Origin of the sequence: Aliiroseovarius sp. F20344, assembly GCF_023016155.1 — a bacterium.
Lineage (GTDB): Bacteria > Pseudomonadota > Alphaproteobacteria > Rhodobacterales > Rhodobacteraceae > Aliiroseovarius.
Genome location: NZ_JALKBG010000003.1, coordinates 167667 through 629039, shown reverse-complemented (window position 1 = coordinate 629039; position 461373 = coordinate 167667). Strand labels below are relative to the sequence as shown.

At 55.8% G+C, this 461373-nt stretch carries 435 protein-coding genes, 6 tRNA genes and 2 riboswitches (2 of these 443 running past the window's edge); of the genes, 231 read left to right on the top strand and 210 right to left on the bottom strand.

What is annotated here, in order from left to right:
• Positions 1 to 1547, bottom strand: partial view of a Na/Pi symporter gene (locus MWU55_RS03590; RefSeq protein WP_246934332.1) — the 5' portion only. The gene continues 112 nt to the left of window position 1, outside the view; the window shows 1547 of its 1659 coding nt (coding positions 1-1547); it begins with the start codon at positions 1545 to 1547; its stop codon lies beyond the left edge, outside the window.
• A gap of 48 nt (positions 1548 to 1595) precedes the next feature.
• Between MWU55_RS03590 and MWU55_RS03585 the strand changes: the two genes are divergently transcribed.
• Positions 1596 to 1672: transfer RNA gene (locus MWU55_RS03585), tRNA-Pro, on the top strand.
• A gap of 62 nt (positions 1673 to 1734) precedes the next feature.
• On the opposite strand, the gene MWU55_RS03580 is transcribed toward MWU55_RS03585, so the two are convergent.
• Positions 1735 to 2178, bottom strand: coding sequence for a cytochrome C (locus MWU55_RS03580; protein WP_246934331.1), 444 nt, complete (start codon positions 2176 to 2178; stop codon positions 1735 to 1737).
• Between the two features lie 683 nt (positions 2179 to 2861).
• Here MWU55_RS03580 and MWU55_RS03575 point away from each other — a divergent pair.
• The 12 genes from MWU55_RS03575 (at position 2862) to MWU55_RS03520 (ending at position 18252) form a co-directional block, all read left to right on the top strand.
• On the top strand, positions 2862 to 3215 hold the full coding sequence (locus MWU55_RS03575; protein WP_246934330.1) for a hypothetical protein: 354 nt from the start codon (positions 2862 to 2864) through the stop codon (positions 3213 to 3215).
• Positions 3216 to 3218: 3 nt separating this feature from the next.
• The gene (locus MWU55_RS03570) at positions 3219 to 5231 is read left to right on the top strand and encodes a dynamin family protein (protein ID WP_246934329.1); all 2013 of its coding nucleotides are present in this window, start codon (positions 3219 to 3221) and stop codon (positions 5229 to 5231) included.
• Positions 5232 to 5236: 5 nt separating this feature from the next.
• Positions 5237 to 6853 carry a dynamin family protein gene (locus MWU55_RS03565; RefSeq protein ID WP_246934328.1) on the top strand — a complete coding sequence of 539 codons (1617 nt, stop codon included), beginning with the start codon at positions 5237 to 5239 and terminating at the stop codon, positions 6851 to 6853.
• Positions 6853 to 7287, top strand: a complete 435-nt coding sequence (locus MWU55_RS03560; protein ID WP_246934327.1) for a hypothetical protein — start codon at positions 6853 to 6855, stop codon at positions 7285 to 7287. Before MWU55_RS03565 ends, MWU55_RS03560 begins: the two co-directional genes overlap by 1 nt.
• A gap of 18 nt (positions 7288 to 7305) precedes the next feature.
• Entirely contained in the window at positions 7306 to 8121 is an 816-nt protein-coding gene (locus MWU55_RS03555) for a hypothetical protein (protein WP_246934326.1), read from the top strand.
• A gap of 133 nt (positions 8122 to 8254) precedes the next feature.
• Positions 8255 to 10249, top strand: a complete 1995-nt coding sequence (locus MWU55_RS03550; RefSeq protein ID WP_246934325.1) for a dynamin family protein — start codon at positions 8255 to 8257, stop codon at positions 10247 to 10249.
• The gene (locus tag MWU55_RS03545) at positions 10246 to 11520 is read left to right on the top strand and encodes a dynamin family protein (RefSeq protein WP_246934324.1); all 1275 of its coding nucleotides are present in this window, start codon (positions 10246 to 10248) and stop codon (positions 11518 to 11520) included. Before MWU55_RS03550 ends, MWU55_RS03545 begins: the two co-directional genes overlap by 4 nt.
• Before the next feature lie 317 nt (positions 11521 to 11837).
• Positions 11838 to 13925 carry a serine/threonine-protein kinase gene (locus tag MWU55_RS03540; RefSeq protein ID WP_246934323.1) on the top strand — a complete coding sequence of 696 codons (2088 nt, stop codon included), beginning with the start codon at positions 11838 to 11840 and terminating at the stop codon, positions 13923 to 13925.
• 198 nt (positions 13926 to 14123) lie between these two features.
• Positions 14124 to 15014, top strand: a complete 891-nt coding sequence (locus MWU55_RS03535; RefSeq protein WP_246934322.1) for an FHA domain-containing protein — start codon at positions 14124 to 14126, stop codon at positions 15012 to 15014.
• Positions 15015 to 15017: 3 nt separating this feature from the next.
• Positions 15018 to 15803, top strand: a complete 786-nt coding sequence (locus MWU55_RS03530; protein WP_246934321.1) for a protein phosphatase 2C domain-containing protein — start codon at positions 15018 to 15020, stop codon at positions 15801 to 15803.
• Positions 15804 to 15836: 33 nt separating this feature from the next.
• Positions 15837 to 17099 (top strand): transporter substrate-binding domain-containing protein, encoded by a 1263-nt coding sequence (locus MWU55_RS03525; RefSeq protein WP_246934320.1) that lies wholly within the window; start codon positions 15837 to 15839, stop codon positions 17097 to 17099.
• A gap of 43 nt (positions 17100 to 17142) precedes the next feature.
• Complete coding sequence (locus tag MWU55_RS03520) at positions 17143 to 18252, top strand: transporter substrate-binding domain-containing protein (RefSeq protein ID WP_246934319.1); 1110 nt, start codon at positions 17143 to 17145, stop codon at positions 18250 to 18252.
• A 71-nt stretch (positions 18253 to 18323) separates the two neighbouring features.
• Here MWU55_RS03520 and MWU55_RS03515 read toward each other — a convergent pair whose 3' ends face one another.
• The 5 genes from MWU55_RS03515 to MWU55_RS03495 all read right to left on the bottom strand — a co-directional run bounded on the left by MWU55_RS03515 (position 18324) and on the right by MWU55_RS03495 (position 22199).
• Positions 18324 to 18728: a CBS domain-containing protein gene (locus tag MWU55_RS03515; protein WP_246934318.1), complete on the bottom strand. Its 405-nt coding sequence runs from the start codon at positions 18726 to 18728 to the stop codon at positions 18324 to 18326.
• Positions 18728 to 19081 (bottom strand): P-II family nitrogen regulator, encoded by a 354-nt coding sequence (locus MWU55_RS03510; RefSeq protein WP_246934317.1) that lies wholly within the window; start codon positions 19079 to 19081, stop codon positions 18728 to 18730. Before MWU55_RS03510 ends, MWU55_RS03515 begins: the two co-directional genes overlap by 1 nt.
• Entirely contained in the window at positions 19071 to 19868 is a 798-nt protein-coding gene (locus MWU55_RS03505) for a DUF1538 domain-containing protein (protein WP_246934316.1), read from the bottom strand. The genes MWU55_RS03510 and MWU55_RS03505 overlap by 11 nt, the downstream gene beginning before the upstream one ends.
• Positions 19865 to 20605: a DUF1538 domain-containing protein gene (locus MWU55_RS03500; protein ID WP_246934315.1), complete on the bottom strand. Its 741-nt coding sequence runs from the start codon at positions 20603 to 20605 to the stop codon at positions 19865 to 19867. The genes MWU55_RS03505 and MWU55_RS03500 overlap by 4 nt, the downstream gene beginning before the upstream one ends.
• A 154-nt stretch (positions 20606 to 20759) precedes the next feature.
• Positions 20760 to 22199, bottom strand: coding sequence for an aldehyde dehydrogenase family protein (locus MWU55_RS03495; RefSeq protein WP_246934314.1), 1440 nt, complete (start codon positions 22197 to 22199; stop codon positions 20760 to 20762).
• A gap of 193 nt (positions 22200 to 22392) precedes the next feature.
• Here MWU55_RS03495 and MWU55_RS03490 point away from each other — a divergent pair, with 193 nt between their 5' ends.
• A complete protein-coding gene (locus MWU55_RS03490) occupies positions 22393 to 23046 on the top strand; it encodes a peroxiredoxin (protein ID WP_246934313.1) in 654 nt (217 codons plus the stop codon).
• Between the two features lie 68 nt (positions 23047 to 23114).
• On the opposite strand, the gene MWU55_RS03485 is transcribed toward MWU55_RS03490, so the two are convergent.
• From MWU55_RS03485 to hmgA, 7 genes are all read right to left on the bottom strand, one after another.
• Positions 23115 to 23309 (bottom strand): DUF2783 domain-containing protein, encoded by a 195-nt coding sequence (locus MWU55_RS03485; RefSeq protein WP_246934312.1) that lies wholly within the window; start codon positions 23307 to 23309, stop codon positions 23115 to 23117.
• Between the two features lie 5 nt (positions 23310 to 23314).
• Positions 23315 to 24937, bottom strand: coding sequence for an FAD-dependent oxidoreductase (locus MWU55_RS03480; protein WP_246934311.1), 1623 nt, complete (start codon positions 24935 to 24937; stop codon positions 23315 to 23317).
• A 14-nt stretch (positions 24938 to 24951) separates the two neighbouring features.
• A complete protein-coding gene (locus MWU55_RS03475; protein WP_246934310.1) occupies positions 24952 to 25254 on the bottom strand; it encodes a hypothetical protein in 303 nt (100 codons plus the stop codon).
• Positions 25255 to 25256: 2 nt separating this feature from the next.
• Positions 25257 to 26207 carry an MBL fold metallo-hydrolase gene (locus tag MWU55_RS03470; RefSeq protein ID WP_246934309.1) on the bottom strand — a complete coding sequence of 317 codons (951 nt, stop codon included), beginning with the start codon at positions 26205 to 26207 and terminating at the stop codon, positions 25257 to 25259.
• Between the two features lie 64 nt (positions 26208 to 26271).
• Positions 26272 to 27531: a fumarylacetoacetase gene (gene fahA / locus MWU55_RS03465; RefSeq protein WP_246934308.1), complete on the bottom strand. Its 1260-nt coding sequence runs from the start codon at positions 27529 to 27531 to the stop codon at positions 26272 to 26274.
• 7 nt (positions 27532 to 27538) lie between these two features.
• Positions 27539 to 28177: a maleylacetoacetate isomerase gene (gene maiA, locus MWU55_RS03460; protein ID WP_348646209.1), complete on the bottom strand. Its 639-nt coding sequence runs from the start codon at positions 28175 to 28177 to the stop codon at positions 27539 to 27541.
• Positions 28178 to 28190: 13 nt separating this feature from the next.
• On the bottom strand, positions 28191 to 29543 hold the full coding sequence (gene hmgA / locus MWU55_RS03455) for a homogentisate 1,2-dioxygenase (protein WP_246934306.1): 1353 nt from the start codon (positions 29541 to 29543) through the stop codon (positions 28191 to 28193).
• Between the two features lie 191 nt (positions 29544 to 29734).
• On the opposite strand from hmgA, the gene MWU55_RS03450 reads away from it, so the two are divergent.
• From MWU55_RS03450 to MWU55_RS03430, 5 genes are all read left to right on the top strand, one after another.
• On the top strand, positions 29735 to 30568 hold the full coding sequence (locus MWU55_RS03450) for a flagellar motor protein MotB (protein ID WP_246934305.1): 834 nt from the start codon (positions 29735 to 29737) through the stop codon (positions 30566 to 30568).
• Between the two features lie 116 nt (positions 30569 to 30684).
• Positions 30685 to 31992 (top strand): flagellar hook-basal body complex protein, encoded by a 1308-nt coding sequence (locus MWU55_RS03445; RefSeq protein ID WP_246934304.1) that lies wholly within the window; start codon positions 30685 to 30687, stop codon positions 31990 to 31992.
• Between the two features lie 24 nt (positions 31993 to 32016).
• Positions 32017 to 33474: a flagellar hook-associated protein FlgK gene (flgK, locus tag MWU55_RS03440; RefSeq protein WP_246934303.1), complete on the top strand. Its 1458-nt coding sequence runs from the start codon at positions 32017 to 32019 to the stop codon at positions 33472 to 33474.
• A gap of 10 nt (positions 33475 to 33484) precedes the next feature.
• Positions 33485 to 34495: a flagellin gene (locus MWU55_RS03435; RefSeq protein ID WP_246934302.1), complete on the top strand. Its 1011-nt coding sequence runs from the start codon at positions 33485 to 33487 to the stop codon at positions 34493 to 34495.
• Positions 34492 to 35595 carry a flagellar basal body P-ring protein FlgI gene (locus MWU55_RS03430; RefSeq protein WP_246934301.1) on the top strand — a complete coding sequence of 368 codons (1104 nt, stop codon included), beginning with the start codon at positions 34492 to 34494 and terminating at the stop codon, positions 35593 to 35595. Before MWU55_RS03435 ends, MWU55_RS03430 begins: the two co-directional genes overlap by 4 nt.
• A 26-nt stretch (positions 35596 to 35621) precedes the next feature.
• Here the strand turns inward: MWU55_RS03430 and MWU55_RS03425 are convergent, their stop codons facing one another.
• The 11 genes from MWU55_RS03425 to MWU55_RS03375 form a co-directional block, all read right to left on the bottom strand.
• Positions 35622 to 36749: a beta-ketoacyl-ACP synthase III gene (locus tag MWU55_RS03425; protein WP_246934300.1), complete on the bottom strand. Its 1128-nt coding sequence runs from the start codon at positions 36747 to 36749 to the stop codon at positions 35622 to 35624.
• 79 nt (positions 36750 to 36828) lie between these two features.
• Positions 36829 to 37476: an RluA family pseudouridine synthase gene (locus MWU55_RS03420; protein ID WP_246934299.1), complete on the bottom strand. Its 648-nt coding sequence runs from the start codon at positions 37474 to 37476 to the stop codon at positions 36829 to 36831.
• 36 nt (positions 37477 to 37512) lie between these two features.
• Entirely contained in the window at positions 37513 to 38409 is an 897-nt protein-coding gene (gene rarD / locus MWU55_RS03415) for an EamA family transporter RarD (RefSeq protein ID WP_246934486.1), read from the bottom strand.
• Positions 38410 to 38506: 97 nt separating this feature from the next.
• The gene (locus MWU55_RS03410; protein ID WP_246934298.1) at positions 38507 to 39058 is read right to left on the bottom strand and encodes a GNAT family N-acetyltransferase; all 552 of its coding nucleotides are present in this window, start codon (positions 39056 to 39058) and stop codon (positions 38507 to 38509) included.
• The gene (locus tag MWU55_RS03405; RefSeq protein WP_246934297.1) at positions 39055 to 41502 is read right to left on the bottom strand and encodes an FAD-dependent oxidoreductase; all 2448 of its coding nucleotides are present in this window, start codon (positions 41500 to 41502) and stop codon (positions 39055 to 39057) included. Before MWU55_RS03405 ends, MWU55_RS03410 begins: the two co-directional genes overlap by 4 nt.
• Before the next feature lie 84 nt (positions 41503 to 41586).
• On the bottom strand, positions 41587 to 42555 hold the full coding sequence (locus tag MWU55_RS03400) for a helix-turn-helix domain-containing protein (protein ID WP_246934296.1): 969 nt from the start codon (positions 42553 to 42555) through the stop codon (positions 41587 to 41589).
• A 60-nt stretch (positions 42556 to 42615) separates the two neighbouring features.
• Positions 42616 to 45063, bottom strand: a complete 2448-nt coding sequence (locus tag MWU55_RS03395; protein WP_246934295.1) for an FAD-dependent oxidoreductase — start codon at positions 45061 to 45063, stop codon at positions 42616 to 42618.
• Positions 45064 to 45086: 23 nt separating this feature from the next.
• The gene (locus MWU55_RS03390) at positions 45087 to 45461 is read right to left on the bottom strand and encodes a GFA family protein (RefSeq protein ID WP_246934294.1); all 375 of its coding nucleotides are present in this window, start codon (positions 45459 to 45461) and stop codon (positions 45087 to 45089) included.
• Between the two features lie 10 nt (positions 45462 to 45471).
• Positions 45472 to 46050 (bottom strand): XRE family transcriptional regulator, encoded by a 579-nt coding sequence (locus MWU55_RS03385; protein WP_246934293.1) that lies wholly within the window; start codon positions 46048 to 46050, stop codon positions 45472 to 45474.
• Between the two features lie 153 nt (positions 46051 to 46203).
• On the bottom strand, positions 46204 to 46656 hold the full coding sequence (locus MWU55_RS03380; RefSeq protein ID WP_246934292.1) for a GAF domain-containing protein: 453 nt from the start codon (positions 46654 to 46656) through the stop codon (positions 46204 to 46206).
• Between the two features lie 64 nt (positions 46657 to 46720).
• Positions 46721 to 47899 (bottom strand): acetyl-CoA C-acyltransferase, encoded by a 1179-nt coding sequence (locus MWU55_RS03375; protein WP_246934291.1) that lies wholly within the window; start codon positions 47897 to 47899, stop codon positions 46721 to 46723.
• Positions 47900 to 47997: 98 nt separating this feature from the next.
• On the opposite strand from MWU55_RS03375, the gene MWU55_RS03370 reads away from it, so the two are divergent.
• Positions 47998 to 48345: an STAS domain-containing protein gene (locus MWU55_RS03370; protein ID WP_246934290.1), complete on the top strand. Its 348-nt coding sequence runs from the start codon at positions 47998 to 48000 to the stop codon at positions 48343 to 48345.
• 94 nt (positions 48346 to 48439) lie between these two features.
• On the top strand, positions 48440 to 48829 hold the full coding sequence (locus MWU55_RS03365; RefSeq protein ID WP_246934289.1) for an ATP-binding protein: 390 nt from the start codon (positions 48440 to 48442) through the stop codon (positions 48827 to 48829).
• A gap of 76 nt (positions 48830 to 48905) precedes the next feature.
• Here MWU55_RS03365 and hspQ read toward each other — a convergent pair whose 3' ends face one another.
• Positions 48906 to 49232 carry a heat shock protein HspQ gene (gene hspQ / locus MWU55_RS03360; RefSeq protein ID WP_246934485.1) on the bottom strand — a complete coding sequence of 109 codons (327 nt, stop codon included), beginning with the start codon at positions 49230 to 49232 and terminating at the stop codon, positions 48906 to 48908.
• A gap of 218 nt (positions 49233 to 49450) precedes the next feature.
• Here hspQ and MWU55_RS03355 point away from each other — a divergent pair, with 218 nt between their 5' ends.
• Positions 49451 to 50026, top strand: coding sequence for a transglycosylase SLT domain-containing protein (locus MWU55_RS03355; RefSeq protein WP_246934288.1), 576 nt, complete (start codon positions 49451 to 49453; stop codon positions 50024 to 50026).
• Positions 50027 to 50074: 48 nt separating this feature from the next.
• Here the strand turns inward: MWU55_RS03355 and MWU55_RS03350 are convergent, their stop codons facing one another.
• From MWU55_RS03350 to MWU55_RS03330, 5 genes are all read right to left on the bottom strand, one after another.
• On the bottom strand, positions 50075 to 50680 hold the full coding sequence (locus MWU55_RS03350; RefSeq protein WP_246934287.1) for an outer membrane lipoprotein carrier protein LolA: 606 nt from the start codon (positions 50678 to 50680) through the stop codon (positions 50075 to 50077).
• Positions 50681 to 50784: 104 nt separating this feature from the next.
• Positions 50785 to 51132, bottom strand: a complete 348-nt coding sequence (locus MWU55_RS03345) for a RidA family protein (RefSeq protein WP_246934286.1) — start codon at positions 51130 to 51132, stop codon at positions 50785 to 50787.
• 82 nt (positions 51133 to 51214) lie between these two features.
• Positions 51215 to 54196: a DNA translocase FtsK 4TM domain-containing protein gene (locus MWU55_RS03340; RefSeq protein WP_246934285.1), complete on the bottom strand. Its 2982-nt coding sequence runs from the start codon at positions 54194 to 54196 to the stop codon at positions 51215 to 51217.
• Positions 54197 to 54208: 12 nt separating this feature from the next.
• Positions 54209 to 55390 (bottom strand): aminotransferase class I/II-fold pyridoxal phosphate-dependent enzyme, encoded by a 1182-nt coding sequence (locus MWU55_RS03335; RefSeq protein WP_246934284.1) that lies wholly within the window; start codon positions 55388 to 55390, stop codon positions 54209 to 54211.
• A gap of 131 nt (positions 55391 to 55521) precedes the next feature.
• A complete protein-coding gene (locus tag MWU55_RS03330) occupies positions 55522 to 56850 on the bottom strand; it encodes an amidase family protein (protein ID WP_246934283.1) in 1329 nt (442 codons plus the stop codon).
• A gap of 50 nt (positions 56851 to 56900) precedes the next feature.
• On the opposite strand from MWU55_RS03330, the gene MWU55_RS03325 reads away from it, so the two are divergent.
• Both MWU55_RS03325 and MWU55_RS03320 read left to right on the top strand, forming a co-directional pair.
• On the top strand, positions 56901 to 58163 hold the full coding sequence (locus MWU55_RS03325) for an FAD-dependent monooxygenase (RefSeq protein ID WP_246934282.1): 1263 nt from the start codon (positions 56901 to 56903) through the stop codon (positions 58161 to 58163).
• 63 nt (positions 58164 to 58226) lie between these two features.
• Positions 58227 to 59891 (top strand): sulfatase-like hydrolase/transferase, encoded by a 1665-nt coding sequence (locus MWU55_RS03320; protein ID WP_246934281.1) that lies wholly within the window; start codon positions 58227 to 58229, stop codon positions 59889 to 59891.
• Between the two features lie 42 nt (positions 59892 to 59933).
• Here MWU55_RS03320 and MWU55_RS03315 read toward each other — a convergent pair.
• A tRNA-Leu gene (locus MWU55_RS03315) sits at positions 59934 to 60020 on the bottom strand.
• A gap of 141 nt (positions 60021 to 60161) precedes the next feature.
• Between MWU55_RS03315 and MWU55_RS03310 the strand changes: the two genes are divergently transcribed.
• On the top strand, positions 60162 to 61148 hold the full coding sequence (locus MWU55_RS03310; RefSeq protein WP_246934280.1) for a complex I NDUFA9 subunit family protein: 987 nt from the start codon (positions 60162 to 60164) through the stop codon (positions 61146 to 61148).
• Between the two features lie 52 nt (positions 61149 to 61200).
• Here MWU55_RS03310 and MWU55_RS03305 read toward each other — a convergent pair whose 3' ends face one another.
• A complete protein-coding gene (locus MWU55_RS03305; RefSeq protein WP_246934279.1) occupies positions 61201 to 62004 on the bottom strand; it encodes an undecaprenyl-diphosphate phosphatase in 804 nt (267 codons plus the stop codon).
• Positions 62005 to 62246: 242 nt separating this feature from the next.
• On the opposite strand from MWU55_RS03305, the gene MWU55_RS03300 reads away from it, so the two are divergent.
• The 5 genes from MWU55_RS03300 to queG all read left to right on the top strand — a co-directional run bounded on the left by MWU55_RS03300 (position 62247) and on the right by queG (position 70909).
• A complete protein-coding gene (locus tag MWU55_RS03300) occupies positions 62247 to 63680 on the top strand; it encodes an NAD(P)-dependent oxidoreductase (protein ID WP_246934278.1) in 1434 nt (477 codons plus the stop codon).
• Between the two features lie 58 nt (positions 63681 to 63738).
• The gene (gltB, locus tag MWU55_RS03295; RefSeq protein WP_246934277.1) at positions 63739 to 68277 is read left to right on the top strand and encodes a glutamate synthase large subunit; all 4539 of its coding nucleotides are present in this window, start codon (positions 63739 to 63741) and stop codon (positions 68275 to 68277) included.
• 98 nt (positions 68278 to 68375) lie between these two features.
• Positions 68376 to 69116 (top strand): monofunctional biosynthetic peptidoglycan transglycosylase, encoded by a 741-nt coding sequence (gene mtgA / locus MWU55_RS03290; protein ID WP_246934276.1) that lies wholly within the window; start codon positions 68376 to 68378, stop codon positions 69114 to 69116.
• Positions 69117 to 69170: 54 nt separating this feature from the next.
• Complete coding sequence (locus tag MWU55_RS03285) at positions 69171 to 69836, top strand: glutathione S-transferase family protein (protein ID WP_246934275.1); 666 nt, start codon at positions 69171 to 69173, stop codon at positions 69834 to 69836.
• Positions 69833 to 70909 carry a tRNA epoxyqueuosine(34) reductase QueG gene (gene queG, locus MWU55_RS03280; protein ID WP_246934274.1) on the top strand — a complete coding sequence of 359 codons (1077 nt, stop codon included), beginning with the start codon at positions 69833 to 69835 and terminating at the stop codon, positions 70907 to 70909. Before MWU55_RS03285 ends, queG begins: the two co-directional genes overlap by 4 nt.
• A gap of 5 nt (positions 70910 to 70914) precedes the next feature.
• On the opposite strand, the gene MWU55_RS03275 is transcribed toward queG, so the two are convergent.
• Together MWU55_RS03275 and MWU55_RS03270 are read right to left on the bottom strand one after the other, a co-directional pair.
• On the bottom strand, positions 70915 to 71349 hold the full coding sequence (locus MWU55_RS03275) for a hypothetical protein (RefSeq protein WP_246934273.1): 435 nt from the start codon (positions 71347 to 71349) through the stop codon (positions 70915 to 70917).
• A 65-nt stretch (positions 71350 to 71414) separates the two neighbouring features.
• Positions 71415 to 72281 (bottom strand): branched-chain amino acid aminotransferase, encoded by an 867-nt coding sequence (locus MWU55_RS03270; protein ID WP_246934272.1) that lies wholly within the window; start codon positions 72279 to 72281, stop codon positions 71415 to 71417.
• A 186-nt stretch (positions 72282 to 72467) separates the two neighbouring features.
• Here MWU55_RS03270 and MWU55_RS03265 point away from each other — a divergent pair, with 186 nt between their 5' ends.
• Both MWU55_RS03265 and MWU55_RS03260 read left to right on the top strand, forming a co-directional pair.
• The gene (locus MWU55_RS03265) at positions 72468 to 72974 is read left to right on the top strand and encodes a MarR family transcriptional regulator (protein ID WP_246934271.1); all 507 of its coding nucleotides are present in this window, start codon (positions 72468 to 72470) and stop codon (positions 72972 to 72974) included.
• Entirely contained in the window at positions 72967 to 73668 is a 702-nt protein-coding gene (locus MWU55_RS03260) for a response regulator (protein ID WP_246934270.1), read from the top strand. Before MWU55_RS03265 ends, MWU55_RS03260 begins: the two co-directional genes overlap by 8 nt.
• Positions 73669 to 73675: 7 nt before the next feature.
• Here the strand turns inward: MWU55_RS03260 and MWU55_RS03255 are convergent, their stop codons facing one another.
• On the bottom strand, positions 73676 to 74218 hold the full coding sequence (locus tag MWU55_RS03255) for a hypothetical protein (protein WP_246934269.1): 543 nt from the start codon (positions 74216 to 74218) through the stop codon (positions 73676 to 73678).
• A gap of 45 nt (positions 74219 to 74263) precedes the next feature.
• Here MWU55_RS03255 and MWU55_RS03250 point away from each other — a divergent pair, with 45 nt between their 5' ends.
• The 4 genes from MWU55_RS03250 to dxs are packed head-to-tail and all read left to right on the top strand — an operon-like array spanning position 74264 to position 78237.
• Positions 74264 to 75199 carry a histone deacetylase family protein gene (locus MWU55_RS03250; RefSeq protein ID WP_246934268.1) on the top strand — a complete coding sequence of 312 codons (936 nt, stop codon included), beginning with the start codon at positions 74264 to 74266 and terminating at the stop codon, positions 75197 to 75199.
• On the top strand, positions 75196 to 75438 hold the full coding sequence (locus MWU55_RS03245; protein ID WP_246934267.1) for an exodeoxyribonuclease VII small subunit: 243 nt from the start codon (positions 75196 to 75198) through the stop codon (positions 75436 to 75438). Before MWU55_RS03250 ends, MWU55_RS03245 begins: the two co-directional genes overlap by 4 nt.
• On the top strand, positions 75439 to 76293 hold the full coding sequence (locus MWU55_RS03240; RefSeq protein ID WP_246934266.1) for a polyprenyl synthetase family protein: 855 nt from the start codon (positions 75439 to 75441) through the stop codon (positions 76291 to 76293). It begins immediately after the preceding gene.
• A 15-nt stretch (positions 76294 to 76308) separates the two neighbouring features.
• Positions 76309 to 78237: a 1-deoxy-D-xylulose-5-phosphate synthase gene (gene dxs / locus MWU55_RS03235; RefSeq protein ID WP_246934265.1), complete on the top strand. Its 1929-nt coding sequence runs from the start codon at positions 76309 to 76311 to the stop codon at positions 78235 to 78237.
• On the opposite strand, the gene MWU55_RS03230 is transcribed toward dxs, so the two are convergent.
• Positions 78234 to 79067 carry an SDR family oxidoreductase gene (locus MWU55_RS03230; RefSeq protein ID WP_246934264.1) on the bottom strand — a complete coding sequence of 278 codons (834 nt, stop codon included), beginning with the start codon at positions 79065 to 79067 and terminating at the stop codon, positions 78234 to 78236. The genes dxs and MWU55_RS03230 overlap by 4 nt on opposite strands.
• A gap of 96 nt (positions 79068 to 79163) precedes the next feature.
• Here MWU55_RS03230 and ade point away from each other — a divergent pair, with 96 nt between their 5' ends.
• The 6 genes from ade to MWU55_RS03200 all read left to right on the top strand — a co-directional run bounded on the left by ade (position 79164) and on the right by MWU55_RS03200 (position 85075).
• A complete protein-coding gene (gene ade / locus MWU55_RS03225; protein ID WP_246934263.1) occupies positions 79164 to 80966 on the top strand; it encodes an adenine deaminase in 1803 nt (600 codons plus the stop codon).
• The gene (locus tag MWU55_RS03220; RefSeq protein WP_246934262.1) at positions 80966 to 82450 is read left to right on the top strand and encodes an AMP nucleosidase; all 1485 of its coding nucleotides are present in this window, start codon (positions 80966 to 80968) and stop codon (positions 82448 to 82450) included. The genes ade and MWU55_RS03220 overlap by 1 nt, the downstream gene beginning before the upstream one ends.
• Positions 82451 to 82635: 185 nt before the next feature.
• Positions 82636 to 82923 (top strand): HU family DNA-binding protein, encoded by a 288-nt coding sequence (locus MWU55_RS03215; RefSeq protein WP_246934261.1) that lies wholly within the window; start codon positions 82636 to 82638, stop codon positions 82921 to 82923.
• 82 nt (positions 82924 to 83005) lie between these two features.
• Positions 83006 to 83881, top strand: coding sequence for a DMT family transporter (locus MWU55_RS03210; protein WP_246934260.1), 876 nt, complete (start codon positions 83006 to 83008; stop codon positions 83879 to 83881).
• Positions 83882 to 83938: 57 nt separating this feature from the next.
• Positions 83939 to 84652, top strand: a complete 714-nt coding sequence (locus MWU55_RS03205) for a cytochrome c biogenesis CcdA family protein (RefSeq protein WP_246934259.1) — start codon at positions 83939 to 83941, stop codon at positions 84650 to 84652.
• A gap of 12 nt (positions 84653 to 84664) precedes the next feature.
• Entirely contained in the window at positions 84665 to 85075 is a 411-nt protein-coding gene (locus MWU55_RS03200; protein ID WP_246934258.1) for a thioredoxin family protein, read from the top strand.
• Positions 85076 to 85109: 34 nt separating this feature from the next.
• Here the strand turns inward: MWU55_RS03200 and aroC are convergent, their stop codons facing one another.
• Positions 85110 to 86219 (bottom strand): chorismate synthase, encoded by a 1110-nt coding sequence (gene aroC / locus MWU55_RS03195; protein WP_246934257.1) that lies wholly within the window; start codon positions 86217 to 86219, stop codon positions 85110 to 85112.
• Positions 86220 to 86285: 66 nt separating this feature from the next.
• Positions 86286 to 87251 carry a DMT family transporter gene (locus MWU55_RS03190; protein ID WP_246934256.1) on the bottom strand — a complete coding sequence of 322 codons (966 nt, stop codon included), beginning with the start codon at positions 87249 to 87251 and terminating at the stop codon, positions 86286 to 86288.
• Positions 87252 to 87466: 215 nt separating this feature from the next.
• A riboswitch (TPP riboswitch) is annotated at positions 87467 to 87573 on the top strand.
• A gap of 38 nt (positions 87574 to 87611) precedes the next feature.
• Between MWU55_RS03190 and MWU55_RS03185 the strand changes: the two genes are divergently transcribed.
• From MWU55_RS03185 to MWU55_RS03170, 4 genes are all read left to right on the top strand, one after another.
• Complete coding sequence (locus tag MWU55_RS03185; RefSeq protein ID WP_246934255.1) at positions 87612 to 88601, top strand: thiamine ABC transporter substrate binding subunit; 990 nt, start codon at positions 87612 to 87614, stop codon at positions 88599 to 88601.
• Positions 88577 to 90133 carry a thiamine/thiamine pyrophosphate ABC transporter permease ThiP gene (locus MWU55_RS03180; RefSeq protein ID WP_246934254.1) on the top strand — a complete coding sequence of 519 codons (1557 nt, stop codon included), beginning with the start codon at positions 88577 to 88579 and terminating at the stop codon, positions 90131 to 90133. The genes MWU55_RS03185 and MWU55_RS03180 overlap by 25 nt, the downstream gene beginning before the upstream one ends.
• Positions 90120 to 90830 carry an ATP-binding cassette domain-containing protein gene (locus tag MWU55_RS03175; protein ID WP_246934253.1) on the top strand — a complete coding sequence of 237 codons (711 nt, stop codon included), beginning with the start codon at positions 90120 to 90122 and terminating at the stop codon, positions 90828 to 90830. The genes MWU55_RS03180 and MWU55_RS03175 overlap by 14 nt, the downstream gene beginning before the upstream one ends.
• 86 nt (positions 90831 to 90916) lie before the next feature.
• On the top strand, positions 90917 to 91438 hold the full coding sequence (locus tag MWU55_RS03170) for an SRPBCC family protein (RefSeq protein WP_246934252.1): 522 nt from the start codon (positions 90917 to 90919) through the stop codon (positions 91436 to 91438).
• An 86-nt stretch (positions 91439 to 91524) separates the two neighbouring features.
• On the opposite strand, the gene MWU55_RS03165 is transcribed toward MWU55_RS03170, so the two are convergent.
• The 8 genes from MWU55_RS03165 to dapF form a co-directional block, all read right to left on the bottom strand.
• On the bottom strand, positions 91525 to 92322 hold the full coding sequence (locus MWU55_RS03165) for a cytochrome c1 (protein WP_246934251.1): 798 nt from the start codon (positions 92320 to 92322) through the stop codon (positions 91525 to 91527).
• A gap of 14 nt (positions 92323 to 92336) precedes the next feature.
• Positions 92337 to 93650: a cytochrome b gene (gene petB / locus MWU55_RS03160; RefSeq protein WP_246934250.1), complete on the bottom strand. Its 1314-nt coding sequence runs from the start codon at positions 93648 to 93650 to the stop codon at positions 92337 to 92339.
• An 11-nt stretch (positions 93651 to 93661) separates the two neighbouring features.
• Positions 93662 to 94228, bottom strand: coding sequence for a ubiquinol-cytochrome c reductase iron-sulfur subunit (petA, locus tag MWU55_RS03155; protein ID WP_246934249.1), 567 nt, complete (start codon positions 94226 to 94228; stop codon positions 93662 to 93664).
• 311 nt (positions 94229 to 94539) lie between these two features.
• On the bottom strand, positions 94540 to 95142 hold the full coding sequence (locus MWU55_RS03150) for a glutathione S-transferase (protein ID WP_246934248.1): 603 nt from the start codon (positions 95140 to 95142) through the stop codon (positions 94540 to 94542).
• Positions 95143 to 95144: 2 nt separating this feature from the next.
• Positions 95145 to 95435: a hypothetical protein gene (locus MWU55_RS03145; protein WP_246934247.1), complete on the bottom strand. Its 291-nt coding sequence runs from the start codon at positions 95433 to 95435 to the stop codon at positions 95145 to 95147.
• A gap of 49 nt (positions 95436 to 95484) precedes the next feature.
• Positions 95485 to 96096 (bottom strand): FMN-binding negative transcriptional regulator, encoded by a 612-nt coding sequence (locus MWU55_RS03140; protein ID WP_246934246.1) that lies wholly within the window; start codon positions 96094 to 96096, stop codon positions 95485 to 95487.
• A 34-nt stretch (positions 96097 to 96130) separates the two neighbouring features.
• Positions 96131 to 97393 carry a tRNA (N(6)-L-threonylcarbamoyladenosine(37)-C(2))-methylthiotransferase MtaB gene (mtaB, locus tag MWU55_RS03135; protein WP_246934245.1) on the bottom strand — a complete coding sequence of 421 codons (1263 nt, stop codon included), beginning with the start codon at positions 97391 to 97393 and terminating at the stop codon, positions 96131 to 96133.
• A gap of 1 nt (position 97394) precedes the next feature.
• Positions 97395 to 98231, bottom strand: coding sequence for a diaminopimelate epimerase (gene dapF, locus MWU55_RS03130; RefSeq protein WP_246934244.1), 837 nt, complete (start codon positions 98229 to 98231; stop codon positions 97395 to 97397).
• Positions 98232 to 98341: 110 nt separating this feature from the next.
• On the opposite strand from dapF, the gene MWU55_RS03125 reads away from it, so the two are divergent.
• A tRNA-Lys gene (locus MWU55_RS03125) sits at positions 98342 to 98417 on the top strand.
• Positions 98418 to 98589: 172 nt separating this feature from the next.
• Here the strand turns inward: MWU55_RS03125 and MWU55_RS03120 are convergent.
• From MWU55_RS03120 to MWU55_RS03110, 3 genes are read right to left on the bottom strand one after another with little or no spacing between them, the layout of a single operon-like run.
• Positions 98590 to 98784, bottom strand: coding sequence for a hypothetical protein (locus MWU55_RS03120; RefSeq protein WP_246934243.1), 195 nt, complete (start codon positions 98782 to 98784; stop codon positions 98590 to 98592).
• 1 nt (position 98785) lies between these two features.
• Positions 98786 to 98998 (bottom strand): hypothetical protein, encoded by a 213-nt coding sequence (locus MWU55_RS03115; protein ID WP_246934242.1) that lies wholly within the window; start codon positions 98996 to 98998, stop codon positions 98786 to 98788.
• Positions 98995 to 99705: a hypothetical protein gene (locus tag MWU55_RS03110; protein ID WP_246934241.1), complete on the bottom strand. Its 711-nt coding sequence runs from the start codon at positions 99703 to 99705 to the stop codon at positions 98995 to 98997. Before MWU55_RS03110 ends, MWU55_RS03115 begins: the two co-directional genes overlap by 4 nt.
• Before the next feature lie 311 nt (positions 99706 to 100016).
• Here MWU55_RS03110 and MWU55_RS03105 point away from each other — a divergent pair, with 311 nt between their 5' ends.
• Entirely contained in the window at positions 100017 to 101156 is a 1140-nt protein-coding gene (locus MWU55_RS03105) for a hypothetical protein (RefSeq protein ID WP_246934240.1), read from the top strand.
• A gap of 67 nt (positions 101157 to 101223) precedes the next feature.
• On the opposite strand, the gene MWU55_RS03100 is transcribed toward MWU55_RS03105, so the two are convergent.
• Positions 101224 to 101299, bottom strand: a tRNA-Thr gene (locus MWU55_RS03100).
• A 177-nt stretch (positions 101300 to 101476) separates the two neighbouring features.
• On the opposite strand from MWU55_RS03100, the gene MWU55_RS03095 reads away from it, so the two are divergent.
• Positions 101477 to 102709: a urate hydroxylase PuuD gene (locus tag MWU55_RS03095; RefSeq protein ID WP_246934239.1), complete on the top strand. Its 1233-nt coding sequence runs from the start codon at positions 101477 to 101479 to the stop codon at positions 102707 to 102709.
• A 15-nt stretch (positions 102710 to 102724) separates the two neighbouring features.
• Here MWU55_RS03095 and MWU55_RS03090 read toward each other — a convergent pair whose 3' ends face one another.
• From MWU55_RS03090 to MWU55_RS03080, 3 genes are all read right to left on the bottom strand, one after another.
• The gene (locus MWU55_RS03090) at positions 102725 to 104209 is read right to left on the bottom strand and encodes a heme biosynthesis HemY N-terminal domain-containing protein (protein WP_246934238.1); all 1485 of its coding nucleotides are present in this window, start codon (positions 104207 to 104209) and stop codon (positions 102725 to 102727) included.
• 10 nt (positions 104210 to 104219) lie between these two features.
• Positions 104220 to 105464, bottom strand: coding sequence for a hypothetical protein (locus MWU55_RS03085; protein ID WP_246934237.1), 1245 nt, complete (start codon positions 105462 to 105464; stop codon positions 104220 to 104222).
• 83 nt (positions 105465 to 105547) lie between these two features.
• Positions 105548 to 106240 carry a uroporphyrinogen-III synthase gene (locus MWU55_RS03080; protein WP_246934236.1) on the bottom strand — a complete coding sequence of 231 codons (693 nt, stop codon included), beginning with the start codon at positions 106238 to 106240 and terminating at the stop codon, positions 105548 to 105550.
• 78 nt (positions 106241 to 106318) lie between these two features.
• Between MWU55_RS03080 and tsaD the strand changes: the two genes are divergently transcribed.
• From tsaD to MWU55_RS03055, 5 genes are read left to right on the top strand one after another with little or no spacing between them, the layout of a single operon-like run.
• On the top strand, positions 106319 to 107425 hold the full coding sequence (gene tsaD, locus MWU55_RS03075; RefSeq protein ID WP_246934235.1) for a tRNA (adenosine(37)-N6)-threonylcarbamoyltransferase complex transferase subunit TsaD: 1107 nt from the start codon (positions 106319 to 106321) through the stop codon (positions 107423 to 107425).
• Positions 107422 to 108369: an NAD(P)H-dependent glycerol-3-phosphate dehydrogenase gene (locus MWU55_RS03070; protein WP_246934234.1), complete on the top strand. Its 948-nt coding sequence runs from the start codon at positions 107422 to 107424 to the stop codon at positions 108367 to 108369. Before tsaD ends, MWU55_RS03070 begins: the two co-directional genes overlap by 4 nt.
• Entirely contained in the window at positions 108370 to 108642 is a 273-nt protein-coding gene (locus tag MWU55_RS03065; RefSeq protein WP_246934233.1) for a YciI family protein, read from the top strand.
• Positions 108642 to 109058 carry an EVE domain-containing protein gene (locus MWU55_RS03060; protein ID WP_246934232.1) on the top strand — a complete coding sequence of 139 codons (417 nt, stop codon included), beginning with the start codon at positions 108642 to 108644 and terminating at the stop codon, positions 109056 to 109058. Before MWU55_RS03065 ends, MWU55_RS03060 begins: the two co-directional genes overlap by 1 nt.
• Positions 109059 to 109112: 54 nt before the next feature.
• The gene (locus tag MWU55_RS03055) at positions 109113 to 109502 is read left to right on the top strand and encodes a DUF1761 domain-containing protein (protein WP_246934231.1); all 390 of its coding nucleotides are present in this window, start codon (positions 109113 to 109115) and stop codon (positions 109500 to 109502) included.
• 257 nt (positions 109503 to 109759) lie between these two features.
• On the opposite strand, the gene MWU55_RS03050 is transcribed toward MWU55_RS03055, so the two are convergent.
• Entirely contained in the window at positions 109760 to 110101 is a 342-nt protein-coding gene (locus tag MWU55_RS03050; RefSeq protein WP_246934230.1) for a DUF2853 family protein, read from the bottom strand.
• A gap of 158 nt (positions 110102 to 110259) precedes the next feature.
• On the opposite strand from MWU55_RS03050, the gene lysM reads away from it, so the two are divergent.
• Together lysM and trpB are read left to right on the top strand one after the other, a co-directional pair.
• Entirely contained in the window at positions 110260 to 110679 is a 420-nt protein-coding gene (gene lysM, locus MWU55_RS03045) for a peptidoglycan-binding protein LysM (RefSeq protein WP_246934229.1), read from the top strand.
• A 152-nt stretch (positions 110680 to 110831) separates the two neighbouring features.
• Entirely contained in the window at positions 110832 to 112040 is a 1209-nt protein-coding gene (trpB, locus tag MWU55_RS03040) for a tryptophan synthase subunit beta (RefSeq protein ID WP_246934228.1), read from the top strand.
• A 71-nt stretch (positions 112041 to 112111) separates the two neighbouring features.
• On the opposite strand, the gene MWU55_RS03035 is transcribed toward trpB, so the two are convergent.
• The 3 genes from MWU55_RS03035 to ahcY all read right to left on the bottom strand — a co-directional run bounded on the left by MWU55_RS03035 (position 112112) and on the right by ahcY (position 115031).
• Positions 112112 to 112627 carry a porin family protein gene (locus MWU55_RS03035; protein WP_246934227.1) on the bottom strand — a complete coding sequence of 172 codons (516 nt, stop codon included), beginning with the start codon at positions 112625 to 112627 and terminating at the stop codon, positions 112112 to 112114.
• Between the two features lie 252 nt (positions 112628 to 112879).
• Positions 112880 to 113629 (bottom strand): extensin family protein, encoded by a 750-nt coding sequence (locus MWU55_RS03030; protein WP_246934226.1) that lies wholly within the window; start codon positions 113627 to 113629, stop codon positions 112880 to 112882.
• Between the two features lie 10 nt (positions 113630 to 113639).
• Positions 113640 to 115031 carry an adenosylhomocysteinase gene (gene ahcY, locus MWU55_RS03025; protein WP_246934225.1) on the bottom strand — a complete coding sequence of 464 codons (1392 nt, stop codon included), beginning with the start codon at positions 115029 to 115031 and terminating at the stop codon, positions 113640 to 113642.
• A gap of 135 nt (positions 115032 to 115166) precedes the next feature.
• Here ahcY and MWU55_RS03020 point away from each other — a divergent pair, with 135 nt between their 5' ends.
• Both MWU55_RS03020 and MWU55_RS03015 read left to right on the top strand, forming a co-directional pair.
• Positions 115167 to 115760, top strand: a complete 594-nt coding sequence (locus MWU55_RS03020) for an HD family hydrolase (protein ID WP_246934224.1) — start codon at positions 115167 to 115169, stop codon at positions 115758 to 115760.
• The gene (locus MWU55_RS03015) at positions 115760 to 116227 is read left to right on the top strand and encodes a GNAT family N-acetyltransferase (protein WP_246934223.1); all 468 of its coding nucleotides are present in this window, start codon (positions 115760 to 115762) and stop codon (positions 116225 to 116227) included. The genes MWU55_RS03020 and MWU55_RS03015 overlap by 1 nt, the downstream gene beginning before the upstream one ends.
• On the opposite strand, the gene MWU55_RS03010 is transcribed toward MWU55_RS03015, so the two are convergent.
• From MWU55_RS03010 to MWU55_RS03000, 3 genes are all read right to left on the bottom strand, one after another.
• Positions 116217 to 116573: a hypothetical protein gene (locus tag MWU55_RS03010; RefSeq protein ID WP_246934222.1), complete on the bottom strand. Its 357-nt coding sequence runs from the start codon at positions 116571 to 116573 to the stop codon at positions 116217 to 116219. The genes MWU55_RS03015 and MWU55_RS03010 overlap by 11 nt on opposite strands.
• Positions 116570 to 117124 (bottom strand): ActR/PrrA/RegA family redox response regulator transcription factor, encoded by a 555-nt coding sequence (locus MWU55_RS03005; protein ID WP_246934221.1) that lies wholly within the window; start codon positions 117122 to 117124, stop codon positions 116570 to 116572. Before MWU55_RS03005 ends, MWU55_RS03010 begins: the two co-directional genes overlap by 4 nt.
• 82 nt (positions 117125 to 117206) lie before the next feature.
• Positions 117207 to 117839 (bottom strand): SCO family protein, encoded by a 633-nt coding sequence (locus MWU55_RS03000; protein WP_246934220.1) that lies wholly within the window; start codon positions 117837 to 117839, stop codon positions 117207 to 117209.
• A gap of 103 nt (positions 117840 to 117942) precedes the next feature.
• Here MWU55_RS03000 and MWU55_RS02995 point away from each other — a divergent pair, with 103 nt between their 5' ends.
• The 8 genes from MWU55_RS02995 to trxA (MWU55_RS02960) all read left to right on the top strand — a co-directional run bounded on the left by MWU55_RS02995 (position 117943) and on the right by trxA (MWU55_RS02960) (position 129920).
• Entirely contained in the window at positions 117943 to 119385 is a 1443-nt protein-coding gene (locus MWU55_RS02995) for a sensor histidine kinase RegB (RefSeq protein ID WP_246934219.1), read from the top strand.
• An 85-nt stretch (positions 119386 to 119470) separates the two neighbouring features.
• Positions 119471 to 121054: a PAS-domain containing protein gene (locus MWU55_RS02990; protein WP_246934218.1), complete on the top strand. Its 1584-nt coding sequence runs from the start codon at positions 119471 to 119473 to the stop codon at positions 121052 to 121054.
• 56 nt (positions 121055 to 121110) lie between these two features.
• Positions 121111 to 121605 (top strand): tRNA (adenosine(37)-N6)-threonylcarbamoyltransferase complex ATPase subunit type 1 TsaE, encoded by a 495-nt coding sequence (tsaE, locus tag MWU55_RS02985; RefSeq protein ID WP_246934217.1) that lies wholly within the window; start codon positions 121111 to 121113, stop codon positions 121603 to 121605.
• Positions 121602 to 122594, top strand: a complete 993-nt coding sequence (locus tag MWU55_RS02980) for a phosphotransferase (protein WP_246934216.1) — start codon at positions 121602 to 121604, stop codon at positions 122592 to 122594. Before tsaE ends, MWU55_RS02980 begins: the two co-directional genes overlap by 4 nt.
• On the top strand, positions 122579 to 123262 hold the full coding sequence (locus MWU55_RS02975) for a nucleotidyltransferase family protein (RefSeq protein WP_246934215.1): 684 nt from the start codon (positions 122579 to 122581) through the stop codon (positions 123260 to 123262). Before MWU55_RS02980 ends, MWU55_RS02975 begins: the two co-directional genes overlap by 16 nt.
• Positions 123255 to 126200 carry a double-strand break repair protein AddB gene (gene addB, locus MWU55_RS02970; protein WP_246934214.1) on the top strand — a complete coding sequence of 982 codons (2946 nt, stop codon included), beginning with the start codon at positions 123255 to 123257 and terminating at the stop codon, positions 126198 to 126200. The genes MWU55_RS02975 and addB overlap by 8 nt, the downstream gene beginning before the upstream one ends.
• A complete protein-coding gene (gene addA, locus MWU55_RS02965; RefSeq protein WP_246934213.1) occupies positions 126197 to 129565 on the top strand; it encodes a double-strand break repair helicase AddA in 3369 nt (1122 codons plus the stop codon). The genes addB and addA overlap by 4 nt, the downstream gene beginning before the upstream one ends.
• 34 nt (positions 129566 to 129599) lie before the next feature.
• The gene (trxA, locus tag MWU55_RS02960) at positions 129600 to 129920 is read left to right on the top strand and encodes a thioredoxin (RefSeq protein ID WP_246934212.1); all 321 of its coding nucleotides are present in this window, start codon (positions 129600 to 129602) and stop codon (positions 129918 to 129920) included.
• A 70-nt stretch (positions 129921 to 129990) separates the two neighbouring features.
• On the opposite strand, the gene MWU55_RS02955 is transcribed toward trxA (MWU55_RS02960), so the two are convergent.
• Complete coding sequence (locus MWU55_RS02955) at positions 129991 to 130593, bottom strand: L,D-transpeptidase (protein WP_246934211.1); 603 nt, start codon at positions 130591 to 130593, stop codon at positions 129991 to 129993.
• A gap of 169 nt (positions 130594 to 130762) precedes the next feature.
• On the opposite strand from MWU55_RS02955, the gene MWU55_RS02950 reads away from it, so the two are divergent.
• Positions 130763 to 131257 carry a CAP domain-containing protein gene (locus tag MWU55_RS02950; RefSeq protein WP_246934210.1) on the top strand — a complete coding sequence of 165 codons (495 nt, stop codon included), beginning with the start codon at positions 130763 to 130765 and terminating at the stop codon, positions 131255 to 131257.
• Between the two features lie 51 nt (positions 131258 to 131308).
• Here the strand turns inward: MWU55_RS02950 and MWU55_RS02945 are convergent, their stop codons facing one another.
• From MWU55_RS02945 to MWU55_RS02925, 5 genes are all read right to left on the bottom strand, one after another.
• Entirely contained in the window at positions 131309 to 131803 is a 495-nt protein-coding gene (locus MWU55_RS02945) for a L,D-transpeptidase family protein (protein ID WP_246934209.1), read from the bottom strand.
• A 98-nt stretch (positions 131804 to 131901) separates the two neighbouring features.
• A complete protein-coding gene (locus MWU55_RS02940) occupies positions 131902 to 133125 on the bottom strand; it encodes a class I SAM-dependent RNA methyltransferase (RefSeq protein ID WP_246934208.1) in 1224 nt (407 codons plus the stop codon).
• Positions 133122 to 134267, bottom strand: a complete 1146-nt coding sequence (locus MWU55_RS02935) for a CCA tRNA nucleotidyltransferase (RefSeq protein ID WP_246934207.1) — start codon at positions 134265 to 134267, stop codon at positions 133122 to 133124. The genes MWU55_RS02940 and MWU55_RS02935 overlap by 4 nt, the downstream gene beginning before the upstream one ends.
• Positions 134264 to 134869: a CoA pyrophosphatase gene (locus MWU55_RS02930; protein WP_246934206.1), complete on the bottom strand. Its 606-nt coding sequence runs from the start codon at positions 134867 to 134869 to the stop codon at positions 134264 to 134266. The genes MWU55_RS02935 and MWU55_RS02930 overlap by 4 nt, the downstream gene beginning before the upstream one ends.
• Positions 134853 to 135845, bottom strand: coding sequence for an Hsp33 family molecular chaperone HslO (locus MWU55_RS02925; protein WP_246934205.1), 993 nt, complete (start codon positions 135843 to 135845; stop codon positions 134853 to 134855). Before MWU55_RS02925 ends, MWU55_RS02930 begins: the two co-directional genes overlap by 17 nt.
• Positions 135846 to 135915: 70 nt before the next feature.
• Between MWU55_RS02925 and MWU55_RS02920 the strand changes: the two genes are divergently transcribed.
• Positions 135916 to 136359, top strand: coding sequence for an NUDIX hydrolase (locus MWU55_RS02920; RefSeq protein WP_246934204.1), 444 nt, complete (start codon positions 135916 to 135918; stop codon positions 136357 to 136359).
• Here MWU55_RS02920 and MWU55_RS02915 read toward each other — a convergent pair.
• A complete protein-coding gene (locus MWU55_RS02915) occupies positions 136341 to 137588 on the bottom strand; it encodes a SpoIIE family protein phosphatase (RefSeq protein ID WP_246934203.1) in 1248 nt (415 codons plus the stop codon). The two genes, MWU55_RS02920 and MWU55_RS02915, sit on opposite strands and share 19 nt — an antisense overlap.
• Before the next feature lie 205 nt (positions 137589 to 137793).
• Between MWU55_RS02915 and MWU55_RS02910 the strand changes: the two genes are divergently transcribed.
• The gene (locus tag MWU55_RS02910; protein ID WP_246934202.1) at positions 137794 to 138108 is read left to right on the top strand and encodes an Hpt domain-containing protein; all 315 of its coding nucleotides are present in this window, start codon (positions 137794 to 137796) and stop codon (positions 138106 to 138108) included.
• 4 nt (positions 138109 to 138112) lie between these two features.
• On the opposite strand, the gene ilvA is transcribed toward MWU55_RS02910, so the two are convergent.
• Entirely contained in the window at positions 138113 to 139360 is a 1248-nt protein-coding gene (ilvA, locus tag MWU55_RS02905; protein WP_246934201.1) for a threonine ammonia-lyase IlvA, read from the bottom strand.
• A gap of 279 nt (positions 139361 to 139639) precedes the next feature.
• Here ilvA and MWU55_RS02900 point away from each other — a divergent pair, with 279 nt between their 5' ends.
• On the top strand, positions 139640 to 140887 hold the full coding sequence (locus MWU55_RS02900; protein WP_246934200.1) for an argininosuccinate synthase: 1248 nt from the start codon (positions 139640 to 139642) through the stop codon (positions 140885 to 140887).
• A 75-nt stretch (positions 140888 to 140962) separates the two neighbouring features.
• On the top strand, positions 140963 to 141250 hold the full coding sequence (locus MWU55_RS02895) for an SCP2 sterol-binding domain-containing protein (RefSeq protein ID WP_246934199.1): 288 nt from the start codon (positions 140963 to 140965) through the stop codon (positions 141248 to 141250).
• A 7-nt stretch (positions 141251 to 141257) separates the two neighbouring features.
• On the opposite strand, the gene MWU55_RS02890 is transcribed toward MWU55_RS02895, so the two are convergent.
• Positions 141258 to 142130: a ribokinase gene (locus MWU55_RS02890; protein WP_246934198.1), complete on the bottom strand. Its 873-nt coding sequence runs from the start codon at positions 142128 to 142130 to the stop codon at positions 141258 to 141260.
• Between the two features lie 174 nt (positions 142131 to 142304).
• Between MWU55_RS02890 and MWU55_RS02885 the strand changes: the two genes are divergently transcribed.
• From MWU55_RS02885 to MWU55_RS02875, 3 genes are all read left to right on the top strand, one after another.
• Positions 142305 to 143321: an isocitrate/isopropylmalate family dehydrogenase gene (locus MWU55_RS02885; protein ID WP_246934197.1), complete on the top strand. Its 1017-nt coding sequence runs from the start codon at positions 142305 to 142307 to the stop codon at positions 143319 to 143321.
• 63 nt (positions 143322 to 143384) lie between these two features.
• Positions 143385 to 144140 (top strand): GNAT family N-acetyltransferase, encoded by a 756-nt coding sequence (locus MWU55_RS02880; RefSeq protein WP_246934196.1) that lies wholly within the window; start codon positions 143385 to 143387, stop codon positions 144138 to 144140.
• A 139-nt stretch (positions 144141 to 144279) separates the two neighbouring features.
• Complete coding sequence (locus tag MWU55_RS02875; RefSeq protein WP_246934195.1) at positions 144280 to 146496, top strand: NADP-dependent isocitrate dehydrogenase; 2217 nt, start codon at positions 144280 to 144282, stop codon at positions 146494 to 146496.
• A gap of 53 nt (positions 146497 to 146549) precedes the next feature.
• On the opposite strand, the gene MWU55_RS02870 is transcribed toward MWU55_RS02875, so the two are convergent.
• Together MWU55_RS02870 and MWU55_RS02865 are read right to left on the bottom strand one after the other, a co-directional pair.
• On the bottom strand, positions 146550 to 147410 hold the full coding sequence (locus tag MWU55_RS02870) for a hypothetical protein (protein ID WP_246934194.1): 861 nt from the start codon (positions 147408 to 147410) through the stop codon (positions 146550 to 146552).
• Positions 147411 to 147452: 42 nt separating this feature from the next.
• Positions 147453 to 149714: an NADP-dependent malic enzyme gene (locus tag MWU55_RS02865; RefSeq protein ID WP_246934484.1), complete on the bottom strand. Its 2262-nt coding sequence runs from the start codon at positions 149712 to 149714 to the stop codon at positions 147453 to 147455.
• A gap of 232 nt (positions 149715 to 149946) precedes the next feature.
• On the opposite strand from MWU55_RS02865, the gene galE reads away from it, so the two are divergent.
• Both galE and mutS read left to right on the top strand, forming a co-directional pair.
• The gene (gene galE / locus MWU55_RS02860) at positions 149947 to 150957 is read left to right on the top strand and encodes a UDP-glucose 4-epimerase GalE (RefSeq protein ID WP_246934193.1); all 1011 of its coding nucleotides are present in this window, start codon (positions 149947 to 149949) and stop codon (positions 150955 to 150957) included.
• A 95-nt stretch (positions 150958 to 151052) separates the two neighbouring features.
• Positions 151053 to 153674 carry a DNA mismatch repair protein MutS gene (mutS, locus tag MWU55_RS02855; RefSeq protein ID WP_246934483.1) on the top strand — a complete coding sequence of 874 codons (2622 nt, stop codon included), beginning with the start codon at positions 151053 to 151055 and terminating at the stop codon, positions 153672 to 153674.
• Between the two features lie 48 nt (positions 153675 to 153722).
• Here the strand turns inward: mutS and MWU55_RS02850 are convergent, their stop codons facing one another.
• Both MWU55_RS02850 and hrcA read right to left on the bottom strand, forming a co-directional pair.
• Positions 153723 to 154283 (bottom strand): nucleotide exchange factor GrpE, encoded by a 561-nt coding sequence (locus tag MWU55_RS02850; RefSeq protein ID WP_246934192.1) that lies wholly within the window; start codon positions 154281 to 154283, stop codon positions 153723 to 153725.
• A gap of 23 nt (positions 154284 to 154306) precedes the next feature.
• On the bottom strand, positions 154307 to 155368 hold the full coding sequence (gene hrcA, locus MWU55_RS02845; RefSeq protein WP_246934191.1) for a heat-inducible transcriptional repressor HrcA: 1062 nt from the start codon (positions 155366 to 155368) through the stop codon (positions 154307 to 154309).
• A 71-nt stretch (positions 155369 to 155439) separates the two neighbouring features.
• Here hrcA and rph point away from each other — a divergent pair, with 71 nt between their 5' ends.
• Genes rph through hemW form a run of 3 tightly spaced genes read left to right on the top strand, consistent with a single transcriptional unit; the run spans position 155440 to position 157908 of the window.
• Positions 155440 to 156150: a ribonuclease PH gene (gene rph, locus MWU55_RS02840; protein WP_246934190.1), complete on the top strand. Its 711-nt coding sequence runs from the start codon at positions 155440 to 155442 to the stop codon at positions 156148 to 156150.
• Complete coding sequence (gene rdgB / locus MWU55_RS02835) at positions 156150 to 156758, top strand: RdgB/HAM1 family non-canonical purine NTP pyrophosphatase (RefSeq protein WP_246934189.1); 609 nt, start codon at positions 156150 to 156152, stop codon at positions 156756 to 156758. Before rph ends, rdgB begins: the two co-directional genes overlap by 1 nt.
• 31 nt (positions 156759 to 156789) lie before the next feature.
• Positions 156790 to 157908: a radical SAM family heme chaperone HemW gene (gene hemW, locus MWU55_RS02830; protein WP_246934188.1), complete on the top strand. Its 1119-nt coding sequence runs from the start codon at positions 156790 to 156792 to the stop codon at positions 157906 to 157908.
• A 3-nt stretch (positions 157909 to 157911) separates the two neighbouring features.
• On the opposite strand, the gene MWU55_RS02825 is transcribed toward hemW, so the two are convergent.
• The 7 genes from MWU55_RS02825 to MWU55_RS02795 all read right to left on the bottom strand — a co-directional run bounded on the left by MWU55_RS02825 (position 157912) and on the right by MWU55_RS02795 (position 165274).
• Positions 157912 to 158799 (bottom strand): ParB/RepB/Spo0J family partition protein, encoded by an 888-nt coding sequence (locus MWU55_RS02825; protein WP_246934187.1) that lies wholly within the window; start codon positions 158797 to 158799, stop codon positions 157912 to 157914.
• Between the two features lie 13 nt (positions 158800 to 158812).
• Positions 158813 to 159604: an AAA family ATPase gene (locus tag MWU55_RS02820; protein WP_246934186.1), complete on the bottom strand. Its 792-nt coding sequence runs from the start codon at positions 159602 to 159604 to the stop codon at positions 158813 to 158815.
• Entirely contained in the window at positions 159597 to 160217 is a 621-nt protein-coding gene (gene rsmG / locus MWU55_RS02815) for a 16S rRNA (guanine(527)-N(7))-methyltransferase RsmG (RefSeq protein ID WP_246934185.1), read from the bottom strand. The genes MWU55_RS02820 and rsmG overlap by 8 nt, the downstream gene beginning before the upstream one ends.
• Positions 160214 to 162091 carry a tRNA uridine-5-carboxymethylaminomethyl(34) synthesis enzyme MnmG gene (gene mnmG / locus MWU55_RS02810; protein ID WP_246934482.1) on the bottom strand — a complete coding sequence of 626 codons (1878 nt, stop codon included), beginning with the start codon at positions 162089 to 162091 and terminating at the stop codon, positions 160214 to 160216. Before mnmG ends, rsmG begins: the two co-directional genes overlap by 4 nt.
• An 18-nt stretch (positions 162092 to 162109) precedes the next feature.
• A complete protein-coding gene (mnmE, locus tag MWU55_RS02805) occupies positions 162110 to 163399 on the bottom strand; it encodes a tRNA uridine-5-carboxymethylaminomethyl(34) synthesis GTPase MnmE (RefSeq protein WP_246934184.1) in 1290 nt (429 codons plus the stop codon).
• A 28-nt stretch (positions 163400 to 163427) separates the two neighbouring features.
• Complete coding sequence (gene rho, locus MWU55_RS02800; protein ID WP_246934183.1) at positions 163428 to 164699, bottom strand: transcription termination factor Rho; 1272 nt, start codon at positions 164697 to 164699, stop codon at positions 163428 to 163430.
• Between the two features lie 125 nt (positions 164700 to 164824).
• Complete coding sequence (locus MWU55_RS02795) at positions 164825 to 165274, bottom strand: CopD family protein (protein ID WP_246934182.1); 450 nt, start codon at positions 165272 to 165274, stop codon at positions 164825 to 164827.
• Between the two features lie 394 nt (positions 165275 to 165668).
• Between MWU55_RS02795 and MWU55_RS02790 the strand changes: the two genes are divergently transcribed.
• From MWU55_RS02790 to dnaQ, 4 genes are read left to right on the top strand one after another with little or no spacing between them, the layout of a single operon-like run.
• Positions 165669 to 166268 (top strand): Maf family nucleotide pyrophosphatase, encoded by a 600-nt coding sequence (locus tag MWU55_RS02790; protein WP_246934181.1) that lies wholly within the window; start codon positions 165669 to 165671, stop codon positions 166266 to 166268.
• Complete coding sequence (locus MWU55_RS02785) at positions 166265 to 167101, top strand: shikimate dehydrogenase (RefSeq protein ID WP_246934180.1); 837 nt, start codon at positions 166265 to 166267, stop codon at positions 167099 to 167101. The genes MWU55_RS02790 and MWU55_RS02785 overlap by 4 nt, the downstream gene beginning before the upstream one ends.
• Positions 167098 to 167697 (top strand): dephospho-CoA kinase, encoded by a 600-nt coding sequence (gene coaE / locus MWU55_RS02780; RefSeq protein ID WP_246934179.1) that lies wholly within the window; start codon positions 167098 to 167100, stop codon positions 167695 to 167697. The genes MWU55_RS02785 and coaE overlap by 4 nt, the downstream gene beginning before the upstream one ends.
• Positions 167690 to 168421 (top strand): DNA polymerase III subunit epsilon, encoded by a 732-nt coding sequence (gene dnaQ / locus MWU55_RS02775; protein WP_246934178.1) that lies wholly within the window; start codon positions 167690 to 167692, stop codon positions 168419 to 168421. Before coaE ends, dnaQ begins: the two co-directional genes overlap by 8 nt.
• A 12-nt stretch (positions 168422 to 168433) precedes the next feature.
• On the opposite strand, the gene secB is transcribed toward dnaQ, so the two are convergent.
• A complete protein-coding gene (gene secB / locus MWU55_RS02770) occupies positions 168434 to 168925 on the bottom strand; it encodes a protein-export chaperone SecB (protein WP_246934177.1) in 492 nt (163 codons plus the stop codon).
• A gap of 103 nt (positions 168926 to 169028) precedes the next feature.
• Here secB and idi point away from each other — a divergent pair, with 103 nt between their 5' ends.
• Positions 169029 to 169550 carry an isopentenyl-diphosphate delta-isomerase gene (gene idi / locus MWU55_RS02765; RefSeq protein WP_246934176.1) on the top strand — a complete coding sequence of 174 codons (522 nt, stop codon included), beginning with the start codon at positions 169029 to 169031 and terminating at the stop codon, positions 169548 to 169550.
• On the opposite strand, the gene MWU55_RS02760 is transcribed toward idi, so the two are convergent.
• Positions 169530 to 170024 (bottom strand): FxsA family protein, encoded by a 495-nt coding sequence (locus tag MWU55_RS02760; RefSeq protein ID WP_246934175.1) that lies wholly within the window; start codon positions 170022 to 170024, stop codon positions 169530 to 169532. The genes idi and MWU55_RS02760 overlap by 21 nt on opposite strands.
• Before the next feature lie 104 nt (positions 170025 to 170128).
• On the opposite strand from MWU55_RS02760, the gene MWU55_RS02755 reads away from it, so the two are divergent.
• The 3 genes from MWU55_RS02755 to MWU55_RS02745 are packed head-to-tail and all read left to right on the top strand — an operon-like array spanning position 170129 to position 172426.
• Positions 170129 to 170788 (top strand): Tim44/TimA family putative adaptor protein, encoded by a 660-nt coding sequence (locus MWU55_RS02755; protein WP_246934174.1) that lies wholly within the window; start codon positions 170129 to 170131, stop codon positions 170786 to 170788.
• Positions 170788 to 171819, top strand: coding sequence for an MltA domain-containing protein (locus tag MWU55_RS02750; protein WP_246934173.1), 1032 nt, complete (start codon positions 170788 to 170790; stop codon positions 171817 to 171819). Before MWU55_RS02755 ends, MWU55_RS02750 begins: the two co-directional genes overlap by 1 nt.
• A gap of 1 nt (position 171820) precedes the next feature.
• Positions 171821 to 172426 carry a Smr/MutS family protein gene (locus MWU55_RS02745; RefSeq protein ID WP_246934172.1) on the top strand — a complete coding sequence of 202 codons (606 nt, stop codon included), beginning with the start codon at positions 171821 to 171823 and terminating at the stop codon, positions 172424 to 172426.
• On the opposite strand, the gene MWU55_RS02740 is transcribed toward MWU55_RS02745, so the two are convergent.
• The 5 genes from MWU55_RS02740 to MWU55_RS02720 all read right to left on the bottom strand — a co-directional run bounded on the left by MWU55_RS02740 (position 172423) and on the right by MWU55_RS02720 (position 177452).
• Positions 172423 to 173514 carry an alpha/beta fold hydrolase gene (locus tag MWU55_RS02740; protein ID WP_246934171.1) on the bottom strand — a complete coding sequence of 364 codons (1092 nt, stop codon included), beginning with the start codon at positions 173512 to 173514 and terminating at the stop codon, positions 172423 to 172425. The two genes, MWU55_RS02745 and MWU55_RS02740, sit on opposite strands and share 4 nt — an antisense overlap.
• A 59-nt stretch (positions 173515 to 173573) precedes the next feature.
• Positions 173574 to 174881, bottom strand: coding sequence for an ATP-dependent protease ATPase subunit HslU (gene hslU / locus MWU55_RS02735; RefSeq protein ID WP_246934170.1), 1308 nt, complete (start codon positions 174879 to 174881; stop codon positions 173574 to 173576).
• Positions 174878 to 175435, bottom strand: a complete 558-nt coding sequence (gene hslV / locus MWU55_RS02730; protein ID WP_246934169.1) for an ATP-dependent protease subunit HslV — start codon at positions 175433 to 175435, stop codon at positions 174878 to 174880. The genes hslU and hslV overlap by 4 nt, the downstream gene beginning before the upstream one ends.
• Positions 175436 to 175535: 100 nt before the next feature.
• Positions 175536 to 176570 (bottom strand): ferrochelatase, encoded by a 1035-nt coding sequence (gene hemH / locus MWU55_RS02725; protein WP_246934168.1) that lies wholly within the window; start codon positions 176568 to 176570, stop codon positions 175536 to 175538.
• A 51-nt stretch (positions 176571 to 176621) separates the two neighbouring features.
• The gene (locus MWU55_RS02720) at positions 176622 to 177452 is read right to left on the bottom strand and encodes an SAM-dependent methyltransferase (RefSeq protein WP_246934167.1); all 831 of its coding nucleotides are present in this window, start codon (positions 177450 to 177452) and stop codon (positions 176622 to 176624) included.
• A 30-nt stretch (positions 177453 to 177482) separates the two neighbouring features.
• Between MWU55_RS02720 and MWU55_RS02715 the strand changes: the two genes are divergently transcribed.
• From MWU55_RS02715 to MWU55_RS02695, 5 genes are read left to right on the top strand one after another with little or no spacing between them, the layout of a single operon-like run.
• Positions 177483 to 178199, top strand: coding sequence for a ComF family protein (locus MWU55_RS02715; protein WP_246934166.1), 717 nt, complete (start codon positions 177483 to 177485; stop codon positions 178197 to 178199).
• Between the two features lie 49 nt (positions 178200 to 178248).
• Positions 178249 to 178506 (top strand): glutaredoxin 3, encoded by a 258-nt coding sequence (gene grxC, locus MWU55_RS02710; protein ID WP_246934165.1) that lies wholly within the window; start codon positions 178249 to 178251, stop codon positions 178504 to 178506.
• Between the two features lie 3 nt (positions 178507 to 178509).
• Positions 178510 to 179328 carry a carbon-nitrogen hydrolase family protein gene (locus MWU55_RS02705; protein WP_246934164.1) on the top strand — a complete coding sequence of 273 codons (819 nt, stop codon included), beginning with the start codon at positions 178510 to 178512 and terminating at the stop codon, positions 179326 to 179328.
• Positions 179328 to 179774, top strand: coding sequence for a MarR family transcriptional regulator (locus tag MWU55_RS02700; protein WP_246934163.1), 447 nt, complete (start codon positions 179328 to 179330; stop codon positions 179772 to 179774). Before MWU55_RS02705 ends, MWU55_RS02700 begins: the two co-directional genes overlap by 1 nt.
• Complete coding sequence (locus MWU55_RS02695) at positions 179771 to 180556, top strand: GNAT family N-acetyltransferase (RefSeq protein WP_246934162.1); 786 nt, start codon at positions 179771 to 179773, stop codon at positions 180554 to 180556. Before MWU55_RS02700 ends, MWU55_RS02695 begins: the two co-directional genes overlap by 4 nt.
• Position 180557: 1 nt before the next feature.
• On the opposite strand, the gene ubiG is transcribed toward MWU55_RS02695, so the two are convergent.
• Positions 180558 to 181310 (bottom strand): bifunctional 2-polyprenyl-6-hydroxyphenol methylase/3-demethylubiquinol 3-O-methyltransferase UbiG, encoded by a 753-nt coding sequence (gene ubiG, locus MWU55_RS02690; protein ID WP_246934161.1) that lies wholly within the window; start codon positions 181308 to 181310, stop codon positions 180558 to 180560.
• A gap of 53 nt (positions 181311 to 181363) precedes the next feature.
• Here ubiG and pip point away from each other — a divergent pair, with 53 nt between their 5' ends.
• The 6 genes from pip (at position 181364) to infB (ending at position 188291) form a co-directional block, all read left to right on the top strand.
• Complete coding sequence (gene pip, locus MWU55_RS02685) at positions 181364 to 182353, top strand: prolyl aminopeptidase (protein WP_246934160.1); 990 nt, start codon at positions 181364 to 181366, stop codon at positions 182351 to 182353.
• Positions 182354 to 182597: 244 nt separating this feature from the next.
• A complete protein-coding gene (locus MWU55_RS02680) occupies positions 182598 to 182765 on the top strand; it encodes a DUF1508 domain-containing protein (protein WP_246934159.1) in 168 nt (55 codons plus the stop codon).
• Positions 182766 to 182924: 159 nt separating this feature from the next.
• Entirely contained in the window at positions 182925 to 183509 is a 585-nt protein-coding gene (gene rimP / locus MWU55_RS02675; protein ID WP_246934158.1) for a ribosome maturation factor RimP, read from the top strand.
• Between the two features lie 2 nt (positions 183510 to 183511).
• Positions 183512 to 185137: a transcription termination factor NusA gene (nusA, locus tag MWU55_RS02670; protein WP_246934157.1), complete on the top strand. Its 1626-nt coding sequence runs from the start codon at positions 183512 to 183514 to the stop codon at positions 185135 to 185137.
• A 23-nt stretch (positions 185138 to 185160) separates the two neighbouring features.
• Positions 185161 to 185802, top strand: a complete 642-nt coding sequence (locus MWU55_RS02665) for an RNA-binding protein (RefSeq protein ID WP_246934156.1) — start codon at positions 185161 to 185163, stop codon at positions 185800 to 185802.
• A complete protein-coding gene (infB, locus tag MWU55_RS02660) occupies positions 185799 to 188291 on the top strand; it encodes a translation initiation factor IF-2 (RefSeq protein ID WP_246934155.1) in 2493 nt (830 codons plus the stop codon). Before MWU55_RS02665 ends, infB begins: the two co-directional genes overlap by 4 nt.
• 300 nt (positions 188292 to 188591) lie before the next feature.
• Here the strand turns inward: infB and mutT are convergent, their stop codons facing one another.
• The 3 genes from mutT to MWU55_RS02645 are packed head-to-tail and all read right to left on the bottom strand — an operon-like array spanning position 188592 to position 191182.
• Positions 188592 to 188990 carry an 8-oxo-dGTP diphosphatase MutT gene (gene mutT / locus MWU55_RS02655; RefSeq protein WP_348646208.1) on the bottom strand — a complete coding sequence of 133 codons (399 nt, stop codon included), beginning with the start codon at positions 188988 to 188990 and terminating at the stop codon, positions 188592 to 188594.
• On the bottom strand, positions 188987 to 190288 hold the full coding sequence (gene argJ / locus MWU55_RS02650; RefSeq protein WP_246934154.1) for a bifunctional glutamate N-acetyltransferase/amino-acid acetyltransferase ArgJ: 1302 nt from the start codon (positions 190286 to 190288) through the stop codon (positions 188987 to 188989). Before argJ ends, mutT begins: the two co-directional genes overlap by 4 nt.
• Before the next feature lie 15 nt (positions 190289 to 190303).
• A complete protein-coding gene (locus MWU55_RS02645; RefSeq protein ID WP_246934153.1) occupies positions 190304 to 191182 on the bottom strand; it encodes a peptidylprolyl isomerase in 879 nt (292 codons plus the stop codon).
• A gap of 179 nt (positions 191183 to 191361) precedes the next feature.
• On the opposite strand from MWU55_RS02645, the gene secA reads away from it, so the two are divergent.
• Both secA and MWU55_RS02635 read left to right on the top strand, forming a co-directional pair.
• On the top strand, positions 191362 to 194031 hold the full coding sequence (gene secA, locus MWU55_RS02640) for a preprotein translocase subunit SecA (protein ID WP_246934152.1): 2670 nt from the start codon (positions 191362 to 191364) through the stop codon (positions 194029 to 194031).
• A 151-nt stretch (positions 194032 to 194182) separates the two neighbouring features.
• On the top strand, positions 194183 to 195760 hold the full coding sequence (locus MWU55_RS02635; protein WP_246934151.1) for a phosphate ABC transporter substrate-binding/OmpA family protein: 1578 nt from the start codon (positions 194183 to 194185) through the stop codon (positions 195758 to 195760).
• 16 nt (positions 195761 to 195776) lie between these two features.
• On the opposite strand, the gene radC is transcribed toward MWU55_RS02635, so the two are convergent.
• From radC to MWU55_RS02615, 4 genes are all read right to left on the bottom strand, one after another.
• Positions 195777 to 196550: a DNA repair protein RadC gene (gene radC / locus MWU55_RS02630; RefSeq protein ID WP_246934150.1), complete on the bottom strand. Its 774-nt coding sequence runs from the start codon at positions 196548 to 196550 to the stop codon at positions 195777 to 195779.
• 107 nt (positions 196551 to 196657) lie between these two features.
• Complete coding sequence (gene dnaJ, locus MWU55_RS02625) at positions 196658 to 197797, bottom strand: molecular chaperone DnaJ (RefSeq protein ID WP_246934148.1); 1140 nt, start codon at positions 197795 to 197797, stop codon at positions 196658 to 196660.
• A 67-nt stretch (positions 197798 to 197864) separates the two neighbouring features.
• Positions 197865 to 199781 (bottom strand): molecular chaperone DnaK, encoded by a 1917-nt coding sequence (gene dnaK, locus MWU55_RS02620; RefSeq protein WP_246934147.1) that lies wholly within the window; start codon positions 199779 to 199781, stop codon positions 197865 to 197867.
• A gap of 235 nt (positions 199782 to 200016) precedes the next feature.
• Positions 200017 to 200838: an ABC transporter permease gene (locus MWU55_RS02615; RefSeq protein WP_246934146.1), complete on the bottom strand. Its 822-nt coding sequence runs from the start codon at positions 200836 to 200838 to the stop codon at positions 200017 to 200019.
• A 130-nt stretch (positions 200839 to 200968) separates the two neighbouring features.
• On the opposite strand from MWU55_RS02615, the gene cysQ reads away from it, so the two are divergent.
• From cysQ to MWU55_RS02580, 7 genes are all read left to right on the top strand, one after another.
• A complete protein-coding gene (cysQ, locus tag MWU55_RS02610; RefSeq protein WP_246934145.1) occupies positions 200969 to 201766 on the top strand; it encodes a 3'(2'),5'-bisphosphate nucleotidase CysQ in 798 nt (265 codons plus the stop codon).
• Between the two features lie 6 nt (positions 201767 to 201772).
• The gene (locus tag MWU55_RS02605; protein ID WP_246934143.1) at positions 201773 to 202576 is read left to right on the top strand and encodes a manno-octulosonate cytidylyltransferase; all 804 of its coding nucleotides are present in this window, start codon (positions 201773 to 201775) and stop codon (positions 202574 to 202576) included.
• 215 nt (positions 202577 to 202791) lie between these two features.
• Positions 202792 to 203685, top strand: a complete 894-nt coding sequence (gene galU, locus MWU55_RS02600; RefSeq protein ID WP_246934141.1) for a UTP--glucose-1-phosphate uridylyltransferase GalU — start codon at positions 202792 to 202794, stop codon at positions 203683 to 203685.
• A gap of 146 nt (positions 203686 to 203831) precedes the next feature.
• Positions 203832 to 204728: a glycosyltransferase family 2 protein gene (locus MWU55_RS02595; protein WP_348646206.1), complete on the top strand. Its 897-nt coding sequence runs from the start codon at positions 203832 to 203834 to the stop codon at positions 204726 to 204728.
• A gap of 160 nt (positions 204729 to 204888) precedes the next feature.
• Positions 204889 to 205899 carry a glycosyltransferase family 2 protein gene (locus MWU55_RS02590; RefSeq protein ID WP_246934139.1) on the top strand — a complete coding sequence of 337 codons (1011 nt, stop codon included), beginning with the start codon at positions 204889 to 204891 and terminating at the stop codon, positions 205897 to 205899.
• Positions 205896 to 207596 (top strand): beta-1,6-N-acetylglucosaminyltransferase, encoded by a 1701-nt coding sequence (locus tag MWU55_RS02585; protein ID WP_246934137.1) that lies wholly within the window; start codon positions 205896 to 205898, stop codon positions 207594 to 207596. Before MWU55_RS02590 ends, MWU55_RS02585 begins: the two co-directional genes overlap by 4 nt.
• A gap of 1 nt (position 207597) precedes the next feature.
• A complete protein-coding gene (locus MWU55_RS02580; RefSeq protein WP_246934136.1) occupies positions 207598 to 209016 on the top strand; it encodes a nodulation protein NodH in 1419 nt (472 codons plus the stop codon).
• 11 nt (positions 209017 to 209027) lie between these two features.
• Here the strand turns inward: MWU55_RS02580 and MWU55_RS02575 are convergent, their stop codons facing one another.
• The 9 genes from MWU55_RS02575 to MWU55_RS02535 all read right to left on the bottom strand — a co-directional run bounded on the left by MWU55_RS02575 (position 209028) and on the right by MWU55_RS02535 (position 217407).
• Positions 209028 to 209492, bottom strand: coding sequence for a PTS sugar transporter subunit IIA (locus tag MWU55_RS02575; RefSeq protein ID WP_246934135.1), 465 nt, complete (start codon positions 209490 to 209492; stop codon positions 209028 to 209030).
• Positions 209493 to 209527: 35 nt separating this feature from the next.
• Positions 209528 to 210106: a ribosome-associated translation inhibitor RaiA gene (raiA, locus tag MWU55_RS02570; RefSeq protein ID WP_246934134.1), complete on the bottom strand. Its 579-nt coding sequence runs from the start codon at positions 210104 to 210106 to the stop codon at positions 209528 to 209530.
• 244 nt (positions 210107 to 210350) lie between these two features.
• Positions 210351 to 211109, bottom strand: a complete 759-nt coding sequence (gene lptB, locus MWU55_RS02565; RefSeq protein WP_246934133.1) for an LPS export ABC transporter ATP-binding protein — start codon at positions 211107 to 211109, stop codon at positions 210351 to 210353.
• Positions 211109 to 211606: an LptA/OstA family protein gene (locus tag MWU55_RS02560; RefSeq protein ID WP_246934132.1), complete on the bottom strand. Its 498-nt coding sequence runs from the start codon at positions 211604 to 211606 to the stop codon at positions 211109 to 211111. The genes lptB and MWU55_RS02560 overlap by 1 nt, the downstream gene beginning before the upstream one ends.
• Entirely contained in the window at positions 211603 to 212226 is a 624-nt protein-coding gene (lptC, locus tag MWU55_RS02555) for an LPS export ABC transporter periplasmic protein LptC (protein WP_246934131.1), read from the bottom strand. The genes MWU55_RS02560 and lptC overlap by 4 nt, the downstream gene beginning before the upstream one ends.
• A gap of 66 nt (positions 212227 to 212292) precedes the next feature.
• Complete coding sequence (locus MWU55_RS02550) at positions 212293 to 212904, bottom strand: ribonuclease D (RefSeq protein ID WP_246934130.1); 612 nt, start codon at positions 212902 to 212904, stop codon at positions 212293 to 212295.
• Between the two features lie 64 nt (positions 212905 to 212968).
• Positions 212969 to 213838 carry a DmsC/YnfH family molybdoenzyme membrane anchor subunit gene (locus tag MWU55_RS02545; RefSeq protein WP_246934129.1) on the bottom strand — a complete coding sequence of 290 codons (870 nt, stop codon included), beginning with the start codon at positions 213836 to 213838 and terminating at the stop codon, positions 212969 to 212971.
• 12 nt (positions 213839 to 213850) lie between these two features.
• A complete protein-coding gene (locus MWU55_RS02540; protein WP_246934128.1) occupies positions 213851 to 214582 on the bottom strand; it encodes a 4Fe-4S dicluster domain-containing protein in 732 nt (243 codons plus the stop codon).
• A complete protein-coding gene (locus MWU55_RS02535) occupies positions 214582 to 217407 on the bottom strand; it encodes a molybdopterin oxidoreductase family protein (RefSeq protein WP_246934127.1) in 2826 nt (941 codons plus the stop codon). Before MWU55_RS02535 ends, MWU55_RS02540 begins: the two co-directional genes overlap by 1 nt.
• 323 nt (positions 217408 to 217730) lie before the next feature.
• Here MWU55_RS02535 and MWU55_RS02530 point away from each other — a divergent pair, with 323 nt between their 5' ends.
• The 6 genes from MWU55_RS02530 to lpxK all read left to right on the top strand — a co-directional run bounded on the left by MWU55_RS02530 (position 217731) and on the right by lpxK (position 224431).
• Entirely contained in the window at positions 217731 to 218798 is a 1068-nt protein-coding gene (locus tag MWU55_RS02530) for an NAD(P)-dependent oxidoreductase (RefSeq protein ID WP_246934126.1), read from the top strand.
• 80 nt (positions 218799 to 218878) lie between these two features.
• The gene (locus tag MWU55_RS02525) at positions 218879 to 219883 is read left to right on the top strand and encodes an ArsJ-associated glyceraldehyde-3-phosphate dehydrogenase (RefSeq protein WP_246934125.1); all 1005 of its coding nucleotides are present in this window, start codon (positions 218879 to 218881) and stop codon (positions 219881 to 219883) included.
• Positions 219880 to 221133, top strand: coding sequence for an organoarsenical effux MFS transporter ArsJ (gene arsJ / locus MWU55_RS02520; RefSeq protein WP_348646205.1), 1254 nt, complete (start codon positions 219880 to 219882; stop codon positions 221131 to 221133). Before MWU55_RS02525 ends, arsJ begins: the two co-directional genes overlap by 4 nt.
• A gap of 9 nt (positions 221134 to 221142) precedes the next feature.
• Positions 221143 to 222060, top strand: coding sequence for an alpha/beta hydrolase (locus MWU55_RS02515; RefSeq protein ID WP_246934124.1), 918 nt, complete (start codon positions 221143 to 221145; stop codon positions 222058 to 222060).
• A gap of 86 nt (positions 222061 to 222146) precedes the next feature.
• Positions 222147 to 223433, top strand: a complete 1287-nt coding sequence (locus MWU55_RS02510; protein ID WP_246934123.1) for a glycosyltransferase N-terminal domain-containing protein — start codon at positions 222147 to 222149, stop codon at positions 223431 to 223433.
• Entirely contained in the window at positions 223433 to 224431 is a 999-nt protein-coding gene (lpxK, locus tag MWU55_RS02505) for a tetraacyldisaccharide 4'-kinase (protein ID WP_246934122.1), read from the top strand. The genes MWU55_RS02510 and lpxK overlap by 1 nt, the downstream gene beginning before the upstream one ends.
• A gap of 30 nt (positions 224432 to 224461) precedes the next feature.
• Here the strand turns inward: lpxK and MWU55_RS02500 are convergent, their stop codons facing one another.
• Both MWU55_RS02500 and MWU55_RS02495 read right to left on the bottom strand, forming a co-directional pair.
• On the bottom strand, positions 224462 to 225118 hold the full coding sequence (locus tag MWU55_RS02500) for a DsbA family protein (protein WP_246934121.1): 657 nt from the start codon (positions 225116 to 225118) through the stop codon (positions 224462 to 224464).
• 6 nt (positions 225119 to 225124) lie between these two features.
• On the bottom strand, positions 225125 to 225646 hold the full coding sequence (locus MWU55_RS02495; protein WP_246934120.1) for a DUF721 domain-containing protein: 522 nt from the start codon (positions 225644 to 225646) through the stop codon (positions 225125 to 225127).
• Between the two features lie 89 nt (positions 225647 to 225735).
• Between MWU55_RS02495 and mutY the strand changes: the two genes are divergently transcribed.
• The gene (gene mutY / locus MWU55_RS02490; RefSeq protein WP_246934119.1) at positions 225736 to 226776 is read left to right on the top strand and encodes an A/G-specific adenine glycosylase; all 1041 of its coding nucleotides are present in this window, start codon (positions 225736 to 225738) and stop codon (positions 226774 to 226776) included.
• Between the two features lie 49 nt (positions 226777 to 226825).
• Entirely contained in the window at positions 226826 to 227965 is a 1140-nt protein-coding gene (locus tag MWU55_RS02485) for an alkane 1-monooxygenase (protein ID WP_246934118.1), read from the top strand.
• On the opposite strand, the gene MWU55_RS02480 is transcribed toward MWU55_RS02485, so the two are convergent.
• The 4 genes from MWU55_RS02480 to MWU55_RS02465 all read right to left on the bottom strand — a co-directional run bounded on the left by MWU55_RS02480 (position 227962) and on the right by MWU55_RS02465 (position 231187).
• A complete protein-coding gene (locus MWU55_RS02480) occupies positions 227962 to 228585 on the bottom strand; it encodes a glutathione S-transferase (protein WP_246934117.1) in 624 nt (207 codons plus the stop codon). The genes MWU55_RS02485 and MWU55_RS02480 overlap by 4 nt on opposite strands.
• Positions 228586 to 228723: 138 nt before the next feature.
• Positions 228724 to 229824 carry a site-specific DNA-methyltransferase gene (locus MWU55_RS02475; RefSeq protein WP_246934116.1) on the bottom strand — a complete coding sequence of 367 codons (1101 nt, stop codon included), beginning with the start codon at positions 229822 to 229824 and terminating at the stop codon, positions 228724 to 228726.
• A gap of 113 nt (positions 229825 to 229937) precedes the next feature.
• Entirely contained in the window at positions 229938 to 230576 is a 639-nt protein-coding gene (locus tag MWU55_RS02470; protein ID WP_246934115.1) for a ribonuclease HII, read from the bottom strand.
• A gap of 119 nt (positions 230577 to 230695) precedes the next feature.
• Entirely contained in the window at positions 230696 to 231187 is a 492-nt protein-coding gene (locus MWU55_RS02465) for a hypothetical protein (protein ID WP_246934114.1), read from the bottom strand.
• Between the two features lie 166 nt (positions 231188 to 231353).
• Between MWU55_RS02465 and MWU55_RS02460 the strand changes: the two genes are divergently transcribed.
• Positions 231354 to 231641 carry a hypothetical protein gene (locus MWU55_RS02460; protein ID WP_348646204.1) on the top strand — a complete coding sequence of 96 codons (288 nt, stop codon included), beginning with the start codon at positions 231354 to 231356 and terminating at the stop codon, positions 231639 to 231641.
• Complete coding sequence (locus MWU55_RS02455) at positions 231613 to 232317, top strand: hypothetical protein (protein ID WP_246934113.1); 705 nt, start codon at positions 231613 to 231615, stop codon at positions 232315 to 232317. The genes MWU55_RS02460 and MWU55_RS02455 overlap by 29 nt, the downstream gene beginning before the upstream one ends.
• A gap of 8 nt (positions 232318 to 232325) precedes the next feature.
• On the opposite strand, the gene MWU55_RS02450 is transcribed toward MWU55_RS02455, so the two are convergent.
• The 4 genes from MWU55_RS02450 to MWU55_RS02435 all read right to left on the bottom strand — a co-directional run bounded on the left by MWU55_RS02450 (position 232326) and on the right by MWU55_RS02435 (position 235695).
• Positions 232326 to 232402 (bottom strand) — tRNA-Arg (locus MWU55_RS02450).
• 46 nt (positions 232403 to 232448) lie between these two features.
• Positions 232449 to 233489: a LacI family DNA-binding transcriptional regulator gene (locus tag MWU55_RS02445; protein WP_246934112.1), complete on the bottom strand. Its 1041-nt coding sequence runs from the start codon at positions 233487 to 233489 to the stop codon at positions 232449 to 232451.
• Between the two features lie 81 nt (positions 233490 to 233570).
• Entirely contained in the window at positions 233571 to 234362 is a 792-nt protein-coding gene (locus MWU55_RS02440) for a 3'(2'),5'-bisphosphate nucleotidase CysQ (RefSeq protein WP_246934111.1), read from the bottom strand.
• Complete coding sequence (locus MWU55_RS02435; RefSeq protein WP_246934110.1) at positions 234349 to 235695, bottom strand: TldD/PmbA family protein; 1347 nt, start codon at positions 235693 to 235695, stop codon at positions 234349 to 234351. Before MWU55_RS02435 ends, MWU55_RS02440 begins: the two co-directional genes overlap by 14 nt.
• Before the next feature lie 116 nt (positions 235696 to 235811).
• Here MWU55_RS02435 and MWU55_RS02430 point away from each other — a divergent pair, with 116 nt between their 5' ends.
• The 4 genes from MWU55_RS02430 (at position 235812) to MWU55_RS02415 (ending at position 239859) form a co-directional block, all read left to right on the top strand.
• Positions 235812 to 236567: an SDR family oxidoreductase gene (locus MWU55_RS02430; protein WP_246934109.1), complete on the top strand. Its 756-nt coding sequence runs from the start codon at positions 235812 to 235814 to the stop codon at positions 236565 to 236567.
• Positions 236564 to 237175: an enoyl-CoA hydratase/isomerase family protein gene (locus tag MWU55_RS02425; RefSeq protein WP_246934108.1), complete on the top strand. Its 612-nt coding sequence runs from the start codon at positions 236564 to 236566 to the stop codon at positions 237173 to 237175. The genes MWU55_RS02430 and MWU55_RS02425 overlap by 4 nt, the downstream gene beginning before the upstream one ends.
• Before the next feature lie 186 nt (positions 237176 to 237361).
• Positions 237362 to 238687, top strand: coding sequence for a mechanosensitive ion channel domain-containing protein (locus tag MWU55_RS02420; protein ID WP_246934107.1), 1326 nt, complete (start codon positions 237362 to 237364; stop codon positions 238685 to 238687).
• Complete coding sequence (locus MWU55_RS02415) at positions 238684 to 239859, top strand: TIGR03862 family flavoprotein (RefSeq protein WP_246934106.1); 1176 nt, start codon at positions 238684 to 238686, stop codon at positions 239857 to 239859. The genes MWU55_RS02420 and MWU55_RS02415 overlap by 4 nt, the downstream gene beginning before the upstream one ends.
• Here MWU55_RS02415 and holA read toward each other — a convergent pair.
• The 4 genes from holA to MWU55_RS02395 form a co-directional block, all read right to left on the bottom strand.
• On the bottom strand, positions 239856 to 240881 hold the full coding sequence (holA, locus tag MWU55_RS02410; protein WP_246934105.1) for a DNA polymerase III subunit delta: 1026 nt from the start codon (positions 240879 to 240881) through the stop codon (positions 239856 to 239858). The two genes, MWU55_RS02415 and holA, sit on opposite strands and share 4 nt — an antisense overlap.
• Positions 240878 to 241375, bottom strand: coding sequence for a hypothetical protein (locus tag MWU55_RS02405; protein WP_246934104.1), 498 nt, complete (start codon positions 241373 to 241375; stop codon positions 240878 to 240880). The genes holA and MWU55_RS02405 overlap by 4 nt, the downstream gene beginning before the upstream one ends.
• Positions 241362 to 243917: a leucine--tRNA ligase gene (gene leuS / locus MWU55_RS02400; RefSeq protein WP_246934103.1), complete on the bottom strand. Its 2556-nt coding sequence runs from the start codon at positions 243915 to 243917 to the stop codon at positions 241362 to 241364. The genes MWU55_RS02405 and leuS overlap by 14 nt, the downstream gene beginning before the upstream one ends.
• Before the next feature lie 73 nt (positions 243918 to 243990).
• Positions 243991 to 244506 carry a DUF3576 domain-containing protein gene (locus MWU55_RS02395; protein WP_246934102.1) on the bottom strand — a complete coding sequence of 172 codons (516 nt, stop codon included), beginning with the start codon at positions 244504 to 244506 and terminating at the stop codon, positions 243991 to 243993.
• Between the two features lie 295 nt (positions 244507 to 244801).
• Here MWU55_RS02395 and MWU55_RS02390 point away from each other — a divergent pair, with 295 nt between their 5' ends.
• On the top strand, positions 244802 to 245638 hold the full coding sequence (locus MWU55_RS02390; protein ID WP_246934101.1) for a porin: 837 nt from the start codon (positions 244802 to 244804) through the stop codon (positions 245636 to 245638).
• 90 nt (positions 245639 to 245728) lie between these two features.
• A complete protein-coding gene (locus tag MWU55_RS02385; RefSeq protein WP_246934100.1) occupies positions 245729 to 246382 on the top strand; it encodes a YggS family pyridoxal phosphate-dependent enzyme in 654 nt (217 codons plus the stop codon).
• 3 nt (positions 246383 to 246385) lie between these two features.
• On the opposite strand, the gene MWU55_RS02380 is transcribed toward MWU55_RS02385, so the two are convergent.
• Positions 246386 to 246874: a L,D-transpeptidase family protein gene (locus tag MWU55_RS02380; protein ID WP_246934477.1), complete on the bottom strand. Its 489-nt coding sequence runs from the start codon at positions 246872 to 246874 to the stop codon at positions 246386 to 246388.
• Between the two features lie 20 nt (positions 246875 to 246894).
• Positions 246895 to 247974 carry a GTP cyclohydrolase II gene (ribA, locus tag MWU55_RS02375; RefSeq protein WP_246934099.1) on the bottom strand — a complete coding sequence of 360 codons (1080 nt, stop codon included), beginning with the start codon at positions 247972 to 247974 and terminating at the stop codon, positions 246895 to 246897.
• 151 nt (positions 247975 to 248125) lie between these two features.
• Here ribA and MWU55_RS02370 point away from each other — a divergent pair, with 151 nt between their 5' ends.
• Entirely contained in the window at positions 248126 to 248812 is a 687-nt protein-coding gene (locus MWU55_RS02370) for a response regulator transcription factor (protein ID WP_246934098.1), read from the top strand.
• 128 nt (positions 248813 to 248940) lie between these two features.
• On the opposite strand, the gene MWU55_RS02365 is transcribed toward MWU55_RS02370, so the two are convergent.
• The gene (locus tag MWU55_RS02365) at positions 248941 to 249498 is read right to left on the bottom strand and encodes a TetR/AcrR family transcriptional regulator (protein ID WP_246934097.1); all 558 of its coding nucleotides are present in this window, start codon (positions 249496 to 249498) and stop codon (positions 248941 to 248943) included.
• Positions 249499 to 249576: 78 nt separating this feature from the next.
• On the opposite strand from MWU55_RS02365, the gene MWU55_RS02360 reads away from it, so the two are divergent.
• Positions 249577 to 250101, top strand: a complete 525-nt coding sequence (locus tag MWU55_RS02360) for a hypothetical protein (protein WP_246934096.1) — start codon at positions 249577 to 249579, stop codon at positions 250099 to 250101.
• Between the two features lie 103 nt (positions 250102 to 250204).
• Here the strand turns inward: MWU55_RS02360 and MWU55_RS02355 are convergent, their stop codons facing one another.
• Positions 250205 to 250915 carry a VIT1/CCC1 transporter family protein gene (locus MWU55_RS02355; RefSeq protein WP_246934095.1) on the bottom strand — a complete coding sequence of 237 codons (711 nt, stop codon included), beginning with the start codon at positions 250913 to 250915 and terminating at the stop codon, positions 250205 to 250207.
• A gap of 87 nt (positions 250916 to 251002) precedes the next feature.
• A complete protein-coding gene (gene soxR / locus MWU55_RS02350; protein WP_246934094.1) occupies positions 251003 to 251467 on the bottom strand; it encodes a redox-sensitive transcriptional activator SoxR in 465 nt (154 codons plus the stop codon).
• An 85-nt stretch (positions 251468 to 251552) separates the two neighbouring features.
• On the opposite strand from soxR, the gene MWU55_RS02345 reads away from it, so the two are divergent.
• From MWU55_RS02345 to MWU55_RS02325, 5 genes are all read left to right on the top strand, one after another.
• Positions 251553 to 251930 (top strand): VOC family protein, encoded by a 378-nt coding sequence (locus MWU55_RS02345; protein ID WP_246934093.1) that lies wholly within the window; start codon positions 251553 to 251555, stop codon positions 251928 to 251930.
• An 88-nt stretch (positions 251931 to 252018) separates the two neighbouring features.
• Entirely contained in the window at positions 252019 to 252807 is a 789-nt protein-coding gene (locus MWU55_RS02340) for an exodeoxyribonuclease III (RefSeq protein WP_246934092.1), read from the top strand.
• A 54-nt stretch (positions 252808 to 252861) separates the two neighbouring features.
• On the top strand, positions 252862 to 253764 hold the full coding sequence (gene trxA / locus MWU55_RS02335; protein WP_246934476.1) for a thioredoxin: 903 nt from the start codon (positions 252862 to 252864) through the stop codon (positions 253762 to 253764).
• A gap of 27 nt (positions 253765 to 253791) precedes the next feature.
• Positions 253792 to 254436, top strand: a complete 645-nt coding sequence (locus MWU55_RS02330) for an LON peptidase substrate-binding domain-containing protein (RefSeq protein ID WP_246934091.1) — start codon at positions 253792 to 253794, stop codon at positions 254434 to 254436.
• Positions 254433 to 254624, top strand: a complete 192-nt coding sequence (locus MWU55_RS02325; RefSeq protein WP_246934090.1) for a Trm112 family protein — start codon at positions 254433 to 254435, stop codon at positions 254622 to 254624. Before MWU55_RS02330 ends, MWU55_RS02325 begins: the two co-directional genes overlap by 4 nt.
• Before the next feature lie 30 nt (positions 254625 to 254654).
• Here MWU55_RS02325 and MWU55_RS02320 read toward each other — a convergent pair whose 3' ends face one another.
• The 12 genes from MWU55_RS02320 to MWU55_RS02265 form a co-directional block, all read right to left on the bottom strand.
• Complete coding sequence (locus MWU55_RS02320; protein ID WP_246934089.1) at positions 254655 to 255998, bottom strand: GSCFA domain-containing protein; 1344 nt, start codon at positions 255996 to 255998, stop codon at positions 254655 to 254657.
• A 101-nt stretch (positions 255999 to 256099) separates the two neighbouring features.
• Complete coding sequence (locus MWU55_RS02315; protein WP_246934088.1) at positions 256100 to 257908, bottom strand: tetratricopeptide repeat protein; 1809 nt, start codon at positions 257906 to 257908, stop codon at positions 256100 to 256102.
• A gap of 41 nt (positions 257909 to 257949) precedes the next feature.
• The gene (locus tag MWU55_RS02310) at positions 257950 to 259062 is read right to left on the bottom strand and encodes a glycosyltransferase family 61 protein (RefSeq protein ID WP_246934087.1); all 1113 of its coding nucleotides are present in this window, start codon (positions 259060 to 259062) and stop codon (positions 257950 to 257952) included.
• Complete coding sequence (locus MWU55_RS02305) at positions 259059 to 260999, bottom strand: glycosyltransferase family 2 protein (protein WP_246934086.1); 1941 nt, start codon at positions 260997 to 260999, stop codon at positions 259059 to 259061. Before MWU55_RS02305 ends, MWU55_RS02310 begins: the two co-directional genes overlap by 4 nt.
• Before the next feature lie 4 nt (positions 261000 to 261003).
• Positions 261004 to 261888, bottom strand: a complete 885-nt coding sequence (gene rfbA / locus MWU55_RS02300; RefSeq protein WP_246934085.1) for a glucose-1-phosphate thymidylyltransferase RfbA — start codon at positions 261886 to 261888, stop codon at positions 261004 to 261006.
• Positions 261885 to 262739 (bottom strand): dTDP-4-dehydrorhamnose reductase, encoded by an 855-nt coding sequence (gene rfbD, locus MWU55_RS02295; protein ID WP_246934084.1) that lies wholly within the window; start codon positions 262737 to 262739, stop codon positions 261885 to 261887. The genes rfbA and rfbD overlap by 4 nt, the downstream gene beginning before the upstream one ends.
• The gene (gene rfbB / locus MWU55_RS02290) at positions 262736 to 263776 is read right to left on the bottom strand and encodes a dTDP-glucose 4,6-dehydratase (protein ID WP_246934083.1); all 1041 of its coding nucleotides are present in this window, start codon (positions 263774 to 263776) and stop codon (positions 262736 to 262738) included. The genes rfbD and rfbB overlap by 4 nt, the downstream gene beginning before the upstream one ends.
• Positions 263773 to 264333 (bottom strand): dTDP-4-dehydrorhamnose 3,5-epimerase, encoded by a 561-nt coding sequence (gene rfbC, locus MWU55_RS02285; RefSeq protein WP_246934082.1) that lies wholly within the window; start codon positions 264331 to 264333, stop codon positions 263773 to 263775. The genes rfbB and rfbC overlap by 4 nt, the downstream gene beginning before the upstream one ends.
• 144 nt (positions 264334 to 264477) lie before the next feature.
• Positions 264478 to 265164 carry a D-lyxose/D-mannose family sugar isomerase gene (locus tag MWU55_RS02280; protein ID WP_246934081.1) on the bottom strand — a complete coding sequence of 229 codons (687 nt, stop codon included), beginning with the start codon at positions 265162 to 265164 and terminating at the stop codon, positions 264478 to 264480.
• A gap of 94 nt (positions 265165 to 265258) precedes the next feature.
• Positions 265259 to 265332 (bottom strand) — tRNA-Gly (locus MWU55_RS02275).
• A gap of 560 nt (positions 265333 to 265892) precedes the next feature.
• On the bottom strand, positions 265893 to 266954 hold the full coding sequence (gene ugpC / locus MWU55_RS02270) for a sn-glycerol-3-phosphate ABC transporter ATP-binding protein UgpC (protein WP_246934080.1): 1062 nt from the start codon (positions 266952 to 266954) through the stop codon (positions 265893 to 265895).
• A gap of 15 nt (positions 266955 to 266969) precedes the next feature.
• Positions 266970 to 267764 carry an IclR family transcriptional regulator gene (locus MWU55_RS02265; RefSeq protein WP_246934079.1) on the bottom strand — a complete coding sequence of 265 codons (795 nt, stop codon included), beginning with the start codon at positions 267762 to 267764 and terminating at the stop codon, positions 266970 to 266972.
• A 137-nt stretch (positions 267765 to 267901) separates the two neighbouring features.
• Here MWU55_RS02265 and MWU55_RS02260 point away from each other — a divergent pair, with 137 nt between their 5' ends.
• The 12 genes from MWU55_RS02260 (at position 267902) to MWU55_RS02205 (ending at position 280982) form a co-directional block, all read left to right on the top strand.
• On the top strand, positions 267902 to 269155 hold the full coding sequence (locus MWU55_RS02260; RefSeq protein WP_246934078.1) for an ABC transporter substrate-binding protein: 1254 nt from the start codon (positions 267902 to 267904) through the stop codon (positions 269153 to 269155).
• 124 nt (positions 269156 to 269279) lie between these two features.
• Positions 269280 to 270194 carry a sugar ABC transporter permease gene (locus MWU55_RS02255; protein ID WP_246934077.1) on the top strand — a complete coding sequence of 305 codons (915 nt, stop codon included), beginning with the start codon at positions 269280 to 269282 and terminating at the stop codon, positions 270192 to 270194.
• A gap of 4 nt (positions 270195 to 270198) precedes the next feature.
• On the top strand, positions 270199 to 271047 hold the full coding sequence (locus MWU55_RS02250) for a carbohydrate ABC transporter permease (protein WP_246934076.1): 849 nt from the start codon (positions 270199 to 270201) through the stop codon (positions 271045 to 271047).
• Positions 271044 to 272387 carry an alpha-glucosidase/alpha-galactosidase gene (locus tag MWU55_RS02245; protein WP_246934075.1) on the top strand — a complete coding sequence of 448 codons (1344 nt, stop codon included), beginning with the start codon at positions 271044 to 271046 and terminating at the stop codon, positions 272385 to 272387. Before MWU55_RS02250 ends, MWU55_RS02245 begins: the two co-directional genes overlap by 4 nt.
• A complete protein-coding gene (locus tag MWU55_RS02240; protein ID WP_246934074.1) occupies positions 272384 to 274099 on the top strand; it encodes an IlvD/Edd family dehydratase in 1716 nt (571 codons plus the stop codon). The genes MWU55_RS02245 and MWU55_RS02240 overlap by 4 nt, the downstream gene beginning before the upstream one ends.
• Positions 274099 to 274866, top strand: a complete 768-nt coding sequence (locus tag MWU55_RS02235; RefSeq protein WP_246934073.1) for an SDR family oxidoreductase — start codon at positions 274099 to 274101, stop codon at positions 274864 to 274866. Before MWU55_RS02240 ends, MWU55_RS02235 begins: the two co-directional genes overlap by 1 nt.
• Positions 274867 to 274871: 5 nt before the next feature.
• Positions 274872 to 275777, top strand: coding sequence for a 2-dehydro-3-deoxygalactonokinase (locus MWU55_RS02230; RefSeq protein WP_246934072.1), 906 nt, complete (start codon positions 274872 to 274874; stop codon positions 275775 to 275777).
• Positions 275774 to 276379 (top strand): 2-dehydro-3-deoxy-6-phosphogalactonate aldolase, encoded by a 606-nt coding sequence (locus MWU55_RS02225; protein WP_246934071.1) that lies wholly within the window; start codon positions 275774 to 275776, stop codon positions 276377 to 276379. Before MWU55_RS02230 ends, MWU55_RS02225 begins: the two co-directional genes overlap by 4 nt.
• Positions 276376 to 277221, top strand: a complete 846-nt coding sequence (locus MWU55_RS02220) for an SMP-30/gluconolactonase/LRE family protein (RefSeq protein WP_246934070.1) — start codon at positions 276376 to 276378, stop codon at positions 277219 to 277221. The genes MWU55_RS02225 and MWU55_RS02220 overlap by 4 nt, the downstream gene beginning before the upstream one ends.
• A 7-nt stretch (positions 277222 to 277228) precedes the next feature.
• Positions 277229 to 279130 carry a beta-galactosidase gene (locus MWU55_RS02215; RefSeq protein WP_246934069.1) on the top strand — a complete coding sequence of 634 codons (1902 nt, stop codon included), beginning with the start codon at positions 277229 to 277231 and terminating at the stop codon, positions 279128 to 279130.
• A complete protein-coding gene (locus tag MWU55_RS02210) occupies positions 279127 to 280107 on the top strand; it encodes an aldose epimerase family protein (RefSeq protein WP_246934068.1) in 981 nt (326 codons plus the stop codon). The genes MWU55_RS02215 and MWU55_RS02210 overlap by 4 nt, the downstream gene beginning before the upstream one ends.
• Before the next feature lie 581 nt (positions 280108 to 280688).
• Positions 280689 to 280982: a hypothetical protein gene (locus MWU55_RS02205; RefSeq protein ID WP_246934067.1), complete on the top strand. Its 294-nt coding sequence runs from the start codon at positions 280689 to 280691 to the stop codon at positions 280980 to 280982.
• On the opposite strand, the gene MWU55_RS02200 is transcribed toward MWU55_RS02205, so the two are convergent.
• Both MWU55_RS02200 and MWU55_RS02195 read right to left on the bottom strand, forming a co-directional pair.
• Positions 280970 to 281668: a class I SAM-dependent methyltransferase gene (locus tag MWU55_RS02200; RefSeq protein WP_246934066.1), complete on the bottom strand. Its 699-nt coding sequence runs from the start codon at positions 281666 to 281668 to the stop codon at positions 280970 to 280972. The two genes, MWU55_RS02205 and MWU55_RS02200, sit on opposite strands and share 13 nt — an antisense overlap.
• Before the next feature lie 22 nt (positions 281669 to 281690).
• The gene (locus MWU55_RS02195; protein WP_246934065.1) at positions 281691 to 282683 is read right to left on the bottom strand and encodes a glycosyltransferase family 2 protein; all 993 of its coding nucleotides are present in this window, start codon (positions 282681 to 282683) and stop codon (positions 281691 to 281693) included.
• A 94-nt stretch (positions 282684 to 282777) separates the two neighbouring features.
• On the opposite strand from MWU55_RS02195, the gene MWU55_RS02190 reads away from it, so the two are divergent.
• From MWU55_RS02190 to MWU55_RS02145, 10 genes are all read left to right on the top strand, one after another.
• Complete coding sequence (locus MWU55_RS02190) at positions 282778 to 284355, top strand: glycosyltransferase family 39 protein (protein ID WP_246934064.1); 1578 nt, start codon at positions 282778 to 282780, stop codon at positions 284353 to 284355.
• A 482-nt stretch (positions 284356 to 284837) separates the two neighbouring features.
• Positions 284838 to 285923, top strand: coding sequence for a TRAP transporter substrate-binding protein (locus MWU55_RS02185; protein ID WP_246934063.1), 1086 nt, complete (start codon positions 284838 to 284840; stop codon positions 285921 to 285923).
• A 112-nt stretch (positions 285924 to 286035) separates the two neighbouring features.
• Positions 286036 to 287028 (top strand): TRAP transporter small permease subunit, encoded by a 993-nt coding sequence (locus MWU55_RS02180; protein WP_246934062.1) that lies wholly within the window; start codon positions 286036 to 286038, stop codon positions 287026 to 287028.
• 11 nt (positions 287029 to 287039) lie between these two features.
• Positions 287040 to 289694 carry an SLC13 family permease gene (locus tag MWU55_RS02175; RefSeq protein WP_246934061.1) on the top strand — a complete coding sequence of 885 codons (2655 nt, stop codon included), beginning with the start codon at positions 287040 to 287042 and terminating at the stop codon, positions 289692 to 289694.
• Positions 289695 to 289937: 243 nt separating this feature from the next.
• On the top strand, positions 289938 to 291524 hold the full coding sequence (locus MWU55_RS02170) for an ABC transporter substrate-binding protein (RefSeq protein ID WP_246934060.1): 1587 nt from the start codon (positions 289938 to 289940) through the stop codon (positions 291522 to 291524).
• A gap of 9 nt (positions 291525 to 291533) precedes the next feature.
• Complete coding sequence (locus MWU55_RS02165; RefSeq protein ID WP_246934059.1) at positions 291534 to 292490, top strand: ABC transporter permease; 957 nt, start codon at positions 291534 to 291536, stop codon at positions 292488 to 292490.
• On the top strand, positions 292487 to 293302 hold the full coding sequence (locus MWU55_RS02160; RefSeq protein ID WP_246934058.1) for an ABC transporter permease: 816 nt from the start codon (positions 292487 to 292489) through the stop codon (positions 293300 to 293302). Before MWU55_RS02165 ends, MWU55_RS02160 begins: the two co-directional genes overlap by 4 nt.
• The gene (locus MWU55_RS02155) at positions 293299 to 294936 is read left to right on the top strand and encodes an ABC transporter ATP-binding protein (RefSeq protein WP_246934057.1); all 1638 of its coding nucleotides are present in this window, start codon (positions 293299 to 293301) and stop codon (positions 294934 to 294936) included. Before MWU55_RS02160 ends, MWU55_RS02155 begins: the two co-directional genes overlap by 4 nt.
• A 102-nt stretch (positions 294937 to 295038) precedes the next feature.
• The gene (locus MWU55_RS02150) at positions 295039 to 295875 is read left to right on the top strand and encodes an alkaline phosphatase family protein (protein WP_246934056.1); all 837 of its coding nucleotides are present in this window, start codon (positions 295039 to 295041) and stop codon (positions 295873 to 295875) included.
• Positions 295872 to 296564, top strand: coding sequence for a fumarylacetoacetate hydrolase family protein (locus MWU55_RS02145; RefSeq protein WP_246934055.1), 693 nt, complete (start codon positions 295872 to 295874; stop codon positions 296562 to 296564). Before MWU55_RS02150 ends, MWU55_RS02145 begins: the two co-directional genes overlap by 4 nt.
• A gap of 24 nt (positions 296565 to 296588) precedes the next feature.
• Here the strand turns inward: MWU55_RS02145 and MWU55_RS02140 are convergent, their stop codons facing one another.
• From MWU55_RS02140 to MWU55_RS02095, 10 genes are all read right to left on the bottom strand, one after another.
• Positions 296589 to 297242, bottom strand: coding sequence for a GntR family transcriptional regulator (locus tag MWU55_RS02140; RefSeq protein ID WP_246934054.1), 654 nt, complete (start codon positions 297240 to 297242; stop codon positions 296589 to 296591).
• A gap of 96 nt (positions 297243 to 297338) precedes the next feature.
• A complete protein-coding gene (locus MWU55_RS02135; protein WP_246934053.1) occupies positions 297339 to 297824 on the bottom strand; it encodes a flagellar basal body-associated FliL family protein in 486 nt (161 codons plus the stop codon).
• Positions 297825 to 297835: 11 nt separating this feature from the next.
• Positions 297836 to 298564 (bottom strand): flagellar basal body L-ring protein FlgH, encoded by a 729-nt coding sequence (gene flgH / locus MWU55_RS02130; protein WP_246934052.1) that lies wholly within the window; start codon positions 298562 to 298564, stop codon positions 297836 to 297838.
• A 9-nt stretch (positions 298565 to 298573) separates the two neighbouring features.
• Positions 298574 to 299011 carry a flagellar basal body P-ring formation chaperone FlgA gene (gene flgA, locus MWU55_RS02125; protein WP_246934051.1) on the bottom strand — a complete coding sequence of 146 codons (438 nt, stop codon included), beginning with the start codon at positions 299009 to 299011 and terminating at the stop codon, positions 298574 to 298576.
• Positions 299011 to 299796 carry a flagellar basal-body rod protein FlgG gene (flgG, locus tag MWU55_RS02120; RefSeq protein ID WP_246934050.1) on the bottom strand — a complete coding sequence of 262 codons (786 nt, stop codon included), beginning with the start codon at positions 299794 to 299796 and terminating at the stop codon, positions 299011 to 299013. Before flgG ends, flgA begins: the two co-directional genes overlap by 1 nt.
• Positions 299797 to 299808: 12 nt before the next feature.
• A complete protein-coding gene (locus tag MWU55_RS02115; RefSeq protein ID WP_246934049.1) occupies positions 299809 to 300528 on the bottom strand; it encodes a flagellar hook-basal body complex protein in 720 nt (239 codons plus the stop codon).
• A 1-nt stretch (position 300529) separates the two neighbouring features.
• Positions 300530 to 300799: a flagellar biosynthetic protein FliQ gene (locus tag MWU55_RS02110; RefSeq protein ID WP_246934048.1), complete on the bottom strand. Its 270-nt coding sequence runs from the start codon at positions 300797 to 300799 to the stop codon at positions 300530 to 300532.
• On the bottom strand, positions 300799 to 301089 hold the full coding sequence (fliE, locus tag MWU55_RS02105) for a flagellar hook-basal body complex protein FliE (RefSeq protein WP_246934047.1): 291 nt from the start codon (positions 301087 to 301089) through the stop codon (positions 300799 to 300801). The genes MWU55_RS02110 and fliE overlap by 1 nt, the downstream gene beginning before the upstream one ends.
• An 11-nt stretch (positions 301090 to 301100) precedes the next feature.
• Entirely contained in the window at positions 301101 to 301493 is a 393-nt protein-coding gene (flgC, locus tag MWU55_RS02100) for a flagellar basal body rod protein FlgC (protein WP_246934046.1), read from the bottom strand.
• Positions 301494 to 301499: 6 nt separating this feature from the next.
• Positions 301500 to 301892 carry a FlgB family protein gene (locus tag MWU55_RS02095; RefSeq protein ID WP_246934045.1) on the bottom strand — a complete coding sequence of 131 codons (393 nt, stop codon included), beginning with the start codon at positions 301890 to 301892 and terminating at the stop codon, positions 301500 to 301502.
• A gap of 81 nt (positions 301893 to 301973) precedes the next feature.
• On the opposite strand from MWU55_RS02095, the gene MWU55_RS02090 reads away from it, so the two are divergent.
• Positions 301974 to 303305, top strand: coding sequence for a FliI/YscN family ATPase (locus MWU55_RS02090; RefSeq protein WP_246934044.1), 1332 nt, complete (start codon positions 301974 to 301976; stop codon positions 303303 to 303305).
• An 8-nt stretch (positions 303306 to 303313) separates the two neighbouring features.
• On the opposite strand, the gene MWU55_RS02085 is transcribed toward MWU55_RS02090, so the two are convergent.
• The 6 genes from MWU55_RS02085 to MWU55_RS02055 all read right to left on the bottom strand — a co-directional run bounded on the left by MWU55_RS02085 (position 303314) and on the right by MWU55_RS02055 (position 307077).
• On the bottom strand, positions 303314 to 304108 hold the full coding sequence (locus tag MWU55_RS02085; RefSeq protein ID WP_246934043.1) for a DUF1217 domain-containing protein: 795 nt from the start codon (positions 304106 to 304108) through the stop codon (positions 303314 to 303316).
• Positions 304105 to 304509, bottom strand: a complete 405-nt coding sequence (flbT, locus tag MWU55_RS02080) for a flagellar biosynthesis repressor FlbT (RefSeq protein WP_246934042.1) — start codon at positions 304507 to 304509, stop codon at positions 304105 to 304107. The genes MWU55_RS02085 and flbT overlap by 4 nt, the downstream gene beginning before the upstream one ends.
• Positions 304506 to 304886 (bottom strand): flagellar biosynthesis regulator FlaF, encoded by a 381-nt coding sequence (gene flaF / locus MWU55_RS02075; RefSeq protein WP_246934041.1) that lies wholly within the window; start codon positions 304884 to 304886, stop codon positions 304506 to 304508. Before flaF ends, flbT begins: the two co-directional genes overlap by 4 nt.
• Positions 304887 to 304957: 71 nt before the next feature.
• Positions 304958 to 306250, bottom strand: coding sequence for a flagellin (locus MWU55_RS16495; RefSeq protein ID WP_281501773.1), 1293 nt, complete (start codon positions 306248 to 306250; stop codon positions 304958 to 304960).
• A 205-nt stretch (positions 306251 to 306455) separates the two neighbouring features.
• Positions 306456 to 306791 carry a flagellar biosynthesis protein FlgN gene (locus tag MWU55_RS02060; RefSeq protein WP_246934040.1) on the bottom strand — a complete coding sequence of 112 codons (336 nt, stop codon included), beginning with the start codon at positions 306789 to 306791 and terminating at the stop codon, positions 306456 to 306458.
• On the bottom strand, positions 306778 to 307077 hold the full coding sequence (locus MWU55_RS02055; protein WP_246934039.1) for a rod-binding protein: 300 nt from the start codon (positions 307075 to 307077) through the stop codon (positions 306778 to 306780). Before MWU55_RS02055 ends, MWU55_RS02060 begins: the two co-directional genes overlap by 14 nt.
• A gap of 20 nt (positions 307078 to 307097) precedes the next feature.
• On the opposite strand from MWU55_RS02055, the gene MWU55_RS16590 reads away from it, so the two are divergent.
• Genes MWU55_RS16590 through MWU55_RS02040 form a run of 3 tightly spaced genes read left to right on the top strand, consistent with a single transcriptional unit; the run spans position 307098 to position 310461 of the window.
• Positions 307098 to 308822, top strand: coding sequence for a flagellar hook-length control protein FliK (locus tag MWU55_RS16590; protein WP_246934038.1), 1725 nt, complete (start codon positions 307098 to 307100; stop codon positions 308820 to 308822).
• A gap of 10 nt (positions 308823 to 308832) precedes the next feature.
• A complete protein-coding gene (locus tag MWU55_RS02045; RefSeq protein ID WP_246934037.1) occupies positions 308833 to 309513 on the top strand; it encodes a flagellar hook capping FlgD N-terminal domain-containing protein in 681 nt (226 codons plus the stop codon).
• A 36-nt stretch (positions 309514 to 309549) separates the two neighbouring features.
• Complete coding sequence (locus tag MWU55_RS02040) at positions 309550 to 310461, top strand: aminoglycoside phosphotransferase family protein (RefSeq protein ID WP_246934036.1); 912 nt, start codon at positions 309550 to 309552, stop codon at positions 310459 to 310461.
• Here the strand turns inward: MWU55_RS02040 and ubiB are convergent.
• Positions 310447 to 311976, bottom strand: a complete 1530-nt coding sequence (gene ubiB, locus MWU55_RS02035) for a 2-polyprenylphenol 6-hydroxylase (RefSeq protein ID WP_246934035.1) — start codon at positions 311974 to 311976, stop codon at positions 310447 to 310449. The genes MWU55_RS02040 and ubiB overlap by 15 nt on opposite strands.
• Position 311977: 1 nt before the next feature.
• Positions 311978 to 312730, bottom strand: a complete 753-nt coding sequence (ubiE, locus tag MWU55_RS02030; protein ID WP_246934034.1) for a bifunctional demethylmenaquinone methyltransferase/2-methoxy-6-polyprenyl-1,4-benzoquinol methylase UbiE — start codon at positions 312728 to 312730, stop codon at positions 311978 to 311980.
• 74 nt (positions 312731 to 312804) lie between these two features.
• Here ubiE and mutM point away from each other — a divergent pair, with 74 nt between their 5' ends.
• The 18 genes from mutM (at position 312805) to MWU55_RS01940 (ending at position 331331) form a co-directional block, all read left to right on the top strand.
• The gene (gene mutM / locus MWU55_RS02025) at positions 312805 to 313656 is read left to right on the top strand and encodes a bifunctional DNA-formamidopyrimidine glycosylase/DNA-(apurinic or apyrimidinic site) lyase (RefSeq protein WP_246934033.1); all 852 of its coding nucleotides are present in this window, start codon (positions 312805 to 312807) and stop codon (positions 313654 to 313656) included.
• Positions 313657 to 313721: 65 nt separating this feature from the next.
• Complete coding sequence (locus MWU55_RS02020) at positions 313722 to 314498, top strand: enoyl-CoA hydratase (protein WP_246934032.1); 777 nt, start codon at positions 313722 to 313724, stop codon at positions 314496 to 314498.
• Between the two features lie 157 nt (positions 314499 to 314655).
• Entirely contained in the window at positions 314656 to 314919 is a 264-nt protein-coding gene (rpsT, locus tag MWU55_RS02015; RefSeq protein ID WP_246934031.1) for a 30S ribosomal protein S20, read from the top strand.
• Between the two features lie 609 nt (positions 314920 to 315528).
• Complete coding sequence (dnaA, locus tag MWU55_RS02010) at positions 315529 to 316893, top strand: chromosomal replication initiator protein DnaA (RefSeq protein WP_246934030.1); 1365 nt, start codon at positions 315529 to 315531, stop codon at positions 316891 to 316893.
• A gap of 135 nt (positions 316894 to 317028) precedes the next feature.
• Positions 317029 to 318147, top strand: a complete 1119-nt coding sequence (dnaN, locus tag MWU55_RS02005; protein ID WP_246934029.1) for a DNA polymerase III subunit beta — start codon at positions 317029 to 317031, stop codon at positions 318145 to 318147.
• 36 nt (positions 318148 to 318183) lie between these two features.
• On the top strand, positions 318184 to 319293 hold the full coding sequence (gene recF / locus MWU55_RS02000) for a DNA replication/repair protein RecF (protein WP_246934028.1): 1110 nt from the start codon (positions 318184 to 318186) through the stop codon (positions 319291 to 319293).
• Positions 319290 to 319706, top strand: coding sequence for a VOC family protein (locus MWU55_RS01995; RefSeq protein WP_246934027.1), 417 nt, complete (start codon positions 319290 to 319292; stop codon positions 319704 to 319706). The genes recF and MWU55_RS01995 overlap by 4 nt, the downstream gene beginning before the upstream one ends.
• A complete protein-coding gene (locus MWU55_RS01990) occupies positions 319703 to 320323 on the top strand; it encodes a LysE family translocator (RefSeq protein ID WP_246934026.1) in 621 nt (206 codons plus the stop codon). Before MWU55_RS01995 ends, MWU55_RS01990 begins: the two co-directional genes overlap by 4 nt.
• Positions 320324 to 320535: 212 nt before the next feature.
• Positions 320536 to 322953 carry a DNA topoisomerase (ATP-hydrolyzing) subunit B gene (gyrB, locus tag MWU55_RS01985; RefSeq protein ID WP_246934025.1) on the top strand — a complete coding sequence of 806 codons (2418 nt, stop codon included), beginning with the start codon at positions 320536 to 320538 and terminating at the stop codon, positions 322951 to 322953.
• A 152-nt stretch (positions 322954 to 323105) separates the two neighbouring features.
• A complete protein-coding gene (locus MWU55_RS01980) occupies positions 323106 to 324662 on the top strand; it encodes an ABC transporter substrate-binding protein (RefSeq protein ID WP_246934024.1) in 1557 nt (518 codons plus the stop codon).
• A 142-nt stretch (positions 324663 to 324804) separates the two neighbouring features.
• Complete coding sequence (locus tag MWU55_RS01975) at positions 324805 to 325785, top strand: ABC transporter permease (protein WP_246934023.1); 981 nt, start codon at positions 324805 to 324807, stop codon at positions 325783 to 325785.
• The gene (locus MWU55_RS01970; protein WP_246934022.1) at positions 325782 to 326732 is read left to right on the top strand and encodes an ABC transporter permease; all 951 of its coding nucleotides are present in this window, start codon (positions 325782 to 325784) and stop codon (positions 326730 to 326732) included. Before MWU55_RS01975 ends, MWU55_RS01970 begins: the two co-directional genes overlap by 4 nt.
• A 4-nt stretch (positions 326733 to 326736) precedes the next feature.
• The gene (locus MWU55_RS01965) at positions 326737 to 327732 is read left to right on the top strand and encodes an ABC transporter ATP-binding protein (protein ID WP_246934021.1); all 996 of its coding nucleotides are present in this window, start codon (positions 326737 to 326739) and stop codon (positions 327730 to 327732) included.
• On the top strand, positions 327729 to 328775 hold the full coding sequence (locus tag MWU55_RS01960) for an oligopeptide/dipeptide ABC transporter ATP-binding protein (protein WP_246934020.1): 1047 nt from the start codon (positions 327729 to 327731) through the stop codon (positions 328773 to 328775). The genes MWU55_RS01965 and MWU55_RS01960 overlap by 4 nt, the downstream gene beginning before the upstream one ends.
• A gap of 14 nt (positions 328776 to 328789) precedes the next feature.
• Positions 328790 to 329746, top strand: a complete 957-nt coding sequence (locus tag MWU55_RS01955) for a LysR family transcriptional regulator (RefSeq protein WP_246934019.1) — start codon at positions 328790 to 328792, stop codon at positions 329744 to 329746.
• Between the two features lie 117 nt (positions 329747 to 329863).
• A complete protein-coding gene (locus tag MWU55_RS01950; RefSeq protein WP_246934018.1) occupies positions 329864 to 330130 on the top strand; it encodes a hypothetical protein in 267 nt (88 codons plus the stop codon).
• Positions 330131 to 330132: 2 nt separating this feature from the next.
• Complete coding sequence (locus MWU55_RS01945) at positions 330133 to 330942, top strand: hypothetical protein (protein WP_246934017.1); 810 nt, start codon at positions 330133 to 330135, stop codon at positions 330940 to 330942.
• Complete coding sequence (locus MWU55_RS01940; protein ID WP_246934016.1) at positions 330939 to 331331, top strand: hypothetical protein; 393 nt, start codon at positions 330939 to 330941, stop codon at positions 331329 to 331331. The genes MWU55_RS01945 and MWU55_RS01940 overlap by 4 nt, the downstream gene beginning before the upstream one ends.
• A gap of 84 nt (positions 331332 to 331415) precedes the next feature.
• Here the strand turns inward: MWU55_RS01940 and MWU55_RS01935 are convergent, their stop codons facing one another.
• Entirely contained in the window at positions 331416 to 332435 is a 1020-nt protein-coding gene (locus MWU55_RS01935) for an NAD-dependent epimerase/dehydratase family protein (RefSeq protein WP_246934015.1), read from the bottom strand.
• Positions 332436 to 332643: 208 nt separating this feature from the next.
• Between MWU55_RS01935 and ilvD the strand changes: the two genes are divergently transcribed.
• Positions 332644 to 334479 (top strand): dihydroxy-acid dehydratase, encoded by a 1836-nt coding sequence (ilvD, locus tag MWU55_RS01930; RefSeq protein ID WP_246934014.1) that lies wholly within the window; start codon positions 332644 to 332646, stop codon positions 334477 to 334479.
• 106 nt (positions 334480 to 334585) lie between these two features.
• On the top strand, positions 334586 to 335269 hold the full coding sequence (locus tag MWU55_RS01925) for a haloacid dehalogenase type II (RefSeq protein WP_246934013.1): 684 nt from the start codon (positions 334586 to 334588) through the stop codon (positions 335267 to 335269).
• Here the strand turns inward: MWU55_RS01925 and MWU55_RS01920 are convergent.
• The 4 genes from MWU55_RS01920 to MWU55_RS01905 all read right to left on the bottom strand — a co-directional run bounded on the left by MWU55_RS01920 (position 335242) and on the right by MWU55_RS01905 (position 338815).
• Positions 335242 to 336777 (bottom strand): alkaline phosphatase family protein, encoded by a 1536-nt coding sequence (locus MWU55_RS01920; protein ID WP_246934012.1) that lies wholly within the window; start codon positions 336775 to 336777, stop codon positions 335242 to 335244. The two genes, MWU55_RS01925 and MWU55_RS01920, sit on opposite strands and share 28 nt — an antisense overlap.
• 180 nt (positions 336778 to 336957) lie before the next feature.
• Complete coding sequence (locus MWU55_RS01915) at positions 336958 to 337503, bottom strand: biotin transporter BioY (protein WP_246934011.1); 546 nt, start codon at positions 337501 to 337503, stop codon at positions 336958 to 336960.
• Entirely contained in the window at positions 337504 to 338121 is a 618-nt protein-coding gene (locus tag MWU55_RS01910; protein ID WP_246934010.1) for an energy-coupling factor transporter transmembrane component T, read from the bottom strand. It lies immediately after the preceding gene.
• Positions 338096 to 338815, bottom strand: coding sequence for an ABC transporter ATP-binding protein (locus tag MWU55_RS01905; RefSeq protein WP_246934009.1), 720 nt, complete (start codon positions 338813 to 338815; stop codon positions 338096 to 338098). Before MWU55_RS01905 ends, MWU55_RS01910 begins: the two co-directional genes overlap by 26 nt.
• Before the next feature lie 313 nt (positions 338816 to 339128).
• Here MWU55_RS01905 and MWU55_RS01900 point away from each other — a divergent pair, with 313 nt between their 5' ends.
• Positions 339129 to 341069: a M10 family metallopeptidase gene (locus MWU55_RS01900; RefSeq protein ID WP_246934008.1), complete on the top strand. Its 1941-nt coding sequence runs from the start codon at positions 339129 to 339131 to the stop codon at positions 341067 to 341069.
• Here the strand turns inward: MWU55_RS01900 and MWU55_RS01895 are convergent, their stop codons facing one another.
• On the bottom strand, positions 341070 to 341561 hold the full coding sequence (locus MWU55_RS01895; protein ID WP_246934007.1) for an ureidoglycolate lyase: 492 nt from the start codon (positions 341559 to 341561) through the stop codon (positions 341070 to 341072).
• Positions 341558 to 342976 carry an allantoinase PuuE gene (gene puuE / locus MWU55_RS01890; RefSeq protein ID WP_246934475.1) on the bottom strand — a complete coding sequence of 473 codons (1419 nt, stop codon included), beginning with the start codon at positions 342974 to 342976 and terminating at the stop codon, positions 341558 to 341560. The genes MWU55_RS01895 and puuE overlap by 4 nt, the downstream gene beginning before the upstream one ends.
• A gap of 113 nt (positions 342977 to 343089) precedes the next feature.
• Here puuE and uraH point away from each other — a divergent pair, with 113 nt between their 5' ends.
• The 6 genes from uraH to MWU55_RS01860 all read left to right on the top strand — a co-directional run bounded on the left by uraH (position 343090) and on the right by MWU55_RS01860 (position 347316).
• Entirely contained in the window at positions 343090 to 343443 is a 354-nt protein-coding gene (uraH, locus tag MWU55_RS01885; protein WP_246934006.1) for a hydroxyisourate hydrolase, read from the top strand.
• A 121-nt stretch (positions 343444 to 343564) separates the two neighbouring features.
• Positions 343565 to 343777, top strand: a riboswitch (cobalamin riboswitch).
• A gap of 119 nt (positions 343778 to 343896) precedes the next feature.
• Positions 343897 to 344682 (top strand): DUF4198 domain-containing protein, encoded by a 786-nt coding sequence (locus MWU55_RS01880; RefSeq protein WP_246934005.1) that lies wholly within the window; start codon positions 343897 to 343899, stop codon positions 344680 to 344682.
• A gap of 10 nt (positions 344683 to 344692) precedes the next feature.
• On the top strand, positions 344693 to 345310 hold the full coding sequence (cbiM, locus tag MWU55_RS01875) for a cobalt transporter CbiM (protein ID WP_246934004.1): 618 nt from the start codon (positions 344693 to 344695) through the stop codon (positions 345308 to 345310).
• Positions 345307 to 345894: a cobalt ABC transporter permease gene (locus MWU55_RS01870; protein ID WP_246934003.1), complete on the top strand. Its 588-nt coding sequence runs from the start codon at positions 345307 to 345309 to the stop codon at positions 345892 to 345894. Before cbiM ends, MWU55_RS01870 begins: the two co-directional genes overlap by 4 nt.
• On the top strand, positions 345891 to 346679 hold the full coding sequence (cbiQ, locus tag MWU55_RS01865; protein WP_246934002.1) for a cobalt ECF transporter T component CbiQ: 789 nt from the start codon (positions 345891 to 345893) through the stop codon (positions 346677 to 346679). The genes MWU55_RS01870 and cbiQ overlap by 4 nt, the downstream gene beginning before the upstream one ends.
• Positions 346666 to 347316 carry an ABC transporter ATP-binding protein gene (locus tag MWU55_RS01860; protein WP_246934001.1) on the top strand — a complete coding sequence of 217 codons (651 nt, stop codon included), beginning with the start codon at positions 346666 to 346668 and terminating at the stop codon, positions 347314 to 347316. The genes cbiQ and MWU55_RS01860 overlap by 14 nt, the downstream gene beginning before the upstream one ends.
• Positions 347317 to 347319: 3 nt before the next feature.
• Here MWU55_RS01860 and MWU55_RS01855 read toward each other — a convergent pair whose 3' ends face one another.
• From MWU55_RS01855 to MWU55_RS01840, 4 genes are read right to left on the bottom strand one after another with little or no spacing between them, the layout of a single operon-like run.
• A complete protein-coding gene (locus MWU55_RS01855) occupies positions 347320 to 347952 on the bottom strand; it encodes an ATP-binding cassette domain-containing protein (RefSeq protein ID WP_246934000.1) in 633 nt (210 codons plus the stop codon).
• Positions 347945 to 349639, bottom strand: coding sequence for an ABC transporter permease subunit (locus MWU55_RS01850; RefSeq protein ID WP_246933999.1), 1695 nt, complete (start codon positions 349637 to 349639; stop codon positions 347945 to 347947). The genes MWU55_RS01855 and MWU55_RS01850 overlap by 8 nt, the downstream gene beginning before the upstream one ends.
• Before the next feature lie 45 nt (positions 349640 to 349684).
• Positions 349685 to 350893 carry an ABC transporter substrate-binding protein gene (locus MWU55_RS01845; RefSeq protein WP_246933998.1) on the bottom strand — a complete coding sequence of 403 codons (1209 nt, stop codon included), beginning with the start codon at positions 350891 to 350893 and terminating at the stop codon, positions 349685 to 349687.
• On the bottom strand, positions 350890 to 351525 hold the full coding sequence (locus tag MWU55_RS01840; protein ID WP_246933997.1) for a CDP-alcohol phosphatidyltransferase family protein: 636 nt from the start codon (positions 351523 to 351525) through the stop codon (positions 350890 to 350892). The genes MWU55_RS01845 and MWU55_RS01840 overlap by 4 nt, the downstream gene beginning before the upstream one ends.
• 176 nt (positions 351526 to 351701) lie before the next feature.
• Between MWU55_RS01840 and MWU55_RS01835 the strand changes: the two genes are divergently transcribed.
• The 4 genes from MWU55_RS01835 (at position 351702) to MWU55_RS01820 (ending at position 355998) form a co-directional block, all read left to right on the top strand.
• Positions 351702 to 352529, top strand: coding sequence for a bifunctional allantoicase/(S)-ureidoglycine aminohydrolase (locus tag MWU55_RS01835; protein WP_246933996.1), 828 nt, complete (start codon positions 351702 to 351704; stop codon positions 352527 to 352529).
• A gap of 96 nt (positions 352530 to 352625) precedes the next feature.
• Entirely contained in the window at positions 352626 to 353615 is a 990-nt protein-coding gene (locus MWU55_RS01830) for a glyceraldehyde 3-phosphate dehydrogenase NAD-binding domain-containing protein (RefSeq protein ID WP_246933995.1), read from the top strand.
• Positions 353616 to 353796: 181 nt separating this feature from the next.
• A complete protein-coding gene (locus MWU55_RS01825) occupies positions 353797 to 355575 on the top strand; it encodes a LuxR C-terminal-related transcriptional regulator (protein WP_246933994.1) in 1779 nt (592 codons plus the stop codon).
• A gap of 138 nt (positions 355576 to 355713) precedes the next feature.
• Positions 355714 to 355998: a hypothetical protein gene (locus MWU55_RS01820; protein ID WP_246933993.1), complete on the top strand. Its 285-nt coding sequence runs from the start codon at positions 355714 to 355716 to the stop codon at positions 355996 to 355998.
• 153 nt (positions 355999 to 356151) lie between these two features.
• On the opposite strand, the gene MWU55_RS01815 is transcribed toward MWU55_RS01820, so the two are convergent.
• The 10 genes from MWU55_RS01815 to MWU55_RS01770 form a co-directional block, all read right to left on the bottom strand.
• The gene (locus MWU55_RS01815) at positions 356152 to 357624 is read right to left on the bottom strand and encodes a protein adenylyltransferase SelO (protein ID WP_246933992.1); all 1473 of its coding nucleotides are present in this window, start codon (positions 357622 to 357624) and stop codon (positions 356152 to 356154) included.
• A 12-nt stretch (positions 357625 to 357636) separates the two neighbouring features.
• On the bottom strand, positions 357637 to 358143 hold the full coding sequence (gene msrA, locus MWU55_RS01810; protein ID WP_246933991.1) for a peptide-methionine (S)-S-oxide reductase MsrA: 507 nt from the start codon (positions 358141 to 358143) through the stop codon (positions 357637 to 357639).
• Positions 358140 to 358586 (bottom strand): peptide-methionine (R)-S-oxide reductase MsrB, encoded by a 447-nt coding sequence (gene msrB, locus MWU55_RS01805; protein WP_246933990.1) that lies wholly within the window; start codon positions 358584 to 358586, stop codon positions 358140 to 358142. The genes msrA and msrB overlap by 4 nt, the downstream gene beginning before the upstream one ends.
• A gap of 107 nt (positions 358587 to 358693) precedes the next feature.
• Positions 358694 to 359932 (bottom strand): FAD-binding oxidoreductase, encoded by a 1239-nt coding sequence (locus MWU55_RS01800; protein ID WP_246933989.1) that lies wholly within the window; start codon positions 359930 to 359932, stop codon positions 358694 to 358696.
• Positions 359933 to 359959: 27 nt separating this feature from the next.
• Positions 359960 to 360892, bottom strand: coding sequence for a proline racemase family protein (locus tag MWU55_RS01795; protein ID WP_246933988.1), 933 nt, complete (start codon positions 360890 to 360892; stop codon positions 359960 to 359962).
• A 27-nt stretch (positions 360893 to 360919) separates the two neighbouring features.
• On the bottom strand, positions 360920 to 361066 hold the full coding sequence (locus MWU55_RS01790; RefSeq protein WP_246933987.1) for a hypothetical protein: 147 nt from the start codon (positions 361064 to 361066) through the stop codon (positions 360920 to 360922).
• A 382-nt stretch (positions 361067 to 361448) separates the two neighbouring features.
• Positions 361449 to 362504, bottom strand: a complete 1056-nt coding sequence (locus tag MWU55_RS01785) for a hypothetical protein (RefSeq protein WP_246933986.1) — start codon at positions 362502 to 362504, stop codon at positions 361449 to 361451.
• 12 nt (positions 362505 to 362516) lie between these two features.
• Entirely contained in the window at positions 362517 to 365963 is a 3447-nt protein-coding gene (locus tag MWU55_RS01780; RefSeq protein ID WP_246933985.1) for a D-Ala-D-Ala carboxypeptidase family metallohydrolase, read from the bottom strand.
• Positions 365964 to 365978: 15 nt separating this feature from the next.
• The gene (locus MWU55_RS01775) at positions 365979 to 368171 is read right to left on the bottom strand and encodes a hypothetical protein (RefSeq protein ID WP_246933984.1); all 2193 of its coding nucleotides are present in this window, start codon (positions 368169 to 368171) and stop codon (positions 365979 to 365981) included.
• Positions 368172 to 368358: 187 nt separating this feature from the next.
• Positions 368359 to 369237, bottom strand: coding sequence for a MurR/RpiR family transcriptional regulator (locus MWU55_RS01770; protein ID WP_246933983.1), 879 nt, complete (start codon positions 369235 to 369237; stop codon positions 368359 to 368361).
• 123 nt (positions 369238 to 369360) lie between these two features.
• On the opposite strand from MWU55_RS01770, the gene MWU55_RS01765 reads away from it, so the two are divergent.
• The 13 genes from MWU55_RS01765 to MWU55_RS01705 all read left to right on the top strand — a co-directional run bounded on the left by MWU55_RS01765 (position 369361) and on the right by MWU55_RS01705 (position 383396).
• Positions 369361 to 370137, top strand: a complete 777-nt coding sequence (locus MWU55_RS01765) for an N-formylglutamate amidohydrolase (protein WP_246933982.1) — start codon at positions 369361 to 369363, stop codon at positions 370135 to 370137.
• Positions 370138 to 370145: 8 nt separating this feature from the next.
• Entirely contained in the window at positions 370146 to 370718 is a 573-nt protein-coding gene (locus tag MWU55_RS01760; RefSeq protein WP_246934474.1) for a TRAP transporter small permease subunit, read from the top strand.
• Positions 370715 to 372034: a TRAP transporter large permease subunit gene (locus tag MWU55_RS01755; RefSeq protein WP_246933981.1), complete on the top strand. Its 1320-nt coding sequence runs from the start codon at positions 370715 to 370717 to the stop codon at positions 372032 to 372034. Before MWU55_RS01760 ends, MWU55_RS01755 begins: the two co-directional genes overlap by 4 nt.
• Before the next feature lie 33 nt (positions 372035 to 372067).
• A complete protein-coding gene (locus MWU55_RS01750) occupies positions 372068 to 373102 on the top strand; it encodes a TRAP transporter substrate-binding protein (RefSeq protein ID WP_246933980.1) in 1035 nt (344 codons plus the stop codon).
• Positions 373103 to 373205: 103 nt separating this feature from the next.
• Positions 373206 to 373688, top strand: a complete 483-nt coding sequence (locus MWU55_RS01745) for a hypothetical protein (protein WP_246933979.1) — start codon at positions 373206 to 373208, stop codon at positions 373686 to 373688.
• Positions 373689 to 373698: 10 nt separating this feature from the next.
• Entirely contained in the window at positions 373699 to 375051 is a 1353-nt protein-coding gene (locus tag MWU55_RS01740; RefSeq protein ID WP_246934472.1) for a glutamine synthetase family protein, read from the top strand.
• A 68-nt stretch (positions 375052 to 375119) separates the two neighbouring features.
• On the top strand, positions 375120 to 376502 hold the full coding sequence (locus MWU55_RS01735; protein WP_246933978.1) for an aldehyde dehydrogenase family protein: 1383 nt from the start codon (positions 375120 to 375122) through the stop codon (positions 376500 to 376502).
• A complete protein-coding gene (locus MWU55_RS01730; RefSeq protein WP_246933977.1) occupies positions 376499 to 377644 on the top strand; it encodes an iron-containing alcohol dehydrogenase in 1146 nt (381 codons plus the stop codon). The genes MWU55_RS01735 and MWU55_RS01730 overlap by 4 nt, the downstream gene beginning before the upstream one ends.
• Before the next feature lie 4 nt (positions 377645 to 377648).
• On the top strand, positions 377649 to 378488 hold the full coding sequence (locus MWU55_RS01725; RefSeq protein ID WP_246933976.1) for an EamA family transporter: 840 nt from the start codon (positions 377649 to 377651) through the stop codon (positions 378486 to 378488).
• A 334-nt stretch (positions 378489 to 378822) separates the two neighbouring features.
• Entirely contained in the window at positions 378823 to 379956 is a 1134-nt protein-coding gene (locus tag MWU55_RS01720; protein ID WP_246933975.1) for an extracellular solute-binding protein, read from the top strand.
• 127 nt (positions 379957 to 380083) lie between these two features.
• Positions 380084 to 381196, top strand: coding sequence for an ABC transporter ATP-binding protein (locus MWU55_RS01715; RefSeq protein ID WP_246933974.1), 1113 nt, complete (start codon positions 380084 to 380086; stop codon positions 381194 to 381196).
• Positions 381197 to 381207: 11 nt separating this feature from the next.
• A complete protein-coding gene (locus tag MWU55_RS01710; RefSeq protein ID WP_246933973.1) occupies positions 381208 to 382128 on the top strand; it encodes an ABC transporter permease in 921 nt (306 codons plus the stop codon).
• Complete coding sequence (locus tag MWU55_RS01705) at positions 382125 to 383396, top strand: ABC transporter permease (RefSeq protein WP_246933972.1); 1272 nt, start codon at positions 382125 to 382127, stop codon at positions 383394 to 383396. Before MWU55_RS01710 ends, MWU55_RS01705 begins: the two co-directional genes overlap by 4 nt.
• A gap of 60 nt (positions 383397 to 383456) precedes the next feature.
• Here the strand turns inward: MWU55_RS01705 and MWU55_RS01700 are convergent, their stop codons facing one another.
• Complete coding sequence (locus tag MWU55_RS01700) at positions 383457 to 384029, bottom strand: cytochrome b (protein ID WP_246933971.1); 573 nt, start codon at positions 384027 to 384029, stop codon at positions 383457 to 383459.
• Positions 384030 to 384032: 3 nt separating this feature from the next.
• Positions 384033 to 384632, bottom strand: a complete 600-nt coding sequence (locus MWU55_RS01695) for a YceI family protein (protein WP_246933970.1) — start codon at positions 384630 to 384632, stop codon at positions 384033 to 384035.
• Between the two features lie 120 nt (positions 384633 to 384752).
• On the opposite strand from MWU55_RS01695, the gene MWU55_RS01690 reads away from it, so the two are divergent.
• From MWU55_RS01690 to MWU55_RS01680, 3 genes are all read left to right on the top strand, one after another.
• On the top strand, positions 384753 to 385241 hold the full coding sequence (locus tag MWU55_RS01690) for a MarR family winged helix-turn-helix transcriptional regulator (RefSeq protein ID WP_246933969.1): 489 nt from the start codon (positions 384753 to 384755) through the stop codon (positions 385239 to 385241).
• 90 nt (positions 385242 to 385331) lie between these two features.
• Positions 385332 to 386957, top strand: coding sequence for an alpha/beta fold hydrolase (locus MWU55_RS01685; protein WP_246933968.1), 1626 nt, complete (start codon positions 385332 to 385334; stop codon positions 386955 to 386957).
• Complete coding sequence (locus tag MWU55_RS01680; protein WP_246933967.1) at positions 386957 to 387790, top strand: alpha/beta hydrolase; 834 nt, start codon at positions 386957 to 386959, stop codon at positions 387788 to 387790. The genes MWU55_RS01685 and MWU55_RS01680 overlap by 1 nt, the downstream gene beginning before the upstream one ends.
• Before the next feature lie 26 nt (positions 387791 to 387816).
• Here the strand turns inward: MWU55_RS01680 and MWU55_RS01675 are convergent, their stop codons facing one another.
• The 4 genes from MWU55_RS01675 to MWU55_RS01660 all read right to left on the bottom strand — a co-directional run bounded on the left by MWU55_RS01675 (position 387817) and on the right by MWU55_RS01660 (position 392211).
• On the bottom strand, positions 387817 to 389097 hold the full coding sequence (locus tag MWU55_RS01675) for a DUF4147 domain-containing protein (RefSeq protein WP_246933966.1): 1281 nt from the start codon (positions 389095 to 389097) through the stop codon (positions 387817 to 387819).
• 102 nt (positions 389098 to 389199) lie between these two features.
• The gene (locus MWU55_RS01670; protein ID WP_246933965.1) at positions 389200 to 390207 is read right to left on the bottom strand and encodes an ABC transporter substrate-binding protein; all 1008 of its coding nucleotides are present in this window, start codon (positions 390205 to 390207) and stop codon (positions 389200 to 389202) included.
• On the bottom strand, positions 390186 to 391553 hold the full coding sequence (locus MWU55_RS01665; protein ID WP_246933964.1) for a sensor histidine kinase: 1368 nt from the start codon (positions 391551 to 391553) through the stop codon (positions 390186 to 390188). The genes MWU55_RS01670 and MWU55_RS01665 overlap by 22 nt, the downstream gene beginning before the upstream one ends.
• Positions 391546 to 392211 (bottom strand): response regulator transcription factor, encoded by a 666-nt coding sequence (locus MWU55_RS01660; protein ID WP_246933963.1) that lies wholly within the window; start codon positions 392209 to 392211, stop codon positions 391546 to 391548. Before MWU55_RS01660 ends, MWU55_RS01665 begins: the two co-directional genes overlap by 8 nt.
• 107 nt (positions 392212 to 392318) lie before the next feature.
• On the opposite strand from MWU55_RS01660, the gene MWU55_RS01655 reads away from it, so the two are divergent.
• The 4 genes from MWU55_RS01655 to MWU55_RS01640 all read left to right on the top strand — a co-directional run bounded on the left by MWU55_RS01655 (position 392319) and on the right by MWU55_RS01640 (position 396411).
• Entirely contained in the window at positions 392319 to 393305 is a 987-nt protein-coding gene (locus MWU55_RS01655) for a tripartite tricarboxylate transporter substrate-binding protein (RefSeq protein WP_246933962.1), read from the top strand.
• A 66-nt stretch (positions 393306 to 393371) separates the two neighbouring features.
• Entirely contained in the window at positions 393372 to 393854 is a 483-nt protein-coding gene (locus MWU55_RS01650) for a tripartite tricarboxylate transporter TctB family protein (protein ID WP_246933961.1), read from the top strand.
• Positions 393855 to 393858: 4 nt separating this feature from the next.
• The gene (locus MWU55_RS01645; protein ID WP_246933960.1) at positions 393859 to 395373 is read left to right on the top strand and encodes a tripartite tricarboxylate transporter permease; all 1515 of its coding nucleotides are present in this window, start codon (positions 393859 to 393861) and stop codon (positions 395371 to 395373) included.
• Positions 395374 to 395391: 18 nt separating this feature from the next.
• On the top strand, positions 395392 to 396411 hold the full coding sequence (locus tag MWU55_RS01640) for an AbrB family transcriptional regulator (protein WP_246933959.1): 1020 nt from the start codon (positions 395392 to 395394) through the stop codon (positions 396409 to 396411).
• Between the two features lie 16 nt (positions 396412 to 396427).
• Here MWU55_RS01640 and ugpC (MWU55_RS01635) read toward each other — a convergent pair whose 3' ends face one another.
• From ugpC (MWU55_RS01635) to MWU55_RS01620, 4 genes are all read right to left on the bottom strand, one after another.
• Positions 396428 to 397525 (bottom strand): sn-glycerol-3-phosphate ABC transporter ATP-binding protein UgpC, encoded by a 1098-nt coding sequence (gene ugpC / locus MWU55_RS01635; RefSeq protein ID WP_246933958.1) that lies wholly within the window; start codon positions 397523 to 397525, stop codon positions 396428 to 396430.
• Between the two features lie 4 nt (positions 397526 to 397529).
• Positions 397530 to 398426, bottom strand: coding sequence for a carbohydrate ABC transporter permease (locus tag MWU55_RS01630; protein ID WP_246933957.1), 897 nt, complete (start codon positions 398424 to 398426; stop codon positions 397530 to 397532).
• Positions 398419 to 399291, bottom strand: coding sequence for a sugar ABC transporter permease (locus MWU55_RS01625; RefSeq protein WP_246933956.1), 873 nt, complete (start codon positions 399289 to 399291; stop codon positions 398419 to 398421). Before MWU55_RS01625 ends, MWU55_RS01630 begins: the two co-directional genes overlap by 8 nt.
• Positions 399292 to 399354: 63 nt before the next feature.
• Positions 399355 to 400599, bottom strand: coding sequence for an ABC transporter substrate-binding protein (locus MWU55_RS01620; protein ID WP_246933955.1), 1245 nt, complete (start codon positions 400597 to 400599; stop codon positions 399355 to 399357).
• A gap of 224 nt (positions 400600 to 400823) precedes the next feature.
• Here MWU55_RS01620 and MWU55_RS01615 point away from each other — a divergent pair, with 224 nt between their 5' ends.
• Positions 400824 to 401561 carry a response regulator transcription factor gene (locus MWU55_RS01615; RefSeq protein ID WP_246933954.1) on the top strand — a complete coding sequence of 246 codons (738 nt, stop codon included), beginning with the start codon at positions 400824 to 400826 and terminating at the stop codon, positions 401559 to 401561.
• Positions 401558 to 403006 carry an ATP-binding protein gene (locus tag MWU55_RS01610; protein ID WP_246933953.1) on the top strand — a complete coding sequence of 483 codons (1449 nt, stop codon included), beginning with the start codon at positions 401558 to 401560 and terminating at the stop codon, positions 403004 to 403006. Before MWU55_RS01615 ends, MWU55_RS01610 begins: the two co-directional genes overlap by 4 nt.
• Here MWU55_RS01610 and MWU55_RS01605 read toward each other — a convergent pair whose 3' ends face one another.
• Genes MWU55_RS01605 through MWU55_RS01595 form a run of 3 tightly spaced genes read right to left on the bottom strand, consistent with a single transcriptional unit; the run spans position 403007 to position 404396 of the window.
• Positions 403007 to 403411 (bottom strand): carboxymuconolactone decarboxylase family protein, encoded by a 405-nt coding sequence (locus tag MWU55_RS01605; RefSeq protein ID WP_246933952.1) that lies wholly within the window; start codon positions 403409 to 403411, stop codon positions 403007 to 403009.
• Between the two features lie 11 nt (positions 403412 to 403422).
• The gene (locus MWU55_RS01600; RefSeq protein WP_246933951.1) at positions 403423 to 403713 is read right to left on the bottom strand and encodes a DUF1330 domain-containing protein; all 291 of its coding nucleotides are present in this window, start codon (positions 403711 to 403713) and stop codon (positions 403423 to 403425) included.
• Between the two features lie 2 nt (positions 403714 to 403715).
• Positions 403716 to 404396, bottom strand: a complete 681-nt coding sequence (locus tag MWU55_RS01595) for a GntR family transcriptional regulator (RefSeq protein ID WP_246933950.1) — start codon at positions 404394 to 404396, stop codon at positions 403716 to 403718.
• Between the two features lie 101 nt (positions 404397 to 404497).
• Between MWU55_RS01595 and MWU55_RS01590 the strand changes: the two genes are divergently transcribed.
• The 6 genes from MWU55_RS01590 (at position 404498) to MWU55_RS01565 (ending at position 411366) form a co-directional block, all read left to right on the top strand.
• Positions 404498 to 405100 (top strand): amino acid synthesis family protein, encoded by a 603-nt coding sequence (locus MWU55_RS01590; protein ID WP_246933949.1) that lies wholly within the window; start codon positions 404498 to 404500, stop codon positions 405098 to 405100.
• A complete protein-coding gene (locus MWU55_RS01585) occupies positions 405072 to 405884 on the top strand; it encodes an alpha/beta hydrolase (RefSeq protein WP_246933948.1) in 813 nt (270 codons plus the stop codon). The genes MWU55_RS01590 and MWU55_RS01585 overlap by 29 nt, the downstream gene beginning before the upstream one ends.
• Entirely contained in the window at positions 405877 to 406794 is a 918-nt protein-coding gene (locus tag MWU55_RS01580; RefSeq protein WP_246933947.1) for a flavin reductase family protein, read from the top strand. The genes MWU55_RS01585 and MWU55_RS01580 overlap by 8 nt, the downstream gene beginning before the upstream one ends.
• 2 nt (positions 406795 to 406796) lie before the next feature.
• Positions 406797 to 407849, top strand: a complete 1053-nt coding sequence (locus tag MWU55_RS01575) for an LLM class flavin-dependent oxidoreductase (protein WP_246933946.1) — start codon at positions 406797 to 406799, stop codon at positions 407847 to 407849.
• A 1-nt stretch (position 407850) separates the two neighbouring features.
• The gene (locus tag MWU55_RS01570; protein ID WP_246933945.1) at positions 407851 to 409314 is read left to right on the top strand and encodes an aldehyde dehydrogenase; all 1464 of its coding nucleotides are present in this window, start codon (positions 407851 to 407853) and stop codon (positions 409312 to 409314) included.
• A 75-nt stretch (positions 409315 to 409389) separates the two neighbouring features.
• Positions 409390 to 411366 carry an FAD-dependent oxidoreductase gene (locus tag MWU55_RS01565; protein WP_246933944.1) on the top strand — a complete coding sequence of 659 codons (1977 nt, stop codon included), beginning with the start codon at positions 409390 to 409392 and terminating at the stop codon, positions 411364 to 411366.
• 55 nt (positions 411367 to 411421) lie between these two features.
• Here MWU55_RS01565 and MWU55_RS01560 read toward each other — a convergent pair whose 3' ends face one another.
• The 6 genes from MWU55_RS01560 to MWU55_RS01535 all read right to left on the bottom strand — a co-directional run bounded on the left by MWU55_RS01560 (position 411422) and on the right by MWU55_RS01535 (position 418958).
• A complete protein-coding gene (locus MWU55_RS01560; RefSeq protein WP_246933943.1) occupies positions 411422 to 412822 on the bottom strand; it encodes a TRAP transporter large permease in 1401 nt (466 codons plus the stop codon).
• Positions 412822 to 413445 carry a TRAP transporter small permease gene (locus tag MWU55_RS01555; RefSeq protein WP_246933942.1) on the bottom strand — a complete coding sequence of 208 codons (624 nt, stop codon included), beginning with the start codon at positions 413443 to 413445 and terminating at the stop codon, positions 412822 to 412824. Before MWU55_RS01555 ends, MWU55_RS01560 begins: the two co-directional genes overlap by 1 nt.
• Before the next feature lie 70 nt (positions 413446 to 413515).
• Positions 413516 to 414526 (bottom strand): C4-dicarboxylate ABC transporter substrate-binding protein, encoded by a 1011-nt coding sequence (locus MWU55_RS01550; RefSeq protein ID WP_246933941.1) that lies wholly within the window; start codon positions 414524 to 414526, stop codon positions 413516 to 413518.
• 112 nt (positions 414527 to 414638) lie between these two features.
• Entirely contained in the window at positions 414639 to 415931 is a 1293-nt protein-coding gene (locus tag MWU55_RS01545) for a sigma-54 dependent transcriptional regulator (protein WP_246933940.1), read from the bottom strand.
• Positions 415928 to 417643, bottom strand: coding sequence for an ATP-binding protein (locus tag MWU55_RS01540; protein ID WP_246933939.1), 1716 nt, complete (start codon positions 417641 to 417643; stop codon positions 415928 to 415930). The genes MWU55_RS01545 and MWU55_RS01540 overlap by 4 nt, the downstream gene beginning before the upstream one ends.
• Before the next feature lie 58 nt (positions 417644 to 417701).
• Complete coding sequence (locus tag MWU55_RS01535) at positions 417702 to 418958, bottom strand: FAD-dependent oxidoreductase (RefSeq protein WP_246933938.1); 1257 nt, start codon at positions 418956 to 418958, stop codon at positions 417702 to 417704.
• Positions 418959 to 419263: 305 nt separating this feature from the next.
• On the opposite strand from MWU55_RS01535, the gene MWU55_RS01530 reads away from it, so the two are divergent.
• From MWU55_RS01530 to MWU55_RS01520, 3 genes are all read left to right on the top strand, one after another.
• Entirely contained in the window at positions 419264 to 419848 is a 585-nt protein-coding gene (locus MWU55_RS01530) for a sigma-70 family RNA polymerase sigma factor (protein WP_246933937.1), read from the top strand.
• The gene (locus MWU55_RS01525; protein WP_246933936.1) at positions 419845 to 420480 is read left to right on the top strand and encodes a ChrR family anti-sigma-E factor; all 636 of its coding nucleotides are present in this window, start codon (positions 419845 to 419847) and stop codon (positions 420478 to 420480) included. Before MWU55_RS01530 ends, MWU55_RS01525 begins: the two co-directional genes overlap by 4 nt.
• Before the next feature lie 180 nt (positions 420481 to 420660).
• Positions 420661 to 421176, top strand: a complete 516-nt coding sequence (locus MWU55_RS01520; RefSeq protein WP_246933935.1) for a fasciclin domain-containing protein — start codon at positions 420661 to 420663, stop codon at positions 421174 to 421176.
• Between the two features lie 119 nt (positions 421177 to 421295).
• Here the strand turns inward: MWU55_RS01520 and MWU55_RS01515 are convergent, their stop codons facing one another.
• Positions 421296 to 422021, bottom strand: coding sequence for an SDR family NAD(P)-dependent oxidoreductase (locus MWU55_RS01515; protein ID WP_246933934.1), 726 nt, complete (start codon positions 422019 to 422021; stop codon positions 421296 to 421298).
• Positions 422018 to 422788, bottom strand: coding sequence for a DUF1365 domain-containing protein (locus tag MWU55_RS01510; protein WP_246933933.1), 771 nt, complete (start codon positions 422786 to 422788; stop codon positions 422018 to 422020). Before MWU55_RS01510 ends, MWU55_RS01515 begins: the two co-directional genes overlap by 4 nt.
• 125 nt (positions 422789 to 422913) lie before the next feature.
• On the opposite strand from MWU55_RS01510, the gene MWU55_RS01505 reads away from it, so the two are divergent.
• From MWU55_RS01505 to MWU55_RS01475, 7 genes are read left to right on the top strand one after another with little or no spacing between them, the layout of a single operon-like run.
• Positions 422914 to 424257 carry an FAD-dependent oxidoreductase gene (locus MWU55_RS01505; RefSeq protein ID WP_246933932.1) on the top strand — a complete coding sequence of 448 codons (1344 nt, stop codon included), beginning with the start codon at positions 422914 to 422916 and terminating at the stop codon, positions 424255 to 424257.
• The gene (locus MWU55_RS01500) at positions 424196 to 425353 is read left to right on the top strand and encodes a cyclopropane-fatty-acyl-phospholipid synthase family protein (protein WP_246933931.1); all 1158 of its coding nucleotides are present in this window, start codon (positions 424196 to 424198) and stop codon (positions 425351 to 425353) included. Before MWU55_RS01505 ends, MWU55_RS01500 begins: the two co-directional genes overlap by 62 nt.
• Positions 425346 to 425840 carry a chalcone isomerase family protein gene (locus MWU55_RS01495; protein WP_246933930.1) on the top strand — a complete coding sequence of 165 codons (495 nt, stop codon included), beginning with the start codon at positions 425346 to 425348 and terminating at the stop codon, positions 425838 to 425840. The genes MWU55_RS01500 and MWU55_RS01495 overlap by 8 nt, the downstream gene beginning before the upstream one ends.
• Positions 425840 to 427066 carry an MFS transporter gene (locus MWU55_RS01490; protein WP_246933929.1) on the top strand — a complete coding sequence of 409 codons (1227 nt, stop codon included), beginning with the start codon at positions 425840 to 425842 and terminating at the stop codon, positions 427064 to 427066. The genes MWU55_RS01495 and MWU55_RS01490 overlap by 1 nt, the downstream gene beginning before the upstream one ends.
• Complete coding sequence (locus tag MWU55_RS01485) at positions 427063 to 427623, top strand: DUF3833 domain-containing protein (protein ID WP_246933928.1); 561 nt, start codon at positions 427063 to 427065, stop codon at positions 427621 to 427623. The genes MWU55_RS01490 and MWU55_RS01485 overlap by 4 nt, the downstream gene beginning before the upstream one ends.
• Positions 427624 to 427656: 33 nt before the next feature.
• Positions 427657 to 428373, top strand: coding sequence for a hypothetical protein (locus tag MWU55_RS01480; RefSeq protein WP_246933927.1), 717 nt, complete (start codon positions 427657 to 427659; stop codon positions 428371 to 428373).
• 50 nt (positions 428374 to 428423) lie between these two features.
• Entirely contained in the window at positions 428424 to 428948 is a 525-nt protein-coding gene (locus tag MWU55_RS01475) for a DUF3833 family protein (RefSeq protein ID WP_246933926.1), read from the top strand.
• An 82-nt stretch (positions 428949 to 429030) separates the two neighbouring features.
• Here the strand turns inward: MWU55_RS01475 and MWU55_RS01470 are convergent, their stop codons facing one another.
• From MWU55_RS01470 to MWU55_RS01445, 6 genes are read right to left on the bottom strand one after another with little or no spacing between them, the layout of a single operon-like run.
• Entirely contained in the window at positions 429031 to 429780 is a 750-nt protein-coding gene (locus MWU55_RS01470) for an ABC transporter ATP-binding protein (RefSeq protein WP_246933925.1), read from the bottom strand.
• A complete protein-coding gene (locus MWU55_RS01465; RefSeq protein WP_246933924.1) occupies positions 429780 to 430631 on the bottom strand; it encodes an ABC transporter ATP-binding protein in 852 nt (283 codons plus the stop codon). Before MWU55_RS01465 ends, MWU55_RS01470 begins: the two co-directional genes overlap by 1 nt.
• Positions 430628 to 431554 carry a nickel transporter permease gene (gene nikC / locus MWU55_RS01460; protein WP_246933923.1) on the bottom strand — a complete coding sequence of 309 codons (927 nt, stop codon included), beginning with the start codon at positions 431552 to 431554 and terminating at the stop codon, positions 430628 to 430630. The genes MWU55_RS01465 and nikC overlap by 4 nt, the downstream gene beginning before the upstream one ends.
• On the bottom strand, positions 431551 to 432609 hold the full coding sequence (locus MWU55_RS01455; protein WP_246933922.1) for an ABC transporter permease: 1059 nt from the start codon (positions 432607 to 432609) through the stop codon (positions 431551 to 431553). The genes nikC and MWU55_RS01455 overlap by 4 nt, the downstream gene beginning before the upstream one ends.
• Positions 432610 to 434211 carry an ABC transporter substrate-binding protein gene (locus MWU55_RS01450; RefSeq protein WP_246933921.1) on the bottom strand — a complete coding sequence of 534 codons (1602 nt, stop codon included), beginning with the start codon at positions 434209 to 434211 and terminating at the stop codon, positions 432610 to 432612.
• 43 nt (positions 434212 to 434254) lie between these two features.
• Positions 434255 to 435319 carry a dipeptidase gene (locus MWU55_RS01445; RefSeq protein ID WP_246934471.1) on the bottom strand — a complete coding sequence of 355 codons (1065 nt, stop codon included), beginning with the start codon at positions 435317 to 435319 and terminating at the stop codon, positions 434255 to 434257.
• Positions 435320 to 435416: 97 nt separating this feature from the next.
• On the opposite strand from MWU55_RS01445, the gene MWU55_RS01440 reads away from it, so the two are divergent.
• Complete coding sequence (locus MWU55_RS01440; protein ID WP_246933920.1) at positions 435417 to 436328, top strand: LysR family transcriptional regulator; 912 nt, start codon at positions 435417 to 435419, stop codon at positions 436326 to 436328.
• An 8-nt stretch (positions 436329 to 436336) separates the two neighbouring features.
• Here MWU55_RS01440 and MWU55_RS01435 read toward each other — a convergent pair whose 3' ends face one another.
• Genes MWU55_RS01435 through MWU55_RS01425 form a run of 3 tightly spaced genes read right to left on the bottom strand, consistent with a single transcriptional unit; the run spans position 436337 to position 438815 of the window.
• Entirely contained in the window at positions 436337 to 437152 is an 816-nt protein-coding gene (locus MWU55_RS01435) for an alpha/beta hydrolase (RefSeq protein WP_246934469.1), read from the bottom strand.
• Positions 437152 to 438036, bottom strand: coding sequence for a tryptophan 2,3-dioxygenase family protein (locus MWU55_RS01430; RefSeq protein ID WP_246933919.1), 885 nt, complete (start codon positions 438034 to 438036; stop codon positions 437152 to 437154). The genes MWU55_RS01435 and MWU55_RS01430 overlap by 1 nt, the downstream gene beginning before the upstream one ends.
• Positions 438033 to 438815, bottom strand: coding sequence for a GntR family transcriptional regulator (locus MWU55_RS01425; protein ID WP_246933918.1), 783 nt, complete (start codon positions 438813 to 438815; stop codon positions 438033 to 438035). The genes MWU55_RS01430 and MWU55_RS01425 overlap by 4 nt, the downstream gene beginning before the upstream one ends.
• Positions 438816 to 438895: 80 nt before the next feature.
• Between MWU55_RS01425 and kynU the strand changes: the two genes are divergently transcribed.
• The 3 genes from kynU (at position 438896) to MWU55_RS01410 (ending at position 455837) form a co-directional block, all read left to right on the top strand.
• Positions 438896 to 440134, top strand: coding sequence for a kynureninase (kynU, locus tag MWU55_RS01420; protein WP_246933917.1), 1239 nt, complete (start codon positions 438896 to 438898; stop codon positions 440132 to 440134).
• Positions 440135 to 441174: 1040 nt separating this feature from the next.
• On the top strand, positions 441175 to 452403 hold the full coding sequence (locus MWU55_RS01415; protein WP_246933916.1) for a choice-of-anchor L domain-containing protein: 11229 nt from the start codon (positions 441175 to 441177) through the stop codon (positions 452401 to 452403).
• A 20-nt stretch (positions 452404 to 452423) separates the two neighbouring features.
• A complete protein-coding gene (locus MWU55_RS01410) occupies positions 452424 to 455837 on the top strand; it encodes a TonB-dependent receptor (RefSeq protein WP_246933915.1) in 3414 nt (1137 codons plus the stop codon).
• A 165-nt stretch (positions 455838 to 456002) separates the two neighbouring features.
• Here the strand turns inward: MWU55_RS01410 and MWU55_RS01405 are convergent, their stop codons facing one another.
• From MWU55_RS01405 to MWU55_RS01395, 3 genes are all read right to left on the bottom strand, one after another.
• Entirely contained in the window at positions 456003 to 457274 is a 1272-nt protein-coding gene (locus tag MWU55_RS01405) for a polysaccharide pyruvyl transferase family protein (protein WP_246933914.1), read from the bottom strand.
• Positions 457275 to 457389: 115 nt separating this feature from the next.
• Entirely contained in the window at positions 457390 to 458214 is an 825-nt protein-coding gene (locus MWU55_RS01400) for a sulfotransferase (RefSeq protein WP_246933913.1), read from the bottom strand.
• Positions 458215 to 459027: 813 nt separating this feature from the next.
• Positions 459028 to 459903 (bottom strand): LysR family transcriptional regulator, encoded by an 876-nt coding sequence (locus MWU55_RS01395; protein ID WP_246933912.1) that lies wholly within the window; start codon positions 459901 to 459903, stop codon positions 459028 to 459030.
• A 122-nt stretch (positions 459904 to 460025) separates the two neighbouring features.
• Here MWU55_RS01395 and MWU55_RS01390 point away from each other — a divergent pair, with 122 nt between their 5' ends.
• Together MWU55_RS01390 and MWU55_RS01385 are read left to right on the top strand one after the other, a co-directional pair.
• The gene (locus tag MWU55_RS01390) at positions 460026 to 460820 is read left to right on the top strand and encodes a VOC family protein (protein WP_246933911.1); all 795 of its coding nucleotides are present in this window, start codon (positions 460026 to 460028) and stop codon (positions 460818 to 460820) included.
• 36 nt (positions 460821 to 460856) lie between these two features.
• Positions 460857 to 461373, top strand: partial view of a nuclear transport factor 2 family protein gene (locus MWU55_RS01385; protein ID WP_246933910.1) — the 5' portion only. 254 nt of this gene lie beyond the right edge of the window; 517 of the gene's 771 nt are visible here — the first part of the coding sequence; it begins with the start codon at positions 460857 to 460859; its stop codon lies beyond the right edge, outside the window.

Here is a 461373-nt window from a genome sequence, read left to right as displayed (position 1 = left end):
ATCGCATCTGTATGCGCAAATACCTCGTGCAACTCATAGATCCCAGCATGTTCGCCCAGCAAAAGCCCACGGCGGTGCTTGTCTTTCCTGTGCCGAATAATTGCGTGTAGTCGTGCAAGACGCGCGGCATCGGTAGATCGCCTAAGAGCCGCACCAACAGCCAGCGTAGGACGACGCAGAACGCGATCCTCAAGCAGTTCGTCGATATGGGTGGTCTGGCTTGCGCGATTGATCAGCCGTGACATGTGGTCGGTCTGATGCAACAGCGCGGAATAGGTCTCTTCTTCAACCGGATTGTCCCGCTCGGGATGGATATGGGACAGGAACTCGGACAGTTCGGCCAATGCTTCTTGATACGGAACCAAAGCGGATATGCCGCGGTAGTCGGGGTCAACCTGCATCGCGCGCCCCAAGGCCGCGAATAGCCGTGAGGCGATCTTGTCGCTTGCCCCTTGCGCCGCCACCAACGCGGCGTCCGTATCCGCAAGCAAGTTACGATCCAATGCGATCAGCCTGCCTTCACCCTTATCAGGCACCAATTGCGACACCATGGCCGCAAAGCTCTTGGTCACCGGCAGGAACGCCGCTGCACCAATCAGATTGAATCCGGTGTGGAAAACTAAAAGCGCGGTCAGCGCATCAAAGCTTTCGGCCACCCAGCCCAGAAACGGAAGGATGAGCAGAAGCAGGGGAAAGGCAAATGCGGCGGTCACACAGTTGAAGATCAGGTTCGCGATAGCCGTTTGGCGCATTGGCAGTGAGCCCCCGACCGACGCCAGAATGGCCGTAAAGGTCGTGCCGATATTCATCCCGATCACAAGGGCTGCAGCCTGGACCAGCTCAATCGCGCCACCTTGAAGAAGGACCAAAGCCAAGGCCATGGCTGCGCTGGAGGATTGCATAACAATCGTCATGACCAACCCGACCCCAACCAGGAACAGCAAGCCGCTGATACCAGTGCCCGGAAGGATGTCCGGTGTGACCGTATCTTTGAAACCCCCAAGGCCGGTCTGCATCAGCTCAAGCCCGATGATCAAAAGACAAAGCCCTGCAAACCCACGCCCAATGCGCTTCCACATGCCATTGCCCAAAAGGTCCAGAAGGCTCGCCGGTAAAAGAAGCGCCATTGCCGCGATTTCCAGATCAAGCTTGAACCCAACAAGCGACACCAACCAGCCGGTCGCAGTTGTGCCGATATTGGCGCCGTAGATAATTCCCAGCGCCTGAACCATGGTCAGCAACCCCGCCCCAACAAACCCAACTGTCAACACGGTCGTCGCACTGGAGGATTGGATCACGGCTGTGCCCAGCGCCCCGGTGATGACGCCTCGCAACGGGGTGGTGGTAAATTGAGCAAGCAATCGACGCAGGTTGGATCCTGCCGCATCACGTAGGGCATTTGTCAGGATCTCCATCCCGACCAGAAACATTCCGATGCCACCGATGGCATAGTAGATCTGCACGCTTTTGCCCCAGCTCAGTTCCAGCCCAGTTTGTCGCAATACGATGTGCTTCTCAAGCGTAACGGCTTGCTTCTCATGCGGCAAAAGGCGCTTGCAAATTGACCCTGTGAGGTATAGGTCACCCGCCACGGTCGGGCTGTAGCGCAGCCTGGTAGCGCACCTGCTTCGGGAGCAGGGGGTCGGAGGTTCGAATCCTCTCAGCCCGACCAAATACAAAGGTCCCTCGCGGGGCCTTTTGTTGTTTTGGACGCATGGATGCTTCCATGCGCTTTTACTCCGAGTACGTCGCGATAAAGGCTACGATATCATCCGCGCCCTTTCGCAGTTTGACCGACATGTTCGGACGCGCTTTGGGATCATTCAGAAAAACGCGAATGAAACCTATTGGGTCTTTGGCGTATTCGATCAGGTTTTCGGATGTCCAAACCAGACCCTGTTCGCCCGCGCGGATCATGTCGTCTGTGAACATACCAATCGGCAAACGCTCGCTCCCATTCCGATAATCGCCTTCGGTCCCGGCCTGTCGTCCGATGACGCCATAAAGGTTTGGCCCGGTAATCCCGCCTTTCATCAACACCTCACCTTCCGGGCTTATGATGGCGTGGCAGGAAGAGCAGCGGTTGTAGAGTTTTTCGCCGCGCAAGGGATCACCGTCGGCATAGGAGTGTATGGGGGCCAGTAGGAAGGCAGCCAGTAGGTGGATAGTTTTGGTCATCAGGAAGGCCTCGAGTGGTGGTGTCTTGCGACACCTATCCGAGGTCTGGATAACCCAATTTGTCACAGATCAATTCGACTAAAAGATTACACTATTAAGTTGTAATTTCTTTCAGTGACCAACCCGCATCAATCACATTTCGTGACGCAATTTTGCTGTGAATTCGTTCGCAGTGCATCGTTATTGCTTTGATCCTGATCGAGTTACGAAAACTGCCAACTTTGACGACCTGCGTAATTGACACGAATTATATCTATATATTCCGGACACCTAATGCATCCGAATACGATTCGGATTCTGAAGAAAGAATCACATGACCCAATGTGGAATCGATCAGAATATGGGATCCAATACTGACAAATGCGGATTTAGGCTCAGATTCTTTGGACATATTGCAAATTCTTAATTTCTCTTAACAATGGAAATGTAAGCAAATTTTGGGGCGCCTCATTTCTGCCTCATTTGAGACACCAAGAACCCTCAATTGGGTCTAATTACCGCCCGGTTCTGGGTCAAGCTCGTTAAGTGTTGTGTTTATGAGTTCCTGTCCTCTCTTTTTTCAGAGGCCTGTCTGGTATCCCACTCTACCTAAACCAAAGGCCCCAACCGTGAACGCTGTATCCAACATTGTAGATATTCAGAAACATGCCGTTTTTGTCTTAAGACGGGAATTAAGCGACCGCTTGCAATATCTTAGCGCGGCCTATCCCGGAATCGGGTTTGGCATCTCGCTGATGACACAGGACGACGAGCATTACATGCTGGCGAACGCCAACATGCAGCTTCCAGAAAACAAAGCCGATGGCTTTCCGAATGGCGAACAGATCGCAAAACTTGAAAGCGGGGATCGCTTTCAATGCGTGAGTGTTTTCGCAGATGTGCCGGAAGCCCTTGTTGAGCGAACATTGCCCGAGACAAAGCTGATCCGTGACGTCATCGAACTGATCGAGCTTATCGATGCACCTTCGAGATTGCCCGCAGGTCGTGTCTTCGGTGAAACCATTCTAATTGACGCCCTGAACGGCACGGAGGGCTAAGTCGTGACCCGCAATGTCCATCTCCTTGCCACGGGCAATGAGGCGCTTGAGCCGTTGAATGATGCATTCAGCAGCTTGAACGCGACAATTGATCAACTGACTGCCATCGCGGATGCGCGCAGTTCGGCCCGATTGGCCAAACTGACCACGCGGATGGAGGAGTTCACCGCCAACGTAACTTTCGTTGGGCAGGTCAAAGCGGGGAAATCCTCGCTTGTGAACGTTTTAGCGGGGCGTCCGGGGCTGTTGCCTTCGGACGTGAACCCATGGACATCCGTCGCCACAACGTTGCACGTCAACACGCGCACGCCTGGCGATACCAAAGCAAAATTCACTTTCTTCGATCATGACGAGTGGCAGAACCTGACAGCCGGGGGCGGACGTCTAGGTGAACTGGCCAATCGTGCTGGGGCGGATGACGAAATGGACGACATCCGCCGTCAGGTCGAAACAATGAAGGCCCGGTCCGAAGAACGGCTAGGCAAGCATTTCGACCTGATCATGGGCCAGAGCCACTCGTATGACTATTTCGACGACGATCTGGTGCAGCGCTATGTCTGCATGGGCGACGAAGATGATCCGAATATCAGCGCGGAAAGCGGCCGCTTCGCAGATGTGACCAAAACCGCCGAGCTATATTTGGACATTCCCGAATACCCGATCTCGTTGAACCTAAGCGACACCCCTGGCGTGAACGATACCTTCATGGTGCGCGAGCAGATTACATTGCGCAGCCTACGCGGGTCCGAGGTCTGTGTGGTTGTCATGGCTGCAAGCCAAGCACTAACCACCATGGATCTTGCGCTGATGCGCATGATCTCGCAATTCGAGAACCGTCAGATCATTCTGTTCATCAACCGCATTGATGAGCTGCACGACCCAGTTACTGAAGTTCCCGAAATCCGCGATCGTGTGAATGAGATGCTGAAGCAAAGCAGCATCGGCACCGATGCCAGCGTGATCTTCGGAAGCGCCATGTGGGCCGAGGCGGCCCTGACTGGTAATTCTGATCTTCTGTCCGAGGACGCCGCAAAATCCCTGAACAAGCTTTACGTCGCTGCCGGCTTCGATACGGAAGACGTTTCGCTTGAGAAAATCTGGGCCCTGTCTGGCCTTCCGGATCTGCTGCTTGCAATGAACGAGCGGATCGCCGAAGGCGCAGGTGCCCGCCTGTGCAACCGTGTTCGCAACCGCGCGCGCAACATGGCCAGCCAGATCCGTGCAACCTCGGTCGCGAAGACGCTGACCGACACAGGCACCATGGTCTATGACCTTGACGGCAAGACACCAGAAGACGCGATCAAAACCGTCGCCGCAGATTATGAAACTCGCGTAGCCGAGCTGACTGCGTCGCTGCGGGACACTGTTATGCAGCGTCTGGCACGTACGGAAGAGAACTTCATCAAACGCGCAACGGCGTCGTTGATCGAGCATTTGGAAAAGAACGGCGAAGATGGCACGTGGCAGTATGACCCTGCCGGCTTCCGCGCGCTTCAAAAATCCGCGTATTTCAACTTTGCGCGGTCCATGCGCAAAGAAGTTGGCGCGCTTTATCAATCCGCAGCACACGACATTGAAACTGTTTATCGCAAGCTTCTGGGTCAGAATCTGGGCGAGTTCACTATCGAACCCCCAATCGTCCCGAACGTTCCGCCCCCTTTGGCCATTGGTCGGACGATTGCGTTGGATTTGCAAAGCACATGGTGGCGTCGTTGGTGGCAGCGCCGAAAAGGCATCGCAAGCTATGCGGCTGATTACACGCGGTTGGTTGCATCCGAAGCAAGCTCGATCACCAAAGACATCGAAGAAAACCAGATCGCAGCGGTCCTTGAAAATGTCCGCGCAGCTTTGGCTGAATTCATGGTGGAACAGCAGGAAACCCTATTGGGGATTTCAAAGTCTGCGCAAGCGAAGATGGACGACGAAGCCATCAAAGCGGCAGGCCTGCAACCTACCAAATCACCAGACGAACTTTTGGGTGACATCCTGAAAGATCTGGGAACCGAGGCAGCGTAGCTCGCATGACTGAAAACACTTCACCACGCACCGTCACAGCTGATCAGTGGACACGCCTGAAGCGCTGGTCACATCGCAAACCTGTTTTTGCCTTGATGGGTGAATTCAGCGCGGGCAAGTCGACACTTCTGAATTTCCTTTTGAAAAACAACACACTGCCCACGCAGGTCACGGCGACACAGTTGCCGCCCATTTGGTTTTCATGGGGCAACAAACCTGCCTATGTGCAAATGCTGGACGGAAGCCGCGAACCTATCGAGCTGGACCAGATCGGAGATATTGGGGTTCAGGGCGCACATTTCGTCCGCGTCTATCTTGAGGCTGACATTCTGGAAGCGGTTGACCTGATCGACACGCCGGGCATTTCGGATCCCAAGATCTCGACCGATGTGTGGCGACGCGCCGTAGGTCAGGCCAATGGTGTTTTGTGGTGTACCCACTCGACCCAAGCATGGCGCGAAACGGAACGTGCGACCTGGGTTTCTCTGCCCGAGCGGCTTCGTCAGAACTCAATATTGCTGGTGACGCGTTCGGACGCGCTGAACCAAAACGATCAGGCCAAAGTATTGCGCCGCATTGATCGCGAAGCAGGTGATCTGTTCCGCAAAGCCATCATGATCTCCGCCCGCGATGCGATCACGGCGCGAGATAAGCCTGAGCATGCGGATCTTTGGGCCAGCAGCGGCGGCGACAAGCTGGTGGACAATTTCCTGGCCATTACTGCGGACATTATGGAAGCGCGCGCGGGCATGCGGTCGCGCTATACGAAAGACGAAACAAGTCTGGAAACAAGTTCAGACGCTTTGCAGCTTGGCGGTGATGAGGCATCTTCCCGCGTTTGGAGCCCTCCGGTCCTATCCGTTGCGGATGATGAGAAGCCCGAAGACGATACCAACGTGATCCGCATCCGCCCTGCGCGTCCGCGCCGCGATGTCAGTCGCCGCGATGACAGAGAACCGCGTGAACGGATTGATGCCGAAGAGGCAAGCAAACTACGCGCGCAGGTGCACACCGATGGGCAGGACAACAGTGATGAACAGGATCTAAAGTCCGTCTTTGAGGTCTCGGACGAGCCCGAAGTGGATGAGGTCGAGGTTGCCGAAACCCCTGATCTGGAAGACATCACTGATGATCTTGAAGTCACCGCAGAGGACGCGCCGGAAGAGGAGCATCCGGACGCAGACGAGGCCCCCATGGCTGCGTCAGAACCCACGAGCGAAGATACGGCAGAAGAGCCGGAACAAGATTCTGATGCCCTGATCGCGTCCATCAGTGGGCTGGTCTCTGAAGAAGACGACACCGCAATCTCGGAAGAAGCCGAAATCGAGCAGAAAGAAACTGCAGATGAAAGCGCAGTGGTTGAACCCATCGGGAAGCCCGCTAGACAAGCTTTGTACAGTTTGCCTGAGACTGCGCCTCTGAGCGCTGCTGACGCATGGGCTGAACACCTCGCATCCCTTGGCAGCATCAGCGACACGTCAGATCTGATGGATGAATTTCAAGCCTTCCTGAAATCCTTTGACGATAAGGCTCGCGAGCATCACGCCCGCCAATCGCAAGATGGGCTTCAGGCCCTTGGTGAAGAAACCGCAGAGGCCGATACAGTCTGGCACGTTCTGTGATGCAGGCGCTTCACAAAGGCACTCCGACAGGTGGGGCGCTCTCGCTTGATGAAACTCTTCTGGCCGCAATGCAGTCCGTCCCGAATTGTTTGGCGGCGGGCTATATCGATATGCAGACCGGATTCCTTTTGGGGCTTCAGGGGCAGGATCAGGACAGCATGGATGCGCTTGAAACCCTGTCGACATCTGTCGCCAATCTGATTTTGGGACAAGGTGTGCGCACATTCGAAGAGTTGTTGTCCGACGACAAAGACGCTTCGAGTACTGGGTTTGGTGAAATCGCGATCTATTCGGGCGGGCGGCTTTACGTGCTTCTCAGACGAGAGGATCAGCCGGACCACCTGATCTGTTTCGTTTCTGACGGTGATACAAATGTTGGGTTGGCGCTGGCTAAATCTGCGGCAAATCTGAACGCTATTTCGGCTTCGGTTTAATTGCGGATGGGTATGGTGATGGAACAGAGCGATATTCTTTCTCGGCTCACTGACATCGTGGACAACACCGTTGCACGGGGTGATCAAAGCATTCACCTAAACCACACATCAACCGAGGCGCGATGCTTGGCTGCCATCGAGATTGTCCACGCCACCATCCTTCCCCGCATGATCCAAATCAGCAATGATGAAGAAGATGCCGTAACGCTTTCTGTAAACAATGGCCGTGTTGCGTCCATGTCGGACACGGCTATGGACGGCGTGCAATCCAACACGCCCGAAACTACGGCGGAACATGTCGCGCAAATACTGGCGATGATTTGTTCGGGGACAGGCTTGAAATTACACAGCACCCCGCCCGACAACACGGACGAAGTTGCCGCGACTGGCATTCCAACTTCTGAGATCGAAGGCGCCTTTGATGTGATGGAGCTGTTCCATGACGAGGCAGCGCCTGACGCTGACACAGCATTAGATAAACCTGCTGTCTTAAACGAGGCGTGTGGACTGGCGGCAAGCTTCCATTCTGAAGCCAAGAAAATTACCGATCAACGAATTCTGATTGGCCATGATGACACCGCAGTCGCGGGACCTGATGGTGTTCTGACGCAAAATTTGGATGCAGTTGGGCAGTTGATGGATGATCTCGCAACTTGGGATGCTGAAAATGGCGGCCAAGAAGCATCACCTCAGTTAGTGATCCTGCGGTCATGTCGAGAAGAGACGCCAAGTTTGACAATTTGCCGTGATATTGATGCAACGGCGATGGTTGTTCATCACACACGAAGGCTTGGTGCGGTTGTTCAAATGTGGAAATCATTGACTGCAAAGTAAAATTTTAGCTGAATACTTCAGCGTCTCGCATTTTTACGCGCGATGCACGGGGATGGAGTTTCTTTAAGTTAGGGGTGGAAGCCAATTAATGGATGAGGTCCGTCGACAGGATTTAATTCGGGTCGCCGAAAGAATGGCGGAAACGGCACGCGAAGAAACGCAGCCGTTCATTGCGCGAATCCTGTCCGACCTTCAATCGCTGAAACCCGGCATCGCCTTTGTTGGACAGATCAAAGCCGGGAAATCCCGGCTGATCAATGGCTTTACCGGCCAAGCAGATTTCCTGCCGTCTGATGTAAACCCCTGGACCACCGTCGTGACGGATATGCATTTCGGGCACCCATCTGGACGTGTGTCAGGTGGTCTTTTTCACTTCTTCGACAACGCGCAATGGCGGGCGCTTTTGACCGAAGGGGATGAGATCCGTGACATGCTGCCGGATGTCGAAGACGACTATAAGCGGCAGATCATCGAAGAACAGATCGAGGCGATGAAGACCCGCGCCCAAAAGCGCCTTGGTTCGCAATATGAAGAACTTCTGGGCACGGCGCATGATTTCGAGGATCTGACACAAGACGACCTCGCCCGTTATGTCAGCGCAGGCGCAGACCCGGAGGATGAAGCCGCGCAGTCGGATGAAAACGCGGCCCCCTACTACAGCGATCTGACGCGGAAAGCAGAAGTGTTCTTTGAACAGGGCCTGTTTCCCTTTCCACTGACGGTTACCGACACGCCCGGCATCAACGATCCGCTTTTGATCCGCGAAGAGATCTCGCACCAACATCTGCGTAATGCCGATTTCTTTGTGGTGGTTCTGTCAGCGCATCAGGCATTATCGCAAGCTGACCTGAAACTTCTGCGGCTGATGCAGGCGCTTGAGCTAGGACAGATGGTTGTCTTCGTGAACCGCGTGGACGAGCTGAACCGTGGGGTCAAAGACGCTGCAAACGTGCATGCCGAAGTTCGCGCGGGGCTTGAACGCACCTTGGACAGCGCCAAACTGACCGTGATTATGGGCAGCGCGCAGTGGGCGCATTATGCGTTGACCGGCGACAAGACCGGCATTGATCACGACCAAATTCTGGCTTGGCTCAAAGCGCACCCCCGGAAAATGAAACGCTTCCTTGAGGGGATCGAGCGGCTTAAGAAATCTCAGAAGGAAGGGGCATCCGAAAGCGCATTGCGCCTTGCTGCAATGATTGCATCGGGCCTTCCTGATCTGCGCAGCCATGTTGTGCGTGAAGTGTCCGAGGGTCCGCGCGTAGAACGCCTTTTGATTGCAGCAAAGCAACTTCGAAACTTTGCCACAAACGAGCTGGAACGCCGCCGTGTCCATCTGAAAATCGTTGATAACGATACGATTGATGAACACATCGCGAAACAGACCGACAGCGGTGCACTTGCCCAGTTGACAAGGATGGTTCTGGAAACTCAGGACAAATTGGCGGCAGAAGCTGACCAGTGTGTCGATAAGCTGCGTGAACAGCTAAGGGAAACGGTTCAGACATTGGTGCGTGAAGTGGTTCAGGGGCCAAATGGAAAATCACCGCTGCTGAGTGCGGGTGGTGCGACGGAACTTGAGTTTGGACCGTTGCGTCAAGCCATGCGTGAACAGCTTCTGGACGCAGCACATGACCAACGGCAAAGCATGTTGAACGAACTTTACGTGCTCGACTTGCAATCTAACACGGCGCTTCAGGACCTCAACGATGGGCATTGGGACAGCGAGCTGAATGTGGATGCCAGCGCCTTGCGTTGGTATCGGCCCGACACAAGCGCCCTGACGCGCGGGATCACGATTGAACTGCGGGTGTCGTGGCTGGCACGCCTTCTGAAACAAAAATCCGTTGTTGCCCGTGCCGAGAACCTAATCACGCGCGAATTTCAAAGCATCTCAGAAGACTTGGCGACAAGCTTCCAGTCCGATCTGAAACAGCGCTTGGAGTCGGTCATTGATCACCACCTTGCCCTTCTTGGCGTTCGGTTCGAGGAAATGGATTTCGCGTCCGAGATCTCTCGTCCTGATGCGCATGACGCACTGGAAAACGCCAAGAGGGTTGCAAATGAGCTGGAAGAGTTGTTCCAAGAGGGGAGCGAACCTGAACAGCGACTCGAGGCGGCAAAGTGATCAATTTCCCAGAAGCAGATACTGTCATTCAGCAGTTGGAAGCTTTTCTGAACCAAACTGAGGCTGCGCCGAAATCTGGCCCGCTGGATGCTATGCGGTCGCAGGCGCAAAGCCATCTAGACCAATTGACAAGTGCCGTAACCATTGGGTTTGCGGGTGAGTTTGGGGCCGGAAAATCCAGCTTGGCAAACATGCTGGCAGGCACCGATATCTTGCCAACTGGCCCACAGCATCTGAAACTTCCTTTGGTCATCGTGCAATACGCAGCTGATTTGGAAACCACAGTCGGCTGGTGGGCAAATTCGCCACAGACTTTTGCCGGGATCGATCTTGAAAAAGCCGCCGGGTTCGAGCCTGACTTCATCTCGATCGGGTTGCCTGCGGAAGCCCTGCAAGAAATGGTTCTTTTTGATCTGCCGGGATCGGGCGCGTTGGATGAGAGCTATAAGCAAACGCTGGAGCTGCTGAAATTCGTTGATTGCGCGATCTGGTGTACCAACGGCACCAATGCATGGCGCGAAACGGAACGGTTCCTATGGTCGCATGTTTCGAAGGAGCTGCAGGAAAACAGCCTGCTGGCTGTGACGCATTCGGATTTGCCAGTGGTTGCCGAAACGCTTCCCCGTCTGCTTCCCCAACTTGAACGTGACAGCAAAGACCTGTTTCAAGCGGTTGTCCCAATTGGCACCCCTGTCGCTGTGAAAGCGATGGAGCAAGAGCCCGAGCCGGATTACGAGCTGTGGGCATCCTGCGGGGGTGAAGATCTGGCGAAACGGATTCTGGACCTCGCCGCCACACGCAAAACGCGGGATATCGAGAAAGCCCGTAAGGATCTGGATGAAACGCTGACCCCCGCGCTTGCCGCTTTGGGCGGCTCGGATACAGTTGTGTCTGAGCCGGAAGAAGCAAAGCCTGCGCCAACGCCGAACACATCGACAGATGACGCTCCTTTGGAAAACCCCGTTCTTGAAGAATGGAAGGCCGAGCTGCGCGACCTTCAGGCTCAATTGCGCGAAGAGCCCGAACTTGAGGCAACTGAACTGTTGCGCGTGTGTCAGGAAATGGTCGACGAGTTCACCATGAAACTGGAACCCGGAAAGAACATCGATGCCTCGGCCGACTGGATTGTGGGTGAGTTCGAAAATGCATCTGACTTGCTGACACTGATGCAATTCGAAGACACGCCGAACGCTTCGGAAGCCGTTTTGAACGTGCTGGCACAGCTGAGTGACAACCTGTCATGGGCCGGAACGCAAAAGGCAGATGCATAGCACCCGCCAAAGGGGAAAGAGCCGATAGAATCACTGAAGTGATTCCGGGCGTTTCCGCTAACGCGCAATTTCGATCTCACCCTGATTCTCTGCCAAAAAACGCGCAAATCACCCTTCTGATCTTCTTCGTTTGAGCAACAAAGCCGCTATACTCGCGCCTTTGTCGCCCAGAGTCATACGTAAGTCATGGGGGTGCCACAGTTTGGTCCCAATTCCTAAGTCTAACTTCGGGTGCATCAGAGGTTGAGTTTACCGTGTTGAATTGGTTCGTTGGTTAGAAAATCCTCTGCCGAAAAGTGAGACGCAGGTAGAACCAAATGAGCCACAATCAGGCCTCGGGACGGGATTTTGAAAATCCCCAGATTTCAGCATTGCAGCCGGGTGAAAAACTGCTGCGTGGTCAGTATGAAATCCTTCGCTTCCTGAACAATGGCGGGTTCGGGATCACCTACCTTGCGCGCGACAGTCTGGACCGGAATGTCGTTATCAAAGAATGCTTTCCCGGCGCTTTGTGCCACCGTGTTGACGGGAAGGTCGAAGCCGCGGACCCCGCTTACGCAGAAGACCTGCGCTCGATTATCGACTTGTTCATCCAAGAAGCGCGCAACCATGCCCGGTTGGTGCATCCGAACATCGTAAACGTCCATCAGGTGTTTGAAGACAACCAAACCGCCTATATCGCGATGGATCTGATCAATGGCGGTGATCTGCTTGATTACGTTCAAGATAACCGAAACAACATCACGCCAGACTTCATTGTCAAAGTGACGGAAAAGATGTTGTCGGCGGTGTCTTTCATCCACGACAACGGAATGCTTCACCGCGATATTTCGCCGGACAATATCCTGATCGACGAAAACGGCGAGCCGATCCTGATCGACTTCGGCGCGGCGCGCGAACAGGCTGCAAATCGGTCCGCTGCGCTTTTAACACTGCGTGTGATCAAAGACGGATACTCGCCTCATGAGTTCTATGCGCGTGGGGCGGATCAGGACACAACCAGCGATTTGTATGTTCTGGCGGCAACGCTTTATCACGCGATCAGTGGCGAACGCCCAATCGACGGAAAAACCCGGCAAGATGCCTTCAATGCAGGTCAGGAAGACCCATATGTCCCGCTGGCTGGACGCTTTGAAGGCTATCCCGATGGCTTCCTTGAGGCGCTGGACAAGGCGATGGAAGTTCACATCGTCAACCGTGTTCAATCAGCGCTCGAATGGCTGAGGATGTACCGCGGTCCAGCAGTTGTATTTGAAGAATTCGGGTATCGCCCAAGTTCGGTCATCGTGGCGTTGGAACGCCCGGATGAAACCGAAAAAACCAATGAAAATGCAGAGGCAATCGTATCCGCCCTTCTGGCCAGCGAAGAGGACCTAACAACAGCCGCGCGCTCTGAAGGGCTCACTCAACCAGAGCCAGAACGCGACCCGTCCGTAACTGTTGTTAAAAGCAACTCAGGCGGGGGCAGCAAAGCGATCATCGGCGTGGTTGCACTGCTGGCACTCGGCGCTGGCGGCTACTTCGCATTGAAGGGATCAGGCGACGCTCAAGACGCACCTGCGACCGAGATCGCTGCGGCAGACACCGCCCCGGTTGCGCTTGTGCCTACGATCGAACCCAGTCCAACTGATAGCCCCGCCGCGACATCAACAGAGGCCCCTGCGCCAGAGCCTGTTGAAACGGAAACCGAAACGGAGACCTCTCAGGCGCCCGCCGTTGCCGCCGCACCCGAGGTGGAGGCAGAACCCGTCGTCACCGAAGCCCCGGCAGAACCCACATCAACTGAGCCGGTAAACCTGCAAGAACAACAAGTGTCCTTCGCGCACTGGGATGTTGAAATTCCTTTCGCAACAAGTGTTCGCCGCCTGTCCACCGGCAACGCGGTTGTCATCACCGGCGTTGATCCGAAGCGCGATATGTCGATCATCGGCGACTGGGTAAGCCGCGGCACCGTGATCTTTGCTGTCAATGGAACACCTGTTTCCAACAGCTCGGGCATTGCAGGGCGCGCGCTTGAGAAGCTTGAGGTCGATCCGGACGGCCACGTCCGCGCTGTAGCGCGCTATCGCGCCAATGGGGCAACACGTGCGCAAAACGGTCTTCTGGCCCTGCCTGCGGTGCGTATTTTTGGGCTTGAGAATGGCGTCGGGCTTTCAGCACGTAAGAACGCAAATGATGGGTGGGATGTCGAAGTCACCCGCGTTCCGGCTGAATTGACAGATGGGTTGCAGCAAGGTGATGTTTTGCTGGCAGAAGCCACAACCGAAAAATCCATCAACGAGGCTGAAAGCCTTGATCGTATTCTGGAAGCTCTTGTTGCTGATGGCGTGCCCCAAGCCCGCCTGACCGTGTTGCGCGACAGCCGAGAGGTTCAGGTCCCCATGCAGCTCGCTGGGGGATCCTGACACTGTTCAATAAATCCATCTGCCAGAAACTGTAATCTGTGAACCTTGTATCGGTTCGGGCGGTCGTTGGACCCGCTGCAGAAAGTAGCAAGTAACTGAGTATCAAAGTCAAACTCTGCCCGGGTGAATGTCCCGGATGGAATGATCGGTCATGTGCCAAGGCAGGTGTCTTGGCGTGTAGTGAAAGGTGAAGGTGCCATGTTTAAGTACAAAAGCCCGCTAAGTCGGCTTCTCGAAGGTAGCGCTAAAAAAGCGGACAAGGATGAGGCCCATGAAGAAGAAGAGCGTGATGAAGCCGCTGAAGAACCCATCGCGGATCTGACTGCGTTGCGTCAGGTTCTGGCCGGAGGCAACCAAGCGTCCGAGGTTGAGGCTGAGCTTGAAGTGCCCGCCGAAGAAGAGATTCAGATCGAAGAGATCAATGTTGATGACATTGCGCCGATCGAGGTGTCCGAGGAAGCTGAGCAACCCACCCCCGTCATGACAGAAGATGCTGACGAGGCAGTCATGAGCGAGGTCGTCAAAACCGTTCAGACTGACGATCTGCCCGATGCTGGTTCAGACATCGCTCTAACTGAAGCGCCAGAAGCTGACGAAGAACCCGAAGTTACCGCGGCCCCTGCCCCATCATCGGATCGGAGTGACCGCGTTAAGACCACCTTCCTTGGCTTCGAGCGCCCGGAAAACCCGGTTCAGGACAGCATGGAAGCCGATCCTGTTGCCAAACAGGTTGTCGCCACCAACACCTTCCCGGTCGGTTGGTTGGTAATCACCGATGGGCCGGGTCGCGGGACCAGCTTTTCCTTGGTCGAGGGTCTTGCCCAGATCGGCCGTAATGATGATCAGGCCGTTCAGCTTGATTTCGGGGACAACGGCATCTCGCGCGCGGGTCATGCTGTGGTTGCCTATAACTCGGAAGATCAGACCTGTTATCTGGGGCATGGTGGCAAGGCCAACCTTGTGCGCCTGAATGGCGGACCTGTTCTAAGCACTGTACCCCTGTCGACGGGTGATAAGATTCGCATCAGCGATACGACCCTGCGTTTCGTGTCGTTCTGTGACGAAAACTTCGACTGGCAGAACGGCTGATCGATGTTGGCTAATCCTGCATATGACATTGCCCTGGTGGCCGATCAGGGCAAACGCGACACGCAAGAGGACGCAATTGCTGCGCGTTTCTTTGATGCGATAGAAGCGGGATATGTCGTTGTCGCGGATGGCATGGGCGGTCATGATGCGGGCGATGTTGCCTCGGGTCTGGTGAAGGCCACGTGGCAATCCCAGCTGGATGATATCCTTGAGCGTGAAGAGTTTAACGACGGTACGGCCGCTGAGCATCTGACCCAAGTGGCCCTACACGCCAACGATGCCGTTGCCGAGTATCTTCAGAAAAATGGGACCGACCTTCAAATGGGGTCAACCTTGCTGGGTGTCCTTCTGCGCGGCAAACACCTGCATTGGGTGTCGGTTGGAGATTCCCCGCTTTACCTGTGCCGCAACGGCTTCATGATGCGGATCAACGAAGATCACTCCATGGCGCCGATGATTGATGCGCAGGTGTCTGATGGCTCTTTGTCCGAGGAAGAGGCCCGCGCCCATCCTGATCGCAATCAGCTAACTTCGGTCATCATGGGAGCGCCTGTTCCCAAACTGGATTGCCCCGAGGCACCCGTTGAACTTGCCAAGGGAGATGTGCTTCTCGCGGCCAGCGATGGTCTTCAATATCTGGACGATGATCACATCCAGTCGATTGCAAACAGCTGCAAAGATCAGCCTGCCCGCGACCTGGCTGTTGCGCTGGTTCAGGCGTTAAGGGCCAAGGCCCATCCCGATCAGGACAACATCACAATCGCGGTCATCAAGCCGCTAAACATCTGAAAATAAGCTTATAACTGAGGAATAACAGGGAATATGAGAAAGCTATTCATCGCTTCCGGTTTGGCTATCACCGCAATGACAGGCACCGCCTTTGCGCAAGAGGCATGCTCGGATTATGTGGTCAAACGTGGCGACAGTCTGCGTGAAATCGCGCTGCGTGTGTTCGGCAGTTCGGACTTCCGGTCGATCTATAACGCCAACAAGGATGCCATTGGCAAGGACCCAAACATCATCCGTCTTGGAATGACCCTTTCGATGCCTTGCCCCGAGAAGCCCGCAGGTCAGACCGTATCAACCAACGCTGAAGCCGAGAAAATGGCGCGTGCCATGTCTGCCGAACTGATCGCAGAGGCAGAAGCCCGCGCCGCAGCTGCAATCGCGGAAGCCGAGGCACGCGTTGCCAATGCTGAAGCGGAAGCAGTCAAAGCCAGCCAAGAAGCTGTCGCCGCTGCTAAGGCCGACGCTGAAAAAGCAATCGAAGCCGCCCGTGCAGAAGGTGCTGCCTTGATCCGCAACGCAGCGAACCCAAATGCGGCGTCGGTAAATGAACGCCAGATCCTGATGATCACCGGTGGCAACTATGCCCCGTTCACCGACGAAAACCTGCCCAATCGCGGGCTGTACACAAAATTGGTCGAGACAGCTTTCCTTCGGGCTGCCCCCGAACAATCCTACAAGATCCAATTCGTGAACGACTGGAACTCGCATCTGGATCTTCTGATGCCGACCCTTGCATTTGATGCGACTTTCCCTTGGTCACAACCTGATTGCTCAGTGGCTGACACCCTGTCGGAAAGCGACCGCGAACGGTGTGAGACCTACAACTTCTCAAAACCCTTCTACGAGGTGGTTGATACCTTCTTTGCAATGGAAGGATCAGGTTACGAAGAAACCCTAAGCTACGCAGACTTTGCAGGTGCAACCATCTGTCGCCCCGAAGGATGGTCTTTGACCCATATGGATGCCGTGGGTTTGTACGAACCTGCGGTCACACTGATGCGTCCTACATCACCTGACGATTGCTTCCACGCAGTGGCCGAAGGAACAGCTGACATCGTGGCAGTCGAAGCACATCTAGCGGTCGAGGCGATCAAGCGGTTGGGATACGAGCATCGGATCATCGAAAACCCCAATCTGGCCGCCATCAAAGGCCTGAACATCATGACACATAAAGCCAATGCCGACGGCGAAGCGATCCTTGAGATCCTGAATCAAGGCCTTGGAATTATGCAGCAATCTGGCGAATGGCGCGACATCGTTGCGACCGCCCTGCGTCATCAAATGGAAAACGGCTAAGGCCCCGGAAGGCCAGCACATCTTATTTCTGGAGGAAGTGGAAATGTTTAAATTCGATCTCAAAAAACTGGCGGCAGCCGCGGTAACCCTCACCGCGATTAGCGCCCACACTGCATCAGCGCAGGAAGCCTGTTCTAACTATACAATCGAGGATGGCGACACGCTGGCGACGATCTCGATCACTGCCTATGGCACGTCGAACTACCAGCCGATTTTTAACGCGAACCGGAACATCATCTCGGACCCATCCAACCTTGAGACCGGGCTTGTGCTGGCACTGCCTTGTGAAGACGGCAGCCTGCCCAACGGACAGTCCGCCCAAGAACTAATTGCGGCCGAGGAAGAGCGCAACGCGACCAACAAGGTTTCCAACGTCTACGAACCGCCCATGAAAATCGTAACGGGCAGCAACTATGCACCGTTTGCGGATGAAGATCTTAAAGGCGGTGGTTTCCTCGTTCGTCTTGTATCGACAGCGCTGAACCGCGCCGGGAACAACCGTGATTATTCGGTCAGCTTCGTGAACGATTGGAGCGCGCACCTTGATACACTGCTGCCATTGGGCGCGTTCGACATTTCGCTGGCTTGGTACATCCCGGACTGTAGCAACCGCACCTATGAATGGTCAGCCGAGACCGAGAAGCGTTGCACACAATTCGATGCTACGGTGAGTGTCTATGATACCGTTGTCGGCTTCTATACATTGCCTGACAGCGACTATGCCAAAGCACGCACATTCCAAGACTTCGATGGTGCTCGTGTTTGTCGTATGTCTGGTTGGTTCACACATGACCTTGAAGAGAACGGTGTATTTGAACCGAAGGTGACGATGGTCCAGCCCACCAGCGCTACTGACTGTATGGATGCCGTACTTACTGGCCAAGCCGATGTTGCCTCATTCGAAGTTCAACTCGCAGCAGATGCAATGAGCGATATGGGGCTGACCTCGAAAGATATCGTCGAGAACCCATTTGTGAACACCGTTGCGGGTTTGCGTTTTGTGACCCACCGCACCAACCCCTTTGGTCGCCAATACATCGCAATGTTGAACGCTGGCCTGAACGAGATGCGTGAGTCGGGCGAATGGTACGCCATCATTTCCGACACCCTACGAGAGCATAACGAAAAGCTGATGGCCGCTGCAGCCAACTGATCTATCGCTTGCAAAAAAAAGAAACGGCCGGCAAATCGCCGGCCGTTTTTTGTTGGATCTTGTCCTATGTTCTAGCTGTCGTTTTCGACCGCATAGCTCAGCACCATGTCGCGCAGCGTGGCCAGCCCACAGGCTGTTCCCTCGTTCACCACCAACGCGCGACGATGATCTAGCCGCGACAACAGACGAACTGCGTATTTCACGGCCATATGGTCACTTAAGGTCAGCGCAGGTTTGTCCATCACTTCATAGACATTCGTGCGGTCCAAAGACTTGTTCAACGCGATAGCTCGTTCGGCGATCATCTCGATCGACACGATGCCGTATTCGTCTTCGTCATGGCGGCGTTCGATTACCAATGCGGTCACACCTTTCGCGTCCATCTCATTTACGGCATCGCGCACTGTGGCCAAGCCGCTGATCATGTAGATCGTGCTTTGCATCACATCGCGGACCTTTAGATTGTTTTCGTCCATCACAAGTCCTCCTTGCTGATTTCCTGTTGAATAGAAGCGATTTGACCCGACAGGCCAATCGCATCTTCGATATCAAGCTGGAACGCCACGCCTGTCCCGGGGTCTTCATCGAACCGGCACGCTTCGCCAATGGTTTCCAGAATCAGGCGGCTGTGGTGTTCTTCAACCAAAAACAAAATCACATCCCGCTGCCCGGCAACGGTCAACCCAAAGAAGGTCTTGGTTGGGTTCAAACCCTCGCCCCGCGCCGACGTGATAACGGTGCACCCCGTCGCCCCTTTTTCACGGGCGGCTTCGATGGCGGTGTCCGTCAGTTCATCCTGTGTCATGACAATGATCAGTTTAAACTTCATGGTTTTCTCCTTCGTCGTCCGACGCTGTTTTGCGACGGGACAGCAAGCTGCTGATTTGGGCATAACCCATCACGGTTATCATGGGAAACAGGCTGGCCAGAGCGATCAGGCCAAACCCATCAAGAAGCGGGCTACGCCCGGGGACTGTGCTGGCAAGGCCAAGGCCAAGCGCTGCGACAAGCGGAACTGTCACAGTTGAGGTCGTCACGCCCCCGCTGTCATAGGCCAGCGGGATGATCATGCGCGGGGCCATAAGCGTCTGGATCACCACGATCACATAGCCCACGATCATATATTGATAGAGCGGCGTTCCCGTCACAATACGGAATGTCCCAACTGCAAGGCTAATCGCCACGCCAAAGGCCACGGCGATGCGCAACCCATTGGCCTTCACGGCCCCACCAGATGCCTCTTGCGCCTTCAGGGCTACGGCAATCAGGGACGGCTCGGCAATCGTGGTCGCAAATCCGATGGCGAAAGCAAAGATATAGACCCAATAGTAATCCAGCCATTCGACCGCCGCACCGGGTTCAATTCCTAAGAAAGCCGGGTCGGTCAACTGTGCCGCCATCTCGCGGCCCAGCGGGAACAGGGCAAGCTCCAGCCCTGACAAGAACAACGCAAGGCCAAGAAGCACATAGAACATTCCCATCGCCACTTTGCGGGGATGTGGGATCGGCTTGCGCAGGATGACAAGCTGGAACAGAAGCAGCACCGCCGCGATGGGCAGCACGTCACGTACAACGCTTAGGAATGTCCACAGAAGGTCCATCAGGATCGTGATCATGTCGCCACCACCAATCCGAACAGCAGCACAAAGATGATCGGCATCAGAGACGCAAAGGCGATTAACCCGAAGCCATCAATCATCGGGTTCCGTCCCTTGATGACCGAAGCCAGACCCACGCCCAAAGCCGTTACAAGCGGCACAGTGATGGTCGAGGTCGTGACGCCTCCGCTGTCATAAGCGATACCGATGATCTCGCGCGGGGCGATGGGGGTCAGGGCCACAACGCAGATATATCCCCCAATGATCAGCCACTGGATGGGCCAGCCCATCAGGATACGGAAAACACCCAAGACCAAAGACGCGCCAACGGATGCAGCCACGGTATAGCGCAGGGCGGTCGCCATGAAATTCAGCTCATCCTCGCCTTGACCGATCACGCCGGCCTCAGACATCACGGTTGCAGCCTCGGCCCCGACAGCGATCAGTGCGGGTTCGGCGACTGTGGTTCCAAAACCAAGGCTAAACGCAAAGACAACAAGAAGCGGGATTGAACCACGTAAGGCAAGGGCGTTCGCCAGTGCTTCGCCCAATGGAAACAAAGCCATGTCGAGGCCGCGGATAAAGATCGTCAGACCCAAAAGAACAAAAAGAAAGCCCAGCGCGAACTGGCCCAGATTGTCGATGGGTTGTTGCAGCACGACCAGCTGGAAGAAGCCCACAATCAGAAGGATCGGGGCAAGGTCGCGGGCGGTGCCGCCCAAATAGCCGAACAGCTTTCCAAGCGTATCGGTCATATGCCCCTTCCTGCGTCAGTTCATTGGTTATGCATTCATACCAATGATGTAACAGCCACGTGGCGACAGAGCGAGCTATGATTGAAATCAAACCAGTTGGACAAAAACACCCCCGGAATTGCCGGGGGTGAATGTGTTCAGTCTGCGGCGCGGATCAGTCGTTCGACCAGCCCGATACCGCTTTAACTTCCAGGAAGTCCTCGATCCCCAGGATGCCACCTTCGCGCCCGTTGCCGGACTGCTTGTAGCCGCCAAATGGCGACCCAGCAGCACGCGAGGTGCCATTCATCTCGACCATGCCCGAACGCATCTGACGGGCTACGCGATTGGCGCGGGCGCCGTCTTGGGTCTGGATGTAGTTGGTCAGGCCGTAAACCGTGTCATTGGCGATCTCGACGGCTTCTTCTTCCGTGTCGAACTTCATGATCGACAGGACCGGGCCGAAGATTTCCTCGCGTCCAATGGTCATGTCATTGGTCACGTCCGCAAAGACGGTCGGTTTGACAAAGTAGCCTTTGTTCAGGCCATCCGGGCGACCGGTGCCACCAGCGACAAGACGTGCGCCTTCGTCGATGCCCTTCTGGATCAGATCCTGGATTTTGTTCCACTGAAGCTCGTTCACGACAGGGCCGATATGGCGGCCTTCTTCCGACGCGGGGCCAACCTGCACCTTGTTCGCCATTTCAGCGGCCTCTTCCACCACGCGATCATAGATCGAGCTTTGGACCAGCATGCGCGAGGGTGCATTACAGCTTTGGCCTGTGTTCTGCATCATGTGCAGCACACCACGTTTAACGGCCTTCTCGTCCGCATCTTCAAATAGGATGTTGGCCCCTTTACCGCCCAGCTCAAGCGCCACGCGTTTGATCGTCTCAGCAGCGGCTTTCGAAATTGCGATACCCGCGCGGGTCGAGCCGGTGAAGCTGACCATGTCCACATCAGGATGCGAGGTCAGCTGGCTGCCGACGCCCATGCCGTCGCCATTCACCATGTTGTAAACGCCGGCGGGGGTGCCAGCCTCGTCCATGATCTCGGACCAGACGATCGACGATAGCGGCGCAACCTCGGACGGTTTCAGAACCATGGTGCAGCCTGCAGCGGCGGCGGCCACAACCTTCAGCGTGACTTGGTTCATCGGCCAGTTCCATGGCGTGATCAGGGCACAGACGCCGACGGGTTCATACAAAAGACGGTCATTTGGCGCGTGATCGCCCAGCTTCTTGTCGAATTCAAAATCCTTGAAGGCACGGATGAAGTTTTTGATATGCCAGCTACCCGCACCCACTTGCGAGCTGCGCGACAGATCAATCGGCGCGCCCATCTCAAGGCTCATTGCTTCGGCCAAATCCTCGGAACGGCGGTTGTAGATGTCGAAAATGCTTTCGATCAGATCCAGACGTTCGGCCTTGGACGAGAAGCCCCAGGTTTTGAAGGCTTCCTTGGCAGCGGCAACGGCGGCGTCGGTGTCAGCCTGATCGCCAAGCGAGATGACCGCACAGACCTCTTCGGTCGAAGGGTCAATCACATTGCAATCATTTGCAGCAGCCGGGGCGACCCATTTGCCGTTGATGTAAAAGTCGCGTTTCTCGATCATATTCCTGACTCCTTGGACGGGTTTGCGGGCACTGTGGCACCGTGGCGCTGGTAGCGCAACCCGTGGATTTACAATTTGATCAAATTATTTCGGAAGAATCAAGGCTGACGCAAACTGTCGCACGGGGTTTCAAATTTCTGCAAAGAACATACCCTATGTGTGAACGGAAAATTGCCTCATAGGAGAAAAGCAAATGGGACTTCGCATTAACGATATCGTGCCTAATTTCACCGCCGAAACAGATCAGGGAGAAATCAAATTCCATGACTGGATTGGCGACAGCTGGGCCATTCTGTTTTCGCACCCAAAAGACTATACCCCTGTTTGCACGACCGAGTTTGGCGCCGTAGCACAACTGGCAGATGAATGGGAAAAACGCGGCACAAAAGTCATCGGTCTGTCCGTCGACAGCGCGGAAGAACACGTGACCTGGAAAGCCGATATCGAAGGATACTCGGGCGCAAAGGCCGGCTTCCCGATCATCGCAGACGAAGATCTTGCTGTGTCCAAGCAATTCGACATGCTGCCTGCAGAAGCCTACCTGCCTGATGGGCGCACCGCAGCCGATTCAGCATCAGTCCGTTCGGTCTTCATCATTTCGCCCGACAAGAAGGTCCAGCTGATCATGACCTACCCCATGTCGGTCGGCCGCAACTTTGCAGAAGTTCTGCGCGCGTTGGATGGATTGCAGTCTACCTACAACACCCCCATCGCGACCCCTGCGAACTGGGTGAAGGGTCAGGACGTGATCGTCGCCCTGTCGCTGAGCGATGACGAAGCGAAAGAAAAGTTTGGCGAGGTCGACATCAAACTGCCGTATCTACGCACAACCGCCGACCCCAGCTGATCCGTTAAAAACCGAAACAAAAAAGCCCGCTCTGATCCGAGCGGGCTTTTCATTCATATGGCGCAGGTCTAGCCCTTACCGCTTGCAGCCTTAAGTGCATCGGACAAAACATCCCGATCGCCCACATGGTTGGCCAAGACCAAGACAAGGCGTGCATTGAACGCATCGCTTTCGTCTTTGCTCAGACCTTCATGGGCTGCCAGAAGCTCGGCATAGAAATCGTCAGCGCTTTCGATATTCGGTGTCAGAACGAGGTCAGTCATAGGTCTTACTCCTTACCGATAGCGCGGCGAATGGCGGCGCGGATGAGGTTGTCATCAAAGTTGGGGCGACGTGCTGCAACGTGTTGATCCGGGCGGATCAGGTAGACCGCACTTTCGGTGTCTCCCAGATACCGTTCTTTCAACGCGCCCGTTTTGTCATCCTTCGTCGACAACGCGAGGCGTGTGACTTTGACGCCAGACTCCTCGATCTCGTCCGGGGCATCGGCATCAATCGTCAAAAGCGTGAATGTGTCACCCAATTCAGACAGCAAATACCCGTCGCCCATCGGAACATCCGGGCAGACCGAACCGGGACGCGACCGCGCAGGTCCATCCAGAGCATCGGCCGAGTTCAGCGGCGATCCATCATAGGTGCACGGTACCGACAAACGACCCGAGTTCACCAGCGGACGCGCGAATTCGTGCTTTTCGGACAGGTCCAGAACGGCGTCGCGTAGTATGCGGCTCATCTCGGATTTAGGCGTGATGAAATCGGTCGAGCGGGTCGAGTTCAGGATGTTTTCATCTGCACCATGGATACGTTCCATGTTGTAGGTATCCAGAAGGCTCTCTGGGGCTTCGCCACGCATGACCATGCCCAGCTTCCAACCCAGATTGTCCACGTCCTGCATGCCCGAGTTCGCACCGCGCGCACCGAACGGCGACACTTGGTGGGCTGCATCGCCGGCAAAGAACACACGACCATGACGGAAGTTGTCCATGCGTTTGCACTGGAACGTATAGATCGAGGACCAAACCATGTCGTATTCCACGGCCTCGCCAAGGAAGGCGTCCAGACGACGGCGGATGTTTTCCTCTTTCATCTCTTCCTTGCGGTCCACATCCCAGCCGATCTGGAAGTCGACGCGCCAGACATCGTCAGGCTGCTTGTGCAACAAGGTCGATGCGCCTGATCCATGGGTTGGTTCAAACCAGAACCAACGCTCGGTCGGGAAATCGTCGTTCTTCATCTTGATGTCGGCGATCAGGAAGCTGTCTTGGAACACCTTTCCGGTGAAATCCAAATCCAGCATCGTGCGCAGCGGCGATGAGGCGCCGTCACAACCGATCAGCCAGTCCGCTTCCAGCGTATAGGGACCGTCGGGCGTCATGATCTGAAGCGTGACATGGTCGTCATGCACTTCAACCGAATCCACGCGGTTCTTGCCGCGGATCTCAATCGGCGCTCCGTCTTTTTGCAGCTCTTCAAAGCGGTCCAGTTGGAAGCTTTCGTAATAGGGCTGCTGCATGTTGATGAAAGCGGGGTACTCGTGACCTTCTTCGGGTAGAAGGTTGAACTCGAACACCTGATCATCCTTGTGAAAAACCTTCCCAAGATTCCACACCACGCCCTTATCCACCATCGGTTTGCCGCAGCCATAGCGGCCTGCGATCTCAAGACAACGCTTGGCAAAGCAGATCGCGCGCGACCCCATGCCGACGCCTTCGTGGTCATCCAACACAAGGGTCGGGATGCCCTGACGGCCAAGGTCCAAGGCGGTGGCCACACCAATGGGTCCTCCTCCCATCACGACGACCGGATGGCGCACGGGCGCGGCGGCATCCTGATCGGCCGATTTCTTGTAGGGGTAACGCTTGTAGGCAAGCGTGTATCTGTCGTCGAACATCGGGTTCTCCTCCGCTACGTTCCGAAGATGGCAATGATTCCGGCACAGATGGCGAGCATCACACCGAAGAAGGTCAGATATCGTGCGGCTTTATCAGCCACACGACCGGCTTTTGAGCTGCGTTCAGCCTTGTCGAACGCCGCAGAGCGTTTGTTGAGATTCTCGATCCTTTTGGCACCGTAAGGATTGATGAATTCCTCGATCTCCATTGGCGTTTCGTCCAGCGCTTTGTCGGCAACTAAACTTGACGCAATGAGCATCACGAGTAGCGACACCATAGCTCCTACCATAAAAAAGAATGTGAGAACCTCGACCATGATCAACCCTGCAGGGCGTCCCACATCTCTAGATCGCGCTGTGCGGTCCAGATGCGGGGGGTGTCGATACCGCGGGCTTCGTCATAGGCGCGGGCGACGTTGAAGGGCAGGCAGTGCTCGTAGATGGCATAGTCTGCGAATTTCGGGTCGCACTCGGCGCGCACGGCGTCCCAGGCTTCTTTCAGCGATCCGCCACGGGCAGCCACTTTCGCGGCGGGGGCGTAGGTGCTGTAGACGAAGTCACGGGTGCTTTCGATCGCACGCTCGACGGCTTCCTTGCCGATCAAAGCGCCGCCACGACCGGGCGCGATGGCGTCCACGTCGAAGGACGCGATGTTGTCCAGCGTGTCGCCCCAATCGGCGAAGTGACCATCGCCGCAGTAGCAGGCCGAGTGATCTTCCACGATGTCACCGGTGAACATGACGTTCTGATCCGGCACGTGAATCACGATGTCGCCCGACGTGTGGGCGCGGCCCAGATGCATCAGATCGATGCGACGGTTACCCAGATAGACAGTCATATCGTCCGAGAATGTGGTCGTAGGATAGGTCAGACCGGGGATCGACTCGTGGCCTTCAAACAGGCGCGGGAAGCGTTGGAATTCGCTGTCCCAGTCTTCCTGACCGCGTTCCACAACCATCGCACGGGCTTGGTCGCCCATAATGATCTGATCGGCGCCATAGGCCGACGCGCCCAGCACGCGCACCGCGTGATAGTGGGTCAGCACCACGTGAGAGATTGGCTTGTCGGTCACCGAGCGAACGCATTCGATCACTTTGTTGGCCAGACGCGGGGTGGCCTGAGCCTCGACGATCATGACGCTGTCGTCGCCAATGATCACACCGGAGTTGGGGTCTCCCTCGGCGGTGAAGGCATAGAGCCCGTCACCGATCTGGTCGAAGGTGATTTTCTTTTCCGTCATGTCGCCTTGCGATGCGAATGCTTTTGCCATGGGTTGTATCCTTGTAGCGCGTTTCTGTGTCGAAGGGCGCGTCAGGCGCCCCCCTGAATGTCTGTTACTTGGGCCAGTTAACGGCGGGCAGAATTTGCCCGACGCAATCGCCAAAACCGATCTGGAAGCCGTCACCCTTGGCGGCACCGCGCAGGGTCAGGGTGTCGCCGTCCTCGATGAAGGTACGGGTTTCGCCAGTGTCGAGCGTGAATGGCTCGCGTCCCGCCCAGCTCATCTCCATTAGCGAGCCGTATTCGGTCTTGGTCGGACCCGAGATGGTGCCGGACCCCAGAAGGTCGCCCACGTTCATCGCACAGCCGCCAATCGCGTGGTGGCACAGCTGCTCGGCGGCCGAGTAATACATGCGGGTGTAGTTGGTTTCACCAACGACGCTTGCCTTGTCGGCCCCTTCGGGCTGCATCAGCACCTGAAGGTCGATGTCGTAAAGACCGTCCTTAGAACCGTCGAGGTAAGGCAGCAATTCCTTCTCGCGTTCTGGCGTGGGCGCGCGGAACTCTTCCAGCGCGGCAGCGGTCACGATCCATGGGCTGATAGAGGTGCCGAAGGCTTTACCCTGGAACGGGCCGAGCGGCTGGTATTCCCAGCCCTGGATGTCGCGGGCGGACCAGTCGTTCAGCAGCACATAGCCAAAGATCATGTCGTCGGCTTCGTCGACGGTGATCGGCTGACCGAAGTCAGATTGCTTGCCTACGATGGCCCCCATTTCCAGTTCGATATCCAGACGCATCGAGGGGCCAAAGCTGGGCATCTCGGCGTCGGGCGCTTTGCGCTGACCGTTCGGGCGATGGATCGGCGTGCCCGAGATCACGACCGACGACGCACGGCCGTTATAGCCGATCGGGATGTGCAGCCAGTTGGCGGGCAGATCGGGCGAGCCACGCAGGATCGCGCCCATGTTCGCCGCGTGCTGACGACCGGCATAGAAATCGGTGTATTCAGAGACAAGGAACGGCATATGCAGGTCCGCGTCGGCTTGCGCGACCAGCAGCGGTGTAACCGCGCCCTGTTCGGTCGCGCCTTCGCCCAGCAGCTGTTCCAGACGGTCGCGCAAGGCGGCCCATGCGCCCGATCCCAGCTCCATCAGCTCGTTCCAGAACGGGACATCAAAGACAGGTTCCTCGCCGACCTCAATCAGACCAGCCTCTTCTGCGGCTTGCATATCAAGGATCATATCCCCGATGGCGACACCGCAGCGCGGTTCGCTGTCAGCGGTCGAGAACACGCCGTATGGCAGGTTGTTCAGCGGAAAGGGTGTCTCGGCGGAGTTCGCGCTGTCCACCCACGACTTTTTCAATTGGCTCATGTGATCCTCACTCGGCATCTGACTGTGCCTCGGGCCTTGCGGCGGCAAAGGCAGGCAGGGCCAGACAGGTTTCTTCGATTTCGGTCAGGCGTGGATAGGCGGACAGGTCCACCCCCCAGCGCCGTGCGTTGTAATACTGGGCCACAAGGCAGATATCCGCCAGTGACGGAGTGTCGCCAAAGGCGTATTTCGTGTCCTTGCCGACCATCTGTTCAAGGGCGGCAAAGCCGGTGTCCATCCAGTGGATCATCCATTGGCGTTTGGCCTCGGCATCCGCACCGAACGTGTCGCCCAGATGCTTGGCTACGCGCAAGTTGTTTACCGGATGGATGTCCATCGCGATGACATGGGCTGCAGCCAGAACCTTGGCACGCTGGATCGGGTCCGCAGGCAGCAAGGCAGGCTCTGGCTGCACCGCCTCAAGATAATCAATGATCGCCAGCGACTGGGTCAGGACAGTGCCATCTTCCAGCTCCAACGAGGGCACCAGATGGGCCGGGTTCTTGGCAGCATAGTCTTCTGCGTGCTGCTGTCCGCCATCCTTCACAAGATGGACGGACACGTGATCCGCGCTGAGCCCTTTCAGGTTCAGCGCAATGCGCACGCGATAGGCCGCCGTGGACCGCCAATATCCATACAGTTTCATCATTTCTTGCGCATCATTTCTTACCCGGCGTCCCGTCGAACTTCTTCTCAAGGCTTTCCCAGCAATCAATGTATTCGTCCTGAAGCGGCGCTTCATTGGCCGCGAAGGCGGTTAGGTGCTGCGGGAAGCGGGTTTCGAACATGAAGGACATGGTGTTGTCCAGCTTCTCGGGCCCAAGGTTCGAATTCGACGCACCTTCAAACGCATCACGGTCCGGTCCATGCGGCAGCATCATATTGTGCAGGCTGACACCGCCGGGGACAAAGCCCTGCGGCTTGGCGTCATACTGGCCGTAAATGTTGCCCATCAGCTCGGACATAATGTTCTTGTGATACCACGGCGGACGGAAGGTGTTTTCAGCCACCATCCAGCGTTCGCGGAACAGAACGAAGTCGATATTCGCAGTACCCGGCTGGCCCGAAGGTGCTGTCAGCACGGTAAAGATCGAGGGGTCCGGGTGGTCAAACAGGATCGCACCAACCGGGCAATAGGTGGTCAGATCGTATTTGTAAGGCGCGTAGTTGCCGTGCCATGCAACCACGTCCAGCGGCGACTGGCCGATCTCGGTCTTGTGGAACTGACCGCACCATTTGATGGTGATGGTCGACGGTACTTCGCGGTCTTCATATGCCGCAACAGGAGCTTTGAAGTCACGCGGGTTGGCCATGCAGTTCGCACCAATCGGGCCACGTCCCGGAAGCTCGAATTTCTGGCCGTAGTTTTCGCAGACAAAGCCACGCGCCGGGCCTTCCAGAAGCTCAACACGGTAAACCAAGCCGCGTGGGATTACGCCGATCTCCTGCGGGGCAAGGTCGATGATGCCCAGTTCTGTATAGAACCGCAGCTTGCCTTCCTGCGGCACGACCAGAAGTTCACTGTCGGCCGAGAAGAAATAGTCGTCGACCATTGATTCCGTGACCAGATAGATGTGCGATGCCATGCCGACCTGCGTGTTAACGTCGCCGGCCGTGGTCATCGTGCGCATGCCGGTGATCCAGTTCAGACCTTCGGTTGTCGGCACCGGATCCCAACGGTACTGACCCAGCGAGATCACGTCAGGATCTACGCAGGGCGCGGACTTCCAGTAAGGCATGTCGATCTTGGTATAGCGCGCTGAATGCTTCACCGACGGGCGGATGCGATAACACCAGGTGCGCTCGGGCGGGTTGGCGGTGAAGGCGGTGCCGGACAGCTGTTCGCCATACAGGCCATATTCGCACTTCTGCGGGCTGTTCATGCCTTGCGGCAGAGCGCCGGGCAGAGCCTCGGTTTCGAAGTCATTGGCCCAACCGGGCATATAGTGGGTTTCGGTGCCAACGGCTGACACCGCGCGCGTCATATCGCGCGACGGGCTGTGCTTGTTCATGCTTCCATCCGTTTCAATGCCAGTTACGGCCAATCCTGTTGCCTGAACATAATATCGTTGCAAGTGAAATGAAGTCAAGAAAAAGGGATGCTTCACATGCGAAGTAATGAAATGGCAACAATTTGAATAGTTAAGCCAATGGAAACTTGCCGCTGATATCCATGTCCTTGGGTGAAAAATGAGGTGGTGGGATGCGTTCGAATGAACAGGCTCCAGTAATTATTAAGAAAGTTAAGAAAGTCAGTGGCGGCGGTCATCATGGTGGCGCGTGGAAAGTTGCCTATGCAGACTTTGTGACCGCTATGATGGCGTTCTTTCTTCTGATGTGGCTTCTAAACGCCACGACAGAGAAACAGCGGAAAGGGATCGCGGACTACTTCAGCCCAACCATTCCCATCACGCGCGTTTCCGGCGGTGGAAGTGGGTCTTTCGGCGGCGATAGTGTCTTCAGCGAAGAAACCCTGTCACAGACCGGAACCGGCGGATTGCCCCGCGACCCGTCTAGTTCCAAGGATGGAAATCAGGCAGACGGCGCGGGCAATGAGGGCGAAAAGGAAACCGCCAAGCTGAAAGAGGTCGAAGAGCTTTTGCTGGCCCGTTCAGGCGAAAGCATGACAAGCGACAAGTTGCAGCGTCATATCGTCACCAGAGTCACCGATGAAGGGCTGTTGGTTGAGGTTTTCGATCTGGACCACGCACCAATCTTTCATGCCGGAACCAATACGCCGACGCCCCTTTTGGAAGCGATCATCGCCACGATCTCCGAGGTCTTTGCATTGGCCAAGAACGGTATTGCAATCGAAGGGCACGTGGCTTCCCAGCCTGTGGTCATTGCAGAAAACACTGCATGGCAACTGTCCTCTGGGCGCGCTGACCGAGTGCGGAAGCTATTCGAATCACTGGATCAAACACCTGAGAAAGTGCAACGCGTGACAGGCCACGCCGACCGTGAGCCCGTGATTCCAAACGCGATGGCGGCCCGAAACAATCGGATTGAGATGATCTTGTTACGCTCAAAAAGATAATGAAATCAGTTGATCAAAGGAAATCAGTCGCCAAATAGAAGGGAATTAGCCGCCTGTTAAGGACACGTCCGCCATGCTGATGCGAACCAGAGGTAGATGCAGCAGAAAGGCGCACCATGACGATTTCCTCTTCGCTAAGTGCCGGCGTGGCCGGTCTGAACGCGCATGCAACGAAATTAGCAACGATTTCGGACAATATCGCGAACTCTTCGACATTCGGCTACAAACGGGCCACCGCAGATTTCCAAAGTCTGGTCATCGGCGGCAACGCCGGGGCTGGCACCTATTCGGCGGGCGGCGTGCGAACAACAACACAACGCCTGATCGACGAACACGGTCCGCTAATTTCAACATCGAACCCCATGGACATTGCGATCGCGGGACGCGGCATGCTTCCTGTCACGCAAGAGGTTTACGCAGACGCCAACCCGGGTGAGCGGCCAATGATGATGACCACCACAGGGTCATTTCGGACAGATTCCGAAGGCGTTCTGAAAACCGAAACGGGGCTGGTGTTGTTGGGTTGGCCAGCAGATGCAGATGGCAATGTGGGAACCTACCCAAGGGACACCGGCGTTGGGCTGGAACCCGTTGTAATCAACGCGAACCAAACCGCAGGCGACCCGACAACCAACATGAAGCTGGGTGTCAACCTGCCAGCCGTCGAAACCGAAGCAGGCGCAGATGGTAACCCATTGCCCTTGTCAGTCGAGTATTTCGGCAACCTAGGTACCTCAGAAACATTAGATTTCAGCTTTACCCCGACTGTACCCGGAACGGGCTCATCGAACACTTGGACAATGCAGATCACCGACAGTGCATCGGGCGGGGCAGTAATTGGGGAATACACGCTGGCCTTCGACGACAGTCGGGCGGACGGTGGTACTCTTGCCTCAGTGTCCGTTGTTTCGGGCGGGGCATACAACGCAACTGATGGCACCCTGGATCTGACCGTTGCAGGCGGTCCCCTTTCATTGACAATTGGCGGCATTGGCGATCCGAACGGGTTAACTCAATTGTCCGACAGTTTTGCACCCGTTGCGATTACCAAAAACGGGTCGCCAGTGGGCAACCTGACCGCAGTTCAGATCGATGAACATGGATTTTTGAAAGCGACTTATGACACGGGTTTTATTCGCACGATCTATCAAGTGCCTCTGGTTGACGTCTCAAACCCTAATGGCCTCACTTCTCTCTCGAACCAAGCCTATCAGGTGTCCCCAGAAAGCGGATCGTTTTTCATGTGGAATGCAGGCGATGGCCCCACGGGTGAGGTTGTGGGTTTTGCGCGGGAAGGATCTACCACTGATGTGGCAGGCGAACTGACAAACCTGATACAAACGCAGCGGGCTTACAGTTCCAACGCCAAGGTCATCCAAACCGTCGACGAAATGCTTCAGGAAACCACGAATATCAAACGCTGATCTCGTGCTGGAAAGTAACATCTCATGACCATCTCTGGTGCCCTTCACAACGCTTTGACCGGCCTTAACGCCAATACGCGCGCGGCCCATCTTGTATCCAACAACGTCGCCAACGCGATGACCGAAGGATATGGTGCCCGCTCGCTTGAGCTGTCATCGCGCAATTTGGGGGGTGCGCCTTCTGGCGTGGCAGTTGAGGGTGTCCGCCGGAACGTCGACGAGATTTTAGTCGGTGAGCGCCGCCTATCGGATGCTGCCATCGGCCATAGCAGCACGCGCTCGGGATTCCTTGCGGGGCTGGAAAAAGCGCTCGGGACACCGGATCAACCTGGATCATTGTCAGGCAGATTGGCGCAATTCGAAGCCGCACTTACAGAAGCCGCCGTGCGCCCAGACAGTGAAGCCGCTCTGAACGCCAGCCTGAACGCAGCGAAAAACGTTGTGTCGCATATCAAAGCCACATCAGACCACATTCAGGCCGCGCGCCTGTCCGCTGACAGCGCCATCGCGCAGGAGGTTGGGCAGCTGAATCAGGGCCTAGAAGACGTGCAAAACCTGAATGTCAAAATTCAGGCTGCAATGGCCCGCGGCGCTGATCCGTCGGGCTTGATGGATCAACGGCAACAGGCAATCGATGCCTTGTCTTCGATCGTGCCAATCAAACAAGTTCCGCGTGATGGTGGGCGAGTTGCCCTGATCTCAGCCGGGGGGGCGATTCTTCTGGATGGGAAACCCGCAAAGCTGGAATTCTCGACGGTAAACTTGATCGTACCTGAGATGACCCAAGCCGGGGGCGCATTGTCGGGACTGACCATCAATGGTCAATCTGTCGATACTTCGTCAAATCGAAGCGCAATCTCAGGCGGCTCTCTTGCCGCGCATTTTGAAGTTCGTGATGAGCTTGCTGTGACCGCTCAAGAACAGCTCGATGGATTTGCACGCAACTTAGTTGAACGTTTTCAGGACCCGGCGTTGGACGCCACACGTGCTCCGGGAGCGCCCGGCTTGTTTACCGACGCTGGGCTGGCCTTTGACCCGGTGGATGAGGTCGCACTGTCCACACGCCTGACAGTTAACGCTGCCGTTGACCCATCACAGGGCGGCGTAATTTGGCGCTTGCGTGATGGTTTAGGGGCCGCTGTCCCCGGGAACGTGGGCAATTCTCAGTTGTTGAACGACAAGATCGAAGTCCTGAACACGCCGATAACAGCAGCATCAGGCGGTTTTTCTAGCACTGCACGCTCAACCGCAGGCTTGGCAGCCGATCTTCTGAACATCGTGGCAAGTGGCCGCGAACAGATGGACACCCGCTTAAGCTTTGATACCGCGCAGAACGACAGCCTGCGGCAAATGGAACTGTCTCATGGTGTGGATACCGATGCTGAAATGCAGAAGCTCATGATGATCGAGCAGGCATTTGCCGCCAACGCACAGGTCATCACAACCGCTGACGAAATGATGCAACTAATCTTGGGTTTGTAAGGGGTATAGCATGAGCATTTCGACTTACGGAGATTTGGCCAGTTCGTTCTTCACGCGGCGGCAGTCCAGTCAAATGCGTCAGGAGCTCACACGTCTGGGCACCGAAATGTCCACGGGGCGGAAAACGGATTTGGGTTCGAAAACCACGGGCGGTATCGGTGCACTTGCGGGCTTGGAACATAGCCTGAAACTCATGTCCGCTCACGAACAAGCCACGACCGAGGCGCGCTTGATGGCAGAAACAACTCAGGTTGCGTTAACAACAATCCACACACAGGCGCAGGACTTATCGAACGGGCTGATCGCTGCCAGAAGTTCAAATAACTCCACCCTGCTTCACACCACATCTTTGGACGCCGGGCAGAAGTTTGCTTCGATCATTTCAAAGCTGAATGCGGTTGCTGGCGGGCGGTCCTTGTTTGCAGGGGCTGCGACGGATCAACCTGCCCTTGCCGACGCAGAAACGATCATAACAGAGCTTATGACCGCCATCGCTGGCGAAGTGACAGCCGGCGGCGTGGCCTCGCAAATTGACGACTGGTTCAACACACCGGGTGGCGGGTTTGAATCACTCGGCTATCTCGGGGCAGATGAAAGCTATGGCCCAATTAGGTTGGGCAACGGCGAAACCGCAACGCTGCCCGTCCGCGCCAATGATACCGAGGTCCGAAACCTGCTTTCCGCGGTGGCAAAAACTGTTGTTCTAAGCGAAGGCGCATTGGCTGGCGATTTGAAGCAACAAAAAGCACTGACAGAGCTTGCGTCCAACGCGCTTCTGCAGGCCGTTGATCAAACCACAATGCTTCAGGCCCGCGTCGGTGCGGTCGAGGCACGGATTGAAAACGCAGTGGTCCACAACACCGCGGAAAAACACGCGCTGGAGCTTTCATACAACGATCTAACCGCCGCAGATCCCTATGACACGGCGTCACGATTGGAAGAGCTCTATGGCCAGATGGAGGCGCTCTATGTCACGACGGCGCGCCTGTCGAAACTCAGATTCACGGATTATATGCGATGAGATACCTGATTTCCTTCTTATTGGTGCTGTTCACGATGACCTTTGCAGCCCATTCCAGTTCCGTGCGCATCAAAGATCTGGTGGAATTCGACGGAGTACGCGGAAATGATCTGGTTGGATACGGTTTGGTTGTTGGCCTGAACGGCACCGGGGATGGCATTCGCAACGCCCCCTTTACCGAAGACATCATGTCCAACATCCTGGAGCGTTTGGGCGTAAATATCACAGGTGAGCAGTTCCGCCCAAAAAATGTGGCTGCCGTATTCGTCACCGCCGCCCTTCCCCCTTTCGCTCGATCGGGGTCACGAATTGACGTGACCGTTTCAGCAATTGGGGACGCCAAAAGCCTGTTGGGTGGCACGCTGATTATGACGCCCTTGAATGCGGCAGATGGAGAGATCTACGCCGTGGGACAAGGCACGGTGATCGCAGGCGGGGCCAGCGCCGAAGGCGATGGGGCCACCGTGACCAAGGGTGTTCCGACAAGTGGCGTGATCCCCAGCGGCGCAAGGGTCGAACGCGAGATCGAGTTTGATTTCACCAAGCTGAAGTCCATCCGGCTGGCCTTACGCACCCCAGACTTCACCACGGCAGAACGCATCGAACGCGCCATCAATGGCAAATATGGCCGCGTCGTGTCCCGCATGTTGGATAGTGGGACGGTTGTCGTTGATATCACAGCCACGCGGGCTATCTCTCCCGCGCATGCCTTGGGCACGATCGAGAATATCGGGGTTGAACCCGAACGCCGAGCCAAGGTGGTGGTCGATCAACGTTCCGGCACAATCGTCATGGGTGAAGATGTTCGCATCAGCCGGGTGGCGGTGTCGCAGGGCAACCTGACACTGCGCATTCAGGAGCAGCCCATCGTTGTGCAACCCAACCCATTCTCCGACGGCGAGGCGATTGTCGTCCCGCGAACCAATGCCGCGATTGAGGAAGAGCCCGGTATCGGCCTTGCCGAAGTCAGCGGCGGAGCATCCCTGTCCGAACTTGTTGCTGGGCTAAACGCGCTTGGCGTCGCACCACGCGATATGATCGACATTCTGAAAAGCATTAAGGCCGCGGGGGCGCTTCATGCGGAATTCATCGTGCGGTGACAGCGCTGACCAAGTGGGGCCACGATTCAAGCGCGGCGCACCACCACTGACCCGACAGAATAGCCCGCACCGAAGGAACAGATGACGCCTGTGTCACCCGGAGCCAGATCATCAGAAAATTTCGAGAAAGCGATGATCGATCCTGCGGATGAGGTGTTGGCATAATCCTGCAGAATGTTTGGCTGCTCACCATCTTCGGGAACACGGCCAAGTACCTTCTTCCCGATGAAGTCATTCATAGACTTGTTGGCCTGATGCAGCCAAAGCCGCTTCAGATCATCCTGCGATACGTTAATGTCTGCGATATGTTCCAGAATGTGTTTCGAGACGATCGGCAAAACCTCTTTAAACACCTTTCGGCCGTTCTGCATAAACTGCATATCGCGCCGATCCGGCAGGTCGTTTGTGGCTTCACGCGTACGTCGCAGGAAGCCGTTGTTGTTGCGAATGTTGTTTGAGAACTGGGTCAAACAACGGGTCGACAGGATTTCGAAATGATCGCCTTGGGCGTCTTCTTTACGTTCCAGAAGCGTCGCTGTGGCCACATCGCCGAAAATGAAATGACAATCACGGTCACGCCATTCCAGATGGGCCGAGCAGATCTCGGGATTCACGACTAGGGCGCGTCGCACAGAACCCGACCGGATCATATCCGCGGCGGCCTGTATTCCAAAAGTCGCCGAAGAACAGGCGACGTTCATGTCAAAACCGAACCCACCTGCGCCCAAGGCCTGCTGAATTTCGATGGCAATCGCCGGATAGGCCCGTTCGTGGTTCGAGGCAGCACAGATGATCAGGTCCACCTCGCTGGCATCGCGACCAGATTGCGCCAGAGCCTTCTTGCAAGCATCCACACTCATTTCGGTCATGATGCCCATTTCGTCATCCGCGCGTTCCGGCAAAGATGGGTGCATCACATCCGGATCCAGAACGCCGGATTTGTCCATCACATAGCGTTGATGAATGCCCGACGCCGAAACGATGAACTCTTCGCTCGAGTGTCCGATGGCATCAGTTTCGCCCGCCGCAATCGCATCGGCCTGCGCTGCATTTTGCTTGTCGGCATAGGCGTTGAATGCCTCGACAAGTTCGGCATTCGAGATGATTTCGGTTGGGGTAAACACCCCGGTTCCGGAAATGACGGGTTGATGCATGATGGGCTCCTTGCAGGTTCTCCCAAAAAAGCAGGAAGCAAGGCGCACGACAAGGGGAGATGCCCCTAGGTCATCCCTGCTAAAATGGGCATTTCGCCTTGATGGTCAGCCCTTTTCCGCCATCTGGGTGGCGCAGACGCAGGCTTTCGGCATGCAACATCAAGCGCGGCGCATCGCGCGCTTCGCCCGTTGCATAGAACGGATCGCCAAGAATGGGGTGGCCCAATTCCAGCATATGCACACGCAATTGGTGGCTTCGGCCGGTCTGGGGAAACAGCCTCATCCGCGTGGCGTTTTCTTCGTAGCGCAGGACCTTCCAATCGGTCACCGCCGGCTTGCCGTTCTCAAAATCCACATGCTGTTTGGGGCGATTGGGCCAGTCAACGATCAGGGGCAAATCCACGGTGCCTTCACGTTCTTCCACCCGCCCAAACACTCGCGCCAGATAGGTTTTCTTGACCTGTCGTTTTTCAAACTGAAGACCAAGATGGCGCTGCGCATGCGGCGTCAGGGCAAAGATCATGACGCCCGACGTGTCACGGTCGAGCCGATGCACCAAAAGTGCTTCGGGGAAGACAGCTTGAACCCGCGCGATCTGGCAATCCGCCAAATGCTCACCCTTACCCGGCACCGACAACAGGCCCGAGGGCTTGTCGACCAGCAACAGCTCGTGGTCGTGATGCAGGATCACCAGTGGATCATTGGGCGGGTTATAATCAGACGACATAGGCGCGGGATAGCGGCTGAGGCCCAGTGCCGCAAGTCACCGCTTGCGACGCATCTGCCGATACATGGACGTCGTATAGATGATCAATGCCAACCATATCAGAGGGAAGGCGATCAGCTTGGCCCCGCCGAACGGCTCTTTGAAGATCAAAACTGCAACAAGGAAAATCATCGTCGGCGCGATGTATTGCAGGATTCCGATGGTCGACAGGCGCAACAGCTTGGCGCCATTGGCGTAGAACATCAAAGGTACCGCGGTGACCACTCCACAGCCCATTAGTAGCGCCGTGTCCCATGCGCCCGTGAACAGGTGGCCCTCTCCGGTATATGCAAGCCAGATGACATAGCCCAAGGCAGGCGGCGTCAGGATCAACACCTCAAGAAGGAAGCCCTGATTGGGGCCGATTGGAAGGGATTTCTTGAAATATGCGTAGAAGCCCCAGGTCAACATTAAACCCAGCGCCACCATAGGCAAACGACCTGCATCGACCGTAAGGACGATCACTGCCAATGCGGCCAGCAGGACAGAAACCCACTGCGCGCGCGACAGGCGTTCACCCAAAAGCATCGCCCCCATCACGATCGAAAACAGCGGGTTGATGTAATAGCCCAGCGCCGCTTCGACAGTCTGCTCGGCCCCAATCGCCCAAATATAGATGCACCAGTTGACCGAGATCAGAGTTGCCGTCACCAGTGCCAACATCAAGCTGCGTGGGTGGGTCAGAACGGCTTTCAAATCCCGCGTCCGCCCCAAGGCAACCAACACAGCACCGGCCACAGGCACTGACCAGATAACGCGGTGGGCCAGAACCTCGGTCGCGGGCATATGGGTCAGCAGCTTCAGATACAGCGGCAAGAACCCCCACAACACATAGGCCGTGATCGCAAAGGCAAGGCCTTGTGGCGTATCGATGTTTTCGGGTTTGGCTGTCATTGTCATCGCGCGCTCCTCACCCCGCCTTTATGACAGGCAACCACATCGATTGGGTAGAGCGATTTCATTGAACGGATACATCAATCTGCGTGATGGATTAATCCCCCAAACGCTCGGCCTTGACCCGCGCCCAAACGGCGCGATCCAAGCGATAGCATTTCCACGGCAGGACACTGCCTGACAGGTCCAGATCCTCGTCACTTGTGAACTCTGCACCGATCTTCATCGTCGCTTTTTGCGAACGGATATTGTCGGGGGCGATGTGGAACCACACCCGGTCAAACTGCTTGAATGCGTGATTCAGCATCAGCTGCTTCATTCGAAAATTCACCTCTCCGCCCCAATAGCGGTGGTTCAGGAAGGTGAAGCCAATGGCGATGTCACCGGGCGCATCGGGGCCAACATAGTAGCGTGAGCACCCAATCGCCTGATCGGTCGTCTTGTCGAACACGATCAGCGTGCCTCCAGCGGCTAGAAGCATGTCAAAATAGGGATCGAACACGGCGCGCTGATAGCGATCTTTCGCGGGGTGACCAGCCCAAGTCTCGGGATCACAGGCCGCAAGGAAGAGCGCTTCGCGGTCCTCTTCCTGCAGCCCGCGCAAGCGCAGCGTTTCCCCGTCCAGTTCAGGCTGGTCGTTGAACGTCATACCTTAACCCGTTCCGATTTCGGGTCATACATAGGTTTCAGCGATGCTTCCGCTTTCACCCGCGTGCCCGCCACGTCGATCTCGTAGCTCGAAGCCAGAACATCCGCAGCGCTTTCGCCTTTGCACGGCACATAGCCCAAACCCATGGCAGCGCCCAAATGGTGGCCATAAGAACCAGAGCTGAGATAGCCCACGATTTCGCCATCACGAATGACGGGTTCGTTGTGATAGAGAAGCGGCTCGGGATCGTTCAGTTTGAATTGGACCAAGCGGTTTTCCAGCCCGCTTTCCTTCTTAGCCAGCACAGCCTCGCGACCGATGAAATCCGGCTTGTCAGTCTTCACCGCAAAGCCAAGCCCGGCTTCCAGCACGTGGTCTTCGCAGGTGATGTCGTGCCCGAAATGGCGAAAGCCCTTTTCGATCCGGCAGCTATCCATCATATGCATGCCGCAGAGTTTCAGATCCATGTCCTGCCCAGCCTCAAACAGCGTTTCGAACACGTGGCCAGCCATGTCGGCCGAGGCATAGATTTCCCATCCCAGCTCGCCCACATAGGTCACGCGATGGGCGCGGGCCAAGCCCATGCCGATCTCGATCTCCTGCGCCGTGCCAAAGGGGTTGGTGGCGTTGGTGAAGTCGTTCGGGCTGACTTTCTCAAGCAGCTTGCGCGCATTGGGCCCCATAATCGCCAGAACGCCTTCGCCTGCGGTTACATCGGTGATCACCACGCGGTAATCGCCAACATGGCGCTGCATCCACGTCTGGTCTGCCAGACGCGTGGCAGCAGGGGCGACGACAAGATAAGCGGTCTCGGCCAAGCGGGTGACGGTCACGTCTGCCTCGATCCCTCCGCGACGGTTCAGGAACTGGGTATAGACGATCTTGCCGTTGGGCACCGAATAATCGCCGCCACCCACATAGTTCATGAACGCTTCTGCGTCCGGTCCTTCGACCCTAATCTTGCCGAAAGAAGTCATGTCGTACATGCCGACATTCTCGCGTACGGCTTTGTGCTCGGCAGCCGAGTTTTCGAACCAGTTGGGGCGACCCCAGGTGTATTCGTACTCGGCCTTCTGGCCCTCGTTGGCGAACCAGTTGGCACGTTCCCAACCCGCAAGCTCTCCAAACACGGCACCCTTTTCCTTCAGGTGGTGATGAAAGGGTGTGCGGCGCACACCGCGTGCGGTGGCCTTTTGCCGAAATGGGAAGTGGTCGGCATAGAGCAGGCCCAGCGTCTCTTTCGAGCGTTCATAAAGGTAGTGCTTGTTGCCTTGGAAGGGCTGCATCCGGCTGATGTCCACGTCACCCAAATCGAAAGGCTTGTCGCCGTCCTCCATCCACTGGGCCAGCGCCATGCCTGCACCGCCTGCCGATTGAATGCCGATCGAGTTAAAGCCCGCAGCAACCCAGACATTGTCCATCTCTGGCGCAAGGCCAAGGTGATAGGCGTCATCCGGTGTGAAGCTTTCCGGCCCATTGAAGAAGGTGTGAATACCTGCTTCGGCGAGCATGGGCATACGGTTGCAAGCGTCCTCCAAGATCGGCTCGAAATGATCGAAATCTTCGGGCAATTGGTCGAACTCGAACGTGTCGGCGATGCCCTTCATGCCCCACGGCTTGGCATTGGGCTCAAACGCGCCCAGAAGCATCTTGCCCGCATCCTCCTTGTAGTAGGCGCATTCGTCCGGCACTCGCAGAACCGGCATCTGGGTCAGGTTCGGAATGGCTTCGGTCACGATATAGAAGTGCTCGCATGCGTGAAGCGGCACATTCACACCGGCCATGCGTCCAACTTCATGGCCCCACATACCCGCGCAGTTCACGATCATGTCGCAGGCGATGTGACCCTGTTCCTTGCCGTCGTCCGACGCCCAATCGACACCCGTCACCTTGCGACCGTCGCGCTTGATCCCTGTGACTTTGGTGCGTTCTTTGACCAGCGCCCCACGTTGACGCGCGCCTTTTGCCAGTGCCAAAGCGATGTTGGCCGGGTCGCCCTGCCCGTCCTTGGGCAGCCAGACGCCGCCGACCACGCCGTCGATATTCAAGTGTTCATAACGTGAAAGGGCTTCTGCTGCCGTGATCTCTTCTACATCCACGCCGAAAGAGCGCGCCATGCCGGCCTGACGAGCCAGTTCTTCCATACGTTCATCGGTCAACGCGACACTGATCGAGCCAACACGTTTAAAGCCCGTCGCAACACCAGTTTCAGTCTCTAACTCACCATAAAGCTCTTGCGAGTATTTCGCGAGCTTCGTCATATTCGCCGTCGCCCGCAGCTGCGCGATCAGCCCTGCAGCGTGCCATGTGGTGCCCGAGGTCAGCTGTTTACGCTCAAGAAGGACAACATCCTTCCAGCCAAGCTTGGTCAAGTGATAGGCGACAGAACAGCCGATAACGCCGCCACCGATGATGACAACGCGGGCTTGTGTGGGCAGAGACATGACATCACTCCTTGATGGATTCGGGTTGAAGGTGGCACGAGATGCCGCGACCAAACATCGTGTTTCCGACAAAAGTGCCGGAATCTAGTTATTGTAGGCAGGCAAGTTTCCGTTCTTGCGCAGCGACATCGGGGTCACGCCGAAATGGCGGCGGAAGAGCGACGAAAACCCATTGGGAAAGCCGCAAGCCAACCCAACATCCCGCACGCTCATCGCTGTTTTCAAAAGCAGCGTGTTGGCGTGGTTTAGACGTAACTCGCGATAATACGAATTGGGCGTGGTGTGGAAATGTGCGCGGAAGTGACGTTCGAGGGACCGTTCCGAAATACCGAGCAGCGAGACCAGTTCCGAGATGCGCAAGGGCTCCTCTAAATTGGCTTGCATCAACTCGACACACTGATCAAGTGCCCGGTTGCCTGTCAAAGAAAGCTCTTTCCCGCCAAAGGGTTGAAGAGTTGCGAATGTGCGGATGTTTTCGTGCAACATGATATCAGCGACTGTCGCGACTGACGCAGCAGACAGGTGGCTGCCGAGCAACGCCAGCACAAGGTCGTGTGTCGATCCCATCCCCGCAGACGTAATGATGCGTCCGTCATCAGCGACCAGAGCATAGGACCCGACGCCTGGCGTACCGCGCTCGTTCAAAACCGCGCGATTTTCCCAATGGGTCGTGTGGCTCATCGACTGTTCGCCGGTTTCGGCAATGTGACGGCTTGCTGCCTCGGACAGCAGGATCACGCGGGCACCGGCCCATTGATAAGCCTTGATCTCTTTTTGCAGAGACAGCTCTTTGGCGTCCGGATTGGAATTGCCCAACACAAAGACGTAGTGTGCTGATGGCTTGGGATCAAAGGGCTGGGTCGCCACGTCGATTCCAGCGCGACAGCTGACAGCGCCGCCGTGACGTGACAGGCTCTGCCAGCGAAACACCTCGCGCGCGGTAACCCGGTTGGCGATGCGCAGAAGTTCAAAAATGGCGGACAGTTCAGTCAGAACGAAACCATCCGACATCAGGATATCGACCTGAATTGGATGCTGGATCATGTCCTTCATCTTCTTCACCTCGCTGATTGACGGCCCCGCGCACAAATGCGCGCGGGGTGTGATTGGGTTTTAGGCACGCAGCCTTTCGTTTTCTGGATCCCACAGCGGTTGATCGGGTTGAACCACGGCCTTGTATTTTTGGCCGTAGATTTCGACCTCAAGCTCGGTGCCGGGTTCGGCCAGATCGGTGCGTACCATGCCCAACGCGATCGAGCCGTTCACGCGATAGCCCCAACCGCCCGAGGTGGTTTCACCGACGATCTGATCGCCCGACCAGATGCAGGACATATAGGGCGCATCGCAGTCACCGGCATCAACCGTGAGGGTGACGAAGGCCTTCTTTGACCCCTGCTGCTTTTCCGACTGAAGCGCGGCTTTGCCCGGGAAGTCCTGCGGTTTGTCCAGACGCACGAAGCGTTCCAGACCACCTTCGAACATTGAGTAATCGGTCGACAGGTCGCCTTTCCAAGTGCGATAGCCCTTTTCCAGACGCAAGCTGTCCAGCGCATACATGCCGAAGGGCTTGGCCCCTGCCGCTATGACCGCGTCATAGATGGCAGGCATGTCGGCGTTGGTCGCGTGGATTTCCCAACCCAGTTCACCAGCGAAGGACACGCGTACGACACGGGCAGATTTGCCCGCGACGGTGGCCTCTTGATGGGTCAACCAGCCCAACGACAGGTCGGCATCGGTGCCAATTTCGGTCATCAGGTCACGCGATTTGGGGCCGGTCACAATCAGGGTGTCTTTCTCGGTCGTGTGGTCGGTCAAGGACAGACCTTCCGGCAGTTTGCGCTTCAGCACCTCGAAATCATGCCACTGTGCGGAGGCTGCGGTGATCAGGGTGAAGTGATCCTCGGCGTGACGCTGGCACGACATCTCGGTCAGGATGCGACCGCGGTCATCCGAGAAATAGATCAGGTTCATCCGGCCCACCTTGGTCAGCGCGCCGGTGACCATGCCACGAAGCCATTCCGCTGCACCTTCACCCGACAGTTCAAACCGCGAGAAGCCCGGCAGATCCAGAACACCAACACCGTCACGCACGGCCTCGCATTCTTCTTTCACACGCTGGGTCCAAGGTCCTTGGCGGCCCCACGTGTGGGTCGCTTCCAGCGAGGTATCGTCGCCGTCTTGCGCAAACCAGTTGGCGCGTTCCCAGCCGTTATAGGCACCCATGACGCCACCAGCAGCGATCACACGGTCATGCACCGGCGACAGTTTCTTGTCGCGCGCAGCGGGCCATTCGTGATGGGGGAAGTGCATGGCGTATTCGTTGCCGTAGACCTCCATTCCTTTCTGATCGCAGTAATCCTGATCGGTGTAGTCGGTATAGCGGCGCGGATCGACTGCCCACATGTCCCATTCGGTACCGCCATCGACGATCCATTCGGCCATGACCTTCCCGGCGCCACCGCCTTGGGCGATGCCGAACGTAAACACACAGGCCTCAAACGCATTCGCGACGCCTGGCATGGGGCCAATAAGGGGCAAACCATCCGGCGCATAGGGAATCGGGCCGTTGATCACACTGGACACGCCTGAAGTTTCCATCAGCGGCACACGCGCCATTGCATCGACCACGATATCTTCGATCCGGTCCAGATCTTCCTGCCAAAGCTGGAAACTGAAATCTTCAGGCATCTTATCGTCGCCAAGCCAATGCGCCTTACAGTTCGGCTCATACGGACCAAGGTTATAGCCGTGCTTTTCCTGCCGCAGGTAGTACGACACATCCACGTCGCGGATCAGAGGCAGCTTACCGCCATGTTCCTTGGACCATGCTTCCACTTCGGGGATCTGTTCGGTCAGAAGGTACTGGTGCTCCATCACCATCATCGGCACGGTGCGTCCGCCATAGGGCTTGAACATCTCGCCCACGCGTTGGGCATAGTAACCAGCGGCGTTCACCACATAGTCACATTCGATGTCACCCTTTTCAGTGTGAACAACCCATGTCTTGTCTTCCTTCTGGGTCACACCCGTGGCCGGGGTAAAGCGCAGGATCTTTTGCCCCATGTCGCGCGCACCCTTCGCCAGCGCCTGCGTGACCTGAGCGGGATCAATATCGCCATCCGACGGATCCCAAAGCACGCCCATAAGGTCGTGGATCTCAAGGAACGGATAACGCTCTTTCGCCTGCTCAGGCGTCCACATCTCCATCTCGATGCCCTGATAGTGACCCATGGAACGGGCGCGCTCGAATTCCTGCATTCGCTCCTTGGTGTGCGCCAGTCGGATTGAACCCGACTGGTGATAGTTCATTGGATAATCGACCTCTTCACCCAAACGCGAATACAGCTCGGTCGAATAGCGCTGCATGTTCATGATCGCCCAGCTGTTCGAGAACGTCGGCACATTGCCCGCCGCGTGCCAGGTCGACCCTGCGGTCAGCTCGTTCTTTTCCAGCAGGACACAATCGGTCCAGCCCTTCAGGCCAAGGTGGTACAGTGTTGATGCGCCGACGACACCGCCACCGATGATGACAACGCGGGCTTTGGTGGGGAAATCAGACATGGTGGTCTCCGTCTATCTAAGAGTTACTGCGCGCTTTGCGGCAAGCCGTCAGCGATTTCGTAATAGTCGCCCTTGTCGGCGATAAAGATGTGTTTCTCGAGCTTCAGGCCGGTGGGTCCGTCAATTGCACCCAGCGCAAAACTGATCGTGTCTTCGTCATTGGCTTTCCAGAACAGGAAAGATCCGCAGGTCGGACAACTACCGCGTTTGGCGGCGTCACTTGCGGCGTACCATTTGACGTCGCCAGCAATTGTCAGGTCGGCCTCTGCTACGTAAGCGGAGGCCCAGATGCCACCGGATTGCTTCTGGCATTGGCTACAGTGGCACATAGAGACGCCTTTTGGATTGGCCGAGGTCTCAAATTCTATCGCGCCGCATAGGCAGCTTCCTTTTAGCATCCGACCCTCCTTAATAAACCGGCGGAGCGATCACCCAGATCACCACGGCCGGTTCGTCATATGGGTTCGCCCATACAAATGCTTCGTGCTTGATGCGGAAGCTGTCCCCGGATTGAACGGTGAAGGGACGCCCCCCAATTGTCAGGTCCAGCTTGCCCGAAATCACATAGCCAACTTCCTGAGTGGGACGGCTGGCCGGGGATTCGGTTTTCGAATGCGGCTCGAAGGTGGAATGCACCATTTCGAAATCATCGGTCAGATCAGGCGAGAGCAGCTCTTCGATCAAGCCCTCATGACCGGCACCCATCGGACGTCGATTGCCAGCCCTGACAATGCGTCCTTTCTCGCCTTCTAGTGCAGGTTTATGTGCGAAAAGAAGCGACATAGGGACGCCGAGCACCTCGGCAATCTCACGCAAGTCCGAAATCGACGGCTCGGATTTGTCACGTTCCACTTGGCTAAGCCATCCAACGGAACGACCCAAAGCCTCGGACACTTCTGTTAGGGTCATGCCACGCGACTTGCGCAATGCCCGCAAATCAGCCCCAAGACTGGTTCGGTGCAAGTGCTGTGGGTCGCTGTGAAGCATGTGGTCCTCCCATGAACGATATCGTGAAATTTTCACGTTTTTTTTCATGTTGAGGCAGAAAGGTGATTCGTTGCAAGCCTGATAGCGACGAAAAATTGTCGTGTTCAGGCTGCGAAAACGGGTCTGAAATGAATGATTGCTTTGGTTACGCAGTTAACGCGCGAACGTGTCTGACAGAATTTTCGCCAGAGCATTCACGTCTTCCTGTGCGAACGCAGCGGGCTGATCACTGTCGATATCCAGCACAGCGATCAGCGCACCTTCGGTGTTCCAGACTGGCAACACGACTTCTGACCGTGTTGAGGATGCGCAGGCGATATGGCCGGGAAATGCATCCACGTCGTCCACCAACTGGACCTCGCCCGTGCGGGCGGCAGCGCCGCAGACCCCGCGCGAAAACGGGATCTGTAAACAGCCGTGTCCGCCTTGATAGGGTCCAATCTTCAGCAACTCGGGCTCGGTCACGCGATAGAAGCCCGTCCAGTCGAACCGGTCATCGGCGTGGTGCAGCTCGCAGGTGACGGTGGCCATCAGGGCGACCTCATCTGACTCGCCTTCAGTAAGCGATGCAATGATTTGGGCAGTTTCGGCGTAGTTGATCTTCATGGTGTTTTCCAAATGAAAAGGGCGCGGAAACCCGCGCCCCTAATCTTGCGGGTCTTAGGTGATCTTACACGCGTTCAATCGCGATGGCAGTGCCTTCACCGCCCCCGATGCAAATCGCGGCTACACCACGTTTCAGACCACGTTTCTCAAGCGCGTTCAACAGCGTCACCATGATGCGCGTGCCCGAGGCCCCAATTGGGTGGCCCAGCGCACAAGCACCGCCGTTTACGTTCACGATGTCACGCGCCAGACCCATTTCGTGCATGAAGGCCATGGGGACGACGGCGAAGGCCTCGTTCACTTCCCACAGGTCCACGTCGTCTTTGGTCCAGCCCAGACGGTCCAGCAGCTTTTGCGCCGCAGGGACAGGGGCCGTTGTGAACAAGTTCGGCTCTTGAGCATGGCTCGCGTGACCCAGAATGCGCGCGCGAATCTTCAGGCCGGCCGCGTTGGCCGCGTCTTCCGATGCAACAACCAACGCCGCAGCCCCATCCGAAATCGACGAGCTGTTGGCCGCTGTAACGGTTCCATCCTTACGGAAGGCAGGTTTTAGGGTCGGGATCTTGTCCGGACGCGCATTGCCAGGCTGTTCATCTTCAGCCACCACAATATCGCCCTTGCGGGTCTTGATGGTGACGGCGGCAACCTCACCTTCAAATGCACCAGACTTCTGTGCTTCCAAAGAGTTCGACAGCGACTTCAGTGCGTATTCATCCTGAGCTTCGCGTGTGAACTGGAAGCTTTCTGCGCAATCTTCGGCAAACGTGCCCATCAAGCGACCCTTGTCATAGGCGTCTTCCAGACCGTCCAGGAACATGTGGTCCACGACCGCACCGTGTCCGATCCGTGCACCGCTGCGCATTTTCGGCAGGATGTAGGGAGCTTCGGTCATGCTCTCCATACCGCCAGCGACCATGATGTCGGTGCCACCCAGCGCGACCTGATCATAGGCGATCATCGCAGTCTTCATACCCGAGCCGCACATCTTGTTCAGCGTGGTCGCCGGAACCTCTTTGCCCAAACCGCCAGCAAAACCTGCCTGACGTGCGGGTGCCTGACCCTGACCGGCGGGCAGAACACAGCCCATCAGAAGCTCTTCAATCTGGCTGGCCTCGGCGCCTGCATCTTCCAATGCGGCCTTGATTGCTGCGCCGCCCAGCTCGGAAGCTGTCACACCCGAGAATGCGCCCTGAAATCCGCCCATGGGGGTGCGCGCCGCCCCTGCGATAACCACGTTTTTCATCTTTGCCTCCAGCCAATGCTTTTCCCGTACTCGCTTACCGAATGGTAAGGATCGCCGTCTAGACTGTAGTTCTACTAACCGTGTGAAGGAGCGAACCCGTGCAACTCAGTTTCCAAGATGGCCCACAAGCCCGTCTGATTACCGTCGACAACAACAGAATCGACGCCGCAATCGCAATCAGCTTCAAAGATACCATGCGCGAGATGACCGCGGATGGCCCAGACCGCATTGTGGTCGATATGTCTCGCGTCGATTTCATTGATTCCAGCGGTCTTGGCGCGATTGTCGCCGCTTTAAAGCAGGTGCCAGACGGGCGCAGTTTTGAGCTTGCTGGCTTGTCGAGTACGGTGAAAAAGGTGTTTAGCCTGACGCGAATGGACACCGTTTTTACAATCCATGCCGATGTTGCCAGCGCCCTTGATGGTGGGCTGGCCAACGCAAGCTGAAGCGACTGGTATCAACAGGAGTGCATAGAATTTGCATAGCGCGGCAAAGCCACACAAAACCGATACGCTTGAGCTGAAATTTCCAAGCGATGCAATGTCTGTACGGCAGGCTTTGCATCAGGTTCTGGCGCTTGATCTTCCTTCGGATGGGAAGTCGGTTGCCGAGATCGTGTTGGCCGAAGTTCTGAACAATATCGTCGAACACGCCTATCAGGAACGGCCTACTGGTTTGATCCAGCTTTCGGTCAAACGAACTGATCAGGCAATAGATGTTCAGGTCCTTGACGAAGGCGTTCCTCTGCCTGATGGGCTGCTGGACCGGAAGGTAGAGCACGACCTTGATTGCCTGATGGACGACTTGCCCGAAGGGGGATTCGGCTGGCTTTTGGTGCAAGAATTGACGGATAATCTCAGCTACAAGCGGGTCGATCAGAGCAATTGTCTGGCCTTCAGCATTGCCATCTCAAACTGCGACACAGCGTAGCCAACCGACGAAAACGTTGACCTTCGAATCGAACGCGCACTACGTCCAATGGCTGAGTAAATGCGACTGTTTGAGCTTAGTTCAACTGAACCTGAAGAGGATATTGTCCATCCTCAAAATCGCCAAAAAGATCTGCCAAATCAGGGTGCTCGACGGGTTCACCGGAGTAGTCGGCAACTAGGTTTTGTTCGGAAACGTAGGCGACGTAGTAGCTTTGATCATTCTCTGCAAGCAGATGATAAAACGGCTGATCTTTTGATGGGCGGCTGTCTTCGGGAATAGCGTCATACCATTCCTCGGTGTTCGAAAACATCGCATCCACATCAAAAACGACCCCCCGGAAGGGATGCTTCCGATGGCGGACAACTTGGCCCAAATGATATTTTGCGTGTGTCTTCAGCATTGGCCTTACCATGGCTTTATGACTACCGCCGATCACGGTGGAATGTCCATGCAACTTCACTGGAAAAGTTGGAAACAGTTTGGGTACTTTCGACACGTGTGATCAGAAATCGCCCGCGCCAGCAAAGATACGCCACGGTCACGAAAAAGGGATATCTGGTGATTCACACCGCGTCGAAAATCGGCTAGACTTGCAAAAAACATAAGAGCAGTAGGCAGATGAAGAAACTCATACTCGCAACCATGGTTGTTGCGTTCGTGGCGTCGTGTGGTGGCAAGTCCAGAGCGCCTCGAAACCTTGACAATGCGTGCAGTATCGTGCGGCAGCAACCCAAGATGTTGCGTGCCATGAAAAAGGCTGAGCGCAAGTGGAACGTTCCCGTACATGTTCAGATGGCAATCATCCATCAGGAATCGAAATTCGTGCGTGATGCCCGTACCCCGATGAAATACGTGTTGGGCGTGCTTCCAATGGGGCGTCAAAGCTCGGCGTATGGCTATGCACAGGCGCTGGACGGCACGTGGAAAGAATACCAAAAGGCCGAAGGTGGTCGCAGCGCACGCCGCACCAACATTCGAGACGCCACAGATTTCATGGGTTGGTATATGAACAAGACGCGTGATGTGACTGGCGTCCCGCTGTCCGATGCCCGCAATCAATACCTAGCCTATCATGAAGGGCGGACAGGTTATCTGCGTGGCAGCTACAATTCCAAGTCTTGGTTGGTCCGTGTCGCTGACGAAGTCGGGTCGCGCTCGGCCATGTATCAGCGACAGCTCGCAAGCTGCCGCTAAGTTTTTGTCTGACCTGGGCTCAACACCTGGGCCAGACTATTCAAAGTTCTATTTACGAGATTGCTGTTTGATTGCTGCAGTGATCGAGAAAAGTGACGACCCAAGGGGGGCGCCCTTTTCTAGCTCGCCCAACAGAACAGTGGTTTTTGTACCTGCATTGTCGGTGATGATCCACTGACGAAGTTCGGTCGGGTTCGACGTGAACTTCAGTTCAATCGTGCCAACTTCGGGGTTTTCGGGGTCCTGCGCAACCACGGTGGTCGCGGTGCCATCATACTTATGGCCAACCACCATCTTTGCACGATTCAGATTCACATTTCGCGCCAAAATCAGGTTTAGCGGCGTGCGTTTCAATGGGTATTGCTGAGGACCCGCATTTGATTTCCCGTCGAAGATCGCAACCTGAGACCCACCGGCAACCACCAATGCATCCATCGGAGGATTGTATTCAAAACGCGCACGGCCCGGACGTTTCAAGTAAATCGTCCCGGTCGAGATCGTCCCGTCGTCATTGATCTGCGTAAACTGAGATTTGGCGGTCGTCAGACCATTCAAATATTTGGAAATCGCACTCAGGCTCACCTTCTCGGCCTGAGCCGGAAGCGCTGTGGCCACCAAAACAACGGCGGCGAAAGTCATACGTAAGGGGGTCATCTATCCTACCTTTACTGCTCGGGCGTACTCTATCCCGTTTGATGTGGGAAGTTTAAGCCCGAACAGTAGGTGATAGGCGATAACGCGCCTTTCAAGGGGCGCTGTTATTCAGTGACAGCGGCGGTCACGATCACTTCGACCTTGTGATCCGGGGTGGCCAGTTCAGCGGAACCGGTCGCGCGGGCAGGGGCATGGCCCTTGGGAACCCAAGCATCCCAGACCTCGTTCATCTCGGCGAAGTCCTTCATGTCAGCCATCCAGATAATGGCTTGCAACATGTGTTTGGTGGACGAGCCTGCTTCGTCCAGAAGCTTTTCAACACGGGCCAGACATTCACGGGTTTGGTCCGCTACGCTGTCGCCGGGATTGCCGACCTGACCTGCCAGATACACGACACTTTTGTGCGTCACGCTTTGGCTCATACGGTCGGTTGTATGACGTCTTTGAATCATTGGTTTGCCTCAGTTTCTTATTATTGAAAGCGCGCCGACCCCGAAGGGTCGACGCAATCCGGATCGTTGTCCGGGCGGGGTTTTACTGCTGTTCTGGGATTAGGATTTCACGCTTGCCAACGTGGTTAGACGCCGACACAAGCCCTTGATCCTCCATCTGTTCAACAAGGCGCGCGGCCTTGTTGTAGCCGATGCCAAGCTTACGCTGGATATACGATGTCGAGCATTTACGATCCTTGATCACAATCCCAACCGCCTGATCGTAAAGCGCATCTTCGCCACCGGTGTTGCCACCAGTGTTCAAGCCAAGAACGGCGTCGATATTGTCGGCTTTGTCTTCGGCCGGTCCATCGGAAACTCCGCCCACATATTCTGGCGGACCGAAGCTTTTCAGGTAGGTGACGATCTCTTCGACCTCTTCGTCCGATACAAACGGACCGTGCACACGGGTGATTTTCGATCCGCCAGCCATGTAGAGCATGTCACCCATGCCCAAAAGCTGCTCGGCGCCTTGCTCACCCAGAATGGTACGGCTGTCGACTTTCGACGTCACCTGGAACGAAATCCGGGTGGGGAAGTTCGCTTTGATCGTGCCGGTGATCACGTCAACCGACGGACGCTGCGTGGCCATGATAATGTGAATGCCCGAGGCACGCGCCATCTGTGCCAGGCGCTGAATACAGGCTTCAATTTCTTTACCAGCGACCATCATCAGGTCGGCCATCTCGTCGACAACCACCACGATGAAGGGCAGTTTCTTAGGTGCGAATTCTTCAGTTTCGAAGATCGGTTCGCCAGTGTCGTCGTCAAAACCCGTCTGAACGGTACGCTCGAACATTTCGCCTTTGGCAAGGGTATCGGCAACGCGGCTGTTGTAGCCTTCGATGTTACGCACACCCATTTTGGACATCTTGCGATACCGTTCCTCCATCTCGCCTACGACCCATTTCAGGGCAACAACAGCCTTTTTCGGGTCAGTCACGACGGGGGAAAGCAGATGCGGAATGCCGTCATAAACAGACAGTTCCAGCATCTTCGGATCAATCATAATCATGCGACAGTCTTCGGGCGTCAGCTTGTAGAGCAGCGACATGATCATGGTGTTGATCGCCACGGATTTACCTGACCCTGTTGTCCCTGCGATCAGCAGGTGAGGCATCTTGGCAAGGTTCGCCACGACGGGCTCGCCGCCAATGTCTTTCCCCAAAGCAAGTGGTAGGCGGTGGTTGCCGTCACCAAAATCGCGGGTCGACAGGATTTCGCGGAAGGACACCATTTCGCGTTTTTCATTCGGCAGTTCGATACCAATCACCGATCGCCCCGGAACCGTCGAAACTCGGGCGGACAGGGCAGACATTGAACGCGCGATATCGTCAGCCAGACCAATCACACGGCTGGCTTTCAAGCCTGGCGCGGGTTCAAGCTCGTACATGGTGACAACAGGGCCGGGACGGACCGATACGATCTCGCCCTTCACGCCATAGTCATCCAGCACGGTTTCCAGCATACGCGCATTTTCTTCCAGCGCTTCATCCGACAAATGGTGACGCTCGATCGAAATTGGGTTCGCCAACAGGTTCAGCGGCGGAAGCTCATAGCCCGGGTGGCTTTCTTCGAACTTCAAAGCAGGCTGCGCTTCGGCCTTGGCACGGGTCGAAGGCTGGGTCGCCTTTTTCGGTGGGTGCTGAACAACCTTTTTGGACGGCTGCGTGAACCCGGAATGCTGTGGCGTGTATACGCGGGCTTCAGGCTCTGCCTCGGGTGCCATAAGATCCTCAACGATCAGATCGTCATCGTTGGCAAAATGCGCATCATCCGCATATGGCGCGGCCATGTCCTGAGCATGCGACGCCGGTTGCTCATCCATCGGCGCGGCCTGGGCGTAGTCAACATAGTCTTCAACCGGCACATCCATATCTGGCTCTGCAGGAGAGGTCGTATCCAAGATCATCGGATCCGGGCTGCGACGGTGACGCGAAACCGCACGTTCCAAAGGAGGTTCGGCGCGCATTGGATTGGCAATCGGCATTTCACGTGACCGGTTCTTAAGGGCCGACGCGATTTTGGCGCGGATGCGATCTTCGCCACCCAGCCCTTCGGGGATGTCACCTTCGAAGGTTGCGGGCTCAACCAATTCCGGTTCGGGCTCAACATTCCGACGCATTAGGGACGCCAACAAACCTTGTTTTTGCGGGGCAGGTGCAGGCACGGGTTCTTCCTGAGCAAACCCTTGCGAAGCTCCGTGAAGAGGCGGTTCGGGGCGCAACACACGGGCCTTATGCAACGGCGGCGGGGCCGAAAATTCTTCCTCATACAGCTCTTGATATTCTTCCTGCGCCATCTGCTCTTCTTTGCGAGCGGCATGGCGTTCCTGCATGTGGCGGGCGGTTGCGGCTGCACCAGTGGCGGCCCCTTTTGCGCCTTTGCCCAGCAGCGATACGATACCAGCATAGGTCATGACGACGCCAACGACCAAAAAGTGCCCAATCCGTTTCAACTCGTCCTTGTTCAATCCAAGTACAAAGATGGTTGCGACAAGCGCAGCCACCGCGGCAATCGCCGACATGACTTTCAGACCAGCGCCCGCACTAACAGGCAATGCGGCCAACATGGCACCAAGAACAGTGTCGCCAAACAGCCCACCAAGGCCAAACGAGTGGGTCCAACCCGAGCCCGGAACCAAGGTCGAGGCATAGACAGAACACAGTGCAACTGCGATCGGGGCAAAAATCAGACGTCCGATTGCGCGCTCTTCCCCGAAATGGAACGTCATGCGCAGTCCCCAGACAACCAAGATCAATGGCAAAGCCCATGATCCCAGCCCGGCGATGACCGAAAGTGGCGATGCAATGAACGCCCCAAAGCGACCCAACGCGTTTTGCGCGGGCGTATCTGTTGCCGACATCCAGCCCGGATCTTCTGGTGAATAGCTTCCAAGGATCAGCGCGATCATGACGCCCAGCGCAATCAGGCCAATGCCCAAAAGCTCTTTCCCACGTCGTTCCAGCACTGCTTGTGTCGTGCTGTCAAAAATCGGATCTCGTTGTTTCGCCTGGTACGCCATGCCACCTCGTCCTTACTTATACAGACAGTCGCGAAGCTGGATCAGCCCGCGCGTCATGTCTTCTTTTGGGGCCACCATTGCGACCCTAATGAACCCCTTTCCGGGGTTTTCTTCATTCACATCCCGCGACAGATACGCACCGGGCAAAACCCGCACGCCTGTTTTGGTCCACAGTTTCATTGCGGCCTCTTCGCCGTCTTCGACGGGAAGCCACAGGAAAAAGCCGGCTTCGGGGGGCCTGTACCCCTCGACACCAGCAAAAATCTCGTCCGCAATTGCGTATTTTTCTTGGTACAGCGCGCGGTTCTCAGCCACGTGCGCCTCGTCCGTCCAAGCCCGTTCCGCCACGCGTTGCAGCGGCAAAGGCAGCGGAGCCCCCGAAAAAGCACGCAACTGACGCACACGACGAATGCTTTCTGGGCCACCCGCGATAAAACCCGATCGAAGACCGGGCAGGTTCGAGCGTTTGGACAGCGAATGGAAAATCGCCACACGTTCGGGGTCGGCCCCACCTTCACGGGCGACCTCAAGCGCGCCAGGAGGCGGCGTGTCGCGGTAGATCTCGGAATAGCATTCATCCGCGAATATCTGGAAATCATACTTTTCGGCCAACGCAATCAGGTTCGCCCAATAATCACGATCCGCCACGGCCCCTTGCGGGTTGGAGGGCGAACAGATGTATGCGACTTCGGTTCTGTTCAAGATCTCGGGCGAGAGCTGCGAATAGTCAGGCAGGAAGTTGTTTTCAGCCGTTGCAGGCAAAAGCACAGGTTCCGCCCCGACCGTCATCGCAGCCACTGCGTAGACCTGATAAAACGGGTTGGGGATCAAAACGACCGGCTTTTCGCCGCGCGACGTTTGTTCTGGGCACAAGGCGATCAGCGCATTGAACAGCCCTTCACGTGTGCCATTCAGGGCCATGATCTGATCAGCCGGAACATCAACGCCGTAGCGGCGATCCAGCCAGCCGGAAATCGCATCCAGCAGCTCGGGCGCACCCTCATTGGGTGGGTATTTCGCAAATCCATCAACGGCTTGGGCCAACACCTCGGGCACCCAGTTCGGGAACGGGTGCTTGGGTTCGCCAATCGTCATATGCATGATTTCGCCCCCCGGCGCATGCGCGTCGAGAAGGGTCCGCAAACGCGGAAATGCATATTCGGGCAAGCTGGAATACCGCTCGGGAAACGTCATAGGAACGTCTTTGCTACTGCCTCAATTATCGGGATCATGTCGCCCCGTTTGGACTGAGGATAGCCTGCATTATCCGTGTGGTCCAGAAATACGCTGTGAAATTCAGCGCTTGAGAGGCCAAGCTGTGGCTTTTAGGACAACACGGCCTCGGCGGCCGCTCCAAGGCGCAGCAAGCGTTCTTCCCCAAATGGCGCACCCAGAAGCATGATGCCGGTCGACGGAAGGCCCGTTGGCAAGCTTAGTCCGCACAGGCCCAGAAGGTTGCCAATGCGTGTATTTCTAAGCGCCCAAAGGTTCTCTTCGACATAATAGTCTTGGTCCGACATCAAGCGTTCCACATTCGGGGGCATAATCGGAGACGTGGGCAAAACAACCGCGTCGAAACCCGCAATTTCAGACATAAACTCCGCGCGGATTGCATCCAATCTTTGCCACGCAGCCACAAAATCCGCGCCCGAAAACGCCGCCCCCGACATGAACCGTTCGCGGATGGCCGGGAACATCAGATCGGGCTGCGCTTCAATTTCTGTGCGCCATGTCGCGTAAGCTTCGGTGGTGAACAACACTCCAGACAAGGCCAGCGCTTCATCGACGATGGGCAAATGTATGCGTTTGACTTCAGCGCCGCCATCCATCAATCGGCCCAGCGCACTGTCGAACCCCGCCATAGGTTCGTCACGGCAGCCTTCAAACCCGTTTTCCAACACCAAAAGGCGCGTTTTATTCAAAGACGCGCCGCGTAGATCAGCAGCCTGCCCGCCTTCCAATGCAGCGAGCATCAATGCGGCGTCTTCCACGGTGCGACACAATGGGCCGACTGTGTCGAAACGCGCGGCAAGCGATACGACACCTTTGGCCGACACCCGGCCCGAGGTTGTTTTTAACCCAACCAAATCATTCCATGCCGACGGGATACGTACCGATCCGCCCGTGTCGGACCCAATTCCACAAGGTGCGAGATTGAAGGCCACGGACGTCGCCGCACCCGACGAGCTGCCACCAGACACCGCATCATGATCATTCACGCAGGGGCTGGTTGCTGTCACCGGGTTCAATCCAAGGCCCGAGAACGCCAGCTCGCTCATATGCGTTTTGCCAAGGCAGACAAGGCCCGCAGCTGTAGCGTTGCGCAGCACCTCGGCATCCTCTGTCGGAACGCGGTTTTTCAGCAAGGCAGACCCTGCTTCGGTCGCAACTCCTGCGGTGTCGAACAGGTCTTTCCAACTGATCGGAACGCCATCCAGCAGTCCCAAACGATGCCCCGTGCGCGCACGTTCAGCCGCGGCGCGGGCTTCTGATAGGGCGCGTTCTTCAGTGACGCGAGCATAGATACGGTCGGCAAACGGGTGGGATTTGATGGCATCCAAATAGGTGCGGGTCAGGGCTTCGGGGTCAATCTCGCCCTTGGCAATGCCCCGGCCTAAGTCAGCCATGCTCATGGTCAACCACGTATTGCTCATCCCTGCCTCCGTTTTTGTGTGCTCGAAAGACGGTAACGACAGGACGACGCATGGACAATCCTAAACGAGAGGGGCAGAAAGAGCATATGAACTATGATGCCGATATCCTGATCGTGGGCGGAGGTCTGAACGGACCCGCCTTGGCGCTGGCTCTTGGAGACACCGGGTTCAAGGTCACCATGATTGATGCGCTGCCCAAAGGCGCACGGGGTGGGGATAATTTTGACGGTCGTGGATACGCGCTTGCGCTTGCATCGCAACGTCTTCTGGCTGCCCTTGGAGTTTGGCCCAAGGTTGTCGATAATGCCCAGCCTTTGTTGGATATCCGCATCTCGGACGGACGTCCCGGTGAAGGCCCCGGCCCTTTCGTGTTAGAGTTTGATCACGCCGAGATCGACGAAGGCCCGATGGGCTATATGATCGAAGATCGCTTCCTGTCCCGCGCCTTTTTGGACGCCGTCGAGGCCCACCCGAATGTCACGCTGATTGATCAAGATACGGTCATTGCGCAAGACATTGGCGCTGCATCGGTCACGCTTGAACTTGCGTCAGGAAAGTCGCTGACGGGGCGTATGGTTGTTGGCTGCGACGGGCGCAAATCCGGCACAGGTGAACGTGCGGGGATCAAGCGTCACGGGCATGATTATGGGCAAACCTCACTGGTTTGCGCGATTGATCACGCGATGCCTCATAACGGTGTTGCACATCAGTTTTTCATGCCGTCGGGCCCGCTTGCGATCCTGCCGTTACCGGGCAATCAGTGCTCGATCGTGTGGACGGAAACCCATGACGAGGCCGCGCGCATCCACGCGCTGGATGATGCTGGCTACATCGAAGAACTGCGCCCGCGTTTCGGATCGTTTCTTGGCGATATCAGCCTTGCGGGTAAGCGGTTTACCTATCCGTTGAACCTGACAGTCGCGAACAGTTTCATTGCGGACCGGCTGGCCTTGGTCGGCGACGCGGCCCACGGGATGCACCCGATTGCCGGGCAGGGATTGAACGCCGGCCTAAAGGACGTAGCTGCTCTGGCCGAGGTTCTGACGCTCGCCCGCCGTCGTGGCGAAGACATTGGCCGTCTGGATGTGCTGGAACGCTATCAACAGTGGCGCCGCTGGGATGTCTCGCAGATGGTCATGATGACCGAAGCCACCAACCGGCTGTTTTCAAACGATAATCCCATTCTGCGCGCCGCGCGTGACATTGGATTGGGTGCTGTGAACGCCATGCCGGGTCTGCGTCGCAATTTCATCCGCGAGGCCGCTGGACTGACCGGAGACCTGCCCCGCCTCCTGCAAGGTCGTCAGATCTGATCCGTCATTGATGAACTGACCCACCTGCCCTACCGTGCGCTTAACGCCAACGGGAGGAACGGCATGAATATCCTTTTCATCATGTATGATCAGCTGCGGTTCGATTACCTCAGCTGTGCCGGTCACCCGACGCTGAAGACCCCAAATTTCGATCGTGTCGCCGCGCGCGGGGTGCGGTTCACCAACTGCTATGTGCAATCCCCAATCTGTGGCGCCAGCCGGATGAGCACCTATACCGGGCGCTATGCCTCGTCCCATGGGGCGCAGTGGAACGGCTTTCCCCTGCGAGTCGGCGAGCACACCATGGGCGATCACCTGCGCGAAGCGGGGATGGTCTGCTGGCTTCTGGGCAAGACACATATGAAGGTCGATGCCGAAGGGATGAAGCGCCTTGGCATCGCACCCGACAGCGTCATCGGTGCGCGGCAAGCAGAGTGCGGATTTGATGTCTGGGTCCGCGACGACGGCCTTTGGGCCGAAGGGCCAGACGGATTCTATGACGAAAAGCACTCGCCCTATAATGCGTATTTGAAGTCCAAAGGTTACGAGGCCGAAAACCCGTGGTCGGTGAACGCCAATGCAGGCGTCGAGGATGGCGAGATCGCCAGCGGCTGGATGTTCGACAACGCCGATAAACCCGCCAATATCCGCGAAGAAGACAGCGAAACCGCGTGGCTGACCAGTGAAACCCTGAGCTTCATGGATCAGGCCAAGGGGCCTTGGTGCGCGCATGTCAGCTATATCAAACCGCACTGGCCCTATATCGTGCCCGCGCCCTATCACGACATGTTCGGACCAGATGATGTGCCGCCCGCAGTTCGCTCGGACGATGAACGCCAGAACGCGCAGCCGGTGTTTGACGCCTTCATGCACAACAAGATCGCCGCTGCCTTCCAGCAGGACGAAGTGCGCCGCAAGGTCATCCCTGCCTATATGGGTCTAATCAAGCAATGCGATGATCATTTGGGGCGCATTTTGGATCATCTCGAAGCGACCGGGCAGGCAGATAACACCATGATCGTCCTGACCTCGGACCACGGGGATTATCTGGGAGATCACTGGCTGGGCGAAAAGGACCTGTTCCATGAGGCATCCGTCAAAGTGCCACTGATCATCGCGGACCCGCGCCCTTCGGCGGATGCCACGCGCGGCACCACGTGTGATGCTTTGGTCGAAGCAATCGACCTTGCCCCCACCTTTGTCGAAGTCGCGGACGGCAAAGTGGCCGATCACATCCTTGAAGGCCGCAGCCTGATGCCATGGCTGCGCGGCGAGACACCGGAATGGCGTGACTTCGCGATCAGCGAATATGACTACTCGTCGACCCCCGTCTGCGAGAAACTGGGCGTCAGCCCCCGCGATGCGCGGCTGTTTATGGTGTTTGACGGACGTTACAAACTGATGCATGCCGAGGGCGGCTTGCGCCCGATGCTGTTTGATCTGGAAACTGACCCGGACGAGCTGAACGATCTGGCGCGCGGCAACTCACACCAAGATCAGATCGCCCGTTTATACGAGATGCTGGGCCAATGGGGCCGTCGGATGAGCCAACGGGTCACCAAATCTGACGCTCAGATCGAAGCCGGGCGTGGCCATTCGATGCGCCGTGGGATTTTGCCGTTTATGAAAGATGGGACAGAAGTTTCGGACGAGCTGACAAAGGCGTACCGCGGTGTATCGGCTGGAGACTATGTGCGGATTAGCGACACGACAACAAACGACAGCTAGTCATTCGAACTATGCGTCAAGTATTCGGTTTTCGGGGATATTTGGTGCCCAGAAGAGGACTCGAACCTCCACGTCCATACGGACACTAGCACCTGAAGCTAGCGCGTCTACCAATTCCGCCATCTGGGCACGGGTTGGTGAGGCGGGGATGTAAAGCGACCCGCATGGAGTGTCAACCGCATTTCGCCGCTTTTAACGGATTCCGTTTGCGCCTTGCCCAAAGGCGCTTTGAAAGCTATTCAAAAGCTAAGAAATTCAAGGAGAGCTTCCATGTCCAATCTGGTGACGATCTATGGTGGTTCAGGATTTATCGGACGGTATATTGCTCGCCGCATGGCCAAGCAGGGCTGGCGCGTTCGCGTTGCAGTACGTCGTCCGAATGAAGCCCTGTTCGTGAAACCCTATGGTGCCGTAGGTCAGGTCGAACCGATCCTGTGCAACATTCGCGATGACAATTCCGTTCGTGCCGCCATGCAGGGTGCCGATGCGGTTGTGAATTGCGTGGGCGTTTTGAACTCAATCGGGAAGAACAGCTTTGATGCCGTTCACCACGACGGGGCAGGGCGTGTGGCACGCATCGCTGCCGAAGAAGGCGTTGGACAGCTTGTTCAGCTTTCCGCCATCGGCGCTGACGCGAACAGCGAAAGCGAGTATTCGCGCACCAAGGCTCAAGGCGAGGCTGATGTGAAAGCCGCCTTCCCGGGCGCAGTCATTTTGCGCCCTTCCGTGGTTTTCGGAACTGAAGATCAGTTCTTCAACCGCTTTGCCAGCATGACACGATTTGGACCTGTTCTGCCGATCACCGGTGGCGACACCAAGTTCCAACCGGTCCATGTGGATGACATCGCCAAAGCCGCCGAGAAAGCTGTTTTGGGTCAGGTCGACGCCGGCATCTATGAGCTGGGCGGCCCGGATGTCGAAACGCTGCGCGATTCGATCAACCGCATGCTGAAGATCACGCAGCGTCGTCGTCTTGTGCTGAACCTGCCTTTCGGCATCGCCCGACTTCAAGCCGGGATCTTTGATTTTGTTCAGTGGATTTCTGGCGGCCTGATCAAGGCGCCTCTGACTCGTGATCAGGTAACAAGCCTGCGTTATGACAACGTTGTCGCTGACGATGCGAAGGGGTTTGAGGACCTGGGTATTACGCCACGCGCCATGTCTGCGATCTTGCCGGACTATCTGTGGCGCTTCCGCGTGGGCGGGCAATATGCGGCGATCCAGAACTCGGCCAAGAACCTGCGCACAGGCGGCTGACACTGTCAGAGTGAATGATTGGAAGGGCGCGGTTCATCCCGCGCCTTTTTCTTTACAGATATGCGATGCCCAACAGCACGACCCCCAACGCGATACGGTAGATCACGTAAGGCGTGAAGCTGACCGATCGCAAAAGGCGCATCATCAGGCTCAGCGCCAAAAGCGCTGCCACGAAAGAAAACATTGCGGCAATTGCGCCGTCCTTGGCGACTTGAGCGTCAGCTGTGGCTGCAACTTCAGCCCCCAAGAGGACGCCCGAAGCAATTATGGTTGGGATCGACATCAGCATTGCCAATTTCGCACCATCCGAACGTTCATAGCCCAACGCACGCGCACCCGAGATCGTAGCACCGGAACGCGACGTTCCGGGGATCAAGGCCAAAGCCTGCCACAAACCCATGATCACCGCGTCCTTCAGGCTCCAATCATTTGCGGTTTTCTGAACCGCCCCTTTCTGGTCGACCCAGTACAACACCAAGCCAAAGATGATCATTGTCCAAGCAATCACCTTGATGGACCGCATCGCATCGCTAAACCCAGTCATTTTGAAAATCAGTCCAAGGATGACAGCAGGGATTGTTGCGATCACCAGCAAAAACGCCAGCTTTGCGCCCGGCGTATCAATCCGACCTGTCAGCATGCGCGGAATACCGGCAAGCCCGATTTGAACATCTCTCCAGAAATAGAGAACAACCGCGCCCAGCGTGCCCAGATGCACTGCCACATCAATTGCCAAGCCCTGATCCGGCAAGCCCGTCAGGCGAGGCACCAAAACCAGGTGACCTGAAGACGAAACAGGCAGAAATTCGGTGATTCCCTGAATGATGGCGACCAGAAGAATATGGGCAAGCGACATGCGCGGTTCCTTGAAATGCGGCTGTGCGGCAAGCTAAAGCAGCCGTTCGGAAAGGGAAGAGGATATTTAGGTAAGTATTATTGCCTTATTAATTTCCAAATTTGGCCGAATTTCCTCCTACTCAGGTCACTTTTCTTCATTTAGGTCAGTACTATTGACTTTTCATTCAATGCGAGTCCTCTTACAAGCACAACTCCAAGCCAACGACCTGCCCGCAAAGGGCCAGCCGAGGGAGAGCCAGGATGGCAAAGCAGCCTATGTTGAAATTCGTGACGGTCGACCGGGATATGCCCAAAAAGCGCACCGCCGAAACCCGCAAAGAAGACTTCAACGAGATCTATGCGGAGTTTGCAGAACAGAAGGCAGCCGAACAGGCCAGCCGCTGTAGCCAATGCGGCGTACCTTATTGCCAGTCGCACTGCCCGCTGCACAACAACATCCCCGATTGGCTGCGGATGACCGCGTCGGGTCGCCTGAAAGAAGCCTATGAGCTGAGCCAAGCCACCAACACCTTCCCCGAGATCTGCGGACGTATCTGCCCGCAGGACCGTCTGTGCGAAGGCAACTGCGTGATTGAACAGTCGGGCCACGGCACCGTCACCATCGGCGCGGTCGAGAAATACATCACAGACACCGCCTGGGATAACGGCTGGGTCGAAGCTATTACCCCGGTTGCGGATCGCTCGGAAAAAGTTGCCATTATCGGCGCTGGCCCCGGTGGTCTGGCTGCGGCTGACGTGCTGGTACGTGCTGGCGTAAAAGTCACCGTCTATGACCGCCACGATCGCGCGGGTGGGCTGCTGACCTATGGCATCCCCGGTTTCAAGCTGGAAAAAGACGTGGTCATGCGCCGCGTGAAACTGTTGGAAGATGCGGGCGTTGAGTTCGTTCTGAACTGCAATGTCGGCGAAGACATCACCTTCCAAGACATCCGCGCTCAGAACAACGCCGTTCTTCTGGCCACGGGCGTCTACAAAGGTCGCGACCTGACGGGCCCCGGCGCTGGTGCCAAAGGCATCGTTCCGGCTCTGGACTACCTGACCTGCTCCAACAAGCTAAGCTTTGGCGACACCGTTCCGGAATTTGAGAGCGGCGAGCTGAACGCTGAAGGCAAGAACGTCGTCGTCATCGGCGGTGGTGATACCGCGATGGACTGTGTTCGTACCGCGATCCGTCAGGGTGCCAAGTCTGTAAAGTGTCTGTATCGCCGTGACCGTGCCAACATGCCCGGCTCTCAACGCGAAACGCAGAACGCCGAGGAAGAAGGCGTGGAATTCGTTTGGTTGTCTGCCCCGAAAGGCTTCACCGGCGACCCCGTGAACGGCGTGATCGTGCAGAAGATGCGTCTTGGCGCACCCGATGCCTCGGGTCGTCGCAGCCCCGAAGTGATCGAAGGCTCGGATTACACCGAAGACGCCGATCTGGTCATCAAGGCGCTGGGTTTCGAGCCCGAAGACCTGCCGACCCTCTGGGGCGAAAAGGATCTGCCCGTGACCCGTTGGGGCACCGTGAAAGCCTCCTTTGGCACGCATAAGACCGATCTGGACGGCGTTTGGGCTGTTGGCGACATCGTGCGCGGTGCATCGCTGGTCGTTTGGGCCATCCGTGACGGCCGCGAAGCAGGTGCCAGCATACTGGACAGCCTGAACGCATCCGCCGCTGTCGCCGCCGAATAATCACACCTCTGGGCATGCCGGGCCAAGTCGCCCGCGCCCATCCGCAAGGAGAACCGATATGACGAAATATGATGAAAACTGGGTCCGCCGCGAAGAAGCCAAGCGCGCCTTTATGAACGAACACAGCCTCTATCGCGAAGAAGAAGAGCACAGCTCGTGCGGTGTGGGTCTTGTGGTTGCCGTCGATGGCAAGCCAACACGCAAAGTTGTTGAGGCGGGTATCGACGCGCTGAAAGCCATTTGGCACCGTGGGGCTGTGGACGCAGACGGCAAGACCGGTGACGGCGCGGGCATTCATGTACAAATCCCGGTTCCGTTCTTCTATGATCAGATCCGTCGCACGGGTCACGAGCCCCGCGAAGATCAACTGATTGCGGTTGGTCAGGTCTTCCTGCCCCGCACGGACTTCGGCGCACAGGAAACCTGCCGGACGATTGTGGAAACCGAAGTCCTGAAAATGGGCTACTACATTTATGGCTGGCGCCACGTTCCTGTCGACATCGACTGTCTAGGTGACAAAGCCAACGCCACGCGCCCCGAGATCGAGCAAATCTTGATCTCAAACTCGAAAGGCGTCGATGAAGAGCAATTTGAGCGCGAGTTGTACGTCATCCGCCGTCGTATCGAAAAAGCGGCTGCGGCGTCGCAGATCAACGACCTATACATCGCGTCGCTGTCCTGCCGCTCGATCATCTATAAAGGCATGATGCTGGCCGAGCAGGTTGCGGTGTTCTATCCCGACCTAATGGACGAACGCTTCAAATCGACCTTTGCGATTTATCACCAGCGTTATTCGACCAACACCTTCCCACAATGGTGGCTGGCTCAACCCTTCCGCATGCTGGCTCATAACGGCGAGATCAACACGCTGAAGGGCAACCTGAACTGGATGAAGTCGCACGAGATCCGCATGGCCTCGTCCTTCTTTGGTGACCTTGCCGAAGACATCAAACCGATTGTGCCAAACGGCTCGTCCGACTCGGCCGCGCTTGATGCGGTGTTCGAGGTTATGGTGCGCGCGGGCCGTTCTGCCCCGATGGCGAAAACCATGCTGGTACCTGAAAGCTGGTCCAAGCAAGCCATCGACCTGCCGCAAGCGTGGAAGGACATGTATTCCTATTGCAACTCGGTGATGGAACCGTGGGACGGCCCCGCCGCCCTTGCCATGACCGATGGTCGCTGGGTCTGTGCCGGTCTGGACCGTAACGGTCTGCGCCCGATGCGCTATGTCGTAACCGGTGACGGTCTGGTCATCGCGGGTTCGGAAGCGGGCATGGTGCCCACAGATGAAGCCACAGTTGTCGAAAAAGGCGCGCTTGGTCCAGGTCAGTTGCTGGCCGTGGATACCAAAGAAGGCAAGCTGTACCACGACGTTGAAATCAAGAACAAACTGGCCGCTGCTCAGCCATTCGGGGAGTGGGTTGGCAAGATCAACGACATGGAAGAAAGCCTGTCCCAGATCGAAGAAAAGCCGCTGTTCCAAGGCGACGAACTGCGCCGCCGTCAGGTGGCTGCCGGTTACACGCTGGAAGAGCTGGAGCAGATTCTGGCCCCGATGGCTGAAGACGGCAAAGAAACGCTGGCATCAATGGGCGATGATACCCCATCAGCTGTTCTGTCGAACAAATACCGCCCGCTGAGCCACTTCTTCCGTCAGAACTTTTCGCAGGTTACCAACCCTCCGATCGACAGTCTACGTGAATTCCGCGTGATGTCGTTGAAGACGCGCTTCGGCAACCTGAAGAACGTGCTGGACGAAAGCGGCGCTCAGACGGAAATCGTCGTGCTGGAAAGTCCGTTTGTTGGCAACGAGCAGTTCTTGAAACTGATCGAGTCCTTCGAAACCTCGGTGACCGAGATCGACTGTACCTTCCCCGCAGGCGGCGACGAAAGCGCGCTGCGCATCGCACTGGAAGACATCCGCGCACAAGCGGAAGAGGCCGTGCGCTCGGGCGCTGGCCACCTTGTCCTAACTGATCAGGCGCAGGGCGAAGACCGCGTGGCCATGCCAATGATCCTTGCGACTTCTGCGGTTCACAGCTGGCTGGTGCAAAAAGGTCTGCGCACGTTCACCTCGCTAAACGTGCGCTCGGCCGAATGTATCGACCCGCATTACTTCGCGGTTCTGGTGGGCTGTGGCGCAACCACGGTGAACGCTTATCTGGCTGAAGACTCGCTTGCTGATCGTATCGAACGTGGCCTGCTGGACTGCTCGCTCAGCGAAGCGGTCAGCCGTTATCGAGAAGCCATCAACCAGGGTCTTCTGAAGATCATGGCGAAGATGGGTATCTCGGTCATTTCATCCTATCGAGGTGGCCTGAACTTCGAGGCCGTCGGCCTGTCGCGTGCCATGGTGGCGGAATACTTCCCCGGCATGACCTCGCGCATCTCGGGCATTGGTGTCAGCGGCATCCAGCGCAAACTGGAAAAAATCCACGCCTCGGGTTTTGGTGGAGGCGACAAAGTGCTGCCGGTGGGTGGTTTCTACAAAGCACGCCGTACGGGTGAGACGCACGCCTGGGAAGCTCAAACCATGCACCTGATGCAATCGGCCTGTGACCGTGCCTCGTTCGAGATGTGGAAGCAGTATTCGGCCAAGATGCGGTCGAACCCGCCGATCCATCTGCGCGATCTGCTCGACATCAAACCAATGGGCAAGCCTGTTCCAATCGAGGAAGTGGAAAGCATCAACGCGATCCGCAAGCGTTTCGTGACGCCGGGCATGTCGCTTGGGGCGCTGTCGCCCGAGGCGCACAAGACCCTGAACGTTGCGATGAACCGTATCGGTGCCAAGTCGGATTCGGGTGAGGGCGGTGAAGATCCCGCGCATTTCCATCCGGAACCCAATGGTGACAACCCGTCGGCCAAGATCAAACAGGTGGCATCGGGCCGTTTCGGTGTGACCGCCGAATACCTGAACCAGTGTGAAGAGCTTGAGATCAAGGTCGCCCAAGGCGCCAAGCCCGGTGAAGGTGGTCAGCTGCCCGGCATGAAGGTCACAGACCTGATTGCCCGTCTGCGCCACTCGACCAAGGGTGTGACGCTGATTTCACCGCCGCCGCACCACGACATCTATTCGATCGAGGATCTGGCTCAGCTGATCTATGACCTGAAGCAGATCAACCCGCGCTGTAAGGTGACAGTGAAACTGGTGGCATCTTCCGGTGTTGGTACGATTGCGGCTGGTGTTGCGAAGGCGAAAGCCGACGTGATCCTGATCTCGGGCCACAATGGCGGCACGGGTGCATCGCCCGCGACCTCGATCAAGTTCGCAGGTCTGCCGTGGGAAATGGGCCTGACCGAAGCACACCAAGTGCTGGCCATGAACAACCTGCGCTCGCGCGTCACGCTGCGGACCGATGGTGGCCTGCGCACCGGTCGTGACATCGTCATGGCGGCGATGATGGGGGCCGAGGAATACGGCATCGGCACCGCCGCTCTGATCGCGATGGGCTGTATCATGGTCCGTCAGTGTCAGTCGAACACCTGTCCCGTTGGCGTTTGTACGCAAGACGAAGACTTGCGCGCCAAGTTCACCGGCAACGCCGACAAGGTTGTGAACCTAATCACCTTCTACGCTCAGGAAGTCCGTGAGATCCTGGCCGAGCTGGGCGCACGGTCGCTGGATGATGTCATCGGTCGTGCTGATCTGCTTTCGCAGGTTTCGCGTGGGTCGGCTCATTTGGATGACCTCGACCTCAACCCGCTTCTGCTGGTGGTCGATGGTGCTGACAAGATCGAGTACAACCGCGACCGTGACCGCAACGCCGTGCCCGATACTCTGGACGCCGAGATCGTACGCGATGCGCAGCGCTTCTTGGAAGATGGCGAGAAAATGCAGCTGTCCTATACGGTGCAGAACACGCACCGGACGGTTGGCACGCGGATTTCGTCGCACATCGTGAAACGCTTCGGCATGCGCAACTCGCTGCAGCCGGATCACCTGACGGTGAAGCTGCAAGGCTCGGCTGGGCAGTCGCTGGGTGCCTTCGCCGCCCCCGGTCTGAAGATCGAGGTATCGGGTGACGCCAACGACTATGTCGGCAAAGGTCTGTCGGGCGGTACCGTTGTTGTGCGTCCGCCACTGGTCAGCCCATTGACCGCATCGGACAACACGATCATCGGCAACACGGTGCTTTACGGTGCGACCGATGGTTACTTGTTCGCCGCAGGCCGCGCGGGCGAGCGTTTCGCAGTGCGTAACTCCGGCGCCAATGTGGTGATCGAAGGCTGTGGGTCGAATGGGTGTGAATATACGACAGGCGGTGTGGCTGTGATCCTTGGCTCAATCGGGTCGAACTTTGGCGCGGGCATGACCGGCGGCATGGCTTACCTCTATGACCCGGATGGCGAGGCACAGGACCACATGAATATGGAAAGCCTTGTGACCTGCCCGGTTACGGTCGATCACTGGGAAGCCCAGTTGAAAGGCCTGATCGAACGCCACGCCGAAGAAACCCGCAGCCAGAAGGCCACGGAAATTCTGCGTCACTGGGACAGCGAGAAGCGCAACTTCTTGCAAGTCTGCCCGAAAGAGATGTTGGACAAGCTTCCAGCACCGCTTTCGCTGGAAGCCGACGCTATCCCGGCAGAGTAAGCTGCCCTAAATTTTTGATGAACGCCCACCACCTGGTGGGCGTTTTCATTTTGGAACCGGTCTTGACCCACACCCCTTTCGCGTGGTGTGAAAGACCCGTGGCACGAGCAAAAAAGAAACCAACCAAGACCAAGCGCAAGAAGAGCACGAAGAAGCGCAAGCCGTTTCAACCCATTCAGTGGGTGAAGCGCTGGCTTTTCCGCGCCGTGGTCGCTTGTCTGGTGTTCTTTGCCCTTGGGATTGTGGGATACGCTTTCATCAATCCGCCAACCACGCCCTACATCATCGCTGAGAAAATGCGCTTGGGCGACGTGGACCGACAATGGGTCGATCTTGAAGAAGTCTCTCCCGTGATGGCGCGGTCGGTTGTCGCTGCCGAAGACGCAAATTTCTGCCGCCATTGGGGTTTCGACATGGGCGCGATCCGGACGGCCATCGAAGACGGCGGGGGACGTGGAGCTTCGACCCTGTCACAGCAGGTCGTGAAGAATACATTCCTTTGGCACGGTCGTTCTTGGCTACGAAAAGCCTTGGAAGCCATACTCACCCCGGCAATCGAACTTGTCTGGACCAAACGCCGCATCATTGAGGTCTACCTAAACGTCGCAGAATTCGACGAAGGCGTCTTCGGGGTGGAGGCCGCAGCGCGCCACTATTTCGGCGTTGGGCCGGACGAACTGACACCTGTGCAAGCTGGTCGATTGGCCGCCTTACTGCCAAACCCAAAAGAACGATCCGCCGCGCGACCTTCCCCATTCGTGCGAAAACGCGCCCAATCCATCGTCGAAGGGGCGGCTACGATCCGCGCGGATGGGCGCTCAGACTGCTTCGAGGATTGATCCCAAGCCCGGTTCGGGGCAATACGGTTGAAACACCAAATTCAGAAGTTTCCAATGAACCGCCTTTTCCACGTCCCGCTCTCTCCTTTCTGCCGCAAAGTGCGGTTGTCCCTTGCCGAAAAAAAGGTCGAGGTTGAATTGGTCGAGGAACGCTATTGGGAACGCAGCCCGGAATTCCTTCGCCGCAACCCTGCAGGCAAAGTGCCCATCCTGAAAATGGATGGTCAACTTCTGACAGAAAGCGCGCCAATCTGCGAATATCTGGAAGAGAAGTTTCCCGAACCCGCCCTGCTCCCGAAAGACCCCGAAGGTCGATACGAGGTACGCAGGCTGGTCAGCTGGTTTGACGACAAGTTCCACAACGAAGTCACCGCGAACCTGCTTTACGAGCGTGTGAACAAAAAGGTCATGGGCGCGGGCTATCCCGAAAGCCGTGCGATCAAGGCCGGGGCCAAGGCGATCAAATATCACCTCGACTATATGGGGTGGCTTCTGGATCAACGTCGCTGGCTCGCAGGAAACACGATGTCGCTGGCAGATTTTGCAGCAGCCGCGCATTTGTCGTCGCTGGACTATATCAGCGATGTGGATTGGAACCGGAACGCAAATGTTCGCGATTGGTATGCCAAGATCAAATCTCGCCCAGCCTTCCGTTCCATCCTTGCAGATCAGATCGCAGGGTTTCCGCAGCCAGCACATTACTCGGACCTGGACTTTTGACCGTAGGCGGCGGCACATCGCGCCGCTTACCACCGAAAGACGGCGCATCCCAGAAAACTGAAATCGTCTCGCAGGCGCTGACTGAAGGGTTCGCAGCCGCACGCATCTGTACGCCGAACTCAGTCCCTGAAATCGCCGAGCGCCTTGAACAGTTCGTGGCCGAAGGGCGTCACGGAGACATGGCGTGGATGGGTGATCGGATGAATTGGCGCGGCAATCCCGCTGCACTTTGGCCCGAAGCGAAATCGGTGATCATGCTGGCAGAGCCTTATACGCCCTCACATGATCCGATGACCGTCATCGGCCAAAAAGATCGCGCTGCAATCAGCGTTTACGCCCAGAATAGAGACTATCATGACATCGTAAAAAAGCGCCTGAAGCGTGTGGGGCGTTGGATGATCGACCACTTTGGGGGTGAGATCAAAGTCTTCGTCGACACAGCCCCGGTCATGGAAAAACCTTTGGGGGCAGCAGCTGGGTTGGGGTGGCAAGGCAAACACACCAACCTTCTGTCCCGCGAGCTGGGAAACTGGTTCTTTCTAGGCGCGATTTTCACAACGTTGGAGCTTCCAGTTGACGCGCCGGGTCAGGAAAACTGCGGCTCGTGCACATCGTGTTTGGACGCCTGCCCCACAGATGCGTTCCCCGCGCCGTTTCAACTGGATGGGCGGCGCTGCATTTCCTATCTGACGATTGAACACAAAGGGCCGGTGGATGAAGAGCTTCGTGCGAAGCTTGGAAATCGAATCTATGGTTGTGATGACTGCCTTGCTGCCTGCCCGTGGAACAAGTTCGCAGTAGAGGCATCCGAAATACGCTATGCCGCGCGCGACGATCTGGTGGCGCCGAAACTGTCCGAACTGTTGACCCTTGATGATACAGCTTTCCGCGAAAAATTCTCGGGCAGTCCTGTCAAAAGGATTGGGCGAAATCGCTTTCTTCGAAATGTCCTATACGCGGTGGGAAATTCAGGCGATGCGGCGTTTCTGCCCATGTTAGAGCCTCATTTGATCGATCCAGATCCTGTGGTGGCCGATGCCGCAGGTTGGGCGAAGCAGCGTTTGATTGGGTAGACCGATTAACCGCCGCCGTCGGTTTCGTTTCGCGACATATTCATGCGATAGGCCCCCGCGGCTGCATTAATTCCCCTGGTGGCTTGCGATGCGCGAAATGGGCCAATTGTCGAAGCGCCGACAATATAGGTCACTGACATCTCATGCCCCTGAACGCGACGAAGCTTAACCTCGCCTGCCACACCTTTCGCTTCGAATGCAAAAATGATCCTTTTGCCCAAGGCTTCGCTCGCTATCGCGTGTTCCACCGGATCGTATTGGATTAAGATGATCAGACCGGTTCCGCCCGTCGACCCCCGCTGTTCCAGCGCACGCTTTGTAATACCAAGCGGCCGGATCGTTGGATCCTTGGTGATGGCGTACCACGTCAGGGCCGCCGCACTTGGCAGGACCACGACTGTGATGATCGTGACTAGGATTTTAAGGTTTCTGGACAGCAAAACGCCCGACCCCCTTGCGGTAACTGCAAGGTAAGAGCCGGGCGTTCACAAGACGTTAATTTGTCTTAGCTTCTGACAAGCTTTTCATAGCTTTCTGCAATGTCACGGGTCAGCTCACCCACTTCGAATGTGTACTCACCGATTTGACCGACTGGTGTAACTTCAGCCGCTGAACCGGTCAGCCAACACTGTTCGAAATCAGCCAGCTCTTCGGGCATGATGTGACGCTCATGTACGGTGATGCCTTTTTCCTTCAGCATACCGATTACCGTCTGACGGGTCAGGCCGTTCAGGATCGCGTCGGGGATTGGGGTATGAACCTCACCGTCTTTCACAAAGAAGACGTTCGCGCCGGTCGCTTCAGCCACATAGCCGCGATAATCCATGAACAGAGCATCCGAGCAGCCTTTGGCCTCGGCCGCATGCTTGGACATGGTGCAGATCATGTAAAGACCAGCAGCTTTCGCCGCGGTCGGAATGGTTTCGGGCGACGGGCGTTTCCACTTCGCGATATCCAGCTTAGCGCCTTTCATCTTGGCGTCGCCGTAATAGTCGCCCCAAGCCCACGCGGCCACAGCCATCCGGACCGGGTTCTTGGCAGAGCTGACGCCCATGTCTTCCCCGGCGCCGCGCCAAGCCACAACACGAACGTAAGCATTGGTCAGGTCATTGGCCTCGACCACAGCCTGCTTGGCAGCTTCAATTTCATCCACCGAATAGGGGATCGGCATATCCATCATCTCGCCCGATTTCAGAAGGCGTTCCGAATGCTTACGCGACAGGAAGATCTTACCGTCATACAGGCGCTCGCCCTCAAAAACAGACGACGCATAATGCAGCGCGTGGGTCAGAATGTGGACGTTCGCATCGCGCCATTCGACCAGCTGGCCGTCCATCCAGATCTTGCCGTCACGATCATCATATCCGCTCATGTTTCCGTCCTTTCCAGTTTTTGCCACCAGATATCCCGGTGAGTTTTTCCAATTGTTGCGCAAAATCGGTCCGCATCGGACATAATATTTCGCGAAATCCGCAAATCGCTAACAATTGATTCTTGGAAAGTCAACAACACTGACATAAAACTGGTACCTGTAACATGATTTGTGATGAGGTTTGTCATGAGTGACCGGCATTCTCCGGGGGGACAAAGCCTGCTGTTCCTAACAGACGAGCAATTGCGCAAAGGCATCGAGGCGATGTTCTTTGCCTATCGTGGCTTTACCGCAGACCCAGATCGCATTCTGAACAAGTATGGATACGGCCGCGCCCATCACCGCGCGTTGCATTTCATCAGCCGTACACCTGGCACCACGGTGAACAACCTTCTGTCCATTCTCGGGGTCACCAAACAATCGCTGAATCGGGTCCTGAGAACCTTGATCGAAGACGAGCTTGTGGAAAGCCGGATCGGCAAGCAAGACAAGCGAGAGCGAAATCTGTTCCTGACTGACAAAGGCGCAGAGCTCGAAAAAGAGCTGTCAAACGCCCAGCGCGAAAGAATGCGACAAGCCTATCGCGAGGCGGGTCCAGACGCGGTACAAGGGTTTCGAACGGTCCTCGAGGCGATGATGGATCAAGATATGAGAAGACATTTCAACCGAATGAAAGATGTTGAACATGAGTGAAGCACCCGAGTCTCATCTTTTGATCATCGACGATGATGAACGCATTCGCGGCCTGCTTCAGAAGTTTCTGGTGCGCAATGGCTTTTGGGTCAGTGCGGCGCGTGATGCGGCACATGCGCGTCGGCTTTTGAGCGGCCTGGATTTTGATCTGATCGTGACAGATGTCATGATGCCGGGCGAAGACGGGATCAGCCTGACACGTTCTTTGCGTGAAACCCTGACCACCCCGATCCTGCTGCTGACCGCGAAAGGCGAGACCGAAGACCGTATTAAGGGGTTGGAGGCTGGCGCAGACGACTATCTGGCCAAGCCATTCGAGCCGAAAGAGCTGCTGTTGCGGATCAACGCGATCCTCAGGCGTGTTCCCACCACAACAGAAGACCAAAGCCCGAAATCCCTTGCGCTGGGCGACAAGACCTATGACGTCGAACGCGGTGAACTGTGGCAGGGGGAAACCTTGGTGCGGCTGACGGCGACGGAACAAAAACTCATGCAGATCTTTTCGTCGACCCCAGCCGAACCGGTTAGCCGCACGTCATTGGTGGAACAGTTAGGACGCGATCAAGGGCAAGCGCAAGAACGTGCGGTGGATGTGCAGATCACCCGCCTGCGTCGCAAACTGGAAGCCGACCCGAAACAGCCACGATACCTTCAGACAGTGCGTGGGGCGGGGTATATGCTGGCGCCTGACTAAACCTCGGTCATTTGATATGTGCTTCGCATTCCGGGGGAAGCACATAGGTCCAGTCCTGCGCAAGGAACGCCGGGGTCTTAACGGGGATCATCTTTACGGATCCATCTTGGCCCTTTGAGACTTCACCCTTTCCGGTCAGAAAGTTCAGATCACAGCTGCCACTATCCTCTAGGTTCAGCGTATCATACCAATGATAGGTATAGCCCACGACCCGCATCGCGCCATCACGCCAGGCAACGGTATGGGTCTGCTCCCATCGGTTGCGCCCAATAGAGCTGTTGTGATCGATCACTTGAAGCGACCCGTGCGGGGTGATCTTCAAGGACGGTTGCTGACCAATCCCGCCGACCCAGATAATGTTCTGCACCCATATGGTTTCCAAGCCATCGCCCATCTTCAAAAGAAGATCAGCTTGGCCCCAGCCTCCGAACTCAACGACAGCGACGTGATCGGCGATGCCATCCTCGTTGAAATCTCCAGTGACTTGGGTTGCAAATCCCTCTGCCCAAACGGGTGCTGCGACGAGTAGAAGCGGTAAGGTCAAACGCATGGAACACTCCTTGTTGTCCCCACACTATTGCCCTAGCGTCGGCGCATGACAACTTTGCTTTATACGCACCCCGTTTGCTTTGATCACATCACCCCGCCCGGACACCCGGAACAGGTGGCCCGGTTAGAGGCGATCGAAACCGCCCTTTCCGCATCGGTGTTTCAGTCTCTGATCCGGCATGAACCGCCGGTTGCATCCCTTGATCACGTTCGCCTTGGGCATTCCCGTGCCTATTTCGAACGGCTTGAAAACGCGCAGCCGGTCGAAGGCTGGGCGCAGTTGGATGGCGACACGTTCATGGCCCCCGGATCGTTCGAGGCGGCTTTGCGTGCCATCGGAGGCAACATTGATGCCGTTGATCGCGTGATGTCGGGTGATGCGCAAAACGCCTTTGTCGCCTGCCGCCCACCCGGACACCACGCCGAAAAAGCCACGCCTATGGGCTTCTGCCTGTTCTCGACCGTCGCAATTGCCGCGATTGAGGCAGCGAACACACATAGTTTGGATCGTATCGCCGTATTGGATTTCGACGTGCATCACGGAAATGGTACACAGGATGTGCTGTGGCATGAAAGCCGCGTGCGGTTCGTATCGTCGCACCAAATGCCTCTCTATCCCGGATCTGGCGGCATTCATCAAAAAGGAGCGTTTGGGCAGGTGATCAACATCCCGCTTGAGGAAGCCACCGGCGGTGAAGTGATGCAGGAAGCTTGGGAAAAGGTCATTTCCGAGGAAATAGAGCCTTATGAGCCGCAACTTGTGCTGGTGTCTGCCGGGTTCGACGCCCACCGACGCGATCCCTTGGCCGGCCTTCAATGGGAAACCGAGGACTTCGCCTGGCTAGCGCATCGCATCTGTGACCTTGCGGATAAATGCTGTGACGGACGGGTGGTATCGTCGCTTGAGGGCGGTTATGATTTGCAAGCTCTTGGCGATAGCGTCGGGGCCTATGTCAATGTGATGATGGAGCGGGGCGCATGAGCGACACACCAGTAAGCGAAATGTCCTTTGAAGAGGCGATGCGGGAACTTGAAACCGTCGTTGGCCAGCTGGAACGCGGTGACGTCGCGCTTGAGGATTCGATCAAGCTTTATGAACGCGGGGCCGAGCTGAAAGCGCGCTGCGAGACGAAGCTCAAGGAAGCCGAAGAAAAGGTTGCCACGATCACGCTGGATCAGAACGGCACCCCCACCGGCACCACTCCTGTCGAAGGGCAGTAAATGTTCAAGACACGTCTGGACGAAACCGCCCGCGCTGCGCGGGCGCATCTGCACGCCGTAATTGATCCCAAAGGCGCCTTGGCAGAGCCCATGCGCTATGCCACCGCTGGCGGGAAGGGCTTGCGGGCGTTTCTGGTCATTGAAGGGGCCCGCTTGCATGGCGTGTCAGAAACCCGCGCACTTTGGCCGGCTGCCGCGATCGAGGCCATTCACGCCTATTCGCTGGTTCATGATGATCTTCCCTGTATGGATGATGACAACCTGCGGCGCGGCCTGCCAACCGTTCACAAGAAATGGGATGACGCCACAGCCGTGCTCGTTGGCGATGCGTTGCAAACACTGGCGTTTGAATTGCTGACCCATGGCGACGTTGGTGACGCCCGCGTACCGCTTGTTGCTTCGATGGCCCGTGCCGCTGGGCAGCTGGGAATGGTGCACGGGCAGGCTTTGGACATTGCCGCTGAAACCGCTGACACTCCCCTGTCGCTCGAGGAAATCACCGCGCTTCAGGCAGGTAAAACCGGCGCTTTGATCCGATGGTCGGGTGAAGCTGGCGCTGTATTGGCAGGTGCAGATATCACGCCTTTGCGTGACTACTCCACTGCTCTTGGTTTGGCCTTCCAGATTGCCGACGACATTTTGGATGTCGAAGGCGACGCAACCGCCGTTGGGAAAGCCGTTGGTAAAGATCAGGACGCCGGAAAGGCGACATTCGTGTCACTTCTCGGACTAGATGCGGCAAAATCCCGCGCAAAAGAGCTTGTAAATCAAGCATGTGATGCACTTTCACCCTATGGTGAGGATGCCGATACCTTGCGAGAGGCGGCGCGCTTCGTTATCCAGCGCGATAGATAGGCAAACGGGGCAATTATGTCTGACCGACCCGAAACACCCATCCTTGACCGCGTAACGGTCCCCGCCGACATGAAATCCTTGTCGGATAGCGAGCTTGAAAGGCTGGCGCATGAGGTACGGGCCGAGACGATCTCGGCCGTATCGGAAACTGGCGGGCATTTGGGCGCAGGTCTTGGTGTTGTTGAACTGACCGTTGCGCTTCACGCCGTCTTTGATGCACCCAAGGATCGGATTGTCTGGGACGTAGGTCACCAGTGCTACCCACACAAAATTCTGACCGGTCGCCGTGACCGCATTCGCACATTGCGGATGGAGGATGGTCTCTCCGGTTTCACCAAACGCTCGGAAAGCCCGTTCGATCCGTTTGGGGCCGGGCACAGCTCGACCTCGATCTCGGCGGCGCTTGGCTTCTCGGTCGCCCGCGATCTTGGTGGCGCGCCGGAACATGGGATCGGCGACGCGGTTGCCGTGATCGGTGACGGATCGATGTCTGCTGGCATGGCATTCGAGGCGATGAACAACGCAGGTCACCTGAACCGCCGCTTGTTTGTGATCCTGAACGACAACGACATGTCGATCGCCCCACCTGTGGGCGCGCTGTCCAGCTATCTCAGCCGCCTTTACGCCGAAGAGCCGTTTCAAGAACTGAAAGCCGCTGCCAAAGGCGCGGTTAGCCTGCTGCCCGAACCATTCCAGGAAGGCGCGCGCCGCGCAAAGGAAATGGTGAAGTCGATGACTGTCGGCGGCACTCTGTTCGAAGAACTGGGCTTTTCCTATGTCGGCCCCATCGACGGGCACGATATGGACAGCCTTCTGTCGGTCCTACGCACCGTTCATGACCGCGCCACTGGCCCGATGCTGATCCATGTGATCACCAAGAAGGGCAAAGGATACGCACCCGCCGAGGCTGCGCGCGACCGTGGCCACGCCACTGCCAAGTTCGACGTGGCCAGCGGCAAACAGCAAAAGGCACCGTCAAACGCACCCAGCTACACGTCTGTCTTTGGGAACGAACTGGTACGGCTGGCTGCCGAAGACGACAAAGTCTGTGCCGTAACGGCCGCGATGCCGGACGGTACTGGATTGAATCCGATGGCAGAGCGCTATCCATCGCGTTGTTTCGACGTCGGCATTGCCGAACAGCACGGCGTGACCTTTGCCGCCGGGTTGGCCGCAGGAGGTATGAAACCCTTCTGTGCGATGTATTCGACCTTCCTTCAGCGTGGCTATGACCAAGTGGTGCATGATGTGGCGGTGCAACGTCTTCCCGTACGCTTTGCCATTGACCGTGCCGGTCTTGTTGGCGCGGATGGTGCCACCCATGCTGGTTCGTTCGATATCGCTTATTTGGCCAACCTGCCGGGCATCGTCGTAATGGCCGCCGCGGATGAGGCCGAGCTGATGCACATGATCGCCACGGCCCATTCGATCAACGATGGCCCGTCGGCCTTCCGCTATCCACGCGGCGAAGGTGTTGGCATTGATTTGCCCGAAAAAGGTGAGGTGCTTCCCATCGGCAAAGGCCGCATCGTGCGCGAAGGCGCGCGCGTCGCAATCCTGTCGTTCGGCACCCGCCTGTCAGAAGCGGAAACCGCTGCCGAGGCTCTGTCCGCACGCGGCATCAATCCAACCGTCGCAGATGCACGGTTTGCCAAGCCTTTGGATCGTGACCTGATCATGCTGCTTGCGAATAACCACGAGGCCCTGATTACCATTGAAGAAGGTGCAATCGGTGGTTTTGGCAGTCACGTGGCGCAGCTTTTGGCCGAAGAAGGTGTGTTCGATCGCGGGATCAAGTTCCGTTCGATGGTTCTGCCCGACACATTCATTGACCACGCATCCCCAGCCCGGATGTATGAAGAGGCCAAGCTTTCGGCCAAGGACATCGAAGCCAAGGTTCTGGATGTTTTGGGCGTCGCACAGATCAGCGAAAAGCGGGCCTAACCCTCGGCTTTAAGCAAAGAGGCCAAGCCATCCTGATAGGTTGGATAACGCAGCTTCACGCCCAGCTCGTCCTTGATGCGGTCATTTCGCACGCGTTTTGATTCCGCATAGAAGCTGCGGGCCATCGGCGTCATCTCGGCAGTCTCGAAATCCTCGGACGGTGGGGTTGGTAAGCCAAGCAGCTTTGCGGCATGCTCCAGTACATCTTCGGGCGGGGCGGCGTTGTCATCGCAGACATTATAGACCCGCCCCGGATTCGGCTGCGCAATTGACGCGGCCAGAACCTGTGCGATGTCGTCCACATGAATGCGCGAGAACACCTGATCCTTCTTGATGATCCGCCGCGCCGTGCCCTTGCGCACTTTTGCAAACGGGCCCCGACCGGGGCCATAGATGCCCGCCAGCCGGAAGATATGCAGCGGCAGACCAGCCTGATCAGCCAGTTCCTGCCAAGCGGCCTCGGCAATAACACGCTGTTGCCCGCGTTTGGTGGAAGGCGTCAGTGGCGTGTCCTCGTCCACCCAGCCGCCCTGATGGTCGCCATAAACGCCGGTGGTGGACAAATAGCCCACCCATTGCAGCTGCGGAGCGATGCGTGAAATATCGTCTCTAACCTTGCGTAAAACGGGATCTCCGTCACCATCCGGCCCTGCCGAGATTAACAGATGCGTGGCGCATGACAAAGGTTCAGAGATATCCGAGCCCGGCCACTTAACCACATCTGATCCAGCCTCTCGTGAGGTTCCGATGGTGGTGAAGTCATCTCCCAACTCGCGCACCAAAGCGCGCGCCGAATAGCCATAACCGAATACAAAAAGCGTCTTTTTCATGGGCGCAGTATCCAATGGATTTCAGGATTTAAAAGCCCAATCTGCACCGGCCCGTTTTGGGGTTGCGCTAACATCGGATTTCAGAACAATTGGTTCATGGAAAACCCAACTTTCAAAACTTGGCCGGAAAGTGCGGCGCGCTTAATCGCAGTCGCTGCTGGCCGCATGCCCGCGGACACCGTGATTCAGGGTGGCCGGGTCGTGAATGTCCACACGCGCGAGGTGCTGGACTGGCAAGTTGCCATGGCCGATGGGCGGTTTGCCTACGTCGGCCCCGATGCCAGCCATTGTATCGGCACAGACACACAGGTGATCGACGCGGGTGGCCAATACCTGATCCCCGGTCTGTGCGACGGGCATATGCATATCGAAAGCGGCATGCTGACCCCCGCTGAATTCGCCCGCGCCGTCATTCCGCATGGCACCACCACGATGTTCACGGATCCGCACGAGATTGCGAATGTGCTGGGGTTGGAGGGTGTGCGCTTGATGCATGATGAGGCTCTAATCCAGCCCATTAACATCTATATGCAGATGCCAAGCTGTGCGCCGTCTGCACCGGGATTAGAGACCACGGGCTATGAAATCACTCCTGACAACGTGGCCGAAGCCATGACCTGGCCCGGTATCATCGGGTTGGGCGAGATGATGAATTTCCCCGGTGTGATCAACGGCGACCCCAAGATGCTGGCCGAGATGGCCGCGACCCAGAACGCCGGCAAGACCATCGGTGGGCATTATGCCAGCCCCGATCTTGGCCCGAATTTCCATGCGTATGCGGCGGGTGGCCCGGCGGACGATCACGAAGGCACTTGTGAAGAAGACGCCATTGCCCGTGTCCGTCAGGGGATGCGGTCGATGATGCGGCTTGGATCCGCTTGGTTCGATGTCGAGAAGCAGATCACCGCGGTCACCGAAAAGGGCATGGACCCGCGCAATTTCATCATCTGTACGGATGATTGCCATTCTGGCACCTTGGTCGAGGAAGGCCACGTGAACCGCGCCCTGCGATATGCAATCAGCTATGGATGCAATCCATTGGTTGCGCTGCAAATGGCGACGATCAACACAGCCACGCATTTCGGGTTAGAGCGTGAATTAGGCTCTATTACACCCGGAAGGCGTGCGGATTTGATTTTCACCAATGACCTGACCACCCTGCCGATCAACCGCGTTTTCGCCCGTGGTATCAGCGTTGCTGAGGGCGGCAAGATCACCGTCGACTGCCCGCATCTGGACTGGCCCGACCATGCAAAAGCCACCATGCATCTGGGCAAAACCATTATGCCCGAAGATTTCATCGTGGAAGCACCCGAGGGTGCGAACTCGGTCGCAGCCAAAGTGATCGGCATTGTCGAGAACCAAGCCCCCACCAAGGCGCTAATAAGTGACCTCGGCGTCTCGGATGGCATCGTGCAAACGGATGAAGCGCAAGACGTTGCACAAGTTGCGCTTGTCGAACGGCACAAAGGCACAGGAGGCGTTGTGAACGGGTTTGTGAATGGGTTTGGATACAAGGGATCCATGGCCATGGCATCCACCGTCGCCCATGACAGCCACCACATGATTGTGGTCGGTACATCGCGTGATGACATGGCCTTGGCGGCCAACCGACTGGCCGAAGTTGGTGGCGGTATGTGTGTCTATCAAGGCGGAAAAGAGCTTGCTTTGGTCGAGCTGCCCGTAGCCGGCCTGATGTCTGACGCACCTGCAACCGAAGTGGCCGAGAAAGCCAAAGGCATCATTGATGCGATGGAGACCTGCGGCTGCACACTGAACAATGCGTCGATCCAGCACAGTTTCTTGGCGCTGGTTGTCATCCCCGAGTTACGGATCTCTGATCTGGGGTTGGTGGACGTAACGAAATTCGAACTGACCGATTTGTTGAAGGATAATTGATGACCCCAAGCGCACCCTCGATCCCCGTTGTAAGCCCCGGAAATGGCTCATACGAGGTATTCACCGATCCAAAATCTGCTGTTGAGCGTCTGAAAATGCTCTATGATGATGCATGCGCATTTTTGTGTGACGCTTTCGAGCAGAATGCGACCGGTGAACAACCGCCGACGCGGTTTCGCGCGTTCTATCCGGAAATTCGCCTGACCACGACCAGCCACGCGCAAAAGGACAGCCGTCTAAGCTTTGGCCACGTTTCAGCGCCCGGCGATTATGCCAGCACAATTACGCGACCAGATCTTTTCGAGGGTTATCTGATCCAACAAATCGACCTGTTAATGGAAAACCACGGTGTTCCTGTGCAGGTGGGCTACTCAACCACCCCCATTCCGGTGCATTTCGCGGTGTCGCGCAATCCCGGTATCTCGGTGCCACAAGAAGGCGCGATGACGTATCCCCTGCGTGATGTCTTTGATGTGCCCGATTTGTCGACCACAAATGACGACATTGTTAATGGTGTGGCCGAACCTGATGATAGCGGCGCAAACTCTCTGGCGCCGTTCACCGCACAGCGCGTTGACTACTCGCTGGCGCGTCTGTCACATTATACGGCCACCATGCCCGAGGATTTTCAGAACCACGTTCTGTTCACCAACTATCAGTTCTACGTGGAAGAGTTCGAGGCCTATGCCCGCCAGATGCTAGCCGATCCAGACAGTGGATATGACTCGTTCGTAGGGCCCGGCTATCATCGCATCACCAAAGCGGATGAAGATCTGCCGGTTCCACCGAAGCTTCCGCAAATGCCCAGCTATCACCTGACCCGACCCGATGGATCAGGGATCACATTGGTGAACATTGGTGTTGGTCCGTCCAATGCGAAAACAGCGACCGACCATATTGCCGTTCTGCGTCCCCATGCATGGCTGATGGTTGGGCACTGCGCCGGCCTTCGCAACAGCCAGCGGCTGGGCGATTTCGTTCTGGCCCACGCCTACCTTCGCGAAGACCGTGTGCTGGATGACGATCTGCCGATCTGGGTGCCGATCCCGCCGCTGGCTGAGATTCAAATCGCGCTGGAACAGGCCGTGGCACAGGTCACCGAATATGAAGGCTTCGAGCTGAAACGCATTATGCGGACAGGCACGGTTGCGACTTTGGACAACCGAAACTGGGAATTGCGTGACCAGCGCGGACCGGTGCAACGCCTCAGCCAATCGCGCGCCATCGCGTTGGATATGGAAAGCGCTACCATCGCGGCCAATGGTTTCCGGTTCCGTGTGCCCTATGGCACGTTGCTATGTGTCTCGGACAAACCACTGCACGGAGAACTGAAGCTGCCGGGCATGGCATCTGACTTCTACAAAACACAGGTGGCACGCCATTTGCAGATCGGAATTCGCGCAATGGAGACCTTGCGAGACATGCCGATCGAACGAATTCACAGTCGGAAGCTTAGAAGTTTCGAAGAAACCGCGTTCCTTTAAAAGGGGGCGAATTAGCCCTTTGGCGGCGAATTACGACTTAACCCTAGGTCAGCCGTGCCATTTTTTGGCGAAAAAGCGCTATTTCCTAGGGAAAATGGACCAACAAACGATTGTGTCGCCACGCTACATACAGTTAAATGCCCGCAATGAAGCCCAACAAATGGGCAAAGTGAGGAGTGTTATACATGTCGAAACCGATGACAAAGACCCAACTGGTTGCCGCTCTGGCAGAAGAAATGGGTTCGGACAAGAAGTCCGCAACAGGTGCCCTGGAAGGTATCATCAACATCATTACCAAAGAAGTTTCGGGTGGTGGTGCTGTGACCCTGCCTGGCGTTGGTAAAATCTACTGCCGCGAGCGTCCGGCACGCATGGTGCGCAACCCCGCCACCGGCGAGCAGATCCAGAAAGAAGCCGACAAGGTCGTGAAAATGACCATCGCTAAAGCTCTGAAAGACAGCGTGAACGGCTAATCTGGTCACAAGGGGCCTTGCCCCGCTGACAGAATTCGGAAAGGGTCGCCAGATTGGCGGCCCTTTTCATTTTGGAGATCACATGGACCTGCGCGCGATTTTCATGGGACTGGGCTTTGCCTTGATGTGGAGCTCGGCTTTCACATCGGCCCGGATCATCGTGTCGGAAGCTCCCCCGTTGTATTCGCTCTCTTTGCGCTTCCTGATCTCGGGCTTGTTGGGCGTGATCATTGCGCGCGCCCTCGGCCAAAGCTGGTCGCTTACCCGAAACCAATGGCGCGCGGTTATCATCTTCGGGATCTGCCAAAACGCGCTTTATCTTGGGCTGAACTTCGTTGCGATGCAGTGGGTCGAGGCTGGATTGGCATCAATCATTGCATCCACGATGCCCTTGATGGTGGCCTTTGCGGGATGGACGCTTCTTGGTGACCGACTGCGTCCTATGGCGGTTGCGGGTCTATTGGCTGGTGTGGTCGGGGTTACTCTGATCATGGGTTCGCGCCTGTCTGGCGGTGTTGATCTGACGGGTGTGATATTCTGCTTTGTCGCGGCGGCTGCGCTGACTGCAGCAACGCTGTCGGTCCGCACGGCATCTTCCGGCGGCAATCTGATGATGATCGTCGGCTTGCAGATGTTTGTAGGTTCTGCTGCCTTGTTTATCGCGGCTTTGTTTCTGGAAAGCCCAGCATTTACACCAAGCCTGCGCCTTGGAGCGGCCTTTACTTATACCGTGCTTGTTCCTGGGTTGCTGGCCACGTGGATCTGGTTTACTTTGGTCGGCCGGATTGGCGCGGTCAAAGCTGCAACGTTTCACTTCCTGAACCCATTTTTCGGCGTTGCCATAGCGTGGCTTCTGCTTGGCGAGGCCCTAAGCATGATGGATTTTATTGGCGTTGCGATCATCACCGTCGGCATCCTTGCCGTTCAGCTATCGAAACAAAACCCCACAGAGACGTGAAGCTGCTTGCCCGCTTCGTGAGATGACATTCACAGCAATTTCCCGGACATTCCACACATGGAACTTGTCTTTGGATACCTTGCGGGGCTTCTGACCCTGATCAACCCTTGCGTTTTGCCAGTGCTGCCCATTGTGCTGGCAACTGCATTGCAAGCCAGCCGGTTTGGACCTTTGGCCGTTGCAGGCGGGATGAGCGTCTCTTTCGTGACGCTTGGCCTTCTGGTCACCGTGCTGGGTTATACAATCGGTCTGACCGAAGACATGGTCGCCCGCGCGGGCGCCATTCTGATGATCGGATTCGGCCTGATTTTGATGACTCCTGTCCTGTCCGAACGCTTTGCCACTGCCACGGCGGGCGTTTCCGCACAAGCAGACATGACTTTGGATGACGTGAACCGAAACGGCCTGTCTGGGCAGTTCCTTGGTGGCATGCTTCTGGGCGCAGTCTGGAGCCCCTGCATCGGCCCGACCCTTGGCGGCGCGATCTCGCTCGCGTCACAAGGCAAGTCGATCCCGTGGGCCGCAGCCATCATGATTGCTTTTGCGCTTGGCGTGTCCACAATCATCATCGCACTTGGCTATGGCGCGCGGGCTGCAATCATGCGCAGACAGGCTCTAATGCGGCAGATTGCGCAGAAATCACGCCCGATTATGGGCGCAATATTCCTGACGGTCGGGATCATGATCCTGTTCCGTTTTCACCACATCCTTGAAGCTTGGGCGGTGCAAAACCTGCCTACTTGGCTCAACGACCTCTCAGTATCCCTTTGAAAGGAGACCAACATGAACAGACGCGACTTTCTTTCCCTAACCGCCGCAGTGTCCCTTGTCCCTGCACTGGCCCGTGCTGGTGCGATGGAATACGCTCCGGGATTAGTCACTAAAGCACTGGAAAACGGCGAAATCGTGTTTCTGGACTTCAAAGCCAGCTGGTGTTCCACCTGCGCCGCACAAGAACGTGTGATCAACGCGCTGAAGGCTGAAAATCCAGCCTATGACGAAGCGATTACGTTCATTGACGTAGATTGGGACAAACACGGCAAATCAGAGCTCGCCAAATCCCTAAAGATCCCACGTCGATCGACGCTTGTTGTTCTGAAAGGTGATGAAGAGCTTGGCCGCATTGTTGCTGGCACGTCGAAAGCTGACATCCAAGCATTAATGGACACAGCGCTCAACGCGGCTTCAGCTTAAGAACGATCTTAGTGAAATCGGCTGAGGGGATACCTTAGCCGACTTTCCCACGTGGACCTTCACCTATCTGGGCGCGATGCAGCATCAGGTGGTCAAGGATCACGCAGGCGGCCATTGCTTCTCCTACGGGGACGGCACGAATGCCAACGCAGGGGTCATGACGGCCCTTTGTGACCACCTCAATCGCTTCACCGGTTTTGGTGATCGACTGGCGAGGTGTCAGGATCGAGCTCGTTGGTTTTACCGCAAATCGCACGACAATATCCTGCCCTGACGAGATGCCGCCCAGAATGCCGCCAGCGTGGTTCGAACTGAACACGGGCTGCCCGTCATTCCCCATGAAAATCTCGTCCGCATTTTCAGTTCCGCGCAGACCGGCTGCGGCCATACCTTCGCCAATCTCGACGCCTTTTACGGCGTTAATCGACATCATCGCAGCGGCCAAATCAGTGTCTAACTTGGCATAAACCGGCGCGCCCAGTCCGGCTGGCGCGCCACGCACCACAACTTCAATCGCAGCCCCGACGGAGTCGTTCTCCTTAGTGCGCAAGTGTTGCAGATAGTCTTCCCACTCCTGCACAGCGCTCGCGTCCGGCAGCCAGAAGGCGTTGCCGTCAATTGCGTCCCAATCGAACTTCTCGCGGTCCAGATGCAGCTCGCCCATCTGGGTCATGTAGCCCTTGATCTGGAGCCCCGGCAAAAGCGCCTTCAGCACCTCACGCGCCACGCCACCAGCAGCCACACGCGCGGCCGTTTCGCGGGCAGACGAGCGTCCACCACCACGCGGATCGCGGATGCCGTATTTCTGCCAATAGGTGATGTCTGCATGACCCGGGCGGAAGGTCTTTTCGATCTCGCCGTAGTCCTTGGAGCGCTGATCCGTGTTCTCAATCATCAGCTGGATCGGCGTGCCAGTGGTCTGACCTTCGTAAACGCCAGACAGAATACGAACCTGATCGGGTTCATTGCGCTGTGTTGTGTGCTTATTCTGACCCGGACGGCGTTTGTCCAGCCACACCTGGATCATCTCAGGTTCCAGCGGCACTCCAGGAGGGCACCCGTCGACAGTCGCGCCCAATGCGGGCCCGTGGCTTTCACCCCAAGTGGTGACACGGAAAATATGACCAAAGCTGTTCATCGACATGGGTGCGCTCCTTCATTCCCCAGCGTGATAGCGAAGGGGAAAACGAAAGGGAAGCGCCCCAAGCGATCAGCTTTCGCTTTGTTGTGGCCTGCGATGTTTTGGCTTCGGCGAGGGGCCAGCATCATAACGCGGGTTCGGGTTGCGCAAGATCGGGCTGCGGACCGAGACCGACGGACGGCTTTCACGCCAAACAATAAACACACCTGACGCGATAATCACCGATGCACCTACGCCGACCCACATGTCTGGAAGCTCGTCGAAAAACAGGGTTCCGAAAGCCGTCGCCCACAGGATCTGACTGTATTGCGTCGGCGCAACCACAGCCGCAGGGGCGGCGCGATATGCAGCGATGATCATTATCTGTGCAAAGACCGACATGACACCAACACTAGCAACCAGACCCAGATCCGTGATCTGCATGGGGACATAGACGAAGGGCAAGATCAGACCCATGACCACAATGGAAGACAACATAGGGTAAAGGATCATCACGGCGGTCCGTTCTTCCCCGCCAATTTTCCGCATGATAACCGATCCAAGAGCGGAGCAGAACGCGGCAATCAACGCGCAAATGTGACCGAATGAAATGACCGTAACACCCGGCCTTAGAACGATCAGAACGCCGATCAACCCGACGATGACAGCGGCCCAGCGCTGACCACGAACGGGCTCTCCCAGCAGCCAAGCGGACATTGCGGTGATCAGAAGCGGCGTTGCAAAAAGCAGCGCATAGACCTCGGCCAACGTTAGAACTGTGAAGGCATAGAAAGCAGACGACATCGCGATGACGGATGTGGTGGCCCGGATCAGGATCAGCCACGGATGATGCGGGCGAAAGTTATCCACTTGCCGGTCCGCCAGCATCATCACAGCCATAGGCACAAAGGCAAACAGCATCGCAAAAAAGATGATCTGGAACACAGCAAAGTTTGCGCCCAGCACCTTGATCACGGCGTCGTGCGTAGCGAAAAGTCCAAAGGCTGCAAAAGCAAAACCAAGCCCGCGAAGGGGTGTTTGTGATGTGTCCGTCATGACCGACTCTGATGCTAATGGTGTTAGCGTTCACATTGCTGATTGTTACCCCATGGTCAAGGGCATGTCCGCTATGCGCTGTTGGCCTTACGGATTCACGAAACAGGTCTTAGGGTGAAATGGCATTCTTTTCATGGGCTTGCGTCGCCGTGACCCCTCTTGCGCTCTACCGCCCAGCAAATCTGCTTGCCAATTCCGCGCGCATTGTGCACGAACGGGGCACCTCGGGGTGCTGTGACACCACAGCTGAGATGCGCATCCGCGCGGACCCGTAGAACCTGAACCGGCTAACACCGGCGGAGGGAAGGTGATTTGGATGTCCCAAATGCCCCCATCCGTTCGGCGCATATGGAGGACCCAATGAAGACAGCCCTTTCATTTGTCGCAGGACTTGCTTTGACCACGACCGCCGCCTTGGCTGCGGATAAACCCGTGCTGCAAGTTTATGCTCCTGACTATTTCGCTTCCGAGTGGGGCCCCGGCCCGTCGATCGAGGCAGGCTTTGAAGCCCAGTGCGGCTGCGATCTGGAATTCGTCACCGGCGACGTCATGCCGCGCCTGATGCTGGAAGGCGAGCGCACTGAAGCTGACGTTGTGATCGGCCTGAACACAGATGTGACGGCTCGTGCCCGTGCCTCGGGCCTGTTCGCCCCGCATGGGCTTGATGTCAGCGGCCTGACGCTGCCGGTCGACTGGACTGACGACACGTTCGTACCGTTCGACTACAGCTATACCGCCTTCATCTATGACAACACCAAGATCACAGATGCGCCCACCAGCTTTGACGCGCTTCTGGCGATGCCTGACGACACCAAGATCGTCATTCAGGACCCGCGCAGCTCAATCTCGGGTCTAGCGCTTCTGTTGTGGGTCAAATCAATCTACGGCGACAAAGCAGACGAGGCTTGGGCCAAGCTATACCCGAAGATCCTGACCGTCACCAAAGGCTGGTCCGAGGCCTACGGCATGTTCACCGATGGCGAAGCCGATATGGTGCTGTCCTACGTGACCTCGCCCGCGTATCACATCATCGCCGAAGAAGACCTGACCAAATCAGCAGCGATCTTCGACGAAGGCCACTATCTGTATGTGGACCTCGTGGGCAAAATCGCAAACACCGACCAGCCTGAATTGGCCGACGCCTTCATGGCCTACGTGCTAAGCGAAGAGTTCCAGTCGGGTATCGCGACCTCGAACTGGTCCTTCCCGTCGAAACTGGCCGCAGAAAAACTGCCGGAAGGCTTCGCCAATCTGCCCGTGCCTGCGAAGGCACTGGTGTTCAGCGAAGAGGAAGCCGAGGCGATCCGCAAGCCGGCTCTGGACGAATGGCTCGCCGCCGCGTCCAAATAAACCGCACCATCCTTGGCGCCGTGGCGCTTGGGGTGGTGGTCTGCCTGACCCTTGGCACGCTGATCGCAGTTGCGATGCGGGCCGAGGGTGCGGGCAGGCTTGGCCCAGCCGATTGGGCCGCCATTCGCTTCACGCTATGGCAGGCCGCTGCGTCCGCCACGCTCAGCATCCTTCTGGCGATCCCCGTCGCGCGCGCACTGGCGCGGCGCAGCTTTCCGGGTCGTTCTGTGCTAATCACCCTTCTGGGTGCACCGTTTATCCTGCCAGTCATCGTCGCCATTCTGGGCCTGATCGCCGTCTTTGGCCGCACCGGGCTGATCTCGCAGGCGTTGGGCGTGTTCGGGATCGAACCGATCTCGGTCTACGGCTACCACGGCGTCATCCTCGCCCATGTGTTCTTTAACCTGCCGCTGGCCACCCGCCTGATCCTGCAAGGCTGGCTGGCCATCCCGTCCGAACGCTTCCGCCTAGCCGCGTCGCTCGGCATGGGCCCGTCCGACATCGCCCGCACGCTGGAACGCCCCATGCTGCGCGAGGTCGTGCCGGGCGCGTTCCTTGTCATCTTCCTGATCTGCCTGACGTCTTTCGCCGTCGCTCTTGCCCTTGGCGGCGGCCCCAAAGCCACCACCGTGGAACTCGCCATCTATGAAGCCTTCCGCTTCGACTTCGACCTTGGCCGCGCGGCCCTTTTGGCACTTGTGCAGTTCACCCTTGGCGCCACCGCAGCCCTTCTGGCCCTTCGTGTGGCGATCCCCGGCGACATGGGCACGGGGCTGGACCGCGCCGTGACCCGCTGGGACGACACCCGCCTTTTGCGCGTGCAAGACGTCACCGCAATCCTTCTGGCGAGCCTTTTCCTGATCCTGCCCCTGACCATGGTTGTGCTGGACGGGTTGCCTCGTCTACTGACCCTCCCGGCCGAGGTCTTCTCCGCCGCGGCCCGTTCCGTCATGGTCGCGCTGCTCTCGGCCGCTGTGACGTTGATGCTCTCCCTGCCGATTGCGGCTTTCGCGGTGCGCAGTACGTCGCGGTTGGTCGAGGGCATCGGGTATCTCACCATCGCCGCTTCGCCTCTGGTGATCGGCACCGGGCTGTTCATCATCGTGTTTCCTTTCGTAAAACCGTCGGACCTTGCGTTGCCGATCACCGCCGTGGTGAACGCGGCCATGAGCCTGCCGTTTACCCTGCGCGCGCTGGTGCCCGCCCTGACTGCGATCGAGAGGGACTATGGCAAGCTTGCGGATGGGTTAGGGATGACTGGCATGGCACGGCTGCGTCACCTGTGGCTGCCGCGCCTGCGCCGCCCGATGGGATTTGCACTGGGGCTGGCCGCAGCCCTTTCGATGGGCGACCTTGGTGTCATCGCCATGTTTGCAGATGGATCAAATGCGACTTTGCCCCTACAGCTTTACCGCCTGATGACGGCCTACCGAATGGAGGACGCCGCCGCCGCCGCCCTTCTGCTTCTGGCCCTGTCTCTGGCGCTGTTTTGGGTCTTCGATAAGGGAGGTCGCGTAGATGCTGACCGTTGACAACATGCGCATCGCGCTGGGTGATTTCAGCCTTGCGGGGGACTTTACGATCACACCCGGAGCGCGCGTTGCGGTGCTTGGCCCCTCTGGCGCGGGGAAGTCCACCCTGTTGGCGGCGATTGCCGGGTTCCAGCCGTTGGATGCGGGGCAGATCCACTGGGATGCAAAGCCAATGCCCAAAGACCCCGCCGCGCGTCCAATCAGCATGGTGTTTCAGGACAACAACCTGTTTCCCCATCTAACCGTCGCGCAAAACGTGGGGCTGGGTCTGCGCCCGAACCTGCGCCTGTCCACTGACGATCACACCCGCGTCGCCCAAGCCCTGACCCACGTAGGGCTGGAGGGTATGGGAGACCGCAAACCCGCACAGCTGTCCGGCGGCCAGATCGCCCGCGTTGCCCTTGCCCGCGTGCTGCTGCGTGACCGCCCAGTGCTGCTGCTAGACGAACCCTTTGGCGCACTCGGCCCCGCGCTGAAAGCGGAAATGCTGGAGCTGGTCCACACGCTGCTGGACGAGACAGGTGCGACCCTTCTGATGGTCAGCCACGACCCTGAGGACGCCCGCGTGCTGTGCGATCAGGTGGTTCTGGTGGCGGATGGGGCAGCGCATGCGCCCGTTGCGACGGATGAGATGTTTGCGAATCCGCCTGAGGTGATGCGGGAGTATTTGGGGGCTAGCGGGGAAGGGCAACTCTGATCCTTTAGCGATTGGGTTGCCAAGGCGCCGAGTCAAGCGCTTTACCGTGCAGGTAACATCCGGTCATTTTGACGAGCGGCGAATACATGTTAGAGTTGTCTTTGGTTGTTTGTACTTTTTCAAAAAAGGGGCGATCGATGTTACACTTAAAGGAATGTGCGCTCGCTGGAATCATTAGCGTTACAGCATCAGGTTCACTTGCTGCCGATTTTACTGTTGAACGTGCAATTCAGTTTGCGTCTTCACCAGAAGAAGCTTGGAATGTCGTTGGAGATTTTTGCGACGTAGACGACTGGCACCCTTTGGTGAACAGTTGCACCCTAAAAGTCATAGATGGCTCGTTACATCGCATCCTAGTACTCGCAGATGGTGCGGAATTCGTCGAAAAACGCATCGCTGTTGAACCGGGGCTCTCGTACACCTACAAAACCGTCAGCTCTCCGCTACCACTGGAGAAATACACCGCAACGGTGTCGATAACTATGGGAGCGAAATCGACCGTCACATGGTCTGGTCGATTCTCTTCGCAAGATCCCGAGATGGAGAAGGCAGTAGCCGAATTCTACGAGACAGGCCTTACTGAAATTGAGGCACGTTTGAAAAACTAGTTCAACAATACATTGGAAAAAACGGTACCGATCATTGAAAAAGGGCGCCTTGCGGCGCCCTTTTCTATTTCCTCGAAACCCAACGCTTATGCGTCAAATTTTTTGCCCTTGTGCGGGGCCCAGAGCTTCTTGTTCGTCAGGTACAGAAGCGAGGTCAGCAGGACCAGCATCAGGACCGAGATAAAGCCAGCTTGTTTGCGGGCCATCATCTTGGGCTCAGCTGTCCACATCAGAAACGCTGCAACGTCCTCGGCCAAGTGGTGGGCCGAGTTGTTGTGGCCGTCGTCAAATTCGACCGAGCCATCTTCCAACTGCGGAGGCATCGATGTCCAGCCACCCGGGAACACGTCGTTTCCGTTCAGGTACTGGCCAGCGACTTCCTGTTCCTTGCCGTTAAAGGCCGTCAGGAACGAGGCGATGTACTCGGCGCCACCCATGCCTTTGACCAGCTGGTTGATGCCGGTGCCAGCAGGACCGTGGAAGCCAGCGCGGGCTTTCGCCATCAAGGACAGGTCGGGACCCATGCCTTCACCCGATACGGTCGGGAAGAAGTCGGCCGGCACGCGGGCGCGGTCGTCATCCAGTTCCGGATCGTAGATGGTGAAGTTTTCGGCTGCATAGGCGCGCACTTCGTCCTCGGTGTACTCGGGGCCACCTTTGTCCGACAGGGTACGCAGCGGCACATAGCGCAGACCGTGACAGGCCGCACAGACCTCGGTGTACACTTTCAGACCACGACGCAGTTGTTCCTTGTCATACTTGCCGAACGGACCTTCGAACGAGAAGGCTGTGTCATGGACTTCGCCGCCTGCGCCAGCTGCCTGAGCCGCGCCAGTGGCAAGACCCAGAGCGACGATCGCGGATGCTGTGAGTTGTTTGATCATTGTTCTCAATCCTCTCACTCGGCTGCGCCGGGATAGTGGGCGTTGAAGTCTTCCTCGATCGTTGCCGGAGGCGTGCTCGGTTTCTCGAACAGACCCAGTAGCGGCAGGATAACCAGGAAGTAGGCGAACCAGTAGGTCGACCCGATCAACGAAATCCAGTCATGCGGGAAGTTCGTGTCACGAGCGCCAACCCACATCAGAACGACGAAGTCGATCAGCAGCAGGCGGTACCACCATTTGAAGGCAGGGCGATATTGACCCGAACGGACCGACGAGGTGTCCAGCCAAGGTGCCAGAGCCATCACGATGATGGCGCCGAACATGGCCAGCACGCCGAAGAACTTCGCGTCGATGATGCCACCGGTCAGGAAGCTAACCAGCTGCACAACCCAAACGTCCGCGGTGAAAGCACGCAGGATCGCGTAGAACGGCAGGAAGTACCATTCCGGAACGATGTGTGCGGGCGTCGCCAGAGCGTTTGCCTCGATATAGTTGTCGGGGTGACCCAGGTAGTTCGGCATGAAGCCGACGATTGCGAAGAAACCGATCAGGATCAGGCCCAGCGCGAACAGATCTTTGATCACGAAGTAAGGCCAGAACGGCAGGGTGTCTTTCTTAGCTTCTTCTTTCGAACCACGACGTACTTCAACACCGGTTGGGTTGTTGTTGCCCGTGGTGTGGAAGGCCCAAATGTGAACGGCGACAAGCGCGGCGATCACGAAGGGCAGCAGATAGTGCAGCGAGAAGAAGCGGTTCAGCGTGGCGTTGTCCACAGCAGGTCCGCCCAGAAGGAAGGTCTGCAGCGGTTCGCCGATGAACGGGATCGCACCAAAGAGGCCGGTGATAACCGTAGCACCCCAGAAGGACATCTGACCCCAAGGCAGAACGTAACCCATGAAGCCGGTTGCCATCATCAAAAGATAGATGATCATACCGACGATCCACGTGATTTCGCGGGGTGCCTTATACGAACCGTAGAACAGGCCACGGAAGATGTGGATATACACCGCCAGGAAGAACAGCGATGCGCCGTTCATGTGAATATAGCGGATCATGTGACCGCCGTTCACGTTGCGCATGATGTGTTCGACCGAGGCAAACGCAAGATCAACATGCGGAGTGTAGTGCATTACCAGAATAATGCCGGTGACAATCTGCATCACCAGGCAGAAGGCAAGTACGATGCCCCAGATCCACCACCAGTTCAGGTTTTTCGGGGTGGGGATCATCAGCGTGCCATAAGCAAGGCCGACGATAGGCAGACGCTCGTCCAGCCACTTTTCAAAGCCCGACTTGGGCTCGTAGTGATCGTGAGGAATTCCAGACATGTAAGCCTCCCTTATCCCAGTTTGATCGTCGTTTCGTCGACGAACTCGGCGACGGGAACGGGCAGGTTTTCAGGTGCCGGACCTTTGCGGATACGGCCCGAGGTGTCGTAGTGCGAACCGTGGCAGGGGCAATACCAGCCGCCGAACTCACCAGCGCCGTCGCCCAGGGGCACACAGCCAAGGTGCGTACACACACCCATCATCACCAGCCATTCGCCAGCTTCATCCATCGCACGGTTTTGGTCGTCCGCCGACAGATCCGCCGAGCGGTTGTCGTTTCGAGCATATGCGTCGATCAGGTTGTCGGCGGTGTTGTCAGCACGTGCAACATCGATTTCTTCCTGAGTACGGCGGCGGATAAACACCGGCTTGCCCAGCCATTTCACGGTGATCTGGCTGCCGACTGCGACGTCAGCAATATCAACGCGGATCGAGCTAAGCGCCCGAACATCGGCAGAGGGGTTCATTTGATTGACGAGCGGCCAAACAGCAGCACCAGCCGTTACGGCTGCGGCGCCACCGGTCGCATAATAAAGGAAATCCCGGCGGGTTCCTTCGTGGTCGTCGGCGTGTGACACGAGCGCATCTCCCTAGCTAGGTTGCAATATGGCAACCGACACGACTGAAGACCGCTGGCGAAAGCGGTCCGTTTCGCGGCTGTTTATCTAAGGAAACGCCCCCAGTCCAGAAGTCATTAGAGCGCAGGGGGTGGTTTTCAAGGGATTGATACCTCGAAAACATGCTGCAACTGCATTGTTGGCGCGAACATCCGGTACGCCAGAGATGTTTTCGCGCAAACTTAGCGCCAAAACCCATGACTTTAATCAAACGGTACATGACAATTGGCCGCATGAGTCGTTTGGGGTTGGATCGGGCGTTTATGATCTCGCTAAACCGGCTTTGTCGCTTTCATGCTGTCACGCTCGCAAAACACGGCAAACCAGTCGTCCAATGCATCACGCCCCTTTCGCCAGCTACGGTCGTCATGACGGAAATCCAGATAGCCCAGCGCACAGCCGACAGCGATCTGACCCATATCCAGAGGACCGGACAGGTGGCTCATCCAGCGGGTGTTCAGCGCGTCCAGCGCGCCTTCGATCTTGCCCCACTGACCTTCGATCCAGTCCTCGAACCGCATCCCTTCGGGGCGCAAGCGAAGTTCGTAGGTCATCAGAACGGCCGCATCCATCATCGCATCCGCCGTTGCCTCAAGCGTCAGGACATCCCAAATCTGGCTGTCGGGATAAAGCTTCCCGCCGCTGCGGGCGTCCAGAAAGCGTGTGATTACCCGGCTGTCATACAGCGACGGACCATCGGGCCGGATCAGCGCCGGGATTTTCGACAAGGGATTCGCCGCTGTCACCGTCGGATTGGGGGCTGTCGGCAGGGTGGCTGCCGGGATCTCCTCTACGTCGCCCTCCTGACCGGTCTCTTTCAACAGCACGCGCACCTTGCGCGCGAAGGGGGACGTCACGGATGAAATTAGCTGCATCGCTATACTTTCTTGAATCGAATGCGGGTCAGGCCGACGGCATCTATTTCGATTCCCGGTCCATTTTCCCCAAGGCGGATCACCCGGCGCATCCGCGCGGTGGCGTTCACTTGCTCGCTTTCTGTGGTTTTCTCACGACGCACAGTCAGCCCCTCGGGCGCTTCGTCCAAGGCATCCTCGTGACGCTGATCCCGCCGTCCACGCTCCACAGAACGCGCGATGGCATAGGTGGTTAGTGCGACAGCGCCATAGCGCAGTGCAACGACAGCAATTGGGGCAAGCGGTAAAGCCATAAGATCCTCCTTACATAGAAATGTAGGGAGGCAAGGGCACTATGTCCACTTATGCAGGTGGTTCGCCCATCAGTTTTGCGATTTCGGCAAGCTCTTGCCCAATGCCCGTGTGCATCTGCGCCGCCGCCGCCTCGCGTACCGGATCGTCCTTGTTCTGCCCCAGTTTCCAGGTGCCATCGATGGTTTCGACCTCTAGCCGCATGGGAACAATCATGCGCTCCATTTTAGTAACCGCTTCAGGTGACATCTTATCGAACGTCCATGGGGCTTTGCCTTCGATTCGCGCCTCGTAAGCCGCTGCCTGACGGACCAGAATGTCATGCAGCGCGTCCTGTTCCAGCGGCACCAACCGCCCTCGCAAATGCACGGCAACATAGTTCCAAGTGGGCACTTGATCGTCCGCCCCGTACCAATCGGGCGAGACATAGCCATCCGGACCGGTCACGGCGATGACGGCTTGGGACACCTGTTTCAGCCGCGCGATCGGGTTGGAGCGGACCAAATGGAACTCGGCCATCTTGCCATCATCGGACAGAAGAAACGGGATGTGAGTCAACAGAACCTCATCCGCTGTCACGCAAAGTGTGCCGAATGCGCGTGTTTGCGCGAAACTGATATTCGCGGCCTGCTCCGCGCCACGAAAGATCTTGTTGGGGTGCATGTGTCATCCTCTGGCAGTCCTGCCCGGAAGATGATCAGACAATCAGTTGTTTGTCCACGATGTGGCTTGGTGTGGTCGTGATCAGCGCGCCTTCTTCTTGCGGCTTCTCAAAGACAACTTCAGCGAAGAATTCGGTGCGTCCCATTGTTGGGTTTTCCATCAGAACCCGATGTTCACGCCCGACATGTACCGACAAATGACGTTGAACCTGCGCATCGCCGGCTGCACGCAACCGCGCCGCACGCTCTTTGATTACGTTGCCGTTCACTTTGTTGGGGATCTTCGCCGCCGGAGTGCCTTCGCGCTTTGAGTACGGGAAGACGTGCAACCATGTCAGGTCGCAGTCTTCAACCAGCTTCAGGCTGTTTTCGAAATGCGCATCGGTTTCGGTGGGGAAGCCTGCGATAATGTCTGCGCCGAAGGTAATGCCGGGGCGCAGCTTGCGCGCTTCTTCACAAAACGCGATTGCATCATCGCGCAGATGGCGGCGCGCCATGCGTTTCAGGATCAGGTCATCCCCGTGCTGAAGGCTCAGATGTAGATGAGGCATCAGGCGCGGCTCAGAGGCAATCGCCAGCATCAGATTCTCATCGGCTTCGATGGAATCGATCGAACTGATACGAAGGCGCGGTAGGTCAGGCACCAGACGAAGGATGCGCATGACCAAATCGCCCAGACGCGGTTCGCCTGGCAAATCAGCGCCCCAACTGGTCAGGTCAACACCGGTCAGCACGACCTCGTTGAAGCCGCGATCCACAAGACGCTTGATCTGATCGACCACGACACCTGCAGGTACGGACCGCGAGTTTCCACGGCCGTAAGGGATAATGCAGAACGTGCAGCGGTGATCGCAGCCATTTTGGACCTGCACATAAGCACGAGACCGCGTACCGAACCCATCGATCAGATGACTGGCCGTTTCAGTCACGGACATGATGTCATTGACCTGCACGCGCTCTGTCTCGCCAATCAGGTCGGGGGCAAGCCCTGCCCATGTCTCGCGTGACATCTTCTCGTGGTTGCCGATGACAGCATCGACTTCGTCCATCGCGGTGAAGGTCTCGGGCTCGGTCTGGGCAGCGCAGCCAGTGACGATCACCTTTGCATCGGGGTTTTCACGGCGCAGCTTTCGGATTTCCTGACGCGCTTTGCGCACGGCCTCGGCCGTCACGGCGCAGGTGTTCACCACCACAGCACCTTCAACGCCGGCTTCTTCAGCCAAACGTTTCATCGCCTCAGTCTCATAGGCGTTTAGGCGACAGCCCAGCGTCGCAAAGACCGGAGTTTTCGCAGACATCTTACAGCCCCTTCAGAAAGGCTTGCGTCAGCTGGCCACTATAGACAAATGCGGTGGGGCCGGTCATCCAGACGCCATCCTCGCGCCACTCCAGCGTCAGCCAGCCGCCATCCAGCTCCATCCGCACGCGCTTATCGGTGAGGCCGCGCTGATGGGCTGCTACAGCGGTCGCACAGGCGCCCGATCCACAGGCAAGCGTGATGCCGGTACCACGTTCCCAAACACGCATGCGAATCTCGTCTCGTGCGCGAATCTCAGCAAATTCAACATTCGTGGCTTCGGGGAACAAAGGATCGGTTTCAAACCGTGGACCAATGACTGCTACATCTACAGTTTCGGCATCTTCCACAAAGAACACGCAATGGGGATTGCCCATGCCAACTGCCACAGGATCACCGTCCAGCGGCAGGTGTTGCAGGTCCACATCCTGTGAAAGCGGCACCTCGTTCCACGTAAGCTGAGGTTGCCCCATATTCACGGCCACCAGATCGCCATCTGCACGCGCTTCCAAAACGCCGCGCATGGTGCGGATTGTCAATGAGTCCTTACCAGTCTGATCAATGATATAACGCGCAACACACCGCGTTGCGTTTCCACATGCCCCGGCCCGACTGCCATCACTGTTCCAGAAATCCAGATCGACATCCGCCACGTCCGAGCTGCGAATCTCGGCCAGTTGATCAAAGCCAACGCCGCGATTGCGATCCCCCAGCCCAGCTGCCAGTTCGCGAGTCACAACAGCATCCCGCCCCCGTGAATCGATCATCACGAAGTCATTGCCTGCCCCATGCCATTTCATGAAGTCGAGGGCATTCATATCTGCACCAGCATCAGCCATGAGCCGCGATATAAGCCCTTGTGAAAACTTTTGCCAGAGATCGTGCAGATTCATTCGAAAATGGGGTTGACCCCGCACGCCCCGCCCTTTAGTCACCGCGCTCACAGAGTGGGCCGTTAGCTCAGTTGGTAGAGCAACTGACTTTTAATCAGTGGGTCGAAGGTTCGAATCCTTCACGGCTCACCACTTTCATCTTAAATATCAAGATGTTGCGAGCCGCGTCGAAAGACGCGGCTTTCGTGTTTCTGATTGCCGGAGGCTTTACAAAGGACACGTGAGTGAGATTCGGGTACTGCGAAACAAAGCAGGCAGAGCTTTCACCCCGCCTGCCTATTCATTTCATCTGTTTATACTGGGATCAGGACGAACCGCTGATGAACGGGAAGGCCAAGAAGTAGTACCACTGGTACAACCAATGACGATCCGAAACATCTGCGCGGGTCACCTCGCACGGCCCTTCGGCACAATCGCCGCTGGTGTTATGGGGCATGTGCTGTGCACTGCAGGCAGAAAGGGCAGCGCAGAACCCGATCAGGATGATCTTGTTGCGCACCTTATTTCTCCAGTTCCTGAACGGCCTCGTCGCGAACTTCGGCCAAGCACGCCTCATAGGCGCTTGCGAAACTGTTCTCGAGAAGGTTTGCCAACGTTACCGGGCGATCTGCTGCGGCACAGGGATCTTCCAGCGTTTGGGTCGGTGTGCAGGCAGTAGCCGCCATCAAAACGGTCCCAGCCAAAACTGCATTCAAAAAACGTGGCGAGGTCATGTGAGCGCCTCCAGCTGAAGCAGGTTCTTGTTAAACTCGGAAATCATTGCAAGCTGGGTCTTCAGCTCTTGTTCCAATTGCTTTTGTGCAACTGGTTGTTCGTCGTAGATCGGCAGGATCTCTTTCAGCGCCAATGCGCGCGAAACGGCATGGTTCTTGAACTCACCCAGTTGCGCCACTGTCTTGGCATCAACGGATTGGGTGGGAACACCTTTGGTCGCGTCGATCATCTTGTTCGACAGGATCAAATCAAAGCGCGTGTTCGTGCTGTCGGTGCGTACCGAAGCCAGTACCTGCTCCAACGACCAGCGACGGATCAGATAGTTTTTATGTTCCAAGATCAGGTTCGAAGCGACTTTAGTGCCACTTTCGGCCCCGATCATGCCGCCGATAACTGCGCCGCCAACGATCAGTGCGGGATCTGCATCAATGATCAATCCAAGAAGCGCGCCACGCAAAGCCCCGCCAATCGCCCCTTTTTGCTGGGCATCGCGTGTCAGTTTTTCATAGTCGCCAGCACGCGCGCTGATCAATTCCTGTGCGTCTTCGACCGCATGAAACTGCGCCGAATTTGATGCCATTTTTGTTTCTGGTGCTACTTCGGCGACCACATCCGCCTGACTATTGGCGCCTTCGTTGCTTACGCAGCCGCTCAGCATCAACGTCACCGCAGCTCCCGCAAGACTTAATGTTGGTAGGTAGTTCATCCCCAAGAAACCCTGTGTAATATTTGTTCCATCCAGCGAAATGCTTTCACACTGAAATACGGAATCAGTGGAAAAACACAAGCATTCTATTCCTCGATTGAAAGATTCGAATGTCACACTTGTCATAATTCTTGCTTGCCATTAGGGCCAAATCGTTGAAATCCACCCAGACTCGCCTCATTCTGCGTCAAATTCTGACGTAATTGCGCTGTAGTAACGAACTGTAGTGGAATTACTGCCAGTATACCTTTTCGTACATTACGGTGCGGATCGGAGTTGCGTATGTTGTTGCTGGTTTGTGGGTATTGCTGATGGAAATTTCTGATACGAGATATGTTCCGATCTCGGTAGTTTCGGTTTTTGCGGGTGCGGGGTGCCTGTTTTTGACCGTGGCAATCGCCGCGTCAAACATGATTTTGCCCAATGGCGAGCTTTCGGCAACACATAACTATGCAGCATTTTCTCCTATAGACGAGGTCGAAGGCACGCCCAAAGCGCCAGTCGTCGTCGAGGTGCAGCCAGAACCTGTGGTGCCCGAAAAGCCTGTTGAGATCGAAGTTACGTATGTGAACTTGATCGAACCTGCGCGTTTGGTTGACGTTTCTAATGGGTTATCTGCACCTGTGATTTCGACCACCGCACCAAAACTAAAACCTGACTTCAATCCAATCGTGCGCAGTACAGGTTGGGAAAGCACACATCCGACAGGCGCCCCTGAGATTCTCGCATCCTTGGGAAGCCTTCAGGTCGCACCACCAGTAGTGCGTGAGGTCGTGCCTCAGTTATCAGACACGCGCTCAGCGGCCGTCGAGACAGTTTTGCCAGAACTTCTGTTTGCAGATACTGCAGACCGCACTGATCTGCTTGGTCTTCTTGGTTCGAAAGAACCCGAGATTGAATATCCACTTGCTGGTCCCAAGCTCGCGTCATTCGGTCCATCCCGATCTGACATCCTGTTCCCTAGCGTTTTGAGGGATCCCCTGCCGGCGCAGAAGGAACCTGCTTTGGCGGAACCTGAAACCGTCATCACGGAAGAAGTGGTTACAGCTGAGCCGACAGAGATCGCCATCCAACCTGTGCCGGAGCCGGCACAGGTCGCGACATATACCCTTCGTCCGCAGCCACGCCCAGCGCGTCCTGTCGTGATCGAAAAGCCTGTGGTCGCTGAGAAGCCACAGACGCCTAAGCCGGAAGTCGTAACCCCAAAACCACCTAAGATCAGCAACGTATCCGTCGCTGGCAGCAAACGCGTTTCTATTGTTGGTGTATTCCAAACCCGCACAGCCGTCTGGGCTTTGCTGGCACTTGAAAACGGTCAGATTGTGAAGGTTACAAAAGGCACACAGCTAAGCGGACTTCGCGTATCACGCATTCGCGGCGACAAGATCTGGATCCGCACTGGAAACTCAGAAAAAAGCATGCGCGCCGGTGACGTAATCATGGTGAACTAAAGAGTTTGCCGTTCTGAGACCAACATCAGGACACCAAAACCAATATTGCGCTGTGACGTTAAAAAGGTGGTGCCGCTGAGAGGACTCGAACCTCCGACCCCATCATTACGAATGACGTGCTCTACCAGCTGAGCTACAGCGGCCCACTTGCTTTCCAGCGACGTATCGCCCGGCAGCGTTGGGGGTTTTAGACTCGCCACCAGCATTGCGCAAGCGAAAATGGCCAGCCCTCAGACGCATAAAAAGATGGACGTTCCCCCCGGGTTTCGGGTTAGTCTCGGCGATGGCGCTTTGCGCCCAAGACATCAGGGGACAGCGACATGACCGAAGCAGCGATTATCTGGGAGTGGGTGGGGTTTGCCGTGCGTTGGCTGCACGTCATCACAGCAATTGCATGGATCGGATCGTCATTCTATTTCATCGCTCTGGACTTGGGTCTGCGCAAAGCCCCTGATCTTCCCAAAGGCGCGCACGGGGAAGAATGGCAGGTGCACGGAGGTGGTTTCTACCACATTCGCAAGTTTCTTGTGGCACCTGAAAACATGCCCGAGCATCTGACTTGGTTCAAATGGGAGAGCTATGCAACCTGGCTATCAGGCGCTGCGCTACTGATGATTGTCTACTGGGTCGGGGGCGAGCTTTACCTGATCGACGCGGCGAAATCGGATCTGGCCCTATGGCAGGGGATTCTGATTTCCGCGGCCTCCTTGACGGTCGGTTGGCTGGTTTACGACACGCTGTGCAAATCCGGTTTGGCGGAACGCCCAACAGTTCTGATGGTGCTTTTGTTTGTCCTCTTGGTCGCTATGGGTTGGGGATACAACCAGATCTTCACCGGCCGCGCGATGATGCTTCATCTTGGCGCGTTCACCGCGACAATTATGACCGCAAACGTCTTTCTAATCATCATGCCGAACCAACGGATCGTCGTGAAAGACCTGCAAGAGGGCCGCGCCCCGGACGCGAAATACGGAAAAATTGCCAAACTGCGGTCGACCCACAACAACTACCTGACGCTTCCGGTCGTTTTCCTGATGCTGTCCAACCACTATCCACTGGCTTTTGCGTCGCAATACAACTGGATCATCGCGGCACTTGTGTTCCTGATGGGGGTTACGATCCGGCACTACTTCAACTCAATGCATGCCCGACTTGGTAAACCTACATGGACGTGGGCCGTGACGACAATTCTTTTTATTGTGATCATGTGGCTGTCCACCGCTCCGTTGGAACAAAGCAGCTGGGACGACGAAGACGCGCGCGCCTTTACGAAAACCGAACAAGTCTTTGCCGACGCGCAAGGGTTCGAGGATGTGACGGACATTGTTTTGGGCCGTTGTTCGATGTGCCATGCACGCGAACCGGGATATGAAGGCATCCACCGCGCACCCAAGAACGTGCTTCTTGAAACAGCGCCAGAAGTCGCGAAATGGGCTAAGGCGATCTACTTGCACTCTGGCCGCACGACAGCCATGCCGCCCGCCAATGTCAGTTTCATGGAGCCGGAAGAGCGTCAAACCATCGTGGCGTGGTATCAAGCGGCAACAAACTGACGCCGCCTGATCAGATCAGTGGATGACCGGCTTTTCGTCGGCTTCTTTGACAACTTCACCTTCCAGAACAGTCGGCTCGGCATCGTCACCGTCGACCAGTTCATCCTCAAGCTCGGCCTCAGGAGCGTCTCCAACAACCAAGGGAAGCATTTCAGCCCCTGAAGGCACAGCGCCTTCGGCCTCGGGTGCTTGTTTCCACGCCAGAGTGTCAAACCCATCGCAGTTGTTACACACCGGAAGCCACGCCGCATGCACGTGGTTGCAGCTTTCGCATACCCATTGCGGCCCGCGCGGAGCAGTCACAGCACGCGCAAGAACTGCGCGGACTTCATGGTCCGATGCACCTTCGCCACGTTCAATCGCAGCCAAAAGTGTCAGCGCACGTTGCGATGGAAGAGTATCAGGCAAATCGCCCAGCGCCTTGCGGGCAGCCGGATAATCCTCGGCCGCAATATTCAATTCTGCCACCAGCATTCTGGTTTCAGGATTCCCGTCCTGATGCTTTGTCAGCGCACGGAATCGCTTGATCCGTTCTGCTGGGCTTTCATCCGGAGCAATCTCTGCAAATGTCGCCGCCAAATCTGGATGCGGCTGCGCAGACCATGCCTTCACCAATACGCGCGCAGCATATTTCGGCTTTCCATCCGCAATATATCCGCGCGCTGCCATCACGGCCGCAGGGACAAGGTCGGGCGACAAACGGTTGGCTTCAATAGCGGCTTCACGTGCTTCGACGGGATTGCCTTCTTTCATCACGCCTTTCGCTTCGGACAAGGCCAGAACCGCATCACGGCGTTTGTGGACATCACGCGGCAGAGCGCCGTATTTCAGCTTGGCGCTGAGAGTCTTACGAGCGCCAGCCCAATCATTGTTCTGTGCCTGAAGGCCCAGAAGAACGTCCTGTGTTTCCGTATGACGCGGTTTCAGCGCAAACGCCTTTTCCGCCAGCTTCATCGCCGTATCGGTGTCACCCTCTTCAAGCTTCTGCTTCATGATCCCGCGAACGCCAACAAACTGCGTGCGTTCATCTTTCAGCAAACGCTTATAGACCTGAGCCGCTTTGCGCTTGTCGCCCGACATCTCGGCCGCTTGCGCGGTCAGCAGGTTGGTCAACTCGGGGCGTCGCAGATATTTCTCGGCACGGGCAGCTTTCGACATCGCGGTCGAGCTTTCGCCCGACGCAATCGCCATCATGCCTTCGGCCAGTGCTTCGTATCCTTTGCGTTCGCGCGACCGATCAAAGTAACGCGAAATCGCTGTTTCATCGCCATTCACAAACCGAATGAAAGCAATGACCAAACCGATCACAATGATCGCCAACCAAATCGCGACAACCAAAAGCACAGCGGCAATCACAGCTTGCAGCGGCTCCATGTTAAATTCGGTTCCACCCACGGCTATGCGAACACCGCCATCGGTTTCCATGAGGATCCCAGCACCCAGCGTCAAAAGCGCGATCGCTGCGATGAAAAGGACAATCTTAATCAAAGACCAAAGCATCGGCGTATCCTCAATTCGTGTTCAGTTGCTGGGACAGGGACATTGCGTCGGCCAGCGCATCACGGCGCGCAGTGGCGCGAGCGATCCAAGGTTCAAGCGCTGGTTTGCCCGCGTCTGGCATGGTTGCAAGTTCAGCCAATGCTGTTTCCAGCTGACCTGACTTCAACGCAGCCTCGGCACGCGACAAGATCGCATCCGGGTCATCGCCCTCTTTCGGCTCAAGGGACCGTGTCCCCAGCTGAGTGCGGAAAAACGCGGAAACCCGATCCATCTGGCCTTCCTCGACAGCCGCGCGAATTGCGGCGTCCAGAGACGCCCGCGCAACTTCGGGGAAACTTGCCTGAAGTCCCTGCTGTGTTGCGACGCCATCCGCCGCGACCGAGGCAAGAGACGCAGGCGCAGTCAGCTCGGCATTTTCTGTCAGATCAAACAACGCGTCGCCAAAAGGCTGGCCCGTTTCAATGGCTGCATGAACGCGCGACATGGCGGCCCGTGCTGCGGCAGCTTTGGCGGTTTCGGCAGCCGAAACCTCAAGCGTTTTTGCGTCTTCTTTCTGGGACGTGATACGCGCAAGCTCTGTATCCAGCATCTGGCGCATCTGTTGCAATTCGCGTTCATACGCAGTGGCAGCCGCGGCTGCAGCTTCCATGCCCGAACCCTGAGGAAGCTTTTCAACCGTGTGTACACGGTTCTCAAGCTCGGACAGTTTCGCGGTCACGCTGTCAAACTGCGTTCTTAACTGATCCATTGCGCCCGAGGTCTCGCCTCGTAACTTGTCCACCGCGTCATCAGCTTCCAAAACCTTAAGGCTATCCGCTTGCTGCGAGCTGTTGCTTTCCAAACCGGCCAAGCGATCCTTTAAAGCCGCCAATTCAGCAACCATCGGATCTTCGACATTCGACGCAAACGGCCATTGGTCGGGATAACGTGCAGCAGCAAATCCTAAGGCTGCAGCAACCGCGCCACCCAGAAGCATCGGCATAAAGCCAGAGCCATCCCGTTTTTGCACCGGGGCGGGTTCTGGGGCGGTGATGGGTTGATCTGCATCACTGCCCGTAGGCGTTTCTTCGCCATCAGGGGTAATCGCATCTTCTAAAGTCAAAATGTCTTTTTGATCAGATCCGGTCGCGTCATCGCCTTCTGCGGGGGTTTCGGGTTCGGATCCCTGTTCCTCGTCCAGCTTGGTTTCTTCGACGACAACGGCATCTTCCACCGCTTTCGTCTTTGCCTTGGCTGTTTTCGGGGATTTGGCCAATGTAACGAACCTCTCGAATCTCACCTAAAATGCTGCAGCTGCGTATTGCAGCCTACCGCCTGCGTTCATGGCGCTCAAGCAGACTAGTCGCAAATGGCTGCGACAATCCCTCTCACCATGGCGTCTCCGGTTGGCTCTTTAACGACATCACAGGAGGTGCCTGTCGCCTTGTGCCATGCCGTCGCAATCGCCGCGCTCATTCCAATTACGTGGAGATGCGGCCCCGGTTTCGCAATGCTTTCCCCAACCAATCGTGCGGAACGCGGTGAGAAAAGGGGAAGCACAGCTGGCTCTTCCCCTTCCAAAACGCTCCGCGCTTGTTCGGAAAGTGGCTGCGCGGCTTGTTCATAAACCTGAATATCCCGGCAAGACCGCCCCAGCGCAGTCAAACGTGCAGTAATATCGACCGCTTTGTGAGACCCACAGAGATGCAAAAACGCGTGACTGTCTGGCAGCGCATCCACCGACCGAAGCAAATCTTCGGCATCCAAGGCCACGGTTTTTACAATCGAACCGTTTTCTTGGGCAGCTTGCGCGGTGCGTTCCCCGACGCAATGGGTTACAACGTCGGTCAGATCTCCGCGCACGGCCTGTTCCGAAGTCAAGATAACCTCTATGCCGGCCGATAATTGGGGCCATTCACCAAAGCTTCGAATTTGAATGGCAGGCGACAGCACATGCGCAACCGGATACCCGACCTCGTGTTCAACTTGCTCCAAAAAACGCAGCGCCGCCGCCTTGGGGCGCGTCAGAACAAGAATGGGAGCATGGGACATAATGGCGGCCGGGATTGTCTGTAAACTATCTTGGTGTTACCCCGACCCGACCCACCGCCGCAACAGATCGCTTGAGAGATGACCAAATCAGATCGACCTCTTACCGTACTCGGGCTGGAAAGCTCGTGTGATGATACCGCCGCTGCGGTAGTGCATCACGCGCCGGGGATGGCGCCTGTAGTGCTGTCATCCGTGGTCGCAGGTCAAACAGAGCTGCACGCAGATTTCGGTGGCGTCGTGCCGGAAATCGCTGCCCGTGCGCATACGGAAAAGCTGGATACGTGCGTAGAACAGGCTCTAACACAGGCCAATATGACCCTTTCCGATGTGGACGCGATTGCTGTAACCGCCGGTCCCGGCCTGATCGGCGGGGTTCTGGCAGGCGTTATGTGCGCAAAGGGTCTGTCGATTGGATCAGGCAAACCGCTGATTGGGGTGAACCATCTTGCGGGTCACGCTCTGACGCCGCGCTTGACCGATCAGGCCGCGTTTCCCTATCTTATGCTTTTGGTATCTGGAGGGCATTGCCAGTTTCTAATCGCCAAAGGACCAGAGGATTTCACCCGCCTTGGCGGAACAATTGACGATGCCCCCGGCGAGGCATTCGATAAAACCGCAAAACTTCTAGGTTTGCCCCAACCGGGCGGCCCATCAGTCGAAGCCGAAGCAAAGAACGGTGATCCAACCCGCTTCAAGTTCCCACGTCCCCTTTTGGACCGCCCAGGCTGCGACATGAGCTTTTCAGGTCTGAAGACCGCCCTTCTGCGTGAACGAGATCGCTTGGTTGCGGAGCATGGCGGGATACGTGTGCAAGATCGCGCTGATCTCTGCGCTGGTTTCCAAGCCTCTGTGCGCGATGTGCTAGCCGAGAAATCACGCCGCGCCCTGACTGACTACCTGACACTTGGCCCAGCCCAGCCCGTTCTGGCTGTCGCAGGGGGCGTCGCCGCAAACATGACCATTCGCGGTGAATTAGAGACTGTTTGTGCGGATCATGATACCACATTTCTTGCTCCGCCCTTGGCTCTTTGCACTGACAATGCGGCCATGATTGCTTGGGCTGGGATCGAGCGGTTCCGAGGTGGACACCAAGACGATATGTCGTTGAAAGCGCGCCCGCGCTGGCCGCTTGACCAACAAGCCCCGGCAATGTTGGGATCGGGCAAGAAAGGGGCAAAGGCATGAGCATTGCGGTTCTTGGCGCAGGTGCATTTGGCACCGCTTTGGCGATTTCGCTGGCGCAGGATGGACGTTCTGTGGGGCTTTGGGCACGTGATCCTGGCGATATGGCCACCGCGCGCGAGAATACACGGCGTCTTCCGGGGCATGCCTTCCCTGACAGCCTGACAGTTTTGAACAAGATCGAAGATGCTCAAGACTCCCAGATCATCCTCCTAGCAGTTCCCATGCAGAAGTTGGCTGACTTTTTGACGGAGAATGCGACCCTATTTCAGCATAAAATGCTTGTCGCTTGCTGCAAAGGGATTGATCTGAAATCCGGGCTTGGTCCCGCTGAAATCATCCGAAGAACCTGCCCAACGGCAACGCCTGCGATCTTGTCGGGGCCCAGTTTCGCCGTCGACATTGCGGCCGGATTGCCCACCGCGCTGACTTTGGCCTGCGAAGACGGCGAAGCGCTTCAAGCAGCTTTGTCCACAAGCAATTTACGCCTCTATCGCAGCACTGACCTTGTTGGGGTCGAGATCGGGGGAGCGCTGAAAAATGTTGTCGCCATCGCCTGCGGCATCGCTATAGGGGCGGGTCTGGGCGAGAGTGCGCGCGCAGCCCTAATGACCCGCGGCTATGCAGAGATGCAGCGCTATGCGACCCTTAAAGGTGCGCAGCCCGAGACATTGGCGGGGCTATCTGGATTTGGTGATCTGACCTTGACCTGCTCGTCCGAGAAATCCCGCAACTACTGTTTTGGACTGACCTTGGGTCGCGGCGAACCTTTGCCAGAAGGCACCACTGTTGAAGGGCGCGCAACGGCCAAAGCAGTCTCTAACATTGCACAACAAGCCGATATTGAGATGCCTATCGCCCAAATGGTGGTCGCCGTACTGGACAATCACCTTACCATCAATGAGGCTGTGGACATGCTTTTAGCCCGGCCGCTCAAGGAGGAATAGATGCTCGTAGCCGTGATCTGCACCGACAAACCCGGTGCTCTTGAAACCCGAAAAGCCAACCGCGACGCGCATCTGGCCTATCTCAAGGAGTCAGGCGTGGTTGCACAGGCCGGTCCATTTCTGGATGCCGATGGCATGATGTGTGGATCGCTCTTGATTCTGGATGTCGCTGATATGGACGCCGCACACGCGTGGGCAGATGGCGATCCCTATGCGAAAGCCGGGTTGTTTGCCGATGTGCGCATCGTACAATGGAACAGGGTTGTAGGCTGATGGCATATTGGCTGTTCAAATCCGAGGTCTCGACCTGGAGTTGGGACCAGCAAGTTGCCAAAGGTGACGTGGGCGAAGAATGGGATGGCGTGCGCAACTATCAGGCACGCAACCATATGCGTACGATGAAAGTCGGGGATCTTGGCTTCTTTTACCACTCGCAAAAGGAAAAAGAGATCGTCGGCATCGTCGAAGTGATCGCGGAAAGTCATCAGGATAGCACTACCGACGACGAACGCTGGGATTGCGTGGACATCAAGGCGGTGCGAAGCCTCCCCGAGCCAGTGACCCTAGCCATGTGCAAAGAAGATCCGCGACTTGCCGAAATGGTTTTGGTGAACAACACCCGTCTGTCGGTTCAGCCCGTTACCAAAGAAGAATGGGACATTGTCATGGAGCTTGCTGGCGACAGTTGACAAACGACCGGCCATTCTGATCGCATAGAGCCATGCGAACAGGAGGAATGTTTCATGTTGGAAGTCATAGTAGCAGCCATTGCAGGCTACGCATTCGGCGCAGTTTGGTACATGACGCTTTCAAAACCATGGGTCGAGGCGGCAGGCATTCAAGTCGATGAAAACGGCAAGCCAAACAACTCTTCAGACCCAAAACCCTATGTCGTTGCGTTTATAGGCGCGCTTGTGGTTGCGGGAATGATGCGCCACATCTTTGCGATGGCCGGCATTGACGGTGTTGGAAAAGCACTGGTCACGGGTCTGGGGCTTGGATTATTTGTCGTACTGCCGTGGATGATTAACAACATCATGTTCAGCGACCGCTCGAAATCACTGATCTGGCTGGACGGCGGTTATGCCGTCGGCGGCTGCACCGTGATCGGGCTGGTTCTGGGTGTGATGTGATAAAAGAAGAAGGGGTCCGACGTCTCGAACCCCTTCCTCACCCCACGTGCTCCCTCAGCACCACACGTGTCTCTGAATTAAGGTCCGACCGTCCTGGTCTTCGTAAATGAAGCTATTTGAACGCCGCCAGTATCTCAAGCGTTTAGCGTGTAAAATACCTTTCAATTGCAGCATGTTACGGTAGTAGATCTTTAACAAATGCAAAAGCGCGACCGAGTGGGCCGCGCTTTACTTTTTTGGAACTCTGTCAGGCGAATTTAGCCGTAGACAGATTCTTTCCCGAAATGCTTCACCAGCATGTAGTAAACCACAGCACGATACTTGTTACGCTCGCTACGGCCATAGGTTTCGATGACGGCATTGATCGCGTCCATCAGCTGCGGACCATCTGCAAGGCCAAGCTTCTTAACCAAGAAGTTGTCTTTTACGGTTTCAAGCTCACTTTGCTGACCCCCGGCAACGGTCGAGGCATCGGCGTTGTAAATCGCCGGGCCACACCCGATGGTTACCTTTGTCAGAAGGTCCATGTCCGGTGACATTCCGCACTTGTTCTTCAGATCATCTGCATATTTTGCGATCAGATCGTCACGCTTTCCCATTTTTGTCTCCCAATTTGCTGGTGGTCTAATAAATCCACCAAAACACTAGGCTCAAAACTGTCATCCTCAAAGGAAAAGTTTGCCGCAGCATTCCCCCTAGGTTTTTTCGCCTACTTGGCGCAGGATGTCTGCGACACACATAGCTCAAGGAGAGAAACATGGGTCTTTGGAGTTTCGTAAAAGGCGCCGGTAAGTCGATTTTCGGTGGCGGCGATGAAACTGCTTCGGCAGACACCCTGAACAAAGAGGTTGCTGATCTTGGCATCGACACCTCCGGTTTGGACATCCAAGTCGAAGGCGAGAAAGTTGTCGTTAAAGGCGGCGAGAACCTGAGCGCGGAAGAGCGCGAGAAGGTCATTCTTGCGGTTGGCAACGTTGAAGGTGTGGCCGAAGTTGAAGCCGACCTGGAAAACGAACCGACATTCCACACGGTTGAAAAAGGCGACACGCTTTGGGCGATCGCTGAAAAGACGCTGGGCAATGGCGCGCGCTACAAAGAGATCTTTGAAGCCAACAAGCCAATGCTGAAGGATCCTGACCTGATTTACCCGGGCCAGAACCTGCGCATTCCCAGCTGATCTCGCTGAAAAAACATCTGATTGCGGTCTCGTATGTGCGGGGCCGCAATTTTATTTTGGATAATCGTTGTAAATCGCAACTTTCTGCTTGAGGCCCTGCGCGTTTCCCTGTCTCATTCCGTGGACAATACATAAACGAGGGAACACAGGACATGGCTTCATATCTTAAATCAACTCCGACGCGTGATGGCTATTTCGGCGAATATGGTGGTGCAATGCTGCCGCCCCCGCTTGAGCCGCATTTCAAAGAAATTCGCGAAGCCTATGACCGGATCTCGAAGTCGGCGGATTTCATTTCCGAGCTGCGCCACATCCGCAAACACTTCCAAGGCCGCCCCACTCCTGTGTCCTACTTGAAGAACCTGTCCGAGATCTGCGGCGGTGCGCAGATTTATGCCAAGCGGGAAGATCTGAACCACACGGGCGCACACAAACTGAACCACTGCATGGGCGAAGGACTTCTTGCCAAATTCATGGGCAAGAAAAAGCTGATGGCCGAAACCGGGGCGGGCCAACATGGCGTGGCCTTGGCGACCGCCGCAGCCTATTTCGGCCTGGAATGTGAAATCCACATGGGCGAAATCGACATCGCCAAAGAAGCGCCCAACGTGACCCGCATGAAACTGCTGGGCGCCGAAGTTGTTCCGGTGGGCTTTGGCGGTCGTTCGTTGAAAGAGGCTGTGGACAGCTGTTTCGGCAGCTATATGGAACAAGCCGACCAAGCGCTGTTCGCCATCGGTTCGGTCGTCGGCCCACACCCGTTCCCGATGATGGTCCGTGACTTCCAGCACATCGTTGGCGTCGAAGCGCGCGAGCAGTTCATCGAGATGACCGGCGGCCTACCTGACATGGTTGCTGCCTGCGTGGGTGGTGGATCGAACGCGATGGGTCTGTTCTCAGGCTTCATTGACGACGAAGATGTGTCGTTGCACGGGGTCGAGCCGATGGGCACCTCGTCCAAGCTGGGCGAACACGCCGCGACGATCACTTTCGGCGAAGACGGAGACATTCACGGTTTCCGCACCATGGTTCTGAAAGACGAAAACGGCGATCCTGCTCCGGTTCACACGGTTGCTTCGGGTCTGGATTATCCGGGCGTTGGGCCAGAGCATGCGCACCTCTATCGCACCGGTAAGGCCAACTATACGGCGTGTGACGACAAAGAAGCGCTGAATGCGTTCTTCTCGGTCAGCCGCCACGAAGGAATCATTCCCGCACTTGAAAGCGCACATGCCGTTGCCTTTGCGATGCGCGAGGCGCCGAAACATCCGGGTAAGTCGATCCTGATCAACATGTCAGGGCGCGGCGACAAGGATATCGACTATGTGACGGAAACTTTCGGCTTTGGCGAAGACGCCTGATCGCCGTAGATCACTGTACGAAAAAGGGGGCCGCTGAGGCCCCCTTTGTTTTGCCGATATGCACGGCTTCTTCAGAACTGGAAACCAACGCGCAGCGACGCTTGGTTCGCGATCGCTTCGCCGCCACCGGGGATCGTTTCATATCGGTTATGGGTAAGTTCACCACCAACAAACATGTGGTCTGACAGTTTGTGGTCATATCCAACACCAACCAAATAGCCTTCGGCATCACCGCCTGTGGACACTTTGCTACGCAGGTAACCGGCGGTTCCGTAAAGAAGCCCCTGTTCACCAAGCGCAAACCCGTAACGGGCTTTTACCTTCAACTGGTTCTCCAACTGACCGCCAGAGCTTAGACCAATCTCGGGGTTTGAGTACCCAAGTTCGATACCGGCAACCGATCCACCAAAGTCATAATTGTAACCAGCAAACCCGCCATACATGGTTTCGTTGTCATCTGCGAAACCAGAAGATGGTTTCGAAATTCCTGCTTCCAGACCACCATAAAAGCCCGACCAATCTTGTGCCGAAGCGGCGATGGGAAGACAGCTTACTACAGCCAATGCTGCGACTGTTTTTCTTATCATTGTTCTCTCCTCAAACGCTGAAAAGCGAGACTATTCCTGCCTGAATAGCCTTTGCGCCATCAAGACGCAGCCATAGCCTAGCCCTTGGTCAGAGGCGCAACAATTGTCGGAAATCCGCCGATGGAGGCCAAATTGGCACATAGCCGCCATCGCATCTGCGGGAGTGAGCCGATGTAAGAAATATTTCAAAAAGTTGTATGGACCAGCCCTTGAAGGCCAATCGTTTTGGCCTAAGGGCGGACAGCCATCCGACTAACGACAGAATCCCCATCCGTTGCTTTGCAGATGGAAATGATCTGCATGCAGGCGGTTGTAGTCTGGTCCCAGGACAAGTCGGAACCACTTACACGATCCGCGCCAAATCTGGTGAAGGAATGCGGCTTCGTTTCCGGTGCCCTTCCAGTCTTTCAAAAGCGTCAGCTTGCGCCCATCCGACAAACGCACACCTGTAATGTCAAATGCCGAGGCCGTTGCATGGCTGCTCCACGCGCTTTCCGTTCCACGCGATGTACGCATCTTGCGGCAGTTGTAGCTGCCAACATGCAAAAGCTGCGACACGTCCGTACCCAACAGCTGACGCGCCGCTGGTTGAACGTCGTGGTATTCCCACATCGCAAGACGCAAGGCGGTTGCGCAGCGTGTTTCCACCCCTGAGACTTTGGCGGTCACAACAGACGACAGGCTGCCACGAACCGAAATGCCGCAATGCCCACCGGTCACAAGATCTTCCATCTTGCGGAACTGTACACCTGCCTTCGACAATGCACTCCGACACATCGCCCCATCACGAGAGGCCGCAAAAAGCTGCCAACGCGTCACGGGTGTCACGGGTGCTTTAATGTCCAAGGGTCGTGTCGGGTTCCAATGATCAGGCAGAACACTGTCCGGCCTGATAAACAGCCACATCGCGAACACGCAAAGCACTGCGATCGACAGTGCCGATGACAAAAGAAAAAGCGCCACCCGTTGCAGCAATGGGCGGCGCTTTTGTTCTTCTTCCATATCCCGGCGATCAGTAACGGTAATGTTCCGGTTTGAACGGCCCATCGACAGATACGCCAATATAGTCCGCTTGCTCTTTATCCAATGACGACAGTTTCACGCCGATCCGATCCAGATGCAGACGGGCGACTTTCTCGTCCAGATGCTTGGGAAGGATGTAGACGTCGTTCTTGTACTCATCACCTTTCAGCCACAGCTCCATCTGCGCCAGAACTTGGTTGGTGAAGGATGCCGACATCACGAAGGACGGGTGGCCGGTGGCGTTGCCAAGGTTCAACAAGCGGCCTTCCGACAGCAGGATGATGCGGTTGCCCGAGGGCATCTCGATCATATCTACCTGGTCCTTGATGTTGGTCCACTTGTGGTTCTTCAGGTTTGCCACCTGAATTTCGTTGTCGAAGTGACCAATGTTGCCAACAATCGCCATGTCCTTCATCGCGCGCATATGCTCGATGCGGATGACGTCTTTGTTGCCAGTTGTGGTGATGAAGATGTCCGCGTCGGCGACCGCATCTTCCAGTGTCACAACTTCGAACCCGTCCATCGCAGCTTGCAGCGCGCAGATCGGGTCGATTTCAGTCACTTTCACACGGGCGCCAGCACCGCTCAGCGATGCGGCCGAACCTTTACCCACGTCACCATAACCACAAACAACAGCAACTTTACCGGCCATCATCGTGTCGGTGGCGCGGCGGATGCCGTCGACCAGCGATTCCTTACAGCCGTATTTGTTGTCGAACTTCGACTTGGTGACCGAGTCGTTCACGTTAATCGCCGGGAAGGGCAGCTGGCCGTTCTTCACCAGATCATACAAGCGGTGGACGCCGGTGGTGGTTTCTTCCGAAACACCTTTGATTTGATCGCGCATCTTGGTGAACCAACCGGGGCTGGCTTCCATGCGTTTCTTGATCTGTGCGAAGACCGCAACTTCCTCTTCCGAAGTCGGCGTTTCGATCAGGTTGGTCTCGCCGTTTTCGACGCGCGCACCCAGAAGAATGTACAGCGTTGCATCACCACCATCGTCCAGGATCAGGTTGGGGCCTTCCGGGAATTGGAACGACAGGTCCAGATAGTCCCAGTGCTCTTCCAGCGATTGACCTTTGATGGCGAAGACCGGAACGCCAGCTTGCGCAATCGCGGCAGCGGCGTGATCTTGGGTCGAGAAGATGTTGCACGACGCCCAGCGCACATCGGCGCCCAGCGCAACCAGAGTTTCAATCAGGACCGCGGTCTGAATGGTCATGTGCAGCGACCCGACGATGCGCGAACCAGCCAGAGGTTTCGCTTCACCATATTCTTCGCGCAGGGCCATCAGGCCCGGCATTTCGGTTTCTGCAATGTCCAGCTCTTTGCGGCCAAACTCGGCCAGAGCGATGTCTTTTACGATATAGTCTTTGGTCACGGTATTTCTCCGGTCCTAATCTCATTTCTGTTCGACTTGCCCTATCACTCAAACTTTAAGCGCGCAATGAAGGCCAATTGACTCGCGCTGGAAAAAGGCGACATTGCGTGGCGGAAACCCAAAGAAGGACGTAAAATGCCCGCTCAACCACGTGCTTGGCAACGGATGCTTTCCGGACGGCGGCTGGATCTGCTTGATCCTACCCCCGTTGATATCGAGATCGAGGACATCGCCCATGGCCTTGCCTTTGTTGCGCGCTGGAATGGGCAAACCTTTGGAGACTACCCCTATTCCGTAGCCGAACACTCACTTTTAGTCGAGGCGCTATACACGCGCATGAACCCAAAAACGCCCGTGAAATGGCAGCTGGCCGCGCTTTTGCATGACGCACCGGAATACGTGATTGGCGACATGATCTCGCCCGTGAAAGCCGCCGTCGGACCGGGGTACGGAGAGCTGGACGACCGCCTGACCGCCGCCATCCATATCCGGTTTGGCCTGCCTGCAAAGATCCCCGCGGCCGTGAAGAAAGCGATCAAGCGTGCAGACAAGGTATCTGCCTTTCTGGAGGCCACGCAGATTGCTGGCTTCGGTGTCGAAGAAGCCGGTAAGATCTTTGGTGTGCCAGACCCTCATGTCACCAAAGGGTTAGAAATTTCGCTGAGACCGCCAGCAGACGTGCGCCGGGACTTCACCGTCCGACACGAAGCATTGTTGAAAGAAATCTGATGATTGTCACCCGCCCTGCCCAAGCCTCGGATGCAGAAGGCATGAGCGCACTGATCACCCCCATCTTGGTCAAATGGGGCAGCAAACGCCCGCGCGATCCAGAACATATGCGGGCAAATTATATCCAGAACCCAGACAATATCCGTTGCACCGTCGCCGAAGATGAAACCGGGCGCATTGTTGGATTTCAGTCTCTGATCCTGCCCACATCACGCAATCCATACGGCACCCCGGATGGCTGGGGGGAAATCGGAACCTATGTGGCGCTGGATGCTGGGCGAGGCGGAGTTGGTCGTTTGCTGTTTGCGAACAGCCTTGCCGCCGCGCGCGACGCGGGGATCAAAAAGATCGAAGCCTCAATCGGTCGGGACAATCCCTTGGGCCTTGCCTATTACCAGGCGATGGGGTTTCGAACTCACGATCTGACCGACACGCTTGATCGCAAATGCTATGTGGTCAGCTTATAGAGTTGCAGGTGGTGCCAGCCGTTGCAGCACCTTGCGTCCACCCCACAAACCGCTCTTGCGTGAATGTCAGTTCCAGATCATTCCACTGCATCCGGCGGGTGATGGTAGGCGGACAGCCTGTCAGGCCCAAAACCTTCGGCTTGCCAAGCTCGCGGGTCAGAGCGGGGATCACGCCCTTGGGGGAGCGTCCGAAATCTACACGCTGCGCGCTGGGCAAAACGGCCAGCCCGTTGGCGTCAGGTGCAAATTCGACCCCTTGGCGACTTTGGCCTGTCTTCGCGGCGGGTTGCACGCAAGCAGTCAGCATCATGGCGATGCAAACCACTGCCACAGAAGCAGCCCTCATTTCGGGCTGCGTTTTGCGAGAATACGCTGAAGCGTACGGCGGTGCATGTTCAGGCGACGTGCGGTCTCCGAGACATTGCGATCGCACAGCTCGTAAACGCGCTGAATGTGTTCCCAACGGACCCGATCTGCGGACATTGGATTTTCCGGGGGCGGGGGCAATTCATCAGGTTGCGCCAGCAATGCGGCGGTAATGTCATTGGCATCCGCAGGCTTGGACAGATAATCCGCCGCCCCAAGCTTGACCGCCGCAACAGCGGTGGCAATCGCGCCATATCCGGTAAGCACTACAATCCGGGCGTCTGGGCGTTTGTCACGAATGGTTTCGACAACGTCCAACCCGTTGCCATCATCAAGCCGCAGATCCACGACAGCATAGGCAGGGGGCCGCGCGGTTGCGATCGCTTTGCCCGCGGCAACTGATCCAGCGGTTTCCGGTTGAAACCCCCGCTTTTCCATCGCCCGTGCAAGGCGGCGCAGAAACGGTTCATCATCATCTACCAAAAGAAGGGATGCGTCTTCACCTATCGGCTTCAATTCCTCAGCGGTCATCGCAGCAACCTCCGGTTTGCTTTTGCTGTAAGATACCTAGGTATTTTGGACCGCAAGGTCAATTTTGACGCAGCGATGTTTGCTATGCTCCAGCGTCAATAAAGCATCCAACGCGTTGGGCCATCGATTCTGGTGTCTCATCACGCTTGAAGAAATCCGCAAATCCACTTTCTGGGAACATCAGGTATGTGAAGGTCGAATGGTCGATCAGATAGTATTCTTCCTGACCTTCTTCCGGCTCTTGTTTGCGGAAGTAGGTTTTGTAGGCTTGGCTGGCTGCCTTCACCTGTTCGGGCGTGCCGGTCAGGCCGATCATGTTTTCATGCATATAGCTGGTGAAATCCGCCAGATGCTCTGGCGTGTCACGCTCTGGATCGACCGAGACGAATGCCGCCTGCACATCATACCCCTTTTCATCCAGAATGCGCATCGCAGCAGCATTCCGAGCATTGTCCAACGGACAAACGTCAGGGCAGAAAGTGTACCCAAAATAAACCAGTGTCGGCTTGGTGATCACATCTTTCTCGGTCACCGTTTTTCCGGTTTCATCCACAAGCTCGAACGGGCCACCGATAGAGGCAGCGCCAGTTCCAATGGCACTGGACCGACAATCAGCAAACGCATCTTTTCCACCATCACCGCTGGTGACAAACCAAGTCACCCCAACAAGGGCTGCAATTGCCGTGGCGGCCGATATGGCATAGATGCGTTGCATAGAAACTCTCCGGTTTATTCGCGCGGGCATTGATCCCGCCTTTGCTCAGGACTAGCAAGAGAACACATTGACGCAACCCTTAATCGGTTTTGGCTGATCACAAATGGTCGAAATACACAAAGATCCCGCAACGGACGCTGCGCTTAGCAGCTCGCAACGCAGCTGGGTGCGCCTTCGGACGCTTATCCTGTTGCGCTGGGCCGCCATTGTAGGTCAGATCGCTGCCATAGCCGTTGCAGTTTACTTCTTTTCTGTTCAGATTCAGTTCGGATTTGTTGCTGCCGCGATTGGCGCAGCCGTCATCGCCAACCTCGTTTCCACGGCTCTATTCCCGCGCAACACGCGTTTGAACGAGATTCAGGCCACCGGCATTCTGGTCTTCGACACACTTCAGCTTGGCGTAATGGTGTTCCTGACCGGCGGCATCCACAACCCTTTCATGGTGCTGATCCTCGCACCCGTCACGGTTGCCGCCACAGCACTATCAACGCGATCCACGATCATTGTTGGTGCGGTCGCCATTGCTGCAACAAGCCTTGTCACATGGATCAACGTCCCGCTGCAGACGCTCGCTGGTCCATTGCGCATGCCGGAATTGTTTGTGTTCGGGATGTGGGTCGCTGTCACAATCTCGGTCGGGTTTATCGGCCTGTATACGCGTCGGATTTCATCCGAGATGCGATCGATGTCAGAAGCCCTTCTGGCAACGCAAATGGCGCTGTCGCGTGAACAAAGCCTGACGGATTTGGGCGGCGTGGTGGCTGCCGCAGCGCATGAGCTTGGCACACCACTTGCAACCATCAAGCTTGTCTCTTCAGAGCTGGTGGAAGAGCTTGAAGGCTCGGTCGAATTGCGTGACGACGCGCGCCTGATCGGTGAACAGGCGGATCGGTGCCGGGATATCCTGCAATCCATGGGCCGCGCCGGCAAAGACGATATGTTGGTCAAACATGCCCCGCTGATTGCCCTGATCGAAGAGGCCGCAGAGCCTCATCGCGAACGCGGCAAAGCCCTTGAAATTGAAATCGCCTGTATCGAATCCGCCCCACAGGCTCAGCCAATTCTGATGCGTCGCCCCGAGATTATTCACGGCCTGCGCAATCTGATCCAGAACGCCGTTGATTTCGCCTCAACCAAAGTCTGGATTGAGCTTTGCTGGAACGATGAACGTATTTCGATCCGCATTCTTGATGACGGCAAGGGATACTCGCCCCAAGTGCTGGGTTGGATCGGCGATCCGTTCATCCGCCGCCGCAAGTCATCTGCGGAACGCGGTCAACGTCAGGCGTATAATGGAATGGGCTTGGGATTGTTCATCGCAAAGACCTTGTTGGAGCGGACGGGGGCCACATTAACCTTCGCTAACGCTTCTTCACCCTATACCGGACGCCCCCACCCACGCGAAAAATCGGGCGCAATCGCGCAAGTCGAATGGCGTCGCGGTACGCAAGGGCTTGAAGCCATCGATACGGGCAGGGCATTGGGTGAAAACATCCATTTCACCCATGACGCCGGTCTTGAACCATTTGATAATAAAGGTTCATGAGCGATTAAAGCTTCATTAACCACACTGGCCTAACGTCGACCTGTGAAATGCGCGGGAATACCCCGCCGAAACGGCAGGTGTGAATATGGTCAATTCTATTTATGCAGTTGCGCTGGTGCTGACAGCCCTATTGATTGCCATTGCGGCGCTCTACATTCTGTCTTTGCTCGATCCGACGCGGGATAGAAAACTGCGAAAGCAATCAACGCTGGAAAAAGACAGTGTAGTGTTCCTGTTTGATGACCGGTCCTTAATCGATGCCTCTCCCGCAGCGAGACAGATTCTTGATGCCCTTCCGCGAAACGGCTCTTGGTCTGATTGGGAACACCTGGCCCACACCCTGGGAAGTCGTTTCCCTAACTTGTCGGTACAGATGGGTGATCTTGCTGATCTGGGGAAACTCACAATCTCCTCCTCGGATGGTGCGAATGAAGTGAAAGCCGAATGGCGTGACGGGTTGGCCCGTCTTCAACTGATCAGCGCGGAAACGGGGCAAGAAAACCCCTTGGTTGACAGAATGAGCTTCGATGCCATGCGCCATGAACTGGAAGGATTGCGCGCCACCGCACAGCACGTGCCGATTATGATGTGGCGCGAAGATGTTAACGGCAAAATCACTTGGGCAAACAGGACCTATCTGGATCAAGCAACCGACCCAAATGCGCCAGATTCGGTTGCCAGCTGGCCCCCCCAGAAGCTTTTTGAGCGTCCCAAATTGGAAGATGCCGCTGCACTAGAGACACCGCGTCGCGTTGCGATCCAGCTGCCAGCAGATGGGAAACGCCATTGGTATGAACTTCACGATGCCCCCTTGGGTGATGAAATGCTTTTGACCGCCATTCCCATAGATCGTGTTGTCCATGCCGAGAAATCGCGGGCAGATTTTGTAACAACGCTGACCAAGACTTTTGCGCACCTTCCTATCGGATTGGCAATTTTCGACCGCAAACGCCAACTCAGCCTGTTCAACCCTGCTTTGACCGACATTCTTGCGATGAGCGCGTCGTTCCTTGTTGGCCAGCCCACGCTTTTCACATTCCTTGATCGTTTGCGTGAGAAACGTCTGATGCCCGAACCAAAGGACTATGTCTCGTGGCGGCAACAAATGGCAGATCTTGAAACCGCCGCGGTAAACGGCACTTACGAAGAAACGTGGTCCCTTCCCACCGGGCAAACTTACCGCGTGACGGGGCGCCCACATCCCGACGGGGCCGTTGCCTTTCTATTTGAAGATATCACCTCGGAAATCTCACTGACGCGCCGTTTTCGCCGCGAGTTAGAGATGGGTCAGTCTGCCTTGGACTGTATCGAAGACGCCATCGCCATATTCTCGCCCGGCGGGGTCCTGTCCATGTCGAATGCCGCTTACATCAAGCTTTGGGGCAATGACCCATCTACCACACTGGAAGACATCAACTTGGGCGACGCGATCCGCACATGGCGTACAACTGCCGGAGACACGCCCGTTTGGCGCATGCTAAAGGAATTCGTCGCAGCCCATGGCGAACGGCAAGCCTGGGACGAACGCATCGCGCTGTTGGACGGGCGGCAAGTGGACTGCCAATTCGTTCCGATGGTGCGCGGGGCGACAATGGCGCGGTTTCGGGTAAAAACGGCCCAGCATGGTCTACAACCCGTACAGAAAACCGCGCTGTCACTGACCCCGTAAAGCTTTAAACCTGATCCAGTCTTGCGCCGACGGGCTGGGCGTCTAAAACTCGTGCCATGACGCACGGCTTTCACCTTGATCTTTCATTTCCCAGCCCGGATCAAACAACCGCATTTGCGGCCAAACTGGCAGGTCTTTTAGCCCCCGGCGATGTGATCTTGCTGTCGGGCGGTATTGGCGCGGGCAAAACCCATTTTGCTCGGGCATTGATCCAAGCAAGACTGGCCCAAAACGGTATGATCGAAGACGTGCCTTCGCCCACCTTTACACTGGTCCAGACCTATGACGATTCCATTTGTGAGATCTGGCATTCCGACCTATATCGCCTGACCCACCCGGACGAGATCGAAGAACTTGGCTTGATTGACGCCTTCGAAACTGCGATTTGCCTTGTTGAATGGCCCGACAGGCTGGGCGAACTAACCCCCGAAAACGCCTTGGTGATCGAGTTTTCAACTGGCAATGCCTCGGACGATCCAGATTTCAGGGCGCTTCATCTGTCCGGACCTACGGAAAAGTGGGAAAGCCGAATTCGAAAGGCAATTCCATGAGCGATAGGCGCAAAGACGACCAGCTGGCCTTTTTGCAGGGAACCGATTGGGCGGGTTCGACCTTTACGCCGCTGTCAGGTGACGCATCATCGCGTCGCTATTTCCGTGCAACGACACCGAAGCCAGCGATCTTGATGGACGCCCCTCCGCAAACTTGCGGCTCGATGAAACCCTTCGTGGACATGGCGAACTATCTATCGGCGCTTGGGCTGTCATCTCCCAAGATTTACGAGGCCGATCTTCAGGCAGGTTTCCTTCTGCTGGAGGACTTCCAAGACGACGATTTCGCATCGCTGATCGGCAGAGACAATTCGCTTGAAAACAGTCTCTATTCCACAGCAATTGAGGTTACTCACACCGTCCTGGATGCCGAGCCCGCCCATGTCACGGACTACGATATTCCCGAAATGGCTCGTGCATGCGACCTGGCTTTCCTGCACTATGCCCCTCAATCACAAATGACAGTGGATGAGGCGATCGCGGCGATCCATTCCGCCCTCACCCCCTTTCAAGCAACGCTTCGAACTTCTTTGCGTGATTACCACGCCGAGAACCTCCATTGGCTGCCCAACCGGAAAGGAATCGCGCGCATCGGGTTGTTGGACTTTCAAGATGCCGTAAACACGCTACCAAGCTACGATCTTGTGTCCCTGTTGCGCGATGTCCGTCGGAACGTATCACCGGATCTGGCGCATTCAGCGCGCATTGCCTTCGCGGATCGTCGTGGTCTTGATCAAAGCGCCTTTCAGAACGAATTCCACATGGTCGCCGTACAACGAAACCTTCGCATTCTGGGCATATTTGCCCGCCTTTCCCGCGAGCTTGGCAAGCCGCACTATGTCGATCTGATCCCCCGCGTATGGGGGCTGCTTCAAGAGGACCTCCGCCATCCGCCTCTTGCCGGGTTGCAAACGCACCTAAACGCTATCCTTCCCGAGCCTGACACCGCGTATTTGAACAAGTTGAGACAGCCATGCCCGACACCGTAATGATTTTCGCCGCCGGACGTGGAACGCGTATGGGGTCTTTGACCGAAGCAAAGCCAAAACCCTTGATCCCGGTTGCTGGCAAACCACTATTGGATCACGCATTGAAGATCGTCGACGACGCCACGGGTATTTCGCAGATCATGGTGAACACCCATTATCTGGCCAACCAGATCGAGGACCACCTTTCCGATCGCCGGATTCTGTTTTCACCAGAAAACGAGCTTCTAGAAACAGGGGGTGGTCTAAAACAGGCTCTAACACTGCACAATACAGGTTCCGTATATACGTTAAACGCCGATGCTGTGTGGTCCGGTCCGAACCCGATGCAGGCCCTTTTGGACGCATGGCAACCGAGCAAAATGGACGCGCTGATGTTGCTTGTTCCACCCGAAAACGCGATTGGTCACTTGGGTGCCGGGGATTTCCACCAATCATCAGATGGCCGACTAACGCGCGGCCCTGGATTGGTTTATACTGGCTGTCAGATCATTAAGACTGGCCCGGTCTCGGCGATACAAGAGAATGTATTTTCTCTGAACACCGTGTGGAACGCTATCGAGAAATCGGACCGCCTGTTTGGGCTTTCCTATACTGGGTCTTGGTGCGACGTTGGACACCCAGACGGGATTACGTTGGCTGAAAGATTGTTAGAAACCCAAAATGTTTGAACCCTCCGCCAAATCACGCGTCTTCCACGTTCCACTGGGGGTCGACTTTCCAAAGGCATTGGTTCGGGGCTTGCGCGAACGGATGACCAACAGCCCACCCGAAGATATGGCCAAGATCGAGCTCTATCTAAACTCGCGCAGAATGCTAAATCGCGTGCGCAGTTTGTTTGATGATGAGCCCGGCTTTGTACCTCGCTTGCGATTGATTACGGACCTGGCGCAGCTGCCATTGGACAGCTCGATTCCCACAGCCGTTGCGCCCCTGCGCAGACAATTAGAATTGCATCAGCTTATCCTTGCTTTGCTAGAGCAAGAACCTGATCTCGCCCCAAAAAGCGCTGCATTTGATCTGGCGGATAGCGTCGCCAAACTGATGGATGAAATGCACGGGGAAGGCGTAAAACCTGCAGCGTTAGAGACACTAGATGTCCAAGATATGTCCGAACACTGGGCGCGCAGCTTACAGTTTCTATCGCTCATCAATCCGTTCTTTGATCCAGATACCGGGCACGCCCCCGACGCGGAAACCCGGCAACGTTTGGTCGTCAAAAAGATCATCGAGGGGTGGGAGGCTAAACCGCCTGAACATCCAATTCTCATCGCTGGCTCAACTGGGTCGCGTGGCACTACATCACTGCTGATGCAGGCTGTCTCAAAACTGCCGAACGGGGCGTTGGCTCTACCCGGTTTCGACACTGATCTGCCTGAAACGACTTGGTCCAGTCTGGTTGACGCACATTCAGCCGAAGATCACCCACAATACCGCTTTGCCGCGCTTCTAAAACGGTTGGAGCTTTCGCGGAACGACGTTTGTGCGTGGACTGACACTACGCCAGTTGCTCCAGAGCGAAACATGCTGATCTCACTTGCTCTGCGCCCAGCGCCTGTAACAGATCAATGGCAGATCGAGGGGCGTCGCCTTCAGGACATCGACAAAGCCACGGAAGATTTAACGCTGGTCGAGGCCGCGAAACCACGTGATGAGGCGCAAGCCATCGCAACAATCCTGCGCCGTTCGATTGATGACGGGATTTCAGTGGCCTTGATTACGCCGGATCGGAACCTGACCCGGCAGGTCACGGCCGCATTGGATCGCTGGAATATCGAACCAGATGACAGCGCTGGCCGGCCACTGGCGCTTTCTGCCCCAGGACGTTTTCTGCGTCAGGTCTCGCTCATGATGTGCGAGGCGCCAGCCGCTGATCGTTTGCTGGCGCTTTTGAAACACCCGCTGACCAATACCGGCGGAGAAGCCCGCGGGGATCATCTGCGTTGGACCCGCGATCTGGAGCTTCAGGTGCTTCGGGGGTCTGCTGCCGTTCCGGACCGTGATGCTCTGATGGAGTGGGCAAAGCGGTTCGAGGAAGAGCCCGAACGTGCGGTTTGGGCTGACTGGGTTGTAAATACTTGCCTGCGCGAACCCATTGCGAGCGAACTTTCCCTAAGCGATCTGCTGAAACATCACCATGAGCTCGCCACCGCAATCGCGAAGGGTCCAACAGGCGACGGGACGGGTGAACTTTGGAACCGCGCTGCGGGGCAAATGTGCCAAGAAGTGGTCTCTAACCTTGCTGAAAACGCGATATATGGCGGCAAACTATCCCCACTGGCATACCGGGATCTGTTCCGATCAATCCTGTCAAAAGGCGAGGTGCGCGACCCAAACACACCCCATCCCGGCGTGATGTTTTGGGGCACCCTAGAGGCACGTGTTCAGGGCGCAGACAGGGTAATTCTGGCAGGCCTGAACGATGGTATCTGGCCCGAATTGCCCGGCCCCGATCCATGGCTAAACCGCCAGATGCGGATTCAAGTTGGCTTGTCCCTGCCAGAACGTCGCGTCGGCTTGTCCGCGCATGACTTCCAGCAAGCCATCGCCACAAAAGAGGTTATTCTGACCAGATCTACCCGCGACGAGGATAGCGAAACAATCCCGTCTCGATGGTTGAACCGCATCTGCAACCTGATGGCGGGCATCTCGGAAGAAGGCCAGCAAGCCCTGCAAAACATGCGCCAGCGGGGTAGGCAGTGGCTGGACTACGCACAGCGAATTGACCAACCATGTGTGACTATTCTACCAGAAAATCGCCCTTCTCCAGCACCACCGCTGTCTACGCGTCCGCGACAGCTTTCTGCTACAGGTGTCACAAAGCTCATCCGTGATCCGTTTGCCATATACGCCGACAAGGTTCTTCACCTTCGCGCGCTGGACCCCTTGATGCGCGGATCGGATGCCCTGATGCGCGGAACCGTTCTGCACGATGTGTTCGAGCGTTTCGTCGAGGACCTGCCCGAAACCCCGGCCCCCAGAGACGAGCTGGAACGCCTTCGTCGGGTTGCTGACAATGTCCTGGAAGAACAGGTACCCAATCTGGCCACGCGGATCCTTTGGAAAGCCCGCATTGATCGGATCGCACCGTGGTTCATTGAACAGGAGCTTTTGCGAAAGGGTTGGTCTCGAAATCTGGCGAACGAAACCTGGGGGCGTGTGCAGTTTGACGATCCCGATTTCACGCTGGTCGCCAAGGCCGACCGGATTGATCGCCATCACGAAGGGTCGTTGTTGATCTACGACTACAAAACAGGGACGCCGCCCAATGCGAAGCAACAAAAGCACTTTGACAAACAGCTGCTTCTTGAAGCTGTCATTGCCCAAATAAGCGGGTTTGAGAATGTTGAGCCATCACCCGTTTCCGCGGTCAGTTACATTGGTTTGACGCCTCAGAAAGAAGTAAAAACCGACCTAAGCAGTGCAGACATCACGCGGGTTAGGGAAGAGCTTTTGGGCCTTATTAGTGCCTATTATTCAGAAGATCAGGGTTACACATCACGTCGCGCAATGCACATGCATCGTTTCGCGGGTGACTACGATCATCTGGCCCGGTTTGGCGAATGGGATGACAGTGATACCCCCGTGGTGGCGGAGGTCGGACGATGAAGTTTAACGACGCAACCCGCGCCCAAATTCGGGCGGCTGATCCAACAGCCTCGACCTGGTTGTCGGCCAATGCCGGGTCGGGGAAAACGCGCGTTCTGACCGACCGCGTGGCGCGGTTGTTGCTGGACGGAGTGTCCCCGCAGAACATCCTGTGCCTGACATATACCAAAGCCGCGGCAAGCGAGATGCAGAACCGCCTGTTCCAGCGCCTTGGTGAATGGGCGATGAAGGACGATGAAAGCCTGACGCAGGCTTTGGCCGAGCTTGGAGTTGAAGGCGCACGCGACCTGTCATTGGCGCGCCAGCTGTTTGCCCGCGCCATTGAAACCCCCGGCGGGCTGAAAATTCAGACGATTCACGCTTACTGCGCCTCGCTTCTACGTCGTTTTCCGACCGAAGCGGGCGTGTCCCCACAGTTCACCGAGATGGATGACCGCGCGGCCAATGATCTGCGCGCTGTTATTCTGGAACAGATGAGCGACGGGCCACAAAAGGACCTTGTTCAAGGTTTGGCCGCCCTCTTTACGGGCGAGGATTTGTCGCGCCTGACAGCTGGCATAACTTCGGCCCGGATGTTGTTTGCCGAAATGAAAGAAGATGCCCTGATCAAGGATTGGTTCGATCTGGCAACTGGGGATGATCTGCAACGTGTTTTGGAAGATTGCTTTGAGCCGGAAGATCTTGAGGTTCTGGCCAAGTTCCGCGCAAACTCGGCCACCGGCAGCGCGCAGGATCAGAAGCGGGCAGAAGCACTTCAAGGCGCTGAATTAGATCAGCCGAATTTGGACCTGTTGAAGCGACTAGAGAGAATATTTCTGCTCCAAAAACCGCCATTTTCCGCAAAGATAGGCTCTGTTCCGACCAAATCCCTACAGACGGGCGCTTGTGCGCCAATCATGGATCAACTGAACGAGTTGATGGCGCGGGTCGAGTCAGCTCGGCACAAACGTCTGGCCCTACACAACGCCCAACGTACTCTGGCTCTGTACCGCTTTGCCCATGCATTTGTGCAGGAATACGAGGCCGCCAAGTTGGCGCGCGGCTGGCTAGACTTTGACGACCTGATTTTGAAGGCCGGGGCTCTTCTTACTGATCCTTCTGTTGCGGCTTGGGTTTTGTTCAAGCTCGACGGTGGCATCGACCACATTCTGGTGGATGAAGCTCAAGATACCAGCCCGGTCCAATGGCGCGTCATCGACAGCCTTGCACGCGAGTTCACCACCGGTTCAGGTGCGCGGGACGATATTGAACGCACGATTTTCGTGGTGGGGGACCCAAAGCAGTCCATCTATTCGTTCCAAGGCGCAGAACCGGCCGAGTTCCAACGCATGCAGCACAGTTTTACCGATCGATTACAACAGGTCGGGCGCGCTTTGGCGGTTCAGCCGCTGGATTACTCGTTCCGATCCTCGCCCGCAGTGCTGGGCTTTGTGGATATGGCGCTGGAGGGGCGTTCCGGCCTTGGTGGCAGCTTCAAACACCGCGCCTTCTTCAGGGACAAACCCGGCCGAGTAGACCTCTGGCCATCCATCGAGCCTGTGAAGCACGAAGAAGATCGCGACTGGAATGACCCCGTTGATCGGCCATCTCCGCGTGATCACCGAATCCAACTGGCCGATCACATGGCCAATGAAATCCAACGCATGATACGGGAAGAGAAGTTGCCGGATGACAAAGGTGGGTCGCGACCCGTTGATCCGGGCGACATTCTTGTTCTGGTACGTTCGCGCAGTGAATTGTTTCACGAGCTAATCCGCGCCTGCAAAGCGCGTGACATTCCCATCGCGGGGGCCGATCAGCTGCGCATCGGCGCTGAACTGGCGGTGAAAGATCTAACGGCTCTTTTGTCATTCCTGGCGACACCCGAAGATGATCTGTCGCTTGCCACGGTGCTTAGGTCCCCGTTGTTTGGCTGGAGCGAAGACGACCTGTTCCGGCTGGCCCATTACCGGGGAAAAAAGACGTTCCTTTGGCGGGCCTTGTCAGATCAACCTGAGCAATTCTCTGCAACGTTAGAGACGCTTCATGACCTGCGAAACCGCGCGGATTTTTTGCGCCCCTTTGAACTTTTAGAGCGTATTCTGACCCGCCATGATGGCCGCAAAAAGCTGCTCGCGCGACTGGGACAAGAGGCCGAGGACGGCATCGACGCACTTCTGCATCAGGCGATGAATTATGAACGGCTCGAGATCCCCAGCCTGACAGGTTTCATCTCGTGGCTGGAAACCGGCGACATCACGATCAAGCGACAGGTGGACAGCAAGGGTCATCTTGTGCGGGTCATGACGATCCATGGTTCGAAAGGGCTTGAGGCACCGATTGTTTTGCTGCCCGATCTGGCAAGGCGAAATGCCTCGGACATGCCGCAGATTGGGAAGTTCTCGCCGGATCAGCCGTTTTGGTTCCCGTCAAAGCCAGATCGGACAGACGCGATTGAGGATGTGTCTGAAGGCCTGAAAGAGGCCGAGATCGAAGAACGTACGCGGCTGCTTTACGTCGCGATGACCCGCGCCGAGCAGTGGCTGATCCTTGCTGCGGCAGGCGATCTTGGGACAGCGGACACCGGATGGTACCGCATCTGTGAAGCGGCGATGGAGCAGGCAGGCGGGGCGGATTGCGATTTTCCAACGGGTACCGGGAAGCGCTATCACACTGGTGAATGGCCAGAGCCGGGGGTGAACGACGCGCCTGACAGGGAAGCACAGCAACCCCAACTGCCAGAGTGGCTAAAGTCAGACGCGCCCTTACCTGTCAGCGCACCCAAGCCCTTATCCCCATCTGATCTTGGTGGTGCGAAGGCGCTGCCGGGGGAAATGGAACTTGCGGGAGGGCAGGACCCGCTGATCCGCGGGCGTCAAATCCACCTTCTACTGGAGCACTTTCCGGGCATAGCCCAAGACAGATGGGCCGCTGTGGGTGAGTACCTTTTGATGTCGGGTCCGGATTCAGCAACACCAGAAACCACGCGCGCGTTGACGGATGAGGTCGCCGCGCTGCTCACCGATCCAGCCTTAATGCATTTGTTTGATGCAAACAGCATTGCAGAAGCTCCCATTACGGGGCATTTGCCTGAAGCGCCTAATCAGCTTCTGCACGGCTATATTGACCGCCTGATTGTGACAGATGATCAGGTGCTCGCCATCGATTTCAAATCCAATCGTCTGGTTCCTGATGCTCCTAGTCAAACCCCGGAAGGGTTGCTGCGCCAGATGGGAGCCTATCGATGGATGCTGCGCGCGATCTACAAGGATCGACCCGTTCACACCGCGATCCTGTGGACACAAAGCCGTGAGCTGATGATGCTGGACGATCAACTTGTCGATGAGGCCTTTGGCCGCCTTGACGCTGAGGGCTTGGCTACCTAGGTTCTGACCAACCAAAAATTTCAGGAGAGTTACCATGGCAACCGTTGCTGTCACCGATGCCACCTTTGACGAAGAAGTCCGTAACGCGGATGTACCCGTTATTGTAGATTTCTGGGCCGAATGGTGTGGCCCTTGCAAACAGATCGGCCCGGCATTGGAAGAGCTGTCGACCGAATACGAAGGCAAGGTCAAAATCGTTAAGGTAAACGTTGACGAAAACCCGAACTCGCCTGCGCAAATGGGTGTTCGCGGAATTCCGGCGCTTTTCATGTTCAAAGACGGTCAGGTGATTTCGAACAAAGTTGGCGCAGCTCCGAAAGCAGCCCTGCAAAGCTGGATCGACGAAAGCGTCTGATCCCGCGTAGTAGCCAAAAAGAAAAGCCCCGCTTGATGCGGGGCTTTTTTTGTTTCTGATTTGATCGAACTCAGATCAACAGGACCTGCGCGCCATTGCCGACCAGTCCGTAAAGCTCTTTGATGTGCTCGTTATACAGACCGATACAGCCATTCGACGATTGGCGGCCGATTTTACGCGTGTCGTGAGTTCCGTGGATCCGATAGTACTTCCACCCCAGATACAGCGCGTGAGTGCCCAACGGGTTGTCAGGACCCGGACCCACAAAGGCAGGCCATTCCGGATTGCGCTTGCGCATCGCGGGGGTAGGGGCCCAAGAAGGACCTTCCACTTTGCGGATCACACTTGTCCGGCCACGACGCGTCAGGTCTTCGCTTAGCGGGACCGAGGTCGGATACAGGCGATAGATCGACTGATCTTCCGACCAGAAGTGCAAGCAACGCGAGCTTATATCGACCAAGATCACGCCGCCACGGGTGTTGCTGAAATAGGGCTGCCAGTTCAATGTCCGGAAGCTTGAGATATTGCGTTTGACCACTTCGGTCAGATCGCGTTCAACTTCGGTCGAGTTGTTGAACTGCGCGATGGCAGGTGTCGCAACTCCGCCCGCTACGGCAGCGGCACCGCTAAGAAATGCGCGGCGACCAATCTTTGATCCTGTCTTGTCACTCATTTTAGAACTCCAAACAAAATAACACTATTCAACGCTTCTATATTGCGCGTTCGCATCAGTCGCAATTCAAACCAGCGTGAATTCGCATAGATCACACACGCGTTGTTTGAATTCATGACATTCTCTCTATAGAGAAGCATGTAAACAAGTTTTTATTGGTGAGATACAAATGCGCGCGATTTTGTTGGCATTAGCCGCAGCAACCACACTAGCCGCTTGTGAATCCGGCACAACCACAACTGGAAACGGTGTAAGGGTCTATCGGATTTCCGCGGCGAAGACATCGACGATCCAATATCGGATGCTGGATTCGGTGAATGAACTGCGCGCGGCTGCCGGCGCTGGTCCGATGCAGTTGAACAGCAAGCTGAACGCAGCGGCAGCAACCCACGCCAAAGACATGTCGGTTCAAAACCGCCCATGGCATTTCGGATCAGATGGATCATCGCCCCTAGATCGCGCCCGCCGCGTCGGGTTTACCGGCACTTATTTGGGTGAGACAATTTCGGAAACTTTCGAAAGCGAACTTCAGACCCTGTCGGCTTGGATGGCAGATCCGAACACACGTCGGATCATCATGGACCCACGCGGCCGCAACATGGGCTTCTCGTGGCATCAGGAACGCAACGGTAAAATCTGGTGGGTGCTTGAAGTCGGCACCTAATCCGACAGACGAATTTAGACAAAAGCCCGCCTATTCCAGGCGGGCTTTTTCTTATGGGTTGATGTCAATCACAGTGCCCAAACGCACCATGGTAAAGACTTCAATCATTTCATCATTGTCGACCGAGATACAGCCAGCCGTCCAGTCAGGTCCTTTTGGGTCCTGCGGGCGGCGTTCGCCATGTATGAAGATTTCGCCCCCCGGCTTCTTGCCGTTGGCTTTGGCATACTCCACATCCGCCCGATTGGGATACGAGACCCCGATCGACAGATAGAACGAGCTTTTCGGATTGCGGCGATCGATGACATAGCGCCCTTCAGGCGTCTTACCATCCCCTTCAAACTGTTTATGCCCATTGGGGGCAAAACCCAGTTCAATATTGTAGCTTTTCAGAATTTCGGTCCCATGAAGAAGGTACATCTTCCGGGCACCCTTGTTCACAACGATACGCGTGACCTCGGGTCCATCATATTGATGACGCTTTGGCCCGCATGAGGCGGTGAATAAAAGGGCAAGCACTGCTGCGATTGCGACGACGGTTCTCATTTTTCATCCGTACTTTTTTGTTTGGCCACATGGTAACGCGTCTGAATGACAACTCAAACCTATTCGCATCTGGTCGCGCAATTGCTGCAGGTTCTGGCTTATCTGCGACGGAAATACGCCACTTGTTCCGTATGAGTTGACCAGCGGAACTGGTCCACAACTTGCACCCAGTCCATTTCAAATCCCGCATCAAGCAAAATCTTGGCATCGCGTGCGAAGCTGACAGCGCTGCAGGACACCATAGCCACAACAGGCAGGTTCGACGCCGCAATTTGTGCAATCTGTGCTTCAGCACCCGCACGCGGCGGATCGATCACGGCAGCATCGAAGCGGTTCAGGTCTTCGGCGTAAAGCGGGTTTCGAAACAGATCACGGGTCTCGGTCGTGATCTCGTGCAGGCCTGTTGCATGGCGCCAACCAGCATCCAGGGCTTTCAACATGTTGCCAACACCTTCAACCGCATGGACTGATGCCTTTTCGGCAAGCGGCAAAGAGAACGTTCCACACCCTGCAAACAGATCGACAATCTGGTCGGCATCCCCCACAGCTTCACGCACAGCAGACAACAATGTGGTCTCGCCTTCGCGCGTTGCTTGCAGGAAAGCGCCAGGGGGCGGGGTTACATTTGCGGGGCCAAATGATTGCGCAGGCGGGGTTTCCATCGCGATGACCTCGCCATCCCATGACAGCCGGGCAAACCCAAACCGGTGAACGGCCTGTCCCAGCGAAGCTTCAAGCGAACGGTCCAGCGGCTTGCCGCCCGTAACCGAAACATCCAGACCAGCATCTGAAACTGTTGCGTTGATCGACAGCTCACCCTTGCGCGACCCGCCCAAGCCGGTCAGCTCGCCCAAGGCAGGCAGTGCCTCAAGGATTTTCGGGTCGATCAGCTGACAGTTGGATATATCGGTAATCGTGCCAGAACGACGTCCATGAAACCCGACAATCGGCGTCTTCTTTCCGCGTCGCGCGGACAACACAGCCCGCCGCCTTGAGTTCGCTGGAGAGGTGTGAATTGGCCGAAAACTAGTCTCTATTCCATGGGAAATCAGCGCATTTTTGACAATATCCGCTTTCCAATTCGCGACAAATTCGTCCGAGGCATGCATCAAAGAGCACCCGCCACAGGCATTGTAATGCGGGCAGGCAGGTTTGACCCGGTCCACAGACGGCGTGACGATTTTGGGCGCTTCAATCCGGTCGCCTGTCACATCGCCACGCACAACCTCGCCCGGCAAAGTTCGGGCGGCATATACTGGCCCATCAGCAATACCGTCACCCAGATGCCCCAGACGTGTGATCTGATGGGTTACGTCGCTCATTTCAAAAGATCCTCGCGGGTTAGGGAAAAGCCCGATGCGATCCAACGTGCTTCCAGCTTGCGCAGCTGTGACCCCAATTCAGGCCCGGAAAACTCGGGCATCAAGTCAGCAGGTTTGATCGGGAATGACGCCACAGCTCCGGCCGCAATATCCTGTTCAAACCCGTCGGGCAGGGGAGTTTCAAACATCGCAGCACGTAACAGCGCGATATTCAGCGCGGCATCAGCCCCCAGCTTATACGCAAGCTCGCCTATTCCCGCCGTCGACCCAATTCCATCGCGCAAATCTTCAAGGTGCTTTGCGTGCTTCTTGGACAGACGCAACGCCTTGGCCACATCCTGTCCACCAAGCAAACTCAATCGTCGGATTGGATCTGCTGGGTAACCTTGCTCAAGATGCACAAGAACTGCGAGCTTTGACACGTCTGCACCGGGAAGAACCCTTGCCAACACTCCGGATTGCGCCATTGACGCCATAGACGGGGCGGGGTCTGGGGCTGACAGGATCTTAAGCATCTCAGAACCGACCCGTTCTTTAGAAAGAGACTCTAATCCATCCAAATTCGCTGAAATTGCGGCCAATCCATCAACGTCAATTCCCGCCGTTTCATCGCCATACCAAGCGTGAAACCTGAAGAAACGCAGCGTGCGCAAGTAATCTTCGCGGATCCGTTCGCCCGCATCGTCGATGAACCGAACGCGCCTTGTGTGAATATCGGGAAGCCCGCCCAAGGGATCGATAATCTGACCCGAAGCGTCCGCATAAAGTGCGTTCATTGTGAAGTCCCGACGCCGCGCGTCATCTTCGATCTTGTCCGAGAACGCGACGACCGCGCGACGACCGTCTGTCTGCACATCCTTTCGAAACGTCGTGATTTCGTACGGGATGTGATTGATGACAATCGTCACAGTGCCATGGTCAATTCCAGTGGGTAGGGCGCGAAAACCTGCCGCTTCAGCCAGTTCCATAACCCGCGCAGGAAGAGCATTTGTGCTCATATCCAGATCAGTAATCTCGACCCCTAAAAGATCATTCCGTACGCAGCCGCCTACAAAATAGACCTGATATCCCGCATCAGTCAGTAGGCCACAAACTTTTTGAGCCCCGGAATCCGTGATCCAGTCGCCTTGAATGCGCGTCATGATACCAGCCTTTCAGCCAAACCGCGCAGCATTCGCGCCGTTGCGCCCCAGATATAGTAGGGGCCATGTGGAACAGTCTCATACCACCGCATTTGTCCCTGCCAATATCGACCTTGCTGACTGAAATTCGCCAACTTAGTCACGTGATCGAAGGGAACCCGAAAGGCTTCATCTACTTCGCCCGGCTCGACGATAGGCGTAAAGCTTTCCGTCACCAATCCCAGAACGGGCGTAACGGTGAACCCCGTCACGGTCTCATGCGCGGGCAGCTGTCCAAGAACTTCGACATTGCTTGGGGGCAATCCAATTTCTTCATGCGCTTCGCGAAGGGCGGTTGCGGTAATATCAGTGTCTAACTCGTCGCGTTTTCCACCCGGAAAGGCAATCTGGCCCGGATGATGCTTTAACGCGGAAGAGCGTTTGGTCAGCACCAGTTCCAGTCCGGTTTGTGTCTCGATAAAGGGCATCAACACACCAGCCGGGCGCAGTTTTCGCCCGGCAAGGGGTTTCACGTCGGGCGACAAGTCAAAATCCGAACTTCCCATCCCGGGAAGGGACAGGGCAGCCCGAAGGCGCGCGATTTGATCAGGCGCTGTCGCCATTCGCATCCTTGCCCACTGTTGCGGGATCGAGATCGTAATGCGCCCCGCAGAACTGACAATCCGCGGTCACGCGGCCTTCGTCATTGGTCATATGGCCGATATCACGGTCCGAGTAGATCGACAGGCTTTCGCGAACACGGTCTTCCGAACAGGGACACCCGAAATTGACGGGCTGCGGATCAAAGACACGCGGCGCTTCTTCGTGGAACAGGCGCACCAAAAGCTCAGTTGGTTGCACCGACGGACCAACAAGTTCCAGCTCTTCCACCGAATCCAACAGGATGTTGGCACGGCTCCAGTTTTCGCTGTCTTCATCGGTCAGAAGATCGCCGGGCGCCAGCAATCCGCCTTCGCCCGATCCGCCTTCACCCGTCACATGCGGCGAGGATTTCGGCATATGTTGCAGCATCACGCCGCCCGCGCGCCAGCCTTCTTGCCCGCCGGCCCAGACCGATTTGCCAAAGGTCAGGTGAAAGCGCGTTGGAAGCTGTTCGGACTGAGCAAAATAGGCCTGTGCGCAATCGGACAAGGAATTGCCCGCAAGCGGCGTCATACCCTTATAGGGTTGCTGGCCTTCCTTCTGCTGGATCAGGATCGCGAAGATGCCTTTGCCGATTTGCGGAAAGCTGGGTCCGGTTGGGTCCAGACGTTCCTCGTCATAACTGGCATAGGCGCGGATTTCGGCGGGTTCTCCTGCCACCTTCGGCGCATAATAATCGGTGGCGATCAATCGTGCCGGGCCGTCACCGCGAATTTGCAGGGACAGCTTCCAACTTTGCTTGATCGTCTGCCCAATCATGGCGGTCAGCATAGCAGCTTCGGCCACCAGCGCTTCGATCGCAGGGGGGTAGTTATGTTGGGACAGGATCGTGTCCAGCGCTCCGTCAAGGCGCAGAAGGCGCCCGCGGATGTCGCTGTTGTCCAGTTGGAATGGCAGAATGGTGTCATCCCATGCGATTTGAGATCCAAGAGTCATTGGGGTTTCCTATCGGCGTTCAGCTTGGCATACCGCGTCTATATGGTGGCAGCAACCGAATGGAAAAGGGATGATCCGAAGATTTGGAGCCCCAAAGCAAAGAAATCGGCAATACACACCGCGTCCGGGCGCTTACGCGATACTTGCCTTGGGTCGTGACGTGCTGATCACCCATCAAGGTGGTCCGTTTGATGAATACCAACTGCCCGGTGGTGGAATTGATTCAGGTGAAAGCCCGATCGCGGCACTGCATCGCGAGGTGATGGAGGAAACCGGTTGGTCAATCCAAAGTCCAAGGCGACTGGGGGCGTATCGGAGATTCACCTATATGCCCGAGTACGATTTATGGGCCGAGAAAGTCTGCCATATCTTTTTGGCCACTCCTGTCAGACGGATCAGCGATCCGCTTGAGGCAGATCACACAGCGGTTTGGAGCAACGTCATTACCGCAACCAGAGTTCTTCACAGCGAGGGTGATCGCCACTTCCTTCGCAGCTATGTGCGTGATTTATAGGTCAGCATCACACAGGAAAGATCGTCACCGAACTCTTCGCCACCAGCAAACCGGTCCAGATCCCAGACCATGGCATCGAACATCATGTCATTCGTCAGACCACTGTTTTTCTCAAGAATTTCTCCAAACCCTTGTTCTTCAATCTGATTTCCACTTGTATCTTCGCATTCTGTGAAGCCGTCCGAATAGAAGATCAGCCGCTCTCCGGGTTGAAGCGTCATGATTTGACGCTCAAATTCAGCCGCCGAGATCAGCCCGATGGGCATACCACCTTGCCCAACAAACTGAGCCTGGCCAGACCTGTTAAGAACCACCGCATTGGGGTGGCCGCATTGTGTGAACTCCACCTTGCCTGCGGTCATATCCAGATACCCAAACAGCATCGTGAAATAATGTTCCGACAACATGTCCTTGGTCAAAAGCGTGTTTAACTGCGCCGCCACGATCTCGGGTGGTTGTCGTTTGTGGTTGCCGTCCTCGTTTTCAATCAATGCAATGTTGTGCGTGGGTGACCCTTCGGAAAGATACGATGCCAATCGAGCCGTCAGAAGCGCAGACGCGATACCATGCCCCGACACGTCAATTGAATAGAATGCGATATGGTCTTCCCCGGCATCGAAGAAACCAACCAGATCACCCCCAACATGCCCGCAGGGTTTCAATAGAAGCGATACCTCGGCCCGGCCCCAATCACGGAAAGACTCCCGCACCAAAGACTGCTGCATCTTCCGCGCTTCGACCAAATCACGGTCCACCGAATCATAGAGCGTCTTCAGCTCTGTCAGAGCCGATGAAACAAGACGGTTGGTTTCTTGCAGCTCACGCTCCATCGACAGGATGCGCCCGCCAGCAGCAATCCGCGCCCGAAGCTCATCGGGGTTGAAGGGCTTGGCCAGAAAATCGTCAGCGCCCACATCCAGACCGCGTGCAACTGCGCCTTTGTCAGTTTTCGATGTAAGCAGAATAAAATAGACGTATCGCGAAGACTTGTGTGCACGGATTGCTTTGCACAGCTCCAACCCATCCATGCCCGGCATCATCCAGTCACTCAGGACCAAATCGAATTCTTGTGATGCGAAAAGCTTCAACGCCTCGAGTCCCGAATCCGCTTCTTCAACCTCATAACCTTGTCGGGACAATGATTTCGACATGAGACTTCGCTGGGCGCGGCTGTCATCAACAACCAAAATGCGCTGCACAGAATCCGTCCGAACAGATTCGCCCAGCATGGAATCTCTGTCGAGAGACCCAGTATTGTATGATTCTGCTACACTCAAAATTGCTCCAAAACGCTATATGCAAATAACATCTTGGCCCAGCCTTAGAGCAATCGATTTAACAGCCCTTTAAAGCTAAATTTTTCATAGATGTGTATTTATAACAGTATGTTAACTGGCTTCAGTCATGATCCTGCGAACTGTGTAGGAGAGGGCAATGATCAATTGGAATCGTGTGAACGAATTAAAGGATGAAATCGGCGAAGAAGACTTTGGTGAAATTGCCGAAATCTTTCTTGAGGAGGTCGAAGAAGTTATTGAACGCCTTAAAGCCAGCCCCGACCCAAAGCTCTACGAACAGGACATGCATTTCCTGAAGGGATCGGCGTTAAACTTGGGGTTTCGTGACCTGTCCGACATATGCGGGCAAAACGAACAGGCCGCTGCGCAGGGTCAGGTCAGTTCCATTCAGCTCGGGCCGGTTTTCGATGCCTATTCCCAATCAAAATCCGAATTTCTGGCCAAGTGCTGAGGCCTCAAACCACGAATTCCGCAATGGTCTCATCATCGGTGATGTCCGAGAACGCGAACCCACGTTCTTCCAGGCGCCGTTCTAGAATTTCAAAGTTCTCAGGCTTGCTGGTCTCAATTCCCAAAAGTACTGAGCCAAAGTTCCTTGCGCTTTTCTTCATATATTCAAAGCGGGCAATGTTGTCGTCTGGTCCCAGGATCTGAAGAAAGTCTTTCAACGCACCGGGACGTTGAGGAAGCCGGAGAAGGAAGTACTTCTTCAAACCCGCAAAGCGCTGCGCGCGCTCTTTGACGTCAGGCAAGCGTTCGAAATCAAAATTTCCGCCCGAAGTAACGCAGATAACCGTTTTGCCTTTGATCTGATCCTGAACATCTTTCAACGCATCGATGGAAAGGGCACCCGCAGGTTCCAACACAACGCCTTCCACATTCAACATGTCGAGTATGGTCAGACAAATGCGATCTTCGGGAACGCCAAGCACATGTTCTGGATCAACGGACTTCAAGACATCAAAGGTCAGCGCACCAATCCGCGCAACGGCCGCACCGTCAACAAAGTTGTCGACCATATCAAGCGCAACAGGTTCACCTTTATCCAACGCGGCCTTAAGGCTCGCGCCGCCCGCTGGTTCGACATATCGAATCTCGGTCCCCGGCGCAGTCTCTCTGAGATATGTTGTGATCCCAGCAGACAGACCTCCGCCACCGACGGGCAGGATCACCATGTCAGGTGAGCGTCCAAGCTGCGACACGATCTCGGCGGCAACGCTTGCCTGACCTTCGATCACGTCCAGATCATCAAACGGGGAGAGGAAATGTCCGCCTTCGGCTGCGCAATACTCCTGCGCCGCTTTCAGCGTGTCGTCGAAATAGTCCCCAACCAAGCGGATTTCGATACTATCGCCGCCAAAAATGCGGGTTTTCTCGATCTTCTGTTGAGGCGTCGTGACGGGCATGAAGATCACACCGCGCACACCAAAATGTCGGCTGGTATAGGCAACCCCCTGCGCGTGATTGCCAGCTGAGGCACAAACAAACAAATCACGCGACGGATCCGCAGCAAGCGCCTTGCCCATCGCATTAAGCGCACCCCGGATCTTGTAACTGCGTACGGGGCTAAGATCCTCGCGCTTCAACCAAATATCAGCCCCGTACTGAGCCGAAAGATGATCGTTGCGTTGAAGCGGTGTCGCGGGAAACAGTGCCCGCATCTGCTGTTCGGCCACACGGGCCCGTTTCAGAAAATCGCTCATGGTGTGAACCTGCGCTTAGGTTGGCTTGGTTACGTGCATTTGGCAGACCATTCCCGACATTTGGCGAAATGACAATGACGTTGGGGCACAAATCTGTGTCTGCGCAGTCAAGCCGGGCTATGGCCGCGAAACGCACCTTTGATCAGGCATGCGACAACAATGCCGCTTGTGACATGTGGAATCCTGCCAAGCAAAGCTTGCCCCGCCTTTAAATAAAGGATAATCGCCCCGTAAGCTCGCCGTATCTTCATCGTGCGATACTCTGTGAAAGGGAATTTGATGATTTCGTCCAACACCGCGCCGCAGTCTGCGCCAAAGAAAGTTGTTCTGGCTTATTCGGGTGGTCTTGATACCTCGATCATCCTGAAATGGCTGCAGACCGAATATGGTTGTGAAGTGATCACCTTCACCGCTGACCTTGGTCAGGGGGAAGAGCTTGAGCCCGCGCGCAAGAAGGCCGAGATGTTGGGCATCAAACCAGAGAACATCCACATTGAAGACCTGCGCGAAGAATTTGTGCGTGATTATGTCTTCCCGATGTTCCGCGCCAATGCGCAATACGAAGGCCTTTATCTGCTGGGCACCTCGATCGCACGTCCGCTGATCTCAAAGCGCTTGGTTGAAATCGCAGCCGAACATGGTGCGGACGCGGTTAGCCATGGTGCAACCGGCAAAGGCAACGATCAGGTTCGTTTCGAACTGGCCGCCTATGCGCTGAACCCCGAGATCGTCGTGATCGCCCCATGGCGTGAATGGGATCTTGGCTCGCGCACCAAGCTGTTGGAGTTTGCCGAGCAGAACCAGATACCGATCGCCAAAGACAAGCGTGGCGAGGCTCCGTTCTCGGTCGACGCGAACCTTTTGCACACGTCGTCGGAAGGTAAGGTTCTGGAAGATCCGGCTGAGGATGCACCGGATTACGTCTATCAGCGCACCGTGCACCCCGAAGATGCACCGGACGCGCCTGAGTATATCGAGATCGAGTTTGAAAAGGGTGATCCCATTGGCATCAACGGCGAAAAGATGTCGCCCGCAACCATCCTGACCGAATTGAACGAATACGGTCGCAAGCACGGCATTGGCCGTCTTGATTTGGTCGAAGGTCGTTACGTCGGGATGAAATCGCGTGGGATCTATGAAACCCCCGGCGGCACCATCCTGCTGGACGCCCGTCGTGGCATCGAATCGATCACCATGGACCGTGGCGCAATGCATCTGAAAGACGAGCTGATGCCGAAATACGCCGAGCTGATCTATAACGGCTATTGGTTCTCGCCCGAGCGCGAGATGCTGCAAGCCGCCATTGACGCAAGCCAGGATCACGTGACCGGTACCGTCCGTATGAAACTGTACAAGGGTCTTGCTCGCGTGGTTGGCCGCTGGTCGGATCACTCGCTGTACTCGGAAGAGCACGTGACCTTTGAGGAAGACATGGGTGCTTATGACCAGACTGATGCGGCAGGCTTCATTCAGTTGAACGCCCTACGCCTGAAGCTGATCGCGATGCGCAACAAGCGCTTCAAGTAAATTCGCGCCACGTAACTGTGGACCGTTTTCAATCGCCCCCGTATCACGCGGGGGCGTTTTTACATGAGGACCGACATGCCCCTGACACCTATCGCTGAAAAGATCGAACGCGGCCTAACCAAAGTGCCGTTTGACGAAAGCCTAAAACTTGATTGCGGCGAAGATGGTGTGATTGTTCTGCAAGATGGTGTGCTGTCACGCGAAGATGCCGAAACGGACTGCACAATTTCAATGTCTCGTTCAAATCTTGAGAAGCTTATGAAGGGTGATTTGAACCCGATGGCGGCGTTCATGATGGGAAAGATCAAGGTTTCAGGCGAGGTTGCGATCGCCATGCGACTTGGACAGCTTCTTAAGGGCTGAACAGTCACTAACCTTGCAGAAAACGATCAACCTCATCCCGTTTGGGGATGGCATCTGCCGTCCCGAAACGGGTGACTTTTAAGGCCGAGGCCGCAGCACCAAAACGCATGGCATCTTCCGGCATCATTCCCTGATCCAGTCCGGCTGCAACATATCCAATGAAGCAATCGCCCGCACCCGTAGTATCCACTGGCGTGACGGGAAACGCAGGAACCTGAGCGGTTTCGACACCATTTTCGATCCAAACCGCGCCATCAGCACCTTTCGTGATCAGTACAACTGGCACCTCAAGATCAGCGAGCGCAACGCCCAGCGCTTCGGTAAGCTGCTGGGCTTCGATCTGGTTCAAAACCAACATATCTGTGACAGGGAGCATCTTCTTCGCAGCTTCAGCCGTGAACGGCGCGGCCGAGTAAATCACCCGCATTGCACGTGCACGCGCCAGTTTTGCGGCCTCGGTCGTCAGGTTCGTTTCGTTCTGCAATATCAGGGTATCACCCGCAGCCGCATCCTTCAGCGCATCTTCGATAAATGTCACTGTCATGGCAGTGTTCGCGCCGGAATAGAGAACAATCTGGTTCTCGCCTTCGGCATCCACCAAAATATTTGCGTGCCCTGTCGGGACATTCAGCGTGGCAACATGGTTAACGCCCACCCCGGCTTCTTTCAGCGTCTCAACACACCAAGAACCCTCCGGTCCAACTGCGCCAATGTGGCGAACATTTGAACCCGCGCGGGTCACAGCCACAGACTGGTTTGCACCTTTTCCACCAAGGCCGACTGAATGCTCCTGCGCTGAAAGCGTTTCGCCTGGCGCCGGCATGTGCGACACATGATAGAAGTTGTCGATGTTAATGGAACCGAAGTTGAAGATGGTCACGGGGCGTCTCCTTGTCAGCGCAGGTTAACGCGCTTGCGGCGTGGTGCAAGAGCGGCCTAGAGTAACGGGGAAGCGCCTTGTTTTATTCACCTTTTTGAATGAGACTTTGCTATTGTATTCCATTGTATACAGTTTATACGAGCCATCAATACGCTCATTAGCATGGAGACGACCATGACAAAGATCCAAGCCACTCTGATTCCCGGCGATGGGATTGGCCCCGAAATCACCGAAGCCGTTACAGCCATCCTTGATAAAATGGGTAGCCCGTTTGAATGGGACGTCCAGCAGGCGGGGATGACCGCTTTTGATGCCACTGGAACCCCGCTGCCCGAAGCCACGCTGGAAAGCATCCGCAAATCCAAGTTGGCACTGAAGGGTCCGCTGACCACGCCCGTTGGCGGCGGTTTCAAGTCGATCAACCTGCAACTGCGTCAGGCGTTTAACCTCTATGCCAACGTCCGCCCCACGAAGACGATCAAGTTAGATGGGCGCTATGACAACGTTGATATGGTGATCTTCCGCGAGAATTTGGAAGGTTATTACATCTCGGACGAAGGCTATATGGAGCACAATGGCGACCCCGAAGGGAAAGTCTTCTCGACCGGGTACAACACCAAAGAAGGCGCCCAACGCATCACCCGCGCCGCGTTTGAATATGCGGTGGCAAATGGGCGCAAGAAGGTTTCGATCGTGCACAAGGCCAACATCCTGAAATTGCTATCGGGGATGTTCCTTGAGGAAGCCCGCAAGATTGCGCAGGAATATGAAGGCCGCGTCGATTTCGACGAGCGCATCGTCGATGCTTGCGCCATGCAAATGGTCATGTATCCGGACGCCTTTGACGTGATCGTCACAACCAACCTGTTTGGCGACATCCTGTCCGACCTTGCTGCTGGACTAGTTGGCGGTCTGGGTCTGGCCCCCGGCGCCAACATTGGTGAAGACGCAGCGATCTTCGAAGCGGTCCACGGATCAGCCCCTGACATTGCCGGGCAACAGAAAGCCAACCCCTGCGCCTTCCTGATGGCGGCGGGCCTGATGCTGGAACATGTCGGCAAAACCGATGACGCCCAGCGCCTGAAGAAAGCCGTGATTGAAACGGTTCAGGCCAAGGACCGCGTGACCCCGGATCTGGGCGGCACGGGCAACACGATGTCGATTGCCGAAGCGATCATGGATCGCCTGTAAGATTTGATGCGTCGCAAAGACGCGTCACTTAAAACATGCGAGCCTTCTTGTATGGAGGCTCGCATGACAAATCTGATCACCATCACCAATGAGAACGTCGAGAAGCACGGCTTCTTTTGCAAAATGTCCGCGCGCAAAAGCTCGGCATGGAAGCGAAAGCGCGCGTGGCTTTCTGATCGCTTTGATGAAGGCCTGCAAATGCGGCTTCTGGATGAAGGCGAACGAGGCTTTATCGAGTTTACACCCGGAGATTTCGCGTGGCGCGGCGTCGAAAACGCAGCCGAGTTTATGATCATTCACTGCCTGTGGGTGGTCGGCAAAAGCAAAGGCAAAGGCCACGCCAAAGCCCTGCTGGACGAGGCCGAAAGCTACGCCCGCGAGAACGGATTTCGCGGGAATGCTGCGCTGACAAGTTCAGGAAACTGGATCGTCGACCGACCCATTCTAGAGGCGCGTGGTTACGCGGAAATTGACACAGCCGCACCCGGTTACTCGCTTATGGCATTGCCATTTGAGAACAACGCAACATTGCCTCGTCTTGCTGGCCGTTGGGACGAAAAAGCCAAGGCTTTGGGTAACGGCCTAACCGTTCTACACTCTGCTCAATGTCCTTATCTTGAGGACGCGGTCCAACACGCAAAAGACGCAGCCGCAGAGGCTGGCATTCCCTTCAACGCCTTTGAAATCACCAGCGCACAAGACCTGCGAGACCGTGCTCCAAATCCTTACGGAGTTTTTTCGATGGTCTTGGATGGGCGGCAAATCGCTTCGCATTATCTGTTGAAGAAGCAGATCATGCCATTGCTTGCGCAATCATAGCCAAATTTGGCCTGTATAACCCTCAAGTCCCTTTTTTTTCGTGCCGATCTTGTGTATGGGAAAGGGGAAATCCCACCTTTCGCCGTTCAGGGCATTGACCCTTTGGCGAAGTTCTCCGCGAAAAAAGAGGTGTTCTAAAATGACCGATAAATCGCAAGCAGACATACTGTATACAATTGTAGACGAAGCGCCCGAGCTGGCCTCGGCCTCGTTTCTTCCGATCATCCGCAAGTTCGTTTCCGCCGCGGGAATCACCGTTGGCACGCCGGACATTTCGTTGGCCGGCCGCATCATCGCAACCTTCCCCGATAACCTGACCGACGATCAGCGCCAGTCGGACGATCTGGCAGCGCTGGGCGAGCTGGTGAAAACCCCCGGTGCAAACGTGATCAAGCTGCCGAACATCTCGGCCTCGGTCCCGCAGCTGGTTGCCGCCATCGAAGAGCTTCAGGCTCAGGGCTATAACCTGCCCAGCTATCCGGAAGATCCCTCGACAGACGAAGAAAAAGCCATCCGCGCCCGCTACGACGCCATCAAAGGTTCAGCTGTGAACCCTGTTCTGCGTGAAGGCAACTCGGACCGTCGTTCGGCCCGCGCTGTTAAGAACTTTGCTCAGAACAACCCGCACTCGATGGGTGCTTGGGAATCGTCTTCGAAGACCAAAGTCTCGTCCATGCCGGGCAACGATTTTTACGCCAACGAAGTATCGGCCACCATCTCGGCTGCTCAGGCCGGTGACGCGAAGATCGAATTCGTCGGCAAAGACGGCTCGACCACCGTTCTGAAAGACGGCTGGCCGCTGGAAGAAGGCACCATCGCGGATGCAACCTTCATGTCGGCGAAAGCTCTTGGTTCCTTCCTGGCTGACGCCATCGAAGACACCAAAAAAGACGGCACCATGTTCTCGCTTCACATGAAAGCGACCATGATGAAAGTGTCTGACCCGATTATCTTCGGCCACGCTGTAAAAGCTTGGCTGGGTCCGGTTTGGGACAAGCATGGTGAAGCAATTGCCGCCGCTGGTGGTTCGCCCAACTCGGGCCTGGGTGACGTGCTGGCTGCTATCGACAGCATGGGCAACGCTGCCGAGATCAAAGCGGAAATCGCCGCGCTGGATCGTCCATCGATGTATATGGTCGACAGTGACAAAGGCATCACCAACCTGCACGTGCCGTCGGACGTGATCATCGACGCTTCGATGCCCGCCGTGATCCGCGCAGGCGGTAAAGGCTGGGACGAAGCTGGCGCCAAGGGCGACACCAACTGTGTGATCCCCGACCGCTGCTATGCCACCGTCTATGACGAAACCATCAACTTCTTCAAAGCCAACGGCGCGCTGGACGTGACCACCGCGGGTTCGGTCGCCAACGTCGGCCTGATGGCTCAGAAGGCTGAAGAGTACGGATCGCACCCGACCACGTTTGAAGCCCCGGCAGACGGAACCATCCGCGTCGTTACTGCCAATGGCGACACGCTGCACAGCCACGAGGTTGAAGCTGGTGATATCTGGCGTTCGTGCACTGTGAAGAAAGCTCCTATCGAAAACTGGATCGAGCTGGCCCTTGACCGTCAGCGTCTGACCGGTTCGGAAGCCATCTTCTGGCTGGACGCAAACCGTGCCCACGATGCCGAGCTGATCAAATACGTGACACCGGCCCTGGAAGCAGCTGGCAAAGCCGACCTGTTCCAGATCATGGCCCCGCGTGAAGCAACCGCGCAGTCGCTGAAAACCATCACGGCTGGCAACGATAGCATCGCCATCACCGGCAACGTTCTGCGTGACTATCTGACCGACCTGTTCCCGATCCTGGAGCTGGGCACCTCGGCCAAAATGCTTTCGATTGTGAAGCTGATGAAAGGCGGCGGTCTGTTTGAAACCGGCGCTGGTGGTTCGGCACCGAAGCACGTTCAGCAGCTGGTTGAAGAAAACCATCTGCGTTGGGACTCGATGGGCGAATTCTGTGCACTGGGTGAAAGCCTGAACTTCCTGGCTGACGTCAAAGGCAACGCCAAAGCCGGCGTGCTGGGAGCAGCTGCTGAAGCTGCGACCCAAGGCATTTTGGACAACAACAACTCGCCTTCGCGTAAAGTTGGTGAGCCGGATAACCGCGACAGCCACTATTGGTTTGCAAGGTACTGGGCCGACGCTCTGGCAGCTCAGTCGGACGATGCCGATCTGGCCGCCGAGTTCGCTCCGATTGCCAAGGCGCTGGCCGGCGGTGAAGAGGCCATTCTGGCCGAGCTGGCCGCAGCTCAGGGTCCGTCAGCAGATATCGGCGGCTACTTCCGACCCTCGGTCGAAATGAAAGCCAAAGTGATGCGCCCCTCGGCCACGCTGAACGCGATCATCGACTAAGCTTAGTCAACAAAACAATTGGATGCCCTGCGGTGAAAACTGCGGGGCATTTTCTATTTGGTCAGAACGCCTGCGCGGAAAAGCTCTTCCCGGCTTGGCATCCAAAGCGCGGGCGGTCGAGTGGCAAAGGCTTTTTCTATAAACCACGACGGAAGACCCCGATCTGACAGATAGGCCCGATCCCGTTTTTCCTCTGCTTCAACATCAAATAGCACCAGATTGACCGCGCTTTCCAAAGTGTAGCCGTGAAACCCGATGGTCGTATTCTGCGCCGCCGTTCGGGCCGCTCCAGCCATGAACACCAAGGTACAGGCTGAACTGCATTGATCGACCGCATTGGTGTTCAGCGCACGGGCTTCGACCAGTTTCACCAATCCGCGCGCTTCGAAGATGTTGCCCCCTTCACTGCTCAAATGAAATGTTTGAACGCCCGGGTGGGCTTCCATCATCGTTCGGAAGGCTTTGGTGACGCCGCCCGTTATTGTGCCTTCTAAATGAATGTCGGTTCCGGATGGGGAAACATACAAAGCGTATTGTTGCGCGTTTTCCCGGGCACGTCTTTCAGAATAGCTTTCCTGCTCGATTATCACATCGGTCGCAAGCCACAGGCCCCACCATAAAGAAATCATCATGAAAACCGCCACGACAAGCCCTAGTACTCCGCCCCATATGGGGAGTTGAGCGCCCAGCGCAGTGCCTTGCCGCTCTACCGATCTGAAATAACCAGTTGCTTGCCAAACCAATAAAAGAAGGTCGCTTGCAAATAGGGTGACCACCACCACGATCGGAAGCGGTGCGAAATTGGTTAGGGCTAAGAACGTCGCAATGATGAATAGCCGCAGTCCAACTGCGTTGACCCAGAAGCTTTGTATAGGTGGCTGGTCGCCACGCCAATGGGTCTGAAAATATCGCATGGCAAAGCCTAGACCTCGCCATGCGATCAGGTCAATTCACGCTTACTTTTTACCCAGTCGGGTGGCCGCTAGCATCGCCATGTTCAGAATGTCGTTCGATGTCGAGTTCGTTGAACAAATCTGGATCGGTTGATCAATACCGGACAGGATTGGGCCAATGACCGTAGCGCCTGCCAGTTCCTGCATCATCTTGACCGAGATCGAAGCCGAGTGGCGCGCCGGAACCACAAGAATGTTGGCGGGGCCAGACAGGCGGCAGAACGGATATTGCGCCATGACGTCCGCGTTTAGTGCCACGTCGGCGGTCATTTCACCTTCGAATTCAAAGTCCACACCGCGTGCTTCCAAAATGGCTGGCGCTTCGTGCAGTTTCGAAGCGCGTTCCGACACCGGATAGCCGAAGGTCGAGAAGCTGACGAAGGCAACGCGTGGCTCAAGTCCCAAGCCACGGGCTACGGCGGCTGCACGTTCGGCGATGTTGGCCAGATCTTCGGTCTCGGGCCATTCGTGCACCAGCGTATCCGCTATAAGAACAATGCGTCCTTTGTGCAGAACGGCCGTCACTCCCACCGCACCATCGGCTGCGGTTGCGTCAAACACATGGTTGATCCGATCAAGAACATAAGCCGACTTGCGCGTTGCGCCGGTGATCAGACCGTCGCCATGCCCATGCGCCAACATAAGCGAGGCGAACACGTGCCGATCCCGTGCAGCCAGTCGGTGAATGTCGTGATGATCAAAACCCTGACGCTGAAGGCGTTTGTACAGGAAATCTTTATAGGTCTCGAGATGCTCGGTGTTGGCAGCATTCACCACGCGCAGCTCGCGCACCGCATCGCCCAAGCCGTCGGCGGTTAGCTTCGCTTTCACATCATCCTCGCGCCCAACAACCAACGCCTGACCATAGCCGTTGCGTTGATACTGGACCGCGGCCCGCAGGGCTTGCGAGTTGTCTCCCTCGGCAAAAATCATAGTCGCTTGGTTCTTCCGGGCACGTGCAGTAATGCCGCGCAAGATCGAGGCCGTCGGGTCCATCCGCGCCTTCAGGCTTTGCTCGTATCCGTCCATATCAATGATCGGTCGGCGCGCAACGCCAGTGTCCATACCTGCTTTCGCAACCGCTGGCGGGATCACGTGGATCAGGCGCGGATCAAACGGCGTCGGGATGATATAGTCGCGGCCAAAACTCAACTTCTTGCCATAGGCCATGGCCACCTCGTCTGGCACATCTTCACGTGCCAGCTCGGCCAGCGCCTGTGCGCATGCAATTTTCATTTCGTCGTTGATTGCACGCGCATTGATGTCCAGCGCGCCACGGAACAGGTACGGGAAACCCAGAACGTTGTTTACTTGGTTCGGATAGTCCGAACGACCAGTCGCAACAATCGCATCGTTGCGCACCTCGTGAGCCTCTTCTGGAGTAATCTCGGGATCGGGGTTCGCCATCGCGAAGATCACAGGATTGTCCGCCATCGAGGCCACCATGTCCTGCGTCACAGCCCCTTTGACTGACACACCAAGGAACACATCCGCCCCGTCCATCGCCTCTTCCAACGTGCGCAGTTTGGTGTTGGCGGCGTGGGCAGATTTCCACTGGTTCATGCCGTCTTTACGGCCCTGATAGATCACGCCCTTAGTATCGCAGACGATGCAGTTGTCATGCTTCGCGCCCATTGCCTTGATCAGCTCGATACACGCGATGCCTGCGGCGCCGGCACCGTTCAAAACAATCCGGCAATCTTCGATCTTTTTGCCCGACAGATGCAGCGCGTTCAGAAGTCCTGCGGCGCAGATCACCGCTGTGCCGTGCTGGTCATCGTGAAAGACGGGGATATTCATCTCTTCCTTAAGGCGCTGTTCGATGATGAAACACTCGGGCGCCTTAATGTCCTCAAGGTTGATGCCGCCGAAGGTCGGGCCCATCAGCTTGACTGCGTTGATGAACGCCTCGGGATCTTCGGTGTCCAGCTCGATATCGATCGAGTTCACGTCCGCGAAGCGCTTGAACAGTACGGCCTTGCCTTCCATCACCGGCTTCGACGCCAGCGCGCCCAGGTTGCCCAGACCCAAAACCGCAGTACCGTTTGAGATCACCGCCACAAGGTTGCCCTTATTGGTGTAGTCATAGGCCGTTTGCGGGTTGTCGGCGATTGCCTCACACGGAACCGCAACGCCCGGCGAATAGGCCAAAGATAGATCGCGCTGCGTGGTCATCGGGACGGATGGCGTGACCTCAAACTTGCCCGGTGTCGGGTCGATGTGGAAGGCAAGTGCTTCTTCATTGGTGATCTTGGCTTTGGGCATAACTCGGGCCTTTGTCGTCTTCATTCGAAGTCAAACCCTTACAGGGGGAAAAACAGGTCCTCAACCGGTATTCGGCTATTAATGTGTCTTTTATCCGGGGTTTTTTGGTAATTCTTGAAAATATCTGGTGAAGTTTACGGCAATAATCGTAATTTCACCGGTGCACTGCATTCCCTCGTGCCTTTCAAGACGATCCATCATATATGTGAGCCACAAGATCAGGAGGCGTCACGTGGCACAAAAAATCCTTCTAACCGGCGGTGCGGGTTTCATTGGATCGCATACTTTCGTGGAATTGACCAAAGCCGGGTACGAGGTTGTCATTCTCGACAACTTCTCAAACGCGCAACGGGATGTGCTGGACCGGCTAGAGGTGATCAGCAACGAAAAGGTAGTGCATGTAGACGGCGACGTTCTGGACGAAGCGCTTCTGACTCGTGTCTTCGCCCAGCACAAGTTCGATGCCGTTGTCCACTTCGCCGCTTTGAAGGCAGTTGGTGAAAGCACCGAGAAGCCGTTGGATTATCTGACGACCAATATCTCGGGCCTGTACACGCTGCTGAATGTGATGAAGGCCGCTGGCGTTTTCCGCTTGGTCTTTTCGTCTTCCGCCACCGTTTACGGCCAGCCGGATCAACTGCCCGTCCCAGAAACCGCCCCGCGCAGCTTCAACAATCCCTATGGCTATACCAAGCTGGTTTGCGAACAATCGTTAGAGCAAGTCGCTGCCGCTGATGACCGCTGGGCCTTTGGCATCCTGCGTTATTTCAATCCCGCCGGCGCGCATGAAACAGGCCTGATCGGGGAAGACCCCAATGATATTCCGAACAACCTGATGCCTTATATTGCCAAGGTTGCGACGGGCGAGCTTGAGAAGCTATCCGTTTTTGGCGATGACTACGACACACCCGACGGAACCGGGGTTCGCGACTATATCCACGTGATGGATTTGGCCCGCGGACACGTCCAATCGGTTGGGGCCTTGCTGGAAACCAATGAAGGTCACACTGTAAATCTGGGCACCGGCACCGGCTATTCCGTGATGGATATGTTGCGTGCCTACGAACAGGCCGCAGGAAAAGAGCTTCCCTATCAAATGTCCCCGCGTCGCGCGGGGGATGTGGCCAGCGTCTATGGCGATCCGTCGAAAGCTCGGGAAATTCTGGGTTTCGAAGCTGAACGCGGCCTGGATGAGATGTGCGAAAGCAGTTGGAACTGGGTCTCGCGCCGCAAAAACACCTGACCCCTCTTTCACCCCGGCGCATGACGTCCTAGTCTGTCGCAAATCAATCCGCCGGGGGGCAGCAGGTGAACGAAAAACCAGCCAAGATCACGCCAATGATGGCGCAGTTTCTTGAGATTAAAGACGGCTACCAAGACGCCCTTTTGTTCTATCGCATGGGCGATTTTTACGAACTTTTCTTTGATGACGCCGTCGCAGCGGCCGAAGCGCTTGATATTGCGCTGACCAAACGCGGCAAGCATCTGGGCGAAGACATCCCAATGTGTGGCGTACCGTTCCATGCCGCCGAAGGGTATTTGCTGACGCTGATCCGCAAAGGCTTCCGTGTTGCGGTTTGTGAACAGATGGAAAACCCCGCCGAAGCCAAGAAGCGTGGGTCAAAATCCGTTGTGAAACGCGACGTGGTGCGGCTTGTCACGCCAGGCACTCTGACCGAAGAAAGCCTGCTGGACGCCCGCCGTCACAACTTTCTGGCAGCCTTTAATGAAGTTCGCGGCGAAGGCGCTTTAGCGTGGGTTGATATCTCAACCGGTGCCTTTCGCGTGATGCCCTGCCCTCCGGTTCGGCTTGGGCCAGAGCTTGCCCGGCTCGCCCCGCGTGAAGTTTTAGTATCCGAGGCCGGGTATCAAAATTACGCCGGAATAATGACTGAATCAGGGGCTTCGCCAACGGAGTTGGGACGTGCCGCCTTTGACAGCACCGGGGCCGAAAAACGGCTGCTGGATCTGTATAAGATCGGGTCGCTTGATGCGTTCGGTAGCTTCTCGCGTGCAGAACTTGGTGCGATGGGCGCGATTGTCGAATACTTAGACATCACACAGAAAGGCAAACTGCCCCTACTGCGCGCGCCTGTGAAAGAACTTGCGCATGGCACAATGCAAATCGACGCAGCCACGCGTCGAAATCTAGAGCTGACCCACAGCTTGTCGGGCGGGCGTGACGGTTCACTTCTGTCTGTCATCGATCGTTCGGTTACTTCGGGTGGTGGGCGTTTGCTGGAACGTCGGATTTCAAGCCCTTCACGCACCCTACCCGAAATCAACGCGCGTCTTGATGCTGTACGTTTTTTGGTGGAACAGAGACTGATCTGTGAGAATACACGCGAGTTTCTGCGAAATGTTCCAGACATTGACCGCGCCCTATCGCGCCTTGGGTTAGAGCGCGGCGGCCCGAGGGATCTTGGGGCAATCCGCAACGGGCTTGCCGCCGCAAACGACCTTGCAGATAGCCTTTCACAGTCAGATCTTCCATCAAAGCTGGCCGAAGCCTCGGCCAATCTGCGCGGCCATGATGATTTGATCGAGCTTCTTGATCAGGCGCTGGTGGCGGAACCTCCGCTTTTGGCGCGTGACGGGGGGTACATTGCGCCGGGTTATAATGAAGAATTGGATGAAGCCCGGCAGCTTCGTGATGAAGGGCGTGGTGTCATTGCGAAAATGCAGGCGCAATACGCCGAACACACCGGGATCAGCTCGCTTAAGGTCAAGCACAACAACGTGCTGGGCTACTTCATTGAAACCACGGCGACTCATGCCGAGAAGATGCTGAACGCCCCGCTGTCAGAAACCTATATTCACCGGCAAACGACAGCCAACGCGGTTCGCTTCACCACCGTTGCGCTCAGCGATATGGAAACGAAGATTCTGAACGCCGGAAATAGGGCACTTGAGATCGAAAAACGTCTCTATTCCGCCCTAACAGGCGCTATTCTGGACAGGGTCGCCCAAATCTCAGACACCGCCCGTGCTTTGTCTGAGATTGATGTCGCAACCGGCTTTGCAGATCTTGCGCGGTCTGAAAACTGGTCCGCACCCAAGGTTGATGACAGCCGAGTGTTTCACGTGGAAGCCGGGCGTCATCCGGTTGTCGAAGCTGCCCTGCGAAAGTCGGGCGAGGCGTTCGTGGCCAATGATTGCGACCTTGCGGATGGCGAAAGGGCTGCCGATGTGTGGCTTCTGACTGGTCCAAACATGGCCGGTAAGTCGACTTTCCTGCGCCAGAACGCTTTGATCGCGCTATTGGCCCAAGCAGGCAGCTTTGTTCCCGCAAAATCTGCTCACATAGGATTGGTGTCACAACTTTTCAGTCGCGTGGGAGCATCGGACGATTTGGCGCGTGGGCGGTCGACCTTTATGGTCGAAATGGTCGAAACCGCTGCCATTCTGAACCAAGCAGATGACCGCGCACTTGTTATTTTGGATGAGATCGGGCGCGGAACGGCAACCTATGACGGCTTGTCCATTGCATGGGCCACGTTGGAACACCTTCACGACGTCAACAAATCCCGCGCCTTGTTTGCCACCCATTACCACGAGATGACCCAGCTTTCTGACAAACTGGATGGGGTCGAAAACGCGACCATCGCCGTGAAGGAATGGGAAGGCGAAGTGATCTTCCTTCATGAGGTTCGCAAGGGCGCCGCGGATCGGTCCTACGGTGTGCAAGTCGCCAAGCTTGCTGGTCTTCCAGACAGCGTCGTCGCCCGTGCCAATGTTGTTCTTGAGGCGTTGGAGAAAGGTGAACGTGAAGGGTCAGGACAGAAGGCCGTTATTGATGACCTTCCACTGTTCTCTGCCATTGCAGAGCCGACTCCCATTAAAGCTTCAGGCGACGGTGACCTTAAACGCGCGCTTAAAGACATACACCCCGACGATCTTAAGCCAATCGAAGCGCTGAATTTGCTTTACGAGCTGAAAGACCTGGCAGCAGAAAAATAAACGCCCCCGGAGAACCGAGGGCGCTTTGATCTTTTGCTTGCAAACAGCTTACTTCGGTGTCGACGACACGCCTACTTGTGCGGGACGCAGAAGGCGATCGTGCAACATGAAACCTTCGGCCATAACCTGAATGATGTCGCCAGCCTTGGTGCCAGGCACCGGGGCTTCGAACATGGCTTCGTGAACTTCGGGGTCGAACTCATCACCCACTTCTGGGGCCAGAAGATGAATGCCGTGCTTGTCGAAGATGCCAAGAAGGGCCCGCATGGTCAGCTGAACGCCTTCCAACAACGCTTTGTCGGCTTCGCCAGCTTCGCTTGAAGCCTCAAGCGCGCGTTTCATATTGTCGTAAACCGGAAGCATATCGCGTGCCAGTTTTGACCCGCCGTAATTCTCAGCCTCACGGCGATCACGTTCTCCACGCTTGCGAGTGTTTTCCGCGTCTGCCAGCGCACGCATGAAACGATCTTTCATCTCGTCACGCTCGGCGCGCAGGGCGACCAGCTGATCCTCAAGACTTACTTCGTCGTCTTCGGTCACTTCTTCGGTCATCAGTTTGTCGATGCCCGGTTCCAGTTCCTCTGCGGAATCTGTTTTCGCGTCCGTCATATCTTTGCCTCTATCCTCGGCCTTTATCCTCGATCCGAGATCATCTTGCCAATCAGCTGGGCTGTATAGTCCACAATTGGAACGATCCGCCCATAGTTCAGCCGTGTCGGACCAATCACCCCGACAGCACCGATGATCTTTCGATCAGCGTTCATATAAGGTGAAACCACCAAAGAGGAACCCGAAAGTGAGAAAAGTTTGTTCTCAGACCCAATAAAAATGCGCACACCCTCTCCCTGATCGGCCAGATCAAGGAAATCTGCGATATCTCGCTTGCGTTCAAGGTCATCAAACAGCGTGCGGATTTTATCCAAATCGACTTCTTCGGCGTCTTCGGTCAAAAGATTCGAGCGTCCGCGCACGATCAAACGCTCATAGGGTTGGCCTTCGTTTTCCCAAATCGCAGCACCGCTTTCGATCAACACTTGCGCAAGCGCGTCCAGCTCTTGCCGGCGATGGGCGATTTCTTTGGAAACGATCCCCTGAAGCTCAGATATCGTGCGGCCCTCGGCCAACGCGTTTAGAAAATTCGCGGCTTCGCGCATAGAGCTTGGCGTTTGCCCCGCGGGGGGTTCAAACACGCGGTTTTCAACATGCCCGTCCGCAAAGACCAAAACGGCAAGCGCACGATCCGGGCCAAGGGATACGAATTCGATGTGTTTGATGGGGGCTTCGTGTTTGGGGGTAAGAACAAGGCTTGCCCCGGCCGTTATCCCTGAAAGCGCCGCGCCCACACGGTCCATCATCGAGTTGATATTGCTTTCATTTCCGACAGTTGCATCGATTTTCTGACGATCATCTTTCGTCAGATCGGACACCTCTAACAACCCATCAACAAACATGCGCAGGCCAAGTTCGGTGGGAATACGCCCAGCAGACACATGCGGGCTGTCCAAGAGCCCCATGAACTCTAAGTCCTGCATAACATTGCGAATGGTCGCCGCGCTGACGCTTTCGGTCAGGCTGCGGGTTAAGCTGCGCGAGCCCACAGGCGCACCCGTTTCAAGATAGCTTTCAACGATACAGCGGAACACCTCGCGCGAGCGATCGTTCATGTCTTCCATCAATTCGGGGCCATCTGCCATCAGCTTACGCCTTGCCTTTTTGCCAGACCCATGGCTATCACGCTTTAAAAGCGGAAACAAAGGAAGAAGCCATGCGTCCCTCTGGTCGGAATTTAGATCAAATGCGCCCGATTTCAATCGAGACCGGGGTAACAAAACACGCTGAAGGATCCTGCATGATCCGCGTGGGCGATACACATGTTCTGTGTACCGCGTCGCTGGAAGAGCGCGTGCCGCCTTTTCTGCGCAACTCTGGCAAGGGTTGGGTAACGGCTGAATATGGGATGCTGCCCCGCTCTACCGGGTCGCGCATGCGTCGCGAAGCAGCAGCTGGCAAACAAGGCGGCCGTACTGTTGAAATTCAGCGCCTTATCGGACGCAGCTTGCGCGCCGGTGTTGATCTTGTTGGACTGGGCGAGCGCCAAATCACAGTTGATTGTGATGTCATTCAGGCCGATGGCGGCACACGCTGTGCGGCAATCACAGGCGGCTGGGTCGCGCTTCGCCTTGCTGTAAACAAACTTCTGAAAGCGGGCGACGTTACCACGGATCCTCTGATGGATCCCGTTGCGGCTGTTTCATGCGGAGTTTACGCAGGTCAACCAGTGCTGGATCTGGACTACCCCGAAGACAGCGAAGCTGGCGTTGATGGCAACTTTGTTCTTTGCGGACCAAAACTGATTGAGGTGCAGATGTCGGCCGAAGGTTCGACTTTCACCCGTGATCAGATGAATCAACTTATGGACCTTGCAGATAAAGGCGTGAACGAGCTCGTCGCCGCACAGATCGAGGCCACGTCGTAATGCGTCGCTTCGACGGTAAAAAACTGGTGATCGCCACGCATAACGCGGGCAAGCTGCGCGAAATCTCTGCGTTGCTTGAACCCTTCGGGGTTCAGGTCACTTCGGCGGGCGAACTTGGCCTGCCGGAACCAGAAGAAACCGAAGATACATTTGCTGGAAACGCGCGCATCAAGGCACATTTTGCCGCAAAAGAAAGCGGCCTGCCCGCCCTGTCCGATGACAGCGGAATTATGGTCGACGCTTTGGACGGAGCGCCCGGTGTTTACACAGCGGATTGGGCAGAGACCCCCAACGGTCGTGATTTCCCAATGGCAATGGACAAAACCTGGTCGCTTCTGGAAGAAAAGAACGCGCCCCTTCCCCGCACCGCTCGTTTTTGCTGCACGCTTTGCCTTGCTTGGCCCGATGGTCATGACGAGCTTTTCGAAGGCATGGTAGACGGATCTTTAACCTGGCCCATGCGCGGGGATCTGGGCTTTGGCTATGACCCGATTTTTATGCCCGAAGGATTTGACATCACATTCGGCGAAATGGACCCAGACAAAAAGCACCAGATGAGCCACCGCGCCGATGCGTTCGCCAAACTGGTAAAGGGCGCTTTTGCTTGAGAATTGGCAAATCGGGGGCTTCGGCCTTTATGTGCACTGGCCCTTTTGCGCATCGAAATGCCCGTATTGCGATTTCAACAGCCATGTTTCTGCGACAATTGACCATAACGCGTGGAAAGACGCCTATTTGGCGGAGCTTCGACGCTATGGCGCGGAAACACAGGGCCGCGTGCTGGACAGCATCTATTTCGGGGGCGGCACGCCCAGCCTGATGAATCCTAAGATCGTGGCCGCCATAATCGAAGAGGCGCGCCAACATTGGACGTTTGCCAACGATATCGAGATCACGCTTGAGGCCAATCCAAGTTCGATCGAGATGCAAAACTTCCGTGGCTATAAAGATGGTGGGGTCAATCGTGTGTCCATGGGCATTCAAGCGCTGAACAACGATGATCTTCGCAAGCTTGGTCGTCTTCATAGCGTTGAAGAGGCAAAACAGGCTCTAACACTGGCGAAATCGCTGTTTGAGCGCGTCAGCTTTGATCTGATCTACGCAAGACAAGATCAAAGCCTAGACGCATGGGAAGCTGAATTGCGCGAAGCGATCAGCTACAATCCAGCGCATCTATCGCTCTACCAGCTTACAATCGAACCCGGCACGGCATTTGGGGCACGTCATGAAGCTGGAAAGCTGAAAGGCCTTCCGATTGATGAGATGGCGACGGACATGTATTTCCTGACCCAACGCATCACGCGCGAGGCTGGGATTCCGGCCTATGAAGTCTCTAATCATGCCCAAATCGACGATGAAAGCCGTCACAACCTGATCTACTGGCGGTCAGGTGACTGGTTGGGCATCGGACCGGGGGCGCATGGCCGCATCACCCTTAACGGTACGCGATACGCAACAGAAACCGCTCTTGCCCCCAATACCTGGCTGGATGCTGTATCTTGTGGAAGCGGGGAAAGCCTGCGGGACACAATTCCAGCCGATGAATGGGCGACCGAATTCCTTCTGATGGGATTGCGCACGGCTGAAGGGATCGACCTTGATCGACTTGGGTCAATTCATGATAACGCAGTTAATCACAATAAAATCAAAGACTTAATTGAACTGTCTTTGATTGACCTTGATGGGAAAACACTTCGGGCGACTGAAAATGGCCGCCCGGTGTTAAATGGCATCTTGCGTGAATTGCTGCCTGACTGACGCTTAGCTGGACAGCTTCCCGCAGATATCATCCAGCTGATCCAAGCTCTGGTAGCGAATGGTAACTGTCCCAGCTTCACCCCCAGCCTTATGATCGATCTGAACCTTCATTCCTGTGGCAGCGGACAGATCTGACTCAAGCGCCTTGGTATCAGCATCTTTTTCGGACTTTGGGTTTGTCTGACGGGGCTTTGACAGGCTTGGACCCTTTGCCAGTTTCTCGGCTGCACGCACTGACAGGCCCTTACTGATGATCTCGCGCGCCAAAGCAGACGGGTTTTCGGCTGTTACCAGCGTCCGTGCGTGCCCAGCGGAAAGCTTGCCATCGCGAACAAAGGCCTGAACGTCCCCGGGAAGGTTCAAAAGGCGAAGAAGGTTGGCGATATAGCTGCGGCTTTTGCCAAGGGCTTCGGATACTTTCTCTTGTGTATGCCCAAAGCGGTCCATCAGGTCGCGATAGCCTGCCGCCTCTTCGATCGCATTCAGATCAGCGCGCTGAATGTTCTCAATAATCGCAACTTCCAGCGCCTCTGTGTCGTTATATTCTCTAATAACTACAGGGACTTGGTGTAGTTTCGCCATTTGCGACGCTCGCCAACGACGCTCGCCAGCAACGATTTCATACTCGTCGTCAGATTGGGGTTTTGGGCGTACGATAAGTGGCTGAATGACGCCTTTTTCTTTGATCGACGCCGCTAAATCATCCAACTGTTCTTGTGTAAAGGTACGCCGCGGCTGTTCCGGATTGGGTGAGATCTTTTCGATCGGCACCATCATATCAGCACGACGCGGCTCTGACGATGCGTCCTTAGTCGGCTCTTCAACTGCGACATCAGCCATCAGCGCTGACAATCCGCGTCCCAAACCGCGATTTTTCTGTGACTTGCTCATACTGCGCCTCCGACTATCGTTTAATCAGCTCTTTTGCCAGATCACGATAGGCCTGGCTGCCCTTGGACATCGGATCATACATCAACACTGGAAGCGCGAAAGAGGGCGCCTCGCTGACCCGCACATTGCGCGGAATTACGGTTTTAAACACCAACTCTCCCAAATTCTCGCGGGCATCCGCTTCGACCTGGCGGGACAAGTTGTTGCGTTTGTCATACATGGTCAACACAACACCTTCGATTCGAAGGTCCGGATTAGCGGCTTGCCGAATCTCACGAACGGTCAACAGAAGCTGCGACAAACCTTCCAGCGCAAAAAACTCACTTTGCAGCGGGATCAGAACGCTGTCGGCCGCGACCAAAGCATTCACTGTCAAAAGGTTCAGGGATGGTGGGCAATCAATCAAGATGTAGTCGAGGTTTAACTTGGCCAACGCTACATCTCGCAGTGCATCGCGCAAAAGGTGGCTGCGCTTTTCGTTCGAGACCAACTCAATATCCGCCGATGAAAGGTCTGTCGTAGCGGGTGAGATCAGCAGATTCTTAAACTGCGTTTCCTGAACCACCTCAAGAATCGATGCCTCTTCCAATAGAAGGTCATATGTGCTCATGTCGCGATCATCCGCTGAGATCCCCAATCCGGTCGAGGCATTCCCCTGCGGATCAAGATCAATCAGCAAAACGCTTTTCCCGGCTTCAGCCAGCGCCGCCCCAAGGTTGATCGTCGATGTTGTCTTTCCAACACCGCCTTTTTGGTTGGTGATGGCAATAATCTTCGGCCCGCGTTCTTGGATTGGGTCAGACACGTGAGATTTCTCCGATCTTCAAAATAAAGGCGTTTGGATGAGTCTTGCTTGGATATGTATCAAGCTGAAACGTCCAGTTTTCAAGAGCTTCCTGTATTTCCTGGTGATAGTTTTCGCCTTTGGGAAAGATTGCCACTCCGCTCGCTTTCAAGTGCTGTTCAGCAAAGCCGCACAGACGGTCCAATGACGCCAATGCCCGCGCAGACAGTACGTCCGCATTCTGTGGCTCCGCATTTTCAATCCGCTTCGCGATCACGGTAAGTGGCAGTTCAAGCTCACGGGCGGCTGTGCGCAAGAAGGTCGCCTTTCGTGTGTCGCTCTCAATACAGGTAACTTTCAGCTCTGGCGCGCTTTCTTTCGCCATAATCGCGACAACAACGGCCGGAAGGCCACCGCCTGACCCCAAATCACACCAATTTGTGCTGCCCTTGGGGGCAATTTCAAATATCTGGGCAGAATCCAGAATGTGGCGCGACCAAATCTCGGAAAGCGTGCTTGGTGCGACCAGATTGATCGCAGGGTTCCACTTCTTAAGAAGGGCAACGTAAGCATCGAAACGTTCGAATGTTTCACGTGAAACATCGACGTGACGCAAAAACTCTGCGTGGTTCATGCACTACGCTTTCGTTCAAACTGGCGAATCTTCGACAATAGCAGCGTCAGCGCGGCCGGCGTCATCCCCTCAACCCGCCCTGCATGGGCCAAGGTTCGGGGTCGCGCAGCCTGAAGCTTCGACGCGAGCTCATTTGAAAGCCCGCTTAACCCCGTATAGTCAAAATCCTCGGGAATGATCTGTGCCTCATCGCGTTTCAGCGCTTCGACGTCCTTTTGTTGACGGTCAATGTAGTTTGCATATAGCGCGTCGCGGGCAACTTGAAGCTGAACATCGTGGTCAATCTCAGACAGGCTTGGATCCAGCTTTGTCAGCTTCTCGAAGCTCATATCAGGAAAAGCGAGAAGCTCATAAGCCGTGCGACGAACACCATCCATACGCACTTTTATATTAAGACCCACAATATCTTGTGGTGTGTATGTTGCTTGCGTAAGCCGTTGTTTCACTTGCGCCAGAGCTTCCTGTTTGGCCTCAAACACCGCTTCCCGCGCTTCTTTAACCAATCCCAGATCAATGCCGATCGGTGTCAGCCGCTGGTCTGCATTGTCGGCGCGCAAAGAAAGCCGATACTCCGCGCGGGATGTGAACATTCGGTAAGGTTCAGTCACGCCACGGGTGATCAAGTCGTCAATCATCACGCCGATATAGGAATTGGAGCGCGAGAAGATCACAGGATCCCTGCCCTGTGCCGCGAGTGCTGCATTGGTTCCGGCCACCAGGCCCTGAGCAGCGGCCTCTTCATAACCGGTTGTTCCGTTAATCTGCCCTGCCAAATAAAGGCCAGGCACATCCCGAAGTGCTAGCGTTTCGGTTAAAGCGCGTGGGTCGACATAGTCATACTCAATCGCATATCCGGGCTGAAGAATCTCTACGTTTTCAAGGCCTTCAATCGATCTTACATAGTCTTCCTGCACATCAACGGGCAAAGATGTACTGATTCCATTCGGATAAACCGTGTTATCACTCAGGCTTTCGGGCTCAAGAAACACCTGATGGCTTTCCTTGTCCGCAAATCGCACAACCTTGTCTTCAATCGAGGGGCAATAACGCGGGCCAACACCGTCAATTTGCCCACCATACATGGCCGAACGATCAAGATTTGCACGAATGATGTCATGGGTTTTCGCATTCGTATGCGTAATTCCGCACGAGATCTGACGCGCAAACGGTGTTTTGTTCATGAACGAAAACATCGTCGGATCATCGTCACCAGGCTGTGTACCAAGAATATCCCAATTGATAGTCTTCCCGTTTAGGCGCGGAGGAGTACCGGTTTTCAAACGCCCAAGCGGAAGCCCAAAGGAATCAATGCGTTCAGCCAAGCGTACTGAAGGCCTGTCACCCATGCGACCGCCCTGTTTTTGCTGATCCCCAATATGGATGATTCCGCGCAAGAAGGTGCCCGTGGTCAGCACGACCGCGTGTGCACGAATCTGCGATCCGTCTTCCAGAACCACGCCACCAACTCTACCGCCTTCCATCAGAAGGTCAGTGGTTTCGCCTTCAACCAAGGTCAATCCCTCAGTCGATAAGATCTCCAACGACATGACTTTGCGATAAATCGCACGGTCTGCTTGTGCGCGCGGCCCTTGTACAGCTGGGCCCTTACGCCGATTCAGCAAGCGAAATTGTATACCCGCTTGGTCAGCGACACGGCCCATCAAGCCATCCAGTGCATCAATTTCGCGCACCAGATGTCCTTTTCCAAGACCGCCGATGGCTGGATTACAGGACATCACACCCAGATCTTCTTTGCGTAATGTGATAAGTGCAGTCTTTGCACCCATACGAGCAGCGGCATGGGCGGCGTCGGCACCAGCGTGCCCGCCCCCAACAACAATCACATCGAAATCCAGATGTTTCACGTGAAACACTCCATCACTACGCACACGCTATTTACCCAAGCAAAAGCTCGAGAATATTTCGTCAAGCAGATGCTCTACATCGACATGACCGACAAGACTATCAAGGGCCCGGATGGCCGTTCTGATCTCTTCTGCGGCAAATTCAGCGCGCTCGGGGCCGTGTTGTACCTCGATTCGCGCATCCTCCAAAGAAAAGAGCGCCCGTTCCATCGCAATACGATGCCGTTCACGCGTGGCGATTCCAGCGCCTTGAACGCGAGTTTCCAACACGTTTGAGATTTTTTGCACCAACAGATCCATGCCCTGCCCGGTCTTGCCAGAGACGACCAGATCCCCGGTCACGCCCAGATCGGCCTTACCATACACAACAAGATCGTCTTTCAGGGGCTCCAATGCGGGATGATCATCCGCCCCATCAAGCAAGAAAACACGCAGATCCGCGGCCCGTGCCCGTTCCCGCGCGCGGGCGACACCGATCGCTTCTACCTGATCATCTGTATCGCGAACACCTGCCGTGTCCAGCACCGTCACAGGAAGCCCTGCAAGCTCCATATGCACCTCGATCACATCGCGGGTCGTTCCGGCAATATCCGAGGTGATCGCCGCCTCACGCCCTGCCAGCGCATTCAGAAGCGTTGATTTGCCTGCGTTGGGACGGCCAACGATGGCAACCTCAAATCCGTCGCGAATGCGTTCAGCGATACGCGTGCCTGCGGTCTCGCGCTCAAGACTGGTCAGCGTTGTATCGAGCAGCGCGTTCACCTCGGGCGAGACATCGACGGGCACGTCTTCATCTGCGAAATCAATCGTCGCTTCCAGAAGGGCAGCTGCACGGATCAAGTCAGTACGCCACGCCCCAGCCAGCTCCCCCAGAGCGCCAGAGAGCATGCCTACAGCCTGCTTGCGCTGTGCTTCGGTCTCGGCATCCAATAGGTCCGCTAACCCCTCCACCTGCGCCAGATCGAGGCATTCATTCTCAAGCGCGCGACGAGTGAATTCACCGGGGTCTGCGGGTCGCAATCCATCTTGCTTTGACAGCTCTGCCAGCACAGCACGGACGACAGCGGTGGACCCATGCAACTGAAGCTCTGCCACGTCTTCGCCGGTGAAGCTGGAACCAGCCTCGAACAGAAGAACCAAGGCTTCATCCAACAGCGCTCCATCCACGCTTGTCAGGCGGCGCAGACCGGCGCGGCGCGGCGCTGGCAGATCTCCTGCCAATACACGCGCAGCCGAAAACGCTTGTGGCCCGGAAATCCGGACCACCGCGACACCCGCTTTCCCGCGGGCGCTGGCAAGAGCATAGATCGTGTCCATTGGACTAACCTATTGTTTATGTTACATATTAAGCATTCATCGAGTCGAAGAACTCGGAATTCGACTTGGTCTGTTTCAGCTTGGAAATCAGGAACTCGATCGCATCTGTGGTGCCCATCGGGTTCAGAATTCGACGGAGAACATAGGTTTTCTGTAGGTCTTTTGGATTGACCAACAGGTCCTCTTTCCTTGTGCCGGATTTCAGAATGTCGATGGCCGGGAACACGCGCTTGTCGGCGATCTTGCGATCCAGAACGATCTCGCTGTTGCCCGTGCCTTTGAATTCTTCAAAGATCACTTCGTCCATACGCGATCCAGTATCGATCAGCGCGGTTGCGATGATGGTCAGAGAGCCACCCTCTTCGATGTTCCGCGCAGCACCAAAGAAGCGCTTAGGACGTTGCAAAGCGTTCGCGTCCACACCACCAGTCAGAACCTTGCCCGAGGACGGAACGGTCGTGTTGAACGCTCGGCCCAGACGGGTGATCGAGTCGAGCAAGATCACAACGTCGCGCTTGTGTTCAACCAGTCGCTTGGCCTTTTCAATTACCATCTCAGACACGGCCACGTGGCGGGTTGCGGGTTCGTCGAAGGTCGAAGATACAACCTCGCCTTTCACGGACCGCTGCATGTCTGTCACCTCTTCTGGGCGTTCGTCGATCAGAAGAACAATCAGATAGCACTCTGGGTGGTTCTTTTCGATCGAGTGGGCGATGTTTTGCAAGATCACCGTCTTACCCGTACGCGGCGGCGCCACGATCAGCGAACGCTGGCCTTTACCGATCGGTGCAACCAGATCAATCACGCGGGCCGAGCGGTCTTTGATGGTGGGATCTTCGATCTCCATCTTCAGACGTTCATCGGGATAGAGCGGCGTCAGGTTGTCAAAGGCCACCTTGTGTTTGGCATCTTCAGGATCGGCGAAGTTTATCCGTTCGACCTTGGTGATGGCAAAGTAATTCTCGTTCTCGCCCGGCGCTTGAATGACAGCCTCAACAGTGTCCCCGGTGCGCAGCGAATACTGACGGATCATGTCGGGTGAGACATAGATGTCATCAGGGCCCGGCAGATAGTTTGCTTCAGGCGAACGCAGGAAGCCAAAGCCATCTTGCAGCACTTCCAGAACGCCATCCCCACCGATGATCCATTCTTCATCCGCACGCTCACGCAGGATCGAGAACATCATCTCGCCCTTACGCATGGTCGATGCATTTTCGATCTCAAGCTCTTCAGCAATGCTTACAAGCTCTTTCGGGCTTTTGGCTTTCAGATCGGCTAGGTTCAGACGGTTTTCAGACATGGAAATGCTCGGAAATAGATCATGACAGCGCTTTCACGCGGTCTATGTCAGGTTGGGAAAAACACATGGCCGGACGGCCTGCTTGGCAGGAGACATAGGCGCTGGCGATCTTTGAGTCAACAAACTCAGTACTTGAACACGACCGAGAACACGATGACGATCATCAAAAGCGTCGGAACTTCGTTCATCATACGATAGCGTCGACCGGTCAGAGTGTTCGCCCCCGACATGAAATCTTTGCGCCGTCCCCCCAGCCACATGTGAAACCATGTCATCGCAAGAATTGACGCACCTTTGGTCCAAGGCCAGATCAAAGTCCAATCGACCACACCGGGTGTGAAAACTAGGCATAGCCCGAAAATCCAGCTGCTGATCATGGCCGGGTTCATGATCGCTTTCAAAAGCCGACGCTCCATCGTTTGAAACAGCTCATCCGTTTCATTGCCTGATCCTACGACCTCGACATGATAAACAAACAGGCGTGGCAGATAGAACAAGCCCGCCATCCATGCGATCACGGATACGATATGAAGGGATTTCGTCCAGAAATACGCGTCAGATAGAAACTCACTCATTCTTAGCCCTTTTTATCGTGATCCCTTTCGACCTTCATAAAATAAATAAAGAAGAAAGAAAGATGATGTTGTTGTTAGGACCTGTGGATAATGGGGATTAATGATCTATCCCGCAAATTGTTCACAGGTGGATAAGTGAAGTTCTGGATTCTGGATGGAATCTGAAAACGTATATTTCTTAGAGGATCTGCGGTTTTCAGTCTGGGGATAAATCACGGGATGAAATATCGTGAAAGGGATTCGTTCACGGGCACCTTACGTAAGAAACCAACAGTGGAAGAAATGTGAAAAGCATCTTAGTAAAGGTCTGACTTATCCATCTGTTCTGGTACGGGCCGAGTTATCTGCTGATTCCAGAACAGGATTACACAGAGTTTTTCCACAGGGTTATCATATGACCGCTTCCCTGATCTTGGCGTCTGCCTCGCAAATCCGTGCTGATCTTCTTCGAAATGCAGCGATTGAGTTTGAGGTGATCCCTGCCCGTATCGATGAAGAAATGATCCGCGCCTCGCTTGAAGCAGAAGGGGCAAGCCCACGCGACCTTGCAGATGCGTTGGCCGAGTTCAAAGCCCGCAAGATCAGCGAGAAACATCCTGGTGCTTTGGTATTGGGCTGTGACCAAGTGGCCGAGCTGGATCAAAAGGTTCTTTCAAAGCCAAATGATCCCGAAGACGCGCGCGTGCAGCTTGCTGCGATGTCCGGCAAGGCCCATCGGCTGTTATCCGCTGCTGTTCTGTATGAAGATGGAAAGCCGATCTGGCGACATGTGGGCTTGGTGCGCCTTAAAATGCGAGATTTATCAACAGATTACATTGAAGACTATGTAGATCGAAACTGGGAAAGCATCCGTCATTCTGTCGGGGCCTATAAGTTGGAAGAAGAGGGCGTGCGCCTGTTTGCTAAGGTGGATGGCGACTATTTCAACGTGTTGGGTTTGCCCCTGACCGAGCTTCTGTCATATCTGATCGTGCGAGGAGATCTGAAGATATGAGCGACACACGAATTCCCCTGGCGGGCGTCATTGGAAACCCGATTGAACACTCGTTGTCTCCAAGACTGCACGGTCATTGGCTGCGCGCGATGGGGTTACCCGGTCACTATATTCCGATGCGGGTAGAACTGGATGATTTGGAAACGATCATTCGGACGCTTCCAAAGGCCGGTTTCGTTGGGCTGAATGTCACCATTCCGCACAAAGAAGCCGTGTTGAAATTGGCAGACATCGTTACGGATCGCGCGGCATTGATCGGGGCGGCGAATACGCTGATTTTCCGTGAAGATGGCAAGATCCACGCAGACAACACAGATGGATATGGGTTTACACAAAACTTGCGTCAATCCGCTCCCGATTGGGCCCCGGAAACCGGGCCAGCCGCTGTTTTCGGCGCGGGCGGAGCAGCACGCGCTATTCTGGCGTCGCTGATCGAACTTGGTGTTCCCGAAATCCGCCTGTCCAACCGAACCCGCGCCCGCGCAGATGCTCTTCGCGCAGAATTTGGCGCGCGGATCGTGGTGTATGACTGGGTCAAGGCGGGAAACATGCTTGATGATGCGGTGACCGTGGTGAACACGTCATCTTTGGGCATGACCGGAAAGCCAGAGTTCCGCGTGCCTTTGGATGGGCTAAAACGTGGGGCGGTCGTGAACGATTTGGTCTACACGCCGCTGAAAACAGATTTCCTTAAACAAGCCGAGGCTGCGGGCTGTCACGTCGTCGATGGGCTTGGGATGTTGCTTCACCAAGCTGTTCCCGGCTTTGAGCGCTGGTTTGGCATGCGTCCACAAGTGGATGATGCCCTGCGCCATGCGGTCTTAGGGGTATGAGCCGCCCGTTTATCATCGGATTGACCGGCTCAATCGGTATGGGCAAATCCACGACGGCCAAAATGTTTGCCGACGCAGGTGTTCCCGTGTGGGACGCAGATGCGGCTGTTCATCGCATTTATGATGTCGGAGGGGCCGCTGTTGAGCCAATTCGTGCACTTTTCCCAAGCGCTATCATTGACGGAGCCGTTAGTCGCGACGCTTTGAAGGTTTGGATGTCAGAAGATCAGGATGCCTTAACAAAGCTGGAGCAAGTCGTGCATCCGTTGGTGGCCGCAGATCGCGCGGAATTCCTCGCTATTAGCTCGGCGCCAATTGTGCTTTTGGATATGCCGCTTTTGTTTGAAATCGGAGCACATGAGCATGTCGATCTGATCGCGGTTGTCTCAGCGCCGGCTGAAATACAGCGCGAACGTGTTCTTGCACGTGGAACCATGACCGAAGAGCAATTCGATACAATTTTGGCCAAACAGGTGCCAGATGCTGACAAACGCGCCCGCGCGGATGTTATTATTCCGACCGTCACAATGGACGGCGCACAGATTGCGGTGCAAGAAGTGATTGACCATGTAAAGGAACGTCTGGCCGATGCGTGAAATTGTACTTGATACGGAAACCACCGGATTTGATCCCGAAAGCGGGGATCGGATCGTGGAAATCGGGTGTCTTGAGCTGTTCAATCACATGCCGACCGGCGAGACATATCACCAGTATATCAATCCGGAACGGGGCATGCCGGACGAAGCCTTCGGCGTGCATGGAATTGGACCGGACCTTCTGGACAGCCCACGCGCTGCTGAAAAAGGCGAAGTTCTGTTAAGGGATAAGCCGGTTTTCAAGCAAGTGGGTCAGGCGTTTCTGGATTTCATTGGTGATGCCAAGCTGGTCATTCACAACGCCAGCTTTGATATGAAATTCCTAAATGCCGAGTTGAAATGGATGGGTCTGCCGCAGATTCCTTGGGAGCGTGCAGTGGATACTCTGGCGATGGCGCGCAGCAAGTTTCCCGGTGCGCCGGCATCGTTGGATGCACTTTGTCGAAGGTATGCGATTGATAACTCATCGCGGACCCTGCACGGCGCGCTTTTGGACAGTGAAATCCTGGCCGAAGTCTATCTTGAACTGATCGGGGGTCGTCAGCCTGACCTTGTGCTGGCAGGAAATCAAACCTCTTCCGGCAAAGGTGGCGCAAATGACGATTGGCGCCCGCGCCCACGTCCAGAACTCCTTCCATCACGCCTTTCAGAAAAAGAAACCGCCGCCCATGACGCTTTCGTAGAAAGGCTGGGCGACGGTGCAATGTGGAAGAAGTTTCAGTAACTTCTTGGTGGATTAGCTCACCGGAGCATCTGCCTTTTCGGCGGCCGCGCGGCGCTCGATTTCCTGACGATACAGGGCAAGGAAATCCACGGTGTCCAGGTTCAGCGGCGGGAAGCCACCGTCACGCGTGACGTCAGACACAATGCGGCGCACAAATGGGAACAACATGCGGGGGCATTCGATCATCAGGAACGGATGAATTTGTTCCTCTGGCACGTTTTCCACGTGGAAAATGCCCGAGTACTCCAGCTCCATCAGGAACAGCTGTTCGCCATTCGCTTTGTTTTTCGATCCGATCGTGTACTTCGTGATCACCTCGTATTGGTGGTCAACGGGACGTGTCTTGGCGTCCAATGCAACTTCAACGCTGATGTCGGGCTGAACTTCACCCTGAACGCCTTTTTGCGCCAGAATGTTTTCAAACGACATGTCGCGGATGAACTGGCCCAGCACCTGCATCTTGGGCGGGACGGGAATTTTTTGTTCTGTGGCTTCTTCGGCCATGGTCTTCTCCTTCGGGAAAATCTGTCGGAACGTCCTTATCAGGTTGGGCAGGGACCCTCAACAAAGGGTTTTACCAACGGAAAATAATCGCTATCAGCGCCCCATGAAGACGATGATCCCAACATGGGTGGACGGCACCCTTACACCTGTTGAGAAACTGGAGGCCCATGAAAAAGGGCTGCGGCACAAAGCTGTGTCGGTGTTTCTGATCTGTGATGGAAAAGTTCTGATCCAGCAGCGGGCGGCGGATAAATATCATACGCCAAACCTGTGGGCGAATACGTGCTGCACACATCCGCATTGGGACGAGGATCCGCGCGATTGTGCCATCCGTCGACTGGATGAAGAGCTAGGGATAAAGGGCGTTGAGCCGATCTGGGTCGAGAACCTGGAATATCGCGCCGATGTCGGCGGCGGACTCATCGAGCATGAAGTCGTCGATCTTTTTGTCATTCACTGTGAAACAAAGCCCAATCTGGACCTGAATCCCGAAGAGGTCCAGGCCGTAGATTGGCTGGATTGCGCTGCGTTAGAGACCAAAATCGCAGCACAACCCGAGCATTTCACGCCATGGCTTCAGATCTACATGGCGAAACACTCGAAATCAGTGTTTGGTCCAGCCTGACGGGCCTTCAACCCCGGTATGGGTTGGGCGTTTTTCAGGTGTCACTTCCGTGAAATCCCCGTCGATAACGTCGTCATCCTGTCGCGGTCGTCGCGGTGCTTCTTGGCCACCCATCGTAAAACTTTGCACCTGAACGCGCGATCGCGCCCATTTGAAAACGGCGCTTCGAACGGCAGGAATAAGCAATGCAAACCCCACGAAATCGGTGAAAAAGCCAGGCGTCAACAAAAGAGCCCCGGAAAACAGGATCATCGCCCCATGAGCTAAGGGTTCGGTTGGATCATTAAGTTGACCAAAGCTGTCACGCAGTTGCGACATGGCCAAAGCCCCCTGTGCGCGCATCAATTGGGTGCCCACAACAGCGGTTATGATCACAATAGCAAGGGTTGGCCACAACCCGATTGCACCGCCAATTTGGATGAACAGGGCGATCTCGATCAATGGAACTGCGATGAACAATGCAAAAAGCCACATGACAATGGTCTCCTTTTCGTGACACCGGTGGACTTGGCCCGGTACTGCACCTACATATGTCTCCGATGATCGCGTTTCCATATGGCGCTTGAAAAGAGGTAACTATGAGCTCTTCCCTGATCCAGCTTCTTGTACTGGCCGGTATTGCACTGTTTTTGATTTTACGGCTGCGCGACGTGCTTGGCACGCGTGAAGGCTTTGAAAAGCCCGTTGTTCCGCGTCAAGATGACCGGCGCCTAGGCGCCCGAGACCTTGAGGTGATCGAGGGCGGGCTGGACAGCGATATTCTGGATCACGCCGAAGAAAACAGCCCAACCGCACTTGCGCTTGCTGCAATGAAGGCGGCCGAACCAGAATTTAATGTAACTGAATTTCTGGGTGGCGCGCGTGGCGCATACGAAATGATCCTGATGGGATTCGAAGCGGGCGATATGGCCAGCATCAAACCCTTCTTGGCAGATGATGTTTACGAAACCTTCGCCGGAGTTGTAGAGAGCCGTGAAGCTCAGGGTTTGACGGTCGACGCCAAATTCGTTGGTGTGCGTGAGCTGAAGCTGGACAGCGCAGACTTCGACAATGCAACCCGCGAGGGCGAAATCTCGGTCAAATTTGTGGGTGAGCTGACGTCGGTTGTGCGCGACAAAGGTGGTGACATCATCGAAGGCAACCCCAACGAGGTTAAGCGCCAGAAAGATATCTGGACCTTCGCGCGCATCATGGGGTCGGACAACCCCAACTGGCAACTCGTCGCCACGGGTGGCTGATGCTTCGGGGGCTGGCAATTGCGCTGGCCCTTTTGGCCATGCCTGCCCATGCGGGCCTAAGCGACGCGCGTATCACTCTTGTGCCGTTTGACGAGCTGGATGGTTGGGAGGATGACAACCACCAAGACGCGTTGCAGGTGTTTCTGGATACATGCCGGGATCTGGATGAACCCCAATGGAAGCCGATTTGCGCATTGGCGCAGACGCAAAGCGATGGAAAGGCTTTCTTCGAGCTTTTCTTCCGTCCTTTGCTGATCGAAGACGGGGCTACTCCGCTTTTTACCGCTTATTACGAACCCGAGCTTAGGGGCTCGCGGTTTGAGACATCGACTTATCGGTATCCGGTTTATGCAAAGCCGTCCGAGGTGACGAGCGGTCAAAGATGGATGCCCCGACGCAGCATTGAAGAAGGCGGCGCCCTAAAGGGTCGAGGGCTTGAGATCGCGTGGGTAGCTGATCCGGTGGATCTTCAGTTCCTTCAAATTCAAGGCTCAGGCCGTATTCGTTTGCCTGATGGTGGCAGTATTCGTCTGGGATATGGCGGATCAAATGGCCACACATTCCGGTCTTTGGGCAAGGAGCTTGTTCGGCGTGGCGTATACAACGAACACCAAGTCTCGCAAGCTGTGATCCGAAACTGGGTGAAGCGCAATCCAGAAGCCGGGCATGACCTTCTGATGTCGAACCCGTCCTATGTGTTCTTCCGAAAAATTGGGGCGGTTTCCGCGAACAAAGGACCGCTTGGGGCGATGAACCGCTCGATAACAGCACATCGATCGGTGGCGGTTGATCCAAAATACACACCGCTTGGTTCTCCGGTCTGGCTGGAAAAGGATGGGGCCGAGCCCTTCCGGCGTTTGATGGTCGCACAAGACACCGGATCGCGCGTGAAAGGCGCGCAGCGGGCTGATATTTTCTGGGGCACGGGCGATTTGGCAGGAAAACTGGCTGGCAAAATCAAAGATCAGGGGCGCATGTATGTGCTTTTGCCGATCCAACGTGCTTACGCGCTTTTGCCCGAGGACCAGTAACATGGCGAAACGGCCCAAGACGCTCAGCGATGATGACAAAGCGCTGTGGAAAAAGGTTGCCGAAAGCACCACACGATTGCGCCCCGCAAAACCTGACTTACCCGTGGAACAACACACCGAGGTATCAAGCCCGCGGCAAAAACGTCCCAAACCGATAAAGGTAGAGCACGCGAAGTTCCGTCTGGGCGAGCGTGCAGCGACTCGTCCAAATCCACATGACCTTGCCCCAAGCATGAGCGACCGCATCGCAGCCAATCCTGTTGCGATGGATCGAAAGACATTCGGGAAGATGAAGAAAGGGCGCATTTCCCCGGAAGCGCGCATTGACCTTCACGGCATGACAATTGCGCAGGCATATCCGGTCTTAACCCGCTTTATTCTAAGTTCAGTTGAGGCAGATTGCAGGCTGGTTCTGGTGATCACCGGCAAGGGAAAACACAAAGATGAAGGCGGACCCATCCCCGTGCGTCATGGGGTTCTGCGTCATCAAGTGCCGCATTGGCTACACACCGCCCCGCTTCGCCAACACGTGCTGCAAATCTCTGAGGCGCATTTGAAGCATGGGGGGCAAGGTGCCTACTATGTTTATCTAAGGCGTCGTCGTTAGGGCGACGTGTTTGGGATCACTAGGCGCGTTGCATTCTGAACAACCAAAACTGTTCCCGGCAGCAAGCCCGGGCGAACCGTTGGGCTATCACTGATTGCCGTGGACAGGTTCGGAATGCTGTTGATCAACCGCAAAAACGCGGGCGATGCAAAGGCGACGCTGTGATCTGCCACCCCATCGCTGAAGGCGGAAAGATCAACTAGCGTAACATCCAGATTTGCTAATTCCGCAACATCCGTATTGTTCCCAAGCCGCGTGCTCTGACCCATTAGACGCGCAGAAAGCTTCAAAGCACGGTCACGAGATGAAGTGAAAATAAAGAAGGGCTGGGGAAGCTTACCGATCCGTTTGGCTTGTTGTCGGAATAGGTCCAGATCGATATCGGGGGAAATCAAAACAACCCCGCTAATCTTGTTCAGCCCTTTCTGTCCGTCAGCAATTGCCATCTGCCGCATTGCTTCCATCGCCAGCAGCGCGCCCATCGAATGGCCGACCAGAAACACCTCGTCTACGCCGGATTGCGAAACGGATCGCAGCGTCGTCTCAAGCCCATCGCGGGCAAAAAGCATGGAATCGCGGTCGTACCCATATCCCAACGGGTGTCCGGCGCTGGGCCATGAATAGTGAACTGGCAGGAAGGGAAGGTCCAAATCTTCATTTAATTGCGCAAAGCGATAAAGTCCTTCTGAGAAACGGTTGTTGAAACCGTGCACAAATACGGCTGCGGTACGCCCTTCGCCGCGTCGCGAACGCACTTCGCGCGACAGAGCGTTTTGGAAAGAGCGTTGATCCGCAAACTGTTCATAATTGTCGACAAGGAAGTGTTGTGCTGGATCGGGTGTTGCGCGACCGGGCCAGTTGATCTCGCCGGGTTCGCGGGTCTTTGGAATTGAGACACCAACTTGACCGAAAAGAAGCTCGCCACCACGATTTCTAGTTGGCGCACCCGTTTCATCTTGCTCGCGGGTAGAGGTGACAAAAATGTTTTGAAGCGCACCGACTTGACCAGCACCGGGATGGTAGACGATGGTTCCACGCGGCGCACAAGCAGCAATGAAGAAAACAAAGAAAAACGCTAGAAATCGCAAAGGCAGCCTCCCTGGACCTATCCACTGGATAGCCGAGGAAACTGCCTATGCAAAGCCCATCAAAGCACGTAACGGCTTACATCGGTCGACGTCATAAGCGCGCCAAGGTGGGTGTCCACAAACGCGCTGTCCACGACAACTTTTTCGCCACCGCGATCAGGGGCGGTAAAGCTTAGCTCTTCGAACACACGTTCAAGAACCGTGTAAAGCCTCCGCGCGCCAATGTTTTCAACGCTTTGGTTCACCTCGGCTGCGATCTTGGCAAGGGCCGCAATGCCGTTTTCGGTGAACTCGACTGTGACATCTTCGGTGCCCATAAGAGCCGTATATTGACGGGTAAGTGCGTTGTCGGTTTCGGTCAGGATGCGGACGAAGTCTTCTTCGGTTAGGGCGCGAAGCTCGACCCGTATGGGCAGGCGGCCTTGAAGTTCAGGCAGCAAATCCGAAGGCTTTGCCACGTGGAACGCACCCGAGGCAATGAACAGGATATGATCCGTTTTCACGGCACCATGCTTGGTGGAAACTGTAGTGCCTTCGATCAGCGGAAGCAGGTCGCGCTGAACGCCTTCGCGGCTGACATCACCACCCCGATTTTCGGTGCGCGCGCAGACTTTGTCGATCTCGTCCAAGAAGACGATACCGTTCTGTTCAACAGCTTCCAGAGCCGATTTAGTGACTGTTTCGTCGTCCAGCAGCTTGTCGGCTTCATCGGAAATCAGAACTTCATAGCTGTCCCGCACAGTCATCTTCTTTTTGACCGTCCGACCGCCAAAGGCTTTTCCGAACATGTCCCCAAGATTCAGCATTCCCATACCCTGCCCCGGTTGTCCCGGCACGTCGAGCATCTGCATCGGGTTCGAGGTGTCGGCGACCTCCAATTCAATCTCGTGGTCGTCCAACTCACCTGTGCGAAGTTTCTTACGGAACATCTCGCGCGTTGCGTCGCGAGCATCTTCCCCTGCGATAGCTTCGATGACGCGATCCTCGGCGGCTTCTTCGGCGCGGGCCTTCACATCCTCTCGCATATGTTCACGAGTTTGGATGATGGCGGCGTCGACCAGATCACGTACGATTTGTTCCACGTCACGACCGACATAACCGACCTCAGTGAATTTGGTTGCCTCAACTTTCAAAAACGGCGCGCGGGCCAGTTTGGCCAGGCGCCGGCTGATCTCGGTTTTGCCCACACCAGTGGGTCCGATCATCAGAATGTTCTTAGGATAGACTTCGTCACGCAGGTCATCCGCCAACTGCTTGCGGCGCCAGCGGTTTCGCAGCGCAACAGCCACAGCGCGTTTCGCATCGCTTTGCCCAATGATGAAGCGATCCAGCTCGCTGACAATTTCACGGGGGGTCAGGTCGGTCATTGGCTGATCTCCTCAACCGTCAGGTTTCCGTTGGTATAGACACAGATATCGGCGGCAATCGCCATTGCTTTGCGTGCCACGCCTTCCGCGTCCAGATCGCTTTCCATCAATCCACGCGCGGCGGCCAATGCGAAGTTTCCACCCGAACCGATCGCGGTCACGTCATGTTCGGGTTCCAACACGTCACCTGCACCGGTGATCACGAACAGATCCTTGCCGTCGGTGACGATCAGCATGGCTTCAAGCTTTTGCAGATACTTGTCGGTGCGCCAGTCCTTCGCCAGCTCGACCGAGGCGCGGGCCAATTGACCGGGCGTCGCTTCCAGCTTGGTTTCAAGCCGTTCCAGCAGAGTGAATGCATCCGCAGTTGATCCCGCGAAACCGGCAACAACATCAAATCCGCCGGGCGACAAACGCCGCACTTTCCGTGCGGTACCCTTGATCACGGTTTGGCCAAGACTGACTTGCCCGTCGCCCGCAATTACAACTTTGCCACCTTTGCGCACGCCAATAATTGTCGTGCCATGCCAGCCGGGAAATTCCGTATCCGCCATATCGCCTCCAAATCTGGTTTCATCCTATATGGACACGGGCGCCGCGGCGCACAAGCTTAGGCCTGTGCGAAGTGGAAGTTCTTGCGATTTTGCGGGATAATCAGCCCAGCCAGCCGCCCAAATTGCGCTTGGCGACACCCATCAGCGCCTCGATATGGGCATCATCGTCGTTCAGGCACGGGATATAGGTGAAGCTTTCGCCCCCGGCCTCGACAAAGGCTTCCTGAATTTCCTCTTGGATTTCCTCCAGAGTTTCGATGCAGTCGGCCGAGAATGCGGGCGCGATGACAGCGATGTTTTTCTTACCGCTTTCAGCCAGACGCGCGACTTCTTCTACTGTATAGGGCTTCAGCCATTCTTCTGGACCAAAGACCGATTGGAACGTCGTAGTGATTTCGCTTTCATCCCAGCCCAGACGCTCTTTCAACAGGCGCGTGCTTTTCTGGCATTGGCAGTGATAGGGGTCGCCCTGCATCAGATACCGTTTTGGCATCCCGTGATAGGACACAACCAGCAGGTCTGGCTTCTTTTCCATCGCGGCATAGCCCTTTTCCACGGTCTGTGCCAAGGCATCCACGTATGCGGGATCGTCGAAGTATGGTTCGATTGTGCGCGCGGCGGGTTGCCAGGTCTCGCTCATCAGGGCGCGGAAGAACTGGTCGTTTGCGGTGCCCATCGTGGCACCTGCGTATTGCGGATAGAGCGGGAAAAAGAGGATGCGATCACAGCCTGCGGCCACCATTTCCTCGACCTTCGATTTGGTTGACGGGTTACCGTAACGCATACAGAAATCCACCATGACCTCGGCGCCGTACTGGGCTTCGAACGAGGCTTTAAGCTTGGCAACTTGCGCCTTGGTGATTGTCATCAAAGGGCTTTCGTTCAGCTCTTCATTCCAAATCGACTTGTACGCTTCACCCGACGATTTCGGGCGCTTTGTCAGAATGATGGTCTGAAGGATTGGCTGCCACTTCCATGCAGGATAGTCGATGACACGCTTGTCCGAGAGGAATTCGTTCAAGTAGCGGCGCATCGGCCAATAGTCATATCCGTCGGGCGTACCAAGATTGGCGAACAGAACGCCGACTTTGCGGGCGGGGAGTTTCGGGTGGTCCGTGGGCATTTGCATAATCATGGCTACGTCCTTGTTCGCTTTTCAGATCACTTAAACGGAATTAATTCCAGGTCAATTGGACAATTTGGTCTCATCCGTGCCCAGCGCATCGGCCAGACGTGCAGAGGCAGAACCGGGACGAAGGGGTTTTTGCTGGCTTTCGTCAGGTGCCCAGCCGGTCAGGAAGATCATTTCAAAGCTCGCGGTGATGCGGCCATCTTCGGTCGGGAAGTGTTCGGCGTAGCGATCACATACATCACGGAAGAGGGCGCGGGATTGCGGTGTAATCTGTCTCTGATCCAGCGCGTTCCGCTCTCCCATCAGACGCAGATCGCGCATCAAAGCAAAGGCATCGGCATAGGTCACTTGGCGCACAGCGCTGTCGGCGACAGGCAGCGCAAGGCCCGCGCGTTGAAGCAGAGCGCCGAGGTCGCGGATCTCGCCCATAGGCAGGACGCGCGGGGACAGGCCGCCAGTTCGGGCGACTTCAACTTCGGACATCACAGCGCGAAGTTCAGACAGAGTTTGCCCGCCAAACATTACCCCCATGAACATTCCGTCATTGATCAGCGCGCGCCGGCTTTGGATGATCTGTCCAACTGGATCATTGGCCCAATGCAGTGAAAGTCCGTGAATCACCAGATCATGCACGCCGGGCTCAAGTGACAGAATCTCATCGTCCGGCACAATCAACGCATCTGGGAAGATTTCCGACCACACTTGCGGAAAACCTGTGACAATCGCGGGCTTGGTAAACGTTCTGTTAACCTCTGTCAGTCGATCCTTAACCTCATCTGCGGCCAGCTCTTGCAGGAACATACCTTCCGCGCGTGCGCGGCGGCGGTTTTGCACAAGCTGTCGGCGGTCGGTCAGTTTCTGGGGCGTGTCGTCAGGCAATCTCATGGGCGCGGACCATAGTTGGAAAGGGCGAAAATGCAATCAGCGCTGCATCTGATCTATCCACCACAATGCGTGAGTTGTGATGCACCGACGGATATGGACTTTGGTCTTTGTGCGACTTGCTGGGCCGATACGCCATTTCTTAGCGGTCTGACTTGCGATCTGTGTGGTGAGCCGCTGCCTGGTGAGGACGATGGCAGCATCGTGCATTGCGATGCATGCATGGCGCGGCAGCGGCCTTGGCTGCAAGGGCGCTCTGCCCTGCTTTATCGCGGGAATGCACGTCGGATGATCCTTGCCCTAAAGCATGGCGACCGGCCCGAACTAGCGCGTAGCTTTGCCCCTTGGTTGGCCAAGGCAGCAGAGGATATCTTGCGCAATGATATGGTGATTGCGCCAATCCCGATACATTGGACCCGCCGTTTGAAGCGGCGATACAACCAATCGGCCGAGCTTGGACGCGCCTTGGCGCGCGTGACGGGTCTGGAAAATGCACCGCAAGCTTTGATCCGCCCACGCCGCACCGCAATGCATGACGGGTTGAGCGCAGATGATCGGTTCCTGAACATGGATCAGGCGATCACACCGCACCCCAAACATGCTGAAGCCCTTGCGGGGCGGGATGTTTTGCTTCTGGATGATGTGATGACATCAGGCGCCACGTTTCACGCCGCCGCACACGCAGCTGTGATGGCCGGCGCAGCCTCGGTTCGGGTTCTATCCCTTGCGCGCGTTGCACGGGACGCCTAGTTGCCTATAGTTCTGCACACAGGCAGAGCGGCACGGAAGGAAGAGCTCTATGCAACCGGTCACGATTTATACATCACCGCTTTGCGGTTTTTGCCACGCGGCCAAACGTCTGCTGAAAAGCAAAGATGTCGCGTTTGACGAAATCGACGTGATGATGAAGCCTGCAAAGAAGCAGGAAATGATGTCGCGGGCGAATGGTCGGCACACAGTGCCGCAGATCTTTATCGGCGAGATTCATGTCGGCGGGTGCGATGACTTGTTTGATCTGGAACGCGGCGGAAAACTTGATCCGCTGTTGGCAGGTTAGGCCATGCGTGTCGCGCTGATCCAGTTTACGGCCGGGGACGATCCGGCCGCAAATCTTGGCCCTCTGCGCGATTTGGTAGGGCAGGCGGCGGCGGACGGGGCGGAGTTTGTTCTGACGCCCGAAGTGTCGAACATCATCTCGACCAGCCGCAGCCACCAAAACGAAGTTCTTCATCACGAAGCAGACGATCCGACACTTGCCGCCCTGCGGTACGAGGCACACGCGATGGGCGTCTGGCTGTTGATTGGGTCCTTGGCGCTGAAAACTGACGATCCGGATGGGAGGTTTGCGAACCGATCATTCATGATTTCTCCGCTTGGGGATATCGTCGCGCGCTATGACAAGATCCATATGTTTGATGTTCAGATCGACGCCACCGAAAGCTATCGCGAAAGCGCGGGCTATCGCCCCGGTGATCGTGCAGTTGTGGCACAGACTGAGTTTTGCAATATCGGCATGACCATCTGCTACGACATGCGCTTTCCGCATCTCTATCGCGCTTTGGCCAAGGCGGGTGCCAAGATCATCACAGTGCCCGCCGCGTTTTCGCCCGTGACAGGGGTGGCGCATTGGGAAAGCCTGCTGCGCGCCCGCGCCATTGAAAACGGTGTCTTTATCCTGGCCCCCGCGATGTGCGGGCAGCACAGCCCAAAGCGCGCGACATACGGACATTCCTTGGTTGTGTCGCCTTGGGGCGAGGTTTTGTCCGATGGCGGGACCGTTCCGGGCATCACAATGGTTGATCTTGACCTTGCAGACGTGGGAAGGTCGCGCCAACGCGTTCCATCGCTGTCGCATGACCGAGAATTCAAAGGCCCCTGATGTCCGAAAGCTCTGCCGAAACCCTGTCCGTCGCCCTGTTCAGCGAGATGTTCATGGCCGACCAGTTGGCGCGCAACCGTCTGTCGAAGGCGCTGCCAAAGGGAATGGAGCTAAGCCACTTTTCGGTGCTGAATCACCTGGCTCGCGTGGGAGAAGAAAAGAGCCCTGCGCAACTGGCGAAGTCTTTTCACGTTACACGCGGCGCGATGACCAACACGCTGAACAAACTGGAATGGGCCGGGCATGTGCATATTCGGCCCGACTGGGATGATGCGCGCCGCAAATTCGTAACAATCTCACCCTCTGGAAAGGCTGCTCGCGATGCAGCGCTGGCGGCGATCACGCCGATTATTTCGAACATGGTGAAGCAAATCGGTGCGGACAAAGTGCGCAACACGCTGCCTGTCCTGCGCGAGATGCGTCAAATCCTAAGCGAAGTCGAATGAAATCGCTGGAGTTTGCCACGGACCTTATGGTTCAGGATGGTCAGACCAAGATCCAGAGGTACCACGACCGATTTGTTCAACGCACGCCCAAAGAGCCTAATTATTGGTTCGGCAACCGTGTCGTTTTCTATGAGCCCCCGAAATCTGCGGATGACCTGATCGCACAATTCCACTCGGATATTCCCGAGGCCAAACACACCTGCATAAGTTGGGATATTCCAAACCTAAGCATTCAGTCCGTGAAGGACGTTTTTGGATCAACGGGACTGCGCATTGAAGAAGGCGATGTTCTTGCCTTGAAACAGGATCTGAAGCGCGCCGAAGCACCGGAAGGGATCGAAATCAGGCCCTTAGTATCTGCATCTGATTGGCATCAAAGCGAAGCCATCGGACGTGCGGATTTGCTGAAAGAGGATGTGCCTGAGGCCGGGTTAGACACTTATCTGGCAAACAGAACCACTGCACGGAAAGAGCAGATTGCGAAAGGGTTGGGTCAATGGTTTGGCGCGTTTGATGGCGACACGTTGGCTGGTGACATGGGCATTTTCAATGACGATCAGTTGATCCGCTATCAGTCCGTTCAAACGCACGAGGCATATCGTCGACGCGGCATATGCTCGGCGCTTTTATGCACAAGTCTTGTTTGGGCGCGCGGGCGTGCCCCGAATGCGCAGCCGGTGATTGTTGCGCAGGCGGATAGTGATGCGGGACGCTTATACCGTCGTGCCGGGTTCGAACTGGCCGAAACCACGATAAGCGCGTATCGCGCGCCCTTGGACTAAGTCAGGCCTTGGGCTTTACTGACGTGATTGCGTAATTCACCGATAGGTCCTGAGAGGACAAAGACCAGCTCCAGGCAATGGGATTAAAGACCATGCCCATGCGGTCGACCACGTTCAGACCAGCAGTTGCAATCAGATCGACAAGCTCATCGGGGGTGATGAATTTGCCCCACTCATGTGTGCCTTTTGGAAGCCAGCGCATCACGTGCTCGGCCCCGATGATGGCCACCATGTAGCTTTTCGGATTGCGGTTGATGGTGGATGCGACCATCAGCCCGCCCGGTTTTAGAAGTTGCTGGCACGCGGTCAGATAGGCCAGTGGGTCAGCAACGTGTTCGACCACTTCCATGTTCAGAACGACGTCGAACTGCTCGCCCGCGGCGGCAAGGCTTTCGGCAGTGCAATTGCGGTAATCAATCTCCAGACCCATTTGTTCTGCATGAAGCTGCGCGACCGGGATGTTGCGCGTCGCGGCGTCAGCGCCAATCACTGTGGCGCCAAGACGCGCCATTGGTTCTGACAAAAGCCCGCCCCCACAGCCGATGTCCAGCAAACGCAGCCCTTTAAAGGGCTCTACATCATTCAGGTCACGCCCAAATTCCGCTGCGATCTGGTTGGTGATATAATCCAGCCGCACCGGGTTCATCATATGAAGCGGTTTGAACTTGCCCGTGGGATCCCACCATTCGGCGGCCATGGCCTCGAATTTGGCAACTTCGGCAGGGTCAACGGTGGTCTGGGTCTCGGCGGTCATCGGGAACCTTCTTTCTGATGGCAGGCGCGTCACGGTCACTATATAGAGGGTTTATGGATAAGGCCGCAGGAAAAAACAGCGCAGCCGCACGGCTCTTTCCCCCGATCGACCCGTTTGATCGGCATATGCTGGATGTGGGCGACGGTCACAAGGTTTATGTTGAGCAAAGCGGCAACCCGGATGGCATTCCGGTTGTTGTGCTCCACGGTGGTCCGGGCGGCGGGTCGTCCCCCGCCATGCGCCGTTTCTTCGATCCCAAGCGATACCATATCATCTTGTTTGACCAACGCGGCTGTGGGCGGTCACGTCCGCACGCCAGTATTGATGCGAACACGACGTGGCATCTGGTGCGTGACATCGAACAAATTCGCGCGACCTTGGGCATCGACCGTTGGATTGTGTTTGGCGGCAGCTGGGGGGCAACCCTCGCGCTTGTCTATGCGCAGTCACATCCTGTGCGCGTGGCCCATCTGGTTCTGCGCGGTGTTTTCCTTGCCACTAAGTCCGAGTTGGATTGGTTCTATGGCGGCGGCGCTGGGCGGTTCTGGCCCGAGCTTTGGGATCGATTTGAAAAACTGGTCCCGGATGAAGAACGCCACGATATGATCAGCGCCTATCACCGGCGACTGTTTTCTGGAAACTATGGCGAGGAAACGCGATTCGCCCGCGCTTGGACCGAATGGGAAAACGCGCTGGCCTCGATCCAGAATGCGGGTGCGATCATAGACAGCCCGACCGAATACGCCCGCGCCTTTGCCCGGCTTGAAAACCACTATTTCCGCCACAGCGCGTTCTTAGACGAAGATGGCAAGATCCTCCGCGATATGGGCCGGATCTCGCATATCCCCGGAACGATTGTGCAGGGACGCCACGATATGATTTGCCCACCCAGAATGGCGTGGGAACTTCACCAACGCTGGCCGTCGTCCGAACTGCGGATGATCCATCTTGCGGGGCACGCCCTGTCCGAACGTGGTATCGCGGATGAGCTGGTGTTGACAATGGAACGCTTGGAGACTCAGCGCGAGGCGTTGGGGGTGTAGCACCATTTGTAGTGCGCTTTGTTCAAGAGACTACTAAATAAAGCGGCTTTGCATAGTCGAAGGGTGGACTCGTTTTGCTCTTGTTGTTTAAACTTAAGGCGCTCACCTGTTTAGCGATTCGGTGAGCGCCTTAACCGTCGTTGGTGCGACGGCAGTCTTGTATAGACAAAGTGAGAATCTCACGGATTGTTGGACTCCGTCAAGCACTAATCGGCACTTCTGAAACGCATACAGGAGATCTGATATGCACTACTTTGTCTATAAAGACTTCGCAGGTGACTGGCGCTGGCGCTTGAAATCATCAAATGGAAATATCGTTGCTGATTCTGCAGAGGGCTACCGCAACAAAAGCGACTGTCTGCACGGGATCAATCTCGTAAAGGGCTCATCTGCTGCCCCTGTCTACGAGTAGGTACCATGCAAGAGAGCACCTAAATTTTGTGCTCTCTTGCTATTCCTCGGAATTGTATCTATATCCCAATTCAACAGCGGCGCTTCGGTCTCCACCCCCGAAGCTCCACCGGAAAATCCGACGGGCCCGCTGGCCCGTTTTTTTGTTTTGGAGATGCGAGTGAGCAACCTTGTTGCCAATACCGCGATTGACCGTCGTCTGGCCGACATTGTCGGGCCTGTGATCGAAGACATGGGCTTTGAACTTGTGCGTCTGCGCCTGATGGGCGGCAAGACTGCGACCCTGCAGATCATGGCGGAACGCCCTGATGGCGGGATCGAGGTTGATGATTGCGCCGAGATTTCAACGGCGATCAGTGCGATCCTCGATGTGGAAGACCCGATCGAGGACAACTATACGCTTGAAGTCGGCTCGCCCGGCATCGACCGTCCGCTGACACGTCTGAAGGATTTCGATGCGTGGAGCGGCTATGTCGCCAAGATCGAAACGTCCGAATTGATTGATGGACGCAAGCGCTTCAAGGGCAACCTTGCGGGCGTTGATGGAAATGAGGTTCTGATCGAGATCGAGAACCAGGGCGAAGAGGTCACCATTGGCCTTGATTTTGACTGGTTGGCAGATGCCAAGCTGGTTTTGACCGACGAACTGATCCGTGAAGCACTGCGTCAGCGCAAAGATGCGGGTCAGATCGACGAAGCCCAATTTGACGAAATTCAAGAAATCACCGGTTCCGAGGAGGACTGACCATGGCAATTACTTCTGCAAACCAGCTTGAGCTTTTGCAAACCGCCGAGGCCGTGGCCCGCGAAAAAATGATCGACCCTGCGTTGGTCATCGAAGCGATGGAAGAAAGCTTGGCCCGTGCAGCCAAGTCGCGCTACGGCGCGGAAATGGACATTCGCGTGTCCATCGACCGCAAGACCGGTCGTGCCGCGTTCACCCGCGTGCGTACAGTGGTTGAGGACGATGAGCTTGAGAACTATCAGGCTGAGTTCACGGTCGAGCAAGCCAAGCAATACATGGAAAACCCGGCTGTCGGCGACACCTTCGTTGAAGAAGTCCCACCGGTTGAAATGGGCCGTATTGCAGCGCAGTCCGCCAAGCAGGTGATCCTGCAGAAGGTTCGCGAAGCTGAGCGTGATCGCCAGTATGAAGAATTCAAAGACCGCGCTGGTACCATCATCAATGGTCAGGTTAAACGCGAAGAATATGGCAACGTCATCGTGGACGTGGGTGCTGGCGAAGCCATCCTGCGCCGCAATGAAAAGATCGGCCGTGAAAGCTATCGCCCGAACGATCGCATCCGCTGCTACATCAAAGACGTTCGTCGTGAATCGCGTGGTCCGCAGATCTTCCTGTCGCGCACCGCGCCGGAATTCATGGCCGAACTGTTCAAGATGGAAGTGCCGGAAATCTATGATGGCATCATCGAGATCAAGGCCGTGGCCCGTGATCCCGGTTCGCGCGCAAAGATCGCCGTGATTTCCTATGACGGTTCGATTGACCCGGTTGGTGCCTGTGTTGGTATGCGTGGCTCGCGCGTACAAGCCGTTGTGAACGAACTTCAGGGCGAGAAGATTGACATTATTCCATGGAATGAAGATCAACCGACCTTCCTTGTGAACGCTCTTCAGCCTGCTGAAGTCTCGAAGGTTGTTCTGGACGAAGAAGCTGGCAAAATCGAAGTGGTTGTGCCCGACGAGCAGCTGTCGCTGGCCATTGGCCGCCGCGGTCAGAACGTGCGTCTTGCATCGCAACTGACCAACCTCGACATCGATATCATGACTGAGGCTGAAGAAAGCGAACGTCGCCAGAAAGAATTCGCTGTGCGTACCGCTTTGTTCATGGAGACCCTTGATCTGGACGAGTTCTTTGCCCAGCTATTGGTCTCAGAGGGCTTCACCAATTTGGAAGAAGTCGCTTATGTCGAGGTCGATGAACTGCTGGTGATTGACGGTGTTGACGAAGGCACCGCAAATGAATTGCAGACTCGTGCCCGTGAATATCTGGAAGCTCAGGCCGCCAAGGCACTGGAAAACGCCCGAGCGATGGGTGTTGAAGACAGCCTGATCGCTTTTGAAGGCCTGACGGCTCAGATGGTTGAAGCTTTGGCCGAAGATGGTGTGAAGTCGCTGGAAGATTTCGCAACCTGTGCTGACTGGGAACTGGCCGGTGGTTGGACCACAGTTGACGGCGAGCGCATCAAAGACGATGGGTCGCTTGAGAAGTTCGGCATGACGCTGGAAGAAGCACAGGACATGGTCATGACTGCCCGTATCCTTTTAGGCTGGGTCGATCCGGCTGAACTAGAAGCAGAAGCTGCCGAAGGCGAAGAAGAAGCCGAAGCCGCGGAAGAAGGAGCTGAGGCCTGATTTCAGGTCTCAGGTAGCGACGCATGACGCGTGGTGGACATAAAAAGCGGCCGGATGAGCCCGAACGGCGTTGCATCGCAACCGGAGAAACCGAGCCAAAGGCCGGACTGATCCGCTTTGTCGTGGGGCCGGATGACATGGTGGTGCCTGACCTGTTGGGCAAACTGCCGGGTCGTGGGATCTATGTCGCCGCCAATCGTGCGGCGATTGCCACGGCGATCAAGAAAGGCCTGTTTTCGCGCGCTGCGCGCAAGCCGGTCACCGTGCCAGATGGTCTGCTTGAGTTGCTTGAGCGTGGCTATGCAGATCGGGTGGTGCATTTGATTGCGATGGCGCGCAAAGCGGGTCAAGCGATCGCTGGGTATGAGAAAGTTAAAGACTGGCTGATGAAAGATCAGGCCCACGTTTTGATCCAAGCCTCGGACGGGTCCGAGCGCGGAAAATCGAAGCTCAGACCGCCCCGCGAAGAGGGACGGTTTATTGAATGTCTGACCGGCGATGAGCTGGGTTTGGCGTTTGGACGTGAAAATGTGATACATGGCGCGCTTGCGTCTGGCGGTTTGGCCTCTCGTGTTGTAGAGGAAGCCCAGAAACTGACAGCGATGCGTGTTGTGCAAGACAACGACGGCGGGAAGGCTCGCCGGAAAGGTACGAAGACCAGATGAGCGATAATGACGGCAAAAAGACCCTTGGCCTGCGCGGAAGCCGCCCAGGTCAGGTGAAGCAAAGCTTCAGCCACGGGCGCACCAAAAACGTCGTGGTCGAAACGAAACGCAAGCGTGTTGTCGTGCCCAAGCCGGGTGCGGGCGCTGGTGGCGCGGGCGCAGCCCCTGCCGGTGGTGATCCACGCAAACGTCCTGCTGGCATCTCGGATGCGGAGATGGAACGCCGTATGAAGGCGCTTCAGGCTGCAAAGTCGCGCGAAGTCGAAGAAGCGGCTAAGCGCGAAGCCGAAGAAAAGGCCCGCGAGGAAGACCGCAAGCGTCGTCGCGAAGAAGCCGAGGCCAAAGAACGTGCCGAACGCGAACGCGAAGAAGCGCTGAAAGCCAAAGCCGAAGAAGAAGAACGCAAGAAGCGTGAAGCTGAAGAGGCTAAGACACGTGCGAAGCCTGCCCCTGCCGCCGATCCGGCCGCTGCGCAGGCCGCTGAACAACGTGGCACGACCAAGCCTTCGTCGGCACCTCGTAAGAAAGACGACCGCGGTGGTGCAAATGACCGTCAGAACCGTGGCAACAAAGGTGGTCGCGACGATGGCCGCCGCTCGGGCAAGTTGACTCTGAACCAAGCTATGCGTGGCGGTGACGGGCGCCAACGTTCGGTTGCTTCCATGCGCCGTAAGCAAGAACGCGCGCGTCAAAAAGCCATGGGTGAATCGGTCGAGCGGGAAAAGGTTATCCGCGACGTTCAAGTCCCCGAAGCCATCATTGTGTCCGAATTGGCCAACCGCATGGCGGAACGCGTCGCTGATGTTGTTAAGTCGCTCATGAATATGGGCATGATGGTCACGCAGAACCAGGCGGTTGACGCTGACACTGCAGAACTGATCATCGAAGAATTCGGCCACAAGATTGTGCGTGTTTCGGATTCTGACGTGGAAGACGTGATTGATTCCGTGGAAGACAAGGAAGAAGACCTTGTGGACCGCGCTCCGATCATCACGATCATGGGCCACGTTGACCACGGTAAGACCTCGCTTCTGGATGCGATCCGAGATGCGAAAGTAACTGCTGGCGAAGCTGGCGGCATCACACAGCACATCGGTGCATATCAGGTCACAACCGATAGCGGCACAACGCTGAGCTTCTTGGATACACCCGGCCACGCCGCGTTTACCTCGATGCGGGCGCGTGGTGCGCAGGTGACGGATATCGTTGTTCTGGTTGTTGCTGCTGACGACAGTGTCATGCCGCAAACCATCGAAGCCATCAACCACGCCAAAGCGGCGGGTGTTCCGATGATTGTTGCGATCAACAAATGCGACAAACCAGAAGCCAACCCCGATACCGTTCGCGCAGAGCTTCTGCAGCACGAAGTCATCGTCGAGAAGATGTCTGGCGAAGTGCAGGATGTTGAAGTCTCGGCCATCACGGGTCAGGGTTTGGATGAACTTCTGGAAGCCATCGCACTGCAGTCCGAAATCCTCGAGCTTAAGGCCAACCCGACACGTGCCGCATCTGGTGCCGTGATCGAAGCTCAGCTTGATGTGGGCCGCGGTCCGGTTGCCACCGTTCTGGTTCAGAACGGTACTTTGAAGCAGGGCGACATCTTCGTTGTAGGCGAGCAGTGGGGTAAAGTCCGCGCGCTGGTCAACGACCATGGTGATCGTGTGAAAGAAGCTGGTCCTTCGGTTCCGGTCGAGGTTCTGGGCCTGAACGGCACACCCGAAGCTGGTGACGTTCTAAACGTGGTGGATACAGAAGCTCAGGCCCGTGAAATCGCCGAGTATCGTGAACAAGCTGCCAAGGACAAACGTGCTGCCGCTGGTGCTGCGACCACTTTGGAACAGATGATGGCCAAGGCGAAAGCCGACAAGGATGTGGCCGAGCTGCCCATTCTGGTCAAAGCCGACGTGCAGGGTTCTGCCGAAGCCATCGTTCAGGCGATGGAAAAAATCGGCAACGACGAAGTGCGTGTTCGTGTGCTGCACTATGGTGTGGGCGCGATCACCGAAACGGATGTCGGTCTGGCGGAAGCATCAGGTGCTCCGGTTATCGGCTTTAACGTTCGTGCGAATGCGTCGGCCCGTAACTCGGCCAACCAAAAGGGCGTCGAGATCCGCTATTACTCGGTCATTTATGACCTTGTGGATGACGTGAAAGCGGCGGCGTCTGGCCTACTCTCTGCCGAGGTTCGCGAGAACTTCATTGGATACGCGGAAATCCGCGAAGTCTTCAAGGTTACGGGTGTTGGTAAGGTTGCTGGCTGTCTGGTCACCGAAGGCGTTGCGCGCCGTTCGGCTGGTGTGCGCTTGCTGCGTGACAACGTTGTGATCCACGAAGGCACGCTGAAGACTCTGAAACGCTTCAAGGACGAAGTGAAGGAAGTTCTATCTGGTCAAGAATGCGGTATGGCATTCGAAAACTATGACGACATCCGTCCGGGCGATGTGATCGAGATCTTCGAACGTGAAGAAGTCGAACGCTCGCTGGACTAAACTGTCCTAATTGTTTGATAAGAAATAAAAAGGGGACGGTTTTCCGTCCCCTTTTTCATTGGTTGGTGAGTGGTGCGGTCCCTTAGGCAGCAATGTCACTGGATACTGGAAATCCGGTGTGCAGGCGGTGCCCAACCCGGATCACAATACGCCCATCCGAGAGCGTCCTTACGTACTGGCCCTGCACCATACTGTAGTTACCGATCATGATGGTTCTGAGCATGTGATACCCCCAAAAAGGAATCTGAACAGGTTCAGTATATCACACCTTAGGTAAACTCTGAGTAAACAAACTGCGCGTCAAAGTAGATCGCGTAGAATCGGGATCAATGGCAGGTCTGCAGGAGGCATCGGAAACTCGCGAAGTTGATCAACGCGCGCCCATTTAAGCACCTGACCCTCGCGCGGCATGGGGGTTCCATTCCACTTTCGGCACGCGAAAAGCGGCATCAGTAGGTGGAAGTCATCGTAGCTATGACTTGCGAAGGACAGAGGGGCCAAACAGGACGACCAAGTGTCGATGCCCAATTCCTCGTGCAGCTCACGCACCAAAGCCGCTTCTGGTGTTTCACCGTGTTCGATCTTGCCGCCCGGAAACTCCCATAGGCCAGCCATGGATTTTCCTTCTGGGCGCTGGGCCAGAAGGATACGCCCATCTGAGTCGATCAGGGCTACTGCGGAAACCAGGACTGTCTTCACGACCGATAATCCGCGTTGATCTGGATGTAAGCGTGGGTCAGGTCGCAAGTCCAGACGGTGGCTTTGCCGTTGCCGACCCCCAGATCCACATCAATCAGCAAATCATCTTGCTGCATATAAGCGGCCCCCGCATCCTCGTGGTAATTCGGTGAGACCCAGCCTTTTTCAGCGACTAAGATATCCCCGAAACGAATGGTCAGCAGATCGCGGTCTGCATAGGCCCCGGATTTACCAATTGCCATGACAACGCGACCCCAGTTGGGGTCCTCTCCAGCCACGGCGGTTTTCACCAAAGGCGAGTTGGCAATGGACAGCGCATGGACCTTAGCGTCGGCATCTGATTTTGCGCCGGTCACGCGGACCTCGACAAACTTCGTGGCACCCTCACCGTCGCGCACAACCTGATGGGCCAAATCCAGCATGACGTCGTCCAGCGCGGCGCGGAACGCGGCATTGTCTTGATCCACCCTAACCTCGGATGCCCCGGTTGCGGCTAGGAGAAGCGTATCTGATGTTGAAGTGTCGCTGTCCACCGTGATGGCATTGAAGCTGTCTTCGTTCAGATCCGAAAGCATGGCTTGCAGATCGCCCTGATCAATCAGAGCATCCGTGAAGATGAACACCAGCATGGTCGCCATATCCGGCGCAATCATGCCTGAGCCCTTGGCGATGCCCGCGATATGCACAATGCGATCCCCGATTTTCACTTCGGCCTTCGCGCCTTTGGCGAATGTGTCGGTGGTGCGGATCGCCTGCGCTGCATCCTCCATGGCGTCGGGAACCAAAAGGCCCTTAAGTTCGTCGATTTTGTCGGTGATCCGGTTGTGAGGAAGCGGTTCCCCGATAACGCCAGTGGATGCTGTGAACACGCGGTCTTGTGGAACCTGCAATGCCTTGGACACTGCCGACGTTATCGCCTCGACCGAACCATCGCCAGCCGCGCCAGTGAACGCATTGGAGTTGCCTGCATTCACAAGAATAGCAGCGCCTTTGTCAGACGCTTTGCCCAGTTTGGCCTGACAATCCAGAACCGGGGCAGAACGTGTGGCGGATGTTGTGAAAACACCTGCCATCGTTGTGCCGGGTTGAAGCTCGGCCAGCATGACATCTAGCCGATCTTTGTATTTCACGCCTGCCTTAACTGCGGAAAATCGTGCCCCCGCTATGACGGGCAGGTCAGGAAAGCTTGCTGGGGCAAGCGGCGAAACCTTATGCGTGTGGTCGTGAGCCTTTACCAATTTGGCCTTCAGCTTCGCGACCTTCTTTTTCAGCTTCTTGATTTTCGCCGTCTTGCCCATGTCTGCCCTCTGCGATCAGTTGTCCAGCAGTGTCATATCACGTGTGACAGCAGGGTCGATCCCTTCAAGATCCGTACGCTCGATTGTTGCGCCTTCCAGCAGGGTTTGCAGGGCTGCTTCCACAGCGTCGTTTTCAATTTGCGCGGCCAGTTCTGCACGCACCTCATCCAATTCGGGGGCGCCAACCATGCGGGTGTCGTTCAGTTTGACGACGTGCCAGCCAAACTGCGTCTGAACCGGGGCCGAAATTTCGCCTTTACCCAAAGCCATTGCGGCATCTTCAAATGGCTTCACCATCATGCCGGGGCCAAACCATCCCAGTTCGCCACCATTCGGGCCAGACGGTCCGGTAGAAAACTCTTTCGCCAGTTCCGCGAAATCCGCACCACCTCCAAGTTTGGTGATCAAATCCTTGGCTTCATCCTCGGTCGCGACAAGAATATGCGCGGCGCTGAATTCCTTGGTCGGTTCGGCATTTGCATATTTGGCATCATAAGCAGCCTTAAGGGCATCGTCCGTCACAGCATCTGCAACGATTCCGTCAACTTTTTCGGCAGCCGCGATTTCACGACGTTGATTTTCTAAAATGATTTCGCCGCGACGGCTGATTTCTTCAACAGCCTGACCAAGGACGGTTTGCTGGATTAACTGGTCGATCAAGCCAGGGAACAAAACGTCGTCTGGCAGGGTTTGGAACTGTTGAGCCAACCCTTGACGGGCAGCAATCACGTGCGAGACGGTGATTTCTTCGCCATTTACGGTTGCAAGAACGGTGTCAGCCTGAACCTCAACCTTGGGCATAGTGTCTTCTGATGCAGTTTCCTGCGCGAAGCCTGGTGCGCCGAATGTCAGCGAAAGGGCGATACCGAAAGCGGCCGCGTGGCGATTAAGCATGAAAATATCCTTTAAAACAGGCCGGAACACCCGGCGACATTGACAGTTTTCCACCCGACGCTTACATCGCTAAGGGCTTAAGAGCGTGGGTTCTTGGGCTCTTAGATAGGCGGCTGGATCACGACGGACAAGTTTCCTCTGGTCACACCAGCGTTAAACCGCATTGAGGCACAAAAAACATGCTTGGAAAAATCGCGCGCAAAGTCTTTGGCACACCCAATGATCGATTGGTCAAAGCCACGCGACCCATTGTCGAAAAGGTCAACGCGCTTGAGGACGAGTTTTCCGCCCTGTCGGATGACGGCATCGTCGCCAAGACCGAAGAATTAAAGAAACGCGTGGCGGATGGCGAAAAGCTGGATGACATCTTGCCAGAGGCTTTTGCCAACTGTCGCGAAGCTGCCAAGCGTGCGTTGGGTCTGCGGGCCTTTGACACCCAGTTGATGGGTGGGATCTTCCTGCATCAGGGCAATATCGCTGAAATGAAGACCGGCGAGGGCAAAACTCTTGTGGCGACCTTCCCCGCTTATCTGAATGCACTGACCGACAAGGGCGTGCACATCGTTACTGTAAACGACTATCTTGCCAAACGTGATGCTGAATGGATGGGCAATGTCTTTTCCGCATTGGGCATGACCACGGGTGTCGTGTATCCCCATCAGGCTGACGACGAGAAACGCGAGGCCTATGCCTGCGACGTCACTTATGCCACGAACAACGAACTTGGTTTTGATTATCTGCGCGACAACATGAAGTCCGAGCTGAAGGACATGTCACAGCGCGGCCACAACTTCGCGATTGTGGACGAAGTCGACTCGATCCTGATCGACGAAGCACGGACACCGCTGATCATCTCGGGCCCGTCCGAAGATCGTTCCGAGCTTTATGTGACCATCGACGCCCTGGTTCCTGAGCTTACGGAAGAGCACTATACGATCGACGAAAAGAACCGTGGCGTGACCTTCACTGAAGAAGGCAACGAGTTCTTGGAAGAACTTCTTTTATCCCGCGGTGTGCTGCCGGAAGGTCAAACGCTTTACGATCCAGAAAGCACCACGATTGTGCACCATCTGAACCAGGGGTTACGCGCTCATAAACTGTTCACGCGCGATAAGGACTATATTGTCCGCGATGGCGAAGTGATCCTAATTGACGAATTTACAGGCCGCATGATGGCAGGGCGCCGTCTGTCCGAAGGCCTGCACCAAGCGATCGAAGCTAAGGAAGGCTGCAAAACGCAACCGGAGAACGTCACTTTGGCGTCGGTAACGTTTCAAAACTACTTCCGTCTCTACAACACGCTTGGCGGCATGACGGGCACCGCTCTGACCGAAGCAGAGGAATTTGCCGAAATCTACGGCCTTGGTGTGGTTGAAGTTCCAACCAACCGCCCGATTGCCCGGATTGACGAACATGACGCTGTTTATCGTACAGAACGCGAGAAATACGCGGCCATCGTAAATGAAATCCGCGATGCAAATGAAAAAGGTCAGCCAATTCTTGTTGGTACGACATCGATCGAGAAATCCGAGCAATTGTCGCAGCTTCTGACTGACGCCAAGATCAAGCATGACGTCCTGAACGCTCGCCAACACGAGCGTGAGGCGCAGATTGTCGCTGACGCCGGCAAGCTGGGTTCGGTGACCATCGCAACTAACATGGCGGGTCGTGGTACGGATATTAAGCTGGGCGGCAATGTCGAATTCAAGGTGATGGAGGCCATCGCGGCCAACCCGGACGGCAACCCGGATGAAATCCGTGCCCGCATTGAAACGGAACACGAAGCGGAAGAACAAGCCGTGAAAGATGCCGGTGGTTTGTTCGTTCTGGCAACAGAACGCCACGAAAGCCGCCGGATTGACAATCAGCTGCGCGGTCGTTCGGGCCGTCAGGGTGACCCGGGCCGTTCGGCTTTCTTCCTGTCTCTGGATGACGATCTGATGCGTATTTTCGGGTCTGAACGGCTTGAGAAAGTTCTGTCGACCCTGGGCATGGATGAAGGCGAAGCCATTGTTCACCCTTGGGTCAACAAATCGCTCGAACGCGCGCAAGCCAAGGTCGAAGGTCGCAACTTCGACATCCGTAAACAGCTTCTGAAATTCGATGACGTGATGAACGATCAACGTAAGGCGATCTTTGGTCAGCGTCTGGAAATCATGGAAGCGGAAGACCTGTCCGAGATTGCTGGCGACATGCGTCATCAGGTGATTGATGATCTGGTTGATCAGTACATGCCCCCAAAATCCTACGCCGATCAGTGGGACACGCATGGGCTTCAGGCTGCCGTGATCGAACATCTGGGCTTTGAAGAGCCGGTTGTCGATTGGGCTGCCGAAGAAGGTGTGGATGACGACTTGATTCGCGAGCGTCTTTATGATGCCTCGGACGCGTTCATGGCCAAGAAAGCCGCTGATTTCGGGCCTGAAACTATGCGCTCGATCGAAAAGCAGCTGATCTTGCAAACGATCGACGCGAAATGGCGTGAGCATCTTCTAACACTGGATCACCTGCGCTCGGTCGTTGGATTCCGTGGATACGCTCAGCGTGATCCGTTGAATGAATACAAGACAGAAGCCTTCCAGCTGTTTGAAAGCCTGCTGGATGGTCTGCGGTCCGATGTGACGCAGAAGCTGTCTCAGATTCGTCCCATGTCAGAAGAAGAACAGCAGGCAATGATGCAGCAAATGGTTCAGCAGCAACAAGCGCTGGCGCAGGCTGCGGAAGCGCCTGAAAATGCGATCGAAGGCTTTGATGAGAATGATCCGAGCACTTGGGGCAACCCGTCGCGCAACGACCCCTGCCCTTGTGGATCAGGCAAAAAGTTCAAACACTGTCACGGTCGACTGTAACCACGTCACGTCGCTGCGCGGCGTGACAACACTCCATAACCGCACCTGAATTGTCCTATGACGTTGTCAGAATGGCCACGCTGAATTCGCTAAATGATGGATTAGGGTGGGAAGTTCTGGCGCTGTGCGTGGAAATACATATGGTCCCTCTGTGACTAGAATTTTCCCTGATATCCTTGCGCGACTTCTGCGTGTGGCCTTTGTGGTCGCCCTAATCGGCAGTTCGGCTGCGCAGGCACAAGACGTTACCCTGACTTCACGTGATGGAGCGATCGAACTGACCGGCCAGCTTCTGACCTTTGATGGCGAGTTTTATCGTGTTGATACAGAGTTCGGCATTCTGACCGTCGACAGCTCTGGCGTCAGTTGCGAGGGGCCAGGCTGCCCCAGCCTTGGGCCTTTTGTGGCAGAGCTGACAATATCGGGCGCACACAACATGGGCGCTGTCCTATTCCCTGCGTTGGTTGAAGGCTTTGCGCTACGAAACGGCTATGCGCTGAAGCGCGAGGAAGTGCAGGGCGTTGGCACAGTCTACACCCTTCTGGAAGGCGGCAGCGGACAAGAGGTCGCGCGCTTTACAATCAAGCTGAACACCAGCTCTGAAGGGTTCGCCGATCTGCTCAGTCAGCAAGCCGATATGGTTCTGTCGATGCGACAGGCCACCACGCGCGAACGTAGCCTTGCGCGGGATGCCGGTTTGGGTGATCTGCGTGTTGCGCGTCAAAGTCGCGTTGCTGCCCTAGATGCGCTTGTACCGATTGTTTCGCCGGGCAATCCGGTGACCAAAATGTCAATTTCTCAACTGGCTGCGATCTATGCTGGCAGGATTCAAAATTGGAGCGAACTTGGTGGCGAGGATGCCCCCATAACCCCCTATATGATGGATGTTGAGGAAGGTTTCGGCCCGGTGTTCATGACAGATGTGATCGCCGCGCAAGGTGTGTCCCTGTCCGAGAACGTCGTCACACATCCAACAATGCGCACCTTGGCAGACGCTGTGGCGCGTGACCCTTATGGCATTGCGATCACCACCTATACGCAGCGCGGCAGTGGCGAGGTGGTAGAGCTGTCGGGAAGTTGCGGGTTCTCGGTCCATGCCTCGCGTGCGTCGATCAAGTCAGAAGACTATCCATTGACCATGCCCATGTTCCTGTACTTGCCCGAACGCCGATTGCCGCAAATTGGGCGCGAGTTCTTGGCCTACCTCCGCACCGACAGTGCGCAGTTTGTAACCCGTCGTGCGGGCTTTGTAGATCAAGCGCTGACCCGGCAGCCCATCCGCGCACAAGGTGACCGGATGGCAAATGCCATCAAATCTGCTGGGGAAGAGGTTGCCCTGACAGAACTTCAGCGCATGATTGGCACATTGTCCGGATCGGAACGGCTTTCCATAAGCTTCCGGTTCCAGGGTGGATCAACGCTTCTGGATGCGCCGTCACGGTCAAATGTTGCACTGCTGGCCGAAGCACTGGAAAGCGGGCGATTTGATGGGAAGCGCTTGTCATTCGTTGGATTCTCAGACGGGCAAGGTGCTGCCGCGCAAAACAGATCATTGTCCGAAAGACGCGCCAGAGCCGTACGCGATCTGGTTCTGGCTCAGCTAGAGGCCTTTGATTCCGCCCGTGTAAATATGCAAATTGATGCGTTTGGCGAAGCGATGCCTATGGCCTGTGACGACAGCGCATGGGGACGAAGCGTTAATCGGCGGGTTGAGATCTGGGTGGATTAAGCTCTGCAATCCACGCTTAAAGATACCCTTCCGAACGGAAACTAAGCTCTGTCGATTTTCCGATTATCAGATGATCATGAAGCGCGATGCCCAGCGCTTTGGCCGCATCATTCACCTGCGCTGTCATTTGGATATCGCTTTCCGATGGCGTTGGATCCCCCGAAGGATGGTTGTGCACAAGGATTAAAGCCGAGGCATTCAGCTCCAAAGCACGCTTTACCACTTCGCGCGGATAAACTGGAACGTGGTCAACCGTGCCCTTGGATTGTTCCTCATCCGCGATCAGCACGTTTTTGCGGTCCAGGAACAGAACCCGGAACTGTTCAGTGTCACGATGCGCCATGGTGGTGTGGCAGTAATCCAGCACCGCATCCCAGCTTGAGATTACGTGCCGTTGGATCACTTTCGAACGCGCCATGCGATGTGCCGCAGCTTCGATGATCTTTAGGTCCGTGATGACGGATTCCCCGACGCCCGACACGGACTTCAGACGATCCGCTGGCGCTGTGACCACGCGGTTGAAATCCCCGAAAATGTCCAGAAGCTCGCGCGCAATGGGTTTCACATCGCGGCGCGGAATGGATCGGAACAGCAAAAGCTCAAGCAACTCATAATCCGGCATGGCCTGCGCCCCGCCTTCATTGAAACGGGCGCGCAGTCTTTGGCGGTGATCTTGGATGTAAGATGGAAGCTTGCCAGCATTCATATCGATCGGCAGCACAGGTGCCTCGTCCATATCAAACAGGGCTTGGGGCATTTCGCCGAACTGGAAATTACTGCTCTTGGTCATGGGATTAGCTTGCCCCAAAAGTGGTGAACGAAGTGTTAACGTCCGCCCAGAAGAAAATGCCCCGGCGTTTTGACAACACCGGGGCATTCCGTTTGCATTTAAGGCATTTAGCTTTTCATGCCATCCCAGAAATTCTTGACCTTCGAAAAGAAGTTCGTGCTTTCAGGGTTGTTTTCTTCCGACAGTTTTTCGAATTCGCGCAGCAGTTCTTTCTGCTTCGACGTCAGATTGACCGGAGTCTCCACCGCCAGTTCGATGTACATGTCGCCGTTTGGCCCGCCACGCAGGCCGGGCATACCCTTTGCGCGCAGACGCATCTGGCGACCGGACTGGCTGCCCGACGGGATTTTCACACGCGACCGACCACCGTCGATGGTTGGAACTTCGATGTCACCGCCAAGCGCAGCGGCGCTCATCGATACGGGGACGCGGCAATGCAGATGCGTGCCTTCGCGATCGAAAATGGCGTGTTCTGTCACTTCGATGAAGATATACAGATCACCCGGGGGTCCACCACGCAGGCCAGCTTCGCCCTCGCCAGCCAGACGAATGCGTGTGCCGGTTTCAACACCTGCAGGGATGTTTACGGCCAGCGAACGTTCTTTTTCGATGCGTCCAGCACCGTGGCAGGATTTGCACGGATTCTGGATCATCTGGCCCGTGCCCTGACAGGTTGGGCAGGCACGTTCGACAGTAAAGAAGCCTTGCTGTGCACGGACTTTGCCCATGCCCTGACACGTCGGACAGACCGAGGGTTCGGCCCCGGATTCTGACCCGCTGCCCTCGCATTCATCGCACGCAACGGATGTTGGTACGTTGATTGTCTTTTGCAGCCCCGAATACGCTTCTTCCAAGTTCACACGCAGATTATAGCGCAGATCCGATCCGCGCTGAGCGCGCGAACGCCCACCGCCACGGCCGCCCATAAAGTCGCCAAACAGATCGTCAAACACGTCCGAAAACGCGCTCGCGAAATCGCCTTGGCCGGGATGGCCACCACCGGGACGTCCGCCCATGCCACCTTCAAAGGCAGCGTGGCCAAAGCGGTCATAAGCCGCTTTCTTTTCGGCGTCTTTCAGAACGTCATAAGCTTCGTTCACTTCTTTGAACTGAGCCTCGGCGTTCGGATTGTCCGAATTCCGGTCTGGATGCAGTTCTTTGGCTTTCTTGCGATAGGCTTTCTTCAGCTCGTCCGCCGAAGCACCTTTCGCGGCACCAAGAACCTCGTAGTAATCACGTTTTGCCATGATGGGGTCTTCTCCCTTTGGGAGGGGGGCAGGGCAGCCGTGCCGCCCCGCCTTTCACCTAATCGACTTAACGTTTGTTGTCGTCGAGGTCTTCGAAGTCAGCGTCAACAATGTCATCGTCAACAGCCGAGGGGCCATCAGCTTCTTCCGAGGCTTCCCCCGCAGCTTCTTCTTGCTGCGACTTATAGATCGCTTCGCCCAGTTTCATGGCCGCTTCGGTCACGTTCTGAACGCCGCCTTTGATCTTGTCAGCCGACGCGTCTTCCTTGGCCAGATCGTCCTTCAGAGCGGCAATTGCCAGCTCGATTGCTTCGATCGTGGTCGGGTCGACTTTGTCCGCATGCTCTTCCATCGACTTCTCGGTCGAGTGGATCAGGCTTTCGGCCTGGTTGCGGGCTTCGACAAGCTCTTTACGGTCCTTATCGGCTTCGGCGTTGGCTTCGGCGTCTTTCACCATTGCTTCGATGTCGTCATCCGACAAACCGCCCGAAGCTTGGATGGTGATCTTCTGCTCTTTGCCGGTGCCTTTGTCCTTGGCGCCCACTTCAACGATGCCGTTGGCGTCGATGTCGAAGGTCACTTCGATCTGAGGCATGCCGCGCGGTGCCGGCGGGATGTCTTCCAAGTTGAATTGGCCAAGGATCTTGTTGTCCGCAGCCATTTCACGTTCACCTTGGAACACGCGCAGGGTCACGGCGTTCTGATTGTCTTCCGCGGTCGAGAAGATCTGCGACTTCTTGGTCGGGATCGTCGTGTTGCGGTCGATCAGGCGAGTGAACACGCCACCCAGCGTCTCGATGCCCAGCGACAGCGGTGTTACGTCCAGAAGAACAACGTCTTTCACGTCGCCCTGCAGAACACCGGCTTGAATGGCAGCACCCATGGCAACCACTTCGTCTGGGTTCACACCCTTGTGGGGCTCTTTACCGAAGAACTTGGTGACCTCTTCGATCACTTTCGGCATGCGGGTCATACCACCGACCAGAACCACCTCGTCGATGTCGCCGGTCGACAGGCCAGCGTCTTTCAGAGCAGCCTGACAGGGCTTGATCGAACGCTTGATCAGGTCCGACACAAGGCTTTCCAGCTTGGCGCGAGTCAGCTTCATGACCATGTGCAGCGGTGCACCATCAGCACCCATCGAGATGAAGGGCTGGTTGATTTCGGTCTGCGAGGCCGACGACAGTTCGATCTTGGCTTTCTCAGCGGCTTCTTTCAGGCGCTGCAGAGCCATTTTGTCTTTCGACAGATCAACCTGGTTTTCCTTTTTGAACTCATCGACCAGATACTGAACGATGCGCATGTCGAAGTCTTCACCACCAAGGAACGTGTCGCCGTTGGTCGATTTCACTTCAAACAAGCCGTCGTCGATTTCCAGGATGGTCACGTCGAAGGTACCACCACCAAGATCATACACCGCGATGGTTTGGGTCTCTTGCTTGTCCAGACCGTAGGCCAGTGCGGCTGCGGTTGGTTCGTTGATGATACGCAGTACTTCAAGACCAGCAATCTTGCCGGCGTCTTTGGTGGCCTGACGCTGTGCGTCGTTGAAGTAGGCAGGCACGGTGATCACGGCCTGAGTGACTTCTTCACCCAGATAGCTTTCTGCCGTTTCTTTCATCTTGCCCAGAATGAAGGCCGAGATTTGCGAAGGCGAATACTTTTCGCCAGCAGCTTCAACCCATGCGTCGCCATTGCCGCCATCTACGATGGCATAAGGCACCAGCTTTTTGTCTTTCTCGACAGCCGGATCGTTCATGTCGCGACCAATAAGGCGCTTCACGGCGAAGACGGTGTTGTCGGGGTTGGTGACAGCCTGACGTTTAGCCGGCTGGCCAACGAGGCGTTCGTCGTCCTTGAAGGCGACGATCGAAGGCGTGGTACGTGCACCTTCTGCGTTTTCAATGACTCGCGGCTGCGAGCCGTCCATGATGGCAACACACGAGTTCGTGGTGCCGAGGTCGATACCGATGACTTTGGCCATGCTCAATATCCTCTCTTAGGCGATGTTGAAGGAACCGACCTTGCAAAGCATCGGCCCCTGATCCCAAATTTTTACCGGTTTAGGAGTGATCCTTCTCCGGCGTCTCGGCGTATATAAGTAGGCAAATAGGGGCCTGCAAGCGGTCGAAGGCCCCGATTGCGCTAAAAAACACGAGTCAATTTGAGGTTTTAGCCCAGAATGGGCAAATGAAGGGGCTTTTGTCCCTTCAATATGCCTATTGACGGGCAGCCCAACTGGCGGAGACATGTTTGCGCGAATAGTTTTCGCCCATCAGTCCCAGCAAGGTGAACACAGCAGAGAAGACCAGAGGGTACATCCAGTTTGTGTAGTGGGGATTGTAGTTGATGAAGGTAAACCCGCGCGTTTGGTCTACGATATGAAACAGTGGATTCCAGCTGAACATTGCGACGATGTAAAACGGCATCGAATTCGCAACAAACATCTTGCCGGATGCAACCATGTTTGCCCGCGTATAGATGGTTTGCGAAATACTTGTGAACTGCGGAAGCCAGGGTTTCATCGCAAGAAAGATCAAGCCAATTGAGACACCGTTGAACCATGCCAAGATGATCATGAGGAAGGCCTCAAAAGGTTGATGAACCTCAACGGGTGTGAATCCGATATGATAGATGACCAGAATTACCGTGATGGTCAGGATCTGGATATACAAAGACCCCAACGCAGCCGAGACCATGGCAACAAAGGTGTTCATCGGTGCGTGTTGCATCATCGGGTGCGACGGACCGGAAGAACCGGCCACAGCACCCATGGCTTTCACATTCGTCACGAAGATAAAAATGCCCGACATGATGTAGAGCAGAAAATCGCCACGCAAAGACGAACCGCGCAGCCCAATCAACGAAAACATCGCAAAGAACACGGCAATCATCATCACGACCTGAAGCATGTTCAGGGCAATAGCAGCCAGCGCATTTGTATGCGTGCTGCGAATGCTGTGCGCGGTCATGTGATAAATGACCTCGAACATTGAAAGCGCCGCGGACAGCCGCGATTGTTTCTTCTTTGCCTCGAACATGTGGCTACCTTGAACCGTGGTGCTGACTTTTTAGCAGGGAATTCTTGATGATCCTTTACTGGTTGATCATAAGGGGGCGGCAAAATGTTATCAACAGGGCCACATTAGGCCTTATTTAAGGAGCTTCACTTTGGATTTTGATCGTCTGGAAACCGTTATGCGTACTTTGGCACTGGAAGCCGGGGACGTGATCATGGAGATCTACAACTCGGACGATTTCGACGTGCGTGCCAAATCCGATGACAGCCCTGTAACTGCTGCCGACGAAGCGGCGGACGCTCTGATCTCGGCTGGATTGCGTGCGGCATTCCCGGATGTGCTGTTGGTGACGGAAGAACAAGCAGACAGCCACAGCGAGCAGGCCAGCGAGTTTCTGATTGTTGACCCGTTGGATGGTACAAAAGAGTTCATTCACCGCCGTGGCGATTTCACCGTGAATATCGCTTACGTAGTTGATGGCACCCCTGTTCGCGGAGTCGTCTATGCACCTGCCAAGGGGCGGATGTTCTTCACCCGCGCTGGCGGCGAGAGCGTGGAAGAGCAAGGCCCGTTTGAAAAGGACACTATGGGCGCACTGAGCCCGATCAAGGTCTCGACCCCTGACAATGACGCGCTGTTCATCGTTGCTTCAAAATCGCACCGCGATCAGGCGACCGAGGATTACATCAATAAATATAGCGTGAAGGACAGCAAGTCGGCGGGTAGTTCGTTGAAGTTCTGCCTTGTAGCCACTGGCGAGGCGGATCTTTATCCCCGCGTAGGCCGCACAATGGAGTGGGACACCGCAGCCGGTCATGCCGTTCTGAAAGGTGCAGGCGGTGATGTCATTCGTTTCGACGATCACACCCCGCTGACTTACGGCAAGCCGATCTATGAAAACCCGTTTTTCATTGCCTATGCTCCGGGCGTTGACCTGAAACAGGCTTGATCCGCCATGGCCACGCTGATCGTAATCCCTGCGCGCTATGCCTCGATCCGGTATCCGGGTAAGGCGCTTGCGCCGCTACGTGGGGTGACAGGTGTTTCCAAATCTCTGATCCAACGCAGCTGGGACGCTGCGCAGGCCGTTCGCGGGGTGGATCGCGTCGTGGTTGCCACCGATGACGATCGCATACGGACCGAGGCTGAAAGCTTCGGTGCCGAGGTGGTTATGACATCGTCTTCTTGCGAAAACGGAACCGAACGCTGTGCCGAGGCGCTGACCGCACTGGGTGGCAACTATGATATCGTAGTTAACCTGCAAGGCGATGCGCCTTTGACCCCGCCATGGTTCGTGGAAGAGCTTGTCGAGGCGCTAACCATCCACCCAACCGCCGAAGTTGCGACCCCGGTGTTGCGGTGCGACGGGCGGGCGTTGAATGGATTCCTTGAAGATCGCAAAGCAGGCCGTGTCGGCGCAACAACTGCCGTTTTTGGGGCTGAGGGCAAGGCGCTCTATTTCTCGAAAGAGGTGATCCCCTACACGCAAGGAAACGACTGGTCTGCCAAAGATCAATCTCCGGTCTTCCACCATGTCGGCGTGTATGCCTATCGACCTTCCGCCCTTGCCGCGTACCCCCTGTGGAAATCGGGACCATTGGAGCAGCTTGAGGGTCTTGAACAGCTTCGCTTCCTTGAGCGTGACAAACCCATCCAGTGCGTCGAAGTGGACGCCCGCGCCCGCCAGTTTTGGGAACTGAACAACCCGGAAGACGTGCCTCGGATCGAAGCAATCTTGGACGAGCTTGGCATCGAGTAGGTGTGAGAAACCAAAAAGAATCCCATCAATCGCGCCGTGTGGATCCCGGAAAAGAGTCGAGAAAAGTCTTGCCTTGCTTTACAAAGGCGAAAAAAGACCATGATGTTTTCAAATTTATCAATTACAGAATAATTAAATAAGCACTTTCCTGATCCTTAGAATTTGCCATTTCGGCAATTGGACAATGAAAGTCGCATAGTAAAAAGGCTAGTATTATGAAGCGTAAGGTAACCAAAGCGATCTTTCCTGTGGCCGGACTTGGCACGCGATTTCTTCCCGCCACGAAGTCCATTCCGAAAGAGATCATGACGCTGGTTGACCGGCCTTTGATTCAATACGCCATCGATGAAGCCCGTGCCGCAGGTATCAAAGAATTCATCTTTGTGACCTCGCGCGGCAAAGGCGCGTTGGAAGACTACTTTGACAACTCTCCGGTGTTAGAGCAGGAACTGCGCAAAAAGGGCAAGGACGAGCTTCTTGAGGTTTTGAAAGACACCAACATGGAATCCGGAGCCATCGCCTATATGCGTCAGCACAAGGCGCTGGGCCTTGGTCACGCTGTCTGGTGTGCGCGCCGCTTGATCGCGAATGAACCCTTTGCGGTCATTTTGCCGGATGATGTTATCGCAGCTGAAAAACCATGCTTGCAGCAAATGGTGGAATCCTACGAAGAAACTGGCGGCTGCATGGTTGCTGCTATGGAAGTCCCAGCTGAAAAAGCCAGCGCTTATGGTGTTCTCGATGTGAAAGAGGATATGGGCGATTTGGTTTCGACCCGCGGGATGGTCGAAAAACCATCTCCTGACGAAGCCCCGTCGAATTTGGCTGTTATCGGTCGTTACATCCTGACACCTGATGTGCTGCGTAGCCTGAACCAGATGAAAGCCGGCGCAGGTGGAGAGATTCAGCTGACCGATGCGATTGCTGAAGAGATCGCTCAGGGGCGTGACGTTTTTGGGTACCGCTTCCGTGGCCAGCGCTTCGACTGTGGGTCAAAGGCCGGGTTCCTTCAGGCCACCGTTGCGTTCGGCATGGCTCGTGAAGAGCTTCGGGATGAGTTCACAGGCTATCTGCATGATCTGATGGCCCAGAATAAAGCAGCCGAGTAATTTCTGTGACGGGCGGTGTGTCCGGTTTATGGGCATCCTATCGGATGCGCCTAAAACGTCGCCGCCTGTTGCTACGCTCAATACGCTCTAGACGACAACTGACAGAAGTCACAGACCGCACTGAGGCTATCCGGCCCGGGCAGGTCTTGGCGTTCACGGTGTTGCGCAACGAAGTGCAGCGATTGCCTTTCTTTCTGGAACACTATCGACGGTTGGGCGTGGGCCACTTCCTGATGGTGGCCAATGACTGCACCGATGGAAGTATTGAATATCTTTCGGATCAACCGGATGTGTCTTTGTGGACCTCGGATGCGAGTTATAAATCCGCGCGGTTTGGGGTCGATTGGCTGACCTGGCTTCAGTTTCGCCACGGGCATGGCGCGTGGTGTTTGACAGTTGATGTGGACGAAATCCTGATCTATCCGCACCATGAAGATCGCGACCTTGTGGCCCTGACGCAGCATTTAGATCGTGTGGGGGCGCAGGCGCTGGGCGCTCTGATGTTGGATCTTTATCCGAAAGGACCTTTAGGGTCCGATACTGTGGATGTGGACGGCAATCCCATCGACGCGCTCCCATGGTTTGACGCCCAGCCCTATCGTGCGGTCAGACAGCAGCCCATGCAGAACCTATGGCTTCAGGGCGGTGCGCGCGAGCGTGTGTTCTTTCCCAAAAACCCGTCACGCGGCCCGACCCTTAACAAGCTGCCCTTGGTAAAATGGTCCCGCCGGTTTGCCTATGCGAACTCGACACATACCATTCTGCCGCCACGCTTGAATATGGAATGGGCGGGCCCCCCTGCTGTTTCCGGCAAGGATCAGCTTTCGGGCGTGCTGTTGCACACTAAATTCCTTCCCAGCGTGATCGCGCGGTCTGAAGAAGAAAAAGCCCGACGCGAGCATTTCGGCCAGCCAGATCAGTTTGACGCCTACTATGACGCAGTTGGCGAGGCACCTGATCTTTGGCATGCAGATTCATGTCGATATGAGAACTGGCAACAGCTTGAGAAGCTTGGTCTTATGTCTTCAGGCGATTGGACCTGAAATCACAAATATCCAACCATAAGTGGCGAGTTTACGCGACGTATGGCGGAACATTAAGATGTTGGATATAAACCAATAACAAGATGCGGGCTCCTGTTGGTTGAAATGGGATCAAACCGCGCTCAAATGCAGACACAGGTGAAAACAGACAGGACATGATTTGGGCGCTTGGACTTCATATCGCCTAAGGCTAAAGCGCAAGCGTCGCCAAATCCGCGCGTTTCGAAAACGTCGCGAGCTGACATGCGTGAAAAACCGCACCAAGCAGATCGCACCATCAGATATCATTGTCTTTTCAACGCTTCGCAATGAGCTGGTTCGGTTGCCCTTTTTCCTTCAGTACTACCGCGATCTGGGTGTGAACCACTTCGTTATTGTGGACAACGGATCGGATGACGGCTCGCGGGAATATCTGGCAGAGCAAGAAGACGTGTCCCTGTGGACCACGCCGGCCAGCTATAAACGTGCAAATTTTGGTGTGGATTGGCTGAACTGGCTGCAGCGCAAATATGGTCACAACCATTGGTGCCTTGTCGTCGATACAGACGAGCTTCTGGTCTATCCATTTTGTGACACGCGGCCGCTGCGAGCTTTGACAGATTGGCTCGACGCCAGTGCGATCAGAAGCTTCGGTGCGATGCTTCTGGATATGTATCCGGAAGGACCGATTGGGGAAGAGGTTTATCAATCAGGCCAAGATCCGCTTGAAATCACCGGATGGTTCGACAGTGGAAACTACACAATCAAGAAAAATTCCCGGTTCAGAAACTTATGGATTCAGGGCGGCGTTCGCGCGCGTGCTTTCTTTGACGACAATCCTGAACGCGCCCCTGCTCTAAACAAGATCCCATTGGTCAAATGGGATCGGTCCTATACCTACATCAGCTCGACCCACATGCTTTTGCCGCGTGGTCTGAATCTTGTGTATGACGAAAGCGGAGGCGAGAAAGCCTCGGGCTGTCTTCTGCACACAAAGTTCCTGAATACGTTTCACGAGAAGTCACACGAAGAGCTTCAGCGTCGTCAGCACTATGCCAACAGTCATGAATACCGCGCCTATAGCGCGCGCAGTGCGGACGATCCCGTTCTTTGGTGTAAGTGGAGCGAAGAGTACATCAACTGGCGACAGCTTGAGGTGCTGGGCCTGATGTCCAAGGGGAACTGGGCATGACGTTGGGTGTGGTCATGATCGTGCACGAAGCGTTGCACCGTGCGACGCAGCTGGCCCGCCATTGGGCCAATCATGGCTGCCCAGTTGTGATCCACGTCGACAAAAAGGTCGATCAGGATACCTATGACCAGTTTGCCGATGGACTGTCGGACTTAGACAACATCCTGTTTTGCGAGCGTCACCAATGTGAATGGGGCACGTGGTCGTTGGTCGCCGCCAGCCAGACCGCGTCCGAGCTGATGTTGGATCGGTTTCCGGACGTTCAGCACGTCTTGTTAGCTTCCGGCAGCTGTCTTCCCCTGCGCCCCATTTCTGAACTGAAGGCCTATTTGGCGGATCGCCCTACAACGGACTTTGTAGAAAGTGTGACAACCGAAGATGTCCCCTGGGCGGTTGGTGGGCTGAACGCCGAACGTTTCACCCTTCGGTTTCCGTTTTCCTGGAGACACCGGCGCAAACTTTTTGACGCCTATGTCAAATTACAACGCAAGCTTGGCTATCAACGGCGCATTCCGCTAAGCACTCCGCCGCATCTGGGCAGCCAATGGTGGTGCCTGACCCGCACCACCCTTTCCGCTATTCTCGAGGATCCACGTAGGCCGGTAAATGACGCGTATTTTCGCCGTGTTTGGATCCCGGATGAGAGCTATTATCAGACCCTCGCCCGGCAGTATTCCAAGAAAGTGGAAAGCCGATCTTTGACGCTGTCGAAATTCGATTTTCAGGGCAAGCCGCATATGTTCTACGACGACCACCTTCAGCTGCTGCGGCGTTCGGATTGCTTTATTGCGCGGAAAATTTGGCACAAGGCAGATCGGCTGTATGATAGTTTCCTGTCCGATGCACCTAGCCTGAACGCAAGTGCCGAACCTAATCCTGGCAAAATTGATCGCGTATTTGCCAAAGCCGTTGATCGTCGGACCAAGGGCCGCCCAGGGTTGCAGATGCAAAGCCGTTTCCCACACCGAAGGTGGGGCGCTACGATGACCGCCGAACCCTATGTGGTTCTTGAAGGCTTCACCGAGCTGTTCAAAGGGTTTGAGCCTTGGTTGTCCAGCTTCGGAAAGGTGCGCGTACATGGCCACCTATTTGCCCCGGACCGCGTCCATTTCGAAAATGCCGAGACCGAGTATTTCGGCGCGCTCTCCTCTTCGGCTCCTTTGCGGGATTATAACCCCGGTGCCTTCCTGACCAACCTGATCTGGAATACGCGCGGCGAACGGCAGTGCTTCCAATTCGGCCCTGCGGACAATCAGGACATCACTTGGGATGTGACTCGCGATGCAAATGCGCGCATTCATGTCATCACCGGCGCATGGGCTGTTCCTTTGTTCCTGTCGAATGGAAAGTTTTCGCAGGTTCGGCGCGAAGCCGCACGGCTTCAACGGATTGAGCGTGAGCATCTAAGCATTCTGCAATCCGACCATGCGCGTGCAAGGATCAGAATCCAAAGTCTGTCGGATTTCGTTCTGAACCCGATCGAGCCACTGCAAGACGTTGTCGATCAGCTTGCCATTCGCGAACGCCCAAAGCTGAAAGAAACACCCGAGATGGTACATCTAGGCGGGTTCGGGCAGTTTTTGCAGAACCTGAAAAATCAGGGCATGCATCCGCATCTTGTGGGCGATTTTCCCTCGGACTACGTGGCTGAACGGCCCCTACCCTCGCGCCAAGCGCCTTATCTGGTGACCAAGTGATATGACCCAAAAGTTTGACTGTTTCATCATCTTCGCTGAAATGCGCACCGGCTCGAATTTTCTGGAAAGCAATCTGGATCAGTTTGATGATCTGAAATGCTATGGGGAAACCTTCAATCCCTATTTCATGGTCTCGCCGGAACTAAAGGACCTTTTCGGTGTCAGCGTGAAGGCGCGGGATGAAGATCCTATGCTTCTGGTCGAGAAGATGAAGGAAAACACGAAAGGCATTCCGGGTTTCAGGTTCTTTCATGACCACGACCCTCGCGTGTTTAACGCACTGATCGACGATCCCCACTGCGCCAAGGTTATTCTGACCCGCAATATGCTCGAGGCTTATGTCTCGCGTAAGATCGCGTGGGCCACCGATCAGTGGCAACTGAACAATGTGGATGACGCGATTAAGAAAAAGGCGATGTTCGTCTCTGCCGAGTTTGAGAAGCTCTTTTATCGGATGAAAGACTTTCAGCTGAAAATCAAAAATCGGCTTCAAGTAACAGGACAGACCGCTTTCTATATTGATTACGAAGACGCGCAGAACCTTGATGTGATCAACGGGTTGGCGAAATTTCTGGGGGCCAAAGGCGAAATCACAGAATTCGCGGGTAAGTTTAAGAAACAAAATCCCGAACCGATGTCCGAGAAGGTCGAGAATTATGAGGTTCTAAAGCAAACCGTCGCTAAAGTTGATCCGTTTGATCTGGACCGTGTCCCGAATTTTGCTCAAAGCAGGCCTGCTGCTGTGTCCAGCTATATCGCCTCGGACAAGCCACCGATGCTGTTCATGCCTATTAAGGGCGGCCCAACCGACGAGGTTGTAAACTGGCTCCAGGCGGCTGGTCCCTTGACCGAGGATCTGAACCAGAAAACTCTTCGAGCGTGGAAAAACCAGAACAAACAACACCGGACCTTTACTGTCCTTCGTCATCCCGTTGTGCGTTTGCATTCTGTGTTCTGCCGATACTTCGTCACCCACGGTCCGGACACGTACTGGGACATCAAAGAAGCCGTTCGCGACCGTTATGATATCGACCTGCCAGAGAACGAACCGGATGCCTCATGGACACTCGACCGGCATCGCGCTGCGTTTTTGCAATTCATCGCGTTTGTCGACCGGAACCTGAAGGGGCAAACCAGTCTGCGTCTTGACCCGGCATGGGTGTCACAAAATGCGGTGGTAAGCGGTTTTGCGGGCTTTGCGCTGCCTGACCATCTGCTGCGCGAGGAAACTCTGGACACTGGGCTGGCAACGCTGTGGGGTGAGGTCAGCAATAAAAAGCCACCCAAATGGAAAGATAAGGCGCAAGACCAGCCCTATGGTCTGGGCGAGGTGTATTCACCAGAGATCGAAGCTGAGATACGAAAGATCTATCAGCGTGATTACATGATGTTTGGCTTCAAGCCGTGGGATAAATCCTGAAAAGAGTTAGATCAGGCCGCTTTGTTCGACAGGCTATCTGTCAAAAGTGCATGAAGCGTCATCGTGTCCGAATTTGCCCGCAGCTTCGCGCAGATCGACGCGTCCCGCATGGAGCGCGACACAAGCGCCAAGGCTTTCAGGTGATCTACACCCGACCCCTCTGGTGCAAACAAAGCGAAAATCAGGTCTACGGGCTGACGATCAACGGCATCGAAATCGAACGGCTTCTCCACACGGACAAAACAGCCAGTAACCTCGTTCACGCCGGACAGACGGGCATGCGGCAATGCTACGCCACGGCCAACGCCGGTCGGGCCAAGGTTTTCACGCTCGGACAGAGCCGAGAAAGCATCGTCAGAATTGATGCCATAGCAATCAGAGGCGATATCGCCCAAGTCCTGAAATAGGCGCTTCTTGGACGATACCGTCGATATGACCTTTACGGCGGACGGCGCCAAAATGTTCGCTAGTTCCATTTTTGACCAATTTCCCGCCCGCCATGGCGGGGGGCCTACGCTTCGTTGTTAACGGGATCAATCCAGCCGACATTACCATCCTCGCGGCGGTATACGACGTTCATGCCCTGAGTTTTCTCATTCTTGAAAACCAAAACAGGTGCGTGAGCCAGCTCCATCTGCATGACGGCTTCGCCAACGGAAAGCGATGGGATACGCGTTTCCATTTCGGCGATGATCATGGGTTGGAGCGTTGCGTCCGCTGCCTCTTCCTGGCCTTCTTCTTTGGCGAGGATATACGAGGATCCGCCGAAAACTTCAACCGGATCGACGCGGTCGCGGTGATGATCCTTCAACCTCCGCTTATAACGGCGTAGTTGCTTCTCCATTTTCTCGGCACATTGGTCGAATGCGGCATAGATTTCTGTCGCATGACCCTTGGCCTGAGCGGTCAGGCCGGTGGAGAGGTGAACAATGGTTTCGCAGACATATTCATGTGCATTTTTCGAGAAGATGACCTGCGCATCGGTGGGGCGTTCAGCATACTTTTGAACAATCCCGCCAAGCTCATCTTTCACATGAACCTGAAGCGCTTCACCAATGTCGATCTGCTTGCCACTGATTTGATATTGCATCCTATCTCCTTTGGTCGTTGTAGGAATTGACGCCATAAGTCACACGGACGCATGGCAATAAAACCGTTTTAAAACATGGGGATGATCTATTTTTGTAAGAAGCCGCCCGCCCGATCCAATCTGGGGCGATCCTATGTGCGTGCCCAAGTTGGGCGCGGCACGAACGAAGTTTTGCGTGTTCATGCATCACCTACATTTGGCGACGAGTCGGTGGGGAATGTCAAGCGAACGGGTGACGTTTTCGTCAATTGATCGAGAAATTCTGACCAAGATAGACGCGGCGCACGTTCTCGTCCTTCACCACTTCATCGGTCGTTCCGCTCATCAAAACATGGCCGTCATGAAGGATATAAGCGCGGTCGACGATCTCGAGCGTTTCGCGCACATTGTGGTCGGTGATTAAAACGCCGATGCCACGATTTTTTAGGTCGTGAACAAGGGTCCGAATCTCTCCGACAGCAATTGGATCGACGCCCGCGAAGGGTTCATCCAATAGCAAATACTTGGGATTCGATGCCAAGAGTCGCGCGATTTCACAGCGGCGACGCTCACCCCCCGACAGGGCCAGCGCCGGTGTCCGACGCAGGTGGCTGATCGAGAACTCGTTCAAAAGTTCTTCCAGTCGCTCACGGCGCTTGTGCCGGTCCTTGGTCGAAATTTCGAGAATCGATAGAATATTGTCTTCAACCGACATGCCGCGGAAGATCGACATTTCCTGTGGCAAATAGCCGATACCTCGGCGTGCACGGCGATACATCGGCAACAGCGTCACGTCCTGTCCGTCAATGATGACCTGACCAGCTTCGGGCGTAATCAGCCCTGCGATCGCATAAAATGTCGTGGATTTTCCGCAGCCGTTCGGGCCCAACAACGCAACAACTTCACCCCGGTGTAGTTCTAGGTTCACTTCGCGGATTACCGGCTTCTTGCGATAGCTCTTGCGCAATCCGATGACGCGCAGTCCGGCATCCCCCTGTTCCACTGTAAGGTTCGGGGTGGCCATCAGTTCGACCCGGTTTGAATGATTGATTTTACGCGTCCGTCCATCTGGCCCGTGCCGGATTTCAGGTTCACGGTCAGCTTTTCTGAAGACAAGGCGTTTTGGCCCTGTGTCAGGATCACTCCGCCCGTCATGACCACAACTCCAGAAGCAATGGTGTAAACCGCTTCACGTGCTTCGGCAGCTTCAGCGCCATTTACCAAAGTAACGCCGCCCGTGGCATGCAAACGCGAGATTTCGCCGGTTGTGTCCGTACCGGTGGCGTATTCAACGCGCACTTTGCCTGCACTCAAACGCATTTCGCCCTGCCCGATCATCACGTTGCCGGAAAAAGTAGCCGAGCCGCTTGCTTGGTCCACCGCCAACTGATCGGCCGAGATTTCAATCGGCAGGCTGCTGTCGTGCTTCAACCCGCCAAACGCCACCTGAGCTTGCGCATAGGCTGTGACAGGCAGGCAAATTGCCACCAGAAGCGGATAAAGAATACTGCGTTTGATCACCGGGTTTCCCCCTTGTCTTTTGGATCATATACCAGCTTCACCCCGTCCTTGAAAACAAGAACATATCCGCCGCCCTCTCCCTCTTGGCGGGAAATGACCGCATCACCGGCGGAAAGGTCACCCATCGGGCCGGTCGCTTCGACAGGGCCGTTGCTGGCAACGTAGGTGGAATCCATGGCTGTGGTCAGGGTTTCGGTCGAAATCCAATAGTCGGTCGACGTGTGCAAAGATACACCGCCAGACAGATTGATCTGGTTGGTTTCCCCATCAATATCCGCATGTGCAGCTTTGATGTTCACCTGCGCGCCGTCCGGTGTCTCAATATCGGCCTCAAGTGCCAAGGCCTTGAAGTGATTAGACCTTTCAGCATCAGGCGCAGCGCTTTCAGCTTTGAACTGAATTGCCGCACCATCTTCTGTCACGCTTGAAAACCGTGGATTGGTGATCTTTTGTTCGCCCGTCAGTTCATCCAGATTGATCCGTGCATAGGTCAGCGATGTTGTTGGGTCGACGGATTTTGACACCAGAAACATGAGCGACAGCAACACAAGCGCAGCGGCTGGCAGAATGATCTTCAGCCAGTTCACGATGCGCGAATATGTGATTCCGGTGCCGGACATGAATAGGGCTTTCTTAGGGTCTATTGGTTATCTAGCGTCCAGAACCCGAATTCCAAGTCTGACCGTTTAATGCGCAAAGATGTCCTGTTCGGGCCAGCCCGCCAAATCCAGCTGCGCCCGCATGGGCAGGAAGTCGAAACAGGCCTGCGCCATTTCAGTCCGACCTTCGCGGGCGAGGCGCTGGTCCAGCTCTTCCCGCAAACGATGCAGGTACAGGACGTCCGACGCGGCATAGTCCAGTTGCGCCGGGCTCAGTTCTTCTGCGCCCCAGTCACTCATCTGCTGCTGTTTGGAGACATCAACTTTCAAAAGCTGATCCAGAAGGTTCTTCAACCCGTGCCGATCCGTATAGGTGCGCACCAGTTTCGAGGCGATCTTGGTGCAATAAACGGGCGCTGTGACCACACCAAAGGCGTTCAGCATCGCAGCAATGTCAAAGCGACCGAAATGGAAGATCTTCAGAACATTCGGGTCGGTCAGCATCTTTTCCAGGTTGGGCGCACTGGTCTGCCCCTTTTCGACCTGCACCAAATGCGCATTCCCGTCGCCACCTGACATCTGCACCACACACAGGCGGTCACGATGTGGGTTTAGTCCCATGGTTTCACAGTCGATAGCTACGACCGGACCAAGGTCCAGCCCATCGGGAAGATCGCGCTTGTAAAGATGGTTGGCCATGTCGCCCTCATTCATAATTCATCCCCGTGATAGGCCCACGAGGATGAAGGTTCAATGAAAAGGGTTACTTGCCGTAATAAAGCCCAACAACATGCTCAGCTTCGGCGAAGAACAGCCAACGGCCGATGATGGCGCCCGCGATGTGCAGGGCCAAAGCGATGAAAGCCGTAACATGCCCCGCGGGGGTCAGCAGCAGGATTGCAGCAGGCAGCACGGCGGCAAGGCCCAGCGCGATCAGGCGCAGCTTCTGGGCGTGTTTGCGCCCCACGCGATAAACCATTTCGTCCAGCACATAGTTGCGCGCGGTGTGACCGCTTTCGAACATGCGCACTTCGCCCAGATGGCCAAGCCCGGTCGCGTCGCCCAAAGTGCCACGTTTGGCCGCGCGTGCATCGCCCTGTTGCCAGTGCAGCCACATGACGACGGCCAAGGCCGCCAACAACACGCCGGCGATCTTTGCCTCACCGGCCAAAAGCGCGCCGCCTCCGATCGCATGAAGCAGAAATAGAATGGGAGTTAGCGGCTGGTTCCAACGCGAGATCGTCTTGAGCTGCGTATAGATCATCGAGGTCGTGAAAACTGTGATCAGCGCAAAAACAGAGCCTATTGCACCTGAAAATGCCATTTCAGCCCCAAGGAAGATCCGTGCAAGCGCGACAAGTCCAAACAAAAGCAACGTGGCCACTGCGGCCACGCCTTCACGGCTTAGCCACGATGTACGCCATTGGCTGAACGCATAGATCGCATTCTTTTTGTTGCCCAAATGGAAGGTCGAGGCCAAAAGCCCCCCCGCCGCCAGCACATAGGCGATGACAAAAAACGCAAAAAGCGTCATGCCGCCGACATCGGGGATACCAAGGCCCATCCAGGCCAAAAGCCCGAAGCCAAGCCCGGAAAAGGTGGTGAAGATGATAACACTGGGTGCGGGATGCATCCGTTTCCTCCGTCAGAGCTTGTCCAGCGCTTTGTCCAACCAGCCAAGAAAGCCCTTTGGCTCGTCGGCAACGGTGTTCAAAGGCGTGGTGTCCAGCTGATCTTTTGGGCGTGGTGGCAGGTATTTGTTCACGGGCTTGGTGCCCAAGTCGGGCATAAGGTCAAACCCACCGCGATCTGCTACCAGTTTCGACACATCGCTTTCGGGATCGCCAAGATCTCCGAAATGGCGTGCGCCAGAAGGGCAAGTGCGCACACAAGCGGGCACGCGGTCCTCTTCGGGCAGGTTTTCATTGTAGATCCGATCCACGCAGAGCGTGCATTTCTTCATGATGCCAGCTTCGCGATCCAGTTCACGGGCACCATAGGGGCAGGACCAAGCGCATAACCCGCAACCGATGCAGCGGTCTTCGTCGACCAACACGATGCCGTCTTCCTCGCGCTTATAACTTGCGCCGGTTGGGCAAACGGTGACGCAGGGCGCGTCTTCACAGTGTAGGCAAGACCGCGGCATATGCACGGTTTGAGAGGCGCAGCCCTCTTGCTGCGCTTCGTAGCTGAACACGCGGTTCAAGAACGTGCCCGACGGATCCGCGCCATAGGCATCCTGATCCGAAAGTGGCGCGCCGTAGTTCTGTGTGTTCCAACCCTTACAGGCGGTCACACACCCATGGCAGCCCACGCAGGTATCAAGGTCGATGACCAGACCCAGTTTCATATCGGTTTTTGCAGGCAAAGCGGTCATCAGATCTTCCTCGCCACTGTTTTAGGGCCTTTGCCAACCGGAGACTTGATTGGCGGATAAGAAGGCTGGCTTTCAGCCGGTTTAGTCACTGCTTTTTCGATTTTTACCCGTAGATCAAACCACGCTGCTTGCCCTGTAATCGGGTCAGAGTTCGACCAGCGCAGCCCGTCCCCTTTGGGTGGCTGAAGCTCGTTGATCAGGTGGTTCAAAAGGAAACCTTCATTGGCTTCGGGTGCGCCTTCATCAAGGGCCCAAGCGCCTTTGCGTTTGCCGATCGCGTTCCAGGTCCAAACGGTGTCACCGTTCAGCCCGGCGTGATGTGCAACAGGTACGGTGATCGAGCCGTGGACAGAAGACACCGTGGCATAGTCGCCATCTTCAAACCCGTTCGCTTCCCAGATCTTCGTCGGCAGATACAGGTAGTTTTTGCCCGTGATCTGACGCAACCAAGCATTTTGCGTTCCCCACGAATGATACATGTGCATCGGACGCTGGGTCAGCGCGTGGATCGGGTATTCTTCAGTGTCTACATTCCCGTCCTCGAACGGTTCATACCAGATTGGCAAAGGATCCATTGTGCGACCGATGCGTTCACGCAGATTGTCGGGCGGTTGACGGTCCCCATGACCTTCAGCGGCCAGTTGAAATTTCCGCATCGGTTCAACATACAAGCTGAACACATATGGGCTTTCGACATCAAAGATGCCGCGCTTCACGGCCCATTCCTGGTAGTGCTTGTTCCACGGCTTATAGAAGGTCGCGTTCTCAGGGATATGATCAACCCAAAAGCCGCCATTCTCGATGTATTTGTCGAGTTGGGCTTGATTTGGCTCTCCTCGGCCTTTTCCGTTGCCGTCGGGACCACGCCATCCCGCCAAGGGACCAACACCCGGTCGCCGTTCATGATTCACGATGTAATCGGCGTAATCTTCGAATTTCGCGCTACCGTCTTCGTTCACAAAACCCGGCAAGCCCATCTTGGCCCCCAGCTGGATCAGGACAGTCTGGAACCCGCGCACATCGCGGTCAGGCTCAACAACTGGCCAACGGATCGCATCTGCCGCGCCATCCGCCTCGCAGATCGGGCGATCCAGCAGGCTGATACAGTCGTGACGCTCCAAATAGGTCGTATCGGGCAGGATTAGATCCGCATATGCCACCATTTCCGAGCTATATGCGTCGGAATAAATGATGTGCGGAATGACATAATCGCCGTTCTCATCCGTGTCTGTCAGCATGCGCATAACTTCGGACGAGTTCATCGAAGAGTTCCATGCCATGTTGGCCATATAAAGGAACAAGGTGTCGATTTTATACGGATCACCAGCGTGTGCGTTCGAGATGACCATATGCATCAGCCCGTGGCTGGACATCGGGTTTTCCCAAGTAAATGCCTTGTCGATCCGCGCAGCTGTACCATCTTTCTTAAGCGCCAGATGCTCTGGTCCACGCACGAACCCAAGATGAGGTCCATCAAGCGGACCGCCAACGGTCACACCAACATGTGGCACAGGATGTGCGTCATAGGGTTTAGGATAAGGCGGTTTAAAGCGGAAACCACCGGGAACCTCGACCGATCCCAGCAGAATCTGCAGCACATGAAGTGCGCGACAGGTCTGGAAGCCGTTCGAATGTGCAGAAATGCCGCGCATTGCGTGGAAACTGACCGGGCGCCCGATCATTTTGTCGTGCTTCTGGCCTTTCCAGTCCGTCCAAGGCTGATCCAGCACAATCTCTTCTTCAAAGGCGACATGTGCCAGCTCGGCTGCGATTGACTTGATCTTATCGGCGGGAATCCCTGTCCGATCAGAGACGGCCTCAGGCGCGTATTCGTCAGAGAGATAGCGTTCCGCCATCAGTTGGAACACTGGGCGGTGAGACTGACCGGCATGACGATAAGTCGCCGCCAAATCCGGCATAACACCCGGCACATCGTAGTCTTCTAGCTTGCCTGTCTCGCGGCAGAGCACCTGTGGCTTGCCAGTTTCGCCACGCAAGAAAAGTCCCTTTTCAGGCGAATTAGGCTCTTCATTTACGATGAAGCCCGCGTTGGTGTAGCGCGACAGATAGTTCAGATCGACTTTGCCGGCGCGGAACAGCTCGTGCACCAAGGCCAGGATGAACAGACCGTCCGTTCCGGGCGTGATGCCAATCCAGTCGTCCGCAATCGCGTTATAGCCTGACCGGATTGGGTTAACGCCGATTACACGCGCGCCACGCTCTTTCAGTTTGCCCAGGCCGATTTTGATTGGGTTGGAATCGTGGTCTTCGGCCACGCCGAACAGCATGAACAATTTGGTGCGGTCCCAGTCGGGCTGTCCGAACTCCCAAAATGCACCGCCCATCGTATAGATGCCCGCCGCCGCCATGTTGACCGAGCAAAACCCACCATGCGCTGCATAATTGGGTGTGCCATAGGACTGCGCGAACCAAGAAGTGAAGCTTTGGCTTTGATCGCGACCAGTAAAGAACGCCAGCTTCGACGGATCAGTTTCACGAAGCGGCCCCATCCATCCGGCGGCGATGTCCAGCGCTTCGTCCCACGAAATCTCTTCAAACTCACCAGAGCCACGCGGGCCAACCCGTTTCAAAGGCGCGCGCAAACGTGAAGGAGCATAGTGCTGCATGATCCCGGAAGACCCTTTGCCGCAAAGAACCCCTTTGTTTACGGGGTGGTCACGGTTGCCTTCGATATAGGCGACCTTGCCATCTTTCATGTGTACATTGATGCCGCATCGGCAAGCACACATGTAGCAGGTCGTTTGCCGGATCTCGTCCGAGACCTCGGGGGATGTGTCGATCTGTTTGTTTTCGGCTGTGCTCATATGGCTGTGCTGGTCCTACAACCTCGCTTTGCGAGTTGGCGGATTTCCCCTGTTTTGCTTGTTCCCAAAATGACGAACGTATCAGGGGTGTCGGTAGGTCCAGAAAAACCTGCGTTTATATCCAAAAAATCAATCTGGAATGATCGAAAGATTCGTCAAAAACCCGCAACCAATCTACCTTAATCCGGGGGAAATCCGGGAATTTGTGCTAGTGGACCGCCCTGAAAGGTGAGTTCGTCCTTTTGCGAGCTCCGAATCAACTGAAACTATGGAACTTTTTCCCATTTGGGCACATATGATCAGCAACTCATCGGAGGCGCGACATGGATCATCTGCCAATCTTTCTGGATATAAGAGGCCGAAAAGTGGTCATAGATGGCGGCGGGACAACTGCCGCCCGCCGTGTTGAGCGTGCTTTGGATGCAGGCGCGCAGGTTCATGTGTTTGATCCCGCGCCAGAGGGTGAAGTGTTGGATTTGCTGAACCGCCGGGGTGTAACGCATTACGCCCGACTGCCAGTGGAATCGGATTTCGCGGGCTGTGTCATTGCGTATGGCGCTTCGGATGTTCCTGAGCGTGATGAATTTCTTCATGCTGCGGCAAAGGCAGAGGGTGCGCTTGTTAACGTCGCTGATGTGAAGCCCTTATGCGACTTCATCACCCCTTCGATTGTTGATCGCAGCCCCGTCACCATTGCGATCTCAACCGGTGGCGCGGCACCTGTAATTGCCCGCATTCTGCGTGCAAGGATCGAGTCACTTTTGCCGTCTGGTTATGGTCGGCTGGCGAGCTTTCTGAGCAGCTTTCGCGGTGTGATAGAGACACATATTACCGGAGGGCGCGCGCGTCGCCGGTTCTGGGAGCAGATGATTGAAGGCCCCATTGGTGACGCCTTTCTGGCAGGGGATGAAACTCGTGCCGAGGATTTGATTGATCAAAGCCTGGCCGGTTCAGGACCGGATCAAACGGGTGGTGTTTGGTTGGTCGGTATTGGGTCAGGTGCGCAGGACCTTCTGACCTTCCGCGCCTTGTCGGTTATGCAGCGCGCCGACGTGATCTTGCATGATCCACAGCTGTCCAAAGACATTCTGGCTCTCACCCGTCGTGACGCGACGCGGATGATCGCCGAGGAAGCCGAGATTGATAGCTACGCAAAGCTTGCCAATAGCGGCCGCCGTGTGGTCTGGCTTGTTTCAGGTGATCCTGCACAACGCGCTGATGCGAAGTCTTGGAGTGTTCGTTTGACTGGGCAGGGAACCGAGGTTCAGGTTGTTCCAGGTGTCTCTAATTCAGGCTATTCTACGCATTCCGAAGGCAATGTTATCTCGCTCAGCCAAACCTCTGATCAAAACCCTCATGCGATGAGCTTGTCCCCACGCGCGTCACTTTAGACCGGCTGTTGTCAGCGTCATAAAACTGTTACCCCTTCGACATATCCCGCTTGGGCGGCATCTTACAGTAGGGGCACGAAATGGCACGCATCGCGATCAATGGGCTTGGACGCATGGGCAAACTGGTTCTGCGGGACCTTGTGGATAACGGCGCTCCTGGTGACATCGTTCTATTGAATGATCCAGTTGGCGACGCACAGCAACATGCGCATCTGTTTGAATGGGATACTGTGCATGGCCGCTGGCCTGCAGAGTTCTCGTTTGGCGAAAACAGCATCATGATCAACGGGCAAGAAATGGCGCTTACCGGGTCTTGGACGCTTGATGCCTTACCGTTGGAGGATCTGGGCGTGGATATGGTGATCGACTGCACCGGTGTGTTCAAAACGAACGAGAAACTTGCCCACTACTATGCGGCAGGCGTGAAGAAGGTAATCGTGTCTGCCCCGGTCAAGGAAGAGAACGCCCTGAACATCGTGTATGGCGTGAATCATGACCTGTATGACGGGCATGACCTTGTGACTGCGGCGTCTTGCACGACCAACTGCCTAGCGCCCGTCGTGAAGGTCCTTCTGGATCGGATTGGGATCAAACATGGCTCGATGACGACGATTCACGACGTAACGAATACCCAAACCATCGTGGACCGCCCCGCAAAGGATCTGCGCCGCGCGCGGTCCGCCCTGAATTCACTTATTCCGACGTCCACAGGCTCGGCCAAAGCTATCACGCAAATCTTCCCCGAGCTTACGGGCCGCCTGAACGGTCACGCCGTGCGCGTTCCGCTTCTGAATGCCTCGCTCACCGATTGTGTGTTTGAGGTCGAGCGTGAAACCACCGCCGAAGAAATCAACGGCTTCTTTAAAGAAGCGTCCGAGGGCAGCCTGAAGGGTATTCTTGGTTACGAAGAACGTCCGCTTGTATCTGCTGACTACACCAATGATCCACGCAGCTCGATCATTGATGCGCTGTCGACCATGGTGATCAATGGCACGCAGGTGAAGATCTATGCTTGGTACGATAACGAGTGGGGATACGCCTGCCGATTGGCCGATGTCGCCCGCATGGTCGGAGCTTCAATGTGACTCTAACCCACCGGCCTGAGGGGTTTGCGGCCTATGTCGCGGTAACCGCTGCCTATTGGGCGTTTATGCTGTCCGACGGGGCGCTGCGGATGTTGGTGCTCTTGCATTTTCATACGCTGGGGTTCTCGCCATTTACGCTGGCTTGGTTGTTCCTTCTCTATGAATTCATGGGCGTCGCAACCAACCTGTCCGCAGGATGGATTGCAGCGCGATTTGGGCTGACATCTACGCTCTACGCGGGTTTGTCTTTACAGATTGTAGCGTTGATCGCTTTGTCTCAGCTATCGGCAGACTGGGCGGTTGTGACCTCGGTCATCTATGTGATGATCGTGCAAGGCATGTCCGGTGTCGCCAAGGACCTGTCCAAAATGTCATCGAAAAGCGCGGTTAAGCTTCTCGCACCCGAGGGTGACGGGCTGTTCCGTTGGGTGGCGATCCTGACTGGGTCGAAGAACGCCGTAAAGGGGTTTGGCTTCCTGTTGGGCGCAGCTTTGCTGGCTCTGATCGGCTTTACGCCCTCCGTCATCGCGATGGCAATTGTTCTGGGCGCGATCCTGATTGGCGTGGTCGCGTTCATGCCGCAAGGGCTTCCCAAAGGCTCTAAATCAGCCAAATTCGCGCATGTCTGGTCAAAAGATACACGGATAAATCGTTTGTCACTGGCCCGCATGTTCCTGTTTGGCGCGCGGGATGTTTGGTTTGTCGTGGGCATTCCCGTCTATTTTCATGCTGTCGTATCAGATGGCTCGAACGCAGGGGATCGCGCTGCGTTCTTCATGATTGGCAGTTTTATGGCGCTTTGGATCATCGCCTACGGGGCGGTGCAGGCCTGGGCGCCCAAACTTCTGAATGCCGCAAATCGCGATCCGCAAGAGTTCCCTGTTTTGGCCACGTTCTGGGTAGGGCTTCTAACAATTGTCGTTGGCGCGCTGGCGGTCACAGCGCTTTTCCCGGGTCCGTGGTTGACCCCAGTTCTGGTCGCCGGGCTTATGATCTTCGGTTTTGTCTTCGCAGTGAACAGCTCGCTTCATTCGTATCTGATCCTTGCTTTTACAAAGGCCGAGCGTGTGACGATGGATGTGGGCTTCTATTATATGTCCAACGCTGCCGGACGTCTTATTGGAACGCTTTTGTCTGGGCTGTCCTATCAGATTGGCGGCTTACCACTTTGTCTTGCGACCGCAGCGGCGATGGCTTTGGCAAGCTGGTTAAGCGCACGCCAGCTTGTCAAAGTGGATACCGGCACATAGCTTGCCTGCATGGATTATTCAGAACTGATCGATGACGAGATTTGGCGTTTCATTCACGAAACGGACGCCCACTACCCTCCCGATGCGGTGAACCGATCCGTTGCCCAGCAACGCGAGGTTTATAACAACATGTGCCGCGCCTTCTTCGCAGGCTACCCAACGGGGCTGAATGTTTGGGATGAGCGTATCGATACGGTCCCAACCCGCATCTATGAACCCAATGATCCGAAAGGCACCGTGGTCTATTTCCACGGAGGAGGATTCGTGGTCGGTGGGCTTGAAAGCCACGATGATGTCTGCGCTGAAATTGCCCATGAAACCGGTTTGCGCGTGGTTAGTGTCGACTATCGTTTGTGTCCTGAGCATCGCCACCCGGCGGCCTTTAAAGACGCCGTTACGGTTGTTCAGCATGTGGCTCTAACACAGCCCAAACCAATTGTTCTTGTAGGGGATAGTGCTGGCGGAAATCTGGCAGCTTCGGCCAGTCATTCGCTTCGGGACTCGGTCGATCTTGCTGGGCAGGTTCTTATTTATCCGGGCCTTGGTGGCGACATGACCAAAGGGTCCTATGTCGATCATGCGAATGCCCCGATGTTGTCGATGGAGGACCTGAAATTTTACAATCAGATCCGTTTTACGACAGCGCCAGTTGGGCCAGATCCCACCGCTGCCCCGCTGGAGGATACCGACTTTAGCAATTTGCCACAAACAGTCTCTATTACAGCAGAATGTGATCCATTGGCGGATGATGGGGGAACCTATCGCGACGCTATTCAGAAGGCTGGCGGCAAAGCTGTTTGGTTCAATGAGAAAGGATTGGTTCATGGCTATCTGCGCGCACGGCATCAATCCAAGCGTGCGCGTGACAGTTTTGATCGAATAAACCGTGAGATAGCGATGCTGGCGCGCGGGGAATGGCATCATTGATCGCACCTTTCACCCGCTCAGGGATTCACTTAATGTGACGCGTGAAAAACACACTCAAATCCAGCGTTCGGAAGAGAAGACACATTATGTCGCCCATTGGATCAACTCTGCTTCGCGGCTTGCAGGCCTTGCAAGGCAAGAAAGACTCCAATCGCAGCTCACCAACGGAAACAGTCAACAGACATCAGCCAGGTGATCCCAAAAAAACGCAAGCCATCGTTCCGCTTCAGCCGAGGCCCAATGGTCTTGTCATTTGGGCAAGCCTGAATGAGCCAGAGGATAACGAGGCACTGATCTCTCTTCTATCCCCTCTACGCGCCGAGATGGGAGAGGTGACATTTCTGGTCACAGTGCAAGATGCACATTTTCTTGGGCCAGATGCTCCGGGTTTCGTTCAACAGAACCCTCCCAAGCTGGATGCGAGTTCGATTTCTGCGTTTCTGGATCATTGGAAGCCTGACATTGCGATTTGGGCTGGGTCGGATATCGAGCCGCTGTTTGTCTCGACGCTTGATGAAAAAAGCACGCCGATGCTTTGGGTGAATGCTGTTCCACCACAAGAGCGCGGATTGACACACCGGTTCAAGCTGGGGTCAATGCGTGACTTTTTGGCTAAGATAGACACTGTTTTGCCAATGAACGGTGCCGCGAAACAAGAGTTCATTCGATTGGGTGTAACAGCCGACAAGCTTCGCATGACAGGCCAGCTTCTGCCATTCAGCCAAGTGCCCGGGTGTGACGCCGAGGAACGGGATCTGATCGCGCAGAAGATGGATGCGCGGCCGGTTTGGTTGGCCGTTGGTGTCGATAAGGCAGAGCTAGATGCAATTCTTGCTGCACATCGCACTCTGATTCGAAAATCGCATCGGTTGTTGCTTGTTCTTATTCCAAATGAACCGAGCCTTGCCAGCGACCTAGCAGTAACGCTGGAGCAAGAGAATTGGATCATCTCAACGCGTGATCGCGACACTTATCCGCATAGGGATGATCAGATCTTTGTTGTGGATCGTGGGGATGAATGTGGGCTTTGGATGCATCTGGCTTCGATCAGCTTTATTGGCGGAACGCTAGCGGACGGCGCGCACCAGAATCCATTGGAATCAGCTGGATTAGGCTCTGTTGTGCTCTATGGACCAAATGGCGGACGCCATGCGGCATCGTTTGAGCGGCTGCGAAATGCCGGTGCCGCTCGCAAAGTCAATGATGCGGCAACTTTAGCCATAGAGATCGAGCATCTGCTTGCCCCCGACAAGGCTGCAGAGATGGCGATCGCAGCTTGGGATGTCACCACCAAAGGCGCTGACGTCAGCGAGTATTTGGTGAGCCATCTATTGGAGTTGCTGGATGAAGCTGAAGGGCGAAAGGTCGTTTGATGCGCACTCCCAGTTATTGGTTTACCTCACCCGACAGCCTTGATTGGCGCGCAAGATTGCTTGCGCCTTTAGGGTGGCTTTACGGATTAGGAACCGCGCGACGCGTGGCGCGTGCGGGATCTGGCTATCATGCGTCGGTCCCCGTGATCTGTATTGGCAACATCAACGCAGGTGGCACCGGCAAAACGCCAACAACAATTGCGCTGGCTCAGAGACTGATTTCAAAAGGAATAGAAGTCCACATTGTTTCTCGCGGTCATCGCGGCAGTGAAGAGGGGCCGTTGCGCGTAGAAGAAGGGCGACATAAGGCCGATCAAGTGGGCGATGAGCCACTTCTGATGGCTGCATTTGCGCCTACCTGGATTGCAAGGGATCGTGTCAAAGGCGTCAAAGCTGCGGAAGATGCCGGGGCCGAAATCATCTTGATGGATGATGGCTTTCAAAACCCCAGCGTTCACAAAACACTGTCCATCGTAGTGGTGGATGCTGTTAAGGGGTTTGGAAATGCACGCTGTATTCCGGCCGGACCTTTGCGTGAACCGGTGCGTGCCGGGATGAAACGCGCTGATATACTGCTGTCTATCGGACACTCACGGGCGCAGGCCAAGTTTGTGCAGGACTGGGGAGGTGAAATCGCCTGCCCCCATTCCTCGGCGCAATTGGTGCCGCTTCAAACTGGAATGGATTGGCAGGGAATGGATGTGCTGGCCTTCGCGGGAATTGGTTTGCCCGATAAGTTTTTTGCAACGGTCAGCGATCTGGGTGCAAATCTTCTACGTGCCGAGGCACTGGCGGACCATCAGCCGCTGACGGAAGCACTTATGAAACGGCTCGAGGTTGAGGCAGCGGCATTGGGCGCTCAACTGGTTACGACCGAGAAAGATGCAGTCAGGCTGCCGGACAGTTTCCGGCGGCGCGTTTTGACAGTCCCAGTGCGATTGGAGCTTCTGGATTGGGATGTGATTGACGGCGCAATCGCTGAGATTATGGCGGATTAGGGTCTAGTTGGCCCTAATCCGCTGGGTTACTTACGAGCCTAGTTTTTCATTTAGGATCGCTTCGAACTCGTCATAGTCCATGTTCGAATACTTGGTACCATCAATGATGAAGGATGGGGTTCCGGTGATCTCATCCGCACCGGCATTCTTCTGATAAGCAGCAACAAGGCTTTGCGCGGACGCTTCGTCCTGAAGGCAAGCATCCATTTGGTCATCATTCATGCCAGCGGTGCGGCCCAGTTTCTTCAGGTTGGCAACAATGGTGGCAGGGGAACCATCGGCGATCCAATCCTTCTGACCGCCATAGATCAAGTCAATCAAACCGTAGTAGCGCATATCGCCACCACAGCGTGCGATCATGCCGGCCCACAGCCCAAACTGGTCGAAATAAACTTCGCGGTGGATGAACTTCACCTTCCCGGTGTCGATGAAGTTCTGCTTCAGCTTCTTGAACGTATCCTCGTGGAAGTTTGCACAGTGGGGGCAGGTGAAGGAGGCATATTCGATCACGGTGATTGGGGCGTTTTCGTCCCCAATGATCATATCAGCCGCAGGTTCAACTGCGGTATCGGTGCTTTGCGCCTCGGCGACGGAAACGCCTGGAAGCGAGCCGCTGTTTTGTGACATGTAAACAGCGCCACCGATGGCGATCACTGCTGCGATCAGGATGGGAAGGAAACGATTCATAGGTTTTCAGCCTTGTTTGTGTCTGTTTTTTGTTATGACGTTGCGCGCCAGAAGTTCCAACGCGGATCTTAGCCCGTCATCTCCGACGTCTTTTGTTTCGTCTGTTGCACGCGCCAAGACCTCGGGATCCGGGCGTGATGGCTTCTTAGGTGCGGGCGTAAACTGAGCTTGCCCTTCGGCAAATCCAGTAGCCGCTGTTTGCGTGATGCGGATGCGTGAAATGGCGTTGTAACCATAAACGGCATTCACTTTCTCGCGCAGTTGGTCCTTTTGCATGTCTAGCATGGGCGCTTGCGCTCCGGTGGTCAGGACTGTCAACGTGGCCCCCATTCCGCCGCGCCCGTATGATATATCCACAGGACGTGAAATCTTAGCCGTAGTTTCACCCACAATCTCGGCCCAATGGGTCAAGACACGTGTCACCGCAAACCCCCGCGTTTCGCTTGCTTTGCGAATTCGGGTCGACAAAAGGGACGATGTACGCTCGAACCCTTTTTTGCGACGGGGATATTTGGGTGCAGTGCTCATTTTCGTGGGTTTAAGGACTCTTGCATTTTTGCTTATTCTAGGCCGTTCCGTTTGCTATGCCAGAACAAACGACTGATAGGGGATAACACTTGTGTGACGCGCCGAAAACTGCCGATCTACTGGCTTGGTATGACCGCCATGCTCGTGTGCTTCCGTGGCGTGTCAGCCCTGCGGATCGTGCGAATGGCGTGGTTCCGGACCCCTATGCCGTGTGGATGTCCGAGATCATGCTGCAACAAACCACCGTGGCTGCGGTAAGAGACTATTTCACCCGATTTCTGGCGCTTTGGCCAACGGTTCAAGATTTGGCCGGCGCTGAAGACGAGCGCGTCATGGGGGAATGGGCTGGGCTTGGATACTATGCACGGGCGCGCAATCTTCTGAAATGCGCGCGGGAAGTTACAGCCATGGGCGGTTTTCCATCTACCCGCGATGGCCTGCAGTCATTGCCCGGGATTGGCCCATATACATCAGCAGCAATCTCGGCCATCGCGTATGATTTGCCTGAAACCGTTGTGGATGGAAACGTTGAACGGGTCATGTCCCGAATATTCGAAGTGACAACCCCGCTGCCGGATTCGAAGGCAGAACTGACGGAGCTTGCGCAAACGCTGACTCCACAGGAACGCGCGGGAGATTACGCGCAGGCTGTGATGGATTTGGGGGCAACCATTTGCACGCCGAAATCCCCCGGTTGTGGTATTTGCCCCTGGAATAGAGACTGTTTGGCTCGTAAGGCGGACATTCAGGCTGAGCTTCCCAGAAAGAAACCCAAAGCAAAGAAACCCACGCGATATGGCGTGGCGTATCTGGCATGCAATGAAGCTGGGGAGTGGTTGGTTGAACGGCGACCTGAAAAGGGATTGCTGGGCGGAATGCTGGGATGGCCCGGTGCCGAGTGGGGCGAGGATGCGATCGAGCACCCCCCATTCAATGCAAACTGGCAGGATCCAGGTGTCGAGGTTCGTCACACCTTTACGCATTTTCACCTTCGGCTCTCGCTACGTGTTGTTCACGTAGAAGGAAAAGTTCAGGCGGAACAGGGTCTGTTTAGAGACGTCCAACGCACAGATTTGCCGACTGTTATGCGCAAAGCATATGACGTGGCGATAGCGCATCTGCCGCATTGAGCGGACCAGCAATCGCAGCTAGTCTTAGGGCAACAAAAGGACCTTTCTTATGCTCTCTGCGCCCACAGTATCGCGGTTTCGCAACGCTGCCCCGTTTGGGATTTCGATTGTCCTGCCCTTTCTGGTGATTGCTGCTGCAACACAGGGCGGTTGGTTTCTGTTACTGCCGCCACTGGGTACATGGTGGCTCTATACGATCCTAGATGCGGTGATGGGGCGGTATACGGAAAATGCGGACCCCTCGATCGAGGATGCTGATCTGTTTTGGTACCGCGCGATTACGATGGTCTGGTTCCCGGTCCAGTTCGTGATGATTTACGGAATGATTTGGTACGTCACCGGGGCCGAGCATCTGAGCACGGCCGAAAAGTTCGGCGCGTTTTTTGGCGTTGGTGTTTTGTCCGGCACGGTCGGGATTGTCTATAGCCACGAGCTGATGCACCAATCCAACCGGCTCGAACGGTGGTTGGGTGATCTACTTTTAGCCACCGTCCTATACAGTCACTTTCGCACCGAGCATCTGCTGGTTCACCATCCCCATGTGGGCACAACCCGCGATGCGGTGACGGCTAAGTACAATGAAGGCTTCCACCGTTTCTTCCTTCGCGTGCTGTTCGAGGCCCCGGTCTCGGCCTGGAAAGCCGAGAAAGCGATGCTGGCGCGTCGCGGCTTGGCCGTTTCTGATCGAGCGAACCCCTTTTGGCGTTATGGGTCGTTGCAACTGATCGCCATTATCCTGGCCGTCTGGGTGGGCGGCTGGATTGGTCTTGCGCTATTTGCCTTTCAAGCATTTGTTGCCATCTGGCAGCTGGAGCTGACGAATTATGTCGAGCACTATGGTCTGACTCGTAAGCACCTAGGCGATGGGAAGTACGAGCGCGTGATGCCGCATCACAGCTGGAACGCAGATCACAAGGCGTCAAATTGGTTGCTGATTAATCTTCAGCGCCATTCGGATCACCATTACAAACCCGCCCGTCGTTTTCCGCTGTTGCAGACCTATCCTGACGCCGAAGCGCCGCAGCTTCCTTATGGTTATCCGGTAATGACGATGGCCGCGCTGATCCCGCCCGTCTGGCGGCGCGTGATGAATCCGCGCGTGCGTGCTTGGCGGAAGCTGCACTACCCGGAAGTTGAGGATTGGAGCGCTTACAAGGCCGGAACTTTGCCGCCGCCCGCGATCCGTTAAGGGAAGTGCAGCGGCGCGTCTTTGTCTGTCCAGACGGGGTATTTCTTCATAACGAAGGAAAGCCGATCACTGGCCAAAAACGTCTCTAACCAAGCTGAAACGTTGGGTGTGACCTCGCTGTTGAAGCGGGGTTTGTCGATATTCGCAAACTGCCGCAGGAACGGAAGTGTTGCCAGATCCGCCAATGTGGGGCGGGCGCCAAAGAGCCATCCTTCTGAAAGTTGCTTTTCCAAACCTCTCAGCATTTCCATTGCATCAGCACGCGTGATTTCGGGATCACTGTCGGGGTGCCGCACCGCGTATTTCGTCAAATCTAACGCCTGCTTGAACGGTCCATCAAACATCTGGATCAGCTCCAACCCTTCATCCGGCATCTGCAGAAGCCCTTCAGGATCGGACTGCTCTAATGCCCAGCGCATGATGTCAAAGCTTTCATCCAGCACGCGGCCTTCCAGAACAAGACAGGGCACCGTCGCGCTTGGCGATGCCTCCAGAAACGCGGGTGGCTTGTCGCGCAAAAGGATCTCGCGCAGCTCAACCTGCACACCAGCGCTGGCAATCGCCAAACGGGCGCGGATGGCATAGGGGCAGCGGCGGAAGGAATAAAGGATCGGTGTCATGCCCCCAGAAAGCAAAAAAAGCCCTGCCTAACAAGTAGGCAGGGCCAGTCAGGTTGTGCTGTGGCGGCGGGCCACAGGCACAGGCGGTACCTGATGGTGCGGGCGCGTCTGATGCGCGCACCGCAAATTCTTTGTGGATTAGTTCATTTCCGCGCGGATTTGTTGGCGCAGCAGGTCGATCGGAACCTTCTTTCCGTCCTGCTTGAAGTGCCAGTAGGTCCAGCCATTGCAGCTGGGCGCACTTTCCAGCGCTGCGCCAACCTGGTGGATCGAGCCGCGGGCCTCGCCGGAAATCAGCGTACCGTCAGCACGGACCTTCGCGGTTTTACCACGCGGGCTGGACAGGATTTCACCCGGACGCAGCATGCCGCGTTCGACCAGCTGACCGAAGGGAACACGCGGTTCTGCGCGTTTCGATGGTGTGGTGGTCAGGGCTTCTTTGTCGAACTTGCGTACCTTGGCGATACGTTTCTCGGCGACCTTGCGGTAAGCGGCCTCGCGTTCGATGCCAATGAAGTCACGGCCCAGCATCTTCGCAACCGCACCCGTGGTGCCGGTCCCAAAGAACGGATCAAGGATCACATCGCCGGGGTTGGTCGAGCCAACCAAAACGCGATGCAGCAGGCTTTCCGGTTTCTGAGTCGGATGTGCTTTGTCGCCGTTTTCGTCTTTCAGGCGCTCGTGGCCTGTGCAGATTGGCAGAACCCAGTCGGAACGCATCTGAATACCTTCGTTCAGCGCCTTCAGGGCTTCATAGTTAAAGGTGTACTTGGCCCCTTCGGATTTCGAAGCCCAGATCATCGTTTCATGCGCATTGGTAAAGCGCTTGCCGCGGAAATTCGGCATCGGGTTCGACTTGCGCCAAACCACATCGTTCAGAATCCAATAGCCTTGGTTCTGTAGCTCGGCGCCCATACGGAAGACATTGTGATAAGAGCCGATGACCCAGATCGCGCCATTCGGTTTTAGAATGCGGCGCGCGGCTTTCAGCCAAGAACGTGTAAAATGGTCATACGCTTTGAAGCTGTCGAACTGGTCCCATTCGTCATCGACGGCGTCGACTTTCGAATTGTCGGGGCGATGAAGTTCGCCTTTCAACTGCAAGTTATAGGGGGGATCGGCGAAAATCATATCGACCGAGTTTTCCGGCAGACTGTTCATCACTTCGATGCAGTCACCGTCAAGAATCTGATTCAGGGGCAGCTCTACAGCCGCCTTTACTTTGGTTTTGGTTACCATTTCTGCCTCATGTACCGGCGCATTTTGCGCTCTTATCAGCGGCGTGTTTTCACGCTCGTTTTGATGAGGTTAGGATGATTCAAAGACGATTCGTCGTCAAATTCTTTTTTGAATCAGTCACTTACATTTTTCTGTTGATACAAGATATTGTGTACTGGCTTGAACGAACGTCTATGGTGTGGGGTTACCCCAAGATTTTGAAGCGCCAACCTGTGACTTTTTGATGGGTATCCCGCGTTCGTCTCCCAGCCATAGCCGGGGTACTGTTGCGCCAAATCCACCATGATCCGATCACGAGCAGTTTTTGCCACGATCGACGCGGCAGAAATCGACACGGACCGCGCGTCGCCCTTCACAATGGTTTCGGATGGCAGTGTCAGGTCGCGCGGCGTCTGGTTTCCGTCGATTAGCAGATAGTCCGCCGATTGAGAAAGCCCAGCGACTGCGCGCTCCATCGCCAGATGGCTGGCGCGCAGTATGTTTAGCTCATCAATCTCTTCGACCGATGCATGGGCAATGCACACACAGGCTTTGTCATGAATCGTTTCCCACAACGCTTCACGCCGTTTTGCAGACAGCGCTTTGGAATCGTTTAGCCCTTCAGGAATATCTTCAGGGTTTAGAATCACGGCAGCGGCAGTCACGGGGCCGGCCAGCGGACCGCGCCCAACTTCGTCCACACCAGCAATATAGCAATAACCGCGCTCTATCGCGGTGGTTTCAAAACTGAAATCAGGAACAGGTTTTGTCATGCCCATGGGGTGACTCAATCTACCCAGTCCCGCAAGTAAAAAGGGCAGAGACCGAAGCCTCTGCCAAGTTTAACGGCGCGTGAAGTGAAAGGGACCGGCGCGCCGCTGCTCGATGTTCCTTAGTATCTGCGGGTCGCGCGGTAGCCTCGTTTGCTGAGGCAGGCGGGGACATACCCGCGTCGTGCGACGTAGACACCTTTGCGATTCCGAACGACAACTGTGTTCTGACAAGCGCGGGGAAGTTCGTGGGCGTATTTGAATCTTTTTTGCAGGCATTTGTTGCCGAACATGATCTTGCGGCCCGTCTGCGTACGGTATTCACGTAGGCAATTGGACGGCAGCTTGCGAAATGTGGTGACGCCGTGTGGGCGGTGCGGGTGGGTCGGTTTGTAAGGGTTTGTGATGTGCCCACCTGGATAGCTTGGTTCATCGTCGTTCCCGGACAACAGGACGCCTAGCGTGACCAGTCCCAATAGAGCGGCAATGATTGCGGCACTGTCGTCACCGGAAGTCTTATCCCGCGCTTGCACAGGCATCGCTGTCAGTGTCGCGGCCAGTACGCCACTTAGAATAAGCTTCACGAAAGAGCTGAGCATTGAGTTGCGGATCATAGGATCCTCCTTTCTGTTGGGGCAGCGCGAACAAGGCGCGGAAGATGCAACCAACATGGGCCCGGCCCTGGAAGACAGGCAATAACGGGCGATTGCTATCGCCTATCAAGGCTTGGAAGAGGGGTTTGTTATTGAATAACGGCCAGTCCCACAGCATGTTCAACGCATGATGAAAAAAACCGCACTCTCACTTGTTCTGATCGCCATGGCATCAACGGCCCAAGCCGCCTGCTATGCTGATTACAAAGCCAAACGGGATGATCCGCTGAAGCTCCACTATGGTGTGATCGAGCTGTCAGACGATGTCTGTGATGATCGCAAGGCCGCGCGTCGGCAAATAAGTGATCGTCTCGGGGCAAATGGCTGGTCCCTTTTGAAAGTCCAATCCATATTTGACGACAGAGGTCTTGAGGAAAGGAAAGAGAGTGCCGGAAAATTCTTCCTACGCTTCTGATACGCTGAAGCGGTCGAACCGTGTGGTTATGATGGGCATTACGGCGATTGTCGTGATCCTGCTTGTGGCTGCCGTCTTCTTGTTCATGACCCTGCCGGATGCGAACGCATTCAATGCCCGGGTCGAGCAGATCTTTGTCGAAAATGACGGTCTGAACTCAGGGGCGGAAATCAAATTGCTTGAGATTCTGGCGCAATCCGGCACGGCCTTTGCTGATACTCTGACCAGCTATCGTATGGTGATCTTCGTGCTGTTGATCTTCGCAACAGCACTTTTGATTGCGGCGCTTGTTTTCCTTCTGACGATCTTCAGCCTGAACCGCCGGATGAGCGAGATCGAACGCGCGGGCATCCAAGTGAATTCGCTTCTGATCAGCCGCGAGGAACGCACGGTTTACCTGAACAATATGGAGTTCTCGCTGACCGAGGCCGCCATCGAAACCTTGTCTGCTCTCGCAGAAGCACGGATGGACGAAGATGTACTGTCTGGGTCCGAGCTTGAAGGGCTGATTTCCGGTCGCGATCCGTCGGAATGTGACGAAGCCGCAGGAGCAACCCGCATTAAACGCCTGCGCGACGCGCTGGGCAATCAGTTGATGAGCGAACTTCTGGTGAAAACCATCGCGCGGCGCGGTTACATGCTTTCGATCGATAAAGATGTGATCCGGATGATCTGATAGCGAAATGGCGACCCCGGCAGGATTCGAACCTGCAACCTGCCCCTTAGGAGGGGGCTGCTCTATCCAGTTGAGCCACGGGGCCTTTCATGCAGGAAATAGGCAAGCCGTTTGGGCTTGTCCAGAAGGGTTCAGCGGCGTTTTAGGGTTTGGCCTGCTTCGATCTTGGGGGAAAGCTCGATACGCTCGCCACCTCCGGTATCGCCGCTTTCAGTGCTGCGATCCGCGATGATCTTTGCGGCAGCGCGGCCGATCTCTTTGCGGCAGGCATCCATGGTGGCCAGCTGGCGCGGCAATCCGTCCAGAAGTTCAACTCCGTTAAAGCCCGCCAGGCCGATCTGGCCCGGAACAGAAATTCCCTTGTCGAGGCAATAGAGAAGCCCACCCGCGCCGATCATGTCATTGGAATAATAAAGGAAATCCAGTTCAGGCGTGCGTTCCAGCATGACTTCGGTCATCTCGCGCCCTTTGGCCAGAGCGGACCCGCCTTCGTAGAACTCGCGATCTGCAATCTCGATCCCTTCTTTGGCCAGCACCTCGGTGAACCCCTCGAACCGTTTGCGGGCGCGGTGATCCAGCGGCATTTTCGTGCCAAGGAAGCCGATGTTTTTGTACCCGGCCTTCAGGATCGACTTGGCCATTTTGCGCCCTGCGCGACGGTGCGAGATGCCTACGCAGGCGTCGATCGCGTCGCCATCCGTATCCATGATCTCGACCACAGGAATGCCAGCGGCTTTCAGCATCGCCTTCGCAGCGTCCGAATGCTCAAGCCCAGCGATGATCACGCCAGACGGACGCCAAGACAGCATTTCGTAAAGCACTTTTTCTTCGCGCACTGGATCGTAATTTGTAACCCCGACGACCGGCTGCAAAGGCGTTTCGTCCAGCACCTCATTGATGCCCATCATCACTTCGGGAAAGACCATATTCGAAAGCGACGGGATAATCACAGCAACAAGGTTCACCCGTTGCGAGGCCAGCGCACCCGCGATCTTGTTGGGCACATAACCAAGCTCTTTCGAGGCCTCCAATACGCGGTCGCGCGTGGCCTGACTGACATCCCCGCGGTTTCGCAACACCCGGCTGACCGTCATTTCGCTGACGCCCGAGGCTTCGGATACGTCACGGAGGGTCAGAGGGCGGCGGTTCGGGGGGGTACGGGTGTCTGTCACGAAGGCATCCTTAAACATATGAAGTTTCTCATATGTTAGCGATGAGCGAACGCTTGGCAATGCCCTTTTTTCACTGGATTGTTAGGCTAACGTTTCCGCTAACCGTTTCACCAGAGCATCCTGGACGGGCGGGGTGCCTGCCACCAATCCGTGCAACTGCGGATGAGGGTTGTTGAACCGCGCAAATCCTTTGATCTGATCCGTTACCTTGCCGCCTGCTTCTTCGACGATCAATGACCCTGCCGCGACGTCCCATTCCCATGTGGGGCGCAAGGTCATCATGGCGTCAAACCGACCCTCGCCCACCAGAGAAAGGCGATAAGCCAGCGAACTTCTGAACACGCGCTCGACCGGGGGAACGTCTCTGTTTCGCCAGAAAGTAGGGTCGAAGTTGGGTTTCGCGGCCAACACGGTGGCGCCTTCAATCTCTGCTTTGGGACTGACATTCAAGGCATTGCCATTCAGTGTCGCACCCTGACCTTTTGCGGCCGCATAAAGCTTGCCGCGTTCGGGCAGGTACACCACAGCGGCCTCAACGATGCCGTTTCGGGCGATGGCCAGTGAATGTGCCCATGTGGTCGAGCCTTCGATGAAAGACCGTGTTCCGTCGATTGGGTCGACGATGAACACCTGCTCGGCTTCAAGTCGCGCGGGAGTATCCTCGGTCTCTTCCGACAGCCAGCCATAACCGGGGCGCGAGCTAGTGAGCTCGGCGCGCAACATGCGATCTACGGCCAGATCAGCCTCGGTCACAGGGCCTTGCCCGCCGGGTTTGTCCCAGCGTTCGGCGGATCCGTGAAAGAAGCCCGAGGCGATCTTTCCCGCGTTCTGTGCCGCGTCGATTAGAAGGGACAGATCATCAGTCACCGGCAAGGGTCATCCCTTCGACCAGCAGGCTGGGGATCATACGGCTGAGATGCTGTTCGGCATCATTGGCAGGCGTGATCCGCATCAGCATGTCGCGCAGATTTCCTGCGATTGTGCATTCATTTACGGGATAGGCGATCTCTCCGTTTTCGATCCAGAAGCCTGACGCCCCGCGGGAATAATCACCCGTGTTCGGGTTGATTGTGGACCCGATCATCGATGTCACCAAAAGACCGGTGCCCATCTGAGCGATCAGATCCTCTTTGGTCGAATTACCCTGTGTTAGAGCCACATTTGAGATCGAAGGCGAGGGCGGAGAGGATGTTCCACGCGTTGCGCTGGCGGTGCTTGTCATGCCCAATTGCCGCGCCGTGGCGATGTCCAGCGTCCAGCCGGTCAGCTGCCCGTTGTCGATGATTTTGCGGGTCTTCGTCGCCAGCCCTTCGCCGTCGAATGGACGCGAGCCGGAAATACGTTTGCGATGCGGGTCTTCAATCAAATCAATCCCGTCCGGCAGCACCTGTTCGCCCAACGCATTCAACAGCCATGACGACCCACGCGCGATCATCATGCCGTTGGAAGCGGAAAGAAGGTGGCTGATCAGAGATGATGAAATACGCTCGTCGTAGAGCACAGGATAGGCACCCGTTAGGGGTTTCTTTGCGCCCAGACGTTCGACGGTGCGGGTTCCGGCCTTGGTTCCAATTTCTTCGGCGCTGGGCAGATCGCCCTGATAGATGCGCATCTCGCCGGCATAGTCACGTTCCATCGTCGCGCCCTCGCCGGTGATCGCCACGGTCGAGATCGCGCGGTTTGTGCGCCCATATCCGCCGGTAAACCCGTTTGAGCACGCCAGATGGAACTGGTGCCGTCCATATCCGGCCGACGAACTGCTGACCTGCGACACGCCTTCGACAGCCAACGCGGCGGCTTCAGCCTCTAACGCATCACGCTCCAGCGCGGCGGGGTCTGGTTCGGCACTCGGGTCGGCCATTTCCAAGGCGTCCAGATCCCAATCCGTTGCCAGATCAGCAGGATCAGCCTGTGCAATATGGGGATCTTCAGGCGCTTCCTTGGCCATGGCCACGGCACGCTCGGCCATGGCTTCAATCGTCGCCTCAGAGACATCCGAGGCAGATACGCAGGACTGACGTTGACCCAGCATGACGCGCAGCCCGATATCCACGCCCTCGGACCGTTCCGCATGTTCCAGCTTGCCGTTCAAGACATCAATCGAAACCGAGGTTCCATCCACGGCCAATGCGTCAGCCCGGTCGGCCCCCGCCTTACGGGCGGCGTCCAAAAGCTGTTGTGTCAGGCTGTCAAGCGATGCGCGCATGGGGCGTCCTTTCGATTACGTGCCTTTCAGGTAACCTCTGCACCTCTTGCTCGCAAGATGTGTCTCTGGCTTCTGTGGCGATGCTGCGCTAGCATAACAGGCAGGGAGGGCTCCATATGCATGATATGACAGGAAAAACCGTACTGATCACCGGCGCCAGTCGCGGGATCGGAGAAGCCGCGGCGCACATCTTTGCGCAGGCTGGGGCAAACGTGGTTCTGACGGCCCGCAGTGCCGCCCAGATTCAGGCGATTGCGGAGTCGATTGGCGAACGCGCACTTGCCGTGACATGCGATGTGTCAAATTGGAGCCAGGTGAAAGCCGCAGTCGATCTGGCGCATGGACGCTTTGGCGCTGTCGATGTGCTGATCAACAATGCGGGTGTCATTGAACCAATTGGGCCGCTGGAAACCTCGAACCCGGACGACTGGGGCCATGTGATCGATGTGAACCTAAAAGGTGTCTATTACGGCGCAAGAGCCGCCCTTCCTTACATGATTGAACAAGGTGGCGGGTCGATCCTGACCATCAGTTCGGGGGCCGCGCATCATCCCTTAGAGGGCTGGGCGCATTACTGCACGTCGAAAGCGGGCGTGCATATGTTCAACGAAGCGCTGCACCTTGAAACCGCAGGCAAAGGCATCCGCGCCATTGGCCTGTCTCCGGGCACCGTCGCGACCCAAATGCAGCGTGAGATCAAATCCTCTGGCATCAATGCCGTGGCGCAACTGAATTGGGATGATCACATTCCTGCTGAATGGCCTGCGCGGACGCTGTTGTGGATGTGCTCGACCGATGCGGATGAGTTTCTGGGTCAGGAAATCTCGCTTCGTGATGTAGAAATCAGAAAACGGGCGAACGTATTCGGATGATTGACCTTACGAAGGAGAACGGTGTCTGGACGGTGTCAATTAACCGACCGGACAAGGCAAACTCGCTGACCAAGGCGATGCTGGAAGAGCTGGCGCAAATCGCGCAGGACGCTGCGGGTGATGCGCGCGTGCTTATCCTGACTGGTGTGGGCAAGGTGTTTTCTGCCGGCGCTGATCTGGACGAAGCGAAAGCAGGTTTGGCCACCGATGATGTGTGGGAACGCCTCTCCGGGGCGATTGCTGCAGCACCTTGCCTGACCATTACCGCCCTGAACGGTACACTTGCCGGTGGCGCGTTTGGCATGGCTTTAGCCTGTGATTTGCGCATTTCCGTACCGAGTTCCAAGTTCTTCTATCCGGTGATGAAGTTGGGGTATCTGCCGCAACCGTCTGATCCTGCGCGCCTGTCAGCGCTCGTAGGTCCAGCGCGGGCTAAGATGATCCTGATGGCTGGGCAGAAGATCCTGACGGACGAGGCATTGAGCTGGGGTCTGATTGATCGGGTTGCTGAGCCAGAGGATCTAATGGGTGCAGCGCTCGAGCTGGCAGATCACGCACGTACTCAAAGCGCAGATCATGTGGCCGCGATGAAGCGGATGGTTCCATAGCAGGCTCTAATCCAGCCAAACATAGGCATTGCGCTGCTGTCGGTCGTAAGTTTTTTAAGTCATTACACGTGATATCGCCCGTCCAAACAACGCTCAAACCCCCAAGGAACCCTTGCCCTTTGGGGCCAAACCGCTATCCATCTTTAAAGGTTTCATCAGGGTTTGCGTGAAGGCGAGGATAAGCAGATGGAAAATCGACCTCAGATCGTGGATACGGCGCTCGATTATTTGAACCAAGGGTGGGCGATCGCCGAAGGTTGGCTTTTGTCCCCTGCGGCCTGGTCCCAGTTCGGGCTGCTGGTCGTTGCCTATCTGGCCGCGCGGTTTACCGACAAGAAGCTCGAGCCATTTCTGACGCGTATCCTGACGCCCAATGGGGATCGCAACCATCCAATCGCAAAGCTTCGCCTTTTCGCCCTGATCTTTCTGCCTCTGACCATGCCGCTTTTGGCTTGGGGCTATACGGCGCTGGGTGAACAGGTGACCCGATCGATCTTTGGGTCGGGTGCGGTTATTGCCTTTGGCAAACGGGTCTTCCTGTTGCTTGCCGTACGCGCTTTCGTGCACAAGATCATCAGCGACTCGTTCCTGAAACTTCTGGGCAAATACATCCTGATTCCTATGGCTGCGCTCTACGCTGTAGGGCTGCTCGATTTGGTCACTGCTAAATTGGATGAAACCGTCGTTCCGCTTGGCAACATGAGCTTCTCGCTTCTGTTTGCCATCCGGTTTGCTGTTGTTGGGGGTGTGATTTTCTGGCTGGGCCGTTGGTCCAACGACCAGACCGCACAGGCCATTAAAAAACAGGAAGAAATGCGTCCCGCCACGCGCGAGCTGGCGGTGAAAGCGGCTGAGATTGGTATCTTTGGCGCGGCCTTCCTTGTGCTGATGAATATCATGGGCATCAACTTGACGTCGCTGGCCGTGTTAGGCGGTGCGATTGGTGTCGGGCTGGGCTTTGGGTTGCAGCAGATTGCCTCGAACTTCATTTCGGGGATCATCCTTTTGTTGGAAGGCCAGGCGACGGTGGGCGACTATGTCGAACTGGATGGCGGCGAAGCTGGCACAATTGTTAAGATGACAGCCCGGGCCGCCATATTAGAGACGTTTGACGGCCGTTGGATCGTTGTCCCAAACGAACATTTCATCACCACCCGTGTTGTGAACTATTCGGATGCAGGCAGCGCTAATCGGTACGAGGCGCCGTTCTCGGTCAGCTACAAGGCCGACATCGAAGCTGTGCCCGCGCTGGTCGAAAAGGCCGTTGCCGAGCTGGACTTCGTTCTTACCGACACGAAAGAACATTTGCCCGATTGTGAGCTGCGCGCTTTCGGTGATAGCGGCGTCGATTTCGCTTTGGAGTTTTGGGTGAACGGTATTGATGACGGTCGCAACAAATTCACGCCTCGTGTGATGATGCAAATCTGGAAGACGCTTAAGGCCAACAAGATCGAAATCCCCTATCCCCACCGTGTGGTCGAGATGTTGGGCGACGGATCGAAACCCTCGTGAAAACAGCACTTGTTATTGGCGCAGGCCCTGCAGGATTGATGGCCGCCGAAGAACTGGCAACGGCCGGGCTGTCTGTCACCGTGGCCGATGCCAAGCCATCGCCTGCGCGCAAGTTTTTGATGGCAGGGAAATCGGGGCTGAACCTTACAAAATCAGAGCCTATTTCGGCGTTCTTGAGCCAAATTCACGGTGCGGACCGACTTCGAAACATCGTCTCTGAGTTTGGACCTGAAGCTGTGCAAGAGTGGGCACAGGGCTTGGGGCAAGAGGTTTTCACGGGTTCCTCTGGCCGCGTGTTTCCCAAGGCCATGAAGGCCTCGCCCCTATTGCGTGCGTGGCTTGAGCGGTTGGACGGTCTTGGCGTTAAGCTTCACCGAAACTGGCGTTGGGTTGGTGTAGAGGGCGACGCGATGCAATTCGATACGCCAGACGGGCCATCCCAGATTTCCCCCGATGTTACGGTCTTGGCGCTGGGCGGGGCCAGCTGGTCAAAGCTTGGATCTGATGGAAAATGGGTCTCTATCCTTGCGGAAAAGGGTGTACCCCTCGCGCCTTTCAAACCCGCAAACATGGGTTTTGCTATGGATTGGAGTGACCACATGTCCCGCCATTTCGGTCAGCCCGTGAAAGCTGTGCGCGTTATGGCTGGGAACCAATCGGTTTTGGGTGAATTCATCGTTTCCTCGCGCGGGCTAGAAGGATCAGCGATCTATGCGGTTAGCCGCGAGATGCGCGAGGGTGCTGCGCTGACCTTGGATTTGGTGCCGAACCGAAGCCTACAAGACGTATCAGGCCGCTTGTCCCGTCCGCGCGGCAAAGCGAGCTTGTCGAACCATCTGCGAAAGACGCTGAAACTTGATCCAGTAAAGATCGCGCTTTTGCAAGAATTTGCCCGGCCCTTGCCATCGGATCCTGCAAAACTGGCAGTACTGATCAAAGCGCTTCCCGTTTCACACCATGGACCGCGCCCGATCGACGAAGCGATTTCGACCGCAGGTGGTCTGTCCTTTAATGCGCTTGATGACGGATTGATGATTACGTCGATGCCCGGCGTCTTTGCATGTGGTGAGATGCTGGATTGGGAAGCTCCGACCGGCGGATATCTTTTGACCACTTGCTTCGCCACGGGGCGTCACGCTGGTCGCGCTGCTGCGGCGTTTGCCTTGGCCTAGCGCTGGCCGCCCATCATTGCCAAACGGATCAAGGTCCGCTCCATCAACGCCATTTGCGGGGCTTTCTGGGCGGATCGCAGCGTCAGGTCCGTGTCGATCAGTACTTCCAGCGCCTTTTCCAGACGCCTCAGCCCCCATTTGTTGGCCTGCCGGACCATGCGATCGCGTGATTTGAAATGTACGGGTGGTCGCAAACGATTGATGCCCTGTCCCGGTCCCGCGGGATCCGAGCTGGCCGCATGAAGCGCGCGGAAATGTCGGGTGGCCCCGATGCAAAGACCAACAGCTGCTACACCCTGCGCCTGCAGTTTCGCAAGAACAGGGCCTATTTCGCCCGCTTTTCCCTCGGCGACGATATGCAGAAGATCGTCCAACGCGGCCTCGGTTGATGCGGGCGCAACAGCCAACACGTCATCCGGGGTCACCGGAGTTGGATCAGACAGTTTGTACAAGCCCAGCTTTTCTACTGTTTGCCGGAAATCGCCGGGGTCCAGATCACGCGAGAGACCAACGAGGTCTGTCATGGCCTCGGGGCTGACTTGCTGAATGCCCGCGCGTTTCAGGTCAGCTTCGATATCTTCACGCGATGGGGGATCGTCATAGATCCCGGCAGCAAAAGCGTTGGGATGGCCCTCGAACAATTTGCGCAAAGCGGATCGCGCCGTAAGCGACCCTGCCGTCACCACAACTTGTGCGTCGCCGTCTTGCCAATCTGCGATTGCAGGCGTGATGATCTTGGCCAGCGCGTCCGTGGCATCTTCGACGAAGGCCACACGTGGACCGGGAAAGAACCCTTGCGCCTTGATCGCGTCAGACAAAAGGGCAGGGTCTTTGCGCAGATCGGCGGCGGGAATGCGTGTCAGACGCATTTCATCTTCGCCTTCGGGCCCAATCAGATTCGCAATCAGCTCTTGCCGTTTCAACGCCACACGCATGGCGTCTGCCCCAAAAATCAGAATGCCCATCCGTTTCGGATCGGGTTTGGCGAAATAGCCGCTGGCATCCCGAGGTGAAAGTTTCATTTACCCCAGCCTGCGAAGGTGGCTAAGAAACGTGTGGTGATCTGGTCAGCAAGAAGCACCATCAAGCGCCGATTTGCATCACGCTCGACCGAGGCGGTCGACACCGTGGACCCTTCTGTCGAATAGGACGTGAAATTTGTGACCGTCCCGCGATCCACAACCTCACCCGTCGCGATCGAAGTCACGGCAAACTCGATCACACCCAGAACTTGATTTCGGGTGATTTCTTGTCGGGGCGTGACACCAACACCTTCGGATTTGGTAGTAATCGTGTAGTCCAACCGATAGGGCGCAGACAGATTGCGGCCCATCCGCTCTTCCATCCGCTTCACGAACTCATAGCTGTTGGCATCGTTCGGCGCGGTAACAGTCACTGCACCGCGCAACCCTTCGGCCGATCCCCCCGGACCATGCACGGGCGTGAACCCGCAACCCGCCAGAGCCAGCCCGGCAATGGCGAAGGTCAGGAAGAGGCGGCGATTAGACGACGACATTCACAATACGTCCCGGAACAACGATGACTTTCTTCGGGGCCTTACCATCAAGCGCCCTGACGACAGCATCCTCGGCCAGCGCAAGTTTTTCAACCTCGGCTTTGTCCATGTCCTTGGGCACGCTGATTTCCGCACGGCGCTTGCCGTTGATCTGGATCGGCATGGTCACCGTGTCTTCAACCAGCATGGCTTCGTCCGCGACAGGCCACGCGGCCTGTGCCACCAGCCCTTCGCCACCCAGCATCGACCAGACTTCCTCGGACAGGTGCGGAGTCATGGGTGACATTAGCTGTGCCATGGTGCGCATGGCGAGCTTTTGGGCATTCCCACCGGCTTTCGACTTCGAAATCGCGTTCTGGAAGGCGTAAAGCTTTGCGATTGCCGCGTTAAAGCCGAAGCTTTCGATGCCCATGGTCACATCGTGGATGGCCTTGTGCATGGCGCGCAACAGCTCTTCGTCGTTTCCGTCCGCATCGTCCATATCTGCAGTTTTCACGGCAGTGGCAAACACTCGGCTCAAGTGCTTTGCTGCAGCCTCTGCGCCGGATGCAGTCCATTCCACGTCGCGTTCAGGGGGCGAATCGCTGAGGACAAACCAACGGGCGGTGTCGGCGCCGAAGGCTTCGATGATGTTCACCGGGTCAACCACGTTGTTTTTCGACTTCGACATCTTGGCCGAGGGGATCACGTCCACCTTTTCGCCGGTCGAGGCAACAACGGTTACACCGTCGCGGTCTTCCACCTCTTCCGGATAGTGATAGATCGCGCGGCCGTGTTCATCTTTGCGTTCAGCGTTCTTATAGATTGCGTGCGTCACCATGCCTTGGGTGAACAGCGCATTAAACGGCTCACGTGCTTTTTCTGGCAGGTGGCCGCAGATGTTCATCGCACGGGCGAAGAAGCGCGAATAGAGCAGGTGCAGGATCGCGTGCTCGATGCCGCCGATATACTGGTCGACGTTCATCCAATAGGACGCTTCTTCCAAATCAGTCGGCGTTGCCGCGTTCGGAGACGTAAAGCGTGCGTAATACCAAGATGAATCGACGAAAGTGTCCATCGTGTCGGTTTCACGTTTGGCGGGCTTGCCGCAGGACGGGCAGGCGCAATCACGCCATGTCGGATGGCGGTCCAGCGGGTTGCCGGGCACGTCGAAGCTGACATCCTCAGGCAGTTTGACCGGTAGGTTCTCTTTTTTCTCGGGCACAACTCCGCAATCGTCACAGTGAACGACCGGAATCGGGCAGCCCCAATAGCGCTGGCGGCTCAGACCCCAGTCGCGCAGGCGGAATTTCTCGACGCCTGTGCCCCAGCCGGCCTTTTCGGCGAACTTGACCGTTGCATCAATCGCCTCTTCTCCGGTGGCCTCGTCCAGACCGGCGAAGTGATCAACCCACTTCACCTTTTCGGTTTTCGGCGGCACGAAGGCTTCGTTTTCTACGGGTACCGGGTTTTCTAGAGACAGGAACGTGTCCACAACCGGCAGATCGTACTTGCGGCAGAAGTCCAAATCGCGCTGGTCATGCGCCGGACATGCGAAAATCGCGCCGGTGCCGTAATCCATCAGAATGAAGTTAGCGATCCAGACCGGCAGCTCCCAATCCGGGTTCAGCGGGTGTTTCACGCGGATGCCAGTGTCATAGCCCAGCTTCTCGGCGGTCTCGATGGCCTCGGCGGTGGTGCCGCCCTTGCGCATTTCGACAAGCTGCGCTGCGATTTCAGGGTTTTCGGTCTCAAGCGCCTTGGAAATCGGATGATCGGGCGAGATGCCGATGAAGCTGGCGCCGTTCAGGGTGTCGGGACGTGTGGTGTAAACCTCGATCCCTTCACCACCATCCACACGTTCAAAGCTGAATTGCAGACCTTGCGATTTGCCAATCCAGTTGGCCTGCATGGTGCGCACTTTCTCGGGCCAGTTGTCCAAACCGTCCAACGCGTCCAAGAGTTCGCTGGAATAATCCGAAATCCTGAAGAACCATTGCGTCAGGTCGCGACGTTCAACAGGCGCACCCGAGCGCCAGCCGCAACCGTCAATCACCTGCTCGTTGGCCAAAACGGTCATATCAACCGGATCCCAGTTCACCGTGGCGTTTTTACGGTAAACCAGCCCACGCTCCATAAAATCGATGAACATGGACTGCTGTTGGCCGTAATACTCTGGATCACAGGTCGCAAACTCGCGGCTCCAGTCAATCGACAGGCCAAGCGGCTTCATCTGACCTTTCATGGTCTTGATGTTGTCATAGGTCCAAGTGCCGGGGTGGCCGCCCTGCGCCATCGCCGCGTTTTCGGCGGGCATCCCGAAGGCGTCCCAGCCCATCGGATGCAGAACCGAGAAGCCGCAGGATGACTTATAGCGCGAGATCACGTCGCCCATCGTATAGTTGCGCACGTGACCCATATGAATCCGGCCTGACGGATAGGGGAACATCTCGAGCACATAATACTTGGGCTTCGATTCATCGCGCTTTGCGGTGAAGATTCCGGCCTCGTCCCAGGCTTTTTGCCATTTCGGTTCAATATCGGCGGCAGTGTATCGCGACATTCGTCAGGTCCTTGATGTGAAAACGCCGGGCAGTGGGCCCGGCGCATGTCTTATAAGTCTGGTCGATCCGGGTCTAGAGCTTGCCGTCACGAATACGTAGCTGGCGTGCCCGTGTGAGGATCGCATCTTCGATCTTACGCACAGCCTCGGCACTGGCAGGACCGCTGCGAGAATAAAGCGCAACAGACAGCGAACGCGCGTCTAAGGCGGGGTCACGAACATATACAGTAGCTTTATAGGCAGTACCGCCACCCGGTGGACGACCATATCCGAACACGATGATGCCCGAGAACGGATCAGCTGCTTGAACGGGCATAAAGCTGAGAACATCCAGCGACGCGTTCCAGATATACCGGTTTACTTCGACAGTGGTGTTAGGATCGTCCACGTTTTTGAACAAATCCCAGATCGTCTCACGCGGTTCTTCAGCTTGTGGGGTGTGTTGTATCCCACCACCTTGCTGTTGGGCGTTTGAGCCTCCGCCAAAAATATTGCCCGATCCAGCGGATCCACGGCTGCCGCCACAGGCGGACAAGCCAAGAATCGCAATCAACGACAGACCGAAGGCAGAAGTTTTAAGGATGCCCATGAAACAGCCCCATATGCTAAAAATTCCTCTTGTTAGTATATAAGCACCTGCGGGCGGGCAAGCGTTTTCCCAAATGTCATGAAACAGCTGATTTTTCGAAGAATCGCTTGATTTTGAGGGTTTTCGCCGGATGGGTGAAAGAAACTGTGGCATAGAAGCACCAATGCGACCCGCAAACGGTTTTCAACGTTTCAGCCCGCTTGCAATGACCGCCGGAAAGGTGGAATTACCCAAGCATACTCAATTCGGATTCCCCTGAATTGAGGCTAACTCTTGAAATATGAGGGAAAACGAAATGAAAAAGATTCTCTTCGCTTCGACCGCTCTGGTCGCAACCGCTGGTATCGCTGCTGCAGAAGTTAACTTCTCGGGCGAAGCTGGCATTGGTATGATCTACAACGACCTGACCGGTGACTGGGCTCTGGACCACTACACCACTCTGTCGGTTGCCATGACTGGCGAAACCGATGGTGGCCTGTCGTTCGGTGCTGACTTCGACATCACCACCGGCACCACCGGTGGCGCTGTTGGCGCTTCGTCGGCTTACATCGAAGGCGGCTTCGGCAAGTTCTCGGCTGGCGACGTTGGTTCGGCTGTTGACGCAAAATTGGGCATCGGTGACATCGGTTACTCGGGTCTGGGTGTAGACAACGTTGCAGAAGCTCTGGTTGACGCTGCTGACGTTGGTAACATGATGTACGAAGGTACCTTTGGTGACTTCGGTATCGCAATCTCGCACGACCTGAACGGCGCAGAAAACACCTCGATCGCAGCCACCTTCACCATGGGTGACTACAACTTCGGTCTGGGTTATGACGACTGGGGCAACATCGCAGTTGGCAGCGCAATCCACGCTAAAGTTGGCGCCGCGATCGGTGACGTTTCGGTTGACCTGCTGTACTCGCGTGCAGACGACGCTGACATCACCTCGTACGGCATCAACGCCGGTTACTCGATGGGTGCAGTTTCGGTTAACGCAGCATACGCTGAAGTTGACGTAGCTGGTGTATCTGCTGACGCATACGGCCTGGGCGTTTCGTACGACCTCGGCGGTGGCGCTTCGGTTAACGCCGGTGTTGGCGAAGTTGGCGGCGTGACCGTTGCTGACCTGGGCATCATCATGACCTTCTAATCCTAACGGATTATTTGGTATGGGAAGAGCGGGCCTTGCGCCCGCTCTTTTCTTTTGGGAAACCTGTCTGAGACAATCACAGGATATCCCATGGCACTTTCAGACATTCAGGACCGCATCGCCAAGGAAGAGGCGCGCATGGGGCGTACACCCGGATCGGCGCAATTGATCGCCGTTTCCAAGGTGCAACCATTGGAACGTGTGGTGGCGGTGTTGAAAGAAGGCCACCGCGTTTTTGGTGAAAACAAGGTTCAGGAAGCCGCGGGTAAATGGCCAGATCTGAAAGATCAGTTCGATGAGGTCGAGCTTCATCTAATAGGCCCGCTTCAAACCAACAAGACCCGGCAAGCCTTGGGGCTGTTTGACGTAATCCATTCAGTGGATCGCCCGAAGCTTGCGCGCGCCATCGCCCGCATTGCCGAGGAAGAAGGCCACTGCCCGCGCCTTTTCATTCAGGTGAACACGGGTGAAGAGGATCAAAAGGCAGGTGTGCTGCCTGATGATCTTGCAGAACTTGTTGCTCTCTGTCGTGAATTGAAGCTGCCCGTTGAAGGGCTGATGTGTATCCCCCCGGCAGAAGAGGAACCCAGCCTGCATTTCGCCCTACTGGCAAAGCTCGCCAAACAGCATGGTTTAGAAGGGCTTTCGATGGGGATGAGCGGCGACTTCGAACGCGCAATAGCGCAGGGCGCGACTTATGTTCGTGTGGGATCAGCTATCTTTGGCGAACGCGACTATGGCTGATGGCTAGCGGACGATAATCCGGCTCTGCACTGTCCAACGCTGCATAATCCAGTGAAGGTCTTTGGGCGCAAACGCCAGACATCCTGCTGTAGGATGCCGTGGTTTTCGCCACTGATGCACGAAAATCGCGGATCCCTTGCCGGGCGTGACGTTTGGGTAGTTCCAGTCGCTGAACAGAACCACGTCGTAGAGCCGTGCGGTCATACGCATCTTTTCATGACTGTGCGAATAGTCAGAAGCACGTAACCCGTGATTATAGGCCGGGTCATTGGGATCATCTGACCAGATATCTTTGGGCCCAATAGCACCTAGGGACAGCGGGCTGTCGGGGTGGGGCAGGCGATCAGCACGATAACCACCGCCAACCAACCGCCAGACTCCACGGGGGGTCGCGCCGTCGCCTTCGCGTTTGTCATCCGTCATACCGCCTCGGCCAATCGATACGGGAAATTGTCGGCCCATGAAACGAGCACCCCATCGGGTCACGACCATGTCATGGCGGCGCGGGGTGATCACAACAGATGTCCGGATTTCGCGGCTTTTGTCGCCAGATAGCCCGCGTTATGTGCGCCTTCACCGACTTTCAGCGGCACACGCTCTGCCACCTTTATCCCGTTCTCTTCCATCATCGCCACTTTGCGTGGGTTGTTGGTCATGAGCTTCACCTGACTGAACCCCATCGATTTCAAGATTTCGGACCCGATACGGAAATCACGTTCATCATCTTCAAAGCCAAGCCGGTGGTTGGCTTCGACCGTGTCAAATCCTTGATCTTGCAGTGAATAGGCGCGCATTTTGTTGGCCAGGCCAATGCCTCGGCCTTCCTGGTTCAGATAGAGCAGCACGCCCGCACCGTTCGCCCCCATCGCCGCTAAGGCGGCATTCAACTGCGGGCCGCAATCGCATTTCAGGCTGCCCAGCACGTCACCGGTGAAACAGGCCGAATGCAGACGCGCCAGCACTGGTTCATCACGAGCAGGGCGGCCGATTTCAACGGCATAATGCTCCTCGCTCCCATCTTCAGGGCGGAAGATATGTAGTCGCCCAGCCTCTGACACCTGCATAGGCAGACGGGCGTGGACTACAGGGGCCAGATGCAAATCGCGGAGCGTTTCTGGGTTCAGATGCACTGACGTCAGACCATGCATTTGGGTCAACTCGTTGGCATCCAGCGTTTCGACCACCAAGGCCGAGGGCAAAAGCTGCGCCGTTTTACATAGCGCGATCGCATGCGCCTCAAGCGCATCATCTCCGCCACGACAGGTGCGGAACGGGCCTTTCATCGGGTGCGACAGGTCGTCTGCCGGATCCGCGACCGAGGCAATCCAGCGGGTATCCGCATCCGAGGGCAGTTCAATCCGCGCCACCTTATCCGAATATGCCCGCGCCTTCAGCGTCTCGGCCCGGCGCGGCGTGATCGCCAGAACGGCATCCCCCAAGGCGCGCAGATCGGCCAATCGCCCCGGCGATAATGTCTCGGCCGCAGCGGCCAGTACGCCACGTCCATCCAAATGCAGCACAACCGGCACCCCCATGCGCAAATCGGCACGGGCACGGGCAAGAAGCTCGGTCTGATTGGGGGCAAGCGTCATGGGCGTCCTTTCACGCTTTAGATAGGCGGTTCTGACATGATATGAAACATTTCCCGGTGAATTGACACGAGGCCGTGAGAGTTTTGTTGCAAATCTTGTCATTTCCGTGCGCGCCCACAAATTTGATTGCAACACGACGGAGGAGGGCACCATGTCCACACTGAAAAAGATTTTGCTGGTAGATGACGACGAGGATCTGCGCGACGCGTTGGCCGAACAGCTTCTGATGACCGAAGATTTCGACGTCTTCGAAGCCGGAAACGGGGCCGAGGCGATCACCAAGTCCAAGGAAGCGCTCTATGATCTTGTGATCCTGGATGTGGGCCTGCCCGACACGGATGGGCGCGAGCTGTGCCGCGTGATGCGCAAGCAGGGGGTCAAATGCCCGATCCTGATGCTGACGGGGCACGACACCGATGCCGACACCATTCTGGGGCTGGATGCAGGCGCTAACGACTACGTGTCAAAGCCTTTCAAATTCCCAGTGCTTCTGGCCCGTATCCGCGCCCAGTTGCGTCAGCACGAACAGTCCGAAGACGCCGTGTTCCAGCTTGGGCCGTATACGTTCAAGCCTTCCGTGAAGATGCTGGTGACCGATGACGACCGCAAGGTCCGCCTGACCGAGAAAGAGACGAACATCCTGAAGTTCCTCTATCGCTCAAACGATGGGGTCGTGCCCCGCGACGTGCTGCTGCACGAGGTCTGGGGCTATAACGCCGGCGTCACCACCCACACGCTTGAAACCCACATCTATCGCTTGCGCCAGAAGATCGAGCCCGATCCCTCGAATGCTCGGCTGTTGGTAACGGAAAGCGGTGGGTATCGCCTGAACGCTTAGCATTCCTCCTGTGCCCGAGGTTAAGGGCACATTCCTCCCTGTAAGACTGGCCGGGCCCAATTGGGTCCGGTTTTTTCTATCGGCTATGCGGGACATAGCGGACCCTGAACGAAAGTCCGGGAGTGGAATCAGCCGCAAGCACGCATCATGAATTCGACGTGCCGATCAATTTCCTGCATTGGGATATTGCCCATGACCACCTGACGCGCTAAGGAAAGGAGCGTTTGGGCAAGGTACTTTTCCAAGGCCAATTGGTCTTCTTCGGTCCCTATTGCGAAAGCTGCAAGTTCAGCAGAGATTTCCTTGTGCAGCAAGTCGATGATTTCCGGTAGGGAGCTTGATAGCGAAATTACAAGAAGAATGGCCTCTGGCTCATCGGCTGCTGCCTTCAAAATCATACTCAGACAGGCCTTCAACCTATCTCGACCTCGCGGCATTTCTTCATGGAGACGGTCAAATCGCGTCTTTATGCCTGTCGCGGTCTCTCGCGCCACGATCGTCACCAAAGCATCGATATCTTCAAAGTAGTTGTAGAAGGATGTCCGCCCAACACCGGCCTTTTCGCAAACCGCCATCACGGTCATACCGGCTACGCCTTGACGACCAATCTCCGCCCTTGCCGCATCCAGCAGCGCCAATCTTGTCCGACGTGCCTTCGGCGTCAGATCTGCGGTGTTCATGTTCATCTTGAGCCTTGCATGAGTTCAATTTTTGACATACCTGTCATTATTAACTGACGCAACTGTCAATTAATGGGGGCAATCGTGATTTCACTTATTGCAAGGTTGGCAACATGGCGAGGGTTGGCCGCTCTCCTGGTTACCTATGTCGTGATTTTCGGTGCGATCCTGATAACGCTTGGACAGCTCTCGACGGTGAGTGGTGGCTACGGGATTCTTGATTTCGACCAAGGCTATACTGCTGAAAGGGTGGCAGAAGTTTGGGGAAGTTATGGTGAGCAAGGGTTCGCATTGTACAGGCGCATCCAGTTTCTCGACATCCTCAACCCCGCTCTCTACTCGCTCATAGCCGCCGCGCTCACCTACATCCTTTGGAAGGGGCGTGGAGTTGAATGGCTCTGCCTCGCTCCCCTGCTGGGCGGCATCGGGGATTACGCCGAGAATGTATCCCTATTTCTTCTCGCGCGGGGATATCCCAAAATCTCCGAAGATCTTGTTGCAGTCAGTTCGACGCTGAGCCTTATCAAGAATGGCTTGCTGATTTTGGGTCTGTTGCCGCTGGTCGTTGGGCTTGCTCTTTGGTGCGTCAAACGGCTGCGAAAAATCTAGGGGTCAACGAAAAAACTGCCGTTCGCTGCGCCCCGACCAACAAGCACGTTGGGCTCTAAGCGGACCTCCACCGCCCCGCTCTAGTAGTAACCCCACCATACCCTCACACATTGAATAGTGACCCAACACCATACGCCAACGCCGCTGCCGCTCCTCCGATCAGAAGTGTTTCAAACGCTGAGCGCCACCACGGGCTAAGTGACCAGCGGCTTTTCAGGGCGCCGATCGCAAAGAAGCTGGCCATTGTCATCCACGCCGAAACGGTGAAGGCGGAGTCGAGTTTGAAGATAAAGGGAAGCAGGGGGATCATTCCGGCGACGAGGAATGAAAAGAAGGTGGTTAGTGCCGCTGGCAATGGGTGCGGATCAATTCCGCCCATCCCGTATTCACCCTCCATCATCATGTTGATCCACCGCTCTTTATCTTGGGTCACAGCATCGGTTGCTTCGTCCAGAATGCGGTCGGTTAGTCCCTTTTTGGCGAGGATTTCGCGCACTTCCAGCCACTCTCCACGCGGGTAGGACTTGATGTGCTCCTCTTCAATCTTACGGATGCGGCGGTAGTTGTCTTGCTGTGCTTTGGTGCCTGAATAGGCTGCTGCCGCCATCGAAAATCCATCGGCCAGCACGTTGGCCAACCCCAAGATGACGATGATAAAGGGTGACAGTCCAGCTCCGGCAACGCCTGCCACAATGGCAAAGGTCGTGACCGCCCCGTCGATGGCGCCATAGACCGCATCGCGCAGCACGCCCCGTCCTACGGGGGCGCCAATACGCTCGGCAATTTCTTGTGGGCTGTGTCCGTGATCTGACATGTCTGGTCTCCTTCATCCCAGTGTGAAGGCGCGGCGAACTTGTTGCCTTAAGGCAGATCAAGCGACGTGTCATAGGCGAAACAGAGCCTAGTCTTCCGGGCGTGTGGCTTGATCCCCCATCAGATAGCGTGGCCCTGCACCCTTTTGCGCGGCAACGTCATCCGGGTTGTACAGCGCGCAGCGGTCCAGCGACAGGCAGCCACAGCCGATGCAGCCGTCCAGCTTGTCGCGCAGGCGGGTTAGGGCCTCGATCTGTTCATCAAGTTCCGCGCGGAAGTCTTGCGAGATTTCGGTCCAGTCCTTGGCATTTGGCGTGCGGTTTTGGGGTAGGCGGCCCAGAACCTCACGGATGCGGTCCAGAGTGAAGCCGAACTTTTGCGCGATCATGACAAAGCTTAAGCGGCGAATGTCGGATCGTATAAACCGCCTTTGCCCGCCTGCATTGCGTTCCGGCGCGACCAGTCCCTGCGTTTCGTAATACCGGATTGCTGACACGGCCAGCCCAGTGCGATTGGCTAAGGTGCCGATGGAGATCTCGTTTCTGCGTTCCATTTGAAAACTCCGAAAGAAAAAGCTTGAGGTAAAGTTAGCTTTAGGAATTATCAACTGAGTCGCAAATGAAATCAAGGAGGCCAAAATGGCAATTCTAGAACATGTGAATGTGACTGTAAGCGACCCCAAAGCGACAGCCGCATGGTTGGGCGCTGTCTTTGACTGGAAGATCCGCTGGGAAGGTGACGCGATGTCGGGTGGCTATACCGCCCATGTGGGGGATGAGGGCAGCTATGTGGCTTTATACACGCCCAAAATGACAATGAAGGACCCGCAACATTCCTATACGACCCGCGCCGGGTTGAACCATGTGGGTGTTGTTGTCGATGACATTGACGCGGTTGAAGCACGCGCGAAAGCTGCCGGGTTCAAGCCTCATAACCACGGGGACTATGAGCCGGGCAAACGCTTCTATTTCGACGACCATGATGGTGTGGAATGGGAAGTCGTGTCTTATGCCTGATGAAATGGGGGCGGGATGAAACTCGCCCCTGTTCACCCTATGTTTCTCGGTGTAGGGTCGCCACAAGCGCGCGAAACCGGAGGACATCATGAGCTTCACCCTAGCCACCTGGAACATCAACTCGGTCCGTCTGCGCGAGCCGATTGTCCTGAAGCTTCTGGAAGAGGAAGCGCCCGATGTGCTGTGCCTTCAGGAGTGTAAAAGCCCTGTTGAAAAGATCCCTCTCGATGGGTTCAAGGCGCTGGGCTACACTCACATGGTTGCGCGCGGACAGAAGGGTTACAACGGTGTCGCAATCCTGTCGCGCATCCCAATGGTCGAGGCTGAGAGCTTCGATTTCGCTGATCTGGGCCACGCCCGCCATATTGCGGGTCAGCTGGAAAACGGCGTGACGGTGCACAACTTCTATGTCCCTGCGGGTGGCGACGTCGCGGACCGCGAGGTGAACGAGAAATTTGGCCAGAAGCTCGATTACCTCACAGACATGCGCGATCATTTCTTCAAGGACAAACCGGGCAAGTCGATCTTGGTGGGTGATTTGAACATCGCTCCGCGCGAAGATGATGTTTGGTCCCATAAGCAGCTTTTGAAAGTGGTCAGCCACACGCCAGTTGAAGTCGAAGCGCTGGCCGAGGTGCAAGATGCCGCCGGTTGGGTCGATATCACCCGGCAGGACATCCCCGAGGGTCAGCTTTACAGCTGGTGGTCCTATCGTGCGCGCGATTGGGATGCTGCCGACAAGGGCCGTCGTCTGGATCACATCTGGGCCACGCCGGATATTTCCAATGCGGGCCACGGATCGCGCGTCATGCGTGATGCACGCGGGTGGGAGAAACCGTCCGACCACGCGCCAGTCTTTGCAAGTTTCGACCTTTAAATCTGGGCGCGCAGGGGTCATATAGTCCCCGTGGAATTTAACGGAGCCAAAGCCATGGAAATCGAACTGGGCGGCGCGTCTGAGGGCGTGGAACTGATCAAAGATGTGGGCGAAGCGACCTTCATGCAGGACGTGATCGAAGCGTCGCAAGAGGTTCCGATCATCGTAGATTTCTGGGCGCCGTGGTGCGGCCCTTGCAAGACGCTTGGCCCCGCGCTTGAGGCGGCCGTGACCGAAGCCGGTGGTAAGGTCCGGATGGTCAAAGTGAACGTGGATGAAAACCAGATGATCGCCGGTCAGATGCGCGTGCAATCGATCCCGACGGTCTATGCCTTCTGGCAAGGCCAACCAGCCGACGGGTTCCAAGGCGCATTGCCGCCGTCCGAGATCAAAGCCTTTGTTGATAAAGTGGCCGAACTTGCAGGTGATGGTGGTTTGGCCGATGCGATTGCTGCCGCGGAAGAGATGTTGGAGGCAGGCGACGTTCAGGATGCCGCACAGACATTTGCAGCAATCTTAGAAGAAGATCCGAAATCTGCCGCCGCTTTTGCAGGTCTGGCCCGTTGTCATCTGGCCGCAGGTCAAGTGGACGAGGCCGAAGCCACGCTGAACGGCGCCCCGGCCGAGATCGCGGATGCGCCCGAATTGGAAGCCGTGCGCGCGCAGATCGAACTTGCGCGGCAAGCCGAAAGCGCAGGTCCATTGACCGAGCTGCGCGCTGCTGTCGACGCCAACCCAGATGATCACCAGTCCCGTTTTGATCTTGCCGTGGCGCTGAATGCCGATGGCGATGTTCAAGGCGCAGTCGATGAATTGCTCGAGCTCTTCCGTCGGGATCGCGAATGGAATGACGCTGCCGCCAAGCAACAACTGTTCACTATTTTCGACGCGTTGGATGCCAAAGATCCCATCGCGCTGACCGGTCGTCGCAAGCTTTCGTCGATGATCTTTGTGTGATTGGGAAAGTCGCGCTAGACTGGGGTTATGATCTCATCTGCTGACCTGCCGGATACGCTTCCGATCTTTCCATTGCCCGGGGCATTGCTGTTGCCTCGTGGCAGGTTGCCCTTGCACGTGTTTGAACCTCGTTATCTGGCGATGGTTGATGACGCGCTAAAAACGCCCGAACGTTTGATCGGTATGATCCAGCCCATGGGCGAGGAATGCGGTGAAGATACGAGGCTTCACAGCATAGGTTGCGCGGGGCGGATCACGTCTTTCACAGAAACGGATGATGGGCGCTATATGGTCACGCTGACCGGGGTGTCTCGCTTTCGTTTAGGGCAAATCGAAACCGGTTTCACGCCGTACCTGAAGGCGCAGATGGGCTGGGACAGCTTCGATCGAGATCTTGGGAAGTCCGAGCATGACAGAGGGCTGAACCGCGAGGCATTTCTGGGTCTACTGACGCGCTATTTCAATCTGCAGGAGCTCCAGACAGATTGGGAAAGCCTTGAATCTGCCGAAGACGAGCTGCTGATCAACGCCCTGTCCATGCTGTGCCCTTTTGCCGCCGAGGACAAACAAGCTTTGCTTGAAGCCCCGTCTCTGCAAACGCGCCGTGAAACCCTTGTAACGCTTATGGAATTTGCGTTACGCAAAGGCGCAGGCGAGGAGAAAGTGCAATGAACGAGCCATCTGAAACCAAGTTCGACCGTCGTATGATCGAGGCATTGGTCTGCCCCCTGACACAAACGCCTTTAAGCTATGACGCCGAGAAGCAAGAGCTGTTGTCGAAAGCCGCCAATCTGGCCTTTCCGATCCGCGGTGGCATCCCCGTAATGCTGGTGGATGAAGCGCGCAAGATCGAAGACTGACGGGGCCACAATCGCTCTACATCTAGATGCTTAGACCCAATCAATCCGGTCGCGGAATTCTTTCCGATCCGGGAAGCGATTGGTGTGTTCCTGAAGCAAGTTCTTGGCGGCGTCAGGTGACCGCAAAGGACGACACAAGGTTATCAAGCGCTCAAGGTAATTTGGTGTCGCGGGTTCAAGTTTGCTAGCGGTTTCGAAACACTCAAACGCTTTTTCAAAGTCACGTGCCTGAACATAGCGTTTCCCAACCAAAGCCAAAGCATCCGAGCTTGTTGTGAACACCTTTTTGTTGGCCTCGAACAATTCAAACAGGCCGTCGCTATCATCCAACTTGTCCAGCATGCGAGCCGATGCAAGCAGCGCCTCAAGCGTGTCTTCCGCTTGCTGTGCAGCAGGACTGTCGATGTAGCTTTTTACCACGTCTGCCATGATCCGCGCGACCAGGTCTGCTGATACGTGTCGATAGTCACCACGTGACCACGCGACGGTCGGGTTTGATAAGGTGACGAACTCGTAAGATGGGAAATAGTCCACACCCTCTCGGTTCAAAACGAATTGTTCCAATGCTGCCCGTTGCACGGATTTGGAATAGGCGTTGGCGACCAGAACATCCATGTCACGGAAGGTCGAAAGAAGCGGCACAGGGGAAACCGTGAGCAGCATTTTCAGGGGCTTTGTGCGGTGCTTTGTAAGGAGGGCATAGATCTCCTCAAGCCCGTCCATGACGTCTTGAAAACTCAGCACGCGAAATTCGAACCGTTCAGGATCAGCGTTGACCATCGGTTGCGGTGGGGAAACGTTCAAATAGATCCCAAGCTTGTTGTCGTACCATGTTTCAACATAGCCAAGCGTGATGATAATGACGTCAGCATCCTTCACCCGCCCCATGACATTGGTGAAGCGCTGCCGGAAGTCCATGATCTCATCCAACGGGTATTTCAAACGCGCCATACCCAGTTGTAGATCTGCGTATTCCTCACCGTTATTTACGGGATAGATAAGGTCCTTGCCGGGAAAGGTTTCGGGTTCAAGCGCCCAGCGGATTTCGTTCAGGATCGAGTGGATTGAGTATTTGTTGTAGAAGTTTGCTGCAAATCCAAGGCTTTCCCCAATTGGCCCAAGATCCAGTTCGCGACTGGTAACGGTCAATCCATTGTCGATAAGCGAACTTTCCACATTCCGCGCGAAGCACGAGCCGATTGTAAAGATCGTGTCGTCTGGTTGGATGCTGAAGGTCGGGCTGGCGGCCGGTGAGGCCAAAGGATACAGCCGCTCCCCATCCCTTTCAGGCGAAGGATAGCGCCGCAGCCTATTGCGTCGGATACGCTTAAAGGCTTCTGCGCCAGAGATGGACTCTAGGGGGTTGTCGGTCATCCGGTCACTCGAAATTTGTATAACATTAAGAATGTTATACACCTCAAGAGCTTAAGGAAAAAGGTATATGGACGGGTGGTCTCCAAAAACCTCGGCAGTGATCAAGTTGAAAGGCGTCTTAGTAGGGATGCCACTTGTGGATTATTGGGCTGTGTTTTTTGAACCCGTTCGACAATGCTCCGCGCGGTTTCGGGATCGTTGGCTGCAAGTTCTTGTTCAGCAAGCTCAACCAGCGCATCGGCGTTGTCTGGTGCCATCTCAAGCGCTTGCTCCACTGCGGCACGGGCCTCATCAGGACGTTTGTCCAGGCGCAACAGTTGACCCAATAGCGCGAACTGGGATGGTCGCGCGGGGATCGGGAACAAATTGATCGAGTCACGCGTAAGCGCGATGGCTTCGCCGAAGTTACCCCGGATCATCAAAACTCTGGTCAGCTGCACGATTACGGCGCGGGTGCGTGGCGAGGTCTTGTAGGCCCCGCGCAGGATTGCCTCAGCTTCGTCGAACTGTCGTTTGCCAATTTTAGTGCCCGCCAACATGACGCTGAACTGCGGATCATCTTTGAACTTGGCCAAGGCAGTTGTGAAGAATTGTTCTGCGTCGTCCAGACGTCGCTCGCGTTGGGCCAGAGCGCCAGCCATCAGGTAAAACTCACGAGACGTAGCCCCAAGCTTTTCCAATCGCGATAGGATTTCTGATGCAGCTTCACGTGATCGATGCCGGGTTAGGATGTCTGCGTATTGAACAAGCCCGCCTTCCTCGGTTGCCTTTTCCAACACCGCTTCCATCTGGGCCAGTGCAGCAGATGCCTGCGGATTCTCGGCATCATAAGCGAAGTTCGACGGGTAGGTATTCGGCGATTTGTAGAAGACCAGCGCGTCACTGGTGCGTTCAATCGAGTAAATCATGGGCGCCAACGCATCGATTTCAGCCTTGGGAAAATGCACGATAATCTCGACATGATCGACCATAGTGAAGCGGTGTTTGGCGTAGGCCATAACGGCACCGTCTGGCGCAAATTCTTTGGCCGGTTCATCGCTGCGCAGGACCAGTACGCTATTGTTACACATATTGGTCAGGTGCGTTTCCAAAGTGCCAGTGTCAAAAGGATCTTCTTTTGACAGAGTCCAAATCGCAATGTCTGCAGTACTGTCCTTTTTAGAGGTTGCGACAGGGCCGGTTATTTCTTCCAAAGCCGTAAGGTCAATATCACTCCGCCCAAGCTTCAACAGCTTGGGTGTCGTCCCTTTGAACCTGTCGAACAGAGATGACGTAAACACATCGCGGTCCGACCCACCCTTGTCGCGTTTATGCAGAGCAATGATGTTGTGATACCGTTCGATGCCCGCCACGTCGCGGATCAAAGGATCATCACTTTTAGTGTTCAGTTTCCGCAGCAGGTTCCCGAAGAAACCGACGCTGTTGGGTTCGTCCAACGTCAAAGAGCCCCCAAAACGAGGGTGGAACGAGGTTTGAACATCTTCTGCGATGTAAATCCCACCGGGCGTTAGGGAGGGGAACAGAATGTGATAGCTTTCGACAATGTGTTCATTCCGATGCGACCCGTCATCCACAATTATGTCGAACGGGCCGCGATCTTTGACCAGCTCTTCCAAGAAATCTGGATCAACCTGACTGCCTTGCAGGATTTTGACCCTTGGCCCAAGGTCCATGGTCTTTTTCTGAATATCGATCCCGGTCACGTCTCCGTTCTCGAAGAAGTCGCGCCACATGCGCAAAGACTGACCGCCACGGTCATCATCTGCATATCCCCCAACCCCAATTTCCAGGATCTTCACAGGTTTGTCCCGCAAATGCGCCAGCAGCTTAAAATAGTTTGGTGTGTAGTCGTGATAGCCGAACTTGTCGGTGCCGTGCAGGATCGCAAACTTAGAAAGGGGGTCGGTCAATGTGTGCTGCTCCTGTTCGTTAAAGCACTGTTTTTTTGCGATCAGCGTTTCTCAAATGGTTTGAAGGCCTGCTTTTGCGAGACTTCCAACTCGGCAAGAGCTTCTTTTCGCTGATCATCCGTCAGGTGTACCCATGGGGTCGTTTCTTCAATGAAGCCACCTTCCTTTAGGCGTTCGTACATCACAGTGAAATCAACCTCGCCGAAAGATACGCGGCTAGGGCGATTGTCGGATTCCGGGATCCAGTTACGAAGAAGCCCGCTGACTGTGGTGGTGTCGATGCCTTGAAAGGCTTTCAACTGGCGGGCAAAGATTTCGTCCAGATTTCCGGCGCGGCGCGCAATACAGGCCACTTTTTGATCCGCGTCACCCACCAAAGCAGCAAGGTGCAAAGGTGAGCAATCTGTAGAAACAATGTAACGCGCAGCGCGATAGGCTTCGATCTGTTCTTCAAAGTTGTGCTTTTGCGGGTGGAAGGGAACATAGCCTTCTGCCTCAAGCTTCTCTTCCAGAATTTTCTCGCCCAGAATGCTGCCACGCTGAGGAGGCAGTTGCGAGCGCGAGATATAGATCTTCTCGGCTCCTTTGGGGGCGGGAGCGTGGTCGCTGATACGGCTTACGAACTCGCGAAACTCGGGGGCGCCTTCGATCATCTCGAACATCCCGAAACCTTGCTGAGGCACGTATAGTTTCTCGACCCGGGTGGGATCTTCAAGATTGAACAAAGGAACATCAACGCCCAGCATTTCGTTTAGCGGCTTGAAGACGCCCAAAACGTGTTGTGGGCGGTTTTGGAACTTCGGCACCCAAACCACGCCATCGATTTTGTCACGCAGTTGCTCGACGGCCCATAAGCGGCAGATGCTTTCCACCAGAAAGTGGCCAAAGTGACCAAACAAAGGACCCGCGAACATATAGCTGCCCTTCAGCTCGACAATATCTTCCTCTGCGGGCATCGGCGGTTCCAGATTGATCTGGTTGGTATTGCGCCATGTGATGCTGTTGGCCACGAAATTGCCGTCGGCATCCAGCACACCAGATTTCTGAACGGACCGGTTTGCGTCCCCTTTGGGCGGAGGCACCACAAGTGCGTTGTCCAGAATATCAATCTTGTCGGCGATGCTGTCAGCCAGTGAGGGGGCGCTAAGGGTCATTTGTTTGTTTTATCCGTTTTGCCTGAAGGGTGCCGCTGCTTTACCTTATGCGCAATGGCGGTGTGGTTGTGTTCAGATAGCCATCCTGCAAGCCGCAATGCAAGCCGATCCCGGCCCTGAGCGTGTAATCGGTCGGCCAGACCATTTAGGAACCAGGGCAGATCACGGCGGGTACGATAGAGGGCGTAGTAGCGTGCAGGCGTTAGTTTCCTAGCCACCGCATCGCGCATGATCTGTTTCAGTATTTTTGCGCGGCGCAAAAACAGTGCTGATTTATGCGATGAATACCAGCTTTTCAGAAAGCGGATATTCGCACCTTCATACCTTGCAGCATGTTTCGCGTCGGGTTCAAAATACGGGTCATAGACCACAAAGACCTGATCAGCTTTGCTGCAATGGCGGGTTGCGTCAGCATAGCGGCCAGACCAATCCTGCTTTCTGCCCGAGTTGAAGCGTTCTTCCCAAGGAACCAGTTTTTCATGCAGGGTGGATTGGGGGGAAAACGCCAGAACCGTACAGCCCGGTATCAGATCAGCAAAAGCTGTCGCAGCATAGGCACCCATTGACGTGCCAGTCAGCACGACATTCTTGTAGCCTTTAAAGAACCCATCTTTGGCGAGCTTCTCGATCGCATCAAACAGATCATCATCGCGATACCAATAGCGTTCGAACGCTAGCACACCCAAATGGGACCAACCTTCGTCGCGATAGAAGGGATAGCCCCAAGTCTCGCGCGAAAGTGCGGGGTCGTTTACGTTCGAGAGGTTATCAAACGAAACGATCAAAATGTCAGAGCTGCGGTCTGAGAACTGAAGCGCGCATTTGGGCAAGGATTGATAGAACCCTTTGCGGTGCTTGCTGCGGCGTAGATCTGCCAACCAGCGCGGAGCCGCATCATCATGTTTAACGGCGGGGATGTCGTCGGGGGCGAACTCCTCGGCCTGGTCAGGGGTGGGGGATAGAAGTGCCCACAGGACCGCATCTTTCGGGTTTTCTAGATCAAGGCCTGTGCGCATCTCGGAAATGGCGTCGGCGTGTATTGTGATGCACGCTTGATGGGCATCGCGCACACCGGGCAGAGCCATCAGTGTCTCGATCTGTGCTGCCAATCGGGTGGTGAAGGGCAGCATCACCGGCCTATGCTGTTCATTACAGTTAAACCGGGCATAGGCGCTGGCGTCATAGGTTTGGGTGTCACTGCCGGGCAGGGTGGTTCCTAGTGATTGTAGAACAAAACTTTCCGTGCTGCGGATTTTGTAGTGATGCACCTCGCAAAGATCGCGGCCATCCTGACCGGCAGGTGCCCGCCATCCTTTTTGCTGCAATGTGGTGTCGAAACGATCGCCCGATCCGTTTACCCAGATGAAGTTAGGGTCAGCTTGGAAAGCTTCGCGAAGGATCGGTCGATGAGGTTTTAGCTGATTAGCCACGGCGGGTCGGAACAAAGTTTTTATGCCCGGGTGTGGATTGTCTTTAAGCGCAGCATCCGGCGCGGCGTAGGTGAATTGCAATGTGACCGGTGCATCCGTGAATGTGGTCAAGCCACTGTCCCCAAAGTACCGCCAACAGGGGCTGATCGCTTGGGCTTCAGGTGTCGCATCAAGAAGCGCATCCAAGCTTCCATCACCGGTGTGGACCATCAGGAACTCATCCACGTCCAGCACCATGGCCCAGTCTGCGCCCTGTACTTCGGGAAGGTTCACGGCCTTGTTCAGCGCACGAGTTGTGTGATCCATCGCAGCATCAGGGTCGGCATTGTCGATGCGCGTGATCACACCTGCCTTGGCCAAGGCATCCAAAAGAGGTGTCGATTGATCCTGCGAGGGTTCGTCGAAGACAACGATCTGATCGAAGCCGATCATTCGGTGCCACGCAATCCATTCGACCAGATAAGGCCCTTCGTTGCGGGCAGCGGTGATAAGCGTGCGTTGGTGCATGGGGTTAGCTTAGAAGCCCCTTCAGGTAAGTGCCGTAATCATTTTTTTCGAACGTGCCTGCACGCTCTGACAGCTGATCTGCGGTGATCCAGCCAGACAAGTATGCGATCTCGTCCAAGCAACCGGTTTGCAGGCCTTGCCGCCGTTCAAGTGTACGCACAAAGTTTCCGGCATCCAGAAGGCTGGCATGGGTGCCTGTGTCCAACCAGGCATAGCCACGCCCCATGCGCTGAACGTCCAGCTTGCCAGCGTTCAGATACATTTCAAGCAAGGTGGTGATCTCAAGCTCGCCCCGTTCCGAGGGCTGAACCTCGCGCGCCAGTCGGGGGGCTTCGCCATCCAGAAAATACAGACCTGTCACCGCATAGCGTGATGGCGGTACGGCGGGTTTTTCGATGATCTGTTGTGCCACGCCATTTTCGTCAAAACTGACCACGCCATAACGTTCTGGGTCGGCAACATGGTAGCCAAACACGGTGCCGCCATCGGTGCGCTGGTCCGCTTCGCCCAGAAGATCGGGCAGGCCGTGGCCGAAAAAGATGTTGTCGCCCAAAACCATCGCCGAGGGTGCGCCGTCCAGAAACTCCTCGGCCAGCAGATAGGCTTGCGCCAGCCCGTCGGGCGAGGGCTGGACGATATAGGTAAGTGATACGCCCCATTGGCTGCCATCCCCAAGCGTGCGTTTGAACTGCTCTTGATCCTGAGGGGTGGTTATCATCGCAATCTCGCGGATACCGGCCAGCATTAGGACCGAAAGCGGATAGTAGATCATTGGTTTGTCATAGATTGGCAAAAGCTGTTTCGAGATACCAATGGTGATCGGATACAGCCGTGTGCCGGAGCCGCCTGCCAGTATGATCCCTTTCCGCCCTGTGGTCGAAGATGTCATGTGCGTTCTCCCAGTTGGGTAAGGATCGTGGTCAGACCTTCGCGCCAGTCCGGGCGTTCAATGTCAAAGGCTTGTTGGGTCGTGGTGCAGTCAAGGCGCGAGTTCAGGGGGCGCGTTGCCGGTGTGGGGTAGGATGAGGTTGGAATATCCTCGACCGCACAGTCAATCCCGGCTTCTTCAAAAATCGCACGCGCGAAATTGGCCCAGCTGGTGTCATTTGCGCCCGAGAAATGATAGGTGCCGGCAAGCTCCGGTCGGCTGCGCAACTGATCCGCGATGGACAGGCAGGCGTCAGCAATGGCACTGGCGGGTGTCGGTCCGCCGATCTGGTCGCCGACGATGGTCAGCTTGTCCCGCTCGGTCCCAAGGCGCAGCATGGTTTTCACGAAGTTGTTGCCATGGGCTGATACCACCCACGAGGTCCGCAGAATGGCGTAAGCTCCACCCGCGTTGCGCACGTTGTTTTCACCTACCAACTTGGTGCGGCCATAGGCGTTTGGTGGGTTCACGGGATCTGTCGGTGTCCACGGCGCATCACCATCCCCAACAAAGACATAGTCGGTTGAGATATGGACAAAGGGGACACCAAGTTCGGCACAAGCCTGCGCCATTGCGCCGGGGGCGGTGCCATTAACGGCAAGTGCGGTTGCCTCGTCTTCCTCGGCTCGGTCCACGGCGGTGTATGCGGCCGCGTTGATCACAGCGCTGGGCGCATGTTGGTGGATCAGTTGGGCGCAGGCTTCGGCATCTGTCAGGTCCGCCTGATCGCGCCCCAGAAAGATGGCATCATCAGTGCGCGCCTGAAGTTCAAGCGCAACTTGCCCGGTTTTGCCAAAGACCAAAAGCGTCATGCGCCAACCCCTACGCGGGTTCCAACACCATCAGTGTTCAGAAGTGGCTTCCACCAAGCTTGATTGTCCAGATACCACTGAACGGTTTTGCGCAGGCCCTCTTCGACAGTGACAGAAGGCCGCCAGCCCAGTGTTTCGCCAATGAAGCTCGGATCGATCGCGTAACGGGCGTCATGGCCGGGGCGGTCTTCAACGTAACGGATTAGATCTGCGTAAGGCGCGGTGCCCGGACGTAGTTCGTCCAGAAGGCTGCATATAGTGTTGACCAGATCAATATTGCGGCGCTCGTTCTCGCCGCCCACATTATAGCTTTCACCGGGCGTGCCTTTCGTGACAGCCAGCAGCAGCGCGTCGGCGTGGTCTTCAACATACAGCCAATCGCGCACGTTTAGGCCCAGCCCGTAGACGGGAATTTCCTTGCCCTGAAGGGCGTTCAAAATGACCTTTGGGATCAGCTTTTCCGGGAAGTGATAGGGGCCATAGTTGTTAGAGCAATTGGTCAGCACAACCGGCAGCCCGTAGGTGTGAAACCACGCACGCACCAGATGGTCCGAACTGGCCTTGGATGCCGAATAAGGTGATCTGGGGTCATAAGGCGTTTGTTCTGTGAACATACCTTCGTCGCCAAGTGATCCATACACCTCGTCTGTCGAGATATGGTGGAAGCGGAAAGTGTCTGAGCGATCTTCGCGCACCCAATAGGCACGGGCGGCTTCCAGCATATTGTAAGTGCCGGTGATGTTGGTTTCGATGAAATCACCGGGTCCGTCGATCGAGCGGTCTACGTGGCTTTCAGCAGCGAGATGCATCACGGCGTCGGGCTTATGTGCGGCAAAGATTCTGTCTAGCGCAGCGCGGTCACGAATGTCTGCATGTTCGAAACTATAGTTCGGGCTGTCTGACACGCTGGCCACGTTTTCCAAGCGTCCGGCATAGGTCAGCGCATCCAAGTTTACGACTTGGTGCCCACGCTCAACCGCAAGCCTTACGACTGCCGAACCAATAAAGCCGGCACCGCCAGTGACTAAGATTTTCATACCGGTGCCTCCCATGTGAAAGGGCTGTCAAATTCGGCCAAGGTCGGTGCGTCCTGATCCTTTGGTGACAAAAGCGGCTCACCATCGAAGCCCCAATCTATGCCACAGCTGTCCCAACGTACTGCCCCGTCACATTCGGGTGCGTAATAGTCCGAACATTTATAAACGATTTCCGTATCCGAGGTGCGGGTGATGAATCCGTGCAGGAAACCTTCGGGCACCAAAAGTTGAAGACCATTCTCAAAACTCAGCTCATAGCCCACCCATTGCCCATAAGTCGGGCTGCCCTTGCGGATGTCCACTGCCACATCGAACAGTGCCCCGCGCCCACAACGCACAAGTTTGGCCTGTGCATGAGGGGGAGATTGGAAATGCAATCCACGGACCGTGCCGACTTGTTTAGACATGGAATGGTTGTCTTGCACGAAATCTATGTCGACCCCATTCTCAGCCATACGTTGATGGTTCCAGCTTTCCGAGAAAAATCCGCGGTCATCTCCGAACCGAGCGGGTTCCAAAAGCAGCACTCCGGGCAAGGCGGTTTTAGTAATCTTCACGAATGGACTCCCGGACTAGAACTGTTCCGCAAATAGCAAGACAGCCGCAAATTGTCACGGTGCGATATTCGGGCCTTAGTGTGGCTCAAAGGTGGCGGAGGCAGTAAAGATTGGCCCTGTTATCAGCGCTTAAGCCGTTTTGGCTTACCCCAACCACTTTGAATAATCGCTGACCAACAGGTGGGTCGGGTCTTCGTCCTCTTCGATCTCGGCGAAGCGGCCAATGGGCTCGCGGAAGATGTTGTCGGTTTCGTCGTCATTTACGGTCGAGACTTCGCCGATCAGGACATCGCCTCCTTCACCCCAGAAAGCGTGCCAGTCACCGGGCATCAAGGTCACGCTTTCCCCGGGTGCAAATTTCAGCTTCTCGCCTGGTGCAAAGTCGCGTCGAATGCCGTCACAAAACACCGTGCCACCTTTGTCTTCAGCAAAACGGCCATCATCATCCGATCCGAAAAGCTCGACCACCAAGGTAGCGCCGCCGCGATTGATGATATCCTCAGCCTTGATCACATGGGTGTGCATGGGGCTGAGCTGATCCTGGCGTGAGATTAGAAGCTTTTCTGCATAACACATGCCGGTTCCGCGCTTCAGATCATCCAGTCGCCCGTTGCGGAGGGTAAATAGGAACAAGCCCATCTCGTCAAAGTGCCCATCTCCGTAATCGGTAATGTCCCACCCGCAACGCGCGTTGATCAGGTGCTGGGCGTCATCCTTGCGCGCCATGAATTTATCCGGCGACCAATACGCAAACGGGGGCAAGGCAAATCCATGTTGGCGGATCAACGCGTCTGCTTCCGCCATGATGGTATTTATGCGCGATCGTTTCACGAGCATCCCCCAGATATTGGTTGCGCTACCATAGTGGTATTAAACACAATATCCAGACCCTGACGAACGCAAATCCGAGAATGTTGGGAAGGTTTGGAGCGGGCGGCGGGAATCGAACCCGCGTCATTAGCTTGGAAGGCTAAGGTCTTACCACTACACAACGCCCGCGCAGTGAAAATAGGACATATTTCATGCGCTTCTGGGCGTCAAGGGTGCCCAACATAGGAAATCAAAAGAGTGGACAATCGAATGATAAAAAGGGGCGGAGAACGGACATTCGTTGCACATTGCATTAAGGTCTGCTGAGCGGGACTGAGCTACCATTCACCTCTTCGGTGCAAACGTCCGGTTTTGACCCTAGGCTCCCGGCTATGAGTATAGAAGCGAACAAAGGTTGGATTTGACGTGCCGCGTCAAATCGCTGAAAGTCCGGCATTGGTGTTCAGTAGGAATTGCGAGAAAATAGGGCTACTGGCTGCGCCAATAGCGCGGGCGTTGTGGCCGACATTTCCTGCCTGGATTTGAGGCTCGATTAACCCGTGTTTGTCCTGATTGACCATTGTCCGCATTGCGAAAACCGCGCGCGCCATCATCTTCGATCCAAAATATCCGTGTTGGGCTCATCCGTGATGAGGACAGATGTCACGCGCGGGTGCAAATCCACCTTGGGCGCAGGATTGCCGGACTCCACCGCCCATTAAGGCGGTAGAGGTGCTATGTGCCCGATGTCAGCGGAGGCGTTTCTCGGTCGCGGCGTCGAAGAACATCGCATCCGTGTCATCAAAGCCAACGACCACATTGCTGCCTTCGGGCAGGGTGTCTGCGGTTCGGTTTTCGACAATGATTTTTTCACCGGTGCCGGTGATCAGATAGTCATATGAAACACCGCCAAGTCGTTCGCGCAGGTCAAGGCGTGCGCCACCGTCTCCGGCTTCAATCTTCAAGTGTTGCGGGCGCACACCCACCAACACTTTCGACCCGTCACCGGGCAACGCAACCGAGGTGTTCACCACGCGCTCACCCAGGCTCTCCAACACAACGCTGCCACCCTTCACGACGCCTTCAAGGAAATTCATGGCGGGCGAACCAATGAAGCCCGCTACAAATTTGTTGTCTGGGTCATTATACAGGTCCATCGGGCTGCCAACCTGTTCAATCAGACCGGCGCGCAGAACAACGATCTTGTCGGCAAGCGTCATTGCTTCGACCTGATCGTGGGTCACGTAGATCATCGTGGCGCCGATTTCCTTGTGTAGGCGGGCAATTTCAACGCGCATGTCCACCCGCAGCTCTGCGTCGAGGTTCGACAGGGGTTCGTCAAACAGGAACACCTCGGGGCCACGTACAATTGCGCGTCCGATGGCGACGCGCTGACGCTGCCCTCCAGAAAGTGCCTTGGGCTTGCGCTTCAGATAGTCATCCAGCTTCAGGATTCGACTGGCCTCGCCAACCTTGGCTTTAATCTCGTCCTTGGGGTGACCGTTCATCCTCAGGCCGAACCCCATGTTTTCTTCGACCGACATATGCGGGTACAACGCATAGGTTTGAAAAACCATCGCCACGCCACGTTCAGAGGCATCCACATGGGTCACGTCGCGTTCGCCGATCCGGATTTCTCCACCGGTCGTTTCCTCGAGCCCGGCGATCATCCGCAGTAGTGTGGACTTGCCGCAGCCTGATGGGCCGACGAAGACGCAAAACTCGCCATTGTCGATTTGCAGGTCGATATCGTGGATGACCTGAATGTCGCCGTATTTCTTGATGGCATTCGTGAGCGTTACGCCTGACATGGTGAACTCTCCTATTTACGAGCTGGGAAACTGCCAGTTTTCGGCAGCTTGGGCGATCTCATTTGCGGCGTTCAGAAGCAGCGGACGCAGTTCGTTCAGTGCTTCCAGCGAGTATTTGTGAGTGGTGGTTGTGATCGAAAGTGCTCCGATCACGCGGGAGTTTGAAGACAGGATGGGCGCGGCAATACAAATGATGCCGGGCTCGTGTTCTTCTCGGTCGTAGGCAACGCCCTCTTCGCGAATCTCGGCAAACTCGGAGCGCAGTGCATCAGCGTTAGTTAGCGTGTGTTCCGTATGTCTGAAGAAAGACTGATTCTGGATGGCCTGTTCTTGGTCGGCGGGCTTTAGAAACGCCATCATGGCTTTGCCAACTCCGGTACAATATCCGGGGCCAACCTTGCCCGCTTGCGAGAACATCTCGACCGGCTGGGCGGCGTTTCGCTTGTCGACATATAGCACCTGCCCGTGGTCGATCTGAGCCAAGTGAATCGTTTCGCCGACCTCTTGTGACAGCGCGTCCAGAAACGGTCGTGCGACCGGAGCAAGCGAGCTTTGACGCCACGCCGAATGCGCCAAACGTACAAGGCGCATTCCGGGCGCATAGGTCTGGCGTTCTTCGTCATAGCTAAGCAGCCCCTGTGTGGTCAGGGTTTGCAGCAGGCGATACAGCGTCGCTTTGGGATAGGGCGAATTGGCCAGTACGTCATTGAACCTGACCGGCCGCATTTTTTCAGCAACCATATCCAATACGTGCAGTGCCTTCCCGACTGTGCCGCCGGTGGCCTCTGGGGGCGTCTCCATTGAACCCATATGACTCTCCTCCTGTTTCCCGTCCTCCTAAGGAAACTGTTGACATCTGTAACCTTGATTTCGCATAGTTTCAATAGTTGAACGTAAGTTTCAATATATGGAACTAAGAATTGGCTGAAAACCTTGGGAGGAAACTCATGCTGAATTCAATGAAAGCTTCTGTTGCTGCAGTGGCTGTCACCGCAGGTCTGGCGACCTCGGCTATGGCCGAGGATTTGTCGGGCACACTTCGTATCATCTCGGATATGTCTAACCCGGCTCCGCGCGCGATCATGGAAGGCCTGGCGGCTGACTTTGACGCCATGCATTCCGGCCTGACTGTCGAGCTGGAAGTCGTGGACCGCGAAGCCTGGAAAAGCCAGATTCGTAACGCACTTACGGCGAATCCGCCCGATGTGATCAACTGGTACGCGGCCAACCGTATGGCTCCCTATGTGAACGCTGGCCTGTTCGAGGATATTTCGGACATGTACGCAAACGGCGACCTGCCCGGACTGGACAGCGTCAAAGGCGCGATGACCATGGACGGCAAGCAGTACGGCGTGCCGTACACGTACTATCAGTGGGGTATCTACTACCGCGAAGATATCTTTAACGAGCTGGGCCTGACCGAGCCCGCCACATTCGATGAAGAGATTGCCAACTGTCAGAAGATCGTCGATTCGGGCCGCAAGTGCTACACCATCGGGTCGAAGTTCCTGTGGACTGCGGGTGGCTGGTTTGACTATCTGAACATGCGCACCAATGGGTTTGACTTCCATATGAAGCTTGCGACTGGTGAGGCAGAATGGACGTCGGACGAAGTTCGTGCAACTTTCGCCAACTGGCGCAAGCTGATCGATATGGGCGCCTTCATTGACGACCACCAGACCTACAGCTGGCAGGAAGCTCTGCCCTTCTTCGTGAACGGTGAAGCAACGGCTTACCTGATGGGTAACTTCGTGGTGCCTCACTTGCGTGAAGCTGGCCTGACAGATGATCAAATCGACTTCTACCAGTTCCCGAAGATCGCAGACGTGCCGATGGGTGAAGACGCCCCGACCGACACGTTCCACATCGCATCGAACGCGCAGAACAAAGCAGCAGCGCGTGCGTTCCTGCAGTTTGTGACGTCGCCGGATGTGCAGACAAAGATCAACGGCCCGGATGGCCTTGGTCAGCTGCCCGTGAACGCGAATGCATCCGTGGCAGATGACGAGTTCATCAAACAGGGCTTCGAGATGCTGTCGAACAACGCCACAGGCGGAATCGCGCAGTTCTTCGACCGTGACTTCCCCGCCGAAATGGCGTCGGTTGGCATGGAAGGCCTGCAGGAGTTCATGGTGTTCCCGGACAATCTGGAAGACATCCTGAACCGTTTGGAAGACGCACGTCAGCGTATCTACAAATAATTTCTCACAGGTGCCCCACGTGTCATGCGTGGGGCGCTTGCCCCTTGCGGCATCAACACAACCATCGCACGCTATCGGCAAGCTTTACGGGGCTTCCCCATGACGTGTCCAAGGGAGGAACGCGATGTCTACCGCGCAATCTGACATGAGCTGGGCCCGGCGCAACCGGATGATCTTGACGCCCTTGCTGTTCTTAGCTCCGGGCATTCTGTTCTTCGCCATCTACGTGATCATTCCGATTGGACAGAGCTTCAATATTTCGCTCTACGAGTGGGACGGGTTGGGAGAGGCAACGTATGTAGGCATTGGCAACTATCAAGAACTTGTCGGTGACCGCGCGTTCGAGATCTCGCTTTGGAACAACGTGAAATGGCTGGCGCTGTATCTGCTGGCCATTCCGGCAGGTCTGTTCATCGCGCTCTTCCTGAATCAGACCATTGTGGGGATCCGGCTTTACAAGTCGCTCTTCTTCTTCCCTTTCGTGCTCAGCCAAGTGGTCGTCGGCTTGGTGTTCAGCTGGTTCTACCTGCCCAATGTCGGCTTGTTCGACATCATCACCGGTTGGTTCGGCATTGATGTGCGTGGCGGCATTCTGGGCAATCCAAACACCGCCACCTATGGGATCATCGCCGCGGGCCTTTGGCCTCAGACGGCGTATTGCATGATCCTGTATCTCACCGGACTGAATGCCGTTGATCCCGAGCAGATCGAAGCTGGACGTTTGGATGGCGCGAAAGGCTGGAGGATGCTCTGGCATGTGATCCTGCCACAATTGAAACCCGCAACATTCATTGCGTTCGTGGTGACCATAATTGGCGCGCTGCGCTCGTTCGACCTGATTTCGATCATGACCAATGGTGGACCATTCGGATCGACCCGCGTGCTTAGCTTCTACATGTTTGAAAAAGCGCTGTCGGAATACGGGTTCCGCATGGGGTACGGCTCGGCCATCGCGGTGGTGCTGTTCCTGATCATGCTGGTCTTCATCGGCTACTTCCTGTGGCAGATGTACCAAGACGAAAAAGCGGCGCGGAGGTAAGACGATGTTTCCAACACCTATCGAAAAACGGTCGCGCGGCGCACAGGTTACCTATCAGGCGCTGGTACCCCTCGTTCTGATCATGTGGCTTCTGCCCCTGCTGGCAGTGGCGCTTTTCTCGGTCCGTCCGCTGGCAGATTTCACCAATGGCAACTATTGGGGGATGCCGACCTCGTTCGAGTTCTTCACCAACTACGGCAAGGTTTTCCTTGAGTCAGACATGCCGCGATACATGCTGAACTCGGTCCTGATCACAGTCCCGACGGTAATTGGCGCTGTGGCCCTATCCTGCATGACGGGGTTCGCGCTGGGCATCTACCGCTTTCGTGGCAACCTGCTGATCTTTTTCATGTTCATCGCGGGCAACTTCGTTCCGTTCCAGATCCTGATGGTTCCGGTGCGCGACTTGACCGTATCGGCTGGCCTATATGACACCAAGCTGGGGCTGGTCCTGTTTCACATTGCGTTTCAAACCGGGTTCTGCACACTCTTCATGCGCAACTTCATTCGTGCATTGCCGTTCGAACTGATCGAAGCCGCTCGCGTCGAAGGTATCGCAGAATGGCGCATCTTCTGGTACGTCGTACTGCCCCTGATGAAGCCTGCCATTGCCGCACTGTCTGTCCTGATCTTCACCTTCATCTGGAACGATTATTTCTGGGCGATTGTTCTGACACAGGGGCCGGACGCACAGCCCGTGACAGCCGGGATCACATCGTTCAACTCGCAGTTCGTGGCGCAGTATCATTTGATGAGCGCAGGTTCCATCGTCGCGGCCTTGCCGCCGGTGGCCATGTTCTTCCTGATGCAACGCCATTTCATCGCTGGTCTCACACTCGGAGCTGTTAAATGACCAAACTCACCTTCATTGGTGCCGGCTCAACGATTTTCATGAAGAACATCGTGGGCGACATGCTGCATTTCGAGGCGCTGAAAGACGCCACGATTGCGCTGATGGATATCGACCACATTCGGCTTGCCGAAAGCGAGCTTGTGGCGAGGAAAATGATCGCGACCATGGGGTCCGGTGCTGTTGTTGAAACCTATTCGGATCAACGCCGCGCCTTGGAAGGAGCGGATTTCGTCGTCACGGCATTCCAGATTGGGGGCTATGATCCGTGCACGATCACAGATTTTGAGCTGCCCAAGCAGTATGGTTTGCGCCAAACCATTGCCGATACACTGGGTATTGGCGGCATCATGCGCGGTCTGAGAACCGTGCCTCATCTGTGGTCCGTTGCGCGTGACATGGAGGCAGTCTGCCCGGATGCACTATTGATGCAGTACGTGAATCCGATGGCAATCAACACTTGGGCGCTTGCGGAACGCTTCCCGCATATCAAACAGGTCGGGCTTTGCCATTCGGTGCAAAACACGGTCCAGGAACTGGCGCATGATCTGGACATGGCCGAGGCTGACATCCGATACAAAGTCGCGGGCGTGAACCACGTCGCTTTCTTCCTTCGCTTGGAAGATGCGGCTGGCAACAGCCTCTATCCGAAACTCGGCGAAGGGTATCACGCAGGCCGTTTCCCCAAGCCTCCGCTTCTTATGCCTCGTTGTGGCAACAAAGTGCGCTATGAGGTGATGGAGCAATTGGGGTACTTCTGCACCGAAAGCTCTGAGCATTTCGCGGAATATGTCCCTTGGTTCATCAAGGACGGCCGTGACGACTTGATTGCCGAGTTTGGAATTCCGCTGGATGAGTATCCCAAGCGTTGCATTGAGCAACAGGACGAATGGAAAGAGCAAGCGGTTGCACTGAAATCTGCTGCCGGGATCGACGTACCGAAAAGCCACGAATTCGCCGCCGAGATGATGAACGCGATTGTCACGGGGCAGTCCTATACGGCCTACGGAAACTTGCCGAATACTGGTCAGATCCCGCAACTGCCTTTGGGGGCAGCGGTCGAAACGCCCTGTTTGGTGGATATGAATGGTGTCCAGCCCAGTGTCGTGACGGACATCCCGCCACAATTGATTGCGCTGATGCGCACACAAATCAACGTTCAGGAACTGACCGTTCGGGCTTTGCTGGATGAAAACCCAGAACATCTTTATCACGCCGCGATGATGGACCCTCACACTGCTGCGGAATTGGATCTGCGCCAGATCCGATCGCTTGTCAGTGACCTGTTGGTCGCCCATGGTGATTGGGTGCCCGAATGGGCGCGAATTAGGAAAGCAGCATGAACAAGAAACGCCGCAGCCAACATTGGTATGGGAAGCTCGACAAAGACGGGTTTATTCACCGTTCATGGATGAAAAACCAGGGGTTTCCCGACCACGCGTTTGATGGCCGCCCTGTTATTGGTATCTGTAACACATGGTCCGAACTCACGCCCTGCAACTCGGGCCTACGCGATCTGGCCGAGGGCGTGAAGCGCGGCGTGTGGGAGGCTGGCGGATTCCCGGTCGAATTCCCTGTCATGTCGCTGGGCGAAACCCAGATGAAACCCACAGCAATGCTGTTTCGCAACCTACTTGCGATGGATGTCGAGGAATCGATCCGTGCCTATGGCATCGACGGCGTTGTTCTTTTGGGTGGTTGCGACAAAACCACGCCAGGCCAATTGATGGGGGCCGCGAGCGTTGATCTTCCGTCGATTGTTGTCAGTTCTGGCCCAATGCTGAACGGCAAATGGAAGGGCAAAGACATTGGCTCTGGCACTGACGTCTGGAAGTTTTCTGAAGCCGTGCGCGCGGGTGATATGACCCTTCAAGACTTTATGGCAGCCGAAAGCGGGATGAGCCGCTCAAAAGGCGTGTGCATGACGATGGGTACCGCGTCCACAATGGCCTCACTTGTTGAAGCGATGGGATTAAGCCTGCCGACGAATGCGGCCCTGCCTGCCGTAGATGCACGGCGCGCGGCCCTTGCTCATCTGACCGGCAAGCGGATTGTCGAGATGGTCGATGAAGACCTCAAGCCTTCAGACATCATGACGAAAGAAGCGTTCGAAAATGCAATCCTGGCAAACGCAGCCGTCGGAGGATCCACCAACGCCGTCGTACACCTTCTCGCGATGGCAGGACGTGTTGGCGTTGACCTGTCGCTCCAAGATTTTGAGCTGGGAAGCGATATCCCATTGTTGGTTAACTGTATGCCATCGGGGAAATACCTGATGGAAGATTTCTGCTACGCTGGTGGAATGCCGGTTGTGCTGAAGGAACTCGCACAGGCGGGGTATCTTCGCAGCGCAAAAACTGTTCTGGCGGGTGACATCAGCGCGTATGCAAAGGGTGCTGAATGCTACAACGATGATGTCATCAAGTCGTTTGCAGATCCCGTGAAACCGGCGGCAGGTTTGCGCGTTCTACGCGGCAACCTCGCGCCGAACGGTGCCATTGTGAAGCCCTCAGCGGCCACCGACCGCCTGCTGGAGCACGAAGGCGAAGCATTTGTTTTTGAGAATATCGAGGACATGAAAGCCAACATCGACCGCGATGATCTTCCAGTCACGCCGGATACGATCCTTGTGCTGAAAGGGGTCGGACCGAAAGGCTATCCAGGCATGCCGGAAGTTGGCAACATGCCGATCCCAGCCAAGCTCGTTCGTGAAGGCGTGCGTGACATGATCCGTGTTTCGGATGGTCGGATGTCGGGCACAGCATTTGGCACAGTGATACTGCATGTCTCGCCCGAGGCTCAAGCTGGGGGTCCCTTGGCGCTGGTCAAAACCGGTGACCGCATCCGCGTGAGTGCCTCGGAAGGCGCGTTGGAGTTGATCGTGGATGAGGCGGAGCTGGACGCCCGTCGCGACGCGTGGCAACCCGATCCGCCCCATTACACGCGCGGCTATGCAAAACTTTACATTGATACCGTGATGCAAGCTGAGTACGGCGCAGATCTGGATTTCCTTGTCGGAAAAGACACCCGCCTTGTCACAAGGGAAAGCCACTGATGAGCCACGCCACGTTTCACGATCTGAAAGACGCTTCAGTCTTTATCACCGGAGGTGGGTCTGGCATTGGAGCCGCGCTGACCGAAGGCTTCCTTCGCCAAGGGGCTAAGGTGGGGTTCGTCGGCCGCTCGGACGCGACGGAGTTTGTGGATCAGATGGAAGCCAAAACCGGCAACCGCCCGCATTTCGTTCAATGCGACATCACAGATATTCCCGCTTTGAAGGCCGCGATGGCGGAATGCGCCGCATTGAATGGCCAGATCACCACTCTGGTGAACAATGCCGCGAATGATCAGCGCCACACGACAGAAGAAGTTACCGAAGAATTTTGGGATTGGGCGCAAGCGATCAATCTGAAAGCCTATTTCTTTGCCTGTCAGGCGGTAATGGCGGGGATGAAGGCCGCGGGCGGTGGTTCGATCATCAACTTCACCTCGATCAGCTACATGATGGGGAACATGGGCTATCCTGCCTATACGACCGCGAATAGTGGGATCAACGGAATGACACGCTCGCTTGCGCGCGAGTTTGGGCCAGACAAGATCCGGGTAAATGCACTGGCGCCGGGGTGGGTATTGACCCAGAAACAACTCGATATGTGGGCCGAACCGGCGGCACTTGCGGCGCATTTGGAGCGTCAGTGCTTGAAGGAGCATCTGGACCCCGAGGATATTGTATCTTCGACTCTTTTCCTTGCATCGAAAGCCAGCCGGATGATCACAGGTCAGGCGCTCGTCGTGGACGGCGGCGTGGTCGTAACAGGATGAAGCCTATGGGACAGACACCAGACTGGATCGCCGTAGATTGGGGAACGACGCATATGCGGGCGTGGCTCAGGCTGAATGACGGCACTGTGCTGGATCGTCGTGACAGCGACAAGGGCATGGGCGGTCTGTCTCGGGATCAGTTTGAACCGGTACTGAATGATCTTTTGTCTGATTTGGCATCTGACGCGCGGTTGCCCGTGATTGTCTGCGGTATGGCCGGATCGCGCCAAGGCTGGGCCGAAGCCCCCTATGTTGCCGTGCCTTGCGCTCCGCCCGGTAGCGAAGCTGCCACCCTTGTTGCTTCGAAGCGTTGGGACGTCCGCATTCTGCCCGGCGTGAAACAGTCCAGCCCTGCTGATGTGATGCGTGGAGAAGAAACGCAGATCGCGGGCTTTCTTGCCTCGGAACCAGATTTCGACGGCATCCTGTGTCTGCCCGGCACCCACAACAAATGGGTGCATATCAGCGCCGGTGAGATCGTCAGTTTCCGCACGTTCATGACGGGCGAGATTTTCGCATTGCTGTCGTCGCAATCTGTGCTGCGCCATTCTGTCGATACCGACGGCTGGGATGAAGCGGCGTTCATCGACGCGCTGGCGGATACCATGTCACGCCCGGCTGACCTTGCCGCGAAGCTCTTTTCGCTTCGGGCTGAAGGGTTGCTGAACGATCTGTCTGCGGCAAAGGCCAAAGCGCGCATGTCCGCTCTGCTAATTGGGGCGGAACTGGCCGCGGCCAAACCCTATTGGCTGGGGCAGCAAGTGATCATTCTGGGCGAAGGATCCGTGGCCCGTGCCTATGAAACTGCGTTGAACAGCCAAGGCGCGATGGTGCGCTGCGTGGATGCTGAAAATATGACGCTGGCTGGGCTGACCGCCGCCTATGAAAAAGCAAAAGAGGCACAGACATGAGCCGCGAAATAATCGCCATTTTGCGCGGTATCGAGCCGGATGAAGCTGTCGATATTCTAGATGCGCTTATCGATGCGGGCATCACTAAGATCGAAGTCCCGTTGAACTCGCCCGACCCGTTCAACAGCATCGAGCGCATGGTACAGGCAGCGGGCGACCGGGCGCTTTTGGGGGCGGGCACCGTGCTGGACGTGACCTCGGTCGAACGGCTGGCATCAATCGGCGCGCAGATGGTTGTTTCGCCCGATGCAAACCCCGACGTGATTGGGGCGACCAAGGCGCATGGCATGCTGTCCTATCCCGGTGTTCTGACCCCGACCGAGGCGTTTTCAGCCTTGCGCTCTGGTGCGGACGGCCTGAAGTTCTTCCCGGCCTTCAAGCTGGGACTGGACGGGTTCAAAGCGCTCTCGGCCGTTCTGCCCAAGGACACCAACACCTATGCGGTTGGAGGGGTAGGCCCTGCGGATTTTGCTGACTGGCTGAGCGCTGGCATCACTGGTTTCGGTCTGGGCTCTAACATCTACAAACCGGGGTTCTCTGCCGAAGAAGTTGGGACGCTGGCCGCTGAAATCGTGACATCCTATGACGCGGCAGTCTCATGACGGCGCGTGTGTTTTCCCACACGATCTGCACGCTTGGCGAAGGCGCGTTCTGGCATCCAGAGCGCGCCCAGTTCTTTTGGTTCGACATTCTTGGCAAGAAGCTTCTGACGCGTCGGGGTCAGGATGAACAGGTGTGGGCGTTCGACGATTGCGTGTCGGCCGCCGGTTGGGTCGATCACGACAAGCTGATAATGGCCAGCGCCAACGCGCTGTGGCGGTTTGAGATCAAGACCGGCAAGCGCGAAAAGCTGACTGAACTTGAAGCCGACAATCCCGTCACGCGCTCGAACGACGGGCGTGCAGATCCACAGGGTGGATTTTGGATCGGAACCATGGGCTACAATGCTGAACAGGGTGCAGGGGCGATCTATCGTTACTATCGCGGAGAGCTTCGTAGGCTTTTTGGTAAGATCACCATATCGAATGCGATCTGTTTCAGTCCGGATGGCGGGATGGCTTACTTCACCGACACTAAGGACGGGCGGGTGATGCAGCAGGCCTTGGATGCCGACGGCTGGCCGAAAGGTGATCCGCAGGTCTATCTGGACTTGCGTGATCAGGATTTTGGCGCGGACGGCGCAGTGATCGACGCCCGTGGAAATTTCTGGAACGCTCAATGGGGCGCGTCACGCGTTGCCTGTTATGCTCCCGATGGGTCGCTGATCGAAGCCCGCTCGGTGCCTACGCCCCAAGCCTCCTGCCCTTGCTTTGGTGGGGCTGATCTGAGCACCTTGTTCGTGACCACCGCCGCTGATGGGTTGTCAGGCGACGACATGGCGGGCAAGACATTTGCCATCGAAACCAATACGACTGGACAACCCGAACACCGGGTCATTCTCTGAGGCGCAAATGAAACGCACGCTTGGCACCTGCTACTACCCAGAACATTGGCCCGAAGACATGTGGGAGGATGATGCTGCCCGCATGGTCCGTGCGGGTCTGACATGGGTCCGGATCGGAGAGTTCTCGTGGTCGCGGCTCGAGCCCACCCCCGGCGATTTGCACTGGGATTGGCTAGATAGCGCCATTGAGGTGTTGGGCAAGGCTGGTTTGAAAGTCGTGTTGGGCACACCTACTGCAACACCTCCGCGCTGGATGATCGACAAGCACCCGGCCATGCTGGCCGTCGATGCAGACGGTAATCCGCGCAAATTCGGCTCGCGCCGGCACTATTGCTTCAGCCATTTGGGCTATCGTGAGGAAAGCCGCCGCATCACTCGCCTAATGGCTGAACGCTATGGGCGGAACCCCAATGTGGCTGCATGGCAGACCGACAATGAATACGGGTGCCATGATACGACGATTTCCTACTCCGAGTCCGCCCGCGACGGGTTTCGCGATTGGTTGGCACAGCGATACCAATCCGTCGACGCCTTGAACCGGGCATGGGGCAACATTTTCTGGTCGATGGAGTATCGCAGCTTTGATGAGGTCGACCTGCCAAACCTGACCGTGACCGAGCCCAATCCCGCCCATGTGCAGGACTTCCGGCGGTATAGCTCGGATATGGTGGTGGCGTTCAACAAAGTGCAGGTGTGCGAGATCAAGGAGCGTTCCGACGCTCCAATCTCGCACAACTACATGGGACGCATTACGGATTTCGACCATTACAAGGTGGGCGAGGACTTGGATATCGCCACATGGGACAGCTATCCCTTGGGCTTTCTGGAAGACCGTGTCGGGGCCGACGCTGCCCGCCAACGCGCCTATGCCCGTCAAGGTGATCCTGATTTTCAGGCCTTCCACCACGACCTCTACCGCGCTGTTGGGCGCGGACGTTGGTGGGTGATGGAGCAGCAGCCCGGCCCGGTGAACTGGGCACCCTATAACCCGTCGCCTCTGCCCGGCATGGTCCGTCTTTGGACGTGGGAGGCCTTCGCCCACGGGGCCGAGGCCGTGTGTTACTTCCGCTGGCGTCAGGCCTCGTTCGCGCAGGAGCAATTGCATGCGGGAATGCTGCGCCCTGACAGCAAAGACGCGCCTGCTATGGCCGAAGCGCAAGAAGTTGCCCGTGAGCTTGCCGATGCGCCCAACGTCCAGCCCGCACAAGCCCCGGTCGCGCTTGTCTTTGATTATGATTCTGACTGGGCATGGGCCACGCAACCACATGGTACGGGGTTGAGCTATTTCGGGCTGGTGTTTGACCACTACAAAGCGCTGCGCCGCGCAGGACTAACGGTCGATATCGTCGCGCCCAATTGTAAGGATTTCGAAGGCTACAAGCTGATCATGGCGCCGGGATTGATGCATCTGACCGGTGGATTGCGCGCTGCGCTCGCCATAGCCGAAGGCCATGTCTGCTATGGCCCCCGTACAGGGGCGCGGGACGCTGGGTTCAAGATCCCCATTCCGCTGCCCCCAGCAATCGAAGGGCTGGACGTGACTGTGGCCCGTCTGGAAAGCCTTCGTCCCGATATGCCAATCTCGCTTGATGGTGGTGGGGCTGTGTCAGGGTATGTGGAAGAGCTGGAAGGTACAGCGCCCGTTTTGATGCAGACCGACGCGGGCGCGCCTGTGTTAATGGGCGCGGCTGGGCAGAGCTATTGCGGGGCGTGGTTGGATGAGGACGGAATGGACCGGCTTGTAGGGCTGCTAGGAGAGCGTTCGGGTCTGGAAATCCGCGCCCTGCCCGAAGGCATCCGCACCCGCCGCACCGCAACCGAAGAGTTCTGGTTCAACCACACCAGCAAGGTGGTTGAAACCCCTGCCGGAGTGCTTCCCCCGGCTGGTATCGCACGCCGCAAGTTATGACAGTTACGCAGGTCACCACCCTGCCGGATGGCAGTCCGTTACTCGCGGTGGAGCTTCGATCTGATCAACTGTGCGCCAAGGTGCTGAGCTTCGGTGCGGGTTTGCAGGATCTGCGTCTTGAAGGGCACCACTCCCCGCTTGTACTCGGGTATGCCAATCCGCTGAACTACTTATCCAATCCTGCCTATCTTGGAGTGATTGTCGGACGCGTGGCGAACCGGATTTCAGGCGGTCAGATTACCGTCAACGGCACCCTTCACGAGCTGGACAAGAATGAACAGGGCATTACCACACTTCATGGTGGGCGCGACGGGTGCAGCCACCGAAACTGGGACGTTCTTGATCGTGGGCCTGCACATGTCACATTGGGGCATGCCTTGCCCGACGGCCATATGGGGTTTCCAGGTCGTCTGGACTTGACGGTGACCTACCGGCTGCAAGGTGCCAGCTTGCAGGTCGAGGTGACGGCGTGTTCGGATGCCTCTACAGTGTGTAATCCGGCTCCGCATTTCTATTTCAACCTCGATGGAAAGGCAGATATTGGGGGTCACTGCCTGCAGATCGACAGTGATCAAGTCATTCCCACAGACAAAGGCATCCCTGTTTCAGGACCAATCAACGCCGAAACACTTGGTTTTGACTTCACCGGACCCAGAGCCGTGCCCATCGGGCTCGACCACCATTTCTGTTTTCGCGATGCCTCTGGACCTTTGCAGCAAATGGCACGGGTCTACGCGCCGGGGGCTGCGATGGAACTTCGTTCGACCGCGCCGGGGCTTCAGGTTTACGACGGAAGCGGGCTTGCAATCCGAGGTGATGGATTGATCGGCGTCAGCTATGGTCCTCGCGCGGGACTTGCGCTTGAACCGCATTGTTGGATTGATGCGCCGAACCAGCCTTGGTTCGGCCAGTGTACGCTTGAACCGGGCGAGCCCATGCACACGAAATCTATATTTACATTTGATCGCTTGGATTAATATTTGCATCCGCTTTACGGCAATCAGTCTTTAAGAGCATTCTCACGTCGACTTTTGGTTCCAGTTTTGGACTGGGGCCGCTTGCGAGAAAAGTCTCTGTACGTTTTGCATGAGCTAAATCGTCGGTTTTTTGTAGGTACTGAAATGAAACTCAGGGATTATCCCTGCAAGAATTTCACCAACAAAAAGAATGGCTTTGCAGATGCAGGTAACTCAAGGAACGATATGTCATGAGTTTTGAAGGCTAGGGTCTTACCTCTACGCAACACCCGCGCAGAGAAATCACGACATATTTCACGCGCTGCTGGGCGTTAAGAGCTTGAGGTGGGGGAATTCGGATCGAGGTGTTCATTTAGCCGAGTGAAGAAGCTCTCATTCCACTTGCGACGCCTCATCTTATTTGCATTGCGCAAAGCTGAGGAGGGTCAACAAATGGCACATAACGTCTTCCGAGAAAGCCCTATTAAGAACGGGTTTTATCAATTACTGGTGGGGAAAAGCTAAAGAACGCGGCCAATTTTCGTGTGCAACCGGAGCCGGAAAGAGTGACGCTGCTACTATGAGGTTAGGAACAATTGAAGATGGACGTGAATAGTTTTTTAGCCAATGAAGCAGTGGGCCTGATTGGGGGTGCAGTTTTCTTTGGGTCCTGGCTGTTGCAAGCTTGGCAATCGCGCAAAGCAGATCAGGCCGTTGTATCTAAGAGCTTTTTCACCCTTCGTGCTCTGGCGTCGGCACTTCTTACTTTCGAAGGTATCCGGATCGGGTCAGTGTCGATTTCATTGGTGATGGGCGCAACACTGCTTTTGATGCTATACAATATCCACTTGATACGAAGCCGCGAGAAGCGAGAGCGGCAGGATCAATCGTCTTGAGATATGAGTGCTGTGCTGTCGGGCAATGGAAGACAGGCCGCTAAGCCATCAAGCGAAACAGCTTTCAATCCCAAAGCAGAAACGGCGTCCTGATAGCGACGGCGTTTAAAATCATCGAACAGGATGTGCCCGCCAGGCTTCAGTCGGTTGATTGCAACTTGTAGGCAAGCTTCGCGTGCTCGGCCGTCAATCACGATGAGATCAAAGTCGCCTTCCACGTTGTTTATCGCAGCAACATAGTCGTCAAAATACTGACCTTCGAAGCCGAACTTGCCAGACGGAATCGCTCCTTTTGGCCGCGACGGTACTTGGATCGTACGGACATGATCGAATGGCTCAAGCCGAGGTTTAACAATTTCTGCCCAGCTGGGATCGTGTTCAACCGAGATCACTTCACCCGCACGCTTAGCCAACCAGACAGTACTGGCCCCAGAGCCCCATTCAAACACGCGTGCATTCTGGGTTTGAGACAGTTTCTTATCCACGGCGTCAATCGCATCAAAACTCCACCACGGGATATCAAGATGTACCATGTCGTCGATATCATAGATCGCCAATAGGGATCTAAACCACTTGGCCCACCGCCCGTCGCGCCGCTCTAACCAGCGTGTTACTCCCAATGAAGAAAGCAGGATGCGTAGCAATCGCATGATCTTCACATAGACGATACGGACGGCGTTTTTCACGAGGGTACCCTGCTACTATTGATCAAGACTCGATGACTTCATCGATGACATATTTATCGCGTTCACGCAGGCCCGACGCTTGTAAGAGCTCCGCCACAAGTCCGACGCCCAATATTTGGGTTCCAGTGACGGTAAACAAGATGCCAATGAACAACAGCGGGCGCGTCCCAATTGGTCCCATTCCGAGCAGCCACAGGACACTCAGATAAGCAATGAAACTTAGACCGATCAGCAAAAGCGGAAGGCCTATCATTGCAAAGAAATGAAGGGGGCGCGATTGATACCGCGTCAAAAGTTTCACGGTGCTCAGATCAAGAAAGCCCTTAACCATTCGCATCATGCCATACTTCGACTGACCATGTTCTCGGGCATGGTGCTCAACTACGATTTCGGTGCAGTTAAAGCCAACGGCGTGCAAAAGGGCGGGGGTGAAACGGTGAAGTTCTCCGTAAAGGTTCAGACGTTTTGCCGCGCGCCGGGTATAGGCCTTAAATCCGCAGTTGATGTCATGAATGTCGATATCGAACATTTTGGCAGTCATGCGGTTAAACACCCGAGAAGGAAGTGTTTTCCCCAGCGGATCATGGCGCGTCTGCTTCCATCCTGAAACCACGTCGTAGTTTTCGGAGATTCGCTCCAGGAAACGGGGGATCTCTTTGGGGTCGTCTTGAAGATCGGCATCCATAGTGACGATGATGTCGCCTTGTGCTTGCGCAATTCCTGCGGACAAAGCGGATGCTTTACCAAAGTTCCTTGTAAATCGAACGAGCCTTACGTGCTCTTTGCTTTTCGCCAAAGCAGCGGCGACGTCCGTGCCGCCATCGGTGCTGCCATCGTCCACGAAGATCAATTCCCAGTCACGATCCATCGGCGCCAAAACAGCGTAAATACGATCATACAACTTCTCGAGTGTCTCGATTTCGTCAAGAAACGGAACAACTACTGAAACACTGGCATTCTCTGAGATGATATTCGATTGAAAATCTACAGCTGTAGCCGTTGAGGTGAGATCCATTTTTCGCATTCCGGCCAGTCTTGTTCGATCTATAGGAGTGGTTATAAGGTCAATTAAATCAAAATATAAAGTTTTTTTCTTAACAGGTCAGCCCATGCAAGATCACATTGAACGACAGTCAGCTTGGTGGGCTGTGCGGATAATCGCCGCGTTCATTGTGCCTTTCGTCGGCTCTTATACACTTTTCGAACCTTTTGGTCGTGACCAAGGAATTCACGCCACCATTGCATTCGCATTGGATGAAGGGCTTGTGACTTATCGGGACGTTTACAACATCAAGCCGCCGCTTACGACTGCCATGCATTGGTTGTCACAAGCAGTTTTCGGGCACAGTATGATGGCGATCCGTGCGTTGGACCTGGTCGCCGCGGCGCTTGCGGCTCTTGGACTGGTTGAGATTGCAAAGCAATTGGGCAGAAAGCCGGCCTTTGGCCTTGCGACTGCCATTGGGTTCTCTGTTTTATACTATAGCTTCGGTTATTGGTCGCACTCACAAACGGATGGGTGGGCAGGGTTTTTGGTTATTCCCGCCGTCCTACTTATGCTCAAAGGCTGGGCACGTTCGAAAGGAAGGTCACGTTCGATCGCCATGTTCGGAGCCGGAGCAATCCTCGGCATCGCTTTTTGCTTTAAGTACACAATTGGTGGCACAGGAGTACTTGTCTTTGTTCCGTTGATTGCCACTCTGATCGGGAAAGATCAGATACGGTTCTATCTAAATGACTTTCTTGCCTGCTTTGTTGGCGGTGCATCTGCCCTTGCCCTGGTGGTCGGTGTCCTTATTTCCTTCGGCGCTTGGGCTGATTTCGCGGAAATCCAGCAGTATATTATGAGCTATATTGGGTACAAAAGCTCGAATACGCCGAGCGCACTGATTGGTTTCCTGCTGCCTGGAATGGCTTCGATCTTTTTACTTGTAGTGGTGTTTTTCGGGTTGCTCTGTGCGATATCCGACTGGATCAAATCCAAAAAGTCCACCCTGCTGGTGCTATGTGTTTTGTGGATTGCTGCCGGCTGGTTATCTGGCGCAGCGCAAGGCAAAGGGTTCTCCTACCATTTTCTTCCTCTGGTACCCGCCTATGCTCTGCTGATCGGGGTGGTGGTCGACTACTTTGCTGATCTTGCGGAAAATCGGAAGCGGTCATACGCAATCGCCACCATGCTGCTGCTTTCGCTTTACCTGCCGAGCATGGCTGCAAAGTTGAACAAGCTTGGAATCATGGCGTTCGTTTCTGACAGTCCAGATGAGGTTTATATTGCCAGAATTGCCCCATCCTCGGACTTTGACCTTTTGGCGACCCTCGAATTCGCCAAAACGCTCAATGAACACCATAAGACTGATGATACGCTTTTTGTCTGGGGGTACGCGACGATGTTGTACTTCTTGGTAGAAACGCCACCACGTTATAAATATCCTTATTCCTGGCCGTTCATGGTCAACCACCACGATGGACGATATGATCAGGATCTTATTGGACGATTGAAGGCCTCGCCTCCGACTCGCATAGTCGTGCAGCCTCAAGATGCGACACCTTGGGTAACTGGTAATCCCAGATCGTCTGAAGAACAGCTTCAACAGTTTCCCGAGTTGCTTGAATTTATTAACAGCCGTTATCGCCAAATTGAACAACACCCAAGGTTCAAACTGTACGAGTTAAAGGGCGAAAGCTGAGGTTCTGAAAGCCTTAGATTTCGCTTGTCGTGCTTGTGTTGCCGAGCTTCTCGAACTGACCATTTCTGTCGTCAATGGTTTGGAGCCATTAGCAGCAAAACCTAAAAGACTTTTTTGCGCATCTGATTGAGGTGACCTTGCGGTATTGTGCCTTTGATGAAAGCGCCGGTTGATCACGGATAAGGTGTTCAAGCAGACATTGCGTCAAAAGGCTCGTTGCAAACGAAAACTGATCCACTAAAACTACAAATGCTTGCTTTGGGATGAGATATCCAATTTCCTGCAGAACTATAGGCCTGACGGGTGGTTGAAGAGTGTCTGGCACCGGAATTGGTAAGATTTTTTTACCAGTTGAGCAGATTCCAATTGAAATATCATTCTAGCTGCGTAGTAATTGGCGTGGCAGCGCAGACGGGCCGTGGGTTGGTCTGTGCGTCTCAGAAGAAAAAAGAGAATGAGAACTCGGAGGAGGAATTTCCAATATGGAACGCCGTAAGTTTTTGAAGGGTGCCGCGCTGGGCGCCGGTGCAACCGCACTTGCAACGCCCGCCCTTGCCCAAAGTGGTAAGACCCTGACCATCGTATCGACCTGGCCGCGGGACTTCCCGGGCCTGGGCATTTCGGCTCAGCGTCTGGCTGAACGGATTGGCCAGCTGTCTGACGGTGCGCTGAATGTCGAGTACTTCGCAGCAGGCGAACGTGTTGGTGCCTTCGATTCGTTTGACGAAGTCGCTTCGGGCAATGCTCAGGCCTATATCGCCGCCGACTACTACTGGACCGGTAAGCACCCTGGCTTTGCGTACTTCACCTCGGTGCCGTTCGGCATGTCGACCCCTGAATGGAACGCTTGGATCCGCTTTGGCGGTGGTCAGCAGCTGTGGGACGAAGTTTCGGGTGAGTTTGGCCTGAAAGCCTTCGCTTGTGGTTCGACCGGTACGCAAGCCGGTGGCTGGTTCAACAAAGAAATCGAAAGCGCAGATGACCTGAAAGGTCTGAAAATGCGTATGCCAGGCCTGGGTGGTCAGGTTCTGTCGAAACTGGGCGCGTCGACCGTGTCGCTGCCGGGTTCGCAGATCTATGAAAACCTTGTTTCGGGTTCGATCGATGCAACCGAATGGGTTGGTCCGTACAACGACTACTTCATGAAGTTCTACGAAGCGGCCAAGTTCTACTACACCGCTGGTATGCACGAGCCGGGTGGCGGTCTTGCCTTCGGCATGAACGCAGCATGGTGGGGCGGTCTGTCCGACTATGAGAAAGCTGTGATCGAAGCAGCTTGTGCGGAAGAGCACGCCTATGCTCACGACGAAACCATCGCGAAGAACGGTGAATACCTTACCAAGCTCGTAGACGAGCAAGGCGTACAGGTTCGTTCGTTCAATGATGACGTTTGGGACAGCTTCGGCGAAGCCGCAGAAGAAGTGTTCGAAGAAACGCGCGACCACTCGGAGCTGGCTGCACGCATCAACGACGACTTCCAAGCCAAGTTGCGCGAAATGGGCAACATGATGGCTCAGTTCGAAGTTGGCTACGTGAACCAGCGTAACCGCGTGCTGGGTCTGGGCTAAACTCAGGTCTTTATACGATCAATCAGAGCGGGGCTTCGGTCCCGCTCTTTTTCAAGGCGCACGGGTCCAAAGCTAATAGACCATTCAGCGTCATCCGACTTCGGGGGGACACATGGCTACCGATTTTTCTGACATTCCACGCAACGGCGACCCGGCGATTGTGCCACGGTTGTTTGCTTGGGGTATGCTTGGATTTTTGTTTGCGTTTCTGGTGAACAATGCGCTGGTTGTGGGGTTTGGAATGCCCGGAACCAAGCCGATCTTTCAGGGCGGCGCAACGTCTGAAAGCTGGATAAACGTCGCTGTTTATGTCGCCTGTGTTGGGGTTGCGGCCTTCTATGTGATTAGCAGCAAAGCAACGTCTTTGCGGTGGGATGCCATGAAGATCCACCGTTTCAATGTCTACTTGATCCGGGCCATGTTCTGGTCGGTTCTGCTGGTCGGTATTGCTGACAGCGCCATCGCCTTCATGCGCGTCGAAGGAATCTTAGCCGGGATGTTCAGTGAGGACACCACAAAGCTGTTCAACAAAGCGCGCTGGGTTGGACCTTACATCCATATGCCGCTGATCGTGGCGGGATTTGTTATCGCGGCATTCACGCGAACACTGGGTTTCACATGGCTTGCGCTGATGATCGTTGCGGCTGAGCTGTTGATCGTGATCTCGCGCTTTGTCTTTAGCTATGAGCAAGCATTGATGGGTGACCTTGTGCGTTATTGGTACGCAGCACTTTTCCTGTTCGCCTCAGCTTATACGCTGTTTGAAGAAGGCCACGTGCGCGTCGATGTTCTCTATGCAGGTTTTGGCCGTACGACCCGTGGTTTCGTAAATGCCTTCGGGTCGATCGCGCTGGGCATGAGCACCGTTTGGGTGATCATGGCAGTTGGCTTTAACGGCAAGACCGCGATCATCAACAGCCCCATCGTGAACTTCGAGATCAGCCAAGCCGGTGGCGTTGGCATGTTCATCAAATACCAGATGGCTGCCTTCTTGGGCGTGTTTGCCATCACCATGCTGATTCAGTTCGTTAGCTACTTCCTTGAGGCCGTCGCAGATAAACGTGACGAGCCCGGACACCGAGATATCGCCCCGGCGGCGCACTAAGGACACGACAGATGGAATTCTACTTCCTAGCCCTTCTCATTCTGATCATGGCCGCCGCCCTTGGCTCCGGCTATCCCGTGGCATTTGCGCTTCCCGGCGCGGCCATCATCACCATCGGCCTTGCGGCTGGTGCTGGTTACATCTTTGCAGGCTCAACTGATGCCTATTTCCACTCGGGCGGGCCAAACCAATGGCTTTCTGCGGGGGTGACGAACCTTAGGGGCGTCTATTGGGAGGTTGAGAGGGATACGCTTATCGCCATCCCATTGTTCATCTTCATGGGCATCATGCTGCAACGCTCAAAGATTGCCGAAGATCTTTTGGTCACAATGGCGCAGCTGTTCGGTCCAGTACCCGGCGGTCTGGGTATTTCGGTCGTGTTCGTGGGTGCGTTGCTTGCGGCCACCACCGGCATTGTCGGCGCGACCGTTGTGGCGATGGGCCTGATTTCGCTGCCCGCAATGTTGCGCAACAACTATTCGCCATCGCTGGCGACCGGGACCATTGCAGCATCGGGCACGCTGGGTCAGATCATTCCGCCTTCGATCGTGCTGATCATTCTGGCGGACCAATTGGCCTCGGCGACCGACCAAGCTTCGACTGCACGTAAGGCACTGCACAAAGAGGCCACGGGCGAGCTCTCTATGCCGTCGGTCTTCGATGTAGCATCGACCTCGGCAGGCGAGATGTTCTTGGGTGCTTTCATTCCGGGATTGCTGCTGGTTGGCCTTTATATGGCATACATCCTGTTTTACGCGATCTTGCGTCCGAAGAACGCACCGGCGGTTCCATACGAAGGCAAATATGATTCAGCATTCCTGAAAAACGTCATGCTTACCCTCGTGCCGCCATTGGCGCTGATCTTCCTTGTTCTAGGGTCGATCATTGCTGGCATCGCGACGGTTAACCAAGCAGGTGCGATCGGTGCTGCTGGTGCGATGATCATGGCGGGCTATCGTCTGCCAAAAGGGGGTAAGTCGCTTTACTACCCTGCGCTTTTGGCCATCGCTGCCCTTGCTGTCGTGACCTTCGCCCTGATGAATTTCGACATGAACGTTAAGTCGATCGACGACGGAACGGACAAGCTTGGCATCACGCTGGGTGTTGTTGGCTCTGTTATGCTGTTGGTGGCTTTGGTTTGGTCGTGTTGGCGCGTTCTTAAAATTGAAGACACGCTGGCGGGCGTCATGCTGGAAACAGCCAAGACCACGTCTTTGGTGTTCATCATCCTGTTGGGTGCCGCCATGCTGACCGCTGCGTTCCGTGCGTTTGGTGGCGAAGAGCTTGTGAAAGAATTCTTGTTAAGCCTGCCCGGTGGGTTCTGGATGCAGTTCTTCATCGTGATGCTGGTGATCTTCATTCTGGGGTTCTTCCTGGACTTCATCGAGATCGCAGTTGTTGTTGTGCCGATTGTGGCGCCAATCCTGCTGGCTGATCCCGAGGCAAATATCACCGCAGTTTGGCTGGGTGTGATGATTGGTCTGAACATTCAGACCAGCTTCCTGACGCCGCCGTTTGGTTTTGCGCTATTCTATCTGCGTGGGGTGGCTCCGGCGATTGTGAAAACGGTGCAGATGTATAAGGGCGTGATCGCCTTCATCTCGCTTCAAATCGCAGCACTTGTGATTGTTGGCCTGTACCCACCATTAGTGAACTACTTGCCCAACCGCGTAAGCTTCCTATCGGAAAGCAGCCCTCCGCCGCGTAACCCGAAGCTGCAGCTGTGTCTGGAGGACTATGTTGGACAGCAGCTCTCGCAAAGTTCAGCGACACGAGATGCCATTGCGACGGCGCGTGGGTTGGATCTGTCTGTTCTTCCCAAAAGCCTTGCAGGCGATCTGATGGATGGGTTCGATCAGGCGGAGTCTGCGATTGCGGAACTTGAACAGGCATTTGCGTCTGCTGCTGAGGTTGAGGCCGCCGCTGGTGAATATCGTCCCCAGATGAAGTTCGTGCGTTCAATCGAAAAGCAGATCCGACGTGCTCAAGCGGAGATTGACGAACACTCAACGCAGATCAGCCGTATGCGCGATGAAAGCCAAGCAACTGCGAAGGCCACCCTTGAGGCTGAAGTTGCAGTGCTTGAGGCCGAGATCGAGCATCTTCAGGCAGAAATTCCTGGAACATGGGCCGATGTGAATAAGCAGTTCCTTACACTGACCAAGGCTGAAAACGGTGCACGTAACAAATACCGCCGTGCTGCTGACGGAGCCTATGAAGCGCCACAGGCCGTGTTGGCCGTTCTTGATGCGAACGATGCATTCGCCGCGATGGAACAGCCGCTTCAGGATATGCGTGCGACCATCATGACAACGCCGGAAGCGGAGGCAGAAGGTTTGGTCAACGATCTGTCGAAAGCCTTCGGTAAAATCGAAGGGGCGGATGACGTTAAAAAGGCACTGGGCAAAGCGCGCAAAGCGTTGAAATCCAAGACCCCAGATCGCGAAAAAGCGATTGCTGAATACGACAATGCGGTCGAGGCTTTCGAAGCGCAGCAAGGTTGGCGTTCAACCGCAAACGCGAATCTGCGTGCTGACCTTGAGGCTTATGTCGATAGCATCAAAGGAACATTGGGTGTCCGCCAACAAGAACGCTTTACGCGGGATCAAGCGTTGGCCATGGCATCGTGTACAGCGTATCACAGGGACATCTCTCTGAATTTCTAACAAGGCGCATAAGATTTTGAAAAGGCCGGGTTTTCCCGGCCTTTTTTGTTCTGAAATAGATGCTTGATTTCGACACGCTTGGTGCGGATTTCAGCAGCTATTTGCGACGCCTGTGTCGTAAACATGTGATGTCAAGTCGGTATCAACCCTTGCGATGTGCTGACATCTGGGCAACTCTATCAGCCGGAACCAATAAAAATACGGCGTTCCATCGTGTGCCGCCGACCACTCAGGGAGCAATCAATGTCAAAAGAACTCGAATTTCTGTCTAAACGCGTAGCACAAAGCAAAATGTCACGCCGTGATTTCATGGGGCGTGCGTCTGCGCTTGGCGTTTCGTCAGCCGCTGCTACCGCAATGCTGTCCACGGCTGCTATGGCTGAGGGGCCGAAAAAAGGTGGCATGATCAAACTGGGTATGAACGGCGGTGCCAGCACCGATACGCTTGATCCGGGTCTTGTTGCCTCGCAGGCGACACAGAACGCATTGCGCCATTGGAGCGATACGCTCGTGAACGCCTCTCCGACCGGCGAGCTAGATATGCGCATTGCGGAAAGCATCGACAGCTCTCCTGATGCGAAAACCTGGCATTTTAACATTCGTCAGGGTGTCGAGTTCCACAACGGTAAAACCGTCACCGCCGAAGACGCGATGAAAACCATCGAGCGCCATTCGAACGAAGAATCGAAATCGGGTGCTCTGGGCATTGTGAAAGGCATCGAATCGATGGCCGTAAGCGGCAACACGCTTTCGATCACATTGGACACGCCCAACGCTGACCTTCCTTACCTGCTGGCTGACTACCACCTTGCGATCCAACCGAACGGTGGCATGGACGACCCGAACGCGGGTATCGGTACTGGTCCCTTTACCGTCGAGGTGAACGAGCCCGGCATTCGTTATGGCTTCAAGAAATTTGCCAACCACTGGGATGAGAGCATTGGTCACGTCGATGAATCAGAGCTTCTGATCATCAACGACGCAACCGCCCGTATGGCGGCGCTGCAATCTGGCCAAGTTCACATGGTGAACGGCGTTGACCCTAAGGTTGCGGGTCTTTTGGACCGTGCTCCGGGTCTTTCGGTGAAGAACGTATCAGGTCGCGGTCACTATGTGTTCATCATGCACACTGACACGGCTCCGTTTGACAACAAGGATCTGCGCCTTGCGCTGAAATACGCAATCAACCGCGAGGAAATGGTTGATAAGATCCTACGCGGTTATGGGGGCGTCGGTAACGACATGCCAATCAACGCGTCTTATCCGCTGTTTGATGATTCAATCCCTCAGCGCGCTTATGATCCTGAAAAGGCAGCAGAGCATTATAAGGCATCGGGCCATGATGGCAGCCCCATCATCCTACGCGTTGCGGATGCTGCGTTCCCCGGTGCAGTTGACGCTGCTCAGTTGTTCCAGCAAAGCGCGGCAGCCGCTGGTATTCCGTTGGAAATCAAGCGCGAGCCGAATGACGGTTACTGGTCGGAAGTTTGGAACAAACAGCCGTTCTGTGCATCCTACTGGGGTGGCCGTCCGGTTCAGGACCAGATGTATTCGACCGCCTATCTGTCGACCGCAGACTGGAACGACACGCGCTTCAATAATGCGAAGTTTGACGAACTGCTGGGACAGGCGAAAGCTGAGCTTGATCCGGCCAAACGCAAGGCGCTGTACAGCCAGATGGGCAACATCGTGCGCGACGACGGCGGCGTAATCTGTCCGATGTTCAATGACTTCATTGACGCAGTCAGTGATAAAGTCGCTGGCTTTGAGCCGGATCCCAACGGGGAAATGATGGCGAACTTCGCCCCCTCACGTGTGTGGCTAGCGTAAGGCTACGCTATGCATCCCGTCTTAAAACTTGTTGCCCAGCGTTTAGCGCTGGGCATCCTGTTGCTATTCGCCGCGTCGATCCTGATTTTTGCAGGCACGCAGATCCTTCCCGGGGACGTCGCACAATCCATTCTTGGTCAATCCGCAACACCTGAAGCCCTTGCCAACCTGCGCAAGGAACTGGGTCTGGATGAACCTGCCATCAGCCGATACTTCAGTTGGCTTGGCAACGCCCTGCAAGGCGATCTGGGTACAGCACTGACCAACGGACAAGAGATCACCAAATCCCTTGGAAGCCGTCTGAAAAACACCCTGTTCTTGGCCTTCTGGGCAGCGGTTGTCGCTGTTCCTTTGGCGATTTTCCTTGGCCTTCTGGCTGTGCGCTATCGCGAGCGTTGGCCCGACAAGTTGATTTCTGCGGTGACGCTGGCGTCGATCTCGGTGCCAGAATTCCTGATCGGTTACGTGCTGATGTTCTACGTCGGCGTGAAGTTGGGCTGGGCACCAACTGTGGCAACAATCTATGATTCAATGTCGCTGGGCCAGAAGCTCAACGCGATTGCCTTGCCGGTTGCGGTTCTTACGATGGTGGTTCTGGCGCATATGATGCGTATGACGCGCGCGGCCATCCTGAATGTGATGCAATCAGCCTATATCGAAACGGCTGAACTTAAGGGGCTGACCAGCTTCCAAGTGATCTATCGCCACGCGTTTCCGAACGCTGTCGCGCCAGTGGTCAACGTGGTCATGCTGAACCTTGCCTATCTGGTTGTGGGCGTTGTCGTGGTCGAAGTTGTTTTCGTCTATCCGGGCATGGGCCAGTATTTGGTTGACCATGTGTCGAAACGCGACGTGCCAGTGGTGCAGGCCTGTGGTCTGATCTTCGCCGCCGTTTATATCGGGCTCAACATGATTGCTGATATCGTGTCGATCCTGGCCAACCCAAGGCTGAGGCACCCGAAATGATAAGAATACCTCCTGCGGCCTTAATTGGTCTGTTTTTCACCGGGCTTTATTTCTTCATGGCGATTTTCGCCCCGTTGATTGCGCCCTATTCGATGACTGAAATCGTCGGTGATGTGTGGGAGCCCTCGTCTTCCGAACATTGGCTTGGCACTGATAACATCGGGCGCGACCTGCTAACCCGAATGATCTATGGCGGGCGCACGACGATCTTCATCGCCACTGCCGCCACCATTCTAAGCTTCGTGACAGGGTCCGTTTTGGGCCTGACCGCTGCCGTGATCGGTGGATGGGTCGATCAATTGATGAGCCGTTTCGTCGATCTGATCATGTCAATTCCCACGCTGATCTTCGCCCTTGTGGTGTTGTCGGTTATGCCGGTGACCTTACCGATCCTGATCCTTGTGATGGGTCTGTTGGATTCCACGCGGGTGTACCGCTTGGCGCGCGCTGTGGCCGTGGACATCAACGTCATGGACTATGTTGAAGCTGCGAAACTGCGTGGCGAAAGACGTGGCTGGATTATCTTCCGCGAAATCCTGCCCAACGCGCTGTCGCCCTTGGTGGCCGAGATGGGCTTGCGTTTCATCTTCGCGGTGCTGTTTGTGTCGACGCTTTCGTTCCTTGGCCTTGGCGTGCAACCGCCCAACGCAGACTGGGGTGGCATCGTGAAGGAAAACAAAGACGGTATCGTCTATGGCATCCCGGCAGCGCTTGTGCCCGCCGTGGCCATCGCGACGCTAGCGATTTCCGTGAACCTTGTTGCCGACTGGGTGCTGAACCGCACCACCAGCCTGAAAGGAGGCCGCGGATGAGCGATACACTTCTGAAGGTCGAAGATCTAAAAATCGGCGCGCGGATTTATCCGCCGGGCGAAAAGCCCCGCGATATCGAGATCGTGCACGGCGTGTCCTTTGAACTTGAAAAGGGCAAGGTGCTGGGTCTGATCGGGGAATCCGGGGCCGGGAAATCTACTATCGGTCTGGCCTCGATGGCCTATGGCCGCGGTGGGGTCGAGATCACCGGTGGCAAGGTCTGGGTCAATGGTCGCGAGATTCTAGGCACCAGCCTTCGTGATTTGCGCAAGCTTCGCGGAACTGAAGTGACTTATGTCAGCCAATCGGCTGCCGCCAGCTTTAACCCCGCCAAGAAGATCATGGAGCAGGTGATCGAAGCCTCGCTGCATCAGGGCAAGTTCTCGAAGAAGGAGGCCGAAGCGCGCGCGGTAGAGCTGTTCACTAAGCTGGGTCTGCCGGATCCTGAAAACATCGGCGATCGCTATCCCCACCAAGTGTCGGGTGGTCAGCTTCAGCGTTGCATGACGGCTTTGGCGCTTTGCCCTGAGCCGGATTTGGTGGTGTTCGACGAACCCACCACAGCGTTGGACGTGACGACTCAGATCGATGTTTTAATGGCCATCAAGGATGCCATTCGGGATACAGGCGTAGCCGCGCTTTATATCACGCATGACCTTGCCGTTGTCGCACAAGTCTCGGACGAGATTATGGTGCTAAAAATGGGTGAGATGGTTGAACATGGCACCACGGATCAGATCATCAACCACCCCAAGGAAGAGTATACGCGTGACCTTGTGTCCGTGCGTTCGACCCAACATGACGGGCAACAGCCCACCGACAACCCTGTGCTGACGGTTCAGAATGTGACGGCCCGCTACAAGGGCACGAATTTCGACGTGCTGCACAATGTCACGATGGAGCTTCATCCGGGTCAAACCTTGGCAGTTGTGGGTGAATCCGGGTCTGGCAAGTCGACGACGGCGCGCGTGATCACAGGGCTTTTGCCGCCACGTGATGGCAAGATCATCTTTGATGGTCGCGATCTGTCTTCGGATCTGGAAGGCCGGTCACGCGATGATCTGCGCGAGCTTCAGATGATCTATCAGATGGCAGATGTTGCGATGAACCCGCGCCAAACCGTGGGAACGATTATCGGTCGCCCGCTAGAGTTCTATTTCGGCATGAAGGGCGCTGAAAAGAAGAAGCGGATCATCGAACTTCTGGATGAGATCGAGCTGGGCGAAGCCTTTATGGATCGTTACCCCGCCGAGCTTTCGGGTGGACAAAAACAGCGTGTCTGTATCGCTCGTGCGCTGGCCGCGAAACCCAAGGTGATCATCTGTGATGAGGTCACCTCGGCACTCGATCCATTGGTTGCGGACGGCATTTTGAAGCTTCTGGAAAACCTTCAGAAGATCGAAAACGTGGCCTATCTGTTCATTACGCACGACCTTGCAACGGTTAAAGCGATCGCGGACAGCATCGCCGTGATGTATCAGGGTCGTGTTGTGCGCTATGGCCCGAAGGCCGAGGTTCTAGCACCCCCGTTCGATGACTATACCGACCTTTTGCTCAGCTCAGTGCCGGAAATGCGCCTTGGTTGGCTGGAGGAAGTTGTCACGAATCGCAAGATGGAAAGCGCGGGCAACTGATCTGTTCAAAATTTGACTGAGCCGGGGACACAGCAATTGCGTCTCCGGCTTTCGTTCGTAAAGTGGTCAAAGAATATCTGAATGTGAAACGGAGGTGCTGGCGTGGATACGAAGCTTTTACTTCTCATCATTGATGGAGTGCCGCATCGAAACTGGCGCAGGCTTTTTGGCAATTTGGAAGGTTGGGTTCAGTCAGGGGATGCCATGCTTCTGAAGATGCGTGCGGTGCTGCCGTCGACCTCGGCCAGTTGTTATGCGTCCATCCACACCGGTGTCACCCCGCAAGAGCATGGCTGTACCGGCAATCATGATGTGTCCCGTTTGCGTCACGACGACATATTTAGCCAAGTCCGAAAGGCCGGTGGTGTTACCGGAGCCGTTACCCACTCCTTCTGGTCTGAGTTTTTCAATCGCGCGCCCTTCGACGTGGTGCGCGACCTTGAATATGATGAGCCAGAAAGCAGTTCGATCAACCACGGCCGGTTCCATACCATGACGGGCTACGGCCTGATCAATCAGTGTACGCCTGCAGACGTGGATTTGTTCGGAACCCTCACCATGCTGTGCGAACGCAAAGGCATTGACTACGGCATCCTTCATACCTGCACGCTGGACAGCATGGGGCATAGGTTCGGACATAATTGCGCCGAGATGGATGAGGCCTGTTTTAAGATGGATGAACAGCTGGCCCCCTTCATCAAACGTTGGCGGGATCAAGGCTACGACGTGATTGTCACGGCAGATCACGGTCAGACGGATCGCGGGCATCATGGCGGGCACGAAGATTTGCAGCAGGATGTCGCGCTATACTATTTTGGGGATGCACGTATTGTCGATGACAGTGATATTCTGTGTCAGACCCAATTGGCCCCAACGGTTCTTTCGCTGTTGGGGGCTCCGATTGCAGATACGATGAAAGGCAAGGTATTCCTGAAATGACTTGGGCCATTCCCGCACCCGAACAACCGTTCCTGCCAATTACAAATTCTGACCAGAAATTTCCGGTGCGCAGGATCTTTTGCGTTGGACAGAACTATGCGGCACACGCGCGCGAAATGGGATCGAACCCAGAGCGGGAGCTGCCTTTTTTCTTCACAAAGCCCGCGGATGCCCTAGTCCCAGACGGGGCCAGTATTCCTTTCCCACCCGGCACTTCGAACCTGCATCACGAGGTGGAACTTGTTGTTGCGATTGGAAAGGGCGGGGCGGATATCGCAGTCGATGAAGCTCTGGATCACGTCTGGGGATATGCTGTCGGAAATGATTTGACGAGGCGGGATGTTCAGGCGGATGCCAAATCGGCGGGACGCCCTTGGGATATGGCAAAAGGTTTTGACCGCTCTGCCCCTTGCGGTGCGCTGCACCCCGCACAGTCTGTTGGGCATTTCGCACAGGGTGGCATTTCATTAGCGGTCAACGGGGAGCTCCGGCAAAGCTCGGATATCTCAGATCTGATCTGGCCGGTTGCCGACGTAATTTCATACCTATCTAGCTTGGTTGAACTACACGCAGGTGATCTGATCTTCACCGGCACGCCCGAAGGAGTGGGGCCGCTCAAACCCGGTGATACTTGTGTGGCGCAGATCGACGGGCTTGGATCGGTTATCAACAAGGTTCAGCAAAGCTAGTTTTGCCAAACCGTAAGCTAGCACCTATTTCAGATAGGCCATCAGGTTGTCACGTGCCTGTTCGATATGATTCAGTGTAAGCTCCGCAGCACGTTCCACATCCCCTTCTTCGCAGGACACCTGAATTAGAAGGTGATCATTATTCGCGCGTATCATTCCGTCATCAAGCATGATCCGTGCCCGAAGATACCGATCAATGCGGTCTAGCGCGCCGTCGATGGCAGCCAAGTGATAGGTCAATCCGCTGGCCGCGTAATGTGTCGCGTGAAACTTGCGATTAAGATCCCCCCACTCAGCGGAGTCATTAGAGATCGCCAGAGCTTCGCAGTAACCGCGTGCGGTGTGAAGAATTTCAGGAGTCATCTGCGGAACAGCTTTTGCGATCACGTGAGGTTCTAAAAGTACGCGGAAGTCAAAAATCTCGCGAAGTTCATCATGAGAAAGTGAGGATACCACGGCACCTTTGTATCGCCGTGATGTGACGAGCCCATGCTCTTCTAGCTTCAAAATGGCTTCACGGACGGGAATGCGCGATGTGTTAAACATCTTGGCAATTTCATCCTGTCGCAATGGTGTGCCATCTTCCAACTCGCCTTCCACAATAGCCTGTTTCAAGGCTTCAAAGATTATGGTGGTGGCTGACGCTGTCTTTGACACGTCCACGGATTTAAGCTGCATTCAGTTCCCCCATTTTCAAGCAGCCTAGCAATTTCGTTCAAGGGGTTGAAGCGTTTCAAATATATATAGCGAATTCGTTATCTGAGTTACGAAATCCTACGTATCCTGCCGGACGATGTTGGTGACCAAAACGTCTTTCACGCTGGGACCCAAAATGGACCGGGCCACCTCAACCAGAGCCGAGCGCAGGGGATCCATACGGCTAGATTGTGTAAACATCCCATCAAAGCCACCGGTATTTGCGTGGTTGAACATCACCTGCAAAAACTCATCGCGCAGTTTTGGTTCGCGCTTGTAGACGGCTTCCCGGCTGCCCAAATCAACCTCGACATTCAGCGACATCACGACCAGAGATGAAATGTTCCCATCGGCCACAACCGGGATAACAAACTGGTTGTTGATCTTGACGAATTCCGTATCGGTTTCCGCTTTCTCGGCTTCCTCCGGTTCGCCTTTTGCAGACTTTGTGTCTGCGCACGGATCCGTTAGGGCAATCTCAGGTTCGGGTTTGAGCATCATGCCTGCAGCAGCGCCGACCCCAAGCCCAATCAATGCCAAGATGATGGGAATAAGCTTACCCATGGGTGTCCTCCTTAGAACGGCAGAATGATATCAGCGGCTTGCTGACCATAGCGTGGTTGCTGGACGTCGCTGATTTGCCCGCGTCCACCATAGGAAATGCGTGCTGATGCGATTTTGTCATATGGGATTTCGTTCTGGCGCGAGATGTCTTCAGGCCGCACAAATCCGGTGACCAGAAGCTCGCGCAACTCGAAGTTCACTCGTACTTCTTGTGTGCCCTGGATCTGCAGAACGCCATTTGGCAACGTTCCCAAAACGGTGGCTGCTACACGCAGCTCAAGCTTCTCATTGCGCTTCACGGAACCGTTTCCATTGAACGAACTGCTGGACGACAATCCGACCGCCTTTCCAAGCGACGCGCCTTCGGGAAGATCCTTGTCGATGGATTGCGGCAGGCCAAACAGGTTGGGTATGCCCATTTCCTCGGACGCGCCTCGGGCGCGGGCTGAGGTGTTTGAGAACTCGGCCCGGTCATTGATCTCGATGACAACTGTCAGAATATCCCCGGCTTGCTGCGCGCGCCGATCCCCCAACAGGGATTGCCGGCCGCCGCTCCACAATGACGATCGGTCCACCGATCCTTGCGGTGGAATACTTTGCGGCAGGGCCGAAGCGTTCATGGCTTGATGTTCAGCGCTCAATTCAACGGGATTCAGATCGGGCGCCTTTCCAATGTTTTCCACGCGCGAACAGGCAGTGGTTAGCACAGCAATTGCAATGAGGGGCAGGATGGAACGCATGGGTTTTCCTTATTGTACGTGAATGAGGGTGTTCGAAACGATGACGTCACCAGTGGATGACACGGACCCAGTAACTGTCGTGCGCGAAGCAAGGTTCATGACCCTGACGCGATCACCGATAGCCGCGCGGCCAAGGCTGCGCCCTTCGGTCAGAATGGTCATCTGTCCGGCGGTATAGATCAGCGTCACGATCTGATTGCGGTCGATCACGGCTGGCGGGCCGATGTCGCTGGGCAGGACCGGCCGACCTGCATAAAGCACTGTGCGAGCCTCTTGTCCGATGACATCGGCAGCAAGCTGAAAGCCACCCGCGAGATCTGCCGCACTAAGTTTTACATCCTGCGCAGTCACGATCATACCGGGACGGATATTCCGGGCCGCAATGACAGTTTCAGCAAAGCTAGGAAAAGCACTAATCATCAGGGCCAGAAGAAACAGGTATCTCATCAGCGCACCTGTGTCGTTGCAGCCAGCATCTGGTCGGCGGCTGTGATAACTTTCGAGTTAAGCTCGTACCCACGCTGTGCTGCGATCAGCTCTGTAATTTCGCGCACTGCATCGACAGAGCTGTTTTCCAGATACCCCTGCCGAAGCGTGCCGCGCCCATCCTCACCCGGGGCACCCACAAATGCTGTGCCCGAGGCGGGGGTTTCGCGAAACAGATTGGACCCGATCGCCTCAAGCCCCTTGTCATTGGTGAAGCTGGCAAGCGTGAAAGCCCCCATCAACTCGGGTTCGACCGTATTGTCGAAATAGGCATAGACCTCGCCGTCAGAATTGATTGAGATCTGGCGCGCGTCGCTTGGAATCGTGACTTCTGGGGTAACCGGATAACCGTCCGATGTGACAATCAACCCGCCGCCGGAAAGCTTCAATCCGCCGTCACGGGTGAACGCAGACGCACCTGATGGCAGGGTGACCTCAAGATAGCCACGCCCCTCGATTGCAATGTCCAGATCGCCACCGGTTTGTGCCAGCGTGCCTTGTTGCATCATCATGGTGACCGAGGTGGGACGCACGCCCAGTCCAAGCTGCACACCAGTGGGTAAAACTGTCCCGTCCGAGGCGTTGATCGTACCCGCCCGCGTGGCTTGTTGATAATGAAGGTCAGCAAACTCTGCCCGTCTGGTATTGTAACCCGTCGTCGACATATTCGCGAGGTTGTTTGATATCGTTTCGACCCGCATTTGCTGGGCCAACATTCCGGTTGCTGCAATGTTCAAAGCGCGCATTGGGGGCTCCTCTTATCCGATGACCGTTTTTGTGACCGAGCGGATGCGCTCATCCTCTTTCTCCATGAACTTCTGTCCCAGCTCATAGCTGCGCTGAACCTCGATCATGCGGGCGATTTCAGCGATGGGATCGACGTTCGACCCTTCTACAAAACCTTGGAGGATCGTGGCGTCGGTCAATGCTGGCTGGACCCCTCCTGGGGCTTCAAAACGCACGCCGTCGCGGTGCTGAAGATCAGTGTGATCCAACGGCGAGTATAGGCCAATCAGGGCAAGCGCCCGCCCATCTGCTGACAGTGTTCCATCCGCCGAAAGCGAAACGGATTGTGCATCAGGTGGGATGAAAACAGGCGATCCGCCACCATCCAGCAGGCGATATCCATCCAGTGTCACCAGCTCGCCTTCCGATGACGGGGTAAACACTCCCGCCCGCGTCAGAAACTGGCCCGTCGGACCGTCCAGAAGAAAGAACCCATCGCCCTCGATCGCAAAGTCGAATGTGCCGCCGGTTTGGGTCAGCGCACCTTGCTCAAGGTTCAAGGCGCGAGCGTTGGCAGTGGCCATGGAAAGTGAGGGATCATGTCTTTCAAGCGCATGAATGTATTCAGAAAAAACAACGCCTTCACGCCGAAAACCTGTGGTCGAGGAATTGGCAATGTTGTTGGCGATGCTCTGCATTTCGCGCATCAAACCAGATTGTCGGGTCAGGGAAGTGTAGCCGATATTGTCCATTCTATCCTCCCGCGATCAATGGAATGACGCGCAATTGGAAAAAGCCGACCAGCGTTTCGGTCATGAAGCCCATGCTGCCCCAAAAAACGACCAGGATTGCGACCAGTTTGGGCACAAAGGTCAGTGTCATTTCTTGAATTGAGGTCAGAGCTTGAAACAGACCAACAATCAGGCCTGCAACCAACGCCACCGATAAGATCGGAAGCGAGATCAGAACAGCGTTCCAAAGGCCAGCGCGCAATGTGTCGTAGAATATGACCTCATCCATCATCAGACAGGCATCCTTAGGATTTCCTGATACGCCTCGACGACTTTGTCACGTACGGTGACAGCCGTTTCGACAGCCAGTTCAGTCTGGGCCAGCGCTTGGACCAAAGCATGCGGGTCCGCGTCCCCAGACAGGGCTGCCATTGCCGTCTGTTCGCTTGATTGAAGCGTTTGCGCGAAGTCTTGTGCGACCCCCGCAAAGTTGTTCACTTTTTGTTCATCCGTTGGTGTGGGCTGAGCCGCTTGGCGCGAAGCTGCATATTGCTGCGAGGCGAGTGATGCGCGAATATCCATGTCTTATCCTCCTATCGACGCAGCAGGTCCAACAAGCCGCGCGACATCTGGCGCGACTGATCGAACATTTTTAGGTTGGCTTCGTAGCTGCGCTGCGCTTCGCGTGCGTCTGCAATCTCGATAATCAGGTCCACATTTGAACCTTTGTAATGTCCGCTTTCATCGGCAAGCGGGTGAGATGGGTCATAGATGCTGGGCAAGGTCGTTTTGTCCAACTGAACCCGCCCTGTTTCGACCAATCCTGTGGCGCGGCCACCATCAAGGGCGGCCTGAAAGCTTACCGTCTTACGGCGATATCCGGGAGTGTCCGCATTGGCGATGTTTTCAGAGACATGGCGTAGGCGATTGGCCTGACTTTTCATGCCCGACGCAGCAGCTGCAACTGAATTTCTAAGATCACTCATGGCCCGTTACCTCCGCCCCAATGAGCTTCGCACGATGCCCAGCGTTGATTTATAAACAGCCAGCGCCAGATCGTGATCACGCTTGGCCTCAGCAGCCATCATCATTTCAGTCTCAAGCGACACAGAGTTCCCATTGGGTGAGATTGCACCCGCGCGGTAAACGGTGTTCGCATCTGCGCTTGCAGTTGTTGTCAGGCTGGCATCAATGTGATTGCTGCGTGTGGCGCGCAATTGTTCCGTACGCGCGGGCTGATATGCCTCGGCAAACGAGGGGATGTCGCGTGCGCGATACCCGGGCGTATCCGCATTCGCAATGTTCTGTGCGATGACGGACTGCCGGGCCGCAGCGTGGAGCGCAAGGTCATTCGCCTTGGCGAAGATACTCAATTTATCAAACATCGGGGCTTCTCCCTCGATTGGCTTCAACCAAGGCTTAACCCTGATTCCTTTATAAACAGTTTCAGAGAAAATTTTAGGAGAATGCCGGTGCACAGCGTTGGGTTTGAACAGGTCTCGGCTTCGGTTACGTCACTGCAAGTTGTCCGCCACGTCGGGCGGGTAAAACGCATAAGGCAAGGCGTGGTCGAAGTTGAGGGACTAACCAAGGTCGCCGCACAGTCTGATCTGGTGCAAATCAGACCCGCCGATGGCGATCATCGAATGGGCGAGGTTCTGGGACTGAACGAAGAGCATATTTCGGTTCTGCCAGACGGCGATAGTGCCGGGCTTCAAATCGGAGACGAGGTTGTGCTGTTTGGCGGAACAAGTGTGGCCCCTGACGATAGTTGGATTGGCCGGGTTGTCGATCCATTGGGGCAAAGCCTAGATGGGACACCTATATTGCAGGGCCCGGTCGCCCGTGCGTTGAAAAGCAAAGTGCCCAACCCAACAGCGCGCCGCCCACTGGGATCGCGGCTTGAGACGGGTATGACGGTTTTCAACACGTTCCTTCCGATTGTGAGTGGGCAGCGGATTGGTCTTTTTGCCGGGTCGGGTGTGGGTAAATCGACCCTTCTGGCGAAGCTGGCGAGGGGGGTGCACGCGGATGTGGTTGTCATTGCGCTTATCGGCGAGCGGGGGCGCGAAGTGCGGGAATTCGTCGAACGCGTTCTTGGGAAAGAAGGCATGAAACGCGCGGTGGTTGTTGCGGCAACCTCGGATCAGTCTCCGATGATGCGCCGTAGATGCGCGTGGATGGCGATGTCTGTGGCCGAACATTTCCGCGATCTTGGGCGGCAGGTTCTTTTCCTAGCAGACAGCGTTACTCGGTTCGCCGAGGCACATCGGGAAATTGCTTTGGCATCGGGCGAAGCAGGAAACTTGCGCGGTTTTCCACCGTCCACGACGCAGCAGATCACATCACTCTGCGAACGCGCCGGGCCCGGTGTCGGGCAGGCGGGTGATATCACCGCTGTCTTTTCGGTTCTTGTAGCTGGGTCCGATATGGAGGAGCCAGTAGCTGATATCCTGCGCGGGGTTCTTGATGGGCACGTGGTTCTTGATCGCAAAATCGCGGAACGCGGCCGTTTTCCTGCCATCGATATCCTCCGCTCTGTATCACGAGCCCTGCCCGAGGCCGCTACGGAAGATGAGAACTCATTGATTTCGAAAGGGCGCCAGCTTCTTGGTTTGTATGATCGGTCAGAAATGATGATTCAGGCAGGGTTGTATACGTCTGGGTCTGATACTGCGCTGGATCATGCTGTTACAGTCTGGCCGGGAATTGATGAGTTCCTATCCGCGCCAGAGGTTGTGGATACGCAGACAAGTTTTGATCGCCTGGCGAAATGTTTGGAAAACGAAATAGGATAGGCCTGCGATCAGGTGTTTTGTAGAAGTGTCAGAGCAATTGAGTTGGAGCTAAGCGCAGCAGACCCACTTGCGATTTGTGATCGTGCCAGAAAAAGCCGTGTAAGCTCTTCCAGTTTTACCGGATCGGAAAACTGATCGACTTTTGAAGAACCGAAATAGCGCTCGGACTTCTCCTGAAAGACCTCAAGCTGCTGATCGATGTCGATTGTTGCGAAAGACTTGGGCAGTCCAAGGGCCGTTTCAAGAACCTGCCGAAGGGGCGGGTTGCCCATCACGGAGTACCATTTGCCTGCATCAGTCGTGGACTTGTCGATAATGTAGCTAAGATCGCGCTCCAGCCCTATGGCCAAACGCATGTCTTGATCTTGGTTTCCTACTGCAATTTCGAATTGCCGTTCCTTATACGCGTCCACTGTCCAGGCACCAAAATCAGAGATCTGGGTGCGCGGAATGCTGTAATCCCCGAACCCGAAGTCTTTTGCCATCTCATAATAGCGTTTGTCGGACAACTTGTTGGCCAAAGCGTCTGAATCAAGCGTCCCATCCTCAAGCACTTTGCGAATAAAATATGTGTTGTTGATATCGTCACTTAAGCCGTAAGCGCCAAGCGCCACGGACAGCATACGCCGATCACTGACCAGCTGTTCAGCTGTCGTGATGTTACCGATGTTTTCTTGGAAATATTGGACGTCGCGTTGAACAGCAGCGCCGCTTTCAAATGCATGCTGCTGGGCTTCTTTTGTACGTTGCAAGAATGCCCAGCCGGCCGCACCACCGAACGGTATGACCGGCTGAAAGCTCATGCGAAACGTGCCGACAGCAGGCGTTCCTCTCGCGGGAGAAGTGTTCGAAGGTGCTTAAGCGCTTGATAGAACTGATCATCAAGTACTGTGCTGGAGGCCGCAACCAGAATCGTGCGGCTATCCGAATCTGTTAAGACCTGGCTCAGCTGCTCGATCCCGCGCAGCAGTTGCAGCTTTCCTTCGTCACTTTCCGCATCACCCGACAAGATTAGCTGCGCGATATAGCAGACGCGACGAACGGGTGTGTTCACCTCTTCCGGATGGATGGCATCCTTAAGGCGCAAGATGTTCGCATTCGGAGTCACGATTGAAAGGCGTGATCTTCGGTCGCCGTTTTCGATCACGGCCCCATTGATCAAAACGCGTTCTTTCGGGCTGAGTTTCAAGACCAAACCGCTCATGCTGCCACTCCGGTCTGACGCAGACCGCGCATAATCGCGGTGTTAATGTCTACCAAAACCGAGGCGTCTGCTCCGTCGCTTAAAACTTGGCGGGTATGGTCGGCTGTGAATTCGGCCAGATAGAAAATACGGGCGCGAAGATCGGCCGGCAGGCCATTCATTTCGTCGGCTACATCGGTGGCAAGCAGCGTCCAGAGCCTGCGGTTGTCGTGGAGCGCTTGTGCCAGTTTCGCAAAATCGAAAGTGCTTTCGTTTGCGTGTTGATCCATGCGGTGCGTAATTTGGGCGAACAATTCGTATTCTGTGCCGCGATTTGTTTTCAGCGGTGTGCGGGATGATGCGGCATAGGCCGTTTTGGCCATTCTGATTGCGTTCACGGTTTTTCCTTCCGGTAACGATTTCTGTTGGGTCAAAGGTGAGGGCGCCATTTTGGCGCCCTCTCATGCCATTAGCGGAACAACGACAGGATGTTCTGCGGTGCCTGATTGGCGATCGACAGAGCCTGAGTGCCAAGCTGTTGTTGGACCTGCAGGGCCTGCAGTTTCGCCGATGCGGCTTCCATATCCGCATCAACCAACGCGCCAATGCCAGATTTGAGCGAGTCAGACAGTTTGCCAACAAAGTCAGACTGGATCTCGATCCGGCCTTCGACCGAACCGAAAGAAGCCGAGGCATCAATTGACGTCTGGATCATATTCTCGATCGACCCAAGTGCGGCATCAGCGCCAGATGAGGTGGAAACGTCAATTGTTCCCAGCCCGGACAGCCCGCCCGATCCGCGCGTTGCCTCGAACGAGAAAGCAATGTCAGAGTTGGTTTCATTGGTGATGACCAGTTGGCCCGCGTTGGTGTCAATGTCCATGGTCAGCGATCCGCTATCAAGTCCGGCAGAGACCATCGCGTTTTTCATACCCGCAACAACCGATTCTGCGGTGTCACCTTCCTTGACCACGTAGCTGCCTTGAATGGTACCAACGGTCAGAGACAGTTGGTCGCCAACCACCAGACCGGTGTTCACACTAGTGTCAACGCCGGCGGCATTGGGAAGTACTGCTTCAGTCGCAGTTGCGCCGCCTGAGGAGTCCAGAAAGGCAAACGTGTCCAAGGTGATGGAATCGTTTGTGCCGCCGTCATTTGCATCGATCACACCAGCGGTGCCTGTATCCGTACCAACCGATGCAGCTGCGGCTGCAAGGTCAGTACCAGCCGTAAGCGACAAGTTTTGAGAATCAACACCGATCGAGCTGGTTACAACCGAACCATCCGCCTTACGGTCAAGCGAAGACAGTACGTCTACGCCGACATTGCCGTTTGAGTTGGTGCCCGATTGCGAACCGTCTACAAGGTTCAGGCCGTTGAACTGTGCAGCCCCAACAACTGACGTGATCTGGTCACGCAGTGCGACGATGTCAGTTTGGATCTTGGCGCGATCCACGTTGTCTTCCTGAGCGGCAACAATCTTGCCCTTGATCTCGGTCAGAAGGTCGGTGACGGTTTCGGAAGCTTGGCGGGCAACGGCAACGGTGCTTTCGCCCAGAGATAGGCTTTCCGATATACCTTTGAAGCCTTTTACGTCAGCCTCCATGACTTTCGAGATTGCCCAAACCGCTGCGTTGTCCTTGGCCGATCCAACGGCTTTACCCGTCGAGATTTCAGCTTGAGTATTTGCAAGGTTCGAGTTGATAGATTTCAGCGTTTGCAGCGCGACCATTGCGCTGTTGTTAGTCAGAATGCTGGACATCATATTTCCTTCAGTCTAGGGCGCTTTGCGCCTGATTTCATGACCCCCAATCTGGTTGGGGGAACGTTTGCCTTCTGACATTTGCAAACCGACTGGATCGGTTGCGCCATCCATTAAGATGCGTGACAAACCTGCGATGACAATCCTGAATGAATACTGAATCCCCGAGACCATGATGCTTACAAGTTGAACTAAACTTGGTGGGTTAAGCGCGCTTTTCGAAACTCGCCGTGTTGCGCGAAATGCTTTTTGATTGGCCGGTTCGTGAATAGGTTTTGATACCTTGATCAGGGTTGCGAATTCCATCGATCCGTTTTTGTGCGGCGCGGATACCGCTTGCCGCTGCTGCCAGCAGCCTTTGGTTTCGCGCGGTCAGTGACTGCAGCCGTTGCAACTGTTCCGGGCTGAGTGTCCGCAGATCCAAATTTTGGATAAAATCGCTTTTCGCTTCGGCCAGATCTTGCAGGGCCTTCAGATCACCGTATTGCAGAAGCTGGCGCTCGTTTTCCAGTAACTCGATCAGAGTATTAGAGTGACTCATGAGATTGCTCTTTCAGTGCTTCAAAAAGGGACTGGGCCAATCCGATGCCCCCGGTGCTCACCATGTTCCGCGCCTGCTCTTGTCGAAGGAAGGACGCAAACTGATCTTCCCCGATTCCGCCGCCAAAGCTGCCGGGTGTCTCGCCGATTCCCGCGGATTTAAGCATTTCCGACAGGAAGCTTGCTTCCAGTTCCTTCGCGGCATCCCAAAGCGCTAGATCTATGTCTGTTTTTTGTGGCCCACCATGAGGTGACGCGAGGGGCGGAGATCCAAATACCGGCTCCATGACTTTGACCTTTCAAATTGGTGACAGTTTTTCGCAGTATCCAGACCAGCGGTAAAGATTTGGTAATTCCCATCTGTAATTCTTTCCTAACGGCGGCAGAAAACCCGGATGTAAGAATGCAGTTCTCAACACTCCCATCACTTGCCATGGGCACAACAGAAAATGAAACGCAGTCCCCGACCGCACAGGTTCTGGATGCCGTGACGACGGAAACAGTGGCGCCATTTGATAAGGTGTTTTTTACGTCTGAGTTGCAGATCGCTGAGGGCACAAAGGCTGAGGTGACCGAACCGAATTCAGGCGGTGTTGATCCAGATGATCTTGCCCCTCAGCTTGAAAGCTGGATCGGCAAGGAATCTGCCTTGCTAGAAAACCCGCGTTCGGCGGAAGTCTTGCCCAGAGCGCAGGCAACAATTTTGCCAGAGCTGCCGGTCTTAGCCTTGGAAGCGGCTTCCTCTGACCCTGCAGCGCAAGGTCAACCAGATCTAGAGTGGTTCGCGGATGAAATCCATACTGAGAACTCAGCCGCAAACGTGACGAAAGAGCAAGGGGCGCTTAAGTTCGCGGCGCCAACAAACCAAGCTCATTTCCTGACGAGCGATGCTGAAAATTCAACAAGACTCACTCCCGAAGTACCTGCCGCAACTCTATCGACTCAATCGTTGGCCGATGGTGAAAACCAGCACTTGGAACAAGTGCCTGCCAACCAAAAGCAACCTCCATCCGAGTTGATACGTGCAGCGGGAAATTTTGAGGGTCAACTGAAAGTTGCTCCGAATGAGCAACCCCCAATGCTTGAACCTAAAGCTGCGCAGATTCTCGTGACTTCCGACAAACCCGTCGCGCAGATGCCGACGACTATAGAAACTATGGAAGGCGTACCGCTTCAACGCACCAGTTCTGTCCAAGTTCAAACTGATACAGCACGCGCTGAAGCACAGAATTCAGCTCAACAAGTTGTCCAAGTGCCAATTGCGAAGGTTGAAACATATGAGGGCAAGGCGGAAGGTGCGCGGCACATGCCTGAAAACCCAGCTGTCACGGATCTGTTGAGTCGCTCAGCAAAGAAAGTTCAGCCGGAGTTAAGTGGTAAGGAATACGAAGCTCATCCACAGCAAACTTCAAGGGCGGTTGGGGCCTCTGGCTTAGGTATGATCATTGAAACGCGGATGCCAGAAGCAGGGCCAGACCAACAAAAAGCAGTCGTTGCATTGGTGCAGCCTTTGGACGCGCCTTCCCAAGATGACATTCAAGAGGAAGCGTCGTTGAGGGTAGTGGAGCAAATATCAACAAGTTCAATCGAAACTAAAACTGCGATAGGCCAACGCACTCCAGACCTTCCCCGTGGTATTGCGGCGCAGATCGCCGAAGTATTGCGTCAGAACCTCGATCGCCCATTGGAACTGACGCTTAGCCCCGAGGAGCTCGGACGGCTTCGAATGTCGTTTCATTCGGACGGCAGCAGTATGCAAGTGACTTTAAGCTTCGAACGAGCGGATACTTTGGACCTGATGCGGCGCCATATCGATCAGCTGGCGCAGGATATGCAGGCATTTGGTATCACGGATGTCAGCTTTACCTTCCAGCAACAGACATCTGGTGATGAGACGGAATCCTCGACAGATGAAGGCACGCCGCAAGGTGGCGGCGAGTCCCAGATATCCAGTTCTTCGCCAGCCCAAGATGACGCCGTTCCAATTGTGGTTCGGGCCAATGGGGCTATGGGCGTCGATATTCGACTTTAAGGAGCCAATTATGAACGTGACCTCAACAGCAATGCCCGCCGCGCTGACAGCCGCACCTGCGGACTACGCTCAGGCCTCTGCATCGGACGGCCCCATGGTCTCATCCGATTTTGAGACGTTTTTGGTGATGCTGACAGCGCAGATGGAAAACCAGGACCCGCTTAATCCGATTGAATCGACGGATTATGCCGTGCAGCTGGCGACATTCTCGGGCGTGGAGCAGCAGGTGCGCACTAATGACTTGTTGAAAAACATGGGCGTGCAACTTGGTCTGATGGGCATGTCGGATATCGCGGATTGGGTTGGGAAAGAAGCCCGCGTGGCTGCCCCAGTTCAGTTCGACGGAGCGCCAATTACCTTATCCCCAAATCCTGTTGCAGCGTCAGATGAAGCCATTCTTGTGGTCAAGAACGCTGAAGGTGTGATCGTTGAAAGTAAGCCGCTTCCGGTGTCAACGGAACCGGTGGAATGGGACGGCTTAGATGAATACGGAAACCGTTTTCCTGATGGCGTTTATTCATTCGAGCTGACAAGCCGCAGCAACGGGCTGCATCTCTCGACAGATCCTGTGGAAAGCTATGGGCGTATTGTCGAAACGCAAAACAATGGTGGCAAGTTGTGGTTGGTGCTGGAAAGCGGTGAGCGCGTGACCGCTGATGCCGTTTCTGCCCTGCGTGAGGCCGCCGAATGAGTTTTCGTCGCGCGCTGCGCAGGTTATACAACCTGCATGAGGCCGCACGAGAATAACATAACTGACCTGCCCCTTTGGGATGATGACATTGCGCTGCAACAAGTGCTTTCCCTGATTTGGCAGGATGAAGGGCATGTGACGCAGAACGCCAAATGGTCGCGGCTTTCGGGGGGGCGCAGTAACCCAGTTTGGCACGTTGTGTTGGATGAAATGCCGTATGATCTTGTATGCAAGCTTTTCGACGGCACCGCAGCCACACCACTTTTTGCCAACGAAGGCACACGTGAAGCGTTGGTTTTGAAGCATCTGGAAGGCGAAGAGGTTGCCCCCACACTTGTGGCCTTTTTGGACAGCGCGCTAGGGGCGAGCGTCCTTTACCAGCATCTGGATGGCGTGCCGTGGACCGGCGCGGTCGAAGATGTTGCCCGGTTGATGGCGCGTCTGCATGGTATTGAAGCACCATCTGGGCTGCCCGAAATGATGACGTCGCCAGTATCGCTAATCGCTGAAACACGGGCCATGTCACATGCAGCTGGAGTTTCGCTGACAGCGCCGCCCGAAGTTAATGGCACTTTGCCAAACCCAACCCGCAGGTTTCTGCATGGTGATATTGTCCCGGGAAACATTGTAGTGACTGCTGACGGCTTGCGACTAATCGACTGGCAATGTCCTGTGGTGGGCGATCCAGCTGCGGATATCGCAATTTTCTTGTCACCTGCCATGCAGGTTTTGTACGGAAGCAAACCGCTGACCGATAACCAGATAAGCAACTTTCTGGACGCATATTTGGCATCGGGAGGGGATGCTGTCGGCGTGGTGCGATACGAAGCGCTCGCACCTCTATTTCATTGGCGTATGGCGTGTTATTGCGACTGGAAAGCAGCGCATGGTGACGTTGCCTATCGCGACGTTGCTGCGCTAGAGCGCCATGCCCTAGAGCAGGGTTGAGACCCAGACCGCAGCAAGTACGAGGCCGCCACCGAGCGCGACATAGCTCATCGCACGTATTGGCCTTGCGCGATCGCTTTCCTGATGTACCTCGGATTGACGGATCAATGCGGCTTCGGCCAATTCTGGCAAGCGCGGGCCAAAGCGAGCCAGAACCCGTACCGTGTGGACCAGATCTTGCAGCAAGGCTTTCGGACCGATTGAGTTTGAGATGTAGCTTTCCACCACCGGACGCGCCACTTTCCAGATGTTGATATCTGGGCTTAGGGATCGTGCGACCCCTTCGACCACAACCATCGTGCGCTGAAGCAAGATAAGCTCAGTTCTCGTTTCCATGCCAAATTTCTCGGTTACTTCAAACAGGTACGCCAGAAGACGGCCCATTGAGATCTGAGTGGCATTCATCCCGAAAATCGGCTCGCCCACTGCGCGCAGCGCGCGAGCGAATTCTTCGACATCACGGTCGGCAGGTACATAGCCAGCTTCGAAATGCACCTCGGCCACGCGACGATAGTTGCGGGTGATGAAACCATATAGGATCTCGGCGTAGACGCGGCGGGTGTATTCGTCGATACGCCCCATGATCCCGAAATCCACCGCGATGATGTCTCCATTAGACGCAAATTTCAGGTTGCCCTGATGCATGTCGCCATGAAACAGCCCGTCGCGAAGGGCGTGCGACAGGAAGAGTTGCAACACGTGTTCGCCCAGTCGGTCCATATCCAGCCCGGATGCGCGGATGGCATCAAGGTCGTTTGCGGCAATGCCCTCGCCCCAACCGAGTGTCATCACGGTGCGGCCAGATAGGCCCCAGTTCACTTCGGGGACGACAAAGCCCTCGTCCCGCTCTGTGTTTTCAGCAAACTCGCTGGCCGATGCGCTTTCCAAGCGCAAATCCAGCTCTCCCATCACGACGCTTTCGAAGTGTTCCACCACATCGGTGGGGCGAAGGCGGCGGGTGGATGGCAGCAGCCATTCAATCACGCGGGCCGAGAAGTGGAAGGCGTCAATATCGGTTCGGAACGCGCGTTCGATGCCGGGGCGCAGAACCTTGACGGCCACCGCCTCTCCGGTTTCGGCCAGACGGGCCTTATGGACCTGAGCGATAGATGCTGCTGCAACGGGCTCGGAGAACTCCGAGAATGTCTGGTCTATCGAGATGCCCAGTTCTTTTTCGAACATGCGGCGGGCAACGGCCTGATCAAACGGCGGCAGTTTGTCCTGCAGGTATTGCAGCTGATCAGCAAGCGCAGGCCCAACCACGTCGGGGCGTGTCGAAAGGATCTGTCCGAATTTAATGTAAGCCGGACCCAAGGCGGTGATCGCACGGGTTACGGGCGGCAGGGATGTGTCACCCTTCTTGCCCAACCAAGCAAACGGAAAACCGATTACCCGCGCGGCGATACGCAAAGCAGGAGGAGCATTCAGGGCATCCAAGACGACGCCCATCGCACCGGTTCGTTGAAAGGTCGCGCCTGTCCGGATCAGACGCCAAATATTGTGGGGTCCACGCATATTAGATTTTCCACCCGGAATGCAGCGCTGCGATACCCAGCGACAGGTTGCGATATTTCACATTTTCAAATCCGGCATCGCTGATCATCTGGGCAAACGTGTCTTGATCTGGGAATTTTCGGATCGATTCCACCAGATACTGATAGCTGTCCGCATCGCCCGCAATAAGTTGCCCCATCTTGGGAATGACGTTGAAGGAATAGAGGTCATAAAGCTTCTGCATGCCGTCATCAGGCAGCTGACTGAATTCCAACACCATCAGTCGACCCCCGGGCTTCAGTACGCGGTAGGCTTCTTTCAAAGCATCCGGGATGCGGGTCACGTTGCGAATGCCGAAGCTAATCGTGTAGCGGTCAAAGCTGTTGTCCTCAAAAGGCAGGGCCATGGCGTCGCCGACAACCCAGTCCAGATGGTTGGCCAAATGCGAGGCCTCGGCGCGTTTGCGGCCTTCGACCAACATGCTTTCGGTCATATCAAGCACGACGGCCTCTGCCCCCGGAGCACGTCCCAAGAAGCGGAATGAGATATCGCCAGTCCCACCTGCCACATCCAAAAGGCGCTGCCCGTCACGCGGGGTCAGCCAATCCATCATTGCATCTTTCCAGACGCGGTGGATACCCACGGACATGACGTCGTTCATGATGTCATATTTCGAAGCCACATTGGTAAAGACGCCGTGGACCATTCCGGCCTTGTCGTCTTCATCCACGGTCTTAAACCCGAAATGCGTGGTGCGGTTGTCTGACGTGCTCATTGGGCATACTCGCTTCTTGCGGTTGATCCCTCATATCGCGACAGTAAGGGACGCACAATGGAGAGGCTCTCAACATGCCCGAATTACCCGAGGTCGAGACAGTACGTCGCGGATTACTTCCAGTAATGGAGGGCGCGCGCATCTTGCAGGCCGAAACACGGCGCGAGGGGCTGCGCTGGCCGTTTCCTGACCGGATGGCAGAAAGGCTAACTGGAGCGCGCGTGGACAGGTTGGGAAGGCGGTCGAAATACCTGCTTTTGGATCTGGATACCGACGAGACTCTGATCATTCACTTGGGTATGTCAGGGCGCATACTGATCTCGGGCCACAAGCTGGGGAAAATGCATCACGATCACCCCGCGCCTGAAAAACATGATCACGTCGTGTTCGATCTTGAGAATGGTGCGCGGGTGACCTTCAACGATCCAAGGCGTTTTGGGGCGATGGACCTTTGTGCGACGTCTGCGCTTGAAGATCACAAGTTGATCCAAGTTTTGGGACCGGAGCCATTGGGGAACCGGTTTGATGCGGAGTATCTGATTGAAGCGTTTGAGGGAAAGAACACGCCGATCAAAACGGCCTTGCTGGATCAGGGAATCATCGCGGGATTGGGCAATATCTATGTTTGCGAAGTGCTGTTCCGGGCGGGAATCCATCCGACGCGTAAGGCGGGACGGATTTCTGAGGATCGGGTGGCCAGTCTGGTTCCGATCATTCGGGACGTGCTTTCCGAGGCGATCGAAAGCGGTGGCTCTTCGCTGAAAGATTATCGGCAGGCAGACGGTGATCTTGGTTATTTTCAACACAGTTTCCGGGTTTACGGGCGCAAGGGGGAACGTTGCGTCAATTCGCGCTGTGAGGGCGAAATCCGGCGAATCGTGCAGTCTGGACGCTCGACTTTCTATTGTGCGCAATGCCAAAGATAGCTTGATCCACCGGACCGGCGTGCTAGGACTCCGCTCCAACCACTCGCGACAAAGGCAGGGGAACCATGGCCTATAAAAACATCATCGTTGAAACCGAAGATCACGTTACGCTGGTAAAACTCAACCGGCCCGACGCGTTAAATGCTTTGAACCTGGAGCTTCTTGCAGAGCTTGGTGATGCCTTGGCGGACGCGCAAGCCAATGACAAAGTGCGTTGCATTGTGATCACCGGATCCGAGAAAGCCTTTGCCGCTGGTGCCGACATCAAGATGATGGCCGAGAAAAGCTTTGTCGATGTGTTCGCTGGTGACCTATTTACCCCTGAAGAAGACGCGATCATGCGCATTCGAAAGCCGATCATTGCCGCCGTATCCGGCTACGCGCTGGGCGGCGGGTGTGAGCTGGCCATGATGTGCGATTTCATCATCGCCTCTGACACCGCCAAATTTGGCCAACCCGAAGTGAACCTAGGCGTGATGGCCGGCATGGGCGGCACGCAACGCCTGACCAAGCTGGTTGGCCGTGCAAAGTCTATGGACATGAACCTGACGGGTCGTTTCATGGATGCGGAAGAGGCCGAGCGTTCGGGTCTGGTAAGCCGCGTCGTGCCTGCGAAAAAGCTGATGGACGAAGCAATGTCCGCAGCCGCGAAAATCGCTGAGAAGTCGATGATCACCGTGATGGCGATCAAAGAATCGGTGAACCGCGCCGAGCAGCTTCCTCTGACCGAAGGCATTCTGTTCGAGCGTCGCGTATTCCATTCGCTCTTTGCGACGGAAGATCAGAAAGAGGGTATGGCTGCCTTTGCCGAGAAGCGCGAACCGCAGTTCCGCGACAAGTAAACCTATTTGGGCTTCCCTTTACGGTGCAAATGCCGTAAACGGCAGCCCATCCATGCGCGTGAGGCCCGCTTAGGCCAGAATCACCGGTTCTGAACCCGGTCGGGTGCTGTACGCGCAGCTTAGACAACGTAACACACCCGAAAGAGGGATCAGACACATGGCAAATTCGCCCCAAGCTAAAAAACGCGCCCGTCAGAACGAGCGTCGTTTCGCTGTTAACAAAGCCCGCCGTTCGCGCATTCGCACCTTCCTGCGCGCCGTTGAAGAAGCAATCGAGTCGGGTGACAAGGACGCAGCAGCAGCTGCCCTGAAAGCTGCCCAGCCCGAGCTGATGCGCGGCGTCACCAAAGGCGTTTACCATAAGAACACAGCTTCGCGTAAAGTCTCGCGCCTATCCGCTCGCGTGAAGGCTCTGGGCTGATACAGATTCGCGACCAAACCGCGATCGAAAACAAAAAAAGAGCGTGTCCAAATGGGCACGCTCTTTTTGCTAAGTGAGCCGAGAATTTTGATTTTACAAACGGCTTGCGGGATTCGTTTCACGAAACTCTGAGTCAAGTGTGAAGTTCTATTGCGCGCATTGCTGACGGATTGCTAGCTTGCCCTCAGCGATTCACTTCGCCGACTTGGGACTATCAGACAAACGTGGGCTAAACCTACGAACTATAAGGGGAAAACCCCTTTTGCCACATTAGGATTTGATTCTTTGGGGGTCAGATTCCAATGCGTGTCGCCCGCTTGACCGCAAGCGGTCCAGTGACATGCATCAAGCCGCTTTGCCTGCAAAGGCGGTTGAGCAGACTGTCAAGTTCCGGACGTCCAGAAGGACACTTCGCCAGCATGGGCCGCCATGTGGTGAGGCATCCTTATTGGCTCGGTGTTTAAGGCTGGCCAGCGTTCTGCGCGCTGCATGTCATGTGTTTCGCGATGGGAGGGTGCGCTGCACGTGCGCCATGTGAATTGGATATTAGTGCCTGTGAAAGACTGTCGCCGAACAGTCTGAAACTATAAAACGCTGGGTCGAGGTAAAATGACGAACGAAGAATGGGGCAAGGTCCGCAACAAGCTGCAAAAAGCGGTGGGACAGAATAATTACACCAGCTGGATCGAACCCTTGGAATTTGCTGAACTTGATGGCGGTATTGCGCGCTTTCTGGTTCCGACAAATTTCTTTGGCAACTGGGTAAACCAAAGCTTTGGCGATCAAATCATGCGCCATATGAACAGTGAAGGCGTCAAGGTTGCGCGTCTTGAGTTCACTGTACCGGAGAAAGCAAAGCCCCGCCCTGTGGTACAGCAAGGCGAAGCCGCGACCGCACCAACCGCAAGTGCCGCCAAGCCAGACCAAGGCGAGCTGCCCGGCGCGCCGTTGGATAAGCGCTTTACCTTTGACAGTTTTGTTGTTGGCAAGCCGAACGAGCTCGCCCATGCTGCTGCCCGTCGTGTTGCCGAAGGCGGCCCTGTCACCTTCAACCCTCTATTCCTTTATGGCGGCGTTGGTCTGGGTAAAACCCACCTGATGCACGCGATCGCGCATGAAATGAAAACACGCCAGCCCGACCTGCGTGTGGTTTATTTGTCCGCTGAGCAATTCATGTATCGCTTCGTTCAAGCGATCCGCGAAAAGCAAATGATCGACTTCAAGCAGATTTTCCGTTCGGTTGACGTCCTGATGGTGGACGATGTCCAGTTCATCGCCGGCAAAGACAGCACGCAGGAAGAGTTCTTCCACACGTTCAACGCCCTTGTGGACCAGAACAAGCAGATCATCATCTCGGCAGACCGCGCACCGGGTGAGATTAAGGATCTGGAGGATCGCATCAAAAGTCGCCTACAGTGTGGTTTGGTCGTTGATTTGCATCCGACCGACTATGAGCTGCGGTTGGGTGTGCTGCAAAACAAGGTGAACAGCTACCGCGAACAATACAAAGGTTTGGTGATCGCGGATGGGGTTCTGGAGTATCTGGCGCACCGGATTTCGACAAACGTTCGCGTGCTGGAGGGTGCTTTGATGCGTCTGTTCGCATTTGCCTCGCTTGTTGGCCGCGAGATTACACTGGAACTGGCTCAGGATTGCTTGGGTGACATCCTTCGCGCATCTGATCGCAAGGTCACGGTCGAAGAAATCCAGCGCAAAGTGTCCGAGCATTACAACATCCGCCTGTCGGATCTAATTGGTCCAAAACGTGTTCGCACCATTGCCCGTCCGCGTCAGGTGGCGATGTATCTGGCAAAGCACATGACGTCGCGGTCGCTGCCAGAAATCGGTCGCCGTTTCGGTGGGCGTGACCACACAACGGTCATGCATGGCGTGAAGCGGATCGACGAACTAAAGGGCATTGATGATCAGATCGCGGAAGATCTGGAATTGCTGCGCCGCGCACTAGAAGCGTAATGCAACCCTGAATTGGCGGTTTTAAGGCTTAAAGCCTTGACCCGCCCACGAAAGAAGCGGACATTCCGAATAAAGAATTGAGCCGGGCGGTGAACCTGATATGGTCTCTGCCCCGGTATCTGTCAGGAGTGGGACATGAAGATCAGTATCGAACGCGGCGCGCTTCTAAAGGCCGTGGCACAGGCGCAATCAGTTGTAGAACGCCGGAACACCATTCCAATCCTTGCAAATGTGCTGATCGAGGCCGAAGGAAACAGCGTGTCCTTCCGCGCTACGGATCTGGATATCGAGGTTGTCGACAAGACCGAAGCCATGGTCGAACGCGCCGGGGCCACCACGGTTTCCGCTGTGACCTTGCACGAGATTGTGCGCAAGTTGCCTGACGACGCGCTTGTCCAGCTGACCGACGATGGAGCAACTGGACGTTTGAGCGTCGAAGCTGGCCGTTCCAGCTTTTCGCTTGCGACATTGCCGAAAGAAGACTTCCCGGTCATGGCAAGCTCGGAATACTCGGCAAATTTTGCAGCACCTGCACCGGTTCTGCGCCGTCTGTTCGACAAATCCAAATTTGCGATCTCTACAGAAGAAACTCGTTATTATCTGAACGGTGTCTACATGCACGTTTCAGAATCTGATGGCGGCAAGGTGCTGCGATGTGTGGCCACAGATGGTCACCGTCTGGCGCGCATTGACGCAGATCTGCCCTCTGGCGCTGAAGATATGCCAGGTGTGATCGTTCCGCGTAAAACTGTGGGCGAGCTGCGCAAGCTTCTGGATGATGATGAAGCGGAAATTGCTGTGTCTGTTTCAGAAACTAAGGTGCGGTTTGCTACGCCTGCAATCACGCTAACGTCGAAAGTGATCGACGGAACCTTCCCAGATTACACGCGCGTCATTCCTTCGGGCAACACGCGCAAGCTGGAAGTTGATGCGACCGAGTTTGCGCAAGCCGTGGATCGGGTTGCCACTGTATCAAGCGAGCGTTCGCGCGCCGTAAAGCTGCAGTTGGACGAAGATCGTCTTGTTCTGTCGGTCAATGCACCTGATGCAGGTGCAGCCGAGGAAGAGCTGGCCGTGGCCTATAACGACGAGCGGTTGGAGATTGGGTTCAACGCGAAATATCTGCTGGAAATCGCCAGCCAGGTGGATCGCGAAAATGCAGTCTTCATGTTCAATTCGTCGGGCGACCCGACTTTGATGCGTGAAGGCAATGACACCAGCGCAGTTTACGTCGTCATGCCTATGCGTGTGTGACCTGTCACGCACTGAACCGCTGAGAAGGAGGGCGCGATGACACTCGCCCTTCGCGAGCTGACACTCAGCCATTTTCGCAGTCACAAACTGGCACGCCTGTCGTTGGATGGTCGGCCTGTTGTGCTTCATGGGCAGAACGGGGCCGGTAAGACGAACATCCTTGAAGCTATTTCGATGCTTTCGCCCGGGCGTGGGCTACGACGTGCGGCGTTGGATGAGATGATCCGAAAGCCAGAAGCTGTCGGCTGGAAAATCTCGGCTGTGCTTCAAAGTCTGCATCAGGTGCACGAGGTCGAGACTTGGCTTGAGGCTGGATCATCCCGACAAGTTCGAATTGACGGAAAGGCCGCCGCGCAAGTGGCCTTGGGGCGCATCGCGCGCATTGTGTGGCTAGTGCCTGTCATGGACCGTTTGTGGGTCGAGGGGGCAGAAGGACGTCGTCGTTTTCTGGATCGTATGACAATGAGTTTCGAGCCGGGTCACGCAGATGCTGTTCTGACTTATGAAAAAGCCATGCGAGAACGGAACCGATTGCTAAAAGACGGGCAACGGGACGGGCATTGGTATGCTGCATTGGAAGCGCAGATGGCGCAGGCTGGGGTGGCAATCATTGCCAACAGAAAGCGTGCGTTGGAGCAACTGTTAGCTGCTCAGGCCGAGGCTGAAACCGCCTTTCCCACAGCAGAGCTTTCATTGGTGCAGCCAGAAGGTGCGGATCTATCAGAAGAACAAGACGCATTGGCGGATGATTTTGCGGAAAGTCGGCCACGTGATTTGCTGGCGGGGCGCACCCTTGTGGGGCCGCATCGGTCCGATCTTGCAGCTGTTTATGCAGCGAAAGGAGTGCCCGCGCGCGATTGTTCGACGGGTGAACAGAAGGCTCTGCTGGTTTCGCTGATCCTTGCCAACGGGCGGGCTTTGGCGCGTGATTTTGGTGCGCCGCCCATCTTGCTATTAGACGAAGTAGCAGCCCATTTGGACGCACGCCGCCGTGCCGCACTTTATGATGAAATCTGCGCGCTGGGCGCGCAGGCATTTATGACCGGAACGGGGCCGGAGCTGTTCGACGAGTTGGGCGCGCGTGCGGCGCATTTCGAGGTCAAAGAGACCAACGGAATTTCAGAAATACATGAGGTGCAGCCATGAAGACCAATCGCGTGACGCTTATCACATTGGGTGTAAAGGATTTGGAGCGCGCCGTTGCGTTTTACGGCTCCATTGGTTGGGAACCGTCCAGCGTGCTGGACAAGGTGGCCTTTTACGACATGAACGGCATGAAGTTCGGGTTCTACACGCTTGAAGGATTGGCCGAGGATATGAACCGCCCGGTCGAGGCGCTTGGAACGGGCGCCATGACACTGGGCCAGAATTTTCCAACCGAGGCTGAAGTGGACGCAGCTTATGAGGCTGCGATTGCCGCAGGTGGCACGGTTGTCACCCGGCCTGACAAGATCTTCTGGGGCGGGTATTCGGGCTACTTCGCTGATCCAGATGGCCATGTCTGGGAATATGCCATGAACCCCTATTGGGAGCTGGATGAAGACGGCCATCTGACATGACGATCACAGCGTCCGAGCTTGGGTTTTATATCTTTGGCCTGTTCATTCTCTTCTTAACGCCCGGCCCCGTTTGGGTGGCCTTGGTTGCACGTGTGTTATCTGGCGGTTTCAAGCAGGCCTGGCCTTTGACACTGGGTGTCGCCGTGGGTGACATCTTCTGGTCCGTTTTGGCGGCGCTGGGCATGGGCTGGGTGGCGTCAAGCGTTGAGGGAGGCATGTTCGTCCTGCGCATCGTCGCCGCGTTGTTCTTTTTGTGGCTGGGCGTGACCATAATTCGGTCAGCCGGGCATAAAGTGACTGGCGACAGTCGCTTGACGCGACCAGGCATGTTGGCGGGTTTTGTGGCCGGGCTGATCGTGATCCTGTCAAACCCAAAAGCCATCCTCTTCTACATGGGGGTTTTGCCGGGCTTCTTTGATCTTTCAGCGCTGACCGGACCTGACATCCTGGCGATTGCATTGGCTTCCTTCGTTGTGCCTTTGGTGGGCAACCTAATACTGGCGTTCTTCGTGGATCGCGCACGCGCATTGCTGTCTTCTGAACACGCTTTGAAGAGGATGAATTACGCCGCTGGAGCGTTGCTACTACTGGTCGGCATAGCGATCCTGTTTGTGTAATGCGTTTCTGCTTGAACCAGAGAATAGTTTGAAAGGAAACGTCGCAAGACTCCTAATTTCTGCGGGCGTTTCGGGTCAAATTAGCGAGACAGCAATTCCCAAAAACAATTTAAGAAAAACATCGCGCGAAAACCGCTAAATATTGTGTGTTCGGCGTGACAATCCCCTTATGAAACACTATATTTTCGGGAACGAATAACAGGAAGGCCCACATGGCTGATGACGCGCAGAACAGTGCCGAGTATGGCGCTGAATCCATCAAAGTTCTCAAAGGCTTGGAAGCGGTGCGAAAGCGCCCTGGTATGTATATCGGTGACACCGATGACGGGTCAGGCCTGCACCATATGGTTTACGAGGTCGTGGACAACGGCATTGACGAGGCTTTGGCCGGTCATGCTGACGCCGTAACCGTCACAATTCATGCTGATAGCTCGGTTTCCGTGTTCGACAACGGCCGTGGCATTCCAGTGGATACGCACCCGGAAGAAGGCGTTTCCGCGGCTGAAGTTATCATGACCCAGTTGCATGCTGGCGGTAAGTTCGACTCGAACTCATATAAAGTGTCCGGCGGTCTGCACGGTGTAGGGGTGTCCGTTGTGAACGCTCTGTCCGATTGGTTGGAGCTGCGCATCTGGCGCGATGGGAAAGAGCACGTCGCTCGATTTGAGCGTGGCGAAACCGCGAAGCACTTGGAAGTGGTTGGCGAATGTGGGGATCGCACCGGGACCGAAGTGCGTTTCTTGGCGTCGACTGACACGTTCTCGAACCTCGATTATCAGTTCAAGACGCTGGAAAACCGCCTGCGTGAACTGAGCTTCCTGAATTCGGGTGTGCGCATCATTATCGAAGATGAACGCCCGGCTGAAAAGCTGGTTTCAGAGCTGCATTATGACGGCGGTGTGAAGGAGTTCGTGAAGTATCTCGATCGCTCCAAAACCCCTCTGATGGAAGAGCCGATCTTCGTCACCGGCGAAAAAGACGGGATCGGGGTTGAGGTCGCGATGTGGTGGAACGATGGCTACCACGAAAATGTTCTGCCCTTTACCAACAACATCCCGCAACGTGATGGCGGTACGCATTTGGCGGGCTTCCGGGGTGCGCTGACGCGGACGCTGAACCTTTATGCCAACTCGTCAGGGTTGGCGAAGAAGGAAAAGGTGAACTTTACGGGCGATGATGCGCGCGAAGGTTTGACTTGCGTGCTGTCAGTGAAAGTGCCGGATCCGAAGTTCAGCTCTCAGACCAAAGACAAACTGGTGTCGTCAGAAGTGCGCCCAGCGGTCGAAGGCCTGATGAATGAAAAGCTGCAAGAGTGGTTTGACGAGAACCCGCAAGTTGCGCGCATGATTGTCGGCAAGATTATCGAGGCTGCATTGGCCCGTGAAGCGGCGCGCAAAGCGCGTGAAATGACGCGTAAGAAGTCGTCGTTGGACGTGGCGTCGCTGCCCGGGAAGTTGGCGGATTGTCAGGAAAAAGACCCGGCCAAACGTGAACTGTTCCTGGTCGAGGGTGACTCGGCCGGTGGTTCCGCAAAGCAAGGGCGTTCGCGCCATGATCAGGCTGTGTTGCCGCTGCGTGGTAAAATCTTGAACGTCGAGCGTGCCCGCTTTGACCGTATGCTTTCCAGCCAAGAAATCGGCACGCTGATCACCGCATTGGGCACTGGAATTGGTCGGGATGAGTTCGACATCTCGAAACTGCGCTATCACAAGATCATCATCATGACCGATGCTGACGTGGATGGTGCGCACATCCGGACGCTTCTGTTGACCTTCTTCTTCCGTCAGATGCCGGAACTGATTGAGGGCGGATACCTCTATATTGCGCAACCGCCGCTTTACAAAGTGGCGCGCGGCAAGTCCGAGGTCTATGTGAAAGATCAGGCGGGACTTGAGGATTATCTGATTAATCAGGGGATCGATGGCACTGTGCTGCGTCTGACCAATGGCGAAGAAATTGCAGGCGCTGATCTGTCGCGGATCGTCGATGGCGCACGTAATTTCAAGCGTATTTTGGATGCTTTCCCGACTCACTACCCGCGCAACATTCTAGAGCAAGCCGCCCTTGCCGGAGCCTTTGATCCGGGTCGTGCAGATGCAGATTTGCAGCGTGTGGCGGATGACGTCGCGGCGCGTTTGGATAAGGTTGCCGTTGAATATGAACGTGGCTGGCAGGGTCGGATCACGCAAGATCACGGTATTCGACTGGCACGTGTTTTGCGCGGTGTAGAAGAGATTCGCACGCTGGACGGTGCTGTGCTTCGGTCTGGTGAAGCGCGTCGTCTGTCAGAAGTGTCGAAAGATACGCGTGACGTTTATCAAGAGCATTCGCACCTGTCGCGGAAGGATCGTGAGATTCTGGTGCAGGGGCCAATTGACCTTCTGAATGCGATTCTGGCCGAGGGTGAAAAAGGTCTGACATTGCAGCGCTACAAAGGTCTGGGCGAGATGAACCCAGATCAGCTGTGGGAAACGACTCTGGATCACGAGGCACGCACGCTGCTGCAGGTTAAAGTCGATGACCTAGCCGAGGCTGACGACATCTTTACCAAGCTGATGGGGGACGTGGTTGAGCCGCGTCGTGAGTTCATCCAGCAGAATGCCTTGTCGGTTGAGAATCTGGATTTCTGATTGATATCAAGCAGTTCCGCCTTCTTTTGGGCGGGGCTGATGCATACTGCAAGTGCGTCATGCGCCCTTTGCATACCTTATACGATATAGGCATTTGCGCACCCGTGGGCCTGAGACTAGCGTTTTGAGCACAACCACAGGGGAGTAAATCCATGACAAAGATTGTCCGTAGCCTTGCGGCGGCCGCCGCAGTGGCGACGTTGGCATCGGCAGCTTATGCCGAAACCACCGTGCGCGTTGCTTATGACGCCGACCCGGTCTCGCTTGACCCGCATGAACAGCTTTCTGGCGGCACGCTTCAGCTGTCGCATATGGTCTTTGACCCGCTGGTACGCTGGACCAAAGATCTGCAGTTCGAAGCCCGTCTGGCCGAAAGCTGGGAACAGATCGACGACACCACCATGCGTTTCAAGCTGAAGAACGGTGTGAAATTCCACTCCGGCAACATGCTGACTGCAAAAGACGTGGACTGGACGTTTGACCGTCTGAAGGCCAGTGACGACTTCAAAGGCATCTTCGCACCTTTCACGGATGTTGAAGTTGTCGACGACATGACCTTCGACCTGAAAACAGCCGAGCCTTATCCGCTGGTGCTGCACACCGCGACGTACATCTTCCCGATGGACAGCGCGTACTACACCGGCACGACCGATGACGGCAAAGACAAGTCGGAAATCGTGAAGCACGGTGACAGCTTTGCATCGCGCAACATCTCGGGTACTGGCCCGTTCGTTGTGTCCGAGCGTGAGCAGGGTGTGAAAGTGGTCTTTGATCGTTTCGGCGATTACTGGGACACTGAAACAGCAGGCAACGTCGACAAGATCATCCTGACGCCGATTAAAGAAGACCCGACCCGTGTGGCCGCGCTTCTGTCGGGCGACGTTGACTTCATCGCGCCGGTTCCGCCGACCGATCTGAAACGCGTTGGCGATGCTGACGGTGTTGACCTGATCACAATGGCCGGCACTCGCATCATCACCTTCCAGATGAACCAGAACCGCGTCGAGGCCTTCAAGGACCCGAAAGTGCGTCTGGCAATCGACTATGCTGTGAACAACGCTGGTATCGTTGATCGCATCATGCGTGGCTTCGGCACCGTAGGTGCACAGGCATCGCCGGCTGGCTACCTGGGTCACGACCCAGCAATCACGCCGCGTTTCGATCTGGAAAAAGCGAAGGCTCTGATGGCTGAAGCAGGTTATGCTGATGGCTTCTCGATCACCATGATGGCTCCGAACAACCGCTATGTGAACGACGACAAGATCGCACAGGCAGTTGCGTCGATGCTGTCGCAGATCAACATTAAAGTTGACCTGCAGACCATGCCGAAAGCCCAGTACTGGCCCAAGTTCGACGAGCGCGCTGCAGACATGATGATGATCGGCTGGCATGCAGATACCGAAGATTCGGCAAACTTCCACCAGTTCCTGTCGGCTTGCCCGGATGAAGCTACCGGCAACGGTCAGTACAACTCGGGTGCTTACTGTAACTCGATGGCGGATGACCTGATGAATGCTTCGAACAGCGAAACCGATCCGGCTAAACGTGCAGAGCAACTGCAGAAGCTGGAAGGTATCCTGTACGAAGAAGCAGCGTTCATACCGCTGCACTGGCAGAACCTTGCTTGGGGATCGAAGTCGAACATGAACTCGGCTGACATCGTAAACGCACTGAACTTCCCGTACTTCGGCGACCTCGTCGTCAAGTAATGGGATCCTCCCCGGGCCGGCTACCTAGTGTCGGCCCGGATTTATTTGCTTGCACGCACGGATCGCTTTGGTCTTGCAGACCAGCCAGCCACCTGACATCAGGCAGCGCGCAAAATAAGACACGTCTACAAAGGTCAAAACGATGTTTGCCTATCTCGTGAAACGAGTATTTCAGGCGATTGCAGTGATGTTTGTCATCTCGGTGATCGGCTTTGCCATCCAGGGCAATCTGGGCGACCCTCTACGCGAGCTGGTCGGACAATCCGTATCTGAGGAAACCCGACAGCAATTGCGGGATGAATTGGGGCTGAACGACAGCTTCATGACTCAGTATCTGCGCTTTGCTGGTAATGCTCTTCAAGGCGATCTGGGAACCTCGTATTTCTTTAAGGAACCAGCGCTGGACGTGATCCTAAAGAAGCTGCCTGCCACACTTGAGCTTGTGATGGGCGCAACCATTATTATCATCGGCCTGTCGGTCCCGCTGGGTGTGTATACGGCGATCAAGCCGGACTCGATTTTGAGCCGCATAATTATGGGGCTTTCGATCATTGGGATTTCGATCCCGGTCTTCCTCACGGCGATAATGATGATCTATGTCTTCTCAGTCGAATATGGATGGTTCCCGTCTTATGGGCGTGGCGATACTGTGCCTGTCTTCGGATACTGGGAAACCAATTTTGCAACAGCAGATGGCTGGATGCACATCATTCTACCGTCATTTGCACTAGCGTCGATCATGCTACCGCTTTTCATCCGGCTGATCCGCTCAGAAATGATGGAAGTGCTGCAATCGGAATACGTGAAATTCGCCAAAGCGAAGGGGATCAATCCCCGTCGCATTTATTTCCTGCACGCCCTGAAAAACACACTGCTGCCTGTCATCACCGTGGGCGGTGTGCAGATCGGTACCATGGTGGCCTACACCATTCTGACCGAGACTGTGTTCCAGTGGCCGGGTATGGGCTTCATGTTCCTTGAGGCCGTGAATCGCGTCGATACGCCCTTGATCGTGGCTTACCTGATCGTCGTGGGATTTATCTTCGTCGTAACCAACACGATTGTTGATCTGATCTATGGTTTGGTGAACCCAACCGTGAACATCGCGAGGATGGGCGCATGAGCACCGAAACCGTGAACCCCCGCACCGAGCCGTCGCGTTGGTCGAAGATCTGGAACTCGAACATGGGTTACAGCTTCCGCAAGAACCCTGTGGCCATTTTCAGCATGGCGGTCTTCCTGATCATCGCAGTGTCGGCTTTTTTCGCACCGTTGATTGCGCCTTATGATCCGTATGATCCGGCATCGATCGACATCATGAATTCCGAGTACCCCCCGTTCTGGGTGTCAGGAGCTTTGCCTGAGTTTTCGTTGGGCACCGACGACCAAGGTCGCGACTTGTGGTCGACAATTCTTTACGGTACCCGCCTGTCTCTTCTGATCGGTATTTGTGCCGTGGCATTGCAGGCCTTCCTGGGGATCTCAATTGGTCTGATCGCAGGCTATGTGGGCGGGCGCGTTGATAGCCTTTTGATGCGTCTGGCTGACATTCAGCTTAGCTTTTCGACCCTGATGGTTGCGATCATCTTTTTGGCAGTCACGCAGGCTATGTTTGGGTCTGAGACCTTCAACCAATACGCGGTTTACTTTCTAATTGCCGTGATCGGCGTGGCAGAGTGGCCGCAATATGCGCGGACAGTTCGTGCGACCGTTCTGGCAGAGAAGAAGAAAGAATATGTGGACAGTGCCCGTGTGCTCGGCTTTGGTCCGGGGCGCATCATGGTGCGCCACATCCTACCAAACTCGCTTTCGCCGATCTTCGTGATCTCGACTGTGCAGGTGGCCAACGCAATCATTTCCGAGGCATCGCTGAGCTTCCTTGGACTTGGTATGCCACCCAGCCAACCATCGCTGGGGTCGCTGATTTCATCGGGCTTTGACTACATTTTCTCGGGCAGCTGGTGGATCACCGCCATTCCCGGAATTGTTCTTGTGGTACTGGTTCTGGTTATCAATCTGTTGGGCGATTGGATGCGCGATGTCCTGAACCCGAAACTTTACAAGGGGTGACGAGATGAGCCTACTTTCCGTCCGTGACCTGACCGTAAAATTTGCGATGCGCGAAAATACGGTTACCGCTTTGAATGGCATTTCGTTTGACCTTGCGAAGGGTGAACGCCTTGGCATCGTTGGTGAAAGCGGTGCTGGCAAATCTATCACCGGATTCGCTTTGATGAACCTTCTCAGCCGTCCGGGTTATATCGACCACGGCGAGATCATGTTCGAAGGTGAAGATGTTGTCAGCATGAATGACAAGCAGCTTCGCAACATGCGCGGCAACCGCATGGCGATGATCTTTCAGGACCCAATGGTGACATTGAACCCGGTTCTGACCATCGGGCAGCAAATGATCGAAACGCTTATGGCGCACAGAAAGTTGTCGCGTGAAGAAGCGCGCAAGATTGCCATTGTGAAGCTGCGTGAAGTCTATATTCCTTCACCCGAAGAGCGTTTGGACCAATACCCGCACGAGCTTTCGGGCGGGATGCGCCAGCGGATCATCATTGCAATTGCGCTTTTGCTAGATCCACAGCTTATCATCGCGGATGAGCCGACCACAGCATTGGATGTGACCATTCAGGCTGACATCATGGAACTGCTGCTCGAGCTATGCCAGTCCAATCAAGTGGGTTTGATCCTGATCACGCACGACCTTGGTGTGGTAAGCCAGATGACCGAACGAACTTTGGTTATGTATGCGGGCCGTATTATTGAGGCTGGTCGCACGCGCGAGATCATCAATGATCCGCAGCATCCTTACACGCAAGGTTTGATCAACGCGCTTCCGCAGCAGACGCTGCCTGGGCATAGGTTGAAGCAGATCCCTGGCAATATGCCGTCGTTGACGAACATCCCTCAAGGATGCCCATTCAACCCGCGCTGTGAATACGCAACGGATTTATGTCGCACGCGTATTCCCGAGATTTCGCATTTTGGTGAGGTCGAGGTCGCCTGCCACGAGGTTCAGCGCCTGCAATCGAATGACGCCCGTCGGGAGGCCAAGGCATGAAGGATATGGCAGTACAATCCCCCCTTCTTGAAATCAAAGGACTTGAGAAGCGGTTCGATCTTGATCAGGGCTTTCTAGAGACTGTGAAGTTCAAAGGTGGACGGATCACGCGCGAAACACGCTCGGTTCATGCGGTAAACAATGTCACGCTGGATGTTAATCGCGGCGAAGCTTTGTGCGTCGTTGGCGAAAGTGGCTGTGGCAAGTCGACAGTCGCTCGGCTGGTGGCGGGGCTTTTGACCCCCAGTGCTGGCGAGATTTACTATGAAGGTCAGCGCATCGATGATCTTTCGCGTGGTGAGATTCAGCCCTTGCGCAAAAAGATCCAGATGATTTTTCAGAACCCGTATGCGTCTCTGAACCCGCGTATGACCATTCTGCAAGCGCTCGAAGAGCCCGTGCGCCATCACAATCCGAAGTTCTCGGCTGCAGAAGTGCGCGACAAGGTAACCGAAGTGATGATGTCCGTGGGCGTAGATCCCACTTGGATCAAGCGCTACCCGCACGAGTTTTCCGGTGGACAGCGTCAGCGTATTGCCATCGCACGAGCATTGACCGTCGATCCCGAGTTCATCATCGCCGATGAGCCAATCAGCGCATTGGACGTGTCTATTCAGGCGCAGGTTCTGAACCTGATGCTGGAAGCGAAGGAAAGCCGCGGGCTGACTTATTTGTTCATCACTCACGATCTTAGCGTAGTTGAACATTTCGGCACACGGGTTGCGGTTCTGTATCTTGGGACGGTTTGCGAAGTTGCCGATACTGCAACACTGTTTTCGAATCCAAAACATCCCTATACTAAGGCCCTGCTGTCCGCTGTGCCGCAGCTGAAGGATGATCGACCGAACCATATCCGCCTGAAGGGCGAGATACCGACGCCGATCAATCTGCCGCAAGGTTGCCCCTTCCAAAGCCGCTGCATCTTTGCGAATGACAGATGCAAAAGTGAAAAGCCACGCGCCATTCACCAACCAGACGGCAGCACAGTTGCCTGTCATGCCCTTGAAGAAGGGCGATTGGATGCGGATGCGCCTGGCCTCTAGGGCGGATTGATCCGTTGGATGTAGTTTGGTTGAAAGACTTCGAAGCGTTGGTTGCGTGCAGGAATTTCTCGCGCGCAGCCGAAGAACGTAATGTCAGTCAGCCTGCTTTTTCGCGACGCATTCGTGCTCTTGAGAATGATATCGGTGTTCGGCTGATCAATCGTGAAACTCTGCCGCTGACGTTGACGCCGGCGGGGGATGTGTTTCTGTCTCAGGCGCGCATCATGTTGCGCACTTATGAGGAAACCATTGAGCGTTGTCAGACCATTGACGCCGCCAAAGAGAACGTCATCCGCTTCGCGGCATCGCAATCGCTTTACATGACGCACTATAAGCACCTGATTGCGCCTTTGGTGACAGAAGGTGGAATGGAATCCGATCTGAACTCAACCTCTTGGGCGGCGGATCAGTTTGTCAGCGCATTGCAGCAACGATATTGCGATGCGTTTTTGACCTATTGGCATCCCTCGATGGACTATCTCGGCCCATTGGAAGTGGCCAACTTCGAACACATGACTTTGGCGCATGATCGGTTTGTGCAAGTGTCCCGGTGCAAGCCGAGCGGTGGGCCAGAATTCTCCTTCCGGGAAGATGCGAAAGAGGCCATCCCGCTTTTGTCTTACGGCGCGGTTTCGGCGTTGCGGTCGGTTCAGGAGTTTGTCGTCGAACAGATCGTTAGTCCGCGCAAAGTGTTCGTTGTGAACCAAAACGCCTTGGCCAACAGCGTTAAAGCGATGATTCTTGAGGGGTTCGGCATGGGTTGGTTGCCCCTAAGCCTGTGCCAGACGGAAATCGAAGAGGGAATGCTGACGGTTGTGGACGATCGCCTTTCTACGGATCTTGAGATCCGCATTTACCGTGATCCAAAGAACAGCAAGGACACGCTGAACAGCCTTTGGGACCAATTGTCAGAGCAGACATTGTCGCCCCTCCAAGCCGGGGTGTTGCCTCGTTCGCTGGGAGCGTCGTAGCCAGCGTTCGGTCCGGTTAAGGCTTCTTCAACCTCTCTTCTTAGAAAGCTCGATATCCCATCACGTATGGCGTCAGGTTCGGCGTCTGACTGCGTGTGAACTTGTCAGGAGCTTGCTATGTCCAATCCCTTCGAGAGCCGTTCGCCATCCCTTCGTGGACCAGCGACCGACATGGAACCCGTTTTGCCATCTGATCTAAGCGATCTGCCAAACACTGCTGTATCCATTTATGTCGAAGGCGGTGGTGTGGTTGCGTTTGAAAGCGTTGCAGGATCGGCACGTTCAGTTGTGGTTGCCGATAACTCGATCCTTCCGGTTGGAGTGCGGAAAATCATGTCGACCGGCACAACGGCTACTGGCATCCATGCGTTTGTGTTGATCTGATGATGGCGCTGGGATTTGAGATTCCGGCTGTGGCCCTTCGAAAATCAGGGGCCGCGCCGGTGGTACCATTTTCACCCTTGCAGCTTTCGCCTTCTGCCATGTTTGACGCTGCGGATACGACAAAGCTGTTTCAAGACAGTGCCGGAACTACCCCCGTAACCGCTGATAACCAGCCAATTGGTTTGTGGCAGGACAATAGCCAGAATGGGGTGGATCTAAGCCAACCTGTCAGTGCGGCGCGCCCAAGTTATCGAACTGATGGTAACTATCAGTGGGTCGAAACCGATGGTGTCGATGATGGCTTGGAAACTGCTTCGCTGCTGCGTGTAGGAAACCCGCTTACGATGGTTCTGGGATATGAGATGCTGTCAACAACAGGTACGTCCCGCGTGAACTTCGCTGAGATTGGTAGGAACAGGTATAACGCCATGTCTATCGGGTCTCGCCCAAACATTGATCGCTTGCGGTACTACAGTCGGCTTTCAGATGAGGGCGTGTCCAGCAGTCACCCTGCGTCACCTCAACCTTGGGGCGGTCATCAAAAGCGGATCGCTACTTTGCAGGCTGTACCTGGGCAGGTCTCGATCCGCATGGACGGTGTCGAGGTGCTGAACACAACACAAAACCTTGGAACCGAATTTATCGAACCTCACCCGCTGAAGATCGGGATGGCTGGACTGTCGGGAAGCATTCCAGGTGCCTTTCGCCTGTTCGGAATTCAAGTTTGGGATGCAACGAAAACGCAGCCAACTGCGGTGCAAATACCGCTACTTGAACAATGGATGGCTGACCGGATTGGAGTAACTCTATGACCCTTAGGATTACGATTGCCTGCCCGGAAGAACTGATCGGCGACGCCAATCAATTTGCCTTGTGTGTTGGAAGCAGTGCAGCCGATGCGCAGACCTTTTCGCAGGCCATTTGGGAAATTAAGCAGGGGGATCGGTTTGCGCTTGCATCGCTATTGGCTGGGGACAGTTTTCCGGTCGCAGCGTCACAACCACTGAAGGCGCCGCATCATGCGCCAGACATGGATCTGGCGGCTGCAACGCAGGCCCAGATGAAATTGGAGGTCTGGTCTCCGACGGTTTCGAACACGCCACCGGCTTTAAATAAAACCACAATTCTAGCGGTTGTAGGGATTGAGCCGAAGTTTGCGCTTCCGCTTCTTGATCTTTCCCCCATCCCGATTGAGATCTGATCAAAGCCCGCCGCATTTCGGCGGGCTTTGATGTGTCAGCGAATAGAATCGTATGAGCAGAGAACGGTGCCCTGACCTAACCCTCTAGACTTTGTAGTAATCCCGATACCAAGCCACGAAACTGTTCACCCCGTCGCGGAAATCAGTCGCTGGGCGGTAGCCGGTTAGACGCTGAAGCAGGGTTGCGTCGGCCCAAGTGGCCGGAACATCGCCTTTCTGCATCTCCATGTAGTTTCGTTCGGCTTTCTTTCCCAATGCGTCTTCGATCGCTTCCACGAAGTCCAACAGGCGTACCTTGTCAGAATTGCCGACATTCACCACGCGATAGGGTGCGGCGGGGGACAGGCTGTCACCTTCTTCGATGTCGTCCTTACTTTCAGAGCGTACGGGGGCGGCGTCGATGAGTAGACGGATGCCGCGCACCAGATCCTCGACATAAGTAAAGTCGCGGAACATGTCGCCATTATTGTAGATATCGATGGGCGTGCCTTCGACAATCCCCTTAGTGAACTTGAACAGCGCCATATCTGGACGGCCCCATGGGCCATACACCGTGAAGAAACGGAACATCGTGGTTGGGATGTTCCAAAGATGAGCATAGCTGTGCCCCATGCTTTCGTTGGCTTTCTTGGTGGCAGCATAGATGGTCAGCTGGGTGTCTGCTTTCTCGGTCTCGGTGAACGGCATTTCGTCATTCGCACCATAGACTGAACTGGTCGAGGCCATCAGAAGGTGATCCACTTCGTGACGGCGGGCAGCCTCCATCACGTTGAACGTGCCGACCACGTTTGAATCGATATAGGCGCGAGGGTTCTCAAGGCTGTAGCGCACGCCAGCTTGCGCAGCGAGATGCACGATGATGTCAGGCGCAAATTCATCCGCCATCTCATCAAAACGTTCCAGATCTTCAAGCATACCCTCGGTCGCTGTGAAGGTTTCGTTCTGCAAAAGCATCTGGTGGCGGCGCTGCTTCAGCGTCACATCGTAGTAATCGGTCATCCCGTCAAAGCCGTGGACGCGGAAACCTTCGGCAAGAAGCAACTTGGACAGGTGGTAGCCGATGAAACCAGCCGAGCCGGTGACCAGAACCTTACGTTTTTTCATTGAGAAATACCTTTATCAAAACGGATCAGCCCGATCCTAACCCTCTGCGCGGTGCGCGCCAAGCAAAGAGGTAGGCAAAGTCTCAACTTCAACTTTTTTAGGCATGTCGGCCTTGTTTGCGTGCCGTTTCTTAATCAACACTGGTTTCGAAGCCCGCAGAGTGATAATCGCTGCCAGACAGAAAATTCAAGATAAAGGTGGGGACCGCATGCCTGCTTACCGTTCCAGAACTTCGACCCATGGCCGTAATATGGCCGGTGCCCGCGGCCTTTGGCGCGCGACGGGCATGACCGACAGTGACTTTGGCAAACCGATCATTGCCATCGTGAACAGCTTTACCCAGTTCGTGCCGGGCCACGTTCACCTGAAAGATCTGGGCCAAATGGTTGCGCGCGAGGTCGAGGCCGCCGGTGGCGTCGCCAAGGAATTCAACACCATCGCGGTTGATGACGGGATCGCCATGGGCCATGACGGGATGCTGTATTCGCTGCCATCGCGCGAAGTGATCGCAGACAGCGTCGAATACATGGTTAACGCCCACTGTGCGGATGCCATGGTTTGTATCTCGAACTGCGACAAGATCACGCCCGGCATGTTGATGGCCGCGATGCGCCTGAACATCCCGGTGATCTTCGTCTCTGGTGGTCCGATGGAAGCGGGCAAGATTGACCTTGCCGATCTGGACACCAAGAAGATTGACCTTGTTGATGCGATGGTCGCCGCAGCCGACGACAAATATACCGACGAGCAAGTACAGCATATTGAAGAAAACGCCTGCCCAACCTGCGGGTCGTGCTCGGGCATGTTCACCGCGAACTCGATGAACTGTCTGGCCGAGGCGCTGGGTCTGGCTCTGCCGGGCAACGGTTCGACGCTTGCAACCCACGCCGATCGTAAGCACCTGTTCCTTGAGGCTGGTCGCAAGATCGTTGAGATCACCAAGCGCCACTATCAAGACGAAGAAAAAGGCCTGCTTCCGCGTGAAATCGCGAGCTTTGAAGCGTTTGAAAACGCCATGTCGTTGGACATCGCCATGGGCGGGTCGACGAACACCGTGTTGCACCTTCTGGCCATCGCCTATGAGGGCGAGGTTGATTTCAACATGACCCATATGGATGCGCTCAGCCGCAAGGTGCCCTGCCTGTGTAAGGTCGCGCCAAACACGGCCAACGTTCATATGGAGGACGTGCACCGTGCCGGCGGCATCTTCTCGATCCTTGGTGAACTTTCCCGCGCCGGTCTGTTGCACAACGATTGTTCGACCGTGCATTCCGCGACCATGGGCGAGGCGATCGCCAAATGGGACATCAAGGTTGCCAACAACCCCGAAGCGGAAAGCCTGTTTAAGGCTGCCCCCGGCGGTGTGCGCACCACGCAGGCGTTCTCGACCGAGAATCGGTATAAGGAACTCGACACCGACCGCGAAGGTGGCGTGATCCGATCCAAGGAACATGCGTTCAGCCAAGACGGTGGTCTTGCGGTTCTGTTCGGCAACATCGCGCTGGATGGCTGCATCGTGAAGACCGCAGGTGTTGATGCGTCAATCCTGCAATTCACTGGCACCGCGCATGTTTGCGAAAGCCAAGACGCTGCAGTCAGCGACATCCTGACAGGCAAAGTGAAGGAAGGCGACGTGGTCGTCATCCGTTACGAAGGCCCACGTGGCGGTCCGGGAATGCAGGAAATGCTGTATCCGACCAGCTATCTGAAATCGAAGGGTCTGGGCAAAGCCTGTGCGCTTCTGACGGATGGTCGATTCTCGGGCGGTACATCGGGCCTGTCGATCGGTCACGTATCGCCGGAAGCGGCTGAGGGTGGCGCAATTGGGCTTGTCCAGCAAGGCGACAAGATCGAGATCGACATTCCAAACCGCACCATCAATTTGGCTGTGTCGGACGAAGAAATGGCCACACGTCGCAAGGCGCAGGACGAAAAGGGCTGGGCCCCTGCCGCGCCGCGGAAGCGTAAAGTATCCAAGGCACTGAAAGCCTATGCGATGCTCGCGTCGTCTGCGGCCAAAGGCGCGGTCCGCGTTATCGACTAAACCCTTTCAGGCGGGCGCGAAGGTAGGAATACCACCGCGCCCGTTTTCCCTTTCCTGACTGCCCCATCTGCCCCTAGGCTAAAGGGGCGAACGGAAAGGATACCCCATGCCCATCAAAGCCATTGCCTTCGACGCTTACGGAACCCTGCTGGATGTCTATTCCGTTGGTGCGCTGGCCGAGCAGTTCTTCCCCGGCAAAGGTGCGGCAATTGCCACGACATGGCGTGACAAGCAGATTGAATACACCCGCTTGCGGACAATGTGCGATCAATATGCGGATTTCTGGCAGGTTACGGGCAACGGTCTGGACTATGCCTGCGCGCTGCATGAGGTTGATCTGACCCCTGACATGCAAGCCGCCTTGATGGGTGCATACGAGGAACTCACAGCCTTTGACGAAAACCTCGCACAACTTACCCGGTTGAGAAAGGCTGGCGTGCCCATGGCGATCCTGTCCAACGGCACACACGCGATGATCAACAGCGCCTTGACGGCCGCCAAACTTGATGGGCTTCTTGATCATGTCCTGTCTGTCGATGACGTGGGCAAGTTCAAAACGGCGCCCGAGGCTTATCAGATGGGACCAGATGCGTTTGGCCTTCCCGCCGAAGATATCCTGTTCGTATCGTCCAATTGCTGGGACGTGTGCGGGGCAACATGGTTTGGCTATCACACGATCTGGCTGAACCGCGCGGGCCTTCCGATGGAGCGGCTTGGCGTGGAACCAAAGGCGCGCGCGCGCAGCCTGAAAGATGTGGCGGACTATGCGCTGGCGTCGTTTTCCGGGTAACGCTGCGCCCGCTTCGGTCCGTTGTCGGTGATCATGTCATATGACAGCGTGTGATCCATGTTGCGCATGCGGTGGCGCAACATTTGCCGTGTTAGACGCGCAAGATCGGCGGCAAATTCTGGGTTCTCTGCGATGTCTTCCAGTTCGCCCTTGCCTTCGTGATCGAACAAAAGCGGAGGCAAGTCGGCTGCAAATTCGATCAGGGTGAAACGGCTGTCGCGTAAGATACTGACGCAGGACGTGCTTGCATCCGTGCCCAGTGTCTTTTGCCAGATCGTGGGCGATATCGGATCCCCGAAATCCAGTTCCGAGAAGGAATAATCCCTCCAGTCCTCCGGCGTGTCACCGGCCAAGAACTGCAAAAGCGATCGCCCATCCATCGCGTTGGGAACCTCTTGCCCTACCCAGTTCAGGATCGTTGGTGTCAGGTCGATGCTTTCTGTTGGAACGTCCACCACATGGCCAGCCTTGCAGCCCGGGCCCCGGATGATCAACGGCGTGTGATAGGCCGCGTCATAAACCGAATGCTTGCCCCATGCGTGATGGTCGCCCAGCATCTCGCCATGGTCCGCGGTTACCACAAGCAGCGTGTTGTCCCACTGTCCGCTGTCTTTCAGAAACGTAACCACGCGCCCAATATGGTGATCCACTTCGGTGGCCAGACCCAAATAGACCGCGCGTAGGGCTTGTAGAGTCTCATCGCTGTCATCTGCCTTTGTGCCAAGCACGAAATTCGCCGCTTTTTCGTTGGCGATCGCTGGACCAAAGAATGGATGGACCGCTGCCTCATCCTCTCGCGTGCCAACGCGGGCAGGTGCGGGCAACGTCTTTGGATCATACATGTCGTTGTAGGGTGCGGGGGCCACCAAAGGTGGATGCGGGCGTATATAGGTCAGATGCGCGAACCAGCTTTGGTCGGCATAGGCTGGCATTCGTTCCAAAAACTGATCGGTCAGAAAAGCGGTATCGCTGTCTTCAGCCGCGTAAACGGCGGGAGCGTTCAGGGCAGACCCATCACCGCCGGGAATATAAAGCTGCCAGTAGTTGTTCCAGTGATGCCCTTTGCCCATTAAGTGTGAACGCCACGGATAAGACATCTCAAGCCGCATTTCGATCTGCTCGACAAAACCTTCCATCGGGCTTTCATAGGTGTGCATCACCGGGTCTTCTGGCGCGTGAACTCGCGGATCAAACGACGTGTCGGTGTAGCCAAACAGCATCGGCAAATACCCGGCCTTGCGCATTTCGCTGGGAAGCGTCGGCGTGTCGTGGCGCAGGGGCGTGCCATTGCGGACCGAGCGGTGGTTCATCGAATACTGCCCGGTCAGGATTGAGGCGCGCGACGGCCCGCAGGGATTCACAACTGAAAAATGCCGCTTGAAGGTGACGCTTTCGCCCATCAGCGCGCGTAGGTTGGGCAGATCTACGTGACCGGCCAACGCCCCATGCAGGCAATCCGCGCGAAGCTGGTCGATGATGATGAACAGCACGTTTTTCTTGGCGGCCATGGCGATTCTCCTGCTCTTACCCTCAAATTGATAGGGTATGGAAATTCGGTGGGTCTAGCAGAACTTGGTCTGGATCGAGATTTGCCGAAATCTGGCTCGGTCTACAGGCAAAGAAAAGCCGCGGGTGCTGAGGAGCAACCGCGGCTTGCGTTCGGCCTTAGCCGAGTGCTTTGTTTTGTCTTAAGCGCGTGACAACACGCTTGCTGGACGCGCTTTGGCCAGCGCCGCAGTCAACATGCCAGCTAAGGCAGCCTTAATCACGTCGCCCGGGATGAAGGCTGTGATGAGCCCTGTGGCTTCCACCAGTGTTTTGTCCAGCATGAAGGCCATGCCGGGAATGCCGAAAGCATACAGCACAACAATTCCACCAATGACCGATGCGATGCCAGCACCAAGCCAAAGGGGGCCGGCGCGCCACTTTTCGGTGATCAGGCCGGTCACGAAAGCTGCAATTGGGAAGCCGATCAGGAAGCCGACTGTGGGGCTTGCGAAGACGCCCAAGCCACCGCGTCCACCTGCCAAAAGCGGCAGACCGATGGCAACCAGCAGAAGGAACAGCAGAACGGCCAAGGCACCGCGCTTCGCGCCAAGCACAGTGCCGCACAGCATGATGCCAAGGCTTTGGGCGGTGATTGGAACGCCGAAAGGCAGGGCGATCTTGGGGATCAGTCCGAGTGCGGCGATAAGGGCCGCAAAAAGGGCGATCAATACAACGTTTCTTTCCATCTAGGGATTCTCCTTCATGGCATCGAAGCCACCGCGCGCACGCAGCGCGTCGGCAATGTGGTCTGCGTCATCTAACGCAAGAACAGTGAATGGCAGGATGATGCGCCAGCCGGGACGGCGGGCAGACCGGGCGCGCCATGCCTCGGTCAGGTGAGTGCCTTTGCTTATCAACACAGGCGTAAAGCGAATGACCAACGCGATTGCGGTCTCAAGGTATTCGGTACGCAGTCCTATCGCGCGTAGCGGAGTGGCCAGCCAGCGCACAACTGCGATCATGTCTGACAGCCGCGTCGTCATCGTAACCAGATTGGCCAACCCAACGGCGGTCAACATGCGCAGGATGATCACAAGCCCCTCGACCGAGGTGCGCGTCACGATGTGATACAGAGCAACCAAAGCGACGAAGGGCCAAAGAAGTTTCAAGGCGCGAAGCCCGGCTTTCAGGAAAACCGTTCCGGGCAGCGCATAGGCCATCAACAACCCCGCAAATGCGGTCAGATGGAATATCAGGCTTTCAGCCTTAAACAGCACAATCGTAGCAACACACAACAGCCCAAGCTTTAACCCTGCGGGCCAACCATGGGCGCGGGTCTCAATCGGAGAGGTCAGAGATATCATCGCTTTCCCCCTGCTGTTTCATCTGGGTCGTAAATGCGGGCAGGACGTCGTCCGGCGCGCCTTGCTGAACCAACTGGCCGGCTTCGATCCAGATCACATGATCATAGTCCGAAAGATCAGCCGGATCATGCGTGACGTGTACCAAGGTTCCGTCATAGCGGTCCAGATAGCGGCCAAGTTGCATGCGTGTGGGAATGTCCAAACCGGCAAAGGGTTCGTCCAGAACCAGAATGCGCGGGGCCATGGCTAGAACCGCCATAAGGCAGACCAATTGCTTCTGCCCTTGCGACAGGCCATGCACGTGACTGTCAGCCCAATGCGCCTTGCCGAACTTCTCCAGCTGATGGCGTGCAGCCCCTTCCGGGTCGTCAAGGCCAAGCTGGCGCAGGCCAAAGGTTAGCTCTTCGACCACAGTTGGGAAGATGATCTGGTGATCGGGGTTTTGAAACAGGATGCCCACCAGAGAGAGTGCTGCGCGGCGGTCTTTGGCGGGGTCCAGTCCTTCAATGCGGACCGAACCTTTGCTGGGCTTCACCAATCCAGACAGAACCCGGGCAAAGCTTGTCTTGCCTGACCCATTGCGCCCGATTATGCCGACACGCCGAGCCGTCAGATCGACCGACATTTCGGAGAGAATCTGCCGCTCGGCCACCGTGAAGGTGACGGCGTTGAATTCGATCCGTGCTGGTTTCATCTGACTGTCCATGTGCCCTTTCCAAGGCCCCAGAGTTTGCTGGTGTTTGACGGGCCTTTTAACGGGGCGCAACAGATAATGCCGCAAGAAAATGCGGAAATCGTAGTTCTACGCGCAGAAGTAAGTCCGAGAAAACGTCCAGAACCTACTTGATCTGATCGAGCTTCCAGTAATTCTCAGGGTAGGATTTTCAGGGATACCGTTTGCAGTTAACCGCTGACTTGAGACTTTCAGCTTGTGATGAAAGGCAATATTTGCTTTGAACAACACAACTTTTTGTTGAGAGGTTAATATGTGCGTAGCATGCGGTAACATGTATCATGTGAGCAAAGGTGGCTCCGAAACGCTTGGCTCTGTCGGGACTGCGTTTGGTAGCTCTGCATCTTTGCCGACGTACACGATTCCGCAGGCTGCGGACTATCTGGTAAATGGGTTTTGGGAAGATACGGGCCGATCCGCTCGGAAATTTGATGTTACCACAGGTGGCACGCTGACCTATTCCGTGACAGGCGTAGAAGCCGCCGGTGTTTGGTTCATAGAGAAAGCACTGGAAGCCTGGAGCATTATTACAGGTATCAACTTTGTCGTAGGATCAACGGCAACCGCAGACATCGTATTCGAGGACGACGATACAGGTGCTTACAACTGGTCTTCTGTATCAGGCGGCACAATTCTGCGATCAACAGTGAATGTTAGTACTGATTGGTATTCGGGTGACGAGTACGATATTCACAGCTACTCATTTCAAACCTATTTGCACGAGATTGGTCACGCACTGGGGCTTGGGCATGCCGGAGATTACAACGGCAGCGCCAACTTTAGCCAACAAGCGGTCTTCGCAAATGACAGCTGGCAAATGTCGGTCATGTCGTATTTCTCGCAGACCGAGAACAGTAATATTAATGCCAGCTACGCCTATGTGCTTAGCCCAATGGCGGCGGATATCTATGCGGTCCACAGCATGTATGGAACGCCTGTTTCGGCCAACTCGGGAAATACTGTTTGGGGGTATGGCTCGAATGCAGAAGGCGAGTTTTCGCAGTTCACAACCCATGGTGCGGGTTGGCCCGGGGCTGCGATGACTGTGTTTGACACTGATGGTGTAGATACGTTCGATTTTTCTCAGTCAGGTGCCAATCAACGCATAGACTTGCGCGAAGGCGCGGCATCCAACGTTCTGGGTGACAAGGGCAATCTGGTGATCGCCTTGGGCACTGTGATCGAAAATGCGAAGGGCGGTAGCGGCGACGATGTGTTAATCGGGAACAATGTCGGAAATACGCTTGAGGGCAGCGGCGGAAGTGACCGGCTGAACGGCTTGGACGGCGACGACAATTTGTTTGGTGACGCTGGCAATGACTATCTTATTGGCGGATTGGGCATGGACCACTTGGACGGTGGCGCCGGCTTCGACTTTGCTGACTACTCTACTGAGATTGACAGAGTTGTCGTGGACCTTGGGAATGGGAATACGGCGGGTGCTGCAGTTGGCGATACATTTACAAGCATCGAAGGTGTAATTGGCGGACAAGGAAACGATTCTCTGTTCGGAAATGGCAGCGCGAATACACTCCGCGGTTCGGGAGGAAACGACACCCTGTCTGGTGGCGCCGGAGCTGACCGACTGGAAGGTGGAACAGGGAGCGATGTGTTGATCGGCGGAGCAGGTGGTGACCAAATGCTTGGTGGCGCCGGATACGACCTTGTTGACTACCGAGGAGAGACCACGGCTGTAAGGCTTGATCTGATAAGCAAGTCAGGTCTGGGTGCTGCGGCTGGTGACAGTTACGCAGGTGTTGAAGGCGCTCATGGTGGGTCTGGTGCCGATACTCTAAAGGGTAACAACGCCAACAATCGCTTCTACGGCAACCAAGGTAACGACTTGCTTCTGGGTCGAAACGGTGCCGACAAATTGTATGGAAATGCCGGGGCGGATGTCCTTAAGGGCGGCGCAGGCGCAGACCGGCTCTATGGGCGTGATGGTAACGACATTATGACCGGCGGCACGGGTAGGGATCGCTTCTACTATGACGACGGCCGGGACCGGATCACGGACTTCCGCGCCGGTCAAAACGATCGCATTTTCATCGATCGTGATGATGTGCCAAAAGGCATGACGGTTCGGAAGATGTTGCAGAATAAGGCGAAGGTCATCAAGGGCGATGTTCATATCGACCTAGGGAACGGTGACAAGCTCATTATCGAGGACGTGTCCAACAAGATGAGCCTTGTCGACGACATACAGTTCTTCTGATCAGGTTTTCGGCGGATGGATCAGAACCGGTTCTGTAAAGCAGAACTCCTCAAGGTTCGTTCCATTCCCGATCCGATCCACCACCGCATAAAGACCTTGTTCGGCAATGGGAGCTAAGACCCCGTGCCAGGTTCCTTTGTGCAGGTTGATGGCCTGGTCTGGGCGCATGACGAAGGCTTTTGGCGTACCGGGTTTCCCGCCTTCGTCCGGGCAAACGGTCACCAGCAAGGGCACGCCGTTCATGGGAATAAAGGCCTGTGATCCCAGCGGGTGACGTTCGACAAGATCCAGCCCATAGGGAAATTGGCGTGCCTTTCCGTCAAACAAGCTGATCCCTGCGCGACCTTCGCCGAAATCCAACTGGGCCAAATCGTGATGCCGTTGGCACATGCCGGCATTAATGGTCAGGCTTTCACGGTCAGTCAGTTCAAGCACATCGCCAAACGGTGCGAAAGCCTCGGCAGTTAGCGGGGACGCAGTGATGTCGCTCATGGCAAAAGATCCGACAGACGAAACTCTGCAATGCGTTCGACTTGCCGACAGGCTTCAGCAAACTCAGTCTCCCGCTCATTTCCGATCCGGCGGTGGAAGGCTGCCAGAATAGATGCTTTGTCATGATCCCGCACCGCAATGATGAAGGGGAACCCGTGCTTGGTGACATAGTCGGTGTTCAGCTGCGTGAAGATTGCGCGCTCTTCATCTGTCAGCAGGTCCAACCCAGCCCCCGCTTGTTCAGATGTGCTCTCAGTGGTCAGCTTGCCTGCCGATGCCAGCTTTCCTGCAAGGTCCGGGTGCGCCTTAAGAACGTCCAAACGCTCGGCTTCGGTTGCGCGGCGAAATGCCCTGCTTAACGCATTATGTACACCCGCTGCGCTGTCATGCGCTGGGCCAAGCTCTTGCTCAAACGCGCGCTCTGCGATCCACGGAGAATGCTCGAATATTCCACCATAAAGCTCGACAAACCGGGCTTGGCTCATCTGGCTGGGACGTTCGAAACGCATGGGGGGATGGGTGGCGGCCCAATGTTCGGCGATCTCGATCCTGCGGGGGCACCAGACGTCCGGATGGGACTGCAAGTGTTCGATAAACCGTTTTAGGCCGGCAATTTTACCGGGGCGCCCGACAAGGCGGCAATGCAGCCCTACCGTCATCATTGCGGGCCGACCGGCTTCGCCTTCCGCGTAAAGCGTGTCGAACGCGTCGATCAGATATCGCCCAAAATCATCTCCAGTCACCCAGCCGGGCGCGGTGGCGAAGCGCATGTCGTTGGCTTCCAGTGTGTAGGGAATGATCAACTGGTCATGTGACCCTATCTCTGCCCAATAGGGCAGATCGTCGTCATAGGTGTCCGAGATATAGTCAAAGCCCCCTTGTTCTGCGACCAACCGAACGGTGTTGGCAGAACAGCGCCCCGTGTACCACCCACGCGGAGGCTCGCCGACAACTTCGGTGTGTAGTCGGATGGCTTCTGCAATGCAGGCGCGTTCGTCAACTTCAGCCATGTCTTTATGCTCGACCCATTTCAGGCCGTGCGAGGCGATCTCCCACCCCGCAGACTTCATTGCCGCCACTTGCTCAGGACTGCGCGCCAAAGCGGTTGCCACGCCATAGATCGTTAGCGGAATACCAGCACCTGTGAATAACCGATGTAGCCGCCAGAAACCGGCCCGCGCGCCGTATTCGTATATCGATTCCATGTTCCAATGCCGCTGTCCTTCCCACTGGGCAGCACCGGGGATGTCTGACAGGAACGCTTCGGATGCGGCATCGCCGTGAAGCACGCAATTCTCGCCACCCTCTTCGTAGTTCAGCACGAACTGAACTGCGACCTTAGCGTTGCCTGGCCATTGCGGGTGCGGTGGATTGGGGCCGTAGCCGCGCATATCACGGGAATATCGAACTGGCATGTTTACCTCGCTGTCAGCGTTCGATGCAGCATTCCAAGGAACGTGCCCTGCGTCAAACGTCTTTCCAGCCGAAGCGTGTTGGATCATAGTGGTTTCGATATAAGGAGGCGCGAATGACTGGATATCTCACCACCCATGTGCTGGACACGGCAAAGGGAAGCCCTGCGGAAGGGTTGCAGATTGATCTTTACCGGATCGAGGGCGAGGCACGCGCCTTGGTGAGGTCGCTTGTGACCAATGATGATGGGCGCACGGATGAGCAGATCCTGCCAGCGGAAGAGTTCGAAGCGGGCGTTTATGAGCTGGTGTTTCATGCTGGGAAGTATCTGCGCGCCTCTGGTCAAGCCGGGGCCGAGCCTTTGTTTCTCGACCAGGTGCCGTTGCGCTTTGGAATGGCCGAGGCTGCGCATTATCACGTGCCGCTGTTGCTAAGCCCCTATGGGTATTCCACCTATCGCGGTAGCTGATAAATTTTCTGAAATTAAATATACTAGAATCAGTATGTTGTGATATTTCGCGACGTGCTTTTGCCTGTCTGCGACCCATTTGCGCAGGCGCAATTGCTTGACTCGTACCTTGCTTATCTGACATTCCAATCAAGCGATCGGTTCCGCGCGTGCAGAAGCACCGCGGTAGTAATAGGGAATACGGTGAGGTGTAGCCATAAGGCGCCAAACCCGTAACTGCCCCCGCAACTGTGAGCGGCGAGCGAAGCTGAAAACGCCACTGGGCCACGCCCGGGAAGGCCAGCCAAGCCAAGACCCGCGAGTCAGGAGACCTGCCGGACGCTGGGCATTTGCCCAACCTAACCGGACGCCGGGGTGAGCGTCTGGCCCGGCGGTCACCAGACCATCCGAGCCATTATCCCCGTTGTTCCTTCTTTAATGCAGGCATCCGTCTGCGTACCCAAAGAGGACGACATGAAAACTTGTCTACTGGCCGCTACTCTGGCCGCATTCCTACCCGCTGCAGCGTCAGCGCATTTCCAATTGAACTACACCGAAGAAACGCTGATTGACCGACCCGGCGACGTGCCTATGGGGCTGGTCTTCTGGCATCCGTTTGAGAACGGCCATGTGATGGACATGGGCGAGCCTGTGGAATTCTTCATGGTTCATAACGGCGAAAAGGTTGATCTGTCAGACCGTCTTTCTCCGGCGACTTTCAAAGGCGCTACGAACGAGGCCGCCGCTTATACCGCGTCGGTTCCCATTAAACGCTCGGGCGACTATGTGGTCGTGACCGTGCCTGCGCCTTACTATGAGGAAAGCGAAGATATCTTCATCCAGCAGATCACCAAGGTCGTGCTGAACCGCAACACGCTGCCTACGGACTGGGATCAACCCGTGGGCTTGCCCACCGAAATCCTGCCGCTGAACAAACCTTATAACGTCGTCGTCGGCTCGACCTTCTCAGGCGTGGTTTTATCTGACGGCAAGCCCGTTCCGGGTGCTGAGATCGAAATCGAATACATGGCCGCCGAGCCAGATCTTGCTGCGTTCTCGACCACCGATAGCACGGTTGGCGCGATGCCCGGCGGGACCATTGTGGCCCTGACCGACGCGAACGGCGTCTTCACCTTCGGCATTCCGAAAGCAGGCAACTGGGGCTTCGCTGCTCTGGGGTCGGGTCCGGCAACCGAACATGACGGCAAAGAGCTGAGCCAAGACGCGGTTCTGTGGATTAACGCAACCGAGCTGAAGTAAGGAACGCGCGATGCACATTGTAGATGGAGCCCTGTCAAATCCTGTGCTGCTTGGCGGCGCGGCTTTGGCTGTGGGCGGTATCGCGATAGGCCTGAAAAAACTGCCGCTGGAACGTATTCCGGCGGCAGGTGTGCTGTCCGCCAGCTTTTTCGTGGCGTCGCTGATCCATGTGCCCATTGGCCCAAGCTCGGTCCATCTGATCCTAAACGGTTTGGCCGGGCTGGTGCTTGGTTGGGCGGCTTTCCCGGCGTTGTTTGTCGGGCTGCTGTTGCAGGCGGTTTTCTTCGGCTTCGGTGGGCTGACCGTGCTTGGCGTGAACGCCATCAACATCGCCGGGCCTGCCGTGCTGGCGGGCCTGATCTTTGGACGTCTTGTGGCGCGTGGAACTCCGATGCACGGCGCGATTTGGGGTGGCATTGGGGGCGGCTTTGCGATCGCCATGACCACGCTTGCCGTTGCGTTTTCGCTGGGCCTGTCTGGGGATGAATTCATCCCGGCCGCCAAGCTCGTCTTCGTGGCCCACATCCCCGTCATTGTGATCGAGGCACTTTTGTCCGGCGCGGCCATCTATCTGGCGCGGCGAGTAAAGCCAGAGCTGTTCATCGGCGCGAAAGGGAGCTTGGCATGATCCGCGTACTAGTACTGATCGCAACGCTTATCGCTCCAGTGCCCGTGCTGGCCCATAATGTGATCGCCAGTGTCTTCCCATCCGGCAGCGATATCGAAGGCGAAATTGGCATGTCCGACGGTTCCATGGCCACGGACAAACTGGTCGAGGTCTTTGATGAAGCTGGCAACAAGCTGGGTGAAGCGAAGACCAATGAGGATGGGTTCTTCGTCTACACGCCAACCCTACCGGTGACCCACATCTTCCGGTCAGACCTTGGGGCTGGGCATGTGGCTGAGGCGACGATGCCCGGTGCAGAGGTTGCGCAGTTGATGGGGCAAGGGGCAGCAGACGCCTCGGCGGCGGCGTCCGTTCTGGCGGGAGAACCTGCCGCAATGCCCACTACAACGGGCCTTTCGGATGAAACACGCGCCGAGATTGCGACCCTGCTCCGCACCGAGCTGCGACCGCTTCGGCAGGAGATTACAGCCCTGAAAACCGAAACCAACTTCCAGTCCATTCTGGGTGGGATCGGTTACATTGTCGGCCTGTTCGGCTTGGGCTTCTACATCGCCGCGCGGCGCAAAATGGAGGGTGGTAAGTGACATATGTCCTCACCTCCGACGACAAGCCGCTAACTGGCTTCGGGGCGCTTCGGGCGGCGGTATCGTCGCTTGATCCCCGGATGCGGATTGTGATGACGGTGTTCTATGCGATCACCGTTGTTGCGCTAGATGATCTGCGCGTGCTTTCCGGTGCTCTGATCTTATCCATGTGGCTGCTGGCAATCTCGGGCCTGCCCTTCCAGAAGACCCTGAAACGTATGGCGATGATGGACGGGTTCATCATCTTCACGCTGATCCTGCTGCCCTTCACCATGCCCGGCACGCCGATGTTCTCGGTGTTCGGATTTGATGCCACATGGGAAGGTCTGTGGCGCGCGACCGAGATTGCGCTGACCGCCAATGCCGTCATTTTGGCGGTAATGACGCTGGTCGGGTCGATGGAGCCTGTCACCATGGGCCATGCCCTTTTTGCGCTGAAAACGCCTGAACGGCTGGTGCATCTGATGATGTTCACCATCCGCTATATCGACGTCCTCAGGGAAGAGTATCTGCGACTACGTACGTCGATGAAACTGCGCGGATTTCGGCCTGGCACCAACTGGCACACGTACCGCAGCTATGGCTATCTGGTGGGCATGATGCTTGTGCGGGCAATCGAGCGCTCCGAACGCATTCTGGCCGCGATGAAATGCCGGGGCTTCTCCGGGCGCATCGTCTTGTTGGAAGAGTTCCGACTAACCCGCACGGATGTGCTGTTCGCCGTCGCGCTAAGCATCGCTCTGGCCGCCCTTGTCTGCGCCGAGGTCACTTATGCCGCTTATTGAGCTGACGGACATCCACTTTGCCTATCCGACGCTCGACCCTGTTCTTGAAGGCGCGTCGATGCGGCTGGAGCCGGGCGATCGGCTGTCGATTGTCGGCCCAAACGGTGCGGGAAAATCGACGCTTTTGAAGATCATCATGGGTCTGCTGGTGCCAACCCAGGGAATGATCACGGCGTTCGAAAAACCGCGCATCGAAGAAGCAGATTTTCACGAGCTTCGTCGTCGCATTGGCTTTGTGTTTCAAGACGCGGATGATCAGCTTTTTTGCCCCACAGTGGCAGAGGACGTTGCCTTTGGCCCGCTGAACCTTGGCAAGTCCAAGGATGAAGCGCTGGCCATCGTGGATGACGTCCTTGGACGACTTGGACTGATGCATCTGCGCGACCGGGTCACGCACAAGCTGTCGGGGGGGGAAAAGCGTTTGGTGACACTTGCGACAGTACTGGCGATGGAGCCTGAAGTTCTGATCCTTGATGAGCCTACTAATGCGCTCGACCCCGACAACTATGCACGTTTGGTCGAGATCCTTAAGGGACTGGATCAAGCCATCCTGCTGGTCAGCCACGACCCGGACTTCCGCGCCGAGATCGCGCCGGAAGGGTACCGGTTGGAAAACAGGGCGCTGGTGCGCCTTTAGGTCCTAACCCAGATTAATAACCGGACCACCTGCCGCCTCGGCATCATCCCGATCATGGGTCACAAGCAGCACAGGCAAAGCGCGGGCGCGGGCGTGCTCAAAGACAAGATCGCGCACCTGTCCGCGCAGTTCAGCGTCGAGGCCCGAGAACGGTTCGTCTAATAAAAGCGCATGAGGCTCGGACAGAAGCATGCGCATCAATGCGACCCGTGCCCTCTGACCGCCCGATAGGGTGGCGGGGTCTCGGTCGGCAAATCCCTCCAATCCAACCTCGGCAAGGGCAGTGTCGATCTTGGTGCGCCGTTCAGCGCGCGCGCCGCCGGGGGCGAGCCCGAAGGCAAGGTTCGCCCCGACGCTTAGGTGTGGAAACAGAAGGGCGTCCTGAAACAAGATGCCGACACAGCGTTCGTCCGGCGGCAGGGGCGTTAGATCGCGACCGTTCAGGATGATGTGGCCAGAGCAGTCGAAACTGTCCGCCAGCGTGCCGATAATCGCGGAGAGTAGCGTGGATTTACCCACACCAGACGGGCCCATGATCGTCAGCACCTCGCCAGGCGTGACATGGGTATCGATGGTGATCAATTGCGTGCCACCATGTGTGATCGCCACCTTATCCAGATGCAGCCCATCAGCCATTCAGAAGTCCCTTTCGATTGCGCCATATCAGGGCGGGAAGGGCCAAGGCCAGCGCAAAGGGCACCAGCGCAGCGGCGGTCTGCATCAAGCCAAAGACGCCAATGGCGCGGCGGTCGCCGCCAGAGGCCAGCGCGACGGCCTCAGTTGTTAGTGTTTCGATACGGCCACCTCCGACCAGAAGCGTTGGCAGGTATTGCCCGACGGACACTGCGACCCCCACGGCAATGGCGGTTAGAAGCGGGGCCAGAAGCATCGGAAGACGAACACGCCAGAGAACACAATTAGGGCTGGCACCAAGGGCAGCAGCAACGGTGGCTTGGCGCGTATCCCATGCCTTCCAAGGCCCCTCCAACGACAGGCGCAGATAGGGCAAGACAAAGACCAGATGAGCCAGCACAACGGGCGCGCGGCCCATGTCTAGGCCAAGGTTCAGAAACAAAGTTTGAAGTCCCGGCAGAAAGGCAGTTTGCGGCACGATCAGCGGCAGATAGATCAGCCACATGCCGCGTTCTGTCAGGCGCAGGTTGCGGCGTTCCTCGGTTTCAAGGCATCCCACGGTGAGAAGCATACCGACTGCGACAGCAATCGCAGCGATTAGTGCGGTTTCACCAAGCGCATCCAGACTGCCGGCGCGGTGGCGGATCCAACTGCGCGCGGTGAACTGGTCGGGCAGGAGGTCGGGGAAGGTCCAGAAGCCTGCAATGGACCAAACCACCAGGCCCAAAAGGCCGATCAACAGGGCGAGGGATATGGCAGTGCCCAAGGCAAACCCCATGGCGCGCAAGGTTCGGTCGTTGTGACCGCGGTGCCCTGCTTCAATCCGGGCGCAGGCCATGCGGGCGAGGAGCTTTTCACCAAGAAACCACAGACCAACCGCCCCGACTACCAGAGCGAGCTGCACCAAGGCCGCGGCGGCAGCTTGCAGGCGGAAGGCGATGTCCGGGTCCGACATCCACCGCACGATTTGGACGGAGAGTGTTGGGGGTGTGGAAGGTCCAAGGATCACCGCCACATCGACCACCGACATCGACCATGTCAGAACCACCAGCACCGGCAGCCGGATGCGGGCATAAACTGCCGGGAAGATCGCGAACATCCAGGCCGAGATGCGACCGTAGCCCATGCTCTGGCTCAGTGCCATGCGGCGTGATCCGTCGATCTGCCCCAGTGCAGCGATGGACATGAGGAGGAGGAATGGCACTTCTTTCATCACCATGCCTGCGATCAGGGACAGCCCCCATGGGTCGTTCAGGATCAGAAGGTCAGGCGGTCGGTCCCAACCTGTAAGCCATGGGGAGAACAGTCGTGCAATCCAGCCGGATGGGGCGATCAGAAAGGCCAGCCCGAAGGCGGCTGCAGCGTGGGGAACCGACAGGAAGGGCGATAGCAGGCGTTCAAGAAGGCGAAACCCGCGCGTCCCGGCCCATCCGGCAAGGATCAGCGATGTGATTGCCAGCGAAAGCACCGCTGCCACGATCCCGGTGACCAGAGATAGTCGGATTGCGGGGCCGATCCCTGGCCAATCAAAAAGCGCGTGGAACGCCTCAAGATTGGGTCCGGTTTCACCAGCGGCCGGCAAGTGCCCAAATGCGGGTAGTATCGTTCCCCACAGCCCTGCCGCAAGCGGACCCAGCAGCACCAAAACGGTCAGCGTCGGGAACAGGGGAAGAGGGGAAAAACGCACCATATCAAAGTCGAATTTGCCCCGCACATCACGCGCGGGGCAAGCCCGTTATTGAACGCCGTAGCGCGATTGCCAGTCATCCGCGATGCGGGTCATCCAACTGGGGTGCGGTTCGTCTTGCACTGTGCCAAGCTGAGCAGGCGTCAGGGTCGCAATTCCAAGGTCGAGCGCATTGAACCGCGCACGATCCTCGTCCGATAGGGCAGCCATGTTCAGGACGGTGCCGTAGCCCAGCACATTGGGATCTTGTGCATTTGCCTGTGCCTCGGGCGACATCAGGAAATCGGCCAGAACCATCGCACCGGCTTTCGAGCCCGAGTTATACGGGATCGCCACGAAGGACGCGTTTCCGATGGTGCCTTTATCCAACACGAAGGTGCGCACGGTGTCGGGCAGTTCGTAGTTGGCAATGGCAGTCGATGCTTCGGATGGTGAGAAGCTGATCGCCAGATCAACTTCGCCATCATTCATCAGCTGAATTTGACGCGGGCCATTGGCGGGATAGGCGCGACCCTCGCGCCAGAGCGTGGGGGTCAGTTCCTCAAGGAAGCTCCACAACGGCGCGGTGACGGTGTCATAGCTGTCATCCGACACGGGGGCTGCAAGGGCAGAGGTGTCCTCGGCCAGTTCAACCAGCATTTGCTTCAGGAAGGTGCTGCCCAGAAAATCTGGCGGCTGCGGATAGGTGAAGCGACCGGGATGTGCCTTGGACCACTCAAGGATCGCAGCGGCCGAGGGCAGCGGGGCAGGGATGTCCGCCGTGTCATACATGAACACGACCTGCGCCATGGCCCATGGGGCCTCGAACCCTTCGACTGGAACGGTGAAATCGGTGCGGACTGTTTTGCCGTCAGCATCGACATACTTCCAGTTCGGAAGTTGCTCGGCGAAGGGTCCAAACAGCAATCCAGCCTCTTTCATTGAGGCGAAGTTGGCGCCGTTAATCCAGATCATGTCGATTGCGCCATCCTTATCCTGCCCGGCCTGCTTTTCGGACAGAACGCGGGTCACGGCATCGGCGGTATCGGTCAGCTTCACATGCTCCAACCTCACGCCGTAGCGGGTTTCGATCTGATCCCCCGCCCATTCGATGAAGGCGTTGGTGGTGGGCGAACCACCCCATGCGTTCCAGTAAACGGTTTGGCCTTTGGCTTCGGCCACGACGGCGTCCCAATTGGATGGGTTTGGATCGGCAGCACCGGTAAGGGGCAGCATAGTGGTCGCCAGCAAATTGGCGGCAAAAGCGAGGTGTTTCATTCGGTCTCCTGTTGGTCGGATGAAAGTTGGCCAAATGCTTGATACGCGCCATAGACGCGCAGGATGGCAGTGGCAAAGCAAAGAATGCCGAACGCCCATGCGAGCGGCATAAAGAAACGGGGGACAAGGCAGAGCAGGACGAAGAACGCGATGGTTTCCGTCCCTTCGAGCAGCCCATTTGAATAGTAGAGCGACTTCACCCCTTGGGTGCGGGTCTTGATCCCCTTTTTCTCGGCGAGGATGGCATAGCCAAGAAAGCTGGCGCCGTTCACGTAGAAGCTGAGAAGCAAAAACGCGCCTGCGATGCCGTTTGTGCTGGGGTCAAACAGGATAAAGCCGAAGGGGATCGCGCCGTAAAACAGAAAGTCGGACGCGATGTCCAAATACCCGCCGAAGTCGGTCTTGTGGGTGGCGCGGGCAACGGCTCCGTCCAAACCGTCGGCAAGACGTGACAGAATGATAAGGACCAATCCCATGGTGAATGACCCCATCGCGATTGCAACGGCAGCGGCGATCCCGACCACCAATCCAGCAAGCGTGACCGAATTGGCGCCAACACCAACACGTGCCAGACCCCGCCCCGCCATGTTCAGCGGCGGATCAATCAACTTGCGTGCGTAGGCGTCTAACATGACGCAGTCCTTTCCCGTCACCAATCTGTCGCGGTGTTCGATTGATATCTGGACCAAATCTGCATCCAACGTCCATCCAGCAAACGAAAACGTGAGCAATCGTCATAGCTTCGGCACGAAATAGCTTGGAGCTTCCAGCGTCTTGCGATTGAATAGGGCGTTCTCAGGAGGCCCGAATGACGAAACCGACCTATTATGTACCCGAGGGGGGATTACCCCCTCAAACGCAGCTTTTGACGGATCGTGCTGTTTTCACGGATGCCTATGCGGTTATTCCTAAGGGTACGTTGTCAGATATCACGACCTCGGCCTTGCCACACTGGTCTGACGCGCGGTTTTGGGTCTTGGCGCGCCCGCTGTCTGGCTTTGCTGAAACATTTTCGCATTACATCGCCGAGGTCGCACCGGGCGGAGGCAGCACCCGACCAGAAGACAATCCGCAAGCCGAGGCTGTGTTGTTTGTTGTCGAGGGGGAAGTGTCCCTTACGATTGATGGAGCTGAGCATAAATTGGTCACCGGCGGTTACGCCTTCCTACCGGCTGGTTGTCCTTGGGCTTTGACGAACGCCTCGGATGCGGCGGCCAGCTTCCATTGGATCCGCAAAGCGTACCAATCCGTTGATGGGGTGGATGCGCCCGAGCCATTCGTGACCAGCGACGCCGTTCATGATCCGATCCCAATGCCCGGAACCGATGGCGCATGGGCTACGACACGTTTTGTCGACCCTTCCGACTTGCGCCATGACATGCATGTGAACATCGTGACGTTCCAGCCTGGCGGTGTCATTCCTTTTGCCGAAACCCATGTGATGGAGCACGGGCTTTATGTGCTGGAAGGCAAGGCGGTTTATCGCTTGAATCAAGATTGGGTCGAGGTTGAAGCAGGTGACTACATGTGGCTTCGCGCGTTTTGCCCGCAAGCATGTTATGCAGGCGGACCCGGTCCGTTTCGATACCTTCTTTATAAGGACGTGAACCGACATATGTCGCTTGGGAAACTCTGATCACACAAAATTTGATCAAAATCTCGAAACTAATCCTTGAACCAAACCCGCATATCCCCTTCTGTGGGGATAATATATGCGCGCGAAGGACACGTCATGGCACAGAAAATCCGCATCGGATTAAACGGTTTTGGCCGCATTGGCCGATCGATCCTGCGCATCTTGGCTCAAGATGCTGGCCCGTTTGAGGTTGCGTTCATCAACGACATCGAAAGCTTGGACACCTGCGCCTACCTGTTCAAATATGACAGCGTATTTGGTCCGTTCCCGGGTGAGGTATCGGCTGGTGATCAGGCGTTGTTGATCAATGGGCAATCCATTCCCTTCTACGACCGTTCCGACATCAGCGCGATGGATCTTTCGGATGTGGACGTAGTTCTGGAATGCACCGGCATGGCGGGCAAACGCGCGGTCGCCGAGCGTGGTCTTGCTGCGGGCGCGCGCAACGTTTTGATCTCGGGTCCGTCGTCCGAGGTTGATGTGACTGTCGTGCTGGGGGCAAACGAAGATCAGTTGTCGGGGCATCGGATTGTGTCCAACGCATCTTGCACCACCAATGCGCTGGCCCCTCTATTGAAGCTTCTGGATGACAAATTTGGCGTGATTGGCGGGCATATGACGACGGTGCATTGCTATACAGGCAGTCAGCCCACAGTGGATAAACCACGCGAGAATGCGGCACGATCCCGTGCGGCAGCGCTGTCGATGGTCCCGACCACGACCAGCGCCCACAAGCTTGTTGGGGACGTCTTGCCCGAGCTTCAGGGCAAGATCGAGGCCCGCGCGATCCGTGTGCCCACGGCCTCGGTTTCCTGTATCGATTTGACCGTGCGTCTGAGCACTGAGGTCAGCGAAGCCCAAGCCCGAGCATTCCTGAAACAGGGCGCCACGGGCCATGTTCTTGGGTGGACAGAGGAGCCGCTTGTGTCGTCTGACCTACGTATGAGGCCCGAAAGCCTGGTGATCTCGGGCCCGGAAACGTCGGTATCGGAGGGCGGCTTGCTTCGGGTCTTCGGTTGGTACGACAACGAATGGGGGTTCTCGCACCGCATGTTGGATGTCGCCCGTTTGATGGCGCAGAACTAAGTCAGTTCGAAGGGTTGAGCGGTGTGAGTCTACACAGCGCATGCGTGAATATTGGCTGCGTCAAGGGGTGTTTCAGTCGGGATTCCCGTAAGGCTTCGGCCCTTGGCGGACATGCAACCCCTTGCTACCATAGCCTTATGCGAACCCAGCGCTATTTTGCGCTATAGATGATTGTTTTGCCATGACTGAACCCGCACATCCAATGTCGGGCGGTGATGATGGTCTGACAGGAAGAACCCGCGACGAAGCGATTGAGCGTCTTTACGATGTTGCGCTTGATCCATCACGATATGAAACGCTTCTGGATCTTTGGGAGTCAGCCCTGAAACCGCTACGCGAAGGCGTGGATTTATCCGCGCCTCGGCTGCTCGACGATCATACGATTTCAAGCCATTTCGACCGAGCGGGCGCGTTTTTGGACCGGCTGGATCAATCCAGCACACAAGACCAATTGAATGCTGCCATTGCGCCTTTCGATAAGGTTGCAGCCTTTCTGTTGGATCAGAAGGGAAAGGTTGCAGCGGTGAACGGCGCCGCCGAACAAGTGTTGGGTTTGGTGCTGGGCGACGACATTGCAAAGATGCGCGTGAATCCAGAGGATGTGGAAAGCATCCGGGTTGCCGCGCGCCTTTTGGTTACGGATGAAAATGAAAACACCGCCGTCCTTCGTTTGCGCTCGCGCGAGAAAGGACATTTCGTCGTCGTGCGCTTGCAGGAAGTTCAGGTGGGGGACCGTGGCGCATACGTCCTTGCCGCGTCCTCCGAAGTCAGTTGCCCCGACGGGTTCGAAGACATCCTGAAACGGGCCTTTGACCTGACGGGCGCGGAAGCAAGTGTTGTACAAAACTTGGTCGAGTGCTGTTCGGTTAAAGAGATCGCTGAACAACGAGGACGCTCGGTCGATACCGTCCGCGCACAGATCAAATCCATCCTCTCCAAGACCGAAACGAAAAGCCAGATCGAGCTGGTGCGCCTGGCGCTTTCCGTGATGGATATGTCAAACCTGACGATCAAAGCAGATCCCGGTCCGCGCATTGTCAGCCGTGGTTATGCGACGCTGGAAGAACGCCCATTTCAGACGCTGATCACCCCTGATGGGCGGCGGTTGGACTATCTGGTTTTGGGGGATCCGGCTGGAAAGCCCGTTTTGTTCCTACCCTTGGATTATGGGCTGGTCCGTTGGCCAGCGTCGGCCGAAGCAGAGGCCAAAACCCGTGGCATCCGCGTGATTGTCCCGGTACGTGCCGGATTTGGACAGTCTGACATGGTGCCTTCATCTGTCGACTATGACGAAACTGCAACCCGTGACACGCTTCAAATTCTCGCGGCTGAAGGCGTTCGGCGCTGCCCCATCATCTCGCTGGGATCAGACAGCCATTATGCGTTTTCGCTTGCCGGACATGACGAGGTTGAATTGACCGCGATCATCGCCTGCGCAGGTGTTCTGCCGATGACCAATCGCGCACAATATGAGCGCATGGAGAAGTGGCACCGCTTTATTTTGGCGGGGGCAAGATATACGCCGCACTTACTGCCCTTTATGGTGAAAGCCGGGTTCTATCTTGCGCGGAAAATCGGGAAACGCGGGTTTATCCATGCTGTCTATGGCAACAATCCAGCCGATATTGAAACCTTTGAAAATCCAGAGGTTTTTGAAGCAATGGTCACAGGATCAGAGACCGCGCTGACCGACACACATTCATCCCATGAAGCCTTTTCGCGCATGGTGATGGGGGAACAGCAAACCGATTGGTCCTTCAGGGTTCAAGCTCAGAAAGGACGACTGCCAGTCATCTTCATGAATGGAGCACAAGACCCACAGGTGCCGCTTGCCACTTTGGACGAGTTTCGTGCGGATTATGATTGGATCGACTTCCGTCTTTATGACGATGCTGGGCAACTTGTGTTCTTCCGTCACTGGCGGGATGTCTTGGACGAGGTCGAAAAACATCTAGGCTAAAGCGTTTTACCCTAACTTGGGTATGACGACAGACCGGGCACCTCGTAATCTCATCATTATTGATATGAAGAGGTTTTTAAGTTGCCAGATATTCTCGAAATTTTTGCGGGATACCCATGGCTCCTTCAAGTTGGAGGAGTGATTGGATCGGCCATCTATGTAGGTGGGTTCGCAATGGTTCAATGTGGGTACACATGCGGCAATGGCGCTGGGTATTCGCTGTCCAAAATAGTGGCAGCGGTGCTTGTGCTGGCCAGTTTGATTGATGCGTTTAACCTGGGTGCTTTCCTGATCCAGGTCGGATTCATCTTCTTCGGATTGGTTGGAATGCTTCGTCGTGGGGAAACATTACGTTCCACTTCGTCACGTCACCGGGAATTGCACCGAAGCGTGACGCGTTTTCCCGCGACCGAAGCGTCTTGATGGCGCTGTATACATCAGTTTGTGCTTTGCAAACATCTCAACCGGGGGTGGGTCAGAGTGTTGTTCAAAGCATAAGTCATGGGCGAAGTGGCGCGTCCATGTAAGTGCTCGGGGTCGTCAATTCCCGTTGGCGATCCCGAGACTCAATCTCACTCAAGTACCGCAGAACGTTGTATACGGCCCGAACCCATCTGGGGCAGGCAAGGCATAGGCGTCAGCGCCCTCTTGCAGTTGGAAAGGCGTGCTCAGCACCTCAAGCAATCGATCAAACGGCCCCATGTCACCATCGGACGCGGCGGCCAAGGCTTCTTCGACCAGGTGATTGCGCGGGATGTAGATCGGGTTCACCGCATCCATTGCCGCCGCGCGTGTATCATGCTTGCCGTCATGTCCTAGCCGGTGCTGATAGCGCGCGATCCAGTCCATGGTACCCTCGACTTTCAGTATCCCTTTCAGAGCCTCCGCATCGCCGTCCGCCACACGCGACAACGCGCGGAAGGTCTGAGTGTAGTCGCTGCCGGCCTCTTGCATCAGGGCGTGCAAGTCGTTTGTCAGATCTAGATCCTCGTCCCGCTCAGTGAACAGTCCCAGCTTCCGGCGCATCCCGTCCAACCAATGCTGTTGGTACTGCTCGGGGAATGCCTCTAGCACCTCCATCAGCTGCGCGATGGCGGCGTCCTGATCTTCCGGGTTGATCAGAAGGACCAGCGTTTCCGCGAAGCGTGCAAGGTTCCACTGCGCCAGATTGGGCTGGTTTCCGAACGCATAGCGTCCTTGCCGGTCGATTGAGGAAAACACGGCATCCGGGCTGTAGGCATCGATAAAGGCGCAAGGGCCGTAGTCGATCGTCTCGCCGGATATGGTCATGTTGTCGGTGTTCATTACGCCATGAACAAAGCCCACATGGACCCATTCTGCGATCAGATTCGCCTGACGATCTTGGACTTGCCGGAACAGCTCAAGATACGGAGAGTCTGCCGCAGTCGCGTCAGGATAGTGGCGAGCAATGGCATAGTCGGCAAGCTTTCGAACACGAGCATGATCCCCGCGCGAGGCAAAGAATTGGAACGTCCCAACGCGCAGATGTGAAGACGCTACACGCGCCAGAACGGCGCCCTGTTCCGGGCCGTTCTGGCGCAGCACCATTTCCCCTGTGGTTGATGCCGCCAAGGCCCGCGTTGTGGGAATGCCAAGGGCGTGCATCGCTTCGCCCATTAAGTATTCGCGAAGGACCGGACCCAACACGGCTTTGCCATCTCCGCCACGCGAAAATGGGGTTTTGCCAGATCCTTTTAGGTGGATGTCACGACGCTGACCGTTGAGATCAATCAGCTCGCCGATCAGCAGGGCGCGCCCGTCTCCAAGTTGAGGGGAGAACCCGCCAAATTGGTGCCCGGCATAGGCCATGGCGATCGACGTGCCCCCTTCGGGTGCGCGCATCCCGGTCAGCTCTTGCGCGCCTTCGGGTGTCAAAAAGTGGTCCGCATCAAGCCCAAGCTCTTCCGCCAATGGGTGGTTCAAACGAAGGACGTGTGGCGCAGGCACCTGCGCGCCTTGCACCGTCACATAGAAGCCCTCAAGCTCGCGGGCATAGCTGTTGTCGAACTGCAGCGGTGGTTTGGCCATCCGTGTTACGCTCTACTCAGCCGCATCGCGCTTGGGCAAAACCCAGTCGGGGCGGGCGAAGTGGCAGGTATAGCCGTTCGGCAGGCGCTCCAGATAGTCTTGGTGTTCTGGCTCTGCCTCCCAGAAATCTCCGGCGGCTTTCACTTCGGTCACGACATTGCCGGGCCACAGCCCGCTGGCATCGACATCCGCGATGGTGTCCAAAGCAACCTGCTTTTGCTCGTCCGACAAATAGTAAATGCCTGAACGATAGCTCGTGCCCAGATCATTGCCTTGACGGTTCAACGTGCTTGGATCGTGGATCTGAAAGAAGAATTCCAAGATCTTACGATAGCTGGTCTTGGTCGGATCAAACCAGATCTCAATCCCTTCTGCATGGGTACCGTGGTTGCGATAAGTGGCATTCGGGACGTCACCGCCCGTATAGCCAACCCGCGTTTTCGTCACGCCGGGCAGCTTGCGGATCAGATCCTGCATGCCCCAGAAACAGCCACCGGCCAGAATTGCGCGTTCAGTCATGAGCTCTCCTCCACAAGGTCAAGATAGTCGCCATAGCCTTCGGCTTCCATCTGGTCTTTCGGCACAAACCGCAGCGAAGCCGAGTTGATGCAATAGCGAAGCCCACCGGTTTCGCGCGGGCCATCGGGAAAGACGTGGCCCAGATGGCTGTCACCGTGCTTGGAACGCACTTCGACCCGATCCATTCCAAACGTGCTGTCGCGATGCTCGGTCACATGGGCTGTCTCAATCGGGGTCGAGAACGCAGGCCAACCGCAGCCAGAATTAAACTTAGCCGAGGACGCAAACAAAGGTTCGCCTGAAACCACATCGACATAGATGCCGGGTTCATAGTGCTTATCATACTTGCCCGAATACGCCCGTTCCGTCCCGTTTTGTTGGGTGACCCGGTATTCTTCCTGGGTCAGACGATCAATGGCATCCTGAGTTTTCTGATAACGCATGGTGGTCTCCTTCAGTTACCAGCAGGATATGGGGTGTCGCGCGCAAAATGGAAGCACCGTTTGAAGCACGCCTGCGTGATCGTTCTGTAACGCTTTTGGATGCCCATTTAGAAACGGGTTGGCGAAAACGGTTCAAGAGATAGGGCGGGTTTTGCCCCCAGAGCGAGATCCGCAACCAGTTCAGCCGTGCCCGCCGATTGTGTCAGCCCAAGATGTCCATGACCAAACGCATACATCACGCGTGGATTACTGGGAGAAGTTCCGATAACCGGCAAACTGTCTGGCAAAGACGGGCGGTATCCCATCCATTGCGTACCGCCTTCTGTCCGCAAACCGGGCAGAAACTCCTGCGCTTTTTGCAGCAGGATTTCTGCGCGTTTGTAATTGGGTGGCCGCTTCAAGCCGCCAAGCTCAACCGCGCCACCCACGCGCACGCCACCACCGATTTTCGACGCGACAAAACCATGCCCGCTGAACGTCAGGTGAGTGCGAAGATCGAACGCGCCTGGTGGTAATGTCGTGTTGTAACCACGCTCTGTTTCCAGCGGGATACGATCACCAACGTGGTGTGCAAGATGATGCGACCATGCGCCTGCCGCAACAATCAGCCGTGACGTTTCAATGGGGCCATCAGACGTTTCGACCCGAACTCCAGTCTCGGACGAGGCGAGGCCCTGAACCTCGGTAATTTGAATCTGACCGCCAAGGTCACTGAGAGCTTGCGCAAGGGTCTCTGCCCAGACCTTCGGGTCGACAGTGTTCAACCAATCCGGAGTGAACACCGCGTGGGTAAAGCGTTTGTCCAGCCCCGGCTGGTACTCCGCAATTATGTCCGAGTTTGTGAGGTGCGTGGCGTTGAACCCATGTTCCTGCCGCAGCTTCCATCCGGGAAGCGTGCCACGATACTCTTTGTCGCTTTCGTAAAGCGCCAGCTGCCCATCGCGCATGATCAGATGCTCGCCGTCGATCTGCGCCAGCTGCCTTTCAAAAGCAGCTTTGGACAGGTGCATCAGGTCTGCCTGTGCCAACATTGAGGACTTGTAGCGATCAGGCCAGCTGGCGCGCCAAAACCGCAACATCCAAGGCGCGATGTGAAGCGCATAGGCGGGCGGGATCGAAAGCGGGCCCAGCGGGTCCATCAGCCACTTTGGCGCTTTCATCATGATGCCGGGCGTGGCCAAGGGAACAATTTCCTGAAAGGCAAATGCGCCTGCGTTTCCTTGCGACGTCTCACCCGCGACGCCTTTGCGATCCAGCACGCGGACTTTCTGGCCGCGGCGCGCAAGCTCAAGCCCGATGCTAGTGCCAACAATTCCAGCACCAATGATTGTGATTTCGTCAGACATCTTTGACCTTCAAGAAAGCGGTGGTGGTTAGGTTCGGATACCATCCTTGAAGGGATCGCGCGCGTCAAAAATTAAGCGGCTTTCAGCCATGATGTAGGCTTGTCCGGTGATCGTCGGAATAACGCCACCATTCGGACCGGCTGTGCAGGATAGACGGTAAGGGCTCCCAATGACGCTCTCCTGTACGATCTCTTCCCCGTACTGAAGCCGCCCATCCGCGACCAAGCACGCCAACCGCGCAGAGCTTCCTGTTCCACAAGGGGAACGGTCATAGGCGTCGTCCGGGCACAGCACGAAGTTGCGGCTGTGCATTTCCGGGTTTGGGGATGTGCCCTGAAAGATCACATGATCAATCGGTTCACTGTTTTCGCCGCCGATCTTATTTGCATTCGCCGTGTCGCGAATGGCAATGGCCGCATCAGTTAAGGCACGTATGCTTCCGGCGTCGACTGGAAGGGGCGCGGGATCAAGAATGAAGAACCAATTGCCGCCATATGCAACATCGCCTTTTACCTGGCCAAGGCCGGGCACATCCAACATCACACCCGCCTGAACGCGGCGGCTTTCGATATTGGTCACGGTCACGGTATTTGCGTCAGACAGTTCGACCTCGACCACCCCGACGGGGGTTTCGATGCGGTGCCGACCAAGACCGATACGCCCCAAATGGTAAAGCGTCACGGCAAGCCCGATTGTGCCATGCCCACACATTCCAATAACCGCACCGGCATCAAAGTAAATCACGCCCGTAACGCAGCTTTGGTCCACGGGTTCAACCAGCAAAGCGCCGACCATCGCGGGCTGCCCGCGCGGTTCAAGCATGACCGACAGGTAAAAGTCTTCGTGGTCGTCCGCCAAGCGCTGGGCGCGTTCCGATAAGGGGCCACGCCCTAGATCCGGCCCACCATCCAGAATGACCCGAGTTGGTTCGCCGCCGGTGTGGCTGTCGACAATGTTCATAAAGGATTGAGCCTGAGACTGTTGCGGTTAGTGCAGCGTACTATGCAACTTGTCACCAGAAAAGACCGTCAGACCGGTCGTGCCCATAACTTGTGCAGAAACTGCACGGGCAACGACCGGATCTGAGCCAACGGCATCGAGGCAATCCTCGACGCGCAGACACACATTTAGCATGCGCTTGGCGCTTTCTTTCAGTTGATCGTCTGTGAATCGTGTTGCCGTACCGCAGGGGTGAAGGGCGCAGCGCATTCTTTTAGATGGATTGTTGAAGTGTTCACATTGGCAGAGATGCCATAAACTCTTTCGAGCACCTTACAAAACCTTGTCGAAGGTGCGAGCGTTCCATTGATTGAAATGTCCTGATTCATAGATAATTAATTGTAAGAAAGCCGGATGTCCGCGAGTGGTACAAAGCAGCTTATTTAATTTTGGATACAAAAATCCAGAAGAATTACGACGACCTCGCGTAAACTCTCTACTCGCTAGATTTAAGGGTTAGATATTCCACAAATAATAGCAATGCGTGGTTGATTTGGTTTGTTTCCAAGCCAAGATCTTACCCGCCGAAGCCAGACAAACTTCCGAACGATCCAATGGCTCCTGTCAGAATCGGGGATACGATTGCGATGATGGCCTTTAGCGCATCCAGAGTTGCGATGCGTTGAATGTCGAAGCCCGCAACATCTTCGGCTAGCTCTGGCGTGCCAGATGCTTTGACAGCGTCGTGAAACGCATCAATGCGCACTTTCAAGAACAGGCTTACTGGAAGGTAATAGGACAAGATTAGCACGGAATAGGTGACCCCGCGGTAGATCGATAAAGAGCCGACAAGCTGCTCATGCGCTTCGCGCATGTCTTTGTCCAAGATCGCATCGCCGGGCCAGGCCATCCAGGAGATCATCAGCACCATGCCAGTGGTCAGAAGTATCCCCGAGCAGTACAGATAGCGTTGCGTGCTTTCTTGTGCGGACTTCAAAATCACCGCCTCTTTCTCAAGATCTGAATGCGTTGAAGCCCCCAAAGCAGATGGTCGGGATAGTGCAAGGACCATACCCGCGATCACGGCCCCTGCAGACAGAGATGTAAACAAATTCGCCCGGTCCAGCAGGTATTCCATTGCGTAGAAAGCGCCTTGCTTGTCGCAATTGTCTGGCAAGCTGCCACCTGCTTCACAGCCTGGCAAGCTAGCCGTTAGCATCACCTCGAAATACAGGTTTTCCCCAAGCAAGGTATGACTATCGAACCCGGCGGGCATCCACGCGGGTTCAAAGGTCGAAAAGCTAAGTGAAACTGCGATGACCCCCACGATGCCCAGCAGGGTTGTCAGGATCGATCGGCGTGTATGCCGGGAAAGAAGCTCGAATGTAAAAACGGCGGTCACGGATATGGTCGCCCCTATGAAAAAGAAGAGCGATGCCAGAAAGCGGTAACGCGCGCTAAGCTCGATCAGCTTGGATTGGGCCTTTAACTCAAGCCCTTCCAGATGGACCGAGGTGTCGCCAAAAGTGCCAAGCAGGTACTCGGCGGCGATTAAGACAACCACCGGAAGCAGCATGATCAGCAAATAGCGCGGATCAATTTGCAGCTTTGATATCTCCGTCGCGCGCGTCATATCGTTCTCCGTTCAGCCCAGCTCAATATCGGCAATCAGGGTCTTGCGCGTGTCCGCAAGTTTGTCGCGAATAATGTCTCTCACATCGGAATAGACATCCGGACTAAGCGAGAGTTTCTGAGCGGAAAGCCAGTAGTCGAGCTCGTTTTTGCCCCAAGACACAAACAGCACGTTCTGCTTGCGATCCTTGAAGGTGAAGTTGAACGCGCCCAAGGCCATGCTGATGATTTCGCCTGATGCTTCGGCGCTACCGATCTGAAAGTTGCCGCCGGTTGAAGATGAGGTTTCGAAGTCAAACAGTTTAATCTTGCCGTCATCCTGCGTCAGCCCGCGCAAAGCTTCGATCGCGCTTTGCACGATGCGGAACTGATTGCCGGTGGCGACCTGTGCAAGCGTGGACAAAATCACCTGATCAAAGCTGCCATTGCCTTTCATCTTCTGGCTTGCCTCGAAGGGCGCTGCTTCGCGGCTCCACCCAAGCAGGCTGAGCATTTCCATATAGTTGGTAAACCACGCGTCGCGTTCTTTCACGGGGTCAAAGACTGCATCCGCTGCGCGCTGAGCGAACAGTGTGGACAACAGGACGTCCTCTTTCTGCTGCGGCGTGAGGTTTTCAACGAACGAGATCACGCTGGACGCATTCACCGCGGATTGAAGCGCTTGCTGCGAGGTGGCCATGGTCGCCGTCGGGTCAAACGCATCACCGGATCGCATTGTGGGATCAGCGAAGGCCGACCGGGGGGTGCTTCCCGGCGCTGACCGAGGCTTGGCGAGTATGGTGGAAATCAGGATCGCAATTCGGTCGGCGAGATTGGGTTTCTCGTCCGGAATGCGGGATACCTGGGGTCGGTCTGGCTTTTGCGGTGCGCCCGGAACATGCGGCAAAAGCGGAGACGTGTTTGGAAGCCGGCTGTCGCGAAACGCTGGCGGCCAAGTGGCATTGGTACCGCGCGTATCGATATGGGTGAAACTGTTGTAACGCCCAATCCCGCCATTGAAGAAGCCTTCCTTGTCACGCAGCCAGCGAAGAGCGGTCGCGACTTCGGGTGCGGCCATGCCTGAGACTTTGAAGTCCAGCGCCCGAAACGCCATGTGCTGGCTGGCTTTGGCCCCTCCGATACACTTGTTATAGGCAGGACCCCGATACGCGTTGGTGATTGCAATCGGTTTGCCCAAGCGATCGCGCAAATGGTCGATGGCCTGTGCGGTCTTGGCGATGTTGGTCCAAAGGTTACGTGGCGGATAACGGTTCTTTCCGTGACATGACCCGCCGGGCGTGCTGTGCCCGCCGCCGAGGACAAGAAACTCGTCAGTCGAGAAATTCCTTAATCCGAGCGACCGAATGAACGCGTCGAAATCTGCGTAATCTGGCCAGTGCAGTGCAGCAGAGCTGTTGCGAAACCCTGCGCCACGCGCCTTTGCATCCAGTATGGCACGCACGTCGCTGTCTGGGATCTGGTCAAGTTCGTCTCCTTCCTCATCCTCGGCGCTGACGCGCGATCGGCCGCCGCCTGTGTCGGGTGTTGATGATGCGAATGTTGTATGCGCGGCCCGATCTCCTTCGCCGCGCAACAAAGTGAAGGGACGATCCGTGACGAAATTTGGGTCCTTCAATAATGGTTCAAACAGCTGCGGGTTCTGGCTGTCGCTGTTGATCTCATCATCAATCGCTGTACGGAACGCGTAATAGTCACCATTAAAACGGCCATCGTCCCAGACCTTCAATAGCGCCCCGGTGAAGGCCCCGTTGTTGGCTCCGTCCATGGCAAACTGCGTGTCTTTGCAGGCACCAAGGTTCAGAACAGACGCTTGTATCGGGCTGGACAGCGGCGCGGTCATCACACTTTCCTTCAAAGCGCTGTAGGATTTCGACGCCTCGCGATAAGCCGCTTCGTTCGCGCGCCATACGCGGTCCTCGATGTGCAGGGGCATTGCTCGCACGCTTGGGTTTATCGCCATTGGGCGGCCAAACAATGTCGCCGGTGCAGTTGGTCCAAACCGCGCCATCGAGCCTGAGTGGCAGGTGTCCGGAACAAGCAAAACCCGCACGCCTGCGCGGAACTTGGTCCAGAGCATGTAAAGCTCGTCATCGGCAATCTGAAAATCGAAAAGACACAGGGTCTCGTCCATCTTCTCATCGCCATCATGGTCTTCGTCCTGATTGAAATCAGGCACACGCCCGCCATGACCTGAGACTGTGAACAGGAACATATCGCCGGCCTTCAGTTCTTCGGCGGCCCGTTCAACTTGATCTACCACGTTTTGACGGGTTGCGTCGGTGGTCAGAAGCCGCGTGGGTTCAAACCCTTCAGACTGTGCCAATGCCTCCATGTCCAACGCATCCGCTTCGCAGGCGGTTAGCTTGCCGTCCCAGCCATCATAGTGGTTGGGATCCACGGTGTTCAGTCCGACGTGCAGAGACAGCCCTTTGGGTGCCCCACCCGCGATTGTAACAGGTGCAGAAAGCGAGCTAGCAATTTCAGCCGCACTGCCAAAGGGACCGCCCACCACCGGGGCAGGGATGTCTTGCGCCACAACCTTCTTGATCTCGGCTTCGAATTTCTTCGCAACGTCGAGGTAGCCTTCATTCGTGGGGTGCAACCCGTCGTGCCAGCGGTCGTCCCCGACGACGCCACGACAATCGATATAGGTCGCGTTGGGAACGGTTCGCGCCAAGCGCCTTAGCCGCCGATTGAACTGATCCATCATCTCGGCGGCAATGGCTTTTTGCAGTCCCTTGTCCTTGATGCCACGCGACTCCATCGGCTTGCCCAGCCAGCGGTCTTTGTTCGGCACCGGATAGTCGTAACCGTGGCAAAACACGCTAACATGCGGGAAGTGCAGTTCTACGTCGCGAAACATCCGACCATAGTGACGCAGCGCATCGTCCAGAAGTGCTTGGAACGAAGGCAGAAGGTAGTCGGCAGGCTTCAGGACCGGGTCAAATTCTTCCAAATGCGAGGCAAGCGCGCCGCCCGCCACAAGGTCATTGCCACCCCCGGATAGAAGCAGGATTTCTCCGTTCTGTTCACGCAGAGATTTGATGTACTCGCGCTTATCCGCCATCCGCTTCAACAGATCCCCGGCAGCACCCAGTGAGTAGATTGCGTAGGGCTTCATCAGGTGGTCGATCGTGTCCTTCAGAAGCAGCGGAAATTGAAACCAGCTGTCCCCTTCGGACACGATGATTGGACCGTCATATCCTTTGCGAATTCTGTCGTGGAACTTGCCTTTGCGGGAAAGCCGCGCAAACCAATTTGCAGAGTTCATTGCAGCCGCTGTCCGTTGGGCCGCATCTGCGCCACGTGGGATTTTAACCGTCGCCGGGTTCAGCTTAAAGTGAGGGTCAAAGGCGCCGGATTGTCCGTCATCCAGCACAAAATACTGTGCCAGTTCCTCTTCGTTCACGTCAGGGTCTGCCAGCTTGGACATCAATTGCTCAACTGAGATTTTGGCCATCGGTCTTCTCCTCTATCAGGTCACACGTTTCTGAAATCCTTTGATGCACTCGAAAATACTGTTGGTGATGGTTTGGTCGTCGTTCAGCGTGGATTGCTGAATGCGCTCAAGATCATGTTTCTGGTCCAGAATTCGGTTCAGACGGAAAACTGCGCCGCTGGAAACAGCCGCATCGTTTTCCGCCAAGCTCGCCATTCCTAAGAATGGGCGCGCCTTCAGATAGGCCCCCGCGTCGGGTGCATCCGTGCCGCGCGGAAGGGGATATCGATCTTCGAACGCATTCGACACCAGATGCAGCACGGACTTTCCGTACCCTCCGAAACACACCCGTTCTTCCAGATCTTCGGTTGGGATATAGATGCGTGCTGGAACCTGATCAGCGGCTTTTAAAAGCGATTGCACAACTGGTTTGCGGGACGTCGTCTTGCGTCGTCGCTTGCCGTCCAATGCGCCGTTCATTTTGGCAAACCGGGGAAGCAGGACATTTTGGGCCCGCGGTAATCCAATTGCGGGGTGGGCCAGGTGCATCGTGTTAAACCACGTTTCACGGAAATCCACACCGGGCTGAGAGAAAGGAGGCGGCATGTCGGGTCTGAGCAGAGACAGCATCTCATGCACCATGAGCGCACCCGCGCCTTCCGCGACGATATGCAGTTCGCACCCTGTCTGTTCTTTCAGGTCAAGCAAGCTGTGCAGGAAGTCGCCAACGACACCCGTGTCCGAATAGCTGCGGTCAAGATGACGTTCAAAAGGCAGCTCACCCGTGCCTTTCAACGCACGCATGGCGCTCATCTCAATGTCACGCCAGAAGGCGCGCCCAACCCCGCGCACGCGGTTTTCGATCAATTCATCCAGATGCTCTGCAGTTTCGCCTGCTTGCGACATGCAGCTGTCGAACAGGCTTTCGAGCACCTCTAACGACTTCTCGACGAAGCTGTTGCACCAGAAGATCGTGTAGGGATAAAGCCCCAAGGCTTTAATGGCATTTTTGCGGGCGACTGCGGCAGAAAAGGCCGGCTTTATCCCTTCAAGGCTGCCGGGGATCCATAACAAAATCCCGCGGTACTTCTCGGAATCAGACGGATCAGCTTTTGGGTCGAGCTTGGGCGCAAGATGGGTCTGGGTACGTGACCAGCCATCGTTAAACGATGGGTAAGACCCGGTGGAAACATGATAGCCGTCATCCAAATGCATGTAGTGCCCAACTAGTTCAAAGCACGGTGTGGATCCTGACCGGATTTTCCCAACGACGCCTTTGCTGCCTTTCTCTCCGACCGAAGCGCCAAAAGCCGCTGGCGCTGGTACCCCAAGACGTAGCACCCAACCATCAATGACATTGCGGGCCCAGTCATCGTAGTTCCAAAGTCCGATTCCAGCTTGCCCTTGATAGCCACCCCATTCCGGCCCCCATGAGTTCAAGACGTGAAATCCGTGTTCGTCATAACCAGTCAGCACAAAAGCATGCGTGCCCATTTTGCCCTTGGACGGGGGCCAAGTGATCACTCCGTCATTGTCGGGGACGGCCTGAAGCCAGCCATCATGCACATTGGCACTGACCAACACGGCCTGTGCGTCATTCAAGGCGGCGTGGAAGTGGTTCAGGACGGAGGCCAACCGGAAATAAGCACCCAAACCAATGTCTCGGGCATTTCGCGCTTGCTCCACACTGGTGAAGCGTCGGCCAGCATCCGGACCATCCACCAGGTAGCTTTCGCTTTGCCATCTTGTGGCGTCAGGCGGTGTCGAGGCGAAAGGCCAATCAAGGCATGCGCCGTGGTGGTAAAAGCCTTTGATCGCCGATCGCAGAGTTAAAATGCCTTCCCGATCATCCGCTTTCATCGCTTCAAGTGCAGGATACCGATCATGGAAGTGTGCCATGCGATACAGCATGTCTGCGCTGGTGATATCATCTGTCAGTGCCGAATTGGCTCTGTCGGATGCGCCACCATTGACGTGTTGCAGATGCCGCTGGATGTCGATCAGATTTGCCAGCGCATAACCGACGCAACGGCCAGAGTTGCCCTGATTGCGCACGGAAAAAGTCGGGTGACGCAAACCTCCGTTATCCGGCGGCGTCAGCAGGTTTGAATCCAAGGAAAGTGAGCGTTTCAAGATCGCCAGGTTTGGCACATAATCTTGATCCCGCAGATCAATCCAATCTGCACGGACCCCCATTTCACCAACAAATTTAGTATCAATTTCGGACATTCGCGCACGCGGCCCAAATTGGAATTTGCAATTAAATTTAGAAGACTAGTGAAGGCATTCTATCACAATGCAGGGTATTCTCAAAATCTACGACGATGCCAAGCGTACGCTGGCAGTGGTTTTGGATGCAGCACCATCTACTGGCGAAGGTGAAATCTGTTTTCTAAAACCGGCGAGCAGCCCGTGGCTAGCCTGAGCTTCCACCGCCGCTTTGGCCGAATTTCCGGAATAGTTTCGTGCGATCAAATGCCTCTTCCAAAGCATCGGTTCGCTGTTTCACGTCGTCCCAAAGGCGTTCTTGCACCTCGGCAACGACGCACTCCAGAAGAACCAACAAGGCTGCCATGGAATCCCAGGCTGATGGGGCAGCAATGCGCGCGCTGAATGTATGGCGTGCCAACCGATGTATCGGGGATCGCCACTGATCTGTAAACAGCACGATTTCGGCTTCGCGTTCGTGACACAACTGGCCGATAACAAGGGTCGTGTTTTCATACCGCCGCACGTCCAAGGCGATCAGCACATCACCCTTTCGGATGTCCAAAAGCTCATGGGTCCAAGAGGCCGAGAACGGCAACAGCCGCACGTCAGGACGGATCATCTGAAGGTGCAAATACAAATACTGCGCAAGCGTGCCAGTAATGCGCCCCCCGGTGATAAAGATCCGGCGATTTGGATCGCAAAGCAATTTGCACAAGGCGTCAAACTCTTCTGGATCCACCTCGTCCAAACTGCGTTTCTGGTTCTCAAGCGCTTGCCGCGAATACCGGTTCAGCGTGTGTTCTTCCGGTAGATCGGTTTTCCACACATCCCGCTTCGCCACGGGATCCGAGATCATCTCTTTCAGCTCACGCCGAAGTGCAGCCTGAAACTGCGGATAACCGTTGAACCCAGTTTTCTGCAGAAGCCGCGCAACTGTTGTTGTCGAAACCGAGGCGCTCGCGGCCAGCTCGGTGATGCTGCCAAGTCCCGACAGCGGATAGTCGTCCAGCAATACGTTCAGAAGCTGGCGCTCGGACGGCGTCATTTCATCGCGATGTTGCAATAGCTGATCAGTGACACGCACGAGAGGGCTTCCTTTGGTTTGGGTTTCATCATTCTGTCAAGAAACCAACACATAAATCAAGGGTGGGGAAATTGTTACGGAAAATTATTGACACAGCAAAGTAAGCTGTGGAACTTTTTCCAAATGGAATCGCAAAAGTTGATACGCGAATTTGGTCCAGCAGTGCATGTGGACCTATCAGGCAATTTGCCTGATGTGGTCGTGGTATGTGAACACGCGTCAAATAGGGTGCCAGATCATCTTGAAAATCTTGGATTGGACGAAGAAGCTTTGACCCGTCACATAGCTTGGGACCCTGGCGCGTTGCCAGTTGCCCAAGCTTTGGCAGACCACATGTCTGCCTTACTGGTCTACGGCGGCATCTCGCGGCTTGTATATGACTGCAATCGCCCACCCGAAGCTGCCGACGCCATACCGGCGCGTAGCGAGGTTTTCGACATACCAGCAAACACGGGTATCTCCGAAGCAGACCGGGCGGCACGGGTGCGCAATGTGTATCAGCCCTTCTCGGACACGCTTGCCGGTCAGATCGTTAAGCATCGGACCAGCCTTGAGCTGATGGTCACCATGCACAGCTTCACCCCGACCTATCGCGGTCGTGAACGCGAGGTGCAGATTGGCATTTTACATGGCGATGACGACCAAATGGCACAGGCCATGATGCGTACAATCCCTGCAGATCTAGAGCTGAATGTTCAGCTGAACGAACCCTATGCGGCTGTGGACGGGGTGGCCCACACCCTGAATGTTCAGGCTGTTCCGCATGGTCTGCCCAATGTGATGATCGAGGTGCGCAATGACCTGATCGAAGCATCGATGCAGCAGGCTGAAATGGCACGAAAACTTGCGGACTGGATCGCCACAGCGAAAGCCTCCTTGAATGAAGGGAGTGCCAGTTGACCCGCTTCATGACCGGATATGTGCATGTCGTCGACGCCGTAAACTATCGCATCGGACGCGTGATGATGTGGGGTCTATTTGTAATGATGGGGATCCTGCTATGGTCCTCGATTTCGAAAACGTTCTTACTGCCGTCACTTTGGACGCTTGAAATGGCGCAGTTCGCGATGGTGACCTATTACATCATGGGTGGTCCATATTCGCTCCAGATGGGGTCGAACGTGCGGATGGACCTGTTTTATCACAATTGGAACGACCGCAAAAAAGCGTGGTTCGACGCCTTCACGGTATTCTTCTTGCTGATCTATCTGGGTGTGTTGATCTGGGGGGGCGTCGGATCGACCGCCTATTCGCTGGGCTATTGGGGCGACGCGCCGTTTTCCTATTTCTGGGGGTTGATTACGGGGGCCGAGGAAATTGGGCGGCTCGAGCGATCCTCGACCGCGTGGCGCCCCTATGCTTGGCCCATCAAATCCATCATGGTCATCGGCTTCTTCCTGATGCTGCTTCAGGCCATTTCCGAACTGTTCAAAGACATCGCCCGCATTCGCGGCAACGAGATTGGTGTGACACGCGCATGAGCCAAGAATATATCGCCATTTTCATGTTCGCATCGATGATGCTGATGCTGTTCACGGGGCAACGCGTGTTCGGCGCGATCGGAGCCGTGGGCGCCATTGCGGCGCTGTCGCTTTGGGGCGTTGGCGGGCAGGACATCCCGTTTTCGGCCGCGATGAAGCTGATGAAATGGTATCCTCTTCTGACCCTGCCGATGTTCATCTTCATGGGCTACGTCCTAAGCGAAAGCCGTCTGGCAGACGACCTTTACCGCATGTTCCATGTATGGATGGGCCCGGTGAACGGAGGTCTTGCGATTGGCACCATTGGTCTGATGGTTCTGGTCTCTGCCATGAACGGGCTAAGCGTCGCGGGTATGGCCATCGGGGCGACGATTGCTCTGCCGGAATTGCTGCGCCGGGGCTATGACAAGATCATGGTCACGGGGGTCATTCAGGCTGGGTCCAGTCTGGGGATCCTCGTGCCGCCCTCGGTTGTGCTGGTGCTTTATGCGATGATCGCGCGCCAGCCTGTGGGGCAGCTGTGGCTGGCAGGCGTACTGCCGGGGCTGATGATGGCCTCACTGTTCATCATCTACATCTGGTTGCGCTGTAAAATCCAACCGCATCTTGGACCGGCGATGGAAGACGCGCACGAGGTTTCGCGCGCCGAAAAAATCCGTCTGCTGGGTGCGGGCGTGCTGCCGCTGGCCATCTTTGCCGCGATGATGGTTCCGTTCGTGAATGGCTGGACCTCGCTGGTGGAAAGCTCGGCTATTGGAGCGTTGACGGCTTTGTTTGCCTCGGTCGCCAAGCGTCGTATGACGTGGCAGATCTTCGAAACCTGCACCAAGCAGACCCTACTGATTTCCTGCATGTTCATGTGGATCATTCTGGCAGCACTTGGTTTTGGCGCCGTCTTCGATGGGTTGGGCGCGGTCAAGGCCATCGACAATCTGTTTACCGAACAATTGGGGCTGAATCCGTGGGTCATTTTGATCCTGATGCAGCTTAGCTTTATCATTATGGGTACGTTTCTGGATGACACCGCGATGTTGGTCATCGTGGCGCCGCTTTACGTGCCCTTGGTCAAAGTGCTTGGCTTCGACCTGATCTGGTATGGGGTGCTTTACACCATCACCACCCAGATCGCCTATATGACGCCGCCCTTTGGCTACAACCTGTTTCTTATGAGGGCCATGGCACCGCCAGAAATTGGGCTGGGGGACATTTACCGTTCGATCGTGCCATTCGTCCTTATCATGGTGTTGGCTTTGGCAATCATCATGACCTTCCCCCAAATCGCTCTTTGGCTGCCCAATTATGTGTATGGAAAATAACGATAATAAAAACAACCAACTAGGAGAGAGAAGATGACGACAAGACGTAAGTTTTTAACCACCGCCGGGGTCGGCATGGCCGCGGCTCCTTTGGCGACACCCGCGCTTGCGCAAAGCACGATCAAGTGGCGGATGCAGACCTATGCGGGACCAGCGCTTGCTGCTCACGTGATCGATCCTGCAATCGAGATGTTCAATAAGATCGCAGGCGACCGCATGCAGATCGAGCTGTTCTATGCCGACCAATTGGTCCCAACGGGCGAGCTGTTCCGCGCCATGCAGAAAGGCACGATTGATGCGGTGCAGTCGGATGACGATTCGATGGCGTCACCCACCGATGTCACCGTGTTTGGCGGCTATTTCCCGTTCGCGTCCCGCTATTCGCTCGACGTGCCAGTGCTGTTCAACCAATACGGCCTGAACGAGATCTGGGACGAGGAATACTCAGCTGTTGGCATCAAGCACGTCAGCGCTGGGTCGTGGGACCCGTGCCACTTCGCCACCAAGGATCCGATCAACTCGCTTGCTGACTTGAAAGGCAAGCGCGTCTTCACCTTCCCAACCGCAGGCCGCTTCCTGTCGCAGTTCGGCGTGGTTCCCGTGACCTTGCCGTGGGAAGACATCGAGGTCGCCGTGCAAACCGGTGAGCTGGACGGAATCGCATGGTCGGGCATCACGGAAGACTACACTGTGGGCTGGGCCGACGTGACCAACTATTTCCTGACCAACAACATCTCGGGCGCTTGGGCCGGGTCGTTCTTTGCAAATATGGACCGCTGGAACGAGCTGCCGGAGGACCTGCAAACGCTGTTCCGCGTCTGCTGTGATCAGTCGCACTATTATCGCCAGTGGTGGTATTGGGGCGGTGAAGCCAACCTGCGCGTCAACGGCGACAAGATGAGCCTAACCACCATCCCCGACGAGGAATGGGCACAGGTCGAAAATGCCGCCGTCGCCTTCTGGGACGAGATCGCCGCAGAAAGCCCGACCAAGGCCAAAGTGGTCGAAATCTTCCGCAAGTATAACGCCGACATGCAGAAGGCTGGACGGCCTTACCGCTATGGCTAAGGTGTAAGCAATCGGGCAGAGCTCTACCTAGGGCTCTGCCAATCTAACTGAAAGACAAATGATGTTTCCACGGCAACGAATAGCACTAGATCGCGGTCGCTTTATGACGGCAGTGGTTTTTGTCGCGCTTGGTTTGGTGGCCTACCCATTGGCGGCTCAAACAGCGGATAGCTGTCCAGACTACAGATGGTCGGGTTTCACAAATCCCGGTCCACAAGAATTCAAAGTTGTGGATGCTCATCCCACTTCATTGGGCCGCAAAGTGCACGAAGTACTTTTCGGACCGCTCAAAGGGAAATACGCAAAAGCATATCTCTTTGCTGAGTTCGAGGGAGATTGCCTGATGCGAGTGGTATCTATTGGTTCCTATGCACTGACGGCGATGGGGCTTGATGGTGAGGGTTCCACCGGTGATGACAGGCTCTATCATGCCGATCTGTATGAAACTAATAGCCATACCAACCTTGGTTTCTATGAAGGCAAGCCCAATCTGGATGAGATGCGTGCGCTGGCGATGTCGGTATTCTCTGATCAACCCGTAGATATTTTAGGCCAAACAGAACTGTCAAATGGCACCGATGAATGAAAGTGAAAACATGCTAAGTTTCGACGATCTGAAAGCCCAAGTGGCAGAGGGCAGCATTGATACCGTGCTGGTCTGTTTGGTGGATATGCAGGGCCGGTTAATGGGCAAGCGGTTCCATGCGGGCCATTTTGTGAATGGGGCGTATGAAGAAACCCATTGCTGCAATTATCTGCTGGCAACGGATCTCGAGATGGGAACGCCGGATGGCTATGCCTCGACCTCGTGGGAAGGGGGATATGGCGACTATGTCATGAAGCCCGACCTGTCGACCTTGCGACCTTTGCCTTGGCTTGAGGGCACGGCGATGGTGCTGTGCGACATCCTTGATCATCACACGCATCAAGACGTGCCGCATTCGCCCCGCGCGATCCTGAAACGTCAGGTGGAACGACTGGCCGAGATGGGCTTTGATGCGATGACCGCGACCGAGCTGGAGTTCTTCCTGTTCGAGAAGAGCTTTGACGAAATCCGCAAAGACGGCTTCCGCGATATGGCCCCGATCTCGGGCTACAACGAAGACTACCACATCTTGCAGACCACAAAGGAGGAACACGTGATGCGGCCGATCCGCAATCACCTGTGGAATGCTGGGCTTCCGATCGAGAACTCGAAGGGCGAGGCTGAGACCGGTCAGGAAGAACTGAACATCAAATATGCAGGCGCGATGGACAATGCCGCCTATCACACGATCGCAAAACATGCTGTGAAGGAAATCGCTTGGCAGCAAGGCCATGCCGCGACCTTCCTACCGAAATGGCATCACGACAAGGTGGGCTCTTCGTCCCACGTGCACCAGTCGCTGTGGAAAGATGGGGTCAACGCTTTCTTCGATCCCAAAGATGCACTGGGCATGTCGAATCTGATGAAGAACTACATGGCGGGCCTTTTGAAATACGCCCCCGACTACACGGCCTTTATGGCCCCCTACATCAATAGCTACAAACGCTTCATGAAGGGCACCTTTGCGCCCACCCGGATCATCTGGTCAGTGGACAACCGCACTGCAGGCTTCCGTCTGTGTGGCGATGGCACCAAGGCCGTGCGCGTCGAGTGCCGCATCCCTGGATCGGACATGAATCCATATCTGGCCATAGCAGGAATGCTGGCCGCAGGTATTGCTGGCATCGAAGAAGGGTTGGAGCTTCAGGCCCCAACCACTGGCGATGTCTATCAGGGGGACACTGGAATGATCCCAGGCAATCTGTCCGCTGCGCGCGATGCGCTGCATGGGTCAAAGATGCTGCGGGCAGCGATGGGGGATGATGTGGTCGACCACTATACACGTGCTGCGGAAGTTGAGATTGAAGAGTTTGACCGCGTCGTGACCGATTGGGAAATCGCACGTGGGTTCGAGCGGGCATAACGGGGTCCTCCCCAAATATCTGTGAAAAAGGAAAGGGGATGTGATCCCTTGAAAGATGGAGACTTGGCATGGGCCAGATGTTGAAATGTATCTCGCCGATTGATGGATCGGTCTTTGCCGAGCGCGAGGTTCTGTCACTGGAAGCCGCGCAAGACGTTGTGGCACGTGCACGGAACGCACAGGCAGACTGGGCGGCGCGACCGCTGGCTGAGCGGGTCGAGTTGGTGATGGCTGGCGTTGCCGCCGTTGGCGCAATGAATGACGAGATCGTGCCAGAGCTTGCCCACATGATGGGCCGCCCGGTGCGCTATGGCGGAGAGTTCGGCGGGTTCAATGAACGCGCCAGCCACATGGCCTCGATCGCGGCGGACAGTCTGGCTGATATCGAAGTGGGCGAGGATGAGACCTTCAAACGCTACATCAAGCGCGTGCCGCATGGCGTCGTTTTTGTCGTGGCCCCGTGGAACTATCCTTACATGACTGCGATCAACACGGTCGCTCCGGCGCTGATTGCGGGCAACGCGGTGGTGTTAAAGCACGCGACGCAGACCCTGTTGGTGGGCGAGCGGATGGCGGCGGCGTTTGCCTCGGCAGGTGTTCCCGCCGATGTGTTCCAGAATGTCTTCCTGTCGCATGACGTGACCAATGATCTAATTGCGGGCAATGCCTTCGACTTCGTGAATTTCACCGGGTCCGTTGGCGGCGGTCAGGCGATGGAACGCGCGGCGGCGGGTACATTTACCGGCGTGGGCACCGAGCTGGGCGGGAAAGACCCTGGCTATGTCATGGAGGACGCTGATCTGGACGCGGCGGTCGACACGCTGATCGACGGGGCCATGTTCAACGCGGGCCAGTGCTGCTGCGGGATCGAGCGGATTTATGTGCATGAAATCCTGTATGACGACTTCGTCGCCAAAGCGGTCGAGATCGTGAAGGGCTACAAGCTGGGCAACCCACTGGACCCAGAAACCACTTTAGGTCCAATGGCGAATGTGCGCTTTGCCGATGAGGTGCGGGCGCAGATCTCGGAAGCGCTGGCCGATGGTGCTGTGGCCCACATCGACACCTTCGCTGAGGATGACGGCGGCGCCTATCTGACGCCTCAGATCCTGACCAAAGTTACCCACGACATGCGTGTGATGCGGGATGAGAGTTTTGGTCCAGTTGTGGGGATCATGAAGGTGTCTTCCGACGAAGAAGCCATCGCACTGATGAATGACAGCGAGTTCGGTCTGACCGCGAGCCTCTGGACCAGCGACGTGGATCGTGCCGCACGTGTGGGCGATCAGGTCGAAACGGGGACAGTTTTCATGAACCGTGCCGACTATCTTGATCCTGGCCTGTGCTGGACTGGCTGCAAGAACACTGGGCGTGGGGGTGGTTTGTCGGTCATCGGCTTCCACAACCTGACACGTCCGAAATCCTACCATCTGAAGAAGGTGACATCATGAGCCTTGTTGGAAACTGGTCCTATCCGACCGCGATGAAGTTCGGCGCAGGCCGTATCAAGGAATTGCCCGAGGCCTGTGCGCAGGCGGGCATGAAGCGCCCGCTTCTGGTGACTGACAAAGGTCTGGCCGATCTGCCGATCACAAAGGCGACACTGGACATCATGGAGGCCGCCGGTCTGGGCCGCGGAATGTTCAGCGACGTGGACCCCAACCCGTCCGAGATCAACCTGCATGCCGGCGTCGAAGCCTATAAGGCAGGCGGCCATGATGGTGTGATTGCGTTCGGTGGCGGCTCTGGTCTGGATCTGGGCAAGATGGTGGCGTTCTACGCTGGACAGACCCGCCCCATCTGGGATTTCGAGGATATCGGCGATTGGTGGACCCGCGCGGATGCGGAGGCGATTGCGCCGATCATCGCGGTGCCGACCACGGCTGGGACCGGCTCGGAAGTCGGGCGCGCTTCGATCATCACGAATTCTGAGACGCACGAGAAGAAGATCATCTTCCACCCCAAGGTTCTTCCCGCTGTTGTGATTGCGGACCCGGAACTGACTATGGGCATGCCCAAGTTCATCACCGCAGGCACCGGTCTGGATGCGTTTGCGCATTGTGTCGAGGCGTTCTCGTCCCCGCATTACCACCCGATGTCGCAAGGCATCGCGCTGGAAGGCATGCGTCTGGTCATCGACTATCTGCCCCGCGCCTATGCGGACGGCAGCGACCTTGAGGCGCGCGCCAACATGATGTCCGCCGCTGCGATGGGTGCGACCGCGTTCCAGAAAGGCTTGGGCGCGATCCATGCGCTGTCCCACCCGGTTGGCGCGATCTTCAATACCCACCACGGCACGACGAATGCGGTCTGCATGCCTGCGGTGTTGGAGTTCAACGCGTCCGAGATCGCAGATCGTTTCGACCGCGCTGCGGGTTATCTGGGCATCGAGGGCGGCTTCAAAGGCTTCCAGCGCTTCGTGCAAGACTTCAACGACAGCTTCGAAATCCCACGCAAACTGTCCGAGATGGGCGTGAGCGCCGATCAGATGGACGCTCTGGTCGAAGGCGCGATCAAAGATCCCAGCTGTGGCGGTAACCCTGTCGAGCTGACCCGTGAAAACCTGCGGCAGCTCTTTGAAGATGTGATCTGACCCAATGACCACGGGCATCGTCCTGATCATCCTGTCGGCGGCAATGTTGCACGCCACATGGAACACCATCGTGAAAACGGCGGGGGATCGGACGGCCACACTGGGATTGGTGGCGCTGGGTCATGTGATTCCCGGCTTGGTGATGGTGGCGTTGCTGCCCTTGCCTGCGGCGGAAAGCTGGCCCTACTTGATTGCCTCCACAGTGATCCACTTTGGCTATTTCTACATGCTGGGTCAGGCCTATAAGCACGGAGACCTCAGCGTCGTCTACCCCATCGCGCGCGGCATTGTCCCCGCGTTGGTCTCGCTTTGGGCCATGCTGTTCGTGGGCGAAATCCTTCCCGCACAGGCCTGGTTTGGCATCGCGCTGATTGCGGTGGCCATTCAGGTGTCCAGCTGGGCAGCACTTCGGCACGGGGTTGGCCGGGCTGCGCTTTTCTTTGCCCTTGGCACCGGGGTGTGCATCTCGGGTTATTCTCTGGTCGATGGTGTCGGAGTGCGTTTGTCTGGTGACACGCTGTCCTATTGGGCGTGGCATTCAGTCCTGCATGTTTTTATCACAGGTTTCGTGGCGATACGACGAGGTCATGCGATCCGTGCTTTGCCGCGCCGCACGTGGATGATCGGCATTCTGGGGGGCATGGTCTCGATGACCGCCTATGGTTTGGTTCTATATGCCAAGAATTTCGCGCCGCTTGGGGCGGTGTCGGCATTGCGCGAAACCTCGGTCATTTTTGCCGCTTTGATCGGGTTTATCTTCCTGCGCGAAGGCAACTGGCGCCGTCGCTTGATTGCCGCCGTCCTTATGGCAGGAGGAGTCGCAATGATCGGCCTTTCGATCTGACATGGAATCAGTCCTGATCAGGCTTAAGCTGTTGACACGAACCCCTTTCAGGGCGTTCACTTCTTTGGGTGGTCAAGGAGTCGGTCTGGATGAAATCGAAAAAACATGCCCTCGTCGTGAAGGTTTGTGTCTGACTGCACATGAGCTTGTTACAAAACAGGAATAATTCATCTCAGGCTCGATATTCGGCGTTAAGGACGGTCTTGGAAAGCTATTAATTTCTGCAAAGCTCAAAAACTGGATCGAAAGTGCGACAGAACTGGCGCTATCGATACGCCGGATAATCAAAAAAACTGTCGCAAGATAAAAAAGTAAAAACCAACGGGAGAAAAAAATGACAACAACAAACAAGTTCAGTCGTCGTTCTGTGCTGAAAGGCGCAACCACCATGGGTGCAGCCGCTTTGGCGACACCTCTTTACGTGAAGAATGCACTGGCCTCGTCGGGTGAGATCAACATCCTGATGTGGTCGGACTATCTGCCGCCTGAGTTCATTGCAGGTTTCGAAGGCGAAACCGGCATCAAAGTGAACTACACCGGTATCGGATCGAACGAAGAAATCATCAACAAGATGAAAGCGACCAAGGGTCAGGGCTTCGACATCGTATCGCCCACCAACAACCGTTCGCTGCAGTGGGAGCCGCTTGAGCTTCTGAAGCCGTTCGATCTGGCAAAAGTGAACATCGATGCCGTAAACCCGGCCATGGCTAAAATCGGTACCGATGCTTGGAACTTCGGTGACAGCGGTGCCCATTGGCTGCCGCATATCTGGGGTACTGAAGGTATCGCTTACCGCACCGACAAATGGCTGCCGGCGGGTGATGCGCCCAGCTATGGCGACGTTTGGTCTGAAGAAAACGCTGGCAAAACCATGGGCCGCGCACACTCGATGATGCTGGGTGCTGGTCTTTATATGGAAGCGTCGGGCGAGATGGAGCCGGGTTCTGTCTGGGCTGCCTATAACGACGAAGACACCATGCGCAAAGTTTGGGGTCAGATCGCAGACTGGTGTATCGCACGCAAGTCGCGCATCAAGCTGATCTGGAACGATGCTGATACTCAGAAGAACGGTCTTTTGAACGAAGGTGTCGTGGTCGGTCAGACATGGGATGGTCCGCCGCTGGCCCTGAAATCGGCGGGAGAGCCTGTGCACTATCAAGCTCCAGTTGAAGGTGCGATGGCATGGGTCGACGGTATGTCGATGCCGGTAGGCGCTACGAATGATGAGCAAGTCTATGCCTTCATCGAATACGCCTATCGTCAGCAGCCTGCAGGCGTCGCAATTGACAGCCACGGCTATAACTCGCCGGTGCTGGGTGCCGACACCTATTCGGGTGACACGTACAAGAAGAACTTCTCGGAAGCCTATCCGGGTGACAGCTTGGCCAACCTGAACCCATGGCCTGCTGAAGCACCTTGGTACGCCGACGTGCGCACCGAGTTCGTCAACAAGTTCAAGAGCGCTTAAGCGACTTGAAAATTGCGCTCCTCCGTCCCTAGGCGGGGGCGCGTCACTAACCTGACTGAAACGTCTGGAAACACGGTCGCACGCCTGATCTCAGCGCGTGATCGGCCCGTTCATGGGGAGAGACCATATGAGTGCCGGAGTAGGCGTAGATCTTGAGAACCTCTGGATCCGCTTTGGAGATTTCGTCGCGGTGCGCGACGCGAATGTGCACATCAAAGGGGGCGATTTCTTTTCGTTCCTAGGACCATCGGGGTGTGGCAAGACCACAATCCTGCGCGCTGTTTCGGGCTTTTTAGAGCCCAGCGAAGGTAACGTGCTGATCGGTGGCAACAATATGAAGGGCATTGGCCCCAACAAACGCCCCACTGCGCTGATCTTCCAGAACCTTGCGCTGTTTCCCCTGATGAAGGTCTGGGAAAATATCACATTCTCGATGGAGATCGCGGGTGCGTCCGCCAAAGAGCGTCGCAAGCGCGCCGACGAACTGCTGGATATGATCGCGCTGCCCGGTCAGGGCGACAAACTGCCGTCGGAATTGTCGGGCGGTCAACGCCAGCGTGTGGCGATTGCCCGTGCGCTGTGCGCCGAACCCGATGTGCTGCTGTTGGACGAGCCACTTTCGGCGCTGGACCTAAAGCTGCGTCAGCATATGCGCACCGAACTTCGTGAAATTCAGAAACGTGTGGGCATTACTTTCATCTACATCACTCATGACCAAGGCGAAGCGTTGACCATGTCGGACGACATCGCGGTGATGCGGGCCGGTGTGATCGACCAGATCGCCGATGGCAAGACCATCTACAACGACCCGGCGACCGCATTCGCAGCCAGCTTTGTGGGCGAAAACAACGTCTTCCGCGGTAAGGTGCTTGAGGTCAAAGGTGATCAGGCCTTGATCCGCACCAACCGCTCGGGTGACCTGCTGTCGCGTATCTCGACCGCCAATCAGGGTACGATGAAAGCGGGTGACGAGGCGATGATGTTCATTCGTCCCGAGGCATTGTCGCTGGCACCGACCGGCACGCAGGGCGATCATTTTGTTACCGCAAAGGTCAACCACGAAGAGTTCGAAGGCAATTCCTTCAACATCTTCATGGAAGGCGACGGAGGCAAAGAGTTGAAGGTCGCGATACCGAACCACGGCCAGTCGTTTGATGACCATTCGGGTCAGGATATGACGCTGGAATATGACGTGAACAACGCCGTTGCGGTTCCCGCCGGCGAATTGGCCGCGGAATAAGGAGTGGAGCGATGCCAAGTTTCCTGAAGGAATTCTTCAACCGGAACGGCACGCTGATGGGATCCCTGATGTTGGGTCTGGTCCTTTTCTGGACCGTTGGCCTGATCATTCTTCCGCAGCTGTCGATGCTCGACTTCTCGTTCCGTCCGAACCTTCCCCCTCCCGAGATCGGCGGGCCGAAGGATATCTATACGCTTGAGAACTATAAGTACCTGATCTATGGCCCAGAAGGCGGGTCGCAGGATTACAACGCGGTGGACCTGAAAGTGTTCTTCCGCACGCTGGTGGCGGCGGTCTGTGTGACGCTGTTTAACCTGATCCTGTGCTATCCGATTGCCTACTATCTTGGACAGACCAAGGGCAACCACATCCGTGTTTTCGCGCTGATGCTGATCATCCCCTATTGGATCAACGAGATCCTGCGCGCCTTCGCGTTGCGCATCATCTTTGGCGAAAGTGGGGTCATAAACACGCTGCTTGTGGGGTCTGGTATATTTGATACGCCCTTTGACTTCATTCGCAATGACATCGCGCTCTATGCGGGTCTGGGATACGCCTATATCCTTCTGATGATCTTCCCGATCTACAACGTGATAGAAAGCCTTGATCACAACCAGATCGAGGCCGCACGTGACCTTGGTGCCCCTTGGTGGCGGATCCACAAGCGGGTGGTCATTCCCTATGCCAAGCCGGGCATCAGCTCGGGCTGTACGATGGTGTTCATGCTGTCTGCCGGTGCGCTGGCCGCACCCCAGATCCTAGGGGGTCCATCGTCGCTTTGGTTTACCCAGCTGATTTATCAGCAGTTCAATGACAACTCTGATTGGCCACAAGGCGCGGCCTACGCGATCGTTCTGCTTGTCACCTGTATCCTTCTGGTGCTTGCCCTGATGCGTGTGTTCAAAGTGAACATGGGGGATATTGGCAAATGACCTCCGATAAAATCATTCGCGTATCTATCTGGGTCTATCTGGGCATCTTCTTTGCCTATCTGCTTGGCCCCCTCGTGATCATGTCGATCACGGCGTTCAACTCGCCCAGCTTTCCGCGGGCAACGCCGTGGGAATGCCTAACGTTCGAGTGGTTCGGAGCGCTATTTCAGGACGAGCGCATTCTGAACGGGATCAAGAACTCGATCCTTGTCGGAATGGGTACGGTAGTCTTGTCTGTCGCAATGGGTCTTGCGGGTGCGCTGATGCTCACGCAGATCTGGCCCAAGCTTCGGGCGACCTACTACACGATCATCATCGCTCCGATCCTAATTCCAGGCGTTGTGATTGGTATCTCGACACTGGTGTTCTGGGATCGGATCAACCGCATGTTGGGGCTGGGTGCAGATAGCTTCCTGTCAAACGGGCTGTTTCTGACCATCATCGGTCAGTCCACCTTCATTGCCAGCTACTGTATGCTGGTCTTGGTGGCGCGTCTTCAACGCTATGATATGGCGTTGACCGAAGCCGCGTTGGACCTCGGTGCAACCCATGCTCAGGCGTTCCGCAAGGTACTGATGCCTTTCATGATGCCCGCGATCCTGTCGGCGGCGGTGCTGGCGTTCCTTGCTTCGTTCGAGAACTACAACACCACCACGTTCACCTTTGGTGAATACCCGACCCTGACGATCGAGCTGGCTCAGAAAGTACGCTATGGGATCACTCCGGCGATCTCGGCCCTGGCTTTCATGATCGTGGCGCTGACGGTGTTCTTCGCGCTTGTGAACGAGGCGAACATCAAGCGTAAAGCGATGATCGCGGACGCGCGTAAGGATGCGACAGTGGGCGAGCTGGCTGGCAAGATTGAGGTTCCCGGCCTGATCAGCCGCAACCCGGCAGCCATCGCGCTTATCGTGCTTTTGATTGGTACGGTGACGGTGATCGGATCAGCGATGACTTACAGTCCTGATCAATGCATCGCCAACGTGCAGGAACAAAAGCGTTTGGAAACCGAGAAGCGCATTCAAGAACTGCGCGATCGTCGTGCTAAGGAATCGGCCGAAAAAGCAGCCGCCGAAGGTGCGGAAGGAGGGGCAACCCAGACGGCTCCGAAACCGTCCAACAACTCGGGCTTCGGCGGGGTGTTCGCTCCGAACACGCTGCAGAACGAAGAAGACGGCGCGGCGGATGAAGGTGTTGCAGGATCGTCAAACAATTCCGGTTTCGGAAATGTATTCGATCCGAACTCGATCGGGAATGACAGCAACTGATCATTCTACTGCTTGAAGAAGTAAAGGCCCGGCAAATTGTCGGGCCTTTTCATTTGGGGTCTATCTTCCCCAAGTTATGCGTTTCAGCACATCGTCTTTGTGATGGACATGATGCCATAGTGCAGCACCCGCATGGCCCACCAACAGGACCCCAAGTGCAATGGCGGAATAGAAATGCACCTGTGCGAAGAAGGTCGACAGGGCTTCGTTGCCCGGAACAAATGGATCGTACATCTCGAACCAGTTGAACACCTTGTTCTTCACGCCGAACCGGTCCTGAAGCGGCGAGGCCGAGGCCATCAGCCACCCCGACAGCGGCATGATGAACATCAGCGAGTAAAGTCCTAGATGCCCCAGCTTTGCCGCCAGCTTTTCCAGCGGCGGCATGTGGTCGGGCAGCGCTGGCGCGTTGCGATTCAGCAGCCGCCAAATCACGCGGATTACAGCCAGGGCGAATACCACGAAACCCCAGCTTTTATGGGTTTGGATCAATGGAAATTGAGCCAAAGCGTCGGTGACAAATTTCGTCATCCAAACGCCCATCCCCAATTGATACAGGATGATCCCTGCGATCGCCCAATGCAGGAGGCGCGCCAGCGCCCCCCAGCTTTGTGTCGTGTTGGTAAGCCGCATGGCTTATTCCCAGCCGCCCGCACGCAGCTCGGCCGCGATTTCCAGACGCACTTCATCGGACGTCACAGGTGCGAACATGCCCACTCCATAATCCGAGCGCAGCATGTCACCCGTGCCCTGAACGCCAAGCCATTCGCCTTGATAATAGTCGAAGAACTCGCCCAGCGGGTGCGGGCCGTTGTGGTTCAGGGTGAAGTTCATGGTGATCGGCTTGGTGTTGTCTTTGATGGTCAGATCGCCCACCAGCGTGATGGTGGTATCGGACGTTTGCTCGACCCCGGTCGAGGTGAATGTGATCTCGGGGAAGGCTTCAACGTCAAAGAAATCGGCGCTTTTCAGGTGGTCGTCCAGCGGGCCTACGCCAGTGTCGACGCTGGCTGGGTCCACAGTGACGGTGACCTTGGTGGCCGCAACATTGGCCGGGTCAAAATCGACTTCGCCTCCGATGACCTTCCATTGGCCAGACTGTTCCGACAGTCCGGCGTGGTTGTAGTAAAAGCGGATTTCGGTGTGGCCGGGGTCAAACTTGTAGATCTCGGCGGTGGCGGTTCCGGCAGTGGCAAGGCCCAAACCCAAAGCGGCGGCTGTCAGTAGAGGTTTCATTGTGGTGGCTCCTTTGTCATGTTGCATGGCAACGAGGGAAGAAATATTAGATACATGTGCATGTATCTAAATTAACGCTTGAATGAAAGCCCGCTGCTGTGGCCGTAACGGAAATGTGAGATGGACAAGAAGCCAAACGATCAGACGACCGCAATCTGGGTGTTGCTGAACAAAGCGCACAAGCACGTAACTCAAAAGTTCGAGTCCGAACTGAAACGCGCAGGGCTTCCGTCGGCCGCATGGTACGACATCCTATGGGCACTTGAGCGTGCAGAAGAGGGGATGCGCCAGAATGAGCTAGAGCGGCAATCGCTGTTTGATCAGCCGAATCTGTCGCGCACACTGCGCCGGATGGTAGATGATGAATTGGTCACTCAGTGCCCAGCCCCCGGTGATCGCCGGGGCAGGGTCCTTCGGATCACGGAGGCAGGAAAAGCGCTTCGTGCCCGCATGTGGGAGGTCTATGGAGGCCTGATGCTGTCGCAGATCGAAGATCGGGTCCCCATCGCGGATATCGCAGGTCTGATCAACGGCTTGGCGTCCTTGATCCCCGAGATAGACGAAAGGCTTCAAGAGAAGATCGATCACGCACGCGTGCAGGACCAGTGAAAAATGGGGTAATTGCGGGTTCTGAAAAACTCGTGAAGCATTTCGGTCGGATAATACGACGCGATAGATCGGAATCAGGAAGGGCTCAGCATGTCCAAGGACTTTTTCAAGATGCTTGAAGAGATGGGGAAACCAGGATCGAACCCAATGGGTGTTTGGGCCGAAACCTGGATGTCCTATCAACAGGATATGGCGAAGCTATGGATGACCACGGCTTTGAAAGCTGGCGATGCTATTGAGCCTTCAAAGGACAATCGCTTTCGCGGGGACGCTTGGAACGAGGGCATCTTCCCGCTTTTGCGCCATTCGTACGAGCTGACCGCAAAAGCGATGGTGGACATGGCGGACAATGCTGGTTTGTCGGATCACGAACAGGAAAAGCTCAGCTTCTATGCACGTATCGCCGCCGATAACATGTCACCTTCGAACTTCCTTGCTACCAATCCCGAAGCACAGCAGCTTGCGCAGGAAACCGGTGGGCAGAGCCTAATTGATGGCTATCAAAACATGCTGTCTGACCTCGAGAAGGGCTATATCAGCACGACTGACGAGGAAGCGTTTGAAGTTGGTAAGAACATTGCCACTACTCCAGGGTCGGTCATCTATCGCAACGAGTTGATCGAGCTGATCCAGTACAAACCCGTTGCTGCGAAAACCCGTAAGGCTCCGATCCTGATCGTGCCGCCTTGTGTTAACAAGTTCTACATCTTCGACCTGAACGAAAAGAAATCCATGATCCGCTATCTGCTTGAGCAAGGGCAGAGCGTCTACATGATCGCATGGCGTAACCCGAGCCCCGAGATGGGCGATCTGGGCTGGGACGAGTATGTTTCGGATGGCATATTCGAGGCTCTGCGTGTCACCTCTGAAGTCTCGAAATCCAACGCGGTGGATATGCTGGGCTGGTGCAATGGCGGAACGATGCTGGTCGCCGCGCTGGCCGTCATGCCTGAGGATCTGAAAGCAAAGCTGGGGACTGCAACCTTCCTGTCGACGATGATCGACTTCTCGGATTCAGGGCAGATCAATGTGTTCATCGACGAGCCACAAGTCGAAGCCTACAATCAGCGTCTCAAATCTGAAAAAGTTGCACCGGGACGTGACATCGCCAATGCCATGGCGATGCTGCATGTCAACGAATCCATTTGGGGCTTCGTGGTCTCAAACTATCTCATGGGCAAATCACCCGCGCCGTTTGACGTGCTGTATTGGAACGCCGACACGCAGAACCTGCCAGCCAATTGGTACAGTTTTTTCGTGGAAGAAATGTACATGGCGAATAAGCTGAAAAAGCCGGGCGCACTGACCATTTGTGGAACTCCGGTCGATACGCGCAACATTGACGTGCCCTGCTATTTCTTGGCTGCAGACGGCGACCATATCGTGCCGTGGAAAACATCTTTCACAGCAACCGATTTGGTGTCCGGCCCGACCGAGTTTGTCCTGACCACGGGCGGTCACGTGTCCGGCACGGTGATCAACCATCCCGCCAAGACTCGTCGTAAGTTTTGGGTGGATGGCAAGGACAGCTCCAGCGCCGAAAATTGGCATGAAAGCGCTGACCTGACCGAGGGAAGCTGGTGGCCACATTGGTTGGAATGGCTTGACCAAAACAACCCGGCAGTACTTAGCGCACCCGCAAAAACCTTGGGTAACCGAAAGTACAAACGTTTGGCCGATGCGCCCGGCACCTATGTGCATGAGGGCGAGCGTTAATGGGCGTGCAAGAGGCGATCGACACCATCGACCAATCCGAATTTCACATGATTGAGGTAGACGGTGCAAAAATCCGCTACCTCCATCGGGTCGTAAACTCGGATCTGCCGCCGCTTCTGGTGTGCAACGGCCTTGCCCAATCCATCGAAGTGCTATTGCCCTTGCTGGATGAGATCAGTGACCGCTGCCTGATCGCGATCGACATGCCGGGAACGGGCCGTTCGCATATGATCGACAAGATTTCGACGATCCCGGATTACGCTGAATTCACGCTACGAGTTCTCGATGAAATCGGCATCAAAGCGTTCGACATACTTGGGATTTCTTGGGGCGGGGCGCTTGCGCAGCAGATTGCGCATACGGTTCCTGACCGTGTGTCCAAGCTGGTGCTGGCAATCTGTTCGGCAGGCGGCGTGGGCAGTTGGTGGGGCACACCCATCGCCCTGTCCGAGATCATGTTCCCACTGCGGTTCACCAGCAAGGCTTATGGCAATTTCATTGGTCCGCTGATGTATGGCGGTGAAGCGCTTTTGGCCCCGGCTGATTTCCGCGAGTATTCGAAACACGCGATCCGACCCAGCCCCGAAGGTTACTTCGCGCAAGTGCGGGCAATGTGTGGCTGGACCAGCTTGCCGTGGCTGCGCACCCTCAAGCAGCCCGCATTGGTGATTGCGGGGCAGTTCGATGGGCTGATCCCAATCGCAAATCAGATCCTTTTGTCGAATATGCTGCCGAATTCGAAACTGCATGTTTATCCTGCGGGCCATCTTCTGATGTACACACAAAGACACGAAGTCGGCGCCGAGATTACGGAGTTCCTAGGTCAGGGCTAAAACGCCAATTGAGGTGCCGAAGTCTGTCAGGGTTTCGAAATCAGAAAGCATTGGATGTCAGCGACATTGGTGCCCGTGGCCCCTGTCATCAATAGATCTTTAGAGGCAGAAAGGGCGGCGTAGCTATCGTTGTTATCCAACAACGTAATGGGATCCACGCCTGCGTTTCTCATTCTTTGAAGGCTGGACGCATCGACAATCCCTCCTGCGGCGTCGGTGGGACCATCGCGCCCGTCTGTGCCTCCGCTTAGGAATATCCAATCGCCTGACAGGCCACGTTTCTCGGCACCCACCGCCACATGAAGCGCAAGCTCTTGATTGCGGCCACCCTTGCCCGAGCCGGTTAGCTGCACGGTGGTTTCGCCGCCTGCCAGCAAAACGCTCACGGCGCTTGATGGTGTAGCCTCGGCTGCGTCAAGAAGAAGGGTGGCGGCGTCTCTAACATCTCCTATCAGGTGGTCCGAAACGACGTGCACAGAGCCAACGTCCGTGGCGGCTTTTTCAGCGGCTTGCAAGCTTTGACGGTTCGAGCCGATCAAGTGGTTCTCGGAGGGGGGAGCCGGTTGCGTCTTTACTTCTGATCGCGACAGGTGATCTCGCACAGATGCTGGCAACTCACCCCAAACCCCGGCTTGCAGGCAAATCTCACGCGCATCTTCCTGAGTACCAATTGGGGCAACGGTTGGTCCGCTTGCAATCGCGCGAAGATCATCGCCAATTACATCCGACAGGATATAGGCGCGAACCGGAGCAGGGGCTGCGTGATGCAGAAAGCCTCCGCCTTTCAGTTCGCTAAGCTGTTGGCGAACAAGGTTCATCTGAGTGATGTCGATCCCAGCACCCAGAAGTAACTCACTGACCTTTGCCTTGTCCGCGATCGAGATGCCGGGCACGGGCAAGGCCATCAACGCCGACCCGCCGCCCGAAATCAGCGCAATGACCTGGTCAGCAGGGCCGGCTTCGGCCAGAAGATCAGCAACCGCCTGACCAGCAGACAAGCTTGTGTCGTCCGGAACGGGATGCGCGCCGTACATGAGGGCGGCATCCCCGGCGGATTCGGTGTTTTCCGGATGTGTGATGCAAAGCGCTGTGTAGGGGCCAGCGATTTGACCCAAAGCTTCGCGCATCATGGCAGGTGCGGCTTTGCCGATCCCGACCACAATGTACTTTCCGTTCGCGGTAAGCACAGGGAAGGGAGAGCTAGATAGTGCGGTTTTCATCGCAAGCGCAGGATCCGCAGTTTCGACTGCGGACTGAAATATATGCCAGGCGATCTGGCGAAGTGCCTTGATGCTTTGATCCGTCATTTGGCACTCTTTGTGACTGCGGTGTTTGGGAAGTCTCGGAACATGTTAGCGCTATTATTCAGAACTGGCGGGTCAGAGCAAGCATATCGACCCGAGGTAGTCCTACTGTATCACCGCGTTCATCCATTCCTTCACAAAAGTCCGGCGCTTAAGCTTGTCCAGATACGTCATCAAGGCCGGTTCAAGCACGATAACCGATGGGCTGGCGGTTTCGGATGTTTGGTAAAGCGGTGGCAAGCGGGAGGAGCCCGCCCCAGCGCCGCTGGTTTGAATATCGATCATATTCTGAATGAATGCCTCGGCCGCGTCTGGGTGTTGCGTGTGTTTAGACACAAACCCAGTGCGCATCATCATGGTTGGAAAATCGGAAGGCAGGATGATCTCGAACCTGTCATCATTCAACTGACGCGTCGCGGCGTAGCTGCCCAAAACATTGTAAGCCACCAGAAGCTTGCCCGAGGCCACGTCGTCGATCATTTCCCCCGAACAGCAGTATAGCCGGGCATCAAGACTTCCCATAATCTCGGTCAAGCGCCAGAAGGTTTCCGAAGCCCGCGCGTCTTGCGTGGCAAAAAGATAGCCAAGGCCGGATTGCCGCACGTCATAGGTGCCAATGCGGCCCCGGAAAAGATCAGGTTCCTGCCGCAGCGCCAGAATGAGTTCTTGCCGGGTCTGGGGGATTGGTTTCCCGTTGAATGCAGCTTTGTTGATGACGATGGTTGCAGGCTCTGTGGTGAAGGCAAACAAGCGCCCACGCCACTGTGCCCAGCTCGGGTGAGCGATGCCGGGCAAGGCACGCGCAAACCCGTCATTGACCAGTTTCAGCTGAAGGTCCATGGCGCTGGAAATCACGATGTCGAAACGGTCGGGGTCTTCGCGCAATAGCTGGTCGATCTGCGCGGTTGAGGTCACCAGATACTCAATGGACCAATCAGGGTTTCGGGCCAAAAACTGCTCAACAATCGGGGCGAAAAATGCGGTGTCGGTGCTGGACAGCACACGCAGAGTTTTACGGGCATTTTCCCCTTGGAAAAGCTGTTTGTCTTCCCATTCCTGGGCGATTGAAAAACTCGGCAAGAAGCATAGAATTAAAGCGAGAATGTAACGCATGCACCGCCTCCGGGTTGGTTTTCCAAGCTGATCTCTCCGCCATGGGCGATGGCCACGTCTTGTGCAATGGTAAGCCCGAGTCCTGATCCGATAATGCCTTTTACGTTGTCTCCGCGAGAGAAGCGGGTCAGCAGGTCTTCGATCCCTTCTGATGGGAAACCCGGTCCTTGATCCCGGATTTGAATGGAAGGTCTCGGGCTCGCGGCGACACGGATGGTGATGTCACTTTCTGCTGGCGAGTACTTCAGCGCGTTATCGATCAAGTTGCGGATGCCATTTTGCAGCAGAATGCTGTCGCCTTCGACTATCACGGGTTCGTCCGCGATGATCGTCAGATTGATGTCTTTCATTTCGGCCACAGGGGACAGACGCAAAACCAGTTCGTTCAGAAGCTCAACAAGATCAATGCTCGTGCGCTCCAGATGATCGGCACGGAAGGTGGTCATGGCGTGATCCAAAAGCTGCCCCGCCGCACGTGAGCTTTCGTCGATGGCGCGGATCATCGCCCGCATGGCTTGCCGATTTTCATCCCGATCCACACGCTGAAGCGTTGCCTCTGCATGCGAACGGACCGTCGCCAAAGGGGTGCGGACGCGATGGGCAGCTTCGGCGATGAAATCCTCGGACTGGTGCAACGACGTGTCCAACCGCCCCATCAAACGGTTAAGCGATGCAACAAGTGACGCCATTTCGACCGGGACTGGGCTGGCCACGGGGCTTAGATCTTTCGGGCCGCGCTTGGTGACAGAACTTGTAAGGCGTTTAAGCGGGTTGATGGTCGTGGCCGTGGCCCAGAAGGACAGCAGAACGGACAGTAAAAAGAACCCAGTGCCATACAGTGCCACATTGCGCGAGATATCGGCGAGCGTGACCTGCAAGGCGTCTTGAGTTTGGGCAACTGTGACCGAAATGATCGTGCGCGTATCAGCCCCGACCAAGGTTCGGACATCGGTGGCGGATCGGATCGCGACGCCGTCATAGCTGGCGGTTTGATGGACGGTGCGTGCCATCGCACCTTCAGGTGTGTGCGGAAGACCCTCGTACCCGGACAATAGCTTATCATCCTGATATATCGCATAAAAAACTCGGTCGTCAGCGTCGGTGCTGAGCATGGAAAAAGATGCGTAGGGAAAGTCAACTTCAACAGTCCCCTCGCGTAAAATGGCCGCGTCCAGAATGGAGCTGACCGAAGCCGCAAGGATGCTGTCTTGCCCTTGTTGCGCGATCTGGGCTGCATATGCGCGCACGACGATAAACAGCAGGATTGTCAAAACGGCTGCACCGCCAATCAGGCTTACTGCCAATCGGTTCCGCAGTGATCCGGTGACGTTGACTCCCTCAGCCATGATCCAACCGGTACCCCAATCCGCGCAGGGTTGTGATGCGTAGATCCGAGGTCTCTAAGTGTTTGCGCAGCCGGCCGATATAAACTTCGATCGCATTCTCCGAGACGTCTTCGTCATAGGCAAATAGTCGGTCAAACAATTTGTGTTTGGGAAAGATTTGCCCAGGCGCGTTGATCAACAGTTCAAGCAATCGAAGCTCACGGTTGCGCAGCGTGATTGGCTTTCCGTCAACCGTCAGGCTGCCCGCCACGGGATCGAACGTCGCATTTCCCAGCTGAATGGTGCTTTGCGTCGTGCCCGCTTTGCGACGCAGAACGGCTCGGCAGCGGGCTTGAAGTTCTTCATGATCGAAGGGTTTCGTCACGTAGTCATCCGCCCCAAGATCCAAAATGCTGATTCTGTCTGACACCTGCGACCGCGCGGTCAATACAATCACAGGTGTGTCCTTCTGCCGTGAACGGTGGTGTTTCAGAAAGGTGCGGCCATCACCATCGGGCAACATGATATCCAGCAATATCAGATCATAGTCCTCGGTGTCTGCGAATGCGATAGCGTCTTGAAAACATTCAGCATGATCAACGACATGGCCGTCAATTTGCATACGGGCGCAGACCGCGCTTGCCAGTTCTTTGTTGTCTTCGATCAGAAGGAATTTCATGGGCCTTGTTCATTTCGAAACAGCCGTGACAGGTCCGTGTCAGGTTGCTGTGGTTACCTCGGTTAACTGAGCCGCCTTTCGGACAGTTGTCAAATTGGGAGGAAATCATGACGACATTTTCACTGGGCCGCCGTGCCCTTATGGCGACCGCTTTGGCCGCGATGGCTTTTGCCTCACCTGCATCAGCAGACGGACACAAAGTAGTCGATAGCATTCACTTTCTGATCCCCGGCGGCGCTGGCGGCGGCTGGGATGGCACAGCCCGTGGCACCGGCGAGGCGCTGACGAATGCTGGTATCGCAGGCACCGCATCTTACGAGAATATGTCAGGTGGCGGCGGCGGTAAGGCGATCGGCTTTCTGATCGAAAACGCCGACAGCAACCACGGAACCTTGATGGTGAACTCGACCCCCATTGTGATCCGCTCGCTGACCGGTGTGTTCCCGCACAACTTCCGCGACCTGACACTGGTTGCAGGCACCATCGGTGACTATGCCGCGATGGTCGTCGGCAAAGACAGCCCCATCAACTCGATGGAAGACCTAATGGCAGCTTATGACGCCGACCCAAGCGCCACCGCAGTTGGTGGCGGATCGGTTCCCGGCGGCATGGACCACTTGGTTGCGGCCATGACATTCGAGGCCGCAGGCAAAGATGCGCTGGGCGTGAAATACATCCCCTATGACGCGGGTGGTAAAGCCATGGCAGCCCTTCTGTCGGGCGAGATTGCTGCCCTGTCGACCGGTTTCTCGGAAGCGGTTGATCTGGCCAATGCAGGCGAAGTGAAGATCATCGGCGTCACGTCGGACGAACGCGTTCCGGCTGCCCCCGATGCGATGACCATGAAAGAACAGGGCATCGACACCAGCTTCGTGAACTGGCGCGGGTTCTTTGCAGCTCCGGGTCTGCCTGACGACAAGCTGGCCATGTACCAAAAAGCCCTTGCTGACATGTATGCAACCGAGGAATGGGAAGAAGTGCGCGCGCGCAACGGTTGGGTGAACATCCACAATTCGGGCGATGACTTCAAAGCTTTCCTGGAAGAGCAAGAGCAGGTCATTGGTGATCTGATGAAAAAGCTGGGCTTCCTGTAAGCCTTACTTGATGGGGCAGAGCGTTACGCGCTCTGCCCATTTTTCTACTGAATTCGGGAGGGGATGATGGCACTTGATCGTTGGATCGCGCTGATACTTGTCGGAGTATGCCTGGCTTATGGATACGCCGCTTGGTTCACGATGGATGGTGCGCTTGCGCCGTTCATGAAACGCAACCCGATCTGGCCTAGTACCTTCCCAAAGGTCCTATCCGTGTTGGGGCTTCTGACATCGTTGGTTATCTTGTCCGGGATGGAAAAGTCGGAACCGAAAGAAGCCGACATCGATTACCGTCGGCTTGGTGAATACAAACTGGGGCAAGCCTTGTTGCTTTTGGCGTTGATGGTCGCCTATGCGATTTGCCTACGCCCGCTTGGGTTCATCTTCTCCACCGCGGCTTTCCTGATCCTCGGGTCGTTCATTTTGGGTGAACGCAAATGGGCTCTTATGATCCCCATCGCGTTGTTTGCGACACTGGTCGTTTGGTATCTGGTGCAGCAAGTTCTGGGCATCTACCTGCGCCCATTACCCGGCTTTGTAGGAGGTTGATCGTATGCTCGAAGGACTTCTGATTGGCCTGCAAACGGCCCTTTCCATTCAAAACCTGTTGATGGTGATCGGCGGTTGTCTGATCGGCACATTCATCGGAATGCTGCCGGGTCTTGGCCCGATGTCAATTATCGCGATTATGATCCCCGTTGCCATCTCGATGGGCGATCCGTCAGCCGCGCTGATCCTGTTGGCCGGCGTATACTACGGTGCCATTTTCGGTGGGTCGACCTCGTCCATCCTGTTGAACGCACCGGGGGTTGCCGGGACAGTTGCATCAAGCTTTGACGGCTATCCTATGGCGAAACAAGGCGAGGCCGGGAAGGCCCTTACCATTGCTGCAATCGCCAGTTTTGCCGGGGGCAGCATCGGCGCCCTTCTTTTGATGGTTTTTGCACCGGCCTTGTCCTCGGTCGCGCTGCTGTTTCATTCCGCTGAATACTTCGCCCTGATGGTGGTTGGCTTGTCGGCTATTGCTGCGTTCGCTGGAACGGGGCAGGTGGCCAAGGCGCTTATGATGACTTTGCTGGGACTGATCATGGCTACTGTGGGCGAAGGTGCATTGTTCAACATGCCGCGCTTCACGATGGGGATCATGGACCTGCAATCGGGCTTTGGTTTTATCACGCTTGCGATGGCCATGTTTGCTTTGCCCGAAGCGTTGTTCTTGGTGCTGAAGCCCAAAACCACACAGGAAAGCCAAGATGGCGAGATCAAGAATCTTCGCATCACAGGGGCCGAGGCGAAATCCATCGCGCCCGTGATTGGCCGCCAATCGTTGCAGGGCTTCTTCATCGGCGTCCTGCCTGGCGCGGGGGCTACGATTGCCAGTTTCCTTGGCTACGCCGTCGAGCGCAATCTGGCCACCAAAGAAGAGCAAGAAGAGTTCGGTAAGGGATCGATCAAAGGGCTTGCCGCACCCGAAACCGCGAACAACGCTGCCTGCACCGGGTCTTTTGTGCCACTTTTGACTCTTGGCATTCCCGGCTCTGGCACAACCGCGATCTTGCTGGGCGCGTTGATTGCGCTGAACGTCACACCCGGTCCGCGTCTGATGCTTGATGAGCCGCAGATCTTTTGGGCCGTTATCATGTCGATGTTCATCGGCAATTTGGTTTTGCTGATCCTGAACTTGCCGCTCATCCCATACATCGCCAAAGTGCTGTCGATCCCGCGCAACTACCTTATCCCATTCATCCTCTTTTTCACGTTGATGGGGGCTTATATCGGCCAGAACAACGCAACCGAGTTGCTGCTTCTGGTGGGCTTTGGGGTCGCGGCGACGGCACTTCGTTTTGCAGACTATCCGCTGGCCCCGCTACTGATCGGGTTCATTCTGGGTGGCATGCTGGAAGACAACTTCTCGCGCTCAATGCAACTGTATGATGGCATTGGCTTTATTTGGGAACGTCCCATGACGTTGGGCCTTCTGGTCATCGCAGCCCTTCTGGTCTTCCTGCCCAGTTTCCGCGCACGCCGCGCCCGTCTTCGCGCAGAAGGGATCGCAGATGGGGATTGATCACTTATAACCGAGCTCATGATGGATCGTGCTCTAACATTCCTTATCGCGGCAGTTGGCAGTCTGGGGTTCTATGTCCTCGGGCTGCCTTTGCCGTTTCTGCTGGGCCCGATGTTTGCATGTCTGATCGCGGCGCTGTCGGGGGCATCTCTGCAGGGGGCGGGGCAGTTTGGTATTTTCATGCGTACATTTTTGGGCGTCGCCGTAGGTGCGTCCATCACGCCAGAGCTGTTGGGGCGCATGCCTGAAATCGCCGGATCCTTGCTGATAGTGCCCCTGTTCATCGCGACTGTTGCGGTGATTGGGTTCCCATTTCTGCGCTATGTCTTCAAACTTGATCCTGTGACCGCGTGGTATAGCGCCATGCCAGGTGGGTTGCAGGATATGCTGATCTTCGGGGAAGAGGCTGGGGGCGATCCGCGGGCACTGTCCTTAATTCATGCGACCCGAATTGTTGTTTTGGTCAGCTGCGCGCCCTTTGCAATGCAGCTGGTGTGGAACTTGGATCTGAATGTCGCGCCGGGCCAGCCCATGACCGATATTGCGCCCACCCAGATCGCACTGATGATCATCGCAGGGCTTGTTGGCTGGAAGTTTTTCGAGCGGATCGGTCTATTCGGTGCATCCATACTGGGGCCGATGATCTTGACCTCTGTTCTATCTCTGACCGGTGTGATCCAAACGCGACCACCTGCCGAGATCATTCAGGCCGCACAGTTTTTCATCGGCATCGCTGTGGGTGTGAAATACGTTCGCATCACGCGAAAAGAGGTCCGCGAAAGTGTCTTCGCAGGCCTCGCCTATTCCGTGCTGTTAGGCACCATTTCACTATTGTTTTTTGCATTGGTGGCTGGGCTAGGGCTTGCGCCCTCATTGGACGCTTTATTGGCCTTCCTGCCGGGTGGTCAGGCCGAGATGGTGGTGATCGCCATCATCGCTGGCTCTGACCTCGCTTATGTGGTCACGCATCACGTGCTTCGGATCGTACTGGTCGTCATGTTCGCGCCGGTGATTGGTCGTGTATTGCACAAGACCTAACCCCGGCGCGACATAATCAGTTCAGCCGTTCACCGCTTTCCGGTGCGAAGTAGGACACTTTGCTGAGATCAAACGCCAAAGAGAGACTCTCGCCCGATTTGGCACTGGTTTCTGCGTGCAAACGTGCAGTGACTTGCTTGCCCCCTAGATGAGACACCACGTAGGTATCAGCACCCGCAGGTTCGACCATTTCGACCATGCAATCGGCTTCTTGCACATCTTCGCCAGCACGGAAGCCCGCTTCGGCGATATCCTCAGGTCGCAGACCCAGAATTACGTCTTCTGGCAAGTTCTTGGCGTGGGTGTCGGTCAGCACCAGTGGGGCTGCGCCAGCGCGCTCAATCTCGATCTGAGTACCTTTGCCATTGGCCTTTGCTCGCGCCGGGATCAGGTTCATTGCAGGGCTGCCCATGAAGTCCGCAACAAACAGGTTTGCTGGACGGTTATAGATTTCCGCCGGGGATCCGATCTGCTGCACCACGCCGCCTTTCAGAACGACGATTTTGGTGGCAAGGGTCATCGCCTCGATCTGGTCATGGGTTACATAGACCATGGTCGCGTTCAGGTTCTGGTGCAGTTTCTTGATCTCGGTCCGCATCTCGACGCGAAGCTTGGCGTCGAGGTTAGACAGCGGTTCATCGAACAAGAACAGCTTCGGGTCACGCACCAGCGCCCGGCCCATCGCGACACGCTGCCGCTGGCCACCTGAAAGCTGACCGGGGCGACGCTGCAGAAGGGGTTCGATCTGCAGCTGTTGTGCCACTTCCTGAAGCTTCTGTTCCTGCGTTGCCGCGTCCACACCGCGCACTTTCATACCGAAGGTGATATTCTTGGCCACCGACATGGTCGGGTAAAGCGCGTAGGATTGGAATACCATGGCGATGTCGCGATCCTTGGGACTGACATGTGTCATGTCGCGCCCACCAATGGCTACCGTGCCGTCGGTGATCGGCTCAAGCCCAGCGATACAGTTCAGAAGCGTGGACTTGCCGCAGCCTGATGGGCCAACCAGCACCAGGAAATCCCCCGGTTCGATCGTGACGTTGATGTCTTTAAGGATCTCGACAGACCCATAGTTCTTGTAGAGGTTTTTGATATCCAGAATAGGAGCCATGGGTTTAGCCTTTCACGGAGCCCGCGGTCAGTCCGCGGATGAAGTATTTGCCAGCGACGACATAGACAAGCAGCGTGGGAAGGGCGGCGATGATCGCTGCAGCCATATCCACGTTGTATTCCTTCACGCCGGTGGTTGAATTGACGATATTGTTCAGCGCCACAGTGACGGGTTGCGTTCCAGCCTGACTGAAGGACACCCCGAACAAGAAGTCGTTCCAGATCTGAGTAAATTGCCAGATGACAGTCACGACGATGATCGGTAGCGACAAGGGCAGGAAGATCGACCAGAAGATCCGGAAGAAGCCCGCGCCGTCCACCTTGGCGGCTTTCACCAGCTCTTGTGGGATCGACACATAGTAGTTGCGGAAGAACAGCGTGGTGAACCCAATGCCATAGATCACGTGGACGAAGATCAGCCCCGGAATGGTGCCAGCGATGCCCATCATGCCCAGCATGCGTGCCATCGGAAGCAGCACCACCTGAAACGGGATGAAGCAGCCAAACAGCATCAGTGAGAAGATCAGGTTTGCGCCTTTAAACTTCCATTGCGCTATCACATAGCCGTTGATCGCACCAAGAATGGTCGAGATCGCAACCGCTGGGATCGCAAGGATCACCGAGTTCCAGAAGTAAGGGCGCAGACCCTCGCACTGGATGCCGGTACAGGCGCCGGACCACGCGGTGCGCCATGCCTCGAACGTGACTTCGCGAGGGAAGGCCACAAGGCTGCCGGTGCGGATCTCCTCGAGGCTTTTCAGCGAGGTAGTGACCATCACGAAAAGCGGCATCAGATAGAACAGGGCAAAGATGCCAAGCAGGGTGAACAGAAGCCAGCGCAGGGCGATCTTGCCCCAATTACGCGACGGGCCGTGGGCGGGGGAAAGCGAGATATCAGTCATGTTTCACCCTTAGTTCTGAGTAAAGATACGGAACGATGATCGCGAAGACGACAGCCATCATCACCATGGCAGAGCTTGCCGCTTGTCCGATGTCACCACGCGAGAACGCCATGGCATACATGTAGGTCGCAGGCAGATCAGTGGCATAGCCGGGACCGCCTCCGGTCAAAGCGATGACAAGGTCGAAGCTTTTAATGGCGAGGTGAGCCAGCACGATGAAGGCTGACAGGAAGATGGGCGCCATCGACGGAATGATGATGGCGGAATAGATGCGCCAGCTGGGGATACCATCGACCTGTGCGGCCTTGATGATCTCTCCGTCCACGCTGCGCAGACCGGCCAAGAACAGTGCCATAACAAAGCCAGACGCTTGCCAGACACCGGCGATTACAACGGCGTAGATCGCCATGTCGGGGTCAATCACCCAATCGAAACTGAAGTTCTCGAACCCCCAGTCGCGGACCATCTTTTCGATGCCCAGTCCGGGGTTCATGATCCACTTCCATGCGGTACCAGTGACGATCATCGAAAGCGCCATGGGGTAAAGGTAGATCGTGCGCAACACGCCTTCGGTGCGGATTTTCTGATCCAGCAGAATGGCGATCAGCAGGCCAAGAACCATCGAGATGATGATGAAGAGCGTGCCGAAGATGAAAAGGTTCATCATCGCGGTATCAAACCGGGGCGATGCGAACAGGCGCTCGTATTGGATGATGCCTTCGATCTCGTATTTTGGAAGCAGACGCGAGCGGGTCAGTGACACCCAAGCGGTCCAAGCAATGAAGCCGTAAACGAATACGAGGATGGCGATGAAAGAGGGTGCAAGCACCATCTTGGGGATATGACGTTCAAGCCATTCGGTCATTGTAACGATCCCTGAATATAAGGAGGCCCCGCACCAGAAAGTCAGACGCGAGGCCAGGGAGATTTACATGGAGTTTGCGACGGCGTCGGCCAGCTGGTTCACAGCATCAGCCGAGGACATGTCCGAGTTGAAATGTGCGGTCACCACATCGGTGATTGCACCCGACTGCGCACCACGCAGCGCCATGCCGTGGGCATAGCTTGGCAGTAGCGAGCCGTTGTCCGAGCTCTCGCTCATGTCTTTGGCGGACAGGTGTGCACAGCTGTCGAAATCATCCAGGGCAACGTCTACACGTGCCGGGATCGAACCTTTGTTCAGGTTGAACACTTTCTGGAAGTTTTGACCAACGATCAGCTTGGACAGAAGGTCCTGACCAGCTTTCTTGTCGTCACCATCCACGTTGAACATGGCAAAGCTGTCAACGTTGTACAGGAAGCCATCACCCGGAACCGAAGCACACAGGAAGTCTTCGCCCGGCGCTTTGCCTGCGGCAAGGAATTCACCTTTGGCCCAGTCACCCATGATCTGGAAGGCGGCTTCGCCATTCATGACCATCGCGGTGGCAAGGTTCCAGTCACGACCCGAGAAGTTGTCGTCGACATAACCGCGCATTTTGCGCATCTGGTCAAAGACGGCGACCATTTTGTCGGACTTCAGAGTGTCCATGTCCAGATCAACAAAGGCTTTCTTGAAGCCGTCTGCGCCAAGGATGCCCAATGCAACAGCTTCGAACACGGTGGCGTCCTGCCATGCCTGACCACCATGGGCCAGCGGGGTGATGCCGGCAGCTGCCAGCTTGTCAGCGGCGGCGTTGAACTCGTCCCAGGTGGTTGGCATTGCGATGCCGTTTGCTTCCAGAACGTCAGCGTTGGCCCAAATCCAGTCCACGCGGTGAACGTTGACGGGGGCAGCACACCAAGTGCCTTCACATTTCATGTGACCTGCGATCGAAGCAGGCAGAACGTCTGCCCAGCCTTCGGCTTCTGCTACGGCCGAGATGTCGGCCAGAACGCCTTCTTCATACCATTCCTGAATGGCAGGGCCTTTCAGCTGAACGGCGGTCGGTGCGTTGCCCGACAGAACACGTGCGCGCAGTGCAGTCATGGCAGCATCACCACCACCACCAGCAACCGGCATGTCGGTCCACGTTCCGCCATTATCGGCGAATTCTTTTTGCAGAACGGCAACAGACTTGGCTTCACCGCCCGATGTCCACCAGTGCAGAACTTCTGCCTGAGGCTCGGCCATGGCGGGCATGGCGCAAGTTACAGCAATAGCCGAAACGGCCGCGAATACGGATTTTTTCATCAGATTTTCCTCCCTTAGGTCACCAAACATTTGGCGACGCTGTCCCAAGCCTGCCGATCTTACCCGGCTTTGCGCAATGGCTGATGCAGCCAATCACGGGTTCTATGCGTAGAATTTCAGCCAATTTGTTACTTGATGTTACGCAAGCCTTGATTTTGTTGCACGCTGTTACAGACAAGCGGACAATGAATTTGGTTTCATGGTCCCGAGGGAGGAACACGGACATGGCGATTCCACGACTTCTGGTCGTTGATGATGACGTAGATACGCGGGGCATGATGACCCAGTATCTGCGCCAGAACGGTTTCATTGCCCTGCCCTGTGATAGCGAAAGCGCGATCATGGAGCACTTAACAAATGGGCGAGTCGACCTGATATTGCTGGATGTGATGCTGGGCGATGAAAACGGTGTCGAGATCTGCGCGCGTCTGCGTGATGAACAGGACGTCCCTATTATCCTCGTCTCGGCCTTGTCTGCCGATCATCACCGTATGGCGGGGTATCAGGTGGGGGCGGATGACTATATCGCCAAGCCTTTTAACCCCGATTTGCTTTTGGCACGTGTGCGCGCAGTTCTATCTCGCGCCAAGCGAAGCGCGTCTCTGGTTTATCGTCGAAGTGTCTCGACGTTTCGCTTTGCCGGTTGGACCTATGACGCCAAGCTAGATGAGGTGACGTCGCCCCAAGGGTTTCAAGTCGCTCTATCGCGCAAGGAAACAGCACTGCTGAAGGTTCTTCTGGCCAATCCGCATATCCCTTTGACCCGAGAAGAGATTGCCACCTCATTAGATGTGACAGGTGAGGGGCAGGGCGCAGAGGCATCCGGCCGCGCCATCGACGTTCTGGTTGGGCGTTTGCGCGGGAAGATTGAAAGTGACCCGAAACAGCCCGAGCTTTTGCGCACTGAACGCGGCATCGGGTATGTTTTCGCAACAGACGTAGACGTAGAAGGCTCTGCATGAGCCGCGGGTTGCAGATCCGAACGCTTGGACTGTTGTTGATCCTTGGCTGCTTTACCGCTGCGTTCGGTGCAGGCTGGCTTTGGTTCTCTTCAACCAAAGCATGGCAAGACCATCTGACCCGCAGTTATGTCACCGGTGTATCGCTTTATGAATCCTTGCGCGTCGGGGCAGAACCACCAGATGGGGTGGTTGTGTCCAAGCTGTCCAATGAAGACGCGGTGTTGGCGACGCGGGGCGAGTTTTCCCGGCTGCAAGGCATTCCGACGCCTGCGATTGTAACCAATATCTCGATCATCGGTGCGGGGCGTGACCCTGTTTCAGGGTCGTCGTTGAATGTCGGCATCGTATCGGGCGAGCTTCAGTATGCCGTGTCGGAACTGGTGTCGAATGAAGGTCAGACGGCGGCACAGAAATTCGGGAATGTAACGCGCCTTCTGGCGACATATTGCGCTGACCCGGTGCTGTTTGCCCGCATGGGTGTGCAGCCATGGGTGCGCATTGATGGGCAATCTATTTGGGGCTGCGATGCCGCTCCGGCCGATTTGCGGCTCGCTGCCGTCCTGTTGACTTTGGTTGCCGTCGCCATCCTGTCGACGGTGGTTCTGGACACATCTGCGCATTTCGACCGATTTGCCAACGCCTTACGGGAACGGGGTCGGCTTGGCGGTCCAGACAGCTATGATGTTCATGGTCCAGCCGAACTGCGACAGACAGTGTTGGCGGTAAACGCTCACCTTGAACAGGAACGCGCGCAGCTGTCCAAACGCGCAATGGTTCTGTCCGGTGTCAGTCATGATCTGGGAACACCCGCCACACGTCTTCGCCTGCGTACCGCGTTGATCAAGGAAACCGACCTGCGCGAAAAGCTGGAAGCAGACATCGACAGCATGACCGAGATGATTGAAAGCGTACTGACCTATACAAGGGCGGAACTTAACGAAGAGACACCGCGCAAGCTGTCGTTGACTTCGCTCGTTGATGCGTTGGTGGCCGATTATCAGGACATGGAGCGGCCGGTGTCACTTGTGGCCCTGCAAAATCCCAGTGGTGAAGGGGGACGATCCGTTTTTGCCGCAACCTCTGGCTTGGCGGCGCTGCCGGATGAACAGCGCATGTTGGTTATGGCGCGCCCAGTGTCTTTGAAGCGCGCAATCTCGAACCTAATCGACAATGCATTGAAATACGGGCGTCGTGCCTCGGTCCAGATGACGGCGACCCCAGAGCATGCCACGATTGTTGTTGAGGATGAAGGATCGGGCATGTCTGCCGAAGACATCGAAGCGGTCGTGGCCCCGTTCAAACGCGGGGATAACACGCGTGCGATTGACGGGTTCGGCTTGGGGCTGACCATCGTTGCAACCGTCGCTGAACAGCACGGTGGGCGGCTTTACTTTGAAACTGGACAGCACGGGCTGCGTGCCTGCCTTGAGATTTGCCGAAGGTAGCTACGCCGAATTTTTTGGCAGCAAGTCGCGGTCTTCAAGCACTTTGCGAGCGATGCGGAAACACTCCACCCCTTGTGGGACACCGCAATAAATCGCGATCACATGAATGGCCGCACGGATTTCCTCCATCGTGCAGCCGTTGTTGATGGCGCCGTTCAAATGCAGCTCCCATTCGTGCATCTTACCAAGCGCGCCGATCATGCTGAGGTTCATCAGGGAACGTGTTTTTGCGTCGATGGCATCATCGCCCCAGCCAAAGCCCCAACACCATTCGGTCATGGCCTCTTGAAATCCGCGGTTAAACTCATCTGCGGCCTCAAGATTCTTTTCAACATACTCCGCGCCAAGCGTGGATTTGCGGCGCTCCAGTCCGACCTCAAACAGGTTTGGGTTCGATTTTTCCATAAAGCGGTTCCTTAATTGTCCAACGCTTCGATAAGGGCAATGTCTGCGTCGCATGCTCCGGCCCGTTTGGCACGGGCTGTTCGGTATTCTTCTGATTGGTAACAGGCGCGCGCTTGGTCGATGCTATCAAACTCAATGATGACACGTCGCTGCCAATCGGTGCCCTCAAGAGTTTCCGCCTCGCCACGCGCCAGAAAACGGGCACCAAACCGCGCAAAGGCTTCCGGAGCGACGGCCTGATATCCCTGATAGGCTTCGCGATCGGTAACCGTCACATTGGCAATCCAATAGGCTTTAGGCATCGTTACTCATCTTCTTCGGCCAACAGGCGTTCGGCAATTGCGGTGGTGTCATTCAGATGGTTCTGCACAGCCGTTTCAGCCGCATCCGCATCGCCCGAGACAATCGCCGCGCAAATTGCTTGCATGTGCTTCAAACCGGGCTGTGCGCGATCAGTTGTCGCCAGCGTTAGCATGCGCAACCGGCTGATCCGCCCATTCAAGCGCTGTACGATGGTCCAGGCAATATCCTGACCTGCACCCTCAAAAATCTCTGCGTAAAAATCAGCGGTGGCGCGAAAAAGGCTTCCGGGAACGGGATCATCGAAAGCCAGTTCAAGTTGCTGCAACGCGGCCTTGAGCGTTTTCTTGCGATCAGGCGTGATCCGCAAAGCGCAGGTGCGTGCTGCCGCTGTTTCAAGCATGCGTCGGATCTCGTAAATCTGCTTGGCATCGTCCCACGTCATTTCCGCGACGATGGGACCGCGACCCGGAAGTATCTCGACCAGACCTTCGGCTTCCAGATAGCGAATAGTCTCGCGGATAACGGTGCGGCTCACGCCGAGTTGTTCACAAAGCGGGCGTTCAACCAGCCGTTCACCGGGCTTGAAGTGCCCCTCAATGATCGCATCCCGCATGCGGTCTTGAACAATATCGCGCAATGTTGCGGGGGGCTGCGTTATTCTTGAAAGCACGGGTTTGTTCATGCCGGATGGATACCAGTCGCGCGGTGTGTGGGCAAGGAATTATTGACATACAAGATTATGGTATACCATGATACGGCGACTGAGTCGTAGTGAGGTGCATCATGCCCGCAGAAATCCGCAAAACCCTTTTGCACGTTGAAAACAACCTGATCGAAGGTGGGAAAGTCGCAGAAACGCCGCTGACCATGATTGCAGCAATTGCTGTGATCCGTAACCCGTGGGCCGGGCAGGGCTTTGTCGAAAACCTGAAGCCAGCGATCCTTGATTGTGCGCCGGGGTTGGGGCAGTTGCTGACAGGTATGGTCCTTGATGCCGCGGGCGGCGGGGACAAGGTCGAAGGGTATGGAAAATCGGCCATTGTTGGTGTGAACGGGGAAGTCGAACACGGCTCGGCCCTGATCCACACGTTGCAGTTTGGAAACTTCTACCGCGAGGCCGTGGGGGCGAAGTCCTATCTGTCTTTCACCAACACGCGCGGTCCGGCGAATGCGTCGTTGCAAATTCCTTTGATGGACAAACATGATGCCGGGCGTCGTAGTCACTACCTGACCATCCAAACACAGATCGCCGACGCCCCCGCACCGGATGAAATCGTCATAGCGCTGGGCGCGTCCATCGGCGGTCAACCCCATCACCGGATCGGAGATCGCTATCAGGATCTGAAGGAACTGGGTCATGATGTCGACAACCCTGCAGCTGTCTAAGCCCTACGGTGAAGTCACGGCGCAGATCGCTGGGTCAGATGATCCTGTGGTTTTGGTTCATGGCGTCGGCATGCAATCTGCTGCTTGGGGTCCACAGATCGAGCATCTGTCGAGCACACATCGCGTTGTTGCGGTGGACATGCCGGGACATGGCGGCAGCGATCCTCTATCCAAAGACGCGCAGCTTCCCGATTTTGTGGACTGGTTGAAGGCGGTCTTGCGGGCGCTGGATCTTGGTCCGGTTGCCCTTGCAGGGCATTCGATGGGGGCGCTGATTGCAAGCGGCCTTGCGATAACACATCCCGATTTGGTCACCCGTGTGGCGCTACTTAACGGAGTTCATCGTCGCACCGATACTGCACGCGCAGCAGTTATCGCACGTGCTGATGAAATCCGTGGCGGCGGGTATGATCTGGAAACGCCCCTAACCCGTTGGTTTGGTCAAAGCGCGGAAGACCAAGCTGCGCGTGCTCAGGTCTCGAACTGGCTGTCAGATGTTGATCTGGATGGATACGCGACAGCCTATAATGCCTTTGCACGCGGTGACGCGACCTATGCGGATCGAATGGGTGAAATCATGTGTCCGATGCTGGCGCTGACGGGCGACGGGGATCAAAACTCGACCCCTGAAATGGCCAAAGCCATGGCCGAAGAAGCCGTGAATGGTCGGTCTGTAGTGATTGAAGGGCACAGACATATGGTAAACCTGACGGCACCAACGCTTGTGAACGCTGCCTTGTCCAATTGGCTTAATGCCCCAATCGTAGGAGATCGAAATGTCTGAGATCGACCCGCGCGCCCTGCGCAATGCATTTGGGACCTTCATGACCGGGGTCACGGTTGTGACCACGCATGATGCATCTGGGCAGCCAATTGGCTTTACCGCAAACTCGTTCACCTCGGTTTCGCTCGATCCGCCATTAGTGCTGGTCTGCCTTGCCAACAGTTCGCGTAACTTCGCTGCGTTCAACGCGGCTGAAGGCTTTGCGGTGAATGTGTTGGCCGAAGATCAAATGAAGGTGTCTAATACTTTCGCAAGCCCGGTTGAGGACCGCTTTGCCACGGTTGATTGGACATGTGGCCCACAAGGGTCCCCCATCTTTTCGGGTGTTGCAGCTTGGTTCGATTGCTCGATGTTCAATCGGGTGGACGCCGGGGACCACCTGATTTTGATCGGCAGGGTGGAAGCCTTTGATACAACAACACACCCCGGCCTTGGATACGCCCGTGGGGCCTATGTCACCCCTGCCGCGGAGGCTGAGGCCGTCACGAACAGCGCCGACCTGATGATTTCCGCTTTGATCGAATATGATGGCAAGGTGCTGTTATTGGGTAATGAAGATGGAAGACTGACCCTTCCCGAAAGCAAACTGGGCCGCAGCGGAGCAACCGAAACGCTAAAGCGCCTGATTTCGGACGTTGGCGTCGAGGCCGAACCCGGATTTGTCTATTCGGTCTACGAAGATGAAGCGCGCGAAACGCAACATATCTCGTTCTTATGCCAAGCCAGCCGACCGACCAGTACCAAGGGCAAGTTTACCGACCTTGGTGAAACCACTTTGATGAGCGTCGCAGATCCGGTGATCTGCACGATGCTGGATCGGTTCGCGCGGGAAAATCGCATGGGGAATTTCGGGGTTTATTACGGCAATCAGATAAGCGGCAAAGTGCGTCCGCTGACAACAGAGGGGTAGTCATGAAGTTCTCTCTTTTCGCGCATATGGAACGGATATCGCCCGATCAAGACCAGAAGCAGCTGTATGATGAGTTCATCGAGCTCTGCAAAATTGCTGACGAGGGCGGCATGCATGCCATCTGGACGGGTGAACACCATGGGATGAATTTCACCATTGCACCCAACCCATTTCTGAACCTTGTCGACGTCGCAAATCACACAAAGAATGTGCGCGTTGGGACCGGGACTGTGGTGGCTCCGTTCTGGCACCCTATCCGGTTGGCGGGTGAGGCGGCGATGACCGACCTTATTACGAATGGCCGCCTTGACGTAGGGATCGCGCGCGGGGCCTATTCGTTCGAATATGAACGCTTGATGCCAGGAATGGATGCGTGGGAAGCAGGACAGCGGATGCGCGAATTGGTTCCTGCAGTGAAGCAGCTTTGGAAAGGTGACTACGCCCATAGCGGCGAGTTCTTCCAGTTCCCAAGCACCACATCAGCCCCGCAGCCGATGCAAAAAGACGGCCCTCCGATCTGGATTGCCGCACGCGATCCGAACAGTCACGAATTTGCCGTCTCGAACGGATGTAACGTGCAGGTGACCCCGCTTTGGAACGGCGAGGCCGAGGTGGAAAGCTTGATGCAGAAATTCAACGATGCCTGTGAAAAGTTTTCCGAGCATCCTCGTCCAAAGATCATGCTTCTTCAGCACATCTATGTTGCTGATAGTGATAAGGACGCCAAGCTTGGCGCAGAGGAACTGAACCGTTTTTACTGCTACTTCGGTGCTTGGTTCATGAACAAGCGCGATATATCGCAAGGCTTAATCGACCCGCTTTCGGAGGAAGAGATCGCTTCACATCCGTTCTATTCGCCAGAGGCAATGGAACGCGATTTGGTGATTGGCACACCGGAAACGGTCATCAAACGTCTGAAGAAATACGAAGAATTGGGGTATGATGAGTATTCGTTCTGGATCGACAGCTCTATGACTTTTGAACGCAAGAAAGCGTCGCTTGAGCGGTTTATCAATGAAGTCATGCCAGCATTCGAACAGGGGCATGGGGGGTAAGATGCAGATCTTTCAGCACTATATTGGTGGTCAGTTTTCGGATGGCGCGACGCAATTTGAAAGCCTCGATCCAGCCACGGGGCAGGTATGGGCGCTGATGGCAAATGCATGTGAAGATGATGTGAATGCTGCCGTTCAAGCAGCGCAAGGCGCGTTCCTTTCTCCTGAATGGGCAGGAATGACGGCAACGGCGCGGGGTAAATTGCTTTCGACACTTGCGGACCTAGTGGCCGAGAACGCTCAACGGCTGGCCGAAATCGAAACCCGTGACACCGGCAAGATCATCCGGGAAACCAGCGCGCAGATCGCTTATGTCGCCGAATACTTCCGCTATTTCGCGGGACTGGCGGACAAGATCGAAGGCGCGCATCTGCCGATCGACAAACCGGATATGGAAGTCTGGCTGCGGCGCGAACCGGTTGGTGTCGTTGCAGCAGTTGTGCCGTGGAACTCTCAGTTATTTCTGTCTGCCGTAAAGATCGCCCCTGCCTTGGCGGCGGGTTGCACGGTGGTTCTGAAAGCATCCGAAGATGGCCCCGCACCTATGTTGGAGTTCGCCAAGATCTTTGATCAGGTTGGCTTTCCCAAGGGCGTTCTGAACATCATTACAGGGGGGCCGGATGCTGGAGCTGCTTTGACACGCCATCCGAAAGTTGACCATGTGGCGTTCACAGGTGGGGCGGAAACGGCGCGCCATATTGTTCGTAACTCGGCCGAGAACCTTGCCACTACGTCGCTCGAGCTTGGTGGCAAATCCCCCTTCATCGTGTTTGACGACGCGGATATCGAAAGCGCGGCAAATGCTCAGGTGTCGGGCATATTCGCCGCAACGGGGCAAAGCTGTGTAGCTGGTTCACGCTTGCTGGTTCACGCGTCGATCAAAGACGAGTTTCTGGCCTGCCTGAAGGCTAAGGCAGAAGCGATTGTGATTGGCGCGCCCGATGATATGGCGACCGAAGTTGGGCCACTGTGCACGATGCGTCAGCGTGAGACTGCGAAAGATCTGATCGCACGGTCGTTGGACGTAGGAGCGAAACTGGTGACCGGAGGCGTGGCGTTGGAAGGCGATGGTTTCTACTTCCCGCCGACTATTATTGACTGCGCCAACGCGCCGGACGCGCCCTGTTTAAGTAATGAGTTCTTTGGTCCGGTTCTGTCTGTACTCAGCTTTGAAGACGAGGCAGAGGCAATCGAAATGGCCAATGATACGGAGTTCGGATTGGCTGCTGGTGTGTTCACGCAGAACCTGACGCGCGCACATCGTATGATCAATGCCATTCGGTCGGGCATTGTCTGGGTGAACACCTACCGCGCCGTCAGTCCAATCGCGCCATTTGGTGGCTATGGCTTGTCAGGTCACGGTCGCGAAGGTGGGCTGCAGGCCCTGCTCGACTACACGACGATCAAAACCGTCTGGCTGCGCACAAGCGATGATCCAATTCCGGACCCGTTCATTATGCGTTGACAGTTCGGCGATCACGCAGAAACTGATCGCAATGATCTCAGCCACGGTGAGTTGCGATGGATTGGAAGGACCCAAATGAACGATCCCGCTCTTGAGCCCTTGGTGCTTCGCCATTGCACCCTGCGCAATCGTATTGTCTTTGGGGCGCATACCGCGAATATGTCCCGATTGGGCCTGCCAGCAGAACAGCACCTGCAATACTATCTAGAACGCGCGCGCGGTGGCGCAGGCATGATTGTGGTCGAGCCTATGCCGACGGACCAATACGCAGTTCTGACCCGGGGAAATTTTCGGGTTGATGACGATGACGTTATCCCCGGCTTTCAACGCCTCACCGAAGCATGCAAAGCAGAAGGTGCGGTTATACTTCAGCAGCTTTACCATATCGGGCAGCACGGCGATGCGGACCTATCCTATGCACCGAACGTGTCGCCCTCTGGGCAGCCCAGCTACCATGACAGTGACGGCAGTCATGCCTTGACGGATGCCGAGATTGAGGAGTGTATCGCTGGGTTCATACGCGCGGCGGTGCGCTGCCAAAAAGCAGGGTTTGACGGGGTTGAGATTTGGGCCGCATATCATTCGCTGATCGAGCAGTTCTGGCGCCCTACATCGAACACGCGAACAGACCGTTGGGGTGGATCGTTGGAAAGCCGGCTAAGGTTCGGATTGCGTATTCAAGACGGCATTCGTAAAGCCTGTGGCGAGGATTTCATCATTGGCTTGTCGATCAGCATCGCCCCCAGCGAACCGGTTGCGTTGTCGGTCGAACAACTGGTGGATATCGCGAAAGTGCATGATGCAACGGGTCAGCTTGACTATGTGACCTGCGGGTCTGGAAGTTATCTGGAATTCGATAAAGTGATGCCCAGTTTTGTGTATGGCGAGAAGCTGAGCGTCGACGTCACCACTCAGCTCAAGGCCCAGCTCAAGACCGCACGCGTTCAATCTGAAAGCCAGATCAGAACGCCGGATAACGCGCGCGATGTGCTCAGGGCGGGTCAGGCGGATCTGGTGTCGATTGTTCGTGGTCAGATCGCGGATCCACATCTGGCACGCAAGATAACCGAAGGTCGTGATGCAGATGTTCGCGGCTGCATTTCGTGCAATCAAATGTGTTGGGGGCGTCGGTCCCGCGATTACTGGATTTCGTGCCTTATCAATCCATCAGCTGGCCGCGAATGGGAATGGGGTGGCGAGCCGCTTAAGTCCTCGTCTGATCCGAAAACAGTTTTGGTCATTGGCGCAGGGCCAGCTGGCTTGGAAGCCGCCAGAGTCGCGGCAGAACGTGGTCACACGGTTACCATCTGCGAGGCGGCACCGCTAATTGGAGGGCAATTTCGACTGGCTGGGCTGCAACCCCGTCGCGGTCAGATCCTCGAACTTTTGGATTGGTATGAACGGCAACTTGAACAACTGGGTGTCGACGTTCGGCTCAATCACTTCATGGATGCGGACGACATTTCAGCCTTTGCAGCGGATGAGGTTGTGGTTGCAACCGGGTCCTTACCTGCGAACACTGGATGGCAGCGCTTTCGCCCTGAGATTTCAGAGCTTCCGGGGCTGGAACAGGGAAACGTTGTCTCGGTCGAAGAGGTGCTGCGTCGCGAAGTTCCAATTGGCCAGCGCGTGGTGATTTTGGATGAAGGCGGCAACTGGCGGGGTGTAGGTACAGCCTGGCATCTTGCGGAAAAAGGGCATGACGTCACCATTGTCACACCTGATGCGCTGGTGGGCAAAGAATTGATCCGCACCACGGCAGATCACCGCGCCCGCAAAGCCCTGTCGGGCTACGGTGCGCGCTTCCAAACAGAAACCGTGATCGACAGATGGGGGGCAGAAGGGGCCACGGTAAGGTCGTTGTTGAATGACGAAAGCCAGCTTGTGCCAGCGGATACACTGGTCCTTGCGACGACGAACACTTCGTTCACGATGGTCGCCGACGACTTGCACGAGGCCAAGTCGGAGTTTCATCAGGTCGGCGACTGCGTTGCCCCCAGACAAGCGCCATTTGCATTCTACGAAGGGCGAAAGATTGGGCTGAAACTTTAGTTGCTAAGTCCCAGGCTCTTCCTTGTTGTCCGAATTCTGTCTGTTTGGCACCAATTCACGCCAGGCTGGGCAGCCAAAGTACAATGGCCGGGAACGCGACAAGCAGGGCGATCGTAATGGCATCTGCGATGAAAAACGGCGTCACGCCCTTGAACACATCCTGCACGCTTAGATCGTCCCGAACGCCTGCCACCACAAAGCAGTTTAAGCCGATGGGTGGGGTGATCAAACAGAACTCGGCCATCTTAACGACGAGTATGCCAAACCAGATTGCACACATAGGCCCTGACATGCCGAACGTGCTGTCAGCGGCGCTGACGAACTCTCCGCCGTTTAGGGCCATCACGGCGGGATAGACAACGGGGAGTGTCAGAAGCAGCATTCCGATAGCATCCATAAACATTCCCAGCACCGCATAGGCCAGCAAGATGCAAACAAGGATCAACATGGGCGACATCTCTAAGGACGTGATCCAGTCCGAGAATGCGCTGGGCAAGTCGGCAAATCCCAAGAAGCGCACGTAGACCAGAACGCCCCAGATGATGGTAAAGATCATGACGCTTAGCTTGGCGGTTTCCAGCAATGCCTCTTTCAATTGCGCCCACCGCATGCCGCGATAAAGCGCCATTAGAAAGACCACGAATGCTCCGATTGCGCCGCCTTCTGTTGGGGTGCCCCAAGCGTCGCCTCCAAACGGGTTGTAGACAAAGCAAATGATCGTCACGACCACGAAGACGATGGGCAGGGCTGGTGGAAGCGAGACCAAGCGCTCTTTCCACGTGTAGCCCGTCACCGGCGGGCCAAATCCTTTGATCACCAGAGCCATCCCGATGATCAAAAGACCGTAGATCAAGGCCGAGAACGCGCCGGGGATAAATCCAGCCAGAAGCAGTTTTCCCACGTCCTGTTCAACGATCAGGGCGTAGATCACAAGGATCGCGGATGGCGGGATCAGAGAGGCAAGCGTGCCACCTGCCGCCACGACCCCTGCTGCGAACCTTTTGTCGTATCCGATCTTCAACATCTCGGGAATTGCGATGCGCGCAAAAACTGCCGAGGTTGCGACCGATGCCCCAGAAACGGCAGCGAACCCGGCCGTTGCAAACACCGTCGACACGGCAAGTCCACCGGGCACCCACGCAATCCAGCGCTTTGCAGCTTCGAACAGTGCTTTTGTAAGGCCCGCGTAGTAGGCAAGGTATCCAATTAGGATGAAAGTCGGGATCAGGGACAAGGCCTGACTGGAGACTTTGGAGTGTGGCACCTGACCTGCGGTTTTGACCGCAACGCCAAGCGCCCATCCGAAATCATCAAGCCCATAGTCCTTTTTGGCCCAGAAAATCCAGACAAGACCGATCATCCCAGCAAGAGCCGCTGCAAACGCCACGCGCATCCCAAGGAAGACCATGATCAGGAGGCCACCAGTGACCCAAAGTCCGATTTCGATAGGTTCCATCAGCTTTGCTCTTCCAGTTGGTTGGCTTCCATCTGCGCCTGTGTGGCGGCGTCAGCGGGTAGCGGGATCGCAATCGGGTTCCCGGTTAGAATGGCGCGAAGATAGGCCCAAACCTGAAGGCACAACCGCACACACAGGATACCAAATGCCAAGGGTGCCATCAGCTTCGCGGGCCAGATCGGCAGCGCAATATCCATCGAGCTGTCGCGACTCCACATCGGAGCGCCGAAATCGAAACTGCGTTGGAAATGCGCCCATGATCCCCAAAGCATCAGGATCATCAAAGCGAGAACCGCCAATGTTGTGATTAACTCGACGGTGAACAGCGTTCGGCCCTTAAGTCGACCCACAACAATGTCCATGCGAATGTGCCCGCCTTCGCGCATCACAAACGAAATTCCCATGAAGGCAATCAGCGGCATGGCCTGTTCGATCCAATCGACATAGCCCGGCAGTGGGGAACCCAGCGCATTGCGGCCTCCAACCGAAACCACTGCAAGGATCATCAGCGAAAAAACAGCCAGCCCGCTGATCAGGCAAAAGGTGCGTTCGATACGTAAGAATGCACGATCAATTCTGCTGAGGAGGCTGTCGTCACTCAGCACAAGGGATGCGGTCGCCATGGATGCCTCATGCGATGAAGAAAGGGATGAGCCCGCGCCAAGACCGGTGCGGGCTCATGGGATCTACGGGTTATTGCCCGTCTGCGATCATGCCGGTGACGAGGTCGTACAGCTCTTGTGCAGGCAGGCCTGCGGCAGTGTTCTGTTCGATCCATGCAGCAGCGGCAGGGGCAGCGGCGGCTTCTTTGAAGGCTGCAATCTCGTCGTCCGAGAATGTCACAACCTCGATGCCGCGCTCTTCAAGAGCGGGGCCCCAGGCATCCATTGTCGCGCCGTTGTAGTTGGCCAGGTAGTGATCCATAGCTTCGTCGATCGATCCCATAAGGGCGTCGCGATGATCGTCGCTAAGATCAGCCAGCGCATCTGAGTTGACCACAACCGGGCAGTTCACCGTGCCGGGGTTCAGGTTCGACGTCCACCAGGTGGCATTCTCGATCGTGCCATAGGACATATGCGCATGGGGCGCAAAAGCTACGGCCTTCACAACGCCGCTGTCCATGGACTGACGAACTTCTGACGCGGACATAGAGGTCGGAACGGCGCCAATGGTCTCCATCGCTTTCCCGATGCCACCAGTGGCCCGAACGCTAAGTCCTTTGAAGTCACCCAGCGACGCAGGTGCGTCACCGCCACCTACGATATTGTACTGCGGCAAGGGCGATGGCATCAGCGGCGTTGCATTCCAACGTGCAAGATCGGCAACGGTGGCCGGGTGCTTATAGACAGCCATCGAGAGAGCCACTTCTTGCTCAAGTGAGCTTACGCCAAGGAAAGGCAGCTCAAGTACAGTGATCGAAGGGTTTTTGTCGCGGTGATAGCCGGCGCAGAACTGCGCCATCTCAAACGCGCCGATCGAGATACCGTCGAGGTTTTCTCGGTTCTTGCTTAGGCCGCCATATGACAGATTCAGCGTGAACTCGCCCCCGGTTTTTTCCGACACCAGTTCAGCCAGTTTTTCGACGTGTTCAGTGAAAGCGCGGCGTTTGCCCCACAGGGACACGTTCCATTCCGTGGCCAGCGCTTGTCCTGCAAAAGTTGCGGCGATGGTGGCGACAACGGCACCGTTCAGATATTTCTTCATGTCTGATTTCCTCCCAGAATTCATTATGGAGTGAGTAAACAGCATCTGAAGGTAAATGCGTATGAAGAAAACTGCCGGGGTGGTGTGGGCTGCCCTGCGGATTTCCGCAGGGCTATAAGAGCGCGTCTTTATCGAGACCCAGTTTGACAATTTTTTCGTTCAGGGTACGCCGACCAATACCAAGTGCCGCAGCGGTGTCGTCCATTCGGCCCGCGTGCTGTTGGATGGCTTTGCTGATCATCTGACGTTCGAACGCCGCAACGGCCTCGCGCAGACCGGGGCGATCTGTCGGATCAAGCGCCGCCCCTGAAAGTGCTTCCCGCATGGTTCCAAGACCCTGCTTGGCCATCATCACACACCGTTCTGCCACCTGCCGAAGCTCGCGCACATTGCCGGGCCAGTTATGCGCGATCAGCGCCGATGTGTCCGCATCCATCAATTCTGGTGCCGGGATCTCGTACAGCGCGGCGAAGTCATGAAGGAACCGAACAGCCAGCAGAACCACATCGTCAGGACGCGCCCGAAGAGGGGGCAAGTGCAGAGAAAAGCCGTTCAACCGAAACATCAGATCTTGGCGCAAACGGCCTTGCGCCACCGCGTCTTGCGGGTCTTCGTTGGTGGCAGCGATGATGCGCAGATCTATATTCTCCGGAGTTCCTAGCGCGGCATCCAGAACTTCCCCTGCATCTGCGAGCCTTAGAAGCACGGGTTGAAGATCAGGTGGGCATGCGCAGATTTCGTCTAAAAACAAAGTGCCGCCCGCCGCGCTGCGCGCCAGATTGGGCAGGTTCTCGGCATTGATTTGCGCTGCGTTCACGGCGACGAAAGGGGCGTCACACCGGGACGATAGGTCATGAATGGCCCGTGCAACAAGATCTTTTCCAGTGCCGGTTTCGCCCTGAACCAAGACCGATGTGTTGCTAAGGGCGACCATCGCAATTGCATCCCTTAGCCGCTGCATCTCGGGCGTTTGCCCCAGAAGCACGCGGTCCAAACCAGAAAGCTGGTGTAGGCGCTCCTTGAGCCGATCGTTGCTTTGACGCATTTGATACTGCTCGGCGGCGTGGGATAGGATCAGAAGCAAGCGCTTGGGATCATACGGTTTTTCAACAAAGCTATAAGCGCCGTGGTTCATCGCCTCGACGGCTGTTGGGATATCTCCGTGGGCAGAGATCAGAACAATTGGCGGGGCCGCGTCGAGGCTTTTCAGCAGATCAAGGCCTGTCATGCCTGGCATGCGCACGTCTGACAAAATGACATCCGGCTGGAATTGTGCAATCCATCTGGCTGCATCTGTGGCCCGCGCCAAAGGTTTGGCGATCCAACCCGAGGCTTCTATCAGATCGACCAGAGAATTCCGCATCAACCTATCATCATCAATGATCAACACCCGGAAGCTGGTCATATCTCCGCCTCGTTCTTAGGAAGGCTAACACGGAAAGCCGCGCCGCCATCGGGCCGGTCCTTCGCGGTGATCGACCCATTGTGATCAGACACAATCCCTGCCGAGATTGTTAGCCCCAATCCCATACCTTCGCCGCTTTCGCGTGTCGTCGTAAAGGGCTCGCGCAGGTCGTCAAGGGAATGATCCCCCAGCCCGTGCCCGGTATCCGCGACCTCGAACCAAACGGTTTCAGGCGTGTCCCCCATCGTGATCGTTACGATCTTTTCATCCTGCTCTTCCACGGCATCAAGCGCATTTCGAACGATGTTGGTCAGCACCTGCTCAATTCGCAATTTGTTTGCGCAAAGCATCAGCGCATGCTCGGGGCCTTGTACGTCAATCGTTGCTGCACGGGCATGAATGCTCGGCTCCAACAAGGTCAGCGCGTCTTGTGCTGCGTCTTTCAGATCAAACACTTCAAAGCTGTCGCGTCCCTTGCGGGAGAAGAATTTTAACTGCCGCGTAATGCTTTCCATGCGTGCCACCAACCCCTGCATCTTTTCGTTCAGGGTTGTGGGGCCATCGGTCATTTCCGACGCCGCCAACTGGTTTCGCATGGCTGCTATAGGCTGGCCCAATTCATGTGTGACGGATGAGGCAAGCTGCCCAAGTGCGGCAAGCCGGCCCGCGCGCTCAAGCTCGGTCTGGGTCTTCTGCAGTGTCCGCTCGGCGGTGCGTCGTTCTTCGATTTCCACAGCCAAACGCTCGTTGGCCAAACGCAGCTCTGCCTCTTCGCGTTCGGACGCAAACAGTGCGGTGCGCACCCGGCGTAACCGGCTAACTTGCCACGCACTGAAGCTCAACAAAACAAGCGCTAGGAAAGTGCCTGTTGTCAGCCAAGCCCGCGTTGAAGCCGGATCATCTGGCACAAAGAAGTGAAGTGACCAGCCGTTGGGCAGATCTGAAGTGCTGAGATACAGAAGTTCCTTATCTCCAATTCTGGCGGCTTGTTGCAGGGTGTTTGGCGACCAATCCAGCGAGGCCAGCAGTTCGTTCCCAAACTGGCGTGACTGCATGATGTTTTCGCGTTGAGTTGCAGTAAGGCGTGCGAGCGTTTTGTATCGCCAGCTTGGTTCCGAGGCCAACAGGACCACCCCGTCCGCATTGGCCAAAATGATCCGTTCGCCCGAGGCTTGCCAATCATCCTGCAACCGCGACAAATCAATTTTGATCGCAACAACCCCAGTGGCATCCGACTGGGGTCGGCGCACAGCCATCGCATAGAAGTAACCGGGAATGCCTGTGGTCGCGCCGATCCCGTAGAACTCGCCCAGTTCCCCCCTTTGAGCCGCTTGGAAATAGGGCCGGTACGAGTAGTTCTGGCCTTTGAAGCTGCGTGGACTTTGTGCATTGGATGCGGCAATGGTCAGCCCGTCGCTGTTCATTAAATAGATCGCATCAAGGCCTGCGCTATGTGCGAAGCGCGCCAGTCTTTTGTCCAACGCTTCGATGGATCCATCAGAAAGGGCACGGACCACCATAGGATCCAGCGACAAAAGAAAGGGCAGGTGCGCGAAGTGGCGCAATTCGCTTTCAAGTGTGCTGCGATAAAGCGACAAACGTGCCTCTGCTTTCGCAATTTCCTGCGATTTGAAGTAGGTGAATGACGCCCAATGAAGCCCTGTAGCCAGAAGCGCAACTGCCACCAATAAGATCGAATAAATCGCACGCATGCCTATGACTTGACGGGAACCAATAGAAAAATCAACCTGCCGGATCTTTAAGTTCGTGTCACCGGAACCTCTGCGGCGCAAAACTGTCGATGTCACAATGTGGGGGCCTTTGTTGGACCAGATCCGTCACGATTTTCCCGGTTACCCCACCAAGCGTTAGGCCGATATGTTGGTGGCCAAAGGCATATATCATTCGGTCTGAGGATGGGGAGGCCCCTATCACGGGCAGTGCATCCGGCAGTGTAGGACGATGCCCCAACCACGTGTCATCGGGGGTGCTAAGGTCACCGAACATCTCATGCGATTTTCGAGTCAGGTACTCGATGCGGCCATGATTGAAGGGGGCGTCGATGTCATTGATCTCGACCGTTCCTGCAATGCGCAATCCCTGCGCCATTGGGGTGGCATAAAACCCGGCTTCGGCCCAGCCGACGGGACGGGATAAAAGCTCTGCGCGGTTACGATACAAGATGTGATAGCCGCGCTCTGTTCCCAGCGGCAAAGATTCCGCTCCGGTGCCCTGTATCTGCCGCGATCGCGCGCCTGCTGTTAGTATGAAATATCGACCACGAAGCTCGGATCCATCGCTGAGCCACGCCGTAACGCCGTTCGGATCTGGCTGGCAGCGATCAAGCCGCGCTGGAAGATACGTGCCGCCCAATGCCTCGAACCGGCGCAACATACGAGTCACAAGCTCTTGCGGATTGGTAAGGTGGCGCGCACCCTTGAAATTCAGTCCACGATAGATGGGCTGTCTCAGGTTGGGCTCCAGCGCGCGCACCTCATCCGGGGAAAGTTCGTCAAAATCCACACCCTGTTCCCGGCGCATGACATTGCTTTCACTCGCGCCTTCGTATCCGGCACGGGACGACCATACGTACAGGCAGTCATTGCTCACGATCAGATCTTCTGCATTGGCTGCGGATATCAGAGGGTCAAGACCGGCATCTGCGTGGGACAGGAATTCTCCCAAAGCTTCGGTGATGTGCCGGACCCGAGAGGCACGGCAGTTGTTCAGAAATGACAGCATCCAACGCGGGTTCTTTATCCCGTGTAGAAGGTTGAAGCTTAACGGGCTGTCTTTGCTGAGTAGCAATTGAGGCAAGGACCTAATGATTGCCGGGCTGTTGACCGGAATGCAGGCATAGGTGGCGATGGTACAAGCGGACCCGTAGGTTGTACCTGATCCCGGTGGATTTGGATCGCAAACTGCGACCTTCAGCCCTTCCATCTGTGCATAAAGCGCGGCGGACATACCTACCATGCCAGCCCCAGCGACAATCAGATCGAAATCGGCTTGCGGTTTCGTCAGCATTATTGCTCCTCGGCAGTGGTGCATTAGATTGTAGCGGGGATGATCGCCATGGTTTTCTTGGTACGATGGGCATGGCCAAGTGTTTGTCAAGTTTAACGCAGGCAGGTCCGAGTGGCTGGCGCGTGCAATTTCTGGACATCTGCCAGGCGGAAATAAATGGCAAAAAAACACCCCGAAATAAGTGTTTACGAGAAAATCGCGGCAGCTTACCGTGAAATTGTGATCCAAATTTCACAGGTCTGCGTAACTAAGATATGTTGACACAGACCTTAGATAGCCCGAGCAGCGCAAGAAGCGTACGCGTGATGCCTCGCCAAGAAAGAGAGCCTGTGTCGCAGAGCAAAACTGACTATTCGCAACAGACCATGTGGATGCTGGCCGTTCGGGACAACCGAGATCGCACAGCCTTTGCTGCTTTGTTCGACCATTTCGCACCGCGTTTGAAGGGCTTCATCATTCGTTCTGGGGCGTCGGCGCATCAGGCTGAAGAGATCGTTCAGGACGTGATGCTGACCATCTGGCGCAAAGCATCGATGTTCGATCCTCACCGTGCGCAGGTCTCGGCCTGGATTTATCAGATCGCACGCAATCGTCAGATCGACATTGCGCGGAAAGAAAACCGGCCGATGCCGGAAGAGCTGAAAGAAGAGCCGGGCATGGAACCGGACGCCAGCCAGATACTGGGCCTTGAACAAGAGGCCGGACAGTTGAAACAAGCCCTCGCCAATCTGAAACCAGAGCAGCGAGAGATCATCGAGAAGGCCTATTTGGGCGAGCTGACACATCAAGAGATCAGCGCCCAGACCGGGCTTCCTTTAGGAACCATTAAGTCACGTATCCGGCTGGGGCTGGAACGTTTGAGACACGAGTTGAAGGACCTCAAACAATGAGTGCCATAAACCATCACGTCCCCGACGCCATGTTGGCGGCTTATGCAGCAGGAACGCTTCCGCATGCGTTTGCTGTGGCCGTGGCCAGCCATGTGTCGCTGTGTCCGAAGTGCCGCGTGGCGCTTGAGGCGCATCAGGCTGTCGGTGGGGCCGTATTGGAAGATACCAACGCTGTGGCGGTGTCATCGTCGCTTAAGGACAGCATCCTTGCGCAGTTGGACAATCCCTTTACGCCGGAACCTGTCTTTGAACGGAACGGGATCTATCCCGGCCCGGTTATGGAAGCCATGCAAGGCCGCGCGCCCAAGTGGAAGAAATTGGGCATGGGCGTTCGGCAGGACATCCTGTCATCTGATGCCCATGGCTCTGTCAGGCTTTTGTACATCCCATCTGGCCAAGCCGTTCCGGATCACAGCCATAACGGGCTTGAGATGACGCTTGTCCTGCAAGGAAGTTTCAGTGACGAAACCGGCCGTTTCGGTGTGGGCGATATTGAGATTGCCGACGAAACGCTGGAACACACGCCGGTTGCCGATCCGGGTGATGCATGTATCTGCCTTGCTGCTACGGACGCGCGATTGCGCTTCAGTGCGCTGATGCCGAGGCTACTACAACCGCTGTTCCGGATCTGATATTTCCCACATCGTAACACCAAAATAAACCACCGATTTTCGGTGGTTTATTTTTTATTATCAATAATTTAGATCACGAATACGTGAGGAAGTCATCCAACGAAAGTGCTGCCTCGTAACCCTTGTACGAACACGAAATCAAACCGCGCTACACGCGCTTACCGACATGGAGTTCTTACAATGAAATCGAAATTCAAAACCGCCTTCGCTGCTGCCGCACTCAGCATTTCCGCCGTTTCTGCCCACGCAGATAACATCGTCGAGATTGCTGCCGCTGACGACCGTTTCTCGACCCTCGTTGCCGCTGTGACTGCTGCTGGTCTGGCCGAGACTCTTTCTGGTCCGGGTCCGTTCACTGTTTACGCTCCTGTAAATGATGCCTTCGCCGCGCTGCCAGAGGGCACTGTTGAGACGCTGCTGAAACCTGAAAACAAAGGCCAGCTGACCAATGTGCTGCTCTACCACGTAGATGATCGCAAACTGATGGCTGGCATGATCCCCGCAGGCTCAAACTACTTCAAACCAATCCTAGCCAGTGAACGCCTGTGCATCACAGCAGGTTCAGACGGTGTGAAGATCGCCGATGGCACCGGCGAGATGGCAAACGTGGTGATTGCAGACATCAAAGCCGACAACGGCGTGATCCATGTCATCGACAAAGTGCTGCTGCCCGGCAAACGCCCTGCCTGCCACTAATCCCCCTGCTTCGGCCCCAAAGGCCGAAGCACTCCCCCAAGGGTCGACGCCTTCTATTCTGAAGTGCGTCGGCCTTTTTTGTAGGTGACTGAGGTTCTTCGATTGAAGAGCCGACGCTCTTACTTCCCGCGATACACGAGAATGTCTGGTAGGTATTCCACGCAGCGGATCGCCCAAGAAAACGGTGCAGGAAAATCCGTGCGAAACCGGCGCTTTCGCATGGCAGACAACACACGCTCTGCTGCGGCTTCGGGCGTCATCAGCATCGGCATGCGAAAGCTGTTCTTCTCGGTCAGGCGGGTCTTGATGAAGCCGGGATTCACCAGACGTACAGTGACGCCTGTTCCCTTAAGGTCAAAGCGCATGGTCTCGGCCAAGCTGACCAGTGCTGCTTTGCTGGCTCCGTAGCCGATTGCAGCGGGTAATCCGCGATAGCCCGCCAAAGATCCAACCAGCGTGATATCTCCCTGTCCGTTCTGCACGAAGCCAGGCACGACTTCCCCCAACACGCGCAGCGCGCCGGTGAAATTGACATCGCTCATCCGAAGTGCAGCATCGCTGTCCCATTCGGTGGCACGCATAGGCTCATAAGCGCCCGCGTTGTAGATCACACCATCGAGCAAGCCGATGGTGGCGGCGGCATTGCGAACAGCATCCGTGTCGGTCACGTCCAGTGGCACCACTTGCGCGTCATTCAAGTCGCCACGCAACTGCTCAAGACGATCAGCATTGCGCGCGGACAGGATCACGCGCGCACCTTCTTCATCCAGCCGTTTTGCCAAAGCCCGTCCCAAGCCTTCGCTGGCCCCGATGAGCCAATAGGTTTTGCCGGAAAAATGCGTCATTTTTCAGCTCCGCGCAGATCTCGTCCGTCACTGACAAGGTGTTCAGGTGGATTTTGTTTTTTCAAGAATGGTGCACGTTTGAAGTATAAGATCGCAGCCTGCCAATGGATCAGCGCCAGAACCCTTGCAGCCCCCAATGGGCGACGGATCGCAGCCCAAGCCAGCGATCCGCTGGTTGCAGGGCGGCGGTCTCCGGCCAAGGTGGCCAAGACTCCATGATCGCCATTCTTGAATGAGATGCGAATGTCGATCTTGTCGTCGGTCATGCCGAAATTGAATTCGTAGTGACCGGCGATCTTCTGGAAAGGTGAGACATGCATGAGCTTCTCTGCAATCAACGTGTCGCGTTTCTGGATGGGGGCAAAATCCTCTCGCGCGCAGAAATAGCAGTGCCGCTGCCCAAAGGTGCTGTTGACCTCGGCTACAAAAGCGCGCGGGGTGCCGTCAATCAGCGCAATCCAAAAGCTGACCGGGTTAAAATGGAACCAAAGGAAACTGGGCTGGGTGAGCAGCAGAAGTTCAGCGTTCTCCGTCTTCAGCCCGCGCTCCTTAAGAATGGATCGAAACCATTCCACGCCGCGCCCATTGTCGCGGGTGCCGCCATGGCGGTAGTCCCACAAAGACCACAGGTTAAAGCGATTGCGAGAGATCAGACGCGGGGCAACCGGGCCAAGATCCGTCAGCACGTAGTCCACCCCATAGGTGAACGCGTTCTTAAGCGCTCCACGGCGTGCGTGGTGGGTTTGGGCCTGAATATGTTCCAGCATCATATGACCTCTACGCGTGCGAGGGGTGTTTGGATCACTTTAGGTGAAAGTTATTCCAAACAAAAATGATCCAGATGCCAAGGCCTTACGTAATCGCTTCATACCATTCTAAAGGCGAGGACAGCATGTACGATCAAACCCACGGCCCCCGCAAAAGGATCGCCATCGTCGGCGGCGGCATTTCGGGGCTTTCTGCCGCTTATTACCTTGCGCCTTTTCATGATGTCACTCTGTTTGAAGCGGCACCCAGGCTGGGCGGTCATGCGCGCACGGTGATGGCGGGCAAGAATGGCGATCAACCGGTCGACACGGGCTTTATCGTTTTCAACTACGTGACCTATCCTTTCCTGACACGGTTGTTCCGCGACCTTGATGTGCCGGTGATCAAAAGTGAGATGAGCTTTGGCGCCAGCATCAATGATGGTCAGCTGGAGTATGGACTGAACACACTTGGCGCCATCACGGCCCAAAAGGGCAACCTGCTGCGCCCCCAGTTCCTAAAAATGATTGCCGATATCGTTCGGTTTGGGAAACGCGCTGAAGCCGCCGCCAAGGATGATGAGAAAACCATTGGCGAACTGGTGGAAGAGCTGGGATTGGGAAAGTGGTTTCGCAATAACTACCTGATGCCAATGTGTGGCGCGATCTGGTCAACGCCTGTTGCCGAAGTGGACCAATTCCCTGCGAAATCTCTGGTGCAGTTCTTCCGCAACCATGCGCTATTGGCCGGGGCGGGCGAACACCAGTGGTGGACCGTCAAGGGCGGCAGCATCGAATATGTCCGCAGGCTTGAGGCCGCGTTGGTCGCGCGAGGCTGCGAAATTCGCACGAGCACCCCTGTTAAGCATGTGCAGCGTGACGACTTTGGCGTTCACATCCATACCGGCGACGCGGAACTTTCGACTTTCGACGAACTGATCCTTGCGTGCCATTCTGATCAGACATTGAAGATCCTGGGCGAAAACGCCACCGAAGTTGAGGCCGCTGCCCTTGGAAGCATCCGCTATCAGCCCAACACAGCGGTGCTTCATTGCGATACTGGGCAGATGCCAAAGCGCAAAGCCTGCTGGTCAAGCTGGTCCTATCGGTCACAAGAGGGCGATATCGGAGTCACCTATTGGATGAACAAGCTTCAGGCCATCCCTGAAAACGATCCGCTGTTCGTCACTTTAAACCCCTCTAAACCTATCCCGCAGGATGCGATCTATGACGAGGTCGAGTTCCAGCACCCCGTGTTCGACAAGGCTGCCCTGAAGGCTCAGCAAGATATTCGTCAGATGCAGGGCCAGAACCACACGTGGTTTGCCGGCGCTTGGAACCGGCATGGGTTCCACGAAGATGGCATCGCCAGCGCAATGCGTATCGTCCGCGCGCTTACCAAAAGTCACCAATTTAAAGGAATGGATCATGCGTTTCACGAACAAAGCCCTGAAGTCGAACTTTCTGTCGACATGCGAGCGACTGCGTGAGGGGCAACTGACTCTGCGCACGCCCGAGGGCGAACGCTATCATTTCGGGACGTCCGGACCCGAGGCCGAAATGGTCATTCGCGACTGGTCCGCCGTATCGGCCATGGCCGCGCATGGACAGGTTGGTCTGGGTGAAACCTATGTGCAGGGAATGTGGGACACGCCCTCTGTCGAAGGACTGATGGCTCTTGCGATGAACAACCGCGACCACCTTGGCGCCTATGATCAGGCTAGCCCGTTTCACAAGGCCAAGTTCAGGCTGGTTGATACGGTGATGCGCGCCAATTCACGTCGCGGATCTCGTAAGAACATCCGGTCCCATTACGATGTTGGCAACGAGTTTTATGCGCTTTGGCTTGATGATGGCATGACCTATTCATCCGGCCTGTTCGACGATGGCGACAACGATCTTGCGCGCGCGCAGACCCGCAAGAACGACCGTGCCTTGTCGCGGTTGGGCGACGGCGAGCGGGTGTTGGAAATCGGCTGCGGTTGGGGTGGCTTCGCAGAGCATGCCAGCCAAGAAGGCCGGGATGTCACGGGCGTGACCATCTCGCGCAATCAGCACAGCTATGCCGAATGCCGCCTTGATGGGCGCGCCGATATTCAATTGCGCGACTATCGCGACATTGACGGAAAATACGACAACATCGTCTCGATCGAGATGATCGAGGCTGTGGGCACGCGGTATTGGCCCAGCTACTTCTCGACCCTGAAACGCAGCCTTGCCGAAGGTGGGCGCGTGATGTTGCAGGCGATCACCGTCAAAGACAGCTTCTTTGAGACCTACAAAACCTCGTCCGATTATATCCGCCAATATGTCTTTCCCGGCGGCATGCTGCTTTCCGACAGCGTGATTGCGAAACAAGCCAATGATGCCGGACTTGCGGTGCGAGACAACTTTGCTTTTGGACAGGACTACGCACAAACCTGCCGGATCTGGGCCGAACGCCTGTCTGCGCAAAAACGCCGGATTTCTGAAATGGGATACAGCGAAAGCTTCTTCCGCAATTGGCAATATTACCTCGAGATTTGCGCAGCCTCGTTCGCCGTCGGCCACACGAATGTGGTCCAAGTGGAGCTGACCCATGCGTAGCTCTCTTGCTCTCCTTTGGCTTCTTCTGGCTCCCGTCGCTGCTCAGGCCAACACGGTCGAATCCGCGCTGCCTGATGCAGAGCTGAGGGGGGCTGCGACCTTCCGATTTGTGGGCTTCCCGCTTTACAAAGCAAGGCTGTTCACCCAATCCGGCGCGCCTTTGGACTGGAACAAAGATTTCGGGCTTGAACTGCAATACATGCGCAACCTGACAGAGTTCGATCTTGTGGAAGGCACCATGCGCGAGTTTGCACGGTTGGGATCTAGCGTTCCAGTCCGCGGCCAACTTGAAATCTGCTTTGACGATGTGCGCAAAGGGGACCGCTACACGGCTGTGTCTCAAGGCCAGAACAAGATTGCATTCTGGCTGAATGGCAAGCGCACCTGCACGCTCTCGCACCCTCAAATCAAAACCCACTTCATGGGCATTTTTCTGGGCGACAAGACCCGCTCGAAATCCTTCACCAGTAAACTGAAGGGCGAGTGATGTTGTACCCGCGTGTCAGCCTTTATGCCTTGATGCTGGCAGCGGCGGGCATTCCGCTTTACATTCATCTGCCGCGTTTTGCGTCGCTGAACTTGGGCATTGGCTTAGGCGCTGTGGGTACAATTCTTCTGGTGATCCGCCTTGTTGATCTGGTTCAGGATCCGCTGATCGGCTGGGCCATCGATCGTTGGCCGAACGCTCAAAGTGCCTTTGCGGTCACGGCGGCCATCGGACTTGCGATAGGCTTTCCACTTTTGTTTGGCTTGAACGCGGGCCCAAATGTCGTTGCCCAAATCATCGCAATTCTTGTGCTGCTCTTTTCTTCCTACAGCCTCGGTATGATCTTGCTTTACGCTCGCAGTGCGACACTCGCTGCCACGCCGACGCCACGCGCCATGATGACCTTGGCCGCCTTCCGCGAAGGCGGGATGCTGACCGGCGTGGTTGTCGCGTCGATCGTGCCAACAATCTTCGTGGCAATGGGGGCAAGCGCACAGGGCTATCCGGCCTTTGGTCTGTTTCTTGGCGCGCTTGCGTTGGTATGTGTCGCCATTTCTTTCCCGATCTGGCGGCGCCAGCCCATTCCGGGTCAGCCCCTTTCACTGGGTGGCCTCAGCCAGTCCGGCGCGTTGCGTCTGTTGGTACTGGCATTGGTCAACAGCCTGCCTGTCGCCATCACATCAACCCTGTTTCTGTTCTTCGTCGAAGATCGCCTGCAACTGCCGGGCAAGGCCGGGCCGCTGCTGATCCTCTTCTTCCTCAGCGCGGGTCTAAGTCTGCCGCTGTGGACACGGACAAGTCATCATGTGGGGCCGAAACTCACGCTGCTGATCGCCATGCCACTTGCCATTCTTGGCTTCGTTGGTGCGGCGTTTCTGGCGCCCGGAAACCTTGTTGGGTTTGCCTTGGTCTGCATCGCGTCTGGTGCAGCACTTGGGGCTGATATGGTAATCCTACCAGCCATGTTCTCGGTCGCATTGAACCGTGCGGGGCTGGAGCCGTCTCTGGCTTTCGGCATTTGGTCTTTCGCCGGAAAGCTTGGCCTTGCGCTGGCAGCCTTCCTTGTCCTGCCCCTGCTTGAACGCAACGGGTTCGCACCTGGCGCGCCCAACAGTGCCCAAGCGCTGACCACTTTGAACATCTCGTACGCTGTCATTCCCTGCATCCTGAAACTTGGCGCAATGGCCCTTGTCCTTGCGCTCCCCTCTGAGGGTCAAACCACATGAAACTCCTGACCATCCTTCCCCTGCTGGTGCTTTTGGTGATGTTTGCCAAATCGCTGTTCCTGAGCTTCCGCGCGCAAAGCCCGGGGGACTATGCAAGCACGGATCCCGCCTTTGCGCTGAAAACGCACCTGTCAGGCCCAATCCTGTCCGAAGGATTGATCTATGGACCGACGGGCAAAGTGACCAACAGCTTTGTCGCGAAGATGGTGGGTGAATGGGACGGTGACACCGGAACGCTGAGCGAGGATTTCACCTATTCCAACGGCAAGCAGCAGAGCCGCAAATGGTTCCTGAAAATGGGGGAGGGCAACACATTCACCGCCACGGCCGATGACATTATCGGAGAAGCGCGCGGCATCGTCTCGGGATCAACCATCAAGATGGAATACACCATTGTGCTGCCCGAAGAGGCCGGTGGCCACTCCTTGTCCGTGACCGATTGGCTTTATCTGACGGAAAACGGCGTGATCATGAACAAGTCCGAGATGCGCAAGTTCGGCATCAAGGTAGCCGAGCTGATTGCAACGATGCGCCCGGATGGCGTTGCACAGCAGTAATCGCGTTTCATCCAAACACGAAAGACCGACGGCATGACAAGGAATACTCCCTTTCTCGCGATCGCAGTTTTGGTGGCAACGGTGGCCTTTGCGCTGTCCCCATTCCTAACCCGCGACTTTGCGGGCTATCGGCCCGAGCAGTTCCCCGTCGTTTTGGAGTTCTGGCCTGTCCAACCCGCAGGATGGGCGTTCAGCATTTGGGGCGTGATCTACATCTGGCTGATTGCAGGCGCGGTTTGGGGCGGGCTCAACGCCTCACATGACCCTCATTGGCGAAAGATGCGAACGCCTTTGCTGATCAGCCTTGGCCTTGGCACTTTCTGGATCACAGCTGCGAACGCTGCGCCAGTTTTGGCGACGGTCATGATCTTTGCGATGGCAGTCTTTGCAATCGTTGCCATGCTGCGCGCCGGGTATGAGGACCGCGTTTGGCAGGTCCGTCCGGTGGCGCTTTATGCTGGCTGGCTGACGGCGGCGACGGGGGTTGGGACTGGCGTAGTTCTAAGCGGCTACGGCGTGTTGTCAGCTCAGGCCGCAGCATTGACGATGCTAGCGGTCGTCTTGCTGGCTGCTCTCGCAGTCCAGTCCTGCAGGCCTTCAGAATGGGCTTACCCAACAGCCATTATCTGGGCCCTTTCCGGGGTGATTGCAGCAAACGTTCCAACAGGAAATTGGCCGGTCATAGCGCTGTCAGCCGCCGGCATCGCGGCGCTGACCGTTGGCTTCGTATTGCAAAGGCGCAAGCGTTAGCCGCGACGAACCGCTCGGATGAACGAGCCACGAACAGAGGAAACAGACCCATGAAGAAGACACTCGCTCTGATAGCACTGCTCACATTGTCTGCATGTTCCGGAACCCCGGATCTGGAGGACGAAACTCTTTCCAACCGTTCGCTCAACCTTGAGGAATTCTTTGAAGGCGAAACCGTCGCATATGGTCAGTTTCAAGACCGGTTTGGGACAGTCCAACGCAGATTCGATGTTGAAATCTCAGGTACTTGGGATGGTCGCAACCTGACACTTGTCGAGGATTTCACCTACGACGATGGTGAAACAGAACAACGTATTTGGACGCTGGAAAAGACCGGCGAGGACACTTGGAAAGGTACAGCCCCCGGCGTTCTGGGAATAGCAACAGGTCAGGAAAAAGGGGATACCTTCAACTGGATCTATCGCATCGACCTGCCGGTTCGGAAGGGAACGATGCGCGTTGATTTCGATGATTGGATGTGGCTGCTTGACGATGATCGGGTGCTAAATCGTGCCTACGTATCGCGCTACGGTGTTCGCATCGGTGAGGCAATTATCGTGTTTGAGAAGAAGTGAGCGACAACGCCTAGATGTCGACGTGCGTGGTTCCCCGTGGGAACGACGCCCTTAGCGATAGCTTACGTTCAATCTCTTTCAGTTACGCCACCGCAGACGCAGCTAGCAACGACCTTGAATAGTCGTGTTTGGCTGTGCCGTGGCGCAGATCGTCGGTCTCCATCACCTCTACAATCTCGCCGTCTTTCATGACGGCAAGCCGGTCGCACATATGCCCGATCACAGGCAAATCATGTGAAACCATGAGATAGGTCAGTTTGTGTTCGTCGCGCAGATCGGTCAGAAGGTTCAGGATTTCAGCCTGCACGGAGACGTCCAGCGCGGATGTGGGTTCGTCCAGCAGCAAGATATCCGGCTCGCCCGCCAGTGCGCGCGCGACGGCAACCCTTTGGCGTTGACCACCCGAAATCTGGTGCGGATAGCGAAAGCGGAATTTGCCCCCCAGCCCGACATCATCCAGCAGCCTGACGACCCGCGCGTTGATGTCTTTGAAGCCATGAAGGTGGAGCGTTTCGCTGAGAACCTGATCAACCGTATGACGTGGGTGAAGCGAGGCGTAAGGATCCTGAAACACCATCTGGACAGTTTTATAGAACGCACGATCCCGCGTGGCGCCAGTTATTTGCTTGCCTTCTACGGTGATCTCACCCGACCAGGTGGGGGCAAGCCCGGTAATCGCTCGGAGGATGGTGGACTTGCCCGATCCGCTTTCGCCAACCAGACCAAAGCTTTCACCAATGCCCACGTCAAAATTTGCTGACTTAACCGCGTCTACGCGGTCTCGATCCGTGCCGAACCAAACGTTCAGGTCCTTGATGGTCAAAGCAGTCATCAGCTTCCCCCTACGCTTTCACCATCGGCCCAAGCGTCATCACGCTTCAGAACCTCTAGGTGCTTCTTTGGTTGGTCCAGTCGGGGAAGTGAGTTCAACAGCCCTTGGGTGTAGGGATGCTTTGCTTGGTGCAACTTGTCCGCGTCGCAGACCTCGACAATCCGGCCCGCATACATGATCAGAACGCGGTCGCAGAACTCGGACACCAAATTCAGATCATGGCTAATAAAAATCAGACCCATGCCGCGCTCTTTCACCAGCCCGTCCATGATATCCAGCACTTGCCGTTGAACCGACACGTCCAAAGCCGAGGTTGGCTCATCCGCAATCAGGATCTGAGGGTCCGGGATCAGCATCATTGCAATCATGATCCGCTGCCCCATGCCGCCTGACATCTCGTGCGGGTAAGCGCGCATGACGCGTTCGGGGTCGCGGATGGACACGGCTTCCAACATAGCGATGGCTTTGGCGCGGGCCTGTGCCTTCGACGTGTTGTTGTGCAACAAATAGGCTTCCATGATCTGATCGCCGATCGTCATCACCGGGTTCAATGAAAACTTCGGATCCTGCATCACCATGGATATCTTCTGCCCACGAACTTTGCGCATCTCGGGTTCAGTCAGATCCAGAAGATTGCGGCCTTCAAGGCGGATCGCGTCGGCCTCGACTATTCCGGGTTTGCGGATCAAGCGCAGGATGGCGCGGCCCGTCATTGACTTGCCAGACCCACTTTCTCCGACGATGCCCAGCCGTTCACGTTCTAACGTAAAGGACACGCCGCGTACCGCATCAAAGATGCCCTGACGGGTGGGGAACCGTACCCAAAGGTTTTCGACTTCAAGCAAGCTCATTGACTTCCATCCTTCGGGTCCAGCACGTCGCGCAGCCCATCTCCCAGCAGGTTGAAGGCCAAGGAGACGGTGAAAATGGCAAGTCCCGGCACAGTCGCGACCCACCAGTGATCAAGAATGAAACGACGACCTTCCGAGATCATCGCACCCCATTCTGGGCTGGGCGGCTGCGCGCCAAGACCAAGGAATCCCAGACCAGCTGCAGCCAGAATGATCCCAGCCATGTCCAGCGTGACCCGCACAATCAGGGACGAGATGCACAGGGGCCAGATATGCTTGGTGATGATCCGTAAGGCTCCTGCACCTTGCAGGCGAATAGCGCTGATGTAGTCCGCAGACCGGATCGTCAGAGTTTCCGCCCGCGCAATCCTTGCGTATGGAGGCCATGCGGTGAGTGAGATTGCCAGCACGGCGTTCTCGATCCCAGCCCCTAGGGCTGCGACAAAGGCCAATGCCAGCACAAGGCGCGGGAAGGCCAGAAAGATATCGGTTATGCGCATCAGGATCGTGTCGGTCCAACCGCCGACATACCCAGCGACTGTGCCAACCAGCAGCCCAGCCACAGGGGCGATCAGCGCGACAAGAGCCACGATGTAAAGCGTAATACGGGATCCATAGATCAGACGGCTTAGGATATCCCGGCCTAAACTGTCTGTTCCCAGAATGTGACCCTCGGTGCCCAGCGGTTGCAGTCGATTGCCGAGGCTTTGTTCAAACGGATCATGCGGAGACAGGACAGGGGCCAGTAAAGCTACCAGTAAAAGTGCCAGCAAAATGCCCAGCCCAAACATGGCCATGGAGTTCGCCCGGAGCGTAAGCCACCCCTGATACAAATTGGCCAGCCGCGCATGACGTCTGGACGTCGGCGCGTCGGTTGTCAGCCATTCACGCCAGCTCTGATTTTGGGACGTCACATCGCTCATTTCGACCTCGGATCAAATACGCGATACAGAAGATCGGACAGGATATTCAGGCAGATGAAAATAAGCCCAACAACCACTGTCCCCCCCAAAACGGCGTTCATATCGGCACTTAAAAGCGCTGTGGTGATGTAGCTGCCGATACCGGGCCAAGAGAAGATGATCTCGGTCAGAACGGACCCTTCCAGAAGGTTGGCATAGCTCAGCGCGATGACGGTGATCAGCTGCACGCGGATGTTCTTGAACGCGTGGCGCCAGATTACGGCACGTTCAGACAGGCCTTTGACCCGCGCCGTGGTGACGTATTCCGCTGATAGCTGCTCCAACATAAAGGATCGTGTCATTCGGCTGATATAGGCCAGCGAGTAATAGCCCAAGAGCGATGCGGGAAGCACGATGTGCGAGAAAGCGTTTCGGAAGACCGACCACTCGCCCGCGAGGGCACTATCCAGCAAGATCATTCCAGTGCGCGTTGGCACGATGTCTTGATAGAAGATGTCCAGCCGACCGGGTCCGCCGACCCAACCAAGTACACCATAGAAAACCAGCAGCCCCATCAGGCCTAGCCAAAAGATAGGCATCGAGTATCCAACCAGCGCGACAACCCGCGCGATTTGGTCGATCCACGACCCACGATTAACCGCGGCAACCACGCCCAGCGGTACGCCAAGCACGATGCCGACAAAGACACCTAAGGTGGCAAGTTCCATCGTCGCCGGGAACACGCGCGCTATGTCTTCGGATACGGGACGGGCATTCAATAGCGACATTCCAAAGTCACCGCGCACAACGTCCCATAAATAATAAAAGAATTGAACAATCAACGGCTTATCCAAGCCCAACTGTTCATAGACAGCGTCATAAGTCGATTGCGAGGCGCGTTCGCCAACAATGGCCAGCACAGGATCAATCGGCATGACGCGTCCAATGACAAATGTCACAAACAACAGCCCAAGCATCGTCACTGCGATCGACCCGAGCGTCAGGAGAGTTCCCTTTATCCAAGGGAAGAGAGGCGCGCGGCGGCGCCTCTCTTGATTGGTGTCACTAGCCGACATCTATTTGGTGATCGGCCAGTAAGAAACTGCAGTGGTCGCACCACCCAGATTCACGTTCTGAACATTGTCGCGCATCGCAGCCTGTTCGATTTTCTGGAACATGACGGCGAAAGGCGAGGTCTCGCGGAACTCGGCCTGAATGTCGCTGTACATCTGCTGACGTACATCACGATCATTCTCGACCACAGCAGCGGCAGTTTTGTCGGTCAGACCACCAGTGTCCCAGCTGTTGCGCCATGCCAGAAGTCCGGTGGCATTCGCTTCGTCCGAGTTGTCGGGGTTATAGGCAAACGTGCCTGCATTGGTGTGCGGGTCAGGATAGTCCGGGCCCCATGCACCAATATAGACGTCCAAATTCCGCGAACGATATTCGCCTAGGATTTGTTTCGCCGTTCCGACGGTGACGTTCAGCTTGATTCCAACTTGCGCCAATGCGTTCTGGAACGTCTGAGCGATCTCGATCCGCTCTTGCGCCTCGCGCACACCTGCGGTCAGTTCAAGACCTTCAGGTACACCAGCTTCGGCCAGAAGTGCCTTTGCCTTTTCGATGTTCAAGCTGAATGGATTCTCATCCACAGCGCCCAAGAAGGTACGCGGAAGGAAGTTCTGGTGAATGGTATATTGACCGTTCAGGAAGCTATTCTGCATTCCTTCATAGTCCACCAGATACTTCATCGCTTGACGCACTTGCGGCTTGGACAGTTCTGGATGCTTCTGGCTGAAGGCAAGGTACATCAATCGGCCACGCAATTCGTCATGGATCACAACACCTTCAGCATCGCGCGCACCTGCTACGTCTTCAGGGTTCAGGTTGCGAGCCATGTCGATGTCACCACGTTCAAGTAGTAGACGCTGAGATGCGCTTTCCTGCACGTGGCGAACGATCACACGTTCCATCGCCGGAGCGCCCAGATAGAAGTCAGGGTTCGATTGCAGCGTCACACTTTCATTTGGCTTCCAGCTGACCAGTTTGTAGGCACCAGAACCGGCTGAATTGGTCTTCAGCCACGTATTGCCCATGTCGCCATCAGCTTCGTTGGCCATCACGGTTTTCATATCGACGATGCCGCCGATGGTGGAGGTCAAACAGTTCAGCACAAATGACGTCGCATAAGGCTTGTCGGTTTTGATCGTGACCGTATTGCCATCCGCAACGATGGTGTCACCGACATTGTCAGCAGTGAAACCAAATTGGGTCAGGATGAACGCCGGTGTCTTGTTCAGCACCACGGCACGGCGCAGCGAGAACTCGACATCTGCCGCAGTCACCGGATTGCCGGAATGGAACTTCAGGCCATCGCGGATCGTGAAAGTGATCGTCGTGCCATCGTCTGACACCGTCCAGCTTTCCGCGATTTCGGGTTGATAGCCCGCATCCAGATTGGCGGGGTCAAAGTTGACCAGCTTTTGATAGATGTTGCGGCTGACGTCTGAACCGGCGAACTCGAAGCTTTCTGCCGGGTCCAGGGTTGTGATGTCGTCAATCCGGTTTGCGATCACCAACATGTTGGCTGGCGTTTCAGCAAATGCCGCTGGCACCGAAGTGACGGCCAGGGCAAGCCCAAGGGCTGCACCGGACATAAATCGTGTTAGGGAGTTCATTGAATAACCTCTCTGTTAACGTTGGATCTGGTCCGCTCTGCCATCATGACCCCCAGGTCTTTTCCAGCACACGGAACCAGTTTTCGTGGCACAGTTTCTTGATGAGATGCTCACCAAACCCGTGCTCATTCATTGCCTGTCTAAGTTTTGGAAGGGCCGACACTTCGGTCAACTCCTTCGGTACGACTGCTCCGTCGTAGTCAGAGCCAAGACCGACTCTGTCTTCTCCTAAGATACCAATCAGATGATCCAGATGTCTGAGCATCTGCGAGATCGGTACATCTGCTAGCATCTTGCCGTCTTCTCGCAAAAAGGCCACAGCAAAGTTCAATCCAACCATTCCGTCGCTTTCCGCAATTGCACGCAATTGATCGTCGGTCAGGTTGCGGGAATGGGGTGTGATTGCGTGCGCATTGGAATGCGTTGCGACCAATGGGGCCTCGGAATGACGCACCACATCCCAGAACCCGGCTTCATTCAGATGCGAAAGATCCACCATGATCTTCAGCACGTTGCACCGTTTGATCAGCGCTAGTCCGTGGTCGCTTAATCCATCGCCGATATCCGGGGAGGACGGGAACCGAAACGGGACACCATGCCCATAGATGGTTGGGCGGCTCCAGACAGGGCCAATGGATCGCAGGCCTGCTGCATGAAGAACGTCAAGCATATGCAAGTCGGCATCAATCGCTTCAGCGCCCTCCATATGCATGATGGCCGCCATCTTTCCTGCAGCAAAGGCTGCGCGCATGTCTGCCACGCTGCGGCATATTTTCAACGTGCCCATACGCTCCAGCTCAAGCAGAATGGCTATCTGAGAAGCGACAACTGGCAAGGCGTCGCTGCAATCAATTGCCTCGGGCAGCTCCAGATCGTAGGTGTCTTTGGTCATTTCTTGGATTTTGTGATCTAGATCCGTGGGGGACGGCACGAAGACCGCAAAGAACCCGCCGCCAAACCCTCCGACCTTGCTTTTGGGCAGATCAATAGCGCCGCTTCGCCCGTCTACGAACGAAGTTGCCTGCCCCATTCCGCCTGCGCGGTAGAGTTTCAGCAGGACATCATTGTGACCATCAAAGACCAATGGCGCAGCAGCAGACACGATAATTTCTCCCAAGTTGAAGTAACTGTAGCAAAGAAAATGGTATTGTCTTATGAAATAGCTATGCGTTTTTATCATACTCCTATTCGTGGAATATCTACTTATGAGTAAGTCAAAAACTCACCATTCAATCTCGGAATACAACGCTTTGCGGGCTGTTATGTTGGCTGGAACGACAACCGGAGCGGCCCGACAGCTTGGGATATCTCAATCAGCAATCAGCCGTTCGATCTCGAATCTCGAAAGCAAGCTTGGATACGTTTTGTTTGAACGGGAATCAGGTCGATTGGCCCCAACGCAGGCGGCCGTCCGACTTAATCGACGGCTCGATCCGCTTTTCGAAGCACTCAGCCGTATTGATGGGCCGACTGAGCCAATACGCGAGAACCTACGTCTCATTGCACCACCAACCTATGCGCACCGTTTTCTGATTTCATCGATCAGCAGCTTTCTGAAAATGAACCCGGAATTTCATGTCAGTTTCGAGGTCAATACCTCAGACGAAGTCACCCGCGGGGTCATAGAGGATCGATTTGATCTTGGAGTAATCGGTGTCGAGATCAAGCGGTCGGAACTGCAACTTCTGCCGTACCGAAAATCGTCAGCCGTGTGTGTCTTGGCTCCGGATCACCCCTTGGCGACGCGAAAGGAAATCCTGCCCGAGGACCTGCACGGCGAAGACATGGTGGCCCTATCCTATCGGCACGAGCGTCGTGGACAGTTGGAACGCCTTTTGCATCAAGTCCGCGCCGAACCAAACGTCGTGGCCGAGGTTTCAACCTCGTTCGCGGCAGCTGATATGGCGAAAGAAAACGTGGGGCTGGCCGTAATCAACCCGTTCCCACTTTTTCACTATCGTTCGGATGACCTGGCGTTTGTCCCGTTCCGATCGCCCATCCGGTATCACAGCTATTTTGTGACTTCGAGCAGCCGACCCATTCCGCGCATCGCAAGAGTATTCATGAGGCACCTGCGCCTTCACACGCCCAACGATCCATTTTCGCAGAAGGCATGAAGCTTAGGTCACACAAGAAACGTTTCTGCATGTAGAATGATGTCGAAATGGTGCATGCCTTGCTTAAGCTCGAAGGACACATTGACGCCGTTCTTGCGAAGCTTTTCTGCGTATTCCCGACTTTGACGAACAAACTCGGCCGTATCGAGTTCAGCAACCAACACGCTCACCTTCTGCGCGCTGGTCGGCACATGGGCGAGGGGGGAAAGCTGCTCGATCTCGGAAGGTGTCAGTTGAAGTGGGTCATTCACGGATGTTTCTGCAATAGGCTCCAGATCATATATCCCGCTGATCAAGATCAGGTTCTTGATCTCGATCCCTGCGATTTGAAGCACCTCTTCAAAACGGCTTGCGACAAGGCTTGCCAGATGCGCCCCAGCGCTGTGACCTGACAGGGTGATGCGCGTTGCATCAAATCCAAGTTCGCTTCGTTGCTTGGCCAGCCAAACCAGAGCATCACAGCATTCCTTGGCCATCTGATCTAAACGAGCATCCGGCGCGAGCGTGTAGTTGAGCGTAGCAAAGGCGCTGCCGCTTTGTGTGACAAACCCCGCCATGGACGCTGAGTCACGGTGGCTAAGCGCCTGCCAATAACCGCCGTGTATGAACACATGTAGCGGAGCATCGGCATCCACAGCCGGAAAGAAGTCAAGAAGATGTGTTTCGCTGGGCCCGAATTTCAGGTTTTCACGAACAGTCAGAAGATCGCGCTGTTCCGCACTGAGAGTTTTGTAGGCCGTCAGATAAGGCGTGATGTCCCCGCCGACCATTGAACTTGGTGAATACTCCTTTTCAAGCTCTTCTGAGGTGAAACCACGATACATCACGTCTCGCTGCTCCCATAAAACAACTCGGATCGCATATCATAAAGGTCGTGGAAGAACCTTAGATCAAGTGCCTTGCGCAGAAAGGCGACACCGCTGGAACCACCGGTTCCCTTTTGCATGCCAATCACACGCTCAACAGTTGTTGCATGGTCAAAGCGCCAACGCTGGAAAAGGCTTTCAACATCCATCAGTTTTTCAGCCAATGAGTAGAGATCCCAGTGCTGGTCCGGATTGCGATAGACCTCGACCCAGATTTTCACGATGCGCGGATCGCCAGCGTAGATCTGCGAGAAATCACGGTCCAAAAGATCGTCAGGCACATCGAACCCCTGTCGTGACAACAGGGCCAGAACCTCGTCATACAGCGACGGTTTGGTAAGCGCGTTGTTCAACTGTTCCATCACCTCCGGGTCATGGGCGTGCACTTTCAAGGTCGCAGGATCCTTGTTGCCTAGGATGAACTCGATCTGACGGTAGCCATAGCTTTGAAAGCCGGACGACGATCCAAGCGCATCGCGGAATTTCATGTAGTCGACGGGCGTCATCGTCAAAAGCGTTTCCCAAGCCGCGATCAACTGGCGCTGGATTGCTTTGATGCGGTCGATCTTCTTCAGAGCCTCACCGATCTTATGTTCTTGGACGTAGCGGCGCACCTCGCACAGCTCGTGATGCATCAGTTTCAACCAAAGCTCGCTGACTTGGTGAATGATCACAAAGAGCATTTCATCGGGGGCGGCGGGGTCCTGAAAAGTCCGCTGAATGTTCAGCAGGGTTTTCAGCTGAAGAAAATCCCCATAGCTGTCGCGATGTTTCTCTGCGAAATTGGTGACAAGCGTCTCTTCAATGCCCCGCTGCAATAGGCGATCGTCTTTTTTGCTCATCGCGACATTTCCTTAGAATTAGGTTCCGTCTCTAAGCTTTCCGGAAAGAGCACTTGGATGGATTGGAAGACGTCAGACGTCATCTGAATGTGGTCCCGCATCAGACGGGCCGCAGCCTTTTCGTCCCGGTCCAGCGTTGCTTTCATAAGGGGGGTATGCACCTCAAGCCCCATGACATCGGCGAGCAGTTGATTGATCCTCTGCTCCAGCTCAGGCTGTTCTTTGGCTAGGCGGCGGGCGCGTGACAGGATGTTGCTGTGATATCGGGTAAGCTGCGTTTCCACCTGTTCCATCATGCGGTTCATCCAGATGGACAAACAGCCAGAGGTCAGTGCGCTATGGAAATTCCGGTGTCGTGTGTCCCACTGTTCAAAAATCTCAGGGTCCCAGGAAATCTCGGGTGTTGACCATTTGCTCAGCTGATACTGCGCGGCGACGATACGGCTTTCCCAGTCCTCACCCCCTTCGCGCATCGAGGCCTTCAACATATCGACCTCAAGAGCCAAGCGAATTTGGCCCAGATCTTCCAGCTCTTCCAGCGAGATCGGGGCCACGCTGAACCCCTGATTAAAAGCATTCACCACAAGATGTTCTGCGCAGAGCCTATTCAGCGCCTCGCGTAGGGGGGTCGCGCTGAAGCCGAATTGCTTATGCAGCGTTGCCACCTTCAGGCTCTGGCCAGCCCGTAGGTCGCCCGACAAGATGAGCCGTCTTATCTCGGTATAGATTTCTCCAGCAGCAGATTTATGAGCCTGATCCACGCGGGCCTCCCCTGTCATTTCAAATATTATCTTGCATATCATATATTATTTTGCAATGCCGGTAGGGACGTATATCAAATGACCGCAAGGAGCGCCCCATGCTGACACGTGAAGATTGTGTTGAACTGGACCGGCAGGATGATCTGTCCGCCCTTCGGTCCGAGTTTCATTTGCCCGAAGGCATTATCTATCTGGATGGCAACTCGCTGGGGGCAATGCCCAAAGGGGCCGTTCAGAAACTGTCGCGTACGATTGAAGAGGAATGGGCCAAAGGGCTGATCAAAAGCTGGACAGATGCGGATTGGTTCACGCTTCCCGGTCGTTTGGGGGATCGCCTTGGACGTCTGATCGGCGCTGGGCCGGGCCAAACCCTTGTGTGCGATGGGACGTCAATCAACATCTACAAGGCGCTCAGGGCAGCAATGGCGCTTCGGCCAGATCGGTCAGTCATTGTATCTGAAAAAGACAGCTTCCCGACGGATCTGTATATTTCGGAAGGGGCAATGTCGGCGCGCGGTGGGATGACACGGCGCTTGTTGGGACAGGATTCAGACGCGCTTGAGGATCTGATCGACGATCAGGTGGCCGTGGTGCTTTTGTCCAATGTGGACTACCGGACCGGGCGTATGGTGGATATGGCCAAAGTCACCAAGATGGCCCACGACGCGGGAGCATTGGTGATCTGGGATCTGTGTCACACGGCCGGCATCGTGCCGATGGAACTTGATGCGATCGAGGCGGATTTCGCAGTCGGTTGCACCTATAAATACCTTTCGGGCGGGCCGGGCGCGCCGGCCTTTATCTATGTGGCCACGCGACATCAAGATAAGGCGGTCCAACCCTTGTCTGGCTGGTGGGGCCATGCCAATCCCTTTGCGTTTGATCACAAATACAGCCCAGCCTCGGGCATTGGCCGTTTTCTGGTTGGTACGCAGGGCATTCTGGGACTGCGCGGGGTTGAAGCCGCGCTGGACTTTTTCGATCAGGTCGACTTGGCCAAAGTACGCGAGAAAAGCAAAGCCATGGGGGATCTGTTCATCAAACTGGTCGAGCAGCACCCGGATCTGGCGTCGCTTGAGCTTGTCTCTCCGCGCGAGGCAGAGCAGCGCGGCAGCCATGTGTCCTTGTATTTCGAAGACGGCTATCCGGTGGTCCGGGCAATGATCGAACAGGGCGTGATCGGAGATTTCCGCGAGCCCGGGATCATGCGCTTTGGCTTCGCACCCTTCTATCTTCGCTTCGTCGATCTGTTCGATTCCGTCGAGGTTATGGCGGATTGCATGCGCCGTAAGGTTTGGACCAACAGCAAGTACTTGGTCCGCGAGGCCGTAACCTAACGAACGCTTTCTGTGTTTCGCTGATAGGATCTGAAACCTGGGGCCCCGGGGTCCAAAGGTGGGGCGGGATTGGAATTCCCAAAACGGAAAATCCCGCCGCCCAGAATCCAAGATCGAAGCCCTATCGACGTGAGTTCTCAACTGAAGGGGCGCGCGAGCAATCCATCTGGCGATTTCCGGGTCATGAACCGATGTATTTGGTCTGACTTTGCCATTGCGATTGTCTGTCTCTTTTCGCGTCGAAAGCTTTAAGAGCCGAGGGCTTGGTAGGTGAAAAAAACAGGAAGTAGTCTCCCCGAAAGGGCTGCGTTTCGCGCCGAATGACTGCTCAAATCACCTTACAAGTGTATGACTTCATTTCCGAAGCAGCAGACAGGTAGTTTGAGGCAATTAAACATGGCTGTCGGCACCTTTAGAAAACAATGTGTTCAAAAAGGGCAAACTGCTAAACTTATAGATAGGTTTTTGCAACGTAGCTTTTGCAGGGTTTGCCAAGGAAAAGAAGGCTGGAAGCCCGCAAGATGACCCCGGTGTAATGTGTTGTAATGTTTTGCCTAAATAAAAAACTATCGTCGTGAAAAGGTGCGGCGGCCGGCCAAGTAAATGCAGCTTTTGTGATTGTCGGATAAGGGCCAAAAACTCGTGTAATCAACATACGGTAGAGCTGTGACCAATTTACAGCTATCACCACATTTATGGCTAGATTATCCGACAGTTTCCCCTTGGTTAATTGACCTCATATCCGTTGAAGTGAATGTTAACCAAAATTGACGTTTGGGGATAGTAGAGTAAGTGGTGCATGAATTTGCGCCCATTCCAACTTTTCCTTCCCCTATGTCATAGGTAATCGGGAAAGCGCCTTTATGATTTCGTTTGGAAGAGTTTTTGCCTTCATAATGGTCTTACTGAACGCTTGGGCGCGATTAGGTCGAAATCTCGGACGACAATTGGCCGCGACGCTGGTCGTATTCATAGTGGTGGTGACTGCTGGGCCGGCTAATGCGCAGATTTCATTCAATTTGGGCGCCTCTGCCAACGACATGGCTGACGAATTGTTTGGTCTAGGTCTGACTGTGAACAGTGCCACACGCATTGGCGGTGTGAATCAAAGTGCGACTTGGTCGAACGGTTTGACGGGTGCACCGGGTGTAGCTCCGACGGACACAGGCGTTATTTTTTCGACCGCGCGAGTCAGTGATTTCACTGACGGTGACACTAGAAACGACTTTATCAACCGCAGTCTTGGGCGGCCCGGTGATGCGGATTTGGCTGGGTTGGTGCCTGCCAACTACTTTGATGCTGCGGGCTTGATTGTTAACTTTACCGCAAACCAGACGGGAAGCTTCACTGTACCGATCACATTTTTGACGGAAGAATATCCCGATTTTTATTTTGCCGGGTTCAGTGATATCGGTGCTGTGTTTATCGACGGTGTTCTTGTTCAGGCGATCGGGACCCCAAGCGGTTGGGTAGAGGTGGATGCTCTTACTAACCCACCTCCCATCAACAACGGCAATACGGGTAGCACACTTTCCTTTGCAACCGACTACAATGCCGGTCAGTCCTATGCTGTGCCGGTAAGTGTCGTTGCTGGCCAGACCTATACGATGAAGATCGTTTTGGCAGACCAAAGCGACGGGGCCTACGATTCCGCGTTTATGATCGCAGGTCTGGCGATTTCCTTCCCGCCGGTGCCTGAGATCGGCGTCGACAAGACCGTAGTCGCAACAAACTTGTCAAACCCACCAGCGATCGGCGATACGATTGATTATCAAATTGTCCTAAGCAACGACGGCAACGTTGATATCAGCAATGTCGCACCGGACGATGATGGCCCGACATTCGATGGCTCTGCACACGCAGGTACCGATCTGGTTTGGGCCACGTCCGACAGCACGACGCTGACACCCGGGGACACGGCGACATTTACAGCAACCTATACGCTCGTCGCGGCTGATGTGGCGGCGCTAACTGCAGCTTCAAGCACGACGGATGCCATTGCTAACAGTGCATCCGCAACTGGTACACCTTCTGTAGGTACGCTTGAGCCTGTGGTCCCGGATACGGCCACGACCGGCTATACGGCAGCACCCGATATGTCGGTCGCCAAGTCGGTGACGGCAACCAACCTGTCGACGCCTCCAGCTGCGGGCGACACGATCGAATATCAAGTCATTCTCGAGAATACAGGCAACGTTGATATCAGTGGCGTCGCACCGATCGACACGGGACCCACCATCAACGGCAGCGCCCATGCCGGCACGGACCTTGTTTGGGCCACATCTGACAGCACAACCCTTTTGCCGGGTGATACTGCGACGTTCACGGCCACCTACACCTTGGTCGCAGCAGATATCGCAGAATTGACAGCGTCGGCTGATCCCACCACCGCCATAGCCAACAGCGCGACGGCTAGTGGCACGCCTGCTTCCGGCAGTTTGCCGACGATCACGCCAAGCACCGATACGACGGGCTATTCCGCCGCGCCGTCGATGACATTTGCCAAGTCCGTGGCATCCACCAGTTTCTCTGACCCACCCGCGCCGCTGGATGTGATCAGCTATGAAGTTGAGTTCACAAACACCGGCAACGTGGACATCACGGGACTCACCCCTTTGGACACGGGGCCAACATTTGATGGGTCGCCTCATGCAGGGGCGGATCTGTTCTGGCAGACCACGGGTGATGGCATCATCAAACCGGGCGAGACCGAGGTCTTCACCGCCAACTACATCCTTGTAGCGGCAGATGTCGCGGCCCTTGCTGCGGCGGCAGATCCTACGACCGCAGTCGCGAACACGGCCTCTGCGACAGCTACTCCGGTTGCCGGAACACTTGCCCCGGTCACGCCAAGTTCGGCTACCACGGGATATGCACCCGATCCGGAACTGAGCGTCGCTAAAACTGTGGCTGCCACCAACTTTTCGAACCCACCTGCGGTTGGTGACACAATCGACTATCAAGTTGTGCTGACCAACGATGGCAACGTGAATTTGTCGAGCGTTGCGCCCGTGGACACCGGTCCCACATTTGACGGAAACGCCCACGCGGGCACCGATCTTTCCTGGACCACGACGGACAGCACAACGCTGGCCCCCGGCGAAATCGCAACCTTCACCGCAACCTATACGCTGGTTGCTGCGGATGTAACGGCGCTGACTTCGGCAGCCAATCCAACGACCGCTGTGGCAAACACGGCAGATGCTACGGCAACGCCGGCATCTGGCACGCTTGCCCCCGTCACGCCAAGCTCGGCGACCACGGGGTATACCGCTGCGCCGTCTCTTGAAGTCGAAAAGACGGCAGATACGTCTGGCTTTGCTTCCCCTGTCGTTTCGGGAAATCAGGTCGTCTTTTCGATCAATGTTGCGAATACCGGCAACACCGCGCTGACCAATGTCAGCGTAAGCGACACGCTGACCCGTCGAGATGGCACCGTCTTGACTTTGACCGTTCCTGCGACGCCGACATCAGGCGATGCGGGCGTAACGGGCACGCTCGATGTCGGCGAGACTTGGGTCTATCAGGCGACCTACACGTTGACGCAGGATGATATCAACGCGGGCGGCATCGAAAACACGGCGACCGTGGACGCTGATACACCGAGCGGTGGGACAGTATCCGACACGTCTGATGATGGCGACGACGGGGACGGAAACACCACGGATGATGCGACCGAGGTCTACGTCGAAGCCACACCATCAATCACCGTTGCCAAATCACTGGCGGCCGGCAGCCCTGACCCGTTTGATACGGTCGGGCAGGTTCTGAGCTACGAGTTCCTTGTGACCAACACTGGCAACGTGTCGATCACCGCACCTGTGACCATCGACGACCCGTTGATTGCCGCGCAAGGTAGTGGCCCAGTGACGTGTCCTACAGGGGCGATCCTGCCGCTGGCCAGCATCACCTGTACTGGCAGTTACACGATCGAGCAGGCGGATCTGGACGCCGGACAGGTTGCGAACTCTGCGACGGCCAGCGTCATACAGCCCGTTGTGCCGGTGAACCCGGGTGACCCAACCTCGGTCACCGCGACAGATGGCCCGTCGACCGAGACGGTTCTTGCTGACCAGACTCCGGCAATTTTGTTTGACAAGGCATTGGCCTCGACTTCGGCTTTGACCTTTGCTGCCGTGGGTGACCAGCTTACTTACGAATTCACCATCACCAATGATGGAAACATCACATTGGACGGTCCGTTCACTGTGGACGACGACCAAATTGGCAACGGCCTTGCTTGTGGCACTGGCCCTCTGGCACCGGGTGCGAGCATCAGCTGTGAACACGTCTGGACCGCAGATCAAACTGATTTGGATGCCGGTTCGGTTACCAACATTGCCTCGGGTATCACGTCGCAGAATGGAACCCCCGTTCCGCCGGTAAGCGACACTCTCACCATCAATGCCTCAACCGCGCCAGCGCTGACCGTGGCCAAGGATGTGCAGTCCGCTGTCCCTAACATCTTCGACGTTAACACGGTTCTGACCTACGAGTTTGTGGTCACGAACTCAGGCAATGTCACCATCGACGGACCCATCACGATTGCTGACAATAAGGCGACGGGCATAACCTGTGATCCGCTGCCTGGTGGTGTCTTGGCACCGACTTCGACTGTGACCTGTACGGGCACCTATAGCTTGAATGCCGGCGATATTGCGCTTGGAACAGCGACCAACGTTGCGACGGCCAGTGGCACATATGATGGCAACACTATCACTTCACCGCCAGATGGGGCCTTGTATCCGGTGTCGGCGACCCCATCGATCAACGTGGTTAAGGACAGCGATCCGACCGACGTCACATTTGCGAGCGTGGGCGAGCTGATCACCTACACCTACACTGTCACAAACGATTCAGATGTCAGCGGTGGCGGCGTAGGCCTGTCCGAAGACATCGTCATCACTGATGACCGCATTGCGGGACCGATCATTTGCCACGATGCGTCTGTAGATGGTATTTTCAGCGTGGGCCAGTCGGCCACTTGTACGGCTCAATACGCGGTCACACAGGCTGACCTTGATGCGGGCGAAGTCATCAACAACGCTTCGGGCTCAACCACCTTTGCGCCGGGCACGCCCAACGAAACCCTCGTGCTGTCTGGCAATGTGTCCAAGACGGTTCCGGCGGATGCAGATCCATCGCTTGCGATCAGCAAAGTCATCACAACTGGCAACAACCCAGCAGCGGTCGGAGACGATATCGTCTTCACCATTACTGCGGAAAATGACGGCAATCAGACCATCAGCAACGCGACGGTCACAGACCCCGATCTGCCAGGAATGGTCTGTACGCATAATGCTGCGACTGTGACCGGACCGGTCACGCTTGCCCCTACCGAGACCATTGAATGCGTCGGCACCTATACTGTCACGCAAGACGACATAGACGCACAAAGCCTTGTTAACGTGGCCAACGTTGCGGGCAGCGATCCAACAGGCGCCACCGTGACGATTGACGGTCAGGTCACCGTGCCTTTGGAAAACAATACGCCAAGCCTTGAACTTGAGAAGACCATCACGCCTGCTGTGGCGCCGGGCACGCCCGTGTTCACGCAAGCGGGTGATACGGTGACGTTCTCGGTCCTTGCGCGAAATACTGGCAACGTGACCATCGAGAATGTGGTCATTACAGATGATCTTCCGGTTACACCAACCAGCTGTAACGTCGGAACGCTGAACGTCGGCCAAGCGCTGTCGCTGTGTAGCTTTACCTATACGGTCACGCAGGCAGATGTTGATGCGGTGAACGGTACAGGCCCCGTGTTCGGAGGCTTTACAAACATCGCACGCGCGACTGCTACAGACGCCACGCCGGATGCGACGCCGATCAACGCCAGCGACGATGTCTTCGTTCAGGGCCCAGACCATGCGCCCGCTTTCACCATGGCAAAAAGCACAACCACCACGCAGATCGCGACGGTTGGACAGATTGTGCCTTACAGCTATCTGGTGACCAATTCTGGCAATATCACTTTGACAGCAGCGCCCACCGTTGTGGATGACAAGATTGCCAGCGTCAGCTGTCCAGCCTTGCCTGGTGGTGAGTTGTTGCCGGGTGCTTCGATCACCTGTACTGGCAGTTATACCGTCACGCAGGCGGATCTGGATGCTGGAAGCCTGACCAACGTCGCCAGCGTTTCCTCGACTGAGGTGCCGTTGCCAACGACGCCAGGAACCGAGACTGATACCGTCACGCTGTCTGCTGTGCAGACACCTTCGGTGCAGGTGGCCAAGCAGGCCTCGGCCACTTCGAATGCTGCCGTCGATGACGTGATCACCTACAGCTATACGGTCACCAACAATGGCACCGTGACGCTGACCAACCTGACGGTGGATGACCAACATACCAGCGCGGCGGGTACTGTGGCGCTGACGGTCGGAGGCGAAGCGATCGACACAGATGTCGCCCCGCTTGGCGACAGTACCGATGGCGGTGCAAATGGAAGCTGGGACAGCCTTGCCCCCGGTGACAGCGTGCTGTTCACCGCAAGCTATACAGTAACGCAAGATGACATCGACCAGCAGGTCACTCTGTCCAACACTGCAACTGTGACCGCGATTCCGCCGAATGGATTGCCAAACATCACGGGTACGGACAGCGAAACTGTGTCGGTCGAAGCTGGCGTCCCTGATGTGACAGCTCTGAAAATACTCGACACCAGTGGACTGTCTTCTCCCGCCGTTGCAGGTGAGGTTCTGAACTTCACCATCACAGTCGAAAACACCGGCAACCAAGACCTAACTTCCGTCACGCTGAATGACACGTTCCAACGTTTGGACGGTTCAACCATTACCGCCGCGGCCCCACAATATGTTAGCGGCGACGCAGGTGATGTAGGTGTGCTTGAGGTCGGAGAGACTTGGACCTACAGCTTCACCCATACGCTGACACAACAAGATGTGGATGCGGGTGGTGTCAGCAACCAAGCCGTGGCCAACACCTTGTCGCCATCTGGAGCGTTGGTGTCGGATGCGTCTGACGACGGCAACACCGCCAATGGCGACAACAACCCGACGGTTCTTTCCATCCCTCCAACCCCTGCGGTTGAAGGTGAAAAGACATTGGCCTCGGGCACAGGTGTTGTTGGAAGCGAGCTGGTCTTTGAGATCACAGTGACCAACACGGGCAACGTCACGCTTAGCAGCGCGGGGATCCAATCGGATACGCTGACACGCAATGATGGCACGCCGTTGACCCCTTCCGCAGCCGTGTTCACCGGCTCAACTTTGGGTTCGGTCGCAGGCACGTTGCTCCCGGGCGAAGTGGCCACCTACGAAGTGCGCTATACGCTGGTTCAGGCCGATATTGATGCAGGAGGCGTGCAGAACACGGCGACTGTGACAGGCACGGCAGGTGGTGTCACTGTAACGGATGTGACGGATGACGGTGACGACGGTGATGGCAACACCACCGACGATCCAACAGAAGTCCTGATCACTGCAACGCCGGCTTTGTTGATCGATAAAGCACTGGCCGCGACAGCACCAGCATCGTTCGACACGGTTGGGCAAGTCATCGAATATGAGTTCACGGTTACAAATGACGGCAACGTTACGCTGACAGATCCTGTTACGGTCGACGATCCACTGATCACTGGGGCAGGGGGAGCTGTGACCTGTGATCCGCTACCAGCAGGTGGGTTGCTGCCCACGGCAAGCCTGACCTGTACCGGTAGTTACGCGATCACGCAGGATGACATCGATGCGGGTTCACTGACCAACTCGGCCACGGCGGCAAGCGGCACAACTGTATCGCCTGCGGATGACGCCACCATTCCGGCCGTCCAAGATGACGCACTGGAGCTTCTGAAAGAGGCGGACCCGATAACCGCAGTGGACTTCTTCACGGGTGCGGTCGCGACCTACACCTATACGCTGACCAACACAGGCAACACGACGCAGATCGGGCCGTTCACTGTCACGGATAACCTGATTGCGCCCGGTGATATCTCTTGTCCGGTTCCGCCGGGTGATCAGCTGGCCCCGGGTGAACAACTGGTCTGTACTGGCACATATACGGTCACGGCTACGGATGTGGATTTGGGCACTGTGACCAACCTTGCCTCGGGTAGCTCCAGCACGACGACCTCGCCACAAACGACCGAGACAATTCCGGATGCGGGTGTTTCAGCCCTGTCGATCGAGAAAGTTGCGACGTCTGGTGCGAACTTCTCGGAAGTTGGCGATTTCATCCGATTTGACTTTACGGTCACCAATGACGGGACACGCACGCTTATCGACCCGATCACCATTCAGGACAGCATTCTTGGTCCGATTACCTGCTGGTCGCCCAACCCGCCCACGGACCCTGATTTCCGGGCAGGAGAGCAAGCAACCTGCTATCGCCTCTACCAAGTTACTCAAGCTGATCTGGACAATGGAGAAGTCTTCAACGAAGCCTATGCAGAAACCGTCTATGGCCCGGATGACACGCCTGTTGTCAGTGCTCCGGACAGTGTGACCGTACCAGCCGACACCCAACCGGGTATCGAGCTGAGCAAGACCGTAGCCACCCTGCCAGTCATCACAGTTGGTCAGGTCCTGACCTATACTTTGACAGCGGAAAATACGGGCAACCAGACGCTTTTCAACGTCGATATTACTGACCCACTTCTGCCGGGCTTCACCTGTAGCGTGGCACAGCTTGATCGTGGCGATACGCTTCAATGTACCGGCGATTACCCGGTGACACAGTTGGATGTTGATACGGGTATCGTGTCAAACCGGGCTGACGTCGCATCGACTGACCCGCAAGGTGGAGCCGTCACCGATTTCGAGACGCTAGACGTCACCATGCCGGCACCTCAGCCCAGCATGGAGCTGACTAAGATCGCGACTCCGTCACCATTTGGGGCTGTGGGTTCCGCGCTGAACTATCAGCTTCCGGTCGAGAACACCGGGAATGTGACCCTGTCGAACGTGACCGTAAACGACCCCATGGGTGGTGGTTTGATATGCACCATTGCATCGATCGCTCCGGGTGAGACGAACACGAGCTGTAGTTTCTCGACCACAGTCACACAGGACATGATTGATGCGGGCGAGGTTGTGAATAACGCTTCGGCCTCAGCCACGGATCCGTTCAACACGGTGATCGGCGACACGGTTGAGCTGACCACACCGGGTCCGGCACGCAATCCCTCGCTCGAGGCAACGAAAGTGGTGTTGGGCGGACCGTCAGTTCCAGGTGGCGTGGTTGATTACTCTCTGTCGATCGAAAACACAGGCAACGTGACTTTGTTCAACATCGGCGTCACTGACGTCATGCAAACACTGCTTGGCTCTGCCGCATCGCTTGATGCACCCTTCGCACTTGATCCGGCCAGCGACACCGATGGAGATGGTGAACTGGATGTGGGTGAAACCTGGACTTACACGGCCAGTGTCACCTTGCGTCAGATCGACCTGAACCATGCGGGTCTAAGCAACCAAGTTACAGTCACAGCCGATGGACCCGCAGGCAGCGGTTCGACTTCCGACGTGTCTGATGACGGGGATGATGGCGATGGCAACACCACGGATGATCCTTCGATCTTCAACGTGGCGGTTGATCCGCAGCTGACCGTGATCAAAAGCGTTCTGACACCCGGCGCGGTGGCTGGTGATCAAGTTGTGTTCGAAATCACCGCAACCAACACCGGAAACCAAGACCTGACGGGCCTCAGCGCCAGCGACAACCTGTCCCGCGCGGATGGTACGCCGGTTCCGGCGACCGCTGTTCCGTTCTCGGTTCCGGCCACGTTGTCTCCTTCGGATGTTGCTACGTGGCGCGTCACGCATACGCTGACCCAAGCGGATGTCGATGCTGGTGGTTTGCGCAACAGCGCCGTTGTCAGTGGCTTGTCCCCGGATAACACTCCGATCAGCGATTTGTCCGCTGACGATGACCCGTTGGACGGTAACAACACCGATGACCCGACTGAGATGCTCATCCCACCAAGCCCAGAGATGGAAGTCATCAAGCGCGAATTGTCTGCTGGCAATCGTGCAGGTGAAACGATTGAGTATGAAATTACGGTTCTGAACAGCGGTAACGTCACGCTTAGCGGCATTTCCCTGACCGACCAATTGACTGCGATCGACGGAAGCAATCCACGCAGTCCGTCGCCCGTCTTTGTCAGCAACAATGGTTCTCCGGCTTCGCCTGCGGGCAGCTTGGCGCCGAATGAAACCGCCACCTATACACTGTCGCACGTCCTGACACAGGACGATGTGAACGCGGGTGGTATCATTAACTCGGTTACGGCGAACGCGTCGACACCGCTTGGCGGCTCCGTCGCCGATCTGTCGGATGATGACGGCGTCGGGGCGGGTGATCCGACGGTGACGCCGATCGCAGCCATGCCGACGTTTGACGTGACCAAAACCGCCAGCGCCCCGGAACGTCTGTTCCATACGGTTGAGCGGTCGACTTTCACCATTACGGTCACCAACACGGGCAACATCACGCAATCAGGCATTCAGGTTGAAGATGATCTGGCGGCCTTCCTTGCCCCTGCGACGTTGCACCCGGACTATCCGGTGACGATCACGGCAACCGGGTTTACTACCGGGTCAGCCAGCACGACCTATGACGGTGTGACCGACACCGCGCTTTTGACAGGCAACCCAACGCTTGATCCGTTCGAAGTTGGAACGATCACCATCACGTTGGTCTATTCAACAGCAAATGGGTTCCCAACCGTGCCCAACACAGCCGAGGCCACATCGACGCAATTGCCAACCCCAACACCGGGGCAGGGGTCGCTGACACCAAGCGACATCGATGGCGATGGCATTCCTGACTACGAAGACTTCGACCCGACCGGATATTTCTATTGCGAGGAAAACGGGGTCATTCTGCGGGGTGGGCTGGTCACGGTCTCGGGCAACGGGTTTACGCAAACTGGCGTGGGCACAAACGGCCCGATCAACGTAACCAGCGGTGGTGATGACGGGTTCTATCAGTTCCACGTCACCGCGCCGGGCAGGTACACGCTTGCGGTTAGCTATCCGCCCTATGGCGATCCGTCGACGACACATCTGCAATCGGGCACATTGGATATGACGTCGCTGCTTCCAGCAAACCCTGCGCTTATCGGGTCATCTGCGGATTCAAGTGGAGAAGCGCTGGTGAACTTCACCCCCGGAGCCAACCCGTTCTACTTCACCTTTGATATTGAGCCCGGGGATCCACTGGTTCTGAACAACAACATTCCGCTGCGCAATTGTACCGTCGGAAATCCGCTGATCGCGACGAAAACTGCGGATCGTGACACAGCGGTCTTTGGTGAAACGGTGAACTTTACTCTGACGTTCGAAAACCAAACGGGCGGCACCTATCCGGATACGCGTTTGGTCGACATGTTGCCTGCCGGACTTCTCTATACTCCAGGCAGCGCCCGTCTGAACGGAGCTGCAACGGAACCCAAAGTTTCCGGTCGCAGGCTGACTTGGCGACAGACCATCGGACGCGACGAAACCGTGACGATCACGTTCGCCGCGCGTGTTGTGTCGCGTGGATCGTTCGGCACGCTGACCAACCAGACTTGGGCGCAGAATGCCTCGGGTGAGCTTCTGTCAAACATCGCGACTGCGGATGTGGAAATTCAGCCAGAGCACGTGTTCGATTGCTCTGACGTGATCGGCAAAGTCTTCGATGACCGCAATAAGAACGGCTATCAAGATGGGCCGGGCACGCTGCCGGAATCGATCATCAACGATGACATCTATGACGGTGAAAAAGGCAAACTCGCACCCAGCGTGGAACGTCCAATTTGGACAGAGCCAGGTCTGCCTGAGGTGCGCCTTGTCTCGCCCAATGGCACAATTATCATAACGGATGAACATGGTCGTTTCTCGGTCCCATGTGCCGCACTGCCGCGCACAATCGGGTCGAACTTCCAGCTGAAGCTGGACAAACGGTCGCTTCCCACAGGCTATCGGGTAACCACGGAAAACCCCCGCGTGATCCGCCTGACCCCCGGTAAAATCGCCAAGCTGAACTTCGGTGCAGCACTGACGAGCATTGTGGACATCGATCTGAACGCTGCAGCATTTGCCTCTGGATCGGCCACACCCAGCCCGGCGTTGGACCGTGCGTTACGTGGGTTTATCGGTCAGATCGCGTCCAAAGAAACCGCGATCGAGCTGACATATGTCCTTGAAGCCGGAGAGGCGCCTGCAAATGGTCGCGCAAGACTGCGTGCGGTTGAAAAAGTGATCAAGCGCCATTGGCACAACAAGTACCGGTTGGATATCCAATCGAATGTGGTGCGTAAGCAATGAGTGCGGTGAGGTATAATATGATGAACCGGTTTGTAAAACTGACCTTGGCCTGCAGCGCATCCGCGCTTGCGCTAATTGGTACCGCACACGCGCAAGAGGGGTTCAGCATCACCATCAATGACGAACCCTATGCAGGTGATCCGTCACTGGCCAAGGCTGTTCGTCAGGTTGATCAACAATTGGCCGAGGCCGAGCTTCAGGTAAAGTTCGATGGCTTAGGCGTAACGCCGCGCCTGACCTTGGTTGTACTCAATTCAGGCACCCCAAAGGCGGGTGACACTGTTCATGTGCGCAGCGAACTGAATTACCCGGCGTTTGTTACACGTGGTGAACTGCGTTTGATTGAAACGGGGGCCCTTGGTGGTGCGCGCACCGTGAAGGTTGTTCCCATCGCGCCGAATGGCGAGGTGAAGTTCACCATGCCCGAGGGCGAAGGCATCGTCATTGCGCACCGCGTCTATGACCGGCTTGGCCGTTATGATGAAACCGTTCCTTCCGCGATTTCGTCGCGAAGCAATGCAGGCAGATCGGACAAAGCCGAGGCAGGTGTTGATACCGCAGGGCGTCGACGCATTCCGGTACGCGGTGGCGCTGTCACCGTCAGCGGCTCGAACGTTGTACCGGGTGGCACGATCAGAACTTTGAACGAAAGCGTTGTCGCAGATCGTTCTGGCAGTTTTGTCATTCAACGCATTCTGCCACCGGGAGACCACGCGGTTGGAGTGTCCGCACCGGGCACGCGGGTTGGATATCTGGAGCGCCAGATCACGATCCCGCAAGCCGAATGGTTTGGAACCGCGCAAATTGATCTGACGTTTGGGCGCAAGTTTCAGGGCGGCTCTGACGCTGCCGGCGGTCCGTTTGAGCGCGACTATGGATATGGGCGTGTTGCGGGCTACATCACCGGCAAAACCGCCAATGGCTGGGACCTGACCGCGCGTATCGACACGGGCGAGGACGAGTTCAAGAACCTGTTCAAAGATCTGGATGAAAAAGACCCGCAAGCACGCTTGCGCCGAATGACGCTGGAAGATGCCTATCCGACCTATGGGGATGACAGCACGCTGATTGATGGTGCGCCTTCTGACGGCAAGATCTACCTACGCGCCGAACGTGATGGCAGCCACATCCTGTGGGGCAACTACAAAAGCGAAATTGAGAACAGCACCTACCTTCGCAATGAGCGCACGCTTTATGGTGCTCAGGCATTGTATCGCTCACCGCTGCAAACCCAGCGTGGTGAAAGCCGTGTTGCGGCCGAGGTATACGCCGCAAGCCCAGACCGCCTTCCGGGACGCGAGTATTTCGACGGAACCGGTGGGTCGGTCTATTTTCTGGCGCGTGATGATCTGATGCTGGGGTCCGAGACGATCTCGGTCGAGCTGCGTGACAAGCGCACAGGACGTCTGATTTCAACTCGGCAACTCGTGCATGGTCAGGATTACGAGATTGACTACAGCCAAGGTGTTGTGACGCTTGTCAGTCCTTTGTCGTCCTTTGGCGGCAGTGATGATCTGGTTTCTGAACCGGGAGGCGACCAGAATGTGCGCCTTGCCGTGCAATATGAATACACGCCGGGTGCGGATCTTGATGGCCTGTCCTACGGCGGTCGGGTCGAGGCCTGGGCCACAGACAGTCTTCGCTTCGGCGTCACCGGTATGGTCGAACAAACAGACATTGCCGATCAAACCGCAGTCGGTGCGGATGTGCGTTTGCAATTCGGCGAAGAAAGCTTCGTCGAGCTTGAATACGCCGAAACAGAGGGCCCGGGCTTTGGATCGTCGATCAGTTCAGATGGTGGTTTGATCGTCACCACGACCGCGACGGCAGGTCTTACAGATGGCACAGGTGAGGCTTGGCGCACCAAAGGACAAGCAGAGTTTGCCGATCTTGGACTCGCCATGCCCGGCCGCGTGACAGGGTATTATGAAAAACGCAGCGCGGGCTTCTCGACGCTGGACTACCAGATTGCCAATGACGAAGAGCTTTGGGGCGTGACGCTTGAGGCCGAGCCGACCGAGCGGTTGTCCTTCCGTCTTTATGCAGATGACTATAGCGACAGCACCGGCAAGGAATTGACGGAACTTGGTGCCGAGGTGTCGTTCAAGGCGACAGACCGCGTGACGCTGGATCTTGGTGTTGAACAGCTCGACAAAGTCACACCCGGCGGAGCCGCGGATGAAACTGGCCGTCGCACGGATGCTGCCGTTCGCGTGACATATAAGCAAAGCGACGATCTGACGCTTTATGCCTTTGGGCAGCACACGCTGAGCCGATCCGGCGGGTTGAAACGGAATGACCGCTACGGGGCAGGTGCCAAATATCGCTTTGCGCAGAACTGGACTGTGGAAGGTGAACTGTCTGATGGCACCGATGGTTTCGGGGCTGACCTGATCTTCAATTACCAAAGCGATGGCTATGACAGCGCATATTTCGGGTACCGGCTTGAACCCGGACGCGAACTGTCTGGCGTGACACTGAATGGCTCGGACAGCGGACGATTTGTGCTGGGTGGCAAGCGGCAAGTCAGCGATGACGTAAAGATTTACGGCGAAAACACCTATGACGTTTTTGGCGCGCATCGCTCGCTGGTCAGCGCCTATGGCGTCGAATATGACTACGATGATTATCTGACCTTCTCGGGCGGGTTTGAAATGGGTCGCATTGATGATGACGTCAATGGTGATTACGAACGCAACGCGTTCTCGATCGGTGCCCGCTATGATGACGGCGAAGCGCTGAGCCTTGCTGCGAAGCTCGAATACCGCCGGGATCGCGGGATAACTACGGGCACCGTCCGGGACGCGGATGCGTGGCGGTTGGCGGCCTCAGGTCGCTACAAGATCGACGAAAGTCGCCGGTTCGTCTTCTCGGTCGACCACACGAATATTGAAAGCGTCGATCCAGCGCTGGACAACGGAATCTATACCGACGCGGTGCTGGGATATGCCTTCCGCCCGATCGAACATGACCGTCTAAACATGCTGTTCCAATACCGCTATTTCCACGACTCGGTGGGACAGATCGTCGACAACACAAGCGAACGTGGCACCCGCCAGGAAAGCCACATCCTGTCCTTCGATGTTGAGTATGATCTATCACCCAAATGGACCATGGGCGGTAAAGTTGGTCTGCGCAAATCCTTGTCTTCACCCAGCGAAGGCGTCGCGTTCCAGCAAAATGACGCGGGCCTAGCTGTTCTGAATGCGCGTTATCACGTGGTGCACAATTGGGACATGCTGTTTGAGGCGCGCCATTTGGAGGCCAAGCAGGCAGGTGTTTCGGAAACCAGCTTCCTTGGTGCGGTGTACAGACACTTAGGTGACAACGCGAAGATCGGGGTTGGCTATAACTTTGGCAGCTTTAGCGATGACCTGACGGATATGACCTTCAACGACGAAGGCGCATTCCTGAACATCGTGGCCAAGTTCTAAGTGGATAGATCCATGACTTTGCACCAGTGCTTGCCACGCAAAAAAACATCAGTGATTTGCGGGCAATCGGTGCCATCACAATAAGCAATTGGATCCGACTAGTACGGTCCAAAATGGTCGTGTGGCGCAACCAACAAGTATGGAAGCGCCACAAGTCATACACACTTAGCCGTTCAGTGCATCAACCGCATCTTTAATAACAGAAGTGGCCTGAAGGCTTTCCAATCGCGCACTGATACGGCGAGATTCCTGTTCATGGTTTTCGCCCATCCTGTCGATCGTTTCGATGATTTGATCGACCCCGGGATTGCGAATGTCAAACACGTACTCTTCCTGTTGGAAATGCTCCGCGAGGTCGATGTATTTGTTGGCCCAGCCAAGAATGATCACCGGAACGCCACTTCTGTAAGCGAACACCACCGAGTGGTATCGGGATGCGACGATGTATTTGAACTTCCCGATAATCTCGATCAGCTCCGGGCTCGCATACTCTTTGGTGATCAAGCTCACCTTGTCGCGGTTCTTTGTTTTTTTCAGAACACTTTCAACAAGGTGATCATCGGCTGTGGACGTGTTCAGGATATACACGTTCTCGCCCTTATCGACCAATCTGTCCAACGCCTTGGCGTAAAGATCAAAGACTGCATCTGAATCGCCAATTCGGAACACGTTCTCGTTGATAATGAAGCCAACAGAACCTTCAGCTGGGTATTCCAGCTCCTCATCGCTAGAGCGAGCGTAGATTTCGCTCGCTGTTGGGAAAAGCTTTTCTCGGATGACCATGTCTGACGACAACTCGATGTTGTTCAAACCAAGAGATTCAAGGCACGCGTAGCCTTCTTTCTCACGTGGATAGATTTTTGTGGCGTAAGACAGCTCTTTTTTTACCTTCTTAAGGAACTCTTCATTGTTGCCGCCATCATCCCAATCAAATGGCCCGAAACTTTGGGGCATAAGGATGATCTTCTTGTTGTAACGCTTGGCGAGCCTGATCGTCTGCAGCAGCATCTCGCCGCCACCTTTAGGCCAGCCCGAGCCGAGTGTGTAACCGCTTGCATCCAAAATGGCATCTGCTTCCCGCAACGCTTTTTCCATTGCTGGCACTGCGCCGTTCCATTTGTCAGTTTTTCTGCGTTGTCCCGCGTAACGCGTGAGCAGGGGCTCCAAAAATGGTATCTTGTTCAGGTGGTATTTGAACACCAGGCGCGTGTAGTCATCATATGGCAACAACTCGAAGGCATATTGTTCAGGCGAGTCATATTTGTTCGAAAAACCAACGACTTCACAATCTTTGAAGATCGACTTCAAACCGTAGCATAGGGACAGAAACATGGCTTGAGAGCCTTTGTTCCTCATCTGGATTCCGGTGATAATAAACTTTTTCATTTTAATAAGCGGAAGACATTGCGCTTCCACATCCCCTTTTCGTTTTTCCAAGCTTTCGCCGGTGTCGTTTCTTATTAAGCATCAAGTTATCATGTGGTCTACACCAAGGCCTTGGGCCAGCTCGAACGCGTTTATCAAGGCAAATGTATTATTAGCAGGTTCAATCCTATGAGTCATACCAATGGCTCAGCGACTGACCACTCATCTTTTCAAGCGCCTCTATGGAAGGATGATAATAGTCATTCAGGCGGTTTCGCAGTTCATCTGTTAACTGTGGATACTGAATTTCACGTGTCACCATCCCACGGATTGCCTCGAACCCCGAAGTTCCGCGCAAAGGCCGCACAATCGGCTTCAACCATGCAAGGCTCTTGCGCAATTTGGGCGAAACAGTCGGCGACTTCTTGTCCTTTACCTTCGCTCGCCCAATTGAAGAAATTGAGCGTTGAGGCAAGCCAATGTGAGAGCGAACCTGCGACATCTGCCCTTCTGGGTCCTGCGCCACTCCTTCGAAAAACAGGATCAGAAGCTTATCGCGTCCATAGAGGTCGATATAGGTTTGCAAATGCGACGCGAATTTTCCAGAGATCAGATACTTGAGATTTTCACCCAAGGTGGGATCGAGGTAGGATTCAATATCAGGGCCAACTTCACCGCGCCTAAACCGCATGCAGTAACTGGAATAGGCACGCTCTACCGGGTTGCGCAGTTGAGCGATCAGCTTCACGTGCGGCATGTCATTGTGAAGACGCATCGCAGAGTCGGGTTCGTAAAGATAGGAATTGGATTTCTCGCCAACAATCCGATCACTCAGTTCTTCGTTGAACTGCGAAAAATACCAATCCTGTCCACGACTATATTCTCTGGAAAAGTAGTGAAGTTCCGGATCAGGCATGTGAACTGCCGGATCCGCCTGCAACTGTTGCTGAAGCCAGGTTGTTGCCGACTTTGCGGCGCCAATTATTACAAAATCGATATCGCTGAAATGCATTGGCTAGTGGCGTCTCCGATTGATGCGCTGGAAAACGGACCGGTAATTGCCGATCGTATCAAGCAAATGAAAAATAGGTTTTTGGGAGGTTAAATTCCCCGTTTCGATTAAACGTTCCGTGTCAGGATCATGGCAGCTGTACTGAGCTGTCAAGGGCTGCGACGAATTTGACCGGATTTTGGACTGAATTTCAGGGCTTTGTGGGGATATGCGCGCTATGCGGGCGCTTTGAAAACGGCTTAAGCTGTGAAATCTGTGAAACGGCTTCTCGTTGCAAGCCAATTCGTATCGATGTCTTGAGCAGCGAACATGTTTGCGGCGTGGCATAGCACCGTCCACATGAGCGGCGCTAAACCATGAGATTTGGCACGCGTGAAGCGTATGTCGACAGCTTTGAGATGTGTTTATGAAACCGAAAATCTCCACCGATCAATTCAACACGCCAGGTTGCCCTAATATTCCATCGTCTTCATAGGCTAGCTTAAACAAAAAAGACGCTAAGTCGTTGTTTGGAAACTGCCAGAACTGTGCGTTTTTTGTGCGGTCCGATTGTAAAAAACCGCGTAGATCAAATCGCTCCGTGCCTCAGTAGTCGATCTAGGGGGTCGTTACTAGGCATTGCAGCTAAGGGGCAGCATTTCAAATGGGCCGCGTTCTTGTGTTGATCGACACAACGCCGCGCCAAGAATCTTGGTTAAGCCGTCACCATGTCAGGTTTGTCTGTTGTAACGCAGGTCTTCGATCACTTCAGGACGGCCTGTAGGCTTTCTTTGGGCCCGGGTGTAAACGACCTACGTTAGCTAATCCTGCGCGTCATTCAGTGGCCGCTTCTCTGATTTCTCTGCTCATGAATTCAACAAACACTTTCACGCGCGATTTTCGAAACGCTGATGGCAGTTGTACAGACTGAATTGGCAATGTGCGCGATGGGAATCCGGATAGAAGCTCGATCAATCGCCCTGTCTTAAGGTCATCCCCAAGAAATACATCTGGGCACATGAAGACCCCCAAACCCGCCCGTGTTGGCACCAGGCATGCGGGTGGGCTATTGGCAAGAAATGGGCCCGCGACCGGAACCAGCGCCTGTTGCCCATCGATGTTGAAGAACCAGCGATTGGGGTCTGGGTTATTTGCGTCTCGGATGCAAACGTGGTCAGATAGCTGGAAGGGATGATCGGGTGCTCCGTGTTTCTCGAGATAGGTCGGGGCAGCAACTACTTTCATGCTCGTTTCGCCAAGTTTCCGGACAATCAGGCTTGAATCACTCAGGTTGCCGATCCGGATCGCGATATCGAAACCACCTTTGGCCAGATCGACATAGTGATCTGACAACTCTAACTCGATGGTGACGTTTGGGTGTTGTTCGACAAAGCGATTGGCCGCATAGGCCACAGCTGTATCCCCGTAGGTAAGCGGTGCTGCGACACGGACAGTCCCTTTAAGCCCCCCGGTGCTGTCAAATTCAGATTCCAGATGTTCTAGCTCTGCAAGGACGCGTCGCGCGCCTTCCAGATATCGCTCGCCTTCGTGAGTAAGCGACATGGATCGCGTCGTGCGATGCAGTAATGACATGCCAAGTTGGTTTTCAAGCCCGGCCACGCGTTTGCTGACAAGCTTATTGGATATACCCAAACGCTGGCCTGCTGCAGCGAATGAACCGGTCTCCACAACGGCAACAAAACTTTGCATCCCATCAATTCGGTCCAACTGATTATCTCCAAAATGGCGACACTTAATCCTACTTATCGCCATTTTGCGGTCAAATAACCATGACTAAGTTCCTCTCAATTGGAAACGCAGGAGATACCAACATGGCAACGTCAGACGCCCCTATTTCGATCGGTCGGGTCACATTGACCGTCCGCGATCTGGACCAGATGGTCGCTTTTTACGAAGGCGTCATAGGTCTTGGCCTAATCCAGCGCAGCGGTGAAATGGCACTTCTGGGTACAGACGCCACCGCGTTGATTGAATTGCGCGAGGATCGCAATGCCACACCGTTTCCATGGGAAGCGGGCCTTTTCCATACGGCCTTCTTGTTACCATCCCAGCAAGATCTCGGCGCGTGGTTGGTCTATGCCGGCGAGCGTGGTGTGAGGATTGATGGAGCATCACATCACGGTGTCAGTGAAGCGCTTTATCTCAACGATCCGGAAGGAAACGGAGTTGAGATCTACCGAGACCTGCCGCGCGATGCTTGGAGCCGTATCGGGGGCACGGTGCAAATGACCACGCACCCGCTTAACCTTCGCGCGCTCACAAAGAACTCGGGTCAATGGAAAGGCGTGCCACAAGATACCGTTATCGGCCACGTCCACCTGAGGGTGGGTAATGTGACGAAAGCCGCCGAGTTCATCACTGGCAAGATCAGCATGGCGCAAACATTCCAACGTCCCTCTGCACGCTGGTTCGGGTCCGGCGGCTACCATCACCACCTTGCCGTTAACGAATGGCAATCGCATGGGGCAGATCAGCGATCTAAAGGCGCGACCGGTCTGTCCAGCGTCGAGCTGCTTGCATCACCAAACGTATTGTCCCCAGGCCACCTCTTCGATCCCTGGGGAACAGAATTCAAAGTCACTTCGGCGCAGGTTCGCGCCGCTTGAACCCCGTCACAACCAACCAAATCAAGGAGACTACCCATGACACCTAAAGAGATTGTTTTAGAGGTTGTTGCAGCCATCTTTATCAACTTCGAGCCCTCGGCGGCTGAGCAGTTGCTTGCCAAGAACTATGTTCAACATAACCCAGCGGTTCCGACCGGCGCGGCACCGATCCTTGGGTTTATCCCAGGCCTCAAGGAAAGCGGGATCGAAGTCGAAATTCATCGCGTCATCGCCGAGGGCGACCTGGTCGTACTGCACACGACATATACAAATGCACAGGCATTTGGTGCCGAGGCGCTGGTTGGCTTCGATGTCTTCCGGGTCGAAGACGGCAAGGTGGCAGAGCATTGGGACAACTTGACGCCAGTCGCCGCGCCGAACCCATCAGGGCACACACAGACCAATGGTCCGACCGAGGTCTCTGATCTGGCCAAGACCGCCGAAAACAAGGCCCTGGTCACAGACTTCGTTGAAACCATTCTAAAAAAGGGCGCTGTCGATCGGATCACCGATTTCCTGTCTACCGAAACTTACATCCAACACAACAGCCAAA

Bases quoted from the DNA above. Each gene is read 5' to 3' on its own strand.
- MWU55_RS02760 (WP_246934175.1), bottom strand. From the start codon at position 170,024: ATGTGGCTTTTTGCATTGTTCATCGCAGTTCCATTGATCGAGATCGCC.
- MWU55_RS03475 (WP_246934310.1), bottom strand. From the start codon at position 25,254: ATGGTCGAGGTTCTCACATTCTTTTTTATGGTAGGAGCTATGGTGTCG.
- MWU55_RS01725 (WP_246933976.1), top strand. From the start codon at position 377,649: ATGACCACGGGCATCGTCCTGATCATCCTGTCGGCGGCAATGTTGCAC.
- hemH (WP_246934168.1), bottom strand. From the start codon at position 176,570: ATGATTATGCAAATGCCCACGGACCACCCGAAACTCCCCGCCCGCAAA.
- MWU55_RS01475 (WP_246933926.1), top strand. From the start codon at position 428,424: ATGAAGAAGACACTCGCTCTGATAGCACTGCTCACATTGTCTGCATGT.
- MWU55_RS01680 (WP_246933967.1), top strand. From the start codon at position 386,957: ATGGGCGTGCAAGAGGCGATCGACACCATCGACCAATCCGAATTTCAC.
- MWU55_RS03425 (WP_246934300.1), bottom strand. From the start codon at position 36,749: ATGCATCAACCCGTCATTTCCGGAACCGGGGTGTTTACCCCAACCGAA.
- flgA (WP_246934051.1), bottom strand. From the start codon at position 299,011: ATGAGATACCTGTTTCTTCTGGCCCTGATGATTAGTGCTTTTCCTAGC.
- MWU55_RS02355 (WP_246934095.1), bottom strand. From the start codon at position 250,915: ATGTCAGATCACGGACACAGCCCACAAGAAATTGCCGAGCGTATTGGC.
- fliE (WP_246934047.1), bottom strand. From the start codon at position 301,089: ATGGATATTCGCGCATCACTCGCCTCGCAGCAATATGCAGCTTCGCGC.
- MWU55_RS03150 (WP_246934248.1), bottom strand. From the start codon at position 95,142: ATGCAGCTAATTTCATCCGTGACGTCCCCCTTCGCGCGCAAGGTGCGC.
- MWU55_RS03565 (WP_246934328.1), top strand. From the start codon at position 5,237: ATGACTGAAAACACTTCACCACGCACCGTCACAGCTGATCAGTGGACA.
- grxC (WP_246934165.1), top strand. From the start codon at position 178,249: ATGCAACCGGTCACGATTTATACATCACCGCTTTGCGGTTTTTGCCAC.
- MWU55_RS01535 (WP_246933938.1), bottom strand. From the start codon at position 418,958: ATGCTGACGAAACCGCAAGCCGATTTCGATCTGATTGTCGCTGGGGCT.
- MWU55_RS02955 (WP_246934211.1), bottom strand. From the start codon at position 130,593: ATGAGTGACAAGACAGGATCAAAGATTGGTCGCCGCGCATTTCTTAGC.
- MWU55_RS03115 (WP_246934242.1), bottom strand. From the start codon at position 98,998: ATGACCTCGCCACGTTTTTTGAATGCAGTTTTGGCTGGGACCGTTTTG.
- MWU55_RS02515 (WP_246934124.1), top strand. From the start codon at position 221,143: ATGGATTATTCAGAACTGATCGATGACGAGATTTGGCGTTTCATTCAC.
- MWU55_RS02055 (WP_246934039.1), bottom strand. From the start codon at position 307,077: ATGGAGCCGGTATTTGGATCTCCGCCCCTCGCGTCACCTCATGGTGGG.
- MWU55_RS03050 (WP_246934230.1), bottom strand. From the start codon at position 110,101: ATGGGAAAGCGTGACGATCTGATCGCAAAATATGCAGATGATCTGAAG.
- MWU55_RS02115 (WP_246934049.1), bottom strand. From the start codon at position 300,528: ATGGACAATATCGGCTACACTTCCCTGACCCGACAATCTGGTTTGATG.
- MWU55_RS02950 (WP_246934210.1), top strand. From the start codon at position 130,763: ATGCGCGCGATTTTGTTGGCATTAGCCGCAGCAACCACACTAGCCGCT.
- rho (WP_246934183.1), bottom strand. From the start codon at position 164,699: ATGTCTGAAAACCGTCTGAACCTAGCCGATCTGAAAGCCAAAAGCCCG.
- MWU55_RS01455 (WP_246933922.1), bottom strand. From the start codon at position 432,609: ATGTCGGCTAGTGACACCAATCAAGAGAGGCGCCGCCGCGCGCCTCTC.
- MWU55_RS02705 (WP_246934164.1), top strand. From the start codon at position 178,510: ATGCGTGTCGCGCTGATCCAGTTTACGGCCGGGGACGATCCGGCCGCA.
- MWU55_RS01625 (WP_246933956.1), bottom strand. From the start codon at position 399,291: ATGACCGAATGGCTTGAACGTCATATCCCCAAGATGGTGCTTGCACCC.
- MWU55_RS02865 (WP_246934484.1), bottom strand. From the start codon at position 149,714: ATGCCCAAAGCCAAGATCACCAATGAAGAAGCACTTGCCTTCCACATC.
- MWU55_RS01760 (WP_246934474.1), top strand. From the start codon at position 370,146: ATGACCGGATATGTGCATGTCGTCGACGCCGTAAACTATCGCATCGGA.
- MWU55_RS01640 (WP_246933959.1), top strand. From the start codon at position 395,392: ATGATGGATCGTGCTCTAACATTCCTTATCGCGGCAGTTGGCAGTCTG.
- MWU55_RS02580 (WP_246934136.1), top strand. From the start codon at position 207,598: ATGACCCAAAAGTTTGACTGTTTCATCATCTTCGCTGAAATGCGCACC.
- flgH (WP_246934052.1), bottom strand. From the start codon at position 298,564: ATGCGTTCCATCCTGCCCCTCATTGCAATTGCTGTGCTAACCACTGCC.
- MWU55_RS03005 (WP_246934221.1), bottom strand. From the start codon at position 117,124: ATGACCGCTGAGGAATTGAAGCCGATAGGTGAAGACGCATCCCTTCTT.
- MWU55_RS02430 (WP_246934109.1), top strand. From the start codon at position 235,812: ATGCATGATATGACAGGAAAAACCGTACTGATCACCGGCGCCAGTCGC.
- MWU55_RS01600 (WP_246933951.1), bottom strand. From the start codon at position 403,713: ATGCCTAAAGCCTATTGGATTGCCAATGTGACGGTTACCGATCGCGAA.
- MWU55_RS02680 (WP_246934159.1), top strand. From the start codon at position 182,598: ATGCACTACTTTGTCTATAAAGACTTCGCAGGTGACTGGCGCTGGCGC.
- raiA (WP_246934134.1), bottom strand. From the start codon at position 210,106: ATGCAATATCAAATCAGTGGCAAGCAGATCGACATTGGTGAAGCGCTT.
- MWU55_RS02885 (WP_246934197.1), top strand. From the start codon at position 142,305: ATGACAAAGATCCAAGCCACTCTGATTCCCGGCGATGGGATTGGCCCC.
- MWU55_RS03145 (WP_246934247.1), bottom strand. From the start codon at position 95,435: ATGGCTTTACCGCTTGCCCCAATTGCTGTCGTTGCACTGCGCTATGGC.
- MWU55_RS02870 (WP_246934194.1), bottom strand. From the start codon at position 147,410: ATGCGATATTTTCAGACCCATTGGCGTGGCGACCAGCCACCTATACAA.
- MWU55_RS01980 (WP_246934024.1), top strand. From the start codon at position 323,106: ATGACAAAGATTGTCCGTAGCCTTGCGGCGGCCGCCGCAGTGGCGACG.
- MWU55_RS01710 (WP_246933973.1), top strand. From the start codon at position 381,208: ATGCCAAGTTTCCTGAAGGAATTCTTCAACCGGAACGGCACGCTGATG.
- hmgA (WP_246934306.1), bottom strand. From the start codon at position 29,543: ATGAACAAGCACAGCCCGTCGCGCGATATGACGCGCGCGGTGTCAGCC.
- MWU55_RS02980 (WP_246934216.1), top strand. From the start codon at position 121,602: ATGAGCGATAGGCGCAAAGACGACCAGCTGGCCTTTTTGCAGGGAACC.
- dnaK (WP_246934147.1), bottom strand. From the start codon at position 199,781: ATGGCCAAAGTCATCGGTATCGACCTCGGCACCACGAACTCGTGTGTT.
- MWU55_RS01715 (WP_246933974.1), top strand. From the start codon at position 380,084: ATGAGTGCCGGAGTAGGCGTAGATCTTGAGAACCTCTGGATCCGCTTT.
- MWU55_RS01855 (WP_246934000.1), bottom strand. From the start codon at position 347,952: ATGGCTGATGGGCTGCATCTGGATAAGGTGGCGATCACACATGGTGGC.
- MWU55_RS03520 (WP_246934319.1), top strand. From the start codon at position 17,143: ATGTTTAAATTCGATCTCAAAAAACTGGCGGCAGCCGCGGTAACCCTC.
- MWU55_RS03505 (WP_246934316.1), bottom strand. From the start codon at position 19,868: ATGATCACGATCCTGATGGACCTTCTGTGGACATTCCTAAGCGTTGTA.
- MWU55_RS02205 (WP_246934067.1), top strand. From the start codon at position 280,689: ATGGACGTGAATAGTTTTTTAGCCAATGAAGCAGTGGGCCTGATTGGG.
- rsmG (WP_246934185.1), bottom strand. From the start codon at position 160,217: ATGAACCACGCAGAGTTTTTGCGTCACGTCGATGTTTCACGTGAAACA.
- hrcA (WP_246934191.1), bottom strand. From the start codon at position 155,368: ATGGCAGATGGCCCCGAATTGATGGAAGACATGAACGATCGCTCGCGC.
- MWU55_RS01935 (WP_246934015.1), bottom strand. From the start codon at position 332,435: ATGAAAAAACGTAAGGTTCTGGTCACCGGCTCGGCTGGTTTCATCGGC.
- MWU55_RS02330 (WP_246934091.1), top strand. From the start codon at position 253,792: ATGATCTCATCTGCTGACCTGCCGGATACGCTTCCGATCTTTCCATTG.
- MWU55_RS03200 (WP_246934258.1), top strand. From the start codon at position 84,665: ATGAACAGACGCGACTTTCTTTCCCTAACCGCCGCAGTGTCCCTTGTC.
- MWU55_RS03435 (WP_246934302.1), top strand. From the start codon at position 33,485: ATGAGCATTTCGACTTACGGAGATTTGGCCAGTTCGTTCTTCACGCGG.
- MWU55_RS01840 (WP_246933997.1), bottom strand. From the start codon at position 351,525: ATGTTAGACGCCTACGCACGCAAGTTGATTGATCCGCCGCTGAACATG.
- MWU55_RS02585 (WP_246934137.1), top strand. From the start codon at position 205,896: ATGACGTTGGGTGTGGTCATGATCGTGCACGAAGCGTTGCACCGTGCG.
- MWU55_RS01430 (WP_246933919.1), bottom strand. From the start codon at position 438,036: ATGAGCAAAAAAGACGATCGCCTATTGCAGCGGGGCATTGAAGAGACG.
- MWU55_RS03410 (WP_246934298.1), bottom strand. From the start codon at position 39,058: ATGACGTTCAACGACCAGCCTGAACTGGACGGGGAAACGCTGCGCTTG.
- MWU55_RS01665 (WP_246933964.1), bottom strand. From the start codon at position 391,553: ATGGCTGAGGGAGTCAACGTCACCGGATCACTGCGGAACCGATTGGCA.
- flbT (WP_246934042.1), bottom strand. From the start codon at position 304,509: ATGAGCGGTTTGGTCTTGAAACTCAGCCCGAAAGAACGCGTTTTGATC.
- msrA (WP_246933991.1), bottom strand. From the start codon at position 358,143: ATGACTGAACGCGCAATTCTGGCCGGTGGCTGTTTCTGGGGCATGCAG.
- MWU55_RS01560 (WP_246933943.1), bottom strand. From the start codon at position 412,822: ATGGAACCTATCGAAATCGGACTTTGGGTCACTGGTGGCCTCCTGATC.
- MWU55_RS01960 (WP_246934020.1), top strand. From the start codon at position 327,729: ATGAAGGATATGGCAGTACAATCCCCCCTTCTTGAAATCAAAGGACTT.
- MWU55_RS03055 (WP_246934231.1), top strand. From the start codon at position 109,113: ATGTTGGAAGTCATAGTAGCAGCCATTGCAGGCTACGCATTCGGCGCA.
- MWU55_RS01545 (WP_246933940.1), bottom strand. From the start codon at position 415,931: ATGACCAGCTTCCGGGTGTTGATCATTGATGATGATAGGTTGATGCGG.
- MWU55_RS02785 (WP_246934180.1), top strand. From the start codon at position 166,265: ATGAGCGACACACGAATTCCCCTGGCGGGCGTCATTGGAAACCCGATT.
- MWU55_RS02575 (WP_246934135.1), bottom strand. From the start codon at position 209,492: ATGGAACTAGCGAACATTTTGGCGCCGTCCGCCGTAAAGGTCATATCG.
- MWU55_RS01790 (WP_246933987.1), bottom strand. From the start codon at position 361,066: ATGCTAAATGTGTGTCTGCGCGTCGAGGATTGCCTCGATGCCGTTGGC.
- aroC (WP_246934257.1), bottom strand. From the start codon at position 86,219: ATGTCGATGAACAGCTTTGGTCATATTTTCCGTGTCACCACTTGGGGT.
- MWU55_RS01765 (WP_246933982.1), top strand. From the start codon at position 369,361: ATGGAATCGCAAAAGTTGATACGCGAATTTGGTCCAGCAGTGCATGTG.
- lysM (WP_246934229.1), top strand. From the start codon at position 110,260: ATGGGTCTTTGGAGTTTCGTAAAAGGCGCCGGTAAGTCGATTTTCGGT.
- MWU55_RS01425 (WP_246933918.1), bottom strand. From the start codon at position 438,815: ATGACAGGGGAGGCCCGCGTGGATCAGGCTCATAAATCTGCTGCTGGA.
- gyrB (WP_246934025.1), top strand. From the start codon at position 320,536: ATGGCTGATGACGCGCAGAACAGTGCCGAGTATGGCGCTGAATCCATC.
- MWU55_RS01395 (WP_246933912.1), bottom strand. From the start codon at position 459,903: ATGCAAAGTTTTGTTGCCGTTGTGGAGACCGGTTCATTCGCTGCAGCA.
- MWU55_RS02715 (WP_246934166.1), top strand. From the start codon at position 177,483: ATGCAATCAGCGCTGCATCTGATCTATCCACCACAATGCGTGAGTTGT.
- addA (WP_246934213.1), top strand. From the start codon at position 126,197: ATGAAGTTTAACGACGCAACCCGCGCCCAAATTCGGGCGGCTGATCCA.
- mnmE (WP_246934184.1), bottom strand. From the start codon at position 163,399: ATGGACACGATCTATGCTCTTGCCAGCGCCCGCGGGAAAGCGGGTGTC.
- MWU55_RS01630 (WP_246933957.1), bottom strand. From the start codon at position 398,426: ATGACTGATATCTCGCTTTCCCCCGCCCACGGCCCGTCGCGTAATTGG.
- MWU55_RS01795 (WP_246933988.1), bottom strand. From the start codon at position 360,892: ATGAACATTGTCGACAGCCACACCGGCGGCGAACCAACTCGGGTCATT.
- dnaA (WP_246934030.1), top strand. From the start codon at position 315,529: ATGACGAACGAAGAATGGGGCAAGGTCCGCAACAAGCTGCAAAAAGCG.
- pip (WP_246934160.1), top strand. From the start codon at position 181,364: ATGGATAAGGCCGCAGGAAAAAACAGCGCAGCCGCACGGCTCTTTCCC.
- dxs (WP_246934265.1), top strand. From the start codon at position 76,309: ATGTCTGACCGACCCGAAACACCCATCCTTGACCGCGTAACGGTCCCC.
- MWU55_RS01485 (WP_246933928.1), top strand. From the start codon at position 427,063: ATGAAACTCCTGACCATCCTTCCCCTGCTGGTGCTTTTGGTGATGTTT.
- MWU55_RS03320 (WP_246934281.1), top strand. From the start codon at position 58,227: ATGAATATCCTTTTCATCATGTATGATCAGCTGCGGTTCGATTACCTC.
- MWU55_RS01780 (WP_246933985.1), bottom strand. From the start codon at position 365,963: ATGGCCAAAATCTCAGTTGAGCAATTGATGTCCAAGCTGGCAGACCCT.
- secB (WP_246934177.1), bottom strand. From the start codon at position 168,925: ATGGCCGAAGAAGCCACAGAACAAAAAATTCCCGTCCCGCCCAAGATG.
- hslV (WP_246934169.1), bottom strand. From the start codon at position 175,435: ATGGCGGATACGGAATTTCCCGGCTGGCATGGCACGACAATTATTGGC.
- MWU55_RS02615 (WP_246934146.1), bottom strand. From the start codon at position 200,838: ATGTTCGAGGCAAAGAAGAAACAATCGCGGCTGTCCGCGGCGCTTTCA.
- MWU55_RS02795 (WP_246934182.1), bottom strand. From the start codon at position 165,274: ATGAGTGAGTTTCTATCTGACGCGTATTTCTGGACGAAATCCCTTCAT.
- recF (WP_246934028.1), top strand. From the start codon at position 318,184: ATGACACTCGCCCTTCGCGAGCTGACACTCAGCCATTTTCGCAGTCAC.
- MWU55_RS02935 (WP_246934207.1), bottom strand. From the start codon at position 134,267: ATGACGCGCATTCAAGGCGACTGGATCACGGATTCCGGGGCTCAAAAA.
- MWU55_RS01990 (WP_246934026.1), top strand. From the start codon at position 319,703: ATGACGATCACAGCGTCCGAGCTTGGGTTTTATATCTTTGGCCTGTTC.
- MWU55_RS03450 (WP_246934305.1), top strand. From the start codon at position 29,735: ATGCGTTCGAATGAACAGGCTCCAGTAATTATTAAGAAAGTTAAGAAA.
- MWU55_RS03550 (WP_246934325.1), top strand. From the start codon at position 8,255: ATGGCGGAAACGGCACGCGAAGAAACGCAGCCGTTCATTGCGCGAATC.
- MWU55_RS02880 (WP_246934196.1), top strand. From the start codon at position 143,385: ATGACAAATCTGATCACCATCACCAATGAGAACGTCGAGAAGCACGGC.
- leuS (WP_246934103.1), bottom strand. From the start codon at position 243,917: ATGTCGCGATACACTGCCGCCGATATTGAACCGAAATGGCAAAAAGCC.
- MWU55_RS01830 (WP_246933995.1), top strand. From the start codon at position 352,626: ATGGCACAGAAAATCCGCATCGGATTAAACGGTTTTGGCCGCATTGGC.
- MWU55_RS02915 (WP_246934203.1), bottom strand. From the start codon at position 137,588: ATGCTGGGCGAATCTGTTCGGACGGATTCTGTGCAGCGCATTTTGGTT.
- MWU55_RS03210 (WP_246934260.1), top strand. From the start codon at position 83,006: ATGGACCTGCGCGCGATTTTCATGGGACTGGGCTTTGCCTTGATGTGG.
- MWU55_RS02140 (WP_246934054.1), bottom strand. From the start codon at position 297,242: ATGCAGCTTAAATCCGTGGACGTGTCAAAGACAGCGTCAGCCACCACC.
- MWU55_RS02895 (WP_246934199.1), top strand. From the start codon at position 140,963: ATGCCCCTGACACCTATCGCTGAAAAGATCGAACGCGGCCTAACCAAA.
- MWU55_RS03430 (WP_246934301.1), top strand. From the start codon at position 34,492: ATGAGATACCTGATTTCCTTCTTATTGGTGCTGTTCACGATGACCTTT.
- MWU55_RS03220 (WP_246934262.1), top strand. From the start codon at position 80,966: ATGACCCCAAGCGCACCCTCGATCCCCGTTGTAAGCCCCGGAAATGGC.
- MWU55_RS03480 (WP_246934311.1), bottom strand. From the start codon at position 24,937: ATGTTCGACGACAGATACACGCTTGCCTACAAGCGTTACCCCTACAAG.
- MWU55_RS02310 (WP_246934087.1), bottom strand. From the start codon at position 259,062: ATGACCCTTAGCGCCCCCTCACTGGCTGACAGCATCGCCGACAAGATT.
- addB (WP_246934214.1), top strand. From the start codon at position 123,255: ATGTTTGAACCCTCCGCCAAATCACGCGTCTTCCACGTTCCACTGGGG.
- MWU55_RS03270 (WP_246934272.1), bottom strand. From the start codon at position 72,281: ATGAGCGGATATGATGATCGTGACGGCAAGATCTGGATGGACGGCCAG.
- MWU55_RS01870 (WP_246934003.1), top strand. From the start codon at position 345,307: ATGATCCGCGTACTAGTACTGATCGCAACGCTTATCGCTCCAGTGCCC.
- MWU55_RS02110 (WP_246934048.1), bottom strand. From the start codon at position 300,799: ATGATGGATGAGGTCATATTCTACGACACATTGCGCGCTGGCCTTTGG.
- MWU55_RS03350 (WP_246934287.1), bottom strand. From the start codon at position 50,680: ATGACCCCCTTACGTATGACTTTCGCCGCCGTTGTTTTGGTGGCCACA.
- mutS (WP_246934483.1), top strand. From the start codon at position 151,053: ATGATGGCGCAGTTTCTTGAGATTAAAGACGGCTACCAAGACGCCCTT.
- MWU55_RS03245 (WP_246934267.1), top strand. From the start codon at position 75,196: ATGAGCGACACACCAGTAAGCGAAATGTCCTTTGAAGAGGCGATGCGG.
- MWU55_RS01695 (WP_246933970.1), bottom strand. From the start codon at position 384,632: ATGAAACCTCTACTGACAGCCGCCGCTTTGGGTTTGGGCCTTGCCACT.
- MWU55_RS03355 (WP_246934288.1), top strand. From the start codon at position 49,451: ATGAAGAAACTCATACTCGCAACCATGGTTGTTGCGTTCGTGGCGTCG.
- MWU55_RS03065 (WP_246934233.1), top strand. From the start codon at position 108,370: ATGCTCGTAGCCGTGATCTGCACCGACAAACCCGGTGCTCTTGAAACC.
- MWU55_RS03405 (WP_246934297.1), bottom strand. From the start codon at position 41,502: ATGTCTCTGCCCACACAAGCCCGCGTTGTCATCATCGGTGGCGGCGTT.
- MWU55_RS01910 (WP_246934010.1), bottom strand. From the start codon at position 338,121: ATGATATCTCTGACCTCTCCGATTGAGACCCGCGCCCATGGTTGGCCC.
- MWU55_RS03285 (WP_246934275.1), top strand. From the start codon at position 69,171: ATGAACCGCCTTTTCCACGTCCCGCTCTCTCCTTTCTGCCGCAAAGTG.
- MWU55_RS02195 (WP_246934065.1), bottom strand. From the start codon at position 282,683: ATGGATCTCACCTCAACGGCTACAGCTGTAGATTTTCAATCGAATATC.
- MWU55_RS03300 (WP_246934278.1), top strand. From the start codon at position 62,247: ATGGCAAAGCAGCCTATGTTGAAATTCGTGACGGTCGACCGGGATATG.
- MWU55_RS02975 (WP_246934215.1), top strand. From the start codon at position 122,579: ATGCCCGACACCGTAATGATTTTCGCCGCCGGACGTGGAACGCGTATG.
- MWU55_RS02475 (WP_246934116.1), bottom strand. From the start codon at position 229,824: ATGGTAACCAAAACCAAAGTAAAGGCGGCTGTAGAGCTGCCCCTGAAT.
- MWU55_RS02365 (WP_246934097.1), bottom strand. From the start codon at position 249,498: ATGAACATGAACACCGCAGATCTGACGCCGAAGGCACGTCGGACAAGA.
- MWU55_RS02700 (WP_246934163.1), top strand. From the start codon at position 179,328: ATGTCCGAAAGCTCTGCCGAAACCCTGTCCGTCGCCCTGTTCAGCGAG.
- rdgB (WP_246934189.1), top strand. From the start codon at position 156,150: ATGCGTCGCTTCGACGGTAAAAAACTGGTGATCGCCACGCATAACGCG.
- MWU55_RS03230 (WP_246934264.1), bottom strand. From the start codon at position 79,067: ATGAAAAAGACGCTTTTTGTATTCGGTTATGGCTATTCGGCGCGCGCT.
- argJ (WP_246934154.1), bottom strand. From the start codon at position 190,288: ATGGGCAAGACGGCGAAAATCAAGAAGCTGAAAAAGAAGGTCGCGAAG.
- MWU55_RS01530 (WP_246933937.1), top strand. From the start codon at position 419,264: ATGCCTCGCCAAGAAAGAGAGCCTGTGTCGCAGAGCAAAACTGACTAT.
- mtaB (WP_246934245.1), bottom strand. From the start codon at position 97,393: ATGTCTGCGAAAACTCCGGTCTTTGCGACGCTGGGCTGTCGCCTAAAC.
- MWU55_RS02470 (WP_246934115.1), bottom strand. From the start codon at position 230,576: ATGACAAAACCTGTTCCTGATTTCAGTTTTGAAACCACCGCGATAGAG.
- MWU55_RS03255 (WP_246934269.1), bottom strand. From the start codon at position 74,218: ATGCGTTTGACCTTACCGCTTCTACTCGTCGCAGCACCCGTTTGGGCA.
- MWU55_RS01515 (WP_246933934.1), bottom strand. From the start codon at position 422,021: ATGACGCATTTTTCCGGCAAAACCTATTGGCTCATCGGGGCCAGCGAA.
- MWU55_RS02420 (WP_246934107.1), top strand. From the start codon at position 237,362: ATGGAAAATCGACCTCAGATCGTGGATACGGCGCTCGATTATTTGAAC.
- MWU55_RS03560 (WP_246934327.1), top strand. From the start codon at position 6,853: ATGCAGGCGCTTCACAAAGGCACTCCGACAGGTGGGGCGCTCTCGCTT.
- MWU55_RS01800 (WP_246933989.1), bottom strand. From the start codon at position 359,932: ATGTCTGACGAAATCACAATCATTGGTGCTGGAATTGTTGGCACTAGC.
- uraH (WP_246934006.1), top strand. From the start codon at position 343,090: ATGACTGGATATCTCACCACCCATGTGCTGGACACGGCAAAGGGAAGC.
- flgK (WP_246934303.1), top strand. From the start codon at position 32,017: ATGACCATCTCTGGTGCCCTTCACAACGCTTTGACCGGCCTTAACGCC.
- MWU55_RS03390 (WP_246934294.1), bottom strand. From the start codon at position 45,461: ATGCTAAAAGGAAGCTGCCTATGCGGCGCGATAGAATTTGAGACCTCG.
- MWU55_RS01995 (WP_246934027.1), top strand. From the start codon at position 319,290: ATGAAGACCAATCGCGTGACGCTTATCACATTGGGTGTAAAGGATTTG.
- MWU55_RS03035 (WP_246934227.1), bottom strand. From the start codon at position 112,627: ATGATAAGAAAAACAGTCGCAGCATTGGCTGTAGTAAGCTGTCTTCCC.
- MWU55_RS02020 (WP_246934032.1), top strand. From the start codon at position 313,722: ATGGCCTATAAAAACATCATCGTTGAAACCGAAGATCACGTTACGCTG.
- MWU55_RS02790 (WP_246934181.1), top strand. From the start codon at position 165,669: ATGACCGCTTCCCTGATCTTGGCGTCTGCCTCGCAAATCCGTGCTGAT.
- MWU55_RS03030 (WP_246934226.1), bottom strand. From the start codon at position 113,629: ATGGAAGAAGAACAAAAGCGCCGCCCATTGCTGCAACGGGTGGCGCTT.
- MWU55_RS03310 (WP_246934280.1), top strand. From the start codon at position 60,162: ATGTCCAATCTGGTGACGATCTATGGTGGTTCAGGATTTATCGGACGG.
- ubiB (WP_246934035.1), bottom strand. From the start codon at position 311,976: ATGCGTGGACCCCACAATATTTGGCGTCTGATCCGGACAGGCGCGACC.
- MWU55_RS03205 (WP_246934259.1), top strand. From the start codon at position 83,939: ATGGAACTTGTCTTTGGATACCTTGCGGGGCTTCTGACCCTGATCAAC.
- MWU55_RS01745 (WP_246933979.1), top strand. From the start codon at position 373,206: ATGACGGCAGTGGTTTTTGTCGCGCTTGGTTTGGTGGCCTACCCATTG.
- MWU55_RS02990 (WP_246934218.1), top strand. From the start codon at position 119,471: ATGGTCAATTCTATTTATGCAGTTGCGCTGGTGCTGACAGCCCTATTG.
- MWU55_RS03515 (WP_246934318.1), bottom strand. From the start codon at position 18,728: ATGGACGAAAACAATCTAAAGGTCCGCGATGTGATGCAAAGCACGATC.
- tsaD (WP_246934235.1), top strand. From the start codon at position 106,319: ATGACCAAATCAGATCGACCTCTTACCGTACTCGGGCTGGAAAGCTCG.
- MWU55_RS01950 (WP_246934018.1), top strand. From the start codon at position 329,864: ATGTCCAATCCCTTCGAGAGCCGTTCGCCATCCCTTCGTGGACCAGCG.
- ilvA (WP_246934201.1), bottom strand. From the start codon at position 139,360: ATGAGCGATTTTCTGAAACGGGCCCGTGTGGCCGAACAGCAGATGCGG.
- MWU55_RS01575 (WP_246933946.1), top strand. From the start codon at position 406,797: ATGAAGTTCTCTCTTTTCGCGCATATGGAACGGATATCGCCCGATCAA.
- MWU55_RS01920 (WP_246934012.1), bottom strand. From the start codon at position 336,777: ATGGCCGCCAAGAAAAACGTGCTGTTCATCATCATCGACCAGCTTCGC.
- MWU55_RS03330 (WP_246934283.1), bottom strand. From the start codon at position 56,850: ATGAGCAATACGTGGTTGACCATGAGCATGGCTGACTTAGGCCGGGGC.
- MWU55_RS01615 (WP_246933954.1), top strand. From the start codon at position 400,824: ATGGCGATTCCACGACTTCTGGTCGTTGATGATGACGTAGATACGCGG.
- MWU55_RS01755 (WP_246933981.1), top strand. From the start codon at position 370,715: ATGAGCCAAGAATATATCGCCATTTTCATGTTCGCATCGATGATGCTG.
- MWU55_RS02645 (WP_246934153.1), bottom strand. From the start codon at position 191,182: ATGCTTAATCGCCACGCGGCCGCTTTCGGTATCGCCCTTTCGCTGACA.
- trxA (WP_246934212.1), top strand. From the start codon at position 129,600: ATGGCAACCGTTGCTGTCACCGATGCCACCTTTGACGAAGAAGTCCGT.
- MWU55_RS03080 (WP_246934236.1), bottom strand. From the start codon at position 106,240: ATGTCCCATGCTCCCATTCTTGTTCTGACGCGCCCCAAGGCGGCGGCG.
- MWU55_RS02435 (WP_246934110.1), bottom strand. From the start codon at position 235,695: ATGCGCGCATCGCTTGACAGCCTGACACAACAGCTTTTGGACGCCGCC.
- MWU55_RS01925 (WP_246934013.1), top strand. From the start codon at position 334,586: ATGCCCATCAAAGCCATTGCCTTCGACGCTTACGGAACCCTGCTGGAT.
- MWU55_RS02235 (WP_246934073.1), top strand. From the start codon at position 274,099: ATGAGCCACGCCACGTTTCACGATCTGAAAGACGCTTCAGTCTTTATC.
- MWU55_RS01785 (WP_246933986.1), bottom strand. From the start codon at position 362,504: ATGACGCGCGCGACGGAGATATCAAAGCTGCAAATTGATCCGCGCTAT.
- galU (WP_246934141.1), top strand. From the start codon at position 202,792: ATGAAGCGTAAGGTAACCAAAGCGATCTTTCCTGTGGCCGGACTTGGC.
- soxR (WP_246934094.1), bottom strand. From the start codon at position 251,467: ATGGAACGCAGAAACGAGATCTCCATCGGCACCTTAGCCAATCGCACT.
- dnaJ (WP_246934148.1), bottom strand. From the start codon at position 197,797: ATGGCAAAACGTGATTACTACGAGGTTCTTGGTGCCGCGAAAGGTGCT.
- MWU55_RS02605 (WP_246934143.1), top strand. From the start codon at position 201,773: ATGGCCACGCTGATCGTAATCCCTGCGCGCTATGCCTCGATCCGGTAT.
- MWU55_RS03325 (WP_246934282.1), top strand. From the start codon at position 56,901: ATGGACAATCCTAAACGAGAGGGGCAGAAAGAGCATATGAACTATGAT.
- MWU55_RS02255 (WP_246934077.1), top strand. From the start codon at position 269,280: ATGTCTACCGCGCAATCTGACATGAGCTGGGCCCGGCGCAACCGGATG.
- MWU55_RS01480 (WP_246933927.1), top strand. From the start codon at position 427,657: ATGACAAGGAATACTCCCTTTCTCGCGATCGCAGTTTTGGTGGCAACG.
- MWU55_RS02165 (WP_246934059.1), top strand. From the start codon at position 291,534: ATGCATCCCGTCTTAAAACTTGTTGCCCAGCGTTTAGCGCTGGGCATC.
- MWU55_RS02320 (WP_246934089.1), bottom strand. From the start codon at position 255,998: ATGACCGACAACCCCCTAGAGTCCATCTCTGGCGCAGAAGCCTTTAAG.
- MWU55_RS01655 (WP_246933962.1), top strand. From the start codon at position 392,319: ATGACGACATTTTCACTGGGCCGCCGTGCCCTTATGGCGACCGCTTTG.
- MWU55_RS01965 (WP_246934021.1), top strand. From the start codon at position 326,737: ATGAGCCTACTTTCCGTCCGTGACCTGACCGTAAAATTTGCGATGCGC.
- MWU55_RS02695 (WP_246934162.1), top strand. From the start codon at position 179,771: ATGAAATCGCTGGAGTTTGCCACGGACCTTATGGTTCAGGATGGTCAG.
- MWU55_RS02260 (WP_246934078.1), top strand. From the start codon at position 267,902: ATGCTGAATTCAATGAAAGCTTCTGTTGCTGCAGTGGCTGTCACCGCA.
- MWU55_RS01525 (WP_246933936.1), top strand. From the start codon at position 419,845: ATGAGTGCCATAAACCATCACGTCCCCGACGCCATGTTGGCGGCTTAT.
- MWU55_RS02135 (WP_246934053.1), bottom strand. From the start codon at position 297,824: ATGGGTAAGCTTATTCCCATCATCTTGGCATTGATTGGGCTTGGGGTC.
- MWU55_RS02900 (WP_246934200.1), top strand. From the start codon at position 139,640: ATGATTTCGTCCAACACCGCGCCGCAGTCTGCGCCAAAGAAAGTTGTT.
- rfbA (WP_246934085.1), bottom strand. From the start codon at position 261,888: ATGACATCTTCGACCACAGGGCGGAAAGGGATCATACTGGCAGGCGGC.
- MWU55_RS02155 (WP_246934057.1), top strand. From the start codon at position 293,299: ATGAGCGATACACTTCTGAAGGTCGAAGATCTAAAAATCGGCGCGCGG.
- MWU55_RS01490 (WP_246933929.1), top strand. From the start codon at position 425,840: ATGTTGTACCCGCGTGTCAGCCTTTATGCCTTGATGCTGGCAGCGGCG.
- MWU55_RS01470 (WP_246933925.1), bottom strand. From the start codon at position 429,780: ATGACTGCTTTGACCATCAAGGACCTGAACGTTTGGTTCGGCACGGAT.
- MWU55_RS01945 (WP_246934017.1), top strand. From the start codon at position 330,133: ATGGCGCTGGGATTTGAGATTCCGGCTGTGGCCCTTCGAAAATCAGGG.
- MWU55_RS01415 (WP_246933916.1), top strand. From the start codon at position 441,175: ATGGCTGACGAATTGTTTGGTCTAGGTCTGACTGTGAACAGTGCCACA.
- MWU55_RS01580 (WP_246933947.1), top strand. From the start codon at position 405,877: ATGTCTGAGATCGACCCGCGCGCCCTGCGCAATGCATTTGGGACCTTC.
- dnaQ (WP_246934178.1), top strand. From the start codon at position 167,690: ATGCGTGAAATTGTACTTGATACGGAAACCACCGGATTTGATCCCGAA.
- MWU55_RS03020 (WP_246934224.1), top strand. From the start codon at position 115,167: ATGCCCGCTCAACCACGTGCTTGGCAACGGATGCTTTCCGGACGGCGG.
- MWU55_RS01730 (WP_246933977.1), top strand. From the start codon at position 376,499: ATGAGCCTTGTTGGAAACTGGTCCTATCCGACCGCGATGAAGTTCGGC.
- MWU55_RS01550 (WP_246933941.1), bottom strand. From the start codon at position 414,526: ATGAAGAAATATCTGAACGGTGCCGTTGTCGCCACCATCGCCGCAACT.
- lpxK (WP_246934122.1), top strand. From the start codon at position 223,433: ATGCGCACTCCCAGTTATTGGTTTACCTCACCCGACAGCCTTGATTGG.
- gltB (WP_246934277.1), top strand. From the start codon at position 63,739: ATGACGAAATATGATGAAAACTGGGTCCGCCGCGAAGAAGCCAAGCGC.
- hspQ (WP_246934485.1), bottom strand. From the start codon at position 49,232: ATGCTGAAGACACACGCAAAATATCATTTGGGCCAAGTTGTCCGCCAT.
- MWU55_RS03165 (WP_246934251.1), bottom strand. From the start codon at position 92,322: ATGATCAAACAACTCACAGCATCCGCGATCGTCGCTCTGGGTCTTGCC.
- MWU55_RS01915 (WP_246934011.1), bottom strand. From the start codon at position 337,503: ATGGAAAGAAACGTTGTATTGATCGCCCTTTTTGCGGCCCTTATCGCC.
- nikC (WP_246933923.1), bottom strand. From the start codon at position 431,554: ATGAGCGATGTGACGTCCCAAAATCAGAGCTGGCGTGAATGGCTGACA.
- MWU55_RS02535 (WP_246934127.1), bottom strand. From the start codon at position 217,407: ATGAGCACAGCCGAAAACAAACAGATCGACACATCCCCCGAGGTCTCG.
- MWU55_RS03000 (WP_246934220.1), bottom strand. From the start codon at position 117,839: ATGCAACGCATCTATGCCATATCGGCCGCCACGGCAATTGCAGCCCTT.
- rph (WP_246934190.1), top strand. From the start codon at position 155,440: ATGCGTCCCTCTGGTCGGAATTTAGATCAAATGCGCCCGATTTCAATC.
- MWU55_RS01850 (WP_246933999.1), bottom strand. From the start codon at position 349,639: ATGGTGCGTTTTTCCCCTCTTCCCCTGTTCCCGACGCTGACCGTTTTG.
- radC (WP_246934150.1), bottom strand. From the start codon at position 196,550: ATGACCAAGAGCAGTAATTTCCAGTTCGGCGAAATGCCCCAAGCCCTG.
- rfbD (WP_246934084.1), bottom strand. From the start codon at position 262,739: ATGACGCTTTTGGTCTTTGGCAAAACCGGGCAAGTTGCGCTTGAACTT.
- infB (WP_246934155.1), top strand. From the start codon at position 185,799: ATGAGCGATAATGACGGCAAAAAGACCCTTGGCCTGCGCGGAAGCCGC.
- MWU55_RS02540 (WP_246934128.1), bottom strand. From the start codon at position 214,582: ATGACCGCTTTGCCTGCAAAAACCGATATGAAACTGGGTCTGGTCATC.
- secA (WP_246934152.1), top strand. From the start codon at position 191,362: ATGCTTGGAAAAATCGCGCGCAAAGTCTTTGGCACACCCAATGATCGA.
- MWU55_RS01735 (WP_246933978.1), top strand. From the start codon at position 375,120: ATGGGCCAGATGTTGAAATGTATCTCGCCGATTGATGGATCGGTCTTT.
- MWU55_RS01645 (WP_246933960.1), top strand. From the start codon at position 393,859: ATGCTCGAAGGACTTCTGATTGGCCTGCAAACGGCCCTTTCCATTCAA.
- MWU55_RS03340 (WP_246934285.1), bottom strand. From the start codon at position 54,196: ATGGCGTACCAGGCGAAACAACGAGATCCGATTTTTGACAGCACGACA.
- MWU55_RS03110 (WP_246934241.1), bottom strand. From the start codon at position 99,705: ATGAACTACCTACCAACATTAAGTCTTGCGGGAGCTGCGGTGACGTTG.
- MWU55_RS02040 (WP_246934036.1), top strand. From the start codon at position 309,550: ATGAGGCCGCACGAGAATAACATAACTGACCTGCCCCTTTGGGATGAT.
- MWU55_RS03015 (WP_246934223.1), top strand. From the start codon at position 115,760: ATGATTGTCACCCGCCCTGCCCAAGCCTCGGATGCAGAAGGCATGAGC.
- MWU55_RS02530 (WP_246934126.1), top strand. From the start codon at position 217,731: ATGGATCATCTGCCAATCTTTCTGGATATAAGAGGCCGAAAAGTGGTC.
- MWU55_RS02500 (WP_246934121.1), bottom strand. From the start codon at position 225,118: ATGAATCGTTTCCTTCCCATCCTGATCGCAGCAGTGATCGCCATCGGT.
- MWU55_RS02995 (WP_246934219.1), top strand. From the start codon at position 117,943: ATGGTCGAAATACACAAAGATCCCGCAACGGACGCTGCGCTTAGCAGC.
- MWU55_RS03345 (WP_246934286.1), bottom strand. From the start codon at position 51,132: ATGATTCAAAGACGTCATACAACCGACCGTATGAGCCAAAGCGTGACG.
- MWU55_RS03305 (WP_246934279.1), bottom strand. From the start codon at position 62,004: ATGTCGCTTGCCCATATTCTTCTGGTCGCCATCATTCAGGGAATCACC.
- MWU55_RS01905 (WP_246934009.1), bottom strand. From the start codon at position 338,815: ATGAAACCAGCACGGATCGAATTCAACGCCGTCACCTTCACGGTGGCC.
- MWU55_RS01565 (WP_246933944.1), top strand. From the start codon at position 409,390: ATGAACGATCCCGCTCTTGAGCCCTTGGTGCTTCGCCATTGCACCCTG.
- MWU55_RS02180 (WP_246934062.1), top strand. From the start codon at position 286,036: ATGGCTACCGATTTTTCTGACATTCCACGCAACGGCGACCCGGCGATT.
- MWU55_RS02095 (WP_246934045.1), bottom strand. From the start codon at position 301,892: ATGTTTGATAAATTGAGTATCTTCGCCAAGGCGAATGACCTTGCGCTC.
- MWU55_RS02925 (WP_246934205.1), bottom strand. From the start codon at position 135,845: ATGACTCTTGGATCTCAAATCGCATGGGATGACACCATTCTGCCATTC.
- lptB (WP_246934133.1), bottom strand. From the start codon at position 211,109: ATGGCCACCCCGAACCTTACAGTGGAACAGGGGGATGCCGGACTGCGC.
- MWU55_RS02460 (WP_348646204.1), top strand. From the start codon at position 231,354: ATGATGAAAAAAACCGCACTCTCACTTGTTCTGATCGCCATGGCATCA.
- MWU55_RS03335 (WP_246934284.1), bottom strand. From the start codon at position 55,390: ATGACGTTTCCCGAGCGGTATTCCAGCTTGCCCGAATATGCATTTCCG.
- rfbB (WP_246934083.1), bottom strand. From the start codon at position 263,776: ATGAAAATCTTAGTCACTGGCGGTGCCGGCTTTATTGGTTCGGCAGTC.
- MWU55_RS01685 (WP_246933968.1), top strand. From the start codon at position 385,332: ATGTCCAAGGACTTTTTCAAGATGCTTGAAGAGATGGGGAAACCAGGA.
- MWU55_RS01450 (WP_246933921.1), bottom strand. From the start codon at position 434,211: ATGAACTCCCTAACACGATTTATGTCCGGTGCAGCCCTTGGGCTTGCC.
- ribA (WP_246934099.1), bottom strand. From the start codon at position 247,974: ATGACGCTTGCCCCCAATCAGACCGAGCTTCTTGCCCGTGCCCGTGCC.
- MWU55_RS02225 (WP_246934071.1), top strand. From the start codon at position 275,774: ATGAGCCGCGAAATAATCGCCATTTTGCGCGGTATCGAGCCGGATGAA.
- MWU55_RS02245 (WP_246934075.1), top strand. From the start codon at position 271,044: ATGACCAAACTCACCTTCATTGGTGCCGGCTCAACGATTTTCATGAAG.
- MWU55_RS02485 (WP_246934118.1), top strand. From the start codon at position 226,826: ATGCTCTCTGCGCCCACAGTATCGCGGTTTCGCAACGCTGCCCCGTTT.
- MWU55_RS01940 (WP_246934016.1), top strand. From the start codon at position 330,939: ATGACCCTTAGGATTACGATTGCCTGCCCGGAAGAACTGATCGGCGAC.
- MWU55_RS01390 (WP_246933911.1), top strand. From the start codon at position 460,026: ATGGCAACGTCAGACGCCCCTATTTCGATCGGTCGGGTCACATTGACC.
- msrB (WP_246933990.1), bottom strand. From the start codon at position 358,586: ATGCGTTATCAGAAAACTCAGGATGCCATTGATCGTCTGACCCAGGAA.
- MWU55_RS02755 (WP_246934174.1), top strand. From the start codon at position 170,129: ATGAGCTCTTCCCTGATCCAGCTTCTTGTACTGGCCGGTATTGCACTG.
- MWU55_RS03380 (WP_246934292.1), bottom strand. From the start codon at position 46,656: ATGAAGATCAACTACGCCGAAACTGCCCAAATCATTGCATCGCTTACT.
- flgC (WP_246934046.1), bottom strand. From the start codon at position 301,493: ATGAGTGATCTTAGAAATTCAGTTGCAGCTGCTGCGTCGGGCATGAAA.
- MWU55_RS01775 (WP_246933984.1), bottom strand. From the start codon at position 368,171: ATGTCCGAAATTGATACTAAATTTGTTGGTGAAATGGGGGTCCGTGCA.
- kynU (WP_246933917.1), top strand. From the start codon at position 438,896: ATGCTGACACGTGAAGATTGTGTTGAACTGGACCGGCAGGATGATCTG.
- trxA (WP_246934476.1), top strand. From the start codon at position 252,862: ATGGAAATCGAACTGGGCGGCGCGTCTGAGGGCGTGGAACTGATCAAA.
- MWU55_RS01860 (WP_246934001.1), top strand. From the start codon at position 346,666: ATGCCGCTTATTGAGCTGACGGACATCCACTTTGCCTATCCGACGCTC.
- MWU55_RS01500 (WP_246933931.1), top strand. From the start codon at position 424,196: ATGCGTTTCACGAACAAAGCCCTGAAGTCGAACTTTCTGTCGACATGC.
- MWU55_RS01510 (WP_246933933.1), bottom strand. From the start codon at position 422,788: ATGCTGGAACATATTCAGGCCCAAACCCACCACGCACGCCGTGGAGCG.
- MWU55_RS03555 (WP_246934326.1), top strand. From the start codon at position 7,306: ATGGAACAGAGCGATATTCTTTCTCGGCTCACTGACATCGTGGACAAC.
- MWU55_RS01465 (WP_246933924.1), bottom strand. From the start codon at position 430,631: ATGAGCTTGCTTGAAGTCGAAAACCTTTGGGTACGGTTCCCCACCCGT.
- rarD (WP_246934486.1), bottom strand. From the start codon at position 38,409: ATGACAGCCAAACCCGAAAACATCGATACGCCACAAGGCCTTGCCTTT.
- MWU55_RS01495 (WP_246933930.1), top strand. From the start codon at position 425,346: ATGCGTAGCTCTCTTGCTCTCCTTTGGCTTCTTCTGGCTCCCGTCGCT.
- MWU55_RS01410 (WP_246933915.1), top strand. From the start codon at position 452,424: ATGAACCGGTTTGTAAAACTGACCTTGGCCTGCAGCGCATCCGCGCTT.
- MWU55_RS02370 (WP_246934098.1), top strand. From the start codon at position 248,126: ATGTCCACACTGAAAAAGATTTTGCTGGTAGATGACGACGAGGATCTG.
- MWU55_RS01540 (WP_246933939.1), bottom strand. From the start codon at position 417,643: ATGCGTGCGATTTATTCGATCTTATTGGTGGCAGTTGCGCTTCTGGCT.
- MWU55_RS01720 (WP_246933975.1), top strand. From the start codon at position 378,823: ATGACAACAACAAACAAGTTCAGTCGTCGTTCTGTGCTGAAAGGCGCA.
- puuE (WP_246934475.1), bottom strand. From the start codon at position 342,976: ATGCCAGTTCGATATTCCCGTGATATGCGCGGCTACGGCCCCAATCCA.
- MWU55_RS01895 (WP_246934007.1), bottom strand. From the start codon at position 341,561: ATGAGCGACATCACTGCGTCCCCGCTAACTGCCGAGGCTTTCGCACCG.
- MWU55_RS03105 (WP_246934240.1), top strand. From the start codon at position 100,017: ATGGAAATTTCTGATACGAGATATGTTCCGATCTCGGTAGTTTCGGTT.
- MWU55_RS02510 (WP_246934123.1), top strand. From the start codon at position 222,147: ATGTCGCCCATTGGATCAACTCTGCTTCGCGGCTTGCAGGCCTTGCAA.
- MWU55_RS03495 (WP_246934314.1), bottom strand. From the start codon at position 22,199: ATGATCGAGAAACGCGACTTTTACATCAACGGCAAATGGGTCGCCCCG.
- MWU55_RS01815 (WP_246933992.1), bottom strand. From the start codon at position 357,624: ATGGCCAAACCACCGCTGCAGTTCGACAACAGCTATGCCCGCGAGCTT.
- MWU55_RS01970 (WP_246934022.1), top strand. From the start codon at position 325,782: ATGAGCACCGAAACCGTGAACCCCCGCACCGAGCCGTCGCGTTGGTCG.
- MWU55_RS03470 (WP_246934309.1), bottom strand. From the start codon at position 26,207: ATGGCAAAAGCATTCGCATCGCAAGGCGACATGACGGAAAAGAAAATC.
- tsaE (WP_246934217.1), top strand. From the start codon at position 121,111: ATGACGCACGGCTTTCACCTTGATCTTTCATTTCCCAGCCCGGATCAA.
- MWU55_RS03240 (WP_246934266.1), top strand. From the start codon at position 75,439: ATGTTCAAGACACGTCTGGACGAAACCGCCCGCGCTGCGCGGGCGCAT.
- MWU55_RS02175 (WP_246934061.1), top strand. From the start codon at position 287,040: ATGGAATTCTACTTCCTAGCCCTTCTCATTCTGATCATGGCCGCCGCC.
- MWU55_RS01555 (WP_246933942.1), bottom strand. From the start codon at position 413,445: ATGGCGACCGCATCCCTTGTGCTGAGTGACGACAGCCTCCTCAGCAGA.
- MWU55_RS02160 (WP_246934058.1), top strand. From the start codon at position 292,487: ATGATAAGAATACCTCCTGCGGCCTTAATTGGTCTGTTTTTCACCGGG.
- MWU55_RS01880 (WP_246934005.1), top strand. From the start codon at position 343,897: ATGAAAACTTGTCTACTGGCCGCTACTCTGGCCGCATTCCTACCCGCT.
- MWU55_RS02380 (WP_246934477.1), bottom strand. From the start codon at position 246,874: ATGGTCGTGACCCGATGGGGTGCTCGTTTCATGGGCCGACAATTTCCC.
- maiA (WP_348646209.1), bottom strand. From the start codon at position 28,177: ATGAAACTGTATGGATATTGGCGGTCCACGGCGGCCTATCGCGTGCGC.
- MWU55_RS03395 (WP_246934295.1), bottom strand. From the start codon at position 45,063: ATGTCTGATTTCCCCACCAAAGCCCGCGTTGTCATCATCGGTGGCGGT.
- MWU55_RS01520 (WP_246933935.1), top strand. From the start codon at position 420,661: ATGAAATCGAAATTCAAAACCGCCTTCGCTGCTGCCGCACTCAGCATT.
- MWU55_RS02170 (WP_246934060.1), top strand. From the start codon at position 289,938: ATGTCAAAAGAACTCGAATTTCTGTCTAAACGCGTAGCACAAAGCAAA.
- MWU55_RS02745 (WP_246934172.1), top strand. From the start codon at position 171,821: ATGGCGAAACGGCCCAAGACGCTCAGCGATGATGACAAAGCGCTGTGG.
- MWU55_RS01825 (WP_246933994.1), top strand. From the start codon at position 353,797: ATGACTGAACCCGCACATCCAATGTCGGGCGGTGATGATGGTCTGACA.
- MWU55_RS02085 (WP_246934043.1), bottom strand. From the start codon at position 304,108: ATGAGCTTTCAGCCGGTCATACCGTTCGGTGGTGCGGCCGGCTGGGCA.
- MWU55_RS02210 (WP_246934068.1), top strand. From the start codon at position 279,127: ATGACAGTTACGCAGGTCACCACCCTGCCGGATGGCAGTCCGTTACTC.
- MWU55_RS02545 (WP_246934129.1), bottom strand. From the start codon at position 213,838: ATGCATCCCGCACCCAGTGTTATCATCTTCACCACCTTTTCCGGGCTT.
- MWU55_RS02390 (WP_246934101.1), top strand. From the start codon at position 244,802: ATGAAAAAGATTCTCTTCGCTTCGACCGCTCTGGTCGCAACCGCTGGT.
- trpB (WP_246934228.1), top strand. From the start codon at position 110,832: ATGGCTTCATATCTTAAATCAACTCCGACGCGTGATGGCTATTTCGGC.
- hslU (WP_246934170.1), bottom strand. From the start codon at position 174,881: ATGACCGACCTGACCCCCCGTGAAATTGTCAGCGAGCTGGATCGCTTC.
- MWU55_RS02190 (WP_246934064.1), top strand. From the start codon at position 282,778: ATGCAAGATCACATTGAACGACAGTCAGCTTGGTGGGCTGTGCGGATA.
- mutM (WP_246934033.1), top strand. From the start codon at position 312,805: ATGCCCGAATTACCCGAGGTCGAGACAGTACGTCGCGGATTACTTCCA.
- MWU55_RS01595 (WP_246933950.1), bottom strand. From the start codon at position 404,396: ATGAACAAACCCGTGCTTTCAAGAATAACGCAGCCCCCCGCAACATTG.
- MWU55_RS02045 (WP_246934037.1), top strand. From the start codon at position 308,833: ATGAACGTGACCTCAACAGCAATGCCCGCCGCGCTGACAGCCGCACCT.
- idi (WP_246934176.1), top strand. From the start codon at position 169,029: ATGAAGACGATGATCCCAACATGGGTGGACGGCACCCTTACACCTGTT.
- MWU55_RS03140 (WP_246934246.1), bottom strand. From the start codon at position 96,096: ATGCACCCCAACAAGATCTTTCGTGGCGCGGAGCAGGCCGCGAATATC.
- ubiE (WP_246934034.1), bottom strand. From the start codon at position 312,730: ATGAGCACGTCAGACAACCGCACCACGCATTTCGGGTTTAAGACCGTG.
- MWU55_RS01505 (WP_246933932.1), top strand. From the start codon at position 422,914: ATGTACGATCAAACCCACGGCCCCCGCAAAAGGATCGCCATCGTCGGC.
- MWU55_RS01835 (WP_246933996.1), top strand. From the start codon at position 351,702: ATGACGAAACCGACCTATTATGTACCCGAGGGGGGATTACCCCCTCAA.
- MWU55_RS03260 (WP_246934270.1), top strand. From the start codon at position 72,967: ATGAGTGAAGCACCCGAGTCTCATCTTTTGATCATCGACGATGATGAA.
- MWU55_RS03090 (WP_246934238.1), bottom strand. From the start codon at position 104,209: ATGCTTTGGTCTTTGATTAAGATTGTCCTTTTCATCGCAGCGATCGCG.
- MWU55_RS03375 (WP_246934291.1), bottom strand. From the start codon at position 47,899: ATGAAAAACGTGGTTATCGCAGGGGCGGCGCGCACCCCCATGGGCGGA.
- MWU55_RS03180 (WP_246934254.1), top strand. From the start codon at position 88,577: ATGGCTCGCCGCCGCGTCCAAATAAACCGCACCATCCTTGGCGCCGTG.
- MWU55_RS03580 (WP_246934331.1), bottom strand. From the start codon at position 2,178: ATGACCAAAACTATCCACCTACTGGCTGCCTTCCTACTGGCCCCCATA.
- MWU55_RS01620 (WP_246933955.1), bottom strand. From the start codon at position 400,599: ATGAAAAAATCCGTATTCGCGGCCGTTTCGGCTATTGCTGTAACTTGC.
- MWU55_RS02825 (WP_246934187.1), bottom strand. From the start codon at position 158,799: ATGAGCAAGTCACAGAAAAATCGCGGTTTGGGACGCGGATTGTCAGCG.
- MWU55_RS01975 (WP_246934023.1), top strand. From the start codon at position 324,805: ATGTTTGCCTATCTCGTGAAACGAGTATTTCAGGCGATTGCAGTGATG.
- MWU55_RS03250 (WP_246934268.1), top strand. From the start codon at position 74,264: ATGACAACTTTGCTTTATACGCACCCCGTTTGCTTTGATCACATCACC.
- ugpC (WP_246934080.1), bottom strand. From the start codon at position 266,954: ATGTCAGGCGTAACGCTCACGAATGCCATCAAGAAATACGGCGACATT.
- MWU55_RS16495 (WP_281501773.1), bottom strand. From the start codon at position 306,250: ATGTCCAGCATTCTGACTAACAACAGCGCAATGGTCGCGCTGCAAACG.
- MWU55_RS02425 (WP_246934108.1), top strand. From the start codon at position 236,564: ATGATTGACCTTACGAAGGAGAACGGTGTCTGGACGGTGTCAATTAAC.
- MWU55_RS03170 (WP_246934252.1), top strand. From the start codon at position 90,917: ATGTTAGAGTTGTCTTTGGTTGTTTGTACTTTTTCAAAAAAGGGGCGA.
- MWU55_RS02465 (WP_246934114.1), bottom strand. From the start codon at position 231,187: ATGATCCGCAACTCAATGCTCAGCTCTTTCGTGAAGCTTATTCTAAGT.
- MWU55_RS01660 (WP_246933963.1), bottom strand. From the start codon at position 392,211: ATGAAATTCCTTCTGATCGAAGACAACAAAGAACTGGCAAGCGCGGTC.
- MWU55_RS01705 (WP_246933972.1), top strand. From the start codon at position 382,125: ATGACCTCCGATAAAATCATTCGCGTATCTATCTGGGTCTATCTGGGC.
- rpsT (WP_246934031.1), top strand. From the start codon at position 314,656: ATGGCAAATTCGCCCCAAGCTAAAAAACGCGCCCGTCAGAACGAGCGT.
- MWU55_RS02090 (WP_246934044.1), top strand. From the start codon at position 301,974: ATGCCGGTGCACAGCGTTGGGTTTGAACAGGTCTCGGCTTCGGTTACG.
- MWU55_RS02305 (WP_246934086.1), bottom strand. From the start codon at position 260,999: ATGCACCAACGCACGCTTATCACCGCTGCCCGCAACGAAGGGCCTTAT.
- MWU55_RS01605 (WP_246933952.1), bottom strand. From the start codon at position 403,411: ATGGAAAAATCGAACCCAAACCTGTTTGAGGTCGGACTGGAGCGCCGC.
- MWU55_RS01650 (WP_246933961.1), top strand. From the start codon at position 393,372: ATGGCACTTGATCGTTGGATCGCGCTGATACTTGTCGGAGTATGCCTG.
- MWU55_RS01700 (WP_246933971.1), bottom strand. From the start codon at position 384,029: ATGCGGCTTACCAACACGACACAAAGCTGGGGGGCGCTGGCGCGCCTC.
- MWU55_RS01585 (WP_246933948.1), top strand. From the start codon at position 405,072: ATGATGTCGACAACCCTGCAGCTGTCTAAGCCCTACGGTGAAGTCACG.
- MWU55_RS03215 (WP_246934261.1), top strand. From the start codon at position 82,636: ATGTCGAAACCGATGACAAAGACCCAACTGGTTGCCGCTCTGGCAGAA.
- fahA (WP_246934308.1), bottom strand. From the start codon at position 27,531: ATGAGCCAATTGAAAAAGTCGTGGGTGGACAGCGCGAACTCCGCCGAG.
- MWU55_RS03535 (WP_246934322.1), top strand. From the start codon at position 14,124: ATGTTTAAGTACAAAAGCCCGCTAAGTCGGCTTCTCGAAGGTAGCGCT.
- coaE (WP_246934179.1), top strand. From the start codon at position 167,098: ATGAGCCGCCCGTTTATCATCGGATTGACCGGCTCAATCGGTATGGGC.
- MWU55_RS02850 (WP_246934192.1), bottom strand. From the start codon at position 154,283: ATGACGGACGCGAAAACAGATTCCGCAGAGGAACTGGAACCGGGCATC.
- MWU55_RS01690 (WP_246933969.1), top strand. From the start codon at position 384,753: ATGGACAAGAAGCCAAACGATCAGACGACCGCAATCTGGGTGTTGCTG.
- MWU55_RS03385 (WP_246934293.1), bottom strand. From the start codon at position 46,050: ATGCTTCACAGCGACCCACAGCACTTGCACCGAACCAGTCTTGGGGCT.
- MWU55_RS03540 (WP_246934323.1), top strand. From the start codon at position 11,838: ATGAGCCACAATCAGGCCTCGGGACGGGATTTTGAAAATCCCCAGATT.
- ubiG (WP_246934161.1), bottom strand. From the start codon at position 181,310: ATGACCGCCGAGACCCAGACCACCGTTGACCCTGCCGAAGTTGCCAAA.
- MWU55_RS03485 (WP_246934312.1), bottom strand. From the start codon at position 23,309: ATGACTGACCTCGTTCTGACACCGAATATCGAAAGCGCTGACGATTTC.
- MWU55_RS01845 (WP_246933998.1), bottom strand. From the start codon at position 350,893: ATGAAACACCTCGCTTTTGCCGCCAATTTGCTGGCGACCACTATGCTG.
- ade (WP_246934263.1), top strand. From the start codon at position 79,164: ATGGAAAACCCAACTTTCAAAACTTGGCCGGAAAGTGCGGCGCGCTTA.
- MWU55_RS03265 (WP_246934271.1), top strand. From the start codon at position 72,468: ATGAGTGACCGGCATTCTCCGGGGGGACAAAGCCTGCTGTTCCTAACA.
- MWU55_RS02720 (WP_246934167.1), bottom strand. From the start codon at position 177,452: ATGAGATTGCCTGACGACACGCCCCAGAAACTGACCGACCGCCGACAG.
- MWU55_RS02220 (WP_246934070.1), top strand. From the start codon at position 276,376: ATGACGGCGCGTGTGTTTTCCCACACGATCTGCACGCTTGGCGAAGGC.
- MWU55_RS02910 (WP_246934202.1), top strand. From the start codon at position 137,794: ATGATCAATTGGAATCGTGTGAACGAATTAAAGGATGAAATCGGCGAA.
- MWU55_RS02665 (WP_246934156.1), top strand. From the start codon at position 185,161: ATGACGCGTGGTGGACATAAAAAGCGGCCGGATGAGCCCGAACGGCGT.
- MWU55_RS01610 (WP_246933953.1), top strand. From the start codon at position 401,558: ATGAGCCGCGGGTTGCAGATCCGAACGCTTGGACTGTTGTTGATCCTT.
- MWU55_RS02345 (WP_246934093.1), top strand. From the start codon at position 251,553: ATGGCAATTCTAGAACATGTGAATGTGACTGTAAGCGACCCCAAAGCG.
- MWU55_RS03530 (WP_246934321.1), top strand. From the start codon at position 15,018: ATGTTGGCTAATCCTGCATATGACATTGCCCTGGTGGCCGATCAGGGC.
- MWU55_RS03060 (WP_246934232.1), top strand. From the start codon at position 108,642: ATGGCATATTGGCTGTTCAAATCCGAGGTCTCGACCTGGAGTTGGGAC.
- MWU55_RS03010 (WP_246934222.1), bottom strand. From the start codon at position 116,573: ATGAGGGCTGCTTCTGTGGCAGTGGTTTGCATCGCCATGATGCTGACT.
- MWU55_RS02940 (WP_246934208.1), bottom strand. From the start codon at position 133,125: ATGAGCGACGTAACCCATCAGATCACACGTCTGGGGCATCTGGGTGAC.
- MWU55_RS02875 (WP_246934195.1), top strand. From the start codon at position 144,280: ATGACCGATAAATCGCAAGCAGACATACTGTATACAATTGTAGACGAA.
- MWU55_RS03445 (WP_246934304.1), top strand. From the start codon at position 30,685: ATGACGATTTCCTCTTCGCTAAGTGCCGGCGTGGCCGGTCTGAACGCG.
- MWU55_RS01675 (WP_246933966.1), bottom strand. From the start codon at position 389,097: ATGACGGATCAAAGCATCAAGGCACTTCGCCAGATCGCCTGGCATATA.
- cbiM (WP_246934004.1), top strand. From the start codon at position 344,693: ATGCACATTGTAGATGGAGCCCTGTCAAATCCTGTGCTGCTTGGCGGC.
- ilvD (WP_246934014.1), top strand. From the start codon at position 332,644: ATGCCTGCTTACCGTTCCAGAACTTCGACCCATGGCCGTAATATGGCC.
- lptC (WP_246934131.1), bottom strand. From the start codon at position 212,226: ATGTCCGGCACCGGAATCACATATTCGCGCATCGTGAACTGGCTGAAG.
- dapF (WP_246934244.1), bottom strand. From the start codon at position 98,231: ATGGCTGATGCTGGTGCAGATATGAATGCCCTCGACTTCATGAAATGG.
- MWU55_RS03500 (WP_246934315.1), bottom strand. From the start codon at position 20,605: ATGACCGATACGCTTGGAAAGCTGTTCGGCTATTTGGGCGGCACCGCC.
- MWU55_RS01900 (WP_246934008.1), top strand. From the start codon at position 339,129: ATGTATCATGTGAGCAAAGGTGGCTCCGAAACGCTTGGCTCTGTCGGG.
- MWU55_RS02405 (WP_246934104.1), bottom strand. From the start codon at position 241,375: ATGTCGTCGTCTAATCGCCGCCTCTTCCTGACCTTCGCCATTGCCGGG.
- holA (WP_246934105.1), bottom strand. From the start codon at position 240,881: ATGAAACTTTCACCTCGGGATGCCAGCGGCTATTTCGCCAAACCCGAT.
- MWU55_RS01670 (WP_246933965.1), bottom strand. From the start codon at position 390,207: ATGCGTTACATTCTCGCTTTAATTCTATGCTTCTTGCCGAGTTTTTCA.
- MWU55_RS03420 (WP_246934299.1), bottom strand. From the start codon at position 37,476: ATGTCGTCTGATTATAACCCGCCCAATGATCCACTGGTGATCCTGCAT.
- MWU55_RS01740 (WP_246934472.1), top strand. From the start codon at position 373,699: ATGCTAAGTTTCGACGATCTGAAAGCCCAAGTGGCAGAGGGCAGCATT.
- MWU55_RS02480 (WP_246934117.1), bottom strand. From the start codon at position 228,585: ATGACACCGATCCTTTATTCCTTCCGCCGCTGCCCCTATGCCATCCGC.
- MWU55_RS03190 (WP_246934256.1), bottom strand. From the start codon at position 87,251: ATGACGGACACATCACAAACACCCCTTCGCGGGCTTGGTTTTGCTTTT.
- MWU55_RS02145 (WP_246934055.1), top strand. From the start codon at position 295,872: ATGACTTGGGCCATTCCCGCACCCGAACAACCGTTCCTGCCAATTACA.
- MWU55_RS02920 (WP_246934204.1), top strand. From the start codon at position 135,916: ATGATCCGAAGATTTGGAGCCCCAAAGCAAAGAAATCGGCAATACACA.
- dnaN (WP_246934029.1), top strand. From the start codon at position 317,029: ATGAAGATCAGTATCGAACGCGGCGCGCTTCTAAAGGCCGTGGCACAG.
- MWU55_RS02945 (WP_246934209.1), bottom strand. From the start codon at position 131,803: ATGAGAACCGTCGTCGCAATCGCAGCAGTGCTTGCCCTTTTATTCACC.
- MWU55_RS01750 (WP_246933980.1), top strand. From the start codon at position 372,068: ATGACGACAAGACGTAAGTTTTTAACCACCGCCGGGGTCGGCATGGCC.
- MWU55_RS02930 (WP_246934206.1), bottom strand. From the start codon at position 134,869: ATGGCGACAGCGCCTGATCAAATCGCGCGCCTTCGGGCTGCCCTGTCC.
- MWU55_RS02750 (WP_246934173.1), top strand. From the start codon at position 170,788: ATGCTTCGGGGGCTGGCAATTGCGCTGGCCCTTTTGGCCATGCCTGCC.
- MWU55_RS02230 (WP_246934072.1), top strand. From the start codon at position 274,872: ATGGGACAGACACCAGACTGGATCGCCGTAGATTGGGGAACGACGCAT.
- MWU55_RS02340 (WP_246934092.1), top strand. From the start codon at position 252,019: ATGAGCTTCACCCTAGCCACCTGGAACATCAACTCGGTCCGTCTGCGC.
- flgG (WP_246934050.1), bottom strand. From the start codon at position 299,796: ATGCGCGCTTTGAACATTGCAGCAACCGGAATGTTGGCCCAGCAAATG.
- MWU55_RS01400 (WP_246933913.1), bottom strand. From the start codon at position 458,214: ATGCATTTCAGCGATATCGATTTTGTAATAATTGGCGCCGCAAAGTCG.
- MWU55_RS02240 (WP_246934074.1), top strand. From the start codon at position 272,384: ATGAACAAGAAACGCCGCAGCCAACATTGGTATGGGAAGCTCGACAAA.
- MWU55_RS02550 (WP_246934130.1), bottom strand. From the start codon at position 212,904: ATGGCCAACCATCTTTACAAGCGCGATCTTCCCGATGGGCTGGACCTT.
- MWU55_RS03175 (WP_246934253.1), top strand. From the start codon at position 90,120: ATGCTGACCGTTGACAACATGCGCATCGCGCTGGGTGATTTCAGCCTT.
- MWU55_RS03400 (WP_246934296.1), bottom strand. From the start codon at position 42,555: ATGAAGGACATGATCCAGCATCCAATTCAGGTCGATATCCTGATGTCG.
- MWU55_RS01570 (WP_246933945.1), top strand. From the start codon at position 407,851: ATGCAGATCTTTCAGCACTATATTGGTGGTCAGTTTTCGGATGGCGCG.
- nusA (WP_246934157.1), top strand. From the start codon at position 183,512: ATGGCAATTACTTCTGCAAACCAGCTTGAGCTTTTGCAAACCGCCGAG.
- MWU55_RS01440 (WP_246933920.1), top strand. From the start codon at position 435,417: ATGAGTAAGTCAAAAACTCACCATTCAATCTCGGAATACAACGCTTTG.
- MWU55_RS03525 (WP_246934320.1), top strand. From the start codon at position 15,837: ATGAGAAAGCTATTCATCGCTTCCGGTTTGGCTATCACCGCAATGACA.
- MWU55_RS02495 (WP_246934120.1), bottom strand. From the start codon at position 225,646: ATGAGCACTGCACCCAAATATCCCCGTCGCAAAAAAGGGTTCGAGCGT.
- MWU55_RS03490 (WP_246934313.1), top strand. From the start codon at position 22,393: ATGGGACTTCGCATTAACGATATCGTGCCTAATTTCACCGCCGAAACA.
- MWU55_RS03510 (WP_246934317.1), bottom strand. From the start codon at position 19,081: ATGAAGTTTAAACTGATCATTGTCATGACACAGGATGAACTGACGGAC.
- MWU55_RS02250 (WP_246934076.1), top strand. From the start codon at position 270,199: ATGTTTCCAACACCTATCGAAAAACGGTCGCGCGGCGCACAGGTTACC.
- petB (WP_246934250.1), bottom strand. From the start codon at position 93,650: ATGTCTGGAATTCCTCACGATCACTACGAGCCCAAGTCGGGCTTTGAA.
- MWU55_RS02215 (WP_246934069.1), top strand. From the start codon at position 277,229: ATGAAACGCACGCTTGGCACCTGCTACTACCCAGAACATTGGCCCGAA.
- MWU55_RS02395 (WP_246934102.1), bottom strand. From the start codon at position 244,506: ATGGGCATCCTTAAAACTTCTGCCTTCGGTCTGTCGTTGATTGCGATT.
- MWU55_RS02060 (WP_246934040.1), bottom strand. From the start codon at position 306,791: ATGAGTCACTCTAATACTCTGATCGAGTTACTGGAAAACGAGCGCCAG.
- MWU55_RS03365 (WP_246934289.1), top strand. From the start codon at position 48,440: ATGTCTGTACGGCAGGCTTTGCATCAGGTTCTGGCGCTTGATCTTCCT.
- MWU55_RS01435 (WP_246934469.1), bottom strand. From the start codon at position 437,152: ATGTATCGTGGTTTCACCTCAGAAGAGCTTGAAAAGGAGTATTCACCA.
- MWU55_RS02185 (WP_246934063.1), top strand. From the start codon at position 284,838: ATGGAACGCCGTAAGTTTTTGAAGGGTGCCGCGCTGGGCGCCGGTGCA.
- ugpC (WP_246933958.1), bottom strand. From the start codon at position 397,525: ATGGCTCCTATTCTGGATATCAAAAACCTCTACAAGAACTATGGGTCT.
- MWU55_RS02265 (WP_246934079.1), bottom strand. From the start codon at position 267,764: ATGGGTTCAATGGAGACGCCCCCAGAGGCCACCGGCGGCACAGTCGGG.
- MWU55_RS03185 (WP_246934255.1), top strand. From the start codon at position 87,612: ATGAAGACAGCCCTTTCATTTGTCGCAGGACTTGCTTTGACCACGACC.
- MWU55_RS02325 (WP_246934090.1), top strand. From the start codon at position 254,433: ATGAACGAGCCATCTGAAACCAAGTTCGACCGTCGTATGATCGAGGCA.
- MWU55_RS03070 (WP_246934234.1), top strand. From the start codon at position 107,422: ATGAGCATTGCGGTTCTTGGCGCAGGTGCATTTGGCACCGCTTTGGCG.
- MWU55_RS02525 (WP_246934125.1), top strand. From the start codon at position 218,879: ATGGCACGCATCGCGATCAATGGGCTTGGACGCATGGGCAAACTGGTT.
- MWU55_RS03095 (WP_246934239.1), top strand. From the start codon at position 101,477: ATGACCGAAGCAGCGATTATCTGGGAGTGGGTGGGGTTTGCCGTGCGT.
- MWU55_RS02385 (WP_246934100.1), top strand. From the start codon at position 245,729: ATGGCACTTTCAGACATTCAGGACCGCATCGCCAAGGAAGAGGCGCGC.
- MWU55_RS01590 (WP_246933949.1), top strand. From the start codon at position 404,498: ATGCCCGCAGAAATCCGCAAAACCCTTTTGCACGTTGAAAACAACCTG.